Annotated in this window: 355 protein-coding genes, 2 tRNA genes and 2 riboswitches (1 of these 359 only partly in view); of the genes, 191 read left to right on the top strand and 166 right to left on the bottom strand. The window is 61.3% G+C overall.

The genetic code is table 11. The features are described from left to right. Window positions 1–18 precede the first annotated feature (18 nt). The 5 genes from ABID12_RS08905 to ABID12_RS08885 all read left to right on the top strand — a co-directional run bounded on the left by ABID12_RS08905 (window position 19) and on the right by ABID12_RS08885 (window position 5,675). A tRNA-Met gene (locus ABID12_RS08905) sits at window positions 19–95 on the top strand. Window positions 96–530: 435 nt separating this feature from the next. After that, complete coding sequence (locus ABID12_RS08900) at window positions 531–2,969, top strand: membrane-bound PQQ-dependent dehydrogenase, glucose/quinate/shikimate family (RefSeq protein ID WP_354433922.1); 2,439 nt, start codon at window positions 531–533, stop codon at window positions 2,967–2,969. A gap of 55 nt (window positions 2,970–3,024) precedes the next feature. Next, a complete protein-coding gene (locus ABID12_RS08895) occupies window positions 3,025–3,909 on the top strand; it encodes an ABC transporter permease (protein ID WP_354433921.1) in 885 nt (294 codons plus the stop codon). Window positions 3,910–3,933: 24 nt separating this feature from the next. Continuing rightward, entirely contained in the window at window positions 3,934–4,944 is a 1,011-nt protein-coding gene (locus ABID12_RS08890; protein WP_354433920.1) for an ABC transporter substrate-binding protein, read from the top strand. Between the two features lie 5 nt (window positions 4,945–4,949). Beyond that, the gene (locus ABID12_RS08885; protein ID WP_354433919.1) at window positions 4,950–5,675 is read left to right on the top strand and encodes an ABC transporter ATP-binding protein; all 726 of its coding nucleotides are present in this window, start codon (window positions 4,950–4,952) and stop codon (window positions 5,673–5,675) included. Between the two features lie 184 nt (window positions 5,676–5,859). Here ABID12_RS08885 and ABID12_RS08880 read toward each other — a convergent pair whose 3' ends face one another. After that, window positions 5,860–7,116 (bottom strand): CaiB/BaiF CoA transferase family protein, encoded by a 1,257-nt coding sequence (locus ABID12_RS08880; RefSeq protein WP_354433918.1) that lies wholly within the window; start codon window positions 7,114–7,116, stop codon window positions 5,860–5,862. A gap of 516 nt (window positions 7,117–7,632) precedes the next feature. Between ABID12_RS08880 and ABID12_RS08875 the strand changes: the two genes are divergently transcribed. From ABID12_RS08875 to ABID12_RS08760, 24 genes are all read left to right on the top strand, one after another. Beyond that, window positions 7,633–8,841, top strand: coding sequence for an ABC transporter substrate-binding protein (locus tag ABID12_RS08875; protein WP_354433917.1), 1,209 nt, complete (start codon window positions 7,633–7,635; stop codon window positions 8,839–8,841). A 78-nt stretch (window positions 8,842–8,919) separates the two neighbouring features. Continuing rightward, window positions 8,920–9,669 (top strand): SDR family NAD(P)-dependent oxidoreductase, encoded by a 750-nt coding sequence (locus ABID12_RS08870; protein ID WP_354433916.1) that lies wholly within the window; start codon window positions 8,920–8,922, stop codon window positions 9,667–9,669. 4 nt (window positions 9,670–9,673) lie between these two features. After that, window positions 9,674–10,579 carry an NAD(P)-dependent oxidoreductase gene (locus ABID12_RS08865; RefSeq protein ID WP_354433915.1) on the top strand — a complete coding sequence of 302 codons (906 nt, stop codon included), beginning with the start codon at window positions 9,674–9,676 and terminating at the stop codon, window positions 10,577–10,579. Beyond that, window positions 10,576–11,466 (top strand): branched-chain amino acid ABC transporter permease, encoded by an 891-nt coding sequence (locus ABID12_RS08860; protein ID WP_319518550.1) that lies wholly within the window; start codon window positions 10,576–10,578, stop codon window positions 11,464–11,466. The genes ABID12_RS08865 and ABID12_RS08860 overlap by 4 nt, the downstream gene beginning before the upstream one ends. Beyond that, entirely contained in the window at window positions 11,459–12,445 is a 987-nt protein-coding gene (locus ABID12_RS08855; protein ID WP_354433914.1) for a branched-chain amino acid ABC transporter permease, read from the top strand. Before ABID12_RS08860 ends, ABID12_RS08855 begins: the two co-directional genes overlap by 8 nt. Then, a complete protein-coding gene (locus ABID12_RS08850; protein WP_354433913.1) occupies window positions 12,445–13,221 on the top strand; it encodes an ABC transporter ATP-binding protein in 777 nt (258 codons plus the stop codon). Before ABID12_RS08855 ends, ABID12_RS08850 begins: the two co-directional genes overlap by 1 nt. After that, the gene (locus tag ABID12_RS08845) at window positions 13,214–13,948 is read left to right on the top strand and encodes an ABC transporter ATP-binding protein (RefSeq protein WP_354433912.1); all 735 of its coding nucleotides are present in this window, start codon (window positions 13,214–13,216) and stop codon (window positions 13,946–13,948) included. Before ABID12_RS08850 ends, ABID12_RS08845 begins: the two co-directional genes overlap by 8 nt. Window positions 13,949–13,958: 10 nt before the next feature. Next, a complete protein-coding gene (locus ABID12_RS08840) occupies window positions 13,959–14,765 on the top strand; it encodes an N-acyl homoserine lactonase family protein (RefSeq protein WP_354433911.1) in 807 nt (268 codons plus the stop codon). Window positions 14,766–14,831: 66 nt separating this feature from the next. Further along, window positions 14,832–15,467 (top strand): GntR family transcriptional regulator, encoded by a 636-nt coding sequence (locus ABID12_RS08835; protein ID WP_354433910.1) that lies wholly within the window; start codon window positions 14,832–14,834, stop codon window positions 15,465–15,467. Window positions 15,468–15,530: 63 nt separating this feature from the next. Continuing rightward, window positions 15,531–16,112, top strand: coding sequence for a cysteine hydrolase family protein (locus ABID12_RS08830; RefSeq protein ID WP_354433909.1), 582 nt, complete (start codon window positions 15,531–15,533; stop codon window positions 16,110–16,112). Window positions 16,113–16,325: 213 nt separating this feature from the next. Further along, entirely contained in the window at window positions 16,326–17,540 is a 1,215-nt protein-coding gene (locus ABID12_RS08825) for an FAS1-like dehydratase domain-containing protein (protein WP_354433936.1), read from the top strand. Window positions 17,541–17,664: 124 nt separating this feature from the next. Then, window positions 17,665–18,825 (top strand): CoA transferase, encoded by a 1,161-nt coding sequence (locus tag ABID12_RS08820; RefSeq protein ID WP_354433908.1) that lies wholly within the window; start codon window positions 17,665–17,667, stop codon window positions 18,823–18,825. Continuing rightward, entirely contained in the window at window positions 18,822–20,015 is a 1,194-nt protein-coding gene (locus ABID12_RS08815) for a CaiB/BaiF CoA transferase family protein (protein WP_354433907.1), read from the top strand. The genes ABID12_RS08820 and ABID12_RS08815 overlap by 4 nt, the downstream gene beginning before the upstream one ends. Window positions 20,016–20,044: 29 nt before the next feature. Continuing rightward, window positions 20,045–20,911, top strand: coding sequence for an HTD2 family dehydratase (locus ABID12_RS08810; protein ID WP_354433906.1), 867 nt, complete (start codon window positions 20,045–20,047; stop codon window positions 20,909–20,911). Between the two features lie 5 nt (window positions 20,912–20,916). Further along, complete coding sequence (locus tag ABID12_RS08805) at window positions 20,917–21,714, top strand: HpcH/HpaI aldolase/citrate lyase family protein (protein WP_354433905.1); 798 nt, start codon at window positions 20,917–20,919, stop codon at window positions 21,712–21,714. A 303-nt stretch (window positions 21,715–22,017) separates the two neighbouring features. Continuing rightward, a complete protein-coding gene (locus tag ABID12_RS08800) occupies window positions 22,018–24,339 on the top strand; it encodes a helix-turn-helix transcriptional regulator (protein ID WP_354433904.1) in 2,322 nt (773 codons plus the stop codon). Between the two features lie 280 nt (window positions 24,340–24,619). Next, window positions 24,620–25,651: an ABC transporter permease gene (locus ABID12_RS08795; RefSeq protein ID WP_354433903.1), complete on the top strand. Its 1,032-nt coding sequence runs from the start codon at window positions 24,620–24,622 to the stop codon at window positions 25,649–25,651. Between the two features lie 29 nt (window positions 25,652–25,680). After that, a complete protein-coding gene (locus tag ABID12_RS08790) occupies window positions 25,681–26,508 on the top strand; it encodes an ABC transporter permease (protein WP_319519771.1) in 828 nt (275 codons plus the stop codon). Window positions 26,509–26,512: 4 nt separating this feature from the next. After that, window positions 26,513–28,207 carry an ATP-binding cassette domain-containing protein gene (locus ABID12_RS08785; RefSeq protein WP_354433902.1) on the top strand — a complete coding sequence of 565 codons (1,695 nt, stop codon included), beginning with the start codon at window positions 26,513–26,515 and terminating at the stop codon, window positions 28,205–28,207. A 40-nt stretch (window positions 28,208–28,247) separates the two neighbouring features. Beyond that, a complete protein-coding gene (locus tag ABID12_RS08780; protein WP_354433901.1) occupies window positions 28,248–29,807 on the top strand; it encodes a hydantoinase/oxoprolinase N-terminal domain-containing protein in 1,560 nt (519 codons plus the stop codon). After that, on the top strand, window positions 29,800–30,927 hold the full coding sequence (locus ABID12_RS08775) for an S-methyl thiohydantoin desulfurase family protein (protein WP_354433900.1): 1,128 nt from the start codon (window positions 29,800–29,802) through the stop codon (window positions 30,925–30,927). Before ABID12_RS08780 ends, ABID12_RS08775 begins: the two co-directional genes overlap by 8 nt. A 5-nt stretch (window positions 30,928–30,932) precedes the next feature. Then, on the top strand, window positions 30,933–32,048 hold the full coding sequence (locus ABID12_RS08770) for an S-methyl thiohydantoin desulfurase family protein (RefSeq protein WP_354433899.1): 1,116 nt from the start codon (window positions 30,933–30,935) through the stop codon (window positions 32,046–32,048). 25 nt (window positions 32,049–32,073) lie between these two features. Then, entirely contained in the window at window positions 32,074–33,651 is a 1,578-nt protein-coding gene (locus tag ABID12_RS08765) for an ABC transporter substrate-binding protein (protein WP_354433898.1), read from the top strand. A 644-nt stretch (window positions 33,652–34,295) separates the two neighbouring features. After that, complete coding sequence (locus ABID12_RS08760) at window positions 34,296–35,939, top strand: glycoside hydrolase family 3 protein (RefSeq protein ID WP_354433897.1); 1,644 nt, start codon at window positions 34,296–34,298, stop codon at window positions 35,937–35,939. A gap of 201 nt (window positions 35,940–36,140) precedes the next feature. Here the strand turns inward: ABID12_RS08760 and ABID12_RS08755 are convergent, their stop codons facing one another. Both ABID12_RS08755 and ABID12_RS08750 read right to left on the bottom strand, forming a co-directional pair. Continuing rightward, window positions 36,141–36,635: a FadR/GntR family transcriptional regulator gene (locus ABID12_RS08755; RefSeq protein ID WP_354433896.1), complete on the bottom strand. Its 495-nt coding sequence runs from the start codon at window positions 36,633–36,635 to the stop codon at window positions 36,141–36,143. A gap of 67 nt (window positions 36,636–36,702) precedes the next feature. Next, window positions 36,703–37,401, bottom strand: a complete 699-nt coding sequence (locus tag ABID12_RS08750; RefSeq protein ID WP_354433895.1) for a FadR/GntR family transcriptional regulator — start codon at window positions 37,399–37,401, stop codon at window positions 36,703–36,705. A gap of 248 nt (window positions 37,402–37,649) precedes the next feature. On the opposite strand from ABID12_RS08750, the gene ABID12_RS08745 reads away from it, so the two are divergent. From ABID12_RS08745 to ABID12_RS08700, 10 genes are all read left to right on the top strand, one after another. Then, window positions 37,650–38,663 (top strand): NAD(P)-dependent oxidoreductase, encoded by a 1,014-nt coding sequence (locus ABID12_RS08745; RefSeq protein ID WP_354433894.1) that lies wholly within the window; start codon window positions 37,650–37,652, stop codon window positions 38,661–38,663. A gap of 238 nt (window positions 38,664–38,901) precedes the next feature. Then, the gene (locus ABID12_RS08740; protein WP_354433893.1) at window positions 38,902–39,837 is read left to right on the top strand and encodes a carbohydrate ABC transporter permease; all 936 of its coding nucleotides are present in this window, start codon (window positions 38,902–38,904) and stop codon (window positions 39,835–39,837) included. A gap of 3 nt (window positions 39,838–39,840) precedes the next feature. Beyond that, a complete protein-coding gene (locus ABID12_RS08735; protein ID WP_354433892.1) occupies window positions 39,841–40,719 on the top strand; it encodes a carbohydrate ABC transporter permease in 879 nt (292 codons plus the stop codon). Window positions 40,720–40,824: 105 nt separating this feature from the next. Next, complete coding sequence (locus ABID12_RS08730; RefSeq protein WP_354433891.1) at window positions 40,825–42,102, top strand: ABC transporter substrate-binding protein; 1,278 nt, start codon at window positions 40,825–40,827, stop codon at window positions 42,100–42,102. A 93-nt stretch (window positions 42,103–42,195) separates the two neighbouring features. Then, window positions 42,196–44,283, top strand: a complete 2,088-nt coding sequence (locus ABID12_RS08725) for a beta-galactosidase (protein WP_354433890.1) — start codon at window positions 42,196–42,198, stop codon at window positions 44,281–44,283. 47 nt (window positions 44,284–44,330) lie between these two features. After that, window positions 44,331–45,398, top strand: coding sequence for an ABC transporter ATP-binding protein (locus ABID12_RS08720; RefSeq protein WP_354433889.1), 1,068 nt, complete (start codon window positions 44,331–44,333; stop codon window positions 45,396–45,398). A 111-nt stretch (window positions 45,399–45,509) separates the two neighbouring features. Continuing rightward, a complete protein-coding gene (locus tag ABID12_RS08715) occupies window positions 45,510–46,379 on the top strand; it encodes a 2-hydroxy-3-oxopropionate reductase (protein ID WP_354433888.1) in 870 nt (289 codons plus the stop codon). Between the two features lie 275 nt (window positions 46,380–46,654). Next, window positions 46,655–47,128, top strand: coding sequence for a RidA family protein (locus ABID12_RS08710; protein ID WP_354433887.1), 474 nt, complete (start codon window positions 46,655–46,657; stop codon window positions 47,126–47,128). A 31-nt stretch (window positions 47,129–47,159) separates the two neighbouring features. Then, a complete protein-coding gene (locus tag ABID12_RS08705; RefSeq protein WP_354433886.1) occupies window positions 47,160–47,453 on the top strand; it encodes an ATP-binding cassette domain-containing protein in 294 nt (97 codons plus the stop codon). 156 nt (window positions 47,454–47,609) lie between these two features. After that, window positions 47,610–47,825 (top strand): hypothetical protein, encoded by a 216-nt coding sequence (locus ABID12_RS08700; RefSeq protein WP_354433885.1) that lies wholly within the window; start codon window positions 47,610–47,612, stop codon window positions 47,823–47,825. 33 nt (window positions 47,826–47,858) lie between these two features. Here the strand turns inward: ABID12_RS08700 and ABID12_RS08695 are convergent, their stop codons facing one another. The 9 genes from ABID12_RS08695 to ABID12_RS08655 all read right to left on the bottom strand — a co-directional run bounded on the left by ABID12_RS08695 (window position 47,859) and on the right by ABID12_RS08655 (window position 57,264). Beyond that, complete coding sequence (locus tag ABID12_RS08695) at window positions 47,859–49,427, bottom strand: acyl-CoA dehydrogenase family protein (RefSeq protein ID WP_354433884.1); 1,569 nt, start codon at window positions 49,425–49,427, stop codon at window positions 47,859–47,861. Next, window positions 49,424–50,311, bottom strand: coding sequence for an amidohydrolase family protein (locus ABID12_RS08690; RefSeq protein ID WP_354433883.1), 888 nt, complete (start codon window positions 50,309–50,311; stop codon window positions 49,424–49,426). The genes ABID12_RS08695 and ABID12_RS08690 overlap by 4 nt, the downstream gene beginning before the upstream one ends. An 11-nt stretch (window positions 50,312–50,322) precedes the next feature. Next, window positions 50,323–52,140, bottom strand: coding sequence for a feruloyl-CoA synthase (locus ABID12_RS08685; protein ID WP_354433882.1), 1,818 nt, complete (start codon window positions 52,138–52,140; stop codon window positions 50,323–50,325). Window positions 52,141–52,197: 57 nt separating this feature from the next. After that, window positions 52,198–52,686, bottom strand: coding sequence for a MarR family winged helix-turn-helix transcriptional regulator (locus ABID12_RS08680; protein ID WP_354433881.1), 489 nt, complete (start codon window positions 52,684–52,686; stop codon window positions 52,198–52,200). A 14-nt stretch (window positions 52,687–52,700) separates the two neighbouring features. After that, window positions 52,701–54,023, bottom strand: a complete 1,323-nt coding sequence (locus tag ABID12_RS08675; RefSeq protein WP_354433880.1) for a TRAP transporter large permease — start codon at window positions 54,021–54,023, stop codon at window positions 52,701–52,703. Then, window positions 54,023–54,574 (bottom strand): TRAP transporter small permease, encoded by a 552-nt coding sequence (locus ABID12_RS08670; protein WP_354433879.1) that lies wholly within the window; start codon window positions 54,572–54,574, stop codon window positions 54,023–54,025. Before ABID12_RS08670 ends, ABID12_RS08675 begins: the two co-directional genes overlap by 1 nt. Window positions 54,575–54,577: 3 nt before the next feature. After that, complete coding sequence (locus tag ABID12_RS08665; RefSeq protein ID WP_354433878.1) at window positions 54,578–55,627, bottom strand: TRAP transporter substrate-binding protein; 1,050 nt, start codon at window positions 55,625–55,627, stop codon at window positions 54,578–54,580. A gap of 75 nt (window positions 55,628–55,702) precedes the next feature. After that, entirely contained in the window at window positions 55,703–56,473 is a 771-nt protein-coding gene (locus ABID12_RS08660; protein ID WP_354433877.1) for a crotonase/enoyl-CoA hydratase family protein, read from the bottom strand. A 26-nt stretch (window positions 56,474–56,499) separates the two neighbouring features. Continuing rightward, window positions 56,500–57,264, bottom strand: coding sequence for an SDR family NAD(P)-dependent oxidoreductase (locus ABID12_RS08655; protein WP_354433876.1), 765 nt, complete (start codon window positions 57,262–57,264; stop codon window positions 56,500–56,502). Between the two features lie 186 nt (window positions 57,265–57,450). On the opposite strand from ABID12_RS08655, the gene pobA reads away from it, so the two are divergent. Further along, complete coding sequence (gene pobA, locus ABID12_RS08650) at window positions 57,451–58,620, top strand: 4-hydroxybenzoate 3-monooxygenase (protein WP_354433875.1); 1,170 nt, start codon at window positions 57,451–57,453, stop codon at window positions 58,618–58,620. A gap of 82 nt (window positions 58,621–58,702) precedes the next feature. Here the strand turns inward: pobA and kdgD are convergent, their stop codons facing one another. Genes kdgD through ABID12_RS08635 form a run of 3 tightly spaced genes read right to left on the bottom strand, consistent with a single transcriptional unit; the run spans window position 58,703 to window position 61,371 of the window. Continuing rightward, window positions 58,703–59,605, bottom strand: a complete 903-nt coding sequence (kdgD, locus tag ABID12_RS08645) for a 5-dehydro-4-deoxyglucarate dehydratase (protein WP_354433874.1) — start codon at window positions 59,603–59,605, stop codon at window positions 58,703–58,705. A 28-nt stretch (window positions 59,606–59,633) separates the two neighbouring features. Further along, window positions 59,634–60,608: a mannonate dehydratase gene (locus ABID12_RS08640; RefSeq protein WP_354433873.1), complete on the bottom strand. Its 975-nt coding sequence runs from the start codon at window positions 60,606–60,608 to the stop codon at window positions 59,634–59,636. A gap of 55 nt (window positions 60,609–60,663) precedes the next feature. Continuing rightward, complete coding sequence (locus ABID12_RS08635) at window positions 60,664–61,371, bottom strand: FadR/GntR family transcriptional regulator (RefSeq protein ID WP_354433872.1); 708 nt, start codon at window positions 61,369–61,371, stop codon at window positions 60,664–60,666. A gap of 144 nt (window positions 61,372–61,515) precedes the next feature. On the opposite strand from ABID12_RS08635, the gene ABID12_RS08630 reads away from it, so the two are divergent. Genes ABID12_RS08630 through ABID12_RS08610 form a run of 5 tightly spaced genes read left to right on the top strand, consistent with a single transcriptional unit; the run spans window position 61,516 to window position 66,615 of the window. Next, window positions 61,516–63,114, top strand: coding sequence for an ABC transporter substrate-binding protein (locus ABID12_RS08630; protein WP_435528197.1), 1,599 nt, complete (start codon window positions 61,516–61,518; stop codon window positions 63,112–63,114). Window positions 63,115–63,133: 19 nt separating this feature from the next. Next, on the top strand, window positions 63,134–64,162 hold the full coding sequence (locus tag ABID12_RS08625; protein ID WP_354433871.1) for an ABC transporter permease: 1,029 nt from the start codon (window positions 63,134–63,136) through the stop codon (window positions 64,160–64,162). Between the two features lie 11 nt (window positions 64,163–64,173). Then, window positions 64,174–65,052, top strand: coding sequence for an ABC transporter permease (locus ABID12_RS08620; protein ID WP_435528201.1), 879 nt, complete (start codon window positions 64,174–64,176; stop codon window positions 65,050–65,052). Further along, window positions 65,039–65,881 (top strand): ABC transporter ATP-binding protein, encoded by an 843-nt coding sequence (locus ABID12_RS08615; protein WP_354433870.1) that lies wholly within the window; start codon window positions 65,039–65,041, stop codon window positions 65,879–65,881. The genes ABID12_RS08620 and ABID12_RS08615 overlap by 14 nt, the downstream gene beginning before the upstream one ends. Further along, window positions 65,878–66,615, top strand: a complete 738-nt coding sequence (locus ABID12_RS08610) for an ABC transporter ATP-binding protein (protein WP_354433869.1) — start codon at window positions 65,878–65,880, stop codon at window positions 66,613–66,615. The genes ABID12_RS08615 and ABID12_RS08610 overlap by 4 nt, the downstream gene beginning before the upstream one ends. Before the next feature lie 32 nt (window positions 66,616–66,647). Here ABID12_RS08610 and ABID12_RS08605 read toward each other — a convergent pair whose 3' ends face one another. Together ABID12_RS08605 and ABID12_RS08600 are read right to left on the bottom strand one after the other, a co-directional pair. Beyond that, window positions 66,648–66,824, bottom strand: a complete 177-nt coding sequence (locus tag ABID12_RS08605; RefSeq protein WP_354433868.1) for a hypothetical protein — start codon at window positions 66,822–66,824, stop codon at window positions 66,648–66,650. A gap of 154 nt (window positions 66,825–66,978) precedes the next feature. Next, entirely contained in the window at window positions 66,979–67,923 is a 945-nt protein-coding gene (locus ABID12_RS08600) for a DMT family transporter (protein ID WP_354433867.1), read from the bottom strand. Window positions 67,924–67,994: 71 nt separating this feature from the next. Between ABID12_RS08600 and ABID12_RS08595 the strand changes: the two genes are divergently transcribed. Both ABID12_RS08595 and ABID12_RS08590 read left to right on the top strand, forming a co-directional pair. Beyond that, window positions 67,995–68,912 (top strand): LysR family transcriptional regulator, encoded by a 918-nt coding sequence (locus ABID12_RS08595; RefSeq protein ID WP_354433866.1) that lies wholly within the window; start codon window positions 67,995–67,997, stop codon window positions 68,910–68,912. Window positions 68,913–69,008: 96 nt separating this feature from the next. Continuing rightward, the gene (locus tag ABID12_RS08590) at window positions 69,009–69,872 is read left to right on the top strand and encodes an NAD(P)-dependent oxidoreductase (protein ID WP_354433865.1); all 864 of its coding nucleotides are present in this window, start codon (window positions 69,009–69,011) and stop codon (window positions 69,870–69,872) included. Window positions 69,873–69,965: 93 nt separating this feature from the next. On the opposite strand, the gene ABID12_RS08585 is transcribed toward ABID12_RS08590, so the two are convergent. From ABID12_RS08585 to ABID12_RS08565, 5 genes are all read right to left on the bottom strand, one after another. After that, window positions 69,966–70,730 carry an SDR family NAD(P)-dependent oxidoreductase gene (locus ABID12_RS08585; protein WP_354433864.1) on the bottom strand — a complete coding sequence of 255 codons (765 nt, stop codon included), beginning with the start codon at window positions 70,728–70,730 and terminating at the stop codon, window positions 69,966–69,968. Window positions 70,731–70,837: 107 nt separating this feature from the next. Further along, window positions 70,838–71,776, bottom strand: a complete 939-nt coding sequence (locus tag ABID12_RS08580; RefSeq protein ID WP_354433863.1) for an alpha/beta fold hydrolase — start codon at window positions 71,774–71,776, stop codon at window positions 70,838–70,840. Between the two features lie 103 nt (window positions 71,777–71,879). Next, complete coding sequence (locus ABID12_RS08575) at window positions 71,880–72,488, bottom strand: TetR/AcrR family transcriptional regulator (protein ID WP_354433862.1); 609 nt, start codon at window positions 72,486–72,488, stop codon at window positions 71,880–71,882. Window positions 72,489–72,740: 252 nt separating this feature from the next. After that, entirely contained in the window at window positions 72,741–73,223 is a 483-nt protein-coding gene (locus ABID12_RS08570) for an SDR family oxidoreductase (RefSeq protein WP_354433934.1), read from the bottom strand. 72 nt (window positions 73,224–73,295) lie between these two features. After that, a complete protein-coding gene (locus ABID12_RS08565) occupies window positions 73,296–73,514 on the bottom strand; it encodes a Rossmann-fold NAD(P)-binding domain-containing protein (protein WP_354433861.1) in 219 nt (72 codons plus the stop codon). A 400-nt stretch (window positions 73,515–73,914) separates the two neighbouring features. Between ABID12_RS08565 and ABID12_RS08560 the strand changes: the two genes are divergently transcribed. Next, a complete protein-coding gene (locus ABID12_RS08560; protein ID WP_354433860.1) occupies window positions 73,915–74,757 on the top strand; it encodes a MipA/OmpV family protein in 843 nt (280 codons plus the stop codon). A gap of 203 nt (window positions 74,758–74,960) precedes the next feature. On the opposite strand, the gene ABID12_RS08555 is transcribed toward ABID12_RS08560, so the two are convergent. Continuing rightward, a complete protein-coding gene (locus tag ABID12_RS08555) occupies window positions 74,961–75,335 on the bottom strand; it encodes a nuclear transport factor 2 family protein (RefSeq protein WP_354433859.1) in 375 nt (124 codons plus the stop codon). Then, window positions 75,332–76,027, bottom strand: a complete 696-nt coding sequence (locus ABID12_RS08550; protein WP_106310907.1) for a GntR family transcriptional regulator — start codon at window positions 76,025–76,027, stop codon at window positions 75,332–75,334. The genes ABID12_RS08555 and ABID12_RS08550 overlap by 4 nt, the downstream gene beginning before the upstream one ends. Before the next feature lie 238 nt (window positions 76,028–76,265). On the opposite strand from ABID12_RS08550, the gene ABID12_RS08545 reads away from it, so the two are divergent. The 7 genes from ABID12_RS08545 (at window position 76,266) to ABID12_RS08515 (ending at window position 84,659) form a co-directional block, all read left to right on the top strand. After that, window positions 76,266–78,098: a gamma-glutamyltransferase family protein gene (locus tag ABID12_RS08545; protein ID WP_354433858.1), complete on the top strand. Its 1,833-nt coding sequence runs from the start codon at window positions 76,266–76,268 to the stop codon at window positions 78,096–78,098. A gap of 97 nt (window positions 78,099–78,195) precedes the next feature. Beyond that, a complete protein-coding gene (locus tag ABID12_RS08540) occupies window positions 78,196–79,710 on the top strand; it encodes an ABC transporter substrate-binding protein (RefSeq protein ID WP_354433857.1) in 1,515 nt (504 codons plus the stop codon). A gap of 11 nt (window positions 79,711–79,721) precedes the next feature. Then, window positions 79,722–80,747 (top strand): ABC transporter ATP-binding protein, encoded by a 1,026-nt coding sequence (locus tag ABID12_RS08535; protein WP_354433856.1) that lies wholly within the window; start codon window positions 79,722–79,724, stop codon window positions 80,745–80,747. Next, window positions 80,744–81,832 carry an ABC transporter ATP-binding protein gene (locus ABID12_RS08530; RefSeq protein WP_354433855.1) on the top strand — a complete coding sequence of 363 codons (1,089 nt, stop codon included), beginning with the start codon at window positions 80,744–80,746 and terminating at the stop codon, window positions 81,830–81,832. Before ABID12_RS08535 ends, ABID12_RS08530 begins: the two co-directional genes overlap by 4 nt. Beyond that, window positions 81,829–82,770 carry an ABC transporter permease gene (locus ABID12_RS08525; protein WP_354433854.1) on the top strand — a complete coding sequence of 314 codons (942 nt, stop codon included), beginning with the start codon at window positions 81,829–81,831 and terminating at the stop codon, window positions 82,768–82,770. The genes ABID12_RS08530 and ABID12_RS08525 overlap by 4 nt, the downstream gene beginning before the upstream one ends. 2 nt (window positions 82,771–82,772) lie before the next feature. Next, window positions 82,773–83,657, top strand: a complete 885-nt coding sequence (locus ABID12_RS08520; protein ID WP_354433853.1) for an ABC transporter permease — start codon at window positions 82,773–82,775, stop codon at window positions 83,655–83,657. Between the two features lie 24 nt (window positions 83,658–83,681). Next, entirely contained in the window at window positions 83,682–84,659 is a 978-nt protein-coding gene (locus ABID12_RS08515; protein WP_354433852.1) for a bile acid:sodium symporter family protein, read from the top strand. 59 nt (window positions 84,660–84,718) lie between these two features. On the opposite strand, the gene ABID12_RS08510 is transcribed toward ABID12_RS08515, so the two are convergent. The 5 genes from ABID12_RS08510 to ABID12_RS08490 all read right to left on the bottom strand — a co-directional run bounded on the left by ABID12_RS08510 (window position 84,719) and on the right by ABID12_RS08490 (window position 90,917). Continuing rightward, window positions 84,719–85,819 carry an ABC transporter ATP-binding protein gene (locus ABID12_RS08510; protein ID WP_354433851.1) on the bottom strand — a complete coding sequence of 367 codons (1,101 nt, stop codon included), beginning with the start codon at window positions 85,817–85,819 and terminating at the stop codon, window positions 84,719–84,721. 9 nt (window positions 85,820–85,828) lie between these two features. Then, on the bottom strand, window positions 85,829–87,772 hold the full coding sequence (locus tag ABID12_RS08505) for a glycoside hydrolase family 127 protein (protein ID WP_354433850.1): 1,944 nt from the start codon (window positions 87,770–87,772) through the stop codon (window positions 85,829–85,831). 23 nt (window positions 87,773–87,795) lie between these two features. Then, the gene (locus ABID12_RS08500; protein ID WP_319519773.1) at window positions 87,796–88,647 is read right to left on the bottom strand and encodes a carbohydrate ABC transporter permease; all 852 of its coding nucleotides are present in this window, start codon (window positions 88,645–88,647) and stop codon (window positions 87,796–87,798) included. A gap of 17 nt (window positions 88,648–88,664) precedes the next feature. Further along, complete coding sequence (locus ABID12_RS08495; protein ID WP_354433849.1) at window positions 88,665–89,585, bottom strand: carbohydrate ABC transporter permease; 921 nt, start codon at window positions 89,583–89,585, stop codon at window positions 88,665–88,667. Between the two features lie 87 nt (window positions 89,586–89,672). Continuing rightward, window positions 89,673–90,917 (bottom strand): ABC transporter substrate-binding protein, encoded by a 1,245-nt coding sequence (locus ABID12_RS08490; protein ID WP_354433848.1) that lies wholly within the window; start codon window positions 90,915–90,917, stop codon window positions 89,673–89,675. Between the two features lie 162 nt (window positions 90,918–91,079). Here ABID12_RS08490 and ABID12_RS08485 point away from each other — a divergent pair, with 162 nt between their 5' ends. The 10 genes from ABID12_RS08485 (at window position 91,080) to ABID12_RS08440 (ending at window position 102,559) form a co-directional block, all read left to right on the top strand. After that, window positions 91,080–92,099 (top strand): LacI family DNA-binding transcriptional regulator, encoded by a 1,020-nt coding sequence (locus tag ABID12_RS08485; RefSeq protein ID WP_354433933.1) that lies wholly within the window; start codon window positions 91,080–91,082, stop codon window positions 92,097–92,099. Window positions 92,100–92,406: 307 nt separating this feature from the next. Continuing rightward, window positions 92,407–93,435 (top strand): ABC transporter substrate-binding protein, encoded by a 1,029-nt coding sequence (locus ABID12_RS08480; RefSeq protein ID WP_319518629.1) that lies wholly within the window; start codon window positions 92,407–92,409, stop codon window positions 93,433–93,435. A gap of 76 nt (window positions 93,436–93,511) precedes the next feature. Continuing rightward, window positions 93,512–95,008, top strand: a complete 1,497-nt coding sequence (locus ABID12_RS08475) for a sugar ABC transporter ATP-binding protein (protein ID WP_354433847.1) — start codon at window positions 93,512–93,514, stop codon at window positions 95,006–95,008. Next, window positions 95,008–95,952: an ABC transporter permease gene (locus tag ABID12_RS08470; RefSeq protein WP_106310737.1), complete on the top strand. Its 945-nt coding sequence runs from the start codon at window positions 95,008–95,010 to the stop codon at window positions 95,950–95,952. The genes ABID12_RS08475 and ABID12_RS08470 overlap by 1 nt, the downstream gene beginning before the upstream one ends. A gap of 12 nt (window positions 95,953–95,964) precedes the next feature. After that, on the top strand, window positions 95,965–96,960 hold the full coding sequence (locus ABID12_RS08465) for an ABC transporter permease (RefSeq protein ID WP_354433846.1): 996 nt from the start codon (window positions 95,965–95,967) through the stop codon (window positions 96,958–96,960). A 5-nt stretch (window positions 96,961–96,965) separates the two neighbouring features. Continuing rightward, the gene (locus tag ABID12_RS08460) at window positions 96,966–98,012 is read left to right on the top strand and encodes a LacI family DNA-binding transcriptional regulator (RefSeq protein WP_354433845.1); all 1,047 of its coding nucleotides are present in this window, start codon (window positions 96,966–96,968) and stop codon (window positions 98,010–98,012) included. 1 nt (window position 98,013) lies between these two features. After that, entirely contained in the window at window positions 98,014–99,066 is a 1,053-nt protein-coding gene (locus ABID12_RS08455; RefSeq protein ID WP_354433844.1) for a sugar phosphate isomerase/epimerase family protein, read from the top strand. 12 nt (window positions 99,067–99,078) lie between these two features. After that, complete coding sequence (locus ABID12_RS08450) at window positions 99,079–100,227, top strand: Gfo/Idh/MocA family protein (RefSeq protein WP_354433843.1); 1,149 nt, start codon at window positions 99,079–99,081, stop codon at window positions 100,225–100,227. 155 nt (window positions 100,228–100,382) lie between these two features. Beyond that, window positions 100,383–101,267, top strand: a complete 885-nt coding sequence (locus tag ABID12_RS08445) for a sugar phosphate isomerase/epimerase family protein (RefSeq protein ID WP_354433842.1) — start codon at window positions 100,383–100,385, stop codon at window positions 101,265–101,267. Between the two features lie 398 nt (window positions 101,268–101,665). Next, on the top strand, window positions 101,666–102,559 hold the full coding sequence (locus tag ABID12_RS08440; RefSeq protein ID WP_354433841.1) for a helix-turn-helix domain-containing protein: 894 nt from the start codon (window positions 101,666–101,668) through the stop codon (window positions 102,557–102,559). 38 nt (window positions 102,560–102,597) lie between these two features. Here the strand turns inward: ABID12_RS08440 and ABID12_RS08435 are convergent, their stop codons facing one another. After that, complete coding sequence (locus ABID12_RS08435) at window positions 102,598–104,727, bottom strand: TonB-dependent siderophore receptor (protein ID WP_354433840.1); 2,130 nt, start codon at window positions 104,725–104,727, stop codon at window positions 102,598–102,600. 329 nt (window positions 104,728–105,056) lie between these two features. Between ABID12_RS08435 and ABID12_RS08430 the strand changes: the two genes are divergently transcribed. From ABID12_RS08430 to ABID12_RS08410, 5 genes are read left to right on the top strand one after another with little or no spacing between them, the layout of a single operon-like run. After that, window positions 105,057–106,031 (top strand): iron-siderophore ABC transporter substrate-binding protein, encoded by a 975-nt coding sequence (locus ABID12_RS08430; RefSeq protein WP_354433932.1) that lies wholly within the window; start codon window positions 105,057–105,059, stop codon window positions 106,029–106,031. Beyond that, window positions 106,028–107,074, top strand: a complete 1,047-nt coding sequence (locus ABID12_RS08425) for a FecCD family ABC transporter permease (RefSeq protein WP_354433839.1) — start codon at window positions 106,028–106,030, stop codon at window positions 107,072–107,074. The genes ABID12_RS08430 and ABID12_RS08425 overlap by 4 nt, the downstream gene beginning before the upstream one ends. Further along, window positions 107,071–108,099: a FecCD family ABC transporter permease gene (locus ABID12_RS08420; RefSeq protein ID WP_354433838.1), complete on the top strand. Its 1,029-nt coding sequence runs from the start codon at window positions 107,071–107,073 to the stop codon at window positions 108,097–108,099. Before ABID12_RS08425 ends, ABID12_RS08420 begins: the two co-directional genes overlap by 4 nt. After that, window positions 108,096–108,935: an ABC transporter ATP-binding protein gene (locus ABID12_RS08415; protein WP_354433837.1), complete on the top strand. Its 840-nt coding sequence runs from the start codon at window positions 108,096–108,098 to the stop codon at window positions 108,933–108,935. Before ABID12_RS08420 ends, ABID12_RS08415 begins: the two co-directional genes overlap by 4 nt. Beyond that, on the top strand, window positions 108,932–110,005 hold the full coding sequence (locus ABID12_RS08410; protein ID WP_435528196.1) for a DUF2218 domain-containing protein: 1,074 nt from the start codon (window positions 108,932–108,934) through the stop codon (window positions 110,003–110,005). The genes ABID12_RS08415 and ABID12_RS08410 overlap by 4 nt, the downstream gene beginning before the upstream one ends. 66 nt (window positions 110,006–110,071) lie before the next feature. Here ABID12_RS08410 and ABID12_RS08405 read toward each other — a convergent pair whose 3' ends face one another. After that, on the bottom strand, window positions 110,072–110,971 hold the full coding sequence (locus ABID12_RS08405; protein ID WP_106310753.1) for a LysR family transcriptional regulator: 900 nt from the start codon (window positions 110,969–110,971) through the stop codon (window positions 110,072–110,074). A gap of 208 nt (window positions 110,972–111,179) precedes the next feature. Here ABID12_RS08405 and ABID12_RS08400 point away from each other — a divergent pair, with 208 nt between their 5' ends. The 3 genes from ABID12_RS08400 to ABID12_RS08390 all read left to right on the top strand — a co-directional run bounded on the left by ABID12_RS08400 (window position 111,180) and on the right by ABID12_RS08390 (window position 113,960). After that, the gene (locus ABID12_RS08400) at window positions 111,180–111,761 is read left to right on the top strand and encodes an ester cyclase (protein ID WP_354433836.1); all 582 of its coding nucleotides are present in this window, start codon (window positions 111,180–111,182) and stop codon (window positions 111,759–111,761) included. A gap of 45 nt (window positions 111,762–111,806) precedes the next feature. Then, window positions 111,807–112,406 carry an NAD(P)H:quinone oxidoreductase gene (gene wrbA, locus ABID12_RS08395; RefSeq protein ID WP_106310756.1) on the top strand — a complete coding sequence of 200 codons (600 nt, stop codon included), beginning with the start codon at window positions 111,807–111,809 and terminating at the stop codon, window positions 112,404–112,406. 162 nt (window positions 112,407–112,568) lie between these two features. Further along, window positions 112,569–113,960: an NAD-dependent succinate-semialdehyde dehydrogenase gene (locus ABID12_RS08390; protein ID WP_354433835.1), complete on the top strand. Its 1,392-nt coding sequence runs from the start codon at window positions 112,569–112,571 to the stop codon at window positions 113,958–113,960. A gap of 323 nt (window positions 113,961–114,283) precedes the next feature. On the opposite strand, the gene efeO (ABID12_RS08385) is transcribed toward ABID12_RS08390, so the two are convergent. From efeO (ABID12_RS08385) to ABID12_RS08360, 6 genes are all read right to left on the bottom strand, one after another. Beyond that, entirely contained in the window at window positions 114,284–115,123 is an 840-nt protein-coding gene (gene efeO, locus ABID12_RS08385; protein WP_106310760.1) for an iron uptake system protein EfeO, read from the bottom strand. Window positions 115,124–115,158: 35 nt separating this feature from the next. After that, window positions 115,159–116,493, bottom strand: coding sequence for an iron uptake transporter deferrochelatase/peroxidase subunit (efeB, locus tag ABID12_RS08380; protein ID WP_354433834.1), 1,335 nt, complete (start codon window positions 116,491–116,493; stop codon window positions 115,159–115,161). A 1-nt stretch (window position 116,494) separates the two neighbouring features. Further along, the gene (gene efeO, locus ABID12_RS08375; protein ID WP_354433833.1) at window positions 116,495–117,688 is read right to left on the bottom strand and encodes an iron uptake system protein EfeO; all 1,194 of its coding nucleotides are present in this window, start codon (window positions 117,686–117,688) and stop codon (window positions 116,495–116,497) included. Then, complete coding sequence (gene efeU / locus ABID12_RS08370) at window positions 117,675–118,529, bottom strand: iron uptake transporter permease EfeU (protein WP_354433832.1); 855 nt, start codon at window positions 118,527–118,529, stop codon at window positions 117,675–117,677. The genes efeO (ABID12_RS08375) and efeU overlap by 14 nt, the downstream gene beginning before the upstream one ends. A 279-nt stretch (window positions 118,530–118,808) precedes the next feature. Further along, window positions 118,809–119,588, bottom strand: coding sequence for an acetoin reductase (locus ABID12_RS08365; protein WP_354433831.1), 780 nt, complete (start codon window positions 119,586–119,588; stop codon window positions 118,809–118,811). Between the two features lie 71 nt (window positions 119,589–119,659). After that, on the bottom strand, window positions 119,660–121,051 hold the full coding sequence (locus tag ABID12_RS08360; RefSeq protein WP_319518646.1) for an NAD-dependent succinate-semialdehyde dehydrogenase: 1,392 nt from the start codon (window positions 121,049–121,051) through the stop codon (window positions 119,660–119,662). 295 nt (window positions 121,052–121,346) lie between these two features. On the opposite strand from ABID12_RS08360, the gene ABID12_RS08355 reads away from it, so the two are divergent. Further along, window positions 121,347–122,252, top strand: a complete 906-nt coding sequence (locus ABID12_RS08355) for a LysR family transcriptional regulator (RefSeq protein WP_354433830.1) — start codon at window positions 121,347–121,349, stop codon at window positions 122,250–122,252. A 6-nt stretch (window positions 122,253–122,258) separates the two neighbouring features. Here the strand turns inward: ABID12_RS08355 and ABID12_RS08350 are convergent, their stop codons facing one another. The 4 genes from ABID12_RS08350 to ABID12_RS08335 form a co-directional block, all read right to left on the bottom strand. Then, window positions 122,259–123,062: a DeoR/GlpR family DNA-binding transcription regulator gene (locus ABID12_RS08350; protein ID WP_354433829.1), complete on the bottom strand. Its 804-nt coding sequence runs from the start codon at window positions 123,060–123,062 to the stop codon at window positions 122,259–122,261. Between the two features lie 48 nt (window positions 123,063–123,110). Beyond that, window positions 123,111–124,415 carry a TRAP transporter large permease gene (locus ABID12_RS08345; RefSeq protein ID WP_354433828.1) on the bottom strand — a complete coding sequence of 435 codons (1,305 nt, stop codon included), beginning with the start codon at window positions 124,413–124,415 and terminating at the stop codon, window positions 123,111–123,113. A gap of 36 nt (window positions 124,416–124,451) precedes the next feature. Next, window positions 124,452–124,985, bottom strand: a complete 534-nt coding sequence (locus ABID12_RS08340) for a TRAP transporter small permease (RefSeq protein WP_354433827.1) — start codon at window positions 124,983–124,985, stop codon at window positions 124,452–124,454. Window positions 124,986–125,129: 144 nt separating this feature from the next. Then, the gene (locus ABID12_RS08335) at window positions 125,130–126,146 is read right to left on the bottom strand and encodes a TRAP transporter substrate-binding protein (RefSeq protein ID WP_354433826.1); all 1,017 of its coding nucleotides are present in this window, start codon (window positions 126,144–126,146) and stop codon (window positions 125,130–125,132) included. 300 nt (window positions 126,147–126,446) lie between these two features. Between ABID12_RS08335 and ABID12_RS08330 the strand changes: the two genes are divergently transcribed. The 6 genes from ABID12_RS08330 (at window position 126,447) to ABID12_RS08305 (ending at window position 133,539) form a co-directional block, all read left to right on the top strand. After that, window positions 126,447–127,163, top strand: a complete 717-nt coding sequence (locus ABID12_RS08330) for an SDR family NAD(P)-dependent oxidoreductase (RefSeq protein WP_354433825.1) — start codon at window positions 126,447–126,449, stop codon at window positions 127,161–127,163. Window positions 127,164–127,174: 11 nt separating this feature from the next. Beyond that, window positions 127,175–128,494 carry an NAD(P)/FAD-dependent oxidoreductase gene (locus ABID12_RS08325; RefSeq protein ID WP_354433824.1) on the top strand — a complete coding sequence of 440 codons (1,320 nt, stop codon included), beginning with the start codon at window positions 127,175–127,177 and terminating at the stop codon, window positions 128,492–128,494. A gap of 37 nt (window positions 128,495–128,531) precedes the next feature. Beyond that, window positions 128,532–130,580, top strand: a complete 2,049-nt coding sequence (locus ABID12_RS08320) for a hydantoinase/oxoprolinase family protein (protein WP_354433823.1) — start codon at window positions 128,532–128,534, stop codon at window positions 130,578–130,580. A gap of 3 nt (window positions 130,581–130,583) precedes the next feature. Continuing rightward, entirely contained in the window at window positions 130,584–132,200 is a 1,617-nt protein-coding gene (locus tag ABID12_RS08315) for a hydantoinase B/oxoprolinase family protein (RefSeq protein ID WP_354433822.1), read from the top strand. A gap of 124 nt (window positions 132,201–132,324) precedes the next feature. Further along, on the top strand, window positions 132,325–132,750 hold the full coding sequence (locus ABID12_RS08310; protein ID WP_354433821.1) for a RidA family protein: 426 nt from the start codon (window positions 132,325–132,327) through the stop codon (window positions 132,748–132,750). Window positions 132,751–132,966: 216 nt separating this feature from the next. Then, window positions 132,967–133,539: a UbiX family flavin prenyltransferase gene (locus tag ABID12_RS08305; protein ID WP_354433820.1), complete on the top strand. Its 573-nt coding sequence runs from the start codon at window positions 132,967–132,969 to the stop codon at window positions 133,537–133,539. A gap of 21 nt (window positions 133,540–133,560) precedes the next feature. Here ABID12_RS08305 and ABID12_RS08300 read toward each other — a convergent pair whose 3' ends face one another. Next, entirely contained in the window at window positions 133,561–134,301 is a 741-nt protein-coding gene (locus ABID12_RS08300; RefSeq protein WP_354433819.1) for a FadR/GntR family transcriptional regulator, read from the bottom strand. Between the two features lie 155 nt (window positions 134,302–134,456). Here ABID12_RS08300 and ABID12_RS08295 point away from each other — a divergent pair, with 155 nt between their 5' ends. The 6 genes from ABID12_RS08295 to dgoD all read left to right on the top strand — a co-directional run bounded on the left by ABID12_RS08295 (window position 134,457) and on the right by dgoD (window position 142,480). Continuing rightward, on the top strand, window positions 134,457–135,377 hold the full coding sequence (locus tag ABID12_RS08295; RefSeq protein WP_227023767.1) for a carbohydrate ABC transporter permease: 921 nt from the start codon (window positions 134,457–134,459) through the stop codon (window positions 135,375–135,377). Beyond that, window positions 135,374–136,216: a carbohydrate ABC transporter permease gene (locus tag ABID12_RS08290; protein ID WP_106310786.1), complete on the top strand. Its 843-nt coding sequence runs from the start codon at window positions 135,374–135,376 to the stop codon at window positions 136,214–136,216. Before ABID12_RS08295 ends, ABID12_RS08290 begins: the two co-directional genes overlap by 4 nt. Window positions 136,217–136,246: 30 nt before the next feature. Next, window positions 136,247–137,539: an extracellular solute-binding protein gene (locus ABID12_RS08285; protein ID WP_354433818.1), complete on the top strand. Its 1,293-nt coding sequence runs from the start codon at window positions 136,247–136,249 to the stop codon at window positions 137,537–137,539. A 71-nt stretch (window positions 137,540–137,610) separates the two neighbouring features. Continuing rightward, the gene (locus ABID12_RS08280; RefSeq protein ID WP_354433817.1) at window positions 137,611–140,304 is read left to right on the top strand and encodes a DUF8487 domain-containing protein; all 2,694 of its coding nucleotides are present in this window, start codon (window positions 137,611–137,613) and stop codon (window positions 140,302–140,304) included. Next, entirely contained in the window at window positions 140,301–141,332 is a 1,032-nt protein-coding gene (locus ABID12_RS08275) for an ABC transporter ATP-binding protein (protein ID WP_354433816.1), read from the top strand. The genes ABID12_RS08280 and ABID12_RS08275 overlap by 4 nt, the downstream gene beginning before the upstream one ends. Then, window positions 141,329–142,480: a galactonate dehydratase gene (dgoD, locus tag ABID12_RS08270; RefSeq protein WP_354433815.1), complete on the top strand. Its 1,152-nt coding sequence runs from the start codon at window positions 141,329–141,331 to the stop codon at window positions 142,478–142,480. Before ABID12_RS08275 ends, dgoD begins: the two co-directional genes overlap by 4 nt. A 119-nt stretch (window positions 142,481–142,599) precedes the next feature. Here the strand turns inward: dgoD and ABID12_RS08265 are convergent, their stop codons facing one another. From ABID12_RS08265 to ABID12_RS08240, 6 genes are all read right to left on the bottom strand, one after another. Continuing rightward, window positions 142,600–143,505, bottom strand: coding sequence for a 2-dehydro-3-deoxygalactonokinase (locus ABID12_RS08265; protein ID WP_354433814.1), 906 nt, complete (start codon window positions 143,503–143,505; stop codon window positions 142,600–142,602). Window positions 143,506–143,533: 28 nt separating this feature from the next. Continuing rightward, window positions 143,534–144,295, bottom strand: coding sequence for an SDR family oxidoreductase (locus tag ABID12_RS08260; RefSeq protein WP_354433813.1), 762 nt, complete (start codon window positions 144,293–144,295; stop codon window positions 143,534–143,536). An 8-nt stretch (window positions 144,296–144,303) separates the two neighbouring features. Then, complete coding sequence (locus ABID12_RS08255) at window positions 144,304–145,074, bottom strand: FadR/GntR family transcriptional regulator (RefSeq protein ID WP_354433812.1); 771 nt, start codon at window positions 145,072–145,074, stop codon at window positions 144,304–144,306. A 148-nt stretch (window positions 145,075–145,222) separates the two neighbouring features. Beyond that, window positions 145,223–145,549, bottom strand: a complete 327-nt coding sequence (locus tag ABID12_RS08250) for a DUF190 domain-containing protein (protein ID WP_354433811.1) — start codon at window positions 145,547–145,549, stop codon at window positions 145,223–145,225. After that, complete coding sequence (locus ABID12_RS08245; protein WP_354433810.1) at window positions 145,546–146,592, bottom strand: HlyD family secretion protein; 1,047 nt, start codon at window positions 146,590–146,592, stop codon at window positions 145,546–145,548. The genes ABID12_RS08250 and ABID12_RS08245 overlap by 4 nt, the downstream gene beginning before the upstream one ends. Before the next feature lie 29 nt (window positions 146,593–146,621). Continuing rightward, window positions 146,622–148,202 (bottom strand): MFS transporter, encoded by a 1,581-nt coding sequence (locus ABID12_RS08240; RefSeq protein WP_354433809.1) that lies wholly within the window; start codon window positions 148,200–148,202, stop codon window positions 146,622–146,624. A gap of 101 nt (window positions 148,203–148,303) precedes the next feature. Between ABID12_RS08240 and ABID12_RS08235 the strand changes: the two genes are divergently transcribed. Then, window positions 148,304–148,960 carry a TetR/AcrR family transcriptional regulator gene (locus tag ABID12_RS08235; RefSeq protein ID WP_354433808.1) on the top strand — a complete coding sequence of 219 codons (657 nt, stop codon included), beginning with the start codon at window positions 148,304–148,306 and terminating at the stop codon, window positions 148,958–148,960. Between the two features lie 424 nt (window positions 148,961–149,384). On the opposite strand, the gene ABID12_RS08230 is transcribed toward ABID12_RS08235, so the two are convergent. From ABID12_RS08230 to ectA, 4 genes are all read right to left on the bottom strand, one after another. Continuing rightward, the gene (locus tag ABID12_RS08230; RefSeq protein ID WP_354433807.1) at window positions 149,385–150,809 is read right to left on the bottom strand and encodes an aspartate kinase; all 1,425 of its coding nucleotides are present in this window, start codon (window positions 150,807–150,809) and stop codon (window positions 149,385–149,387) included. 4 nt (window positions 150,810–150,813) lie between these two features. Next, window positions 150,814–151,212, bottom strand: coding sequence for an ectoine synthase (locus tag ABID12_RS08225; RefSeq protein ID WP_106310825.1), 399 nt, complete (start codon window positions 151,210–151,212; stop codon window positions 150,814–150,816). Between the two features lie 6 nt (window positions 151,213–151,218). Continuing rightward, window positions 151,219–152,499, bottom strand: a complete 1,281-nt coding sequence (ectB, locus tag ABID12_RS08220) for a diaminobutyrate--2-oxoglutarate transaminase (protein ID WP_354433806.1) — start codon at window positions 152,497–152,499, stop codon at window positions 151,219–151,221. 65 nt (window positions 152,500–152,564) lie between these two features. Next, window positions 152,565–153,098, bottom strand: coding sequence for a diaminobutyrate acetyltransferase (ectA, locus tag ABID12_RS08215; protein ID WP_106310831.1), 534 nt, complete (start codon window positions 153,096–153,098; stop codon window positions 152,565–152,567). Window positions 153,099–153,322: 224 nt separating this feature from the next. On the opposite strand from ectA, the gene ABID12_RS08210 reads away from it, so the two are divergent. The 6 genes from ABID12_RS08210 (at window position 153,323) to ABID12_RS08185 (ending at window position 158,692) form a co-directional block, all read left to right on the top strand. Beyond that, complete coding sequence (locus ABID12_RS08210) at window positions 153,323–153,823, top strand: MarR family winged helix-turn-helix transcriptional regulator (RefSeq protein WP_106310834.1); 501 nt, start codon at window positions 153,323–153,325, stop codon at window positions 153,821–153,823. 173 nt (window positions 153,824–153,996) lie between these two features. After that, on the top strand, window positions 153,997–155,079 hold the full coding sequence (locus ABID12_RS08205; protein ID WP_354433805.1) for an ABC transporter substrate-binding protein: 1,083 nt from the start codon (window positions 153,997–153,999) through the stop codon (window positions 155,077–155,079). Continuing rightward, a complete protein-coding gene (locus tag ABID12_RS08200) occupies window positions 155,076–156,131 on the top strand; it encodes a FecCD family ABC transporter permease (RefSeq protein WP_354433804.1) in 1,056 nt (351 codons plus the stop codon). The genes ABID12_RS08205 and ABID12_RS08200 overlap by 4 nt, the downstream gene beginning before the upstream one ends. Further along, the gene (locus ABID12_RS08195; protein ID WP_354433803.1) at window positions 156,128–156,883 is read left to right on the top strand and encodes an ABC transporter ATP-binding protein; all 756 of its coding nucleotides are present in this window, start codon (window positions 156,128–156,130) and stop codon (window positions 156,881–156,883) included. Before ABID12_RS08200 ends, ABID12_RS08195 begins: the two co-directional genes overlap by 4 nt. After that, complete coding sequence (locus ABID12_RS08190) at window positions 156,883–158,187, top strand: hypothetical protein (RefSeq protein WP_354433802.1); 1,305 nt, start codon at window positions 156,883–156,885, stop codon at window positions 158,185–158,187. Before ABID12_RS08195 ends, ABID12_RS08190 begins: the two co-directional genes overlap by 1 nt. Continuing rightward, window positions 158,180–158,692, top strand: coding sequence for a hypothetical protein (locus tag ABID12_RS08185; RefSeq protein WP_354433801.1), 513 nt, complete (start codon window positions 158,180–158,182; stop codon window positions 158,690–158,692). Before ABID12_RS08190 ends, ABID12_RS08185 begins: the two co-directional genes overlap by 8 nt. 314 nt (window positions 158,693–159,006) lie before the next feature. On the opposite strand, the gene ABID12_RS08180 is transcribed toward ABID12_RS08185, so the two are convergent. Together ABID12_RS08180 and ABID12_RS08175 are read right to left on the bottom strand one after the other, a co-directional pair. Next, window positions 159,007–160,023 carry a zinc-dependent alcohol dehydrogenase family protein gene (locus ABID12_RS08180; protein ID WP_106310852.1) on the bottom strand — a complete coding sequence of 339 codons (1,017 nt, stop codon included), beginning with the start codon at window positions 160,021–160,023 and terminating at the stop codon, window positions 159,007–159,009. Between the two features lie 20 nt (window positions 160,024–160,043). Next, on the bottom strand, window positions 160,044–161,237 hold the full coding sequence (locus ABID12_RS08175; RefSeq protein WP_354433800.1) for an MFS transporter: 1,194 nt from the start codon (window positions 161,235–161,237) through the stop codon (window positions 160,044–160,046). A gap of 428 nt (window positions 161,238–161,665) precedes the next feature. Between ABID12_RS08175 and ABID12_RS08170 the strand changes: the two genes are divergently transcribed. Further along, the gene (locus tag ABID12_RS08170; protein WP_354433799.1) at window positions 161,666–162,559 is read left to right on the top strand and encodes a LysR family transcriptional regulator; all 894 of its coding nucleotides are present in this window, start codon (window positions 161,666–161,668) and stop codon (window positions 162,557–162,559) included. Here the strand turns inward: ABID12_RS08170 and ABID12_RS08165 are convergent. Next, window positions 162,547–164,187 (bottom strand): sulfatase-like hydrolase/transferase, encoded by a 1,641-nt coding sequence (locus ABID12_RS08165; RefSeq protein ID WP_354433798.1) that lies wholly within the window; start codon window positions 164,185–164,187, stop codon window positions 162,547–162,549. The two genes, ABID12_RS08170 and ABID12_RS08165, sit on opposite strands and share 13 nt — an antisense overlap. Before the next feature lie 73 nt (window positions 164,188–164,260). On the opposite strand from ABID12_RS08165, the gene ABID12_RS08160 reads away from it, so the two are divergent. Then, entirely contained in the window at window positions 164,261–165,184 is a 924-nt protein-coding gene (locus tag ABID12_RS08160; protein ID WP_354433797.1) for a lysylphosphatidylglycerol synthase transmembrane domain-containing protein, read from the top strand. On the opposite strand, the gene ABID12_RS08155 is transcribed toward ABID12_RS08160, so the two are convergent. The 3 genes from ABID12_RS08155 to ribA are packed head-to-tail and all read right to left on the bottom strand — an operon-like array spanning window position 165,163 to window position 167,824. Further along, a complete protein-coding gene (locus tag ABID12_RS08155) occupies window positions 165,163–165,909 on the bottom strand; it encodes an FkbM family methyltransferase (RefSeq protein WP_354433796.1) in 747 nt (248 codons plus the stop codon). The two genes, ABID12_RS08160 and ABID12_RS08155, sit on opposite strands and share 22 nt — an antisense overlap. Continuing rightward, complete coding sequence (locus ABID12_RS08150; protein WP_354433795.1) at window positions 165,906–166,712, bottom strand: CDP-alcohol phosphatidyltransferase family protein; 807 nt, start codon at window positions 166,710–166,712, stop codon at window positions 165,906–165,908. The genes ABID12_RS08155 and ABID12_RS08150 overlap by 4 nt, the downstream gene beginning before the upstream one ends. A gap of 5 nt (window positions 166,713–166,717) precedes the next feature. Beyond that, a complete protein-coding gene (ribA, locus tag ABID12_RS08145) occupies window positions 166,718–167,824 on the bottom strand; it encodes a GTP cyclohydrolase II RibA (protein ID WP_354433794.1) in 1,107 nt (368 codons plus the stop codon). A gap of 247 nt (window positions 167,825–168,071) precedes the next feature. Here ribA and ABID12_RS08140 point away from each other — a divergent pair, with 247 nt between their 5' ends. The 4 genes from ABID12_RS08140 to ABID12_RS08125 are packed head-to-tail and all read left to right on the top strand — an operon-like array spanning window position 168,072 to window position 171,303. Further along, window positions 168,072–169,070, top strand: a complete 999-nt coding sequence (locus ABID12_RS08140; RefSeq protein ID WP_354433793.1) for a zinc-dependent alcohol dehydrogenase — start codon at window positions 168,072–168,074, stop codon at window positions 169,068–169,070. A 12-nt stretch (window positions 169,071–169,082) separates the two neighbouring features. Next, window positions 169,083–169,481, top strand: coding sequence for a 6-pyruvoyl trahydropterin synthase family protein (locus ABID12_RS08135; RefSeq protein WP_354433792.1), 399 nt, complete (start codon window positions 169,083–169,085; stop codon window positions 169,479–169,481). A 5-nt stretch (window positions 169,482–169,486) separates the two neighbouring features. Beyond that, entirely contained in the window at window positions 169,487–170,515 is a 1,029-nt protein-coding gene (locus ABID12_RS08130) for a glycosyltransferase family 4 protein (RefSeq protein ID WP_354433930.1), read from the top strand. Next, complete coding sequence (locus ABID12_RS08125; protein ID WP_354433791.1) at window positions 170,512–171,303, top strand: class I SAM-dependent methyltransferase; 792 nt, start codon at window positions 170,512–170,514, stop codon at window positions 171,301–171,303. The genes ABID12_RS08130 and ABID12_RS08125 overlap by 4 nt, the downstream gene beginning before the upstream one ends. Here the strand turns inward: ABID12_RS08125 and ABID12_RS08120 are convergent. Then, entirely contained in the window at window positions 171,259–172,056 is a 798-nt protein-coding gene (locus ABID12_RS08120) for a RibD family protein (RefSeq protein WP_354433790.1), read from the bottom strand. The two genes, ABID12_RS08125 and ABID12_RS08120, sit on opposite strands and share 45 nt — an antisense overlap. A 3-nt stretch (window positions 172,057–172,059) precedes the next feature. Then, entirely contained in the window at window positions 172,060–172,617 is a 558-nt protein-coding gene (locus tag ABID12_RS08115; protein ID WP_354433789.1) for a cytochrome b, read from the bottom strand. A 238-nt stretch (window positions 172,618–172,855) separates the two neighbouring features. Between ABID12_RS08115 and ABID12_RS08110 the strand changes: the two genes are divergently transcribed. Further along, window positions 172,856–174,070 carry an META domain-containing protein gene (locus ABID12_RS08110; RefSeq protein WP_354433788.1) on the top strand — a complete coding sequence of 405 codons (1,215 nt, stop codon included), beginning with the start codon at window positions 172,856–172,858 and terminating at the stop codon, window positions 174,068–174,070. 52 nt (window positions 174,071–174,122) lie between these two features. Here the strand turns inward: ABID12_RS08110 and ABID12_RS08105 are convergent, their stop codons facing one another. The 7 genes from ABID12_RS08105 to ABID12_RS08075 form a co-directional block, all read right to left on the bottom strand. Continuing rightward, window positions 174,123–175,610 carry a TolC family protein gene (locus ABID12_RS08105; protein ID WP_354433787.1) on the bottom strand — a complete coding sequence of 496 codons (1,488 nt, stop codon included), beginning with the start codon at window positions 175,608–175,610 and terminating at the stop codon, window positions 174,123–174,125. Next, window positions 175,607–177,433, bottom strand: a complete 1,827-nt coding sequence (locus tag ABID12_RS08100) for an FUSC family protein (RefSeq protein WP_354433786.1) — start codon at window positions 177,431–177,433, stop codon at window positions 175,607–175,609. Before ABID12_RS08100 ends, ABID12_RS08105 begins: the two co-directional genes overlap by 4 nt. Then, entirely contained in the window at window positions 177,417–178,451 is a 1,035-nt protein-coding gene (gene mdtN / locus ABID12_RS08095; RefSeq protein ID WP_354433785.1) for a multidrug transporter subunit MdtN, read from the bottom strand. The genes ABID12_RS08100 and mdtN overlap by 17 nt, the downstream gene beginning before the upstream one ends. Before the next feature lie 3 nt (window positions 178,452–178,454). Further along, on the bottom strand, window positions 178,455–178,688 hold the full coding sequence (locus tag ABID12_RS08090; RefSeq protein ID WP_227023773.1) for a YtcA family lipoprotein: 234 nt from the start codon (window positions 178,686–178,688) through the stop codon (window positions 178,455–178,457). 162 nt (window positions 178,689–178,850) lie between these two features. Next, on the bottom strand, window positions 178,851–179,675 hold the full coding sequence (locus ABID12_RS08085; RefSeq protein WP_354433784.1) for a YfaZ family outer membrane protein: 825 nt from the start codon (window positions 179,673–179,675) through the stop codon (window positions 178,851–178,853). Window positions 179,676–179,683: 8 nt separating this feature from the next. Further along, a complete protein-coding gene (locus ABID12_RS08080) occupies window positions 179,684–181,129 on the bottom strand; it encodes a metal-dependent hydrolase family protein (protein ID WP_354433783.1) in 1,446 nt (481 codons plus the stop codon). Between the two features lie 342 nt (window positions 181,130–181,471). Beyond that, a complete protein-coding gene (locus ABID12_RS08075; RefSeq protein ID WP_354433782.1) occupies window positions 181,472–182,662 on the bottom strand; it encodes an alpha/beta hydrolase in 1,191 nt (396 codons plus the stop codon). Between the two features lie 200 nt (window positions 182,663–182,862). On the opposite strand from ABID12_RS08075, the gene gad reads away from it, so the two are divergent. After that, window positions 182,863–184,257, top strand: a complete 1,395-nt coding sequence (gene gad / locus ABID12_RS08070; protein ID WP_354433781.1) for a glutamate decarboxylase — start codon at window positions 182,863–182,865, stop codon at window positions 184,255–184,257. 70 nt (window positions 184,258–184,327) lie between these two features. Here gad and ABID12_RS08065 read toward each other — a convergent pair whose 3' ends face one another. The 6 genes from ABID12_RS08065 to ABID12_RS08040 form a co-directional block, all read right to left on the bottom strand. Then, entirely contained in the window at window positions 184,328–185,425 is a 1,098-nt protein-coding gene (locus ABID12_RS08065; RefSeq protein ID WP_354433780.1) for a linear amide C-N hydrolase, read from the bottom strand. A 102-nt stretch (window positions 185,426–185,527) separates the two neighbouring features. Then, window positions 185,528–186,517 (bottom strand): TRAP transporter substrate-binding protein, encoded by a 990-nt coding sequence (locus ABID12_RS08060; protein ID WP_354433779.1) that lies wholly within the window; start codon window positions 186,515–186,517, stop codon window positions 185,528–185,530. An 11-nt stretch (window positions 186,518–186,528) separates the two neighbouring features. Beyond that, on the bottom strand, window positions 186,529–188,328 hold the full coding sequence (locus ABID12_RS08055; protein WP_354433778.1) for a TRAP transporter large permease subunit: 1,800 nt from the start codon (window positions 188,326–188,328) through the stop codon (window positions 186,529–186,531). Next, window positions 188,325–188,987 (bottom strand): thiamine phosphate synthase, encoded by a 663-nt coding sequence (gene thiE, locus ABID12_RS08050; RefSeq protein ID WP_354433777.1) that lies wholly within the window; start codon window positions 188,985–188,987, stop codon window positions 188,325–188,327. Before thiE ends, ABID12_RS08055 begins: the two co-directional genes overlap by 4 nt. Before the next feature lie 113 nt (window positions 188,988–189,100). After that, window positions 189,101–189,203, bottom strand: a riboswitch (TPP riboswitch). A 38-nt stretch (window positions 189,204–189,241) separates the two neighbouring features. Further along, entirely contained in the window at window positions 189,242–189,919 is a 678-nt protein-coding gene (locus ABID12_RS08045) for an HAD family hydrolase (protein WP_354433776.1), read from the bottom strand. Then, complete coding sequence (locus ABID12_RS08040) at window positions 189,916–190,875, bottom strand: sugar-binding transcriptional regulator (RefSeq protein WP_354433775.1); 960 nt, start codon at window positions 190,873–190,875, stop codon at window positions 189,916–189,918. The genes ABID12_RS08045 and ABID12_RS08040 overlap by 4 nt, the downstream gene beginning before the upstream one ends. A gap of 216 nt (window positions 190,876–191,091) precedes the next feature. Here ABID12_RS08040 and ABID12_RS08035 point away from each other — a divergent pair, with 216 nt between their 5' ends. The 9 genes from ABID12_RS08035 to ABID12_RS07995 all read left to right on the top strand — a co-directional run bounded on the left by ABID12_RS08035 (window position 191,092) and on the right by ABID12_RS07995 (window position 206,634). Continuing rightward, complete coding sequence (locus ABID12_RS08035; protein WP_354433774.1) at window positions 191,092–192,135, top strand: NAD(P)-dependent alcohol dehydrogenase; 1,044 nt, start codon at window positions 191,092–191,094, stop codon at window positions 192,133–192,135. Between the two features lie 128 nt (window positions 192,136–192,263). Further along, window positions 192,264–193,505: an MFS transporter gene (locus tag ABID12_RS08030; protein WP_354433773.1), complete on the top strand. Its 1,242-nt coding sequence runs from the start codon at window positions 192,264–192,266 to the stop codon at window positions 193,503–193,505. A gap of 280 nt (window positions 193,506–193,785) precedes the next feature. After that, window positions 193,786–196,263 (top strand): PAS domain-containing sensor histidine kinase, encoded by a 2,478-nt coding sequence (locus ABID12_RS08025; RefSeq protein WP_354433772.1) that lies wholly within the window; start codon window positions 193,786–193,788, stop codon window positions 196,261–196,263. Beyond that, entirely contained in the window at window positions 196,263–196,706 is a 444-nt protein-coding gene (gene tsaE, locus ABID12_RS08020) for a tRNA (adenosine(37)-N6)-threonylcarbamoyltransferase complex ATPase subunit type 1 TsaE (protein ID WP_435528195.1), read from the top strand. Before ABID12_RS08025 ends, tsaE begins: the two co-directional genes overlap by 1 nt. Window positions 196,707–196,824: 118 nt before the next feature. Beyond that, entirely contained in the window at window positions 196,825–200,025 is a 3,201-nt protein-coding gene (addB, locus tag ABID12_RS08015; protein WP_354433771.1) for a double-strand break repair protein AddB, read from the top strand. Next, entirely contained in the window at window positions 200,018–203,542 is a 3,525-nt protein-coding gene (gene addA, locus ABID12_RS08010; protein WP_354433770.1) for a double-strand break repair helicase AddA, read from the top strand. Before addB ends, addA begins: the two co-directional genes overlap by 8 nt. A gap of 114 nt (window positions 203,543–203,656) precedes the next feature. Further along, entirely contained in the window at window positions 203,657–203,980 is a 324-nt protein-coding gene (gene trxA / locus ABID12_RS08005) for a thioredoxin (RefSeq protein WP_106312355.1), read from the top strand. A 222-nt stretch (window positions 203,981–204,202) separates the two neighbouring features. Then, the gene (locus tag ABID12_RS08000; protein WP_354433769.1) at window positions 204,203–205,780 is read left to right on the top strand and encodes an OpgD/OpgG family glucan biosynthesis protein; all 1,578 of its coding nucleotides are present in this window, start codon (window positions 204,203–204,205) and stop codon (window positions 205,778–205,780) included. 89 nt (window positions 205,781–205,869) lie between these two features. Next, window positions 205,870–206,634 (top strand): SDR family NAD(P)-dependent oxidoreductase, encoded by a 765-nt coding sequence (locus ABID12_RS07995; protein ID WP_354433768.1) that lies wholly within the window; start codon window positions 205,870–205,872, stop codon window positions 206,632–206,634. On the opposite strand, the gene ABID12_RS07990 is transcribed toward ABID12_RS07995, so the two are convergent. After that, entirely contained in the window at window positions 206,623–207,399 is a 777-nt protein-coding gene (locus ABID12_RS07990; RefSeq protein ID WP_354433767.1) for a SapC family protein, read from the bottom strand. The two genes, ABID12_RS07995 and ABID12_RS07990, sit on opposite strands and share 12 nt — an antisense overlap. A 168-nt stretch (window positions 207,400–207,567) precedes the next feature. Then, window positions 207,568–208,563 carry a LysR family transcriptional regulator gene (locus ABID12_RS07985; protein ID WP_319518698.1) on the bottom strand — a complete coding sequence of 332 codons (996 nt, stop codon included), beginning with the start codon at window positions 208,561–208,563 and terminating at the stop codon, window positions 207,568–207,570. Between the two features lie 301 nt (window positions 208,564–208,864). Here ABID12_RS07985 and ytfQ point away from each other — a divergent pair, with 301 nt between their 5' ends. The 8 genes from ytfQ to ABID12_RS07945 all read left to right on the top strand — a co-directional run bounded on the left by ytfQ (window position 208,865) and on the right by ABID12_RS07945 (window position 218,591). Further along, the gene (gene ytfQ, locus ABID12_RS07980) at window positions 208,865–209,815 is read left to right on the top strand and encodes a galactofuranose ABC transporter, galactofuranose-binding protein YtfQ (RefSeq protein WP_354433766.1); all 951 of its coding nucleotides are present in this window, start codon (window positions 208,865–208,867) and stop codon (window positions 209,813–209,815) included. Window positions 209,816–209,860: 45 nt separating this feature from the next. Beyond that, window positions 209,861–211,426: a sugar ABC transporter ATP-binding protein gene (locus tag ABID12_RS07975; protein WP_106312308.1), complete on the top strand. Its 1,566-nt coding sequence runs from the start codon at window positions 209,861–209,863 to the stop codon at window positions 211,424–211,426. After that, entirely contained in the window at window positions 211,426–212,457 is a 1,032-nt protein-coding gene (locus tag ABID12_RS07970) for an ABC transporter permease (protein ID WP_106312303.1), read from the top strand. Before ABID12_RS07975 ends, ABID12_RS07970 begins: the two co-directional genes overlap by 1 nt. After that, complete coding sequence (gene yjfF, locus ABID12_RS07965) at window positions 212,454–213,425, top strand: galactofuranose ABC transporter, permease protein YjfF (protein ID WP_106312300.1); 972 nt, start codon at window positions 212,454–212,456, stop codon at window positions 213,423–213,425. Before ABID12_RS07970 ends, yjfF begins: the two co-directional genes overlap by 4 nt. Before the next feature lie 77 nt (window positions 213,426–213,502). After that, the gene (locus ABID12_RS07960; protein ID WP_354433765.1) at window positions 213,503–215,161 is read left to right on the top strand and encodes a ribulokinase; all 1,659 of its coding nucleotides are present in this window, start codon (window positions 213,503–213,505) and stop codon (window positions 215,159–215,161) included. A 41-nt stretch (window positions 215,162–215,202) separates the two neighbouring features. Then, window positions 215,203–216,711 (top strand): L-arabinose isomerase, encoded by a 1,509-nt coding sequence (gene araA, locus ABID12_RS07955; RefSeq protein ID WP_354433764.1) that lies wholly within the window; start codon window positions 215,203–215,205, stop codon window positions 216,709–216,711. 13 nt (window positions 216,712–216,724) lie between these two features. Next, on the top strand, window positions 216,725–217,417 hold the full coding sequence (locus ABID12_RS07950) for an L-ribulose-5-phosphate 4-epimerase (RefSeq protein ID WP_354433763.1): 693 nt from the start codon (window positions 216,725–216,727) through the stop codon (window positions 217,415–217,417). A gap of 382 nt (window positions 217,418–217,799) precedes the next feature. Further along, the gene (locus ABID12_RS07945; RefSeq protein ID WP_354433762.1) at window positions 217,800–218,591 is read left to right on the top strand and encodes a metallophosphoesterase family protein; all 792 of its coding nucleotides are present in this window, start codon (window positions 217,800–217,802) and stop codon (window positions 218,589–218,591) included. 248 nt (window positions 218,592–218,839) lie between these two features. Here ABID12_RS07945 and ABID12_RS07940 read toward each other — a convergent pair whose 3' ends face one another. From ABID12_RS07940 to metE, 12 genes are all read right to left on the bottom strand, one after another. Next, window positions 218,840–218,983, bottom strand: a complete 144-nt coding sequence (locus ABID12_RS07940) for a DUF1127 domain-containing protein (RefSeq protein ID WP_319518702.1) — start codon at window positions 218,981–218,983, stop codon at window positions 218,840–218,842. Window positions 218,984–219,138: 155 nt separating this feature from the next. Continuing rightward, window positions 219,139–220,497, bottom strand: coding sequence for an enolase C-terminal domain-like protein (locus ABID12_RS07935; RefSeq protein ID WP_354433761.1), 1,359 nt, complete (start codon window positions 220,495–220,497; stop codon window positions 219,139–219,141). 31 nt (window positions 220,498–220,528) lie between these two features. Then, complete coding sequence (locus ABID12_RS07930) at window positions 220,529–221,197, bottom strand: TetR/AcrR family transcriptional regulator (RefSeq protein WP_354433760.1); 669 nt, start codon at window positions 221,195–221,197, stop codon at window positions 220,529–220,531. A gap of 11 nt (window positions 221,198–221,208) precedes the next feature. Beyond that, window positions 221,209–222,747 carry a tripartite tricarboxylate transporter permease gene (locus ABID12_RS07925; protein WP_354433759.1) on the bottom strand — a complete coding sequence of 513 codons (1,539 nt, stop codon included), beginning with the start codon at window positions 222,745–222,747 and terminating at the stop codon, window positions 221,209–221,211. After that, window positions 222,744–223,244, bottom strand: coding sequence for a tripartite tricarboxylate transporter TctB family protein (locus ABID12_RS07920; RefSeq protein WP_354433758.1), 501 nt, complete (start codon window positions 223,242–223,244; stop codon window positions 222,744–222,746). Before ABID12_RS07920 ends, ABID12_RS07925 begins: the two co-directional genes overlap by 4 nt. Window positions 223,245–223,380: 136 nt before the next feature. Next, window positions 223,381–224,391 carry a tripartite tricarboxylate transporter substrate binding protein gene (locus ABID12_RS07915; protein ID WP_354433757.1) on the bottom strand — a complete coding sequence of 337 codons (1,011 nt, stop codon included), beginning with the start codon at window positions 224,389–224,391 and terminating at the stop codon, window positions 223,381–223,383. Window positions 224,392–224,549: 158 nt separating this feature from the next. After that, complete coding sequence (locus ABID12_RS07910; protein ID WP_354433756.1) at window positions 224,550–225,377, bottom strand: sugar phosphate isomerase/epimerase family protein; 828 nt, start codon at window positions 225,375–225,377, stop codon at window positions 224,550–224,552. A gap of 4 nt (window positions 225,378–225,381) precedes the next feature. Further along, window positions 225,382–226,539, bottom strand: coding sequence for a dihydrodipicolinate synthase family protein (locus ABID12_RS07905; RefSeq protein ID WP_354433755.1), 1,158 nt, complete (start codon window positions 226,537–226,539; stop codon window positions 225,382–225,384). 2 nt (window positions 226,540–226,541) lie between these two features. Continuing rightward, window positions 226,542–227,696 carry a Gfo/Idh/MocA family protein gene (locus tag ABID12_RS07900; protein ID WP_354433754.1) on the bottom strand — a complete coding sequence of 385 codons (1,155 nt, stop codon included), beginning with the start codon at window positions 227,694–227,696 and terminating at the stop codon, window positions 226,542–226,544. A gap of 426 nt (window positions 227,697–228,122) precedes the next feature. Next, a complete protein-coding gene (locus ABID12_RS07895) occupies window positions 228,123–229,925 on the bottom strand; it encodes an adenine deaminase (RefSeq protein ID WP_354433753.1) in 1,803 nt (600 codons plus the stop codon). 142 nt (window positions 229,926–230,067) lie between these two features. Then, the gene (locus ABID12_RS07890) at window positions 230,068–230,682 is read right to left on the bottom strand and encodes a DsbA family protein (RefSeq protein ID WP_354433752.1); all 615 of its coding nucleotides are present in this window, start codon (window positions 230,680–230,682) and stop codon (window positions 230,068–230,070) included. Window positions 230,683–230,821: 139 nt separating this feature from the next. Continuing rightward, window positions 230,822–233,143: a 5-methyltetrahydropteroyltriglutamate--homocysteine S-methyltransferase gene (gene metE / locus ABID12_RS07885; RefSeq protein ID WP_354433751.1), complete on the bottom strand. Its 2,322-nt coding sequence runs from the start codon at window positions 233,141–233,143 to the stop codon at window positions 230,822–230,824. 111 nt (window positions 233,144–233,254) lie between these two features. After that, window positions 233,255–233,476: riboswitch (cobalamin riboswitch) on the bottom strand. A 261-nt stretch (window positions 233,477–233,737) separates the two neighbouring features. On the opposite strand from metE, the gene ABID12_RS07880 reads away from it, so the two are divergent. The 8 genes from ABID12_RS07880 to ABID12_RS07845 all read left to right on the top strand — a co-directional run bounded on the left by ABID12_RS07880 (window position 233,738) and on the right by ABID12_RS07845 (window position 244,623). Further along, the gene (locus ABID12_RS07880; RefSeq protein ID WP_354433750.1) at window positions 233,738–236,182 is read left to right on the top strand and encodes a beta-mannosidase; all 2,445 of its coding nucleotides are present in this window, start codon (window positions 233,738–233,740) and stop codon (window positions 236,180–236,182) included. 176 nt (window positions 236,183–236,358) lie between these two features. Further along, the gene (locus tag ABID12_RS07875; protein WP_354433749.1) at window positions 236,359–238,167 is read left to right on the top strand and encodes an ABC transporter ATP-binding protein; all 1,809 of its coding nucleotides are present in this window, start codon (window positions 236,359–236,361) and stop codon (window positions 238,165–238,167) included. 391 nt (window positions 238,168–238,558) lie between these two features. Further along, window positions 238,559–238,975, top strand: a complete 417-nt coding sequence (locus ABID12_RS07870; protein ID WP_354433748.1) for a universal stress protein — start codon at window positions 238,559–238,561, stop codon at window positions 238,973–238,975. 62 nt (window positions 238,976–239,037) lie between these two features. Beyond that, a complete protein-coding gene (locus tag ABID12_RS07865; RefSeq protein WP_106309534.1) occupies window positions 239,038–240,651 on the top strand; it encodes a BCCT family transporter in 1,614 nt (537 codons plus the stop codon). A 331-nt stretch (window positions 240,652–240,982) separates the two neighbouring features. After that, a complete protein-coding gene (locus ABID12_RS07860) occupies window positions 240,983–241,963 on the top strand; it encodes a TRAP transporter substrate-binding protein (protein WP_354433747.1) in 981 nt (326 codons plus the stop codon). A gap of 143 nt (window positions 241,964–242,106) precedes the next feature. Next, window positions 242,107–242,622: a TRAP transporter small permease subunit gene (locus ABID12_RS07855; RefSeq protein ID WP_354433746.1), complete on the top strand. Its 516-nt coding sequence runs from the start codon at window positions 242,107–242,109 to the stop codon at window positions 242,620–242,622. Next, on the top strand, window positions 242,615–243,904 hold the full coding sequence (locus tag ABID12_RS07850) for a TRAP transporter large permease (protein ID WP_354433745.1): 1,290 nt from the start codon (window positions 242,615–242,617) through the stop codon (window positions 243,902–243,904). The genes ABID12_RS07855 and ABID12_RS07850 overlap by 8 nt, the downstream gene beginning before the upstream one ends. Continuing rightward, a complete protein-coding gene (locus ABID12_RS07845; protein ID WP_181190820.1) occupies window positions 243,901–244,623 on the top strand; it encodes a GntR family transcriptional regulator in 723 nt (240 codons plus the stop codon). Before ABID12_RS07850 ends, ABID12_RS07845 begins: the two co-directional genes overlap by 4 nt. Before the next feature lie 13 nt (window positions 244,624–244,636). On the opposite strand, the gene ABID12_RS07840 is transcribed toward ABID12_RS07845, so the two are convergent. From ABID12_RS07840 to uxaC, 15 genes are all read right to left on the bottom strand, one after another. Beyond that, window positions 244,637–245,572 (bottom strand): 5-oxoprolinase subunit C family protein, encoded by a 936-nt coding sequence (locus ABID12_RS07840; protein ID WP_354433744.1) that lies wholly within the window; start codon window positions 245,570–245,572, stop codon window positions 244,637–244,639. Continuing rightward, the gene (gene pxpB / locus ABID12_RS07835) at window positions 245,566–246,282 is read right to left on the bottom strand and encodes a 5-oxoprolinase subunit PxpB (RefSeq protein ID WP_354433929.1); all 717 of its coding nucleotides are present in this window, start codon (window positions 246,280–246,282) and stop codon (window positions 245,566–245,568) included. The genes ABID12_RS07840 and pxpB overlap by 7 nt, the downstream gene beginning before the upstream one ends. Before the next feature lie 260 nt (window positions 246,283–246,542). Beyond that, on the bottom strand, window positions 246,543–248,366 hold the full coding sequence (typA, locus tag ABID12_RS07830) for a translational GTPase TypA (protein WP_354433743.1): 1,824 nt from the start codon (window positions 248,364–248,366) through the stop codon (window positions 246,543–246,545). 161 nt (window positions 248,367–248,527) lie between these two features. Then, window positions 248,528–249,154 (bottom strand): GUN4 domain-containing protein, encoded by a 627-nt coding sequence (locus ABID12_RS07825; protein ID WP_354433742.1) that lies wholly within the window; start codon window positions 249,152–249,154, stop codon window positions 248,528–248,530. Window positions 249,155–249,166: 12 nt separating this feature from the next. Beyond that, complete coding sequence (gene feoB / locus ABID12_RS07820; protein WP_354433741.1) at window positions 249,167–251,005, bottom strand: ferrous iron transport protein B; 1,839 nt, start codon at window positions 251,003–251,005, stop codon at window positions 249,167–249,169. Window positions 251,006–251,195: 190 nt separating this feature from the next. Next, entirely contained in the window at window positions 251,196–251,477 is a 282-nt protein-coding gene (locus ABID12_RS07815) for a FeoA family protein (protein ID WP_106309565.1), read from the bottom strand. Then, the gene (locus tag ABID12_RS07810) at window positions 251,474–251,977 is read right to left on the bottom strand and encodes a ferritin (RefSeq protein ID WP_354433740.1); all 504 of its coding nucleotides are present in this window, start codon (window positions 251,975–251,977) and stop codon (window positions 251,474–251,476) included. The genes ABID12_RS07815 and ABID12_RS07810 overlap by 4 nt, the downstream gene beginning before the upstream one ends. Before the next feature lie 303 nt (window positions 251,978–252,280). Further along, window positions 252,281–253,810 carry a UxaA family hydrolase gene (locus ABID12_RS07805; RefSeq protein ID WP_435528200.1) on the bottom strand — a complete coding sequence of 510 codons (1,530 nt, stop codon included), beginning with the start codon at window positions 253,808–253,810 and terminating at the stop codon, window positions 252,281–252,283. Between the two features lie 81 nt (window positions 253,811–253,891). Then, window positions 253,892–255,349 (bottom strand): mannitol dehydrogenase family protein, encoded by a 1,458-nt coding sequence (locus ABID12_RS07800; protein ID WP_354433738.1) that lies wholly within the window; start codon window positions 255,347–255,349, stop codon window positions 253,892–253,894. Next, window positions 255,339–256,088: a 2-dehydro-3-deoxy-D-gluconate 5-dehydrogenase KduD gene (kduD, locus tag ABID12_RS07795; protein WP_319518725.1), complete on the bottom strand. Its 750-nt coding sequence runs from the start codon at window positions 256,086–256,088 to the stop codon at window positions 255,339–255,341. Before kduD ends, ABID12_RS07800 begins: the two co-directional genes overlap by 11 nt. Beyond that, on the bottom strand, window positions 256,088–256,909 hold the full coding sequence (gene kduI, locus ABID12_RS07790; RefSeq protein WP_106309576.1) for a 5-dehydro-4-deoxy-D-glucuronate isomerase: 822 nt from the start codon (window positions 256,907–256,909) through the stop codon (window positions 256,088–256,090). Before kduI ends, kduD begins: the two co-directional genes overlap by 1 nt. 171 nt (window positions 256,910–257,080) lie before the next feature. After that, entirely contained in the window at window positions 257,081–258,361 is a 1,281-nt protein-coding gene (locus tag ABID12_RS07785; protein WP_106309578.1) for a TRAP transporter large permease, read from the bottom strand. 5 nt (window positions 258,362–258,366) lie between these two features. Beyond that, window positions 258,367–258,882, bottom strand: coding sequence for a TRAP transporter small permease (locus tag ABID12_RS07780; RefSeq protein WP_354433737.1), 516 nt, complete (start codon window positions 258,880–258,882; stop codon window positions 258,367–258,369). 73 nt (window positions 258,883–258,955) lie between these two features. Continuing rightward, complete coding sequence (locus tag ABID12_RS07775) at window positions 258,956–259,945, bottom strand: TRAP transporter substrate-binding protein (protein WP_354433736.1); 990 nt, start codon at window positions 259,943–259,945, stop codon at window positions 258,956–258,958. A gap of 32 nt (window positions 259,946–259,977) precedes the next feature. Then, window positions 259,978–261,381, bottom strand: coding sequence for a glucuronate isomerase (gene uxaC / locus ABID12_RS07770; RefSeq protein WP_354433735.1), 1,404 nt, complete (start codon window positions 261,379–261,381; stop codon window positions 259,978–259,980). A gap of 106 nt (window positions 261,382–261,487) precedes the next feature. Between uxaC and ABID12_RS07765 the strand changes: the two genes are divergently transcribed. After that, complete coding sequence (locus tag ABID12_RS07765; RefSeq protein WP_354433734.1) at window positions 261,488–262,189, top strand: GntR family transcriptional regulator; 702 nt, start codon at window positions 261,488–261,490, stop codon at window positions 262,187–262,189. Continuing rightward, the gene (locus tag ABID12_RS07760) at window positions 262,186–263,094 is read left to right on the top strand and encodes a sugar kinase (RefSeq protein WP_354433733.1); all 909 of its coding nucleotides are present in this window, start codon (window positions 262,186–262,188) and stop codon (window positions 263,092–263,094) included. Before ABID12_RS07765 ends, ABID12_RS07760 begins: the two co-directional genes overlap by 4 nt. 6 nt (window positions 263,095–263,100) lie before the next feature. On the opposite strand, the gene ABID12_RS07755 is transcribed toward ABID12_RS07760, so the two are convergent. After that, window positions 263,101–264,018: an AraC family transcriptional regulator gene (locus tag ABID12_RS07755; RefSeq protein ID WP_354433732.1), complete on the bottom strand. Its 918-nt coding sequence runs from the start codon at window positions 264,016–264,018 to the stop codon at window positions 263,101–263,103. 317 nt (window positions 264,019–264,335) lie between these two features. Between ABID12_RS07755 and ABID12_RS07750 the strand changes: the two genes are divergently transcribed. From ABID12_RS07750 to pglA, 5 genes are all read left to right on the top strand, one after another. Further along, window positions 264,336–265,220 (top strand): carbohydrate ABC transporter permease, encoded by an 885-nt coding sequence (locus ABID12_RS07750; RefSeq protein ID WP_106309596.1) that lies wholly within the window; start codon window positions 264,336–264,338, stop codon window positions 265,218–265,220. Window positions 265,221–265,222: 2 nt separating this feature from the next. After that, on the top strand, window positions 265,223–266,134 hold the full coding sequence (locus ABID12_RS07745; RefSeq protein WP_106309599.1) for a carbohydrate ABC transporter permease: 912 nt from the start codon (window positions 265,223–265,225) through the stop codon (window positions 266,132–266,134). Between the two features lie 5 nt (window positions 266,135–266,139). Next, window positions 266,140–267,252 carry an ABC transporter ATP-binding protein gene (locus ABID12_RS07740; RefSeq protein ID WP_106309602.1) on the top strand — a complete coding sequence of 371 codons (1,113 nt, stop codon included), beginning with the start codon at window positions 266,140–266,142 and terminating at the stop codon, window positions 267,250–267,252. Between the two features lie 35 nt (window positions 267,253–267,287). Continuing rightward, the gene (locus tag ABID12_RS07735; RefSeq protein WP_435528192.1) at window positions 267,288–268,568 is read left to right on the top strand and encodes an ABC transporter substrate-binding protein; all 1,281 of its coding nucleotides are present in this window, start codon (window positions 267,288–267,290) and stop codon (window positions 268,566–268,568) included. A gap of 61 nt (window positions 268,569–268,629) precedes the next feature. Next, a complete protein-coding gene (pglA, locus tag ABID12_RS07730; RefSeq protein ID WP_354433730.1) occupies window positions 268,630–271,230 on the top strand; it encodes a polygalacturonase PglA in 2,601 nt (866 codons plus the stop codon). Between the two features lie 67 nt (window positions 271,231–271,297). Here pglA and ABID12_RS07725 read toward each other — a convergent pair whose 3' ends face one another. The 4 genes from ABID12_RS07725 to ABID12_RS07710 all read right to left on the bottom strand — a co-directional run bounded on the left by ABID12_RS07725 (window position 271,298) and on the right by ABID12_RS07710 (window position 274,586). Continuing rightward, entirely contained in the window at window positions 271,298–272,095 is a 798-nt protein-coding gene (locus ABID12_RS07725; RefSeq protein WP_354433729.1) for an ABC transporter ATP-binding protein, read from the bottom strand. Then, on the bottom strand, window positions 272,095–273,033 hold the full coding sequence (locus ABID12_RS07720) for an ABC transporter permease (protein ID WP_106309608.1): 939 nt from the start codon (window positions 273,031–273,033) through the stop codon (window positions 272,095–272,097). The genes ABID12_RS07725 and ABID12_RS07720 overlap by 1 nt, the downstream gene beginning before the upstream one ends. Window position 273,034: 1 nt before the next feature. Further along, window positions 273,035–274,006, bottom strand: a complete 972-nt coding sequence (locus tag ABID12_RS07715; RefSeq protein WP_354433928.1) for an ABC transporter substrate-binding protein — start codon at window positions 274,004–274,006, stop codon at window positions 273,035–273,037. 208 nt (window positions 274,007–274,214) lie between these two features. Then, window positions 274,215–274,586 carry a DsrE family protein gene (locus ABID12_RS07710; RefSeq protein WP_354433728.1) on the bottom strand — a complete coding sequence of 124 codons (372 nt, stop codon included), beginning with the start codon at window positions 274,584–274,586 and terminating at the stop codon, window positions 274,215–274,217. A 134-nt stretch (window positions 274,587–274,720) separates the two neighbouring features. Between ABID12_RS07710 and ung the strand changes: the two genes are divergently transcribed. From ung to ubiG, 4 genes are all read left to right on the top strand, one after another. Further along, on the top strand, window positions 274,721–275,422 hold the full coding sequence (gene ung / locus ABID12_RS07705; RefSeq protein WP_354433727.1) for a uracil-DNA glycosylase: 702 nt from the start codon (window positions 274,721–274,723) through the stop codon (window positions 275,420–275,422). A gap of 93 nt (window positions 275,423–275,515) precedes the next feature. After that, window positions 275,516–276,943: an aldehyde dehydrogenase family protein gene (locus ABID12_RS07700; RefSeq protein ID WP_354433726.1), complete on the top strand. Its 1,428-nt coding sequence runs from the start codon at window positions 275,516–275,518 to the stop codon at window positions 276,941–276,943. A 103-nt stretch (window positions 276,944–277,046) separates the two neighbouring features. After that, window positions 277,047–277,436, top strand: coding sequence for a RidA family protein (locus ABID12_RS07695; RefSeq protein ID WP_106309623.1), 390 nt, complete (start codon window positions 277,047–277,049; stop codon window positions 277,434–277,436). 299 nt (window positions 277,437–277,735) lie between these two features. After that, complete coding sequence (gene ubiG / locus ABID12_RS07690) at window positions 277,736–278,485, top strand: bifunctional 2-polyprenyl-6-hydroxyphenol methylase/3-demethylubiquinol 3-O-methyltransferase UbiG (RefSeq protein WP_354433725.1); 750 nt, start codon at window positions 277,736–277,738, stop codon at window positions 278,483–278,485. Window positions 278,486–278,491: 6 nt separating this feature from the next. On the opposite strand, the gene ABID12_RS07685 is transcribed toward ubiG, so the two are convergent. Then, complete coding sequence (locus ABID12_RS07685; RefSeq protein WP_354433724.1) at window positions 278,492–279,034, bottom strand: SH3 domain-containing protein; 543 nt, start codon at window positions 279,032–279,034, stop codon at window positions 278,492–278,494. A gap of 173 nt (window positions 279,035–279,207) precedes the next feature. On the opposite strand from ABID12_RS07685, the gene ABID12_RS07680 reads away from it, so the two are divergent. Continuing rightward, complete coding sequence (locus ABID12_RS07680) at window positions 279,208–280,215, top strand: 2-hydroxyacid dehydrogenase (RefSeq protein WP_354433723.1); 1,008 nt, start codon at window positions 279,208–279,210, stop codon at window positions 280,213–280,215. A 344-nt stretch (window positions 280,216–280,559) separates the two neighbouring features. Here the strand turns inward: ABID12_RS07680 and ABID12_RS07675 are convergent, their stop codons facing one another. Both ABID12_RS07675 and ABID12_RS07670 read right to left on the bottom strand, forming a co-directional pair. Further along, window positions 280,560–281,393 (bottom strand): glycerophosphodiester phosphodiesterase, encoded by an 834-nt coding sequence (locus ABID12_RS07675; protein ID WP_354433722.1) that lies wholly within the window; start codon window positions 281,391–281,393, stop codon window positions 280,560–280,562. Between the two features lie 2 nt (window positions 281,394–281,395). After that, window positions 281,396–282,304: a polyprenyl synthetase family protein gene (locus ABID12_RS07670; protein WP_354433721.1), complete on the bottom strand. Its 909-nt coding sequence runs from the start codon at window positions 282,302–282,304 to the stop codon at window positions 281,396–281,398. A 130-nt stretch (window positions 282,305–282,434) separates the two neighbouring features. Between ABID12_RS07670 and ABID12_RS07665 the strand changes: the two genes are divergently transcribed. The 3 genes from ABID12_RS07665 to rpmF all read left to right on the top strand — a co-directional run bounded on the left by ABID12_RS07665 (window position 282,435) and on the right by rpmF (window position 284,230). Next, window positions 282,435–283,154 (top strand): biosynthetic peptidoglycan transglycosylase, encoded by a 720-nt coding sequence (locus ABID12_RS07665; protein ID WP_354433720.1) that lies wholly within the window; start codon window positions 282,435–282,437, stop codon window positions 283,152–283,154. Between the two features lie 82 nt (window positions 283,155–283,236). After that, window positions 283,237–283,884 carry a glutathione S-transferase family protein gene (locus ABID12_RS07660; RefSeq protein WP_319518741.1) on the top strand — a complete coding sequence of 216 codons (648 nt, stop codon included), beginning with the start codon at window positions 283,237–283,239 and terminating at the stop codon, window positions 283,882–283,884. 163 nt (window positions 283,885–284,047) lie between these two features. After that, the gene (gene rpmF / locus ABID12_RS07655; RefSeq protein WP_106309639.1) at window positions 284,048–284,230 is read left to right on the top strand and encodes a 50S ribosomal protein L32; all 183 of its coding nucleotides are present in this window, start codon (window positions 284,048–284,050) and stop codon (window positions 284,228–284,230) included. A 115-nt stretch (window positions 284,231–284,345) separates the two neighbouring features. Here rpmF and phaR read toward each other — a convergent pair whose 3' ends face one another. Beyond that, entirely contained in the window at window positions 284,346–284,906 is a 561-nt protein-coding gene (gene phaR, locus ABID12_RS07650) for a polyhydroxyalkanoate synthesis repressor PhaR (RefSeq protein ID WP_106309642.1), read from the bottom strand. Window positions 284,907–285,350: 444 nt separating this feature from the next. On the opposite strand from phaR, the gene ABID12_RS07645 reads away from it, so the two are divergent. After that, entirely contained in the window at window positions 285,351–286,097 is a 747-nt protein-coding gene (locus tag ABID12_RS07645) for an SDR family oxidoreductase (protein ID WP_354433719.1), read from the top strand. 83 nt (window positions 286,098–286,180) lie between these two features. Here the strand turns inward: ABID12_RS07645 and ABID12_RS07640 are convergent, their stop codons facing one another. Both ABID12_RS07640 and ABID12_RS07635 read right to left on the bottom strand, forming a co-directional pair. After that, window positions 286,181–287,227: a DUF2778 domain-containing protein gene (locus tag ABID12_RS07640; protein WP_354433927.1), complete on the bottom strand. Its 1,047-nt coding sequence runs from the start codon at window positions 287,225–287,227 to the stop codon at window positions 286,181–286,183. Between the two features lie 78 nt (window positions 287,228–287,305). Continuing rightward, entirely contained in the window at window positions 287,306–287,683 is a 378-nt protein-coding gene (locus ABID12_RS07635) for a hypothetical protein (protein WP_354433718.1), read from the bottom strand. Window positions 287,684–287,863: 180 nt separating this feature from the next. On the opposite strand from ABID12_RS07635, the gene ABID12_RS07630 reads away from it, so the two are divergent. Beyond that, window positions 287,864–289,690 (top strand): SLC13 family permease, encoded by a 1,827-nt coding sequence (locus tag ABID12_RS07630; RefSeq protein ID WP_354433717.1) that lies wholly within the window; start codon window positions 287,864–287,866, stop codon window positions 289,688–289,690. A gap of 9 nt (window positions 289,691–289,699) precedes the next feature. On the opposite strand, the gene nadC is transcribed toward ABID12_RS07630, so the two are convergent. From nadC to ABID12_RS07605, 5 genes are all read right to left on the bottom strand, one after another. Continuing rightward, a complete protein-coding gene (gene nadC / locus ABID12_RS07625) occupies window positions 289,700–290,554 on the bottom strand; it encodes a carboxylating nicotinate-nucleotide diphosphorylase (RefSeq protein ID WP_354433716.1) in 855 nt (284 codons plus the stop codon). A gap of 1 nt (window position 290,555) precedes the next feature. Further along, entirely contained in the window at window positions 290,556–292,091 is a 1,536-nt protein-coding gene (locus tag ABID12_RS07620) for an L-aspartate oxidase (protein ID WP_354433715.1), read from the bottom strand. Further along, window positions 292,088–293,056 (bottom strand): quinolinate synthase NadA, encoded by a 969-nt coding sequence (gene nadA / locus ABID12_RS07615; protein ID WP_354433714.1) that lies wholly within the window; start codon window positions 293,054–293,056, stop codon window positions 292,088–292,090. The genes ABID12_RS07620 and nadA overlap by 4 nt, the downstream gene beginning before the upstream one ends. 357 nt (window positions 293,057–293,413) lie before the next feature. Continuing rightward, on the bottom strand, window positions 293,414–294,310 hold the full coding sequence (locus tag ABID12_RS07610; protein WP_354433713.1) for an NUDIX hydrolase: 897 nt from the start codon (window positions 294,308–294,310) through the stop codon (window positions 293,414–293,416). A gap of 73 nt (window positions 294,311–294,383) precedes the next feature. Continuing rightward, window positions 294,384–294,902, bottom strand: coding sequence for an NUDIX hydrolase (locus ABID12_RS07605; RefSeq protein ID WP_354433712.1), 519 nt, complete (start codon window positions 294,900–294,902; stop codon window positions 294,384–294,386). Between the two features lie 468 nt (window positions 294,903–295,370). Here ABID12_RS07605 and ABID12_RS07600 point away from each other — a divergent pair, with 468 nt between their 5' ends. From ABID12_RS07600 to ABID12_RS07575, 6 genes are all read left to right on the top strand, one after another. Next, complete coding sequence (locus tag ABID12_RS07600) at window positions 295,371–296,966, top strand: ABC transporter substrate-binding protein (protein WP_106309659.1); 1,596 nt, start codon at window positions 295,371–295,373, stop codon at window positions 296,964–296,966. Window positions 296,967–297,032: 66 nt separating this feature from the next. Next, a complete protein-coding gene (locus tag ABID12_RS07595; protein ID WP_106309662.1) occupies window positions 297,033–298,040 on the top strand; it encodes an ABC transporter permease subunit in 1,008 nt (335 codons plus the stop codon). A 10-nt stretch (window positions 298,041–298,050) separates the two neighbouring features. Further along, entirely contained in the window at window positions 298,051–298,959 is a 909-nt protein-coding gene (locus ABID12_RS07590; protein ID WP_106309665.1) for an ABC transporter permease subunit, read from the top strand. Between the two features lie 4 nt (window positions 298,960–298,963). Continuing rightward, window positions 298,964–299,806 (top strand): ABC transporter ATP-binding protein, encoded by an 843-nt coding sequence (locus tag ABID12_RS07585; protein WP_106309669.1) that lies wholly within the window; start codon window positions 298,964–298,966, stop codon window positions 299,804–299,806. Further along, on the top strand, window positions 299,803–300,651 hold the full coding sequence (locus ABID12_RS07580) for a dipeptide ABC transporter ATP-binding protein (RefSeq protein ID WP_354433711.1): 849 nt from the start codon (window positions 299,803–299,805) through the stop codon (window positions 300,649–300,651). Before ABID12_RS07585 ends, ABID12_RS07580 begins: the two co-directional genes overlap by 4 nt. A gap of 578 nt (window positions 300,652–301,229) precedes the next feature. Continuing rightward, window positions 301,230–303,674 carry a glycoside hydrolase family 94 protein gene (locus ABID12_RS07575; protein ID WP_354433710.1) on the top strand — a complete coding sequence of 815 codons (2,445 nt, stop codon included), beginning with the start codon at window positions 301,230–301,232 and terminating at the stop codon, window positions 303,672–303,674. A gap of 173 nt (window positions 303,675–303,847) precedes the next feature. Here ABID12_RS07575 and ABID12_RS07570 read toward each other — a convergent pair whose 3' ends face one another. Beyond that, window positions 303,848–304,456: a TetR/AcrR family transcriptional regulator gene (locus ABID12_RS07570; protein ID WP_354433709.1), complete on the bottom strand. Its 609-nt coding sequence runs from the start codon at window positions 304,454–304,456 to the stop codon at window positions 303,848–303,850. Window positions 304,457–304,614: 158 nt separating this feature from the next. Between ABID12_RS07570 and ABID12_RS07565 the strand changes: the two genes are divergently transcribed. Beyond that, a complete protein-coding gene (locus tag ABID12_RS07565) occupies window positions 304,615–305,019 on the top strand; it encodes a RidA family protein (protein ID WP_354433708.1) in 405 nt (134 codons plus the stop codon). A gap of 91 nt (window positions 305,020–305,110) precedes the next feature. Here ABID12_RS07565 and ABID12_RS07560 read toward each other — a convergent pair whose 3' ends face one another. The 3 genes from ABID12_RS07560 to ABID12_RS07550 all read right to left on the bottom strand — a co-directional run bounded on the left by ABID12_RS07560 (window position 305,111) and on the right by ABID12_RS07550 (window position 311,027). Then, entirely contained in the window at window positions 305,111–306,481 is a 1,371-nt protein-coding gene (locus tag ABID12_RS07560) for a GH1 family beta-glucosidase (protein WP_354433707.1), read from the bottom strand. A gap of 302 nt (window positions 306,482–306,783) precedes the next feature. Next, complete coding sequence (locus ABID12_RS07555; protein WP_354433706.1) at window positions 306,784–307,968, bottom strand: Gfo/Idh/MocA family protein; 1,185 nt, start codon at window positions 307,966–307,968, stop codon at window positions 306,784–306,786. 134 nt (window positions 307,969–308,102) lie between these two features. Next, window positions 308,103–311,027: a transporter substrate-binding domain-containing protein gene (locus ABID12_RS07550; protein ID WP_354433705.1), complete on the bottom strand. Its 2,925-nt coding sequence runs from the start codon at window positions 311,025–311,027 to the stop codon at window positions 308,103–308,105. A 404-nt stretch (window positions 311,028–311,431) separates the two neighbouring features. Here ABID12_RS07550 and rocF point away from each other — a divergent pair, with 404 nt between their 5' ends. Then, window positions 311,432–312,355: an arginase gene (gene rocF, locus ABID12_RS07545; RefSeq protein ID WP_354433704.1), complete on the top strand. Its 924-nt coding sequence runs from the start codon at window positions 311,432–311,434 to the stop codon at window positions 312,353–312,355. Here rocF and mbfA read toward each other — a convergent pair whose 3' ends face one another. The 5 genes from mbfA to ABID12_RS07520 form a co-directional block, all read right to left on the bottom strand. Continuing rightward, window positions 312,356–313,339 carry an iron exporter MbfA gene (gene mbfA / locus ABID12_RS07540; RefSeq protein ID WP_354433703.1) on the bottom strand — a complete coding sequence of 328 codons (984 nt, stop codon included), beginning with the start codon at window positions 313,337–313,339 and terminating at the stop codon, window positions 312,356–312,358. A 131-nt stretch (window positions 313,340–313,470) separates the two neighbouring features. Then, window positions 313,471–314,280: a siderophore-interacting protein gene (locus ABID12_RS07535; protein WP_354433702.1), complete on the bottom strand. Its 810-nt coding sequence runs from the start codon at window positions 314,278–314,280 to the stop codon at window positions 313,471–313,473. A 128-nt stretch (window positions 314,281–314,408) separates the two neighbouring features. Further along, window positions 314,409–315,116: an NAD-dependent deacylase gene (locus tag ABID12_RS07530; protein ID WP_354433701.1), complete on the bottom strand. Its 708-nt coding sequence runs from the start codon at window positions 315,114–315,116 to the stop codon at window positions 314,409–314,411. Window positions 315,117–315,169: 53 nt separating this feature from the next. After that, window positions 315,170–315,688 (bottom strand): transglutaminase-like cysteine peptidase, encoded by a 519-nt coding sequence (locus tag ABID12_RS07525; RefSeq protein WP_354433700.1) that lies wholly within the window; start codon window positions 315,686–315,688, stop codon window positions 315,170–315,172. A 205-nt stretch (window positions 315,689–315,893) separates the two neighbouring features. After that, window positions 315,894–316,694 carry an alpha/beta hydrolase gene (locus ABID12_RS07520; RefSeq protein ID WP_354433699.1) on the bottom strand — a complete coding sequence of 267 codons (801 nt, stop codon included), beginning with the start codon at window positions 316,692–316,694 and terminating at the stop codon, window positions 315,894–315,896. Window positions 316,695–316,882: 188 nt separating this feature from the next. Here ABID12_RS07520 and infC point away from each other — a divergent pair, with 188 nt between their 5' ends. From infC to pheT, 6 genes are all read left to right on the top strand, one after another. After that, complete coding sequence (infC, locus tag ABID12_RS07515; protein WP_106309700.1) at window positions 316,883–317,419, top strand: translation initiation factor IF-3; 537 nt, start codon at window positions 316,883–316,885, stop codon at window positions 317,417–317,419. A gap of 290 nt (window positions 317,420–317,709) precedes the next feature. After that, a complete protein-coding gene (rpmI, locus tag ABID12_RS07510; RefSeq protein WP_024709981.1) occupies window positions 317,710–317,910 on the top strand; it encodes a 50S ribosomal protein L35 in 201 nt (66 codons plus the stop codon). Window positions 317,911–317,958: 48 nt separating this feature from the next. After that, window positions 317,959–318,363 (top strand): 50S ribosomal protein L20, encoded by a 405-nt coding sequence (gene rplT, locus ABID12_RS07505; protein WP_106309706.1) that lies wholly within the window; start codon window positions 317,959–317,961, stop codon window positions 318,361–318,363. A gap of 153 nt (window positions 318,364–318,516) precedes the next feature. Next, window positions 318,517–319,599, top strand: coding sequence for a phenylalanine--tRNA ligase subunit alpha (gene pheS / locus ABID12_RS07500; RefSeq protein WP_354433698.1), 1,083 nt, complete (start codon window positions 318,517–318,519; stop codon window positions 319,597–319,599). After that, window positions 319,599–320,018 (top strand): ASCH domain-containing protein, encoded by a 420-nt coding sequence (locus tag ABID12_RS07495; protein WP_435528199.1) that lies wholly within the window; start codon window positions 319,599–319,601, stop codon window positions 320,016–320,018. The genes pheS and ABID12_RS07495 overlap by 1 nt, the downstream gene beginning before the upstream one ends. 72 nt (window positions 320,019–320,090) lie before the next feature. After that, window positions 320,091–322,520 carry a phenylalanine--tRNA ligase subunit beta gene (pheT, locus tag ABID12_RS07490; protein ID WP_354433696.1) on the top strand — a complete coding sequence of 810 codons (2,430 nt, stop codon included), beginning with the start codon at window positions 320,091–320,093 and terminating at the stop codon, window positions 322,518–322,520. A 180-nt stretch (window positions 322,521–322,700) separates the two neighbouring features. On the opposite strand, the gene ABID12_RS07485 is transcribed toward pheT, so the two are convergent. The 7 genes from ABID12_RS07485 to ABID12_RS07455 all read right to left on the bottom strand — a co-directional run bounded on the left by ABID12_RS07485 (window position 322,701) and on the right by ABID12_RS07455 (window position 330,706). Next, window positions 322,701–324,416 (bottom strand): GH32 C-terminal domain-containing protein, encoded by a 1,716-nt coding sequence (locus tag ABID12_RS07485; protein ID WP_354433695.1) that lies wholly within the window; start codon window positions 324,414–324,416, stop codon window positions 322,701–322,703. A gap of 222 nt (window positions 324,417–324,638) precedes the next feature. Beyond that, window positions 324,639–325,220: an NAD(P)H-dependent oxidoreductase gene (locus ABID12_RS07480; RefSeq protein ID WP_354433694.1), complete on the bottom strand. Its 582-nt coding sequence runs from the start codon at window positions 325,218–325,220 to the stop codon at window positions 324,639–324,641. Window position 325,221: 1 nt separating this feature from the next. Beyond that, the gene (locus tag ABID12_RS07475) at window positions 325,222–326,631 is read right to left on the bottom strand and encodes an FAD-binding oxidoreductase (RefSeq protein ID WP_354433693.1); all 1,410 of its coding nucleotides are present in this window, start codon (window positions 326,629–326,631) and stop codon (window positions 325,222–325,224) included. Between the two features lie 2 nt (window positions 326,632–326,633). After that, a complete protein-coding gene (locus ABID12_RS07470; protein ID WP_435528191.1) occupies window positions 326,634–327,944 on the bottom strand; it encodes a cytosine deaminase in 1,311 nt (436 codons plus the stop codon). After that, window positions 327,944–328,798, bottom strand: a complete 855-nt coding sequence (locus ABID12_RS07465; RefSeq protein WP_354433692.1) for an ABC transporter permease — start codon at window positions 328,796–328,798, stop codon at window positions 327,944–327,946. Before ABID12_RS07465 ends, ABID12_RS07470 begins: the two co-directional genes overlap by 1 nt. After that, window positions 328,798–329,622: an ABC transporter ATP-binding protein gene (locus ABID12_RS07460; RefSeq protein ID WP_106309937.1), complete on the bottom strand. Its 825-nt coding sequence runs from the start codon at window positions 329,620–329,622 to the stop codon at window positions 328,798–328,800. The genes ABID12_RS07465 and ABID12_RS07460 overlap by 1 nt, the downstream gene beginning before the upstream one ends. 76 nt (window positions 329,623–329,698) lie before the next feature. Beyond that, the gene (locus tag ABID12_RS07455) at window positions 329,699–330,706 is read right to left on the bottom strand and encodes an ABC transporter substrate-binding protein (protein WP_106309731.1); all 1,008 of its coding nucleotides are present in this window, start codon (window positions 330,704–330,706) and stop codon (window positions 329,699–329,701) included. A 192-nt stretch (window positions 330,707–330,898) separates the two neighbouring features. Between ABID12_RS07455 and ABID12_RS07450 the strand changes: the two genes are divergently transcribed. Beyond that, window positions 330,899–331,840 carry a LysR family transcriptional regulator gene (locus ABID12_RS07450; protein WP_319518772.1) on the top strand — a complete coding sequence of 314 codons (942 nt, stop codon included), beginning with the start codon at window positions 330,899–330,901 and terminating at the stop codon, window positions 331,838–331,840. Here ABID12_RS07450 and ABID12_RS07445 read toward each other — a convergent pair whose 3' ends face one another. Then, window positions 331,841–332,641, bottom strand: coding sequence for a creatininase family protein (locus tag ABID12_RS07445; protein ID WP_354433691.1), 801 nt, complete (start codon window positions 332,639–332,641; stop codon window positions 331,841–331,843). A 126-nt stretch (window positions 332,642–332,767) separates the two neighbouring features. Then, window positions 332,768–333,658, bottom strand: coding sequence for a DMT family transporter (locus ABID12_RS07440; protein WP_354433690.1), 891 nt, complete (start codon window positions 333,656–333,658; stop codon window positions 332,768–332,770). Between the two features lie 215 nt (window positions 333,659–333,873). Between ABID12_RS07440 and ABID12_RS07435 the strand changes: the two genes are divergently transcribed. From ABID12_RS07435 to ABID12_RS07425, 3 genes are read left to right on the top strand one after another with little or no spacing between them, the layout of a single operon-like run. Further along, entirely contained in the window at window positions 333,874–335,172 is a 1,299-nt protein-coding gene (locus tag ABID12_RS07435; protein WP_319518775.1) for an adenylosuccinate synthase, read from the top strand. Between the two features lie 52 nt (window positions 335,173–335,224). Next, window positions 335,225–337,165, top strand: a complete 1,941-nt coding sequence (locus ABID12_RS07430) for a hypothetical protein (RefSeq protein WP_354433689.1) — start codon at window positions 335,225–335,227, stop codon at window positions 337,163–337,165. Window positions 337,166–337,221: 56 nt separating this feature from the next. Next, the gene (locus tag ABID12_RS07425) at window positions 337,222–337,815 is read left to right on the top strand and encodes a SagB/ThcOx family dehydrogenase (protein ID WP_354433688.1); all 594 of its coding nucleotides are present in this window, start codon (window positions 337,222–337,224) and stop codon (window positions 337,813–337,815) included. Between the two features lie 134 nt (window positions 337,816–337,949). Here ABID12_RS07425 and rpoH read toward each other — a convergent pair whose 3' ends face one another. Beyond that, window positions 337,950–338,918, bottom strand: a complete 969-nt coding sequence (gene rpoH / locus ABID12_RS07420) for an RNA polymerase sigma factor RpoH (protein WP_106309746.1) — start codon at window positions 338,916–338,918, stop codon at window positions 337,950–337,952. 125 nt (window positions 338,919–339,043) lie between these two features. Then, a complete protein-coding gene (locus tag ABID12_RS07415) occupies window positions 339,044–340,075 on the bottom strand; it encodes an RluA family pseudouridine synthase (protein WP_354433687.1) in 1,032 nt (343 codons plus the stop codon). A 71-nt stretch (window positions 340,076–340,146) separates the two neighbouring features. Here ABID12_RS07415 and ABID12_RS07410 point away from each other — a divergent pair, with 71 nt between their 5' ends. Together ABID12_RS07410 and ABID12_RS07405 are read left to right on the top strand one after the other, a co-directional pair. Continuing rightward, a complete protein-coding gene (locus ABID12_RS07410; RefSeq protein ID WP_106309752.1) occupies window positions 340,147–340,539 on the top strand; it encodes a hypothetical protein in 393 nt (130 codons plus the stop codon). Then, the gene (locus ABID12_RS07405; RefSeq protein WP_354433686.1) at window positions 340,539–341,366 is read left to right on the top strand and encodes a TrmH family RNA methyltransferase; all 828 of its coding nucleotides are present in this window, start codon (window positions 340,539–340,541) and stop codon (window positions 341,364–341,366) included. The genes ABID12_RS07410 and ABID12_RS07405 overlap by 1 nt, the downstream gene beginning before the upstream one ends. 7 nt (window positions 341,367–341,373) lie before the next feature. On the opposite strand, the gene ABID12_RS07400 is transcribed toward ABID12_RS07405, so the two are convergent. Beyond that, the gene (locus ABID12_RS07400) at window positions 341,374–341,655 is read right to left on the bottom strand and encodes a hypothetical protein (protein WP_354433685.1); all 282 of its coding nucleotides are present in this window, start codon (window positions 341,653–341,655) and stop codon (window positions 341,374–341,376) included. Between the two features lie 14 nt (window positions 341,656–341,669). Then, window positions 341,670–342,290 (bottom strand): DUF1134 domain-containing protein, encoded by a 621-nt coding sequence (locus ABID12_RS07395; RefSeq protein ID WP_354433684.1) that lies wholly within the window; start codon window positions 342,288–342,290, stop codon window positions 341,670–341,672. 200 nt (window positions 342,291–342,490) lie between these two features. Between ABID12_RS07395 and chpT the strand changes: the two genes are divergently transcribed. The 3 genes from chpT (at window position 342,491) to ABID12_RS07380 (ending at window position 345,925) form a co-directional block, all read left to right on the top strand. Next, on the top strand, window positions 342,491–343,132 hold the full coding sequence (gene chpT, locus ABID12_RS07390; protein WP_319518780.1) for a histidine phosphotransferase ChpT: 642 nt from the start codon (window positions 342,491–342,493) through the stop codon (window positions 343,130–343,132). A 185-nt stretch (window positions 343,133–343,317) separates the two neighbouring features. Continuing rightward, the gene (locus ABID12_RS07385; protein ID WP_354433683.1) at window positions 343,318–344,532 is read left to right on the top strand and encodes an efflux RND transporter periplasmic adaptor subunit; all 1,215 of its coding nucleotides are present in this window, start codon (window positions 343,318–343,320) and stop codon (window positions 344,530–344,532) included. Beyond that, window positions 344,525–345,925, top strand: coding sequence for a hypothetical protein (locus ABID12_RS07380; protein ID WP_354433682.1), 1,401 nt, complete (start codon window positions 344,525–344,527; stop codon window positions 345,923–345,925). The genes ABID12_RS07385 and ABID12_RS07380 overlap by 8 nt, the downstream gene beginning before the upstream one ends. Before the next feature lie 89 nt (window positions 345,926–346,014). Here the strand turns inward: ABID12_RS07380 and ctrA are convergent, their stop codons facing one another. Next, window positions 346,015–346,716: a response regulator transcription factor CtrA gene (gene ctrA / locus ABID12_RS07375; protein ID WP_106309770.1), complete on the bottom strand. Its 702-nt coding sequence runs from the start codon at window positions 346,714–346,716 to the stop codon at window positions 346,015–346,017. A 430-nt stretch (window positions 346,717–347,146) separates the two neighbouring features. Here ctrA and ABID12_RS07370 point away from each other — a divergent pair, with 430 nt between their 5' ends. Next, window positions 347,147–347,497 (top strand): flagellar export protein FliJ, encoded by a 351-nt coding sequence (locus tag ABID12_RS07370; RefSeq protein WP_106309773.1) that lies wholly within the window; start codon window positions 347,147–347,149, stop codon window positions 347,495–347,497. 181 nt (window positions 347,498–347,678) lie between these two features. On the opposite strand, the gene sciP is transcribed toward ABID12_RS07370, so the two are convergent. From sciP to ABID12_RS07350, 4 genes are all read right to left on the bottom strand, one after another. After that, window positions 347,679–347,954: a CtrA inhibitor SciP gene (gene sciP, locus ABID12_RS07365; RefSeq protein ID WP_018065061.1), complete on the bottom strand. Its 276-nt coding sequence runs from the start codon at window positions 347,952–347,954 to the stop codon at window positions 347,679–347,681. A gap of 194 nt (window positions 347,955–348,148) precedes the next feature. After that, the gene (locus ABID12_RS07360; RefSeq protein ID WP_319518783.1) at window positions 348,149–348,811 is read right to left on the bottom strand and encodes a sugar transferase; all 663 of its coding nucleotides are present in this window, start codon (window positions 348,809–348,811) and stop codon (window positions 348,149–348,151) included. 575 nt (window positions 348,812–349,386) lie between these two features. Next, a tRNA-Gly gene (locus ABID12_RS07355) sits at window positions 349,387–349,461 on the bottom strand. Between the two features lie 259 nt (window positions 349,462–349,720). Next, window positions 349,721–349,903, bottom strand: a complete 183-nt coding sequence (locus ABID12_RS07350; RefSeq protein WP_354433681.1) for a hypothetical protein — start codon at window positions 349,901–349,903, stop codon at window positions 349,721–349,723. Window positions 349,904–349,981: 78 nt separating this feature from the next. Here ABID12_RS07350 and ABID12_RS07345 point away from each other — a divergent pair, with 78 nt between their 5' ends. The 8 genes from ABID12_RS07345 to ABID12_RS07310 all read left to right on the top strand — a co-directional run bounded on the left by ABID12_RS07345 (window position 349,982) and on the right by ABID12_RS07310 (window position 358,603). Next, window positions 349,982–351,571 carry a fucose isomerase gene (locus tag ABID12_RS07345; RefSeq protein WP_354433680.1) on the top strand — a complete coding sequence of 530 codons (1,590 nt, stop codon included), beginning with the start codon at window positions 349,982–349,984 and terminating at the stop codon, window positions 351,569–351,571. Between the two features lie 123 nt (window positions 351,572–351,694). Next, window positions 351,695–352,210: a prolyl-tRNA synthetase associated domain-containing protein gene (locus ABID12_RS07340; RefSeq protein ID WP_319518786.1), complete on the top strand. Its 516-nt coding sequence runs from the start codon at window positions 351,695–351,697 to the stop codon at window positions 352,208–352,210. A 57-nt stretch (window positions 352,211–352,267) separates the two neighbouring features. Continuing rightward, the gene (gene trxA / locus ABID12_RS07335; protein ID WP_354433679.1) at window positions 352,268–353,242 is read left to right on the top strand and encodes a thioredoxin; all 975 of its coding nucleotides are present in this window, start codon (window positions 352,268–352,270) and stop codon (window positions 353,240–353,242) included. Window positions 353,243–353,254: 12 nt separating this feature from the next. After that, window positions 353,255–353,920 carry an LON peptidase substrate-binding domain-containing protein gene (locus tag ABID12_RS07330; RefSeq protein ID WP_319518787.1) on the top strand — a complete coding sequence of 222 codons (666 nt, stop codon included), beginning with the start codon at window positions 353,255–353,257 and terminating at the stop codon, window positions 353,918–353,920. Window positions 353,921–353,930: 10 nt separating this feature from the next. After that, complete coding sequence (locus ABID12_RS07325) at window positions 353,931–354,119, top strand: Trm112 family protein (RefSeq protein WP_106309791.1); 189 nt, start codon at window positions 353,931–353,933, stop codon at window positions 354,117–354,119. Between the two features lie 95 nt (window positions 354,120–354,214). Beyond that, window positions 354,215–355,108, top strand: coding sequence for a hypothetical protein (locus tag ABID12_RS07320; RefSeq protein ID WP_354433678.1), 894 nt, complete (start codon window positions 354,215–354,217; stop codon window positions 355,106–355,108). Then, window positions 355,093–357,120: a trypsin-like serine peptidase gene (locus ABID12_RS07315; protein WP_354433677.1), complete on the top strand. Its 2,028-nt coding sequence runs from the start codon at window positions 355,093–355,095 to the stop codon at window positions 357,118–357,120. The genes ABID12_RS07320 and ABID12_RS07315 overlap by 16 nt, the downstream gene beginning before the upstream one ends. A gap of 142 nt (window positions 357,121–357,262) precedes the next feature. Continuing rightward, a complete protein-coding gene (locus tag ABID12_RS07310) occupies window positions 357,263–358,603 on the top strand; it encodes an MATE family efflux transporter (RefSeq protein WP_354433676.1) in 1,341 nt (446 codons plus the stop codon). Window positions 358,604–358,613: 10 nt separating this feature from the next. Here the strand turns inward: ABID12_RS07310 and ABID12_RS07305 are convergent, their stop codons facing one another. From ABID12_RS07305 to ABID12_RS07295, 3 genes are all read right to left on the bottom strand, one after another. Next, window positions 358,614–358,853, bottom strand: a complete 240-nt coding sequence (locus tag ABID12_RS07305; RefSeq protein WP_106309806.1) for a hypothetical protein — start codon at window positions 358,851–358,853, stop codon at window positions 358,614–358,616. A gap of 69 nt (window positions 358,854–358,922) precedes the next feature. Then, a complete protein-coding gene (locus ABID12_RS07300) occupies window positions 358,923–359,960 on the bottom strand; it encodes a DUF2793 domain-containing protein (RefSeq protein WP_354433675.1) in 1,038 nt (345 codons plus the stop codon). An 85-nt stretch (window positions 359,961–360,045) separates the two neighbouring features. Further along, window positions 360,046–361,584, bottom strand: coding sequence for a YifB family Mg chelatase-like AAA ATPase (locus ABID12_RS07295; RefSeq protein ID WP_354433674.1), 1,539 nt, complete (start codon window positions 361,582–361,584; stop codon window positions 360,046–360,048). A 215-nt stretch (window positions 361,585–361,799) separates the two neighbouring features. On the opposite strand from ABID12_RS07295, the gene ABID12_RS07290 reads away from it, so the two are divergent. Continuing rightward, a complete protein-coding gene (locus tag ABID12_RS07290; RefSeq protein WP_106309815.1) occupies window positions 361,800–362,132 on the top strand; it encodes a TM2 domain-containing protein in 333 nt (110 codons plus the stop codon). A gap of 8 nt (window positions 362,133–362,140) precedes the next feature. On the opposite strand, the gene gshB is transcribed toward ABID12_RS07290, so the two are convergent. The 8 genes from gshB to rsmI all read right to left on the bottom strand — a co-directional run bounded on the left by gshB (window position 362,141) and on the right by rsmI (window position 370,039). Continuing rightward, the gene (gshB, locus tag ABID12_RS07285; protein WP_354433673.1) at window positions 362,141–363,088 is read right to left on the bottom strand and encodes a glutathione synthase; all 948 of its coding nucleotides are present in this window, start codon (window positions 363,086–363,088) and stop codon (window positions 362,141–362,143) included. A gap of 76 nt (window positions 363,089–363,164) precedes the next feature. Further along, window positions 363,165–364,169, bottom strand: a complete 1,005-nt coding sequence (locus ABID12_RS07280) for an endonuclease/exonuclease/phosphatase family protein (RefSeq protein ID WP_354433672.1) — start codon at window positions 364,167–364,169, stop codon at window positions 363,165–363,167. Window positions 364,170–364,180: 11 nt separating this feature from the next. After that, on the bottom strand, window positions 364,181–365,260 hold the full coding sequence (locus ABID12_RS07275; RefSeq protein WP_354433671.1) for a sn-glycerol-3-phosphate import ATP-binding protein UgpC: 1,080 nt from the start codon (window positions 365,258–365,260) through the stop codon (window positions 364,181–364,183). 10 nt (window positions 365,261–365,270) lie between these two features. After that, window positions 365,271–366,113: an ABC transporter permease subunit gene (locus ABID12_RS07270; protein WP_354433670.1), complete on the bottom strand. Its 843-nt coding sequence runs from the start codon at window positions 366,111–366,113 to the stop codon at window positions 365,271–365,273. Window positions 366,114–366,125: 12 nt separating this feature from the next. Continuing rightward, window positions 366,126–367,007, bottom strand: coding sequence for an ABC transporter permease subunit (locus ABID12_RS07265; RefSeq protein ID WP_354433669.1), 882 nt, complete (start codon window positions 367,005–367,007; stop codon window positions 366,126–366,128). 321 nt (window positions 367,008–367,328) lie between these two features. Further along, window positions 367,329–368,627: an extracellular solute-binding protein gene (locus ABID12_RS07260; RefSeq protein ID WP_435528190.1), complete on the bottom strand. Its 1,299-nt coding sequence runs from the start codon at window positions 368,625–368,627 to the stop codon at window positions 367,329–367,331. Between the two features lie 154 nt (window positions 368,628–368,781). Then, window positions 368,782–369,144 carry a YraN family protein gene (locus ABID12_RS07255; RefSeq protein ID WP_354433668.1) on the bottom strand — a complete coding sequence of 121 codons (363 nt, stop codon included), beginning with the start codon at window positions 369,142–369,144 and terminating at the stop codon, window positions 368,782–368,784. After that, window positions 369,134–370,039, bottom strand: coding sequence for a 16S rRNA (cytidine(1402)-2'-O)-methyltransferase (gene rsmI / locus ABID12_RS07250; RefSeq protein ID WP_354433667.1), 906 nt, complete (start codon window positions 370,037–370,039; stop codon window positions 369,134–369,136). The genes ABID12_RS07255 and rsmI overlap by 11 nt, the downstream gene beginning before the upstream one ends. 243 nt (window positions 370,040–370,282) lie before the next feature. On the opposite strand from rsmI, the gene dnaN reads away from it, so the two are divergent. From dnaN to ABID12_RS07230, 4 genes are all read left to right on the top strand, one after another. Beyond that, window positions 370,283–371,401: a DNA polymerase III subunit beta gene (dnaN, locus tag ABID12_RS07245; RefSeq protein ID WP_106309842.1), complete on the top strand. Its 1,119-nt coding sequence runs from the start codon at window positions 370,283–370,285 to the stop codon at window positions 371,399–371,401. Window positions 371,402–371,582: 181 nt separating this feature from the next. Beyond that, window positions 371,583–372,284 (top strand): orotidine-5'-phosphate decarboxylase, encoded by a 702-nt coding sequence (gene pyrF / locus ABID12_RS07240; RefSeq protein ID WP_354433666.1) that lies wholly within the window; start codon window positions 371,583–371,585, stop codon window positions 372,282–372,284. 159 nt (window positions 372,285–372,443) lie between these two features. Then, complete coding sequence (locus ABID12_RS07235) at window positions 372,444–373,415, top strand: complex I NDUFA9 subunit family protein (RefSeq protein ID WP_354433665.1); 972 nt, start codon at window positions 372,444–372,446, stop codon at window positions 373,413–373,415. 152 nt (window positions 373,416–373,567) lie between these two features. Continuing rightward, window positions 373,568–373,717, top strand: coding sequence for a hypothetical protein (locus tag ABID12_RS07230; protein WP_181190823.1), 150 nt, complete (start codon window positions 373,568–373,570; stop codon window positions 373,715–373,717). 66 nt (window positions 373,718–373,783) lie between these two features. Here the strand turns inward: ABID12_RS07230 and ABID12_RS07225 are convergent, their stop codons facing one another. After that, window positions 373,784–374,185: an SAM-dependent methyltransferase gene (locus ABID12_RS07225; RefSeq protein ID WP_354433664.1), complete on the bottom strand. Its 402-nt coding sequence runs from the start codon at window positions 374,183–374,185 to the stop codon at window positions 373,784–373,786. A gap of 164 nt (window positions 374,186–374,349) precedes the next feature. Between ABID12_RS07225 and ABID12_RS07220 the strand changes: the two genes are divergently transcribed. Continuing rightward, window positions 374,350–374,694, top strand: a complete 345-nt coding sequence (locus ABID12_RS07220) for a (2Fe-2S)-binding protein (RefSeq protein ID WP_106309954.1) — start codon at window positions 374,350–374,352, stop codon at window positions 374,692–374,694. Then, window positions 374,627–375,112 carry a bacterioferritin gene (gene bfr, locus ABID12_RS07215; protein WP_106309854.1) on the top strand — a complete coding sequence of 162 codons (486 nt, stop codon included), beginning with the start codon at window positions 374,627–374,629 and terminating at the stop codon, window positions 375,110–375,112. The genes ABID12_RS07220 and bfr overlap by 68 nt, the downstream gene beginning before the upstream one ends. Before the next feature lie 75 nt (window positions 375,113–375,187). Here bfr and ABID12_RS07210 read toward each other — a convergent pair whose 3' ends face one another. Next, window positions 375,188–375,715 (bottom strand): RNA pyrophosphohydrolase, encoded by a 528-nt coding sequence (locus ABID12_RS07210; RefSeq protein WP_354433663.1) that lies wholly within the window; start codon window positions 375,713–375,715, stop codon window positions 375,188–375,190. A gap of 76 nt (window positions 375,716–375,791) precedes the next feature. Then, entirely contained in the window at window positions 375,792–377,144 is a 1,353-nt protein-coding gene (locus ABID12_RS07205; RefSeq protein WP_354433662.1) for a formimidoylglutamate deiminase, read from the bottom strand. Between the two features lie 88 nt (window positions 377,145–377,232). Here ABID12_RS07205 and hutI point away from each other — a divergent pair, with 88 nt between their 5' ends. The 9 genes from hutI to hutC all read left to right on the top strand — a co-directional run bounded on the left by hutI (window position 377,233) and on the right by hutC (window position 387,639). Beyond that, window positions 377,233–378,450: an imidazolonepropionase gene (hutI, locus tag ABID12_RS07200; RefSeq protein WP_354433661.1), complete on the top strand. Its 1,218-nt coding sequence runs from the start codon at window positions 377,233–377,235 to the stop codon at window positions 378,448–378,450. After that, the gene (gene hutH / locus ABID12_RS07195; protein ID WP_354433660.1) at window positions 378,447–379,982 is read left to right on the top strand and encodes a histidine ammonia-lyase; all 1,536 of its coding nucleotides are present in this window, start codon (window positions 378,447–378,449) and stop codon (window positions 379,980–379,982) included. The genes hutI and hutH overlap by 4 nt, the downstream gene beginning before the upstream one ends. Before the next feature lie 238 nt (window positions 379,983–380,220). Beyond that, on the top strand, window positions 380,221–381,024 hold the full coding sequence (gene hutG, locus ABID12_RS07190) for an N-formylglutamate deformylase (RefSeq protein WP_354433659.1): 804 nt from the start codon (window positions 380,221–380,223) through the stop codon (window positions 381,022–381,024). A 187-nt stretch (window positions 381,025–381,211) separates the two neighbouring features. After that, complete coding sequence (hutU, locus tag ABID12_RS07185) at window positions 381,212–382,888, top strand: urocanate hydratase (RefSeq protein WP_354433658.1); 1,677 nt, start codon at window positions 381,212–381,214, stop codon at window positions 382,886–382,888. 225 nt (window positions 382,889–383,113) lie between these two features. Continuing rightward, the gene (blaOXA, locus tag ABID12_RS07180; RefSeq protein WP_354433657.1) at window positions 383,114–383,920 is read left to right on the top strand and encodes a class D beta-lactamase; all 807 of its coding nucleotides are present in this window, start codon (window positions 383,114–383,116) and stop codon (window positions 383,918–383,920) included. A gap of 121 nt (window positions 383,921–384,041) precedes the next feature. Then, window positions 384,042–384,992: an ABC transporter substrate-binding protein gene (locus ABID12_RS07175; RefSeq protein ID WP_354433656.1), complete on the top strand. Its 951-nt coding sequence runs from the start codon at window positions 384,042–384,044 to the stop codon at window positions 384,990–384,992. A gap of 318 nt (window positions 384,993–385,310) precedes the next feature. Next, entirely contained in the window at window positions 385,311–386,084 is a 774-nt protein-coding gene (locus ABID12_RS07170) for an ABC transporter permease (protein WP_106309881.1), read from the top strand. After that, window positions 386,081–386,872 carry an ABC transporter ATP-binding protein gene (locus tag ABID12_RS07165; protein WP_354433655.1) on the top strand — a complete coding sequence of 264 codons (792 nt, stop codon included), beginning with the start codon at window positions 386,081–386,083 and terminating at the stop codon, window positions 386,870–386,872. The genes ABID12_RS07170 and ABID12_RS07165 overlap by 4 nt, the downstream gene beginning before the upstream one ends. Before the next feature lie 5 nt (window positions 386,873–386,877). Continuing rightward, complete coding sequence (gene hutC, locus ABID12_RS07160) at window positions 386,878–387,639, top strand: histidine utilization transcriptional repressor HutC (protein ID WP_354433654.1); 762 nt, start codon at window positions 386,878–386,880, stop codon at window positions 387,637–387,639. A gap of 333 nt (window positions 387,640–387,972) precedes the next feature. Here hutC and ABID12_RS07155 read toward each other — a convergent pair whose 3' ends face one another. The 7 genes from ABID12_RS07155 to ABID12_RS07125 form a co-directional block, all read right to left on the bottom strand. Then, window positions 387,973–389,364 (bottom strand): S41 family peptidase, encoded by a 1,392-nt coding sequence (locus ABID12_RS07155; RefSeq protein WP_106313215.1) that lies wholly within the window; start codon window positions 389,362–389,364, stop codon window positions 387,973–387,975. Then, window positions 389,354–390,745 carry a murein hydrolase activator EnvC family protein gene (locus ABID12_RS07150; protein ID WP_354433653.1) on the bottom strand — a complete coding sequence of 464 codons (1,392 nt, stop codon included), beginning with the start codon at window positions 390,743–390,745 and terminating at the stop codon, window positions 389,354–389,356. The genes ABID12_RS07155 and ABID12_RS07150 overlap by 11 nt, the downstream gene beginning before the upstream one ends. A 94-nt stretch (window positions 390,746–390,839) precedes the next feature. After that, window positions 390,840–391,322: a 23S rRNA (pseudouridine(1915)-N(3))-methyltransferase RlmH gene (rlmH, locus tag ABID12_RS07145; protein ID WP_354433652.1), complete on the bottom strand. Its 483-nt coding sequence runs from the start codon at window positions 391,320–391,322 to the stop codon at window positions 390,840–390,842. 221 nt (window positions 391,323–391,543) lie between these two features. Next, window positions 391,544–391,975, bottom strand: coding sequence for a ribosome silencing factor (rsfS, locus tag ABID12_RS07140; RefSeq protein ID WP_181190907.1), 432 nt, complete (start codon window positions 391,973–391,975; stop codon window positions 391,544–391,546). Window positions 391,976–392,148: 173 nt separating this feature from the next. After that, window positions 392,149–392,757 (bottom strand): hypothetical protein, encoded by a 609-nt coding sequence (locus tag ABID12_RS07135; protein WP_354433651.1) that lies wholly within the window; start codon window positions 392,755–392,757, stop codon window positions 392,149–392,151. A gap of 68 nt (window positions 392,758–392,825) precedes the next feature. Beyond that, window positions 392,826–393,419 (bottom strand): nicotinate-nucleotide adenylyltransferase, encoded by a 594-nt coding sequence (locus ABID12_RS07130; RefSeq protein ID WP_354433924.1) that lies wholly within the window; start codon window positions 393,417–393,419, stop codon window positions 392,826–392,828. Between the two features lie 40 nt (window positions 393,420–393,459). Continuing rightward, window positions 393,460–394,287, bottom strand: the 3' portion of a protein-coding gene (locus tag ABID12_RS07125) for a glutamate-5-semialdehyde dehydrogenase (protein WP_354433650.1). Its footprint extends 453 nt past the window's final position; the window shows 828 of its 1,281 coding nt (coding positions 454–1,281); its start codon lies beyond the right edge, outside the window; its stop codon occupies window positions 393,460–393,462.

The following is a 394,287-nucleotide window of genomic DNA, read 5'->3' as shown; positions in this document are numbered from 1 at the left end:
GTTGCCTCAAAAATATAACGCGGGGTGGAGCAGCCCGGTAGCTCGTCAGGCTCATAACCTGAAGGCCGCAGGTTCAAATCCTGCCCCCGCAACCACCGATACCAACAAAACCCGTCGCACTAGCGGCGGGTTTTGTTGTTTTTGATGCCTTTCCAACAGCTTGCCGTTCCGTCCACGCCAGAATCCGTCCTAGTTCGTCGTAAAGGGCACGGGTATCCGAATACTCTTCTTCGGGAACTCTATTCTGATGAGGTCAGGAACAGAGAGAAGTTCGACATGCTTTAGACGGTCGTCGCGCCGTATCATTTTAAAAACACTTTGTTCACTGTTTCGTTATTTCAGTGATCGCGCGGATACGTAATGTTCTGAAAAATATAGATATTTTAATGCCGTATTTGTGACATCTTCGATGCGGGCGGTCCTCAGTCGATTGTGGACTTTGTTTTCCATGAGCGCTAATTGCTGGGAATATCCCTGTTTCGGGACGCTTTCCTGCCGCCCGAATGCAGGCAAAAAGGAAAGACAAAATCATGGAAACATCACAAGGAAAGCTTTCCGCGCTGGCCAAAGTCTGGCTGTGGCTGCTCGGCATCGTGCTGGTGGCCGCTGCGCTGTTTTTCGTCATTGGCGGCGGAAAGCTGATTACGCTCGGCGGAAGCTGGTACTTCCTGATTGCGGGCATCGTGCTTCTGCTGGCCGCGATCCAGTTTTTCAGGCAGCGGCCCGCCGGTGTCTGGCTTTATCTCATTGCCTTTGCCGGAACGATCGTCTGGTCTCTGTTTGATGTCGGCCTCGATTACTGGGGCCTGATCTCCCGCCTTCTGGCGATGACCTTCGGCGCGTTTGTCATCACGGCCTCGCTGCCGCTGCTCAACAAGGCCGCCGGGCGCTCTGCCGCAACGGGCAAGAGCCTCGCGGCCGCCGCCGTTTTCCTGGTGGCCGGCATTGCCGGCTTCGGCTCGATGTTCAGCATCCATCCGGAAGTTACAAGCGCCGAACCTGCTGCAAGCCGCGTCGCCGTTACCCCGGCCGACGAGCAGAAGGACTGGTCACATTACGGCAATACGGCCGGCAACAGCCGTTTTGCAGCGCTTGACCAGATCAATGTCGATAATGTCGACGAGCTTGAGGTGGCCTGGACCTATCACACCGGCGATATTCCGATGTCGACCGGCTCGGGCGCTGAAGACCAGCTGACGCCGCTTCAGGTTGGCGACAAGGTTTATCTGTGCACCGCCAAGAACAATGTGATTGCCCTTGATGCGGATACCGGCAAGGAAGTCTGGCGTCACGACGTCAACGCCAATGTCGGCGGCGTTTGGGAACGTTGCCGCGGTCTTGCCTATTTCGATGCGACCCAGCCTGTCGTTCAGCCGACCGTCGAAGGTTCGACACCGGTTCAGCCGGCAAATCTGCCGGAAGATGCGCTATGCGCGACCCGCATCATCATGAACTCGATCGATGCCAATCTTTATGAATTCGACGCCGAAACCGGCGAAACCTGCACCGACTTCGGCGCCAATGGCGTCGTCGACCTGAAGGCCGGCATGGGGCCGCTCGGCAACAAGGCCTATTACACCATGACCTCGGCGCCGACCATGGCGGGCACGACCATCGTGCTTGGCGGTCGCGTTGCCGACAATGTTCAGGTGGACATGCCCGGCGGCGTTCTGCGCGGTTTCGATGTTCTGACCGGCGAACAGCGCTGGGCCTTCGACACCGGCTCGGCCACCCCGAATGCGCCGCTTGCCGATGGCGAGAACTATACCCGTTCGTCGGCCAATAACTGGGCCGGCAGCGCCTATGATGCTGCGTCCAACACGGTCTATCTGCCGCTTGGCTCGCCCTCGGTCGACCTCTACGGCGTCACCCGCTCCGACATCGACCACAAATACGGTGCCTCCGTTCTGGCGCTCGATGCCACCACGGGACAGGAAAAATGGCACTTCCAGACGGTTCATAATGACCTCTGGGACTTCGACCTGCCCATGGCCCCGTCGCTGATCGACTTCCCGGAAGCCGATGGCACAAAGGTCCCCGCTCTCGTGATCGGCACCAAGTCCGGTCAGCTTTATGTGCTTGACCGCTACACCGGCGAGCCGCTGACCGAGGTTGAGGAACGGCCCGTCAAGGCGGCGAATATCCCGAACGAGCCCTATGCGCTGACGCAGCCGGTTTCGGTCGGCATGCCGCAGATCGGCAACCAGCTGCTGCACGAATCCGACATGTGGGGCGCCACGCCTTTCGATCAGCTTTTGTGCCGCATCTCCTTCAAGTCGATGCGTTATGAAGGGCTTTACACCGCGCCGGGCACCGACCTTTCGCTCAGCTTCCCGGGGTCTCTCGGCGGCATGAACTGGGGCGGTCTTTCCACCGATCCGAACAACGATCTCATCTTCGTCAACGACATGCGCCTTGGCCTGTGGGTTCAGATGTTCCCGCAGCAAGAGAACGCGACGCTGTCCGACGGCGGCGAATCGCCGAATGCCGGCATGGGCGAGGTTCCGCTCGGCGGCACGCCTTATGCCGTCGTCAAGGACCGTTTCCTGTCGCAGCTCGGCATTCCCTGCCAGGAGCCGCCCTTCGGCACGCTGTCGGCCATCGACATGAAGACCCAGAAGGTCGTCTGGCAGGTTCCGGTCGGCACGGTTCAGGATACCGGCCCGCTCGGCATCCGGATGGGCCTGCCTCTCCCGGTCGGCATGCCGACGCTTGGCGGTTCGCTCGTCACCCAGGGCGGTCTGGTCTTCTTCGCCGGCACGCAGGATTTCTATCTGCGCGCCTGGGATGAGGCCACCGGCAAGGAAATCTGGAAGTCGCGTCTGCCCGTTGGCAGCCAGGGCGGCCCGATGACCTACAAATCGCCCAAGACCGGCAAGCAATATGTCGTGATCTCGGCCGGCGGCGCCCGCCAGTCCACGGACAGGGGCGATTATGTGATCGCCTATGCCCTGCCGGATCAGAGCTGATCGACCCGACACCGGCCTCCCCGTTTCGGCGGGGAGGTCTTAAGGTATAATCACCATGATCACGGAAAACGACAGCGGAAAGCAGGAAAAACCCGCTGGCCTGCTTCACAGCCTGCGGGGCGAGGTTCTTGACCTCGGCGAAGGCGTTGTCGAAGCGGCAAGATGGGTCGCGGCAAGGCCGTTGCATGTCTGGCTGCGCGCCGGCGTTCTCATTGCCGCCTGGTTCCTGTGGTCGCTCACCGCCCAGCATCTGCCGCGCGGTTTCTTTGCCACCCCGTCCGAAACCGCTCGCGCGCTTGCCGAAATGCTGCAGGATTTCCGTCAGCTTTATCTGCGCGCCACGGTCAACACGCTTTATGTCTACTGGACCGGCCTTCTGTTTTCCGCCCTGATCGGCATTCCGCTGGGATTGTTTCTCGCTGCCGTGCCGCTGATGGGCCGCACCTTAACCCCTTATGTCAACGCGCTCGCGGCGACGCCGCTGATTGCCCTGATGCCGATGGTCATCCTGATCTTCGGTCTCGGCGACGGCTCGAAAATCCTGATCGTCACCATGGGGGCCATCATGCCGGTGATCATCAACAGCTATGCGGGCCTGCGCAATGCCGATCCGAAGCTGGATGAAATGGCGCGCGCCTATGGCTTTTCCCGCATCAGCCTTTGGCGCCATGTGCGCCTGCCTGCCGCATTCCCGGTGGTCATGGCGGGGCTCAGGCTCGGCGCCACGACCGGGCTGGTGACGGCGGTCGTTGCCGACATCTATATGGCGATGACCGGGCTCGGCGCATTGCTGATTTCTTATGGCAACAGCTTTTTGATGGGAAATTACCTGATCGTCATGCTGACGCTCGCGATTATGGGCGTTGGCACAACCGCGCTTCTTTCCGCCGTTGAGCGCCTTTTGACGCCGAAACCGTCGCGCCGACGGCTTTATTCGTAAATTTCTGACCTCATTGGAAAAGATATGTTCCGCACACTCATTCTCGCAGCTCTGGGCGCGATCCTGCTTTCCGGCATTCCGGCCAAGGCCGATCCGTTCCGCATCATCGTCACCGAGACGGAGACCCCGCTGGTTCCCAATTCGCTGATCTATCTCGCCCGGCAGGAAGGCTTTTTCGAACGCGCCGGCGTCGATGTCACGCTGGTGCCGGTGCAGCAGACGCCGATGGCAATTGCCGCCCTTCAGGCCGGTGATGGCGATATGGCAAATATCTCGTTGTCATCGTTGATCAACCTTCATGCCCAGGGCGCATCCGACTTCGTTGCCGTCCACTCCTCCGACAAGGCGATCCCCTTCATCATTGCCGGGCGCGATGACGTGACGCTGAAGACCATGCCGGGCAAGCGCTTCGGTATCGGTCGGCCCAACAGTCTGGATGCCACCATGTCTGCCGCCGTTCTCGGCACCAAGGGCGTCAGTCTTGAGGCCATGACGCTGATGCCGCTCGGCCAGCCTGCGGTGCGCGGTCAGGCGCTGATGGCCGGTCGGGTCGATGCGACAACGCTTTCCATCGGCAGCTATCTGGCGCTGCCGGACACAAGCGACCTCCATATTCTGGTGGACGTAAAGGATTATTTCGATGCCGCGCCCGTGGTGACCAAGGTGGATGTGGTGCGTCGCCCGACCCTTGAGGCCCGCGCCGATGATCTGGAACGCGTGCTGGAAGCCCTGACGCTTGCCGCGCGTGACTTTGCGGAAAACCCCGTCCATTGGGTTGCCGCCATGGAAAAGGCCCGCCCCGATATCGCGCCGGAAACGTTTGAGGCGCTTTCAAAGGCTTATGCCGGCAGCTGGACCGTCAATGGCGGTTTCCAGAAGGACGAGTTGCTCTACGCCCAGACCTGGTATCAAAAGGGGGAGGCGACCAATACGGCCTATATCGTCGATCCGGCCAAGTGGATCGATTTTGCCCCGATGGACGCCGTGTTGAAGACAATCGGACCGTCAGATCTCGGAGACAGCATTTCACGCTGAAACAGATGAAAACCCTCGCCATCGACCATGTTTCGCTGAGCTACGGCCCGGAGCGCCCGGTTCTCTCCGATATCTCGCTTCCGGCAGACGACGCGCGGATGACGGTCATTCTGGGCCCTTCGGGCTGCGGCAAGACGAGCCTCTTGCGGGTTACGGCCGGGCTCATTGCTCCCGACAGCGGAACCGTCTTGATTGATGGCCGCCCGCCGGTCCCGGGCCGGGATACGGCGCTCCTGTTTCAGGATGCACGGCTTCTGCCCTGGCGCACGGCGCGGCAAAACCTCGCCATCGTGGTCGGATCGGGCAGGGCCGCGACGGTCGAGGCGCTTCTCGTCCGTGTCGGGCTTGAAGGGTCCGGCGATCTTTACCCGGAAGAACTGTCCGGCGGCATGCAGCAGCGCCTGGCGCTGGCGCGCGCGCTTGCAACGCCGGCCCCGCTTTTACTGATGGACGAGCCTTTTGCCAGTCTCGACGCACTGGCGCGCGAGGAAATGCAGGGCGAATTGCTGAGCGTGCTGGAGGAGGAGGCCGAACGCCGGGTCCTCTTCGTCACCCATTCCGTCGACGAGGCGCTGATCCTGGCCGATCGGATCGTTGTGATGCGCGCAACCCCCGGCCGCATTCACCAAACCGTCCACCCCGACCTCGGCCCGCCCGGAACGCCACGCCGCGACGCCCCCGCCTTTGCCGCGATCCGGCGTGACTTGGCAGATGCGCTGCACCGTGTCTGAGAGGCGTGTTGTCGGCTTCCGATTATGCTCTGCCGGTGCGATGCGAAAAACCTCAGTCCAAAAGACAAAATCTGTACCGTCTCTCCAAAAATAATCGACTGGCCCCAACACCGTTAACCTGCGCCGAAAGTTCCTTTCCCTTCCGGTTTCATTCTCAATTCTCACGAATGTTGAAGCTGTTCTTTCACGCTCGTGTCCCTGAGTCTTCGGCGCGGCGGTCGAGTTGTGCTGTCTGGCTCGGCTTGGACCAGAGCGTCTTGCCCTGGTCGGCTTCCACAGCGGCGCCGGCCTTGAGCATGGCTTCGATCGTGGCTTGCTCATAGCCGAGGCTTTTCAGGATTTCGCTTGTGCTCTGGCCGAGAAGGGGCGGGGCGTCGGCGCGGCCCTCTGAGTGCAGAAGGGGCGGGATCGGGAAGTCTGGGGAGGTGAAATCGTAGTCGCCCAAATCGAATGCGGAGAGCTTGTCATGAGCCTTTGCCTGCGGCGCTTCCAGCACCTTGTCGGCGGACAGGATTTCGGTGAAGCCGATGCCGTGGCTTGAGAGTTTTTTGGTCAAGGCCTCAAAATCATGTGCGGCGACCGCCCGGGTTACCATTTCTTCCACGCGCGGACGCGCGCGCCGGCGGTCGCGGAGGCCTTGAAGGGCAGGATCGGGGGGGATGTCTGTCGCTACACAGAAGCGGCGCCAGTGGTCATCGGTGAGCATGACGAGATAGATCCAGCGTTTGTCTTTGGTTTCGTATGCGCCGTAGCCGGGGATGCTGAATTCCGCCGAAGGCTCGGTTTCCGGTCGACCGAGAAGCTGCGACTTGAGCTGCACGCCGAGCAGGTCGCGCGCGGCGATGTGCAGCCCGGTCTCGTAAAGCCCGAGTTCGATATTGCGCTTGGCCGGATCGTTGGAGAGCAGCGCCGAGAGGACGGCGATCACGGCATAACAGCCGGCAAACTGATCGTGGTAGGACGGGCCGAGCCGGGACGGACGTCCGTCGACGCGGTTGGAAAACATCACGCCGGTCGCCGCCTCGGCAATCGGATTTGAGGCCACTTCCTCTTCAAGCGGTCCCGCGCCATATCCCTTGATGTGGCAGAAGATGATCTCGGGATTGCGTTGTGCGCAGTCTTTATAGGTCGCTCCGAGCTTGCGGGCCGCGGACGGGGAAAGATTGTGCACGATGATGTCGCAATCTTCGACCAGACGGTTGAAGACCGTTCGTCCCTGTTCCGACTGAAGATCGAGGCACAGGCTTTTCTTGCCGCGATTGAAGGCGAGGTAGCTGCCGCTGGGGCCGCCGCGCACCAGTTTGCGGGTGGTTTCGCCGGCGGGAGGCTCGATCTTGATCACCGTGGCGCCCATTTGCTGAAGGATGTGTGTGGCGAAAGGGGCGGCGATCATGCTGCCCAGTTCCAGAACCGTCTTGCCGGCCAATACCCCGTTGTTCATTCAATCCTCCCTGATTGCGAAGCCCGGAAAGGCGCTGGGCTTGGCTATAACTGTCAGGACCGCGACTTTTTGACAAGAATAAAATGCATTATTTTGTCGAATGCATGGAATTATCCGGATATCATCAACCCGAAGAAAAAGCCTGATCACCATGCGCCATACTACCCGAAGAACCTTCCCTGTCTCACGAGCGTCATCATCGGGCTTGACCCGAGGATCTAATCACATCGCCATAGGAATAGCGTCTCGATTTTTCTTAAATATTTGTTTTTAAGATGTTTTATGGAAGAACTGTTTATCGCGTCGAAGCGTAGTCAGGCCTTCGGGTCAAGCTCAGGGGAGACGAAAGAGTGTTTGGCAGGCTTTGTCGGCAGGCAGGTGGTTTCAATATTTTTACGAAGTCGATCTGCGTCGACAGTATCTCAAAATAAAATAAGATGCATTTTCTATTGACCTGCTCGGAGGGGCTGCGTATCGTCATGATGGAGGAGCGAAACATGTTTGGGAGGAGATCACATGTTTTCGAAACTGAGAAGGGTGGCCCCTGTGGCCGCCATTGGTACGCTATTGCTTGCCGCGGGGCCGCTGGCTGCCGCCGATGCCGGCATTGATGCCGAAAACAAGGTTGTCACCATCGGCGCTTTCACGCCGGTCACGGGGCCGGTGCCGTTCTACGCCACACTGACCCATGCAGCCGAGGCCTATTACAAGAACCTCAATGACAATGGCGGCATTGACGGCTGGACCGTCAATTACGTGACCAAGGACGATGGTTATGAGCCGGCGCGTTCGGTTGCCGTCACCCGGCAGATGGTCGAGGATGACGGTATCTTCGCGCTGTCTGCGCCAATCGGAACGGCAACCAATGTTGCCGTGCTGCCTTATGCGCGCGAGGTTGGTCTGCCGGTGGTCGGGCCGATTGGCGGCGCAAGCGCGTTTTTCGTCGAGCCGACCGTGTTCCCGCTTTTGCCGGATTATGGCTGGTCGGCGGCGTCCAATGTCGACTATGCGGTCAATACGCTCGGCCACAAGAAAATCGCGCTGCTCTGGGAAAATGATGAGCTCGGCAAGTCGGCCAAACGCGGTTTCGATGCCTATATGGCCGAACTCGGTCTTGAGCCGGTGGAGTCCATTCCCTTTGACGTGAAGACCACCAGTTTCAGCCCGCATATTCGCCGCGTCGCCAATTCCGGCGCGGAAGCCGTGATCCTGTTCGGCTCCAACGCCAACCTTGCCGCCGCGCTGAAAGCTGCGGACCTGCAGGGGCTCGATGTCGACTGGTTCGCGCCGTTCTTCACGGCCGACCCGTCGACCTTCAAGCTTGCCGGCGACCTTCTGGACGGCGTCTATTTCTCGTCCTGGCTGCTGCCGGTTAGTTCCGACGTGCCGGATATCGCCGCCTACCGGGATTCGATCAAGAAATACTATCCCGATGATCCGGTCGGCGTGTTCGGCCTCAATGGCTGGAGCAATGCGGCGATCTTCCACAAGGGGTTCGAGGCGCTTCTGGCTTCGGGTAACGACCTGACGCGGGAAAACCTGATCGCCGCGCTGGAAACGCTGAAGGATGCCGATGTCGGCGGTGCGAAAGGCGTCACCTTCGAGCCCGGCGATCATCGCGGCACCCGCCAGGAGGGTATCATCCAGGCCAAGGGCGACAGTTTCGATCTGGTGCAGCCGTTCCGGCCCTATCCGGCCGTCGTCTTCGACGCCAAGCCTGAGTAACGGCCTTCGCGCGCCGCGACAAAGCGCGGCGCGCAGTTCTTTTGAAATTGCATTCTTGAATGACGGGAGAAGACAGGGATGTCCCCGATACCAGTCAGCGCGCCCGCGCATATGAACGGAAAGATCGCTCTTGTAACCGGCGCCGCCGGCGGCATCGGTCGCGCCACGACGCTGGCGCTTGCCGAGGCGGGGGCGACGGTAATTGCCACCGATATCGCCGGGACAGCCGAATTCGATCATCCGGCCGTTCGCTATCGCCGCTATGATGTGACCTCGCGAGAAGAGACGGATGCTCTGGTCGCCGATATCCGGTCGGACCATGGACGCATCGATGCGCTTATCCTGTGCGCCGGTACGATCTCGCATCGTCCGCTCGGTAAAAGCACCGATGAGGAATGGCGCGCGATCCTTGACGTGAACCTGATGGGCGTCGTCAATCCGGTGCGGGCGGTGTTCCCGGTCATGGCCGAACAGGGCATGGGCAAGATGGTCGCGCTCGGTTCCATCGCCGCCAAGATCGGTGGCGTCGCTTCCGGCCCGTCCTATGTGGCGGCGAAATCGGCGGTCCATGGGCTGATGAAATGGGTTGCCAAGGCGGGGGCGTCCAAGGGCGTTTATGCCAGCATCATCGCGCCCGGCCCGGTGGAAACGCCGATGTGGGAGACCGTGACCCAGCGTGCCGCCCCTTCCGCCAACGGCAATGTGCCGCTCGGTCGTTTCGGCCAGCCGGAAGATATCGCCCAGGCGATCCTGTTCCTGTGCTCGCCCGCCTCCAACTGGATCACCGGCACCGTTCTGGATGTGAACGGCGGTATGTTGATGGATTGAGATCATGAGCAACAATGAGACAATCGGATTTATCGGGCTTGGCGTCATGGGCGGTCCCATGTGCCGCAACATTGCCCTGAAACATGACGGTGCGGTGCTGGCGTTCGATCTTTCCGACGACGCACTGAAGGCCGTCGAGGAAGCCGGCGCGCGGCGGGTCGGCTCGGTCGCGGCGCTGGCCGGTGAGGCCGACGTGATTTTCCTGTCGCTGCCCGGCGGGCCGCAGGTCGAGGCGGTGACCGGTGAGATTGCAAAGGCTTCCGGCCGGTGCGCGCTGGTCGTCGATCTTTCGACCACGCCGGTGGCGACGGCCCGCAAGGTTGCCGCCGATCTCGCAGCATACGGCATCGATTTTGCCGATGCGCCCGTCGCCCGCACCCGCGAGGCGGCGCAAAAAGGAGCGCTTGCCATCATGGTCGGCGCGTCCGATGCGGTTTACGCGCGTATCCGGCCGATGCTCGACTATATCGCGACCGACGTCACCCATGGCGGCGATGTCGGGGCGGGGCAGGTGCTGAAGCTGGTCAACAACATGCTGGTCTTCGCCAACACGGTGGCGCTCGCCGAGATGATGGTGCTCGGCGAAAAGGCGGGCGTTGCCCCCGATGTGCTGCTCGACGCAGTCTCCAAGGGCTCGGGCGACAGCTTCGTGCTGCGCAATCACGGGCTGAAGGCCATGCTGCCGCGCGCATTTCCCGACAAGGCATTCTCGCCGGAATATGTGCTGAAGGACATTTCTTATGTGTTCGAACTGGCGGAACAATCCGGCGTCGCGCTGCCGTCAGCCGATGCGGCGCGCCGCTATTATGAGGTCGCCACCACGACCGATCTGTCGGGGCGCTATTTCCCCGGCGTGATCGAACTGGTGGAGCGTGGCGTCATGGCCCGCGGCAAGGGAGGGAACGAATGAGCGACATTTTTCGCGATCTGTTTCCGCTGCTCTGGTCGGGGATGATCACCGGCTGCCTCTATGCGCTCGGCGCGCTGGGGCTGGTAATGATCTTCAAATCCTCGCGCGTGGTCAATTTCAGCCATGGTAATGTCGCCGGCTTCGCCGCCTTTCTGATCTACGGTTTTTCCAGCGGCGCGCTGATGCAGTTGAGCTGGGGCGCGGCGGTGCTGCTTGCCATTCTGGCGGTCATCGCCATTGCCTGCCTCACCTATGCGGTGATTGCGCCGCTGGTGTTTGAAAGCGATCTCACCGCCACCATCGCGACGCTCGGCATCGGCCTTATCGCGCAGGGCGCAACGCTGCTGATCTTCGGGGCGGATATCGTCAGCCTCGATCTGCCGGTGCCGCGTTTCGGCATGTCGGTGCTCGGGCTTTTCATCACCGGCTATGACCTGACTGTGCTTGCGGTCGCCATCGTCACTATCGCGCTTTTGTTTTTCGTCGTCGACTTCACGAAACTCGGTGTGGCCTTCCGGGCGATTTCGATCAATCCGTTCGCGGCGGAGGTCTGCGGCCTCAATCTGCGCTCGATCCACCTGTTTTCCTGGATCGTCGCGGCGGTGCTTGGCGTCGTCGGCGCGCTTCTGATCGTGCCGACCACGTTTCTGAGCGTCACCACGGTCGCCTCCTTCATGCTACAGGCGTTCGCCGCCGCCGTCATCGGTGGCTTTGCCAGCCTGCCGGGTGCACTCGTCGGCGGCATCCTCATCGGCGTGTTGATGAACCTTTTCACCTTCTATGTCTCGCCGGAGTTTTCCAGCACCTTCCTGCTGGGGGTTATCCTTCTGGCGCTGAACATCTTTCCCAACGGCATTCTGGCCCGCGTAGGAGGCAGCCGTGTCTGATCACCCCGCAAGCCTGCAAAACGATCGTATCCTGCCGGCCCGCCTTTCCGGCGTGTCGCGGGGCGATGCGGCGAATGTCGCGCTGGTCGCGGTGCTGCTGGTTCTGCCCTTCCTGCTCGGCGGGTCGTGGGTGTTTGCGCTCGGCCTGTGCTTTGCCAATGCCATCGGCGTGCTGTCGGTTTCCGTGCTGGTCCGCTATGGCGGCGAGGTCTCGATCGGCCATACGTTCTTTGCCGCCGTCGGCGCTTATTCCGTTGCCGTGCTGGATACGCGCTACGGCCTTTCGGTGCTCGTCAGCCTGCCGCTGGCGTTGGCGCTTGGCGTTGTCAGCGGCATTGCCTTTGCCTGGCCCTCGCGCAAGCTGTCGGGCATCTATCTGGCGGTCTCGACCATGGCGCTGGCGCTCGCCGTGCCGGAACTGATCAACAATATGGACGGGCTGACCGGCGGCTATGAAGGGCTTTATGTGGCGACCCCGGTCATTCCCGGCCTGCCGATGGGATTGCAGCGTTATTATGTGGCTCTTCTGGTGCTTGCGGCTGCTGTCTATGGCGTGTCGCGGCTTCGCCATTCACGTCAGGGGCTGGTCCTGCTGCTGTCGAAATCGCACCCGGCGGCGGCCGATGCCTTCGGCACGCGCCAGGTCTGGGCGCGGGTCGCCGTCATGGGCATCAGCGGCGGCATTGCCGCACTTTGCGGCGCCATGCTCGGCTTTGCCGGATCGACGGTCAGCCCCAGCGGTTTCACCTTCTGGTCGGCGATCTTCCTTCTGGTCGGCTCGGTCGTCAGCTTTTACGGCCTCAGCCTGCCGCGCGCGCTGCTGGGCGGTGCATTTTTGACGCTTGTGCCGCAATTCCTGTCATCCTCGGGGGCATGGATACCGGTGCTCTACGGCGTTGCCCTGTTGTCGATGATCCTCGCCGGCCACTATCTGCCGCGCCTTCGCGCAATCATGGCCCAGCGAAAGGGAGATGACTGATGGATGTGGCAAACAAGGCGTTGCGCGGTGACGGCATCTCGCTGTCCTTTGGTGGCATCAATGTCCTCAAGGATCTCGATGTCGAGTTCCGCGCCGGCGAGATCACCGGACTGATCGGCCCCAATGGTGCTGGAAAAACCAGCCTGTTCAATTGCATGACCGGCGCTTACCGGCCGCAGGGCGGCGCGATCACCTATGCCGGGCAGAGCCTCGATGGCCTGCCGCCGGCGGCACGCGCCGGCAAGGGCATCGTGCGCAGCTTCCAGCATGTGGCGCTGAGCCCCGACCTGACCGTGCTTGAAAACGTCATGGTCGGCGTTGCCCGCAATTATCACGCCGGCTGGGCCCATGCCTTCCTGCCGACGGCGCGCGGGCGCAATGAAATGGCAGCCATGCGCGAGGCCGCGATGGCCGCGCTTGCCGAACTCGGCCTGACACAGGCGGTGGACAAGATGCCGTCGCAACTGCCGCCCGGCATGTTGCGTCTTGTCGAGATTGCCCGCGCGATTGTCGGCAAGCCGGATGTGCTGTTGCTGGACGAGCCGGCGGCGGGCCTGAACAATTCGGAGACCCGCGATCTGATGCGCAGCCTCAAGCGGCTGGTTTCGCCCGATCTCGTCATGGTCGTGGTGGAGCACGACATGGACCTCGTGATGTCGATCTGCGACCGGATCTACGTGATGAATTTCGGCGCGCTCGTCACCTGCGGCGCGCCGGCCGAGGTGCGCGAAAACGAGGATGTGATCCGTATCTATCTGGGGAGCGATGATGACTGATCTTCTGACCATATCGGGCCTCTCCGTGTTCTATGGCGCGAGCGCCCAGGCGGTGGACGATGTTTCGTTTTCCGTGCCCTCCGGTTCGGTCGTCGCGCTTCTGGGCGCAAACGGCGCGGGCAAGACCTCGATCATGAAGGCGATTGCCGGGCTGATCCCGGCGGAAGGGCGGCAGGTCTTCGAAGGCGAGGACGTATCAGGGCTTGCCGCGCGCGAAAGGGTCAGGCGCGGCATTGTCTATGTGCCGGAAGGTCGCGAAATCGTCGGCGACATGACGGTGCGCGAAAACCTGACGCTGGGCGGCTATCACCTGGGCGGCCGGGAGCGGAAATCGCGCGCCGGGATGGTGCTGGACCTGTTTCCCGAAATCGCCAACAAGGCCGACCGGCACGCATGGCGGCTTTCCGGCGGCGAACAGCAGATGCTGGCAATCGGCAGGGGCCTGATGGCAAAGCCGCGGCTGCTGCTGCTCGACGAGCCTTCGCTTGGGCTTGCGCCGATGCTGGTCCGGCGGGTGTTCGACCGGCTGGGCGCGTTTCGCAGCGAAAGCGATCTGGCGATTGTGCTGGTCGAGCAGAACCTGGCGATGACGATGCGCATCTGTGACGAACTGCATTTCCTGCGCGGCGGACAGCTTGTCGGCCACCGCACCGCCGAGGAACTGAGCGACAGCGCCGCCCGCCAGGAAGCCATCGACGCCTATCTCGGCGCCGCATCGGCCGCGTGAGGAGGAAGGGATGAGCGAAACAGTCTGGAAGGTTTACGGCATCCGCCACGCCATCAATCCGACCCGGACGCGGGGGCAGAATTTCATTCTCGAAAGCGACCCGGCCGGCGCGCTGCCGCTCGACTTCTATTCATGGCTGCTGGTGAGCGATGACCGCGTCATCGTTGTCGATACCGGCATGGACCCGGCGAAAGCGAAAAAGCACGGCCACACCCATGTGCTGAGCCCGGTAGACGCGCTTTCAAGGCTGGGCGTTTCGGCGCGCGAGGCCGATACCGTCATTCTGACCCATGCCCATTATGATCATCTGGGCTTTCTGGACGCGTTCGAAAACGCGCATTTCTTCATGCAGGCCGAGGAAATGGCCTATGTCACCGGCCCGTGGATGGAAAAATGGTGGTTTCGCCGGGCCTATGAGCCGGATGAGATCAATCGGCTGGTCAACCTGCTGCATGGCGGCCGGCTCACCCTGCACGGGCGCGAAAGCGAGATCGTCGACGGCGTGACGGTGCACTGGGTCGGCGGCCATTGCGCGGGGCAGGAAATCGTGCGGGTGCGAACCGCGCGCGGCCATGTGGTTCTCGCCTCCGATGCGCTCCATTACTACGAGGAATATGAGCGCGGCGTGCCCTTTGCCGTGGTGTTCAATTCCTCCGACATGATCGCCGCGCACGATACCATCCGCGCCCTTGCCGACAGCGATGACCATGTTTTGCCGGCGCATGATCCGCGGCTGGCCGAGATTTATCCCCGGCATGAGGGCGAGGAGCATATTCTTCGTCTGGATGCCGCACCAAAAGCTTGGAGCAATCCGTGAAATATTGCATTATCCCGGTGAAGCACTGGTATAGTGGTTCGCGAAATTTCATGGAAGGTCAATACGTTGAAGCATCAGACCAAGGAAGAGCAGGTCGCGGACTATCTCAGAGAAGGCATTATTTCCGGCAAATTTCCGCGCGGGTCGAAGCTGAAACAGGCCGAAATCGCCGAGAGCATCGGCATGAGCATCACGCCGGTGCGCGAGGCGCTGAAGCTGCTGGCGGCGGAAGGCTTCATCCTTGGCACCTCGCATCGCGGCGCGACGGTCGCGCCCTTCGATATCAATGCGACGGAGGAGATCGTCGATCTGCGCGTGACGCTGGAATCGAAACTGGCGCTGCGCGCCATGGAACGGCTGACCGCGCAACAGGTCGAGGAGCTGCGCGACCTTCAGACGCAACTGGAGGCGGCCGCCACGCGCGACGACAAGGACGCGGTGCGCTCCATCAATTACCGTTTTCACGAGGTGCTCTATTCCGCCGCCGGCCTGCCGCAGACGCTGCGTTTCGTCCGGGCGCTTTGGGCGCGCTACCCCTTCGACCTGATCAACAGGCTGGAAAACCGGATCGACCGCGCCTCGAAGGAGCACCTCGAGATGCTGGGTGCAATCCTGTCGCGCGACGAAGGCGCGATGCTGACGGCATTGCGCAGCCATATCCGCGCCGGCTGGGACGAATTCAAGGCCAGCTATACCGGCTAGGACGCCTTGAAGCGTGTTCCGGTCGGCCTGCCAAAACCGGAATATCGCAGAAAGGAGACCGAAATGCCCGCCGATAGCATTCTGCTTGTCATGGACATGCTCAACGACCTCGTTCATCCCCACGGGATGGGCGCGAAATCCTATGTTCCGCAATGCCAGGAGCGGGGCGTCTACACCAATACGGAGCTTGCCATCCGCCGGGCGCGCGCAGCCGGGGTGATGGTCGGCTATGTCCGCGTCGGTTTTTCGCCCAGTTATGCGGAATGCCCGCCCACCTCCCCGGTCTTTGGCAAGGCGCGCGACGCCGGGGTTTTCAAGCTCGGCAGCTGGGGCACGGAAGTCTATTCGGACTTTGCGCCGCAGGAGGGCGACCCGGATATCATCAAGCACCGGGTCAGCCCGTTTTACGCCACCAAGCTGGAGCCGCTGTTGCGCGCGCAGGGCATCAGGCGGCTGATCCTGTGCGGGGTTTCCACCAATGGCGTGGTCTCTGCCGCCGTGCGCGAGGGCCATGATCGCGATTACCAGTGCGTCGTGCTGGAGGATTGCTGCGCCGGGGCGAGCACGGAGGAACATGACTTCGCGCTGGCCGGCTTGCGCCGCTATGCGGAGATCACGACCGCTTCGGATTTTGCGCTGTCATAAAATGCATTTTAATGGGGCGTGGCACAGCTAATTGTGCCCAATCTTGTGCATTTTATCGCCATATCGGCCGAATAGAGCAATAAAAATGCATTATTTTCTGGAAATCGATTGACCAAAGAAAATAAAATGCATTAACTGAGGTCAGCAAACGAAGCTTGAAGATGGTGCGGGGAGCGCCGTCCGGGCATCTTGAGAGGAGACTGACACGTGACCATGGCTGACACCAAGGAACAGACCAACAAGGCCGTCGGCGGCGCGCCGGCGGAAGGGCTGATCACGGACGAGGCGGTTGCCGCCGCGCGCAACATGATCGGCCTGCAGCTGCGACCGGAAGGGCCCTATCTGCAGGACGCCACCACGGATACGCTGCGCAACTGGTGCAACGGCATCGGCGATCTGAACCCGCTCTATCGCGAGCAGGAATATGGCCGCAATTCGCGCTATGGCGGGCAGGTGGGCCATCCGATGTTCCCCATGGCCTTCGGCTGGGTCGGCCGCACCCGCTGGGGCCTGCCGGGCGTTCATGGCTTTTACGCTGGCAATGACTGGGAACTGTTCCGCCATATCCGTCCCGGCGACCGCATCAGTGCCATCGAGCGCGTTGTCGGCGTCGAGGAAAAGCAGAGCAAGTTCTCCGGGCGTCTGGTGCTGCAATATGTCGAGGCGAGCTATTCCAACCAGCGCGGCGAGCTTGTCGCCCGCGCGCTCGGCACCTGCACCCGCCACGAGCGCAAGGCCGCCCGCGATGCCGGCAAGTACAAGGATATCAAGACCCACGAATACACGGCTGACGAATATGAGGCGCTCGATGACGCGATCATGCGCGAGCCGGAACGCATTCGCGGCGCCAATGTGCGCTACTTCGAAGACGTGACTGAAGGCGAAAGCCTCGACCCGATCGTGCGCGGCCCGCTTTCGCTGATGGACACGATGGGCTTCCTCGTCGGCTGCGGTCGCGGCCACACCCATGGCGTGGTGTTCCAGGCGGCGATGAAGCATCCGGGCCACTTCTTCCGCAATCCCGAAGCCGGCGGCGGCATCGAATATACCGGCATCGGCCACCATCGCGAGAGCACGGCCAAGGAGGTCGGTGTGCCCGGCGTCTATGACTACGGCCCGCAGCGGTCTTCGTGGATGGCATCGCTGGTGACCAATTGGATGGGCGACGCAGCCTTCCTCAAGCGGGTGCGCACCGAAATGCGCCGCTTCAACACCATGGGCGACAGCACATGGTGCAAGGGCAAGGTATCGCGCAAATACGTCAAGGATGGCCATGCGCTCGTCGATCTGGAGATCTGGGGCGAAAACCAGCGCGGCGAAGTGACAACGCCGGGCGTTGCGACGGTGATCCTGCCGAGCCGCGATCCCGAGCTTAGAGTGTTCTTCGACGGTTCCGCGCTCGATCTCGAGCTTCCCGTCGTGCGCTGAGAATGAAGCGGTTTCGCCGGGCCCGGGAGAGCGGGCACCGGCGAAACACAATCGAAATGCCGGAGCATTCCCGCCTTTCGCTGGAAAGCAGGAGCGCTCAGGGACTTGAGGAGGAGGTCCCGCCATGCAACAGGACAAGCCGCTCAGCGGCATCAAGGTTGTCGAGCACGCCGGCGGCGTTGCCGGGGCCTGGGCCGGACGCCTGCTCGCTGCCATGGGCGCCGAGGTGATCATGGTCGAACCTCCGGAGCTTTGCCCCTTGCGCCAACGCGCGCCGCTCTTTGAAAGCGGCGGCAGCGCGCTTTTCGCCTATCTCGCGGCGGACAAGCGCAGCGTGGTTCTGGATCTGGTGACGGATGCCGGTCGCGACGCATTCGACGCCCTTATTGGAGATGCCGCCATTCTGATCGACGATACGCCGCTTGCCGGGCGGGCGTCGCTTGGCCTCGATCAGGCGGCCATTGCCGCCGGCCACCCAAATCTCGTGCATCTTTCCGTGCTGCCGTTCGGCGCGACCGGCCCGAAAGCGGACTGGAAGGGCGAGGAAATCAACCTCATTCACGCCGGCGGCGAGGGCTATCTTCTGCCCAACGGGCTTTCGGCGACGCTTTTCCCGGACAGGCCGCCGCTCAAGATCGCCGGCCATTTCGCCGAGATGCAGGGCGGCGTGGCTGCGGCACTCGCCGGCCTTGCAGCGCTGTGGTCGGGTGAGGGGCAGTTCGTCGACGTTTCGGTGCAGGACGCGAATCTCGCGGTCGGCGCCTTCGCGCTGCAGCGTTTCGGCGATGGTTCGATCGAGCACCGGCTGACGCGCTCGTTTCGCTATGGCGGCGTGATCGAATGCCGCAACGGTTTTGTCGAGCTTCTGACATTGGAAGAACGGCAATGGCGCGGGCTTGTGGAACTGATGGGCCATCCCGAATGGGCCGCCGATGATGCCTTCAACGATGCCGTCGAGCGCAGTGCGCGCGGTGAGATGATCAACTGCGAGATCCATGCCTGGGCGCGCGCCCATGATGTCGAGGAGATCGTGGCGCGGGCGCAGAAGCTCGGCGTGCCTATGGCGCGCTACAACACGCCGGAGCAGGTGCTTTCTGGCGCGCACGAGACCGCGCGCGGCATCTTCCAGCAACAGGAATGGCCGGGCGTCGGGGCAATCTCGGTGCAGACCGCGCCGTTCCGCTTCGGCGCCGACGCGCCCCGGCTTTCCGCAGCCGCGCCGCAGCCGGGCGCCGATCAGGCACTTGTTTCATCGGCTGCGACAATAAGGAGGGCGACGGCATGAAACCGCTTGCCGGCATCAGGATCGCCGATTTCACCGTTCACGCCGCAGGCCCGTTCTGCACCCATATGCTGTCGCAGCTCGGTGCCGAATGCATCAAGATCGAGACCGCGCTGCGTCCTGATATTTTCCGCAAGCCCCATGCGGTTTATGGCCGCGCGGGGCCGGCAACCTTCGATCAGGTGGCCTCGAACAAATTGTCGGTGCGGCTCAACCTCAAACACCCGGAAGGCGTGGCGCTTGCCAAACGTCTGGTCAGCGCGGCCGATCTTGCCGCCGAAAGCTTCCGCGCCGGGGTGATGGAGCGGTTGGGCCTTGGCTATGAGGCGCTGAAAGCGGTCAAGCCCGATATCGTCATGGTCTCGGTTTCGTCATCCGGCCAGAGCGGGCCGGACAGTCATTTCGCCGGGTATGCGCCGCTGTTCGGCGCATGGGGCGGTCTCGGGCATCTGACCGGATATGCGGATGGCCCGCCGGTGGAAATGCGCCATGTCATGGATCATTCGGTGGGCATGAACGCAGCACTCGCCGCCATTGCCGCGCTGACGCGCCGCAAACGCACCGGCGAGGGCTGCCATGTCGATATCGCCGCGCGCGAGGTTGCCTCGTCGCTTGCCGGCGATGCGATAACGGCGGCGTCTGCCGGCGTTCGCCAGCATCGCATGGGCAATGCCGACCCGCAATTTGCCCCGCACGGTCTCTATGCCACGCGCGAGGACGACCGCTGGCTGAGCATCGCCATCACCACGGACGAGGAATGGCGCGCCCTTGCCGCCATCATCGGCCATCCGGAACTTGCCGGTGAGCCCCGTTTCGCCACCGCGGCGGCCCGTGTGGCCGCGCGTGATGCGCTGGACGGGATCGTCGCGGACTGGGTGGCGACGGTGGATGCCGAGGCGGCCGTCCGCGACCTGCAGGCCAGGGGCATTGCCGCGCATGTTTCCTGGCGCGCCGCCGATATCGCCGCTGATCCCCATATGCGCGGCCGTGGCAGCGTGGTGGAGGTGACCGAAACCGACGGGAGCAACCGCATGGCCGCCGGATTTCCGGCGCGGTTTTCGGCAAGCGATGCGCCGGGCATGACGCGCGGGACGCCGGGCCTCGGCGAACATGAGGATTATGTTTACGGCGAGCTTCTGGGGCTTGGCCGCAGGGAGCGCGACCGGCTGGTGGAGGAGCGGATCATCTACTGATCCGGACGCCGTTTTGAGGGAGAGAGATTTTGACAGTTGAAGCCGCCATGCGTGAGACAAGCCTGGAAGCCGCGATCGGGCGCAAGGAAAGCCGGATGGAAACGATCCTGCCCGAGCGGGTGGCGGCGCTTGTCGAAACGCTGGAACTGCCGGACATGCCGGTGGCCGGCCAGCCGCTGCCGGCGGGCTTTCACTGGCTGTTCTTCAATCCCTTCGTCCGGCGCTCCAGCCTCGGCGTGGATGGGCACCCGAAGACCGGCGGTTTCCTGCCCGATACCGGTCTGCCAAGGCGCATGTGGGCCGGCGGCCGCATTTCCTATCACGCCCCGCTTGTCGTCGGCGCGGTCGCCGAGAAGGAGAGCGAAATCCTCAACGTCGCCGAAAAGAACGGTCGCGCCGGCAGGCTGGTCTTCGTCACCGTCCGCCACCGCATTTCGAGCGGCGGCACGCTGTGCATCGAGGAGGAGCAGGATATCGTCTACCGCGCGCCGCCGGCGGCCGACGCGCCGAAACCGGTTCCGGCCGCAGCCCCCGAAGGGGCGGCCTGGACCAAAGAGGTGAAGCCCGACCCCGTCCTGCTGTTCCGCTATTCCGCCCTGACCTATAACGGCCACCGCATCCACTACGACCGGCCCTATGCCACTGAAGAGGAAGGCTATCCGGGCCTCGTCGTCCACGGCCCGCTGATCGCTACCCTGCTGCAGGATTTCGCGCAGCGCTGCCGACCTGAGGGAAGGCTCACACGGTTCGAATTTCGCGGCATGGCGCCGCTGTTCGTCGATGATGAATTCGCGCTGGAAGCGGTAGAAGGCGAGACGCCGGATCGTCTTTCGCTATGGGCCAAAGGGCCGCAGGGCGAACTTGCGATGAAGGCCGAAGCGGTGTTCGGGGCGTGATGTCGATGGCCATTCCACGCAGCTATCTGTTCGTTCCGGGTAATCGTCCCGACCGGTTTGCAAAGGCCGCCAGCGCCGGAGCCGGCGCGGTGATCTTCGACCTCGAGGATGCCGTCAGCCACGAGGCCAAGGACGATGCCCGCGCGCATGTCATGCAATGGTTTGCTGAAGGCGGGGAGGGCATTGTGCGCATCAACGGGCTCGATACGCCCTGGCATGACGAGGACGTTGCCGCATTGCGCGATATTTCGGCGGAGATCATGGTTCCCAAGGCCGCACCGGCGGGGATGGCGGATGTTGCGGCAAGGCTCCCCGGCCGCCCGCTTCTGGCGCTGGTGGAAACCGTTGCCGGCTTTGCCGCATTGCGCGATACGGTGAACGCTGCGGGTCTGACGCGGCTTGCCTTCGGCAATCTCGATTTCAGCGCCGATGCGCGCATTCCCGAAGGCGGCTACGGGCTGGACCATGCCCGTTTCGAACTCGTTCTCGCCTCAAGGCTCGGCGGTCTTCTGCCGCCGATTGACGGTGTGACCACGGCTCTCTCCGACCCCGAGGCGATCAGGCGTGATGTGCGCCACGCCCGATCAATGGGGTTCGGCGCCAAATTATGCATCCACCCCGCCCAGGTCGCCCCCGTCAATGCCGGCTTTGCACCGAGCAACGAGGAAGTCGTCTGGGCCCGCCGGGTTATCGCCGCGCTGGAAGGAGCAAACGGCGCGGCCGTACAACTCGACGGCAAGATGATCGACCGCCCGCTGATCGATCATGCCCGCCACATTCTTGAGAATGTTGATCCGGCATAGCAAAGGCCGCTTGCGAATCGACCAATTCCGGCAAACCCTGCAACCAAGTCCGGTTTATCAATCACCAAAAGCCCTCGCTTAACCGCGAGGGCTTTTGTCGTTTGGTGCGCCCTGGCAAAAGCCTGATGAAATCCGCCAGCAGGGTTGTGATACTTCGTTTGCCGCAATGCTGTCATCGCTTTTGCAAACCGTTGAGAGCAAGTTACACTGGATATCGTGTAAGGAGCACCGGAGCTTGTTTTGTTTCGGCCAAATCCGGCTTGTCGCGAACCGCAGATTGTCACGAACAGAGGGCGTGCAGAGTTGAGCCATATTGAAAGGCTTGCCGAACAGATATGCACAAGCCCGGCCGGTGTCATCATCGTTACGGCGTTTGCGGGCATGGGCAAAAGCCTTTTGCTCAAGACGGTCGCCCGGCGTCTTCACGCGCATTATTGCGACAGCACAGAGCCGCCGGCCGTGGTGGCGAAGCGTGTACTGGTCTGGGATATTCCGGCTGGCAGCGGCGTGGTGGCGTGTGAACCGGATGTTCTGCGGAGCTTCGACCGAGTCGTCATTGCCCGCAGACACGATGTCGAGATACCGTATGTGACGCGGATGGCGCTTTATGGCGAGGCGGTCTCGTTCGGCGACGATTTTCTGCGCCTGCCGCCGGATGTCGCTGAGCGCCGGTATCAGTCGGGATGGCCGCTTCTTGCGGGCCTTGACCTTGATGACGAAGCGACACGCGACCGGTTTGTTTCCTATCTGGGTTTTGAATTTCTGCGGGATCTGAAGCCTGAACAGCTTGTCGCATGCCGCAGCCTTTGTGATGGCGCCGCAAGCGATCCCACCCTGAACGCAATACCGCCGATGCCGTTCTGGGAGGTCGAGGGAGGCCGGACGACCTGTCCTTCGCCCATCTTGCGCGACCTTATGCTGAAAGCGGTCGACGCCGAAATTGAACGGCGTCTGCAATTTGATGACGCGGCGCCTCTGATTGCCGAAGCGCTTCACCAGGCCGGTCAGAGTGCGAGGGCCATCCGCGCTCTTCAGTCCGTTGGTCTGGAAGAGCCGGCCGTTCGGCTTTTTACCGAAGCCGGCGGGGTTTTACACATCCATAGTGAAGGGCCCGAAGCCTATGGTGAAATCCTTGCCGGCTTTGGTCCGGAGATCGCGGCCAGTCACGAAACCCTGGTTCTGTCCAACGCCATGCGGGCACTGAAGCAGGGGCAGACCGGAACCGCGCGCAAGCTGATTGCCGACCGTTTCGGCCGGCAGAGCACGGACCCGATGGCCGTCTTTGCACGCGGCGCCCCTTATTCCATCACCTTCAAGGGATTCCGGCTTGTAATGATGATCTATGAGGACATCGTCATCACCGAGGCGATGTTCGAAAGGCTTTATGACTATCTGAATGAATTGCCGCTGGACGCCGCCTTGCTGCGGGGATCGTTCTACAATGCGATCCTGGAGTTCTACATTCGCCAGCGTCGCTTCAACGAAGCGGATATGGCGGCGCTGCAGGCCCTTTCCAGCTACCGCGCTGCCGGCATACCGCTTCTTGTATTCTATGTCTGCATGCATCGCGCCGTGATCCGGCTTCTTTCGGGAGATGCCCTGACGGCCAGGGAACACCTTGCGGAAGCCGAACGCTATTTCGCGGCCGTGACCTTCGACAGCCCGGCCGATGAGCGCATCTGGCGGCTGGTGTCGGCCTGCATCGCCTATGAGGATGGCCATCCTCATGTGCTGATCGCCTTTATCAACGACGCGTTCGATAAGTTCGCGCAATCCGAGACATGGCCAAGTCTCGTTGAATTTGCGCTTCACTATGGCAGCCAGGCGCTCAGCGAGCATTTTTCAACGATATCGGCGCTCGGTTTTCTGGATCGGTGGCGCCTTCACCAAAGTCACAGCCGCCACCTGCGTTTCATGATCGAAATCCGGGCCGCGCTGGTGATGCAGAACGGCAACCGCTGGAATGACGCCGCTGCCACGCTTTCGGCCATGCAGAGCCGGATCAACAGAACCTGGGTCGAAGCGGCGGTGGATGAACTGTCCCGACTGTCGATGCGCGATGAAATCGAGGTCGCGTTTGCCTGGCTCAGGCAGGTTGTTCACGAGCGGCCGGAACGGCCTTATCTGGATCGGCAGATCAATGCGATGATCGCCAATGAACGGATCACGGGCCGCCAGCGTCGCGCCCTGCAGATATGGCTTGCCTATGTGCTGAAGCGAACCGGTCGCCTGACGGAGGCGCGCGCGGTTCTCCAGCGTATGTTCGACGGCGCGGGCCGCACGGGCACCATTGCGCCGTTGCAAGAGGAGCGGCGCTTCCTGCAGGAACTGATGGGCGATGGCCGGATTGAAAGCTTTCTCTATGCCGCAGGCCCCGCCCGTCGGATCATGCGGCGCCTTTCCGAAACCAGGGTCAGGGGACGCACGATCGAACAGGAATCGGGGCTGTCACGGCGCGAGGCCCGCATTCTGCTGTTGCTGTGCGAGGGCGCGTCGAACAAGTTTATCGCGCTTCGCCTCGGCATCTCCGAATCGACGGTGAAGTTTCACCTCACGAACCTTTATCGCAAGCTTGGCTGCGGCGGACGGCGCGAGGCAATCGCGGTCGCCAGGGCCCGCAGCTGACTGAACTGACGACGCCTGCCTCCAGCCTCTCACATCTCTCGGTCGCCGTCCTGCCATCGCCGGCGAGGCAGGGCGGTTAACCGCGCGCCCCGCCAAACCTGGTCCAAAACCTGTCCTTTATTGTTCAAAACCTAGACCTTTCGCGTCTTGCGGCAGGGCGGGACACTCAACAGAATGTCTCTACAAATCAGAATTGCCGTCGCCTGATAGGGGAACGGCAGAAGGGGAAACGCGGCGAAAGCGCCGTGGCCTAGCGTAAAACAATGGAGCAGCGCATCTGATGAACCTGCGCTATCTGGAAATCTTTGTCAGGCGGCTTGCCGGGTTCGCGATGGTGCTGTTCGTGCTGTCCCTGATGATTTTCGTTCTGGCGCGTGTGGTGCCCGGCGATCCCGCGCGCATGAGCCTCGGGCCGAGCGCCACGCAGGAACAGGTCGATCAGCTGCGCACGCGCATGGGGCTAGACCAGCCCGTGCTGGTGCAATACGGCCGCTATATCGGCAATGCCCTTCACGGCGATCTCGGCCAGTCCATCGTGTCCGGCAATGCCGTGGTCGACGATATCCGGGCGTTCCTGCCGGCCACGCTCGAGCTGATCATCGTCACCGTCATCATCGAACTGGCCTTTGCCATTCCGCTCGGCGTCATCACCGCGCGCTACCGCAACAGCTGGATCGACAATGCCGGCCGCCTGTTCTCGCTGGTCGGCGTCACGATCCCCGCTTTCCTGTTTGCGATCACGCTGCAACTGGTTGCCGCCCGGTTTTTCCCGTCATGGCCGATACTGGGCCGGGTCGACTACAATCTCGGCGCCCCGTCAGGCCCGACCGGCTTTCTGCTGATCGACAGCATCATGGCCGGGCGCGGCGATGTGTTCTTGAGTGCGCTCGCCCATCTGACGCTTCCGGCGATAGCGCTTGCCATGGCCGGCATCGGCCAGATTACCCACATCACCCGCTCCGCGATGATCGACAATCTGCGCCGCGACCATGTGCTGACGCTGAAATCCTTCGGCGTTCCGGACCCGGTCATCGTCTTTCGCTATCTCCTGAAACTGTCGTCGATTGCGCCGCTGACGATCATGGGGCTCGAATTCGCCTCGCTCATCGGCAATGCCTTCGTGGTCGAAATGGTGTTTTCCTGGGGCGGGTTCGCCTCCTACGGACTGACGGCGATCCTGCAGAAAGACCTCAACGCGCTGATGGCCGTGGTGCTGATTTCCGGCATTTTCTTCATCGTCGCCAATCTGGCCATCGACATCATTGTCAGCATCATCGATCCACGACTGAGACTTGGGGAGGCCGGACCGTGAGCGAGCAGACGGGCCTTTCGGCGGGCTACATGACCTGGTACCGCTTCAGCCGCAATCCCGCGGCCGTCATCGGCGGGCTGATCGTGATTTCGGTTCTCCTCATGGCGGCGATTGCCCCGTGGATCACGCCGTTTCCCGAGCATGTCGGCGCTGTGGTCGATTTCCGCAACCGCCACACCGCGCCCAATGCCGTCAACTGGTTCGGCACGGACAAGGCGGGCCGCGATATCTTCTCGCGCACCATTTTCGGTTTCCGCGTATCCCTGCTTCTGGTCATCGGCGTTCTCGGCGTTTCCGTGCCGGTGGGCGCGGTGCTGGGCATGATCTCCGGTTATTTCGGCGGCTGGTGGGAACGCATCATCACCGGGCTCACCAATGTCATGCTGGCCATGCCGCCATTGGTCATGGCGCTCGCCATCGGCAACATCCTGCAACCGAACCTGATCAACGCGATGATCGCAATCACGCTGTTGTGGTGGACATGGCACGCCCGGCTCGTCTATCGCGTCACCCGCTCGATCGCGACGGAGGACTTCATCGAGGCCGCGCGTCTTGCCGGGGCCGGGCCGTTCCACATTCTGTTTCGCGAGATCCTGCCCAACTGCATTTCGGTGATTTCGGTGAAAACCACGCTGGATGCGGCCTTTGTCATCCTGTTCGGGGCGACGCTTTCCTTCCTCGGCTTCGGGGTCAAGCCGCCAACGCCGGACCTCGGCTCCATGGTGGCCGACGGTCGCCAGTTCCTGCCGGAAAAATGGTGGGAAGTGCTCGCCCCCGGCTTTGCCATCTTCTATGCCACGCTCGGCTTCAACCTTCTGGGTGACGGCTTGCGCGACATGTTCGACGTGGAGGCCTGACCCGATGGCTGTCCCCTTGCTCAAGGTTGAAAACCTCAACATCGCCTTTACCGGCTATGGCCGCCGCAACCACGTGCTGAAGGATATCGGTTTCGAGATCGCCGCCGGCGAGCGCGTGGCCCTGATCGGCGAGACGGGCTCCGGAAAATCCGTGACCTCGAAGGCCATTCTCGGCACCCTGCCGGACAATGCGGTGATCGAAAGCGGCAATATCTTCTATCGGGGCGCGGATGTGTTCGCCATGTCGCCGCGTGAACGCGACGGCCTGAAGGGCTCTGCCTTTTCGATCATCATGCAGGACCCGCTGTCCTCCTTCAATCCGGTGTTCAGGATCGGAAAGCTTCTGGACGACGTGCTCTATTTCGCCGACCGGCGCAATGCCACGGTCAGCAACGCCCGAAAGCGCAAGAGTCGAATTTTCGACGTTCTCCGCCGCGTTCAGCTTGCAGACCCCGAGCGCATTTTCAATGCATGGCCGAACGAACTGTCCGGCGGCATGCGCCAGCGCGTGCTGATCGCGCTTTCGCTGCTGCACCAGCCCGATCTGCTGATCGCCGACGAGCCGGGCACGGCGCTGGACGTGACCACGCAGGACGAAATCCTGAAGCTGATCAACCGTCTCGTCGGCGACGAGGGGCTGTCGCTTCTGATGATCACCCACAATCTGGGCGTGGTGCGCCAGACGGCAGACCGTGTTCTGGTGATGCGCCATGGCGAGATCGTGGAAGAGGGGCGGCTGGAAGACATCTTCAACGCGCCGCGGGAGAACTATACCCGCGACCTGATGGAAGCGGTGCCACCGCTCTACGGTTCGCGCGTGGTTAACCAGCCCGTCAGCGACAAGCCGCCGATCATGACGCTGGATAACGTCGACAAGGTCTATCGGTCGAAGGGCATTCTCATGTCACGCGGGCCCGGCCACCATGCGGCGAAATCGATCAGCCTGTCGATTGCCGAAGGCGAAGTGTTCGGGATCGCGGGCGAAAGCGGCTCCGGCAAAACCACGGTTGCGCGCATGATCATGCGCCTTCTGAAACCGACATCGGGGACCATTCAGGTTGGCGCGGCCGCTGAGACGGCCGACCCGCGCCGGCTGACGCAGATTGTCTACCAGAACCCCGGCACGTCGCTGAACCCCAAGCGCACCGTCTCGCAGACGCTGTCGGTTCCGCTGAATTACGGCGGCTATGACCGCCAAAGGGCAGAGGCCCGCAAGAAGGAGCTGCTGGCGCTGGTGCGGCTGCCGGAAAATTTCCTTTCCAAATATCCGCACGAGCTTTCCGGGGGGCAGAAACAGCGCGTCGCCATTGCCCGTGCGCTTGCCGCCGAGCCGCGCATCATCATTCTGGACGAACCGACATCGGCGCTCGATGTTTCGGTCCAGAAGACGGTGGTCGAACTGCTGCTGACGCTGCGTGAAGAGCTCGGCCTCACCTATGTGATCATCAGCCATGATCTCTCGCTGATGCGCAATTTCTGCTCGCGCATCGCCATCATGCTGAAGGGCGAAATCATCGAACAGGGACCGACGGCGGATGTCTTCGCCCGTCCCGAACACCCTTACACCCGCGCGCTGATCGCCGCCATTCCGGTTCTCAGTGACGAGGAAGAGGCGGAAAAGCCGAAGGTCAGCGCCGCGGAACGCGCCCGCTTCCTGGTGCAGAGCACCGGCGAGCAGGGCGAAGACGAAACAGTGTGAATGCCGCATCAAAAGCGGCGAAAGGACAAGGAGTACCCACGTGTATCGACTGGGAATTGATGTCGGCGGCACGAATACCGATGCCGTGGTGATGGATGGCAACACGGTGCTTTCGGGCGTCAAGGCCTCGACCACGGAAGACGTGACCAGCGGCGTGATCGAGGCGCTGGAGGGGGCTATTGTCAAAGCCGGGATCGACCGCGCGAAAATCGGCAATGTGATGATCGGCACCACGCATTTCACCAATGCCGTGATCGAGCGCCGCCATCTGAACAAGGTGGCCGCCATCCGCCTCGGCCTGCCGGCAACGGCATGCCTGCCGCCGATGGTCGACTGGCCGGACGATCTGAAGGAGGTCGTCGGCAATCGTGGCTATCTGGTCAAGGGCGGCTATGAATTCGACGGGCGTGAAATCTCGCCGCTGGACGAGGCAGAGATCGTGCGTATTGCCGGTGAAATCCGCGATAATGACATCAAGGCTGCCGCAATCACCTGTGTCTTCGCGCCGATCAACCACGCCATGGAGGAAAAGGCCAGGGCGCTACTGGAAAAGCACTGCCCCGGTCTCCCGGTTGTTGTCTCGACCGATATCGGCAGGATCGGGCTTCTGGAGCGGGAAAGCGCGGCGATCATGAATGCCAGCCTGCTTTCGCTTGCCGACCGCACGGTCAGCGCATTCGCAAAGGCGCTCGCCGATGCCGGTCTCGTCTGCCCGTTCTACATCACCCAGAATGACGGCACGCTGATGGCCGCCGACGTCGTCCGCCGTTTCCCGGTCCTCACCTTTGCTTCCGGCCCGACCAACTCGATGCGCGGCGCGGCCTTCCTGACGGGCGTGCGCGAAGCCATCGTCGTCGATATCGGCGGCACGACGAGCGATGTCGGCTCGTTGCATGCGGGCTTTCCCCGTCAGGCGGCAACCGTGGTCGATGTCGGCGGCGTGCGCACCAATTTCCGCATGCCGGATGTGTTTTCCATCGGCCTTGGCGGCGGTTCTCTGGTGCGCAAGGACCATACCGGCAAGGTGAGCGTCGGCCCGCAATCGGTCGGCTACCGGATCACGAAGGACGCCAGGGTTTTCGGCGGCGAAACGCTGACGGCAACCGATATTGCCGTTTCGCTCGGCTCTGCCGCCGTCGGTGATGCCGCCCGCGTCAGTGATGTCGAAACGGACCTCGCCCGGGCCGCCGAGGCGGAAATGATCGCGATGCTGGAAAACGCCGTCGAGCGCAGCCGGATGTCGCCGGAGCCCATTCCGGTCATCGCCGTCGGCGGCGGTTCGATCCTGATGCCCGACCGGCTTGGGGACCTCGACGTGATCCGCCCCGAAAACTTTGCCGTCGCCAATGCCGTCGGCGCGGCGATTGCCCAGATCTCCGGCGAGGTTGACCGCGTCTATGCGCTCGAGAACGGCCTGACGCGCGAGCTTTGCCTGGCGGAAGCCGAAAAGGAAGCAACGGAGAAGGCCGTCGCCGCCGGCGCCCTTGCCGAGACGATCGAGGTGATCGAGCGCGAGGATGTACCGCTTGCCTATCTTCCGGGAAATGCGACCCGCATTCATGTGAAGGTCGTCGGCGAGATGGGAGGCGTCAATGACTGATACTCTGTCCCGCCCGAAATTTGAATTCGACCCGGCCGATCTGTGGATCCTCGACCGTGAAGACATTGAAGCGCTGGAAATCGGCTCGGCCATTCTGGGCACCGGCGGCGGCGGCAATCCCTATATCGGAAAGCTGCGCGCGCGTCAGGCGCTGGATGAGGGCTATAGGCTTTCCATTCTGCCATTCGACAAGGTGCCGGACGAGGCCTGCTGCGTTTCGCTCGGCGGCATCGGCGCGCCTGTCGTCGGCCATGAACGCCTCCGCGAGGGGCGCGAAGGCCTGCGCTGCGTGCGTGCGATCGAAGACATGCAGGGCTTTCCGGTCGACCTCATCGTCTGCGAGGAAATCGGCGGCTCCAACGCCATGGAACCGCTGATCGTCGGCGGCATGACCGGCCTTCCGGTGGTCGATTGCGACGGCATGGGCCGGGCCTTCCCGGAAATGCAGATGACGACCTATTCCATCTACGGCCACACCTCGACGCCGAGCGTGATGTGCGATGTTCACGGCAATATCGTCGTGTTCAAGCATGCCGTGACGGAGATTTTCCACGAGCGCATGGCGCGCGCCTGTGTGGTTGCGCAGGGTGGCGGCTCTGATATGGCGTCGGCGCCGATGGCCGGGGCCTTCCTGAAGAAATTCGCCATACCGAATTCCTATACCCAGGCGATTGCGCTGGGCCGGGCGGTCATGGATGCCCAACGCCAGCACCGCGATCCGATCGCCGCCATCTGCGAGCGGGAAAAAGGCAAGCACATCTTCTCCGGCAAGATCACCGATCTGAAGCGCCATCTGCGCGGCGGTTTCGTGGTCGGCGAGGCGATGCTGGCCGGCGTCGACAACCACAGCGGCGAGGCGGCCTCGGTGATGATCCAGAACGAGAATCTGCTGTTCACCCATGAGGGCGAGGTGAAGGTCTCCGTGCCTGACCTGATCGTCGTTCTGGATATCGACAGCGGGCATGCGATCACCACGGAAATGCTGCGCTACGGGCAGCGCGTCGCCATCCTTGTTCTGCCGTGCCATCCGCTGCTGCAGTCGCCGGCAGCCCTTGAGGTCGTCGGCCCGAAGGCTTTCGGGTTTCCCGATGTCACCTACCGCCCGCTTGCAGGAGCCTGATCGCCATGGCGAAAACGCTGATCAATGCCGACGATCTGGACGCCATCGCGCTGGGCGGCGCCTTTCTGGGCACCGGCGGGGGCGGGGACCCCTATATCGGCAAGCTGATGGCCAAGGCCGCGCTGTCCGAAACCGGACCGGTCACGTTGATCGACCCTGCCGATGTGGCTGACGATGCGCTGTGCGTGCCGGTGTTCATGATGGGCGCGCCGACGGTGATGCTGGAAAAACTGCCGAGCGGCGATGAAATCATGGCCGCTCTTGCCCAGCTCGAGGCCTATCTCGGCAAGAAGGCCACGGCGCTGATGTGCGTGGAAGCCGGCGGCCTCAACTCCACCATTCCGTTTGCCGTTGCGGCGGCCACGGGCCTGCCGCTGATCGATGGCGACGGCATGGGCCGCGCCTTCCCGGAACTGCAGATGGTATCCTTCACCATGTCGGGCATTCGCGCCACGCCTCTGGTGCTGGCCGACGACAAGGGCAATTCCGTGCTGATCAATGCCGTCGACAACCTCTGGACCGAGCGGCTGGCCCGTGCCGATACGGTGCAGATGGGCGGCGCGGCGCTGGTGGCGGCTTACTCCATGACCGGCGCCCAGATGCGCGACAGCATTCTGCCGGGCACGATGACGATGATCCGTGACATCGGCAAAACGCTGATGGCCGAACGCAAGGCCCATCGCCATCCCGGCGCCGCGCTGCGCGCCCGGTTTTCAGGCCACCACCTTTTCACCGGCCGCGTGGTTGATATCGAGCGCAGGACCGTCGGCGGTTTCGCCCGCGGACGGGCGATCATCAAGGGCACGGATGACTTTGCCGGGCGGCAGTTCAGCGTCGATTTCCAGAACGAGTTTCTCGTGGCCCGCGACGATGCGGGCACGGTGATGGCGACAACGCCGGACCTGATCTGCGCGCTGGATGCCGATGCCGGAATGCCGGTGACCACCGAACAGATGCGCTACGGCCTGCTGGTGGAGTTCACCGGCTTGCCGGCCGACGCGAAATGGCGCACGGAAGCGGGCCTTGAACTCGTTGGTCCGGGCTATTTTGGCTATGACCACGACTTCATGCCTGTCGAAGAACTGAACGATAACAAGAAAATAAATTCAGAATGTAACTGAGATCTCAAAAAGAGAGGAACTTGCAATGACACGGAAAATGCTTGCGGTCGCCGGGCTGGCGCTCGCTGCTTCGGCTTCCACCGCGCTGGTCCCGGCGATCGCGCAGGACAAGGTTTCGATCGTGGTCAACGCCACGCAGGTGTTCGGCACCATCGACCCGGCGCGCATCAACGACTACACCGAATACATGGCAGCGGTGAACCTCTATGACGGCCTGACGACGGTGGCCGGCGATGGTTCCATCGTGCCGCAGCTTGCCGAAAGCTGGACCGTTTCGGACGACAATCTGACCTACACCTTCAAGCTGAAGGACGGTGCGACCTTTCAGGATGGTTCGCCGGTCGAGGCGTCCGACGTCGTCTACACGCTGAAGCGTCTGCTGGCGATCAATGAGGGCCCGTCCTATCTGTTTTCCAAGCTGATCGATCCCGACACGCTGAAGGCGGTGGACAGCAAGACCGTCGAAATCGGCCTGACCAAGGTCTATGCGCCTTTCCTGACGACAACGCCGCTGATTCTCGTGGTCAACGAGGATGAGGCAAAGGCCAACAGCGACGAGGAGTGGGCCAGCGATTACATCGCCAGCCACAGTATCGGTGCAGGGCCGTACGCGCTCGAGGACTGGAAACGTGGTTCGCAGATGGTGGTTGAGCGTTACGCGGATTATCACCGCGGGTGGGACCGCGGCACGCCGATCGACGAAATCCGTTTTGTGATCACCAATGACGAAGCGACCGTGAAGGCGCTGGCGACCAAGGGTGAGCTTGGCATGTCATCGGGTTCGCAAGCCAACGAGACCTATGAAGCCATCGGCGCGATGGACGGCTACAAGCTCATCGAAACGCCGACGGCAACGGCCTTCTACATCAAGATGAACACCAAGCTGCCGCCGACCGATGACATTCACGTGCGCCGCGCGATTGCCTATGCGACCGACTATGCGACAATCCGCGAGGCCATCTATCCGGGTTCGGAACTCTCCGGCCCGATGGCGTCGGCCTTTGCCGATGCCTATGCCGGTGATCTGCCGACGCCGGAATACAATCTGGAAAAGGCGCGCGAAGAACTGGCCAAGTCGAAATATGCCGGGCAGGACATCACCCTGACCCATTCCTATGTGGCCGGGCTTTCCTTCGAAGAAGACATCGCGCTGCTGATGCAGGCCAATCTCGAACAGATCGGGGTCACGCTGGATGTTCGTCCGGAGCCGTGGAACCGCATCACCGAACTTGCCGCCAAGCCCGAGACGACGCCGAACACGACCCAGGTCTTCAACGGCCCGAGCTATCCATCCCCCGACAGCGTATTCTATGTGCAGTACGACTCGGCCGCGTCGGGCACATGGGCCTCGATGGAATGGTTGCAGGACCCGGAAGTCGATGCGCTGATCGAGGATGCCCGCACCACGACCGAAGTCGACAAGCAGAATGACATCTACAAGGAGCTGCAGCGCAAGATCGTCGCACAGCAGCCGGATGTCTTCATGCTGGTGGAAAATCGCCGCTACGCGGCAAGTAGCTGCCTTCAGAGCTACGAGTTCGTGCCGATGATGAGCTGGGACACCGATTTCTCACGCTTCAGCTGGGAGTGCAGCGCCGAATAGGCCCTGCCTGACCGGTTGAGTTCAGGCTTACTGTCTTGCCCACAGTCATATCAGGGCGCAGAGCATCATGCTCCGCGCCCCGAAACACGGACTACTTTTGACAGGGTTTTCCGGAATATGTTCCCAAGGCTTGGTGGTGGAAGGCGTGTTGTCCTGCCGGTTCGCCAGCGCGATCACGCTGGAGCCGTTCGGCACTCCGGTGGCCCACGCTCCTCACGCAAACACCGGGGCGAATGCCTCGAAATATTACTACGCGCGACGCATGCATAGACAATGCAATAACTCCGGTGAGTGATACGCAAATATTTTCACCACGTCCTTCGGCACGGTTCGGAGCCATGCAGTGAATTTATCGTTGCGCGAAGTTTTCGCAATGTTGCGTGTTGCCGAACCGGTGCTATTTTGTCGGAGCTGATGGCCCGCGGTGAGGACGGGCCACGGCGGGAGGAGACATGTAAAAGACGAGACCGATCCGATATGCTGTGCATCATTGACGCGGTCGGCCCGCATTCCGGCTGTCTTGTCCGAAATCTTCAAACCTCATTCTGATTTATCGTCACGCGAAACCCGGCAAGCGGCTTCCAGCGCGCGCCGGGGCCGACGCAGATGCAATACCGAACGAAATTTCTTGAGGAGCCACATCCATGAATCTTGCCCACCTGGAAAAGCCGCCGTTTTCTCTCGACCGGGAGGCCATCGAATGGGTGCGCAAGACCTGGGAGGCGCTCGACGAAGAGGCCCGGGTCGGCCAGCTCTTCAATCTGCGTTCGAAGGGCTATGACGAAGACGAGCCTGCTCGCATTGCCCGCCTTGCGCCCGGCGGCGTGACGCGTTTCTTCGGCGAAGACGGTCCGGCGGAGCGCGCGCGTCTCGAAGCCTTTCAGCGCGATGCCGCCGTGCCGATGCTGGTCAGCGCCGATCTCGAGGGCTCGCGCATGAGCCTTCCCTTCGGCACGCAGGTGCCCAACCCCATCGCCCTTGCGGCGATCGACGATCTTTCCGTCACCGAGGAGGTTGCCCGGATCATGGCGCGGGAAGCGCGCGCGGTGGGCGTCAACTGGTCGTTCACGCCGGTTCTGGACATCAATGCGGCCTGGCGCAGCTCCATCGTCGCCACCCGCGGTTATGGCTCCGATCCGGACGTGATCGCGCGCCATGCTCTGGCGCAGATCCGCGTCTTTCAGGAAGAAGGGCTTGCGGCAACCGCAAAACACTGGCCCGGAGAAGGGCATGACGACCGCGACCAGCATCTGGTGACCACGATCAATCCGCTCTCGGTCGAGGATTGGGAGGCGACCCATGGCCGCCTCTATCGCGAGGCCGTGGAAGCCGGGGTGATGAGCGTGATGACCGCCCATATCGCCTTCCCGGACTGGGCGCGCCGCATCGGCAAGGGAGATGGCGTCGAGGCGTTCCGCCCGGCCTCGGTCAGCGCGGCGCTCAACACCGATCTCCTGCGCGACGAGCTCGGCTTCAATGGCGTGATCGTTTCGGATGCAAGTCGCATGGCCGGGCTTTCGGCCTTCATGCCGGCCGTCGAAAGCAAGGTGCAGATCATCGCCTCGGGTGCGGACATGATCCTGTTTTCGCTCGATCCCGAAGGCGAGATGGCCGGCGTGCGCGAGGCCGTCAGAACCGGCCGGATCACGCCGGAGCGTTTCTTCGACGCGGTTACCCGGGTTCTGGGGCTGAAGGCGGCGCTCGGCCTTCATCGGCCAGCCGCGCCGCCGGCCTTCCCCGCGCCACGCGATGACTGGAGCCGGCAGGTTTCGCGCCGCGCGCCGGTGCTGGAAAAGGACGTGAACCAGACGCTGCCGCTCGACCCGCAGCGCCATCGCCGCATCCTGATGTTCGCCCCCGGCATCATCGAGCCGATGCAGGGCCAGACCCTGCCGCTGGAACTGCCGGAACTTCTGCGCGCCGAAGGCTTCGCGGTCGACGTTCACCGCATGGGCGACCCGATCGACCCGTCGGGTTATGACCTGGCGATCTATGCTCTCTCGGAGGAAACGCTGCTGACGCGCGGGCGGATATTCCTCGACTGGGCAAAACTCGGCCAGGGTCTCGACGGCGCCATGCGCCGGCTGTGGCACGAGATCCCGGTCGTGATGATTTCCTTCGGCTATCCCTATTATCTCTACGACGCGCCAAGGGTGCCGACCTATATCAACGCCTGGGCGACAATGACGGCGATGCAGGAGGCGACAGTGGACCTGCTGCTGGGCCGCGCCGAATGGAACCGCAAAAGCCCCGTCAACGCCTTCGTGTCTCCCGATTCATATTATTGAAGAAGGGCCGACCTGCCTCGGCGATGCGACCGTCATCAAGTATGAAGGTCGCTCGCGGTATAAAACGTGCGGGTAACGGCGCGCGCTTTGATCAACGTCCTTTCCGATCTGTTCGACGGGCTATCTTCGGCTTCGCAATCGCAGTCTGTAATCTCGTCAGACTGCCAAAACGGATCGCCGCTGCCATTGTGCCGCCGCCTGCTAGATCGGCTCTGCTTCCAGCTCAAGTTCCCGTTCTTCATTGGCCCAGTGAACGGTCGACTGGCGGCATTTGGTGAGGTGAAGGCGCATGGCGTCGCGGGCGCTTGCTTCGTCTTGCGCGGCAATCGCTTCGAATACCGCACGATGCTGGTTGCGGATCGCCTGGTTCTTTTCCTGCCGGTCGGTCGTGCTCGGCGCGATGGCCAGAAGCATTCCCTTGTAGATCGTGTCGCGAAGGCGCTCGAGACTCATCAAGAAGAAGCTGTTTTTCGTCGCTCGGGCGACAAGGAGATGAAACCGGAAGTCCAGTTCGAAGGAATATTCCGAAGTCGCATGCGTGGTTTCGAGCCGGTGCATCGCCTCCCGGATATCCTTCAAATCACGGCTTGTCCGGTTGCGTGCCGCCATCGCCGCGGCTTCTCCCTCCACGCCCATCCGGTACTCGTAACAAAAGGCCCGATTGCCGAGCGGCACCAGTAACCTGTTTTCCTCCATGGTGCGATCCTCCACCTCATCGCTCGCGCGCCGGTCGGAATTTTGCCAATTCGTGGAGCGCGTACTGCTATCCTAGTACCCCCTGGTGCCCATGCAAAAATCTGTTGTGCACCCAGCGGATGTGATGCCGCATCAGCCTGCACGCTTCGTCCTTGTTCTGGTTTCCGATGGCAACGACAACACTGCGATGTTGGTCCTCGACCGTGTCCAGGAAATCCGCCTCGAACAGGGAAAGGCTCCAGGTCAGGTTCATCGACAGCATCATCTGACGGCGTAGCGACAAAAGCGTGTTGCGGTAGAAAGGGTTTGCCGATGCCTCTGCGACCTGAACATGAAAGGCGAAGTCGCGGCCGGCATTTTTCTCATCGGCGGCAGCACGGGGCATATCGACGAGCCGATAAAGGGAATCCAATTGGTCCTGCGTGCGCCGCTCGGCGGCCAGTGACGCAGCTTCTCCCTCGACGCCTTCACGGAAACTTGCCAGGGGGCCGAGATCGGCGATGCTGGAAATCGAAGGGTATTCAGTTTCCGGCGCTATCTCCCGGACCACGAAACTTCCGGAACCGCGCCGCGATTGAATGAGGCCTTCACTGCGCAACCGCTTCAGCGCCTCACGAATGACGGGCCGCGACACGCGAAATTGCGCCGCCATGTCCTGCTCCGAGGGGAGGCGCCCGTTCGTCGCCCATGCGCCGCCCTGGATCAGCGGAAGCATCTCCTCGTAAACGGTATCGGAGAGTTTGTAGGTCGTTTCGCTGTCGGTCAATTCGTCACCCGTATTCGCAAGCCGGCTCGCACTGGCATCAAAGGCGTTTTCCCGCCTCGCATTCCGTCGATCACCGCTTTTGCCAATTATACATGAGACAAAGCGCAAGGCACGTCAATTATAGACATATAGCAATAATGTTGTAAATGTTGTTATTATTTGATAACAAAACGTAGCCTTGTAATCAAACATTCCGTGTCGGAATGACTGAAATTGGGGGTATTCATGTTCAGTGCCTTGATCACGCGATGACGACAACCTCATCCACACAGGCTTGCGACGTTCTGGTTTCCGCCGCATTGCCGTTTTCACAGGACCAGTGGAGCCGGCTCCTGCAGGCGTTTCACGGCAAGGCGGTCGCGGTCGTCGATCCGCAGGACGATGCGGCCATGCGTGCTGCGCTGGCGACGGCCCGCATCGCCATCATCGCCACGGATCTGGATGACAGGTTTCTGCGCGCGCCGCATCTTGAATGGGTGCATTGCGACCACGCCGGGCTGAACAGGTCGGCGCGATCCGAAGTCTTCGAACGCGGTCTGGCCGTGACCGGATCTGCCGGACGGTCGGCGCCGGCTCTTGCCGAACATGCCCTGCTCCTGGCGCTGATGCTGGCGCATCGATCCTGGATTTTTCTGGCGGCCCAGGCGCGTCAGGAATGGCTTCGGAGCCCGGAAATCGGGCGATTGCGCGCTCTTTCGGGGCGATGTATGGGGATCGTCGGCATGGGCAATACCGGGCGGGAGCTCGCCCGTCGCGCGAAGGCCTTTGGCATGACGGTTCTTGCCTATCGCCGACGTGATCAGGAAAAGGACGAAGGCGTCGACGCGGTCTACAGCAGCGACAGGGGCGACCAACTCGCTGACATGCTTGTGCGCTGCGACGTCCTTGTTCTCTGCCTCTCGCTGTCGGACGCAACGACCGGCCTGATTGGCCGCGAGGAACTTCTGCATCTTCCGCGCGGTGCGTTGCTCGTCAACATGGCGCGAGGCGAGGTCGTCGATCAGGATGCGCTCATTGATCTGCTTGAAGACGGACATTTGGCCGGCGCCGGGCTTGATGTTACCGCTCCGGAGCCGCTGCCTGCCGGGCATCCGCTCTGGTCGGCGCCCAATACGTTGATCACGCCGCATTTCACGCCGCCGGTACCCGACCGTTCCGAACGCTCGCTGGAGATCATCCTCGAAAATATCCGGCGCTTTGATGCCGGAGAGACGATGATCAACCTTCTGCGTCAGGAGGATGCCTACACGGCCGACGCATAACGGCGGCTGGCGCCGGAATATACATTTATCAATTTGTGTTGACAAATAATTACAAATATAGCAGGTTTTGCCAAACCGGACAGCGTCGGCGAAGGAGGACAAGCCGACGTCCGGAGAACACGAGCCACATTCAGGGAAAACGGCGAAGGCGAGGGAAGCACAAGGCTTCCGGCTCATGCGCTGTGTTTTTCCGGGTGGTGACAGGAGAGCGTGCTGTCGCGCTTTGATGGGAGGGGAAATGTCTGTACAGGACGCGGGAACGGGACTGCGGGTGAGGAAACCCGCCAGGCGCAGGCTGAAGGCGCGGGACTTCGAGGGGTATCTATTCTTGCTGCCCTGGTTTCTTGGTCTGATCGTCCTGACGGCCGGGCCGTTGCTGTCGTCGCTCTATCTGTCCTTCACGCGCTTTGACATGCTCAGCATGCCGCAGTGGCTCGGCCTGCAGAACTATATCGATCTTTTCACCTACGATCCGAGCTATCGGGCCGCGCTGAGCGTGACATTGACTTATGTCGTTCTGGGCGTTCCGACCAATCTCGCCTTCGCGCTGCTGGTCGCCGTGATGATGAACCAGAAGGTTCATGGCGTCGGCCTTTTCCGTGGCATCTACTACTTGCCTTCCCTGTTGGGAGGCAGCGTCGCGATTGCCGTGATGTGGCGGCAATTGTTCGGCGGCGATGGCGTGATCAACTCATTCCTTGCCGCGTTCGGTATAGATGCGCCGAACTGGATCTCGCATCCCTCCTACGCCATCTACACCCTGATCATCCTGCATGTGTGGCAGTTCGGATCATCGATGGTGATCTTCCTGGCGGGTTTGCAGCAGATTCCGAGAGAGCTTTACGAAGCCGCAGAGATCGACGGCGCGAGCACCATGCAGAAATTCTGGGGCGTCACGATCCCGATGCTGACCCCGGTCATCTTCTTCAACCTCATTCTGGGCGTCATCAACTCGTTCCAGGCCTTCACCTCCGCCTACATCATCAGCGGCGGGTCGGGAGGGCCTTCGGATTCCACGCTCTTTTACACGCTCTACCTCTACCAGGAAGGGTTCACCCGCTTCCACATGGGCTACGCCTCGGCCATGGGCTGGGTCCTCCTCGTCATCATCGGTGCAATCACGGCGTTGAACTTCTGGGGTTCGCGGCATTGGGTCTTCTACGGTGACAATTGAATCATGACAGACACAGCGATCGAACACCAAACCATACGTCTCCGCCGCCGCGCTCCGATCAGAGCGAGAACCTTCTGGGCTTATGGCGGCCTGATCTTCGGCGCGCTCATCATGCTCTATCCGCTGCTGTGGATGCTGATGAGCTCGTTCAAGCCGGATGCCCTGATCTTCGCCCAACCGACCTCACTGCCCACGAAACTCGATCTCACCAATTACGTCAAAGGATGGTTTGCAACGGACCCGAGTTTTGGCCGGTACTATATTAATTCCTTCATTGTGTGCCTGGGCGCGGTAATCGGCAACGTCTTCGCGTGCTCGCTGACGGCGTTTGCTTTTGCGCGCCTCAATTTTCCGCTGAAGAAAACCCTGTTCGCCGTCATGATGATGACCTTGATGTTGCCGCATCACGTCATCCTCATTCCGCAATACATCCTGTTTTCGAAGCTCGGCTGGGTGAATACCTATCTGCCGCTGATTGCGCCGAAATTTCTGGCAACCGATGCCTTTTTCATTTTTCTGATGGTCCAGTTCATTCGCGGCATTCCGCGTGAACTCGACGAAGCCGCCACGATCGATGGATGCGGCATGTTCCGCATCTTTGTCGAAATCATCTTTCCGTTGCTCACGCCGGCTCTGGTGACCACCATCATCTTCACCTTCATCTGGACCTATAACGACTTCTTTTCGCAGCTGATCTACCTGACTTCGCCGAATACGCTGACGGTGCCCGTCGGACTGCGTTCGCTCATCGGGAATTCGGGTGGCGTCTATGGTCAGTTGCTGGCGATGTCCGTCCTCAGTCTCGTTCCGACCTTCATCGTCTTCATGGTGTTTCAAAAACGTCTGGTCGAGGGGATCAGCACATCCGGGCTGAAAGGATGATCGTGGTGGGGGGCCACGGAACCGGCGAGGCAGACCTCGCCGGAACAGCAAAAGGGAGGAATTGAAATGCCTGTAAATCGTTATGGATTGTATACGGGGCCGGCAATGCCCCGAAGGGCGCTGCTTAAAGGCGCTGCCGTACTGGGAACCCTTGCCGCTTTCGGCGGGTCGAAGGCCCTTGCCCAGAGCGACGCGGTGCGGTTTGCCATCAACGGCAGTGCCGACAAGCTCAGGATCCGGGGAGAATCGGTCTCCTTGTTTGCCGAGACGCATCCGCAAATCCCGGTCGTTTTCGAGGGGACGCCGAGCGCTGCCTATCCCGACAAGATGATCGCGATGATCGCGGGTGGCGATGCGCCGGACGTGTTTGCGACCGGGCCTGCCGACCTGGCGCAGTATGGCACGCGTGGTGTGATCAAGCCCCTGGACGAATTCGTCCCCGACATCATTCATGCCGATCGCTATGCGTCCTCCGTGCTCGATCTGGGCCGGATCGACGGCAAACTTTATGGACTGCCGATCGCGGTGAGCACGCAGTGCATGGGTTATAACCAGACTGCCCTTGAAAAGCTCGGCATGGAACTGCCGGCCGCGGGGTTCACCTATGAAAGCTTCGGGGAATTCTGTGCCGAAATCCACGAGGCCGACAATTCGCTCTACGGGTGTCAGGACGGTGGCGCGTTTCTCTGGGATTTCATCCGGAAACTGCGGTCAGAGGATCGTGTGCTGGTCGAAAACAACAAGCTGGCCGTTTCGGTTGAAGACGTCGCGGAGTGGCTGAATTTCTGGGAGGAAATGCGCAAGACGGGCGCGGCCGTGCCGGCCGACGTTCAGGCCGCCTACGGTTTCGGCGAATGGACCAACGCCCCGATGGTCCAGGGCAAGGCGCTGTTTGCCACCATGTTCACCCAGGATCTGAAGAGCGGCATGCAGGCGCTGACCGAGGATGAACTGGCGATGATGGCGCCTCCGGGCTGGGGAACGGCGCAGAACAATGGCTGCTACCCGCTGCCGTCGAGTTCGCTGTCGATGAATGCAGCCAGCAAGCTGCAGGACGACGCGGCGTTCGTTATGGACTGGTTCTGCACCTCACCCGAATCGGGACAGGTTCTCGGCCTCATCAGTGGCCCGCCGGCTTCGAATACGCAGCTCGCGGCCGTCAAGGAACTGCCAACGCTCGACCGGCTTGACCGGAACGTTCTCGACTACACCGAAACGGCGCTTGCGACGGCGAAACCGGCTCCTCCGGCTTCACGCGCGGAAAACGTTCTGCGCGACCTGATGAAGAAGGTCAACGAAGACGTCGGCTTTGGCCGTTCGAGCCCGCAGGAGGCGGCCGAGGAGTTCGTCAACCGCGGCAACAGCGCAATCCGGCGCGCCTGATTTCATCGAACCTGCCGGCCGCTGCAACGTATCGGGCAGCGGCCGGTCACCATCGCCGACCCTTTCATTTTCCGCCTTCAGGATGTGTTTTCCATGTCGTCAGTCAGTAGCAGCAATCCCGTTAAAACAGCGTCTCCCGAGACCGGAACCGAGGGGTGGTGGCGCCATCCCTTTTCGGTGTTCCAGTCGAACCTCCAGGAGGTCGACGCGACGATGGATGTCGAACGCGCGCTCGACATCATCGAGGCACAAGGCGCGGACACCTGGCTGATCAACACTGCCGGCATCGTTTCCTTTTATCCGACGGAATTGCCTTTCCAGACGCGCAGTCCATTTCTCGTCGATCGGGCCTCGGGCGACATGATCGGCGACGCAATCGCCGCCGCACACAGGCGCAATGTCAGGGTGATCTGCCGCTGCGACTTTTCGAAGGTTTCGTCCCGGATCGCCGCGGAACATCCGGACTGGCTCTACCTCTCTCCGAAAGGCGAGCGGCAGGTCTACAACACGCTCTACAGCTGCTGCCCCGCCGGCGATTATTATCAGGAGCGCTCCATAGAGGTTGTCGATGAGATCCTTGCCCGCTATCCGGCCGACGGGTTTTTCTTCAACTGGTTCATCTTTCCCGAGTTCGACTACAGCCGCGTCTATCATGGCCCGTGTCACTGCGCGAAATGCCAGGCATCCTTCGCCGAATTCAGCGGTGGCAAGTCGCTTCCGAACGGCCCGGACGACGACACCTATGCCGAATGGCAACGCTATGGACACAAGGTCATCCGAGACCTTTGCGTCAGGATCGGCGCGCATATCCGTAAGAAACGGCCGGAGGCCGCGCTGGTGCTCAACCGCGAGGGAGCCGACGTCATCTACCACGAGGCCAACAACGCCTTTAGCCGTGATCTGTGGCCGCACATCACTTCGGAATCGGTCGGCGCGCACGCAACGGCCTTTCCCGAAGTGCCGGTCATGGTAAACTCGGTGACCTTCGTCGACATGCCCTACCGCATGGCCGGCGAGCAGCCTGAAAGCTTCGCGCAATACCTGCTGCAGGCGATTGCGCGCGGCGGCAACCCCTCGACCTACATCATGGGCGCGCCGGGGCGCATACCCTATGCCAGCCTGCCGGTCGCCGGCGAGATCCAGAGATTTTTCCGGGATCATCATGACGTCTATGAGGGGCTCGGCCCTGCATCGACGGTCGCCCTGGTGCGGCCGAACCTGGTCCGCAGCGCGGTCATGGGGCACATGGCGAGCGCTTCCGAGTTTCAGGGGCTTTTTTCGGGTTTGAAAGAGTGCGGCCTGCCGTTCGATGTGCTGTCGAAAGACCATATCGCGCAGATCGGCTGCGAAGGCGGGCTCGGGCGGTTCAACCTGATCATCCTGCCCGACGTGGGGGAGATCGGCCGGGACGCGGCCGCGGCGCTCGATGCATTCGTGCGTGCCGGCGGACACGTGGTTTTGACGGGCGGAAGCGCCATCACCGCGGAGGGCGAGAGCGAGCTTGCCACGGGGCCGGCGGTCATGCAGTCCGGCGCCCCGCTGGAAGGCGAAGAACTCTGGTCGAGCTATGTCACGGATGTGGATCAGCCCGATGCCGGCGACTACCGCCTGGCGGCACGGGTGGTGCCGGTCTATGGCAGCTATGCCGACTATGTCTGGAAACCCAAGGCCGAACGGATCGGGCGGTATATTCCGCAAGCGCCTTATGGGCCGCCGGAAAAATGCTACGGCCATATGCCCGGCGACCGCCCGGCAGCCATGCGTCTGGTCAGCGGCGGTTCGGTGACGCAGTTTCCCTGGACGGTGGGCCATACCTATCGCGAATTCGGCACGACCGAGGTGCGCGATTTCCTGCAGGACACCATCGCCGGCTTCGCGAAACCCGAAATCATCTCCGATCTGCCCGAGCAGGTGGAAATCATCGCCGGCCGCTCGGCCGCAGGTCTGGTCATCCATGTTGTCAACCAGACGGGCGTGAAGACGCGCGCCTTCGGTCCGCACGTAACGCTCGGTCCGTCCCGCATCCGTATCCGGGGCGGCAAGGGGCCGGCGCGGCTTCTTCGGGCCGGTGAAGAGGTCGCCAGCCATAATGAGGGAGACGAACTGGTGATCGACCTGCCGAAGCTCGAACTCTTCGAGGTCATCGTCCTTGCGGGCGAACCTGAAGGGGCGACGTCGTAACGCGGGAGCCAGGCAATGAAGTCAACAATCAGAAGGGGGGAAGCGCTGTGGCCAAGGTATTGATTTCGGATGTCGAGAAGTATTACGGCGCCTTTCAGGCCATGAAGGGCATTTCCGTCGACATCGAAGACGGCGAATTCGTTGTGCTCGTCGGTCCTTCGGGATGCGGCAAGTCAACGCTCTTGCGGATGATCGCAGGCCTTGAGGAAATCACCTTCGGCACCATCGACATTGGTGGCACCGTCGTGAACGATCTGCCGGCAAAGAACCGGAACATCGCCATGGTGTTCCAGAACTATGCCCTTTATCCGCACAAAACCGTTGAACAGAACATGGGCTTCTCGCTGAAGCTGGCAAAGGTTCCCAAACAGGAAGCGCATGCCAAGGTTCTGCAGGCGGCCGAGATTCTTGGCCTGACCGACCTTCTCGACCGCTATCCGCGGCAATTGTCCGGCGGCCAGCGGCAGCGTGTCGCCATGGGACGGGCCATCGTTCGTTCTCCGAAGGTCTTTCTGTTCGACGAACCTCTGTCCAATCTCGATGCGAAGCTTCGCGTGCAGATGCGGGCCGAAATCAAGGAGCTTCACCAGAAGCTTCGGACCACGACGATCTACGTCACCCACGATCAGGTCGAGGCCATGACCATGGGCGACAAGATCGTTGTCATGCGCGATGGCATCATCGAGCAGATCGGCTCGCCCCTCGATCTTTACGATCAGCCCCTCAACACTTTCGTGGCATCCTTCATCGGCAGCCCTTCCATGAATCTGATTCCAGGTAAAACGACGGCCGACGGGTTTCGAACGACCGGCGGCGTATTGTTGCCCGTCCCGTTTGCGGCCGGAAACGGCGCCATTTACGGCGTGCGACCCGAGCATCTGCAGCTGGACGATGACGGCGTGGACATGACGGTCACGGTGGTCGAGCCAATCGGCTCCGAGGTGCAGATCCATGGCCGGATCGGCGACTTCTCGGTCGTCGCCGTGCTCAAGGATCGGGTTATGCCCGACCCCGGCTCGACAATCCGGGTCGGGCCGAAACTGGAGGCGGTCCATATCTTCGACGCGGATGGCGACGTCATCGAAAGACCGGCTTTTGAGACCGTTTCCGCCTGACGAAGACGGTTTCTGGTCATTGGCGGGGTGCTGCGCGGCGGTGCGTGTTGCGGAATACAAGTCCGCCGCCGGAACGCCCCAAGAACTTGAATGGATGAAAGGCATCTGAACATGAAAATTGGTTTCATCGGACTGGGCGTCATGGGGCGCCCCATGGCGGGACATTTGATCGAAGCGGGCCATGAGGTTTCGCTTCATCGCGTAAAGGATGTCAGCCGTTTCCTCGTCGAAAAAGGCGGTGCGGAGGCTGCCAGTGCAAGAGCGGCAGTCGAAGGCGCGGATGCTGTCATCCTGATGCTGCCGGATACACCCGATGTCGAAGCCGTGCTTTTCGGCGAAGATGGCGTGGCCGAGGGGCTGCCCAGGGGCGCGTTGGTGATCGACATGAGCTCGATTTCGCCCGTGGCGACCAAGGACTTCGCCAAACGGACCGAGGCCGCCGGGGGCCTATGGCTGGACGCACCTGTTTCAGGCGGCCAGGCGGGGGCTGAGAATGCCGCCTTGACGATCATGTGCGGCGGCTCGGACGAGGCCTTCGCCATGGCAAAACCTCTCCTCGAGACAATGGGAAAACGCATCACCCTTGTCGGCGGCGTCGGGGCAGGGCAGGCCGCCAAGGTCTGCAACCAGATCATCGTCGGCCTCACGATCCAGGCGGTTGCCGAGGCGCTGACCCTTGCCGAGGCCGCCGGCGCCGACCCCGCAATGGTACGCGAGGCCCTGATGGGCGGCTTTGCCGACAGCACCATTCTGAACGTCCACGGCAAGCGGATGATCGACAAGGCGTTCGAGCCCGGTTTCCGAATTGGCCTCCACCGCAAGGACATGTCTCTGGCCGTCGACGCGGCCCGGGCGCTGGACCTGGCATTGCCCAACACCGCCACGGTGCAACATCTCATGAACGCGGCGGTCGGACACGGCGACGGCGACCTCGATCACGCCGCCCTGATCCGAACCCTCAAGGACCTGTCAGGCCGGTAACATTGCGCTGGAGCTGAAAAAGGAATGCGATCCTGAAAAGCAACCAACCCGGATATCTTTCGGCACCGTCTGTTGGCGCAAATCGACCCGCCGGGATTGTGATTACAAGGTCGTCATTTAATCCTGTCGGTTGCCTGTCTTGAGGAGCAGGTCAGCAGTCCACCTCAAGCTCGCTCTTCTTTATCTTTGCCTCTGCAGTAAATGTCGGCACGCTTCTTGCTCGTTTCAGCGCGATCGCTTTTGATCATGAGATTCGCTGATACAAGGAGAACAATGTGGAAATTTCCGGAATTGAACACAAGCTGCAGTCAATTGGCCTCGAGCTGCCAACGTCGTCTCCGTCTCGGGCCAATTTTCTGCCGTACAAGCAAAGCGGCAGTTTGCTCTTTCTTGCCGGACAAATCTGCGAATGGAATGGCGTGCCGCAGTTTTTCGGTCCGGTGAAAGACGATTACGATCTCACGGAGGCCAAGAAGGCTGCCGAAATGTGTGCCCTCAACCTGCTGTTCAACATCAGACAGGCTGCCGGTTCCCTCGATAATGTCGTATCCGTCCTGCGTCTCGGCGCCTTTGTTGCCGCTCCTTCCGGCTTTCCGGATGGCCCGAAAATTGCCGATGGGGCATCGGAGCTGTTCATCAATCTTTTTGGCGAAAGCGGCCGCCACGCCCGCACCGCCGTTTGCGTTTCAAGCCTGCCTGCCAATGCATTGGTGGAAGTCGACGCGATCGTCGAGATAAAGGCAGGATGAAAAATTGCGGAAGGCGCGGCGCCTTGCGGCAATGCCTTCCGCAAGCATCTGCCTCATCGGGCCGTCCGGTTGTGGTAAGAGTACAATCTTCAACATTGTCGCCGAACTTCAGCCGCTCACGACCGGACGGGTGCTGATTGACGGTGAAGATGCGACCGGCCAGATCGGCCGGGTCGGTTATATGCTGCAGAAGGACCGGCTTTTGCCCTGGTGCACGGTGCTCGACAATGTGGCGCTTGGCATGGAAATTCAGGGAATGCCGATCCGCGAAGCCGGCGAACGTGCCCATCCCTATCTGGTGCGCTATGGGCTCGGTGGTTTCTAAAACCAGTATCCGAATTCGCTTTCGGGCGGCATGCCCCAGTGCCCGGATGTTTCTATCACGCATGTCCCACAGCGACAGGCGAGCTATTTTTCGCTGTTCGGCATCGACCGCACGCAACATCAACCTGAACTTCTGAACGACGAGGCGCTCGATGCTTTGAGCACTCGTACGGACGAAGAAGGCTATGAGGAATCCGGCGAGGGGCTGTGGAGCGTTGCCGCCGCCATTATGGGCGGCAAGACGATGATTGCCTCGATCGGCGTTGCCGCGCCGCTTTTCCGCACCAGCGCGCAGCAGCGCAAGACCATTCGCAAGCACGTCGCAAAAGCGGCCGTCGAAATCTCTGACCTGATCGGCTCGCCGAACAAGTAATCGGCCATAGGCCTGATCGTCAGCGTCGTGGCCTCACGGCAGGCGGACCGGCAGCGGTGCGGCAAGCACGTGGTCTTTCAGCCGCTGAAGCTTTGCTGTGTCAGGCCCGGAGGCGCCGGCGGCGGCGATGCGGGTCCATACGGCGCGATAATAAAGCACCGCCGTCAGCCGGGCGAAAACATTGGCCAGCGGGGCGGGGTCTTCGGCGGCCAGCAGTTTGCCGCGCCACTGGTTCCAGATTTTGGCAAGGGACGCGATTTCAGCGTCGCCATCGGCCAATTGTTCGACGAGCGCCGTGAATGCGTCGGCCCCCGCGCCATCCTTGAAACGCAGGCCGCGGCCCGCGATCGTCAGCGCATGGATGCCGTTCGCGCCCTCGTAGATCGCGGTGATGCGGGCGTCGCGCCAGACCTGCGACAGGCCGTATTCGGTGAGGTAGCCATAGCCCCCGAGCACCTGAATGCCGAGATCGGCGGCTTTGATCCCCGCCTCGGAGGCAAACAGCTTGCACACCGGCGTCAGGAAATCGACCAGTTCCGGCTTTTCGCCAAGCGCCATCTCAACGAGCGCGATATGGCACATGGCGCGACTGCCGAGCGCCAGCGCCTGCTGTTCGTCGAGCATGCGCCGGACATCGGCATGGTCGCTCAGAACGGCCGGGCTGCCATCCGCCTTGCGGCCCTGCCGGCGTTCGTCCACATAGCTTGCGGCGATATGGCCGGCGCGGGCGGCATGGGCCGTGCCCTGCAGCGCGACATCGATGCGGGCGTGGTTCATCACCGTGAACATGGCCTTCAGCCCTTCGCCCTCCGCGCCGATCAGTTCGGCGGGCGTCGCGTCGAAAACCATCTGGCAGGTTGGCGAGGCGTGCAGCCCCAGTTTTTCCTCGATCCGGGTGATTTTTATGGTCTCGCCGGCACTCTCCCGGTCGCAGAGAAACAGCGAAAGCCCCCGGATGCCGCTTGCAGCCTCGCCGGTGCGGGCCAGAACCAGATGCAGGATATTGTCGCTCAAGTCCTGATCGCCGCCGGAAATGAAGATCTTCTCGCCGGAAAGCCGCCAATTGTCACCGTCGCGGTTGGCTCTGGTGCGGATGCGCCCGAGATCGGAGCCGGCGTCCGGCTCGGTCAGGCACATGGTCGAAAGCGTGGTGCCGGCCGAAAGCGGCGCGATCCAGCGTTGCTGCTGGTCTTCGCTGCCGTAATGCAGCAGTGTCGCGATTGCGCCGGGCACAAGGCCACAGACCATCTGCATGGCATGGTTTGCGCCGGAAAAAATCTCCGAGACGGCCGCGCCGATGACCGGCGAAAGCCCCATGCCGCCGAAATCCTCCGGCGCGGTCAGGCCCTGCCAACCGCCTTCCGCCAGTTGAGCGAAGGCATCGCGGAACCCGTCCGGCATGACGACGCGACCATCGACAATGCGGCACCCCTCGGCGTCGCCCACCGCGTTGAGCGGCGCGAGCACGCCTTCGGCGAAAGCCGCGAAATGACCGATGATCTCGCCGGCCAGTTCGCCGTCCCAGTCCGGAAGACGGGACGCCCCGGCAACGGCGTCGAGCGAAAACAGGATATCCTCGACAGGGGCCTTGAATTCGGTCATCTCAGCTCTCGATCCCCAGCACCCAGCAACCGCATGGCGTTTTCCTTCAGGATCAGCGGGCGAACCTCGTCGCGGAAGGCGGCGTTGTCGAAGGCGTCCAGCCAGCGCTCCGGGGCGATCATCGGCCAGTCGGAGCCGAACAGCATTTTCTTTTTCAGGAGCGTGTTGGCATAGCGCACCAGGATTTCCGGGAAGTATTTCGGCGACCAGCCGGACAGATCGATATAGACATTCGGCTTGTGGGTGGCCACCGACAGGCTTTCCTCCTGCCAGGGAAAGGAGGGATGGGCCAGAATGATCGGCATATCGGGAAAATCGACGGCGACATCGTCGATATACATCGGGTCTGAATATTTCAGCCGCATGCCGTTGCCGCCGCGCATGCCGGAGCCAACGCCGGTCTGCCCGGTGTGGAACAGCGCCGGCTTGCCGGTCTCGGCAATCGCCTCGTAGAGCGGGTAGGCCATCCTGTCATTGGGATAGAAGCCCTGCATGGTCGGGTGAAACTTGAAGCCCTGAATGCCGTGGTTTTCGACAAGATCGCGGGCCTCGCGCGCGCCGAGCTTGCCCTTGGCCGGATCGATGGAGGCGAAGGGGATCAGGATGTCGCTTTCCTTCGCGCAGGCCTCCGCCACCTCGTAATTGTTGTAGCGCCGGTAGCCGGTCTCCCGCTCGGCATCAACGGGAAAGATCACGGCGGCGATATTCATCTCGCGGTAATGCGCTGCGGTTTCCGGAATGGTCGGCGGATGCGACCACGGGGCCTTGAAATATTTGGCCATCGCCGATTGCAGGTCGTCATAGCCGTCATCATGGTGGCAGCCGCAGGCCTCCTCGGCGTGGGTGTGGAAATCGATGGCGCGGACTTTGGAAAAATCAACCATTTCAGAAACCTTCAAACACGGATCAGGGCCGGATCTTCATTGTCGTAAAGCCGTTCGAGAAGGCCGGCCCGGCGGGTGATGATCTTGCGGATGTTGAGCGAGCCCTTGTCGGTGATCTCGCCATCTTTCAGGTTTGGCGGTTCCGACAGGATGATGGCGCGGGCGATGCGCTTGGCCGAACCGGTCGCCTTGCGCGCCAGAAGCCGCAGCTCCCAGTGAATGGCGGCTTGCAGATGTTCGTCGATGACAGCACCTTCGGATGTATTGCCGTCGTGCACCGCATCGGGTTTCGGGAAGACGAACAGGCCGATTTCGCCGCGGTCATGGCCGCAGACGACGACATCCTGCACCAGCCCGCGCAGAGCCTCCAGCGCGTCGAGGCGCAGCTTGCCCGCCTGCACCCAGGTGCCGGTCATCAGTTTGAAGTCTTCCGAAACGCGCCCGTCGAAGACGAGGCCGCGATCGGGATCATCGGCATTAACGAAACGAACCGCATCGCCGGTGATCATGAAGCCTTCTTCGTCAAACGCCTGCGCGGTTTTCTCCGCGTCGTCGAAATAGCCGGGCATGATGTTGATGCCCTTGACGCGAAGCTCGCAGCGCATCTCGTCGTCGGGCATCAGCTTGATTTCGGTACCCGGCAGCGGCACGCCGATCACGCCGGAACGGCCGATCTGTTCATGCAGCATGATCGTGGCCGGCGCCGTTTCCGTCATGCCCCAGGAGGAAATCATCAGCGGCAGGCGCCCCTGAACCTCCATCGCCATTTCCTCCAGACGCGTCCAGATATCCTGCGGCAGCGATGCGCCGGCGTAAAACAGCAGATCGAGGTCCTGGAAATAGGCCTGGCGCAGGTCGCGATCGGCCTCCATGGCGTGCACCAGCATCGAAAAGCCGACCGGAACGTTGAAGGCGAGGTTGCCGGGATGCTGCTTGATGTTCTCGATCGATGTCGGAAACGCCCTGGCGGTCGGTTTGCCGTGGTCGATGTAGAGACTGCCGCCATGGGCGAGCATCATGTTGACATTGTGCGAACCGCCGAAAACGTGGTTCCACGGCAGCCAGTCGCAGATTTTCGGCGGGCGCTCGCTGATGAAGGGCAGGACCGAGGCCATCTGGCTCTGGTTGGCGCACATCATCCTTTGCGTGGTCATCACCGCCTTCGGGTTGGAGGTCGAGCCGGAGGTGAACAGCAGTTTCGCCAGCGTGTCGGGGCGGACCTTTGCGTGGGCGGCTTCGAGATCGACGGTGCCATCGCCTTTCAGCAGATCGGCAAAGGCTGTGACCGGGCGCGGCGCGCCTTCTGTGTTAACCGCGACCACGGCGATATCGTCGAATTCCGGCCGTTCGAGCGCTTTTGCATAGCGTGCGGCATCGTCGACGAAGGCGAGCGCCGGCTTTACCTTGCCGATGGCATAGGCGAGGCGGCCATGGGCTTCCTCGATCAGCGAATACTGTTCGGCCAGCGGCACGACGGGAATGCCGACCCATTGCGCGGCAAATGACAAAAGCGCGTGGTCGACGCCATTGCCGGACATGATCAGGATCGGCTTGTCCGGGCCTAGCCCCATCGCCAGCAATCCGCCGGCAATGGCGCGGACCATGTCGAGCACCTCGCCATAGCCGTGCTCGCGCCAGCCATCGCCGGAGCGTTCGGCCAGAAAGACGCGGGCCGGCGCCGCGGTGGCCCATTTTTCAAGCCATTCGCCTGTGTGGTTGACGACCGGATCGAGCGGCACATTCGATGTCGCGATCATCGTCCCGTCGGGGCGCGCCACGGTCCTGACCGAATGCGCCACCAGCGTCAGTTCCTTGTCGAGAACGTCCATTCTTCCTCCTCCGCCGGACAAGCCTCTCCTCAGACCGGCCCCGCTCTGTTGCCGTCGTCAGCCTGCCATGCAGATTTTCCGGAGCATGCCGCGCAAAAGCGCCTGTTCCTCATCGCTCAGGAGACCGCCGAACAGCGTCGCCTCGTGGCCCTCGACGGCGGCTTTTGCCTTTTCCCAAAGACGCTGCCCCTTGGGGGTAGCGCGCAGCGCATAGGTGCGCCGGTCGCCGGGCACGCGGTTGCGCGAAATCAGGTCGCCGTTTTCCAGCTCATCGACCAGCACGACCATGCCGGATCGCTCGATCTTGAGGACCTGGCTGAGCTGGGTCTGTGAAATATCTGGGTTTTCGACCACGATCGACAGAACCGAAAAGGTCATCATCCGCAGGCCGAGCGGTTCGAGCACGCGGCGCATATCCTCCTGCACCAGCAGGAAGGCGCGCTTCATGTTGTAACCGATGAACGCGCCGAGATAATCGTCGGTGGCGCCGGTTGCGGCTTTTGTCATGTCGTCTGCCTCGACGGGGGTCGGTTTTGCGTTCGTCATCGTGTTTCTTCCTGTCAGTTTGCCACCAGATCGACGAGCCAGAAGCTGAGCGCGGGAAAGGCGATCAGCAGCGCCACGCGGATCAGCTCGGATATCACGAACGGGATGGTGCCGCCGAAAATCGCCCTGAGCGGTATGTGTTTGGCCATTGATGAAATGACGAAAAGGTTCATGCCGACGGGCGGGGTTATCAGCCCCATTTCCACCACCACCAGCGTGATGATGCCGAACCACATCGCCGTATGCTCCGCCGTCATGCCGAAATCGAGCGCCATGATCGTCGGAAAGAACACCGGCACGGTCAGAAGGATCATCGACAGGCTGTCCATCACGCAGCCCATGATCAGATAGAACACCACGATGGCGAGCATGACGAGCATGGGCGAGAGGCCCGACTGGCCAAACCATGCGGCGATATCGGTGGGCATCCGGCTGAGCGCCAGCGCGACGTTGAAAAGATCGGCGCCGAAGACGATGGCGAAGATCATGGCGGAAGCCGCAGCCGTGTCGATCAGCGAGGCGATCAGGTCCTTCAGCCGCAATCCGCCGGTTGCTACACCGACGACAAGCGTCAGGACAACGCCGACGGAGGCGCCTTCTGCCGGGGTGAAGAACCCGCCATAGATGCCGCCGAGAACGACGGCGAAAATGCCGACGATATGCCAGATGCCAAGGGCCGCCTTGATGCGCTGGCGAAACGGGACCGGCGCGTGATCGGGCCCCTGATCGGGAAAAAGGCGCACGAAAACGGCAATGGCGATGCAAAAGCCGATCACCGCCATGGTCGCCGGCACGGTGGCGGCCAGAAACAGTTTGACGATGTTCTGTTCGGTCAGCAGCGCATAGATGATCAGCACCACGGAGGGCGGGATCAGGATGCCGAGCGTGCCGCCGGCGGCCAGCGAGCCGGCCGAAAGCGCGCCGGAATAGCCGTGCTTGCGCATTTCCGGCAGCGCCACCCGCGCCATGGTCGAGGCGGTGGCCAGCGAGGAACCGGAAATCGATCCGAACATGGCACAGCCGGCCACCGCCGCCATGGCGAGGCCGCCGCGAAAATGCCCGATCCAGGCATTGGAGGCGGCAAACAAGCTGGCGGAAATGCCGGAGCGCGTTGCGATATGCCCCATCAGAATGAACAGCGGCACGATCGCCAGTTCGTAGGACATGAATTTATCGACCCAGGCGGTGTCGAGATAGAAAAGCAGGCTTGCGGGACTGCCGAGCAGCATATAACCGCCCGCGCCGACAGCCCCCATGGCCAGGGCGATGGGCATGCGCAGGAAAATCAGCGCCAGCATGATGACGAGCATGCCGATGGCAATCATCGTGGGGTCCATCAGGCGGCCTCCCTGATGGTCTCATCCGTTGCCCGGCCAAAAAGATCGGCAGCGCCGGTAAGGGCCGCGACGAAGGCCGAAAGGCCGGTGCCGAAGACGGCCGGAACGTAAATCATCCACACCGGAAAACCGAGAAGCATGGTCCGGTCGCCATAGGCATGAATGGTGGCAAGGCCGTGGGTCAGACGCCAGCAGATGATGGCCCAGCCGGCGGCAAACAGCAGCATCCAGAAACCGTCGAGACGGCGCTGGCCGGCTTTCGGCATCCAGTCGGTGAAGATATCGACCATGACATGGCCTTTGGTGAACTGGCAAAGCGGCAGGAACAGCGAGGCGCAGGCGGCGCAGACCAGTTCCACGGCCTCGAAATCGCCGCGAAGGCCGCCGAAGCCGGTCATGCGCGCCACCACGGAAAACGAAACCATCAGGGCCGTGGCGAAGGCGGCAAGACCGCCGAGACCGGCGCTTACCAGACATATCCGGTATAACCAGAAGAAACGGGGGCTGTGCGCCCCCTCATTTCCGTGTTCGGCCGGGACGTGTTCCGCCATGGGTCAGCCCTGATCCAGCAGTTCGTTGGCACGCTTGATGATCGCGGCGCCGTCATAGCCCTTGTCATCAAGCTTCTTCTGCCATTCGGCGACGACCGGCTCGGCAGCCCCGCGCCATTCGGCGATCTGGTCAGCCGGGATTTCGACGATATCGTTGCCGTTTTTCTCGACCACGCCCTTGCCCACGGCCTCGAACCTGTCGAAGGCGGCACCCAGCCGCTGCGAAAGCGCCGGGCCGGAATGGTCGTCAATCACCTTGCGCAGGTCGTCGGACAATCCCTCATAGCTGCGTTCATTCATCACCAGCGCAAAGGTGTTGGAATAAAGCCCGCGTGCGCCCGGTGCCGGGGCGGCGGAAAACTCGGTCAGTTCCTGCAGCTTGTAGGCGGGAACCACCTCATAGGGCAGGCAGCAGCCGTCGATGACGCCGTTGGACAGGCCGACCACCATCTCGGTGACCGGGAAGAATACGACCTCCGCGCCCAGCGCGCTCAACATATTGCCCGTCGACTGGTTGGGCGCGCGGATCCGCATGCCGCTCAGATCGGCCTTCGATGTGATCGGCTTGCCGCGGGTGTGCAGCTTGCCGCCGGCATGGGTGTGGAAGGCCAGCGGCTGCATGCCCCTGTATTCGGCCATACCGTATTCGCGCATCAGCGTATCCATGGCCACCGATGTCTGTTCCGCCGATGTCACCATGAAAGGCAGGGCCATGGTTTCGGCGACGGGGAAACGGTCCGGCGTATAGACCGGCAGTGTCCATGCGATATCGACGATACCCTGGCGCGCCTGATCGACCAGCTGCGGTGCCTTGCCGCCAAGCTGCATGGCGGGGAAAATCTGCAGTTCGATGGCGCCGCCGGAAGCATCGGACAGTTCCTGTGCCCAGATTTCGAAAAAACTGCTCTGGATTGGCGCCATGGCCGGCAGGAAGTGATGCAGTTTGAGCGTGACTTCGGCGGCATGCGCATGTCTGATGAAGGTCGGCGCCGCCAGTGCCGCGCCGATGGTGGTCAGCGCCCTGCGGCGCGTCATTTTCATACCCTTGGTCATATCGGTTCCTCCCTTGAGACCGTTTGCCTGCAAGCATCGAGCAGCCCGCCGTCTCCCGTCGGCGGGTCGGCCGGCCTATCGAAAGACCGGCGCCCGTTTCTCCAGAAAAGCGCGAAGTCCTTCCTCGGCATCCGCACTTGTCTGCGAGACCGCCGCGCACAGGCTTTCGGTGAAAAGCCCTTCCGCGCGCGGCATTTCGGTGATCCGGCTGATCGCCTGGATCATCATGTAGTTGGAAAGCTTTGCATTTTTCGCGATCCGCCCGGCAAGCGTGCGCGCCAGTTCCAGCGCCTCGCCTTCGCCGACGCTGTAATGGCAAAGCCCGAGCGCCAGCCCTTCATCGGCATTGTATTTGCGCCCTGTCAGCATCATTTCGCGCATCCGGTCGGCGCCCAGAATGCGGCCGACGCCGATGGTCGCCCCGCCACCGACGAAAATGCCGCGCATGCCTTCGGGAAGCTGAAAGATCGTCGACGGTTCGGCAATGCGGACATGGGTGGCCGATGCCAGCTCCAGGCCGCCGCCGATGACCGCGCCGAACATGGCCGAAATCACTGGCAGGCCGGAAAACTGGATCATTTCCATGACCCGGTGCCAGTTGCGCGAATGATACATGGTGTTCTCGGCATCGCGGGCGACATGTTCCGACAGGTCAAGCCCCGAGCAGAAATGGCCGGCCGTGCCGGTGAGAATGACGACGCGAACAGCCTCCGGCGGGGCGGAAAAGAACCGGTCGAGCGCATTGAGCAGCTCGTCGCACATGGCGTTGCGCTTTTCCGGCCGGTTCATGGTCAGCGTTGCCACCGGACCGTCGATTGCGATTTTCAGAATATCGGTTTGCGTCATGCGTTTTTCTTTTCGTTCGTGTCGCGTCATTTCGGCGGCATCCGCGCTGCCGCGTCGAGCCTGATGAGAGAGCCGTTGAGCATCGGGTTTTCGATGATCTGCGCGGCTAGGCGGGCATATTCGTCCGGCAGGCCCATGCGGCTTGGAAAGGGCACGTTTTTCAGGATTTCGGTGCGGACATCATCGGGCAGGCCCGCGCTCATCCGGGTCTCGAACAGACCGGGCGCAATCGCCATCACCCGAATGCCGAAGCGGGCGAATTCGCGCGCGGCCGGAAGCGTCATCGAAGCAACCCCGCCCTTGGAGGCGGCATAGGCGGCCTGGCCGATCTGGCCGTCTTCGAAGGCGACCGACGCGGTGTTGATGATCACGCCGCGCGCACCGTCCTCATCGACCGGCTCGGCAGCCGCCATGGCTCTGGCGGCGATGTTCATCACGGTGTAGGTGCCGACAAGATTGGTGCGCAGCGTGCGCTCGAAGATATCCACCGTCAGCGCGCCGTCGCGCGGCAGAATGCGCGATGCCGTGCCGATGCCCGCGCAGGAAACGACAATGCGCGGCACGCCGATCTTCTCGCCGGTCTCCGCGACGATGGCTTCGATCCTTGCCGCATCCGCGACATCGGCGGCAAAGCCAAGTCCGCCGGTTTCCGCGGCAATGGCCTGTGCGGCGTCTTCCGAAAGATCGACCGCAACAATATGAGCGCCGCCTTCGGCCAGCCGGCGCGCCGTGGCCGCGCCAAGCCCGCTGCCCGCACCGGTGATCAGTGCCACCATGCCTTCGATCTGCATGAATTCTCCTCTGCTCCTCGCGGTAGATTAGAACGCCAATAAACTGTTATGTCAATGAACAGTTGTTCTGAATAAATAAAATTTGCTTTTTGGCAAATCATGCGTGATTTCTATCGGACGTCGCCGGTTTGTTTCACGCCGGCTGGCCCGGGCCTGGAGGCGGCCCTTGAAAGGGAGGAGACTGTCATGAAGACGCAAGTGGCCATTATCGGCGGCGGGCCATCCGGCCTGCTGCTTTCGCAACTCCTGAACCGGCAGGGCATAGAGACCGTCGTCATCGAGCGTGCCAGCCGCACCCACGTGCTGTCGCGCATCCGTGCCGGCATTGTCGAATGGGGCGCGGTCGAACTTCTGCGGGCGGCAGGCGTCGGCGCGCGGATGGATGCGGAAGGTATTCCCCATGACGGCTGTGTATTGTCGGATAATGATCTTCAGGTGCGGATCGACTTCGAGGCGCTGACCGGTCGCGCGGTCATGGTCTATGGCCAGACGGAGATCACGGCCGACCTCTACGCCGCGCAGGATGCCATGGGAACGCCGATGTTTCACGGTGCATCCGATGTGGTGATCGACGATCTCGGATCGGCGCTCTCAACCGTCAGCTTCACGCATGCAGGCCTCCGCAAGACCGTGACATGCAGCTTCGTGGCCGGTTGCGATGGGTTTCACGGGGTGTCGCGACGCACGATACCGCAGGAAAAACGGCGCGAATTCGAGCGCGTTTATCCGTTCGGCTGGCTCGGCGTGCTGTCACACACGCCGCCGGTGCATGATGAGCTTGTCTATGCCAATTCCGACCGGGGCTTTGCGCTGGCCTCCATGCGCCACGCTTCGCTGAGCCGCTATTATCTCCAGGTGCCGCTCACCGACAATGTCGAGGACTGGTCTGACGCCGCCTTCTGGGGGGAGCTGAAACAGCGTTTGCCATCGGATATCGCGGCCCGACTGGTGACAGGCCCGTCGATCGAGAAAAGCATTGCGCCGCTGCGGTCCTTCGTCTCGGAGCCGCTGCGCTGGGGCAATCTCTTTCTTGCCGGCGACGCCGCGCATATCGTTCCGCCGACCGGCGCCAAGGGGCTGAACCTTGCCGCCTCCGACATCCACTACCTGTCGCAGGCGCTGATCGACAAGCTGAAATCCGACACCTCGGCGGGCATCGGCGCCTATTCAGAACGCGCGCTGAAACGGATCTGGAAAGCGATGCGCTTCAGCTGGCAGATGACCATGCTGCTGCACCGTTTCGATGGCGAGGACGCCTTTTCCGCGCAAATGCGCAGGGCGAGCCTCATGCATTTGTCGGACTCCGAAACGGCCCGCCGCGAACTGGCGGAGAACTATGTCGGATTGCCGTATTGACGATAGCTGTTGCTGTCGCATGCACGTCTGTTTGAGGCCGCAGTGCAGGTGAGGGGTCTCCCTGGTCAAGACGAACAGGGCGTCAGCTTGTTTGAGCGATCAGTGCCTTGAGCTCGTCCATTTCGCTGACGCTGAGGTCGGTCAGCGGCGGGCGAACCGGTCCGGCGCGGCGGCCAATGGCCTCCAGTCCCGCCTTGATGATCGACACGGCATAGCCCTTCTTTCGGTTGCGCAGTGCCACCAGCGGGAAGAAAAATTCCTTGAGAATCCGATCGGTCGTTTGCTTGTCGCCCTTGCGCAGCGCCGCATAAAAATTCTGTGCAAGCTGCGGTACGAAATTGAAGACGGCGGAGGAATAAGTGGTGACCCCGGCTGAATAATAGGCCTGCGCATAAAGCTCGTGCGTGGGCATGCCGCCGATATAAACCAGCCTGTCCTGGAGTTGAGTGGTGATCTCGATCACCCGGTCCACCTCGCCGTAGCCATCCTTGAAGCCGATGAGGTTGGGACAGGTATCGGTCAGCCGCAGAAGGCTCTCGGCGGTCAGAACGATATTGTCGCGATTATAGACGACGACGCCGATGCCAACCGCATCGCAAACCGCCTTGACGTGGGCGATGAGCCCCTCCTGCTCGGCAAACATCAGATAGGGAGGCAGCAGCAGGATGCCGTCGGCCCCTGCCGCTTCGGCGTTCCTGGCCATCTCGACGGCCATTGCCGTGCCATAGGCCGCTCCGCCGACGATGGGCGTCCTGCCGGCGCTGGCCTTGGCGATCCGCGTGACATGGGCAGCTTCATCGGGTGTCAGCGAAAAGAGTTCGCCGGTCCCGCCGGGCGCGAAAAGGACGGCGGCGCCAAAGCCGTCGAGCCAGTCGATATGGCTGCGGTAGGCTTCCTCATCGAGGCCGAGATCCGGCTTGAACGTGGTTACGGGGAAAGACAGCAGACCGCTACCCAAAGCGGATTTCAGATCGTCAGGGGTCATGGAAATTCAATCCGGTGGCAAAAGCTGATCAGTAGGTTTCAAGGGCCTGGAGCAAGGCGGCGATGTAGCCGTAGCAATAGGCAAAGGCGACGCCCTGCGGGTCCCGGCCGGAAATGGTCGGCACATGATCGGGCATGATCATGTATTTGTAGCCCACCTCTTTGTAGGTCTTGAGCGCGGCGGCCATGTCCATGTCGCCTTCATCAGGGAAGGTCTCCATGAAAGACAGTTTCCGGCCGCGGATATTGCGGAAATGCAGGTTGAAAATCTTGTCCCGGCTGCCGAACCAGCGAATGACATCGTCGATCTCGTCGCGTGGATTGTCCAGCATCTCGCCGACCGTGCCCTGACAGAAATTGAGCCCGTGATAGGGGCTCTCGCGCATCTGCACGAATTTTTTCAGCCCTTCGACCGTGCCGAGCACACGGGTGACGCCCTTGTAGCCGGGCGGGGTATGGGGATCGTGAGGGTGGCAGGCAAGGCGGATCCTGTTGGACTCGGCGACGGGGACGACGCGCTCGAGGAAATAATCAATGCGCTCCCAGTTTTCGTCCTCCGGCAGCACGCCGGCCAAGCCGGGTGCAGCATTCTGGTCGGTCTTGTCCCAGCGGAATGAGGCATTCAGCGAGCCGCCGCGTCCCCGCTCGGCCGGTGTGCGCGGAATTCCGATCAGGTTGAGATTGTATTTGGCGGCGGGAATGCCGGCCTCGGCAAGGTTTTCGATCAAGGTGCAGATCGCATCGACCTGCCGGTCGCGTTCGGGGCCGGCCAGCAATATGTCCGGATAGGTCGCGGTCTCGATCGGGCTGGAGGGGAGGGGAAGCTGGATCATGTCCAGAACCAGATCGAACGTTTCGACCTTTTCACGCAGCCGCAAAAGATCGTCCAGTGTCCATGAGCCGGGCTCGCCCGCTGGATCAGCGCAGATGTGCTTTATGCCCAGCTGGGCCCAGACCCGATAATCCTCATCATCGCGCGCGGCGAGTTGGGTACCCAAATACATGCCATACTCCTCTTCCGTCATATGACATAGTATGAATTATCAAGCCTGTCGAGGTCTATCTTGACAATCGTCGATAACGCTTCTGGCTGCCGATCAAGTGGTCGCGCATGGCCTGACGGGCCGCTTCCGGATCCTGGTCGGCAATGGCGTCCACGATAACCTGGTGTTCATTCAATACGCCCAGAAGGTACTGCCGGTCTGTGGCGCTGGGCAGGGTTGGGAACTGGCCGCGCGGTATGGATCGCTGACCGAATTGCTTGAGAGCATCGGGGAAATAGCGATTATTGGTGGCTTCGGATATCGCCATATGAAAGGCCAGATCGGCGTCCACCGTGGGTGCGTCCGCCTCGATGAGGCGTTCCATTTCCTGGTTGGCGTTGCGAATGGCATCTTCCTGCTGGGCGGATCGCCGATAGGCCGCAACAGCAGCGGCTTCAGTCTCGATGGCAATGCGAAACTCAAGCATTTCAAGTGTTTGCGGGATGCTCTGGATTTCGATGGGGGTGAGGATTATGCCGGTGTGGGGCAGGTCTTCGCTGACAAACATGCCCTTGCCCTGCACAGGCGTGACCAGTCCCGCCGAGCGCAGTTCGGCAATGGCCTCGCGCACCACGGTGCGGCTGACGGAAAACTGCGCTTCCAGTTGCGGCTCGGTTGGTAATTTTGCGCCGGCGGGAAGATCGCCATTCTCGATCTTGTGCCGGAATTGGTCGACAAGGGCCTGAGCAAGTCTGGGCCTGCGGCGCCTCATCGTTTGAGCCATAACACTATCCTCTTTGAACCCTGTTCTCGCCAACTGTGCGACGCTGTCGGATGAACTATTGTCAATTCTCCAAATATGCAATAGTCATAATACGACATACGACCAACGTCACATGTTGGTATTGTATATCGAGGAGGAGTATCAATGAAACTGTTTTCTACCCGATTCATTTCGGGCGCCGCTCTCGCTATGGCATTGTCCGTGGGGCCTGCGGCCTTTGCCCGGACGCCGGTCGACCAGCTGGTGATCGGCACCTCGCTGGCGCAGGTTCTTTCGCTCGACCCGCAGCAGGGTACGGAGGTCAAGACCCAGGAAATACTGGCCAATACCTATGACCGGCTGGTGCAGTTCAGCGGCGAGGAGGGCTATGCCATCCGCCCGCAACTGGCCGAAAGCTGGGAAGTCGATGATACCGGCATCACGTTTCACCTGCGCGATGCGACCTTTGCCTCCGGCAATCCCGTCACCGCTGCGGATGTGGTGTTCTCGCTGACGCGCCTGATCATGCTGGATCAATCGGCGGCGGCGAATTTCAAGAATGTGGGCTACACGCCCGAAACCATTGCCGATCTCGTCTCGGCGCCGGACGATAAGACCTTCCGCATCGAGATGACCGACAGTGTCATCCCCGAATCACTGCTCTATCGTCTGGCCGGCGGCACGGCGAGTGTCGTCGATAGCGCCGTTGTTAAAGAGCATGTCTCCAACAACGATTATGGCAATGCATGGCTGCGGACCAACACGGCAGGCTCCGGTCCCTATGTCCTGCGCCGCTGGACCCCGAATGACGTGGTGCTGCTCGAGGCCAATGAACAATATTGGGACGGTGCGCCGGCCATGCGTCGCGTCATCATGCGGCATGCGCCGGAGAGCCAGGCCGCCCGCCTGATGCTGGAACGCGGCGATATCGATGTCGCCAATGCGCTGACCGCGCCGGATGTGCTGACCTTTACCGACAAGGAAGGGTTCTCCATCGATGAGGTCAAGACCGGCGGCTATTACGTCCTATCCATGAATGCCGGCCGCGAGCCGCTGTCCAATCCGCTGGTGCGTGAGGCCATCGCTTACGGTATCGACTATCAGGGCATCGCCGACACGATCCTCGGCCCCTATGGCCGGCCGCGCAATGTTCCCGTGCCCGAGGATTTCGAAGGCGCGATCGACAATCCGGACTGGTCTTTCCAGCCTGAGCGGGCGCGTGAGCTGCTGGCCGAGGCGGGGTATGCCGATGGCTTCGATCTCACCTTGAAGACCATTGCCCAGACCCCGCGCGTCGATATGGCCACCGCCATTCAGGCCAGTCTGGCCGACATCGGCATCAATGTCAGCATTCAGCAGGGCAATGGTTCGGATATCGTCGCCTCGCACCGTGCGCGTGATTTCGATCTGCTCATCCCGCAGACCGGCGCCTTCATGCCGACGGCTCTGGGGTCGATCGACAATTTCGTCACCAATCCGGACAACGCGCTCGAAGCCAACAATGCCGGCAATTTCGTGTGGCGCTCGGCCTGGGATATTCCGGAGCTGAACGCGATGCGCAACGAGGCCAATGGCGAGCGCGACGATGCCCGCCGTCTCGAACTGCTGCGGCAGATGCAGGAAATGTTCATCGCACAGAAACCTGCTGTGCTGCCGATGTTCGAACGGTTCGAGCCCATCGTGATCAGTGACCGGGTTCACGGCTATGAGGGGCATCCCTGGTCATTGACCCGCCTCGACGACGTCACCAAGACCGAAGACTAAGCAAACCGGCCGGCCGATCATGACGGAATTTTCGCTCATCGAACTGGGCAAACGCCTGGGCCAGCTTGTGCTGAGCCTGTTTGTCCTGCTCGTCGTAACCTTCGTAATCGGTCGCGTCATGCCGACGGATCCGGTTGGTGCAATCGTCGGTGAACTGGCCGATCCCGCAGCCCTCGAAGCCATGCGGGCGCGGCTGGGGCTCGACCTGCCGCTCTACCAGCAGTTCTGGATTTATCTCACGGGCCTGCTGCACGGCGATCTCGGCAATGCCATTTTGACGGGGAATCCGGTGATGCAGGACCTGTGGGCCGCATTCCCCGCCACGCTCGAACTGGCGACGCTGGCGGTCATTCTCTCGACCCTGATCGGGGTTCCACTGGGCATGACTGCGGCGTTTTTCCGCGATACCTGGATCGACCGGCTTGCCCGGATTCTCTCGCTGGTCGGGCATTCCATCCCGGTTTTCTGGTTCGGCATTGTCGGTTTGGTCATCTTCTATGCCAGCCTGTCCTGGGTTGGCGGGCCGGGGCGTGTCGACATCTATCTTGAAGGTCTTGTGGAGCCGCGCACCGGTCTGCTGCTGATCGACAGCCTCTGGGCCGGTGACTGGGAGGTTTTCCGCAGCGCGGTTCACCACATCATTCTGCCGGCTGCAATCCTGGCCTATTCCGCCATGGCCTATATCACCCGCATGACCCGCAGTTTCACCCTGGAACAGCTCAACCAGGATTATGTGGTCGCGGCCCGGGCCAAGGGCGCATCGAACTGGCGCATTCTGGCCGGGCACATCCTGCCCAACATCGCCGTGCAGCTTGTTACCATCCTCGCCATTTCCTATGGCGGCCTGCTTGAGGGGGCCGTGGTCACCGAGATTGTGTTCTCGTGGCCCGGTATCGGTCAATACATGACCAATGCCCTGATGATCGGCGACATGAATGCCATTCTGGCGACCACCCTGATTATCGGCGCCATTTTCATGATGCTCAATTTCCTGTCGGACCTTGCCTATCTGGTTCTTGATCCGCGTACACGCGAGGTAACCTCGTGACCACTACGACTATTCAATCTCCGGCCCATCAGGCCCTCACGCGTCTTGTCACCGGCTTGCGCAACGCGCTGTCGAAGCTCTCGCAGGAGCCGGTGGGCATGTTCGGCTTCCTGTTTCTGGCGTTGCTGGCGGTCATCGCCATCCTCGCCCCGCTGATCGCGCCCTACAGCCCCACCGCGCAGAATCTCGGTCAGGCGTTGTTGCCGCCCAGTGCGGCACACTGGGCCGGCACGGACGAATTCGGCCGCGACATCCTCTCGCGTCTGATCTATGGCACGCGCATCACGTTCCAGACCGTTCTGGCCGTTTCCTTCATCGTTGGCCCTCTGGGACTGGTTATCGGCATTGTGGCCGGCTATATCGGCGGCAGGACCGATGCCGTTCTCATGCGCATTACCGATATCGTGCTGTCCTTCCCCTCGCTGGTGCTGGCCCTGGCATTTGCCGCGGCGCTGGGCGCCGGTCTGGGAACGGCCATCATCGCCATCTCGCTCACGGGCTGGCCGGCCATTGCCCGCCTTGCCCGGGCCGAAACCCTTGTCGTGCGCAACACCGACTATGTTGCCGCTGCCCGCCTTTATGGCTCCTCACCGTTGCGGCTGCTCGCGCTCTACATCGCGCCCATGTGCATCCCCTCGGTGGTGGTGCGGCTGACCCTGAACATGGCCGGTATCATTCTCACCGCTGCCGCTCTTGGTTTTCTGGGCCTTGGGGCCCAACCGCCGGCGCCGGAATGGGGTGCGATGATCTCCAGCGGCCGGCGCTTCATGCTGGACAACTGGTGGGTCGCCGTCATGCCCGGTATCGCCATTCTGCTCACCAGCCTGGCCTTCAATCTGGCCGGCGATGCACTTCGTGACATATTGGATCCCCGCCATGCCCGCTCCTGATCCTATCCTATCCGTTCGTGACCTGTCCGTTCGCTTCGGCCGTTCCAGTATCGTGGCCGTTGACGGTGTCAGCTTCGATATCGGTGCCGAGCGCGTCGGGGTCGTGGGAGAATCCGGCTCCGGCAAATCAACCATGGGGCGCGCCATCATGCGGCTTCTGCCGCCATCGGCGGATGTTGCGGCAAGCAGGCTTGATTTCGAAGGCGCGCCCGTGCTGACGCGCAGCGAAAGGCAGATGCGCGGCCTGCGCGGCAACCGCATGGCGCTGATCATGCAGGATCCGCGCTATTCGCTGAACCCTGTGCTTTCCGTCGGAAAGCAGGTCGCCGAAGCCGCCAGGCTACACCAGAAGCTGGGAAAGAAGGCGGCCTATGCGCGCGCCGCCGAAATGCTGGAACGTGTGCACATTCGCGATGTGGCGCGCACCATGGCGCTTTATCCGCACCAGATTTCCGGCGGCATGGGGCAGCGCGTCATGATCGCCATGATGCTGCTGGCAAGGCCCAGGCTGGTCATCGGCGACGAGCCGACATCCGCGCTCGATGTCAGCGTGCGTGGCGAAGTGCTCTCGCTGCTCGACGAGATGGTACGGGAGAACAATTCCGGCCTTCTGCTGATCAGCCATGATATCCGCATGGTGGCCGCCTTCTGCGAACGTATTCTGGTCATGTACAAGGGGCGCGTCGTGGAAGCGCTGACGCGTCTGGAAGATGCACAGCACCCCTATACCCGGGGTCTGATCGGCGCGATGCCCGATCCACGCCATCCGGTCCGCCGGCTGGCGACACTGGATCGGGCGGCCATTGAAAAAGCGGAGGCATTGTCGTGATCGAGGTTACTGAGCTCAATGTATCATTCGGCGCGCGCGACGCCCGCAAGCATGTCGTCAAGTCTGTCTCCTTTGCGGTGAAGCAAGGCGAAACGCTCGGTATTGTCGGCGAATCCGGCTGCGGCAAGTCGACGGTTCTGCGCTCGCTCGCCGGTCTGGATCGACACTGGGAAGGGCGCATTGCCCTGTCCGGTCAGCAGGTGAACAAGACCCGCAGCCGCGAACAGCTCGCCCTTGCCCAGATGGTGTTTCAGGATCCGTTCGGCTCCATTCATCCGCGCCACCGTATCGAGCGGGTTCTGGCCGAGCCGATCCGGGCCATGGGGCGCGGCAGTGGATGGAATCTGGTTGGGCCCGCGCTGGAACGCGTCGGCCTGCCGGCGGCCTTTGCCGAGCGCTTTCCGCATGAACTTTCCGGCGGCCAGAGGCAGCGCGTGGCCATTGCGCGTGCACTCATGCTGGAGCCGAAAATATTGCTTCTGGATGAGCCGACCTCGGCGCTCGATGTTTCGGTGCAGGCCGAAATCCTGAACCTGCTGGCTGATTTGCGGGACGATCAAAGGCTCACCTATGTGCTGGTCAGCCACGACCTGGCCGTGATTGCCCATATGTGCGATCGTGTTCTGGTCATGAAAGATGGCGCCTTCGTGGATGACCTTTCCAGACAGGATCTGGCGGCCGGCATCACCCATCATCCATACGCAGACAGCCTGTTCGCGGCCAGCTATCTTTGAACGATGTGGCCGGGCGACAGGGCCTGATTCCGCTACATCTTGAAGGTGATGCCGGCCTCATCGGGGATGTGCGGCGTCAGCATCTCGATCGACAGGATCTGCTCGATATGATGGACGCCGGGCGCGATGTCGTGGCGAAGAACATGTTCGACCACCATGGCGGCGATCAATGCCGTGATGCGCGCTTCCTTGCGCCCTTCCATTTTCATCCTCCGTACGATCCTTTGCCCGGCTTTCGTGCCGTGCACCTCGACGCTCAGCGCCGTCCGATCGGACCCCATATCGGGACATTTCCCGACAGAAGCGCCACACGCATCCGTGATGCCTCGTTGGAAAGGGCAATGCGGCGGCTTGATATCCGGGTCAGCCCGCATCTCGAGAGCTACGCATGAGAGATCGCCTGGAAGGCGCTTGTGTGCGGTCGCGAAGCCATTGCCGTGCCTGTCTGCCGACCAGTATCAGCGCCAGGCCCAGCGTGACGAGGATGGCGGCCGCTGCTTCTTCGATGCTCACGGTCTCCCCCAGCAGGACGGCCCCGAGCGCAAGGGTCACCGCCGGTATGAGTGCGGGAAGCGTTGCGCCGGCCACAGGCCCGAGCAGTTCTGCGGACCGGTTGAAGGCATAGATGGCGACGACACTGACCAGCACGCCCTGGAAACCGGCCTGCATCAGGATGTCCGTCATTGGTGCTGAGGAAAGCGCGTGCGGCAGGGCAAATGTGTAGAGCGGCAGATAGAGCATGGCAGATCCCACTGCGACGATCGCCGCCGCGTTCAGCGCCGGAACGCCTGCACTGCGCACCACGAGGGCGTAGAGCGCCCACATGATCCCCGTCCCGGTGAGGATCAGGTGCCCGGGTGTCACACCTCCGCCCGAACTGGTGAGCCACACGATCCCTGACATGGCCAGGGCCAGTCCGGCCATGCGTATGCCGCCGATCCGGTCGCCAAGCACCAGCCGGCCCAGCAGAACCGATGAAACGGCCATGACCCCCGGGTTCAGCGCGCCGGCTGCCGCCGCAGGCGCTGTCGTCATGGCAAGCGAGAGCAGCAGCACGTAGGGCGCTCCGAACAGGCCGATAAGCGCCAGCACGCCGCCGAAGCCAAGCCGGTCGGTGCCCAGCCCGCGCCGCAGGGCGACGGGCAGCAGGATCACCGAGGCCACGCCAAACCGCAGCATGGTCAGATCGTAGGCATTGAGATGCGTCGTCACGCCAAGCCTCAACATCACGAGGGAGCCGGACCAGACCCCGATTGCAATGGCGGCCCAGCCGAGGCCTGTAAGGGTCTTCCTGATTCTAGGGGGCATGTTGCCTTCCTTTCCGTTCAGGAAACCATAGGCTTTGACTGACGTGCAGAAAAACGATACCTTTTAAACAAATGATGCAGAAAATCGAAACATACAGTGAAGCGGATGCCTTACTCTCCGCCACGCGCACCCTGAGCCTTGAGGCGCTGCGCAGCTTTGTCGCTATCTGCGAGACGGGGTCGTTCCGGCGCGCGGCCGAACGCACGCATAAATCCTATTCTGCTGTCAGCCTGCAGATCGGCAAGTTGGAGGAACTGCTTGGCGCGCGCTTGCTCTATCGGGATGCGCGTCACGTCAGGCTCACGGAACAGGGGGAGTTACTGCTGAGCGTGGCGCGGCGCATGCTGGGTTTGAACGACGAGGCCTTCGCCCTGTTCAGGACCGGGGCGCTTTCCGGGCGACTGCGATTACTGGCGCCGCACGACCTTGGCGTGTCCCTTGTGCCGCGGCTGTTGCAGCGGCTGGCCGAGGTTCATCCGGGCATCCATGTCGATGTCCGGCTTGGAACCTTCGAAACGGTGACATCCGGCATGAGGGAAGGCAGCGCGAATGTTGCGCTTTTCAACGATGTCGGGCCGTCGGAACTTCCTGCGCGGGACCTGTTTTCGGAGCCCTTGCAATGGCTTATGTGCAATGGCGGGCGAGCGGCCGAGCGCGAGCCGCTGCCCCTTGCCCTGGCGGAAACCGGCTGTGCCTGGCGCGACGCAGCGGTGGCGGCACTGGCAAAATCCGGCCTGTCCTATCATGCGGCCTATTCCAGCGACACATCGATGGGCCAGATGGCCGCCCTGCGCGCGGACCTTGCCATCGCGGCCCTGCCGCGTTCACTTGCGGATCGCGACCTGGTGGAAGTTCCCGGGCACTACGGCTTGCCGGATCTTCCGCTGACGCATATCCGGATAGCGGATGATGGTAGCGATCTTGCTCTGGCTTTCAGCTCTCTTGTGGTTGATGCAATGCAGTCTCTGCCGGCTATCGCCAAAGGGTAAGTTGGGTTTTTATCGGCTCAGAAAGCTGATTGCGGGGTGGCCGGCGCCGGTCGGGATCATCGGATTTCAAATGTTTTAGAGCGAAAGGCGAAAACAATGGCGAATGTTGCATTTCTCGGTCTGGGGGTCATGGGATACCCGATGGCGGGGCATCTGGCCTCGAAGGGACATGACGTGACAGTCTATAACCGGACCGCGGCGAAAGCCCGAAAATGGTCGGAGGAAAAGGGCGGGGCCTCGGCGCCGACACCGGCTGCTGCCGCATCGGAAAAGGAAATCGTTTTCTGCTGCGTCGGCAATGACGATGACCTGCGCGCCGTAACGCTGGGCGAAGACGGTGCCTTTTCGACCATGTCTTCCGGATCGGTGTTCGTGGATCATACGACCGCCTCCGCCGAAGTCGCCCGCGAACTCTACGCCGCTGCTGCCGAGCGCGGGATTGCATTCATCGACGCGCCGGTTTCAGGCGGCGAGGCCGGTGCGGTGAACGGCGTTCTGACGGTGATGTGCGGCGGCGATGAGGAGGCTTTTTCGCGCGCGCAGCCGGTGATGGAATGCTACGGCCAGTCCGTGCGGCTCGTCGGTGCGGCCGGCAGCGGCCAGCTTGCCAAGATGGTCAACCAGATCTGCATTGGCGGACTGGTACAGGCGCTGTCCGAGGGTATTCATTTTGCCCAGAAGGCTGAGCTCGATGTCGAGCTGGTGCTTGAAATCATCACCAAGGGCGCTGCCGGTTCCTGGCAGATGGAAAACCGCGGAAAGACCATGAATGACGATCAGTTCGATTTCGGCTTCGCCGTTGACCTGATGCGCAAGGACCTGAATATCTGCCTGGCCGAAGCGCGCCGCAACGGCGCCTCGCTGCCTGTAACGGCCGTGGTCGATCAGTTCTATTCGGATATCCAGAAAGCCGGTGGCGGCCGCTGGGATACGTCAAGCCTTATCCGTCGGCTGAAGTGATAGTCGATCGGTTCATCCGAACCGGGCGATAGGAGGAACCAGCGCAGCAGATGCGCTGGTCCTGTCCTTCAGACACCGTTCTGCCGTCCGTATTCAGACGGCCATGGTTCCGCCGTCGACGGGAAGCGCTGCGCCGGTGACGAAACTTGCGTCATCGGAAAGCAGCCAGCCCGCGGCTTGCGCAATTTCGTCGGCCTGACCGAAGCGTTGCATCGGCACGGCGGCCTGGATCGCGGTGAAGATCTTGATCAGTTCAGGGTCCTCGGGCATCCGGCCTGTCATCGGCGTCTGGGTCATGCCGGGCATCACTGCATTCACGCGAATGCCCTTCTGCGCATAGTCGACGGCAGCAGCACGGCTCATGCCGAGCACGCCGGCTTTCGCCGCGATATATTCCGATGCAAAGGGGATTGCCGCCATGGCCGTGGTCGACGAAGTGTTGACGATGGCGCCGCCGCGATCCGAGGCGAGCATTGCCGCGATCTCGTGTTTCATGCACAGGAACACGCCCTTCAGGTCGATGTTGATGACCTTGTCCCACTGGGCTTCGTCCAGTTCGTGCAGCGGCTTGATGGCCTGTTCGATGCCGGCATTGTTGAAGGCGCCGTCAAGCTGCCCGAATGTCTCGATGGCGCTGGCGACCAGATTTTCGACATCGGCCTCCTCTGCCACATTGGTTTTCACGAACAGGCTTTTGCCGCCGTCGGCACGGATTTCCTCGGCGATGGCCTCGCCGCCATCGGCCAGATCGGCAAGAACGACGCGCGCGCCGCTTTTGGCGAAATGTCTTGCGGCGGCGCGGCCGATCCCACTCGCTGCTCCCGTAACGATCAGTACTTTGCTTTCAAGGTTCGACATCGTTTCCTCCTTCAGGTGTTGAAGTCGTTGCAGACCGGTTGTTTCAGCCGGTCCTGGCCGGCACGCATTCAAACCGGAACGCGTGCCGAATGGTGGCAGACGCCCCGTTATTTCGTGAAAAAGTCCAGCAGCCCGGCAAGCAGGGCTTCCGGCTTTTCCTCGGCGGGAAAATGGCCGCAGTCGGGGATGATCAGCGATTCAACATTGGTCGCGAGGGTCCGCTGTTCGTTTTCCACCATCGGGCCGCAGGCCAGCGCCCCGGAAAAGGCCAGCATGGGCACGTCATGCTTTTTCTCCGCATGACGGCGAACCTGCGGAATGGTGTCGTCAATCGCGCGGTAATAGTCGAAACTCGCCTTCAGCGTGCCCGGCACACGGCGCAGCATTTCAATGTAAAAGTCGCGCGCATATTTCGGCACGGCATCTTCGGACGCCGCCTTGGACGCGAACTGATAGTTGAAATAGATGTCTTCCCGGCCCTCGACCAGCCGTTCATTGACGTCGAGCGCGCGGTTGAAATTGAAGTGCCAGAGGAAGTCGCTCATCCAGCGCTCGTCGGGAACCAGTTCCGGCGAGGGCGAGGCGCCGGGGATCGTGCCTTCGCCAAGCGCCATGCGCGTGATCCTTTCGGGACGGGCGGCGGCCATCGCATAGCCGACCATCACGCCGATATCGTGGCCTGCGACCGCAAAACGTTGATGGCCGAGGACGTCCATCAGGTTGAACATGTCGTCGGCCAGCGTATCGACATCAAAGCCGTCGGCGGGCTTGTCGGAAATGCCGAGCCCGCGCGGGTCGATGGCGATCACCGTGAAATGCTTGCTCAGTGGCAGCATCAGATAGCGCCAGGCAAACCAGCTTTGCGGCCATCCGCAATGCAGCAACAGCGGTTCACCGCTGCCGCCGATGACGGCGTGCAGCCTGATCTTGCCGGTGTCGACACGCCAGCTCGTGAATGTCTCGGTGAAACCTTCGGGAAGGCGCGGGACATCGGTGACGGATCCGAAACCCGATAGTGGAACGATGTGCTTGGAGGCGCTCGTCATATGGCTGTCCTTTGTATGCTGAATTCTGTAATGCTCAACATATAAATAGCCGATCAAGCGTCTGCAAATGAATTATTTGTCACTCAATACATAAATATGGTTCTCAGCCGAGCAGCCGCTGACAAAACAGATCGGCCGCAGCGCGCAGTTTGGCCTTTGTCGCCCCGTCCACGGCTTCGATCGCAAGCCCGCTGAAAAATGCCAGTATGGCATCGGCAAGTGCGGTCAGGTCGGTATCCCCGGATATGTCGCCGTCTTCGATGGCCCGCGTCAGGCGTTTCATGAGACGGTCACGGAAGCGTCCGCGCTGATTGCGCAGAATTGTGCGGACCGTCATATTGGAAGTGCCAAGATGGGTCGCGCCAAGGATGACGAGACAGCCGCGCGGCGCGTCGGTAGCGACGAACAGGTCGATCGAGGCGAACAGCATTGTGCGAAGCGCCTGGCGCACATCGCCGATCCGGTCCAGCGCCCCCCATGAGGGTTCGGCTTCCGATGTGACGTAAAGATCCACCGCCTCACGAAACAGCTGTTCCTTGGAGCCGAATGCCGCGTAAATGCTGGGCGAAGCTATCCCCATGGCCTCGATCAGCTGGGTCATCGAGGTCCCCTCATAACCATGCGACCAGAAGACCTGCATGGCCCGTTGCAACGCTTCATCCCGGTCAAAATTGCGGGGGCGGCCCCGGCGCACAGCCGCTGTCTTATCCATCATTCATCTCCTTGCGTCACAGGCGCCACGGCGTTTCTGGGCGTGATTTTCGGCTCTGGTGCTGAGCGTCAACGGTGAAGCCGGCGATCACGACCATTGCCTCACATAGCCCCAGGCACGCCTTCATTCAAACCGTGCATCAGTGGATGACGATGGATCATGACACGGTTCGCCATCATCCAGCGATTATAGGTCCGTTTGCGCGCGATAGTAGACCCGCAAGCCCGCGGCGACCAGATCTATGGTTTCCCATCATGCGGGCGCCCACCGGTGGCCGTCTTGCCATCGCTGTTTGCGCTTACGCCTCCGGAAGAAAGGCGAACCCGGCCTTCGGGGTGTTTCGTGCCGGTCGTGAAATACCGCCGTCGACATGAATATTCTGGCCGGTAATATCCCGGCGCCATCCGAAAGCAGAAAGGCGACGGTTGCGGCGACCTCGTCGATCTCGCCATAGCGGCCCAGCGGAATTTCGCTGCAGATCGCCTCGTCTTCAGGCAGATATTCGAGCCATCCGGGAAAAACATTGTTGATCCGGATGTTATGCACCGCATTATCGGCCGCAAAGCGCTGGGTGACGGTTATGAAACTGGCGGTGAAGGCATCTTCGCCCGAGGACATGAAGTCTGGCATCGGCGGCGGGGACATGTTGACGATCGCGCCCTGTTTCTGCCTGCGCATCACCGGAGCGATAATGCGCATGGTGCGGATCATGGACATCAGGCAGGCCTCGTGGATTGCTGTGCCGGGCAGGGCATTGAAGCCGAAGGCTTCCGACCACGGGCAGTTCAGCAGGGCGTCGACGCGGCCCTAGCGCTCAAGGGCGCGGTCGGCGAGTTCCTGGAGGTCGCGAGAGGACTGGGCGGTGCCGCTGACGCCGAGGCCGCCGATCTCTTTTACAAACGCTGCGTGGCGTGGTGACGACAGCAGCATGGCAACGCCATATCCGGCGCGCGCCAGCAATCCGGCCGTAAAGGCGCCGATTGCATTGTCACTTCCGACGATGAGAACGACCTTTGTTTCTGTCATGACTGGTCTCCAATACCGGCAATGATGGCCCGACCGGAATGGCGCGCGAAAGCGCAGGCCTGTCCGGCCGGGTTTAAAGACAGTCTAGAGGCAAGTTGTCGTGACGATTTCTCGAATTTGTGTCGAAATGTTACGGCGTTTTGACCGAGGCGACATGAGCGCGCGCGAAAGCACCGGCGGGTCGCATCGCGAGAGGGAAGCGGACGCCAATGATTCCAGCGGGTTGGCATCTTTTCTGCCTTTATCCGGCCGCCATTATGCCACATATGTGGCAGGCTCGTAATCTTTTGTAATGAAAGAAAACACGAACCCATTGTCTTTGCGGCAACAATGAAACCGGCCTCCCAGGTTGCGCCGGGTCCTCCGGTGCGTTCGTATTTCATCGGAGCTTTCATTACAGATGGTAAAATTCAAACATTTCGCTGCGACAGCAGCCGGATTGGCGGGCTTCGTTTCCGTGATCGGCGCCGCAGACAGAGGCTTTGCGGCGGATGCCGCCGTTGATGACGCCCCGCCGCCGGCCATTTCGGGCCCGCAGCCGCTGGAAAAACAGGCGTTCGCCTCGCGGTGGGAAGTGATCGTCGGCGGCGGCGCCAGTTTCAGGCCCGCCTATGAGGGCGGCGACGAGATGGAAGTCAGCCCGATCCCGATCGTGTCGATCGGCTATGCCGACTGGCTTCATCTCGATCCCGGCGGGCTGGGCGCCACGCTCTACAAGGATGGCGGTTTCAATGTCGACGCCCGTTTCGGCTATGAAGCCGGGCGTTCGGAAGATGACGGCGACCTGCTCAAGGGCCTTGGCGATGTCGATTTCGGCGTCACGGCGGGGGTCAAGGTCGGCTACCAGTGGGATGCCTTCGAATTCTACGGCGTCATCGACAAGACCATTGGCGGCAGCGAGGGACTGAAGGGCAAGATCGGGGCGAATTACGGCTGGCATATGGGCGAGAAGCTGGTTGTCGCGACCAGTCTCGAGGCGACGATTGCCGACGAGAACTACATGGACAGCTATTTCAGCATCAATGCCGCCCAGTCCGCGGCCTCGCGCCTGCCGCAATACAAGGCGGAGGCCGGTCTTCAGCGCGTCGATTTCGATATTTCCGCGACCTATGCCTTCAATGAGCACTGGCTGATGCAGGCCGGCGCCGGCGTTGGCGTGCTTGTCGGCGATGCCGCCGACAGTCCGGTCGTGGAAAACGAATGGCAGCCGCAGGTCACGCTGTCGCTCGGCTACCGGTTCTGATCAATCTGCCTCCATGGGGGCGCGGACACGCGTGTTGGATGTGGGATGCGGTGTGGCAGGTCAGCAAGGCACGTCCTGTGTTGGCGGACTTGCGGCCTGTCGCTTTCCGGATCGCCTCGTGATGGCGTGCGTTACCTGTCTGGAACGGCCCGGCGCACTCGATATCACATTGTGTGCGATCGTCTGTCTTGTTGTTTTCGATGCTATTCCTGCGCCGAGACATGATTGAGCGCGATCACCCAGCGATCGTCGCGCTTGCGCATCAGGCGCGTATTGATGCCCTGCTGGGGGCCGGTGTCGCGGATGAGTGTATAGGTGCTGACAAGTTGCGCCGCGTCGTCGGCGAGCATCTCGATGCGGATGTCGGAAAACGTCAGCGCCCTTTGCGAGCCGGGCGCGCCGCCGTAATCGGCGATGTAGTGGTCGAGGGTGGCCTGCCAGTCCTTCTGGATACGTCCGCGCGATACGAAAACGACATCCGGGTTTGCGAAACCTTGCATATAGCCGGCGAAATCGCCGCGATTCCATGCCGCCTGCATGTCGCCGATCACAGCGCGGATTGCGTTTTGCGCGCTCACAACGCCTCTCCCGTCTTCATCTCCGCTCCGCTCAGTCGCTGCCGCTTGTTGACGACCTCGTGGGCGGCGGAAATCAGATGCCGTCGCAGTGCGCTTTCGGTTGCCGTCGGGTCCTGGTCGAGAATGGCATCGACGATCTGCTGATGTTCACGCGAAGACCGTTTCAGCCGTCCGGCATCGTCAAGCTGATATTTGCGAAACGGCGCAAGCTTCACCCGCAGCGCCTCTGCCGAGGCTATGATATCGGTGTTGTGGCACCCCGCGAAGATCAGCGCGTGGAAGCGGTTGTTCAGGGCTTCGTAGGCGGCGCTGTCGCCGGTCTCGGCAAGGCCTTCCATTTCATGATGCATTGCCTGGAGCTCGGCGCGCTCGCTCATTGTCATGCGATGACAGGCGAGCCGTCCGCACACCGCCTCGAGTTCGGCCATCGCCTCGAACATCTCGTCGATCCGTTCCGGCGAAATCCGTGTCACGACGACGCCTTTGTATGCAATCCGATCGGCAAGTCCCCGACTACAAAGGATATGCAGAGCCTCCCGAACCGGGGTGCGGGAAACCGAAAACTGGCTGGCGATTGCTGTTTCATCCAGTTTCGCGCCGGCCGGAATGGTCCCGTTGATCACCTGATCCTCAAGTTGACCGGCGATCCTGTCACCCAGACTCATTTTCTGCATCGATAAATTTTCAAGCATTTTCATTCCTTTAGTGCCACTTCGGCGAGGAGCGTTTTGGTTCGTCGCCGGCTGACATGCGATAAAATACACAATCCGCTTGCCATATGCCAATTTAATATACAGTATGTAGACAATTGTTTGAAAAGAGCGGCTTTCGTCGTGACCTCCAAGCATATTGTGTTTCATTTAGGCATATTTGGATTTCATTGTCGACAATATGCTGTCTGATTTGTCCCGCCCAGAGGCTTGCTGAGATATGGCATTCACCACCCGCCCCGAACTGAGAGGCACGTTTGGCGCTGTCTCGTCCACCCACTGGCTTTCCGCCGCCGTTGGCATGTCCATCCTCGAAAAGGGCCATACCGCTTTCGACGCGGCCGTTGCCGCCGGTTTCGTGCTGCAGGTGGTCGAGCCGCATCTGAACGGGCCGGGCGGCGAGGTTCCGATCATCGTGACGCCGGCGGGCGCCGACAAGCCGGTGGTCATCTCCGGTCAGGGGCCGGTTCCGGCAAAGGCGACGATTGCGCATTATCGCGGCCTCGGTCTCGATATCATTCCGGGCACCGGCATGCTGGCCGCCTGCGTTCCCGGCGCCTTCGGGGCGTGGCTGACGCTGTTGCGCGATTACGGAACGGCCGAACTGGAGGATGTTCTCGCCCCCGCCATCTATTACGCCGAAAACGGCCATCCACTGGTGCCGCGCATCGCCAACACCATTGCCGCCATGCGGCCGCTGTTCGAGACCCACTGGCCGACGTCTGCGGAGACCTATCTTCCCGGCGGCAAGGCGCCTGAGGCCGGCAAGCTGTTTCGCAATCCGGAACTTGCAAAGCTCTATGGCGAACTTCTGAAGCAGGCGAAGAAGGCCGCCACCCGCGAGGCCCGCATCCAGTCAGCACTTGATTTCTGGTATCGCGGCCCGGTCGCCGAAAGGATTGCGGATTTCTGCGAGACAGAGGATGTCTGGGATGTTTCCGGCCGTCATCATCGCGGCCTGATCACCGCCGACGACATGGCGCATTTCACGCCCAAGGTCGAGGCGCCGGTTTCCACGACCTATGGCGATTATGAAGTGTTCAAATGCGGTCCGTGGTCGCAAGGGCCTGTCCTGCTTCAAATGCTGAATATATTGAAGGGCACCGATATCGCCTCCGTCGATCCGATGGGCCCGGATTTCGTGCACCTCGTCGTCGAGACCGCCAAGCTTGCCATGGCCGACCGCGAGAGCTGGTATGGCGATGGCGGCGATGTACCGATGGCGACGTTGCTGTCCGACAGCTATGCCGATGCTCGCCGCGCGCTGATTGGCGCTGAAGCCTCGTTCGAGGTGCGTCCCGGCACGCCGGACGGCCGCAATCCGCCGATGCCGCCGCACCGCGCCGTCGGCACCATTGCCCAGCCGGGCCTTGGCGGCGGCGAGCCGACGGTCGCCAAGGAGAAGAAGCTTCCCAATGATGCGGCCGGCGAGCCAACGCTGACCCGTGAGGGCGCGCAGCGCGGCGACACCGTGCAGGTCTCCACCGTCGACCGCTGGGGCAACATGGTTTCGGCCACGCCTTCGGGCGGCTGGCTGCAATCAAGCCCCACCATTCCTGGCCTCGGCTTCTGCCTGACCACGCGGGCGCAGATGTTCTGGCTCGAGGAGGGACTGAACTCGTCGCTGAAGCCGGGCGTGCGCCCGCGCACCACGCTGACACCCTCGACCGTTTATCGCGACGGTGTTCCATACATGGCCTTCGGCACGCCCGGCGGCGACCAGCAGGACCAGTGGCAGCTCGTCATGTTCCTGCGCCATGTCCATGCCGGCATGAACTTGCAGGAGGCGATCGACGCGCCGTCCTTCCATACAGACCATCTGCCCAGCTCCTTCTGGCCGCGCGAGATCAACCTCGGCGCCGTCACGCTGGAGGGACGGTACGGCGAAGACACCCGCGCGGAACTTGCCCGCCGCGGCCACAAGCTCACCATCGGCGATGACTGGTCGGAAGGCCGGCTTTCGGCGGTGGCGCGAGAGACGGCCGGCACATCGCTGCTGCTGAAGGCGGGGGCCAACCCGCGCGGCGTGCAGGGCTATGCCGTCGCCCGTTAACGCAATTCCGGCAAAAGCGGAGACCGGTTTTCCGCCCGCAATTGCGTGAAAAACAAGAGACGGCACATTTCGAACGACCAACCAAAAAGAGGGAACAATGAAAACGCCTATTCACCTTGCGCTTCTTGCGGGCCTTGCCCTTGGCGCCATGGCCGCAGGCCCGGCCGCTGCACAATCCGTCCTCAATATCGGCTTGCAGGACGATCCCGATACGCTCGACCCGGCAACCAACTGGAGCTTCGTCGGCCGCCATGTGCTACAGTCGCTGTGCGACAAGATCGTCGATATCGATCAGGACGGCCAGATTGCGCCGAAACTGGCGACGAGCTGGGAGTGGAACGACGATTCCACACAGTTGACCCTGCATCTGCGCGATGACGCCGTCTTCCACGACGGCACGCCGATCAACGCGGATGCGATCAAGTACAATCTCGAGCGCGACCTCAACATGCCGACCTCGCGCCGCAAGTCAGAAATCAGCGCAATCTCCTCGGTCGATGTTCTGGATGACTCCACTGTGCAGATCAACCTGTCGGCACCTTCGGTTCCGCTGCTCGCAGCCCTTTCCGACCGTGCCGGCATGGTCATCAGCCCGAAGGCCGGCGAGGAACTCGGCGAGAACTTCACCAATGCGCCGGTCTGCTCGGGGCCTTACAAATTCGTCGAACACATTGCCCAGGACCGTATCGTGCTGGAAAAATTCGACGATTATTATGACGCCGACAGCTATTCCTTCGACGAGTTGATCTTCCGCGGCATGCCGGATTCCAATGTCCGCCTGCTCAACCTGCGTTCCGGCCAGCTCGACCTGATCGAGCGTCTTTCGGCAACGGATGTTGCCGCCACCGAAGCCGATGCGGATTTCACCGTCCTGCCGGTCGTCGGCCTCGGCTATTACGGCATCACCTTCGACATCGGTGGCGAAGGCGCCAATCTCGATGCCGGCAAGAAGGCGCTGGTGCGTCAGGCCTTCAGCCTTGCCATTGACCGTGATGCGCTGAACCAGGTTGTCTTCGAAGGTCAGGCCGCCACCGGCAACCAGCCCTTCCCGCCGGCAAGCTCCTGGTATGACAAGGACTTCCCGGTTCCCGCCCGCGACGTCGAGGCCGCCAAGGCCAAGATGGCCGAAGCCGGCGTCGACAGTGTCGATCTGGAAGTTCTGGTGCCCACCGATGCCGAGCGCCAGCAGGTGATGCAGCTCGTGCAGGCCATGGTCGGCGAGATCGGCATCAACATCTCGATCAAACCCACCGAACTGATGACGCTGCTCGACATCGCCCGCCAGGGCAAGTTCCAGGCCCATCTCGTCGGCTGGAGCGGTCGTGTCGACCCTGACCTCAACATCACCCCGATGCTCTCCTGCGGTGCTGCCGGCAATGACGCGCATTACTGCAACGAGGAGATGGACAAGCTTCTGACTGAGGCCCGTGCGCTGAAGGACCCGGACGAACGCAAGGCGATCTATAATCAGGTGATTGCGATCCTTCAGGAAGACCTGCCGATCGTCTATCTCTACCACTCCAAGTGGATCTTCGCGATGGACTCCGGCGTCGAGGGCTTCAAGGCCTATCCGGACGGCATCATCCGCCTGGCAGGCGTGACCGCCGAGTGACGCGGACGGACATGACAGCCACAGACAAGAACGCATCGGCCCTTGCGGCCGGTGCTCCCCGCGAAAATGTTCTCGAAGTCGACGGTCTGAGCGTCCTCTTCCACGGCGACGACCGCACGGTGACGGCGGTCGACGGCGTGAGCTTTGATGTGAAGCGTGGCCGCACGCTTGCCGTGGTCGGTGAATCCGGCAGCGGCAAGAGCGTCACCTCGCTTTCGATCCTGCGCCTGCTGCCGAAACACAGCGCCGAAATCTCCGGCCATATCCGCTTCGGCGGCCGCGACCTTTTGCAGGAAACGGAAGGCAAGCTCAGAAACCTGCGCGGCAACCGGCTGGCGATGATCTTCCAAGAGCCGATGACCTCGCTGAACCCGTCCTACACGGTCGGCGACCAGATCATGGAAGTCATCCTGCGCCACAATGACATCGGCCGGCGCGAAGCCAGGGCGCGCGCGATCGAGATGCTGCGGCTGGTGCGCATCCCGTCGCCCGAGGCCCGGTTTGACCAGTATCCCCACAATCTTTCCGGCGGCATGCGCCAGCGGGTGATGATCGCGATCGCACTGGCCTGCGACCCCGAACTGCTGATTGCCGACGAACCGACCACCGCGCTCGACGTCACGGTGCAGGCGCAGGTGCTGGAACTGATGCGCGAACTGCAGCAGAAGACCGGCACGGCCATCATCCTCATCACCCATGATCTCGGCGTGGTCGCCGAAAGCTGCGATGACGTGATCGTCATGTATGCCGGTCAGGTGGTGGAACGCGGCACTGTCGACCAGCTTTTCGCCTTTCCGCAGCATCCCTATACGGTCGGCCTGCTCGGCTCGCTGCCGCGTCTGGATGCCGCGCGCGAGCGGCTTGCCACCATCACCGGCATGGTGCCGGACATGTCGGCGCCGCCATCGGGCTGTCGCTTCGCGGAACGCTGTCCGTTCCGCATAGAAAAATGCGCTGAAACCCAGCCCCTTCATGAAGTGCGCGACGGCCATTTCAGCCGCTGCTGGCGCACCCCGCTCGAGGAGCTTGCCCCTTGACCGCCAAACCGATCCTCGAAGTCAAAGACCTCAGCTGTCATTTCGTCGTCAGGCGCGATCTCCTCGGTCGTCCGAAGGCGAAAGTACAGGCCGTCGATAATGTTTCGCTGACGCTGATGCCGGGCGAAACGCTTGCCGTCGTCGGCGAATCCGGCTGCGGCAAATCCACCCTCGGACGGATGATGATGCGGCTGATCGAACCGACCACCGGCAAGGTTTTTCTGGACGGCGAGGATATCACCGCCCTGAACCATCAGGAATTGCGCGCCCGCCGCCGCCATGTCCAGCTGATCTTCCAGGACCCCTATGCCTCGCTCAATCCGCGCATGACGATTGCCGAAACCATCGCCGAGCCGCTGAAGCTCTACAACATCCTGCCGGCATCGAAACGGCGCGCCCGCGTGCATGAACTGCTGAAGCTGGTCGGGCTTCGGCCGGAACAGGCGAACCGCTATCCGAACGAGTTTTCCGGCGGCCAGCGTCAGCGCGTGGTGATTGCCCGCGCGCTTGCCTCCGAACCGAAGGTCATCGTCTGCGACGAGGCGGTTTCCGCGCTCGATGTCTCGATCCAGTCGCAGATCCTCAATCTTCTGAAGGACCTGCAGGCCCGCCTTGGCCTTGCCTTCATCTTCATCTCGCATGATCTGAGCGTGGTGAAACACATCAGCGACCGCATCGCGGTGATGTATCTCGGCAAGCTGATGGAACTCGGCACATCGGAGCAGATTTTCGCACACCCGCGTCATCCCTATACGCGTGCGCTGCTTTCCTCGATCCCGGTCGCCGCCGCCCGTACCGTCAGGCCGCCCGCAAGCGAAAGGCTCGATGGCGACCTGCCGAGCCCGATTGCGCCACCGTCCGGCTGCCGGCTCCACACCCGCTGCCCGCATGCGCGCGAGGACTGCAAATCCGTGCCGATGGTGCTGGAGGCGGGCGAGGACGGACACGCCAATGCCTGTCCGTTCTGGCGCGACTTGCCGGTGGCCGATCTCGGCCTTTCCGGCCGGGAAAGCCGCGATCCGCGCCTGGAAGCGCTGTTTGCCGCCTTCGAAACCTTTGCGGATGAAGGGAGGGCCACGCCATGACATCGCTTCTCGCCCGCCGCCTGCTGCAACTCATTCCGACACTCGTCATCCTGTCGATGATCATCTTCTCGTTGCAGCATCTTCTGCCCGGCGACCCGGCGCTGATGCTGGCGGGGGAAAACCCCAGCGAGGAGATGATTGCCGCCATCCGCGCGCAATATCATCTCGACCAGCCGATCCCGGTCCAGTACCTGTTCTGGGTGAAGGGCGTGCTTGCCGGCGATCTCGGCATGTCGATGCGCCACAATCTGCCGGTGCTCGATCTCATCCTGCTGAAACTGCCGGTGACCTTGCAGCTTTCGGTCATGGGCATTGCTGTCGCCATGGTGCTCGGCATCAGCGGCGGCATCATTTCGGCGCTCAGGCCCAACACCGCCGTCGATTATTCTGCCAATGTCGTGTCGCTTGCCGGCATCTCCGTGCCGAATTTCTGGCTCGGCATCCTGTTGATCCTGTTCTTTTCGGTCAATCTCGGCTGGCTGCCGGCATCGGGCTATGTCAGCCCGTTCAAGGACTTGCGGATGAATCTGGCGACCACGATCATGCCGGCCTTCGTGCTCGGCACGGCGATTGCCGGCATCATCATGCGCCACACCCGCGCGGCCATGCTGCAGGCGCTTGAGAGCGACTATGTCCGCACCGCCCGCGCCAAGGGGCTGAGCGAATGGAAGGTCGTGTTCAAGCACGCCATGCGCAATGCGCTGACGCCGATCATCACGCTCGGCGCGCTGGAATTCGGCACACTGCTCGGCGGCGCGGTGCTGACCGAGCAGATCTTCACCATTCCCGGTTTCGGCAAGCTGATCGTCGATGCGGTGTTTACCCGCGATTATCCGGTGGTCCAAGGCGTGGTGCTGGTCACGGCCGTGTTCTACATCTTTCTCAACCTGTTGGCGGATATCGGGTACATACTCGTCAATCCGAGACTGCGAGGCTAACCATGTCAGCGATCCCGGAAACGGAAAAAGCCGCGCGCCTGTCACTTCCCGGCGTTTTCCAGAGCCGCATCTGGCGGCGTCTGCGCAAGCGCAAAAGCGCGCTTTTCGGCCTTGGCGTCGTGCTGTTCATGCTGTTCGTCGCCGTCTTCGCGCCGTTGCTCGCGCCTTATGATCCAACTGCACAGAGCTGGACTGCGGTGCGCAAGGCGCCGTCGCTTGCCCACTGGATGGGCACCGACGAGGTCGGCCGCGATATTCTCTCGCGCATCATATGGGGCACACGCGCCTCGCTTCTGGCCGGTCTCACCTCTGTTGCAATCGCGATTGCCATCGGCGTGCCGCTCGGGCTGGCGGCAGGCTTCATCGGTGGTTTCACCGATGGCCTGATCAGCCGCTTCACCGATGCGCTGCTGGCCTGCCCGTCGCTGATCCTCGCCATTGCGCTGGCTTCGTTTCTGGGGCCGAGCCTCACCAATGCGATGATCGCCATCGGGATTACTGCAACGCCGATCTTCATCCGGCTGTCGCGCGGGCAGGTGCTGTCGATCCGAAACGAGGAATATGTCGAGGCGGCAAGCGTCGTCGGCAATCCGCGCTGGCGCATCGCCGTGCGCCACATCCTGCCCAATATCCTGCCGCAGCTCACCGTGCAGGCGACGCTGACGATCGCCTCGGCGATCATCTCGGAGGCGAGCCTGTCCTTTCTCGGCCTTGGTCTGCAGCCGCCGGACCCGTCCTGGGGCTCGATGCTGAATACGGCACAGCGTTTTATTTCCAATGCACCGTGGATGGCCATGTGGCCCGGCATGGCCATCTTCTCCACGGTTCTTGCCTTCAACCTTCTCGGCGACGGCCTGCGCGACGCGCTCGACCCACGCGCCCGCTGAGCCGCACATATCCCAGGGACTGCCATGCGTCGTTTTCTGCCCGACCAGTTTACGCTTCTTCTCGTTGCCACCGTTGCGCTGGCCTCGCTTCTGCCCGTCACCGGCGTTGCGGCCGGCTGGTTTTCGGTCGCCACCAAATGCGCCATCGCGCTGTTGTTTTTCCTGCAGGGCGCGCGGCTGTCGCGTCAGGTGGTGATCGGCGGCCTCCTGCACTGGCGCCTGCATCTCACCATTCTCGCCACGACCTTCGGCGTGTTTCCGCTGCTCGGCTACGGCATCGCCCATCTGCTGCCGTTCGAACTGCCCGGCGGCATGATGGCCGGCATCCTGTTCATCGCCGTGCTGCCATCCACCGTGCAGTCCTCCATCGCATTCACCTCGATGGCCGGCGGCAACGTCCCGGCGGCGATCTGCGCGGCGACGGCTTCCAACATCGTCGGAATGTTCGCCACGCCGCTTCTCATCGGCATCCTGCTTTCGGCAAGCGGCGGTGGCGGCGGGTTTTCATTCGATGTGCTCTACCAGATTCTGCTGCAGCTGCTCCTGCCCTTCATCGTCGGGCAACTGCTGATGCCGTGGATCGGCGACTGGGTGCGCAGCCACAAGAAGATTCTCTCGCCCGTCGACCGCGGATCGATCCTGATGGTCGTCTATCTCGCCTTCTCCACGGCGGTTGCCGAAGGCCTCTGGCACCAGCTTTCGCTTGCCGATCTCGGTGAACTCGTGATCATCAATGCCGCCATGCTGGCGGTGGTGCTGACGCTGACCATGTTCGGCAGCCGCGCGCTCGGCTTTTCCCGCGCCGACGAGATCGCCATCGTGTTTTGCGGTTCGAAGAAGAGCCTTGCCAGCGGCGTGCCGATGGCCGGTGCGATCTTCGCCGGCCAGAGCGTCGGCGCGGTGGTGCTACCGTTGATGCTGTTTCACCAGATGCAGCTGATGATCTGCGCGGTGATCGCCCAGCACTACGCTCGTACCGCGCTCGAAACGGTGGAGGCCTGACCGGCAAGGCTCTCCGGCGGCTTCGGTACTTGCCGTGACGGGCCTGTTGCGTCGTCGTCTCAGTGAGCGGCCAGCGACTGTTCTGTTTCCAGATCGAACAGGTGCATCCGGTTGAGGTTGAAGGACAGCGGCACGGTGGTGCCGGCGTGCAGGTTTTCCTCGGGCTCGACGCTGGCGCAGATTTCCGCGCCGGCGATGCTGAAATAGGCCATGGTGGTGGCGCCGAGCGGCTCGACCAGATCGATTGCCGCATCGAAGGGGACGAAACCGTCGCGCTCCTGCCTGAGCGTGATCGCCTCCGGGCGGATGCCGAAAGTGGCGCCGCGGCCGGCATGGGGGCGGAACTGTGCGGCCTTTTCGGCCGGGATTTCCATACGGGCGCCATCCGTAAAAAGCAGGAAAAGCGCGTCACCTTCGGCCTCAAGTGTGACGGGCAGGAAATTCATCGATGGTGAACCGATGAAGCCGGCGACGAATTTGCTGACCGGCCGTGAATAAAGTTCCTGCGGTGCGCCCATTTGTTCCACGAGACCCTGGTTCATCACCACCACGCGGTCGGCCATGGTCATCGCCTCTACCTGATCATGGGTGACGTAGACCGTGGTGGTCGGCAGCAGCTGGTGCAGCCGCTTGATTTCCGTGCGCATGCTGACGCGAAGCTTGGCGTCGAGATTGGACAGCGGCTCATCGAACAGGAAGACTTTCGGATCGCGCACGATGGCGCGGCCCATGGCGACGCGCTGGCGCTGGCCGCCGGAAAGTTCGCCGGGGCGGCGTTCCAGCAGTTCCGAAATCCTCAGCGTGTTGGTGGCTTCTGTGATGCGCTTTTCGATTTCGGCCTTCGGCAGGCGCTGCTGTTCGAGGCAGAAGGCGATGTTTTCGCGCACGCTCATATGCGGATAGAGCGCGTAGTTCTGGAACACCATGGCGATATCGCGCTTGCCCGGCGCCAGACGATTGACGACATCGTCACCAATGATGATTTCGCCGCCGGAAATATGCTCCAGCCCGGCGATCATCCTCAGCGTCGTCGATTTTCCGCATCCCGATGGGCCGACGAAAACGACGAATTCATTGTCCTCGATATCGAGATTGATGCCCCTGACGGCCTCGTAGATGCCGTAGGATTTGACCACATTCTTCAGTGTCAGTCGTGCCATGTCCGTCTCCTACTTTTCCGTCAGCCAGACCTGCATTGCGCCGGCTTCGCGATTGGCCCAGAGGTGATAGGGAATGGCCCGGAACGGCCGGGGTTTCAGCGCAGGCGGCGAAGTGCGGTAAAGCCCGCCGTCAAAACCGTCCGTGGCCGCTTCAAGACCTTCGCCTTCCAGCACCACGGCCCCGCCGAGAAGATCGGCGTCGTAGCGCGCTTTAAGGTTGGCATCGGGCGCAATGCGCAGGCGCTGCGGTTCGATGCCGATATCGGTTTCCTCGACGCAATAGACGACCGGGCCGCGGCGGAAGGCGACGCGTCCGGCATCCTCGCCAACGGCCGGGTGGGCATAGAGCCGTTCCACCGGCATGTCGAAGCTAAGGCGCAGTTCGTCGCCATCTTCGAAGGTGCCGCTCACCGTGACGTAGCCTTTCACGGCAACAAGCGGTATGTCGCGTTCGTTGAGCGTCGCCCGCACGCGTCGGCACCAGCCGGGGATGCGCAGTTTCAGGGTGAGGTCCGTCGGCTGGAACAGGCCGAGCGTCATGCGAATGTCGCCGTCCCAGGGATAGGCGGTCTCCTGCCTGAGCCGCACGAATGTTCCGTCGAGATCGAATTCGGCGGCATTGGCGCCATAAAGGTGCACCGCGATTTCATTGCCCTTGGTGGTGTAGAAATATTGTCCGAGCGAGGTGATGAAGCGGGCGATATTGGTCGGGCAGCAGGGGCAGTAATGCCATTTCCAGCGCCGGTTCTGGCCGTGGCTTTCCAGTACATTTTCGTAGAAATAATGCTCGCCATCGCGGGCGATGCCGGAAAGCGCGCCGTTGAACAGCACGGTTTCAAGCTGATCGGTATATCTGCCGTCGAGATCGGTCTCGGCCATGCGCGAACACCAGAAGCCGAGCGCGACCGCCGCACAGGTTTCGGCATAGGCGGTTTCGTTGGGCAGGTCGAAGGCGCGGGTGAAGCCTTCGTTTGCCGCTGACGGGCCGAGGCCGCCGGTGACGTAAAACTGGCGGCCGGTGAGATTGGCAAACAGCCGGTCGGCGGCATCCTTCAGGCTCGGATCGTCGTTCTCAAAGGCGAGATCGGTCATTGCCGAGAGCAGATACATGGCGCGCACGGCATGGCCGACGACCTCGTTCTGCTCGCGCACCGGCTTGTGGGCTTGACTATAGGCATAGGTCTCGTAGACATAATCGGCCGGGTCCTCGCCGCGCCGGCGAGCCTCATCGTCGAAATAGGAGGGCATCTGTCCGCGCTCGTCGACGAAATAGGTGGCAAGCTTCAAATGGCGCGGATCGCCGGTCACACGGTAGAGCTTGACCAGCGCCAGCTCGACTTCCTCATGCGCATCATAGCCCCTGAGCTTGCCGGGTTCGGGGCCAAATGTATCGATGATATGGTCCACGGCGCGGATCATCACGTCGAGAAAGCGGCGCTTGCCGGTCGCTTCAAAATAGGCAACGGCGCCTTCGATGAGATGGCCCATCGAATACATCTCGTGCAGGTCGCGCAGATTGGTCCAGCGGTTTTCCGGCTCGCGGCGGATGAACCAGCTGTTGAGATAGCCGTCTTCCATCTGCCCGTGTGCGAGCTTTTCGACGATGGCGTCGATCTTCGCCTCGATATCCGGGTTCGGGTGGTTCTTCAAAGTGTAGCTTGCCGCCTCGATCCACTTTCCGAAATCGGAATCGAAGAAATGCTGCATCGACAATCCGCTTGGCTGGATCGGCCGGGCGAGCGGGCCGGGCGGGTTGTCGAAATCAAGAACCTCGAGAAAGCCTTCTTCCTCCAGCCGCTTGTGCTGGGTGGGAATGGTGACGTCGCGCACGGTCTCCTGCCAGCTTTTCCAGAACCCGGCATTGAAGGCGACGCAGGTGTGGTCGACGGGAACGTAGCGTTCGTGGCGGTGAAGGCGTTCACCGGTCGTCTTTTTCGACGCGGACGATGACATGGAAACTCCTTGGGAAGACTGTGTCATTTGACGGCCCCGGCGGTCAGCCCGCGCACATAGTAGCGCTGCAGCGCGAGGAACATCAGGATGCAGGGGATCATGGTGAGCGAGATGCCGGCCTGGAGCGCACCCCAGTCGATGATGCCGTAAATGCCGGAGGAGACGTTCACCAGCATGATCGGCAGGGTGAACTTGTTCTGGTCCGACAGGAAGATCAGCGCCGCCAGGAATTCGTTCCAGGAATTGAGGAAGGCGAACATGACGACGGTGGCCACACCGGGCAGCGCCAGCGGCATCAAAATGCGCCGCACCAGCGTCCATTGCGACGCGCCGTCGATGCGCGCGGCCTCCACCAGAGCCTTCGGGATCGCATCGAAAGCGTTGCGCATCATGAAGATCGAGAACGGCAGCTGAAACGTGGTGTAGATCAGCACCAGACCAAGCAGGCTGTTCTGTAGATGCAGGAATTTCAGGATCAGGAACAGCGGCGTCAGGATCGACTGGAACGGGATCATCATCGTCGCCATGACGAGGACGAAGATCGCGGTCTGGCCGGGAAAGCGGAATTTGGAGAAGCCGTATCCGGCGGGCACCGCCACGGCGACGGTGAAGGCGATGGTGCCGAGCGCGATCAGCACGGAATTGGTGGCGTAGACATACCAGCCGGCGCCGACATGTTCGAGGCGGCGGTAGTTTTCCAGCGAGAACGCCTTTGAAAACAGCGCCACCGGATGGGCCAGCGCCTCAGCTGCCGGTTTGAAGGAATTGGCGAAGGACCAGATGATCGGCATCAGGAAGAAGACGGCCAGAACGATCATCACCAGCAGCAGGAGAAGACGACCGGCAACGGCGTCGAACCCTTCATCGGGTTCCATGAACAGGTTTTTGACGTTCATCGTCCGTCCTCCGGCCGCTGGCGCATGAATGAAAGCTGGATCGAGCTGATGGCGACGAGAACGACCAGCAGGGCAAAGGACAGCGCGGAGCCATAGCCCAGCCGATAGGACGAGAACGACGCGAGATAGATGGTGAACACGGCCGAGATCGTGCTGTTGTTCGGCCCGCCCTGGGTGATGATGAAGAACTGGTCGAAGGCGAGCATCGACGAGGTGACGTTGAGGATCAGCGCCAGCAGCACCGAATTGCGCATCAGCGGCAGGATGATCCGGCGAAACCGGCTGAAGGGGCTGGCGCCATCGATCCGCGCGGCCTCGATCACATCATTGGGAATGCTCTGCAGGCCGGTGAGCAGGATCACCATGGTGAAACCGGCGGTTTTCCAGACCACCATCAGGATGATGACCGCGAGCGCCGGCCAGAAGCTTTCGAGCGGTCGCGGTGCGTGATCGAAAAGGCCAAGCCCGGTCAGAAGCCGTGCGAACACGCCGCTGTCGGGATTGAGCAGCCAGAGCCACAGCGTCGAGGCCGCGCCGAAGCCGATGACGACCGGCATGAAGAACACGGTGCGGAAGAAACCGACGCTGCGCAGCGGCCGGTCGACCAGCAGCGCCAGCGGCAGGGCGACGGCCATGATCGCGGTGGTGACCAGCACCGTATAGAGCAGGGTGAAGCCGAAAGACTGCCAGAGCTGGGTATCGCCGAGAAGCTCGGCATAATTGTCGAGGCCGATGAACTTGCGACGGCCGAGCAGGGGCCAGCGGAAGAAGCTCATCCACACCGTCATCACCAGCGGGATGATAAACAGGCCGATGATGAACACCATGCTCGGCGCAATGAAGGCGAGCCCCAGCCAGCCATGCGGCTCGCCATCACCGGACTGCGGATGCTTTTTTGACGCGCGCTTGAACAACAAGACGTGAAGTCCCTGAGTTTGATGATTTCAGTGGGGTTCGCAGCATTTTCGGGCCACGGGCGGGGCTTGCCCGCCCGTGGTTGCGCGTTACGGATTGGTCCGGTCGAGGATCTTGGTGAAATCGTCCTGCGCGGTTTCGATTGCACCATCCACGTCATCGCCGAACACCGCGCTCTGGATCAGGTTCAGGAACGGGCCGGTGCGGCTGACGAAAAGCTCGTCCGAGGCATAGGTGTAGGGCGTGCGCGCCTTTGCCAGGATATCATAGGCGATGAGGTTGCGTGGATCGAAATTGGCATAGGCCTCTTCCGCCAGATCGGTGCGCGACGGCATGCCGGATTCCTGCGTGATGAAGACCTGCTGTTCGGGCTCCATATAGTATTTGACGAAATCCTCGATCACGGCCTTCTTCTCAGGGGCAATGCCCTTGATCATCGCAAGCGTATCACCGCCGGCAAAGCTCGACTGGCCGCCCGTGGGCCCGGGGATCGGCGCAACCGCGAAATTGACGTCCGGGTATGTGCTGGTCAGCAGGTTGACGATATAGGAACCAGTCATCAGCACGCCGACCTTGCCCGAGGCGAAGGCTTCCACGGCGTTGTTGCCATTGCCGGAGCGCGAGGTCGGGTGAATGGCGCCCGCCTGCCACATCGTGCGGTAGTCTTCGAGCGTTTCGCGCATCGCCGGTGTGTCGATGGTGGCTTCGCGGCCGTCATCGGTCAGGATATCGGCGTCGGCCGCCCAGATATGCGGCAGGAAATCATAGATCAGCCAACTGCCGGAATTGGCGACGAAGTAGAAGCCGTAGGTATCGTCACCGAGCGCGCTGATCTTTTCGGCGTCGGCAACGATCTCTTCGAGCGATGCCGGCGCCTTGTCGGGGTCGAGCCCGGCTTCCTCGAACAGGTCCGTGTTGTAGGCGATGATCGAGGCGTCGGGCAGGGCGGGCACGCCGTAGATCTTGCCGTCATAGGTGGCGAGACGGATATGGGACGGGCTCAGCGCATCGGCGTAGGGCAGGGTGTCGACAAAGCCGGTGATGTCTTCCAGCGTGTCGTTGGCGGCAAATGTCGGAAGGTAGATCAGGTCGAGGACCGCGCCTTCGGGCGGCGCGCCGCCGGCAATCGCCGCGCCGAGCTTCGGCACCATCTGCTCGGCGATGACCGCGGTGACGTTGACGGTGTCGTCATGGGCGGCGTTGTATTTTTCGGCCAGCGCCTGAAGCACGGCTGCCGACGAGGTGCGCACCCACAGGTTCACGTCTTCGGCCTGAGCCATCGAGGCGGATGCTGCCAGCGTCAATGCAGCAAGCATGAGTTTGTTCTTCAGCATGTCATTCCCCTTCTTTGTTCCGTCATTTGACTTGACGTTTGATAACGGTATGGCAGAAGAAAAATGTTGTCGACAATTTGTGTTCAATAAGATGCAAAAAGGTTTTTGCATCATTGTTTTCATTTGATAAAAGGTTTTATCAAAGGGCAGGGAATAGCATTGATCAAGCCGATACAGCACCGCAGATGCACACTCAGGGACGTCGCCAAGGCCGCCGAGGTGAGCCTTTCAACGGCCTCCAACGCGCTGAACGGCGTCGGCCGGGTCAACGTCGAGACCCGCGAGCGCGTGCTCCGGATCGCGCGGGAAATCGGCTTCCGGCCGAACGCGCTCGCCCGCAGCCTGTTGAGCCGCAGAAGCCTCACCATCGGCATCATCACAGACGATACCTATGGCCGGCTGACGCTTCCGATCAGCTCCGGCGTTTCGGAGGTGCTGGTCGACCACGGCGTTTCGGCGTTTCTCTGCGCCACAAGCGGCGACAGGCGCCTCGCCGAACTTCATCTGCAGGCGCTGCTCGACAAGCAGGTCGACGGCATCATCTTCACCGCGACGCGTCTCGATGTCGAACCGCCCATCGACCTCACCGCGCTGAACGTTCCCGTTATCTATGCCTTTGCGGCGGGACCGTTCCTGAGCACCAGCTTCGTCCCCGACGACGCGCATGGTGCGATGCTTGCGATTGCGCATCTTCAGGAGGCCGGTTGTCGTGACATTCTGCACATCACCGGGCCTGAAAGCTGGCTTGCCGCCAGAAACCGAGCGGAGGTTTACCGCAATCGGTGCGGTTCATCGTCGCCGGTCATGTTCGGCGCATGGTCGGAGGAATGGGGGCATGAGGCGATCGGTCGCGTGCTGTCCGCGCGTAAAAAGCTTCCCGACGGCATTTTCTGCGGCAGCGACGAAATCGCCCGCGGCGTTCTCGACGGCTTGCGCGACCACGGCATTTCCGTGCCTGATGATGTGTCGGTCATCGGTTTCGACAACTGGGAGGTCGTCTCTCGCCAGACCCGCCCGCCACTGACCACCATCGACATGGAACTGAAGGAAATCGGCCACCGCGCAGGGCTTGCCATGCTGCAACTCACCCGCGGCGAGCCCGTCGAAAAAGGCGTCATTCGCCTGCCGTGCTCGCTTGTCCGGCGCGAAAGTGTCGCACAGGACGCGACCCGCAATCGCTGATACCGGATGGCTGTGCGACAGACTGACGTTCCAAAAAACGTGGGCGAAACCATGCCGTCGACGTCATGGCAGCGGACATGACCGGGGTGTCGAAGGAGCGATGCTGTTGGGCACAGGGCGCTGCCGATGCTCGTCTGAAACCATACGGCGAACCGGCGGAACACACCCCTTCGAAAAAGTTGAATAAAAGACGGTATTGACAAAAGCAACCGGTTACATTTATGACTTTGTGTCGTGAGGTTTTGCCGCGTTGCATTTTTATCCGCAAATGTAACCGGTTACATTTTACCATGCGGGAGGATATACCATGAAAAAAAGTTTGCTTCTGGCCGCTACCGTGCTGGCTGCCGTCGGGTTTTCATCCATGAGCGCAGCTGCGCAGGACGCGTTCCGGATCGGTCTGTCCAACGGATGGGTCGGCTCCGAATGGCGCACCCAGATGATCGATGAAGCACAGGCTGCAGCACAGGCCTGGACCGATGCCGGCGTGCCGGTTGAAGTCGTCGTGCAGAGCGGCAATGTGGACGCACAGGGCCAGATCGGCCAGGTCCGCAACTTCATCAACCAGGGCGTCGACGCGATCATCATCGATCCGAACAGCCCGACCGCTTTCAACCCGATCTTCTCCCAGGCTGCCGCCCGCGGTATTCTGGTTATCGCCACCGATGCCGAAGTGTCCTCCAAGGATGCGATCTATGTCGGTATCGACCAGAAGGAATGGGCCGTTCAGTCCGCCCAGTGGCTGGCCGATACGCTTGACGGTGAAGGCGATATCGTCGCGATCAACGGCGTTGCCGGCAATCCGGCCAACGAAATGCGCGTCGAGGGCTATCGTGAAGTCTTCGAACAGTATCCCGGCATCAACATTCTGAACGAAGCCAATGCCAACTGGGACCAGGCACAGGGCCAGCAGGCCATGCAGAATCTGCTTGCAACCTATCCCGATATCGACGGCGTCTGGGTTCAGGACGGTATGGCCGCCGGCGCATGGCGCGCGATCATGGCTGACGGCAAGGAACATGACATTGCCGCCACCGGCGAAATCCGCAATGACTTCATGAAGACCTGGAAAGAAAACGAGCTGAACTCCGGCGCATCGGTCAACCCGCCCGGCGTCATGGCCTCCGCGCTCAATGTTGCGGTTCTCAAGCTCCAGGGCCAGGAATTCAAGGACGATATCTTCGGTGGTGTCTATGGCAATGCCATCTACATCCCGATCCCGTTCATCGACAATGACAACCTCGATGAGCGCATTGCCGAAGGCGAAGGCAAGCCCGGCTACTGGTCGGTGACCGATATCGTCACGCCTGAAGAAGCGGAAGCGTTCTTCAAGTAAGAACTGTTTCAGGATGCGTCCGCCGTCGCTGGACGGCGGACGTTGCCCCCAAAGAAAAAATCATGCGAGGTTCGCTATGAAACCTGCAATAGCGGTGCGCGATCTCACCAAGAGATTCGGGCAGGTCCAGGCTTTGCGCAATGGTCAGCTGACCGTCGGGCAGGGTGAGATTCATGCTCTCCTTGGCGCCAATGGCTGCGGCAAGAGTACGCTGTCGAAGATCGTTGCCGGTGCTTATGCGCCGACATCGGGATCCGTCAGCCTGGATGGCGAGCCCATCTCGTTTTCCGGTCCGCATGAGGCCGAAGAGGCCGGTATCGCGCTGTTTTATCAGGAACTCAGCCTGATCCCGAAAATGTCGGTGGAATCCAACATCTTTCTCGGGCGCGAACCCCGCACGAAAACAGGCTTTGTCGACCGCAACAAGATGCGCGCCGACACGCTTGAACTCCTGAAAATGTTTCATGCTGCTGTCGGCGACGATATCAAGCCGGATGCCCGCGTGGCAGACCTGACGGCCGGACAGCGGCAGATCGTTGAAATCCTCAAAGTCTATGCCAAATCTCCCAGGATCGTCATTATGGACGAGGCGACCGCGGCGCTGGACGGGCGGCAGGTCGAGGTTTTCTTCGAAATCCTGCGCGCCAAGCGCGATGAAGGCGTTTCAACGATCTTTATTTCCCACCGCCTCGACGAGGTCTTCGAGATCTGTGACCGCGTCACGGTGATGCGCAACGGCGAAACGGTCGCCGAAACCGCCGTCGCCGATACGACGCAGGACGAAGTGGTGCGGATGATGGTCGGCGACGTGCGCCGGGCCGAACGGCGGACCGAGCAGAAAGCGGTCAGTGCCGAGCCGGTCTTCAAGGTCGAGAACCTTTCCGGCGGACGCCTGAAGAATGTCTCGCTTTCGGTGGCGCCGGGTGAAATCGTCGGGCTTGGCGGCCTGCAGGGGCAGGGGCAATCGACACTGCTGCGCACCCTGTTCGGGGCCGCACCCGCCACGGCCGGCACCACCCATCTGGAAGGCAAGCCGGTTCGCGTGCGCAAGCCTTCCGACGCCGTGAAACACAGGATTGCCTATGTCTCCGGTGATCGCGGCGCCGATGCGGCGCTGCCGGGGCGCTCGATCTTTGAAAATCTGGCCGCTGCGGTGTTGATCAGCGAGCGTCGCCAGCTGGTGCGGGCCGGAACGCTGAAGCCGCGTCTGGCCGAAGTCGCCTCCGCCTTCAAGACCAAATATGCCAGGCTGACCGATGCAATCGGCACGCTGTCCGGCGGCAACCAGCAGAAAATCTTCATCGCGCGCTGGCTGGCGACCAATCCCCGCGTCATCCTTCTGGATGATCCGACCAAGGGTATCGACCTCGGCGCCAAGGCCGACCTGTTCATGCTGATCAGGAAACTGGCCGAAGACGGTGTAGCGGTGCTGCTTTATTCATCCGAGGAATCCGAACTTCTCGACAATTGCGATCGCATTGCCGTGTTCAACGACGGTCAGGTGGTGACGGAACTTGCCGGACCGACGATGGACTCCTTCCATCTGACACGCGCAGCGTATGGAGACGCCTGATGAAACGGGTATTCACCTCCGAAAGACCGGCATGGCTGGTCGCTTTTGCGGCCCTTGTCGTTCTGGTTCTGATCAACTGGTCCCTGCAGCCGAGCTTCTTTCAGGGCATGGTGCTGCACTCCAACCTGACAACCTTCCTGCCGCTGGTTCTCGTGGCTATCGGCCAGACCTATGTCATCATCGGCGGCGATATCGACCTGTCGGTGGGCTCGATTGCAGCGCTGGTGAATGTGGTGACGGTTACGGTCATCACCACGCTGGGCGGCGGCATTGGCGGCCTTTTTGCCGGGCTGGCGGTCGGCATTGCGGTCGGCATCCTGTGCGGCGTCGTCAACGGGCTGCTGATCAGCTATCTCAGGCTTCAGGCTATGGTGGCGACGTTTGCGACCGGCATTCTGTTCGCAGCGCTTGCGCTCCGGGTTCTGCCGCAGGCCGGGCTTTCGGTCCCCGAAGCCTACTGGGCAACCTATGGCGGCTTCATTCTGGGCATCCCGACTGTGCTGTGGATCCTCATTCTGGCCACCGCATTCGTGCTGTTCCTGCGGGCGCGGCCGTTTGAAAGCTGGCTGAAAGCGGCCGGCGGCAACCGCGCCGGGGCCTTTCAGAGCGGCCTCAAGCTTGAGCGCATCCGGCTTCTGTCCTTTGCGTTGAGCGGTCTGTTTTCGGCCTTTGCCGCACTGTGCCTGACCGGCGAGACCGCCAGCGGCGACCCGCTTCTGGGCCAGAGCCTTGCCATGGGCTCGATCTCCGCCGTTGTTCTGGGCGGCACCATGCTGGCCGGCGGCGTCGGCGGCGCGATCGGTTCGATTTTCGGCGCATTGCTGCTTGGCATGATCGGCAACGTGATCTTCTTCGCCGGTCTGCCTTTCGAATATCAGACCCTCGTTCAGGGGCTGATCGTTCTTGCCGCGCTTGCGGGCGGCGTTCTCGTGGCACGCAAATAGGGAGGAGCCGTTATGACGGATATAGCCAATTCAACGGAACGTGAAAGTTTCGGCTCACGCCTTTCCGCGCTGGTGCGCGAACCGCTGGCGCTGGCGCTGGTTGCCATCGTTCTGCTGCTGATCATCGGCGAACTGGTGTCCCCGGGCTTTGCGTGCGGCGACCAGATCATCAGGCTTCTGACCGTTGCTGCCCTTCTGGGCATCGCAGCGGCGGGCCAGAACCTTGTGGTGATGGCGGGCGGTGAAGGCATCGACCTTTCAATCGGCGCGATGATTTCCTTCGGCGCCATCATTGCCGGTAATGTGATGAACGGTAGCGATGCCGCCATTCCGCTGGCCTTTATCGCCGCCTGCTCGGCAACCTTTCTCGTCGGCCTCGTCAATGGCCTGGGCGTGACGGTGATCAGAATCCCGCCGCTTGTCATGACGCTCGGCATGATGTCGGTCATCCAGGGCGGGCTGGTCGTGTTCTCGCGCGGCATCCCCTCGGGCAATGCTGCGCCGGCACTGATGAACTTCATCAACCAGCCAGTCATTTTCGGCATTCCCGGCATTCTGTTCGTCTGGGCGCTTCTGGCTGCGGTTCTGGTCTTCATGCTGCGCGCCACCTCCTTCGGTTTCGCCATCTATGCGATCGGCTCCAATCCCGGCGCCGCACGGCTTGTGGGCATCAAGGTTCGTCTCATTCGCACCATCGTGTTCGGTCTTTCCGGCGCGCTTGCGGGTCTGGCCGGCGTTTTCGTCATCGGCTACACCGGCAATTCCTTCATCAGCGTCGGTGACCAGTACATGCTGCCCTCGATTATCGCTGTGGTTATCGGCGGTACCTCGCTTGCCGGTGGCACCGGCGGCTATATGGGCACGGTGGCCGGCGCTATCGCACTGATCCTGCTGCAGAGCGTTTTGACCACGCTGCACCTCGAATACTGGGGAAGACAGTTGATTTTCGGTGGTACTCTTCTGCTTCTGCTGCTGTTTTACGGGCGTCAGAAAAGTGCACGGATCTAGAGGATATGTCTCACCAGCCCAATATTCGCGATGTGGCAAAGGTGGCGGGCGTTTCGACCGCCACCGTATCGCGTACGCTCAAGCGGCCTGAAAAGGTCCGGGAGGAAACCCGGCTCAAGGTCATGAAGGCCGTGGAGGAAACGGGCTTTGTTCCCAACGACCTCGCCCGGATGTTTCGCACGCGCGAAAGCCGCACGGTCATTCTGCTTGTCCGCGATATCTCGAACCCCTTCTATCTCGATATCTACAAGGGTGTTGAGGAAGAGGCGTTTGCCGCCGGATACAAGGTGCTGATGGGCGATGCCCGCGACGATGACGAACGCATCACGCATTACGTCGATGCGGTGCGGGAGGGGCATGCCGACGGGCTTATCCTGATGGTCGGTCACTTTCCGAAGGAAATGCTGGTCTGCCCGGAAAAGCTGCCGCCCATGGTGGTGGCGCTGGAACAGATCGAACACCTCGAACTGCCGACCGTGCGGGTCGACAATGTTGCCGCCGCCAGAGAGGCTGTCAGCTATCTCATTGACCAGGGGCATCGCCGCATTGTTCACCTGACCGGTCCTCTGGATGAGTATCTGGGTCAGGCCCGTCTTGAAGGCTATCGCCAGGCTTTGACGCAGGCAAAGCTGCCTGTCGATGAAGCGCTCATCCTGCCCGGCGATTTCAGCCTGAATTGCGGTTATCAGCAGATGATGAAACTGCAGGAGAGCGGTGCCTCCTTCAGCGCGGTCTTCGCCTCCAGCGATCAGATGGCAATCGGTGCTGCCGGCGCGTTGCGGGAGAAGGGGTTGAACATCCCCAGCGACGTATCGCTTGTCGGTTTCGATGACACGCTGATCGCATCGGTCTTCTATCCGCCGCTGACCACGGTTTTCCAGCCGCGCCGCGAAATCGGCCGTGCAGCCATGGCGCTGATGGTCGAGACGCTGCAGTCGGCCGGTGATGGCAGTGACCTGCCTTCCGACCGGCTTTTTCCGACACAAATTACCGTTCGCAGTTCCGTCGTTTCCAGTAATGGCGGCACAAGAATGTCATTAGGAGTGAACTGATATGAAAACGCTGAAGGGTCCCGGTCTTTTTCTGGCGCAGTTTGTGGGAGACAAGCCGCCGTTCAATGATCTGTTTTCGATTGCACGATGGGCAGCCGACCTTGGCTATAAGGGCCTTCAGCTGCCGACGACGGCGGATCTGTTCGATCTGGAAAAAGCCGCCGCATCGAAAGACTATTGTGACGATATCATCGGTAAACTGGCGGAAATCGGCGTCGAGATCACCGAATTGTCGACCCATATCCAGGGCCAGCTCGTTGCCGTTCACCCGGCCTATGATGCGCTGTTTGATAATTTCGCCCCGGCTGCTGTCCACGGCAACCCCAAGGCCCGTCAGGAATGGGCCGTCAGCCAGATGGAACTGGCGGCGAAGGCCTCGCGCAATTTCGGTCTGGATACCCATGCAACCTTTTCCGGCGCGCTGGCCTGGCCCTATTTCTATCCGTGGCCGCAGCGCCCCTCGGGGCTCGTCGAAGAAGCCTTCGGCGAGCTTGCCAAACGCTGGAAGCCGATCCTCGATGTTTTCGATGAAGCGGGTGTCGATGTCGCCTATGAATTGCATCCGGGCGAAGACCTGCATGACGGCGTGACCTTCGAGCGTTTCCTCGAGGGTGTCGACAATCATCCGCGCGCGAACATTCTCTACGACCCGTCGCATTTCGTGCTGCAGGCGCTCGACTATCTCGCCTTCATCGATATCTATCACGAGCGTATCCGCGCCTTCCACGTCAAGGATGCCGAGCTGCAGCTTTCCGGCCGTTCCGGCGTTTACGGCGGCTATCAGTCCTGGGTCGACCGGCCCGGACGGTTCCGCTCGCTCGGCGATGGCGACGTCAACTTCAAGGCGATTTTCTCGAAGATGGCGCAGTACGACTTTGCCGGCTGGGCGGTTCTCGAATGGGAATGCGCGCTGAAGCATCCCGAAGACGGCGCACGCGAGGGCGCGCCCTTTATCCGCGATCACATCATTCACGTAACAGAGCATGCATTTGACGACTTCGCCGCCAGCGGAACTGACGCAGCCGCCAATCGCCGATTGCTCGGTCTCGACTGAGGAGAAATCGTCATGACATCTGAAGACAAGCAGGGCCCGAACCGGATCCGGCTCGGCATGGTCGGCGGCGGCAAGGGCGCGTTTATCGGTGGCGTTCACCGCATCGCCGCGCGCATTGACGACAGGTTTGCGCTGGTCGCCGGCGCGCTCGACGCCGACCCGGAAGAAGCCCGTTCCTTTGCCGTTTCCATCGGTATTGCGCCGGAACGCGCCTATGCCGATTACAAGGCGATGTTCGAGGCCGAGGCAAAACGGGAGGACGGCATTCAGGCCGTTGCCATCGTCACGCCGAACTTCCTGCATTATCCGGTGGCGAAGGCCGCACTTGAGGCGGGCATCCACGTCATCTGCGAAAAGCCGATGACGACCTCGCTGGATGATGCAAAGGCGCTTGCCGAACTGGTGAAGACGTCGGGCAAAAACCTGTTTCTGACGCATACCTATACCGGCTATCCGATGGTCCGTCAGGCCCGCGAGATGGTCGCCTCGGGCGCCATCGGCCCGCTGAGGCAGGTGCAGGTGGAATATGCGCAGGACTGGCTGGCAGCCCCCGAGGAAGACCCGGAAGCCGCCGGCGCCAACTGGCGCAACGATCCGGCCAAGGCCGGGCAGGGCGGCGCAATCGGCGATATCGGCACCCATGCCTATAATCTTGCCGCCTTCGTCGCCGGCGAGGAGCCGCGTGAACTTCTGGCGGAACTGACGGCGCTGGTGCCCGGCCGCAAGGTCGATGACGATGCCATGGTGCTGATGCGCTATGCTTCAGGCGCCAAGGGCGCGCTGTGGGCAAGCCAGGTGGTGGCCGGAAACGGCAATAATCTGTCGCTGCGCATCTATGGTGCGACCGGCGGGCTGGAATGGTGGCAGGAAAAGCCGGAAGAGCTCTGGTACACGCCGCTTGGCGAACCCCGCCGGCTGCTGCGCCGCAACGGCGTCGAGGCGACGGCTTCGGCTGTGGCCGGCAGCCGCATTCCGGCAGCCCATCCCGAAGGCTATCTCGAGGCCTTCGCCAATCTCTACAAGGATGCCGCCGACATTCTGTCGGGCAGCACCGCTGAATGCCTGGTGCCGGACGCCAATGACGGCGTCAGGGGGCTCAGCTTCATCTCCGCGTGCCTGACGTCGTCGCAAAAGGGCGGCGTCTGGGTTGCGCTCGACTAGATAGGTCAGCCGTCCAGCGGCGGCTTTCCGGCAAATCCGAAATGTCATCCGGGAGCAGCGGAAAGCTGTTTCCGGAACGGATCGTCTATGGCGTTTTTCCGGCTGTCGGCGCCATGGATCAGTTGTTGATGGCCTTGATTTGAGTGGAGGACTTCATGAAATTCTCGTTTTCCGGAATGCTTTGCGCCACGGCCGTGGCGGTTACGGTCGGTCTCGCCGGCGGACCTGTTCTGGCCGACAGCGGCAGAAGCACGGCTGACCTGCCGGTTGCCGCCCAGATGTATTCGCTGCGCAATTTCGGCACGCTCGACGAACAGCTTGCCGCCGTTGAGGCCGCAGGCGTTACCGCCGTGGAAACCTTCGGCAGCACGGATGATCTTTCCGCCGACGATTACAAGACGGAACTCGATCAGTACAATATCGCGGTCATCTCCCACCACTCCTCGCTCGATGCCCTGCGCAGCGGCGATATCCAGTCGATGATCGATTTCGAAAAGGCGCTCGGCAACGACACCATCGTCCTGCCCTATGTCGCGCCGGATCTTCGTCCGACCGATGAGGCCGGATGGCAGGCGCTCGGCATCGAACTGGCGGGTTACGCCAAGGAATTCGCCGCACAGGACATGCAGTTCGCCTATCACAACCATAATTTCGAGATGGTTGAATATAACGGACGCACCGCGCTGGAAATCCTGCTGGATGCGGCAGGCCCCGGCGTGAAGCTGGAGCTTGACGTCGCCTGGGCCCAGCGCGGCGGTCAGAACCCGGCCGACCTTCTGGAAAAATTCCAGGGTCGCGTGTTCGCCATCCACGCCAAGGACAATGGCGCCGCCGGCGATCCGAATACCGGGGGTAGCGGCTTCGTTTCCATCGGCGACGGCACCATGAACTGGACCGAGGTTCTGCCGGCTGCCGATGCCGCTGGTGTGGAGTGGTACATCATCGAGCATGACAACGCCAAGGACATCGCCACCTCGCTGAAGACCAGCGCCACCTACCTGAACGCCCACGTTCCGGCAGACGCTGCACGCCCTGAGTAAAATCAGGCGCTAAAGACGACACGGACGTGTCTCTTGTCAGGAGAATGCGGCGTGGCCGGGCATCGGTTCACGTTGCATTCTCCTGATGTCGTTTGTGGCAGGTTTTGTCTTCGAAACGAAAGATGCCGGAGCGACCGGCATTTTGCATTGTGGTGGCCCGGCCTTGCATATCGCCCAAATATGACTATTAAAATCAGGTTAATGTGACGCACTTGAATGGCTGCAGCCTTCAGGCTTTGGAGCGTCGGGCGAAAAAGTGGGTACCGGTTTTTCGTTAACCCGATGCGACAAGATAAGGAATCTGGGTCATCGGACGATGTCGATTCATCGTCCGATGATCTGGTGTGGTGAACTCTTGATCGGCGGGGCAGGCGCTCCGGGCGAATGGCGAATTTGTCGTGGGCTACCAGCATTCCATGATTTGTCATACCGAAGGCATTCATCCGGTCGCGCCGGTCCGATGGCGCGGCCTCGATGGGCTTGTGAGCGTCTATTGGGATGCCGAGGGTTTTTGCGGCGCACACGCCTATTATCTTTCACCGGACCCGCGGATCGTCATTTTCTTCAACGATGTCTCGCCGCATATCCGCATGTCAAACAGACAGACCGATTTCGGCGCCCATGACCGGCCGATGACGCGTGCGGTCTATGTGCCCGCCGGCGTTCCGGTGTGGACCAAATTCACCTCCTGGCACCGGTTTTCGCATCTGGACCTGCATCTGCATGAAGACCGGCTGTTGCGTTTCCTGATCCCGTCGGTCGGCGCTTCTGCGGCGCGCGCCATCCTGCGCCGTTCGGTCGAAATTCAGGATGTCGGCCCGATCGAGGTGCTGGCGCGGATGATCGTGGACGAGGTTTCCAGCCCGACGCGACATGCCGTTTACGCCGAAAGCCTTGTCGGCAGCGTTGCCACGGCGCTTCTCGATATCCCCGTGGGGGTGGGCGAGCGTTCGCCCAGCGGCCGGATTACCCAGGCGCAAATGAACCGCCTTCTGTCCGCCTTCGATGCCAGAACCGATCACCGCATGTCGGTGGCCGAAATGGCCGAGACCATCGGCCTTTCCGAAAGCTGGTTTACCACCGCCTTCAGGCAGACGACGGGCAAGACGCCGCTGCAATGGCAACTGACGCGCCGTATCGAGCGCGCCCAGTCGCTGCTCACCGAAACGGGGCTTAGCGTGGCATCCGTGGCGGTCCAGCTCGGCTTTTCCGATCAGGCGCACCTGACCAAGGTTTTCCGCCAGATCACCGGCGAAACGCCGGCCGCCTGGCGGCGCGCGCAGCGCATGTGAACAGCGCCCGCCCATGTGACGGGCGCCGATCTTAAGCATTACCAGGTCTGGCGCAGCGTTGCGTAGACCGCGCGGCCCGAATTGTACCAGTCGGCGCCATAGCCGCCATAGGCGACATGTTTCTCGTTGAACAGATTGGTGGCGTTGAGCTGGAAGGTGGTGTTTTCGGCCACCTGATAGGTAAAGGCGGCATCGAAGGTGATGTTCGGGTCCGACTTGATGGCGTTGTCCTCGCCGAAATAATACGCGCTTTGATAGTGCGCGCCGAGGCCGAAGGTCATGTCGCCGCGCTGGCCTTCGCCTTCCAGCGTATAATCGACCCATAGCGAGGCGATATTGTTGGGCACGAAGGAAAGCTGGTTGCCGACATTGCCGCCGGTGCCGTTCTCGACGATATCCGACATCATGTAGGAATAGGCGGCGGTGAAGCTGATATTGTCCATCAGCTCCGCCTTGGCCTCCAGATCGACGCCGCGAACGCGCGACTTGCCGATGGTTTCCTGCCTGCTGGTGATCGGATTGGTGACCGTGATATTGTCCTTGGTGAGGTCGTAGACGGCGGCGCTGAACATGGCCGGGAAGGCGAGCGGCGCGTATTTCACGCCGATTTCATACTGCTCGCCGCGTTCCGGCTCGACGCCGAGCGTCGGCGGGGCGACCGACTGGGCATAGCTGGCATAGGTCGAAACCTCGTCGGTGATCTTGTAGGTCAGCCCGGCGCGCGCGGTGAATTCGCTGTAATCGCCCTTGGTCGTCGTCGCGCTCAGATTATCGACCTGTTCAAGGTCCAGCCAGTCATTGCGCAGGCCGACGGTGGCGATCAGTTTTTCCGCGAAGGTCAGTTCCTGCTGTACGTAAAGCGAGGTGGTCTTCTGGTCTTTGTCGGTGCTGGCGTAAGGTCCGGCATAGTCCGGCCCGCCGGAATAGACCGGATTGGTCCAGTCGATCCCCGGGGCAACGTCGTAATAGGCGTCATTCGAGCCGGAATAGTCATTGTATTGCAGGCCCGCCAGCGTGCGGCTGTCGATATTGCTGAACGACGTATCATACTGGAAATGCGCGTCGATGACGAAGTCGTTATAGGAACTGGCATTGCCGAAATAATAGCGGTCGGCAATCGTGTCGCCATCATAAACCGGCTCGTTGACATAGGCATAGCCGAAGCCCTTGTCGGTATCGGTGTAGCGCGCCCGCGAACTGAAGGTCAGGCCGGATCCGAAGTCGTGATCGAACATCCAGGTCACGGTGTTGCGGGTCACGTCATTGTAGTTGTAGTCCGGCTCGCCGAGAAAGAAGCTGCGGTCGAAATCCGAGCCGATCGGGTGGCCGCCGCCGCCCGGCGTGCCGTCGGTGTCGAGATAGTCGTAGATGAGCGTCATCGTGGTGGCGTCGGAAGGCCGCCAGGTGATACCGCCCATGATGAAGGTCTCGTCATCGTTGGAATAGTCGTATTCCGCATCGGAATTCTGGAACTTGCCCGTCAGGCGATAGGACAGGGTATCGTCGGCGGTGATGTTGTCGCCGAAATCGAAGCCGACCTCGGCATGATCGAACGAACCGCCGGAGATATAGGCTTCGCCGAAGCGTTCGCGCCGCGGCGTCTTGGAGACGAAATTGACGGTGCCGCCCGGATCGGAGACGCCGTAGACGGTGGAGTCCGCGCCCTTCAGGACCTCGATCCGCTCAAACGCGAAGGGTTCTTCGCGCACGCCACCGAAGGGTGAACCGACCGGCAGGCCGTCGCGATAGGTATAGGCATCGAAACCGCGGATCTTGTAATAGTCGAACCGGTCGTCCGAACCATAAAAACCGGTGTTCACGCCTGCGGTATAATCGAGCACCTGTTCGATGGTCTGGGCATCGCGCTGCTGGATTTCCTTGGACGTGATCACGGAAACCGAGGCCGGGGTGTCGAGAATTTCCTGCGACAGGCGGCCGCCGCCGGAAGAGCCGAAGGCAACGATGGAATTGGCGTCGTCATCGCCAAAGCCGGCAAGGTCGATATTGACCGGTTCGAGCACGGTGGTATCGGCCGGCAGCGTTTCCTTTATCTCCTGCGCAAAGGCCGGCAGGGCGTTCGCCGCAAGCGCGGTGCAGCCGAGGAGAACCGCGCTTCTCAATCCGATCGTCGACCGGCGGCCGTGCGTCTTGTTGTTCGAGTGATCCATCTTTCGCTTCCAGAAAATGACGTCTTGCGGGGTGGCTGCCTCCGGCCGGCGGGCCGGACCGTCCGCGCAATCACGTTTGGCGCGGATTTCTGTCCGTGTTCGTCGGTGACGAAGGCATGTTGTGCCGGTCATTAACTTGAATGAAATTATCCAGTATTGTACTTTTTCCCGGATTTGTAGGATTCCCCTGCAAGTTCAGACGGCTGAGGACAGGGGCCCGGCGGCGCGCTTGACCCCGTCTTATGAACATGACACTGAAAGTCAACTTTGGACCGTCAGTAAAGAGGTGGCCGATGCCGCGCCTGTCCGGTTTATCCCTGCTCATTGCCATGTTCGTGCCGGTTTTCACCTCCGGTTTGCCAGCGCTGGCCGGGGATAGCCTTCCCGAACCCATCACCATCGAACATGCCTTCGGTGAAACCGTCATCACCGAAAAGCCCGCTCGCGTCGCAACGGTTGCCTGGGCCAATCATGAAGTGCCGCTGGCGCTGGGCATTGTTCCGGTCGGCTTTGCCGCGGCCAATTTCGGCGATGACGATGATGACGGGCTGCTGCCCTGGGTCTCGGCGCGGCTGGATGAACTGGGCGCGGATACGCCGGTTCTCTTCGATGAAGGTGACGGCATCGATTTCGAGGCGGTGGCGGCCGTCCGGCCCGATGTGATTCTGGCGGCCTATTCCGGCCTGACGCAGTCTGATTACGACACGCTGAGCCGGATTGCCCCGGTCGTCGCCTATCCCGAAGCGCCCTGGGCCACCGGCTGGCGCGACATGATCCGCCTCAACGCCGCCGGTCTCGGCGTGCCGGAAGAGGGCGAGGACCTGATTGCCGAAACCGAGGCCGAAATTACCGCCGAAGTCGCCAGATACCCCGAGCTTGCGGGCAAGAAGGCGATGTTCATCACCCATCTGGATGCGACGGATCTCAGCGTCATCAATTTCTACACCACGCACGACACGCGCGTGCAGTTCTTCAGGGACCTCGGCCTCGAAATGCCCGAAAGCGTGAAGGCGGCCTCGACCGGCGACAGCTTTTCCGGTTCGATCAGCGTCGAGCGGATCGATGCCTTCGATGATGTCGATATCATCGTGACCTATGGCAACGGCCTGCTGTTGAACGCGATGAAACTCAACCCGCTGTTCCGGCGTATGCCCGCGGTTCAAAACGGAGCAGTGGTCATGCTCGGCCGCGATCCGCTGGGAACGGCGGCGAACCCCACGCCGCTGTCGATTTCCTTCGTGCTGGAAGACTATGTGGCCGAACTGGCGGAGGCCGCCAGGAAATCGACCGGTCGGCCGGAATGACATCGAAAGCCGCGATATCCTCCGGCTGGAAACCGGCATCATCCGGCAGGTTGCGGCAAAACCGCGCCTTCTGGCTGGCGGCGATGGTTGCCGTTCTCGGGGTTCTGGTGGCCGCATCGCTTCTGATCGGCACGCGGGCGGTTACGCTTGCCGATGTCACCGGCGCGCTTGCCGGCCGCAGCGAGACGATCGGCGAGGCGGTGGTGACCATGCGCATTCCGCGCACCGCGCTGGCCCTGCTTGCCGGCGTCGCCCTTGGGCTCTCCGGTGCGCTGATGCAGGGGATGACGCGCAATCCGCTGGCCGATCCCGGCATTTTCGGCGTCAATATGGGCGCTTCGCTCGCCGTCGTCATCGGCGTTGTGTGGTTCAATATCGCCTCCTCGAACGCCTATATCTGGTCCGCGATCTTCGGGGCCGGGGTTACGGCCGTCTTCGTCTACACCATCGGCTCTCTGGGGCGCGGCGGCGCGACGCCGCTGAAGCTGACGCTGGCCGGCGCTGCAACCTCCATTGCCTTCGCCTCGCTGGTGATCGCGGTCGTGCTGCCGCGCGGCGACATTGCCGGCGGCATCCGCTCCTGGCAGATCGGCGGCGTCGGCGGCGCCACGTTCGAGCGCATCCTGCCCGTTCTGCCGTTTCTTGCTGTCGGTCTTGTTCTGGCGCTGGTCTCCGCCCGCAAGCTGAACGCCATGGCGCTCGGTGATGAACTTGCGGCGGGGCTGGGCGAAAATGTCGCCATCGGCCGCGCGGTTGCGGCCCTGTCGGCCGTGCTGCTTTGCGGGGCGATTACCGCGGTTTGCGGGCCCATCGGCTTTGTCGGCCTTGTGGTGCCGCATGTTTGCCGGCTGCTGATCGGCGTCGATCACCGCTGGCTGCTGCCGTTTTCGGCGTTGTCCGGCGCTGCGCTGCTTTTGGCAAGCGACATTGTCGGGCGGGTTGCCGCGCGCCCCGGCGAGGTCGATGTCGGTATCGTCACCGCGCTTGTCGGCGGGCCGTTCTTCATCTGGATCGTCAGGCGTCAGAAGGTGCGGGAACTGTGAGCACGCTTGCCGTCATTTCGCAAACCCGCCGTCTCAGGCTCCGGCAGCGATACCGGATCCTGATCGCCTTTCTTGTGCTGCTTGCTGTCCTGTTTGCGCTGACGCTGATGCTCGGGCAATCATTCACGCCGCCGGGCGATGTGCTGCGGGTCCTGACGGGCGAGGATGTGCCGGGCGCGTCCTTCACCGTTGGCCGGCTGCGGTTGCCGCGCGCGGCTCTGGCCATCCTGTCGGGCCTCAGCTTCGGCCTTGGCGGCGTTGCCTTCCAGACCATGCTGCGCAATCCGCTGGCAAGTCCCGATATCATCGGCATTTCTTCCGGCGCCAGTGCTGCGGCGGTGTTCGCCATCGTCGTGCTGTCGTGGAGCGGTCCGGCCGTTTCGGTGTTTGCCGTGATTGCGGGGCTGGCCATCGCCATGCTGGTTTACGGTCTTGCCGCGCGCAATGGCGTTGCCGGAACGCGGCTTATCCTGGTGGGCATCGGCGTTTCGGCCATGCTGGAAAGCATCGTGGCCTATATCCTGTCGATGGCGCCGATGTGGGATCTGCAGGAGGCGATGCGTTGGCTGACGGGCAGCCTCAATGGCGCAACGCTCGGCCAGATTCTGCCGCTTCTGATCAGTTTGGTCGTTTTCGGCGGCCTGTTGCTGAGCCGGACACGTGACCTTGAGGGGCTGCGGCTGGGAGACGAAGCGGCCGCTGCCCTCGGCGTTGCTGTTGCCCGCACGCGGGCGCTCGTCATCATCGCGGCCGTCGGGCTGATCGCGGTCGCCACGGCGGTCACCGGGCCGATCGCCTTCGTTGCCTTTCTTTCCGGGCCGATCGCGGCACGCATCATCGGCAATAACGGCTCGCTTCTGATCCCTTCCGGGCTGATCGGGGCCAGCCTTGTCCTTCTCGGCGATTATGCCGGGCAGTTCTGGTTGCCGAGCCGTTATCCGGTCGGCGTTGTCACCGGCGCGCTCGGCGCGCCTTACCTCATCTATCTCATCATCAGGGCCAACAGGGCGGGAGGCTCGCTTTGAGCGCGCATGTTCTTGAAGCCGAACGGATTTCGGCCGGTTATGGCGACAGCGTCATTCTCGACGGTCTGAACTTCACCGTGCCGTCCGGCCGGATTACCGCGATTGTCGGCGCCAATGCCTGCGGCAAGTCGACCCTGCTGAAGACCCTGTCCAGATTGCTGACGCCGAAGGCCGGCGAGGTTCTGCTCGACGGCAAGGCGATCCACAGGACGCCGACCAGGAAGCTTGCCCGCACGCTGGGCCTTCTGCCGCAGTCGCCATTGGCGCCCGAAGGCATCACCGTGTTCGATCTCGTCAGCCGCGGCCGTCATCCGCATCAGAACATGTTTTCGCGCTGGCGGCGGGAAGATGACGAAGCCGTTGCCGCAGCGCTCGATACGACGGGCACGGCGGACCTTGCCGAGCGGTCGGTGGACGAGCTTTCCGGCGGCCAGCGCCAGCGGGTGTGGATCGCCATGGCGCTGGCCCAGCAGACCGATATTCTGCTGCTGGACGAGCCGACCACCTTTCTCGATGTCAGCCACCAGGTCGAGGTGCTCGACCTTCTGACCGATCTCAACCGTGAAAACCGCACCACCATCGTTATGGTGCTGCACGACCTCAACCTGGCGGCCCGCTATGCCGACCATCTGGTGGCCATGCAGGCCGGGCGGATCCATGTTGCCGGCGCGCCGGTGGATGTTCTGACCGATGACGTTGTGCGCGCGGTCTTCAGCCTTGAAAGCCGGATCATGGCCGATCCGGTTTCCGGCCGGCCGATGATGCTGCCGATCGGACGCCATCACATGGCCGGACAGGCGGAAAAATCCGAAACAGCACAAGGAAACATACCGTGACAGAGCCCCGAAATTTCACGCTTTCCGGTATCGCGGTGCCTAAGGATGCCGGCGCCATGCTCTCCATGGTGGCCGAGCATTTTGCCGAACATGCCGATGTCGTGCGCCAGGGCGATCGCGTCGTGCTCGACAGCGATATCGGACAGGCGCGGATCGACCGGGAGGGCGACAGGCTGCATATCCTGCTTTCGGCTTCGGGGAAGGAGGCATTGCAGCTTTCGCGCACCATGCTGGCCGAGCACATGTTCTATTTCGCGGGCACCGATACGCTGGTGCTCGACTGGGCCGATCCGCCGCCGCCGGAAACGCCGGCCAACCTTTACGAAGTCACCGTTGTTTCGACTGAAACCGTAACCCCGCACATGCTGCGGGTGACTTTCGCCTGCGACGATGTCAGCCCGTTCATCGGCGGTAATATGCATGTGCGCATGCTGGTGCCGCCGCAGGGGCGGGAGCCGGTCTGGCCTGTGGTGGGCGACGATGGCCGGTTCGTCTGGCCCGACGGGGAGGATGCGCTTCTGGTGCGCGTCTACACGATCCGCTCTTTCGATGTTGAGCGCGGCGAATTGTCCGTCGACTTCCTTCAGCACCCGGCGCCCGGCATCAAGACGCCCGGCGCCGATTTCGCCCGCGATGCCCGTCCGGGAGACAGGATCGCGTTTCTGGGTCCGGGCGGCGGCGCCGTGCCCGAAGCCGATACCATCTTTCTGGCCGGCGATGAGGCGGCATTGCCGGCGATTGCCCGCATTGCCGAGGAAGTGCCGGCGGGAACCCGCCTTTCCGCCATCATCGAAGTTGAAGACGAGACCGAAGAGCAGCCGATCGAAAGCGCCGGCCATCTCGATCTCCGCTGGCTCCATCGCGCACACTATGACGACGGGGCAACCGGCGTGCTTGCGGACGAAGCTCAAAAGGCCATCGCCACGCTCGATGAAAACACCTTCGTCTGGGTCGCCTGCGAGAAAAGCGATGTGCGGGCGGTCCGCAAGCTGCTGAAAGAGCGAAAACACGATCGCAAGCGCATGTATGTCGCCTGGTACTGGGAACGCGGCGCGGCGGCTGCGGGCTGACGGGCGCCATCACGATTTCATCCACGCCACCGACGGCGTGGATGCGGCGCAATTCGGCGGCGCTGTCTATAAAATCTGTCCGGGCAGTCTTTCGACCAGATAGTCCACAAACACCCGGATTTTCAGCGGCAGGTGCTTGCGGCTGACATAAAGGGCGTGCAGCTCCACTTCGCTGGCGTTCCATTCCGGCAGAACCTGCACTAGCCGTCCCGAGGCCAGATCGTCCGCCGCGATGAAATAGGGATGCAGCAGCACGCCGAAGCCCTCACGGGCAAAGGTGGTCAGAACATCGCCGTTATTGGCATGCACGCGCGGGGTCAGGTTGACGATGGTTCTGTTTCCGTCGCGATGGTTCAGCGTCAGTTTCTGCGTTCGCCAGAGATAGGAAAAGCAGAGAAAATCATGGGCGTTGAGGTCTTCTGGTTTCTTCGGCGTGCCCCTTCGCGCCAGATAGTCGGGTGAGGCACAGAAAACCATGCGCACCGTGCCGAGGCGACGGGCAATCAGGTGCGGGCTGAGATCGCCCAGCGACAGCCGCACGGCCACGTCCACGCCGTCATTGACCAGATCGACCACCCGGTTGGACAAGTCGAGATCGAGTGTGATCTCGGGATAGCGGCGGCAGAAATCCGGCAGAAGCTCCGAGAAAACGCCTGTTCCGAAAGACACCGGCGCGCTGATGCGCAACAGGCCGCTTGGCTTTGCCGTTTGCCGTCCGACAACGGCTTCGGCTTCTTCCAGCTCCTGAAGGATGAGCTGCGCGCGGCCATAAAGCTCGCGGCCGGGTTCTGTCAGGGACAGGTTGCGCGATGTCCTGTTCAAAAGCCGCGCCCCGAAATGCTGCTCAAGGCCGACAATCTGGCGCGAAACCGCAGCGTTTGAAAGCGACAACCTGTTGGCTGCCGCAATGAAACTGCCCTGGTTCACCACTTCAACAAAAGCTTTCAGCGCCCGCATCGTTTCCATGACAACCTCATCGTTACATCAGGCGTAATGATGCGTTGCATTATCGCGCCTTAACTCTGTTTCTGCGCAATCATATATCGGAAGTCAGGCGGACGGCACAAGAACTGTACGCCCAGGATATCGCGTGGCGGAGATTTCGTGGGGACGAGACGTCCTGCGGAAGCCGGAACCGGGGATATCCGCAAACACGCTTGAAAAGGCAGGAAAGATGAACATGAAAACTCTGGGGCTTCTGGCGGCCGTGGCCGTCGTCATTCCGGCAACGGCATCCCTTGCGCAGGAGCAGACCGGCACGCCGGCGGCGGAAGCCATTCCGCAGCTGATGCAGCAACTCGACCAATACCAGACCGCCGAAGCCACAATCCAAAAAAATCTCGAAACCTTCGATACGCTCGATTTCGATGTCTACACCAACCAGAAATGGGACCGGCTGGGCGAAAGCCACGCCGAGGATATTCTGGTGCACTACCCCGACGGCAGCACGACGACGGGCCTTGAGGACCATATCGCCGCGATTTCCCAGACATTCGTTTTCGCGCCCGACACCCATATCGACGTGCATCCGATCCGCTTCGGCTCCGGTCCGTGGACCGGCGTGATCGGTGTGCTGGAAGGCACATTCACCGAACCCATGCCCACCGGCGATGGCGAGACGATCCCGCCGACGGGCAAGCCTTTCTCGTTGACCATGGCAACAATCGGCCACTGGACCGATGCCGGCGTTATGGATGAGGAATACCTCTTCTATGACAATGCGGAGTTCATGCGGGAAATCGGCCTCGGGCAATAACAGCAGCCGGTTTGAAGAAACACGCCAACAGAAGGAAACACGGTAATGGCAAAGGTTCTTGTCCTCTACTATTCGTCCTACGGACATATCGAAACCATGGCGGAAGCGATTGCCGCCGGAGCCCGCGAGGCCGGCGCAGATGCCACGGTCAAGCGCGTGCCGGAAACAGTGCCTGAGGAAACGGCGCGCAAGGCGCATTTCAAGCTCGATCAGAAGGCGCCGGTCGCGACCATCGAGGAGCTGGAAAACTACGATGCCATCGTGATCGGAACCGGCACCCGTTTTGGCCGGATCTCCTCGCAGATGGCGGCCTTTCTGGACCGCGCCGGCGGGCTGTGGGCGCGCGGCGCGCTGAACGGCAAGGTCGGTGGCGCTTTCACCTCAACCGGCACCCAGCATGGCGGGCAGGAAATGACGCTGTTTTCCGTCATCGCCAACCTGATGCATTTCGGTCTGCTGATCGTCGGTCTCGACTATGGTTTTGCCGGGCAGACGATCTCCGACGCCGTGACCGGCGGCGCGCCCTATGGGGCAACGACGGTTGCCGGCGGCGATGGATCGCGTCAGCCGAGCGAAAACGAACTGGATGGCGCCCGCTACCAGGGCCGGCGCATTGCCGAGACGGCCAACAAGCTGTTCGGCTGAAGCCATTGAAGACACGGCGTCGCTTTCACGAAACGCGAATGTTTCTGCCGTTGGCAACACGCCCAAAAAATCAGACTCGGAGCGTTTCACGTCGCCCGCCGGCGCGCAAACGCCCCCTTTTGAGGTTCCCGTATTTTGGCGGGCGCCGGAAAGGACAGAAAGATGACCTACGCAACCACAAACCCCTTCACCGGGGAACGGATAAAATCATTTCCCGATGCAACGGACGTGCAAGTCGAAAACGCCATTACCGGCGCGCATGACGCATTTCTCGCCTGGCGTGAAACATCCTTTGCCGCGCGGGCAAAGGTCTTGCAGAAGGCCGCTGACCTGCTCAGGGCCTCCAAACGTCGCTATGCCGAAATCCTGACGCTGGAAATGGGCAAGCTTCTGGCCGAGGCGGAAGCCGAAGTCGAGCTTTCGGCAGAAATCTTCGAATATTACGTCGTCAATGCCGAACGGCTGCTGGCTGCAGAGCCGCTGCCGGTCAGAAACCCTGCAGAAGGCCGTGCGACGATCGTTCACGAGCCGCTGGGCGTTCTGCTGGCGATCGAGCCGTGGAACTTCCCCTTTTACCAGATTGCCCGCATCATCGCGCCGCAGCTTTCGGCAGGCAACACCATGTTGCTGAAACACGCGTCCAATGTGCCGCAAAGCGCTGCCGCCTTCGAAGAGCTGATGCTTGAAGCCGGTCTTCCGAAGGGCGGGTTTACCAACCTCTATGCCACGCGCGCGCAGATTTCGATGATCCTGAACGATCCGCGTGTTCAGGGCGTTGCCCTGACCGGCTCGGAAGGCGCGGGCGCGGAAGTTGCCGGCATCGCCGGCAAGGCGCTGAAGAAATCGACGCTTGAACTCGGCGGCGCGGACGCGTTCGTCGTTCTCGCCGATGCCGATATGGCAAAAACCGTGAAATGGGCCGTTTTCGGCCGGCACTGGAATGGTGGACAGGTCTGCGTTTCATCCAAGCGCATGATCGCGGTCGATGCCGTCTATGATGAATTCCTGAAACGCTACACCGAAGGGGTTGCGGCCCTGAAGGCGGGCGACCCGATGGACCCGGCAACGACGCTGGCGCCGTTGTCGTCGCAGACGGCTGCCGATGAAGTGAAACAGAAGATCGCGCTGGCCGTCGAACATGGTGCAACGGCGACCGAAGTCGGACCGAAGGTTCCCAATCGCGGCGCATTCGTCCAGCCGACGATCCTGACCGGGGTAACGCCGGACAATCCGGCGTATTACATGGAATTTTTCGGGCCGGTATCGATGCTGTTTCGGGCAGGCGATGAAGCCGACGCCATTCGCATTGCCAATGACACACCGTTTGGTCTCGGCGGGTCGGTGTTTACCTCGGATACCGAACATGGCGCAAAGGTCGCCGCGAAGATCTCGACCGGCATGGTGTTCGTCAACCATCCCACCATGGTCAAGGCCGACCTGCCGTTCGGCGGCGTCCGCCGGTCCGGCTATGGCCGCGAGCTGCTGGGCCTCGGCCTGAAGGAATTCGTCAACCACAAGCTGATCGACGTGGTCGATATCGACGCCGAATTCTGATCGCCCTCGGTGGCATCGCTATCGAAATCAATGAAAGCCGGGGCGAAAAACGCTCCGGCCTTCAGACTGCTGACAAAACCTGAAACGCGGCGCTACATGCCGCAACTGACCCTGCATCAGGTGTCATGCTCGGGCTTGACCCGAGCATCCGCTGCGATCAAGTCTCTGATTATAAATACTTTTTGAAATACACGTCGTGCCGCCCTGGATCCTCCGGTCAAGCCGGAGGATGACGCAGAGGAAAATGAGCGTCCGTCGACAAACCGAAGGCCGGAGCGAAAAACGCTCCGGCCTTCCTTATCAGCGCTCCTGGCAGAGCGTTATCAGTTGAGGCCGAGTTTGCCGCGCAGGGTCGACAGGTCTTCGGCGAGCGTGTTGACCTTGGCCGAGAGAACGTTGCGGTCGGAATCGCTCAGTTCGACATAGGAAACGTAGCCGCCTTCCGGCGCTTCGTATTTCGCCAGCGTTTCGTCAACATCGGCGAAGTTGCCGGAGACCGTCTCGACGAATTCCGGGTCGCTTTCGGCGATCAGCGGCGTCAGCAGGTCGAAGATCTTTTCCGAACCGTGGAAATTGGCTTCGAAGTCCCACAGGTCGGTGCGGCTGTAGCGGTCTTCCTCACCCGAAATCTTGGTGGCCGCAACCTCTTCCATTAGCGCTGCCGCGCCGCCGACAACCACTTCCGGCGGGAAGGTCAGGTTGTTGATGCGGTCGTTCAGATCCTTCACGTCGGCCATCAGCTGGTCGGCATAGGTGTCCAGACCGTCGGTGGAGTTTTCTTCCCACAGACCGTATTCGATGCGGTGGAAGCCGGTGAATGCCGGGTCGGCCTCGCCCTTTTCGTAGTCGTCGGCGCGTGCGTCGATCGATACGTCGAGGTCGGAGAACAGTTCGGCGATCGGCTCGATGGCCTCATAGCTGGTGCGCGTCGGGGCAAACAGCGACTTGGCTTCCTCGACATTGCCTTCCTTGATGGCGGCGACGAAGGCCTGCGTGTCCTTCACCAGTTCGGCGGTGTTTTCAGCCACGAAGATCTTGTATTCGGACAGCGGCGCGACCAGCTCCAGCGAAATGTCCGGGGCCTGGTCCTGCGCCTGCGCGCTGTAACCGGCAAACGCACCGGCGATAACGACGCTTGCGGCGAGTGTCTTTTTGAAGTTCATGTTCTTCTCCTTCGGTAAAACATGGAGGCAAACCGTCAGCTATTGACGGATTCCAGAAGCGATTGGCCAAGATAGTCCCCCGGCCGACAGCCCGGCAGGACGAAGAAATAGCCGCCGCCGATGGGCTTGATGTATTCTTCCAGCGGTTCGCGATCGAGGCGCTTCTGCACGGTGATGAACCCCTTTTCCAGGTCAGCCTGATAGACGATGAACAGCAGGCCCTGATCGAGCTGGCCCGATTTGGCCACGCCGTTGGAATAGTTGAACGGGCGGCGCAGGATCAGGTTTTCCTCCGATTCCGGCGTGCGCGGATTGGCAAGGCGGATATGGGCGTCGAGCGGGGTGATCGCGCCATCGGGATCGGCGGCGTAATCGGGCACGTCGCTTTCGGTGCCATCGGGCTGGTCGAGCGGCGCGCCGGTATCGCGGAAGCGGCCGAAAATCGCCTCCTGCTCCTGCAGCGGCGTGCGGTCCCAGCGCTCGACGAAATTGCGGATGATGCGCACCGCCTGATAGCTGCCGCCGGTGGCCCAGTCCGGTTCGTCGGAATCGGCGCTCACCCAAACGACCCTGTCCATCACGGCTTCGTCATGGGCATCGGGATTGGCCGAACCATCGCGGAAGCCGAGGAAATTGCGCGCGCTTTCCACCTCGCCGTCAGGGCTTGGCGGGATTACCGGCACATCGCCGCCCTGCATCCAGCGGATCACCAGATATTCCGACAGGTTCTTCATGATGTCGCGCAGCGCATGGATATTGGTGTCGCTCAGATTGGCGCAGAATTGCAGCGTCATGTCGCCATGGCAGCGTTCGGCGTCGAGCGCGTCGTTGAAGAACTGCACCATGCGTTGCAGCCGTTTCGGCTTCTGGTCCTTCAGCCAGGGGCGGTTTTCGAAAAACGAATCCCCGAGACCCACCGTCACCGTCAGCGCATCCGGCTCGATTTCCGGGCCGAGAATGCCGGAATCGGGCGGCGGCAGCTTGGGATCGGCCGAGCCGGCCTCCCCGCCCTGTGTCAGGAACACGATCCGGTCGGTCAGACGGCGGAACATGTCCTCGACATCCTCGTGTGACATCGCAACCACATCGAAGGAAACGACCAGCCCGTTGGCAGGCCGCGGGGTCGTCACGCCGGCTTGGTGTTCTCCGTGAAAGGGAACGACCTGCTGCTGGTTGCTGGCGCCTTCGACCGGGGCATCGGTCGCCTGCGATCCGCCGCTTGTCTCCTGCGCGCCGGCCGCAGTCGCGCCCATGAAGGCCAGCGATCCGCCTGCGGCCGCGCCAAGGCCGGTCAGCAATTGCCGGCGGCTGGTCGAAAACGGGCAGCGGCCCAGAGACGGTTGTTTTTTCGGCTTGTTGTCATCGGTCATGTCAGCTCACTCCAATAACCTGCGACAGCTTGCTGCAGAGTACGGCAAGCTGGTGGAATTGCGCGGCAAGCGCCTGCCGCTGTTCCTCGCTCACTTGCGAATAGGGCGGGAACGCGCCATCGACCTTGAGCGCATCGAGCGCATCCTGCGTTTTAGAAAGTTGCGCGTCGATATCGTCGGCAAGCTCGGGATCGACCGGCCGGGCAACCACCGTGAGAAGACCGGCGACCTTGGCAATACCTTCGAGATTGGCGTTGAAATCGGCCAGATCGGTTTCGGAATAATGATCCTCGCCCTGGGCAATCCGGCCATTGGCAAGCTGGTCGGCCGTGTCGTCGGGCAATGAGAGCAGAAGCGAAGGGTCGATCTGCAGGCCGGTCAGCCGCGTTTTCAGTTCTTCCAGATTGGCGACGAGCGCATCGGCGACCGGCGCCAGTCCATCGAGCGAATTCTGTTCGAACAATCCGTATTCGATGCGGTGATAGCCGGAAAATTCCGGATCGTTCTCACGCTCGGCATAATAATCGGCAACGGCATCGATGTTGTTTTCAAGGTCCGATATCCGGTAGGCCAGCGGCTCGATGCGCTTGTAGGGCAGGCGCGCCGGCTGATAGAGGCTTTTCGCCTTGTCGAGATCGCCCGCCTTGATGGCGTCGGCCAGCTCGGTTGCCGCGCTGATGGCCTGATTGGTCTGCATCACCAGGTAGACCCGGTATTCCGACAGCGGCCCGAGGAAGTTCCGGAGGCTGACGCTGGAGGCGGCATTGGCATATTCCTCCGACTGGGTCACATGCAGCGTGCCGCGCGGATTGGACAGCAGGCCGCAGGTGATTTCGTAGTCGCCGGGGGCGAGATTGGCGGCCAGCGTCTGGTGGAAGCCCGGGGCGATGTTTTCGCGTTCGGCCACCACCATCACGCCGTCGAGGATTTCCCATTCGACGGGGCGGTCGGATTCGTTGACGATGTCGAACAGCCGCTTTCCGGCGGCAACGGTAATGGCATTGGGCTCGCACGATGTCGCCGTGACGGTAACCTGGAAATCGGCCTCGACATTGCCCGTGGCCGCCTGATTGTGCATGGAGGCGAAATAGAAGGCCGCGCCGCCGGCAACGGCCAGAAGAGCCGCGCCTGCAATGCCTGCAATCATCAGGCCCTTGTTGCTCTTCGTGTCCTTGCGGTTATCAGGCGTTGGCATCGCTGCGGGCTCCTTGTTGCGGGGCAGTGTTTTTGGGCGTTCGGGCCGGGCGCAGGAAGAAATAAAGGCTTGCCGCCAGGAACACGACATAGACGATCACCTCGCCGATGGTCGGGCTTTCCTGATAGCCGAACACGCCGGAAAGGATCGTGCCGGCGACGCCGGAAACCGGCAGGATGCGGCTCAGATCGTAGGCCGGCGTCTGAAGGCTGTTCCAGATCCCGGCCTCATGCAGATTGCCGAGCGCGCCCGACAGAATGCCGGCGGCAACGAACAGGATGAACACGCCGGTCCACTGGAAGAAACGCTTCAGATTGATGCGCACGCCGAAACGATAGATCGCGATGCCGATCCCGACGGCGACAAGAACGCCGAGAAGCGCGCCCAGCGGCGCGGCCGGGCCTTGGCTCTGCTGGAAAATGGCGAGCAGGAAGAAGATCGATTCCAGCCCCTCGCGGGCAACGGCGAAGAACACCATGCCGATCAGCGCCCAACCGGCGCCCGAACCGTGTTCCAGCGCCTCGTCGATGGAGGAATGCAGCTCCGCCTTGATCGAACGGGCGGCCTTGCGCATCCAGAACACCATGGAGACCAGAATGACCGCCGCAATCGCGCCGACAATCGCTTCAAAAAGCTCCTGCGCCTTTTGCGGGAATTCGGCGCTGACCATCTGCAGCCCCGCGCCGAGAAACAGCGACAGCGCGACAGCAAGAAACACGCCGATCCACACGGCCGGCAGAAACTCACGTCGGTCTGTCTGATTGAGATAGGTGGCGATGATGCCGGTAATCAGGGCGGCCTCTATGCCTTCCCTCAGCATGATCAAAAATGGAGCCAGCATGGCTTGTACCCGTTTGCTATTCCGGCTACGGGGTAACAAGTGGTTGTAATAATGGCAATGAAAATATGACTTAAATAATCATATTTGTGGTTGCATGCCTGATCATTATCAATTCTACGACTGAAAAGCTGCCCGGAAACCAGTCAGTCACGTGGCGGCAGCCTTATCCTTCGATCGGCAGATACCGGTTCCGCCGGGACTGTTGGAAGGCCCGGCGGACCGCTTTTTCGTGAACTTGCGCGCGCCTGCCTCAAGGGTGACGCGACGGCTCTCCTGCTTTTACCGATAGACGATGCCGCCATCGGTCAGGATCGCCTGGCCGGTGATATAATCGGAATCCTCGCCGGCCAGAAATGCAACAAGCGCCGCCACATCGTCGGGCGTCTGGGCCCGGCCCAGCGCAATGCCGTCGACATATTTCTTGTAGGTTTCGCCTTTGGGCGCTCCGGTAATGTCTGCAAAGCGTTCGTCGATCTCGACCCACATGTCGGTGCCGACAATGCCGGGGCAATAGGCGTTTACGGTGATGCCCTGGCTGGCATATTCCTTGGCGGCGGCCTGGGTCAGCGCGCGCACGGCGAATTTCGTCGCCGAATAGATGCCCAGCATGGCAAAGCCGTCATGACCGGCAATGGATGAGGCGCTGATGATCTTGCCTTTCTGGCCCCGCTCGATGAACTTCTTGGCTGCCGCCTGAATGCCCCACAACACGCCGTTGACGTTGATGCGGAAGATGCGGTCGGTGTCCTCGGGGGTGACGTCGGCAAGCGGCTTGACCTGGGCAATGCCCGCATTGTTGACCATCACGTCGAAACCGCCGAGTTCCTTTTCGGCATGGGCCACGGCGGCGTAGACCTGATCGCGGTCACTGACATCGGCGACGAAGGTGGTTGAGCGGACGCCCATCGCCTCGATTTCACCTTTGACGGTCTCAAGCTTGTCGGCCTTGATATCGACCAGTGCGACATCGGCGCCCTCGCGGGCAAGGCGCAGGGCAATTCCGCGGCCAATACCCTGGCTCGACCCTGTGACAAGCGCGACTTTTCCCTTGAGAGACATGATAAAATACTCCTTTTGCGATGAAGTGGTGCCTGCGTGAATGCAGGCACCTGTCGGTCGTGTCGACCAGCTCAGAAATGGGCGTCGATATCAACCACATCGACAAGCTTGTGGTTGACGAACTCCTTGAGACCCATGCCGAGCAATTCGCGGCCATAGCCGGAGCGGCGGACGCCGCCGAAGGGCAGGTCGGCCTCGACCTTGGTCGGGTGGTTCACGAACACCATGCCGGTTGAAATCCGGCCGGCCACTTCCGCTCCGTGTTTCACATCGGCGGTAAAGACCGATCCACCCAGGCCGAAGGGGCTGTCATTGGCGATGCGGATGGCATCCTCCTCGTCTTTCGCCCGGAAAATCATCGAGACGGGCCCGAAGAATTCCCAGTAACGCGCCGGGTTGTCCTCACCCACATCAGTCAGGATTGTCGGCTGGACGAAGGCGCCGTGATTGGGCACCGGCGGACCGACCTGCTCGGCCTTGGCGCCTGCGGCCACCGCCTTGCGAATTTGCTCCTTCACATCCTCCGCAGCCTTTTTCGACGACAGCGGCGCCAGTGTGGTTTTCGGGTCGGACGGGTCGCCGGCCACCAGTTTGGCCACGCCCTTGCGATATTGTTCAAGGAAAGCGTCGTAGACCGCGTCAACGACGATCATCCGTTTGGACGATACGCAGACCTGACCGCCATTCCAGTGCCGTCCGAACACCGCCCAGTCGACAGTTTTCTTCATGTCGGCATCTTCCAGCACGACGAAGGCATCCGCCCCGCCCAGTTCCATGGTCGATTTTTTCAGCGCCTTGCCCGCCTGTGCGGCAACCACGGCGCCGGCTGCTTCCGAACCCGTCAGCGCCACGCCGTGAACACGGGGATCGTTGATGATCATTTCGATCTGGGAACGGGTGGCGTAAAGGTTGGTAAAGCCGCCTTCCGGCAGGCCGGCCTCGTCCATGAGCCGGGCAAAGGCGGCGGCACTTTGCGGCACGTTCGAAGCATGCTTGAGGATCAGCACATTGCCGGCCGAAAGCTGCGGCGCCAGGATCCGGGCAATCTGGTAATAGGGGAAGTTCCACGGTTCGATTGCCAGAAGAATACCCAGCGGTTCATGCACCAGCGTAGCCTTGCCCTCGGCCGGGTCCTTGACCGGCAGTTCCTCGGGGGCCAGCAGCCGTTCGGCGTTTTCGACGTAATATTCGAAGATCTTTGCCGACAGCTCCACTTCGGCCTTCGCCTCGGCGGTGAGCTTGCCCATTTCCAGCGTCAGAAGGCCGGCGAGGTCATCGGCGTCGCGGCGCAGGATATCGGCCGCCTTCTGCAGAACGCGGGCGCGCTCGGCAAAGGAGGTTTCCCGCCATTTCAGAAAGGTTTCATGCGCCGTGTCGAGGGCGGCCCGGACGGCATCATCCGTTGCGTCGGGGAATGTGGCAACGGTTTCTTCGGTGAATGGGTTGATTGTTGCGTAGGCCATCTTTTTCTCCTTTCGCGATCTTGATCGCCGGGACGTGCGATGGCGGCCGGTTTCTCTGCACCCGCTCTCGCGGATGCGGCGGTACGTCACGCCTCCCTCACGCGGGTCTCTCACCGGAATGCTGCGGGCGGCGAAAATGCCGGAAAACCCGCCTCTCTCCCGCTTTCCGATTGCAGCGCCATGTGCTGCAGCCGGCCTCCGGTAAGGCCGCGTGTTCATATACTAGAGATAGGAAGTCGCCCTTGATGTCGAAAATGAATTGATTGAATGAATTCTATTCTGATAAAGAATAGACATGGAATTTCGAACGCTTCGTGCCTTTGTGGAAGTCGTCCGTCAGGGCGGATTTTCGCAGGCGGCCAAAACGGTTTTCACGACCCAGTCGACCGTCAGCAAGGCTGTCAAACAGCTTGAGGACGAAGTCGGGGTCGCGCTTCTGGAGCGGATCGGGCATCGCTCGGTGATGACGGCGGCCGGAGAGATCGTCTACGCGCGCGGCGTCCGGCTGCTTGCCGACCGCGCGGATCTGCTGGCCGAACTGGCGGAAGTCCGCGGGCTCAAACGCGGTGTCCTGCGTCTTGGTCTGCCGCCGGTCGGCAGCGCCACGCTTTTTGCGCCGCTTTTTGCCATTTACCGGCAACGCTATCCCGGAATTGATATCGATCTCGACGAGCATGGCAGTCTGGATCTTGAAGAAAAGCTGCGTGCCGGCAGCATCGATTTTGCCGGGCTGCAGCTGCCGCTTGCCGAAGACTTTGAAGGCCAGCCTGTCCGCAGTGAGCCGCTTGTCGCGCTCTTGTCCTCAAACCATGCGCTGGCGCAGCGTTCCGCAGTCAGTCTGGAGGTCCTGGGCGATATTCCGTTCATCGTTTTCGACGACGGGTTTTCGCTGCATCGCCGGCTCATGCGGCTTGCCCGTGCACGTGGTCTCGATCCGGTGATTGCCGCTCAAAGCAGCCAGGTGGATTTCATGGTCGAACTGGTGGCGGCCGGCCTGGGCGTTACCTTCCTGCCGCGCACCATCGCCGCTCATCATGCCCATCCGATGGTCCGCCGGATCGCGTTCGAAGAACCCGAACTGAACTGGTCGGTCGCCATGGCCTGGCGGCGCGGCGCCTATCTTTCCGCCGCCGCTGCCGCATGGCTTGATCTCGTGCGCGAAATCCACAGCGGCGCGGCATCATCGGATGTTTCGGTGTAAGCGCCTTTACGACAATTGCGTGGTGATGAATTCCGGGCCGGGAGAGGGGAATTTACCGATCTGCTCACGATCGAGGCCGTCATCGGTGATGATGATGTCGATGGCGTCGATCGCGGCCGTCTTGTGCAATGCGCGTTCCATGAAGCGGCTGGAATCGGCCATCAGAATGACCTTGTTGGCCGCGGCAATCATGGCGCGCTTGAGCTGCACCAGTTCCAGCAGGGTTTCGGAAACGCATGTCTGATCAATGGCGGCCGCCGACATGAAAAACAGGTCACAGCGGATATCCGACAGAAAGCTCAGCCCGGGCTCGCCCAGCAGGCTGAACGAGCCGAAGCGACAGGCGCCGCCGGGCACGATCAGCTTGATGTTGGGCTTGTAGGTCAGGACCTTGGCGACATGCAGGTCGTTGGTGATGATGGTGAGCGGAAGGTCGAGATTGGCAATCTCTTCGGCCAGGATATGGCAGATCACCGCGCCCGTATCGATCAGAAGCGCCTGATCGGCTTCGATGAAGCGCAGGGCTTCGCGCACGATCCCCTGTTTTTCCTCGAGAGCCGTGCGGCGGGCAAGGTCGGTGGACGGTTCATAGGTGGCGCGCGAACGGATACTGACCGCGCCGCCATGGGTGCGCTTGACCAGCCCCTCGGAGGCCAGAAGATCGAGATCGCGGCGGATGGTCGAGACGGATATGCCGAACATGCGCGCCAGATCCTGACTGGTGCCGGCCTGGTTGTTCTTGAACCAGTCCACCAGTTGCTGGCGCCGTTCGGCCGGCAGAAGCTCTTCGATGTTAACCTCGTCGTTCACGTTCCAGCCTTCACATCATCATATCGCCAAAAGTCGTCCGGACCGCGACTATAGGGCACCGGGCAGCCAAAGCACAATCTCAGGGAAGACGGCAAGCAGGGCCGTACCGATACACAACAGCAGAAAGAACGGCAAGGCGGCGCGTACCGTTTTGCCGATGGTTTCGCCGGTCAGCGCCTGCAGGATAAACAGGTTGAGACCGACCGGCGGCGTCAGCGCGCTCATCTCGATCATGATCACCAGATAGATGCCGAACCACAGCGGATCGAAACCGGCCTGCACGATCAGCGGGACGGCAATCGGCACGGTCATCACCGTCATCGATGTGCCGTCGAGAAACATGCCGAGGACGATGTAAAGCGCGGCAAGGATCAGCAGGACGCCATAGGGCGAAAGATCCATGGCCGCGATGCTCTGCGTGATCAGGGCGGGCAGATGCATATAGGCAATGGCCGACGACAGGAAGGCTGAGGCGGCAATCAGCATCAGGATCATCGACGAAACGCGGATCGTGCTTTTCAGGCTGTCGAGCATCAGCGCCCAGGAGAACTGGCGCGTGATCAGTGTGATCACAACGGCGCCGAAAACGCCGACTGCGGCGGCTTCCGATGGTGTGGCAATACCGGTGTAGATCGCGCCGAGCACGATGGTCATCAACACCAGAACCGGCAGAAGATCGAGAATGCCGGCGCCGATCACCCTCCACGAAATCGGTTCGCCATGCGGCGGCGCCACGGATGGGCGGATCAGGGAGACAAGTCCGATATAGCCGGAATAAAGCCCGGCCATCATCAGGCCGGGGATCAGGCCTGCGGCAAAGAGCTGGGAAATCGACACCTGCGCCAGCACGCCGTAGACGATCATGGCAATCGACGGCGGAATGAGAAGGCCGAAACTGCCGGCGCCGGCCAGCGAACCGGAGGCCAGCGCGACATCATAGCCGCGCTTTTTCAGCTCCGGTATGGTGATCTTGCCGACGGTCGCCGTGGTCGCCGTGGATGAGCCCGAAATGGCGGCGAAGATCGTGCAGCCGATGACATTGGTGTGCAGCAGGCCGCCGGGCACGCGGGATACAAGCGGCGACAGGCCGCGAAACAGGCGGTTGGAGATATCCGTCCGGAAGATGATGTCTCCCATCCAGATGAAGATCGGAATGGCGGCCAGTTCCCAGGAAACAGCCGAGGACGAAACGACCTTGGTCGCAATTGCGCCGATGCGGATCAAGTTGAAATCGAGCGCGAAATACATCGCGCCCGCACCGACAAGCATCAGGCCGGCGAATATCCATGTTCCCGCCCCCAGAAAAACCACCAGAAGGGCAAGAAGGACAAGTATCGAAGAGGTGACGGACATCGGTCGTATCCTTAGACTGGCATTCCGGCGCGGGCGTCAAAGCGTGAGCGCGCGTTCCTCGGAATGGCCGACGGCCAGAAGCCGCATCAAACGAACAAAGATCTGCAGGGCCATGAGTGAAAGCCCGATCAGGAAAAAGCTTTCCGGGATGAACAGCGGGATCGGCACATAGGTTTCCGAAACCGTGCCGCGGCTCCAGTATTTGAAGACGGATTTCCACTGATAATGCGCCAGAAACAGCATCAGCGCCTCGACGGTGATCAGCGTGAAAAATTCACAAGCCCAGGAAAGGCGCGGCCCAAGCCGGTCTGTCACGACCTTTACGCGGATCATGAAGCCGGCTTCCAGCGCCCATGCCGCGGCCAGAAAGCAGATCGCCGAAACGCCGTAGCCGACAAGGGAGTCGGCCATGAAGGTCGACAGCGAGAACAGGCGAAGGCAGATTTCCAGCAGGATAAAGCCGGTCATGAAAACCAGAACTGCACCGGCAACACAGGCTGCGGCCCGGTTCAGAAATGTCGAAACCGAGGCGATCAGGTGAAGCCAGGCTGGGTCATCGCTTTTTGTCATGGGCGTTCCGCTGTTGCTTTCCGTTGAAAAGGCTTGCCTGCATCGGGCACCGTCCGGCAGCCGGAACCTGAAGCGGCGGTTGCCGGGGCATGCAGGGCGCTCGGCCCGCCCTTGCGGCCAGGCCGCAGGGCGGGCGAAACCATTTTAGCCGGCCTTCATCGTGTCGAAGGTATCGAGCACGGTTTGTCCGCGCGAACCGGTCTTTTCGACCCATGCATCGCGCACCGCAGCACCGGCGGTGTTAAGCGTTTCGAAGACGGCGTCGGGAACATCGCCGGCCGGTGTGACCGTCATGCCGTGATCGCGAAGAATGGTGTAGGATGCTTCGATACTGTCCTTCATGATCTTCCAGTTATAGGCGTCGCAGGCCCCGGTCACATTGCGCATGGCATCCTGAACGTCCTTGGGCAGGGCGTCGAAGGCATCCTTGTTCACATGGCAGGCAAACAGGCCCATGGCGTAATTGAGTTCGGTGAAGTCGCTCAGATAATCCCACAGCGAAAGCTGCACGCCGCCATCGGCAGATGTCAGCACGGCGTCGATGGCGCCGGTGGAAAGCTGCGGAATGAGATCCGACCAGGCAATCTGCAGCGGCGCGGCACCGGCTTTCATCAGCGTCTGCGTGCCGTTGACGTCATAGGTGCGGATGCGAAAACCGTCGAGCGCGTCCTGTGAGGTGATCGCCCTGTCGGCGAAGATGCCCGAGGGGGGATTGGGCATCGCCCACAACAGAACCATGCCGTTGTCTTCGAAGATCTTTTCGTATTCCGGCCGGGCAGCCTGCCACAGCGTGTAGGCTTCCTCGGGCGTCTTGGCGATGAAGGGCAGGGAGGAGAGGTTGAACAGCGGATCGATGCCGCCGAGCTGGGTCATCAGCGTTACGGCAGACTGAACCGCCCCGTCCTGAACCGCGTCGAACTGGTCGATCGACTTGTAACCGAGCGCGCCGCCGCCCTGATAGGTGATGTCGATCTTGTCGCCCACCGCCTTGGATAGTTCCGTCAGGAAGAATTTGGACGCTTTGCCCGACAATGCGTCGGCATTGTATTCGTCAGCCAGGTCCCAGCGCACGGTGCCGGCGGAAAAAGCCGGGCGCCCGATCCCGTAAACCGCGCCGGCCAGTGCGGCGTTTCGCATCAATGCACGTCTGGTAATACTCATCTCATTCCCCTTTTCGCGGTTTCTGTTGCCTGTCTGTCGCCAAGGCGGCGGCAGGTGCTGTGAAACGTTGTTACTTTTCACTTTTATCAAAAAGAGCACCTCTTCCAGAAACTGTCAATAAAATACGCACAAAAAATCATCAAAGCTTGAAATTAATGGCGAGTGATAGCTAAATAGGCAAAAAGTGACAGCGATTTAGCGAAAAATGAGCGAGCGCGCTTGCAAATGAGCATATGTTAGATCATAAAAAGTCATAAATGCGTACATACGTGCATGAAAAATCAGTAGAGAAATTGAAAAATGCAAAATAATGAACAGAATGCACCGGTCGTGCTAATTTCAGGCGCAAACCGTGGCATTGGCGCGGCGATCGTCCGTGAGCTGCGGGCGCATGGCTACCGTGTTTCGCTGGGCGCGCGGGACATCAAGTCGCTGGAGGCCGAGCATGGTCCTGCCGACGCGACGATGCAGTTTCATCACTTCGATGCCTACGAGCCGGAAACCGCCAGCCAATGGGTTGCTGCGACGGTTGAGAGCTTCGGCCGTATCGACGGGCTTGTGAACAATGCCGGCAATGGCGAACATGTTCTGCTGTCCGACGACAATGAAGAAGCGCTCGACCGGCTTTGGGCCGTCAATGTCAAGGCGCCGCTACGCCTCACGCGGCTTTGTCTGCCGCATCTCGAGGCGACAGGGCGCGGCCGTATCGTCAATGTCGTGTCGCTGTCCGGCAAGCGGGTGCGCAATGCCTTTGTCGGCTACAACATGACCAAATTCGCGATGATGGGACTGACCCATACGACACGGCATGTGGCCTGGGAAAAGGGCGTGCGGGCAACCGCCATCTGCCCGAGCTTCGTGCGGACGGAAATGAGCTCCTACACCAGCAAGGTGCAGCCGGAGGAGATGATCCAGCCGGAGACCATGGGCGAACTCGTCCGCACCGCGATCGAGCTTCCCAACAATGCAGCAATGGCCGAAATGCTGGTCAATTGCCGCCTCGAAGACATGCTCTGAGGAGATTTTCCATGCCGCTGGCGAATATGCAACGGCCGGGATTTGAATGCGCGCTGCCGGAAGCGGCCGATGTGGTGATCGTCGGCGGCGGCATCGCCGGCGTCGCCGCCGCGCTTTTTCTGGCCGAGGCCGGTATCGATGTTGTTCTGTGCGAAAAGGGTTTTGTCGCCGGAGAGCAGAGTTCGCGCAATTGGGGCTGGGTGCGCCAGATGGGGCGTGATCCCGCAGAACTGCCGCTGACGATGGAAAGTCTTGACCTGTGGCGCGATCTCGACCGCCGGTTCGGCATCGACACCGGCTTTCGTGAAACCGGCATTACCTATGTCTGCCGCACAAAGGCGGAAATTGCCGAATTCACCGCCTGGGAGAAACATGCCCGTCAGGCCGGAATGCCCTCGCAGCTTCTGGATGCGGCGGGTCTGCAGAACGTGCTGCCGGGGATCTCTGCGCCTTATACCGTCGGCCTCTATACCGCAAATGACGGGCGGGCGGAGCCGGAGCAGGCGGTGCCGCAAATGGCCGGTGCGGCTGTGCGTCTCGGCGCGCGGATTGCCGAAAACTGTGCCGTGCGCGGGATCGAAACCGCCGCGGGACGTGTCAGCGGTGTGGTCACGGAACACGGCACGATCGCAACCTCCAGCGTTGTGGTGGCCGCGGGCGCATGGTCGCGGCTTTTCCTCGGCAATCTCGGCCTGGCCTTTCCGCAACTGAAGATACTGGGCACGGCGGCGCGGATCGAAACCGCCGCAACCGTTCCGGACATGCCTGTTGGCGGCGGTGATTTTTCGTTCCGCAGGCGGCTTGACGGCGGCTATACGATTGCACAGCGCAACGCCAATGTCGCGCCGGTCACGCCCGACAGTTTCCGGCTGTTTTTCGATTTCCTGCCGACGCTGCTGACAAGCTGGCGGGAGCTGAAACTGCGTGTCGGCAGCCAGTTTTTCACCGAACTGAAAATGCCGCGCCGCTGGTCGCTTGACAGCAAAACCCCGTTTGAAGCGATCCGCACGCTCGATCCGGCGCCGCACATGCCGTTCAACGAAAACGCGTTGAAAAACCTGAAACGCGCCTTTCCGGCTTTTGCCGGCGCGCGCCTGACCCATAGCTGGGCCGGCATGATCGACGCGACGCCGGATGCCATTCCGGTCATCGGTCCGATTGATGCCGTCCCCGGGCTTTATCTGTCATCGGGCTTTTCCGGTCACGGTTTCGGCAGTGGCCCCGGTGCCGGCCGGCTGATGGCCGAGCTGGTGCGCAACGAAAAACCATGCGTCGATCCGGCTCCGTTCCGGTATGAACGCTTTTCAACCAAGCATGCGAAAACCGCCTGACGCGCGGTCAAGCAGCAATAATGATAGGGAACATGTCATGGCCTGGAGAATAGGCGTCGATTCGGGCGGAACCTTTACCGATGTCTGCCTTTTCAACGATGAGAACGGTGCGGTTGAAATCTGGAAGGTGTCCTCCACGCCGGACGATCCGTCACGCGCAATTGCGCAAGGGGTTGTCGAAGGGCTGGAAAAGGTCGGCGCCAAGGCCGCGGATCTTGCCTTTTTCGGCCACGGCACCACGGTTGCCACCAATGCGCTGATCGAACTGCGCGGCGTAAAGACGGGCCTGGTTGTCTCCGACGGTTTTCGCGATCTTCTGGAAATCGGCCGCCAGAAACGCCCCAGCCTTTACGATATGTTTGCCGAAAAACCCCGGGAACTGGTCACCCGCGATCTGCGCCACGAGGTGCCCGAGCGGCTGAAGGCCGATGGCAGCATTGCCGTGCCGCTTGAAGAAGACGCCCTGCGTGAAGCCTTTCGCACGCTTGCCGCCCAGGATGTGAAGGCGCTGGCGATCTGCTTTCTCTACGGCTTTTTGAACACCGAACATGAGGCGCGTGCACTTGCGATTGCGGCGGAAGAGCTGCCGGATGTCTTCGTTTCGGCCTCTCATGAAGTGGCGCCGGAATTCCGTGAATACGAGCGGCTGTCCACCACGGTCGTCAATGCCTATCTCGGCCCGGTGATGCAGCGTTACATCCGCCGGCTGAAGGACCGTCTCGAGGAGATCGGTCTGAAAGTGTCGCCGCAGCTGACCCAGTCGAACGGTGGCGTGATCGGTTTCGATCAGGCCGGCAGCCTGCCGGTGCGCACGGTGCTGTCGGGGCCGTCGACCGGCGTTGTCGGGGCACAGGCCATCGGCAGGATGGCCGGTTTCGACAATATCATCACCTTCGATGTCGGCGGAACCTCATCCGATGTGGCGTTGTTGCAAAACGGCGTCTGCCAGCTCACCGGCGAAGCCGATGTTCACGGTTATCCGATCAAGGCGCCAATGCTGGATATCCATACGGTCGGCGCCGGCGGCGGTTCGATCGCCCATGTCGACAGCGGAGGCCTGTTGAAGGTCGGTCCGCGCTCGGCGGGCGCTCATCCCGGGCCGGTCTGCTACGGGCTCGGCAGTGAGGAACCGACCGTCACCGATGCCAATATCGTGCTTCAGACCCTCAACCCGGTCGAAATCCTGGGTGGGCGGATGAAGGTGCGCCGCGATCTTGCACTTGCCTCCGTCGAACGGCTGGCCGAAAAGCTCGGCATTTCCGCGATGGAAACCGCGCAGGGCATTCTTTCGGTCGTCACCGCCAACATGGCCAAGGCCATCCGGGTGATTTCGGTTCAGCGCGGCCACGATCCGCGCGATTATGCACTGATGGCTTTTGGCGGCGCCGGTCCGCTGCATGCCGCGCGCCTTGCCCGCGAACTGGACATGGCCAAGGTGATCGTACCACTGACCCCGGGCACGCTCTGCGCGCTTGGCCTGCTGCTGACGGATCTGCGGTCTGATTTCGCGCTGTCGCGGCTGATGCGTCTGGACCATACGGCGGGCGAGGGGCTTGAAGACGGGTTTGTGGCGTTGGCTGTACAGGCGGAGACCTGGTTTGCCGCTGAAAACATTGCCTCGGACCGGCAGGTCATCACCCGCACGGTCGACATGCGCTATGCCGGGCAGAATTACGAACTGCCGGTGACCGTGCCGGCCGGTCCGATCGCGGCCGACACCTTCGCGGCGCTCGAAAAAGGGTTCGAGGCCGCCCATCGCCAGCGCTTCGGCTTCATTGCCGAAGGCGAGCCGATCCAGATCGTGACCCTGCGAGTGGAAGCCGCGGGCCTGGTCGACAAGGCCGAGTTCCAGAAACAGGCGGATGCCGGTCCGGATGCCGCCGCTGCGAAGATCGGCGAACGCGATGTGTGGATGGCAGAAGCCGGCGGCTTCGTCACCTGCCCGGTTTACGAGCGCAGCCTGCTGAAAGCCGGCAACATCATTTCCGGCCCGGCCATTGTCGAGCAGATGGATACGACCACCGTGCTGCTGCCGGAGATGACCGGCAAGGTCGACCCCTATCTCAATCTCATTCTGGAGGTTTGATTGATGACCGCTATTGATCCCATCACCGTTGAAGTCATCGGTTCGGCCCTGCAGTCCATCGTTGAAGAGATGGGCGAGGCGCTGGTGCGCGCCTCCTATTCCACCAATATCAAGGAACGGCGCGACTGCTCGACGGCGCTGTTCGACCGCCATGGCAACACGCTGTGTCAGGCGGAGCATATTCCCATGCACCTCGGCTCATTCCTCGGCGTGATCGGCGCGATCTACGACCGTTTCAGGCTGGAGGACATCCGCCCTGGCGACGTGTTCATGGCCAACGATGCCTATGCCGGCGGCGCGACCCATCTGCCCGACATCGTTCTGGCGGAACCGGTGTTTGCCGACGGCACGCTGATTGCCTGGGCCGTCAACACCGCGCACCACTCCGATTTTGCCGACCGCGGCCACGAGCATATCTATCAGGAAGGCTTGCGCATCCCGCCGGTCCGGCTCTATCGTGAGGGTGTTCTGAATGAAGACCTTCAGGAAATGTTCCTGCTCAACTGCCAGGTGCCGCGCGAACGCCTTTCGGATCTTCGGGCGCAGATGTCGGCGAACCGGCTTTGTGTCCAGCGTCTCGGCGATCTGTGCGTGCGCTATTCGGCAGACAAGGTTCTGGCTGCCGGCGAGGCGCTTCAGGACTATGCCGAACGCAAGATGCGCGCGGGCATTGCCGCCATTCCCGACGGCACCTACAGCTTTTCCGACCAGTTCGATTCCAACCAGCGCGGCGATCGGATCACGCTTTCTCTGGATGTCACGATCAGCGGCGAGGAAATGACGCTCGCCTTCGATGGTCCGCCGCAATTGCGCGCCGGGCTGAACCTGATTTACACATCGCTGCTGGCCGCCAGCTATTTTGCGGTGAAATCGGTGGTCGATCCGACGATCCTGCCCAATGCCGGGCTTGCACGTCCACTGACAGTCACCGCGCCGAAGGGGTCGATCCTCAATTGCGTGCATCCGGCCGCCGTCGAAGGGCGTATTGCCGCAGCCCAACGGGTCTGCGATCTCGTCTACGGTGCGCTGGCAAAAGCGCTGCCCGGCAAGGTGATGGCGGCGGGCAATGGCTGCTGCACCGGCGCCATGTTCAACGGCACGCATGAGGACGGCTCGATCTGGGTCTATCTGGAAACCATTGGCGGCGGCGGCGGTGCCCGGCCGACCGCCGACGGACTGTCGGGAATTCACGTCAGCCTGACCAACACCTCCAATCTTCCGGTCGAATCGCTGGAGCTGGAATATCCGCTGACGCTTCTGCGCTACGAACTGGTGGATGATTCCGCCGGTGCCGGCACCTATCGCGGCGGCATGGGCGTGCGCCGCGTTTATCGCGCCGAAAAAGCCTGCCGCTTCACGGTGGAGGCTTCGCGCATCGCCTCGCAGCCCTGGGGGCTTGATGGCGGCACGGCCGGGCAGGGCACCGTGCTCGACTTCGGCGATGGCCGGAACGATTTTTCCGGCATGGTTGATCTGAAACCCGGTCAGATCGTGTCGATCACCACGCCCGGCGGCGGTGGCTATGGCGATCCGGCTGCCCGTGATCCGGCGTCCGTGCGGCAGGACCTTACCGAAGGGCGCATCAGTGCGGCCGTTGCGGCACGCCTCTACAACCTTTGAAACCGGGCCGGTCTGCCCGGCCTTCTTCTCGCCCACAGACAATTCGTTACCGCGCGGACGGCATGATCGCCGCCCGCGTGCCCGTCCCCCTTAACCCCAGCAACCATAACCACACAGGAAAAACATGGTCAAAATCACCAAAGTCAAATCCGGTTCCGTTTTCGAAACCAAGGAAAGCTATTCCCGCATTGTCTGCGTCGATGACTGGATCTTTGTTTCCAACACGGCCGGCCGCAACTACAAGACCCGCGAAATGTCGACCGATCCGGTGGAACAGGCCCGTCAGTGCTTCGACAATATCGAAGGCGCGCTGAAGGCGGTCGATTCGTGCCTGGAAGATGTCGTCCAGTCGAAGATCTTCATTCCCTATGTCGACGATGCCAAGGCGGTCATGACCTATGTCGGCGAGCGGTTTCGCGGCATCGATCCGCAGCGCACGGTCACCTGCTCTCCGCTGGGCGCACCGGACTTCAAGGTCGAAATCGAAGTAACGGCCTATCGCGGCGCATCGAAGAGCGAGATCGAGGAAATCACGATTTCGCTTGGCTGACCGGCCCGGCCGGTGAAACCGGACTTGAAACCCGGGGCCGCCGCAAGGTCGGCGACCCCGGGTTTTTCAATGGGCGCGGTCGGATGACAAGGCGTTTTTCGGATTGAGTTGCCGTCGCGGGTTCATGGGATTATTGCTCTCTGGCCGGACGAATGTGTGCCGGTGCCTGCAGCAGGCATCATTGTTGCGGACTGAAGGCCGGAAAGAGAAGAAGCCATGCCAAAGCCCCGTATTATCGTCGGCATTTCAGGCGCCTCCGGTGCCGTCTACGGCATCACCGTTCTGGACATGCTGCGCCAAGCCGGGATCGAGACACATCTGGTCGTCAGCAAGTCGGGCGAACTCACGCTGTCGGAAGAAACGGGGCTGAAGCTGAAAGACCTCGAGCACCGGGCCGATCACATTCATCCGGTCAAGAATGTCGGGGCGTCGATTGCCAGCGGTTCATTCAAGACGATGGGCATGATCATTGCGCCGTGTTCCGTCCGCACGGCTTCGGAAATCTCCTCGGGGATAACATCATCGCTGCTGACGCGCGCCGCCGACGTGGTTTTGAAGGAACGGCGCAGGCTGGTGCTGATGGTGCGCGAAACGCCGCTTCATCTCGGGCATCTGCGAACGTTGACCCAGCTTGCCGAGATGGGGGCCGTCGTTGCGCCGCCGATGCCGGCATTTTATGCCGCGCCGGACAGTATCGACAGCATGGTGCGCCATTCCCTCGGCCGCGTCCTAGATCTCTTCGACATCGAAACCGATATCGTCCGCTGGACGGGGTTTTCATCGTCATGACGCCGCATTCCGGCACAAAATCTAGGATTTGACCGTTTCGTAGGATGTCAGGCCGAGATCGATGACGGCGATTGCCAGCAGGCGCACCATGGCGGCATGCGCGCCGTCCGGGTCGCGGGCGCGGATGCACTCTATCACGTCTCCATGAACGGCAAGCGAGGCGCCCGGTTCGCGTGCGCCCTCCATCGACATGCGAAACGCGATCGATAGCGCCGTGCCGATCATGTTCGACAGATGCATGAAAACGATATTGGCGGAGGCCTGGAGCAGAACCACGTGATAGTGGATATCGGCCTTGTTGAAACGCTCGAAATCGCCTTCCGCCCTGGCCTCGCTCATTTCGGCAAAGGCAGAATCAAGCCGTTTCAGGTCATCGGGGTTGGCTCTAATCGCGGCAAGCCGCGCCGCGGCCGGTTCGATCACCTGCCGGGCCTCGATCAGCGACAGCACGAAATCGGGGCCGGGATCGATTTCCATCGCCCAGGCCAGAAGATCGGAATCGAGCATGTGCCAGGCCGAACGCGGCAGCACCACCGTGCCATGGCGCGGCCGGGCCTCGATCATGCCCTTGTCCTTCAGCGTCCGGATCGCCTCACGCAAGGCGCTGCGGCTGACCCCGAGATTTTCGCACAATTCCGCTTCCGGCGGCAGCACATGACCGGCCGGATACTCGCCTTTCAGAATCGGAAAGGCCAGGCGCGTCACCGTGCGGCGATGAACGCGCGGCTTGCTGCGCGGTGAAGCGCTTGCGTCGTCGAGCATTGCAGTCCTTTTAAATCAGATTAATGAAAGCCTATACAGCCGGAAACCTGCGGTCAATCCGTGGGTTTAGGTAATTAGTCTGATTAATGGTTTGACAAACCCCATTAGTCGGATTAATGAAATCAGCCAGTCGAGTGCATCGGGAGGAGCGCTTCATGGCGATCAGCGAAGCCAAACGAAGAAACCGCGGCGAGCGCATGCGCGGCACAGGCGCCCTCTGGCTCACGGTATCGCCGTTTCTCATCATCTTTCTGGCGTTCTCGTTCTTCCCGGTCGTCTTTTCGGCCTGGCTCGGGTTCAACCGGTGGGACGGATTTTCGCCGCCGCAGTTCGTCGGTTTCGACAACTACCTGACCGCGCTGGGCGATCCGGTTTTCCGCAAGGCGGTCTGGAATACCGTCTATATCTGGCTCGTCTCGACGGTGATCACCGCGGGACTGGCGCTGACGCTTGCGGTCGTCATCAATGAATACGCCGTTTTCGGCCGCACCTATTTCCGGCTCGTCTTCCTGCTGCCGCTTCTGGTCGCCCCGGCCATCGCCGCGGTCATTCTCAGGGTGTTCTTCACCGCCAATGGCGGGCTGGTGAACATGCTGATCGGCGAGGTCACCGGCACGCCGACCTATTTCAGCTGGTTCGATTCCACCGTGTGGATCAAGCCGCTGGTCGTCCTGCTGGTGGTCTGGCGCTGGACCGGCTGGCATATGATCATCTTCCTGGCCGGGCTTCAGGCGATCTCGCGCGACATCTACGAGGCCGCGCGGATGGAAGGCGTCAGCCGGTGGTCGATCTTCAGCCGCATCACCATGCCGCTTTTGGCGCCATCGATTGCCTTTTCGGTGATCACGGCGACCATCGGCGGCCTGCAGATGTTCGACGAACCCTATGTGCTGACACAGGGCACCGGCGGCACCGATGACGCGGCCAGCACGCTTGGAATGTATCTCTACGCGACCGCCTTCACCCAGTTCGATTTCGGTCTTGGCGCCGCGGTCAGCTGGTACATCTTCATTGCCGTGGTCGCCATGACCCTCATCTATCGCCGCATCAGCGCCAATCTGGGAGCCACGACATGAGACAGCTCTGGGCGAATTCCGAGCGCCGCTGGAACCTGATCCTGACCATCGGGCTGCTGTTGCTCTCCCTCGTTTTCGTGATGCCGCTCTACTGGACGGCGGTGTTTGCGACGCGGTCTCTTGCCGAGGTCTTCCAGTTCCCGCCGCCATTGTGGTTCGGCGACCAGCTGATGGAGAACTACAGCCGGATCGCGGACGTGTTTCCGCCCCTCAGGCCGGTCTGGAACTCCATCGCCGTTGTGGTGCCGAAGACGATCGGTCTGGTGCTGGTGTCGAGTTTTGCCGGCTATGGACTGGCGCGCTATACCGGCCGCCCGAGCCACAAATTCCTGCTTGCGGTCACCTTTGCCACCCTGTTCTTTCCGCCGTCGCTGGCGCTGATACCGTTTTTCCTGCAGATGAGCTGGCTGGGCTGGCTCAACACCTTCTGGCCGTTGATCGTGCCGGCCATTGCCTCCGGCTTCGGCGTTGTGTGGATGTACACCTATATCGGCTCCTCGATCCCCGTCGAGCTTTACGAGGCGGCGGAAATGGACAATTCCGGCCCGATCGCAACCTTCTGGTTCGTCGTGCTTCCGATCATCCGGCCCGGTCTCGCAGCCCTTGGCGTGTGGACCCTGATCAGCACCTGGAACGAATTCCAGATTCCCTTGGTCGTGCTGGCGGACGGCGCGAAGTTCACCGTGCCGCTGGCGCTGACGCTTTTGTCGCGCACGCATTTTTCCGACACACCCGCAGTGATGCTGGCGACCCTGATCGGGCTCGTTCCGGTGTTCATCCTGTTTGCGCTTCTGTCGCGACAGTTCATCGCCGGTCTCACGTCCGGAGCGGTGAAGTAATCATCCGAAGGTCCACTCAGGGAGGAAACAATGGATCTGACACGACGCAGAATGCTGGCAATGTCCATGGCGACGCTGGTCGCCCGCCCCGTCTTCGCGCAGGGAACGCCGATGGCGGTGGACCCCGACTTGAGCGCGACGATCAGTGTGTGGACGTGGCCCAATAATGACCGCACCTTCACGGCGCTGATGCCCGCTTTCAACAAGGTGTATCCCAATATCACCGTCAATGTTCAGGGCTTCCCGAACGCGAATTCGAACTATCTCAACACCGTTCAGCGCGCTCTTCTGTCCGGGGCCGGCCCGGATGTGGCGATGATCGAACTCAACGAACTGGCGCTTCTGCGGCAGCGTCCGCAATGGGTCGATCTCGCCGCCGAGCCGTTCAATGCCGGTCCTCTGCTTGAGGATTTTGCCGGTTTTGCCGCCGATAACGTCAAGACGGACAATGGCAAGATCGTCGCACTGCCGAAGCACACCGGCCCCGGCGCCATGTTCTATCGCCGCGACATCTTCGATGAGGTCGGGCTGCCCTCCGAACCCGATGCGGTGGCCGACACTTTCGCGACCTGGGACGCTTTCCTTTCGGAAGGCAGCAAGATGATCGTCCCCAACGAGCGGTGGATGATCGCCAACGGCCTCGAGATCCTGACGGTGCGCATGGGCCAGGCCGGCATTGGCTGGTTCGATGCCGACGGCAATCTTCAGCTCGACAATCCGGTCATCATCGATGCGCTTGACCTGATCGATCAGGCGGGCAAGGCGAAACTGATCTCGCCGTTTTCCATGTGGTCGCCCGAATGGCAGTCCGCTTTCGGCAAGGGGCAGATCGCCACGATCATGTCGGGCAACTGGTTCGGCGGGTTGCTGAAGCGGGCCTTTGCGCCCAACGACGCCGGAAAATGGGGTGTCTCGCCGGTTCCCGCCGATGAAAACGGCAGCCGGTCCTGGAACTATGGCGGCGACTTTATCGGCGTGCTCAACACCTCGAAAAACAAGGAAGCCGCCTGGGCCTTCATCCACTGGCTCGTCACCGATAATGAAAGCCTGAAGCAGCAATACCAGAACGACGACCTCTACCCCGCCTACCTGCCGGCCGGGAGCGCCGACTGGATCAATTTCGAGGATCCCTATTATGGCGGCCAGAACGTCAACACGGTTTTTGCCGAGGTGCAGCGCACGATGAAATCATGGCCGTTGAATACCCATGACCGCCTGGCGGGAGATGCCGTCCAGGTCGCCGTCGATAATGTCGCCAAGGGCGTGGAAACGCCCGAACAGGCGCTTGAAACCGCGGAAAAGCGGATCAGGGCGCGCCTCTGATACCTGAAATTCCCGGCGGGCCGTGGTCCGCCGGCGCTTGACCCACTGTTTGAGAATGGACCTCCAGCATCATGCTTCACGAAATCGAGCTTTCCGGCGAATGGGACTTTGCGCTTGACCCTGAAGGACAGGGCCTGCGCGCAGACTGGCACACCGCCGCCTTCGAAGACAGCATCGCCTTGCCCGGAACCATCGATCTGGCCGAAAAGACGCCGGCCGGACCGAGCGCCGGCATGGCCTATCTGACCCGCCGCCATCCCTATGTCGGGCCGGCCTGGTATGCCCGCGATTTCGTCGTGCCGGACAGTCAGGCCGGTCTGCATCACGATCTGATGCTGGAACGCCCGCACGGCGAAGTGCGGGTCTGGATCGACGGCCTCGAAATCGGTCGCGATCTCGGGCTTTGCACACCGAACATGTTTCTGCTCGGCCAGCTCGAGCCGGGCAACCACCGGATCGTGCTTCGGGTCGACAATTCCGATTTCCCCAATGTCGGCCAGGCCATTCGCGAAAAAAATCCGGACGTGGCGCATTCGACCTCGGAGCATACGCAGTCGAACTGGAACGGCATCGTCGGCGCGATACGCATCGAGGCCCGCGCCGGGCGGATCGCCCGGCTGGATGTGACCACCGGCAAGACGGGCATCGACCTTCGCATCGAACTCGACGCGCTTGATCCGAGCCGCACATGGCCGACCTTCTGGACCGAAGGCGGGCATGTCGATGAACTTCACCTGACGGCAACGCTGGATGACGGGCGCGCGGTTTCGCAGGTTCTGCCGCTTGATATCGACTCTGGCTATACGCCGCTTGACCTCACCATGCCGCTGCCGGTGGATGCTGCCCGCTGGGACGAGTTCTCGCCGGCCATCCATCGTCTGAAGGCGGAATGGCGCCGCGACGGGGCGCCGGTCGATTTTCGCGAGACGGATTTCGGCCTGCGCCATATCGAGCGTGAAGGCCGTCACATCCGCCTGAACGGTCGCCGCATCTTCCTGCGCGGCACGCTCGATTGCTGCATCTTCCCGAAGACCGGCCACCCGCCGATGGACCGGGAGGGCTGGCGCGTTGCCTTCGGCAGCGTGCAGGAACACGGGCTCAACCATGTGCGGTTTCACAGCTGGTGCCCGCCGCGCGCGGCCTTCGAGGTCGCCGACGAACTGGGCCTTTACCTTCATGTCGAAACGCCGGTCTGGTGCGCTCTCGGCTCCGATCCTGAGATCGACGCGTTCACCCGCCGGGAAGCGGAGCGGATCGTCGCCGAATATGGCAATCATCCCTCCTTCGTGATGTTGACGGTCGGCAACGAGGTGTCAGGTTCCGGCCTGCATGCCTGGCTGGAGCGGTTTCTGGAGGAGTGGTGCGGCCGCGATCCGCGACGCCTTTATAATGGCGGTTCAGGCTGGCCCTCGCTCAAGCGCGCCGACTATCTGTCCAAACCGGAGCCGCGCAGCCACCGCTGGGGCGAGGGGCTGGAAAGCCGCCTGAACGCGCGCTCGCTCGAAACCGAAACCGACTGGAGCGAATGGGTTCAGGCCGAAAAGGTTCCGCTGCTCGGACATGAAATCGGGCAATGGTGCGTTTATCCCGATCTGGATTCCATTCCGCGTTACGACGGTCCGCTGGCGCCCGATGCCTTCGACATCGTCGCCCGCGACCTTGAAAGCAAGGGACGGCGCGACAGCGCCTACGAAAAGATGATGTGCTCGGGCGCATTGCAGACGGCGCTTTACAAGGAGGATATCGAGGCAAGCCTGCGCACCCCCGACTATGCCGGTTTTCAGTTGCTCGGCCTGCAGGATTTTCCCGGTCAGGGCACCGCGCTGGTCGGCGTCGTCGATGCCTTCTGGTCGGCGAAACCCTATGATGATCCGGTCGCGTTCCGTCGCTTCTGCGGTCCTGTCGTACCGCTGTTGCTGGCGCCCGGCTTCGTGCTGACAAAGGGCGCGGCCTTTACCGCCGGCGCGGCGGTGTCGCTGTTTACCCAGCACGATCTGGCTGCAGGCGAGGCGCGCTGGAGCGTGCAGGATCGCGATGGCGGGCTTCGGGCCGAAGGCACCATCGCCCACGATCTGCTTCAGACCGGCGACCTTCACCATCTGGGCGACATAACGGTGGCGACGGACGGGCTGGCGCAGGGCCGCTACACGCTGACGCTTTTCGTTGGCGGGGCGGACAACAGCTGGGATTTCTGGGTGTTTGCCGAGGAAAAGGCCGACCTTCCGATTGTCACTCGTCTCGGCGCGGCGGAACTGGAAAGGCTTATGGCGGGCGAAAGCCTTGTCTTTGCGCCTGCGCCGGAGACCATCGTCCCCAATGCCGAACTCGGCTTTACCACCCTGTTCTGGAACACGGTCTGGACCGATGGCCAGCCGCCGCAAACGCTTGGCCTCATCAACCGCACCGAACATCCGGTCTTCAGCACGTTCCCGGCGGAGCGGCCAAGCGGCTGGCATGAATGGGAACTGCTGCACGATCGCCGGGCGCTTGATCTCGATGGCCTCGGCTTCGGGCGGATCATCGATGTGATCGATGACTGGAACCAGAACCGCGACCTTGCGCTGCTGGCCGAGGCAAAGGTCGGTGCGGGACGGCTGATCGCGTCCGCGATCGATCTCACCACGCCGGGACGTCCTGTCGCAGCAGCACTTTCGGCCGCCATCGCCCGTCATCTGGCCGCGCCGGAAACGGATGCACCCGAGTTGACGCCCGATGCTGTCAGCGCATGGGTGAAGCGCATGATCACAGGGGAGGCTAAGCCATGAGCAGCATAGAACTGTCCTCGGTCCGCAAGGCCTTTGGCGCGCTGGAGGTCATTCGCGATATCGACCTGTCGGTCGCCGAAGGCGAATTCTGCATCTTCGTCGGCCCGTCAGGCTGCGGCAAGTCGACCCTGCTCAGGCTGATCGCCGGTCTTGAGACCATGAGCGGCGGCGATATCAGGATCGGCGACACGGTGGTCAACGATCTTGCCCCGGCCGAGCGGGGGCTAGCCATGGTGTTTCAGTCCTACGCGCTTTATCCGCACATGACCGTGCGCCAGAACATGAGCTTCGGCCTGCGCCGCACCGGCCATTCGAAAGCCGAGACGGAAGCGCGCGTGAAGGAGGCGGCGATCATTCTCCAGCTTCAGCCGCTGATGGATCGCAAACCCTCGCAGCTTTCCGGCGGTCAGCGCCAGCGGGTGGCCATCGGCCGGGCGATCGTCCGAAAGCCGCGCGCCTTCCTGTTCGACGAACCGCTCTCCAATCTCGATGCCGAACTGCGCGCGCAGATGCGCGTGGAACTGGCCGAGCTTCACCGCCAGTTGGGCGCAACGATGATCTACGTCACCCATGACCAGGTCGAGGCAATGACGCTCGCCGACAAGATTGTCGTGCTGCGCGATGGCCGGATCGAACAGATCGGCACGCCGGACACGCTCTACAATGATCCGGACAATATCTTCGTTGCCGGCTTTATCGGATCGCCACGGATGAACCTGCTGAAGCTCGAAGGCAGCCCGCTGACCAACGGAAAACTTTCCCCGCCCGCCGGCGCGGTGACGGTTGGTTTGCGTCCGGAAAGCCTCGAGATCGGCAACGATATTGCCGCAAAGGTCGGTGTCGTCGAAAATCTCGGCGGCACGTCGATCATCCACGCCGATCTCGGTGATGGCCAGACCATCATCGCCGAGGCACGCGGCGCCACCCGCCCGCAAACGGGCACGGAAATCGGTTTTGCCCTGCCGTCGCAGCCGTTCTATTTCGACGGTGAGGGCCAACGCATACGCAATGGAGCAGTCACATCATGAAAATCACGGCGCTGAAGACATTTCTGGTCGCCCCGCGATGGCTGTTTCTCAAGATCGAGACCGATGAGGGCATTTGCGGCTGGGGCGAGCCGGTGATCGAGGGTCGCGCGCTGACCGTGCGACAGGCGGTGGCGGAACTTGAGGATTATCTCGTCGGCAAGGACCCTCTGCGCATCGAAGACCACTGGCAGGCAATGTATCGCGGCGCCTTCTATCGCGGCGGCCCGATCCTGATGAGCGCGATTGCCGGCGTCGACCAGGCGCTGTGGGATATCAAGGGCAAGGCGGCGGGCCTGCCCGTGCATCAGCTTCTCGGCGGCCCCTGCCGCGATCGTATCCGCATCTATTCATGGATCGGCGGCGATCGCCCCTCCGATGCCGCGAAGGCCGCGCGGGAAACCGTGGATCGCGGCTTTTCCGCCCTGAAGATGAACGGCACGGCCGAGATGCAGATCGTCGACAGCCATGCCAAGATCGACGCCGCTGTCGAAACGCTTGCCGCCGTGCGCGCGGAAGTCGGTCCTTATATCGGTATTGCCGTCGATTTTCACGGGCGGGTGCACCGGCCGATGGCCAAGGCGCTGATCCGCGAACTGGAACAGTTCCGCCTGATGTTCATCGAGGAGCCGCTGTTGTCGGACCATATCGATGCACTTGGCGAGGTCGTGCGCGGCGCGACCACGCCGATTGCGCTGGGCGAGCGGCTTTATTCGCGCTGGGATTTCCGCAAGGTTTTTGAATCGCGGGTGGTCGACATCATCCAGCCGGATCTCAGCCATGCCGGCGGCATTTCCGAATGTCGCAAGATTGCTGCCATGGCCGAGGCTTATGACGTGGCGTTTGCGCCGCATTGCCCGCTCGGACCGATTGCGCTGGCCGCCTGCCTGCAGGTCGACGCCGTCAGCCACAACGCCTTCATTCAGGAGCAGTCGCTCGGCATCCACTATAACGGCAAGGGCAGCGATCTGTTCGACTACCTTAAGGACCCGAACGTATTCAACTATGCCGATGGCAGCGTGACGATCCCGTCCGGTCCGGGGCTTGGGATCGAGATCAACGAGGAAGCAGTGGTCGAAGCCGCCAAAACCGGGCATAACTGGCGAAATCCGCTGTGGCGGCATGAGGACGGTACTGTCGCGGAATGGTAGGCGATTGGTGAGCGCCTCTCTCCGGGGCCCGCCAGCTCTTCAACAGCGGTCCCTGATACCTTCGAGCGGCATCAGGGCATTCAGCGGGGCTTGAATGATCGCAAACCCCGTTTCAGCTTTCATAATCTGTTTTTCAATTGTTCATAGGCGGCCTTCAGGCCGCCCAAGGTGGCCGCCTCGGCATCGATGCGCTGCACTTCCGCGCCGCGTGCCGTCAGCACGCGGGCGTAGAGATCGGCAAGCTGTTCGCTGCCGATCAGCGCCACCGGCCGGCGCGACCAGAGTTGATGCAATGCCACCACTTCGGCGCCGATCAGCAAGCCCGAAAGCTGTGCCGGTCCCGTCTGCGCTGCGTTCAAAAGCCGGTCTGCGCGGATCGAGAACAGGTTGGTCAGCGCCTGTCCGGGGTTTTCGGCGGCCGTCTCTGCCGCCTGATCGAAGCTCGCCATGTCCCATGCAGGTCCGGCAAGAGCCTGATGCAGCACCGAGTGGTCGCGCAGCAGGGAGAAGACCTCTCCGGTCATGGTCGTCTTGAAGGATTTCACCATGCCTTCGGCGCAGCGTACCCATTTGCAATGGGTGCCGGGCATGCACAGGACCCCATCGAAATCCGGCGTCATCGCCAGAAAGCCGGCTGCCTGGGTTTCTTCGCCGCGCATCACGTCCGGCGGCTCCTGCTGGCACATGCCAGGCAGAATGAAGACCTTGAGATCGGGCGAGGTTGCGGGAACCCTGATGCTCTGGTCCGCACCGGGCGGCGGACCGGGAACGGCGCAATAGCCGGCTTCCGCCCACCCCTCGCGCGCCCCTGCCATGCCGCAGATGACAACCGGCAGCGCCGTATCTTGCCGCTCGACCCCGCTTAGCAGTTCGCCGAGCACGCCGGCAAAGGCCTCCGGTTTCAACACGCCCATGCCGCGCGGGTCCTCGCGGTATTGCAGCACATCGCCCGACGGCCCCATGACCCAGACGCGCAGGTTGGACGTGCCCCAGTCCACAGCGACCCATTCGGGGTGTTCGGTCATGGTTGCCTTCTCCGCTAACAGTGTGTTCCTAATCATGAAAGACAACCGAGCGTCCGCCGTCGATCATGATCGTTTCGGCATTGATGAACGGCGCTTCGTCGGACGCCAGAAAGACGGCGGTCATCGCCACTTCTTCCGGTTGGCCGATCCGCTTCGGCGGATGCAGGTCTTCCGCCTTGCGCCGTTCGGCGGCCGGATCGTCAAAGCCGTTCCAGTAGATCTGGGCGATTTCGGTATCGATATAGCCGGGCGCGATGGCATTCACACGGATGCCCTCGGCGGCATATTCAATGCCGAGCGCGCGGGTCAGGCCGATCAGCCCATGTTTTGCCACCGGATAGGGAAAGGTGTGCGGAATGATCTTGAAGCCGTGCGAACTGGCAATGTTGACCACCGAACCCTGCCGCTGCTTGCGCATGGCCGGCAGCACGGCTTCGGTCATCGCCCAGCAGGCCTCCAGATCGAGCGCCATGCAGCGCGCCCATTCCGCACGCGGCATTTCATGTGGTCGGTAGAAGACATTCGCACCGGCATTGTTGACCAGCACATCGATATGGCCGAACCGCTCCAGTGCCATGGCCACAACCGCATCGATATCGGCCTGGCGGGTGACATCGGTCTCTTGAAACAGACCGCCGACGGCAGCGGCCGTTGCCGCGCCGGTCTCAACATTGCGTTCGGCGACGATCACCTGCGCGCCTTCTGCCGCGAAACAGCGGGCAATGGCGGCGCCGATGCCCTGTCCGGCGCCGGTAATGATTGCGACCTTGTCCTTCAGACGTCCACTCATCGCGTTTTCTACTCCTCTGCGGCTGCGGGGCGCGCCTGTTCCATGTCCTCGCGCGCCCGGGCAATCAGTTCGCGCATAACCGCTTCCGCTTCGTCCGGCTGCCGCAGCCGGATGGCTTCCAGAAGCTGACGATGCAGCGCGATCGCATCGTCAAAGGAATGGCTGGCGCGGTTGGTCAGGCGGAAACTGGCGAGCAGCGCGCCGCGAATGGCCACGCCGAACTGCACGAAAACCCAGTTTCCGCTGGCGGCAAGAATAGCAGTGTGAAAATCGAGATCCGCCTGGCTCCAGGCTTCCGTGTCGCGGCCGCTGGCCTCGACCATGGCCTCGAATGCCTCGGTCACCGCAATCAGCGCTGCATTGTCGGCATTGGTTGCCGCCTGCCGCGCCGAAACGGGCTCCAGCACTTCACGCGCCTGAAGCAGCGCGTCGTAAAAGGCAAAATCCTGTTCGTGGTCGAGGGCGGCATCCAGAAGCAGCGGGTCGAGCATGTTCCACGCCGCCCGTGGCTGCACAACGGTTCCGGCCCGCGGGCGCGACCGGATAAGCCCCTGGGCGACCATATACTGCATGGTCTCACGCAGTGTCGTGCGGCTGACCTTGAAGCGCGCCATAAGTTCCGCCTCGCTCGGCAGCAAGGCGCCCTCCGGCATTTCGCCGCCGACAATGGCATTGACGAATTCGCTCAGGCAGCCGGCCATGACCTTGCGGCCGGCGCCACCGGATTTTTCCGACAGTCGCGCTCCGGCTGTCGCCTCCTGCTCCGGCCTGCCAGCCATGATCCCGTTTCCTCCCGTGCAAAGAGATCGTACCCGGCATTTTATATATCGTATTTTATTTTTATTAAATAGTATTTATTTTCAAAGTTGATGCAGCCGCCTTTGAAACAAGCGATCTGCCGCAATGACCGTGAGGGTGGCGATACCGTCAGAGCGTGGCGAAGCGGGCCGGTGTGCGGCTGTAGAACAGGGCCAGGTTCTGGCCTGACAATGCCATCAGCAGTCTGTCGATCTTTTCCGTTGATGCGATGACGGTGATCTGCAGGGGTTGTCCGGCCACATCCATCAGCGTCATCGCATGGGTCATGCCGTCATGGCCGCGGCCGATCAGCCCGCCGGAAAGCGTTGCGCCTTCGATGCCGTGGCGTTCGATTTCGCCGAACAGCCACTGGCCCAGCGGCTGGTGGCCGTGCATCCGGTCCTGCTGGGTCCAGAAGGTCAGGATTTCGCCTTCGGTTTCGTTCAGTGTGGTCATGACTTGCTCTCGGGTGTGATGTCCGTATCGATATCCGCAATCACCGACATGCCGGCGCGCATCAGATCCATCTGCGGCTGTCCGGGCGCGATTTCGATGCGGACCGGAAGTCGCTGCGCAACCTTGGTGAAATTGCCCGTGGCATTGGCCGGCGCGACGGCGCTGTAGCTGACATTGCTGGCCGGCCCGAGGCTGGCCACCGTTCCGGAAAATTCCCGCCCCGGTATGGCATCGACGCTGAGCGTGACGGGCTGGCCAGCGCGGACATGCGCCAGTTGGGTTTCGCGGAAGTTCGCGGTGACGTAGATCTCGCTGAGCGGCACGATCGACATGGCGGTCGAACCGGTCGTGACATAATCGCCGATGCGCAGGTTCTGCTGGCCGATCGTGCCGGAAACCGGCGCCTTGATCTCGGCATAGCTCAACCGCAACTCCGCCAGATCGAGCGCGGCCTGTGCCTGTTGCACGGCGGCGAGCGCCGATTTCTGTTGTCCTGCATAAATGTCGAGCTGCTGGCGCTGGGCGGCGAGATTGGCACTATCGGCGGCCCGCCGCGCCTTCACGGACGCAAGGCTTGAGACCATTTCATCCAGCACGGCCTGTGTGCCGGTTCCGCGCTCTGCCATGTCGCGGGCGCGTTTTTCCTTGCTCTCGGCCAATATCAGCGCCGCGTCGTCGGCATCGAGGCTCGATTGCGCGGCCGCGATCAGCGAATGCTGCTGGGTGATCTGCGCCGCAAGGGTCGCCTGCGCCGCCTCGGCGGCCGCCAGTGCGGCCTTGGCGGCGTTCACCTCCAGCGTCAGGTCGTGATCGTCAAGCACGGCCAGCAAATCGCCTTTTTCGACCTTCTGGTTTTCCGCCACCAGAAGCCTGGCGACACGGCCCGAGACCTCGGGGGCGACATTGGTGTAATCGGCCTCGAGATAGGCATCATTGGTGCTTTGATGACGGGAATCCGCCTCCGCGCGATTGACATAATATCCGGCGCCCAGCAGCAGCAGGGCAACGACCGGAACGACGATTTTCGGTTTGGCAAAGGACATTGCTTGATTTTCCTGATTGGCGGGCGCGGCTATTTTTCCGACGGCGCGGGGCGGGTCATCGGCGCGGGAATGTAGTGGCTGAGGAGGGCGAGCGGGGCGAGCAGCAGCGCAATCACGCCGAGCACGCGGTAACAGTCGGCAATCGTCAGCGTCATCACCTGTGCTGCAATCATGCCGTCCAGCGCATCCGGGCTTGCGGCAGCGGGCAGATGACCGGATACGGCCGCCGCGTGGCCCACAAGCACCGAACTGTGGAAATGTTCGCGGATCAGTTCAAGGCGTCCGACCGCGGCCACGCCCACCACCGTGCCGGCGGCCCGCAGCGTGTTCACCAGACCGGCGATATAAGGCCCTTCCATCTGCTGCACGACCGATGTGGCAAGAAACAGCATGGAGACGACGGCCATCGGTTGACCGATCGCCTGCAGGATTTGCGCGGGAACGAATTGCCGCCATGTCCAACTCGGATCAATTTGTGCGCCCCAGAAACAGGCCAGCCCGATCAGCACCAGCCCGCCTGCCAGAACATAGCGGGCGTCGACCCATTTTTGATAGAGCAGGGCAGCCACCACCGATCCCAGCACGATCTGCGGCAGTCCGATGATCAGCCCGATCGGAGCGACCTGAAGCGCCCGGTAGTTCTGAAGCGCGCCGAGGAAGGTCGCCGGCAGGCCCGCTCCGGAATAGAGCACGCCCAGAAGGATAAAGAAGATTGTGAAACCGACCTGAAGGTTGCGCCGCCCCAGAAGTTCGAAGCGGATGAAGGGCGAGGGATGTGCCAGCTCCGAGGCGATGTAGGCGGCAAGGCAGATCGCGGATCCGATCAGGCAGAAACAGATCAGCGGCGAGTTGAACCAGTCCAGCCGGTTGCCCTGACTGAACGCGATGGCCAGCAGGAACAGTGCCGGAATGCCGGTCAGAAAGCCTGCCAGGTTGAATCCCTTGAACCGGGGCCAGATGACCGGCTCCTTCGGCAGGCCCCAGCCCACCAGCAGCGCGCAGAGCGCGGCAGCCGGCAGAAACTGCCACGACACCCAGCGCAGGTCAGCCGCCGTGTCGGTCCAGTGGCCGACGACCCAGATCGCGACATTCGGCGTGAAGGTGGCCGTCAGCGCATAAAGCGCCAGCCCGTGCAGGCGAATTGCCGGCGGCAGGAACCGCAGCGCCATCATCATCAGGATCGGGATCAGCGCGCCGCCGCTGATCCCCTGAACCAGCCGCAATGCCAGAAGCAGATGCAGGTCGACGATGAACGGCTGGACCAACGCGACAAGAGCGGTGGTGCCGAGCACGATCATGTAGAACCGGCGGACGGTCAGCGTGATGGCGAACCAGGTCGCAAACGGCATCACCAGAAGCTCGCCTGCGGAATAAAACGATGTGATCCACGAGCCGCCATCGATCCCCTGTCCCATCGCGCCGCGAATATCGCTGAGGGCAAGGCCGCCCGCGCGGCTGTTGAGCCCCGACATCATCGCCGAAATAAGCACGCCTGTCAGCGTGGCGACGATGCGTGCATCAAGCACTGGCGGCGCTGCCGGTCTGGGGGCGGCAGGCTGTTGGGGCGGCGTGTCCGTGCTGGACGCGGCAGAGGCGGTGACAGCGGTCATCGGATAAACCCGAATCTTTAAAGGGAGGATGGTAACGCTTGTTACCAGTCGTGCGATACGATATGGTAATATTCATTACCAAAGTCAACCAAAAAAGTCCGATGCCCCAGACCTGCCCTGACGATCCCCGCCGTGCCGCCCTGATGTCCGCAGCGGCAGAACTGTTCCTTGAGCGCGGTTTCGCCGCCACCAGTATCGATGCGATTATCGAGCGGGCAGGGGGGTCGAAGCGCACGATCTACGCACTGTTCGGCAACAAGGAAGGGCTTTTCGAGGCGCTTGTGGCCGATAGCACCGCCAAGCTCTATTCCGGCGTTTTCCATGAGGAGGACGCGGACAGAGCCGGGCTGGAAGGGGCGCTGACACAGTTTGCGGAGCATTTGCTCGAACTGTTTTCCCGGCCAAGCGCAATCGGGCTTTACCGGCTCGTCGTGTCGGAGGCCGGGCGCTCCCCGGAACTGGTCTCCTATTTCTTCCGCACCGGCCCCGCCAAAAGTCTCGACTGGGTGAAACGGCTTTTGCAGGCAGCCCATGAGCGCGGCGAGATCGTCTGCCCCGATCCCGAACTGACGGCCAGTCAGTTTCTGGGGCTGGTGCGCGGCGAAACCTATCTGACAATTGTTCTCGGACAGCGCCCGCCGTTGACGGAACAGGAAATCCCGGAAATGGCGCGACAGGCAACGCAGCTTTTCCTGTGGGGCTTGCACCGGGAAAATGCGTCCGGCAGCACCGGGAAGGCCGAAGCGGCGGAAATGTGAGTGCCTGTATGACGAGAGCAGTTTGACGACAAAGCCGCCTCAAACTCTGCGTCATTCTCGGGCTTTGACCCGAGGATCCAGGGCCACACGATGTAGGCTTGCTTGACGCGCCTTTCGCCTCATGGGCCGGAGCGGAATGGATGCTCGGATCACGTCCGAGCATGACACCTGTGGGGACGGGTGACAAAGCTCGCCTCGCTCTCCTTCGTCACCCTCGGGCTTGTCCCGAGGGTCTAAGCACGCATGAACGCGACAAGCGTATCGGGAAAAGTAAATTTAAAACAAACTATTACGGACCACCAACGCCGCTCGTGTTGAGCGGTGGTTAGATCCTCGGGACAAGCCCGAGGATGACGTCAGTAAACGAAAGCCGGCCCGAAAGGCCGGCTTGCTTATCGCTTTTGTCTTGCTCTTGTGTAGGCGATCAGGCTGCCTTGGAAAGAGCCGGGCGTTCGGTTTCCGACAATGCGCGGTGAAGCGCGATGATCACCGGATCGAGCGCATCGCGGTCGACGATGAACTGAACGTCGACATTGCGCGGTCCCTGGCTGGCGCCGATGGCTTCGTGGCCGGCAGCGGCGATTGCCTGAAGGCCACGCGTCAGAACGGAGAGACCGCTCAGGTCGCGACCGACGACCGAGGCCATGGCAATGGCTCTCGACGAAATCTCCGCCGACGGGCAGCGTTCCGACAGGTCCTTTTCCACACGGCGCAGGACCTTCAGCGAACTGTCGACATAATGGGTGATGGTATTGGCGTTGGAGACCTTCGAGACGATCCGCACCTTGTGGCGGGTCAGAACATCGAGGATCGCCGCGTCATAGCCCTTCACGCCGACCATGTCCTGTTCGAACACTTCCAGCGTATAGAGGTCGAGCCCGGTGACGATTTCCACGCCCGGCGTTTCGGCCGGCCGGTCGTCGATCAGCGTGCCCGGGTCCTGCGGCTCGAATGCGTTGGTCACGCGCAGCGGCACGGCGGCGCGGCGCAGCGTCTTGGCCGCCTTCGGATGGATGGCTTCCATGCCGAGATTGGAAAGCTGGTCGGCGACATCGTAGTTGGTGCGCCCCAGCTTGCGGACCTTGTCGGCGCCGACAAGCGCGGGATCGGCGGACGACAGGTGGAATTCCTTGTGAATGATCGCTTCGCTGGCGCCCGAAAGGGCGGCAAGGCGCGAAAAGGTCACTTCGGAATAGCCGCGGTCGAATTCGCTCATCAGCCCTTCAAGGCACTGGGCGTAACCGGTGACGATCGGCATTTCGCTTTTCAGGTCAATGCCGTCGATCCCCTGGCGGATACGGTCTTCGAGGCTGAGATCGCCCTCGTCATGCCAGCCGGACAGGTCGACGAAACGGGCATTCACGCCCTTGCGCTTCAACAGCAGCGTGGTCGCGAACGCCGAATGCGCCTCGCCGAGCCCCGACAGCAGTTCGCGAATCTGGCTCATATGCTCGGTCAACCGGAAGTGGCCGTAGGAGCAGAGCCGCTGCAGGTCGATCAGGCAGTTGCGCGCGCCCAGCATGCGTTCATTCACAAAGGCATCGGCGCGCTCGATATCGGCCGGGTTGTCCAGCACCTTGACGTGAGCTTCCTTCATGGCCTCGGCAACGCGGTCCAGCCGGTCGTGCCAGCCATGATGGCTCTGATTGTTGACGAAAGCCGCATAGACACCCGGCTCACCGGTCTTCTTGTGCTCCAGCAGAAGATTGGTGATGCCGCCAAAGGCGGAGACCACGAAAATCCGTCCGTAGAGTTCGGCCTTGCGCCGTTTGCCGATGATCAGCGTATTGCTGAGTTCATCAATGCGGGACATGGATGTCCCGCCGATCTTTTCGACAGTATGGGGCATGATATCAGGCGTTTTCCTCCGCCGGGGCATAGGATCCGTCTTCCCGGTGCACTTCCGTGCCGGTCACCGGGGGATTGAAGCAGCAGGCCATTACCAGCTCCTCTTCGGAACGAAGGATGTGACGGTCATGCTCGTTCAGCGCATACATCACGCCGGGCTTGATCTGGTGGGTCTCGCCGGTGGCGATATCGGTGATCGAGCCCTTGCCGCTGATGCAATAGACGCTCTCGAAATGGTGCTTGTATTCGAAGGTGTGCTCCGAACCGGCTTCGAGAATGGTGATGTGGAAGGAAAAACCCATGCCGTCGCCGGCCAGCAGCATCCGGATCGAGCGCCATTTGGCATCGGCGACCACGCGGTCCTTGTCGTTTTCGATGATTTCGTTCAGGTCACGTACAATCATTGCGAATTACTCCGCTGCAATCTGGGTTTTGGCGGCCATCGTCTCGCGGACGGCCTCAAGGAGGATGTCGAAGCCTTCGCTGAAGGTCTCTTCGGAAGTGGTGAGCGGCGCCAGCACCTTGACCACCTGGTCCTCATTGCCGGATGTCTCGATGATCAGGCCCTTGTCGAACGAACGGGCGCAGATTTCTTCCGCCAGCTCGCCCGAGCCGACATCGACGCCCTGCATCAGGCCGCGGCCTTTCAGCGTGGCAGCGGGGATTTCCGCAGCGATCCTGGAAAGCGCGCCGGTCAGCATGGTGCTTTTTTCGGCCAGTTCCTTCTGGAAGCGATCGTCGGTCCAAAATTTTTCGATGGCAACGCGGGCGGTCACGAAGGCATGCGTATTGCCGCGGAACGTGCCGTTATGTTCGGCCGGGCCGAAGACGTCGTGTTCGGGGCGGACCAGAACCAGCGCCATCGGCAGGCCAAAACCGGAAACCGATTTGGCCATGGTGATGATGTCCGGCGTTACGCCCATTTCCTCGAACGAGAAGAAATGGCCGGTGCGGCCGGAGCCAGCCTGAATGTCGTCGATGATCAGCAGCGCGCCGTGATTGTGCGCGATATCGGCCATGCGGCGGATCCATTCGGGAGAAGCGGCATTCAGCCCGCCTTCGCCCTGCACGGTCTCGAACATGATCGCCGCCGGTTCGTCGACGCCGCTGGACGGGTCGGCGAGCATCTGTTCCAGAAGTGCTGCACTGTCGACGCCTTCGGCGTAATCGTCATAGGGAATGCGCGTGACGCCGGACGTATCCATCGAAGCGCCGCCGCGGTGATAGCCGTTGCCGGTGGCGGCAAGCGCGCCCATGGTGACGCCGTGAAAGCCGTTGGTAAAGGCAATCACATTGGTGCGGCCGGTCGATTTGCGGGCGATCTTCATTGCCGCCTCGACGGCATTGGCGCCGGTCGGGCCGGTGAACATCACCTTGTGGTCCATGCCGCGCGGCTTCAGGATGTGGGTTTCCATCGCCTTGAGGAAATCGCTCTTGGTATCGGTATGCAGGTCAAGACCCTGGGCGATGCCGTCCGACGAGATATGCTCGATCAGCGCCGCCTTCATGTCGGCATCGTTGTGGCCGTAGTTCAGCGAGGAACAACCGGCCAGAAAGTCGATCCAGCGATTGCCGTCCTTGTCGAAGATTTCCGAGCCGCTGGCGCGGGTGAAAGTGGCCGGCATGCTGCGGCAGTAAGAGCGCGCAGCACTTTCGCGGCGCTTGAAAACATCATTCTTGATCATGTCCATAGGCATGAGTCGTCCTTTCGCTTGAAGCGATTTCAGAAAAGAAAACGGGAGTGACAGGCCGCGTGTTAAGCGGCGTTTGCGAGGGCGCGTGCTTCCGGCAGCGTAATCGTCACCATGTGCTCGGTGTCGTGGTGTCCGTCGAAATGGGTATCGCGCTCATAATGCGGGGCATCTGAAAGTTCGCCGCCGAGCGACCGCGTGAAGCTCCTGAACAGGCCCCAGGATGCGTCATTGTCTTCGGTGATGGTCGTCTTGATATGGGTGATGTCGTCGCAGACGTCACGTTCGATCAGGTCGAACAGCATCTTCTTGCCGAGGCCGAGGCCGCGGGCCTTTTCGCCTACGGCAACCTGCCAGACGAACAGCTCCTGCTTGGCAGGAATGAGATGGCCGGAGATCCAGCCGACGATTTCGCCGTCAAGTTCGGCGACAACACAGGTATCCGCGAAATGTTCAGCCTGAATGAGATTGCAGTACATCGAATTTTCGTCGAGCGGCTTGCAGTTCTTCACAAGTGACCAGATTTGGGCCCCGTCCGCTGCAGTGGGCTTGCGCAGGCGGGGCATGCTGGATCGGGGCTTGGTGATATTCCGGGACATCGTCTGACCTTATTTCGATTAGTTAGGCCTCCTAAGTAAATTATCTCTTCGAAAATATCAACCCTCTGCTGGGAATAGTCATAAAACCATAAAGATAAGGAAAAACAGATAAAATAGCCGAGAAGTCCTGAATTTCAGGGAGAAGCAGGAAATTCATTGTGCCTAATTAATTATGTCGATTTTTGGGCTGTCTAAGGCTTTGATCTTCGTGCAATAATGGAGCGATGACGACGACACCCGTTGACCGCGTTGATCAAAGCCTGATTGCGCTCAGGCGGATTCTCCGCGCCACTGAAAATTACGAACGCGATCTGGCGCAGTCGGCCCGGCTGACGCCGGCGCAGCTGCGCGTGCTGCAGATTGTCGAGGAACGCGGCAGCGTGACGCCCAAGGCGCTGGCAACCCAGATGGGCATCCGTCAGGCCTCCGTTACCACGCTGGTCGACAAGCTTGTTGCGCGCGGCATGGTGGAGCGGGTGCCTTCAAAGACCGACCGCCGGCAGACCAATGTCACCGTGACCGATTCCGGCCGGGCCATGGTGGAGAGTGCGCCGGACGCGCTGCAACAGCGCTATGTCGAGGCATTCGAGGGGCTGAAGGACTGGGAACAGGCACAGCTGATCGCATCGCTGGAGCGGGTGGCGACCATGCTGGACGCCGAAAGCATCGACGCTTCGCCGGTGCTGACAACCGGCGAACTGCATTCGGAAAAGCGGCCACGTTAGCCGGGAAGTGATCTCTCGGTCCGAAACGGATTTCCTCATCCTCATGTGTGACGGAGCGCATGGTTCTTTGTGCATGCCTGCGGCGAAAGAGCGCTGCGATTGCATAAAAACTTGACCGAAAAAATCACCTTAATGTAAAAGTTCCTACCTGCTATTTGTCAAAGGAGCTTTTCATGAAGACCGTCGTGCCGTTCGGCATCGCATCCCTCATTCTGGCCGGCGCGGGCCTTGCCCATGCCGATCCGATTGAAATCACCGATCAGGCCGGCCGTGAGGTTGTTCTGGAAAAGCCCGCCGAGCGGGTCGCCTCGATCCCGATGCCGATGGCCTCGACGCTGATCGCGATCGACGGCGGTGTCGAAAAGCAGGTCGGCATGAACCCGGTTGCCAAACAGGCCGTGCTCGACGGCATTCTCGGCAAAATCTATCCGGAAGCCAAGGACATCCCCTCCGACATCACCGCGCCGAACTTCATTCCCAATGTCGAGGAACTGGCCGCCACCAACCCGGATCTCGTCATCCAGTGGGCCGATCGCGGCAATGACCTGGTCGACCCGATCACCAATGCCGGCCTGACCACCATGCTGATCTCCTACGGCACGGAGGAAAAGGCGCGCGACTACATGACCATGTCGGCGGTTGCCATGGGCCGCGACGATCGCATTGGTCCGCTGATCGAATGGCGCGAGGACGTCGCCAGCGATATCGCCGAAAAGGCTGCAGCCATTGACGAGGCCGACAAGCCGAAAGTGCTGTACCTGCTGCGCGCCCAGGAAACGCTGAAGGCATCTGGCGCGAAGAACAATTACAACACCTGGTATATCGAGCTTACCGGCGGCAGGAGCGCCTCGGCCGATCTCGAGGCCAACGGCGTCACCATCAATCCCGAACAGATTGCCGCCTGGAACCCGGATGTGATCCTGCTCAACAATTTCGAGAGCGATATTTCGCCCGAGCGCATCTATGAGGACCCGATCCTGTCACTCACCAATGCGGCGCAGAACCACAAGGTTTACCGCATGCCGCTCGGCGGCTATCGCTGGGATCCGCCGAACACGGAAAGCCCGCTGACCTGGATGTGGCTTGCCGAAATCCTGCATCCGGATGTGTTCGACTATGACCTGCGCGCCGAGATGAAGGATGCCTACGCGAAGATCTATGACTACGATCTGAGCGAAGAAGACATTGACGGCATTCTGTGGACCGACCTCAACGAGGGCGCTGCCAATTACGATCAGTTCAAGGCCAAGTCATGAGCGATGTGACAGCCGGCGCCCGTCTTCATGGCGGGTCCGGTGCCTTGCGGGCCGGCGTCTTTGTCGGCCTTTTCGCCGCATTGTTCGCGGCGCTGATCTTCGCCATCGGCGCGGGGCGGTTTGCCGTCTCGCCGGGGCGGATCGCCGAAATCATTCTCGCTTATATCGCCGCACCCACCGCGCCGCTTGAAAACATCGACGAGCGGATCGTGCTTCTGGTGCGCATGCCGCGGGTGCTGATTGCCGCCGTTTCCGGTGCGGCACTTGCCGTTGGCGGTGCGGCGCTTCAGGGCGTCTTCCGCAACCCACTGGTCTCGCAGCAGGTGCTCGGCATCAGCCAGGGGGCTGCCTTTGGCGGCGCGCTTGCCATTCTGCTCGGCTATGCCGGGGTCACGCTTTTGGGGCTGGCCTTTATCTTCGGCCTTGCCGCCCTCGTTGTCGTCGGGCTTCTGGCGCGCATCAACGGGCGCACCGAGATTGTCACCGTCATCCTCTCGGGCATGGTGGTCGGCGCGCTGTTTTCCGCGCTCGTCTCCGTGGTGCAGTTCGTTGCCGATCCCAATACCTCGCTGCCGGCCATCGTCTACTGGCTGATGGGCTCGTTTTCGACGGCCACCTGGGCGCGCTTCTGGCTCGGGCTTCCGGGGCTTTCCATCGGCATCATCGCGGTGTGGCTCTTCCGCTACCGGCTCAATCTTCTGGCGCTGGAAGATACCGAAGCCCGCTCGCTCGGCGTCAATCCGGATCGCGAGCGCTGGTTCATCTTCGTCGCCACGGCGCTGATGACCGCAACCTCGGTGGCAATTGCCGGCATTGTCGGCTGGATCGGCCTCGTCATTCCGCATGCAGCACGGATTCTCGTCGGGGAAGATCACCGCGTGCTGATCCCGGCCTCGGCCATTCTGGGGGCCGCCTATCTCACCTTCGTCGATACGCTGGCGCGCACGCTGACGGCGGCGGAAATTCCGCTCGGTGTGCTGACGGCGCTGATCGGTGCGCCGGTGTTCGGCCTGCTCTTGCGCCGGCATTTCTCGAAAGCGAACCAGCCATGATCGGACTTGAAAACGCCAGTGTCGCCTTCGGACACACTGTGATCTTCCGCGATGTGAGCTTTGACGTGCCGGTCGGGCGCACGATGGCCATTCTCGGGCCGAACGGGCGCGGCAAGACCACGCTCTTGCGCGCGCTCCTCGGTTTCCAGCCACTGAAGACGGGCACGCGCACCGCACCGAAGATTGCCGGCTATGTGCCCCAGCACGGCGCCTCGCAGGCGAAACTCTCCGGCCTCGATGTGGTGGTCATGGGCCATGCTGCTCGGATCGGGCTTTTCGGCCAGCCGGGCAAGGACGATATCGAAGCCGCAAGAGATGCGCTGGAAACCGTCGGCGCCATGCATCTGGCGGAGCTGCGCTATGACCGCATGTCCGGCGGCCAGCGGCAGATGATCCTCATCGCCCGTGCGCTTGCCACCGGCTCTCCCGCCCTCGTCTTCGACGAGCCGACCTCGGCGCTCGATCTCGGCAACCAGTCGAAAACGCTCGACCTCCTGAACATGCTGCGCGAACGCCGCGACAAGGCGATCCTGTTTACCACCCATGATCCGAACCATGCGCTGGCAGCGGCCGATGACGCGCTGCTGATGATGCCGGGCGGCCATGAGGTGAACGGCACGGTCGAGGACATGATCGTGCCGGAAGCGCTTGCGCGGCTCTATGGGGTCGACATGCGCTGGGTGGACCTGACGGGCCCGGAAAGCGGCACCCGCAAGGCCGTCATACCGGCATTCGCAGGAAGGGAGTTTTGATGAGCGTTGTTTATGTCAAATCGGCCTATGAGGGGCCGTCCGAGGTCTTCCGTGCGGCTGCGGCCGAAGGTCTTGTGCGCATTGTCGATCAGGCCGATCTCAGCGCAGAGCATCTGGCCAGCCATCGCGGCCTGATCACCGGCAACCAGCTCGACCAGAACGAAATGCTCGACTTGAGGGATGCGCTTTCCGCCTTTCTCGATCGCGGTGGTCGCTGGTTCTTCAACGGCCATATGCTGCGTCCGCTTTTGGGCGGCATGGCGCAGTACCGTCCGATTGCTGCGCCGAAACGGGCGGATTTCGAACTTTCGCCCGTCAATGCGCATCCGATCTTTGACGGTATCGATCTGAAAAAACTCGAAACCAACAAGGGTGTTGCCGGGTTTTACGGCCGCGGCTGCAATCCGCCGCCGGAAGGCGCGGTCGTGGTCAACGGGCTCGGTCCGGATGCCGTGCCGGTTGACTGGGTCTGGGCGCGGCCTGAAGGCGGGCGCATCTTCAGTCATGCGGGCAATGATCTTGCCACGATGGGGCGCGAATGGGACCTGCCCGCAACGCTTGCCGCGCGCATCATTGCCTGGGCCGATGGCGGCGAGTGCGCCGATCCGGTGACCGCGGAACCTGCGGGCACATCCTATCAGGCGCGATTGGGCGCGGCGGAAAGCTATCCGGGCTTCAAATCGGCGCCTGAACAGCGAAAGCGCCTCGTTCTGCCGTCATCGGGCTGTTATTACCATACGCACAGTCTCGAGGGGTCGCGCTATGCATCCGCGTTCGACGTTGTCACCACGCCGGAGGCGCTCGGGGAGAGCCTGCGGGATGATGACACGCTCTGGGTGCCCTGCCGCACGCCGGCGCAGCGCATGATCGCACAACGGCCCGTTATCGACCGGCATCTTGCCGCAGGCGGAACGGTGATCGCGCTTGGCGAGAGCCTCTCGCATCTTTGGCTTCCGCATGTGGCTTTCACCCAGACGCCGACAAACTGGTGGTGGTGGCTGGAGCCCGGCGCCGATCTCGGCGTCACGATTGCAGACCCCGCCCACCCGCTGATGGCGGGCATGACGAACCGCGACGTGACCTGGCATCTGCATGGCTGGTTTGAGCCGCCTGAGGGTGCAGAGGTTCTGGTGCGTGACGGAGAGGGCCGCGCGATCTTCTACATCGACGAAGTTTCGACGCCGGGGCGAATGATCATTTCCTCGCTGGACCCGATGTTCCACCACGGTTCGCATTTCATGCCGGCGACGACGCGTTTTCTCGACCGGTTCATCCCCAATCTGAAGGGTTTTCTTGATGCATGACACGATCACGGTCAGCGAAGGCGGCCGCGCGCTCACCTTTTCCTTCGATGACATCATGGCCTATCACGGCGGCGGTTTCCCCGGCGGTGTCGTTCACGGGCTAAAAGCCATGCAGGCGGCCTTTCCGCTGCTGGATGACGCGCCGCTGGAGCGCCGCGAAATCTCGGTGCTGACTGCCTTTACCGGACCGGGCGGCCGCGATGCGCTGGAAATGGTGACGCGGGCCCTGACCGAAAACCGGCTGGCCGTCTTTCGCCCGCTCGGCGGCAAGGACGTGATCACCGATCCGCCGGGCCCCTATCTCTTTCGCTTTGCCTATCGCGGCAAGACGGCGGAGGCCGTCATCAGGCCCGGTCATGTTCTGGAGGAATTCGTGCGGCTCGGCGGCAAGAAGGACAAGACGGCAGAGGGAACCGAACGCCACGAGGCGCTGAAACGCGAAATGGCCGACCGCCTTCTGCCGCTTCCCGCCGATGAGATCTACACGGCGCGGCTGATCGGCTGAAAAAGCCGGAAAGGACGCCATCAATCTTCCCCTCAAAGGGGATTGCATATGGCTTCGCCGCACAGCCCCCAAGTCTTCTCGCCCCGGAGGGGAGAGATGTCGCGACAGCGACAGTGAGGGGGGAGCCTATCCACGCGGACGCCTTCACGATTTTGAAACGCTGCTTCACCCTCACTGCCCCTTTCGGGGCATCTCTCCCGCAAGCGGGAGAGAGTATATGGAGCGAGATCCAAAGCCACCTGCGACAGCTCTCCCCCTCAAGGGGGGAGATCCGCTTTCGGCCCGCTGTTGTGAAACCGGCGGGCAGTGCTAGGTCACACGCGCAGCAGCGTCTTGATGGCGCGGCGCTCGTCCATGGCCTTGTAGCCTTCGGCGACCTGGTCGATCGGCAGTTCGAGGTCGAAGACCTTGCCGGGCCGGATTTCGTCCTTCAGCACCATGTCCATCAGTTTCGGCAGGTAGCGACGCACCGGCGCGGGGCCGCCGAACAGGCGCTTCTGCTGGAAGAACAGCCCCTCGCCGCCAATCGTTACGCCATGGGGCACGCCGACAAAGCCGACAGCGCCGCCCGGACGCGCGCAGCCAAGCGCCTGATCCATGCTTTCCTGCAGGCCGACGCATTCGAGAACAGCATCGGCGCCAACGCCGTCGGTCATTTCCTTGATGGCGGCAACGCCTTCCTCGCCGCGGGTTTCGACGATATCGGTGGCGCCGAACTCGCGGGCGAGCTTCTGGCGGCTTTCATGGCGGCTCATGGCGATGATGCGTTCGGCACCCATCAGTTTCGCCGAGAGAACGCCCATCAGGCCGACAGCCCCGTCGCCGACGACGACGGCGGTCGATCCTTCCTTCACGCCGGCGGCTTCGGCGGCATAATAGCCGGTGCCGAGAACGTCGGAGACGGCCAGCATGTGCGGGATCTGCCCGTCGGTCGGCATGTTATCGGTGGCCACCAGCGTGCCGTCGGCCAGCGGTACGCGGGCATAAGGGGCCTGCGCGCCGCTCATGAATTCACGCTGTTCGCAGGAGGATGGATAGCCGAAGCGGCAATGCGGGCAGGTGTTGTCGGAAAGCACGAAGGAACCGACGACGAATTGGCCGGGCTTCACGGTCGTCACGTCGCTGCCGACTTCCACGACCACGCCGCAATATTCGTGCCCCATATGCATGGGTTCATCGAGCGGCTGCGCGCCGCGATAGGGCCACAGGTCCGAGCCGCAGATGCAGGTCGCCGACAGCTTGATGATGGCGTCGGTGGGTTTGAGAATTTTAGGATCGTCGACGGTCTCGTAACGGACGTCGCCGGGGGCATGCATCACGGTGGCAAGCATGGTCTTCTCCTTCTTGGGTTTTAACGTTTGAGCAGCGACCGACCGCTGCCCACAAACAGCATGGCGGCGATCGCCATGAGAATACTGCCGATAAAGGTCGCGCCGATGCCGAAAGCGTCCAGCAGCACGCCGCCAATCAACGCGCCGAGCAGGATAGACGCCTGAATTGCGGCGACCATCAGACTGCCCGCAGCTTCCGGCGCATCGTCGACATTCTGCGATAGCCACGCCATCCAGATGATCGACACAGCCGTGTTCATCGCGCCCCAGATGGCCAGAAGAACGGCCACCACAACGAGCGAATGGCCCGATACCAGCAGGCCGAGCGTGACCGCGCCCATGATCAGCGGCGGTGTGATCAGCAGACGAATAACATGATCGCCGGCAAGCTTTCCCGCAAGCCATGTGCCGATGAAACCGGCGCAGCCGAGCACCAGCAGGAGGATCGAAAGCGTTGTCACGCCCACGCCCGTGACCGTTTCGAGGAACGGACGCAGATAGGTGAACATCGTGAACGCCGATCCCCAGGTGAATATGATCGCCCCGAGCGCGCGCAGAAAATAGGGGCGCAGCAGCACGCCCAGCAGATTGGCAAAGGTGAGCCGGTTGCGCGCGGGCAGGGCGGGCAAGGCGGCGAACTGCCAGACAAGATTGATGACGACCAGCGGCACCAGCACCCAGAACACGCCGCGCCAGCCGATCAACCCGCCGAGATAACTGCCGATCGGGGCGGCGAAGGCGGCGGCAAGCGCCTGACCGGTATACATGATGGCAAGCGCCTGCGGCACTTTTGCCGGCGGCACCAGCCGCATCAGCACCGCGGTGGCGAGCGACCAAAACCCGCCGATGGTGATGCCGAGCAGCGCGCGCGCACTCATCAGCACGGCGAAATTCGGCGCAAGCGCGATCATCACCAGCGAGATCAACATCAGCGTGGTCATCGTCAGCAGCACGATCTTGCGGTCGATCCGCCCGGCAACCGTTGCCGTCAGCAGGCTGGCGGCCACCGCAAAGAGGCCGGAAACGGAGATTGCCTGCCCCGTCTGTCCCGCCGTGGCGCCCAGACCTTCGGCCATCGGCGTCAGCAGGCTGACGGGCATGAATTCCGAGGCAATCAGCATGGATACGCAAAGCGTCATCGATAAAACCGCGCTCATGGGATGCGCGACGGGCGCGCTGTCATGGCTTGCAGGACTGTTTTCGGTGGATGTCATTGATGCTCCGGATATGCCGTGCCATTGAAACTAGAGCGTTTCAGACTGAAATGGAATCGTTCTGCGGCAAGGAATTTGCGCCAGGACCAAGGGCTTTGGCGCAGGGCATAGCCGAAGCTATGTCCAAGCCGAAGACCGCCGGTAATGGCGCAAATTCATGCCGCCCTGCGGGGTTGCCGAAACCGGCCCTCCACTTTGTCGAAGCCCTTCGCCATAGCTATGGCTATGCCGCGCGGACTTCTTCGCGTGGAATGACCGGTTTGGGCAAACAGAACTGTTTCCATTTCAGTCTGAAACGCTCTAGAGCCAAGCGGTCGCTTGAACCATGCCATTTTCATCATTGATCAAATGAATGAAATTCATGGATGGTGCTGCATTTTGCCGTTATGCTTCGCTCGGAAACCAAAAAACAGCGAAACGGAGACGATATGCGGCGGGATGAACTGGGTGATCTGACGGTGTTCATGACCGTTGCGGAGGAGGGCAATTTCACCCGCGCGGCAAACCGCCTCGGTGTGTCGCAATCCGCCGTCAGTCATACGATCCGTCGGCTGGAGGCTTCGCTCGGCTTCCGGGTTCTGAACCGCACCTCCCGCAGCGTGTCCACCACCGATATGGGCGAAAAGCTGATCGATGCATTGCGGCCGGGCCTCGAACAGATCGAAAGCCGGATCGAGCAATTGCGTTCCATCGGCGATACGCCGGCCGGGCTTGTGCGGCTCACGGCCTCAGCGACAGCGGTGCGCGGCATATTGTGGCCGGTGATCATGGAGCTGGTGCGCGACTACCCGCATATCCGCATCGACATCAACACCAACAGCCGTCTGGCAGATCTCGCCGAGGGCCGGTTCGATGCGGCCGTGCGGCTTGCGGAGATGGTCGGCCCGGATCTGATTGCCGTGCCCGTCGGTCCAAGCGTCGAAATGGCCGCTGTTGCTGCACCGTCCTATTTCGAAAAGCGCGGCGTGCCGCTGCACCCGAGCGATCTCGACGCGCATGATTGCATCGTCATGCGGTTTGGCGCAACCACCGCGCCCTATGACTGGGAATTCGAGAGAAAAGGCGAGGAGATCGTGCGCAAGGTTTCCGGTCCGCTGGTTTTCAACGAAGCCGAGTTCTGTGTCGCGGCGGCCCGCGAGGGTTATGGTATTGCCTACGTCACCCTGCCGGAGGTCGAGGCGGACATCAAGGCAGGCCGGTTGCAGCGCGTGCTTGCCGACTGGTGCGAGCCGTTCGATGGTTTCCAGCTTTGCTATTCAAGCCGCCGGCAGATGAGTTCGGCGTTGCGGCTTCTGATCGACCGGCTGCGCTATCGCGGCTGAACCGGTTCGGAGAATATCCGGATCAGTTTTCCCCGCATTTCGTCCATCGGCGGTTCGGGCGCGTTGGCGGACGGGATCATGCCGGGCGTAAAACCCTCGGCTTCAAACCGTTCAACGAGATGTGCATCGCAGCTGATGACATGGACCGGCACGGCGCGCGAGGCATCGGAGCCGGTAATCAGCGGTGCGGGCTGATGGTCGCCGAGCACGATGAAGACCGCATCCTCACCGAAACGGGCAATATAGTCGCCGACGGTTTCAAGCGCATAATCTATTGTTCCGATATAATGCCGGCGCACCCGCTCGCGGTCGGCCCAGACCACGGCCGGGGGATCGCCGCTTGTGGCCTGTTCGTCGAATACACTGCCATCGCCGACATCGGACCAGTCGATCATCTCAGGCACAGGCGTCCAGGGCGCGTGGCTGGAAATCAGTGCGATTTCGGCCATCACCGGGCGGTGGTCACCGGTATGGCGCACCAGCCGGTCGAAGGCTGAAAGCGTGTACTGGTCGGGCATGGTCACCCAGTTGAAGGGTTCGCCTTCATAGCCGAGATCATCGGCGGCCAGGATGGTGTCATAGCCATAATAGGCGCTCTCCGGCCAGTCCATGGTAATCGCCGGCATCACGGCCGCCGTGCGCCAGCCGGCCTCGCGAAACAGCCGGTTCAGGCTTTCGCGGTGGCTCGTCATCAGCCGGTCGTAGCGCGCCTGATTATCGACCCACAGGCCGGACAGGAATGTGCCGTGGGCAAGCCAGCTCAGCCCGCCCATGGTCGGCGAGCGGCTCCAGCCGCTGGCTGCGGCAAAGCCGGCCTTTTTCAGCTCGTCACCGACGACTTTCAGCCGCAGTTCGATCAGCGGCGCATAAAGCGGGTCCTCGATTGCACTGCGCCCGTAGGATTCGATGAAGATCAGAACGACATCGCGGCCGCGCACGGCCTGAAACAGCGTGTCGGTTTGCGGCAGGGACACGCTTTCGGCCAGCGCCCGGTCGAAGCGCTGCATATCCCTCATCGCCTGCGTGACGGCGTGGACGCGATTGACGATATAGGTCGATGCGCGGGCATCGGCATAGGTCCGTGTTCCTGTTGCAGCCCCTGCGGCCCAGAGCGCAAGCCCGACGGCCAGGAGGCCGGAAAACACCCATGTCATGCCGCGCGCCTTTTTGCCGGCGGCTTTTGCCATAGGCCGCATGGACAGGAAGAACAGGACAAGCACACCGACAAAAAGGATGATCACGCCGGCGACTGTCAGCATGGCGGTCATGGCGCCAAAACTGCCGGAAAACAGGTTCCAGCCATCGGCGAAGATCCGCAGGTCGAGATAGGGGTTGAATGGCCGCCGGAAAGCCGACTGGACACCGATATCGCCGAGTTTCAAAAACAGGACCGTGCCGATGGCAAATGTCGCCAGCGCTGCCAGAACAAGGGCCATGCGGCGCGGCAGCAAGACCAGCGCCAGTCCCAGCAGCGGAATTTCGATGGGCAGATGCAGGAAGGCGCTTGCCGAAAAGCCACCCGGATAATCCGGCAGGTTGAGCGTCACAAGGGCGATGACGGCAAACACCAGCACCGCGCCGGCCTGCCGGCCGGAAAGGTTGTGCTTGCAACGCGGCGCTTCAGCCATCATGACATGTCCTTGCCGTCCGGTTATCCGGATACCGTGCCACCGAATATAGTGCCATTGGAAGGAGCGGGTTTTGTCCGCATATGGCGTCCTTGCGGTGATATTTTGTCTGGCGGTTATTGCCGGGCTGTTTGTTGCTGTCGACCCCGCCGATGTCGCGGCGGCATTTGGCAATGTCTCTGCCGGACCGGTCATCGCAGGTGTTGCACTCGTCCAGCTTCAGGTGGTGCTGTCGGCGCTGCGCTGGCGTTTTACGGCGGCCCGGCTTGGCCATCCGATCCCGGCCGCGCTTGCGATCCGCGAATATTATATCGCCAGCCTCGTCAACCAGATCCTGCCCGGCGGCATGGCGGGGGATGCGGTGCGGGCCTATCGCAGCCGCACGGCAGATAGCTGGAAGCGTCCGGCCGCCGCGATCGTGCTTGAGCGGCTTTCGGGACAGCTTGCCTTCTTTGTGCTGGCCGGGGCCGGGCTTTTCGCCTGGCCCGTGTTTCTGGCGGGCCGTCTGCCACCCGGCTTTTCGCGGTTCGCGCTGATTTGTGCAGGCGTTCTCGGTGCTGCAGTCTGTCTTGGCCTTTTCATCGCCCGCTCCCGGTTGATGGCGCGGTATGAAACCCTGCGGCCGGACCTTGCGGCGGTTTTCTGGAACCGGGGCGCATTCGCCATTCAGCTGGGTCTCAGCATGCTGACGGTTGCCGCCTATGTCGCCGTTTTCATGATCGCGGCTTCTGCCACCGGTGCGCCCCTGCCGCCGGTTGCCGCCGTGACGGTCATTCCGCTGTGTCTGATGACCATGCTGATCCCGGCCGGCGTCGGCGGCTGGGGCACGCGCGAGGCCGCGGCTGCCGCGCTCTGGCCACTCTTCGGGCTGACCAGTGCCGCAGGGCTTTCGGCAAGCCTGCTTTACGGCATGATCTCGCTTCTGGGGGTGGCGCCGCAGGGCCTCCTGTTTCTGGTCATCGCGATCGGGCGCCGTCATGATACAAGCCGGGCATAGATATCGCCGGAGGGATCATCGGTTGAGAGCCCGCGGATCGTTTCCAGAATTTCCCCGGCGCTGACCCAGTGGGTGGACACAAAGCGGTGTTTCTCGCCCACCACGCGGTTGAAGCGATAGTCGCCCAGCGTTTCAAGCCTTTCCACCGCTGCGATGGCAATCTCGGGCATCGCCGGAATATATTCAAACGCAACCAGCGACAGCGCCCTGCTCAGGCCTTCCAGGATCGCACTTTCCGCGCCCTCGACATCGATCTTGCAGAAATAGGGCTGGCCGTGGCGGTCAATCAGGGCATCCAGCGTTGTCATCGGCACTGTCACCGTCTTGTCCCAGACAACGGAGGAGAACCCTTTCGTGCCGCCCGCCGTTCTGACAAAGTTGCCGGAAATGCTGGAAACCGTCGGGTGACGGCTGGAAATCGCAAGCGCGACCTCGCCTTCCTCAGCTCCCACGGCAACGCGCTCGAAGCCATGCAGGCGCGCGCCGTAACGCCGTTCGATCAAATCGGCGAAGAGCGGTTGCGGTTCGACCGCGACGACATCGGCGTCGAGCGCAAGCAGGGTTCTGGTGCGGCTGCCGACATGAGCGCCGATATCAAAGACCAGATCGCCTGGGCAGATCAGTTGCCCATAGAAGAATTTCAGCGCACTGCGCCGCCAGGGCTGGCCGTAATAGACCAGAAGCGAGCGGGCGAGACCGAGCGTGCTGTCAAAGCGTTTGTTCATGCTGTCGTGAAACGCTGTCGGGCAAGGTGGATGATATCGGCCGCGAAGGAATAGCTGATCAGCGCAAGGGCAATGGCGGCAATCGCCGTGGAGGCCGGCGGCACGATGCCGGGCAGCAGGATGAGGCAGAGTGCTGCCACCTGAACAACGCAGATCAGCTTGCGCCGGAAGGATGGGGCAAGCGGAGCCTTGAGAAACGGCAGCACCGTCTGTGCGAGCACGAAGCCATAGCGCATCAGCCCGATCGCCAGCACCCAGCCGCCGGCCTTTCCCAGCAGCAGGGCGGAAACGGAAAGCAGCAGGATCAGCAGCGCATCGACCTCCATGTCGAAGCGGCCGCCGAAGGCCGACTGAAGCCGGGTGCGCCGGGCAAGATAACCGTCGATGCCATCGAGAGCCAGCGCGATGACGACAAGCAGGATGACAACCGGCGGCACGGAACCGTTTGCTACATCACCGACAATCATCGCCGCACCGAAAAAACTCACCATCGACGCGCGGATGGCGGTAATGATATTGGCCGGGCCGAAGCGCCGGTGTTCATGGCCGGGCAGGGCGCGGATCACCAGCGCAAGGATGGCGAGCAGCGCAAGCGCCGCTGTGGTCACCGTTCCTGGCCCGGCGGCAAGATGGGCAGCAAGCGCGAGATAGGCCGCGATCGAGACCACATAGATGGCGGCAAGGGCTGCCAGCGTGTTCTTCAGCAGATGCCGCTCGCGCCATGCGGCCGTGGCACCGCCGTGTGCGGGCATATGCATGCCGGGCAGTGTCTGCCTGTCGGATGGCGGTTCCAGCGTGCTCATGCGTCCTATTCCGCGGCAATCAGGCTTTCAAGCTCAAGCGTGTGTCCGGCACGCAGTGTCTTGGTTCTCAGATAGTTGACATTGTCGGCAGTCACGGTGCCGGTAACCCGGACCTGACCTGTCACATCAATGCCGTTTGCGCGCAATCCGTCAACCTTGCTCGGATTGTTTGTATGCAGCACGACCCGCGAGATATCGAGGAGACCAAGCATGGCTGCCGCGGCCTCATAGCGCCGATTGTCGCCTTCAAGCCCGAGTTCGGCATCGGCATCGATTGTGTCGAGCCCCTGATGCTGGAAACCATAGGCGCGCATCTTGGCGCCGATGCCCGTGCCGCGGCCTTCCTGATCGAGATAGATCAGCACGCCGCCGCCGGCAGCCTTCAACTGGGCCAGGCCGTTTCTGAGCTGGTCGCCGCAATCGCATTTCAGCGATCCGAAAAGGTCTCCGGTGAGGCAGGAGGAATGAATCCGCACCGGCACGGGCGCGGTCAGGTCCGGCGTGCCGACGATGATGGCGATCTGGTCCTTTTGCGCCATCCCGCCCCGGAACACGGCAAAATCGGCGTCGCCGATCTGTTTCAGCGGAACACGGGTGCGCACCACCTGCTGAAAATGCTGACGCCCGGCTCCGCGGGAGCGCAGGTTTGCCGGATCGACGCTCAGGCAGGCGGCGAAGCGGCTGTCCCCCGGTTCGATGTCGGCCGTAACCATGGCCGGCAGCAACAGCGCCAGCCGCGCCAGTTGCGAGGCGTCGGCCTGCAGGGGATCGGCCGGTGCCCAGACTGCCGGTTTATCGCCGGAAAGCGCGTAGGCATGGCGCGAGGCTTTCTCGAAACCGATATCCGCAAGCGGCACGGTGATGCCGTTCTGCGCGCTGATACCCAGCCGGTCGGCGCGCTCCCTGGTCAAAAACAGGCTGTGGCGGTTGTCGGTGGCATGCGCAAACCGGTCGTAAAGCGCCGGCGTCACGCAGTCGAGCGCGAGCGTTGCAAGCTGCCGGGAACCGCCGCGCAAGATCACAGGGCGGCCGAAACGCAGTTCCGCAATCGCCCGCTCCACCTCGGTTTCGGGCAAAACCGATTGAAAGTCGAAACACTGGTCCTGCGTCATGGTGGTCTCCTCCCTGAGCGCCGGTGCCCGACATTGCCGCTGGCGGAAAAACGCGCACCGATAGCCTGAAAAAACATTGCCTCTGTTTTTCAGAACGTTTTCACTTCCCAAGTGGTTCAGTCTGCTGCACAAAAAAGCCGAAGGAAAGCCCGTTTTGACGCCTTCGGGAACAAAGCGCGCATGGCTGACGTCTCGCTATCAGTTGGCATTTCGCGTAAACAATGCGCGAAGACAGGGAGAGAGGGCAGTGTCGGACACTCGATCGCGCACGCATGAAGACGTCTCCGGGAACGCCCGTGCATTGTGGTTTCCCGAAGCCGGACGCTGCGAAATCCGCACCGAACCTTTGTCGGCCCCGCGTGACCATGAAGCGCTCGTCAAAACGCTCTTTTCCGGTGTCAGCCGCGGGACGGAGACGCTTGTGTTTCAGGGCAGGGTGCCGGAAAGCGAGTGGGAGCGGATGCGCGGACCGAACATGGCGGGCAGCTTCCGCTTTCCGGTGAAATACGGCTATGCCGCAGTCGGCCGGGTTATGGACGGCCCGGAAGATGTGACCGGCCGGACCGTATTCTGTCTGCATCCCCATCAGGACCGGTTCGTGGCGCCGGCGGATATGCTCTCGGTTCTGCCGGAAGGCCTGCCGCCGCAGCGGGCGGTTCTGGCCGCCAATATGGAAACCGCGCTCAACATCGTCTGGGATGCGTCAATCGCGCCGGGCGAAACGGTCGCCGTGTTCGGCGCAGGCACGGTCGGCACATTGGTGGCATATCTTTCATCCCTGATCCCGGGCACCGAAACCCTGCTGATCGACCCCAATGGCGAAAGGGCAAGCCTTGCGCAAAAGCTCGGCATTGCATTTTCGACCGGCGATATCGAAGGTCCCTTCGACGTGGCGGTCAATGCTTCGGGATCGGACAAGGCGCTTGCAAACGCGATCGAGCATGCCGGGCAGGAGGGGCGGATCGTGGAGGCAAGCTGGCATGGCCAGGGGCTGTCCGCCATTCCGCTGGGCGGCGCGTTTCATGCCCGCAGGCTGCGCCTCGTCAGTTCGCAGGTCGGTTCTCTCCCGCCGTCGCATCGCCCGCGCTGGACCTTTGCGCGCCGCATGGCCAAGGCGCTTCAGCTTCTTGCCGATGCCCGCCTTGACGCACTGATTTCGGGCGATACCTCATTTGCAGAGCTTGAACAGGCTTATCCGGCCATCCTGTCGTCTCCGGACACGCTCTGCCATCGCATTCGCTATTGAGGAGAAGGTCTTATGTTTGCTGTCGAGGTTCGCGATCACATCATGATCGCCCATTCCCTTCCCCGTCCGGTGTTCGGCCCCGCGCAGGCCATGCATGGCGCCACCTTCGTGACCGATGCCGCGTTTTTCACGCAGGATCTGGATGAGGACGGGCTGGCGGTCGATATCGGTGCTGCGACCGAGGTGTTGTCCGAGGTGCTGAAACCGCTGAATTATCAGAACCTTGATGAACTCGACGCCCTGAAGGGAAAGGTGACGACCACCGAGGTGATTGCGAAATTCATTTTCGACCGGCTGGCGGAAGCCGTTGCCGAAGGCCGGCTTGGAGCGGGCAGCCACCGGATCTGCCGGATCCGCGTGACGCTGCATGAATCGCACGCCGCGCGCGGCTGGTACGAGGCCGATCTTTGAGGCTGGTGTTCGCCTTTCCCGGCAATCTTGACCTGAAAACCGGCGGTTATGGGTATGACCGGCGGCTGATTGCAGAACTTGAGGCATTGGGATGGCAGGTCGATCTGTTGCCGCTGGGCGATGGTTTCCCGCATCCCGACGCAGCCGTTCTAGAAGCGGCGGAAAATGCTCTTTCAGCCCTTCGCGACGATACGCTGGTGATGATCGATGGCCTCGCCTTTGGCGTTCTGGACCAGTGGGCCGCGCGACAGGCCGGGCGGCTGATTGTGGTTGCGCTGGTGCACCATCCGCTTGCCTTTGAAACCGGGCTTTCGCAGGACCGGGCCGAGGCCCTGCTGAGGAGCGAGGCCGGGGCGCTCTCTCATGCCCGCCATGTCATCGTGACATCGCCCGAGACGGCACGTGCACTGGTTGCCGGGTATGGCGTGGCTGAAGAAAACATCAGCATTGCCGCGCCGGGAACGGACCGGCCCGCATCGGCAGCGGCTTGCAACGAAGTGCCGCATATCCTCTCCGTCGGTGCGCTGACGCCGCGCAAGGGGCATGATGTGCTTGTCGATGCGCTGAAACGGGTCGAAGACCTTTCCTGGACGGCAACGATCGTCGGAAGCCCTTCACTTGACGTGGATATGGCGGCGAAGATCGCGCGACAGATCGATGATCTGGGCCTTGGCGAACGGATCACGCTTGCGGGGACGGTGGAGGATATCGGCCCGTTTTTCGCCGGGGCCGACCTGTTTGCGCTGGCAAGCCGGTATGAGGGGTATGGCATGGTCTTTGCCGAAGCGCTTGCCCATGGCCTGCCGATTATTGCCTGTCGGGCGGGCGCGGTGCCGGATGTGGTGCCGGAAACGGCGGGAATACTGGTGCCGGTGGATGATGGCGACGCCTTTGCCGGAGCACTGCGCAGCCTGATTTGTGACGCCGGACTGCGACGCCAAAAGACGGAAGGCGCCCGGCAGGCAGGGGCAAGGCTTCCCGGCTGGGCTCAGACGGGGCGTCTCGTTTCCGATGTGCTGGAGCAAATGCGATGAGTTTTGATGCCGCGTGGTTGTCGTTGCGAGAACCGGCGGACCGGGCCGCCCGGAATGGCCGTCTGGTGGATGTGCTGGCCCGCCACCTTGCAGGAAAACGCAAACCGCTGCTCCTCGATATCGGCTGCGGAACCGGCGCGACGTTTCGAAGTCTTTCCGGCAAGGTCTCCGCCGACGCAGAATGGCTGATGCTCGACAACGACCCGCTGCTGCTTGAAGAAGCGCAACGGCGGACGGACGCCGGGGATCGCGTCAGCTTCCGCCGGCATGACCTCAACGACCTCGATGGCCTTCCCCTTGAAAATGCGGCCACGGTCACGGCGTCCGCACTCTTCGATCTCTGCTCGCTGGCCTATTCGGCAGCACTTGCCGATAGGCTTGCGGCCAAAGGTTGCGGACTTTACGCGGCGTTGAATTATGACGGCCGGATCCACTGGTCCCGGCCGCACGCGCTCGATGACGATGTGGTCGCCGCCTTCAACCGGCATCAAAAGACCGACAAGGGGTTCGGGCCGGCGCTCGGTCCCGACGCGGCCACGGAGTTGTCGAACCTTTTCAAGGGCCATGGTTTCAGGGTCGAGACGGAGCACAGCCCGTGGCTGATGAACCGGGAAAGCGCCGCGCTGCAACGCGCCTTCATCGCGGGCTTTCGGCAGCCGCTTGAGGCGATTGGCGGGTTCACATCCGACGATATCGCGGACTGGATTGCGTTTCGCCATGCCGCCATCGAAGAACCCGACAGTCTATGTTCCGTCGGCCACATCGACCTTCTTGCCCTGCCGGCCTGATGTCGTAAGCACACAATCGAACAGGATATCGCTGCCGAGGCTGAAGACTTTGGCCGAGGGACGCAGCGCATCGGAAAGCCGCGCAACCGGCGGAAGCGTGATGCCGCTCGGGCCTGCTCCGATGATCAGCGGCGAAATCGCGACATGCAGCCGGTCGACCTGACCCTCCTCGATGAAACGGGCAATGGTGCGCGCCCCGCCTTCCACGAGAAGGCGATTCAGCCTGCGTCCGGCAAGCGCATTCACGATTGCGCCGGTGGCAAGACCGCTGCCGGAAGGCGGTATGCGGAGGATTTCGGCGTTCGGCAGCGGCCTTGCCGGCGCCGATGTGCTTTCGATCACGATCACCGGTGCGCCGCCATCATGGAACAGGCCCTCGCGGCCATCGAGCGCGCCGTGGCAGTCGATCACCACGCGCACGGGGGACGGGCCTTCGGCAAGCCGGACCGAAAGGCGCGGATTGTCGGCCTTTATCGTGCCGACGCCGACGACAACCGCATCGACCAGTGCGCGACAGCGGTGCAGGTGGGCAAGCCCGTCCGGGCCGGAGACATTCGCCGCATCCCCCGATGGCGTTGCGACCCGTCCGTCAAGCGACTGACCGACTTGCGCGAGAACAAAGGGCCCGCGCGCCCCGGCAATCGGGGCGTAAAGCGCGGTTGCCGGATCATCGCCGACAGGCGTTTCGCCGCTGCCGGAACGCAGCGCAAGCAACCGTTCCCAGACGGCATCGGTGATCTCGACTGCCTGCATGTATTATAATATCCGGTAAAGGGTGAAATCGCGCCGGATGACATGGTGCATCAGCACCGCGCCGATATGCAGCACGAACAGGACAAGCAGGATCCAGGCGGTTGCCAGATGGATGGCCGAAAGCACGGGGGCGATCTCGGGCGCCTTGCCGACCGGGCTCCAGATCGGCAGCACCCCGAACCAGGTGAACGGAAAGCCATGGGCGTTGGTGGCGAGGAAACCGCTGACCGGCATGATGATCAGGAACACATAGAACAGTCCGTGCACGCTGGCTGCGGCAATCCGTTCGATCCGTGGTCCGTGATCTTCCGGTTTGGGCGTCAACAGCCGGTTTCCGACCCTCAGAAGCATCAGCCACAACACCAGAAAGCCAAGGCTTTCGTGCACCAAGTAGAAATCAAGCGAGACCTCGTTTTTCACGAATTTGATGACCATGCCCAATGGCCAGGTCAACAGCACCAGCGCCGCTATCAGCCAGTGCAGGACGCGCGTGGTTGCGGGATAGCGCTCGACGTTGATCGAGAGTCGTGGCAGCCCGGTCGCCTTTGCTTTTCTGTCCAAGATCCCTCCTCACATCCACCGACGTTTAAAAAACGCCGCGCTGAAATGACCACCCACATTTCGGAATGCTGCAATGACGATAGCAACGGATTGTCATGACGTAAATCGTACAGCTTGCTATCGCAGGTGATCGGCGCATGCCGGTTACGGTTTTTCGCGCACTTTGGTCGGTTGACATTGACCTGTAGCGCCTCGTGGTTAGGCTTGCGGCAAAAGCATCATAATGCAGGAGGTCACCATGTCGAAAACTCTGATCGTGCTCATTGCAGCGTTGGCATCATCCTCTGCGCTTGCGCAGGACATGCGAACAATTTCCGGCGAGGCGACCTATCGCGAGCGTATGGCGCTGCCGGAGGGTGCTGAGCTTGCTGTTGCAGTCACAGGCTTTCAGGGCACCGAGCTGGGCAGCATGAGCCAGCTCACCGGCGGCCGCCAGGTGCCGCTTGCCTTTGAACTTTCAGTGCCGAGCGGTGTGAAGGGTGAACTGACCGCGGTCATCATGGTTGACAACGAAATCCGTTTCGCCGTTGATCCGGTTGGCATTGCTCCGGGGGCGGATGACGTTGATATCGGCACAGTCTGGCTTTCGGGCTTTTCGCCTTCCGGCTTTCAGAGCACATGGCATTGCGGTGATCGGCAGGTGCAAATCGGCTTTCGCGACGAAATGGCCGTGATCGAGACCGATGACATGATCTTCGAACTGCCCCAGGTGGTTTCGGCCGATGGCGCACGCTTTGCCAGCGAAGACAGCGACAGCGAATTCTGGAGCAAGGGCAGCAGGGCCATGTTGCGCCTTGCCGGCGAGGAATATCCCGAATGCGTGGTGGTTGAAAACGACAAAAGCTGGAAGGCACAGGGCAACGAGCCCGGCTGGCAGGCGGCCATCGATGGCGATCGTTTCCGCCTCGACCTCAATTACGGCGACGACAGGCTTGACCTCGGCCTGCCCGCACCGGAAATTTCAGAGGGCGCCTATCATTATGGGTTTGACGCTTTCGGTCTTTCCATTGCAATCGCCGACCGGCTTTGTCGCGATGATATGAGTGGCCGACTGTTTCCCCAGTCCGTCGCGCTGACAACGGCGTCCGGCGTCCTGAACGGCTGCGGCGGGGATACGATGTCGCTTCTTTCGGGGCCGGAATGGACCGTGTCGGACATCGGCTCCGAAGCCTTGCCGGAGGAAAACGCGGTAACGCTCGAGATCGATGCGGAAGGTCGTATTTCCGGTTCCGCCGGCTGCAATCGCTATATGGGCGGGATAAAGCTTGGCGGCGAAGGCGGTCTTGAAGTCGGGCCTCTGGCAGCCACCGAAATGGCCTGCGATGAACCGCTCATGGCGCTGGAACGCCGTTTCTTCGACGCGATCTCCACGGTCGACGGCTTCGATATTGCCGATAACGGTCAGCTGATTTTGACGTCCGGCGGTGAGACCGTGATCCGCGCCGCGCGCTGATGGAGCGGCGAACCGGTCATGCTGCTGAAACCGAATGGCGACAACGGTTTCTTCAGCGCGCTGTGGCCGTCGCTGCCGAGGATCCGAGAACGAAGGCGAGATTGGCAGCGGCCGTAAAGGCAGCTTCGCGCGCATCGCTTTCGGCAAGCCGCGCCTCCAGCAGTCCGGTCTGTGCGGTTGCCAGGGCCGAAACGGTTCCCACCCCGTTCTGATAGGCTTCGAGCGCGGAATCGTAAGTCTTGTAGGCCGCCTGCCGGAGCTTTACCGCCGAGGCATTGGCCTGAAGCGCGGTGGTCAGCGCATTCGAGGCCACCACGATTTCGCGGGCGGCGGCATCTTTCAGTTGTTCGAAATTGCGCTGGGCTGCTTCCACACGGCTTTTGGCCTGTTTCAGATTGGCATCGCGCATGCCGGCGTCATAAAGCGGGATGGTGGCGCCAACCATGATATTGCCGTTCAGCCCGTTATTGTCGATGGTCGGCAGCCCGCCGGCGGTCACTCCGGTTTCATAGGATGACAGCGTTCCGAACACGCCGATCTTTGGCATGAAATCGGATTGCGCCTTTTTCACGCCCGCCCGGCTGGCCTCAAGCGTGGCATAGCCAGCGAGAATGTCGGGCCGTTTCGAAAGGGCAATCTCGATCATGGTCTCGACCGGTGCGCGCGCGGGCGCCGGCAGACCGCGCCCGGCGGTATCCCGGATCTTCAGCTTCGACATCGGCGAGATGCCGAGCGCGCCGAGAAGCGCCTGATAGGTGTCCTGTTCGGTGCCTCTGGCCTGCACGAGACCGAGTTCGGCCTGGGCGACAATCTGTTCGGCCTGGGCCTGGTCTACCGATGTTGCAAGCCCGTTATTGCGCCGTGCCCTGACTGCGTCCAGCACCGTGCGGCTGTTGGAAAGCGCCTGGCTTGCCGCGCGGGTATGGGCGCGGGCGGCGTTATAGTCGTGATAGGCGCCGGTCACGGCAAAGACCAGCTTCTGGTGCATGGCGTTGAACTGATAGTTGGAAGCCAGTGAGGCCTGTTTGGCCGCCTCCACGACAGCGCTGCGGCCGCCGAAATCAAGCGCCAGCCATTGCAGCGCCATGAACGGCACCACGCCCTGAATATTGCTGTCGAAATAAGCGCTGCCGCCGATGGGAACCGGAAGTTCGGCGGAATTGTCGTTGGTGCCGGCAATCACATTGGCGGTGATCACCGGCAGATAGGTGGCCTCCGCCATGCCGACGGCAAGGGCGGCCTGACGGGCCTGTTCCCAGGCGGCCCGCGTGCCGGGATTGGTGCGCTGGGCAAGGTCGATCAGTTCCGGCAGCGCGTAGGTCTTCTGTGTATCGACGACCGGCGGCGACAGCGCCAGCTCCCTGCCGCCTTGCGCGGTGGTCTTCAGATCATCCGCATTGGTGTTTTCCGCCGCCGGCTGCCAGGGCCGCTCGGGAGAGGGCGGGGCCAGCGACAGGGAATCGGGCGCGCAACCGCCAAGGGCGGCGAGGGCGACCGCCGCGATGATGCCGGCCATTCTGGAAAGACGGATTGGCTTCATCTCGTTTCTCCCGGTTGGGCGGTGCTGGAAAAATCTGCCGGCTCGCCGGAGCTTGCAACCGGGGCCGGCTGCAGATCCGCAACGGGCGGCGGTTCGCGCCGGAACAAAAGCGCCAGCGACAGACCGTTGAGCGTGCTGGCCGTGCCGGCATAGCTTTCGCGATCCTGACGGGAGGGCCGCATGTGGCGCGGTTCGTAGGGCGCCATTTCCACGGCATTGCGGATCACGCCGAGATCGGTCTGGACCGAAGCAACAAGTGCGGTCGACGCGCGGCGGGTGGCAAAATCGAGACCGGCGAGCTGTTTCAGCTTGTCAGTGGCCATGGCGGTGCGCTTCTTCACCTCGGCGGCAACGCTCACCGGCCAGATATTGGTGAAGATCACATAGACCACGGCATTGCCGAAGAGAATGCCGATGATGCGGTCGCTGGCGGCACTCAGGCTGGTGCCCGGCCCGAAACCCTGCAGCACTGTCAGAAGGAAGGCGAGCGCGATCTGTACACCGCCATAGGAAATCCGCTCGCTGCCGGTCGAAACCCACGCCGCCAGTGAAACGACGGCAAAGATCAGCACGGCAAGCCCGCCGACGGATTCAAGCTGCGGAATAACGAACAGGATTGCGACAAGCCCGAAAAACGCACCGATCAGACAGCCGGTGATGCGCAGCACCAGCTTGTGCACCGTATCGCCAGTGGTGCCGAGCGCGGCGACATAACAGGTGATCATCGCCGTGTGGATGCCCTGCCAGTCGATGGCGGTATAGATGAAAAAGCAGGTGACGGCGGCAAGCGTGGTCTTCAGCGCAAATTGCAGATGAACGGGATTGGAAAAAATGTCCGGCGAGACGGCCGGATCGTTCACCGCCGCGCCCTTGTCCAGGGGCGCCATATGGCTGAGGTCATCCAGCGTGCGGGCGATATCGTCAAACAGGTGATCGCCCTCGAACGCGTCTGCATGAAAGGCCGGAAGGTCTTTTCTCGCAAGAACAGCCTCGGCCATGCTGCGGCAGATGCGGGCAAGTTCGAAGCGGGTTTCGCCATCGGCCTCGTCCGGCAGCGCCGAAACCGCAAGCAGCAGGCGGTAGCTGTGGGCCTGTCCGCGTTCCAGAAATTCATAGGCCTTGCCGTAAACAAGGTGCAGGAGCTTTGTCAGCATCAGCCTCTTGTCGGATTCGGCCATGCCCTCGCCGAGCGCGTCCGTGAAGGCGAGGTCATCGGTGGCCTCGGGCCGTTCCAAACGCTGGGCGGCAAGTTCCAGCCGTTCGGCAATGGTCTGGCGCAGAAGCTTTTGCGGGGGAATGCCGAACAGGAGATTGTAGACGGCCATCACCGCCATCGGCACGAACACCATCGCCCAGGCATAGAGCACGGCACGGGTGGCGATCTCGCCAAGGGGAATGTTGCCGAGCAGGGTCAGAACGAAGGAAATCACCAGCGCGACAATGCCCGCCTGTTCGCCTGCCTTGGTGGCGGAATCCAGATAGAGGAAGATGAAAGAGGCCAGAATGATAGCCGCGATCTGCGCGGGCGGGTGATCGATGGTCAGGTTGATGATGCCGATCAAAAGCACGACCACGATGCTGACAGCGCCGATAATGCCGACGCCGGTGACGACATTTTCCGCCGCATTGGCCCGCATCAGAAAGATCACCAGATAGCAGCCGATGGCGGCTTCGGGGAAATGATACATCATCGAGATGACGGTCGAGATTGCGCAGATGGCGCCGATGGACAGCGCCAGACGCAGACGTCCGGGAAAGGGCCGGAGATCATCGATCAGCCGGCGCGACTTCCGCTGCAACATGCTTTCAGCAGTCATCGCCATGGCGGACCACTGTCGAGGCGGATGCGCCGATGCGCATCAGGTTTTCCGGCGGGTCGATCAGTTCGATGCGCACCGGGAAGCGCTGCGCGATCTGTACCCAGTCGAGTTCCTTCGGCACATAGGGAAGGGCGCTCGGCACCTGGATCATGCTTTCGGTTGCAACGCCCCATCCGATGCCCTGAACGCGGCCTTTGATTTCCACCGAGCGGTCGGCCATCACATAAACGGTGGCACAGGTCCCCGCCGGCAGGTCCTTCAGTTCCGCCTCGCGGTAAAGCGCGGTTGCAAACCATTGTCCGGTATTGACGAGCGTGAACAGCGGCGCGCCCGAAACCACGAACTGGCCGCTCGAGAATTTCAGTCCGACCACACGGCCGTCATGCGGCGAATAGATTTTCGTATTGGCAAGATTGTATTTGGCAAGGTCGAGCGCGGCACGGCGCGCTTCGATCACGGCAAGGGTTTCCTCGGGCGTGGAAATCAGCGCGTCTGCGGCCTTGGATTGCTGAAGCGCCTGTTCGAGCGAAACCTCGGCATCGCGTTTGGCGGTGCGGGCGTCCTGAACCTGCTGGTCGGTGACGTAGCCCTTGGGTTGCAGCGGCAGCAGGCGCTCCAGCGTCTCGTCGGCCAGTTCCAGATTGGCGCGTGCGCGCTCGATCTGCTGTGCGGCGATCTGGGCGTTGGCCGTTTCGGCGGCAATGTTTCTGTTCTGGGATTCGTAGAGTGCTTCAGCCGCCTTCAGATCAGCCTCGGCCTGGGCCACCAGGAGGCGGTAGGACTCATCTTCCAGCGAGAACAGCAGATCGCCTTTGCTGACCTCGTCGTTTTCGGCAACGTAAATCTCGGCGATCCGGCCGGGAACGGTGGACGAAATCTGCGTAATCGGCGCCGTCAGCGTCGCGTCCTGAGACAGAATATTCGCCTTCATCCGCGTCATGTGGGTCCAGCCCAGATAGACGGTTGCGCCGATGACGATGACCGGGATGAGGGTGACAAGCTTTGCCTTGGTGCTCAACATGGTTTACCGCCCGAACAGCAGGATTGACGACAGCAGGCCGATGGCGATTGCCAGAAACAGATAGACGATCACGCGCAGCGGCATCACGGCGTCAATGCCGGCCTTGATGAACAGGAGCCTGATGATGACGGCGCCGAAAACGCCAATCAGCGAACAGGCTATCCATGAGGGGAAATAGGCCCCGAAGAAGGGAATGACCGGGCCGCGCTCCGCGCTGCTGCAAGCTGAAAGCAGCAACAAACCCGCCGGAAAAAGCCCCCTTTTACGCAATACACGCACGCCCCGCACCTGACCCTTTTGTTGTTTCCATCCCCGCTTCCCCTGAAGCGTTCACAGTGTTCCCCACCGTGGCCCCAAGTGTCAACCAGACCTGACAATCAGGCTTAACATGCCGCCGGATCAGAACCGGAAGGTGAGGCCCACGGTCGGTCCCTGCATGTCGACGTCGAACAACTTGCCATCGTCGTCATAGTCGACGGACATGTATTTGTAACCAACCGAGAGAGCTGTCGAGCGCGAAAGATCGTATCTGACCACGCCCATGGCCTGCCATGTGAGGTCCGAACCGATGGAAAAACCGGCGATATCGGCCTCGCCGACAAAGCTGAAGCCCTTTCCGAAATCATATTCCATGCGCGCGCCGAAGGCCGGGTCCACCCAGCCGAAATCACGCTTTGCCCGATAGGTATTGGGTGTGCCGGGAATACTGGCCGAAACATCGGTCCACGCCTTGACAACGCGGACACCGGCCAGCGCGTCGAGCGCGAACCTGTCCGTATCCGCAAGCCTGTAGGCGCCGAACAGCGCGGCATTGAACAGCCGGGCGTCAAGATCGACATTGACCCCCGGGACCGGACCGAAACCGGGAAGCGTCACCGGACCGGTGGCCTGTTCGTTCTGGCTGTCGATATACATCACGTCCGCATAGACCCCGAACCTGCCGTCGGTTGCGAGAAAATTGACGAAACCGGCAAGCTTCAGATTGTCCAGTATCTCCGAAAAACTGCGGTCGACCCGCACGGTCGGAGCGCTGCCGAAGGGGGAAGCCTTTCCGGAAAGCCCTGCGCCCCAGACATAGGGCGTAACCTCGAAGGTCCAGTTATTGGCCGTCACCGGCGCCGGTTGAGGTGCAGGCGTTGACACCGGGTCTGCGGCGAGCGCGGTTTGAGAAAGGGCCGCTGCCACCGCGCCTGCAGCCAGAAATTTGAAAGCATATGCGTGCATATCGTCTCCTATGCCAGCATGTTCTTGAAGAAACGGCCATCCTTCATGATGGCGGTCATGTTGTCCGGATCGGCAATCAGCGAAATATCGTCCAGCGGATTGCCGTCGATCAGCAGCATGTCTGCGTAGCTGCCTGCCTCGATCACCCCGAGGCGACCGCGATAGGGATTGCGTTCGCCGGAAAGCTGCAGCAGTTCGCCGGTGCGGCTGGTGGCCATTTTCAGCACGTCGGCGGGCGAGAACCAGTCGGCAAGCTTGGCAAGCTGGCGGCCCTGCGAACTTGTCCGGGTCGGATTGAACAGGATATCCGTGCCCCAGACCATGCGTTCGATGCCGAACCTGTTCGCCCATTCGAAACAGCGCACCGTGCCTTCGGCAATGTTGCGCTGGTCCTGGCGTTGCTGCTCGCTGCCTTGCGGGTTGGAATCGGCATCGGCCAGGAAGGGCTGGATGCTCCACCACGTACCGGTGTCAACGATCATGCGCACCGTGTCCTCGTCGGCCAGCTGGCCGTGTTCGATACATGCGACACCGTTTTCGATCGACCGCTTGATGCCGGCCGCCGTATAGACATGGGCGCAGACATAGGTGCCCCAGTCCGTTGCCGCCTGCACCGCGGCGCGGATTTCTTCCGGGGTGAACTGAAGGCTGGGGATCGGATCATATTGCGATGACACGCCACCGCCGGTCATGATCTTGATCTGGCTTGCGCCCAGCATCAGCTGCTCGCGCACGCGGTTCAGCACCTGCGGCACACCGTTGGCAATCGAGGAGATCCCGGCTTCCTCGGCATGGCTGAGATTGGTGTTGTCGGAGGCGGGGATTTCATAGGGAAAGCGGAAGTCGCCGTGGCCGGAGGTCTGGGTGATCATCGCGCCGGCCGGATAGATCCGCGGGCCGATGGCCTTGCCGCCGTCGATCGCGCGTTTGAGCGCGTAGGACGGGCCGCCGACATCGCGCACCGTGGTAAAGCCTCGCATCAGCGTCTTTTCGGATTCCGCTGCGGCCACGAGGTGAACATAGGGCACCTGAGCGGTCATTGCCGTCTGCATCGGGATGGCACAGAGCAACGAATGCCAGTGGGCGTCGATCAGGCCGGGCATCAGCACGCGGTTGCCGCAGTCAACGATATCGGCATCGGCCACCTCTTCGGCAACGGGAGGCAGCGCTTCAATCCGGCCGCCACGCACCAGCACATTGCGGCCCTCGGTCAGGGTGTCGGACATTCCGTCGAAGATGCGGACATTGGTCAGCAGGGTGGCGCGGTCATTGGCTTCGGCAAGGGAGGGTACGGATGCAAGCGCACCTGCCGCTATGGTTCCGGCCACGCCCTTGAGCACCGAACGCCGGCTGAAACCATCCATCAGCCGCTGATTGAGACGGGCGAATTCCGGTGTGTGGCACGGGCAACCCGCCCCGTGAATGAGGTGCTGATATTTTGACCCTGCGCGCACCATCCCCTCCTGCTGTCGTTGATAAGACAGGTAAATCTTAAAGGCCATGACCTTATTTGCAAGGAATGGTTACGCCCGGTCCCGGTCTTTTGTCAGGTCGCGGCAAGAAAGCCGATTATATCGTTCGCCCAGTTTGTTGACAAAGCCGCCCCTCGCTCCGGGTCATTCTCGGGCTTGACCCGAGGATCCACGGCCACACGATGTACGCTTTCCTGAACCCCTTTCTTATCAAAGGGATGGCTGAAATGGATGCTCGGATCACGTCCGAGCATGACGCCCGTGGGGACCGCTGGCGGAGGCAACAACGTGCACGTCTTTGGGTTTGTCAGCAGTCTGAGCCGGCTATCGTCCGGCCTCTTGTGCGTCCATGGCCTGGCCAAGGATGTTGGCAGGATCGATGATACGGCCCATGGTATCCAGGAACCGTACGCCGGCGGTGCGCAGATCGCTGCCGAGGTCGGCATCCTCGTCCAGTTCGGGATAGATCGCGGCAAGCGCGGCATAACGGCTGTGGTTGAGCATATCCCTGGATGATATGGAGGAAATATCGAGCAGCGACACATTCATGGCCTGCGCCTGTTCGAGCACTTCCGGGTCGTTGATGTCCAGTTGCCCGGTGCGCTGGCGGTTGCCCTGTATCAGGCGCGAAAACCCGAGCGCGCGGTCATCGCTGGAGACCATCACCATCAGGGGCGGATCGAGCGGGCCGATCACATCGACCTGGGCGGCAAAAACGTCCTCGTCGATATCGGGCGCGGCGAGGATGACATTCAGCTTGCGAAGCGCGGTCTGCTTGCCTTCCAGGCTTAATTGCCGCAGCGCCTCCATCGTCAGCCAGCCGCCCATGCTGTGTCCGAACAGCATGACCGAACGGACACTGGATTGTGCGGTGACCTGTTCGATAACATCCGCCAGCCCGTCACGCGAGAAGGTGGCCGATTCCTTGTCGGTGGCATAGTCGAGAATGCGTGCCTGCGACGGCCACGAAAACAGGACCGGAACCCCGGGAACATTGCTGTCGGCGGCAAGCTGCGCCATCCGGAAGAGGCCTTCCTGAAACGAGACATTGAAGCCGTGCACGAAAATGCCGACACTGCCCTGGCTGGTTTCGCGCGCGCGCCGCGCAATCCGCGCATCGAACGCCGATTGCGAGAGCATGGTATGCTTCAGCACGGTGAAGTAATCTTCCGGGTTTGCCTTGGGGGAATAGGGCCATTCGATTTCGCCGGGGTCATGGTCCGGCGGGATCGAGATCACGAATTCCGCATAGCTCAGGTCAAATTCGCGCTCACGGGTGAAGCCGTCGATCGGTTGTGCCGCGCGTTCGCGCGTCGTTGCCACATAGACGGTGACGGTGCGCGCACCTTCGATACCGGCCGCTTCGGGACGCGGGTAAATCGTTACCGTGTCGGGCCTCGACGTGCAGGCGGACAGCAGCAGAACTGCAAGAACGCTCAAAATAATGTGTAACGCGTCAAGCCGCTTGCCGAACCGGTTCATGCCATTTTCCAGAATATGCGTTGTGACCGGCATGATCTGATTTCTTTGCCTCGGGTCTGGGGCGCTTGCCCTTTTATCTGATCTCTACGGGGACGCCTGCCGGAAATCAAGTATGGGTCGTCGATCGGTTTGCGGTCGCTTGCGAAATCCCGGGTCTGCGCCATCGTCTTGACCGTTTCGGGGGGAGCCGATAACACCGTTTGAGAGACCAGCGACAAAGGGAGAGGATGCCGATGACGGACCAACGCCAACAGGACAACCCGTTCGATCTCAATGACGAGACCTACGGTGCGGCCGATCTTTCGGCGATCCTGCCGAAATCCGGCTTTCCCGAAAAGGAACGCGCTCCGCGTCTTACCTATGCCGCCATTCATGACGAATTGTTGCTCGACGGCAATGCCCGCCAGAACCTGGCAACCTTCTGCCAGACCTGGGAGGAGCCGGAAGTCCACAAGCTGATGGACGATTGCATCGACAAGAACATGATCGACAAGGATGAGTATCCGCAGACCGCCGAAATCGAGGCGCGTTGCGTGCGGATGCTGGCCGATCTCTGGAATGCGCCAGAAGGCCCGGCGACGGGCACCTCAACCACCGGCTCGTCCGAAGCGGCGATGCTGGGCGGGCTTGCGATGAAGCGCCGCTGGGAAGCACGGCGCAAGGCCGAGGGCAAGCCGACCGACAAGCCGAACCTGATTACCGGACCGGTGCAGATCTGCTGGCACAAGTTTACCCGCTACTGGGATGTCGAGCACCGCGAAATTCCGATGGAAAACGGCCGCCTGCTGATGACCCCGGAAGAGGTTCTGAAGCTCTGCGACGAAAACACCATCGGCGTGGTGCCGACCCTCGGCGTTACCTATACCGGCGAATACGAGCCGGTGAAGGCCGTCTCCGATGCGCTTGACGATCTTCAGGCGCGCACCGGGCTTGATATTCCCATCCATGTGGATGGCGCCAGCGGTGGATTTCTGGCGCCCTTCTGCGCGCCGGATCTGGAATGGGATTTCCGTTTGCCGCGGGTGAAATCGATCAACGCCTCCGGGCACAAATTTGGCCTGTCGCCGCTTGGCGTGGGCTGGGTTCTGTGGCGTGAGGAGCAGGATCTTCCCGAACAGATGGTGTTCTGGGTCAATTATCTTGGCGGCAACATGCGCGATATCGCGCTCAACTTTTCGCGCCCGGGCGGACAGGTGATCTGCCAGTATTACAACTTCCTTCGGCTGGGCCGTCAGGGCTATCGCAAGGTTCACGAGGCCTGCTACCGCAGTGCCGCCTATCTGGCGGACGAACTGAGGAAGACCAATCTTGTCGATATCGTTTTCGATGGCGACATGGAAAAGGGCATTCCGGCGGTTTCGTGGAAGTTGAAGGATGATCTGCCGACCAATTACACGCTGTTCGACCTTGCCGACCGTCTGCGCGCGCGCGGCTGGCAGGTGCCGGCCTATACGCTGCCGGCCAATTGCGAGGAGCAGGCGATCCAGCGCATTCTGGTCAGAAACGGCGTTTCGATCGACCTGTGCTCATTGCTGATCGAGGACATGAAGGCGGCGATCGACTATTTCAGGGCGCACCCGATCACCAAACCGCTGACCGAAGACGAAGCCTCCGGTTTCCATCACTGAGCGGGCTGCAACAGCGCAATATCAGAACGCCGCGTCTTTCGGGGACGCGGCGTTTTCTGTCTGGAACGCCCTAAAGCGCCAGCAGCACCTTGTCGGCATCGGGGCTGCCCTGATCGAAGGCTTCGAGCGGGACGACCTTGGGGCCGGTGGCGCCGGCCTTCAGTGCGGCAAGGTCGAAGGACGCATAGCCGAGGCTGTTATAGGTGCGCAGCATCACGGTGCTGCGTTCCAGATCGATCAGCGTGATCCAGGAGGTATATTCGGTGATGAATTCCGGTTTTTGCGCCGGTTGCTGGCCGGTCAGCCTGGTGGCCGATTCCGTCAGTGCGCTGGCCTTGGCGCTGGAATAGACGGAGGCCCCCTTGGGCCGGTCGAACTTGTTCATCACGTGGCCAAGCTGGCGCAGCGATGCTTCGGGCCCGTCCGCCTTTTCTGAAAAATGGGCGTAATAGACGGCCCGGACAAACCGGTCGACGGCGGTGTCCGAACCGGGCAGCGTCACCGTGGCGATGCCGGAATCGGGCTGTATGAAATTCTGTCCCAGCAACGTCGCGCTTGAATGGTCGACATTGCTGAGGTGGGTATAGTTGTTGAGATTGGTCAGGTGCCAGTCGAAACGCGGGCTGTTGGTCATCACGCCCAGCGGATTGTCGAAGATATGGCGTTCGCCGTCGAAGAATTCGATGACGATGGATGCGCCGCTCCGGTCATGAACCGTGTAGTGGAACGGCGGCACAACACCGCCGAGGGCCGCCAGCGGATCGACCAGAACCGTCTGTTTTTCAAGCGCTTCCCTGACTTCCGCTACGGTGGAAAACTGTGCCAGCATCCATGCGCCGAGATCGATTGCCGACAGCACCGGCACATCATCGGCTTGTGTGTCATCGGGGCCATGCGTGTCGGCGAAGGCAAGCAGGGAGAAATTCAGCCCGGCCTCGTTCAGGCCTTCCACCACTTTCAGGTCCTCGACGCTGCCATTGGGCACCACGACGCCGAAAATGTCGTAGCGGCTCTCATAGGTCAGCGGTGCATGATTGCCGGCCTTTGACGAAAGCTGTGTGCCGCTGGGCAGGAACGCCGCCAGATAAGGCAGTTCCACCGGCAGCTCCAGTGTGCGTCCTGCGTAAACGGAGCCGGAAAGATCTGTGTAGAGCAGGGACGTGCACATGGATTACCTCGTTATCTATTGGCGCATTGGCGAGAGAGTATTGCGGGGTTTTCGCCGGCGCAAGGTCTGAGACTTTTGAAGATCATTTCTGACCTCTGCCTGTCAGGTGTTTGCGACCGTTTCGATCCGTTCCATGCCGCCGACGGCCGGGGCAAAATCGGCCCAGACGTTCCTGGCGCCCGCCCGCCAGGCGTCCATGTCCTCGGGCTGGAACACGATGCCGCCATTTTCGTGCGCGGTTTGCATGGCTGCGGTTTCGTCTTCCACAATCAGTGCATTGAAATAGAGCGCGGCCTCGGCTGAAATCGCCTCCAGAACGGCTTGAGCCTCGGGGTCGAGCCCGTCCCAGAACCCTTGAGAAAAATAGATCACGCCGGACGCGCGGATATGCCCGGTTTCGGTCAGGCACGGCACGACCTCGTAGAGCTTGAACCCGGCATAGGCGGATTTGGTCAGGTCCATGGCATCCGCAACCCCGGTGGCCAGCGCGTTATAGGTTTCGGTAATCGGAATGCCGACGGGAACCGCGCCAAACGCGCTCCACAACCCGGTATGAAGCGGACTGTTGATCACCCTGATCGTGACGCCTTCAAGCCCTTCCGGCCGGGTTACCGGCGTTTTCGTCAGAAGATGGCGGGCGCCGTAGTCGATAAAGCCGCCGACGATGAAGCGCTCATCGGCAAGCGCGCCTTTCAGTTCCGCGCCCACGGGGCCTGCAACCACGCGGCCAAGGTGTTCGGGACTGCGAAACAGGAACGGCAGGTCGAGGATCTGCAATTGCGGCACCCATGACGACAGCGCCGAAACGGTCGAAAGGCTTGCTTGCACGGAACCAAGGCGGATGCTGTCGGCGACCTGTTTTTCCCCGCCCAGCGCGCCATTGGCGACGATGTTGAAGCGAAAACGCCCGGGCAGCCGTTCCTCGGCCTTTTCGGCGATATAGCGCCAGATCCTGGTTTCCGGCTTGTCCTCTCCGAGCAATGAGGCCACGGTCACCGTGGTCTGCGCCAGGGCCGGGCGGGCGATATACGGGGCCGAAAGCGCGGTCAGCGTAGCGGCTTTCAGGAAATGGCGACGGGTGAGGGGCTGCATGACGTTTCCTCTCAGATCAACAGGGTGCAGGTGCAAAGAATGGCGATTGCCGCAAGAAGTGCGGCGAGATAGGGCAGCACCGCGCGAAAAAGCGCGGCCGGGGGAACCTCCGTCACGCCGGCCACCACCAGAACCAGCATGCCGACCGGTGGCGTCAGGCCGCCGATCATCAGCGTGGTGACGATGATCACGCCGAAGGCAATCGGGTCGATGCCCGAGCCGGTGGCAAGCGGCAGCAGAAGGGGGCCGAGAAGCAGGATCGCCGCGCCGATATCGAGAACCAGCCCGGCGCCAAGCAGAACGATGACGGAAAAGGCCAGAACCGCGGCCGGAGAACCGCCGAAAGCGGCAACGGTTGAGGCGATCATGCCGGATACGCCGTCGACGGCCAGCTGAAAGGCAAACGGCCCGGCCGAACCGATGAGAAGGCCGATGGCCGCAGCTTCGGTCGCGGTCTGTCGGAAAACCGAAAAAAGCGCTGTCCGGCGCGTTTTCGAAAAAGCCGCAAGTGCAAGTGTATAGATGGCCGCAAGGGCTGCCGCCTCGGTGGTGGTGACGATGCCGATGCGGATGCCGGCAACCACGATGACGCCGAGCCCGAAGGCGGGGACCGCTGCAAGCAGGGATCGCCGGCGTTCGCCCCTAGCCACCGGTCTGCTGCCGGGCAGATTGCGGGTCGTGAGGTAAATGGCGATGGAGAGAGCCGCCGCCATCACCAGCCCCGCAAACAGCCCGCCGAGAAGCAGCGCGCCCACCGAAAGATCGGTGGCGGCCGCCAGAATCAGGAAGGCGATTGACGGCGGGATGATGTTGTCGAGCACCGACGAGGCGGCAATGATTGCGCCGGAGCGGGCCGGCGGATAGCCATGGCGCACGAGTTCCGGGTGAAAGGTGGTGGCGGAAAACACGGCATTGGCGACCGAAGAGCCGGAGGCTCCGGAAAACAGCGTGCCGGTGGCCAGCACCGTCTGGGCCAGCCCGCCGCGCCGGTGGCCGACCAGTGAGGCGGCGAAGGCCACAAGGTGCCTTGCCGCGCCCGAGGCGGAAAGGGCTGCCCCCGTCAGCAGGAAGAACGGAATGGCGAGCAACAGAAAGTGGGACATGCCGGAAACGGTCGTGGTGACGATGGTTTCCGTTCCAAGATTGCCGCCGAAGGGAATGGCGATCATCGCCGCCGCGATGAAGGCGTGGGCAAGCGGTGCGGCGGCGGCAAGGCCGACTGCTGCCGCAAGCGCGATCGCAATGCTTGCAGGCAGGGCGGTTGTGACGGTGACGTGCAGGCAGGCGTAATAGACTGCGGATGCAAGGGTCGCCGATGCCGCAAGCGGCAGAACCTGCCGTTCGCCGATGCGGCGAAGAACGAGAATGATCGCGAGAAGACCGCCGCCTGCGCCGGTCACCGCAAAACGCACCCATTCGGGAAGGCCGAGTGCCGGCGATGTGCCGCCGATGAGGTTCACGACGCGCGTGCTGCCGAAAATCAGCACAAGAGCCGCCAGCAGGCTGAACGCATCGGCAATGATGCCGGCCAGTTTTTTGGCAGACGGGCCGAAAGGCAGGTCAAGCCGCATGGCAAGCGGCCCGGACAGCGCAAGCGGCGCGGCAAGGGCAATCAGCGCCACATTCAGCCAGATGCCGAGATCTTCCGTTCCGATAACGCCGGTGTGAAACAGATAGCGCAGAACCACGCTGGTCAGCACCACAGCGAGCATCACCGCCAGCACGGCCGCGGCGACCATCGCGAGTGCCGTTTCCAGCCGCGTGGCAAGCTGTGCTGCCCGGGCGTGCAGCGTGCCGGGCTTTTCCGTCATTGTGCCGGGGGTGCGATGGCCGTGTCTACGCTGCGGCGAAGTTCACGGGTTGCGGCTGCAACGTCGGGTGCGTGGAAAATTGCGGAAATCACCGCAATGCCGTCGGCCCCTTCGGCCATCAGCCGTGGCACGTCTTCAAGCTTGATACCGGCAATCGCGCCAACCGGCAGGTCGGGCCGCGCCCGTTTGAGGCCGCGGCGCAGCGCACGAAAGCCGTTGAGGCCCACCGGAGGATCCATATTGATCTTGGAAAGCGTCTGGAAAACACCGCCGATACAGGCGTAATCGACCGGTGCGGCTGCCGCCCTGGCGCCGTCGGAGGCGTTCTTGACCGTGAGCCCGATAATGGCGTCCGGGCCAAGCAGCTTCCGGGCGATCTCCGCCGGCATGTCGTCGCTGCCCAGATGCACCCCGTCGGCCTCGGCCGCAAGGGCCACGTCGACCCGGTCATTGACGACGAAGGGCACACCGGTGGGCGCGAGCGCCGCGCGGATTTGAACGGCGCGTTCGACCATCTGACGGGTTTTGGCGAATTTGTCGCGATACTGGATCAGCGTTGCGCCGTTTTCGGCGGCAAGCCGCGCCAACTCCGCCAGCGGCGCGGCCTCAACCAGACCGGCATCGACAATGGCGTTCAGGCGATAGTCGACCGTTCTCATGGCCGTGCCCCGGCAAGAGTTCCCGGCGAGCAGATGTTACGAATGTCCAACGGCATAGAAAGCGCTCCACGATCATACGAAGACCGGGCAGCGGCGCGGGCGCGAAAACAGGGAACGCAACCATTTTCCGTTCCTACGCCGGTATGACCCGGATCAGGTTCAAGGGTCCGGCGCATTGCCATCTCAGCATCGGATGATGCTCCCCTCGGAATTTCCGTGATTCTGTCGGGCTTTGCGCCCCCTGTCAACAGGCTTCAGACGGCGCCGAATGCGGCTTGCCGGAAACCGGACAGGTCTGTGAGCACGGTGTCGGCGCCTGCGCTCTGAAGCCGTTCGGCATGAAGCGGCCTTACGCCCTCAAGGTGGCCGCCACCGACAAAGCCGACGCAGCGCATCCCGGCGCGGCCGGCGGCAATGACGCCGGCAATCGAGTCTTCAAGCACGACACAGTCGCCGGCCTGCGCGCCGCTCTGTTCGGCGGCGTACAGAAAAACGTCGGGCGCGGGCTTGCCGTGTTCGACCGATTCCGCACTGAAAGCGCGGCCGCGGAAACGGTCGGCAAAGCCGATACAGTCAAGCGCCACTCCCAGCCGTTTGTAGGAGCCGCCGGACGCGATGCAGTAGCCGATGCCGGCCGCATCGAGACTGTCGAGCATGTCCGCGGCACCCGTCATCGGCTGAAGTTCGCGGGCGTAGCGGTCAAACAGCCGCGCATACCAGTCCTTCTGAAACGCGGGCTCAACCGGCTTGCCCGTGCTGTTTTCGACAAAGGCGGTGATCTGTTTGATCGAGGCGCCGAGAAACTTCTCGACCAGCGTATCCCAGTCGACCGTTATCCCGTATTCTTCAAGCGAGGTCTGGAGTTCGGCGAGCGCGATGATTTCGCTGTTGGCGAGCACACCGTCGAAATCGAAAATAACTGTTTTGTTCATGAGGTCCTGGCCAGAATGCGTTCGGCGGTGATGTCGTCGGTCACAAGCGTGGTAACGAGCCCGCGGCGGATGGCGGCGATGATGACGTCGACCTTGTGTGTACCGGCTGCGGCAAGCACCCGTTCGGGAACCTTTTCAAGCGCATCAAGCCGGATGCCGACGGCACAGTCGTTGATGAAGTGGTCGACCTCCCGGCCGTTGTGATCGATAAAATGGCCGACGATATCGCCCACAGCACCTTTTTCGGAAAGGGTCGCCGGTGTGACACTGGACGGCAGTCCGGTGTTCATCAGAACGGACCTGTCGGACAGATCGCCGGCAACCAGAACGGCGAGATCGAGGGTTTTCAGCTTTTCCAGATGCTCGCTGAAAACGGCATCGGAGAGAAACTCCTCCCTGTCTGTGCCGGGCGAGAGGTAGACCGGGGCGGCAAACAGCGAATATCGGGCGCCCAGCCGGTCGGCAAAACCAGAGGCGATCCCGAACGTGTTGAACGATGCGCCCTGCGATGTGCCGCCGATCATCGATATGATTTCGATCTCCGGCAATTGCATGCGCGGCAGATGGGTCATCGCATTTGTCAGCGTCATGCCCCAGGACACCCCGATCCGCTGCCAGCGCGCCTCGCGCAATCCTTTTGCCAGGTAGTTGGCAAGGGCGACCCCTGCGGGGCGCTGATAGTCGTGATTGTCCGCATTGGCCGGCGCCACGATGGCGTCGGCAAGGCCGAAACGGGTCTTCAGGTCTTCCTGCAGGCGCAGGCGCATGACATGTGGCGACTGGATATCGACCCGCACCAGCCCGTCGGCGCGCGCACTTCTGATGGCCTGGTTCACGCGCAGCCGGGTGACCCCCATCAGTGCCGCCACTTCGGACTGGGTCATTTCATTGATGAAATAATGCCAGCAGACCTCGACCAGAAACGCCTCGGTTTCCACACTCGTTTCACTTGCCACCAGGCGCATCCCGTCGCGCGTTTCATACCTGTCCGTCATATGAACCGTTTTCATCTGAAATGCAAATTTGACATTTGTAAATTTACATTTATGTTTTTATTGAAACAAATGTAAATGGCGTGTAATACGCTTTTGTCACGGGGTGTTCCGGCGGGTATCAACCGTTCTGACGCCTTTGCAAGGAGTATGTGTTGTGTCGGAGGAGGTCAAAATAGCATGAAGGCGCTGGTACTGGAGGAAAAGGGTCGACTGAACCTCAGGGAGATCGATCTGCAACAGACACTCGGTCCCGACGATGTCAGCATCCGCGTGCACACCGTCGGCATTTGCGGATCGGATGTGCATTACTATACCCACGGCAAGATTGGCCCCTTCGTGGTCGATGCGCCGATGGTGCTCGGCCATGAGGCCTCCGGCACGGTGGCCGCAGTAGGCGCCAATGTTGGCCACCTGAAACCCGGCGACCGGGTCTGCATGGAGCCCGGCATTCCCGATCCGAATTCGAAGGCGGCAAAGCTCGGCATCTACAATGTCGATCCGGCTGTCCGTTTCTGGGCAACGCCGCCGGTGCACGGATGCCTCGCGCCGGAGGTCGTTCACCCGGCGGCCTACACCTTCAAACTGCCCGATCACGTCACCTTTGCCGAAGGCGCGATGGTCGAGCCCTTCGCCATCGGCATGCAGGCGGCGATGCGGGCTGGCATCAAGCCCGGCGATGTCGCGGTCGTCACCGGCGCCGGCCCGATCGGCATGATGACCGCGCTTGCCGCCCATGCCGGCGGTTGCTCCAGGGTCATCATTGCCGATTTCAGCCAGCCCAAGCTTGATATCATCGGGCGCTATGACGGCATCGAGACCGTTCATCTCGGCGAGACATCGATGGCCGAAGCGGTCGCGCAAAAGACCGGCGGCTGGGGTGCGGATATCGTGTTCGAATGCTCCGGTGCGCCATCGGCCATTCTCGGCGTTTCCGGTCTTGTGGCGCCGGGCGGCACGGTTGTTTTCGTCGGCATGCCGATCGATCCGGTCCCCGTCGATATCGTCGGCCTGCAGGCGCGTGAAGCACGCATCGAAACGGTGTTTCGCTATGCCAATGTCTATGAGCGGGCCATTGCCCTGATTGCCAGTGGCAAGGTCGACCTCAAACCGCTGATTTCCGATACGGTGCCGTTTGAAAAATCGGTGGAAGCCTTCGACCGCGCCGTCGAACAGCGACCGGAGGACGTCAAGCTTCAGATCGTTCTGACGGATGACGCCTGAGGGCGTCGCCGCTCTGCCACATGAAACGTCCTATCAAGGGTCCTGACGTCAGAGTTCAGATATATTCGTTATTCCCGCGTCCTGATCTTTGCTAAGTATCCGGACGGGGAAATACGGGGCAGATCTGAATGGACCAGACGGAAAACCGCGGCATCGACCGCGACATGCTGATCATAATGCTGGCAGGCGGGCTCGTGCTGGCGCTTTCCTTCGGGGTGCGTTCGGTGTTCGGCGGGGTTGTCCTGCCCTTGTCGGATGATCTGTTCGCCGGCCGGATTGAAATCTTCTCGCTGTCGATTGCCATTCAAAACCTCGTCTGGGGGCTGGCGCAGCCGTTTTTCGGCATGCTCGCCGACAAGTTCGGCGACCGGCGGGCACTCTGGCTCGGTTTCCTGTGCTATGGGCTCGGCATGCTGATCTGCGTTTTCGGCACCACGCCCTTTGCCCAGCACATGGGGGCCGGCGTTCTGGTTGGCATGGGCGTTTCGGGCACGGCTTTCGGCACGGTTCTGGCCGTGGTCGGGCGTGCGGCTCCGGCCGAAAAGCGCGGCTTTTACCTCGGCGTCGCATCGGCCATGGGGTCTGCCGGTCAGGCGCTGCTGCCGCTGTTGACGGCCTGGCTGATCAGCTCCTTCGACTGGCGCACCACGCTTCTGGTCGTCACCGCGCTGTTGACGCCGATGGCGCTTGCGATCCCGTTTCTGCACGTCAAGAGCAAGGTTTCCGCAACCCAAAGCGACATCGACCTGCCACAGACCATCCGCCATGCCTTCGGGCATACGAGTTTCGTGATGCTGGCGGCCGGTTTCTTCGTCTGCGGCTTTCACCTTGCCTTCATCACCGCGCATCTGCCCAATTACGTGCAGAATTTCTGCACCGGGACCGGGCTTTCGGCGCCCGAACTCAGGGCGCTCGGCCTGAAGGCGCTGGCGCTTGCCGGCTTTGCCAATATCTTCGGCACGCTGATTGCCGCCCGCCTTGGCAATTTCTTTGCCAAACCGCATGTGCTGGCGGGGATCTATGCGCTCAGGGCCGTTGTCATTCTGGTGTTCATCTGGCTGCCGCTGACGCCGGCTTCGGTGCTGATCTTCGGTCTGGTCATGGGCGGCCTGTGGCTGTCCACCGTGCCGCTGACCAGCGCGCTGATCGTCGTGATGTTCGGTCCGCGCGCCATGGGCACGCTGTTCGGCTTTGTCTTCCTCAGCCATCAGCTCGGCGGTTTTGCCGGTGTGTGGTTTGGCGGAATATGGTTCGACCGCTACGGCAATTACGATCTGATCTGGTATATGGCGATTGCGCTTGGCGTCATTTCGGCCCTGATCCATCTGACTGTGCGCGAACGGGCGGCGCCGGTCATGGCCGGAGCGTGAGGGCCTTAACACTTCCGAAAGCATGTTTACATTAATCTCGGCCCGTCCCTTCCAGCCGGGCGCGGGGCGTTTATTTCTGCGGGACTCTTTTCGCGGATTCGTCAAGCGTCTATGTTTTGAAAGGGGCGATTCGGTCTGTCAACGGCCGGGTCTTCATGACATGTGAACAGCCTCTTGAAGGCGGCCTTTGCGCTTTGCGGCAATTGATCGAGCGCAGCCCGCCGAAAGACAGATGCGGAAGAGACGAATGGAGCGGGGCGGCAAAAGCAACGAGGGCCGGATGATTCGCAAAAGGTGCGGCAAGCGCGCCATTGCGCGATGGCTTGCATCCGGCACGGCACTGTCGCTGTCGGCGGCAAACGCCTTTGCCGCGACGCCTGATGCCCCCATGCTGTCCTCGCGTGAGGTCATGGCGCTGTCTGCCTTTTGCGGCATTCTGGCGGCGACCGTGCTTTCCACGCTCTGGTTCATGCGCCTGCGCGGCCGCACCGAGGCGGAAAACCAGCGGCTTTCGCTTGAGCTGGAAAACCACCGCGAACGCATCGCCAATCTGAAGGCGCTCAACGCCGAGCGCAATCGCCGCATCGTTTTCTGGGAAGGGCCCGATGCCGAACCGGAATTTCTCGGCACCCTGCCGAAAGAGGCCGGTGCGCCCGAAGATGAAGATGCTTTCCTGAATTTCGACGGCTGGCTTTCGCCCGGTAGCACACGCCAGCTCGTGAGCGCGATCTCCGCACTGCGCAAGACGGCCAAGGCGTTTGAAATGCTGGCCGAGGCCCGCAATGGCTATGTGCTGGAAGTTATCGGCGGCACCACGGGCGGGCGCGCCCATGTCCGCTTCGGCGCGCTGGAAAGCGTTCGCGCCGAGCTTGCCGAACTGAAGGTGGAACACAAACGCCAGAAGGCGCTGCTCGATCGCTTCGAGACACTGTTCGAAGCCGTCGACATGCCCTGCTGGCAGCGGGATGCGGACGGTGCGCTGATCTGGGCAAACCGGGCCTATATAAACGCCGTGGAAGGCGGTCAGCGCGAAGACGTCATTGCCGAAAACCGCAGGCTGGTGGGCGCTGCCGTTCAGGAAAAGATCGACGAGGCGGTGCGCTCCGGCACGCGTTTCGATGGCCGCCAGCCAGTGGTGACCGGCGGAAACCGCACCTTCTTCGAACTGAGCGAAGTGCCCAATGGCGACGGCTCCGCCGGCATTGCCCGGGACGTTTCCGAACTGCAAGGCATCGAAGACGCGCTCGAGCAGACGCTTGAAAGCCATGCCGATACGCTCAATCACCTGAATACGGCGGTTGCGATCTTTGACGCCGACCGCCGGATGAAATTCTACAATCAGGCTTTTGAGAAACTCTGGAAGCTCGATATGGGCTTTCTGGAATCCCACCCCGACAATGGCGAGCTGTTCGAGCGCCTGCGCGCCGACGGCAAGCTGCCGGAGCCGCATCTGTGGCGCGAATGGAAAGACAAGGCGCTTTCGGTCTATCGCGCCGTCGAGCCCTATTCCGATCTCTGGTATCTGCCGAGCGGCGAGACGCTGAGCGTGTTCGCCTCCGCCCATCCGCGCGGCGGCACCACCTGGGTGTTTGAAAACCACACCGAGCAGGTGGCGCTGAAAACCCGCTACAACACGCTGGTAAAGGTTCAGGGCGAGACCATCGACCACCTCTCCGAAGGGGTCGCGGTGTTCGGGCCGGATGGCAGGCTGAAACTGTCCAATCCCGCCTTCCTCGCGCTCTGGCGCATCGCCGACAAGGATGCCGAGCCCGGCACCCATATCCGCGCGCTGATGCAGACCTGTGCGGATGATCCGGGTGCTGCCGATGGCTGGAAGCTGTTTGCGCGGATGATCACCTCATTCGACGATGAGCGTGTCTCCCGTCAGGGCCGTCTCGATCTCGCCTCCGGCCTTGTGCTCGATTACGCCGTGACGCCGCTGCCGAATGCGCAGACCATGCTGACCTTCGTCAACAAGACCGACTCGATCAAGGTCGAGCGCGCGCTGACGGAGAAGAACGACGCCCTGCGCAAAGCGGAGGAACTGAAGAACGCCTTCCTCGAACATGTCAGCCACGAACTGCGCACGCCGCTGACCTCGATCATGGGCTTTGCCGAACTGCTGAAGGCGCCGGATACCGGCGCGCTGACGGCGCGCCAGAGCAATTATGTCGATCACATCGCCAATTCCTCCTCGGTGCTGATGACCATCGTCAACGACATGATCGATCTGAAATCGGCCGATGCCGGCATTCTCCAGCTTGAGCTCGACCATATGTCACTCGATGACCTGATCGATTCCGTGGCGGACGATATTTCAAGCCGTCTGCAGGAAACCGGCGTGACGCTGGAAATCACCGCGCCGCCCGCGCTCGGGCCGATCACCGCCGATTTCCAGCGCCTGAAACAGGTTCTGCTGAAAATCCTCGGCAATGCCGTCAAATACGCCCCGCGCGGTTCGATCATCGCGCTGTCATGCTGGCGCGAGAAGGGCGATTTCGTCTTCACGGTTACCGACAGCGGGCCGGGCATTGCCGACGACGCACTGGAAAGCGTGTTTTCGCGGTTTGAATCCGGCGGTCGTCAGGCGCAATATGCCGGCGCCGGTCTCGGCCTTGCCATTGTCGAAAGTTTCGTCGGCCTGCATAATGGCAAGGTCTTCATCGACAGCGAACCCGGTGCGGGCACCACCGTCTCCTGCCGCATTCCCGATGCAGCCGCAGACAAGGGCGGAGCCGAAATCATCGCGGCGGAATGATGGACCGTTTCCTGCCGGACGAGGCCGCGACCATTGCTTTTGCGGAAAAACTGGCACCGCTTTTGACGACCGGCGATTGTCTGGCGCTGTCCGGCGATCTCGGCATGGGCAAGTCCACCTTCGCCCGCGCACTGATCCGTGCCCGCCTCGGCGAACCGTCCCTTGATGTGCCAAGCCCCACCTTCACGCTGGTCCAGCTCTATGACGGCGCGCCGCCGCTTTATCACTTCGACCTCTACCGGCTGTCCGATCCCGATGAACTGATCGAACTCGGTTTCGACGAAGCGCTCGACGAGGGGATCAGCCTGATCGAATGGCCGGAACGGGGCGAACTGCCGGACGATGCCCTGACGCTTTCCTTCGAAGAGGAAGGCGCTGGCCGTCGCGTTCGGCTTGCCGGGCCGGATTTGCGGCTTGAAGCACTGGCCTCTGCGTTTTCCTGAAGCTTTTCGTGCGGTGGCGGATGCCGGCCCGTGGCAACGACTGTGCGCCGCAGCGCTTGCAGACCCCATGTTTGGCCCGTAAAACCGTGGGTGAATCGGACAAGGAACGGAGCCGGAGATGGCGGGGGCGAAAAATGCCGGATTGTGGACGATACCGCCGGGTGTGCCGTTTCTGCAAACACTGGCGGAAAACCTTCTGTCCGGCCGGCTGACACCGGATTTTCGCTATCATGACAAAGATCCTCTGGCCCTTGCCGATGTGAAGATATTCCTACCCACCCGGCGTGCCGTGCGTGTACTGCGCGGCGAGTTTTCCGCCCTTCTTGGCGGTGCGGCGGCAATTCTGCCGGAAATTCGTGCGCTCGGCGAAACCGACGAGGACGAACATTATTTCGAGGAAAACCTGCCGGAAAGTGCCGAAAGCCTGCCGCCGATCGAGCCGGTGCCGCGGCTTCTGGAGCTTGCCGGTCTGATCCTGCCATGGCGCAACCGGCTTTCCGATGAACTGGCCGGTCTTCACGGCGGTTCGCCGCTGGTCGCGCCCGCAAGCCCGGCCGATGCCGTCTGGCTGGCCCGCGATCTCGCCGAACTCATCGATGCAATGGAGACCGAGCGGGTCGGCTGGGACCGTCTGGCATCGCTGGAACAGGAAAACTATGCCGTCTGGTGGCAACTGACCGCCGAATTCCTGAAAATCGCGGCGCTTTACTGGCCGGGCCGGCTGGACGAGCTTGGCCGTTCCTCTTCCATCGCCCGCCGCAATGCGCTGCTGTCCGGTGAGGCCGAACGGATATCGGCCATGACCGGGAACGCACCGGTGATTATCGCCGGTTCCACCGGTTCGGTTCCCGCAATTGCCGATCTGATTGCCGCCGTTTGCGATCTGCCGCAGGGGATCGTGGTTCTGCCGGGGCTTGATTGCGACATGCCGGAAGACGACTGGCAGGCGCTGACGGCGGCCGATGCCGATCCCGCCATGCCCGATCCTTCGATCCGCAGCCATCCGCAATATGAGATGGCGCGGTTGCTTGAACGCCTGCCGCGAAAGCGCGCCGATTTTGCCACCCTTGCCCGGCCCGAACCGCCGCTTGCCAACCGCCGCCATATTCTGGCTGCCGCCTTCGCGCCGGCGGATGCGACCGACCGGTGGGAGCGCTGGCGCACGGACATTGCCGCCGATGACATGGAGACCGCCTTTGCCGACGTTTCGCTGATGGAGGCGGCCAATGAGCGGCAGGAGGCGTTGGCCATTGCCTGCGCGCTCCGGCTGGCGCTGGAAAAGCCCGGTGAAGACGGGCGGCCGGCGCAGGCTGCCCTGATCACGCCCGATCGCAACCTTGCCCGCCGCGTTACCGCGGAGCTTCATCGTTTTGCAATCGAGGCGGATGACTCGGCCGGAACGCCGCTTTCCACAACAGGCCAGGGCACGCTGCTGACGCTGATGCTGGAGGCGGCGCTGAAACCCTGCGACCCTGCCGTGCTGGCGGCCCTTCTGAAACATCCGTTGGCGCGTTTTGGCCTTTCTGCCCGGAAAATGCGCGCCGCAAGTGCGGCTTTCGAGCTGATCGCGCTGCGCGGCGGTACGAAAACCGTCGATCTCGGACACCTTCCGGCCTTTCTCGATGATGCGCTGGACCGCCAGAAAGACGAGCGCTACCCGCCGCACTGGCGCACCGCATTGCCGAAGGGGGCGGCGGAAGCTGCCCGCGACCTTGCCGCACGCATTGACGATGCGCTGTCGCCGCTGATTGAAACCCATGTTGCCCGTGGCCCGGATCAGCCGCCGCTAACCGAAGCGGTGGCACTTTCCGGCTGGGCGGAGCGCACCGGTCGTGCATTGGAGGCGGTTGCTGCCGACGAGGCGGGCGATCTTTCCGCACTCTGGTCCGGCGAGGCCGGAGAGCGGTTGGCCACCGTGCTTTCGGAGACCATGGGATCGGAAAGCCCGATTGAGGCCGACGGCCCGCAATGGATCGACATCATCGCTGCCCTGACGGCATCCGAGGCGGTGAAACCGCGCTCCATGGGCAATCCGCGCGTGTTCATCTTCGGTGCGGTGGAAGCGCGATTGCAGGATGTCGATACCATCGTTCTTGGCGGGCTCAATGAAGGCGTGTGGCCGACACAGGCGAAGAACAACCCGTTCCTGTCACGCGGCATGAAGGCGGAAATCGGCCTCGAACCGCCGGAAAAACGCGTCGGCCAGCTGGCCCATGACCTGACCATGGCCGCCGGTGCGCCGCATCTGGTGTTTTCGCGGGCGCTGCGACAGGGCTCGGCCCCGACCGTTGCCAGCCGCTGGCTGCAACGCCTGCTGGCCTTTGCCGGTCCGCAGACCGAAACCGCGCTGAAACGGCGCGGCGATGTGATGCTGGGCTGGGCGGCGGCCCTTGATGACGCGCCGCGCACGGCCATCCCAGCCCGTCCGGAACCCTATCCGCCGGCCGAAGATCAGCCGAAACGCTATTCCTTCTCCGAAATCGGGCGGCTCAGGCGCGATCCTTATGCGATCTATGCCCAGAAGGTTCTGAAGCTTGATCCGCTCGCCCCGTTCAATGACGATCCCTCCGTCAAGGAACGCGGCATTCTCTATCACGCACTGGCCGAGCGTTTCATCAAGTCCGGCGCCGATCCCGCAAGCGAAGCCGGAAAGCAGGCGATGGAGGATGTGCTGGCCGGCCTGCTTCTCGAAACCGAACTGCCGCCGCATCTGGCGTTGAGCTGGGTGCCGCGCCTGAAATCCGTGGCCCAGGAACTCCTGAAATTCGAAGCGGCAAGACGGCTGTCAACGCCGATCGACAGGACGCTGACGGAGGCGGGCGCCGGTTTCGATATTCCGCTTGCCGATATCAGGCTGACCGGCATTGCCGACCGGATCGACATTCTGGATGACGGCCGGGCCGAAATCATCGATTACAAGACCGGCATTTCGCCCTCGCTCAATCAGGCCCGCACGCTGCTCGAACCGCAATTGCCGCTGGAGGCGGCGGCCCTTGCGGCGGGCGCCTTCAAGGACGTGCCCGCCCTTGAAACCCGAAGTCTCAAATATGTGCGGCTGAGGCCCGGACACCGGTTCGGCGTCGACGCCCTGGAAAAGGCGGAAACCAAAAAGGAGCCGGCGATTACGGCGGAGGAACTGGCAAGCGACGCGCTCAGGGAATTCACCCGGTTCGTCACCGCGCTCAAGACCGGCGCCCGGCCGTTTGCCTCGCGTCTCATTCCGGCAAGTGCGCGCGATTTCGGCGGCGAATACGACCATCTCGCCCGCGTCGCCGAGTGGTCGACGGCGGATGACAACGCGGAGGGCAGCGATGACTGACGATCCGGGAATGAACGCCAGCCCCGAAGAATGGCTGTCATGGACCACTGGCCGCCAGCGGCTGGCATCCGACCCGGCCCGCACGGTCTGGGTTTCGGCCAATGCCGGCTCCGGCAAGACCCATGTGCTGACCCAGCGAGTGGTTCGGCTGTTGCTTGCCGGCGCACGCCCGTCGGCGATCCTGTGTCTTACCTATACCAAGGCGGCGGCATCCGAGATGTCGAACCGCGTCTTCGGCCGGCTTGCCGAATGGGCGGTTCTGCCCGAAACAGAACTTGCCGATGAGATTGCCGAAATCGAGGGCGCGCGGCCCGATGCACTGAAAATTGCGGTGGCGCGGCGGCTTTTTGCCCATGCGCTGGAAACGCCGGGCGGGCTGAAAATCCAGACCATCCATGCCTTTTGCGAAAGCCTGCTGCATCGTTTTCCGCTGGAGGCCAATGTTGCCGGGCATTTCTCGGTTCTGGACGATATTGCCGCCGCCACGCTTCTGGCCGATGCCCGCCGCCAGCTTCTGACGGCAACGGCAAGCCGGGAGGATCCCGCCCTGTCGGATGCGTTTCAGACGGTGCTGGACATTGCCGACGACAGCGGGCTGGAAAAGCTGCTCGGCGAAATCGTCAGCGCCCGCCACGCCGTGCGGCCTTTCCTCGAAGAGGCGCGCAGAACGGACGGGCTGGAGGCGCGACTTCGCGCCGCTTACGGTTTTGGCAATAATGCGGACGCGGAAACCATTGCCGCCGAAGCCTGGCCGCTTGTAGGTCTTGAGGACCTTTCGGCACTGGTCGGGATTGCGCGCGATGACGGCGGGTCGCGGGCCGCCGGCTTTGCCGATCAACTGCAGGCCGCCATTGAGGCGAGGGATGCCGTTTTGCGGTTTTCGGCGCTGGAAAGCGCCTTTCTCAAGGCCGACGGAACGCCGAAGGCGGATTCGACGCTTGTGTTCAAGTCGCTGCGGACCAGAGCGCCGGAACTTGGTGAAGCGGTTCTGGCCGCGGCCCAGCAGGTCTTTGCCGTTCGTGACCGGATGAACCGGTTTTACATTTTCGAAAAGACGCTTGCCGCGCTTGTTCTCGCAGACCGGCTCGACACCCGCTACGAAGCGCTCAAGCAGCGCCGCGGCAAGCTTGACTTCGAGGACCTGATTGCCCGTACGGCAGCGCTTCTGGCGCGCTCGGATTCGGGCCCGTGGGTGCATTACAAGCTCGATCAGGGCATCGACCATATTCTGGTGGATGAGGCGCAGGATACCGCGCCGCTGCAATGGGATGTGGTGCGGGCGCTAAGCGAGGATTTCTTCACCGGCGATGGCGCGCGGCCGGGTCTGCGCACCATGTTCGCCGTCGGCGATGAAAAACAGTCGATCTACTCGTTTCAGGGCGCCCGCCCGGAGCGTTTCGCCGCCGAAGGCCGTCTGACGCAAAAGCGGGTGTCGGCGATCGCGGCCGATTTTTCGAAGCTCGGGCTACCGCTGTCCTTCCGCTCCACCGCTTCGGTGCTGTCGGCCGTCGACTGCGTGTTTTCGCTGCCGGAAAACCGAAAGGGGCTTTCGGCCGAAGGTGATGAAACGGTGCATGTCTCCAACCGCCTCGGCCATCCCGGCAGCGTCGAGGCCTGGGAGATGATCGCGCCGGCCGAAACGGAAAACGAGGAGGACTGGACCGCCCCCTTCGATGCCACGCCGGAACAGGCCCCGGCGGCCATTCTCGCCCGGCGGATCGCGCATCGTATTTCGCAGATGATCGGCCACGAGACAATCGTCGAGAAGGATCGGGCACGCCCGGTGCGCGCCGGAGATATTCTGGTGCTGGTCAGAAAGCGCGACGCCTTCGTCAACGCACTGACACGGGCGCTGAAATCGCCCTATGACATTCCCGTTGCCGGTGCCGACCGGCTGAAGCTTGCCGACCACATTGCGGTCAAGGATCTGATGGCGCTTGGCCGCTTTGCCGTGCTGCCGGAAGACGATCTGTCGCTGGCTGCCGTTTTGAAGAGCCCGCTTCTGGGGCTTGGCGAAGAGGATCTGTTTGCGATTGCCGCCCGCCGCAAACCGGGCGAGCATGTCTGGTCGTCACTGCGCCGGCTGGCTGCGGCAGGTGACGAGGCATTGGCTGCGACGGTGGCGACACTGGAGCGCATCATCAATGCCGCCCGCCGCCGCACCGCCTTTGACTTCTATGCCGATATCCTTGCGCGCGAAGGGGGGCGGCGTGCCTTTCTTGCCCGGCTCGGCAGCGAGGCGGGGGATATTCTGGACGAATTCCTGAATGCGGCGAAGGATCATGAAGATACCGGCCTGCCGGGGCTGCAGTCATTCCTCGACGTGATGGAAGAGGGCGGTCTCGAGGTCAAGCGCGAGCAGGACAAGGGCCGCGACGAGGTCCGGATCATGACGGTGCATGCCTCCAAGGGGCTGGAGGCGCCGGTGGTGTTTCTGGTCGACAGCGGCGGCCGTCCCTTTGTCTCAAGCCATCTTTCGGGCTTTCGGGTGATGGCGGAAGGGCTGCCCGTCTGGCATGCCGCAAAGAAGGACGCCGACCGCAGCGTGCTGGCCGATATCGCGCGGCGCGAGGACGAGACGAAGGAGGAATACCGCCGCCTTCTCTATGTGGCGATGACGCGCGCCGCCGACCGGCTGGTTGTCGCCGGCTATCGCGGCAGGACGGAAGTGCCGGATTGCTGGCACAGGCTCGTCTGGTCGGCGCTATCGACGGATGAGAAGGGGCGCGCGCAAACGGTCGAGATCGCCGGACCTTCCGGGGAAAGCTGGTCAGGCCTGATCTGGCAGGAGAAAATTCCGCCGCGCGTTTTCAAACCCGTTGTCGATGACACGGCCGATGCGGAGGAGCGTCTGCCCTTGCCGGCGGCGCTGACTGAGCCGTTTCGCGAAGAGGCAAGACCCGCGCCACCGCTCAGTCCATCGCGGGCGGGCCTCGAGGTGGAAGACCCGCCGCCGCTCGTCACCTCGCCGCTTTTCGGTGCGGCCTCCGCCAGTCTGGCGCTGGAGCGCGGACGGCTGGTCCACCGCCTTTTGCAATTGCTGCCCGGCTTCGATGCCCGTGACCGTGAGGATGCCTGCCGCCGCTATCTGTCGCGCGCTGCAGCGCATCTACCCGAGGCAGAAAGCGACGCCATCTGGAAAAGCGTAATCGCGGTGATGGCGGTTCCGGAGCTGGCGTCGGTGTTTTCGGCCGACGCCCGCGCCGAGGTTTCCATCACCGGAACCGTCAGGCTTGAGGCGGGCGCCTTCACGGTGTCCGGCCGGCTCGACCGGCTGGCGGTGGAAGACGATGCCGTGGTGCTGGTCGATTTCAAGACCAACCGCAACCCGCCGCAGGAAGGGGAGGCCGTGCCCTTGAGCCACGCCGCGCAGATGGCGGTCTATCGCGAAATCCTGGCGCCGCTCTACCCGGGCAAGGCGGTTTCGTGCCTGCTGGTCTATACCGAGACGACAGCGGTGCGCCGTCTGACGCCGGACGAACTTTCGGCCGCGCTGGCGGCTCTTTCGACAAAGTGAGCGCGGCGGCATTGATTTTTCCACCGTCTGTGCTCACATGGAGGACAAATCTACGATAATGCGAAAGTATCTCGTCCGCCGGGAGCGCTTTTCGCCTTCTCCAAGGAGTTCATGATGACGACAGTCAAGGTCAATACTGCCAACTTCAAGCAGGAAGTGCTCGAATCCGAAGAACCCGTCGTGGTCGATTTCTGGGCCGAATGGTGCGGCCCGTGCCGGATGATCGGCCCGAGCCTCGAGGAAATCGCCGAGGAAATGAACGGCAAGGTCAAGATCGCCAAGGTCAATGTCGATGACAATCCCGATCTGGCGGTTCAGTACGGTGTCCGTTCGATCCCGATGCTGGCCATGTTCAAGGGCGGTGAGCTTGCCGACGTCAAGGTCGGTGCTGCCCCCAAGACCGCGCTTTCGACCTGGATTTCCGGCGTCGTCGGCTAAACCGGCTGCGGTTGGTTTCACCTTTCGAAGCCCGCTTCTGGACGGAGGCGGGCTTAGTTTTTTTATAAATCTTTCTTCCGCCTCCGTGCTTAGGTTTTGCAGCTAATCCGAGCCTGTTTTTCAGACGGGCTTCTGTATATTTTTCAGAAAACGGGAACTTCGGGTGATCGACCGCGTTAACGCATCCAGAGTGTTTTCGGTCCCCCTCGGAGTATCCCCCTTATGACGAACCGTTCCGTTCCGCCTTCCCGTCTCTCGTTCCTTCTTCTTCCCGTTCTTGCCCTCTCCACCTTGTCTAGCACAGCCTCCGCTCAGGATTTCAAACCCGAGCTTGGCCCGGCCGAACCGTTTTCCTTCGAAACCCTGGCCGAGGAGGCAAAGGGGCTTTCGCAAAAGCCTTTCGAAGCCTATCCGGTGGAACAGCCTGAACTGTTCGATGCCATCGATTACGATGCCCACTGGAAGATCGTGTTCCGCAAGGACCACACGGTTGATGTCGGTGATGCGCCGGTCCAGTTCTTCCATCAGGGCCGTTATTTCAAGGAACCGGTGACGATCAAGGTGGTTGAGGATGGCGAGGCGCGTGAAGTGCTCTATGACGCCCAATATTTCGACATGCCGGATGACAGCCCGGCCAAGGCGGTGGAGGATTTCGCCGGCTTTGCCGGGTTCCGCGTCATGCGCCCCGATCTGAAGACAGACTGGATCTCATTCCTGGGCGCGAGCTATTTCCGCACCGACGGGCCGGACGGGCAGTACGGGCTTTCCGCCCGCGCCTTGGCTGTCGACACCGGGCTTTCGCGGCCGGAGGAATTTCCGCGCTTTACAACGTTTTATCTCGAAGAGGACGATAAATCCGGCGACAATGTCGTCATCTACGCCCTGCTTGACAGCAAGAGCGTGGCCGGCGCCTATCGTATCGAGGCGGAAAACGAAGACGGCGAGGGGCAGGTCCTCAATATCAAGAGCCGGCTGTTTTTCCGCGAACCGGTGGAGCGGCTCGGGATCGCGCCGCTGACCTCGATGTACTGGTATTCCGAAACCCATCGCAACATGGCCTTCGACTGGCGTCCGGAAGTTCACGACAGCGACGGGCTGGAAATTCTGGCTGGTTCGGGCGAACAGATCTGGCGGCCGCTCAACAACCCGCCGCGCGTCGTGACCTCGAGCTTCTACGACGAGAACCCGAAGGGCTTCGGCCTGATCCAGCGCGACCGCAATTTCGATCACTATCAGGATGACGGTGTGTTCTATAACCGTCGCGCTTCCGCCTGGATCGAGCCGGAGGGGGACTGGGGCAAGGGCATGGTTCAGCTTGTCGAGCTGCCCTCCGACGACGAGATCTACGACAATATCGTTGCCTACTGGCTGCCGGAGGATTTGCCGAAGGCGGGTGACGAACGCGATTTCTCCTACACGCTCACCTGGGCAAAGACCGCGCCGCCGAGTGAGCGACTTGCCGAAACCACGGCAAGCCGCATCGGCCGCGGCGGTGTGCCGGGCCAGCCGCGCCCGGGCGATCAGGTGAAGGTGGTCGTTGATTTTTCCGGTCCCGCGGTTGAGGGGCTGACGGATGATGACGACGTTGAGCCGGAAATCACCGTTGGCGACGGCGCGGAAGTTCTCAACGCCTATGCGATGCAGATTGTGGGCACGGACGATTGGCGGCTGACCTACGACCTGAAATTCGACGGCACGGCCGATACGGTTGATGTCCGCGCCTATCTGGCCGAAGATGGCGAACCGCTGACCGAGACCTGGCTTGGCCAGCTGCACCCGGCCCAGTTCGCCCCGCACTGAAAAAACGTCGTCCGGCGCGGTGAAAGGAATATCGCCGCGCCGTCGCCCGGGCGCTGGACGGCATTGAAACAGAAAGGGAGGGACCCGGCGTGATACCTGTCAATGATCTGGAGGGACTGAAGGTTCTGATCACCGGTGCAAGCTCCGGCATCGGGGCGGCTGCCGCAACGGCCTTTTCTCGCGTCGGCGCCGAGGTGACACTTCACTACAATGCCCGCCGGGACGCGGCTGAAAGCCTTGCGGCTGCGCTGCGCGAAGAGGGCGGCACCGTGCATCTCGTCTCCGGTGATGTGACCCGGGCGGATGACGCGGAAGATATCGTCGCACGGTCTGTGGCGATGATGGGCGGGCTCGACTGCCTCGTGAACAATGCCGGTGCAATCGGGCGCACGCCGTCTGCCGGTTTCGACGAAGCCGTCTACGATCAGGTCTTCGATCTCAACACCCGGTCGGTGCTCAGGCTGGTGGGCCATGCTGCCCCGGCCCTTAAAGCAAGCGATCGGGCTTCGGTTATCAATCTGGGTTCGATTGCCGGGCACAATGGCGGCGCGCCGGGCTCGGGCATCTATGCCGCGGCCAAGGCGGCGGTGCATTCGCTGACACGGGCGCTTGCCCGCGAAATGGCGCCCGACGGCATTCGCGTCAACGCCATTGCGCCGGGCGTCATCGAAACCCCGTTCCATGACGATACGCCGGACGCCGTGCTTGAGGCGGCGCTGAACGCGATTCCGCTTGGCCGCCTTGGTGTTCCGGAAGATTGCGCCTGGAGCTTCGTCTTCCTGGCCTCGCCGACCATGTCCGGCTACATCACCGGCCAGATCATCGACATCAACGGCGGTCAGTTAATGCCGTGACAGCGCGTCCTTGCCGTTTGCCGAGACCTGCCGGTTGCGCTCCATCAGCAGGCCCCAGTTCTGGGCGGAGGCAAGATGCAGGGCCGCGGCATCGGTCCAGCCCTTCTCGGTCCACTGTTTGAGCGTGCGGGCTGGCAGGTTGCGGTAGCGTTCCGGGTCGATCACGCTGAAACCGTCGAGCCGGTAGCGGGTCTTGTCGGGAAATTCCATATCGACATGACGGGCAACCAGAATATCGGTGTCCGTAAGCGCCTTCAGAAAGGCCGTGTCCTGCGCACGGTGCTGGTGATAGGCCTCGCAAAGCTGCAGCATCGGCTCCACCACCTTGCTTGCCGTGCCGTCGTCATTGAAGATCGGTGCGGCATCCGGAGCCTCGGCAAGCGGCTTCACGCGGCCGCTTTCGCTGTCATAGGCAAGGTAGCGCGTGTCTTCATTGGGCGCCTGGACCAGAATGAACGGGTAGCGGCGGATATAGGCCGGCACATAGGCATGCGGCGCCCAGCTTCCGTCGCCTTCCAGCATCAGGTTATGGCCCTGTTTGAGACCGACGATCGCAACCGGCGCCGGTGAGCCGCCGGCATCGATGAAAACAATCGGATAATGGCGCACGGCCGGCATGAATTCCGTTACCGAAAGCGGGATGGCCGTCGCGTTTGAAGAAAAGGAGAAGTCGTTTTTGGCAACAAGACCAAGCCCCTTGTGCTCTTCAAAACGCAGGATCTGTGGCTTCCGGTAAAACAGCGGCATGGGGTTTTGCGTTGTCATCGAAACTCTTCCTTCATCCGCAGGCGAAAATGCTGATTCGCCTTTTCTACTATTGATGCCGCAAGCCGACAATTGCCGAATATCATCTATTCCGCGGTTGGAAATGTGAGGTTTATGCGACAATCAACGGCGTTGGCACAGGGCGGAGTTGGCTCGCAACCGTGCTGTTCAGCGGTTGACCAGGTCTTCGGGAAACTGGTCTGGGCTCAGAGCGATCTGCCGGTCGATCAGCGTCAGCACCCGTTCCACCGGCGGCGGCTGGACGGCGGTGATGCGCTGGATGATTGAATAGGAACTGACATCGATATTCTCACGCACCGGCAACCGGCGGATTGCCGCCCCCAACGTGCCGTCGGCATGCAGGAAATCGGCGACCGGACGGGCCACCGGCGTCACCGCGTCGGTCTGCGAAATGATGGCGAGCGACAGCAGCGGTGAGGTGGTGACAAACACATGGCGGGGCAGGGTGAAGCCGTTGGCCAGAAGATGCGCCTCGATCGACCGGCGCATCGGTGTGCCGACCGGTTGCAGCACCCAGTCATATGCGAGGCAATCGCCAATCGAGAGCGTGTCGCGTTCGCAAAGCGGATGGTCCAGTCTGGCGATCATGTCGATCGGTTCGACACCCAGCGGACGCATGGTTACGGACTTCGCATCCACATCCTCGGGAAGGCGGCCGATGTAGAAATCGAGATCATGGGAAAACAGCGCTTCGGCCAGTTTCTCGCTGGTGTCGACCAGAACCGAAAGCTCGATTTCAGGGTAGTTTTCCCTCAGCTCGCGAACGACCGGCAGCACGAGCTGCATGGCAGGGCCGGTGACTGCGCCGATGCGGACCTGGCCGCGCGCGCCGTCGACGATCTGCGAGATTTCCTGATGCGCGTGGTCGAGCTGATTGAGAATGATCAGCGCCTGGCGCGCCATTGCCTGTCCGGCCTCGCTCAAGACAACGCCGCGGCCGTGACGCTCGTAGAGCTTGGCGCCGACGGTGTGCTCCAGTTCGGACAACAGACGCGATGCCGCCGACTGGGTCATGCCCAGTTGTGCGGCGGCGGAAGAAATCTGGCCTTTGCGGTCGAGAAGGGCGATCAGGCGCATCTGCGAAAACCGCAGACCGCGCCGGATGAACTCGTCCTGGCTCCCATAGCGTTGGTTGTGCGCCATAACATCCATACCAATTCTGCTATATCAGAAACACGATTATTCATTTGTACGTATGACGGGAAATTGTAACAATTCCCCGCATCGCAAGGCCTTTAAACGCAGGAATGTCGGGCAGATCACGCCCTGGTTCCGCGTTGGTCGACACGGTTTCGCCGGGAGGAAACGTCGAACACCATGTTATCCATGCCATTGTGATGCTTCGGCCGCAAGGGCCGAAAGGCAGGGTTTCCGCATCCGGCGGGGACCGGTGCCTGAACGGCGGGAAGACCTGCCGTTCGTTCCTAAAGGGAGGACAAGACAGATGAAATCCATACTTCTTGCAGGTGTTGCTGCATTCACGCTTGCCGCCACTGCCGCTTCTGCGCAGACGGTCGGCTTTTCGCAGATCGGCTCGGAATCGGGCTGGCGCGCTGCCGAAACGACGCTGACCAAACAGCAGGCCGAAGAGCGCGGCATCGATCTGAAATTCTCTGATGCCCAGCAGAAGCAGGAAAACCAGATCGCGGCCATTCGCGCTTTCGTTGCGCAGGGCGTCGATGCCATTCTGCTCGCCCCGGTTGTTGCGACCGGCTGGGACAGTGCACTGGAAGAAGCCAAGGACTATGACATTCCCGTCATCCTGCTCGACCGGCAGATTGACGCATCCGACGATCTCTACATGACAGCCGTCGGTGCCGACAGCGTTCATGAAGGCGAAGTTGCCGGCGGATGGCTGGTCGACACGGTCGATGGCAAGGACTGCAATGTTGTCGAGCTTCAGGGCACGACCGGGTCGTCCGTTGCGATTGAACGCAAGGAAGGCTTTGAAAAGGCAATCGCCGATCATCCGAATGTCACGATCATCCGCAGCCAGACCGGCGACTTCACCCGCTCCGGCGGCAAGGAAGTCATGGAAAGCTTCATTCAGGCTGAAAACGGCGGCGAAAACATCTGCGCGCTGTTCTCGCACAATGACGACATGGCTGTCGGCGCGATCCAGGCCATCAAGGAAGCCGGCCTTAAACCCGGTGAGGATATCCTGACGGTGTCGATCGACGGTGTACCGGATTACTTCCAGGCGATGGCCAATGGCGAAGCCAATGCCACCGTGGAACTGACGCCGAACATGGCCGGTCCCGCCTTTGACGTTCTGGAAGCCTATTGGGCCGACGGCACCATGCCGGAGAAATTCATCCAGACGGATTCGAAGATCTACACGCAGGCTGACGATCCGACGGCTGAATATGAACGCCGCAAGGGCCTTGGCTACTGATTGATCCTCCCGGAAGCGGCCGGGGCTTGCCCCGGCCGCATCTACATGACGGCGCCCCGGCGCCGAAGGATTGCGCCAAGGTGCTTCGAAATGCTTCTCACTATCCAAGATCTCACCAAGACTTTCGTTGGCATGAAAGCCCTCGACAGCGTCGACTTCGAGCTGGCCGCCGGCGAAGTGCATGCATTGCTCGGCGAAAACGGCGCCGGTAAATCGACGCTGATCAAATGCCTGACCGGGGCCTATACCCGCGACGAAGGCACGATCACGCTTGAGGGCAAGCAGATTTCGCCGCGCTCGACATCCGAGGCGCAGGAACTGGGGATCGGCACGGTCTACCAGGAAGTCAACCTGCTGCCCAATCTGACCGTGGCCCAGAACCTGACATTCGGCCATGAAAAGCGCCGGTTTGGCATTATCGATGCACGCGCCCAGAAGCGCGATGCCGAGGCCATGCTGGAAGGTTACGGTCTCGACATCGATGTCGGGCGCGATCTCGGCGTCTATTCCGTCGCCATTCAGCAGGTCATTGCGATTGCCCGCGCCGTGGCGCTGTCGGGCAAGGTGCTGATCCTCGATGAGCCGACCGCCAGCCTCGATACGCGCGAGGTCGAAATGCTGTTCGGCGTGGTCCGGCAGCTGCGCGACAAGGGGCTCGGGATCATTTTCGTGTCGCACTTCCTCGATCAGGTCTTCGAGATCACGGACAGGCTGACGGTGCTGCGCAACGGCTGCAAGATCACGACGGAAGTGACGGCCGAACTCGACCGCGTCAAGCTGATCGAACACATGCTCGGGCGCACGCTGGACGAAGAAGAGGAAGCCGGAACCCGGCGGACCACCGAAGGCCGCGTCAGCGCCGATCCGCTGCTCACCTTTGAAGGCGTCGGCCGCAAGAGCTTTGTCGAGCCGTTCGATCTTGAGGTGCACAAGGGCGAAGTGGTCGCGCTTGCCGGTCTTCTCGGCTCGGGCCGCACGGAAACGGCGGAGCTTATTTTCGGCGTGCACACGGCGCAGACGGGCAAGATTGCGGATGCCTCCGGTCCCCTGAAGATCGGCAGTCCGCGTGATGCGATTGCGGCCGGTTTCGGCTTTGCCCCGGAAGACCGCAAGACCGACGGCATTATCGCCGACCTGTCGATCCGCGAAAACATCGCGCTGGCGCTTCAGGCCCGGCGCGGCTGGGCGCGGCCGATTGCCCGCTCCGAACAGGATCGGCTGGCGGCCGATTATATCGAGAAACTGGATATCCGCACGTCGGGGCCTGAAAAGGCGGTCGGCGAGCTTTCGGGCGGCAACCAGCAGAAAGTGGTGCTGGCGCGCTGGCTGGCGATGAACCCGCGTTTTCTGATTCTCGACGAGCCGACACGGGGGATCGATGTCGGCGCCCATGCGGAAATTCTGCATCTGGTGCGTGAAATTACGGCCGAAGGCATGTCGATCCTGATCATTTCGTCAGAGCTGGATGAATTGATCGCGGTGTCCGACCGGGTGATCGTCGTGCGCGACCGCCGCCATGTCGCGGAACTGACCGGGTCGGAGATCGCAACCGACAATATCGTCAAGGCGATTGCCAGCTCGAACAAGACGAATGAAAAGGAGGCGGTCTGATGCCCGGAGGTCTGAAACGGGTTCTTCCGCAACTGATCACGCTTGTCGTTCTGGTGGCGCTGGTCAGCATCGTGTTCCCGAGCTTTCTGCAGATCGATTATGCCAATGGCCGGTTTGTCGGCCCCGTGATCGATGTGGTCAAACGCGGCGCGCCGGTCGCACTTCTGGCAATCGGCATGACGCTGGTCGTCGCCACCAAGGGGATCGACCTTTCGGTGGGCACGGTGATCGCCATTACCGGAGCCGTTGCCGCAGCAACCATTGCCGCCGGATATGGACTGGTTGCCGCCGTGCTGATGGCGCTGGCGGCGGGGCTTGCCGCGGGGCTTTTCAACGGCGTTCTGGTTGCCTTTATCGGTATCCAGCCGATTGTCGCCACGCTGATATTGATGATTTCCGGACGCGGCATTGCCCAGCTGATTACCGAAGGCCGGATCCTGACCTTCAACCTGCCGGGCTTTGCCTTCCTCGGCTCCGGCGACATTCTCGGGATTCCGGTTCCGACATGGATCTGGATCATCACGGCCGCGCTTGTCATTTTCGTCATGCGGCGCTCGGCACTGGGCATGCTGGTGGAATCGATCGGCATCAACCGCCGGGCCAGCGCGCTGGCCGGCGTGAATGCCCGGGTTCTGCTGATTGCTGTTTATATGGCGTCTGGAATGTGCGCGGCTCTGGCCGGGATCATCACCACGGCCGATATTCGCGGCGCCGATGCCAACAATGCCGGCCTGTGGCTGGAACTCGATGCGGTGCTCGCCACGGTGATCGGCGGCAATTCGCTGATGGGCGGGCGGTTTTCGATTTCCGCGTCGGTCATCGGCGCGCTGATCATCCAGACCATCGACACCGGCATTCTTCTGGCGGGCTTCCCGTCGGAATACAATCTCGTCATCAAGGCGACGCTCGTTGTCATCATCCTTGTCCTGCAATCGCCCAATGTCGCCGGCAACCTCAAATTTCTGAGGCAGAGTCTTTTCAGCCGGGGCGACAAGGCCGGTGAAGCCGGACTGCAGGAGGCAGGCAAATGAAAAATCCGCGTTTATACCCGCTTTTTGCAACCATCGTGATTTTCATCCTGGCCTATCTGGTCTGCTACATCCAGTTTCCGTTCATGCTGTCGACCCGGGTGGCCGGCAACCTTCTGACGGACAACGCCTATCTCGGCATTGTTGCCGTCGGCATGACGGTGGTGATCCTGTCGGGCGGCATCGACCTTTCGGTCGGCTCGGTGATTGCCTTTTCAGGGGTTTTCATCGCGGTGATGCTGCGCGACACCGGGCTGCACCCGATGGTGGTTTTCGCCATGCTTCTGGTGCTGACAACGGCCTTTGGCGCGGCGATGGGCTGGCTGATCTATACGCTTGGCATGCCGGCCTTCATCGTGACGCTGGCCGGCATGTTCCTGGCCCGCGGCCTTGCCTATATGCTGACCATCGACTCGGTGCCGATCGACAACGCCTTCTTCGAGATGCTGCAGAAGGCCTACTGGCTGATGCCGGGCAAGGGGCGGCTGACGCTGATCGGCGTGATCATGCTTTTAGCCTTCGTCTTCGGCCATTTCGTGGCCCACAAGACCCGCTTCGGCGCCAATGTGTTCGCCATCGGTGGCGGTGACCAGACGGCAAGGCTGATGGGGGCCAGGGTCGGTCGCACCACGATCATGATTTATGCCTTTTCCGGGCTGATGGCGGGCCTTGCCGGTATCGTCTTCGCGATCTACACGGGCTCCGGCTATCCGCTGGCGACCGTCGGCACGGAACTGACGGCGATTGCGACCGTCGTTATCGGCGGCACCATTCTGACCGGTGGCGCGGGTTATGTTTTCGGCACGCTTTTCGGCGTGTTGACCATGGGGCTTATCCAGACCTACATCGTCTTTGACGGGACGCTGTCGAGCTGGTGGACCAAGATGGCAATCGGCATTTTGCTGTTGCTTTTCATTCTGCTGCAAAAGGGACTGCTCAAGCTGACTGTCGAACGGACGGCGGCATCCTGATCCAGGGAACACCAGTTCCCGGCGCGGGTCAGACAGCCGTGCCGGGAGCGAGGCGAGACAATAAAAAAGAGGCAACCATGTTCTCCATCGGAATCGACTATGGAACCAATTCGGTTCGCGCGCTCGTCGTCGGGTGCGACGACGGTTTTGAATACGGCACCCATGTCTACAATTATCCAAGCGGCGACCAGGGTGTGCTGCTTGACCCCTCCGACCCGTTGCTCGCGCGTCAAAGCCCGGCGGACTATCTGAAGGGGCTGGAGGAAAGCGTGCGCGGGGCGCTCGCCGAAGCGTCGAAGCACAAGGCCTTCGATCCGCAAAAGGTGATCGGCATCGGCGTGGATTCGACCGGTTCCAGCCCGTTGCCGGTTGATGAGAACAATGGCGCGCTGTCGATGGACCCGCGCTTTACCGACAATCTCAACGCCTATTGCTGGCTGTGGAAGGACCACACGAGCTGGCGCGAAGCGGAAAAGATCACGGCGCTCGGCAAGGACGAGCGGCCGGAATATCTCGCCATGGTCGGCGATACCTATTCGTCGGAATGGTGGTGGTCGAAGATCTGGCACTGCCTCAATGTCGATCGTTCCGTTTTTGATGCGGCGGCATCCTGGGTGGAGCTTGCCGACTGGATTCCTTCCGTGCTTGCCGGCGTCAAGGCGCCGGCCGACGTCAAGCGCGGCGTCTGCGCTGCCGGCCACAAGGGGCTTTACAACCCCAAATGGGGCGGCCTGCCGGACAAGGAGTTCCTCGGCAAGCTCGATCCCGCCATCGCCGATCTGCGCGACCGGCTTTATGATACGGCGCAGGATATTTCCGTACCGGCCGGCACGCTTTGCCCCGAATGGGCGGAAAAGCTCGGCCTTCCCGAGGGCATCGCCATTGCCACCGGCGCATTCGACAACCATCTGGGCTCGATCGGCTGCGGCATCGAGGAAGGCATGCTGGTCAAGGTTATCGGCACCTCGACCTGCGACTGCGCCATTGTCGATCTGTCGAAGTCCGACACCATTCCCGGCGTTTGCGGCATTGTCGAAGGGTCGATCCTGCCGGGCTTTTTCGGGATCGAGGCCGGGCAATCCGCCGTCGGCGACATCTTCAAATGGTGGGTCGAGCGGGTCTGCCAGGGCGGGCCGGACCTGCACCGTGAACTGACCGAGGAAGCAACGGCGATGAAGCCCGGCCAGAGCGGCCTTCTGGCGCTCGACTGGAACAACGGCAACCGCACCATTCTCGTCGACCAGCGGCTGACGGGTCTGATCATCGGCCAGACGCTCTATTCGACCCGTGCGGAAATCTACCGCGCCCTGGTCGAGGCGACGGCCTTTGGCGCGCGCGCGATTGTCGAGCGGATGACGGATTTCGGCGTGCCGATCGACAAGGTCGTCTGCGCCGGCGGCATTGCCGAAAAGAACCCGATGCTGATGCAGATCTATGCCGACGTGATGAACCGCACCATGCTGGTGACCCGTTCGGCCCAGACCTGCGCGCTGGGGGCGGCTGTGGCTGCCGCTGCCGTCGGCGGATCGCACGAGACCATCGGCGAGACGACGCGCGCGATGACCGGTCTGAAGGACATCCGCTACGATCCCATCCCTGAAAACGTCGCGATCTATGAAGAGCTTTACGGGCTCTACCTGACGCTCCACGACGGTTTCGGCGGCATTACCCGCGACAGTGACCTGTCGAAGGTGATGAAGGATCTGATCGACATCAGGGAAAAGGTGCGGGGCTGAAGCGCCCGCCTCATACGTTTTTTGCAGAAGGAAGAAATAACATGATCGGCCTGAAGCCCCTCAAGATCTGGTTCGTGTGCGGCTCGCAGCACCTTTACGGACCTGAAGCGCTGGCGGAAGTCGACGCGCAGTTCAACGCCATTGCCGCAGCGCTTTCCAAGGATGGCAATCTGTCGCTCGAAATCGTGCCGCAGCCTGTTGTCAAAAGCCCGGCGGAAGCCGCCGAGCTTGCCGTGCGCGCCAATTCCGATCCGGAATGCGGCGGTCTGATCCTGTGGATGCACACATTCTCGCCCTCGAAAATGTGGATCCGCGGGCTTTCCATGCTCAACAAGCCGTTCCTGCATTTCCATACGCAATATGCCCGCGAACTGCCGTGGGACACGATCGATATGGATTACATGAACCTCAACCAGTCGGCCCATGGCGACCGTGAGGCAGGCTTCATCCACACCCGCATGCGGCTTGGCCGCAAGGTGGTTTCCGGCCACTGGTCGGACCCGGAGGTTCACGCGCGGATCGATGCCTGGATGCGCGCCGCGCGCGCCTGGGACGACTGGCAGGGCGGCCGGTTCTGCCGCTTCGGCGACAATATGCGCGAGGTTGCGGTGACCGAGGGCGACAAGGTCGCCGCCGAAATGAAGCTCGGCTTTGCCGTCAACGGCTATGGCATCATGGACCTCGTCGATGTGATGAACACGCTTGACGACGATGACGTTGCCGCACTCGCCGCCGAATACGAGAACCAGTATGACGTCGTCGATGTGCTGAAAAAGGGTGGCGAACGCCATGATGCGCTGCTGAACACCGCCCGCCAGGAACTCGGCCTCAAGGCCTTCATGGAAGCCGGCGGTTTCAAGGGCTTTACCGATACGTTCGAGGACCTGCACGGCATGGAAACGCTGCCGGGCATGGCCGCCCAGCGGATGATGGCGGCCGGTTACGGCTTTGCCGGCGAGGGCGACTGGAAGACGGTGGCGCTGGTGCGCGCGCTGAAGGTGATGGGCCATGGCCTCAGCGGCGCGACCTCGTTCATGGAGGACTACACCTATCATATGGCGCCGGGCCACGAGCAGGTGCTGGGTTCGCATATGCTGGAAGTCTGCCCGTCGATTGCCGATGGCACGCCGAAGGTCGAAATCCACCCGCTCGGCATTGGCGGCAAGGCCGATCCGGTGCGCATGGTCTTCAACGCGAAGCTCGGCCCGGCGCTCAATGCCTCGCTGATGGATATGGGCAACCGGTTCCGCCTGCTGGTCAACGAGGTGACGTCGGTTTCCCATCCGGACCTGCCCAACCTGCCGGTTGCGCGCGCCGTGTGGGAATGCAAGCCGGACTTCAAGACCGCGCTTTCGGCGTGGATCCTTGCCGGCGGCGCGCATCACACCGCCTACAGCAACGACGTGACGACGGAAATGCTGGACGATTTCGCCACCATGGCCGGGATCGAACTGGCCGTGATCAACGAGGATACGAAGCTCGACCGTTTCCGGCAGGATCTCAGGAACAACGAGATCTACTGGCATCTCGGTCTCGGCATCAAGGCTTGAGAAAGGGCATCAGATGTATACCGAAATCCGGCGCGAGGCCTATGAGGCCAATATCGCGCTTCCAAGACACGGGCTGATCAACCTGACCTTCGGCAATGCCAGCGCCGTCGACCGCGACAAGGGCGTCTTCGCCATCAAACCATCCGGCGTCGATTATGACGAGCTGTCGCCGGAAAACATGGTGATCGTCGATTTCGACGGGGAAATCGTGGAGGGCAATATGAGGCCCTCCTCCGACACGCCGACGCATCGCTGCCTGCTGATGGCCTTTGAAGGCATCGGCGGCGTGGTCCACACCCATTCCACCAAGGCGACCGCCTTTGCCCAGGCGGGCAGGGCGATCCCCAATTTCGGCACCACCCACGCCGATTATTTCTACGGTGAAATCCCGGTGACGCGGAAGATGACGCCGGAGGAAATCGCGTCTGCCTATGAATGGGAAACCGGCAATGTCATCCTCGAACGGTTCAAGGGCCTGAACCCGCTCGATTTTCCGGGCGTTCTCGTTAACCGCCATGCGCCGTTCACCTGGGGCAAATCGGTGGCCAAGTCCGTCGAGGTCGCCGTGGCGGTGGAATGCATTGCCGAAATGGCGCTGATGTCGATCCAGATCAATCCGGGCCTGCAGGCAATCGAGCAGGAACTGCTCGACAAGCATTTTCTGCGCAAGCACGGCGCGACGGCCTATTACGGCCAGCCGGAATAGGCTGTTCCGCTGTGTCTGAATTGAAGGCCGTCCCTTGCGGGCGGCCGCAGTTCGTTGACAAAGCCCTGCAAGCAATCACAGCTTTGCCTATCCTCCACCGTCATACCGGCCTTGAGCCGGTATCCAGTAAGCGCAAGTCCTTGCGCGCAAAGACTCTTTCTGGAAGCGTACAGCAAGCGGCCCTGGATACCGGCTCAAGGCCGGTATGACGAAAGAACGTGGGGCGAGCTTTGTCAGCACTCTGAGGTCGTCCCTTACGGGCGATCTTTCGTTTTTTGTGCGGATGTCGAAGATGTGTTGAACTGCCCCCTGACGGGCCCTAATCTTGTGAGGGCCGGAGCGATTGTCCGGCTGTTTGTTTCAACAGAGGTTCGCATTGCCGATGAAGTCACTCCGTCGTCTGTTTTCTTCGCCCGCGCCCCAGCCTCGCCCGGAGCCGCCACCGGCTTTTCGCGGCGGCCTGCCGAAGCCGGAGGAAGCCTTTGTCGCGATCGGGGATGTGCATGGCTGTGCCGAAAATCTTGCGCGCCTCTGGGAAAAGCTCGAACGGCAGGCGCCGGGCATGCCTGTTGTTCATGTCGGCGACTATGTTGATCGCGGCGAAAATTCAGCTAAAGTGCTCAACATGCTGTTCGAACGACAGCGGGACGTTGGCGATATCGTCTGTCTTGCGGGCAATCACGAGGAGATGTTTCTCGGTTTTCTGGACGACCCGACGGAAAAAGGCGAGCGCTGGCTGCGCTATGGCGGGCTGCAGACCGTAGCGAGTTTCGGTCCGGGCACCACCGGCGAGGCCTATGGCAAGCATGATCTGCAGCGCCTCAGGGATGCGGTCGTTGAAAGTCTTGGTACGGCGCAGCTGGAATGGCTGCGGAATTTGCCGCTGATCTGGTCGAGCGGCAATCTTTCGGTCGTGCATGCCGGCGCCGATCCGCGCAAGCCGCTCGATGAGCAGCCCAGACGCAACCTCACCTGGGGGCACCAGGCTTTCGGGCAGTTGCCGCGCCGGGATGGTCTGTGGATCGTGCATGGTCACACCGTCGTGCCGGTCCCGCAGATGGCCAACGGCGTCGTCTCCATCGACACAGGCGCCTACGCAACGGACCGTCTGACCGCCGCCATCGTCCGGCCGGATCGCGAGGTCGAGTTCATTCAGGCGACATCCGGCAGGTAGCCGGATCATCAAGGGCGTTTCGCGCGGATTGTCGTGATGCAATTCCGCAGGGCTTGCGGGAGCGCTGCCCGGTGTCTTCGCTCGGACAAAAGAAAACGCCCACCGGGGGAGGAGGATCCGGTGGGCGTCATCATAGTGACCAGCGATTGGGAGGAGGAGGATCGCCGGTCGAAATCGAAGTGCGCTGGGAGGAGGAGGGCGCAGCTCCGACAACTTTGTCTCGGCTCGGTTGCGAGCCGGGGAATTCCTTAGAACGAGGCCTTGCGGGCAACGCGGCGAATGTCTTCGCGGTTGATGCCGAGGTCGTGCAGTTCGCGGTTGCTCATACGGCCAAGCTCGGTAACCGTTTCGCGGTATTTGAGCCAGTTGTTGAACGAACGGGTCATGCTCATTTCCGGTCTCCTTGTTGGCTTGAGGCTTCGTGTTCGCTTTCGATGATCTGTATATACGCTTACGCTTCGCGGTGAGGCAGTAGGGCAAAAGCAATGCCCCTATGCAAAAAACGCAAGGCTTCAGACCAGCGCCTTAATAATGAGCAGAATCGGTGTTATCGGCCGAAACCAGGGTGAAACAGCGAACCGATGGCAATGGTGCCGTCCTCAATGCGCAGGCCGATATGGCCGTTCACTTTCAGGTAGATATCCGGATGCCCGGCCAGAAGCCGGGCCTTTTCGAGATCGTCATAGCCCTGCAGGCCGCCGCCGAAATGGTGGCCGTTGCGCTCGACATCCCTGCAGCCGAGCGTGGCCGCCACGAGTGTATCCTGCTGCCAGCAGAGACCGGGCTGGCAGGTCAGATCTTCGGCCGAGATGAATAGCCGTTTGCCTTGCGCGCGTCCGGTCTGTACGCGGGCATAGTTGAGCAGGGCACGCAGAACGCCCTTGCAGCTCTTGATCGAGGTGCCCGACCAGCCGCGTTGCAGCGCGGTCGCAAAGGCGCCGTCATGATCGTCGCTCTCGTCGATGATCAGTGGAAAACGGCCAAGCTCGCGGGTGATGTCGAGCGTCAGCGCGGTTTCGCGCGCAAACGGCTGCTCGATGAACGCGATAGTTTGCCGGAAGGAACCGAGCGCATCATCGGCCAGCAACAGGTCGATGAAGGTGGCGAACCGGTCGGGCGTATATTGCTCGTTGGCGTCGAGCGTTACCCGCAGGTCGTCCATGCCGCCGATCAGCCGGGCGATTGCCGAAAGCCTGTCGATGTCGGACTGCGGATCGCCCTTCAGCTTGATCTTGAAAGCGCGGATACCGGTTGTGCGGATGATCGCTTCGAGACTGACCGGGAGGCCGTCATCCGGGGTGTCATCCCCGATCTCGGACTCTGTCAGCGGCGCATCGAAACCAACGGTCTGGCGCGGCGCGATTGCCGGCAGCGGGGTAATGGCGGAAAGCGCAGCCGTGATTGCCTGCGCCGTGATATCCGGCGCCTCCATGGTGGCAACGCCGAAGATGTCCTGTCGCGCGGCCTGGGCAAAATTGAGCCCGGTGGCAAGACAGAGCGCGTCGATCAGCGCCATTTCGACAAGGGCAGGGCCGAAATGGGCGGCAAGGCGCGGCGTGCCATCGGGCATGGCGGCTTCCACGGCAGCGCGCAACCGCGCGGTCGCGCCTGCGAGCGTTTCGCCGTCGATCGTCTCGGCCGCCTTGCAGGCCAGTTCCATCGAAAGACGCAGGTCGGCGACTGTCTGGTCATTGCTGCGCGTCGTGCGCTTGTCGAACCAGCGCGGCACCAGAAGCTGGGCGGAGCGCCCCTCCGCGCGGTGGCTGTTGACGGTGATTGCCAGCGACACGAAGCCCTGATCCGTATGGGTCACCACGGTATTGCCGAAGTGGAAGGGCAGGCGAAAACTGACCGGGCGTGTGGCAAAGGATATGGCATCGATCTTGAAACGCGGCGTTTCGCTCATTGGCATCTCCCCGAGGCCTGAAAATGTGTTGTCACGTTGCCTCGCCTTTCTGCTTCAGCCAGCAGATCACGGCTTCGGTCGCGCGATGCGCATGGGCGTTGAGGTTTTCTTCGCTGCCGTCAAAGCCGAAGACTTCCGCCAGTGTGAAACGGTTGGAAACCGGAAAATAGCAGAGCGAGGCAATCAACATGTAGACGTCCAGCGGCTTCGCCTGGCGCACAAAGACACCGTCTTTTCGACCGCGTTCGAGCACGTCGGACAGCTTGACCAGAAGCTTCGACTGGATTTCGCGACGGTCGCCGATGGCGCTGACGGAGGAGCCGTGACGCAGGTTTTCGGTGTTGAGCATGGTGATGAACCAGGGCCGGGTGCGGAAATGGGTCATGGTGAACATGACCAGCGCCCCGATGGCCTCTTCCGGCGTCAGCTCCTCGAGATGCAGCTGTTCCTCACCGGCGCGGATCTGCACATAGGCTTCGCGCAGCGCCGCTTTGTAGAGTTCGTCCTTGTCGCCGAAATAACCATAGAGCATCGGTTTCGACAGGCCTGCCTCGGCGGCAATGCGGTCGACGCGGGCGCCGTCATAGCCGACGGAGGAAAATTCATCGAGGGCGGCCTGCAAGATGGCTGCGCGCGAGGCTTCCGCATCGCGAACGCCGCGTCTTGTTTTCGTTGCCGCCGTTTTGCCGCCTCTTGCCACGCGCCGTCTCCTTACTCTGTGCCTTGCTCAACCTTGTTAGCATCGCCGTTGCGCCGTTTGAACTGGAACAGACGGCGGACAGGCGGGATGGAGAACAGGATAATCAATGCAATCAGAATTGCGAAACCGGCGGAAACGGGGCGGGTGAAAAAGGCTGTGAAGTCTCCGTTCGAAAGGATCAGGCCACGGCGCAGGCTCTTGTCGAGAAGGGCGCCGAGAATGATGCCGAGCACCAGCGGCGCCATCGGGTAGTTGAGGCGGCGGAGGATATAACCGCCGACACCGAAGGCGAACATGACCCAGATATCGAATATCCGCTGGGTCAGTGCATAGGGGCCGATGACGCAGAGGCAGAACACCATCGGCATCAGTATGGTGCGCGGTACCTTCAGCACGCGAACGAAAACGGGCGTCAGCGCCATGCCGAATATGCCCATGGCAAGCGTCGCGAAGATCAGCATCACGGCGATGGTGTAGATCATCTCCGGCTGATCGAACATGATCATCGGGCCGGGCCGCACGCCATGCAGGAAAAGTGCGGCAATCAGGACGGCGGCCGATGCGGAGCCGGGGACACCAAGCGTCAGCGTCGGGATCAGCGAGCCGGGCACGACCGCGGAATTGCCCGTCTCTGCAGCGATCAGGCCTTCCTGACTGCCCTTGCCGAATTCATCGCGCTCTTTCGAGTGGCGCTTGGCGGCGGCATAGGAGCCCCAGGCGCCGATATCCTCGCCGACGCCGGGAATGATGCCGACCAGCGTGCCGATCACGCCGCTCTCAAGGACCGTGCGCTTGTAGCGCCAGACGCTTGTGCCAAGTTCCCTGAGAGGTGCGCGCACCGATTTTTTCTCGACCATTTGCGCTTCCGGCAGGGTCATGGCGAACAGCACTTCGGCAAAACCGAACGCGCCAACCATCGCCGGTATGAGGTCGATCCCGCCATTCAGCTGCTGAATGTCGAAATTGAAGCGGACATAGGAATGAATGCCTTCCGAACCGATCATGGCGACCGAAAGGCCGATGAGACCGGCCATATAGCCCTTCAACGGTTCGCCGGAATGGGTCAGCTGACCGGAGATGATGATGCCGAACAGCGCCAGCCAGAAGAATTCATAGGAGCCGAAGCCAAAAGCCGCTTCGGCCAGCGGCGGCGCAATTGCAATCAGCATGATGATGCCGACCAGCGTGCCGAGCATGGATCCGAGCGTGGCAATCGCCATGGCAAGGCTGCCCTTGCCCTTGCGCACCAGCGGAAAACCGTCGAGCGCGGTGGCCGCACTTGCCGGCGTTCCGGGAATATTGAGCAGGATGGCGCTGCGCGAGCCGCCGTAGATCGCGCCGACATACATGCAGATCAGCACCAGAATGGCCGCATCGCGATCGAGCGAATAGGTCAGCGTGGTCAGAAGGGCAACGCCCATCGTCGCCGTCAGTCCGGGAAGCGCGCCGACGAAAATGCCGAGCAGCGTCGCCCAGACGACATTGAACAGCATCATCGGCGTTGAAAGGTTTGCAAAAGCGGAGAGCAGCGCGTCGATAACTGAGGTCATGGCAGGCGCACCAGAAACAGGTCTTCAAAGAGGAATGAAACAGCGCCACCGAAGACAACGGCAATCACGACGGCGCGGGTGATGGTGATCGCGAGTTTTCGCTTCGTCATGCGCAGTGAAAGCTCGAAAATCAGCATGAAACCGGTAATGAACAGGCTGCTTGCCACCCAGAAATGCACGCGCCCGACCAGAAACAATGCGTAAAATGCGCAGATTGCGATCAGCAGTGCGAGGCGTGCCAGTTCCTTGACGGTGACCAGACCGCCGGCAACCCCTTCGATCTCGGCGTCACCCCGGCGATAAAGCCCGATGAGCTGCAGGGCAGCGACAATCGCAATGGCAAGGCCCAGCACCATGGGCAGGAGACCCGGAATGCTGGCCGGATGGATCTGGCGCACTTCCAGCCGGTCCATTGTGAAGCCGCCGATAAATTCGGCGATGCCAACGGCCAGCAGAATGGTCGAAACGGCGAGATCGACTGTTTTGATCTTCAGCATGGGGCGCGCCCCTCAATGAATTGAGAATGTTTGGGCAGAAGCGCAGTTTGCGTTCCCGCGCGAAATGGGTCTGCATGTCATCCCGCCCCGGCTCCTGTTTGAAAAAGAGGCGGGGCAGGGTGTTCGCATACTGCGATTATTTGCAGGTCAGGCCGACTTCGGACGGGTCCATGACGGCTTCGCCGCGTTCCTTCATCGCGCAGGCTTCCATGGTCGCCACCGGCACGGCACGGGCGCGGGCCTCGTCGCCATAGCTGGGTGCAAACATCGCGCCACGCTGGTTGGCATAGTGTTTCAGCGCATCCGCATTCATCACCTTGTCGGCCCAGACGGCGTCGACCGTGTCATAGACTTCCTGCGGTGCACCTGCCGGGATGAAGACGCCGAAATAGTCGGGCGCGACGTCAATATCGAGCCATTCGGTAATCGGCGGGATCGGATCAAGACCTTCGATTTCAAGCGCGGTGTCGGAGAGAACCGCCAGCGGACGCAGGCGTCCGGCCTTGATCATTTCCGTCTGTTCCACCGCCAGCTGGGTGGTCATGTCGACCTCGCCGGATGCGGCCGCGATAACCGCCGGATTGCCGCCGTCATAGGCGACCATGCGGGCCGTCATTTCGCCATCCAACGCATCCTTGATGGTCGAATAGGCCGTGCCGCCGGAAGAGGTCACGCCTGCCGTGCTGACGGTCACATCACCGGTCTTCATGGCATCCAGCAATGCACCGAAATCCTCGTAGGGGGCATTGGCGTTGACGGAGATCAGCGGCGCATTGGCGACATGAAGATAAATCCGATAATCATCGATATTCGAACTGTCGAGCAGGCCGGAAACGGCATAGGTGGCGTTGTTGGCAATCGCGTTTGCCGTCCAGGTGTAGCCGTCGCGCGGAGCGTCGAGTGCGGCCTTGGTGCCGATCGAACCGGACGCGCCCGGCTGGTTGACGACGACGACTTCGGTGCCGAGCGCTTCTTCAAGGATCGGCGCGACGACGCGGGTGACCTGATCGGTCGAGCCGCCGGCCGACCACGGCACGATGATGTTGATGGGGCGGTCGGGCTGCCAGGTCTCGGCGCCGGCGCTGCCTGCCGCAACGACGGCGAATGCGGCCGCGGAAACGGCCAGCTTCAAAACGTTGGTATTCATAGTCTCCTCCCTTGACGACCGGATGGTCGGTTGAACGCGCCGGGTTTGTCGCCGGCGCGGCGAATGCGCTGGTTTCCTGGCTGGTCAGCCGCCCGGGACTCCTCTTTCCCGGTTTGCGGCGTGCTGCCACCTGCCTGCGCGGTCAGGCATGTCTTCTGTCAGCAGGAACTGGCGGCCCGCGCGATGATCATCTCCATCACCTCGTCCGGATCGCGCTTCCACCAGTTCTCTGCGGAAAATATCTCCACTTCATTGAGGCCCGAAAAACCTTGCGCCTCGACGGCCTGGCGCAGGTCCGGGATGTCTATCACGCCGTCACCCATCATGCCGCGGTCGTTCAGCATATCTGCCGTCGGCACCAGCCAGTCGCACAGATGAAAAGCCATCAGCCGGTCGTTGCCCGCGCGCGCGATCTGGTCCTTCACCGCCGGGTCCCACCAGATGTGATAGACGTCGGCGGCAACGCCGATGCCGTCGCCGAGCCGGTCGCAGATATCGAGCGCCTGGGCCATGGTGTTCACCGCCGCGCGGTCGGCGGCATACATGGGGTGGAGCGGCTCGATGGCGATTTTCACGCCGACGCTGCGGGCATAGTCGAGCGTGTTTGCAAGGCCGTCCTCGATCATGGCGCGGGCACCGGCAAGGTCGCGGCTTCTGGGCGAAAGCCCGCCGACGACCATGACCAGGCAAGCCGCGCCGATGGTGGCCGCCTCATCCACGGCCTTGCGGTTGTCGTCGATAACGGCGTTCGTCAGCGCGCCTTCGGCCGTGTACCAGCCGCCGCGGCAAAGGCCGGAAACAGCAAGGCCCGCCTCGCGGATCTGGCGTGCGGCCTTTTCCGCGCCGAGCGCCTGCAACTGGTCGCGCCAGGGCGAAACGCCGCCGAAGCCGTGACGGGCCGCGCCGTCAATCGCCTTGTCCAGCGTCCATTGCGGCCGTGTGGTGGCGGTGTTCAGCGAAAGCCGTTCGGGGGTAATCGTATCCATGGGCTCACACTCCGACGCCGTAAGTTGCCATCACCCGCGCCGTGCGAGTTGCGGCCATGTCTGCATCGGCAATCAGCCCGGCCTTGTCGGCAAGGCGGACCACGTCAGCGAGATGCTGTGCGGAACGGGCGCTCTGCTGGCCGCCAAGCATGGTGAAATGATCCTGATGACCCATCAGATAGGCGAGGAACACCACGCCGGTCTTGTAATAGCGCGTCGGCGCCTTGAAGATATGGCGCGACAGCGGCACGGTCGGTTCCATCACCGCGCCCCAGCGCTGCATATCGTCCTTTGCAAGGGCGGCAAGCCCGGTGGCGGCCACCGGCGCAATCGGATCGAAAATACCGAGCAGCGCATGGCTGTAGCCCTGATCGTCGCCGGCAATCAGTTCGGGATAGTTGAAGTCATCGCCGGTATACATTTTGACACCTGCCGGCAGGCGGCGGCGCATGGCGATTTCCTTTTCTGCCGAAAGCAGCGAAATCTTGATGCCGTCGACCTTGTCGGCATTATCCTCGATCACCTTCAGGCAGGTCTCCATCGCCGCCATATGGTCGGTGCTGGCCCAGTAGCCTTCGAGCGCCGGATCGAACATCTCGCCGAGCCAGTGCAGCACGGCCGGTTGTTTCAGGCCGGAGAGAATGCGGCCGTAGACACGGGCATAATCGTCGGCGCTTTTCGCCACCTCGCACAGCGCGCGAGAGGCCATCAGGATGACCTGCCCGCCGGTTGCTTCCACCGCTTCGCACTGCATTTCATAGGCCGCGATCACGTCATCGACGGTCCTGGCATCGGCCGGATCGAGATGATCGGTGCCCGCGCCGCAGGCGATCGAGTGGCCGCCGGCCTTTGCGTCTTTCACCGAGCGCTGGATCAGTTCCAGCGAGGTCGGCCAGTCCATGCCCATGCCGCGCTGGGCGGTGTCCATGGCTTCTGCCACGCCGAAACCGAGCGACCAGAGATGCTGACGGAAGGCGAGCGTTTTTTCCCAGTCGACATTGCAATCGGACCAGGGATTGTTGTCGGCAAGCGGATCGACAACCACATGGGCGGCGGCAAACACCTTGCGGTTCCAGTCTCCCTTGTCGCCAGCAACGGGCGCGCCGGAAAAGCTGAAGGTCTCGATCCCGCCGGACGCGGTCGGAAGCTTGATGGCGGTCATGATCAGATCCCCAGGTCTTCGAGATCAACCCAGCGGCGTTCGCGCGCACTTTGGTAGCCGGCCTCGGCAAGCTGCACGCCCTTGGCGCCCTCGGTCAGGGTGTAGGCCCACGGCCCGTCTTCCAGAACGTGACGCAGGAACTGCTCCCACTGCACCTTGAAGCCGTTGTCGAACACGGTGTTGTCCGGCACTTCCTGCCAGTCATCGAAGAAATCGAGTTTCTGCGGTTCGTCCGGGTTCCAGACCGGCTTCGGCGTATTGGCGCGGTGCTGGCTGTAGCATTTGTGCAGGCCGGCAACGGCGGAGCCATGGGTGCCGTCGATCTGGAAGGTCACCAGATCGTCGCGGCGCACGCGGGTGCACCAGCTTGAATTGATATGGGCGACGATATCGCCCTCGAGCTGGAAGGTGGCATAGGCGGCGTCATCGGCGGTTGCCTGATATTCTTCGCCCTCTTCGTCATAGCGCGTCGGGATGTGGGTTGCGGTGGTGCAGGACACGGATTTGACCGGCGCCACCACATTGTCGAGCACATAACGCCAGTGGCACAGCATGTCCGACACCATGCCGCCGCCATCGGCTGCGCGGTAGTTCCAGCTCGGCCGCTGCGCCGGCTGGTCCTCGCCGGTGAACACCCAGTAGCCGAACTCACCCTTGACCGAGAGGATCTTGCCGAAAAAGCCGTTGTCGCGCAGGCGCTTCAGCTTGACGAGGCCGGGCAGGTCGAGCTTGTCATGGACGATACCGTTCTTGACGCCCTTTTCCTTGGCATAGCGGGCAATCGCGACCGCTTCCTCAAGACCTTCGGAAACCGGCTTTTCGGAATAGACATGCTTGCCCGCATCAATCGCCTTTTTCAGCAGCGTCGGCCGCAGCTTGGTCGAAGCGGCATCAAAGAAAATGATGTTGTAGGGATCGGCAAGGGCGACATCGAGATCGGTCGTATAACGCGCGACGCCATGGCGCTTCGCCAGTTCCTCGATCTTTGCGGCATTACGGCCGACAATGATCGGATCCGGTATCACCTTCGAGCCGTCCTTCAGGCGAAGCCCGCCCTGATCACGAATGGCCAGAACCGAACGGATCAAATGCTGGTTCATCCCCATGCGACCGGTGACGCCATGCATGATGATCCCGATACGATTGGTATCAGACATAAAATTCCTCCCATCAACTTGCTTATTACCTACCAGTTAGTAATAAAGTGGTCAAGGACGGGCAAGGGGAAAATTTAGGTGTTGGTTCGGAGCGTTCTGGAGGGCTATTGGAATGACGCGCGGATGTGACGCAAGGCGGTTTCCTCCTTCTCCGTGTCATCCTCGGGCTTGACCCTAGGATCCGAGCACCTGGTCCTACGACTGGCGTCTGCGGCTATCGTTAAGTCCTTGCAATGTCTTACTAAAAGTCCGCCATCGCTTCCCGCTACAATGATTGGATCCTCGGGTCAAGCCCGAGGATGACGCCAGTAGGATGGGCCGGGGAAGCCTGAAAGCGAAAACCCAAAAAGCCAAAAAGAAAATCCTGGCGGAAGGGGAGGTAACGGGGCCTTCGGCGGAAATGATCTGACCGAAGCCCCCGCCCGTTCAAACCTTCTCGAACAGGTCGATCACCTTCATCTCCGGCACCAGAACCAGTCCCTTGTCGGTGATGCGGATCTCGGGGATGACGGAGAGCGGGATGAGGTTGAAGCCCATATAGGGGATGGAGCAGCCGGCTTCTTCCCATTCGAGCTTCAGCACGCGCACGGCGTCGGCGACATCGTCGATGCGCTTGTCGGACAGAAGCCCGGCAATCGGCAGTTCGACCATGGCGCGGACCTTGCCTTCATCGACCACGCAGACGCCGCCCTGGCTTTCCTCGATGGCCCTGAGCGCCACCTGCATATCGGCCTCATTGGTGCCGGCGATGATGATGTTGTGGCTGTCATGGCCGACGGAGGAGGCAACCGCGCCGCGTTTCAGCGAGAAATCGGAGAGCAGGCCATGGGCGACATTGCCGTCGGACTTGCCGTGGCGCTCGATCACCGAGACGAAGCAGAGATTGTGCCGGTCGAAATGCTGCTGCCAGTCATTGGCATGTTCCAGTTCAACCGTGTCATGGATCAGCGTGATGCCCGGCAGTTCGGTGCGGATGCAATGGGCGAGGACCCGCTCGGTTGGAAGATCCGGCGTGAGCTTGATTTCCTTCGGCAGCTTCACCGTGTGGTAGGCGGCGTCGGGATAGCGGTAGCGCTCGGAAAGCGTCTCGTCGAGCAGCGATGTCACCTTCTCGTCTTCCACCACAAGCTCGCCGCCATACCAGGTGTTGACGGGTTTCAGCGTGTCGTCGAGCAGCACGATGTCGGCGCGCCTGCCGCCGCCAAGCCCGCCGATCTCATCACCCATGCCGAAGCGCGTCGCGCCGTGGAGCGAGCCCATCGACCACGCCTGTTCCGGTTTCATCCCGGCCTTGACGGCCTGGCGCGTCACCCAGTCCTGGCCGAACATCAGCAGATCGTCGGCGTCGCGGTCGTCAGTGCACACCGCCACGCGCTTGTGCGAGGCGCCGAGTTCGGTCACGGCCTTGATCGCCTCCGGCAGCGAATGCCAGGGCGTTGTCGGCGGTCCGCCACGCAGGAAAATCCACACACCGGCTTCCAGAAGATCATTGGCGATCTCCCGGTCGATGGCCTCATGGGTATCGGTCACGCCGGCTGCCGCATAGGCGGCAACGAATTCGCGGCCGTAGACATGGCCTGAAACGGGGCGGCCGCGCTTCAGCGATTCGGCGATGATCGCATGCGAGCGTTCGTCGCTCATGGCCACGGGCACGAAGTCCATCTTTTCGCCAAGGGCGACGGCTTCCGGCCATTTGTCGAAGATCTTTGCGATCTTGTCCGGCGTCAGATCGCCGCCGGCCGTTTCCATTTCCGCGCTGGTGGCCGGGACCGTGCTCGGCACGGTCAGGAAGATCGACAGCGGCGCCTGGCGGGCATCTTCCAGCATCGCCTCCACGCCGGCCACATCCATGACATTGCCGATCTCGTGGCTGTCGCAGAAGATCGTCGTGGTGCCGTTCAAAAGCGCCGCCTCGGCATAGGCGCAGGCCGTCACCATGCTTGATTCGATATGAAGATGCGGGTCGACAAGGCCGGGCGCGACAATGCCGCCTTTGGCATCATAAACCTCTGCCGCCTTGCCGCGATGGGCGCCGGCATGTTTCACCGCGGCGATGCGCCCGCCCGAAATCCACAGTTCCCGGTCATCCAGCATGCGTTCCGAATAGGTTGAAAGCACCCGCGCGCCGGTGATGACGAGATCCGGATCGCTGCGGCCGGAAGCGACATCGGCAAGCTGCCGGGTCATGTCGGAAAGAGGAGAAACGGAAAAGCGTGTCAGCTTGTTCATGATGGGCTTTCATACTGGTCAATGTGGCGTGCGGATCGGCCTGTTCATGCCGAAGAATCCGCCTGTGCCCGAAGCTAACGGCAGTGTGAAATGCGGTCCAGAGATTTCTTGAAAACGTCGTTTCAAGGCAGTTTTGCTGCGTTCAGCCCGCCGACCGTGCCTGGGCGATGGCCGATTCCAGCATGATCCTGTCGAGAATGCCCGGATAAACCGTCCGGCCGATCACATAGGACGGCGTGCCGTTGAACTGGAAGGCCTCGGCCTGATGATAATTGCGGTCGAGCAGGTCGGAAATTTTCTTCTCGTTGTCCTTCACCGCCGCGGCAATGGCATCGAAATCGAGGCCCGCGTCGGTCAGCAGCGTTTCGACCCGTTCATGGGTCAGGCGCGCGCCTTTTGCCGCCATCAGCGTATCGAGCGCGGTTTCGTATTCACCAAGGGCGGCAGCGCCCTGAACGGCCTGCGCGGCATAAACGGAAACGTCGCCGAAAATCGGCCAGTCCTTCATCACCAGTTTGACATTGCCATCCTTGGCGACGACATCGCGCACCATCGGATAATCGCGCTTGCAATAGGTGCACTGGAAATCGAAATATTCGACAACGGTGACATCGCCGTCCGGATTGCCGAGGACGGGGGCATTCGGATCGGAAAACACGTTTTCCGGCGAGGGCTCATGGGCATATGCGCCGATCGGAAACAGCGCAAGGCCCGAGCCTGCAAGCATGCCTTTCAAAATGGTGCGGCGGTCCGTCATGCCGGTCTCCTTGATTCTGATCCGGCTTAGTATAGGGGACGGCGCCATCCTGCCACCCATCAATTTTGCGCGAGCGCGCCCTCCTCAAACGCGAGCGTGCCGCCGGCCCCAAAAGGGCCGGGGCGTTTTGCAAGGCCGTTCAGCCGCGCAGGGCTTTTGCGGCTTCGACCATATTGACCAGCGCCGGTTTGACCTCGGCCCAGCCGCGCGTCTTCAGGCCGCAATCGGGGTTGATCCAGATCTGGCGGTCATCAAGCCGCTTGCGGGCGAGCGACAGCAGCTCGGTCATCTCGCCTGTTGCTGGAATGCGGGGCGAGTGGATGTCATAAACACCGGGCCCGATTTCGCTTGGATAGTCGAAGGCGGTGAAGACATCGAGCAGTTCCATCTTCGAGCGCGAGGTCTCGATGGAAATCACATCCGTATCCATCGCTGCAATCGCATCGATGATGTCGTTGAACTCCGAATAGCACATATGGGTGTGGATCTGGGTTTCATCCGCAACCCCCGAGGACGAAAGCCTGAAGGCGTCGATTGCCCAGTCGAGATAGGTCTTCCACTCCGATTTGCGCAGCGGCAGGCCTTCGCGCAGGGCGGCTTCGTCAATCTGGATAATGGCAGCGCCTGCGGTTTCCAGATCGACAACCTCGTCACGGATGGCAAGCGCGATCTGGGCGCAGGTCTGCGAACGGGGGATATCGTCGCGCACGAACGACCAGTTGAGGATGGTGACCGGACCGGTCAGCATGCCCTTGACCGGTTTTTCGGTCTTCGACTGCGCAAACCGCCACCAGTCGACCGTCATCGGCGCGGGCCGGGAAACGTCGCCGAAGATCACCGGCGGGCGGACATAGCGTGAGCCGTAGCTCTGCACCCAGCCATGCTTGGTGAAGGCGAAGCCGGAGAGTTTTTCGCCGAAATACTGGACCATGTCATTGCGCTCGAATTCGCCATGAACCAGCACGTCGAGGCCGATGTCTTCCTGAAAGCGGATCGCCTTTTCCGTCTCGGTCTGAAGAAAGCCGTCATAGGCCGCCCGGTCGAGATCGCCGCGATTGAAGGCTGCGCGGGATTTGCGGACTTCGCTGGTCTGCGGGAAGGAACCGATTGTCGTCGTCGGAAACAGCGGCAATCCAAGCTTCATGCGCTGAAGGGCAATGCGGTCGGAAAAGCGGCTTTTGCGCTTGCGGTCGTTTTCGCTGACGGCGGCAAGCCGGGCGGCAACCGCATCATTGTGGACGCGCGGCGAACGGCTGCGCGCGGCAAGGGCGTTGCCGGCAGCCGCAAGCGCCTCGTCAATCGCTTCGCCGCCAAGCCCGCGGGCCAGGGCGGAAAGCTCTTCGAGCTTCTGGACCGCGAAGGACAGCCAGCTTTTCAGTTCCGGATCGAGTTCGGTTTCCAGCGCGACATCGATCGGCACATGGAGAAGCGAGCAGGACGGTGCGATCTGAACCTTGTCCGCGCCGCGCGCCTCGATCACCGGACGCAGCCGCTCGAGAAGTGCGGGAAGGTCTGCCCGCCAGATGTTGCGTCCGTCGATGACGCCAAGCGAAAGCACCTGTTCGGGCGCGGCCTTTGCGAGAATGCCATCCAGCGCATCAGGCGCGCGTTTGAGATCGAAATGCAGACCGGCAACGGGCAGGTTCAGTGCCGTCTGCGCATTGTCGCCGAGGTCGCCGAAATAGCTGGCGAGCATGAGCTTCAGCGCCGGTACGGCCTTGGTGAGGACGTCATAGGCGTTTTCGAAAGCTGCACGTTCATCGTCCGTCAGGTCGAGCACCAACGCGGGTTCGTCGATCTGCACCCATTCTGCGCCTGCTTCATGGAGCCTGATGAGCAGCTCGGTATAGACCGGCAGAAGACGCGGCAGCAGCGTGACCGGTTCGAAATCGGATCCCCGCGCCTTGGCGAGTTTCAGGAAGGTGACGGGGCCGAGAATGACCGGACGCGTTTCGATGCCCAGCGCCCTGGCTTCAAGGTAGTGATCGACCGGCTTGGTCGAGGACAGTGCAAAGGTCTGATATTCCGTCAGTTCGGGCACGAGATAGTGGTAGTTGGTGTCAAACCACTTGGTCATTTCCAGCGCGCGCACGTCGCGCCCGTGTCCGGCATGGCCGCAACCGGCATCGTCAGCGCTCGTCTGTGCGCCGCGCGCCATGGCAAAATAGGTTTCAAGCGAGACGTCACCGCCGGTCCAGCCATATTCCTGCGGAATTGCGCCGACCATGACCGCGGTGTCGAGCACATGGTCGTAGAGCGAGAAATCATTCGACGGGATCACATCGATCCCTTTTTCTTGTTGCAGGCGCCAGTTCTTGCGGCGCAGATGTTCGGCCGTATCGAGAAGTTCGGCAGCGCCGGATTTGCCGGACCAGCAGGATTCCAGCGCGAATTTCAGTTCACGTCGTGCGCCGATGCGCGGAAAGCCGAGGCTTGCGACGGCAGGTTTCGTATTTGGCATTTCATACCCCAGACAAAGTTGGGGGCATGGGTTGGCGGAAAGCATGAGAAAACACCGCGGGAGTGACCTCCCACGCCGGTTTCGCAGCACCACCGGGACACCCCGCCCGTGGACAGTTACAAGGCTCTGGCAGGTCTCCTGGCTTGCGGGTCGGCGCGCCTTTCCGTCTTCCCGGTTGCCCAGTGACGATGTGGAAAGGCACTCTCCGCTTACAGTTGCGGGGGCAGCTCCGGAATTGCCGCTGACAATGATGTCGCACAGCGCACCGGATTCCCTCTTGGCGCGGGGATGGGCATCAACCCATCACAGCGAACCAGAGCGGATGCAGTGTTATCCGACCGGTATCGATTGTCAATTGATATAAAGATATATTTATATAATTAATTCGTTATGTCATTACGAGTGTCTTTTGGGACTTTGGTCTCTGTGGTCGGTCGCCGATTGCGCAAAACTCTGGCGAAAAGTTCACGCATATTGCCGGTTAGGCGTTTCGCACGATGCCTGAAAAAGGCTAAAAGGCGAGCGGGAAGACGGTCGGTTTGTGCGCAATTCTCCGCGTGGGGCGACCGAGAGCAACAGGGAAGACGGAACATCATGGCAAATGTCGCAGAAACGATCATTCTCAACGACGGCTGGACGGCGACGTGCGACGACGCAGACGTCGCAGTCGAACTGAACGTTCCGGGCGATGTTCATTCCGCCCTGCTTGCCGCAGGCAAGATCGAAGATCCCTACTGGCGTGACAATGAAACCCTGACGGACTGGGTGCACCGTTCGGTCTGGACCGCAAAACGGTCGTTCAATCTGGAAAGCATGGACAACGGGCACTTCACGTTGCGTTTCGAAAGCGTCGATTGCCTCGCCGAAGTGCGTATCAACGGCAAACCGGTCGGGCACTGCGAGAGCCAGTTCCTGCGCTATGACTTCGACATCACCGGCTTTTTGCGCGAAGGCGAAAACCTCATCGAAGTGACATTCCTGTCCAATTCCCTGGAAGCTGCAAAAAGGGCGGAAATCTCCGATTTCCCGATGCCGTTTTCGACCAATAGCCGCATCGGTCACCTGAATTTCCTGCGCAAGACGCAGTGCCATGGCGGCTGGGACTGGGGGATCGCGCTGTGCCCGCTCGGTTTTTACGGCGATATCGCGCTTGTGCGCACCGGATCGATCCGTCTCGATGATGTGGCCATCCGTCAGCGTCACGAAGATGGCGCCGTGGAACTGGATGTGACGCTCCACGCCTTTGCCTTCGCGCCGGCGGTCGAAGACGCCATCGTGGAAATCGATGGCCACCGGGCAACTGCGACGCTTCATGCCTTTCCCGGTGAAAATCGTGTGACCGTGACGGCCCGGGTGGAAAGCCCGCGCCTGTGGTGGCCGGCCGGTCATGGCGAGCAGGCATTTTATGACCTGTCCGTTTCGCTTGGCGGCCAGACACGGGATTTCCGCATTGGCCTTAGAGATGTCGCGTTGCTGACCGACGAAGACGAGATCGGCAACCGCTTTGCGTTCAAGGTCAACGACCGCGAGATCTTCATGAAGGGCGCCAACTGGATCCCCGGCGACGCGCTGCCCGAACGCGCTACACCCGAACAGGTGCGCGACCTTCTGCAGTCGGCTGTCGACGCCAATATGAACATGATCCGCATCTGGGGCGGCGGGCAGTATGAAGCCGACTGGTTCTATGAACTGTGCGACGAACTCGGCCTGATGATCTGGCACGATTTTATGTTCGCCTGCAATCTTTACCCCGCTCATGAGCGGCACTGGCTCGATCTGGTGCGCAAGGAAGCGCGCCAGCAATTGCGCAGGCTTTCGCGTTTTGCGGCAATGGCATTGTGGTGCGGCGACAACGAACTGGTCGGCGCCCTGACCTGGTACAAGGAGAGCCTTGAGAACCGCGACCGTTATCTGGCGATCTATGATCGGTTGAACCATGCGCTGGAAGAAGCGGTGGAGGATGAGGATGTCGGTCTGCCGTTCCGTCCCTCATCGCCCTCCGTCGGTCGTCTCGATTTCGGCGACGGCTGGCATGTGGACACGTCCGGCGACATGCATTTCTGGGATGTCTGGCACTCGGCGAAGGATTTCGAGCACTACCGCACCGTCAGGCCGCGCTTCTGCTCGGAATTCGGTTTCCAGTCCTTCCCGTCCATGCGGGTGATCAGGAGCTTCACCGATGAGGAAGACCGGAATGTCTCCTCCGCCGTTCTGGATGTTCATCAGCGCAATGAGGGTGGCAATAGCCGGATTGTCGAAACCATTGCCCGCTATTTCCGCTTTCCCGACAGTTTCGAGGATATGGTTTACCTCAGCCAGCTCGGGCAGGGGCTGGCCATGAAGACGGCAATCGAATTCTGGCGGGCCAACAGGCCGCGCACCATGGGCACGCTGTTCTGGCAGTTGAACGACACCTGGCCGGTGGCAAGCTGGTCGAGCCTTGAATATGGCGGTGGCTGGAAGACCACGCAGTATCTCGCCCGCCGTTTTTTTGCCGATCTGATGGTGACCGCCCAGCCGGACCCCGATACCGGCGCGATCACGCTGCTGGCCGTTTCCGACAAGACCGATGATACGCCGGTCACGGTCCGGCTGCGCAGCGTCGATGCGACATCCGGCAAGGTCGCCGAGCTCGGCGATTATCCGGTGGCGGCGAAGGCTGCCGGTGTTGTCGAAGTGGCGCGCATCCGGCCGGAAACCCTGGAAGAAAGCGCCTTTCTGGTCTTCGATTGGCGCGATCAGTCCGGCAATGTGCTTGGCGAGAACGAATATCTGCCGAAACGGCCGAAGGCCTATCGCTTTGCCCCGCCTCAAATCGAGACGGCGGCGGAGACAGCCGATAATGGCGAACGTCGCGTCACGTTGACGAGCGATCGCCCCGCGCTCTACGTGACCTATGGCCACGGCGATGACGATATCTATTCCGACAACTGCTTCACGCTTTTGCCCGGCGAGCCGAAGGTGATCACCGTCACACGCAAGCGGCGCTCGCACCTGCCGGATGACGGCACACCGATTGTCAGCTATCTTCGGGGCTGAGACGGGAAACAGCATATTTTGGCCGTGAACAGGGCGCAGGAGTAGCCTCAAACGAAGGCTTGCTCTTGCGGGCTGTTTGCCCTATTCCTCACGCGCCGAGGCCGATCAGGGATGAGAAAAAGACCATCCCTGCGCAAAACGGAGGCCACGAAGTCTATATGGAAATGCGGATCCCCATGCAGCTACCCAAGCCACTGACCGGTTTGCTCGATGCGCTGGCGGCGCGGTTCCTTCCCAGAGCCAATCGCAGCCTGCTGTTTCGTCTTCTGTCTGAAAACCTGCGTGATCAGGCCCCCTGGTATGCGCTGGCCACGGTCGCCATGCTGATCGTGGCGGGCATGACCTCGCTCAGTGCCTGGATCATGAAGGACATTGTCAACGAAACCGTGGTCTCCCAGAACATGAACCGCATGTTCATGCTGGCAGGTGCGGTTGCCTCGATTTTCATCGTCAAGGGGATCGCCACCTATTTTCAGATCGTGATCCTGAGCAAGGCCGGCAACAATATCATCGCCAAGACGCAGAGCAGCATTTTCGGCCGCATCCTTCAGCAGGATCTGAATTTCTTCATCCGCTTCCCGTCTTCCGATCTGGTCATGCGCCTGACGAATAACGCTCAGGCGGCGCGCACGGCGATGGATCTGATCCTGACGTCGGCGGTGCGCGACCTGTTCTCGCTGATCGGGCTGGTGGTCGTGATGTTCATTCAGCAACCGATTCTGTCTCTCGTGGCCTTCATCATTGGTCCGCTCGCTTTTGCCGGCGTTCGCTATCTGACGAAAAAAGTTCGTGAGATCATGCGTCAGGAACTGACCGCTTTTACGAAAATCATCGAAAGTGTTCAGGAAGCGTCGACCGGTGTGCGTATCATCAAGGCATTCGGCCTGGAAGACCATATGCGCGCGCGCATGGACAGACAGGTTACACAGGTGGAGCATCGCGCCAACAGCATTGCCCGTCTTTCGGCCGCGACCAGCCCGATCATGGAAACGCTTTCCGGTCTGGCCATTGCCGGCGTCATTGCGCTCAGCGGTTTCTGGGTCGTCGGCGGCAGCCAGACGCCCGGCGAGCTGATGTCGTTCATCACGGCGTTGCTTCTGGCGTATGAACCGGCCAAACGGCTTGCCCGCATGCGCGTCAATCTGGAAACCGCCATGGTCGGCGTCCGGATGATGTACGAGATCAAGGATCACCCGATCCTTCTGACGGAAGCGGAAAACCCGAAACCGATCCCCCCGGGTGGCGGCGAGATCGTGTTCGATAATGTGGGTTTCTCCTACGATCCGTCAAAACCGCTGTTCAAAAATCTCAACCTCGCATTTCCGTCGGGCAAGACCACGGCTTTGGTGGGCGCTTCGGGCGGTGGCAAGTCGACCATCATCAACCTCGTCATGCGCATGTTCGATCCCGATGAAGGCGTGATCACCGTGAACGGTCTTGATCTCAGGGAGGTGTCGTTCGAATCCCTGCGTGCGCACATGTCTTATGTCGGACAGGATACGTTCCTGTTCAACGGAACCGTGCGCGAAAATCTTCGGCTCGGACGGCAGGGGGCAACGGATGAGGAAATCGTCGAGGCGGCGAAGGCGGCCCATGCGCATGACTTCATCTTGAACATGAATGAGGGCTATGACTCCCTTGTCGGTGAGAACGGCGGCAACCTGTCAGGCGGTCAGAAGCAGCGCCTGGCGATTGCACGTGCCATGCTGCGCAATGCCGACATCCTGATCCTTGATGAAGCCACGAGCGCACTCGATTCCTATGCGGAATCTCTGGTTCAGGATGCGCTGGCGCGGCTGACCAAGGATCGCACGACAATCGTGATTGCGCACCGTCTGGCAACCATCACCTCGGCCGACAACATTGTCGTTCTTGAAAACGGCGCGATCCTCGAGCAGGGGCCGCAGCGTGAACTGCTCAACCACGACGGCCCCTATCGCCGCCTGTATGAGCTGCAGATCCTGCCGCAACTCGAAGAAGCGTAAAACCTGTTTCGGGCGTTCGTTAGCGTCCGCACCCATGAACAAAAAAGCCTCGCCATTTAAGCGGCGAGGCTTTTTTGTTCATGTTGTCAGTACCTTGCAAATTGCAATTTCCGGCTGTTTCCCACCGCTTTTCACCATTGTTTGAGGGGCGGGCATCCCCTGTTCCTCAGTCGCTTCAGACATATATCAGCCCGTGCAGGCCGCTTAGGGCGTACCTGTACGGCCTGACAGGGATTGATTTGCGACGAGGTTTTGGCGATGCTAGCCGGAATATGGCATTTTCGTGTCCGGCTTTGTCGAGCCGTGCCGGCTCGCTGTATATGGCGGGTCAAAAGAGGAAGGAAATATGCGGGTCGGCAAACCCGCAAACGGACAAGGACCGTAATACAAGATGTTCAATAAAATCATGGTGCCTGTCGATCTTGCGCATGCAGATAAGCTGACACGCGCACTCAAGACGACGGCTGATATCGCCAAACTCTATAATGCATCTGTCGTTTATGTCGGTGTGACCTCTTCGCTTCCCGGAGCGCTCGGCCACAATCCCAAGGAATTCGAGGCGAAGCTCAAGGCCTTCGCCGAGAAACAGTCCGCCAGCCATGGTGTGACGTCTGAGTGCCGGACCGTCATCAGCCATGATCCGTCCGTCGACCTCGACCGGTCGCTTGCCCGGACCGTCAGCGAACTGGGGTGTGATCTGGTGGTGATGGCCACGCATGTGCCGAACCTGGCGGATCATTTCATGCATTCGCATGGCGGCCAGCTGGCCACCCATACCGACGTATCGGTGTTTCTGATCCGCGGCTGAGCATATATCGCCGGCCGCAAGTCGGGCTGGCGCAAATGTATTGAAAAACAAGGAGATTATTCATGTCCGACACGGGGATTCCCGAGCCAGAGGGCGAAACGGAGATTATCGATACCGATTATGAGATCGGTCAGGATAATATCACGACGAACATCGGTCCCTTCGGGCTGGATATCCACAACCCGGTCTTTCTGATCTCCGGTCTCGCCGTTGTCGCCTTCGTTCTGGCCACGCTGGCTTTCCAGGAGGAAGCCGCAACCATCTTCAACGGCATGCGGGACTGGCTGACATCGACCTTCGACTGGTTTTTCCTGGTTGCCGGTAACATCTTCGTATTGCTCGGCATTTATCTTATCTTTTCACCTTACGGAAAAATCCGTCTCGGTGGCGCCGAGGCAACGCCGGACTATTCCTACGCCGGCTGGTTTGCGATGCTGTTTGCCGCCGGCATGGGTATCGGCCTGATGTTCTACGGCGTGTCCGAGCCGATTTCGCATTATACCGCGTCGGTTGCGCAAAATGCCGGGGCGCCCGAAAGCTGGGCTCCGCTTGGTGGTGCGCCGGGAAATCCGGCTGAAGCCAAAAGCCTGGCAATGGCATCGACCATCTTCCACTGGGCGCTTCACCCCTGGGCGATCTACGCGATTGTTGCGCTGGCGCTGGCGCTGTTTTCCTATAACAAGGGCCTGCCGCTGGCCATGCGTTCGGTGTTCTACCCGATCTTCGGCGAGCGTGTCTGGGGCTGGACCGGCCATATCATCGATATTCTGGCCGTGCTTGCCACGCTTTTCGGGCTTGCCACCTCGCTTGGTATCGGCGCCGAACAGGCAAATGCCGGTTTGAACCACATCTTCGGGCTTCCGGTGGATGATCTTTCGAAAGTCGTGTTGATCATATTTATCACCGGTATTGCGCTGGGATCGGTCGTTGCCGGTATGGATGCCGGCGTTCAGCGTCTTTCGATGATCAATATGGTGCTCGCCGGCATCCTGCTGCTGTTCGTCATTCTTGTTGGCCCGACACTGTCCATTTTCGGAAGCCTGGCTTCGAACTTCGCTGATTATGCCCGCTACCTGCCGGAACTTGCCAACCCGTTCGGGCGAACCGACAAGAACTTCCTCGATGGCTGGACCTCATTCTACTGGGCATGGTGGATTTCCTGGTCGCCCTTTGTCGGCATGTTCATCGCGCGTGTTTCGCGTGGCCGCACCGTGCGCGAATTCATCACCTGTGTGCTGATCATCCCCTCGGTCGTTTCGATCGTCTGGATGACGGTGTTCGGCGATACCGCGATCCACGAGATTCTCGTGAACAATTACGAAGAACTCGGCAGTGCGCCGCTCGACCTGAAACTGTTCGTGATGCTGGAAGCGTTGCCGCTTGCAACCATCACCTCGATCATCGGTATCGTTCTTGTCATCGTCTTCTTCGTGACCTCGTCGGACTCCGGCTCGATCGTGATTGACACCATCACGGCCGGCGGCAAGGTCGATGCACCCGTGCCGCAGCGCGTGTTCTGGGCAAGCTTCGAGGGACTGGTGGCCATTGCGCTGCTGCTTGGCGGCGGCCTGAAGGCGCTTCAGGCGATGGCGGTCTCCACGGGTTTCCCGTTCACGATCGTTCTGCTGTTGGCCTGTGTGGCCATCATTAAGGGGCTCAGAAGCGAACCGCGCTGACATGACACCTGTTTAACCTTGTCCGGCGGCGGCCTTTCGGGGCCGCCGCTTTTTTGTGCCGGGTTTGGCGCTCCGACGACAACGGTCTGGTTTTCGCATGCGCTTTCCCGAAGCGTTTGTCGTCGCCTGAAGAAAGGAAGAATTTTTATCCCAGTGGTTGAAATCGCCACATCCATGCAGCCGATCACATCGTATTGTCACCATGTCCGAAATCCGGCGACGTGTGATGTTGAGCTCAACGTCGAATGCGGCTTCGCCGTGCAACATTTGCCGGGTATAGTACGGTTGTGCGTAAAAACAGAATGACGCTAAACGACAGGGGAATGGATATATGGCGATTTTGTACAGACTGGCTCTTGCGGTTGCGACCTTGAGTGCCGGTACGGCGGCGGCACAGACCACACTGGATTTTTCGACGCCGTGGGGAGAAAACAATTTTCAGGCCAAGGCTGCGCGGGAATTTGCCAGATCTGTTGGCGAAGCCACTGACGGCAATGTGCAGATCAATGTTCTGAACGCCGGGGAGATCGGCGTGTCCGGGTCGCAAAGCATGGCTGCCGTGGAGACCGGGATCGTGCAGATGGCCGATTTCCTCCTGTTCCAGCAGGCCGGTGAAGAGCGGCTGCTTGCCATCGATACGCTGCCCTATCTGATTCAGGGGCAGGAGGAGATGGCAGCATTTCTCGAAGTTGCATCCCCGGTGTTCGACGAGATCGCCGCCCGCCACAACCAGAAAATCCTGTACTATGTGCCCTGGCCATCGCCGGGGCTTTTTTCGGAATTCGAGATATCAACCCCGGAAGATCTGCAAGGACGCCGGATTCGTGCGTTCAATCCGGGCAGTTTTGAATTCCTGCGCCGGCTTGGCGCCGCGCCGCTGGAAATGCCGTGGGGCGATGTCGTTCCGGCTCTTGCCGCCGGAACGATTGACGGCGTTGCAACCTCGACCTCATCCGGCGTCATCGGCAAGCTCTGGGACATGACGCCCTATTTCAGCCCGCTGCAATGGTCGACGTCGACCGATGTGGTCACCGTCAATCTCGATGCCTGGAATGCCCTGTCGGAGGAAGATCAGGCCGCAATCGAAGGCGTTGCCGAAACGCTTGTCGCAAAGTTCTGGGCGCAGAGCGCAGCCGAGGATGCCGCCAATACCGAAATCCTCATTGAAAACGGTATCACTGTCCTGACGCCGCAGGATTCTCTGAAAGCGGCGATGTACGAAGCGGGACGCGGGATGTGGGACACCTATATCGGGCGTATTCCGGCCGCCGAGCCGATTATCAGGGAATATGCCGCCGCGGTCGGAAAATAGCGAAGCGCCGTGCCAGCTCGTTTCATGATCGGCAGTCCGTATCACCTTTCCGCGGCGCGGCAGTGTGGTATATCGCTTCCGCCCTTTCTTAGAAAAAGCGCCGTGCGTGCAAGCCCGCAGGCCTCCCGTGTGCAGGAAATGCAATGGTTCGTGCCTTTCTCATCTTGACGGACTGGACCGCCAGAATTTCCCAGTTCGTTGCAATGCTCCTGCTTTATGGCTTTTGCGCCATGATGCTGGCGGAGGTCTTCAGCCGCAGTTTTCTAAGCCGCAGCCTTGCGTTCTCCTGGGAGTATTCGGCCTTTGCGATGGGCGGGGTATTTCTTCTGGGCCTTGGCCCCGCGCTTCAGCACGGAACGCAGGTGCGGGTCACGCTGCTGCTTTCGCGGGGGCCCCATTTCCGCTGGGCTGTCGATATTGCCGCAACACTGGTCGGGCTTGTGCTTGCCTGTCTGCTGCTCAGGGCGTTCTGGAACATTTTTCACACGTCGTTTGCAGGCGGGCTGCGTCAATCAAGCTATGTCAACACGCCGCTTGCCATTCCCCAGGCAGTTGCGGTTGTCGGTGCAGGCGAATTCGTGCTGGCGATGGCGGCACGGCTTCTGCGGCTGGTGCTGAACATGGCGCCGGAAATCGGCAGGGAACACGCAGATGGTTGAAATCGGCGCGGTCACGCTGCTTCTCTTTGTCGTCCTGCTGCTCGGTTCCGTCTGGGTCGGCCTGTCGCTTTTCGGCGTTGGCTATATCCTGCTTGCGATCTACAAACCGAACATCCCGCTTGATGCCTATTCCGGCATGCTGATGTGGAAAGCCGGCATAGCACCGGAACTGCTGGCGCTGCCGCTGTTTGTTCTCATGAGTGAGATCCTCGTCATCGCACGGCTCGGGCGTTCGCTGTTTTCCGGGCTTTCACCATGGATGAGCAGGCTTCCCGGTGGTCTTGTTCATGTGAATGTTGCCGGGTCCGCACTGTTTGCCGCCGTTTCCGGGTCATCGGCGGCGACGACGGCGATTGTCGGGCAGGTCACGCTGCCGGAACTTCAGGCCCGCGGTTATGATCGGCGCTTGTCGATCGGGTCGCTTGCCGGGGCGGGCACGCTTGGCTTTCTGATCCCGCCGTCGATCATCATGATCATCTACGGCGTGGTGTCCGAACAAAGCATTCTGCGCCTGTTTGTTGCCGGCGTCGTGCCGGGCCTGCTGCTGGCATGTCTCTACAGCCTGTATATTGCCGTGACCCATACGGTTTCGGGCGAACGCAGGGCGGCAGAGCGTTTTTCCTGGAGCGATAGGTGGCGCGGCCTTGCCGATATCGCGCCGCTGCTGGCACTGATTGCCGGCGTCATGGGGGCGCTTTATTCCGGTCTGGCCAGCCCCACGGAACTGGCTTCCGTCGGTGTTCTCGGTGCCCTGCTGCTGGCCGCCCTGAGGCGGGAGCTGAGCCTTGCCAATCTCGCCACGGCAGGCACCAGGGCGGTTCGCACGAGCGCGATGATAGGGCTGATCCTGATCGGTGCCGCGCTCCTGAATGCCGCACTCGGTTTCCTCGGGCTTCCGCGCGCTATTGCCGGCTGGATTGCCGCGCTCGATCTTGCGCCCTTTGCGCTGATTACCCTGCTGCTTTCGTTTTATGTCGTGATCGGCATGTTTCTCGATGGCACCTCGATCATCGTGATGACATTGCCGATTACCTTGCCTATGGTTACATCCGCAGGTTTTGACCCGATTTGGTTTGGTGTTTTTGTTGTTGTTGCTGTAGAGATATCTCAGATAACGCCACCGGTCGGGTTTAACCTGTTTGTCATCCAGGCGCAGACCGGCGAAACGATGGGAAAACTCTTGCGGGCCGTGGCACCCTTTTTTCTCATTCTGGTCGCCTTCGCGTTATTGTTGGTGATTTTTCCACAGATTGTTCTATGGCTGCCGGGAAAGATGGAATGAGCGCACCGCGACACAAACAATTAACTCTTTCTTTGCGTGAGGAAATCACTTCGGGGCGCTGGAAAATCGGAGAACGCCTGCCGCCCGAGGTCGACTTCGCCGTTGAATGCGGTGTCAGCCGTACGACATTGCGGCGGGCACTCAGCGAGCTGGAATCCGAAGGCCTTGTCGCGCGCCGCAAACGTGTCGGCACTGTCATCGCCTCGCAGACGCCACAGCAGCATTTTCGCATGGCGACCAACAGCCTGCCGGAATTGATGCGCGTTACGCGCGAAACGGTGCTTGAAGTCTGGACGTCACGCCATGTGGCCAACCATTCCGATCCGGCGCTTGGCGGACGTGAAAGCGCGACCGGTTTCTGGCTCGAGGTAATCGCTGTGCGCCGCATACCCGGAAGGCTTCGGCCGCTCAACTGGTCGCGCATGTTTGTTGCCGGGCCCTATGCCGGTGTCGAACCGTCGCTGTCGCGTCACCGGCTCGGCTCGGTCTATCGGCTCGTCGAGGAAATGTTCGACCGGCCGATTGTCCGGGTCAGCCAGACCACCAGTGCAATCGCCTGTCCGCAGGTAGCCGCCGATGCGATCGGCCTTTCGGAAGGGGCCCCGGCGCTCTGCATCGACGCCGATCTTTACAGCCACAACGGCGAACTGGTTGAAATCTCTCACGCCGTTTACGATCCGTCGCGTTTTCAGCTGCGCAATGACGTGCTGCTGAGATAAGGGCCGCGCCGTCTCAGGGGCTTTCGATTTCCGTGATGATTGCTTTGACCGTCTCGCGGGCTTCAAGCAGACAGGCTTCGGCTTCATCTTGTTCCACCAGCCTGAACCGGAAAGGCTGGCCGCCCGGCATTTGCGCGATGCGCGGCAGGTCGGCGGAAATCACGGTTGCGATCTTGGGGTACCCGCCGGTCGTCTGGCGCTCTGCGGTCAGCACCGTTGCCGTGCCCGACCCCGGCACCTGGATCGAACCGGGCGGTGTGCCGTCGGAAACGATATCGTGGCCGCGCGTTGCGCTGAGGGCAGGGCCGAACAGCAGGCTTGCCATCCGGTCGCGGCGTATCGAAACCGCAAACGGTTCATTCAGAAACAACGACCATGCGCGCGCGTCGAAATAATCATCCTGCGGGCCCGCAATCACGCGGATCGGGCCTGAAGCCCGGCGGAAGATCGATGTCATCCGTCGCGGCCAGAGCGTTGCAGACGGGCCAAGCTCAAGCTGATCGCCGACTTCAAGCGGACGGCCCTTGAAGCCGCCCATTGCGTTCCTGACATGTGTGGCGCGCGAGCCCAGCAGAACGGGCACGTCAATACCGCCGGAAAAGGCGATATAGCCCCACATCGCGCCACGGATCGCACCGACATCGAGGCGTTGTCCCGGTTTCAGGAGGTGGCTTTCCCAGCAGGGCACGGGCCGCCCGTCAATCGACACCTGAGCCGCACCGCCGGTGACGGCGACAAGTGTGGGCTCTGAAACATTATAGCTGCCGCCGAACTGGGCGAATTCGAGCGCCGCAGCATCAGTGTCGTTGCCGACAAGGGTTTGCGCAATCTCAAAGGCGTCTTCATCCATCGGTCCCGACGGTGAAACGCCTGCGGCAAGATAACCGGTGCGCGGTCTTGCCTGCAAGGTGACCATCAATCCGGCTTTTACAACTTCGAGCATCACCATGGCTGTTCACACTCCACGATGGGGTCACCGGCGGCAACGCGCCGGTCGAGCGCGGCGACTGCATCCGGCGAAACCGCACGGAAACGAATGAAATCGCCGGCCCGGAAAAACGCCGGATCGCTCCGTTCGGGGTCGAACAGTTTCACCGGGGTCCGGCCGATATAGCGCCAGCCGCTCGGCCCGGCGACGGAGTTGATTGCGGCCTGTGCTCCGCCGATGCCAACGGCGCCGGCCGGCACTTTCTGGCGCGGTTCCGTCAGCCGTGGTGTATGAAGCGCCTCCGGCAGGCCGCCGAGATAGGTGAAACCCGGGGCAAAGCCGATCATGAAGACACGGTATGTCGCGCCGGTATGAAGCGCGATCACCTCCTGCTGGCTCAAGCCTCTGGCTGCCGAGAGTTCGGCAAGATCGAGCGCATCGATGCCTTGATAGCAGACCGGAATGGTGAAATGGCGCGCCTGCGTCTCATCCGGCTCGGCGCTGGCGTCCACGCGGTCTCTAAGCGTCGCCATCAGGGCGCGGCCCGGCAAGATGGCGGGGTCGAAAAACACCAGCAGAGAGCGGTAGGTCGGCACGGTCTCGGTGATGCCTGCAACCGGATCGGCCTTCAGGTCGCGGTCAAGCGCAATCACGCGCGCGCTGACGGTTTCGTCGATCACATCTGCAAATTCTACTGTTACGGCCTGATCGCCGGCCGGTTTGATCTTCACCAACAGACTGTCCCGGATTGTACATTGTCCGCGCGACGAGGCCATTCGGCCCGCCGCTGCGATCTATGACTATCAGGTCCCGGCGGTCTTGCGAAAGGCCTCAATTGCCTTACAGGCGACTTCCAACAGCGAAATGGGGTTTTATGACAGCAGGTGTTTACCCAACGGCGTGGCGTTGAGGCCATTCGCTGCAATGTCGCTTTCCCATGCAGGGCGGAAATGAAAAAGGGCGACCCGAAGCCGCCCCTGGTTCCTGATGGTCAGCCCGCCGCGCGGGTCTTTTCGAAACGCTTGCGCTCGTTGGAATCGAGGTAGACTTTCCGAAGGCGGATCGATTTCGGCGTGACTTCCATCAGCTCGTCGTCCTGGATCCACGACAGCGCCCGGTCGAGCGTCATCTTGATCGGCGGGGTCAGCTTGACGGCTTCGTCCTTGCCGGCGGAGCGGATATTGGTCAGCTGCTTGCCCTTCAGGACGTTGACCTCGAGATCGTTTTCGCGGGTATGGATGCCGACGATCATGCCGGCATAGACCTTGTCGCCCGGCTCGATGATCATCGGGCCGCGATCCTCGAGGTTGAACATCGCGTAAGCGACGGCCTCACCGGCCTGGTTGGAGAGCAGAACGCCCTGGTTGCGACCGCCGATCTCGCCCTTGAAGGGCTGGTAGTCGTGGAACAGGCGGTTCATGATCGCCGTGCCGCGCGTATCGGTCAGAAGCTCCGACTGGTAGCCGATCAGGCCGCGCGTCGGGGCGAAGAATACCAGGCGAACACGGTCGCCGCCGGACGGGCGAAGCTCGACCATCTCGCCCTTGCGCTCGGCCATCTTCTGCACGACGATGCCGGAATGCTCCTCATCGACGTCGATGACGACTTCCTCGAAGGGTTCCATCAGCTGGCCGGTTTCCTCGTCATTGTGCATGACAACGCGCGGACGCGAAACGGCGATCTCGAAGCCCTCGCGGCGCATGGTTTCGATCAGCACGGCAAGCTGCAGTTCGCCGCGGCCGGAGACGTAGAAACTATCCTTGCCTTCGGCTTCCTCGATCTTCAGCGCCACATTGCCTTCGGCTTCCTTCATCAGGCGGTCGCGAATGACGCGGCTCGTCACCTTGTCGCCCTCGGTGCCGGCGAGCGGTGAGTCATTGACGATGAAGGACATGGTGACGGTCGGCGGGTCGATCGGCTGGGCCTGAAGCGGCTCGGTCACGGCCGGGTCGCAGAAGGTGTCGGCAACCGTGCCCTTGGAAAGACCGGCAATGGCGATGATGTCGCCGGCCTGCGCTTCCTCGATCGGCTGACGCTCGATGCCGCGGAAGGCGAGGATCTTGGAGACGCGGCCGGTCTCGACGGTCTTGCCATCCTGGGAAAGAACCTTGACCGGCTGGTTCGGCTTGATCGAACCCGAGAATACGCGGCCGGTGATGATGCGGCCGAGATAGGGATTGGCTTCCAGAAGGGTCCCGATCATCTTGAACGGACCTTCGGCAACCTTCGGCGCGGGCACATGATCGACCACGAGGTCGAGAAGCGGGCCAAGGCCCTCATCCTGCGGGCCCTCGGGCGATGTGTTCATCCAGCCGGCGCGGCCGGAACCATAGAGAATGTGGAAGTCGAGCTGCTCGTCGGTGGCGTCGAGTGCGGCAAACAGGTCGAAGACCTCGTTGACGACTTCTTCGGCGCGGGCATCCGGGCGGTCGATCTTGTTGATGGCGACGATCGGCTTCAGGCCGACCTTGAGCGCCTTGCCGACCACGAACTTGGTCTGCGGCATCGGGCCTTCGGCGGCATCGACCAGGACGATGGCGCCGTCCACCATCGACAGGATACGCTCGACCTCGCCGCCGAAATCGGCGTGGCCGGGGGTGTCGACGATGTTGATGCGGGTGTCTTTCCACACAACCGAGGTCGCCTTGGCGAGAATGGTGATGCCGCGCTCTTTTTCGAGGTCGTTACTGTCCATCACGCGCTCGTCGACGCGCTGGTTTTCGCGGAATGCGCCGGACTGTTTCAGAAGTTCGTCGACAAGGGTCGTCTTGCCATGGTCAACGTGCGCGATGATCGCGATGTTGCGAAGTGCCATATCTTAAATCTCTGGGGCTGGGGCGCAGTCAAAGGTTTTGGGAGGAGCGCCCTGTAACTCTTGAGGGCGCTCTTACACATTTTTTGACGAAAACGAAAGAGAATGTTTTGTGGCGGGGTTTGCGGGGTGTTGTCCGCCCTGTCGCAACGGAGCCGAATCCGTCAGCCGGAGAGGCCCGGCTGACAGGCATCGAGACGGTGCGTCAGCAGGTCGTAGAGCGCGCCGCCGGTCTGCGGCCTGCCATTGCGGGATTTGAACGGCGCGCGGATCTTGTCTTCCGGCTTGAACACCGGCAGGTGGCCCTTGGGCGCGTCCTCGGGGGAAAACGACATGGCGTCATAGGTCAGCCATTTTCCATCCCTGCGCCAGCCGACGGCCTCGCCGAAGGCGACCAGCGTTTCCGGCGCCGATGACAGCAACACGCCGTCCGGGGTGGTTTCCGGCAGGGCGTCCAGCACTTCGCGCTGGGCGGAAAGGCCGAACTTGCCGCCGGAGGCTTCGGCAAACAGCCGGTCCATATAGATGATGTCGGCGCAGGGCAGGTTTTCGATATCGTCCTTGCCGAGCCAGCCCTCATTGGTGCGATTGGCGAGCACCAGCGTGATTTCCGAGGCCTCGGTGTTGGCGGCCCGGAAATCGCCTCTGGCGAGGTCTGCGCGCAACTGTTCGTAGCGATGCGCGGGGTTATAGGCCGCGCGGCCCTGCAGAAAGGTGAGCGCGGAGATGACGACAATCGCGACAACGCCGCAGACGGCAACAAGGGTCTTGTTTTCAAGAAGTTTTTTCATCTGTTCTCTCCCTCACTCAAAGCCCAGCAGAAGGGCGCCCTGATAGAAGGCGAAGGAGATCAGCCACGCATAGACCAGCGACACGACCAGCGAGAAGATCATGAAGCCCCATGACCGGCTTTCCGCCTTCACGGTGGCGACCGTGGTCAGGCAGGGGGTGTAGAGCAGACAGAACAGACAGAAGGAATAGGCCGCCGCCGGCGATACGGTCGTCGCGATCTGGTGGGCGACGAGGCCGGACGACATTGCGTAGATGGTCGACAGCGAGCCGATCACCACTTCCTTGGCGATGAAGCCGAAGATCAGCGCCAGGGTCAGATAGGCGTTGATGCCGATCGGTGCCATGACCGGCTGCAGCAGCTCGCCGAGCTGGCCGCCCCAGGTGTCGAGACCCGTGGCATTGGTCGGGAAATTGGTGAGGAACCAGACGGCGATGGTGCCGATGATGATGAAATTGGTGGCGCGATGCAGGAATTCCCGAAGTTCGCCAAAGCCGCGCAGCCACACCTGCCTCAGTGTCGGCACCCGATAGGGCGGCAGTTCCAGCACGAAGGGTTCGGTGTTCCTGAACTGTTTGGAGCGGGAGAAGATGGCCGCCGCCAGAAACGCCGCCGCGAAGGAAATGACGTAGAAGGAAAACAGCACGAACGGGCCTTGTGCGGGCGGGAAGACGGCGGCGATGATGAACACGAACACCGCCAGCCGCGCCGAACAGAGCGAAAACGGGATGATCAGCATCGACAGCAGGCGCAAAGGCTGCGAGCGCATCACCCGCGTGCCCATCAGGGCCGGCACGTTGCAGCCGAAACCCATCATCTGCATCACGAAGGAGCGGCCGTCCAGACCGATGCGGCGCATCCAGGTATCCATCAGATAGGCCGCGCGCGACAGATAACCGCTGTCCTCCACCGCCGCCATGCAGAAGAAGAACAGCATGATCAGCGGCACGAAGGAGGCGACGGTGGCCACGCCGAGCCAGATGCCGTTGATGACGAAATTCTGCAGCCAGCTCGGGCCGAGGCTGAGCACCGGTTCGAGAATCCGGTTCTGGATCCAGTCGGTGATAATGCCGACCCAGTCCTGCGAGGGCAGGCCGATGGTCCAGACGACGTAGAACACGAACAGCATCACCGCGAAAAACAGCGGCAGGCCGAAAACCGGGTGCAGCAGGAAGCGGTCGAGCTTCTGGGTGATCGTCTGCGGCGGCACGTCGGGATAGACAACCGCGCCGGAAAGCGTTTCGGCCAATGTTTCCTCGGTCATCAGCGTTTCGCGCAGCGCGTGGTAGTCGGCATAGGCCGGTGGGGTGTTTTCCCGTATGGACAGCATCTCGTCGACGCTGGAGATCGCTTCGGGATAGCCCTCGCCATATTTGGCGCTGATCAGGTGGACCGGCATGCCGAGCCGGGCCGAAAGCGCTTCCGTGTCGATTTCGATGCCGTTCTTGCGGGCTTCGTCGACCATGTTGAGCATCACCACGGCGGGCAGGCCAAGCTGCCTGATCTGCAGGGGCATGAGGATTTGCCGGTCGATCTGGCTGGCATTCATGACGACGATCACGAGGTCGACCGGATAGGTTTTCAGAAAGTCGGCGACGACGGTTTCGTCTTCGGAAAACCCTTCCAGATCGTAGATGCCGGGCAGGTCGACGAATTCCACGTCGCGGCCGGAAAGCGTCACCCGTGCATTGGAGAGCGACACCGTGATCCCCGGCCAGTTGCCGACATAGGCGCCGGCGCCGGTAATCCGGTTATAAAGCATCGACTTGCCGGTATTCGGTTGGCCGAGCATGGCAATGCGGGGGACGTCGTTGGCTTCAAGATTGGCCTGGGCGGGCGAACAGTGGCTCATAGCGGCTTCCAGATAGCTGACCGGTCACGGCAATATCGCAGCCTGACCGGAATGTTCGTCTATGGATACGCGCCGGGAAGAAAATCTCCGGCAGCGTATATTCAGCGTCTGACCCTGTGCCCTTTGGACATCTTTGATATATCGCTGGTCTGCGCCCTTCAGGGCGCAGACCGGGTGCTGAGCTCCGGTTTCAGAGCTTGCGAACCTTGACGAGTGCGGCTTCCGCGCGGCGGATGGCGATTTCGGTCGCCTTTCCGGCGCGCACGACCAGTGGCCCGCCAAACCAGGCGCGCCGGACCATGGAAACCTGGTGGGTGCTGGAAAGGCCAAGGGCCCTCAGCCGCACCGAAAGTCCGTTTTCGAAATCGCCGGCCTCGACGATTTCGACAATGCCGCTTTCGCCGGGCTGAAGACTTTCAAGCGAGACGATCCGGCCTTCGCGCAGCGTCTCCATGGTCGGGTCGTTGCTCATTCGTGTCCCATGCCCGCGATTTCGCGATCGATGTAGTAATTGGCATGCGGGCCATCACCGATCAGGTCGATCTTGTCGAGGATATCGCCGAAAAGGGTTTCTTCCTCCCGCTGTTCGCGCACGAACCACTGCAGGAATTCGAAGGTGGCGTGGTCGCCTTCCTCTTCGGCGCGGGTGGTGGCCGCATAGATGTTGCGGGTGACCTGTTTTTCGGTTTCCAGAATGGCTGCGAACAGTTCCCGCGGCGTTTCCGCCTTGATCTCGGGCGCTTCCATGCCGTCAATCTTTACGGCGAAGTCGAGGTCGAACAGATAGGCCAGGAAGCGGCGCATATGGTCGAGTTCTTCATTGGCATGGCCGAGAAGGAAGGTCTGGCAGCCGGACATGTTGCGCTGGTTGCACCATGCGGCAGCCTGAAAATAAAACCGTGCAGCTTCCATTTCGCCGTTCAGGAGCTCGTTGAGCTGCGGTGCCATGGCACCGGCATTGGTTACGGTCATTGCATTTCCTTTCCTGTCCATCCGCTCATTCTATGGCACGCGGTATAATTGCATGCAAGATACTTAACTAAAATGGACAACATTTATTAAAGTGCTGTAATCGCGTCTGAAAACGGATATTCACTTGTTATGTGAGTGTTCATGAACGTTAGCTGAACATGACCTATGTCAATTCCGGCTTTTGTGCATGTGTTGCCATCCGGCAGACGCAGGAACCGGCTATCGTCCTCAAAAACGGACGAAAAAAGGCCGGACGCAGTTTCGCGTCCGGCCTTCGTGCGTCTCTCGGGTTGACGTGGGGGGCTACATCACCGCGCCGACCTGCCAGGGAACGAACTCGTTGTCGCCCAGACCCATTTGCTCCGACTTGGTTTTTTCGCCGGAGGCGGCCTTGAGAACATAGTCGAGGATTTCCTCGCCCTTGTCCTGAATACTGACGCCATCGGAGAGGATGTCGCCGCAGTTGAGGTCCATATCGTCGGGCATGGCGGCAAACAGCGCGGAATTGGTGGCCACCTTGATGGTCGGCGTCGGTTTGGAGCCGAAGGCGGAGCCGCGGCCTGTGGTGAACACCAGCATCTGCGCGCCGCCGGCAATCTGGCCAGTGGCGGAGACCGGGTCGTAGCCGGGCGTATCCATGAACAGAAGGCCGTTTTTGCGGATCTGTTCGCCGTATTCGAGAACGTCCATCAGCGGCGTGCTGCCGGCCTTGGCGACAGCGCCGAGCGATTTTTCAAGAATGGTGGTCAGACCGCCCTGCTTGTTGCCGGGTGAGGGGTTGTTGTCCATCGAACCGTGATTGGCATCGGTATATTCCTCCCACCATTTGATGCGGGTGAGAAGCTTCTGCGCCACGTCATCGCTGGCTGCACGGCGCAGCAAAAGCTGTTCGGCGCCATAGATTTCCGGGGTTTCGGAAAGAATGACCGTGCCGCCCATGCCGATCAGGCGGTCGGAGGCGATGCCGAGCGCCGGATTGGCGGTGATACCGGAAAATCCGTCGGAGCCGCCGCACTGAAGCGCAAGCTTCAGTTCTGAAGCAGGAATTTCGGTGCGGGTCACATCATTGACCTGCGGCAGCAGTTCCTTGATGTGGTCGACGATCTTGTCGATCGAGTGTTTGGTGCCGCCGTTTTCCTGAATGGTCATCTGGAAGAACCGGCTTTCATCCATCTCGCCATGGATTTCGCGCATGCGGGCCAGCTGCATCTGTTCGCAGCCGAGGCCGACGAACAGTGCCGCACCGGTATTGGGGTGTGTTGCATAGCCCCAGAGAACGCGCTGGAGATTGTCGAAGCCGGGGCCGGAAGAGGCCATGCCGCATCCCGTGCCATGGGCAAAAGCGGCAACGCCGTCGACGTTCGGATAATTGTCGAGAATACCGGAGTGATTGATGATGTCGGCGGCCTTGCGGATGACCGTTGCCGAACAGTTCACGGTTCCGCAAATGGCAATATAGTTGCGGGTTCCGGCAGAGCCGTCCTGACGGCGGTATCCCATGAAGGTGCGGGGCTTGACCGCGGGAATGGCGGCTTTCGCGGCGTCAAGGTCCGCGCCGATTTCGTAGTCGCGACCGTGATCGCCGAAGGTGCAGTTATGCACATGCACATGCTCGCCGGCCTTGATGTCGCGGGCGGCATAACCGATGAGCTGGCCGAACTTGTAGATCGCGCCGCCTTCGGGAATATCGGTATTGGCAATCTTGTGGCCGCGGGTGACCGGGGCTTCAAGCGGCACGCCGAAGCCGAGCGGCGTGTCGCCCTTGTCGGCGCGCACGGCCAGAATGGACACCGTGTCCTTGGGGTGGAGTTTGAGACAGTGGTCAGCCACGATAGATACCTCCGCACCGGATGAGTCCGGTTGAATTTCATGCAGACAGGCGCCGCGCTGGCCGCGACGCCTGTGCTCTCTGGTTTATTGCACGACAGCTTCAGCCATCGCGCGTGCGCCCTTTTCTACAAGGCCTTCATAGGCGGCAACGAGGCCTTCCACGAAGTCCCTGTTGTCCTGCAGCGCCTTGGGGAAAACGTCGGAAACGCCGACCAGCGCTTCGACCTTTTCGCGCGGCGTTGCGCCGGCGTCGGAAAGCGCCTTGAGCTTGCCGGCGAGCGGGTCGCGCACATCGATCGGGTTGCCGCGCTCGTCGACGCCGCCGACGTAACGCATCCATGCGGCAATCGCGAGCGACAGGCCCGGGACCGGACGTCCGGCCTCGAGGTTTTCCTGCACCGTTTCGAGAATGCGCTGCGGCAGTTTCTGCGAACCGTCCATGGCGATCTGCCAGGTCAGATGGCGGATCGACGGGTTGGAATAGCGCTCGAACAGGGCGGCGGTGTATTCCTCAAGGCTGACGCCGGGCGGCGCATCGACGGCCGGAATGATTTCCTGTTCCCACAGGAACTTGCAGTAAGCCGCAAACACCGTGTCGGACACCGTGTCGTAGATGGTTTCCTTGCCGGCGAGATAACCGAGATAGGAAATCGAGGAATGCGTGCCGTTGAGGCAGCGAAGCTTCATATGCTCGAACGGGGTCACATCCTCGACAAGCTGTGCGCCGACGGCGCCGATATCGGGGCGCTGGCCATCCACGAACTTGTCTTCGACAACCCATTGCCGGAAGGGCTCGTGCATCACCGGAACCGGATCGTAAACACCGGTCAGCTTGGCCACGCGCTCGATGTCTTCGGGCTTGGTGGCGGGCACGATGCGGTCGATCATGGTGCAGGGGAAGGTGACTTCCTTCTCGATCCAGGCGGCAAGCTCGGGATCGATCATGCTTGCCAGTTCAACAACCACGGCGTGGACGACATGGCCGTTGTTCGGCAGGTTGTCGGAGCTCATCATCGTGAACGGGCGGATGCCGGCCTTGCGGCGGCGGTCAAGTGCACGCACGATGTATCCGATGGCCGATTTCGGCTTGTTCGGATCTTTCAGGTCTTCAACGATGAACGGGTGCTCGCGGTTGAGTTTGCCCGTTGACGGGAAGTGGCAATAGCCCTTTTCCGTGACCGTCGAAGTGACGATCCTGATCTTCGGATCGGCCATCAGGGCTAGAACGGCTTCCGGATCGTCCGGTGCGTCGAGCACGTCGTTCAGCACCGGAATCACCTGCGGCTCGATCCCGTTGGGCGCGAGCGATACGGCGGTATAGGCAAAGCCCTGCGGCTCGAAGATTTCGCGCTGCTTGGGCGGCGTCATCAGATTGACGCCGACAATGCCCCAGTCACCACCGGATTTTTGCATTGCTTCATAAATATAGATTGCGCCATGGGAGCGATAAAACGCTCCCAGGCCCAGATGCACAATCCCCGAGCCCGGACGCGGTGCGTCCGGACGTTTCAACCGGGGAAGGCTTTCGGCTTTAGCGGGCAAGCCACCCTCCATCGACATTAAGGATCGCCCCGTTGATGTAGTCGGACGCGGGCGAAGCAAGAAAGACGGCAGTGCCGCCCAGGTCTGCCGGGTCGCCCCAGCGATTGGCCGGAATCCGGCCAAGAATTTCCGCAGAGCGCTTTTCATCGGCGCGCAGTGCGGCAGTGTTGTTGGTGGCGATATAGCCCGGCGCAATTGCGTTCGCATTGATGCCCTTGGCCGCCCACTCGTTGCACATCAGCTTGGTGATACCGGCCACGCCGCTTTTCGAGGCGGTGTAGGAGGGAATGCGAATGCCGCCCTGGAATGACAGCATCGAGGCAATGTTGATGATCTTGCCGGTGCCGCCGCGCTCAAGAACCTTCTTGGCGAAGCCCTGGCAGGCGAAGAACACCGCCTTGACGTTCATGTCCATGACATCGTCCCAATCCTTCTCGGAGAAGTCGACGGCGTCTTCGCGGCGGATGAGACCCGCATTGTTGACCAGAATATCGATCGGCTTGTCATAGGCCTCGATAAATTTCTTGCCATTCATCGGGTCGGAAAGATCGAGGATCTCGCTGACGGCCTTGCCGCCTGCGTCCTTGATGATCTTCACCGTCTCATCGCTGTCTTGATGGCTGGTGCACAGAACCTCCGCACCGGCGGCGCCAAGGGCAATTGCAATGCCCTGGCCGATACCGGTGTTGGCGCCTGTCACCAGCGCGCGCTTGCCTTCAAGAGAGAAAGAAATAGCCATTATTTCAGCGTCTCCATGGATACCATTTCGACATCCTTGTAGTTGACGTTGTCGCCGGCCATGGCCCAGATGAAGGTGTAGTTGGAGGTGCCGGCGCCGCAATGGATCGACCAGGGCGGCGAAATTGCGCCTTCCTCGTTCTTGAGAACCAGGTGCCGGGTTTCATCCGGCTCGCCCATCATGTGGAACACGCGAGCTTCTTCATCGAGGTCGATGTAGAGATAGGCTTCCATGCGGCGGTCGTGGACGTGGGCCGGCATGGTGTTCCAGATCGAGCCCTTCTGCAGCTTGGTCATGCCGACAACGAGCTGGCAGGACTTCATCACATCGGGATGGACGAACTGGTAGATGGTGCGCTCGTTGCAGTTTTCGGCCGCGCCCAGCGTGACGTTTGCCGCTTCGGCAATCTTGATCAGGCGCGACGGGTAGGTCTGGTGCGCCGGTGCGGAGAGAATGTAGAAACGGCCTTCGCCTGAAAACGTGATCTTGCCCGCACCCATGCCGAGATAGAGCATGTCGCCGTGGACCATGTCGTATTCGGCATCGCAGGTGACCTTGCCCGGACCACCGAGCTTCACGATGGTCATTTCACGGCGGTCGAGCACCGAATCCGTGCCGCAGGGCGCGACATGGTCGAGTTCCAGCGGGCCGTTTGCCGGGCAGGCGCCGCCAACGATCATGCGGTCGTAATGGGTGTAGATCAGGTTGATTTCGCCGGGGACGAACAGGTTGCTGGTCTGAAAGTGTTCGCGCAGTTCGCTTGTATCGAACGTACTCGCCGTGACCGGATCGATCGCATGGCGAATTTCAATATTCAGCATTGTTTTCTCCTTCACTTATTAAAAATGCTTCACGCTTGGGACGTGAATGCGTCGGTCATCGTGCCCTTTTGAATGCCTCTCTCGGGCTCAAGGCCTTGGCCTTGCGATGACACCCCCGCCGGTTGCGGCGAGGGCGGATTTCAGGACCGTTTTACCGGTCAGCCGTTGCTGCTAGTGGAACAGAGACGGCAGGAAGAGGGTAAGCGCCGGAATGTAGGTGACCAGCAACAGGGTGAACACGGCCGCAAAATAGAACGGCCAGATGGTTCTGATGGCCTGGGTCACCGGTATCTTGCCGACCGCGCAGCCGACGAACAGAACCGATCCCACCGGTGGTGTGCATAGCCCGATCCCCAGATTCAGGATCATGATGACGCCGAACTGAACCGGATCAACCCCGAATGCGGTGGCAACCGGCAGGAAGATCGGCGTGGTGATCACGATCAACGGCGACATGTCCATGAAGGTTCCAAGGATCAACAGCGCCACATTGATCAGCAGCATGATGATGATCGGGTTTTCCGAAACCGTCTGCATGAAGGCGACGATGTTGGCGGGAACCCTCAGATAGGCGAGCAACCAGCCGAAGCAGGCGGCAGAGCCGATGACCAGCAGCACCATCGCCGTGGTCTTGACGGCCCCGACGGTGACATCGACGAAGGTCTTGAAGTCCATCGTCTTGTAGAGGAACACCGTGCAGGCCAACGCATAGACAACGGCGATATCCGAGCTTTCCGAAGCGGTGAAGATGCCCGAACGGACACCGCCGAAGATGATCGCAATCAGGATCAGCCCGGGAATGGCATCGACAAACAGGGCGCCGGCGATTTTCGCACCGGGGAATTTCTCCGTCGGATAGCCGCGCCGTTTGGCAACGAACCAGGCCGCCGCCATCAGCGAAAGCGCCAGAACGATGCCGGGGATGATGCCGGCGGTGAAAAGATCGGCAATCGAGATGCGTCCGCCGCCGGAGATCGAATAGATGATCAGGTTGTGCGACGGCGGCAGCATCAGGGCGATCATGGCAGCCGTCACGGTGATGTTCACCGCATAGTCGGCGTCATAGCCGCGTTCCTTCATCTGCGGCACCATCAGGCCGCCAATGGCCGACGCGTCTGCCGCAGCCGAGCCGGAAATCCCGCCGAACAGCACGGAAGCGGCGATATTGACCTGACCGAGTCCTCCGCGGAAATGGCCGACGGCCGCGCCCGCAAGCGCCACGAGGCGTCTGGCGATGCCGCCGCGCACCATGATTTCACCGGCATAGATGAAGAACGGGATCGCCATCAGCGCAAACACCGAAACGCCGGAATTCAGGCGCTGGAAGACGATCAGCGGCGGCAGGCCGAGATAGATGATTGTGGCAAAGGATGAGATGCCGAGGCAAAAGGCAACCGGGGTCCCGATGAAGAGCAGGACAGCGAAGGTGCCGAAAAGGACGACGAGTTCCATGGTTCCTACTCCTCCTCAAACAGGTCTGTTTCGCCGAAACGGGCCGTGGGAAGGCCGGCCGCGCGGCGCGCGATGCGTTCAAGCGAGAAGACGATCATCAGAAAACCGCCGGACACCAGCGACAGGAAGGCGACGCCGTCCGGGATGCCGAGCGAAGGCATCGTTGCCTCCCAGGTGCCTTCGACAAGCTGCCAGCCATAGACGACCATGCCGACCGAAAACCCGACGACGCAGATGTCCGAAATGGTGAAAAAAATCAGCTTCAGCCAGCGCGGGATGACATGGATCAGAATATCGAAACTTAAGTGATAACCTTCGCGAATGCCGACGGCAGCGCCGAGAAAGATGAACCAGCCCATCAGCAGAATCGATGTCTGCTCGGTCCAGATCGGTGTTGAATTGAGAACGTAGCGGCCAAAAACCTGCCAGGCGATAAAAGCCGTCATCAGGGCAAGCCCGACGGCAGCCCCCCAAAGCGCGATCCGGGCAATGACACCCAGGCCCAGCGCTATCGATTTCATTATGTCTTGCACTTTTTCAACTCCCCCAAGGAGAAGAACGCGGCGGCGAAATGCCGCCGCATCCGTAATGTGCTTACTGAACGGCCTGTACCCGTTTCACCATGTCCTTCAGCTTTTCGCTGGTGACATGCTTTTCGTAGACGGGGCCCATCGCTTCAATGAACGGCGTCTTGTCGATGTCGGTGATGACCTCGACGCCTGCATCGCGCACGATCTTTTCGGATTCGGCTTCGCGTTCAGCCCATTTCTCGCGCTGATATTCGACCGATGCCTTGGCCGTGTCGCGGACGCATTGCTGGTCCTCGGGCGTCAGCTTGTCCCAGGTCGCTTTCGACATCACCAGCACTTCCGGCACGATCAGGTGCTGGTCGAGCGTGTAATAGGGGGCGACATCGTAGTGGCTGGAGCTTTCGAATGACGGCCAGTTGTTTTCCGCACCGTCGATAACGCCGGTCTGGATCGAGGAATAGACCTCGCCATAGGGCATCGGGGTGGCGTTGGCGCCAAGCGCGTTGACCATGTCGACGAAGATGTCGGACTGCATCACGCGGAACTTCATGCCGTCCAGGTCATCGATCGACGTGATCGGTTTTTCGCGATTGTAGAACGAGCGCGAACCGCCGTCGTAGAAGGCCAGCCCAACAAGGCCGTAGGGTTCGAAGGCGGCCAGGATTTCATCGCCGATCTCGCCGTCCATCACATGATGCATGTGGTCGGTGGAGCGGAAGATGTAGGGCAGCGACGGGATCTGGGTTTCCTCGATCAGGCCGTTGAACGGCCCGAGGCTCACCCGCAGCATATCGATCACGCCGAAACGGGTCTGTTCGATCGTGTCCTTTTCCTCGCCAAGCTGGGCACTGTCATAGACTTCGATGCCGATCTTGCCGTCCGTGCACTCTTCGAGCTGCTCTCCCATGTACTGGACGGCAACCACCGTCGGATAGCCGGCCGGATGCGTATCCGACGAGCGCAATGTCATTTCGGCAGCCTGTGCCGATACAGCGCCTGTCGCGATGATCGCGACAGTTGCAATTCCCATTCCCAGTTCTTTCAAGCTTTTCATAAGGTCCTCTCCCTGCTTGAAAATGGCTGTAGCTACAGCCTGTATGCGCGCTTGACCAGATTGTAGGTCAAGTCACGCGCGACTTCGGGCGCCTCGTCTTCATCGAGGCGACCAGTGGCGACCAGGGTCGCCAGAAATGCGCAGTCGACGCGGCGGGCGACATCGTGACGTGCGGGGATCGAGCAGAACGCCCGCGTGTCATCGTTGAAGCCGACCGTGTTGTAGAAGCCTGCCGTTTCCGTGACCATTTCACGGTAGCGGCGCATGCCCTCGGGGCTGTCGTGGAACCACCATGCGGGGCCAAGCCTGAGCGCCGGATAAACGCCGGCAAGCGGGGCCAGTTCGCGCGAATAGGCGGTTTCGTCGAGGGTGAACAGAACGATGGTCAGGTCCGGTTCCATGCCGACGGCATTCAGGAGCGGACGCAGCGCATCGACATAATTGGTCTGCGAGGGGATATCGAAGCCCTTGTCGCGGCCGTGACGGGCCATGACTTCGGCCGAATGGTTGCGGGTCGAACCCGGATGGATCTGCAGCACCAGCCCGTCCTCGACGCTCATGCGGCCCATTTCCGTCAGCATATGGCCGCGGAAGGCGTCCGCCTCTTCAGCCGTGCATTCGCCCTTCAGCGCCTTGGCGAACAGGGCTTCGGCTTCCGCCTTCGGCAGGTCCTCGGTGCGCGCCGTGGGGTGGCCATGGTCGGTCGAGGTCGCGCCATACTGTTTGAAGAAGGCGCGGCGCACGCGGTGGGCTTCGAGATAGTTGTCGTAATTGGTGGTGTCGAGACCGGTGATTTCACCGAACTTTGCGACATTTTCGGCAAAACCCTCGAAATCGGGGTCGACAACCGGGTCCGGGCGGTAGGCGGTGACGACCTTGCCGCCGGTCCAGCCGGAATCGCGGATCATGGCGTGCCATTTCAGGTCATCGAGCGGGCTTTCCGTGGTCGCGATCACTTCGATGTTGAAGCGTTCGAACAGCGCGCGCGGCCGGAATTCCGGCTTCTGCAGGCATTCATCGATATGGTCGTAGAATTCGTCTGCGGTGTCGGGGCCGAAGCGCTTGGTCAGGCCGAAGACGTGCTCGAAGGAGTGTTCCAGCCAGCCGCGGCTCGGTGTGCCGCGCAGCAGGTAGAAGTTTTCGGCAAACAGGCGCCAGATCTTGCGGCTGTCGGTTTCCGTTTCGCCGCCGTCAACGCGCGGTACGCCCAGATCGGTCAGCTTGACGCCCTGCGAGCAGAGCATGCGGAAGACATAGTGGTCGGGAACCACGAACAGCTTGGCCGGGTCCGGGAAAGGTTCGTTTTCCGCATACCAGCGCGGATCGGTGTGGCCGTGAGGGCTGACGATGGGAAGCGTGTTGATTTCATTGTAGAGTGCGCGGGCGAGATCCCGCGTCTTCGGTTCTGTCGGAAAGAGCCGGTCCTTGTTGAGCATGTCGTAGCCTCCCGCTCGCATTCTGAAATGTCGGTAGAAAATGCGCGATTGCATTTCTCTCGAAAACTAATATGTTAGTATGCGAAACCTGTCAATGGAGGAATGGATGGTCGGAAAATTAGATATCGGTACGTTGGAGCAGGCGCGCCAGCCCACCGTGACCGACCTGGTTTATGATCACCTTTACCGGCAGGTTATCGAGAATGAATTGCCGCCGGGGTCGAAACTATCAGAAGTCGAGGTCGCCCGCATCCTCGGAGTGTCGCGTCAGCCCGTGCGTGATGCTTTTTACAGGTTGTCGCAACAGGGATTCCTGCTTGTGCGGCCGCAACGCGCGACGCTTGTGACCCATATTTCCAAACGCGCCGTCATGCAGGCTCACTTTATTCGCAGCGCTCTAGAACTTGCAACAGTCAGAGCGGCGGCGGCCGGTTGCAGCAAGGATGATGCCGCCGCACTCCGCGCCAGCCTGGCCAAGCAGGAGGCCGCCATCAGCGATGGAGACAAGACCGGTTTCCACGTCCTCGATGACGCCTTCCACAAGCAGATTTGCGAGCTTTCCGGCCATGGTGACGCCTGGTCATTGATCCGCGACCACAAGGCGCATATGGACCGTGTACGGTATCTCAGTCTGTCGTTTGGCGCGGAAAGCGCGCTGAATGAGCATACCGTGATACTGGATGCAATCGAGGCGCATGATGAGGACGCGGCCGTTGAGGCCATGCGAAGCCATCTGGCGCAGATTGCCAAGATCGTCGAGCGTATCAACGTCTCGCATCCGGCCTTTTTCGAAATGGAAGACGAATGAAAAACCTGCCCAGAAAAATCCTGTGTGTCGGCGAGTGCATGGTCGAAATGGCCCCGCGCGAAGACGGCGCCTATACGCGCGGCTTTGCCGGCGATACGTTCAACTCCGCCTGGTATCTCGCCCGCCAGCTGCCGGATGACTTTACGGTCGATTATTTTACCGGCGCGGGCACCGATACGGTTTCCGACGAGATGCTGGCCTTCATGAACGAGGCAGGCGTGGGAACCGCCTCCATTCGCCGGATCGAAGAGCGCACCGTCGGGCTTTACATGATTGCGCTGAAGAACGGCGAGCGCAGCTTTTCCTACTGGCGCGGCCAGTCGGCGGCAAAGCTTCTGGCCGAGGATCCCGAGGCGCTTGCACAAGCGCTGGCGGGCAGGGGGCTTGTGCTGTTTTCCGGCATTACCATGGCCGTGGTCAATGAAGAGCATCGCGCAACGCTTCTGAAAAAGCTTGCCGAAGCGCGTGCCGCCGGCACGGTCATCGCCTTCGATCCGAACATGCGCGCCCGGCTCTGGCCCTCGCGCGAGGTCATGGCCGAAACCATCATGCAGGCCGCTGCCGTCAGCGATATCGTTCTGCCGTCCTTTGACGAGGACGGTGCGGTGTTCGGTGACGAGAACCCGCAGGCAACGATTGCGCGCTACCGCGCCGCGGGCGTGAAAACGGTGATTGTGAAGAGTGGCCCGGACACGATCTTTGCCGAGGACGAAGATGAAGGCCCGGTGACCTTCAAGCCGACGCCGTCGGATAATGTCGTGGACACCACCGCTGCCGGCGACAGTTTCAACGCCGGCCTGATTTCCGCACTGATGACCGGCGCGCCGCTGGTTGAGGCGCTTGCCAAAGGCTCGGCCCTTTCCGCCCGCGTCATCGGCGCGCGCGGTGCGCTTGTCGACGTGTGACCCGCTCTATTCCTGCGGACTGAGCAACGGGAAGACGGCCATGCCGTCTTCCTCTCCGCGCGGAAAAGCGCCTTCCTGGTGGCGTTTGTTCAGCAGTTTGTAGCCGGCCGGGCTGACGCCAATATAGCGTTTGAACATCCGTGAGAAATAATAGCTGTCGTCGTAACCGACAAAGGCGGAGGCCTGTTTGACGGTCTGGCCGCTGGCGAGCACCGCCATGGCCCGCTCCATCCGCTTGAACTCCTGATATTTCGGCGGCGTGAGGCCGACCTGTTTCTTGAATTCGCGCCGGAAATAATCCTGATTGTAGGGGATCGAGCCAAGCACCCGATCAACCGTGTCCGGGCTCAGCGGATCGGCCGCAATCTGCGAGGCGGCAACCATCACGGAAAGCGAGAGACTGTCGGGGTTGTTGACCGCGACATCCTGTTGCGGGCGCCAGCGGATAAAGGCCGCCTCGATGAACTCGATCAGCAGCACCATGAACAGGTGATGCTGGGCAAAGGTGGTCGAGGATAGTGGCGCGGTTTCGCGGTAGTGGCGGGCCAGTGGCGCGATCATCTCCCAGCGCGGCAGGTCGACCCACAGCCGGCAATCCATCTGTTCGAACAGGTCCATCCGCGCAAAGACCTCGGCACGGAAATGCTGCGCGACGCCGGTATAAAGCTCTTCGGAAGTGGAACGCCCGATGAAACGCTCGCCGGCGGGAATCAGCAGGGCGCGGCCCGGTTTCATCGCAAAGGTTTCGCCGGCGACCTCGTATTCGGCCTGTCCGGTCAGGCAGATGACGAGGTCATGCACCTTGTTGACCTTGTCCGCGGTCCATGTCGATGTGTGCAACATTCTGATGGTCGAGCGGGTCAATGTCAGATTGAGCGCGTTCACCGCAAGGCCGTCCAGAACTCCACCTTCGATTTTCTCCATCCTTTTGTCCGAAACCCTCTATTCCAAATCAGCTTGCAACCATGATTATGAACACTGGAAACGCTGAAATAAAGGCGTATTACTTTAAAAACCATCTGGGAGGATGTCGCTCGTATGGGAAAAGTCGAAACCCGACTGGGTTGATCCCTCGCGCTGCGCACTAGCGCCATGCACAATTCAGAACACAATAACATCCGTGCGGCCCTTCGCGGGCGGCGTCTTTTGCGGTTGCCGCATGTTGCCTGCCCGTCTTTCGGGCAAGGCCATGCCGACACGCCTTTGACGGGCTGCCGGAAACAACAAACGGGAATGCGGTCATGAGCGGTGAAAATCGTTTCATGGGGCTCGCCTATCTGTCCCCATACATCATCGGCCTGCTGCTGTTTACGGCAGTGCCTTTTCTTGCCTCTTTCGTGCTGTCGTTTACCGACTATTCGCTGATGAGTTCGCCCCATTTCGTCGGGTTGAAGAACTATATCCGGCTGTTCACGCATGACCGCACGTTCAACAAGTCGCTCAGCGTCACATTGATCTACGTGTTCTCGACCGTGCCGCTGAAGCTGGCCTTCGCGCTGTTCATCGCGGTGATCCTGAACTACAAGCTGAAGTTCATCAATTTCTTCCGCACGGCCTTCTATGTGCCGTCGATCCTCGGCGGGTCCGTCGCGATCGCGGTGCTGTGGCGCTATCTGTTCGCCGATGTCGGCCTGATCAACATGATGCTCGAAGGCCTCGGCCTGCCGGAGGTCAACTGGTTCGGCGATCCCACCAACGCTCTGTTCACCATCACCCTGTTGCGGTTGTGGCAGTTCGGCTCGGCAATGGTGATCTTCCTGGCAGCCCTCCAGAGCGTCGACAATTCGCTCTACGAGGCCGCCGCCATCGACGGGGCCGGCAAGTGGAAGACCTTCTTCTTCATCACCCTGCCGCTGATCACGCCGGTGATCTTCTTCAACCTCATCATGCAGACGGTTCAGGCGTTCCAGGAGTTCAACGGTCCCTACATCATTACCGGTGGCGGCCCGCTGAAATCCACCTACCTGCTGCCGCTCTACATTTATGACGAGGCGTTCAAGAACTTCCGTATGGGCTATGCCTCGGCCATTGCCTGGGTCATGTTCGCCATCATCATGGTCCTGACGCTGATTGCCTTCTGGTCATCGCGTCACTGGGTCTACTACGCCGGCGACAAGAGGAGCTGATCATGACCGAGCAAACCTTGTCCAGCATGCTGTCCGCCCGCGATCTGGAAGCCATCCGCGCCCGCAAACGCGAACAGCGCAAAGTCGCGATCTCGTCGTTCATCCGCTATGTGGTCCTGCTTGTGGTCGGGCTGATCATGCTCTACCCGCTGATCTGGCTGATCGGCGCGTCGTTCAAGACCAACGCCGAAATGTTCACGAGCGCCGGCTTCTGGCCGACCCATCCGACCGTCAGCGGTTATATCGAAGGCTGGAAAACCTCGACGCCCTATACGTTCGGCCGGTTCTTCCTCAACACCTTCCTGATCCTGATTCCGAAAATGATCGGGACCGCGATCTCGGCAACCGCCGTTGCCTATGGCTTCGCCCGGTTCGAGTTTCCCGGCAAGAAGATCCTGTTTTCCTCGCTGATCGCGATCCTGCTTCTGCCCAACGTCGTTACCCGTATTCCGCAATACCTGCTGTTTCGGGAATTCGGCTGGCTTGACAGCTTTCTGCCGCTGTGGGTGCCGTCAGCCCTTGCCGGTGATGCGTTCTTCGTCTTCATGCTGGTCCAGTTCCTGCGCGCCATTCCGCGCGACATGGAAGAGGCCGCACGCGTTGACGGCGCCTCGAGCTGGCAGGCCCTTCTCTTCATCGTCGTACCGCTGCTCACGCCGGCCCTGATTTCGGTCTGCCTGTTCCAGTTCATGTGGACGATGAACGACTTCCTCGGGCCGTTGATCTACCTGTCCTCGGTCGACAAATACCCGGTCTCGCTGGCCCTCAAACTGTCGATCGATACCACCGAAGCATTCGCCTGGAACAAGATACTCTCCATGTCGGTGCTTGCGATCACGCCCGCTCTCGTCGTGTTCTTCATGGCACAGAAATATTTCATCGAAGGTATCTCCGCTGGCGGAGTCAAAGGATAACAACCATGGCCAGAGTTCAGCTGAAAAATCTCGAAAAAGTCTACGGCAAGTTCAAGGCCGTTCACGGTATCGATCTGGAAATCGAGGATGGCGAGTTCATGGTGCTGGTCGGCCCGTCCGGCTGCGCCAAGTCGACGACGCTGCGCATGATCGCCGGTCTCGAACGCATCTCCGGCGGCGAAATCCGCATCGGCGACGATCTCGTCAACGACAAGGCCCCGGGCCAGCGCGGCATCGCCATGGTGTTCCAGAACTATGCGCTTTACCCGCATATGAAGGTGAAGAACAATCTCTCCTTCGGTCTTCGCCTGAAGCATGCACCGAAGGACGAGATTGCCGCGTCCACCGATGAGGTCTCCCACATTCTGGAGATCGAGGAATATCTGGAGCGCCTGCCGAAGCAGCTTTCCGGCGGCCAGGCCCAGCGTGTGGCGCTCGGTCGTGCCCTGATCAAGAAGCCGCAGGTGTTCCTGTTCGACGAACCGCTGTCGAACCTCGATGCGAAACTGCGCGCATCGATGCGGGTGCGCATCACCGACCTGCACAAGCAGCTTCTGGCGGATGGCATGCATTCAACCGTCGTCTACGTCACCCATGACCAGACCGAAGCGATGACCATGGGCAATCGTATCTGCGTGATGAAGGAAGGCCGGATCATGCAGGTTGCCGATCCCTTCACGCTGTACCAGAGACCGGCCAACGCCTTTGTCGCGGGCTTCATCGGTTCGCCGGAAATGAATATCGGCGATGCCACCCTCGTCGACGGCGGAAAGCTGAAAATCGGCACGCAGGTCATCACCATCGATGAAAAGGCGCGCGCGCGCATCGACAAGGATGCCCCGACGGAAGTGACCTTCGGCGTGCGTCCCCAGCACTTCCATATTGTCGATCAGAACGCGGAAGAAGGGCTGCTCGGCCGCGTCTCCCATGTCGAGTTCATGGGCCACGAGGTCTACCTCTACATCATGGTGGAGGGGCATTCCTTCATCGTCGTCGTCCCGGCCACGGGGCTGGAGCGGCAGAACCTGCGGGACGAGCAGATCCGCATCATGCCGCAGGAAGACGCCCTGCATATCTTTCACCGCCGCACCGGCGAGAACATCTCGCTGTCGGCATGAGTTTCGTAAACCGTCTTTTTCAAAGGGAGGAAAATATGACCATGAAACGGACAATCCTGGCCGGCCTGATGGCCGCCACATCGCTGACGGCAGCCAATGCCGCCGATCTCCGCATGTCCTGGTGGGGCGGCGACAGCCGTCACCTGGCCACCCAGGAAGCGCTGAAATATTGCGGCGACAAGCTCGGCCACACCGTCTCTCCGGAATTCACCGGCTGGACCGGCCATCAGGAGAAGATCACCACGCAGCTGGCCGGCGGTACCGAAGCCGACATCATGCAGATCAACTGGCCCTGGCTGCCGCTGTTCACGCCGACCGGTGAAGGTTTCGCCGATCTCAATGACTTCTCAGATATCATCGATCTGTCGCAGTGGACCGACGCGGAGCTTGCCACCTCGACGGTCAACGGCCACCTGCAGGGCCTGCCGCTGTCGATCACTGGCCGTGTACCGTTCTTCAACCAGACGACCTTCGAAAAGGCCGGTCTGGACCTGCCGAAGACCTGGGACGACATGGACAAGGCCGGCATCACCTTCAAGGAAAAGCTCGGCGAAGACTACTTCCCCTATGAAGCCTCGAGCCCGACCCAGAGCGGTCTCGACATTCGTCTTCTGATCACCGCCTATCTGACGCAGAAGACCGGCAAGACCATGATCGAGCCCGATACGCTCGAATTCAATTACAGCAAGGAAGAGCTGGTCGACGGTCTGAACCTCTACAAGAAGTTCGTCGAAGATGGTGTCGTCATCCCCTGGCCGAAGGTCGCAGCCGGCGGCAATCTGGTGCTCAATGAAAATCCGGAATGGGCCAACGGCCACATTGCCGGCACCTATGCCTGGGATTCGACCTATTTCAAGATTGGCGACGTGCTTGAGGAAGGTCAGGTGCTGACGGCTTCGACCATTCCGCTCGCCGAAGGCGCCACCAATGACGGCGTTTATCGCAAGCCTTCGATGCTGTTTTCGATCTCGAAGAACTCGGACAACCAGGACGCAGCGGCCGAAGTGGTCAATTGCCTCCTGAACGATGAGGGCGCGATTGATATCCTCGGCACGACCCGCGGCATTCCGGCCTCGAAGAAGGCTCTCGAACAGCTGGAAGCGGGCGACCAGATCGCGCCTGAGCAGATGAAGGCTCACCAGATCATTCTGGCTGCAACCGGTCCGACAATTTCGCCGTATTTCGAGCATCCGCAGATCTCGCAGGCGATCGGCGATCCGCTCGAAGAGTTCGCCTATGACCAGATCGACGCCGAAACGGCTGCCGATGACATTCTTTACAATGTCGAGGACGTTCTGGACCGTATCCGCAACTAGACCTTGCCGGGGGCGGCAATAGCCGCCCCCAATACTTTCGTATCCTGCTTGGACGACCATGATGACTGCCATTGAGTTGCTCGCCGTTTCGGCGAGGACGGTGACCTTTGCCGTCTTTTCCGGCGAGAATAAATACTTCCTGAAGGCCCCGGTGTCCTGGCGGCTTGCGACGGAAAACACCGGTGAGACGGTGGCAGAAGGCGTGAGCGAGCGCACCGTATTCTCGATCAATGGCCTTGAGCCGCACACGGCCTATCGTCTGGTCATCGGCGACGAGGCGCTTGATTTCGTCACCGCGCCGGAAACCGAATTCGCCGATGTTGCTGATTTCGGCGCCAGTCTTCAGTCGGAAAACAATGCGGTTGCGATCCAGAAGGCAATCGACGGTCTGCCCGAAGGTGCGACGCTCTATTTCGGCCCGGGCGTGTGGAAAAGCGGCCCGCTGTTCCTGAAATCCGGCCTGACGCTGATGCTGGACCCCGAAGCCGTGCTTTATGGCATTGCCGACCGCGATCAATACCCGATCCTGCCCGCCCGCGACGAAAACGGGCGTGTGCTCGGCACCTGGGAAGGCGTGGCCGAGGCCTGCTATGCGAGCCTCCTGACGGCAATCGATACGTCCGACATCGCCATTGTCGGCGGCGGTGTCATCGATGCCGGCGGCGATCGCGGCGACTGGTGGCAATGGGCCAAGGAAACCCGCAATGGCGCGCGCCGTCCGCGCAGCCTGTTCTTCAACCGTTGCAGCAATGTCACCGTCACAGGTGTCACGGTGCGCAACTCGCCGTCCTGGATGGTGCACCCGGTGTTCACCGCCGATATGCTGGTGGCCGATGTGAAGATCGAGAGCGATCCGGGCTCACCCAACACGGATGGGTTTGATCCGGAATGCTGCGAAAATATCCGCATGCGCGGCATTCATTTCTCGGTCGGCGATGACTGCGTCGCCATCAAGGCCGGCAAGCGCGATCCCAAGGGCGGGCTCGACGGGCCGACCCGTAATATCCGCATCGAAAACTGCTTCATGGAACGCGGCCATGGCGGCGTCGTCATCGGCTCGGAAATGAGCGGCACGGTCTCCGGCGTCACGGTGGCGCGCTGCGAAATGCGCGACACGGATCGCGGCCTGCGCGTGAAGACGCGGCGCGGGCGCGGCGGTTTCGTTTCCCGCATTCTGGTCGAGGACTGCGACATGGACAATGTCGCAAGCCCGTTCGTGATGAACGCATTCTATTTCTGCGATGCCGACGGCAAGTCGGATTATGTGCAGTCGCGCGCCGCGCTGCCGGTCGATGACCGCACGCCGCGGATGTCGGAGATTACCTTCCGCCGCATCGTCGCATGCAATGTGCACACCTCGGCTGCCGCCTTTTACGGCCTGCCGGAAATGCCGATCGAGAATGTGACGATCGAGGACTATACCGTCTCCTACGCGCCGGACGCACAAGCGCAGCCACCGGTGATGGCCTGCGGGATCGATCCCGTGCGCCATGGCGGCGTCATCGCCGAAAACGCTTCCGTCACGGCCCGCAATGTCATTTTCGTCAACGAAGACGCCGAAGAACCCTATTACCGTCAGGCGCTGCTGCGCTACTGCGATGAATACGCCGCGGATTACCGCGCCTACAAGGGCGGTTCGCTCTGCTATGAGGACGGTTGCCTGTATCGCGGTCTGATTGCGCTTTACGAGACGACCGGGGAAGCACGCTGGTTCGATCACCTCGTCCGTCATGTCAACGCGCAGGTTGACGAAGATGGCGTGATGAATGGCTATGTGGCCGATGATTTCAACATCGATAACATTCTTTCCGGCCGTGCGCTGATCTGGCTTGCGCGGCGCTCCAACGATCCGCGCTATCGCAAGGCCGCTGACCAGCTTGTTGCCCAGTTGGCCGAACATCCGCGCGTCAAGGAAGGCCCGCACTGGCACAAGCACCGCTATCCCGAACAGGTCTGGCTTGACGGGCTCTATATGGGCCTGCCCTTCAAGGCTGAATATGGCCTCGCATTCGATCGGCCGGATCTCGTGACCGAGGCGGCCAACGAATTGCTGACCGGACTTGAACTGACCTATGACGCCGAAAGCAGGCTTTACCGCCATGCCTATGATTCCGCCAGGGCGCAGCCCTGGGCGGACAAGGATACCGGGCAATCCCCCGCCCACTGGTCGCGCGCCATCGGTTGGGCGGCGATGGCGATGGTCGATCTCGTCGAATACCTGCCGGAGGGCGAGCAGCGCTCGCAGATCATCGCGCGCTGGGCAGCGCTTGCCGAAAGGCTGGCAGCGCTTGCGACCACCGACGGCCGCTGGCTGCAGGTGCCCGACCGGCCGGAACTTGGCGGCAATTATGCGGAAAGCTCGGCAACAGCCATGTTTGCCTATGCCTTTTTGAAAGCGGATCGTCTCGGTCTTGGCGCAACCGCCGGCACCGGCCGGAAAGCCTTTGAATCGCTTTACAGGAACGCGTTCAAAATCGACGGTAATGGCAGGCGCGTTCTGGGTGCCATCGTCTGGGTTGCCGGTCTCGGCGGTTTCAATGGCCAGTATCGTGATGGCACGCCCGGCTACTATTTGACCGAGACGCTCAATCCCGACGATATCAAGGGCGTTGGCCCGTTCATGATGGGATTTGCCGAGCTGCTTGCCCGCTCACAATCATAAAAAAAAGCTTCCTCCCGAAGCTGGCGGTTGGCCGAAAGGTCAGCCGCCTTTTTTTGTGACTCCACAGCTAGGCCAGAACGAGCTGGTCGTCGTCGATATCGGTGCCGGCAGCGCGGCCGAAGCGTTCCAGCAGGTCGGAGACCTGAAGCCGGGAGCGTTCCTCGCCCTTGATGTCAAGGACAATCCGGCCGGCATTCATCATCAGCGTGCGGGTGCCATAGGCCAGCGCGTCGCGCATCGAATGGGTCACCATCAGCGTGGTCAGCTTGCGCTCCTTGGCGATCTCGTCCGACAGCGTCAGCACCTTGTGGGCGGCGGATGGGTCGAGCGCTGCCGTGTGTTCGTCCAGCACCAGGATCTTCATCGGCAGCAGCGTTGCCATCAACAGGCTGACGGCCTGCCGCTGGCCGCCCGACAGCGCCCCGATCGGCGTGCCCATGCGATGCTCGAGCCCGAGGCCAAGCTTTTCCAGATGCTCGGCGAACATCGCCTTCTGGTTCTTTTTGCCAAGGGCAAGACCAAGACCGCGCTTCTTGCCGCGGGCTGCGGCCAGCGCCAGGTTTTCCTCGATGGAAAGCGAGGAACAGGTGCCCAGTCGCGGTTCCTGAAACACGCGGCCGACATAGCGTGCGCGCTTGGCCGCGGGCCAGTCGGTCACATCCAGCCCGTCGAGCTTGACGGAGCCGCTGTCGGGTTTGACGGTGCCGACCACGGATGACAGCAGCGTCGACTTGCCGGCGCCGTTCGAGCCGATCACGGTGACGAATTCGCCTTCGTCGATCGCCATGGAAACGCCGCGCAGCGCCTTGACTTCCGTCGCGGTGCCCGGATTGAAGGTGAGGCGGATATCGGAAAGGGAGAGCATCAGTCCTGTCCCTCGTCTGGCTGCTGCGCGCCGCGCACCAGCTTGAAATTGAAAAGGCTCTTGCGTCCGCGCTTGCCCCGGTTCTGGGAGAGAACCACGGCGACGGCCACGACGATGGCGGTGATCAGGTTGAGGTCCTGCGGGCGGATGCCGATGAAACCGGCCGAAAGCGCAAATGCAATGAAAAGCCGGTAGACGATAGCGCCGATGACGCAGCCCAGCGTTGCCAGAAACACGGTGCGACGACCGAGGATGGCTTCGCCGATGATCAGCGCCGCAAGCCCGGTCACGATCGTGCCGACACCCATGGTCACATCGGCAACGCCCTGCATCTGGGCAAACAGCGACCCGCCGAGCGCGCAGAGCGCATTGGCAATCGACATGCCGAGCAGTGTCATCGCGCCGTTGCGAATGCCCTGGGCTTCGGCCATGGCCGGGTTCTCGCCCGAGGCCCTGAGGCCGAGGCCGATCTCGGTCTTCAGGAACCAGTCGACAATCAGCTTGGCGCCGATGGCGATGATCAAAAGCAGGATCGTATTGCTCCACAGCCCCGCATCGACCGCGCTTTCAAAGCGTGAAAACACCGTGTCATGGCCGTAGACCGGCAGGTTCGGCCGTCCCATGATCCGAAGGTTGACGGAAAACAGCGCAACCATCGACAGGATGCCCGCCAGAAGGTTCATGATCCCGAAGCGCACATTCAACAGGCCGGTCACGAAACCGGCGGCAGCACCTGCGAGCATGCCGAAAAACGTTGCGAGGAAAGGGTCGACGCCATTGATGATGCTGGCGGCCGAAACCGCCGCGCCGAGGGGAAAACTTCCGTCCACCGTCAGATCGGGAAAGTCGAGAACCCGAAATGACATAAAAATGCTCAACGCCACGAGGGCGAAGAGCAAGCCGGTCTCAAAGGCCCCGGCGAGTGCGAAAAGCGTCATATTATTCGATGACCTTCTTGGCGCTGTTCTTGATGTCGTCAGGCACCGTGATGCCCATGGCTTCCGCCGCCTTCATGTTGAGGAAAAGGTCCTGATTGCCCGGCACGACAACGGCGATTTCCGAGGGTGCCTTACCGGCCAGGATTTCGGCAACCATGTCGCCGGTGACCTTGCCCATTTCGGCGTAGTTGAAGCCAAGCGCTGCAATCGCGCCGCGCTCGACGGAATCGGTATCTGTGGTGAAGACCGGCAGCTGCGCGCGCTCACCGACGGTGACGATGGCCTCAAGCACCGAGATGACCGAATTGTCGGTCGGCAGCAGGATGGCATCCGCCTTGCCGACGAGATTGCGGGCGGCGTCCGGCACCATGCTCGACTGCGCGGCGGGGCTTTCAACGACCTCGAGACCGAGTTCCGCGGCGCCGGCCTTGATGTCTTCAACCTGAACGACCGAATTGGCTTCGCCGGGATTGTAGATCACGCCGATGGTCTTGACGTCGGGCACCAGTTTCTGGATCAGCTCCAGTGCCGGTTTGGGCGGCTGCTTGTCGGACGTGCCGGTAATGTTGGCTTCCGGATGCTCGGGGTTTTCGACAAGACCGGCAGCCACCGGATCGGTGACGGCGGCGAAGATGACCGGCGCATCGCCCATGGAATTCTTCAGGGCCTGGGCCGACGGCGTGGAAATGCCAACCGCGACATCGGGCTTGAGACCTGCAAATTCCGAGGCAATCTGGGTCTGGGTGGTCATGTTGTTCTGGGCGGAACGGGCAACCACCGTCAGGTTATCGCCTTCGGTATAGCCCTTTTCGGCGAGGCTTTCGATAATGCCCTCGCGCACGGCGTCAAGGGCGGGATGTTCGACGATATAGGTAATGGCGACGGTCTTCTCGTCGGTGTCCTGCGCCAATGCCGGCGCGGCAAAACCCGCCATCGCGGCCACGGCGGCGGTGGCCAGCACCGCTGTCTTCAGATTGAGCATATTGAACCCCCTGTCAGGATTATTCTTGCGCGGCGTCGCGCGGCGTAATCACGCCCGGCAGTTTGGCCTGCCGCTTGGCGGCGGTCAACGCCGGAACATCGCCCTTGACGACTTTATTTTGTTGACGACAGGCAAGCAGACACCGCGCGCCACAGGGGCTGCGCTGTCGGGCGTCGCATTGGCCGCGGCCGGTCCGGCCTCAGGTGATCTGCAGCGAGCCTTCCGCGTTCATCAGAAGATCGATCACGTCGGGGGCGGCGATGATCTCGAAATCGGGGTCCATGTCTTCCGCGCTGAAGCCGTTATGCTTCATGCAGGCGCCGCAGATGGCAATTTTGCCGCCGGTCTCGCGGAATTTCGCCAGAAGGTCGGGTACGGGGTCAAAGGGCGCGCCGATCGCCATTCCGTCGGCGGCACCCGGCCTTCCAAGTTCGACGGCCTCCGCCATCAGGATCAAGGTGGCGCTGTGTCCCTTGGCAAGGGCATTGACCGCCATGGTGAAGGCGACCGTGACCTTGTTCGGGTTGGATTTTCCGTCGAAAAGCGTCGATACGAAAGCTGTGGGCTGCATGTTTGATCCTCCTTTTCCCGTCACACATCTAATACGCCACAGGGCGCGCACAAGTGTGACATTTTCGCAGGCAATTGCATCGTCGCGGCGGCGGCGATAACAAGGAGAGCGTCTGACAAGGGATAGGGTGTGTGATGGCAGAAAGCGACATCAGGCTTGAGGAAGGCTGGCGGCAGAAACTCAAACCGGAATTCGAGAGCGCCTATATGGCCGCGCTCCGCTCCTTTCTGGTGGAAGAAAAACGCGCCGGGCAGACCGTTTTTCCCAAGGGAAACGAATATTTCCGCGCGCTCGACCTGACCCCGCTTGAAAGCGTCAGGGTCGTCATTCTCGGGCAGGACCCCTATCACGGCCCGGGCCAGGCGCACGGGCTCTGCTTTTCGGTGCAGCCGGGCGTGCGTGTGCCGCCATCGCTGGTCAATATCTACAAGGAACTGGCCACCGATGTCGGCTTCCAGAAGGTCAATCACGGCTTTCTGGAGCACTGGGCGAAGCAGGGCGTATTGCTGCTGAACTCTGTTCTGACCGTGCGGCAGGCCGCTGCCGCCTCCCATCGCGGCAAGGGCTGGGAGAATTTCACCGATGCCGTCATCCGCGTTGTCAATGACGAGTGCCCGCATGTCGTCTTCATGCTCTGGGGCGCCTATGCGCAGAAAAAGGCGTCGTTTGTCGACACATCCCATCATCTGGTGCTGAAATCGCCCCATCCCTCGCCGCTTTCCGCCCATAACGGTTTTTTCGGCTGCCGGCATTTTTCCAAAGCCAACCAGTTTCTTCTGGAGCAGGGGATGGAGCCGGTGGACTGGCAGTTGCCGGAAGATCCCGAAGACAGCTGACGGCGTGCGCCGTTCAAGACAGGCGGCGTCTGCGATCTCGCTGCCGCCTGTCTATGTTACATCAAGGCTTGAAAACAATCAGAGGAGGGGCGGATGTCGCACCATTCGAATTTCTTTATCGACGGCAAATGGGTCAATCCCGACCGGTCGGAGACGATCGATGTCATCAATCCCGCAACCGAAGAGGCGATTGCCACCATTGCCCTTGGCGGCGCGAGCGATGTGGACAAGGCCGTGATGGCGGCGCGCAAGGCCTTTGATAGCTTTTCACGCACCACGCGCGAAGAGAGGATGCAGCTTCTGGAGCGTGTCCTGCAGTGCTACATGGCGCGCACGGATGACCTTGTGGCGGCCGTCAGCAGCGAAATGGGTGCGCCGCTGGCCTTGGCGAAGGGCGCGCAGGTGCCGGTCGGCGGCGCGCATATTCGCTCCACACTGGAGGCGCTCGGCACGTTCAGCTTTTCCGAGGTGCGCAATCGTGGCCTGATCGTGCGGGAGCCGATCGGGGTCTGTGCGCTGATCACACCGTGGAACTGGCCGCTGAACCAGATCGCGGCAAAGGTGGCGCCGGCGCTTGCGACAGGCTGCACCATGGTGCTGAAACCCTCCGAAATCGCGCCGCTGACGGGGATCATCTTTGCCGAAATCCTGGAGGAGGCGGGCGTTCCCGCCGGTGTGTTCAACCTTGTCAACGGAACCGGCCCGGATGTCGGGCAGGTGATGGCCGAACACCCGGAAGTCGATATGGTGTCGTTTACCGGTTCGACGCGCGCAGGCATCATCGTTGCCAAGGCGGCGGCCGATACCGTCAAGCGGGTGTGCCAGGAGCTCGGCGGTAAATCGCCTAATATCGTGCTGGATGATGCCGATCTCGAAGATGCAGTCTCGCGCGGCGTGCGGGATTGTTTCCAGAACAGCGGGCAATCCTGTGACGCGCCGACGCGCATGCTGGTGCCGGCAGCAAAACATGACGCGGCCGTCGACATCGCCCGGCGGACGGCCAAAACCCTGAAGGTCGGCGATCCTGGATTAGAAGATACCGATCTCGGCCCGCTCGTCAGCGACCGGCAATATGAAAAGGTTCAGGGCCTGATCGAGACGGCGATTGCGGAAGGCGCGACGCTGGCGGTCGGCGGACCGGGCCGTCCCGACGGGATCAATCGCGGCTATTTTGCGCAGCCGACCGTGTTCGCCAATGTCGATAACAACATGACCATCGCCCGGCAGGAAGTGTTTGGTCCGGTCCTGTCGATCCTGCCCTACGGCAGCGAGCAGGAGGCGATCGATATCGCCAACGACACCGAATACGGGCTCGCCGCTTATGTTCAGTCGGGCGATATCGACCATGCTCGCGCCGTGGCGATGCGGCTTCGCGCCGGCAATGTTTCGATCAACGATAGCGACTGGGATACATCGATCCCCTTCGGCGGCTACAAACAGTCCGGCAATGGTCGCGAATTTGCCGATTGGGGCATGGAGGATTTTCTCGAAATCAAGGGGATACGCGGCTACAAGGCTTAAAATTCCCGCAGAAGACGCTACATTGTGGCCGGACCCGCTTGGCCGTTGCAGCCGGGTCCGGCTGCGGTCAGGCGGTAAGACAGGTTTTCAGAGGCGGTTTCACATGAAGAAAAGCATCAATCCGGCCGGCGTTCGCAAGCCTTTCGGCAACTACAGCCACGGCCTTTATGTGCCGCCGGGCGCCGGGCTGCTTGTGACCTCCGGTCAACTCGGCATCGGTGCGGACGACGTGATCCCGCGCTCCGTCAGCGCGCAGGCGGAACTGTGTTTCGAAGCCATCGGCAAGATTCTCGCTGAAGCCGATATGGGGTTTGAGGACGTGATCCGCATCAATGGCTATGTCACGACCCGCGAGGATTTTCCCGCCTATATGGATGTCCGCGACCGCTTCGTCACAGACCCGAAGCCGGTTTCCACGCTGCTGATCGTCAGCGGTTTCACCCGCGCCGAGTTTCTGGTCGAAGTCGAGGTGACGGCCGCCAAACTGCCGTGACGCCGGTTTTCACGCATCCGGCCGGACGTCAGCAGGCAGGAGCGGGCACAGGGCAGGCGGCGATTATGGGCTTGGAAACAGCGAAAATCGCCCTAAATCGGTAACACTATGGCGGTCGGTGCGCACAGCTTGCCGTGAATGCTTTCAGCGTCTTGCTTGCCGCCGGTTGACACCGCTTCTATAAGCGAAAGGGACAAGGCTGGTGCGGGACGCTGTGAACCGCCCCCTTGCGCACCGCAACACTGAGACAGAGCGTGTTTGTTTTCAAAGCAGGCACGCATCACCCGGAGATCAGGCCGATGAATAACGCCGCCAAGACGACAATCGACGACAGCCAGGTCGAGTGGTTCACGAAAATGGCGGCCGAATGGTGGGACCCGACCGGCAATTTCAAGCCGCTGCACAAATTCAATCCAGTGCGGATTTCCTATGTCCGGGAAAAGGCGTGCAAGCATTTTGGCCGTGATGAGAAATCGGCGCGCCCGCTCACGGGCCTGAAGATCCTTGATGTCGGCTGTGGCGGCGGGCTTCTGGCGGAGCCGCTGACACGCATGGGCGCCAGCGTCACCGGCATTGATCCGGCCGAGAAGAATATCGGCATTGCCACCACCCACGCCGCTGAATCGGGACTGGAGATCGACTATCGCGCGACAACCGCCGAAGCACTGGCCGAAGCGGGCGAGACCTTCGATATCGTGCTCAACATGGAGGTGGTCGAGCATGTTTCGGATGTCGATTTCTTCCTGAAGACAAGCGCCTCGCTGGTACGGCCCGGCGGCATGATGCTGGTGGCGACCATCAATCGCACGCTGAAGGCCCGGGCACTGGCGATCTTTGCGGCCGAGCGGGTGTTGCGCTGGCTGCCGCCGGGCACCCATCAGTATGAGAAGCTGGTGCGGCCGGAGGAAATCGAAAAGCCGCTGAAAGCCGTCGGCATGGAGATCGTGGAACGCCAGGGCGTGTTCTACAACGTGTTGACCGACAGCTGGAACCGTTCGACGGACACCGATGTCAACTACATGGTGCTGACGACCAAGCCGGAGGCCTGAGGCGGCCTACCGGAAAACTTCGTTGGGATAGACGCCCCAGAGATCGTTCTGGTGCATGTAGCCGGAAACGCCCTTGACCTCGAGTTCGCACCAGGTGCCGTCGCATTCTTCCAGATGGACGATCACGCCGGGTTCGATGCTGGCAACATTGCGGGCTGAATCATTGGCGCTGGCCTTCACCGCGAGATAGTTGTCCTCTTCCGCATTGTTGCCGCGCAGCCATGGCGCGACCATCGCGTTGCGCACCGAAGACAGCACCGACACATGCATCCAGCCTTCCGTGCCGTCGGCATCGCGGACCTGGCGCCAGACGGCGTATTCCTCGATGATCTCGACGGGCAGGCCGGGACGCTGGTAGATCCATTTGGTGGCGTAGTTGAAACCGGGGCCGACGCGCATGCGGGCACGATCCGGCTTGATGATGGCAAAGCGGGGAAGCGGCGCACCGGAGGCTCCGCGCCGTTCGCTCTGTGCCTGAACCGGCGACACCGGCGAGACAACGGCGAAGACGAAAAGCGCACACAGGAACAGACTGACGATACGACGCATGGCAACCCTTTGATAGTCCGCCCGGTTTGAGGGCTTGCATGGCGTGATTTCGGCACGGAAACGGCTTCGGCGCTGCGACAGCAATGTTTTCGCGCCGCGGCGTTCCGCTTCCGGTGGAAATGCGCCTGCAATATGTGCATTATCGCCAAACATGTTTAATGAGCTGTTAACCGATGACCCACCCGAAGAAACCCGATGTCTTTGTCACGCGAAAACTGCCCGCGCCGGTCGAGGCGCGCATGCAGGAGCTGTTTTCGGTTACGCTGAACCGCGACGACCGTCCTCTGTCGCGTGACGAACTGGCCGATGCCATGGGCCGGGCCGATGTTCTGGTGCCAACCCTGACGGACCGGATCGATGCGGAACTGATCGAAAAGGCCGGGCCGCGGCTGAAGCTGATCGCAAGCTTTTCCAACGGCGTCGACAATGTCGATGTCAACGCTGCCGCCAAAAAGGGCATCACCGTTACCAATACGCCGAACGTGCTGACGGAAGACACCGCCGACATGACCATGGCGCTGGTGTTGGCCGTGCCGCGCAGGCTTGCCGAGGGCGCGCGTTTCCTGTCGCGCGCCGAACCCGGCGAGTGGCAGGGCTGGAACCCGACATGGATGCTCGGCCGGCGCATCTGGGGCAAGCGTATCGGCATTGTCGGCATGGGCCGCATCGGCACCGCGGTCGGCCGCCGCGCCAAGGCCTTCGGGCTTTCGGTGAACTACCACAATCGCGGCCGTATCAGTCCGGAGACCGAGGCCGAGCTGGAGGCGACGTACTGGGACAGCCTCGATCAGATGCTGGCCCGCGTCGATATCGTTTCGGTCAACTGCCCGTCGACGCCGGCGACCTATCACCTGATTTCCGCCCGCCGCCTGCAGCTGATGCGGCCGGAAGCCTATATCGTCAACACCTCGCGCGGCGATGTCATCGATGAAGAGGCGATGATCAGATGCCTCGAGGAAGACAGGATTGCCGGTGCCGGTCTCGATGTCTTCGAAAACGAACCGGATATCAATCCACGCCTGCTGGAACTGGCAAAGAACGGCAAGGCCGTGCTGCTGCCGCATATGGGCTCGGCAACGCTCGAAAGCCGGGTTGATATGGGTGACAAGGTGATCATCAACATCCGCACCTATTTCGACGGCCACCGCCCGCCGAACCGGGTTTTGCCGGGGCGGGATTGAGGGCGAAATCAGCTGAAAAAAACCTTCACAGTTTTTCAATACTATTCGGAATCGGAGGAGAATGTTTTTATGTCGGAAGATTTAAGCAAAAGTGAAAGAGGCGGACGGACAGCCTATCTCCGGATGGGTGTCTGGTACAATGAAGAGACGGGCCATATCCATATGACACTCCCGAACTCTGGCTGGTTCCACACCACTGTTTGTGCGGATTCCAAGAGCAAGAGAGGCCATCCGAACCTATATGCGAAGCTTGCTCGGGCCCTAAAGGAGGTAGGGTCTCCTGGGCCAGATTCTGTGGAAACCGACTAACATCATTCGGTCTGTATTGCCTAGACAAAAACGCCTTACCCCAATGCGGCAAAAAGCCCGTCGGCGTCATTGGTGGTGATCTGATCGGCTTTCAGCGCCAGAAGTCGCTCGACGCGCGCAAGGTCTTCCGCGCTGCTGCCCCTGATCGTCCATGCATCAACGGTCTTTCCGGCGGCATGGAAGGCGGCGATCATGTTGAAACCGGCGTCTTCTGCGGCGAAGATCAGTTCGAAATGGAGGTAGAACATCTCTGCTTCGGGCGCGGTTGCCAGGGCATCGGCGACGAACGCGGCGTAGCGGCCGTTTGCCATCACCTTTTCCATCGCGCCGTCCAGACAGGGATCATGTCCCGTCAAAAGACCGGGTGCGGCTTGCGAAAGCCGCCTGACGGCATCCGCATGCCCGCCGGACAGGATCATGTGGCGGGTGACCGGGCGGACGGCTTCGGCAAAGCGGGCAATGCTGTCCGGTGAAAAGGCGGAAAGCGGCTCCTTGAGATCGAGCTGCAGGATGGCGCTATCGTCGACGCTGCTTGTTGCCACCAACTGGGCCAGATCATCGAAAAGCATCACGTTTTCGCCGCTATCCCGTCCGGCGGGATCGAGAAGACGGGCAGCGCGGACCTGATCGGCGCTTGCCATGGCGACCGGTCCGGTGCCGGTGGTCGACTGTTCCAGCCGTTCGTCATGCAGCACCGCCAGAGCGCCGTCAGCGGTCAGCTGCAGATCGATTTCGCTGCTTGCGCCGGCTTGCAGGCCCTCGGCGATGCGGGCTCTCGAAAAGGGCGTATCGGCGGGAAAGCGCTTTCCGCGATGCCATTTCAAAAGCGTACGGTGGCCTTCCCGGATAATGGCGACGGGCGCTGTCACGCTCAATTCTTTCGTTGGGCGACGAAACCGGCCGCCTCGACCAGGGTTTCGGCTTTTGCACCGAAGGGCGACAACAATGTTGCGGCCTCGTTCACCAGTTCGCCCAGGCGGTTTTCCGCCCATTCGATCCCATGAAGGGCAACCAGCGTGCCCTTGCCGCGTCCGGCATCCTTGCCGGTTGCCTTGCCCATGGTTTTGCTATCGGCCGTCAGGTCGAGCAGGTCATCGGCAAGCTGGAAGGCAAGGCCGACCACGGCGCCGTAGCGATGAAGCCGCGCGCGTTCATTGTCGCCGGCGCCGGCGATGATCGCGCCCGCTTCGGCTGCGAACCGGATCAGCGCGCCGGTCTTCATGGCCTGCAGCGTGACGATGCCGGCTTCGTCGGGCGGTGATTTTTCCGCCGCCAGATCCAGTGCCTGACCGCCCACCATGCCGCCGACGCCTGCTGCCCGCGCCAGCGCCGAGACGAGCTTCAGCCGTGCCGCAGGCTCAAGCCCGGTGGCGTCATCGGCAATGATGTCGAAGGCAAGTGTCAGCAGGCTGTCGCCCGCCAGAATGGCGCCGGCCTCGTCAAAGGCTTTGTGCACCGTCGGCCGGCCGCGCCTGAGGTCGTCATCGTCCATGGCCGGCAGATCGTCGTGGATCAGCGAATAGCAGTGAACGCATTCCAGTGCGGCAGCCACCCGGAGTGCGGCTTCCTGCGGACCGTCGAAAAGCCGGGTGCTTTCGATCACGAGAAACGGTCGGAAGCGCTTGCCGCCGTTTAACACGCCATGGCGGATTGCCGCCATCAGCGTTGGCGGACGGGCGGTTTCGCCGGCAAGGGGGGCGGGGCCGAGAAGAGCGTCGAGGCGGGCTTCCACCTGCTGGCGGGCATCGTCAAGACGGGCGGTGAAGGTCTGATCTGTCATGCGCTTCTCTTGGCATGGCGCAGGGCGCCGTTCAAGCCGGAATGACCGGCGCATATTGCCGCTGCCTTCTTTTCAAACAGGCCGTTTTCGGGCTAAGGAGAAGGCGGTTTTTATGAGGATCGGTTGATATATGGGCGAAACGCCGGAGTTTGATGAGGATGAAGCCCCGCGGCGGAGCTTTTTCCGGCGCTGGTTCCGTATCGTCGCGTTTGTGCTGCTTGTTGCGATTCTCTTGCCTTATCTGCTGCTGCCGCTTTATCGTCCGGCCTTCGTACATCCTGTCTCGGTGCCGATGCTGTCGCGGATTTTTACCGGCTATGACCGGGAGTGGGTCGCCTTCGACGATATCGCCCCGGTTCTGGTGCAATCGGTGCTGATGTCGGAAGACGGGCAATTCTGCAATCACTACGGCATCGACTGGCGCGAATACAAAGCCGTGGTCAAGGACGCGCTCGCCGGTGAAGAGACGCGCGGGGCCAGCACCATCCCCATGCAGACGGTCAAGAACCTGTTTTTGTGGAACAGCCGCTCCTATCTGCGCAAGGTTCTGGAACTGCCGCTGGCGGTTGCCGCCGATGCTTTCTGGTCGAAGAAGCGGGTCATGGAGGTCTATCTCAACATCGCCCAGTGGGGGCCGGAGACCTTCGGCATCGAGGCGGCGGCACAGGAGCAGTTCGGGGTTTCCGCTGCCGATCTTTCCCGCCGTCAGGCCGCCCTGCTGGCCGTGTCCCTGCCGAACCCCACCGGCAGGCAGGCCGCCGCACCGAGCGCCCATATGAACCGCCTTGCAAACCGTGTGGAGCGGCTTGCCGCACGTTCCGGCGCATACATTCACTGCCTTTATGACTGATATCCGATAAATCCATTGGTGTGGCGGCAGCGTTTCAGGGTAATTCCCGCTGAGGAGTTATGAACGGAAAGGACACCGCCCCATGCGTGATCTGACGCTTTATATCGGCAACAAGCGCTATTCCTCCTGGTCGTTGAGGCCATGGCTTGCCATGGAGGCATCGGGCATTCCATTCAAGGAAGTGCTGATCCCGTTTGATTTTCCGGCCGGAAATCCGCGTTTTCGCGAACTTTCGCCGGTCGGCCTCGTGCCGGTGCTGCATCACGGCAAGGTCCGGATCTGGGAATCGCTGGCGATCATCGAATATGTTGCGGAGCTTTACCCCGAAGCCCAGCTCTGGCCCGCTGACAGGGTCGAGCGCGCCGCCGCCCGCACGCTTTCCGCGGAAATTCACGCGGGCTTGCGGGCACTGCGCGGCGCCTGCCCGATGAATTTCGGCCGCAAACCGTCGCCGCTGGCGGTTGATGATGCCGTAAAGGCCGATGTCACGCGTATCAAGACCATGTGGCGCGATGCGCTTGAAGCCTCGGGCGGGCCTTTCCTGTTCGGCCATTTTTCTGCTGCCGACGCCATGTATGCGCCTGTCGTCAATCGCCTGGAGATATACGAACTGGCCGATGACAGCGTGACGCTTGCCTATATGAATGCGGTCAAAAGCCTGCCCGCTTTCCAGCGCTGGCGTGACGGCGCGCTGGCCGAAAGCTGGATTATCCCGGAAGAAGAGATCTGAGGCTGAATGGCTGCTTTCCGGTGTGAGTCAAAAAAATGCCGGAGGGACTGGTCAAACGGGCACAAGACCTGTATAAGCGCGCCAAATTTCATGAATTTCAAGGACGAACTTGCGGTGGTTATGCGCGCCGCGGATCAGGCCTTGCCGAAACTGGAGTAGTCCAATGGCTGTACCGAAAAGAAAAACGACCCCGTCCAAGCGCGGTATGCGCCGTGCTGCAGACGCTCTCAAGGCTCCGGCATATGTCGAAGACAAGAATTCCGGCGAACTGCGCCGTCCGCACCATGTCGATCTGAAGACCGGCATGTATCGCGGCCGTCAGGTTCTGACGCCGAAGGAAGCCTGATCGAAAGATCGGTTTACCGAAAAGCATTTGAAAAGCCGTCCCTCGGGGCGGTTTTTCTGTTTTCAGGGCCCGGCGGAATGGATGGCGTCTGAAACCGTTTCAGACGCCATGCGCTTTAAAGATTGTCGATCCGGTCCTGCAGAACCCGCAACTGGTTGCGCAGGTCGTCGAGGTCTCCGGTCACTGCATGAACCGCCGGTTCCTCTGCATCGCTGTCGTCGGCTGCGGCTTTGGTGCGATAGCTGCTGGCGCCAAGGCCGGAGCGGCGCGCGGCCTCTTCCTTGCGATAATATTCCCGCTTGAGCGGGTTTTCATAAAGCGCCTTGTCCATCTGCTCGCGCATATGGGCCTGCTGTTCGGAAAACGCCTTCATGGCGTTGTCGAGAAAGCCGGGCAGCATGGCCTGCATCTGGTCGCCGTAATAGCCGATGATTTCCCGAAGGAAGGAGACCGGCAGAACGCCCTGTCCGGATTTCGCTTCCTGTTCGAAGATGATCTGGGTCAGCACCGTGTGGGTGATGTCGTCGCCCGACTTGGCATCCTGAACGGTGAATTCCTCTCCCTGTTTCACCATGTCCGCCAGATCTTCGAGCGTCACGTAGCTGCTGGTGCCGGTATTGTAGAGCCGGCGATTGGCATATTTCTTGATAGCAGTCGGTCCGTCGCGTACGGGCATTTGTCTCTCCTCCCCGCGTTTGTCGTTTCCTCTTCCCACCCCAGATGTAACCTCAAAAAACGTGGCGTTACAATCGTTTTATCGCAATGCAGCGACAACGGCCCGTCCTGCAGCGGCCGGCCTGTAACAGCCGGCGCGGGTGCAAGACGGTGTTTTGCGGGCCGTTTGGAACCCCGGATTTGTGACAGAAAGGCCGCGGCCGCGGACCGGTCACGCCTTTGCGTGGGGTCGATATCGCAAGTGCAGCACCTGCGTCGCTCGGTCATGTCGGGTCCGTGTGTTGTCGACGGCTTTTCCACAGGCCTCATGCCTCTCGTCTTGTCGTGTCGATGGCTGCAAACGCTCCCCGGGGCAGGGCATCTGGAAACCATATGACGCAGACATCACATCATATGTGCCTGACTTCGAACGAAGCGACAGGCTGTCGAAACGGGAGGAAAAATCATGGGCATTGAAAAAACCGACGATCTTAAGGTGATCGTCAGTGGCGGAACCGGTGGTATCGGCGCGGCAACCGTGCGTTTGCTTGCTGCAGGCGGTGCGAAGGTCATGATCGGCGACCTTGCTGACGACGCTGGTGAAAAACTTGCCGGGGAATTGGGTGAAAACGTGCGTTTCCACCGGTTGGACGTCAGCCGGCCGGAAGACTGGGAGGCTATTGTAGCTGCCACGGAAGAGGCTTTCGGCGGCGTCAATGCGCTGTTCAACAATGCCGGCATCGTGCAGTTTTCCGGTGTGAAGGACTGCACGCCCGTAGATTTCCGCAAGATCATGGACATCAACGCCAATGGCGTCTTCTACGGGATGCATTTTGCCGCACCGGCAATCATCAGGGCAGGCGGCGGCGTGATCGTGAATACCTCGTCGACCGCCGGCCTGTACGGGGTCGCATCGGTATTCGGCTACGCGGCCTCGAAGTGGGCGGTGCGCGGCATGACAAAGGCGGCCGCACTTGACCTGGCGCGCGACAATGTGCGGGTCTGCTCCATTCACCCCGGGCCGATCGCCACACCGATGACGGCGGATCTCGGGGATGACCTTGTCGCCAGCCAGCCGATAGCGCGCTACGGCCAGCCGGAAGAAGTCGCGCGCCTCGTCAGGTTTCTGCTGGTCGAGGCGAGCTATTCCACCGGCGCGGAATTCATCATCGATGGCGGTGCAACAACCGGCTCACTCGAACCGGTCAAATAGCCTGCCGCCGATAAGACCACAAAAAAGAGGCGGCCCGTCGGGACCGCCTCTGTCTGATGCTGCAGTTTAACGTGCGAACGTCTTCAGCTCGTGCGGCTTGCCAGCTGGACGCTCAGGCCTTCCTTGAGGCTTGGCACGGCGACGATGTAATCGACCTTGTTGGCCTTATAGGCCTTCAGGAACTTGTAGTAATCCTTGAAGACAAGGCACCCGTGTGAATCGCCCGGTGTCCGCAGCATGTAGGTGTGGGCAAGAATGCCGGTCCTGCCGAGAGGATGGGTGCCGTCAACCGAGGTCATCCGCAGGGCCGGCACGCCATGGAAAAGCGACTCGCGCATGGTCAGCTTGTAGGTTGCCGCAGGCACGGCGCCGGCCATCTTCACATGGGTATAGTCCGGGTCGTCGCGATATTTGCCCTTGCCGGAATGAGCCTCCATGACCTCGCCGTCGGGCATGTAGACCTTGCCGGCGGCGATATCGTAAACGGCCACCTTGGATGTGCGTTCCGGCACTTCCCCGAAAATGCCGTCGAGGCCGTCATGGCCGAAATCGGCATAGGCAAGCGTGAGGGCGGCCGGGCGTTTTTCCGGTGTGGGGATTTCGCCCGGTGCAAGCCGGGAATCGTCTGCGCCCTGCAAGACCAGTTTGAAGGCGTCGTCCGCGCCGTCTGCCGGGTGATCCTTGGGCGAAACGCTGGCGAGCGCGGTGCTTGCAGGAATAGGCTCCGGCGTTTTGGTTGCGGCCGGTGTTGCCGGGGTCAGCTCTGGCGGCAGGCCTGCGAGGGCAACATTGGCATCGGCATTTTCAGCGATCTGCTTGCCGACCAGCTTGCGCTGCCGGTCCGTCAGGGCGGAGTGGCCGCTGCGTTCAAGCTTCGGCTTGAGATAGGAGAGGCGCACATCCTCGGGCTTCAGCGTCTGTGCCCGTCCCTGTCCTTCCCGCGCGGCCAGAAGACGCGACGCCTTGGCGCTTTGGGCGCGTTCCGGTGACCGGAAGGCCGGGTTTACCGCCAGAAGCGCGCTGCCCGAAGCAGCAAGATGCGGCCTGGAGACTGTCGCCGAAATGATGGGCGATGATGCAATCGTGGCGATCGCACCCCCTGTGACAAGCAGGACGGCGGATGCTGCCACCAATCGGAACAAACGGCTTTTATGGCCGCCACGAATGGACGAATGTCTGGTTTTTCTCGACGTCACGAGCCACACTTCCTACGCAATACTCAAAGATGGTGTGTCTGTTTTCAGCCGGCAAATTAATGCACTCAGGGTAAATTTTTCATTACCCCGGCTTTCGCAGGCGTGTTTTTTCGTCAGAGCAGGTTTTTCACAGAAACACCGGGGAACTTTGAAACCAGATTTTGCGTTAGGGCGTTCGGTTGAGGTGTGTGGCAAAAGAGCCGCGAGAAATGCCGCTGTCATGCAGATGCCTTTCGTGTGCTGAACGGCCCCCGAAAGGACCTTGACGTTCGCGTAAATTTTTTGTCTGAAATTGCCGGTATTGGCAAAAAGCGGACAAAATGCGGCCGGAAGAAAAAAGGCCTGGCGCGCAGCGCGTCGCGGGAAACATGCGGCATGAAACAACAACATTCCACCCGCCCCGAGGCTTGCGAAGGTCTCTGTTTCCGTTCAATATCCGCCCGACCGGTCCTGGTGCCGGTCAATTTCAGATTGCCAATTTCATAGCAAGCTGCGGACCGGTTTGACAAGTTTGGCCTGCTTTTCTCCGGTTGGCCCGCATTGATCGGTTTTCGGCCATGAGGCCTCGACTTGGTTGAGAATTTTCATCTCTACGCCACGCTGGCAATTATCGCCGGAACGATTGTTTTCTATGCACTCGACCGCTTTCCCGTCGAGAGTATCGCGCTTGCCTCGATCTCGCTGCTGCTGGTGCTGTTCGGCACGTTTCCCTATCAGCCGGAAACCGGCAGCGCGGTTTCGATTGAAGCCCTGCTTTCCGGCTTCGCCTCACCGGCACTGGTCACCGTTCTGGCCCTGCTGATCGTTGGCAAGGGGCTGTTTGCCACCGATGCGCTTGAAGGTCTCACCAACCGGATCGGCCGGATGTATGGCGGCAATCCGCGGCTCTCCATCGCCATCATTCTTGTCGTTGCGGGGGTGACGTCGGCATTCCTGAACAATACGCCGGTGGTTGTCATCTTCATTCCGGTGCTGACGTCGCTTGCGGCCCGTTTCCGCCTTCCGGCCTATCAGATCTTCATGCCGCTTTCCTTCATCACCATTTTCGGTGGCATGACGACGATGATCGGCTCGTCCACCAACCTGATCGCCGCCGGCATGGCGGCGCGGGAGGGGCTGGATATCGGTTTCTTCGATATTACCGGCATGGGGCTGATACTGGCGGGGATCGGCTATCTCTATGTTCTGTTCATTCTGCCCCGGATTCTCGACAGCGAACGTTCGGAGGAAAAATCCGGCCTTCAAAGTTCAGGCACGCAGTTTCTGGGCGAGATCGTCCTGCAGTCGTCCAGCCGTTTTGCCGGCGACAGTGCGCGCTCGGGGTTCTTTCCCAACCTCACCCCTATGTCGCTGCACGCGCTGATCCGCAACGGCCGGGTTCTGTTGCCGCCCTATGATGACGGGCTCACCCTTGAGCCGGGCGACCGGCTGCAGATGACCGGCACGCGCAAGGCCTTCATGGACATGCTTGCCAAGGGCGAGATCAGCCTTTCCGAGCCGCCGGATGGCACCGTGCCGGCGCGTGAGCGCAAGGTCGGGCCGCATTATCACCTTGCCGAGGCCGTGATTGCGCCGGGTTCACTGTTCGAGGGGAGAACGGTGCGTTTCAGCGGCATTCAGCAGCGCTTCCACGTCACGATCTTCGGGGTCAGGCGTAAAAGCCGGATGGCGCGCACGCCGCTTTCACAGCTGCGGTTCGAGGCCGGTGATACGCTTCTGATCGGCGGCAATGAAGATGACGTCATGTCGATGCGGGGTAATCACGATCTTCTGCTGCTCGAACATTCGGCTGAAAGCGTTCCGCCGCGCGACAAGTCGCTGATTGCCAGCGTCATTTTCGGCGGCATTGTGGCGCTGTCGGCGACCGGGCTTTCGCCGATGGTGGTCAATTCGGTGGTCGGCGCGCTGCTGATGATTGTTTTCGGCTGTCTGACCTTTCAACAGGCCGCCCGCGCCTTCGATCGCCAGATTTTCCTGCTTGTCGGCGCTTCCATTGCCATGGCAACCGCGCTGGAGGCGACAGGCGGCGCGCGCCTGATTGCCGAAGGCATCGTGGGGCTGGGCGGCGGCTCGTCGGCGCCGGTGGTTCTGGCCCTGCTGTTCATCGCGGTGGCGCTGTTGACCAACCTTTTGTCGAACAATGCGACATCGGCGCTGTTCATTCCGATTTCACTGGACATGGCGCGCCGGATCGGGGCGCCGCCGGAGGTGTTTGCCGCTGCCGTCATCTATGCCGCCAACTGCTCGTTCGCGACGCCGATTGCCTATCAGACCAACCTCATGGTCATGGGGCCGGGGCATTACGGCTTTCGCGATTTCCTGCGCGCCGGTCTTCCGCTGATCGCGCTCATTACCATCGTCTTTTCGCTGCTGGCGCCGTGGTATTACAATCTCTGACGCGCCGGTTCAGCCGGTGGCGTCGCGATAGTCGAGACCAATGTCGAGAACCGGGGCGGAATGTGTCAGCCAGCCGATGGAGATCAGATCGACACCGGCCTTTGCGACATCACCTGCCGTTTCCGGCGTGATCCCGCCGGAGGCTTCGGTGATGGCGCGGCCGGAAACAATTTCAACGGCGCGGCGCAGCGTCTCGGGGGACATATTGTCAAGGAGGACCGCATCGACGCCTTCGGCCATGGCTTCCTCAAGTTGGGCGAGCGTGTCGACCTCGACCTCGATCTTCACCATATGGCCGGCGTTCTCCTTCGCGCGGCGGATCGCGGTGGCAATGCTGCCGGCAATGGCGATGTGATTGTCCTTGATAAGCACGGCATCGGCGAGCGAAAAACGGTGATTGCCGCCGCCGCCGGCCCGCACGGCATATTTCTCCAGCGCCCTGAGCCCCGGCGTCGTCTTGCGGGTGCAGACGATTGCCGCGCCCGTGCCGGCAACCGCCCTGACCACGCCTGCCGTGACCGTGGCGATGCCGGAGAGATGGCCGAGAAAATTGAGCGCGGTGCGCTCGCCGGTCAATAATGCGCGCGACGGACCGGTCACGGTCGCGATGATATCGCCGGCCGCAATGGCGGTGCCGTCGTCTGCGTGCCGGGTCAGGCGGATCGATGGATCGACGAGCGTGAAAGCGAGCTCTGCGGCATCGAGCCCGGCGACCACGCCCGGCTTTCTGGCGGCCATGACCACCGAGGAGTGATGGTCCGGCGGAATGACCGCATCGGCGGTGATATCGCCGGCAAGGCCGAGGTCTTCTTCAAGCGCACGACGAACGGCAGGTTCGATGACGAGGCGGGGCAGGGATTGCATGTCAGGCGCTCCGGGCGAGTGAATGGCGGATCGGGTGTGCGCCGGAAATGGTCCCGGCGGCCGTGAAAATGTCATCAAGGGTCATGGTCTGCCGGCGCGGGTGCGCGTTTTTGTCCGGAAAATCGCTGCGGGCGTGGGCGCCGCGCGATTCCGTGCGCAAGGCCGCGAAAACGGCGATTGAAAGCGCCACAACGGCCGGATCGGCGTCGGGTCCGGTGTTTTGCGCGAGCGGCAGAAGCGCTGTGACGGCCGTTGCAAGCGCGGGGCCGTTGCGGATCACCCCCAGATGGCGGGAGATGATCGAACGCACCCGGTCCGTTTGGGCGGCCGGCGGCACGGCCGCGGTAATCGAAGGAGCTGTGGTAATGCCGGGGCGGGCGGCGATATTACGTGCGGCGGCCAGGCCTGCCGCTGCGGCTTCCAGCAGCGAATTGCTGGCAAGACGGTTGGCGCCATGCAGGCCCGTGGCTGCGCATTCGCCGACGGCCCACAGGCCTGAAACGGTGGTGCGGGCATCGATATCGGTGGCGATGCCGCCCATGTGATAATGCTCGGCGGGACGGACTGGGATGCGATCTGTCGCCGGGTCGATCCCTGCGCGCGCGCAGATCTTGGTAATGGCCGGAAAGCGTGTGGCAAAGCGGGCCCGAAGTGCGGGCGGTGCATCGAGAAAGACCTGTCGGCCACGGGCCATTTCTGCGGCAATCGCACGGGCGACAACATCGCGGGGCGCCAGTTCGGCGCTCGGTGTTCCGGCAAGAAAGCGCTCATTCCTGTCGTTGACAAGGATTGCGCCCTCGCCACGGACAGCCTCGCTGATCAGCGGCAGAGGTCTTGTCGCGGTGGCAAGGGCCGTCGGATGGAACTGCACGAATTCCATATCGGAAAGGGCGGCGCCCGCACGGGCGGCCAGCATCACGCCCTGTCCGAAATTCCCGGCCGGGTTGGTCGAGGCATGATAAAGCCCGCCAATGCCGCCGGTTGCCAGCACGACGCGGCCCGTTTCGATGGGTAAAGCCCGATCGTTGCGGACACAGAGAAGACCGCGCACGCTGTTGTCCTCAACCAGCAGGCGGCGAACCTCGGTGCCGGACATCACGGTGACGGAGGGCGTGGCGGCAACCGCCTTTGCAAGGGCCGCGATAATGGCCGCACCGGATGCATCGCCGCCGGCATGCAGGATCCGGTGTCGCGAATGCGCCGCTTCAAGACCGCGCTGAAATGCGCCGTTTTCCTCGCGGTCAAAAAGAACGCCGTGGCGCTCCAGAAAGGCGATAACCTCGGGTGCTGCGGAGACAATGGCGCGGGCGGCGTTGCGATCGGAAAGGCCGTCGCCTGCGCCAAGGGTGTCTTCAAGATGCAGTTCGGGGCTGTCGTCCTCGCCCAGCGCTGCGGCAATGCCGCCCTGGGCCCAGGCACTGGAGGTTCCGGCGCCGAGATCGGCTCTGGTGATCAGCAGAACCGGCTGCGGCGCCAGCGCCAGCGCGGTGACGAGGCCGCCGATGCCGGAACCGATCACGGCGACAGGCGCGCTCATACCGCAAGCATCCGTTCAACCGCGCGCCGTGCATCATCGGTAATCGCCGGATCGACGGTCACCTCGTGGCGGTTTTCCTCAAGGGCTGCGCGGATATTGGCGAGCGAAATGCGCTTCATATGCGGACACAGATTGCAGGGGCGCACGAAATCGACCTCGGGATGCTGCACGGAAACATTGTCGCTCATCGAGCACTCCGTCAAAAGCACCACGCGTCCGGGTTTGGCGCTGCCGACATAATCCGACATGCCGGCCGTGGAGCCGGAAAAATCCGCCTCCGCGACAACCTCGGGCGGGCATTCGGGATGGGCGATGATGGTGACGCCCGGCCAGGCCGCGCGCATCTCGCGCACATCATCGGCCGTGAACAGTTCATGCACTTCACAATGGCCATGCCAGGCGATCATTTCGACATCGGTTTCGCGGGCAATATTGCGGGCCAGATATTCGTCCGGCAGCATCAGCACTTTCGGCACGCCGAGCGATTCCACCACGCGTTTGGCGTTGCCCGATGTGCAGCAGATATCCGAAGCCGCCTTCACGGCCGCCGATGTGTTCACATAGGTGACTACCGGCACGCCGGGATGGGTCTGGCGCAGAAGTGCGATGTCTGCGGGGGTAATGGAATCGGCAAGCGAACAGCCGGCGCCCACGTCGGGGATCAGGACCGTCTTTTCCGGGTTCAGCAATTTTGCGGTTTCGGCCATGAAGTGAACGCCGGCCAGCACGATCACGTCAGCCTCGACCCGGGTTGCCTCGCGGGCAAGCGCCAGACTGTCCCCGACGATATCGGCGACGCCGTGAAAGATCTCGGGGGTCTGGTAGTTATGCGCCAGAACGACGGCATTGCGTTCGCTCTTCAACCGCAAAATGGCTTCAATGTCATCTTCGAAGCTCAGCCATTCGGCTTTTGGAATCACATGGGAAACGCGCTCATAGAGAGCGGCGGAGAGGGGAGCGTTCATCTGCATTTCCTCCTTGCGGTCGGATATCGGCTCCGACGATCTATTATACTCATTTAGAGTATATATATAGCGGAGTCATAATCTCATGCCCTGGCAATGTCAAATCGCCCTTGCCGTCGATGCCTGTTCTGTTTCGGCGGAGCGGGGGAGGTGCAGCGTTTGGCGACTGCGAAGATGACCGATTACGTCGGCTGTTTTGCAGCCGGAATGCGGCCTTTGATATCAGTTGCGCGCAGAGGTTCATGGTTCCGCGAGCGTGCTACGGATGCCGTGCGCGGTTCTGGCTGTTCTGGTTATGAGGTCTTCGGAGGGTGGCGCGTTATGCCATCCGTGCCCGTTGCCGGTTCTTCCGGTGGCTTACATGCGCGCAACCGGCAGCCGTGAACCGGCGAGCGCGCGTTCGGTCAGGATCGCATGGCGGTAGCGGTAAAGCCGGGCCGGGCGTCCACCGGTCTCGCTCGTCGTCTCGCCGGTTTCCTCAATCAGCTGCTGCTGGTCGATCTGGCGGCGGAAATTGGGTTTGTGCAGCGTCAGCCCGGCCAGCGCCTCGACGCCTTTTTGAAGCTGGAGCAGGGTGAAGCTTTCCGGCGTCAGCTCGAAAATCACCGGCCGGTACTTGATCTTGGCGCGCAGGCGGGCAATGGCCGTGGCGAGGATGCGGCGGTGGTCGCCGGCCATCGGCTTGCCGAACCAAAACGCGGGCGCAAGCCCCGCTTCGGCAATCAGCCCGGCCTCGTACATCAGCTCATAGCGCTGCAGCACCAGTTCTTCGTTCCAGGCCATGTCGTCGAGACCAAATGCGTAGGCGATGCGGTGCAGGCGATGCGCCCGTCCGGGACGGTCGCTCATGCCCCACTGGGTCAGCATGTCGGTGATCTTCTCGAGGATTTCGGGTCTGCCGCCGCGCAGGTCCTCCCATGGAAAATAGGTGTACCAGTCTTTCCACAAAGGCCGTCCGCCGCCCGGCGGCGCCTGCTCGCGCACAAGCCCCAGATAGCTGATCGAAATGGTCCGCAGGTCATCCGGGCCGCGGTCGCGGTCGGCGAAGGTGTAGAGCTGTTCGAGGTAGCCGACGGGGTGGCCGGTCTGGCTTTCCACCCACGAGCGCAATCCGGCCTGCAGGCTGCGGTGGTCGCTTTCGAACGGTCCCGAAGGCAGGGCAGCGCCGGTGCGCACGGTCATGACGCGCGGCACGTCATCCGTCAGTGCGGTCAAAACGGCAATCAGTTCGGGGTGGACGAGAGCCTCGGTCACGGTCGCTTCGCTCTTTCTCATGTATAAAGGGCGGTAGCACCAAATGCCTTTTGCGCCAAGAAAAAGCGCGCGGTTATTTTGTCCCGGGCAGGAAGCGCGCCCGCACCCGTTCATCGACCGCGTCGCTGTGTTCGGCGTCAAACCAGCGCGCGTCGTGCACTTCCAGAAGGTTTGGCGTCAATGTGCCCGAAACGAACGCGGCGAAGCGGATATCGAGATGATAGTGTTCCGGTTCGCCCTTCCTGCTGTTTTCCGGAATACGGTGCAGATCGAGGCTGACGGGCATCTCATCCGGGGCAAGTTCGGCGATCAGGCCGGTTTCCTCCCGGCATTCGCGGCAGGCAGCCTCCGCCGGCGTTTCGCCGGGGTCCAGATGACCGCCGGTCTGGAACCACTTGCCCGTCGCCCTGTGATGGATCAGCGCAATGCGCGCGGCGTCCGGCGAAAATGCAAACAACGAAGCCGTTGCGTGCACCGGAAAGGTGTGGCGGCTCGCATAGTCGACGGCGTCGTGCACAAAGGCGCTGTAGCGGGTGGAAAAGCGGGCGTCATAGGCGGCTATAACGGATTTTACAGTATTGTCCTGTTTCATGTTGCCTCTCCCGCCCTGTTCCGGTTTGACGAATGACAATAAACCGCGAACCTCTGCTTTCATAGCGAACCGGCGGGTCACCCTGTGGACAGTAATCTTGTGTAATCCAGACCCGTGTTGCGAGACATAGCATTGCGCGGAAGCTGCCTTAATTTGCCATTTTTGTCGTATTTCGCAAAGTTATAGCGATTTCATTGCGGTGTGACGATTTGCGATATGTCCGGTCTTTTGTTTTTTGATTGCATGGTCAAGAAAAAGCGCTAGTCTCGCCACAAGTGTGACATCTGCGGTTGGGGCAGATGAGCACGGGTCTTGATGACGTTGCGCTGTCCATAGCGGGCCGGACGTTGAGAAGGGTCTCCTGCACGACAGAACAGACTGATGACTGGCATTGCCGGAGACATTCTGCAGATCATGACGGGCCTTGCCCGTTTCAAAGGCTGATTTCACTTCAACAAGGGGAAAATGATGAAGAAACTGAAAGCTTTGGCTCTCGCTACGAGCGTCTTTGTCGCGCTTGGCGGTGCTGCCAGCGCCAAGACGCTCGTCTACTGCTCGGAAGGTTCGCCGGAAGGCTTCGATCCTGCGCCATACACATCCGGCACCACCTTCGATGCCGCCTCGCGCACGGTCTATAACCGTCTTGCCGAATTCAAGCACGGCTCCACCGAAGTCGAGCCCGGTCTTGCCGAAAGCTGGGATGTTTCCGACGACGGCCTGGAATACACCTTCCATCTGCGCCCGGGCGTCAAGTTCCAGACGACCGACTATTTCACGCCCACGCGTGAGATGAATGCCGACGACGTCATCTTTTCCTTCATGCGCCAGATGGATGAATCCAGCCCCTGGTATCAGTATGCGCCGGGCATTTCCTGGGAATATTTCAACGGCATGTCGATGCCCGAGCTCATCAAGAGCATCGACAAGGTCGACGACATGACGGTGAAGTTCGTGCTGAACCGCCCGGAAGCGCCGATGATTGCGAACCTGGCCATGGACTTCGCCTCCATCGTTTCCAAGGAATATGCCGATCAGCTTGAAGCCGATGGCTCGATGGAGCAGTTCAACCAGAAGCCGGTCGGTACGGGTCCGTTCACCTATGTTGCCTATCAGCAGGATGCCGTCATCCGCTACAAGGCCAACCCGGACTATTTCAAGGGCCAGCAGGCGATCGACAACCTGATCTTCGCCATCACCACGGATGCCGCCGTGCGTCGCCAGAAGCTTGAAGCCGGCGAATGCCAGATCATGCCTTATCCGGCGCCGGCAGACATCGAAGCGTTGCAGGAAAACGATGACCTGACGGTGATGGAGAAGGAAGGCCTGAACGTCGGCTACCTCGCCTACAACACCAAGATGGCGCCGTTCGACAATCCGAAGGTCCGCAAGGCGCTGAACATGGCGATCGACAAGCAGGCCATTCTGGAATCGGTGTTCCAGGGCGCCGGTGAAGTGGCCAAGAACCCGATCCCGCCGACCATGTGGTCGTATAATGACGACGTTCAGGACGATCCCTACGATCCGGAAGCCTCAAAGGCGATGCTGGAAGAAGAAGGCGTCACCGATCTCTCGATGAAGATCTGGGCAATGCCGGTTCAGCGTCCGTATAACCCGAACGCCCGTCGTATGGCCGAACTGATGCAGGCTGACCTCGACAAGGTCGGCGTCGATGTCGAGATCGTTTCCTATGAGTGGGGCGAATATCTGGCCCGTTCGTCTGCCGAAGACCGCGACGGTGCGGTTCTGCTCGGCTGGACCGGTGATAATGGTGACCCGGACAACTTCCTTGCCGTTCTGCTCGGTTGCGATGCTGTCGGCGGTTCGAACCGTTCGCAGTGGTGCTACCAGCCGTTCGAGGACCTGATCCAGAAGGCCAAGGTCACCTCGGATACCGAAGAACGGACCGAGCTCTACAAGCAGGCTCAGGTGATCTTCAAGGAACAGGCGCCGTGGAACACGATCGCCCACTCCAAGGTGTTCATGCCGATGACGACTTCGGTTGAAGGGTTCGTCATGGATCCGCTCGGCTACCACCGCTTCGACGACGTCGACATCACCGAATAACAAGAACGACATTCAGCATTGGGGCCGGCTTGTCCGGCCCCTTCGCAATGAAGGCGTAATCGCATTATGCTCAGATTTCTTTTCAGCAAACTGCTGCTGATCATTCCGACCTTTATCGGAATTACGATCGTTGCCTTTGGCTTTGTGCGTGTCCTGCCCGGCGATCCCGTGCTGCTTCTGGCCGGCGAGCGCGGCATGGACCCCGACCGCTATCAGGCGCTTCTTCACCAGTTCGGCTATGACCGCCCGGTCGTCATTCAGTATCTCGACTATGTGTGGGGCCTGCTGCATGGCGATTTCGGCATCTCGATTGCCACCAAGCAGCCGGTCTTCAGGGAGTTCCTGAACCTGTTTCCGGCAACCGCCGAACTTGGCCTGTGCGCGATGATCCTGGCGGTTGCCATCGGCATACCCGCCGGCATCCTGTCTGCGGTAAAGCGCGGATCGGTCTTCGACCAGGCCACGATGGGTATCGCGCTCACCGGCTATTCGATGCCGATCTTCTGGTGGGGGCTGCTGCTCATTATCCTGTTTTCCGGCATTCTGGGGTGGACGCCTGTCTCGGGGCGTATTTCGCTTCTCTACTATTTCCCCTCCGTCACCGGTTTCATGACCATCGACTCGTTGCTGTCGGGGGAAAAGGGGGCGTTTACCTCCGCGCTGTCCCACCTCATCCTGCCGTCGATCGTGCTGGCCACCATCCCGCTTGCGGTGATTGCGCGGCAGACGCGCTCTGCCATGCTGGAAGTGCTGGGCGAGGATTATGTGCGCACCGCCCGGGCCAAGGGGCTGGCAAACAAACGTGTTATCGGCGTTCATGCGCTCAGAAACGCCATGATCCCGGTTATCACGACCATTGGTCTGCAAATCGGCATGCTGATGGCGGGTGCTATTCTGACGGAAACGATCTTTTCGTGGCCGGGGATCGGCAAGTGGATGATCGATTCGATTTCGCGGCGCGACTATCCGGTGGTGCAGGGCGGGCTGGTGCTGATCGCCGGTCTGGTCATGCTCGTCAATCTGGTTGTCGATCTGCTTTACGGTCTCATCAACCCGCGTATCCGCCACCAGTAGGAGCTCAGCCATGTCAGACAACACGCTGGGCCAACCGGCCCGACAGAAAAATATCCGCCTGCAGATGCTCTCCGAATTCTGGCACTATTTCAGCCAGAACAAGGGGGCGGTCGTCGGACTTTGCATCATCGTGGCGCTGGTTCTGGTGGCCATTTTCGCCCCGCTGATTGCCCCGCACAATCCCGACCAGCAATATCGCGACATGTTCCTCACACCGCCGTTCTGGCAGGAGGGCGGCACGCTTTCCTTCCCGCTTGGCACCGATGCCGTCGGCCGCGATATTCTCTCGCGTCTGATTTTCGGTTCGCGCTATTCGCTGGCCATCGGCATGATCGTGGTGTCCATTGCGCTGCTGCTCGGCATCACGCTTGGCCTTCTCGCCGGGTTCTTCCGCGGCTGGGTCGATGTTGCGATCATGCGCGTCATGGACGTGATCCTGGCGTTCCCGCCGCTTCTTCTGGCGCTGGTGCTGGTTGCCGTTCTCGGTCCGGGCCTGTTTAACGCGATGATCGCGATTGCGCTGGTGTTGCAGCCCCATTTTGCCCGTCTGACCCGCGCTGCGGTGATGGCCGAGGCACGGCGTGAATATGTGATTTCGGCCCGTGTTGCAGGTGCGCGCAATCTGCGCCTGATGTTCAAGACCATTCTGCCGAACTGCCTTGCGCCGCTGATCGTTCAGGCGACGCTTTCGTTTTCGAACGCCATTCTGGAAGCGGCAGCCCTTGGCTTTCTCGGCATGGGTGCGCAGCCGCCGACACCGGAATGGGGCACGATGCTGGCCGAGGCGCGCGAGTTTATCCTGCGTGCATGGTGGGTCGTGACCTTCCCCGGCCTTGCCATCCTGATTACCGTGCTTGCCATCAACCTTGTCGGTGACGGGCTGCGCGATGCCCTCGATCCCAAGCTGAAGCGGAGTTAAGCCCATGCCGCTACTGGATGTTCAAAATCTTTCGGTCAGCTTTCCCACGGCAAACGGCCAGTCCACGGTCCTGCACAAGGCGTCCTATACAGTCGACGCGGGCGAGGTTCTGGCCATCGTCGGCGAAAGCGGCTCGGGTAAATCCGTCGCCATGCTCGCCGTCATGGGCCTGCTGCCGCCGACGGCAACGGTCACGGCCGATCGCATCGCCTTCGAGGGGCGCGATATCTCGCACCTTTCGGCAAAGGACCGTCGCAGGATCATCGGCAAGGATATTTCGATGATCTTTCAGGAGCCGATTGCCAGCCTCAATCCGTGCTTTACCGCCGGTTTTCAGATTGACGAGGTTCTCAAACAGCATACCGATCTCGACAAGAAGGCCCGCCATGCGCGCGCGCTCGAGCTTTTGAACGATGTCGGCATGCCGAACCCGGAAGATCGACTGAAAGCCTATCCGCATCAGATGTCGGGCGGTCAATGCCAGCGCATCATGATCGCGATTGCCATGGCCTGCTCGCCGAAGCTGCTGATTGCCGACGAACCGACAACCGCGCTCGACGTGACGATCCAGAAGCAGATCCTCGATCTGCTTGCGCGCCTGCAGGCCGAAACCGGCATGGCCCTGATCATGATCACCCACGACATGGGTGTTGTCGCCGAAACCGCCGACCGTGTGATCGTGCAGTATCAGGGCCGCAAGATGGAGGAGGCCGATGTGCTTACCCTGTTTGAAAATCCTGCACACGCCTACACCAGAGCCCTGCTTTCCGCGCTTCCCGAAAACGCCACCGGCGACCGGTTGCCGACGATCGATTATGCGGCGGACTACACGGGAGAACAGGCATGAGTGATATCGTTGCTGCGGGCAGAAACATCGTCCGCGATTACATCGTGCCGGGCGGGATGTTCCACAAGGCCCGCACCGTCAGAGCGCTGAAGGGCATCGATTTTTCGGTCGAGCGCGGCAAGACGCTGGCGCTGGTCGGCGAATCCGGCTGTGGCAAGTCCACGCTTGCCCGGATCATCACCATGATCGACGCCCAGACCGACGGCACGCTCGAGATCGGCGGTCAGTCCATCGACATCAACAAGCACCGGCCGACGGCCGAGATGCGCCGCAAGGTGCAAATCGTGTTCCAGAACCCCTATGGCTCGCTCAATCCGCGCCAGAAGGTCGGCGATGTGCTGATGGAGCCGCTGCTTCTCAATACCGACATGAGTGCCGCCGACCGCCGCGACAAGGCGCATGACCTCCTGAAGAAGGTCGGCCTTGGCCCGGAGCATTTCGAACGCTATCCGCACATGTTTTCCGGCGGCCAGCGTCAGCGTATCGCCATCGCCCGCGCGCTGATCCTCAATCCAAGCCTGCTTGTGCTGGACGAACCGGTCTCCGCGCTCGATCTTTCGGTGCAGGCGCAGATCCTCAACCTTTTGGCCGACCTGCAGGACGAGTTCAACCTCACCTATGTGTTCGTCAGTCACGACCTTTCGGTGGTGCGTTATATCTGCGACGAGATCATGGTGATGTATTTCGGCGAGGTGGTGGAGCGCGGTACGCGCGATCAGGTGTTCACCGATCCGCAGCACGAATATACGCAGACGCTGTTCAAGGCGACGCCACGGGCCGATGTCGACAGCATCCGCGCCCGTCTGGCAGCCAAACAGGCGAAGACGCAGTCTTCGGCAGGCTGAAACAGCGGCGGCCCCTTCACGAGGGGCCACGACTCCCGGCGTGTTCCGGTCATGGAGCCGGACGTTGTCCCGGTTGCCTTCTTCTCAAGGCATGCCCGGGCCTTGTGCATATCACCCGATTTTCCTTCTGTACACGGTGCGCGCCCGGATTGCTTCCGGGCGTGTTGTCGTTTGGTGCGGCGATGGTGGGACGTCGCCGACGAAGTGACTTTGCCGGCGCGCGCACCGCCCTCTTTTCATTGAGAATACGGTTTGTCGCTGTTCCATCAGGCGTCGCGTCCAGGCGACTGAAATTATCGAACTGAAACGATACAGTTTTCCAGATAACGTGTTTGCCATCCTGTTGCGATGTCGGGTTTTGCCCGATATCGGTGGAGTCTGACCTATGCTCAGAGTTTACTGATATCTCGATATAAAAGCGGTTTGAATGCAGAAAAAATGCGAAATAAGCATGTTTTTCTTTTGAGCCATGCGAGAATGTGTTAGGCGATGGGAGCAGGAGGATGCGCGTCAGAACAATCTGCAACGATACGGATTGGCCAGACTGATGTGCGGCACGCTAGGAACGGGAACACATCATGAAATACGGTTTTTTTGACGATCAGGCGCGCGAATACGTCATTACGCGACCGGATACGCCCTATCCGTGGATCAACTATATCGGCTGCGAAGGATATTTCGGCATTCTGTCGGCAACCGGTGGCGGCTATTCCTATTATCGTGACGCGCGGCTGAGGCGCATTACCCGCGGCCGTTACAACAATGTGCCTTACGACAATGGCGGGCGGTATGTGTATGTCCGCGACAATACGGATGGCGATGTCTGGTCGCCCTCGTGGATGCCGACCCAGTCGGAGGTGGAGGATTTCTCCTGCCGCCACGGCATGGGCTATTCCACCATCGGCTCCAAGCGAAACGGCATCCGCGTTTCCAACCGCTACTTTGTGCCGCTCGGCGAAACGCTGGAAATCTGGCAGCTGACCGTCACCAATGAGCGTCTCGTTCCCGCCGATCTGTCGCTGTTCTCCTCGGTCGAGTTCTGCCTGTGGGATGCGCTCGACGATCAGAGCAATTTCCAGCGCAATCTCTCGACCGGACAGGTCGAGGTTGAGGACGAGGTCATCTTCCACAAGACGGAGTATCGCGAGCGGCGCAATCATTTTGCCTGGTTCGCCTGTTCGGAAGCGCTTGCCGGTTACGACACCAGCCGCGAGGAATTCCTCGGCCCCTGGCGCGGCTGGGACAAGCCGGCCGCCGTTACCGAGGGCCGATCGCGGAACTCCGAAGCGCATGGCTGGTCGCCGATGGGTTCGCATCATGTGAAGATGACGCTTCAGCCCGGCGAGACCCGTCAGGTGATTTTCGTTCTTGGCTATCACGAGAATGACAGGGACGAAAAATTCGACCCGCCCGGTTCGCAGCGCGTCAATAAATCGACGGTGATGCCGATCATCGAGAAGTACCGCAAGGTCGAGAATGTCGAGGCTGCCTTTGCGGCGCTGGCCAAACACTGGGACGATCTTCTCGGTGTCTATCAGGTGTCCTCGCCTGACGAACATGCCGACCGCATGGTCAATATCTGGAATGCCTATCAGTGCATGGCGACCTTCAACATGTCGCGCTCGGCGTCCTCGTTTGAAAGCGGCATCGGCCGGGGTCTCGGCTTCCGCGATTCCAACCAGGACCTGCTCGGCTTCGTGCATATGGTGCCCGCGCGCGCCCGTGAACGTATTCTCGATATCGCCGCAACCCAGCTTGCCACCGGCGGTGCGTATCATCAGTATCAGCCGCTGACGAAAAAGGGCAATAACGACATCGGCGGCGATTTCAACGATGACCCGCACTGGCTGATTATCGGTGTCGCGGCCTATCTGAAGGAAACCGGCGATTTCTCCATTCTTGAGGAACCGGTGGCCTTCGACACCACGCCGGGCACGGAAGAACCGCTTTACGCGCATCTTCAGCGCTCCATGCAGTATGCGCTTGACCGGATCGGCCCGCACGGCCTGCCGCTGATCGGCCGTGCCGACTGGAACGACTGCCTGAACCTCAACTGCTTTTCCGACACGCCCGGCGAAAGCTTCCAGACCACCACCAGCAAGGACGGCAAAGTTGCCGAATCGGTCTTCATCGCCGGGCTGATGGTTCTCTCAGCCCGCGAGCTTTCCGATATCGCAAAGGAAAGCGGCCGCAGTGACGACGCCGAACGCTATGCGAAAGTGGCAGCCGATATGGACGCCACGATCCTCGAACATGGCTGGGACGGCGAATGGTTCCTGCGCGCCTATGACGATTTCGGCCGTCCCGTCGGTTCGAAGGAAAATGAGGAAGGCAAGATCTTCATCGAGAGCCAGGGCTTCTGCGTGCTGGCCGGTGTCGGCGTCGAAGACGGCAAGGCCCGCAAGGCACTCGATTCGGTCGCAAAACACCTGGCAACGCCGCACGGCATCGTCGTGCTGCAGCCGGCCTATACCAGATACTATATCGAATACGGTGAGATCTCGACCTATCCGCCGGGTTACAAGGAAAATGCCGGCATTTTCTGCCACAACAATCCGTGGGTGGTGATTGCCGAAACCGTGCTGGGCAATGGCGATGCGGCGTTTGATTATTACACCCGCATCAACCCTTCGGCGCGCGAGGGCATTTCCGATACGCACCGGTTGGAACCTTACGTCTATTCGCAGATGATTGCCGGCCGCGATGCGACCCGTTTTGGCGAGGCGAAGAACTCCTGGCTGACGGGAACGGCCGCCTGGAATTACTATGCCATCACCCAGTTCATCTTCGGCATACGTCCGGAATATGAGGGCCTGCGCGTGGCGCCGGTGATTCCGGAGCGCTGGAACGGCTTTTCGGTCAAGCGCACATGGCGCGGCGTGACCTACGATATCACCGTTACCCGCAAGGGGCCCGGCAATTCCGTTGCACTGACCGTCGATGGTGTGGCGATAGACGGCAACCTGATCGCGTCACCGGCTGAAGGCGTGACGGCGGTCAAGGTCGAGGCTGTCATCGGCTAAAGAGGCTTCATGGCACCGCAGCGCCGGATGATCGCGGGTTTATCTTCTTCCCGCAAACACCTGAGCCCGCTTTCTTGCCGATGCAGGTCTGCGGGCTCTTTTTGTTGACTGCCCTAAGGCAGCGGCGGTTCACGGGTGCTTTTGCTAAAACCCGCTGCTCCGAAGTGTGCGTGCTATCTGCCGGCGTCCTGATCCTTGTCGGCTAGCAGTCCCGCTGCAAGCGTGGAAAAGGCTTCGATGGCCTTGGGCAAGGTCTGTTCCGGGGCGTTGCTGGCCGCAATCCATGAGGCGGCGTTCAGCGCTGCGCCGGCGAGAAGCCGCGCGGCGGCTTCTGCATCCACGGGCTTCACGATACCGTTGACGATGAGGCTTTCGATGGCCTTTCGGGTTTCCTCGAGGCAGGCGTTCTGGCTCGGCCATTGCGACGGGTCGCCCAGAAAAGCCGGACCATCAAGAAGCACGATGCGCTGCACCTCGGGTTCGAGCGCCATTTCAATATAGGCAATGCCTTCCGTCAGCATCGCATCCCATTCATTCTCGGCTTTGGCGGCCTGCTTTCGCGCTTCTGTCGCCATTTCAGTATCGATCTGATGCACAACCGCTGCCAGCAGGCCGCGCTTGTCACCGAAATTGTGATAGAGCGCGCCGCGTGTGAGCCCGGCTTCGGCCGTCAGTTCGTCCATGGAGGCGGCGGCATAGCCCTTTTCGGCAAAGGCCTTGCGGGCGGCGGAAATCAGGCGCGCGCGGTTGGCCTCCATTTTCTCGGCTCGGATTCCGGCCATGAGATACTCCATTTTATATACGTGACGTATGTGAGCTGACATACATCGCGTATGCGAATAAATGACATACGCGGCGTATATCACATTAACGGCGCCGGGCGAAGAACCAAACCATCAGGCCGCTTCCGTCCGGTGTTCATGCTAAAAGGAGTTTTTCAATGGCAAAACGCGATGCCGTCTATCCCGCCGATCAGGATCGTCATGCACTCTATGACGCGCATGGCTATTCCTCGGCCGTTCGCACCGGCAACCTGCTCTTTGCATCAGGCCATGTCGGCAGCCGGCAGGATGGATCGCCTGAGCCGGATTTTGCGGCACAGGTGCGCCTTGCCTTCACCAATCTCGAGAACACGCTGAAGGCCGCCGGCTGCGATTTTGACGATATTATCGACGTGACAAGCTTTCATACCGATCCGGAGCGCCAGCTTGAGACCGTTCTTGCGATCAAGAGCGAGCGCTTTCCGGCAAAACCGTTTCCGACATGGACGGCCCTTGGCGTGACCTGGCTTGCCGGTTTTGATTTCGAAATCAAGGTTGTCGCCCGCATACCGGATGCTGCCTGACGCCTTGCTGCTCCAAAAGAGCGGGAAGCGGAAAATGAAAACGCCCGCAGCCGTTCTGCGGGCGTTTGTCATCAAATACCGAAACGAAATGTCAGGCGTTCGCGCTCTTTTCGAGGAATTCCTCGGCGAGCGCCTTGTACCACTTGCCGGAATTCTTCAGCGTGCGTTCCTGGGTCTCGTAATCGACGTAGATGAGGCCGAAGCGCATGTTGTAGCCTTCGGCCCATTCGAAATTGTCCATCAGGCTCCAGGCGTAATAGCCCTTCAGCGGAATACCGGCTTCGACCAGATCGGCGGCAATCGAAATGTGGTCGGACAGATATTCGGTGCGCGGCGCGTCGTCGACGATCCCGTTGACGGGAGCCATATTGTAGCAGGCGCCGTTTTCGGTGATGTACATTTCGGGCAGGTCGTAGCGCTGATAGACCTGTTCGGTCAGCATTTTCATACCCGGCGCGTAGGTTTCCCAGCCGATATCGGTGATGACATTGTTGACCGGCGCACCGGTGCTGACGGCGGGATATTCCGCACCTGACGCACTGTCGTCGGCAACACGGTCGGGCTTGTAATAGTTCAGGCCCCACCAGTCGAGATTCTGGCTGATAAGGGCGAGATCACCGTCTTCGATCACCGGCATCCGGTCGCCCAGCGCCGCCATGAAGCCGTCCGGATAGGCGCCCTTGAAGATCGGGTCGAGGAAGACGCCATTGTTGAACTGGAAGCTGCGTTCGGCAGCCGCGTGATCGGCCTCCGTCTCGCTGACGGGATAGAAGGCGTGAAGATTGAGGACGATACCGGCCTTGACGTCCGGCGCTTCCTGCCTGATGGCCTCGACGCCGAGCCCGTGGGCAAGGTTGACGGTGTGCAGGGCGGCAAGCGCTGCGTCCATGGATTTTTCGCCCGGCGCATGAATACCGTAAAGATGGCTGAGCCAGACGATGCACCAGGGTTCGTTGAAGGTCGAAACCAGATCCAGGCGATCGCCGAGGCGCTTCATCACCGTCTGGACATAGCGCTGATAGGCATAGGCCGTGGACCGCGCCGTCCAGCCGCCGTCGCCGGCAAGCGTCAGCGGCAGGTCCCAGTGGTAAAGCGTGGCATTGGTTTTCAGTCCGCGCGCCTTGCAACCGTCGATCAGGCGGTCGTAGAAATCGAGCCCTGCCTCGTTCACCGGCCCGCGGCCGTCGGGAATGATGCGCGGCCATGCAATCGAAAACCGGTAGGTCTCGACGCCGAGATCCTTCATCAGGTCAAGGTCGTCTTCCATGCGGTGGTAATGGTCGCAGGCGACATCGCCGGTATCGCGGTTGTGCACGCGCCCGGGCATATGGCTGAACGCATCCCATATGGACGGCTTGCGGCCGTCTTCGCGGGCTGCACCCTCAATCTGGTAGGAGGCGGTGGCAACGCCGAAAATGAAATCTTCCGGAAAGCGTCGTGCAAGCTGTTTCGGGTCAATCATGGTCGGTTCCTTTACATGACGATCCGGTATACGGCCGCAGCCTGTCGGCGGATCGGGTCCTGTCGTTTTTTGCAGTCTCCTCTAGTGGAGTTCAGCCTGTTTGTACATAAACGCAAACGTGAAACTGAAACGTTGCAGGATTTCCTGAAACGCCGTTGCCGATTTGCGTCAATGCCTGATTGTGGTCAAGAAAAGCGGCTGCCGCCGTGGCCTGCACGAGAGCTTTCAGGAGACAAGACAGTGCCTCCCGGGGCTTGCCGGGCCTCGGGCGGAGAGAAAGCTTTCAGCGGCGGGCTGCCGGGTCAGACATCCAGCCTGATCCACTTGCCGTCGGCGTTTGACGAAGCCACGCAGGCTTCGATGAAGGCAAGGCCGATCACGCCGTCCTCGATTGTCGGATAAACAACGTCCTCGGGCGTCTTGCCATCGCGGAATGCCCTGATGGCGCGGGCGGCTTCGCAATAGAGATTGGCAAAGCCTTCCAGATAGCCTTCCGGGTGGCCGGCGGGGATGCGCGAAACACGGGTCGCAGCCTCCAGAGCGTCGGCTCCGTTGCGCGAAAGCAGGCGTTTGGGCTCGCCGAAGGGCGTGAACCACAGATAGTTCGGGTTTTCCTGCATCCACTGGACGCCGCCCTTGGTGCCGCAGATCTTGAGCTGCAGGCCATTTTCAAAGCCGGGCGCCACCTGGCTTGCCCACAGCATGCCTTTTGGTCTTACGCCGTTCTTCTCCTTGAAACGCAGCATGATATGGGCGTTGTCATCAAGCTGGCGGCCTTCCACGAAAGTATCGAGATCGGCCGAAAGGCTCTCCAGCTCGGCGCCGGAGGCAAACAGCGCAAGATTGAGCGCATGGGTGCCGATATCGCCGATCGCGCCGCCGGCGCCCGAGCGCTTCGGGTCGGTGCGCCATTCGGCCTGTTTGGAACCTTCGCGCTCGGCCGGTTCGGTCAGCCAATCCTGCGGGTATTCGGCGTGGATCAGGCGAATATCGCCGAGATCGCCATTGGCAATCATGGCGCGGGCCTGCCGGATCATCGGATAGCCGGTGTAGTTGTGGGTCAGGATGAACAGCGCATTGGCCTTGTCGGCGGTGGCTTTCAGCGCCTTGGCGTCGGCGAGGTTCCAGGTCACCGGCTTGTCGCAAATGACATGGATGCCCTTTTCGAGAAAGGCCTTGGCCGGTTCGAAATGCATATGGTTCGGCGTGACGATCGCGACCACCTCGATGCCGTCTTCGCGCGCGGCCTCCTTTTCCGCCATCTCCTCATAGGAGCCATAGGTCCGGTCGGGATCGAGACCCAGTTCCTTGCCGGAGGCCAGCGCCTTTTCCGGTGTTGAAGACAGCGCGCCGGCGACAAAGGTAAAGTGGTCGTCGAGCCGGGAGGCCATGCGGTGCACGCCGCCGATAAAGGCCCCGGACCCGCCGCCAACCATGCCCAGCCGGATGCGGCCTGAATGGATTTCGTCTTTGCCTTCGATAGCCATTTGTTTTCTCCTCAATGTGTTGTCCGGGGCGCATACCGCTGCATGCATGTTCCGGCTTTACCGGAATGCATGAGATCCGACATGGTTCTGCCGCGCTGGTAGCTCTTGCTGACGAGTGGCTGCGGCCAGGTGGGTCAAAGATTGCCGTTCACGCGATTGCGCCCGTTCCTCTTGGCATCGTAGAGGTGCGAATCCGCAATGTCGATAAACCGTTCAAGTGTATCGGTCTTGCCCGGAACAGTGGAATAAAAACCGATGCTGATCGTCAGGCTGAAGGTCTCGCCGTCAATCCGTGCCGGGTTTTCCTCCACCTTTTTGCGTAGCTTTTCGAGAAATGCCCGGATCTGGTCCGTCTCGCCGGACAGCGTATAGGCCACGAATTCCTCGCCGCCGTAACGGGCGACGAGGTCGCCGGTTCGCCGGAAATGGTTATCCAGCAGTTCGGCCAGATGCTTGAGGCAGGCATCGCCGAAGACATGGCCCATCCTGTCGTTGATCGGCTTGAAGTGGTCGACATCGAGCATGACCGCGGTGAAACGCCGCCCACGTTCCCGGCAAAGGGCAAATTCCGCATCGCCGCGGTCGGTGAAATAGCCGCGATTGAAAAGCCCGGTCAGGCCATCGGTGATGCTGATCTCGTGCAGCTGGCTGTTGGCCCGGTTGAGCGCGCGGTTGAGCGAGCGCAGCTTGCGGACCCAGTAGAGAAACAGCACCAGCACAACGATACCGACCGAGGTCACGGCCAGCAGAAGGCGGTAGTCGACCCGCCGCTCGAAGGGTGCCAGCTTTTGCCGGCTGACAATGTGGTCGACGGCGTCGGGATCGAGATTGACGACAAGCTTGCCGAAAATCCGGCCCAGATCCGGTTCGTCGGGTGCGGTGGCGACCACCACCTGCAGGCCTTCGGGAATGCGCCCGGAAATCTTCACATCGTTTCTGTTCATGCCGGCGATCAGATAGGCAAGGCTGTCGAGCGGGCCGACGATGGCATCGAGATCGCCGTCTTCCATGGCTTCCAGTCCCTGTTTCTCGCTCTCGAGGTCGACAAGCGTGACATCGGGGTAACGGTTCGTGAGCAGGTCTTTCGGCACATGCGTGGGCACGATGCCGACCCGCTGGCCCTCAAGTTCGCGCAGGCTGTTGACGAACGGCGCCTGCAGCGGCGCAGCCACGGCGAGCGCGATGTCGAGATAGGGCGGCGCGAGATCGAATGTGGTGGAGCGCATGTTTTCGCGCGCCACGAAGGGCAGCACGTCGCAGCCGGCTGCAAGCGCGCTTTCGTTGTCGGTGTTCGGCAGCGCGATGGGTTCGATCTGCCGGTCGAAACGGCCACGCTCGCTCATCAGCCCGAGGATTTCGGCAACCGCACCGCCGAATGCGCCGTCATCGTTGATCGTCGTATAGGGCGGGGAGCGCGGCTCGACGCACACGCGGATCGTGCCTTTTTCGGAAAGATACCGTCGCTCGTCGCCGTCCAGCAGGTCGTGGCTGGTTTCCATGCCGGCAACCGGCGGGCCGAGCCAGCGCCGTTCCATTTCTTCCCAGCGCGACAGGGGGATGGATTCCAGCGCATGGTCGATAATGCTTTTCAGATAGGGATAGCGCGGGGAGACGCCAAAGCGCAGATCCTCCCGCTCGACGCCGTCCATCAGAAATTCGCCGCCGATCTGCACGTTGATCAGTCCCAGCTGCCGGATGATGGCGTTGCCGTTGCTAAGCGAGGTGACCGCCGCATCGATATCGCCGTCGGAGAGCGCCCGCATCAACGCTTCGCGGCTGCGGAAGCCGCGGACATGGTCGAAGCGTTCACGCAGGGCATCGGCGTAGTAGATGTCGCGGCTGATGCCGATGATTTTGCCTTCAAGGTCTTCAAGGCCGTGATAGGGGCCGTCGCCGGAGCGCAGGAAAACCGCGTTCGGCACACGGTAGTAGAGGTCGGAATAAAGCGTGTATTCGGCGCGCTTGTCCGTGTAGGAAATATTGGTGATCACATCGAGTTCGCCCGCGCGGAAACGTTCAAGCAATCCCGTCCAGTTGTCATAGACGCGTTCGAAAGCAAGCCCCGTAGACGATGCGATATATTGGGTGATGTCTTCGGCAAATCCCTTGCCGTTGCCGCTCTCGAGGAAGCTGAAGGGCTCGTAATCGGCCGAAAAGCCGATTTTCAGCGTTGGCGCATCCGAAACGAAGGCCTGCTCTTCGGGCAGCAGACGCAGCGGCCCCGTGCTCATCGCCCGGTCGCTGCGGTAGCCCAGCCAGCGCGCGGTGATGGCATCGAGGGTTTCCGTGGGAAGCGCGTCGACCGCCTTCGACAGAATGCCCGACAGCATCTTCGCGTCGGTGTTGCCGTCCCGGGTCATGACGCCGAAGCGAAAATCCTCCAGTGCGACGGCCGTCAGCGGTGGCGTTCCGGCATCGACAACATTGGTAAAGCCGTTTTCGCGCACGAAGTAATGTCCGGTCATCTCGGCGGCGAGCACGCCATCGACCCAGCCGAAGGCAACGGCGGCCATCAGATCGCGATAGGTGGCGTAACTGACCGGCGTCATGCCGGCTTCACTGAGCGCATCGGCATAATAGATATCGCGGATGATGCCGATGCGCTTCTGTTTCAGCCCTTCCAGCGTGACCGGTTTTTCAAGCGGGTGGTCGACATTTTCGAAGAGTACGGTGCGGCGCAGATGATAGGGATCGGTGAAGGTGATGAAGTGGCTGCGTTCCTCGGTTTCGGATATATCGGCGATCACATCGAGCCCGCCGGCGCGAAACTGGCCGTAAACCTCCGACCACGAGCCCATGCGCAGCTTGAAATCAAGCCCGGTCATGGTGCCGATCGCGCCGATGACATCGACAGTCCAGCCCATGATGTTGCCGTTGCGATAGAAGGAATAGGGGTCGTTGTCGGCCACCACGCCGATTCTTACCGCTCCGCGTTCGGCAATCCAGTCGCGTTCATCAGCGCTCAGCTCAAGATCGGACGCGCGTGCCGGCGTTCCGGCGGACAGGAGCGTAAGGAAAGCAACTGCGATTATCGCCAGACAGTATGCGATGCCGGACAAGATGGCCGGGCAGATTGGAACATTGCGAGCCCACCAAGCCTTGTCGTTTTTGTCCGTCACGTGTGTCTGATGTCTTTTCTCAAGATGAAAATGGGTATGACAGCGCAAAACCTCGGCCCTTCTGCGTGGAATGGTCATGGGGCGCGGGGCCTTGTACATTCGTCCTCCGGTCCATTTCACCCTGAAGCAAGCCATAGCATAAATTTCTGCAGTTCAAACGTTTCAATCATCAAATCTGCATGGCGCGGAATACGGGGTACATTTCCGCGAATGGTTCGTTATACTCTACAAACCACAAAGACAAAGCCCCCATATATTTCAGGCCGGCGAAGACTTCTGGCCGAAAATCCCGGCTTCCCTGTCGTGTCCTGCATGGGGAAGCGCCTTCATGACGGAGTTATTTGATGTATTGCACGTTGCTCGGTGTTCCCGTTCAGTCCGGTGCCGGACGGAAGGGCTGTAATATGGGACCGAACGGCCTCAGGGCGGCCGGCCTTGCCGAAGCGCTGGCCGGGCTGGGACATGATGTTGTCGATTTGGGCGACCTGCAGCCCGCGCCGGAACGCGCGGTCTCGCATTCCAATCCCAGCCTGAAGGCGCTTGCCGAGACCGTATCCTGGCTCGATGCCCTTTCGGAGAAAGCCTTCGAGATTTCCGAAAACGGCATTCCGGTTTTCATGGGCGGCGATCATGTGATGGCGGCGGCAAGCGTGGCCGGCGTTTCCAGGCGGGCGCAGCAAAAGGGTCGTCCGTTGTTCGTGCTCTGGCTCGATGCCCATACCGATTTTCACACGCTGGAAAGCACCGAAAGCGGCAATCTGCATGGCACGCCGGCGGCCTATTTTACCGGCAGGCCGGGTTTCGAAGGGGTTTATCCGCGGCTCGATGCGCCGGTTGATCCGGCCAATGTCTGCATGCTCGGCATTCGCAGTGTCGATGCCCCCGAGCGCGTGGCCGTCAGTCAGGCCGGTGTTACGATCCACGATATGCGCGCGATTGACGAAAGCGGCATCGGCGCGCTGCTGTCGGCGTTTCTCGAACGGGTCGCAGCCAGCAATGGCATGCTGCATGTGAGTTTCGATATCGACTTTCTCGATCCGTCGGCCGCGCCCGGCGTCGGAACCACTGTTCCGGGCGGCGCGAGTTTCCGCGAGGCGCATCTGGTGATGGAGATGCTGCATGACAGCGGGCTGGTGACCAGCCTCGACCTTGTGGAGCTCAACCCGTTTCTCGACGAGCGCGGCAAGTCCGCAATCCTGATGACCGATCTGACGGCAAGCCTGTTCGGGAAACGGGTGATGGACCGCCCGACCCGCAGTTTCGGCTGATCAGCCGCTGCCGATCAGCATGCCTGCTGCCAGAACAAGACCGCCGCCGAGCACGACCTGGAAGGCGGCGCGCATGAACGGTGTTTCCATGTATTTGTTCTGGATGAAGGCGATTGCCCAGAGTTCGAAGAACACCACGATGATGGCGACCATGGTCGCTGTCCAGAATTCGGGGATCAGGTAGGGCAGGGCATGGCCCAGCCCGCCGAGCATGGTCATCACGCCCGATGCGATGCCGCGCTTGATCGGCGAGCCGCGCCCGGAAAGCTTGCCGTCGTCGTGGGCCGCTTCGGTGAAACCCATGGAAATACCGGCGCCGACGGCGGCCGACAGGCCGATGAGAAAGGTCTGCTTGGTATCCTGGGTGGCAAAGGCGGCGGCAAAGATCGGCGCCAGCGTCGAGACCGAACCGTCCATCAACCCTGCAAGGCCCGGCTGCACCCAGGTGAGCACGAACTGACGGCGCTCCTTCATGGTCTCTTCGTCACGCACATCTTCCGGAGCGTGTTTTTCGGTCAGCGCCCGGGCCGTTTCCTCGTGGGCTTCTTCGGCCATGGCCAGGTCGCCGAGAAGCTTGCGGGTGTCGGCATCGCTGACCTGGGTCACGGCGGCGCGATAGAACCGGCGCGCCTGATCCTCCATGACAATCGTCTGCGCCCGGATTTTTTCAAGCGGCATGGATTTGATCAGCCAGTCCGGCTTGCGATCGTAAAACCCACGGACATATTCGCGCCGGATGAAGGGAATGGTGTCGCCGAAACGCCGTTTGTGCTGATCGATCAGCATGCGGCGGTGACTGTCTTCGACCTGTGCCATGTCATCGAAGATCCGCGCCGAATCCGGATAATCCCCACGCAGATGCTCGGCATAGGTCTTGTATATCCGGGAATCATCCTCCTCCGCCGAAATCGCCAGGGCCAGGATTTCTTGCTCGGACAGCGAGGAAAATGCCCGCCGCGCGCGGGGGAAGAAGTTAAGCGCCATGATCGTCGTCCCGATATTAGTTTAGAATATTTCTAATCTAATATCGGGAGAAGGTCAAATGCGGTGATCCGGGAAGGCGGGCGTCGCCATGATTGCCGCTTTTTGCAACAATCGTGCGACGGTTGCCGGTTTCACATGTTTTTCTCGCTTGCACCCGGTGCATTGCTGACCCAGTAGCCCGATGCGTTCATCCAGGTGAGGGGATGGTTGCGTTCTTCCAGCAGGTGAGTGCGAACGGCCCGTGCGACGCGTGCTTCTGCACCGACCCAGACGAATGTCTGCGGCGGAAGATCGATCCCCTTCAGAATATCGAGAAACGGCGCCGGATCGGTTGCGTCCGCACCTTGACGATCAATCCAATGGATATGCGTATCGGCTTCGGTTTCGAAACTCTGATGATCCTCGGGTGCGGGCACGGCAATGATGGCCGTGAAGGTCGCGCCGGCGGACGCTTCTTCGATGCGACGCGCGATTGCCGGCAGGGCGGTTTCATCACCGATCAGCAGCCAGTGATCGACCGGTCCCCTGATGACCTTCGAGCCGCGTGGTCCGCCGATTTCAAGCGTATCGCCGGGCTTTGCCGCAACGGCCCAGGCCGTTGCCGGGCCTGCGTCGTGGATGGCGAAATCGATGATCAGCGAATTGTCGTCATTATTATACCGGCGGGGCGTGTAGTCACGCATGGCCGGCTTGTCGTCGCCGGTGTCGAAAAACAGTTTGATATGGTCGTCGGGTGCGGCACTGATGAAATCGCTGAGTGTCGGGCTTTCAAAGTGGATGCGCAGCATCACTGGCGTGATGTATTCGCAGGCGGTGACCGTCAGCACCCGGCGCTTGAGTTCATGGCGGACGCGTTCGATTTCGGGCGGGGCGATCTCCGGCGGAGCAACCTCCGGCGTGTCGATATCGGGCGAAGCGGTGTTGTTGGTCTGGTGGGACATGGCGGACTCCGAAAAAGATACCGAGCCATTGATGAGGGCGGTATCATGCAGAAAATATGATTGTTTTTGTCATGAATAAGTCATGGCAGTCAAACAATCATTCCTCGCATGAACGGAGGAGAAGGCCGTTAGCGGCCGGACAGAAGCGTTTCGACGAAAGCGGGGACGGTGGTTGCGGCCGGCCCCTCGCGACAGTCCTTGAATAAGGGATTGCCGGTCGCTTCAAGATTGATTTCGACGGTGCGCGCGCCTTTGCCGGCGGCCTCCATCACGAAACCGGCTGCCGGATAAACGGTGCCTGACGTGCCGATAGCCACGAACAGTTCGGCCCGGTCGAGCGCGTCCTCGATCCGCTCCATGTCGTAAGGCATTTCACCGAACCAGACGATGTCGGGGCGCAGTGACGCGCGTGCGCAGCTTGAGCAGACCATGCCCTCGTCGAGGTCGCCTTCCCATGGCTGATGGCTGCCGCATTCATAGCAGAGCGCCGAATTCAGCTTGCCATGCATGTGCAGAACGTTTTTCGAGCCGGCTTTTTCATGCAGATTATCGACGTTCTGGGTCACCAGCAGAAAATCGCCGGGCCAGGCGTTCTCAAGGGCTGCAAGCGCATTGTGGGCCGCATTCGGGCTGGCCTTGGCAGCCTCGCGGCGCCGCATGTTGTAAAAATCGAAGACGAGGCCGGGATTGCGGTAAAAGCCCTCCGGGGTGGCAACATCGCGGATATCGTGATCGGCCCACAGGCCGCCATTGTCACGGAAGGTTGCAAGGCCCGATTCAGCGGAAATGCCCGCGCCGGTCAGAACCACAATGGAAGCTTTGGGTGAAATCTGCATGAGACCGTTCGTGCCTTGCTATGCGGTTGCCCTGCCGCCCGGTCGCGTCTGTGTCAACGCAGTGCGGCCACGGGCAGGTCCCTGCCGGTTTCAACCTTGACCCAGCGTCCGCTGTCGAAAGAGGCCTGACGCTTCAGGAAGGTATAGGGCGTTTCGGACCATGGCAGGATCTCGTCGCTGAGATTGTCGAGGACGTAATCGCCCTGCGTGCTGCGCAGCGTCAGAACGGCATGGCCTTCGCCATTGGGCTTGCGCACGACCGTGATCAGGAGGTCGGTGGCGGAGAAACCGGCCTTGATCAGGCGCCGCCGCTTTTCCAGAACGAAGTCCTCGCAGTCGCCGGCGCCGTTTTTCGGGTAGGACCAGACTTCCTCGCGGCCGTAGAGTTCCTCATCGGTAACCGGCTCGATTGTCGCATTGACGGAAAGGTTGATTGTCTGGACGGCCTGCCAGCCGTAATCCGTCAGCCGGGCGGGGCCGGTATTGCCGCGATGAGCGCGGCACTCGCTGCGATGGGCCTGGCAGAATTCGAAATGGCCGATGGGCTGCGAGGTAATGCCGCCGATGGGCATTGCAGGTATGCCGGCCGCGAGCACCGGAGCAAAAAGGCCTGCCCCGAAAACCCCTGCTACTGCACAGAATACCAAATAAGCCAGTTGACTGAAACGAGGCACGCTATACCCATCCGCCTGTGAATTCTTAACAAAGAGTTAAGAAGAATTGGCGGACGGAGTCAATCAGACAAGCGTGAACCGGGGGCAGGTTCTTAAGGAATGGTTAACCGCTGCGTGCCGGCGAGACGAGATCGCCCACAGCCTTGAGCATGCGTTCGATATCGGCAGGCCGTGAAAGCCGATGGTCGCCATCCTGCACCAGCGTCAGCACCACATCGTCGGCCGGCAGGTGTGCCATCAGCTTCAGTGCATGGGTGTAGGGCACATCCGGGTCCTGCCGGCCCTGGATGATGTGCACCGGGCATCCGGTTTCGATAATGCCGTCCAGAACGCGGTTTCGGCGACCGTCATCGAGCAGGTTGGCCGTATAGATGGTCGGCTCCGGGCCATAGATCGAGGCTTCCTCGAAATATCCCTTGTCGGCAAGCGCCTTGCATTCGGCCTCTTTCAGGCCCGGCTCGATAAGCTCGTTGGTAAAGTCCGGCGCCGGCGCCAGCAGCAGCAGGCCCTCGATCTTCGGACCGTCCGGCCGCTTTCTCAGCTCCTGAACGGCCCTGAGCGCCAGCCAGCCGCCCATGGATGAGCCGATAATGATGATCCGCTCGGGTGCGGCATGGTCGATTGCGGCCAGGCTGTCGGCAAGCCAGCGCGAAATCGTGCCGTCGGCGAAAGCGCCTTCGCTCTCGCCGTGCCCGGTATAGTCGAAACGGATCATGGCAAGGTTTTCTTCCGCCGCATAAGCGTCAAGCGCTTCGGCCTTGGTGCCGAGCATGTCGGAGCCGTAGCCGGAAAACCAGACCAGCGCCGGCTTGTCCGTGTTGCCGGGCCGTAACCGCATGGCGATCTTCAGCGGACCGTCGCCATGGTCGATTTGCGTATAGCTCAAGGCAATGTCCTGCTGCATTCTGGTCTCCGTTGATTTACCGGAAAAGCCCGCAACCGCGCCGATTGCGCGATGAAGTGGTGATTTTCTTTTTGGGCTGTGTTATTGACATGGGACGGGTTTAACAACCATTTGTGTCCGATACGTGCTTATAGTCCTGCACTTGGCACTTACGAACCCGTTTTTCAACAATTGAGGAGATCACGACCATTCGCAGACCCCATAGAGCCGCTCCCCCGACCAAGGAAGGTCCCCGCGCCAATCGCGACATTCGCATTCGTGAAGTGCAGCTGATTACCGAGGACGGGGAGAACCAGGGCGTTGTTCCAACAGAAGATGCGCTGAGAATGGCTGAAGAAGCCGGGCTTGATCTCGTCGAGATCGCCCCCAACTCGACGCCGCCCGTTTGCAAGATTCTCGATCTGGGCAAGCTGAAATATGCCAACCAGAAGCGCGCCGCCGAGGCCCGCAAGAAGCAGAAAGTCGTCGAAGTCAAAGAAATCAAGATGCGTCCCAACATCGACAGCCACGATTACGAGGTGAAGATGAAGGCGATGAACAAGTTCTTTGAAGGCGGCGACAAGGTCAAGGTGACGCTGCGCTTCCGCGGCCGCGAAATGGCGCACCAGGAACTGGGCATGAAGCTTCTGAGCCAGGTGAAGGAAGACACGGCGGAAATCGCCAAGGTGGAAGCCGAACCGAAGCTGGAAGGCCGTCAGATGCTGATGGTGCTGGCGCCGAAATAAGCCTTGCCGCACACGTTTATGCGCCGTCCGGGACTTTTCAAAAGTGCCGTGGCGGCGAATTGCGTGTGTTGTTTGAGAACCGGTTGCGCTTTTCCAACAAACCGCGTATAAGCACGCCGTCCGAGCGGAATACCGACAGGTTTTTCTCCCGGATATTTTGAATGTGTGCCTTTTTCGATATCGGGAAAGCGTGCACCGGAACAGGCCGGCAGGGCATGCCGTGTGTGTTCTCAATGCCAAAGGCCCCGGATTTCTTCGTCCGGTGCAATCAACAACAACGGAGTAGCAAAATGCCCAAGATGAAGACGAAATCGTCGGTCAAGAAGCGTTTCAAGCTGACCGCGAGCGGCAAGGTCAAGGTCGCGGCTGCAGGCAAGCAGCACGGCATGATCAAGCGTTCCAACAAGTTTATCCGTGATGCGCGCGGCACGATGGTCCTGTCCGATCAGGACGCCAAGATCGTCAAGCAGTTCATGCCCTACGGCAAGTAACGCCCGCAGATTTTTAACGCATTCCGATAGATTTCAAGGAGAACCGATATGGCTCGCGTAAAACGTGGCGTTACAGCACACGCCAAGCACAAGAAAGTCGTCAAGCAGGCAAAAGGCTTTTACGGCCGCCGCAAGAACACCATCCGCACGGCCAAGGCTGCTGTTGACAAGTCGAAGCAGTACGCCTACCGCGACCGCAAGGTCAACAAGCGCAATTTCCGCGCTCTGTGGGTCCAGCGCATCAACGCCGCTGTGCGTGAACATGGCCTGACCTATGGCCGCTTCATCGACGGCCTGAACAAGGCTGGCATCGAAGTCGACCGCAAGGTCCTGTCCGACATGGCGATCCATGAGCCGGAAGCATTTGCAAGCATCGTTGCAGCTGCCAAGAAGGGCCTTGAGTACCTCAAGAAAGAGGGCACGGCCAATGAGTTTGAAAGCGCGGTTGCATAAGCCAGCGCTTCCCAAGCTCTTTTGAAATTCTACCTTTTGGGAAACCCGCGCTGGCAGGACCAGTGCGGGTTTTTCATTTTCAAATCACGAAAGTCATGTATCTGGCCGAGGGGCGAGCGGAGCCGGTCCGCTCCGGCAGGAAAGAGATAAGAGATGTCCGATCTTGAGGATCTGAAACAGAAGCTGATGGACGAGATCGCCGGGGCGGCGGACGAGGCGGCAATCGAAGCCGTGCGCGTTTCCGCGATCGGCAAGAAAGGTTCGGTCTCCGAGCTTTTGAAAACACTCGGCAAGATGGACCCGGAAGAGCGCAAGACGCGCGGCGCGGCCATCAATGCGCTGCGCAACGAGGTCGGCGAGGCGATTGCCGCCCGCAAGGCCGAATTGAAGGATGCAGCGATTGCCGCGCGGCTGAAGGCGGAGACCGTGGACGTCACGCTGCCGGTTCGTCCGTCGCCGTCGCTGTCCGGCCGCATTCATCCGGTCAGTCAGGTGATCGACGAGATCACCGCGATCTTCGGCGATATGGGCTTTGCGATTGCCGAAGGACCGGAAATCGAGACGGACTATTACAATTTCACCGCGCTGAACTTCCCCGAAGGTCACCCCGCGCGCGAAATGCACGACACCTTCTTCTTCAATCCGGATGAGAACGGCGAGCGCAAGGTGCTCAGGACCCACACCTCGCCGGTGCAGATCCGCACGATGGAGAGCCAGGAACCGCCGATCCGCGTTGTCATCCCCGGCAAGACCTATCGCCAGGACAGCGACGCGACGCATTCGCCGATGTTCCATCAGTTGGAAGGCCTCGTCATCGACAAGACCAGCCATGTCGGCCATCTGCGCTGGACGCTGGAAGAATTCTGCAAGGCGTTCTTCGAGGTCGACAGCGTGACCATGCGTTTCCGCCCGTCCTTCTTCCCGTTCACCGAGCCGTCCTTCGAGGTCGACATCCAGTGCGACCGTTCCGGCGAACAGGTGAAGTTTGGAACCGGCACAGACTGGATGGAAATCCTCGGCTGCGGCATGGTGCACCCGAATGTGCTGCGCTATTGCGGCCTCGACCCGGATGTTTATCAGGGCTTTGCCTGGGGCATGGGCCTCGACCGCATCGCCATGCTGAAATATGGCATGCCGGACCTCAGAGACTTCTTCGCTGCTGACGAACGCTGGACATCGCATTACGGCTTCCGCCCGCTCGATATTCCGACGCTGTTCGGCGGGTTGAGTTCGTGATGCAACTGCCGGAGCGCTATAAAGGGGCTGTCACCTTCGCATTCGGCGACACGCCGGCACTCATGGATGAGCTGCTGGCGCTGGTCATTGCCGGCAAAAAGACGGCGACCTGTGGCGCGCTTCGGGATGTGAGGGAAGCCGGCGAGCCGATGCCCAGTGTCGGGCGCCGCGATATCGTTCTGGACGGGCGCGGCCAGCCGGCAGCAGTTATCGAAACGACGGAAGTGAGCATTCGCCGTTTCGACGAAGTGGATGCAGCCTTTGCCCATGACGAGGGGGAAGGGGACCGGTCGCTTGCCACCTGGCGGCAGGAGCACCAGGCATATTTCGAGCGCAATGGCGGCTTTGCCCCGGACATGGAGCTCATATGCGAGCGGTTCCGGCTTGTCGAAGTTCTGGGCGCGGAAGACAACGTTTGAGAAAACAGAATTCGGCTGGTACGGATTTCGGCAATCCGGGCGATGGTCGACTGAAATGGTGAGACGAGAGACATGAAATTCACACTGTCCTGGTTGAAGGAACATCTGGAAACCGACGCTTCGCTCGATGAAATCTGCGAGCGGCTGACGACCATCGGCCTGGAGGTCGAAGAGGTTGACGACAAGGCGGCCTACAAGCCCTTCACCATTGCCAAGGTAGTCGACGCCAAGCAGCATCCCGATGCCGACCGGCTGAAGGTGCTGACGGTGGATGCCGGTGATGGCAAGCCGTTGCAGATCGTCTGCGGCGCGCCGAATGCGCGTGCAGGGCTCGTCGGCGCGCTGGCGCGGCCGGGCACCTATGTGCCGGGCATCGACGTGACGCTGTCTGTCGGGAAAATTCGCGGCGTCGAAAGCCACGGCATGATGTGTTCGGAAAAGGAACTCGACATTTCCGACAATCATGACGGTATTATCGACCTGCCGGAGGATGCGCCGGTCGGAACCAGCTTTGCCGAATATGCAGGCCTTGACGACCCGGTCATCGAAATCAACCTGACGCCGAACCGGCCGGACTGCACCAGCATTTTCGGCATCGCCCGCGATCTGGCGGCCTCCGGTCTCGGCACGCTGAAGACGAAACCCGCGCCGTCCTTCGCGGTCGAGGGCGATATGCCGGTTTCGCTGACGCTCGATTTCGCTGAGGAGGACAAATATCTCTGCCCCGGTTTCGCGCTGCGTCTGGTGCGCGGCGTCAAGAACGGGTCGAGCCCGAAATGGATGCAGCAGCGTCTGATCGCCATCGGCCTGCGTCCGATCAATGCGCTGGTCGATATCACCAATTACATGACCTTCGATCAGGGCCGCCCGATGCACGTCTTCGACGCGGCCAAGATCAAGGGCGGGCTGACGGTGCGTCGCGCCACGGCCGGCGAGAAAATTCTGGCGCTCGATGAACGCGAATACGAGCTGACGGCGGACAATGTTGTCATCGCCGATGACAATGGCGTGGAATCCATCGGTGGCGTCATGGGCGGCGAGCATTCCGGCTGCGATGAAAACACCACCGATGTGCTGATCGAATCGGCGCTTTGGGATCCGATGAACATCGCTCGCACTGGCCGCACGCTCGGCATCATCACCGATGCCCGCTATCGTTTCGAGCGCGGCGTCGACCCGGAATATATGGTGCCGGGGCTTGAGCGCACCACCGAACTGGTGCTGGAGCTTTGCGGCGGTACGGCGAGTGAAAAGACGGTGACCGGTTATGACGGTTATCAGCCCAAAATCGTCGAATATCCGTTCTCCGAGGTTAAGCGGCTGACCGGTCTCGACGTTTCGGCGGCAGAAAGCCGCGATATCCTGACCCGGCTTGGTTTCGCTGTTGAGGGCAATGGCGAGACGGTGTCCGTCGCCGTGCCCTCCTGGCGGCCGGATGTGGAAGGCAAGGCCGATCTGGTCGAAGAGGTGATGCGCATTCACGGCGTCGACAGCATCAAGCCGGAAGCGCTGCCGACGCTTGGCGCGGTCAATGAAAAGATCCTGACGCCGCTGCAGATCCGCTCGCGCGCCGCCCGGCGGGAGCTGGCCGCGCGCGGCATGATGGAGGCCGTCACCTGGTCGTTCATCTCCGAGGCGGAGGCGACGCTTTTCGGCGGCGGTGCGCCAGCGTTGAAGCTTTCCAACCCGATTGCGGCCGACATGTCCGATATGCGCCCGTCGCTGCTGCCGGGCCTTCTGGCCGCCGCCAAGCGCAATGCCGCCATCGGCCATGGCGATGTGGCGCTGTTCGAAGTCTCCGGGACCTATGAGAACGACACGCCCAAGGGGCAGCGCCGCGTTGCAGGCGGTGTGCGTCGCGGCTCCGCCACGCTTTCAGGCGCAGGTCGCATGTGGTCGAACGGCGAAACGGGTGCCGGCCGTGGCGTTGGCGTGTTCGATGCCAAGGCCGATGCGCTGGCCGTGCTTGAGGCCTGTGGCATGCCGATGGGCAATGTGCAGATCGTCGCCGGCGGGCCGGACTGGTATCATCCCGGCCGTTCGGGCACCATCAAAATGGGACCGAAGATTGTGCTCGGCCATTTCGGCGAGTTCCATCCGAAAGTGCTGGAAACACTGGATGTTTCCGGCAAGCTGGCCGGTTTCGAAATCTTCGTCGATGCCATTCCCGCGCCGAAGAAAAAGGCGACCCGCACCAAGCCGGCGCTGACGCTGTCGCCGTTCCAGGCCGTCTCCCGCGACTTCGCCTTCGTCGTTGACCGCGATGTCGAGGCGGCGGCAATCGAACGCGCCGCAGCCGGCGCCGACCGCAAGCTGATCACCGGCGTCACCGTCTTCGATATCTTCGAGGGCGCTTCGGTGGGCGAAGGCAAGAAGTCGGTCGCCATCGAAGTCGCAATCCAGCCGGCGGACCGCACGCTGACGGATGAGGATTTCGAGGCGCTGATGAAGAAGATTATTGCTAATGTTGAAAAGTCGACGGGCGGTGTGATCCGCGCCTGAATTGCCGGCGCGGAAATGCCCCCGGACCGTTTGGCAAGCGGCTGACAAAGCTCGCCCCACTCTCTTTCGTCACCCTCGGGACAAGCCCGAGGATGACGTCCGTAAAAAGGATAGGTTTGCCTTGCCGTCTCCGGAGAAAACCAGCGTTACTACCCTTGGCCCCCTGCATGAGGCGGGCTGTTAAAGCGCGAGTGACCACACCTTCGCCGACTTGACCGCGCCTGCGCGGATTCTGAGCGAATGCACGGGATCGAAGCCGGCAATGCGCTTGGTGCCGGTCCAGCGGCCGTTGTCTGCGAAGACCTCGACTGAGCCGATATCGAGAAACACCCGGATGTGGCTCGGCGCGGCGCCGGGCGCGATGTAATCGGGGCTCTGTTCCTTGCTGTCATCCAGATAGATCAGCCGCAGGCCTTCGTCGTCCACCTTCACCATGATCTCGATATTGTTGTGGTAGAGGTCGAGTTCGAAGGGGCCGTCATTGCGGTCCAGTTCGATCACGATTTCGGCCTGGCCGCTCTCCAGCATCACGGGTTCGCCGGCGGCAAGAACGCTATCGTCGATCAGCTGATCGCGCAGCACTTCGACGCCCTCGATCGGCGGCGTCAGAAGCGTATCGTCCGCCGCGTCATAGACGATGTTGCGCGGCAGCGTCATGGCGGTGGGGAAGTCTATTTCGGGTGCGGCGTCGGCCCAGTTGGCGAGCCAGCCGATGCCCACGGGCGTTCCCTGATCGAGAAAGGCCTGAAAGGCATAATTGTCGGTGGCGAAATCGAGTTCCTGCTCGAAATCGGGTGTAAAGCTGCTGCCGTCGAAATGGCCGACGGTGGCCATGGTCAGGTTCTTGCGGCCGGTCTTCTCGTGATGGCTGTGCATCAGGCCGCAGACCAGCACCCAGCGGGTCTGCGGATCGCCCGCCGGCCCGTCAAGCGGCAGCAGGCAGGGGCATTCGATGACCTGAGTGTTGAACCGGCCTTCACGGTGCAGAATGTCGACGAACTCCCAGCCGCCGGCGGCCGTAAGGTCGGCAGTCTGGTAGAGCAGGACCACGCCTTCCTCGCCCTGGCGGCTGCCGAGCAGCATTTTCCAGTAGCCGTCCGGCCCGCGGAAAACATACGGGTCGCGGAAATCGAGCGTCAGCCCCTCGACCTCCGGCCGTTTGTCGATCAGCGGGTGCGCCGCGCCGGCAAAGATCAGCGATTGCGAGGTTGCGACCATCTGGATTTCGCGTTCGGGATCGCGTTCGATCACGCTTTCGGTGAAGAACACCCGGACGCCCGCGGAATTTTCCAGCGGTATAGCCGAGCCCGAGAAGGCGCCGCCGCGCTTGTCCGGCTTGGCCGTCAGTTCCTCGGAGGGAAACAGGAATATCGGCAGGTGCCGCCAGTGCAGGAAATCTTCCGAAACCGCATGGCCCCAATGCATGGTGTTCCATGTCAGCCCGTGTGAATAATGCTGATAGAAAAGATGGGCGGAGCCATTGAAGCGGCCGAAGCCGTTGGGGTCGTTCATCCAGCCGAAGGGCGGGCGGAAATGGTAGGAGCCAGGCGCCGGCGCCGGCGCATTGGCGGCATGCGTGCGCAGCACGGTGATGCCTTCGTCCAGCACCTTGGCATCGGTGAACCAGTAAGCCACCGAAATCGTCGTCGTTTCAGGGTCGTAGGCGCATTCCAGCTCACCGCCATGGGGCACGAAGAACATGCGGAATTCATATTCCTCGGAGTTCTGCACATAGATATTGCCGAACACCTGCTCGTTCAGCGAAAGCCGCATTTCGGCAGGCGCATGCGGATGAACGGATTTCAGCCAGACATGAAGCACGGCATTGACCGGCACAGTGCCGCGCAATTTGCGCAGGCGGGTCTCGTCGGCGGTTTTCTGCTCAAGAATGGACATTTGGCCTTATTCCCCGCGTCTGGCGCATGGCGGATCTGAAAAACCCTAAAAAATATGCGCTATTTCTCATATTCTGCCGCGTGCCCGGTGCAAAATACATCATCTCGGGCGCTGCGGTATCGCTCAAAAGAGCCCGCAAGCGCCTGTGAGGTGCGCTTGCGGGGTAGTCTTAGACCTAGTGGTCTGAGCGGTGATGTAAAGGGGGGGCGGTGGTCTGAAACCTCAGAAAGCCTCCATCTCGGCCTTCACTTTGGCCAGAAAATCGGCGCGCGTCCTGTCGGTGCAGTTGTTCATGTCGTAATGGGCCATGAAGGAAACCGGTGCGCCGAGCTTGATCTGGGCGCGCAGCACGCGCTTGACGATCTTCTTCGGCGGGTTGCCGGCCAGAAAGGCCCGCATCGGCGTTGCGCCATAGGTGAAGACGGCAGCGAGTTTGGTGATGTGGCGCAGCGTCGGCGACAGTTTGCCGTCTTCAAGCGCGAAGGAAACGCCCGGCAGCCAGACCCGGTCGAAATAGCCTTTCAGCATTGCCGGGAAGCCAAAATTCCAGACCGGCGAGACGATCACCAGCGCTTCCGCCTTTCTCAGCCTTTCGACATAGTCTGCCACCGGCGCGGTATTTTCGGGGTAATCGTGATAGCCGATCCGCTCCTGCCGGGTCAGAACCGGCTGGAAATTTTCAGCATAGAGATCGCAGTCGTCGACGTCGTGGCCGGCCTTTTTCAAACTTTCCACGACCTGGGCATGCAGAGCCGCGCCATAGCTGGTCTCCACCGGGTGGCTGTAGAGAACGAGAACCCGCATTTCAGCCGATCTCCGTTTCGGCCAGCCCCTTGAACAGGAAATACCGGCCGGCCTTGAAATCGAAATCCGGATTTTCCCAGGCAATCATCTTGCCGGGGTTGAGCAGGCCTTTCGGATCGGTTTCCTTCTTGAAGGCGAGTTGCAGTGTGTCGGTCTGCTTCATGCCGCCTTCTTCCAGCGTGTAGCGGTGCGGGTTGAAGATCGGGCAGCCGTTTTCCTCGTGAATGCGGATGATCTCTTCCAGCCGTTCGGCCGTGGTGTAGCGCACCAGCGGCAGGCCGGAACACTGGATGGCGCCGTCGAAACGCATGAATTCAAGATGGCCAATCACCTCGTCGCCGAAGATTTCGCACATCTTCTCCACCTTGGCGACATGATCGGGGCCGGGATACTGCACCTGAAGATAGGTGAAGGAGCCGGGCTGCTTCTTCAGCGCCCGCAGCGTGGTGTGGTTCCAGGCCAGCTCATAGGCGCGCGGCATGCCGCGCAGGCTTTCCGCCTCGTCGGCGCGGAAGCGGATTTCGCCCTTGTGCAGCTTCACCAGCGCTTCGAACGGGGCCATGGCATGCGGGGCAACCATGACCACGGAGACGGCTTCGTTTTCCTTCAGATAAGGCTGATGACGACTGAAAAAGGCATGGGGAACCGGTGCGGCAATCGGCGCGATTTCCTTGGTCAGGATGCCGTTGCTGGCCGCCAGTGCATCGGAAAAGCGCACCGCGTCCATGAAGGTGTCGTGCCCGACAATCACGTCAACCCAGTCATAGGCGGGCGCCAGCGGCATTTCCACCTCGGTGATGATGCCGTTGGTGCCGTAGGCGTGGCTTACCTTCATCAGATCGCGCGCGGTCAGTTCCATCACGCGCGGTTCCGCCTCCATCGTGACAATCCTGAGCTTGAGGACATTGCCGAGATCGCGCAAACCGCCCCAGGTGATCGAGCCGACGCCGCCGGAGCCGCCGGCGACGAAACCGCCAAGGGTGGCCGAACTGGTGGTCGAGGGGTGGAAGCGAAGTTCCTGTCCGGTCTCTTCCTTCAACTGCTTGTCGAGCCGGGCACAGATGATGCCGGCTTCGGCGACCACACGACCGGTATGCACTTCCTTGATGGCGTTCATCTTGGTCATGTCGAGAACGATACCGCCCGAAAGCGGCATGCACTGGCCGTAATTGCCGGTCCCGCCGCCGCGCGCCGTCACCGGGGCGTCATGCCTGAAGGCGGTCTTCAGGACCCGGATAACCTCTTCCTCGCTCTTCGGCGAGACGACCAGATCGCCGGTCACCTGTTCGAGCTGTTCCTTCAGGATTGGCGAGTACCAGTAGAAATCCCGGCTCTTGCGCAAAACCATGTTGGGATTGTCGTCAACGGTAATGCCGTCGAGTTCGGCCTTGATCTGCTGATAGTCCGGCATGTTCACTTATCCATAAGCGGGTCAAGTTCGCGATAATCCGGCAGGCTGCGGTCGATGCCCATGCCATTCCGCATCACGATGCGGTCGGCCTGCGGACGGGAAAGAAATTCGCTCCAGCGCCGTGCGCTGAAAAGGACGAGATCGGCGGGGCCGCCTGCGGCGATTACGCCGCGCTCGGTCCGCCCGAGGATTTCGGCGGGCGTGCGGGTGATGATCCGGGCGGTGTCGTCCAGCGGGTGGTCGAGCTGGAGAATGCGCACGGCCTCGCGGATGACCTCTACGGGGTCGAGATCGCCATAGGCGTAGAACGGATCACGGGTGTTGTCGGAGGCGACGGCCGTCTTCACGCCGGCTGCGGCAAGCTCCTTGAACAGCGTCACGCCCCGCCAGCGCGGCGTGCGGCCCTCGTGCCGGTCCTGCAAATACATATTGCACATCGGCAGCGAGACGACGGAAAGCCCGGCCTCGGCCACAAGGTCAATCGTGCGTTTTGTTGTTTCCTCGTCCTGACGCGCCAGAGAACAGCAGTGGCCGACGGTGACCGAACCTTCATAGCCGTTGCGCAGCTTGGCCTCGGCAATACGGCCCAAGGTCAGCACCTCGCGGTCCTCGGTCTCGTCGACATGAAGGTCGATATCGAGGCCGTTGTCGCCGGCGGCCTGAAACAGGCGGTCGAGACGCGCGTTGAGGTCCGGCAGCATCTGTGTCACGCCACCGACAAGGCCGTTATGGCTCTTCAAAAGCGCGATCAGATCGTCGAAAAACGGTTCGAAGATCATGTCGATTGCAAACAGCGCCACGGCCTGAAGCTCGATCCGTCCCGCCCATTTTGCGCGCATGTCGGAAAACACTTCGAACGAGATGTCGTGTTGCGGCGGCAGGCTGTCGATATGGGTGCGTAGAAGGCCCGTGCCGTGGGCATAGGCCGATTTCAGCGAGAATTCCATGCGTGCGGCGACGTCGCCGGCCGACCAGTTGGCCTGACGGTCGGCCATCACGTTTTCAAGTGCGCCCATGAAGGTGCCGTCGGGATTGCGGCGGCGCTCCCAGATATGGCCCTTGTCGATATGGGTGTGCATGTCGGTGAAGGTCGGCCAGACCATGCGGTCGCGCATATCGGCTGCGGGAAGGGCGGTGGGCGCCGTGCCGGCCGGCAGAATGGCGCCGATCTTGCCATCGGTGACCACGATATCGGCTGAAACAAGCCCTTCCCGGGCGGCAAAGCCGCTCGCATCTGCAAGGCAGATTGTGGGAATGGTCGCCCGTGACAGTGCAAATGACGGCGCGTTCGGCAGTGTCATGAAATCCGCCATCAGTTTTCCCTCTTCAGGCTGCTTTCATGCCAGCGATGCAGGAACAGCCAGGCAATGAAGGAGGTGAGCGCGAAAATGGCGACGCCGAGACAGGCGAGCATGAACAGCGCTGCGAACAGACGCGGAATGTTGAGCCGGTATTGCGATTCCAGAAGCCGGAAGGCAAGGCCGGAGCCCGCACCGGCCGACCCGGCCGCAAATTCGGCGACCACGGCGGCAATCAGCGCCAGCCCGCCACCGATCCTCAGCCCGGTCATGAAATAGGGCAGCGAGGCGGGCAGTTTCAGGTGGATCAGCGTCTGCCAGCGCGAGGCGCCGTAAAGCTCGAACAGGTTCAACAGATTGTGGTCGACGCTTTTCAGCCCTTGCGCCATGTTGGACAGGATCGGGAAGAACGCCACCAGAAAGGCACAGATCAGCAGCGCCACCTGCGTCGTCGGCGTGTAGATCAGGATCAGCGGTGCAATCGCGACGATCGGGGTGACCTGCAGAATGACGGTAATCGGGTAAAGCGCGGTTTCGATCCAGCGCGACTGCACCATGATGACGGCAAGGCCGACACCGCCGGCCAGCGCAAGACCGAGCGATATGAAGGTGATCTTGGTTGTCACCCACAGCGCCGGGGCCAGTATGCCCCAGTCCTCGACAAAGGCTTCGGCTACCAGCACGGGGCCGGGCAGGATGTAATGCGGGGTCTGGTAGATGATGACGATTGCCTGCCAGATTGCCACCAGAAGCGCGAGTACGGCAATCGGGATCAGGATTTTGAGAATGGTTTCGCCGTGACGGGCGAAGAAACCGGGTTGGGCGTAAACCGTGTCGTCCGGCTGCGTGGCGGTTACCTTGTCGCTCATCAGTGTTCTCCCCCGGCGGCGTGGATTGCGCCCTGCAGCGCATGAGACACTTTCGCACAGGCCTGATGATATTCGTCCGAGGACCGATAATCCTCGTCGCGAACCTGGCTGGTGTCGAGCGGGAAATCGTCGAAAACCTGCCCCGGACGGGCGCGCATCACCACGATGCGGTTTGAAAGATAGGCGGATTCGAACACCGAATGAGTCACGAACACGACGGTGATGCCGGTTTCACGCCAGAGCCGCAGAACATCGTCGTTGAGCCGCTGGCGGGTGATTTCGTCAAGGGCGGCAAAGGGCTCGTCCATCAGCAGCAGTTTCGGGTTGGTGACGAGCGCGCGGGCAATCGAAACCCGCATTTTCATGCCGCCGGAAAGCTCGCGCGGATAGGCATCGGCGAAATCCTCAAGGCCGACGGTTTTCAGGACATCCATGATCCGCTCGCGCGTGCCGGCTTTCGACTGGCCGCGCAGTTTCAGCGGCAGGTAGACATTGCCGAACACCGTGGCCCAGGGCATCAGCGTCGGTTCCTGAAACACGAAGCTGATATCGCCTTCCGGCCGGCCCTTGGCGGAAATGCGTGAACTTGGCCAGTCAATAGTGCCGCGGGTCACATCGCCGAGTGCCGCGATGATCCTGAGCGCGGTTGACTTACCGCAGCCGGAGGGGCCGAGCAGGCTGACAAACTCGCCCTGACGCACGGTCAGCGACATGTCGGAAAGTGCGATGGTGCCGTTGGAGAAGATCTTGGTGACATGCTCCATCCGCACCAGGGACTTTTGCAAAGGCGGCGATGCCGGGGTCTCGGCACTAGCGTTCGGCATGCGGTTATCCTGCATTCAATTCAAAATCCCGTTTCGCGCGGGAAGGCGCGAAACGGAGTACCGGGGTATTTCCCGTTTATTTCATCAGATCCATGCCAACGCCCTTGCAGACGAACTGGGTCGTGAAGGCCTTGGTATAGTCGAGATCGGCTTCAAACAGGCCGATATCGACCATGTCTTCGAAGAAGGTCTTGTAATGCGCATCGGTAATGCAGCCGATGCCGCCTTCGTCGGCGTCACCGGAGACGACGATGCCGTATTCCTTCATCTTGTCGATGGAGAAGGCGATCTGTTCATCCGTCATTTCCGGATTGTCTTTCTTGATGAGGTCGTTGGCGGCGGTGTTGTCGCCGTAGAGATAGTTGTACCAGCCCTCAATCGAGGCATCGACGAAACGCTGTACGAGGTCCGGGTTTTCGTCGACCAGCTTCTGCTGGGCGGTGATCATCGTCGAATAGGGCGAATAGCCGCTGTCGGCCAGAAGGAACACTTCCGGCGTCCAGCCGGCTTCCCGTTCCACCGAATAGGGTTCGGAGGTCAGATAACCCTGCTGGGCCGATTCCGGATCGGCGATGAACGGCGCGGGGTTGAAGGTGTAGGGCTTGTACTGGGCATCGTCGAAGCCGTCGAAATTGGCCTTCATCCACTGGAAGTAGGAGAGAAAACCGTCCTTGCCCATGAAGATGGTCGGCAGTTTCGCCAGATCGGCGAATTCCTCGATGCCCTGATCGGGGTGGGCCATCAAGATTTGCGGATCCTTCTGGAACATGGCGGCGACATCGATCACCGGAATGCCCTCGACCACGGCATCCAGTTCGCCCTGCGGCGATCCCATGTAGAAATCGACCTTGCCGGCAATCAGAAGCGAGCGGTTGGCGGCCTGCGGGCCACCCTGAACGATGGTCACATCCAGCCCGTATTTTTCATAGGTGCCATCGGCCACGGCCTGATAGAACCCGCCGTGCTCGGCCTGTGCCAGCCAGTTGGTGCCGTAGGTGACCTCGTCCAGCGCAAAGGCGGGCGTTGCAGCCGCTGCCAGCAAGGCAGCGCCGGCTAATGCGGCGGTCTTTGAGGTAGTCGACATAAGCTGTTCCCCTTCGCTTTTCGTCGTGTCGCTTTCCATGATTGCATTTGAGCGGCTTCACCGCTGTTTGAGAAGCATCAAATTTCGTGCGCATTGATGCCTTTTTTGCACAGGCGGCGCGATTGTTATAAATGTAATCGAACTGCGCAAAATTTGGTCAGAGTCGGTTCTTTTACGCTTGAGTTTACGCCCATGCTGCACTCCAGGAAACTGCAATATATCGATGAAATTGCCCGATGCGGTTCGATCCGTAAGGCGGCCCAGCGGTTGAATGTCGCCTCCTCCGCCGTCAACCGGCAAATTCTGGCGCTGGAGGAGGAATTCGGCGCGCCGCTGTTCGAACGGCTGCCGCGGGGCTTGCGGCTGACGGCGGCCGGCGAGATGTGCGTGGAGCATATCCGCGAGGTGCTGAAGGGCTATGAGCGGCTGGAATCGCGCATCCGTGCGCTGAAAATGCCGCAGGCCGGCAAGGTGACTCTGGTGGCAACCGTCGGGCTTGCGGCCGGTCCGCTGCAGGAGATCATCGGCCGCTTCGTCGCCGACAATCCGAGAATCCGTATTCATCTCAGGTCCGATGGCGGCACCACGACGATTGCCAATGTGCTGACCGGCGATGTCGATCTCGGCCTTGGCTTCAACATTCCGCCGACCCCCGGCATCCGCACGTTGGCATCCTTCGATGTGCCGATTGGCGCGGTAATGCCGCCGGACCATCGCCTCGCGAAGGAAGACCGCGTCAATGTCTCCGATGTCGTGCAGGAGCCGCTGGTTCTGGCGCAGCCGGGAACCAGCCTGCGTCACGTCATCAACCTGGCGCTTTCGCCGCTGTCGCTGCCGATCGAACCGGTGGTCGAGACCAATGCGTCGGAGATGCTGAAAGGTCTGGTCAAGCGCGGCACGGGGCTGACCTTTCTCAACCCGCTCGATGTCTATGTCGAATGCCAGAAGGGCGAGCTTGCCTTCCGCCCGCTCGCCGATCCGCATGTGCGTCACCAGCCGATGAAGCTGTTTTCCCGCGCCCGCGCGCCGCTGGATGCGGCCAGCAGCCTGTTTGTCGATTACCTGCTGAAGGAAATCGCAGCGATGATCGAGACGTTGCAGGAGCGTCACCACCTGCCGCCGTCGCCGGGCTGATCAGACCGGCGTATAGAGTTTGTCCAGCGGATAGGCGACGACATCCTCGACCAGCTCGATAAAGCCTTCGATCTGGTGGCGGGCAATGGCTGCGCCCTTTTCGGCGGTCGCGATCGCGGCATTGCCGAGCGCGCCCTTGGGGTTGAGGTCATGGGCGACCCAGGCGAGCGCATTCGGCGGCGTCGGCTGCAGGCGGCGGGTGTTTTCCTTCTGCCATTTGGCCAGCGACACGAAATTTTCGGCATTTTCCATTTTCACGAGTTCCGGGCGGAAGTGGAGCATCAGCGATGTTTCGACCTCGCCGCCGTGAATGCCATAGGTGCGTTCTTCCTCGCTGATCATGCCCTCCGGCGTGCCGAAGCGCGCCCATTGGGTGGCAACGGCGACCATCTCGAAGCGCACCCGCATTTCGCGCGCGACGATGCTCATGATGTCGAGATTGCCGCCATGGCTGTTGACCATGATGATCTTGCGAAGGCCGGCGGCCGCCACCTTCTCGCCAATCGTCGTCCAGGCCGGTATCAGAAGATCCGCGCCGAAGGACAGCGTGCCGGGGCCGTGGATATGCTCGTTGGCCTTGCCGATTTCCTGAACGGGAAGCACCAACACGTCGAGATTGTCGGGGATGTTATCCTGAAGCGTGTCGAGCATGCCCTGCGCAATCGCCACATCGGTGGCGACCGGCAGATGGGGGCCGTGCTGTTCGGTCGAGGCAAGCGGCAGGATGGCGACGGTGGTCGCCGGGTCCAGAGCGCTGAATTCCGGGCTTGTCAGTTCATTCCAGTAGAAGCGCTTGGCCATGTCGATCAACCTGTTTGATGTTCCCGTGCCGCATCCCCTGTGCGGCTTCAAAACAGGTGTAGGAAAAACATCATGCGGACAAAAGCATCGTTTTGTGTTCCGTCCGCTGCCTTTTTGCGCGCGCTCTCAGGCCTGTTTCGGTTTGCCCCATTCCGCAAGGGCGATACCGCCGATGGCCAGCAGGAACGCGATGGCGTGATAGCCTTCGGGGTTTTCGCCAAGCACGACCACGGCAAGGATCATGCCGAAGACCGGAATGAGGTTGATGAACAGGCCGGCGCGGTTCGGCCCGATCATCTCCACGCCGCGGATAAACAGAATCTGCGAGACCAGTGAGGGAAACAGGCCGATAAAGACGATAACGCCGAAGCCGGTGAGGTCGTGCGGCAGCATGGAAAGGCCCAGTGCGGCCTCCGTTGCCACCATCGGCAGTGAGGCGATGAAGGCCCCGATGAAACAGGCCATGGCCATGGCCCGCCAGTCGAGGGCCGGCTTGTAGCGCAGGCAGACCGTGTAGAACGAATAACACAGCACCGCCATCAGCACGAGAAAATCGCCGAAATTGATTTCAAGGCTGAGAAGCCGCGAGATCTGGCCATGGGAAACCGTCACGGCAACGCCTGCGAGGGTAAGCGCAAACCCGGCGAGCTGCGCTAACGAGGCGCGAACCCTGAAAAACACGAAGTTGAGGGCGAAGATCAAAAGCGGAATTGCGGCCTGGTCGATGGCGCCGTTGATGGCGGAGGTGAACCTCAGACCGGAATAGAGAAAGGCATTAAAGCTGGCAAAGCCGACAGCGCCGAAACCGAAGAGGATCGGCCAGTTCTTTTTGATGGCCGGCCAGTCACGACGGATCTGCGGCATGGCGAAGGCCGAAATGACCAGCGCGGCGATGCCCCATCTGAGCGAGTTCATCACCATCGGGGATACGTGACCGATGGCGAGTTTGCCGACAGTGAGGTTTCCGCCCCAGAAAAGTGTGGTCACTGTCAAAAGAAGATAGGCGCGCCATTGCATGGCCATAGTCCCCTATTTGGCTCATCCGCAGGTCGTATCTTCAAAAAAGAAGGGATGATGGTTTTACCGCGCTTTCGCCATAATCTGTCGCGCGTGCCAAAGTCACGCAAAAATTTTGCGGGCTTGCGGCTAAGGGGTGTCGCAATATACGTAAGGGATGGTTATAGATGCTGCGGTTCTGCCGCAGGCAAGGCATCGGTTTCTAGGTAGGTAAAATGACAAATGTTGTAGTGGTCGGCTCGCAATGGGGCGATGAAGGCAAGGGCAAGATCGTCGACTGGCTGTCCGAGCGCGCGGATATCGTGGTGCGCTATCAGGGCGGCCATAATGCCGGCCACACCCTCGTGATTGATGGCGTCAGCTACAAGCTGTCGCTGCTGCCGTCAGGCGTTGTGCGTGAAGGCAAGCTTGCCGTTATCGGCAATGGCGTGGTCGTTGACCCGCATGCACTGATTGCCGAAATCGGCCGGCTGGAAGCGCAGGGCGTTTCGATCTCGCCCGACAATCTGCGTATCGCCGACAACGCGACGCTGATTCTTTCGTTGCACCGCGAACTGGACGGCATGCGCGAGGATGCCGCATCCAATTCCGGCACCAAGATCGGCACCACGCGCCGCGGCATCGGTCCGGCCTACGAGGACAAGGTCGGCCGTCGCGCGATCCGGTTGATGGATTTGGCCAATCTGGAAACGCTGCCGGCCAAGGTCGACCGCCTGCTGACCCATCACAATGCTTTAAGGCGCGGTTTTGGCGCAGCCGAAATCGAGCATGATGCGATCATGGATGAACTGACCTCGATCGCCGACAAGGTTCTGCCGTTCCGCGAAACCGTCTGGCTGCTGCTCGACAAGAAGCGCCGCGCCGGTCAGCGCATCCTGTTTGAAGGCGCGCAGGGTTCGCTGCTCGATATCGATCACGGCACCTATCCCTTCGTCACCTCGTCGAACACGGTCGCAGGCCAGGCCGCCGCCGGCTCCGGCATGGGGCCGGGCGCGCTTGAATATGTGCTCGGCATTACCAAGGCCTATACCACCCGCGTCGGCGAAGGTCCGTTCCCGACCGAGCTTAAAGACGAGGTTGGCCAGTTTCTCGGCGAGCGCGGCCGTGAATTCGGCACGGTGACCGGGCGTCAGCGCCGCTGCGGCTGGTTCGATGCCGTGCTGGTGCGTCAGGCTGTTGCCACCAACGGCATCACCGGCATCGCGCTGACCAAGCTGGACGTGCTGGATGGCCTCGATGAGCTGAAAATCTGCGTCGCTTATGAGCTTGACGGCGAGCAGATCGAGGCACTTCCGGCCAGTCAGGGCGCTCAGGCACGGGTCAAACCGGTCTACATCACGCTCGAAGGTTGGAAAGAATCAACCGTCGGCGCACGCAAGTGGGCGGACCTTCCCGCACAGGCTGTCAAATATGTACGCCAGGTTGAAGAGCTGATTGGTGCACCAATTGCGCTTCTATCCACAAGTCCTGAGCGTGAAGACACCATTCTTGTGACCGATCCGTTTGAGGATTAAGCATAAATCATAGTATTGTCGCGGAATACGACCCGCACAATAGGGGTAATTAATGGCGGATTTCACAGCAGTCATTCGGCGTGCCGTCGAAGGCCTTCCGGAACAGTCTCCGGAATTGCGCGCGCGCGTTTACGAGAAGGCGCGATCCGCCGTCGTCCGGCAGATGGAGAACATGTCTCCGGCCCCGCCCGAGGCGTTGATCAAGCGGCAGATAGACAAGATCGACGCCGCGATTGCCGAAGTCGAGGCCGAATTTGCCGAGGCGTTGCCGCCCGAGGATGCCGATCTGCCGGAAGAACCTGTTGCCGCGCAACAGGCGCGAGACGATATTTCGGCCGATGCGGGCGATGACGAGCCTGCTCGCGCGCCGGAAGACGCACGACAGGAATGGCCCGCCGATGAGGCGGAAACACAGCAGGACGACGAACCGGAAGAGGTTCCCACTGGTGAGCCGGAACGGGTCGTTTCCGATGCGTCCTACCCCGAATATGACGATCACCATGCGCATGAGGGTCCGGCGGAGCCGGCTCCTGGAATGGCCGAAGCGCCTGAGTTTGCCAACAGGCCTGCTGTCGACGAAAGTGCGGAAACGGAGACCGCGCCTTTCGATGAAGAAGCGCCCTCTGCGTCGCGCAATCTGCTTGAAGGCGCAACCTTCGAAACGGTCAGCACGCCGGACCGGGTCTATCACGATGATGGCGCCGAAGACCGCGACAATGCCTATACCTATGATGTGACCGACGAACCGGTCGAAACCGATGCGGGCACCGTCATCGTCGAGCCCGACGAAGAAGAGGCGCTGCGTCGGGACTGGGATGATGAAGAAGAACAACAATCCGCGCCGCATGACTGGAATTTCGAGGCGACAACCGCAAAGGCCGGTCCGTTCGAGCCCGCTCCGCCGCCGCCCCGCCGGTCCGTGCCGGAAAAGGACTGGGCGCATGTCGACAGTCTTTTAGGGCTGGAACCGGAAGATCCCGGTTCGGGCTTCGATGATTATGACGAGATGACCGGCGCCCCGGCGCAGGCTGGAGATGATGACGCCGAGGCCGGACGCAAGCGGCGTATTTTCATGATCGCCGGCGCCGTTGTCGTCGCGCTGGTTCTCGTTGTCGGCGGCTATTTCGCCTGGGACAACCGCGATCGTATCGTGGCGGCTATTTCGCCTGCCGATCAGCAGCAGAGTGCGGGAAGCGAGCCGTCTTCGGCATCGGGAGAACCCGCATCTGAGCCGGACGAGACGCAAACGGCCGAAAACACCAAGCCCTATACCCAGCGACTGCTGCCCGACGGAACCGAGGTCGACGAAGGCCTGCCGGCTGCCGGTGCCGTGTCCGGGCCGGCGCGCTCGGTTGCCAACCAGACATCGCCCTCGACGCCGTCGGAAACAGCGTCCGCCACAGAGACGGCCGATCCCGCGCCGCCGGTCGGGTCCGGGCAGAAGATGTATCTTTATGAAGAACAGCTCGGCCAGTCCGTACCCTCGGCCTTCCAGGGCACGGTTGAATGGGAGCTGAAGCAGGAGAACACCGGAACGGCGGTTTCCGAACCGGTGGTCGAGGGCGTTTTGAATGTGCCTGATGCCGGCCTTTCCGGTGTCCTGACCTTCCGGCGCAATGACGACCCGTCGCTGCCGGCAAGCCATCTCATCGACATTTCCTTCACGCTCAGCGATGATTTCGACGGTGGCGGGATCGAAAATGTCCAGCGCATTTCGATGAAGGGCACCGAGGCGGCACGCGGCGATCCGTTGATCGCGGTTTCCGCCAAGATCACGGACGATCTCTACATGCTCGCGCTCAACGATTTCGATCAGGCGCGTGCGCAGAACCTCTCGCTTCTGGGAGAACGCAACTGGATCGACATTCCGGTGACCTACCGCAATGGCCGCCGTGCGCTGCTGACGCTTGAAAAAGGCACGACCGGCATGGCGATCTTCAACCGCGCCATTCAGGAATGGCAGGCGCTCGGCGATATCAACAGCGGCAACTGACGCGGTTTTTCGATACCGCGCAAGGCTGCTTGCGGGCGTGAAACGGGGCCGGACAGATGGGTATCACTCTTGGTCAGGCAATTTCCCGCCGGCGCTCGGTCCGCACTTTTGCGGAGCGTCCGATACCGCTCGCTTCCGTGGAAAAGCTCCTGTGGGCGGCCCAGGGCAGGTCTGACGAAAATGGCAAAAGGACCGCTCCATCCGCGCACGCGCTTTATCCGCTTCGCCTGTTTGTCCTGGCAGGCAGGGTCGCCGGTCTTGAGCGCGGATTATACGCCGCTGAACCGGCCGGGCCTGGCCTGAAAGCCATCACCCAAACCGATCTGCGACCGGCCCTGTGCAAGGCGGCGATTGGTAACCCTGAATGGGTTGCGAATGCGGCGTGCATTATCGCCCTCTGTGGCGATATGCTGGCCGCGGCACAGGCGTTTGTCGACCAGCAGCCCTATGGCGCGCGCGGCGAGCGGTATGTTTATCTGGAAGCCGGTGCGGTTGCGCAGAATATCCAGCTTCAGGCGGCGGAAGAAGGGCTGGGAAGCGTTCTGGTCGGCGGCTTTGATGATGAAGCTGCGGCAGGTGTTCTTGATCTGCCGGCGCCACTTGCTCCTCTTGCGCTGATGTGTATCGGCTCTCCGGCCTCTGAACATTGATAACGGCTGGATGGCCCGGATCATCGCCGTATCACAAAACAAAACGCCCCCGCGGTTTCATCCGTGGGGGCGTTTCAATATGTTCAGGCTTCATGTTCCCGGTTGGCGAAAACGCTCAGACCGAGGCGATCCTGTTATTCCGAAGCGTCGTCGCCGTCGCGCACGGCGCGGACCGCGCGGGCATTGGCGGCAACCTGTTTCTGCACGGCATCCTGCACCTTCTCGAAGGCGCGGACCTCGATCTGACGGACGCGCTCGCGCGAAATGTCGAACTCGCCAGACAGCGATTCCAGGGTTTCCGGGTCTTCGGAAAGCCGGCGTGCCACGAAAATCCGCTTTTCGCGGTCATTCAGCACGTTCATCGCCGATGACAGCATGTCGCGGCGGTTTTCCAGCTCATCCTGATTCATCAGGATGTCTTCCTGGCTGTCATTCTCGTCGACCAGCCAGTCCTGCCACTGCCCGCTTTCGCCCTCGGTCGCGCGGATCGGCGCGTTGAGCGAGGCGTCGCCGGACAGGCGGCGGTTCATCGAAACGACCTCTTCCTCGCTGACTTTCAGCTTGGTGGCGATTTCGCTGACCTGTTCGGGATTGAGATCGCCGTCCTCGATTGCCTGGATCTTGCCCTTCAGCCGGCGCAGGTTGAAGAACAGGCGCTTCTGATTGGCGGTTGTGCCCATTTTGACGAGCGACCACGAACGCAGGATATATTCCTGGATCGAGGCCTTGATCCACCACATGGCGTAGGTCGCAAGCCGGAACCCGCGTTCGGGATCGAATTTCTTCACCGCCTGCATCAGTCCGACATTGCCTTCCGAGACAACTTCGCCGATCGGCAGACCGTAACCGCGATAGCCCATCGCGATCTTGGCGACGAGGCGCAGATGGCTCGTCACCAGCTGGTGAGCGGCATTGCGGTCGTCATGCTCCTGATAGCGTTTGGCGAGCATGTATTCCTGCTGCGGCTCCAGCATCGGAAACTTGCGGATTTCCTCGAGATAGCGGTTGAGACCGTTTTCTCCGGCGCGAATGCTGGGTAATGTATTGGCCACTGCTTTCACCCCCTTGGTGTGTCTGAACCTTCCATGAAACAAGCATAGCATAGCCAGCGAGGTCTTGACCCCGCAAACCAGTCACTGATGTCATGAAGGGAAAACCGGATTTAAGTATGGCAATCCCGTGTTTCAAGGTTCTCGAACGGTGAACACTCCATTCACTGGAATGTTTTTTACGCTGATGGCCCGAATGCCGCGCACAGTGCGGTCATATCGTCGGGAAGGGCGGCCTCGAAGCGCATCTGCGCACCCGTTGCGGGATGTTCGATGACCAGAAGGGCGGCATGAAGCGCCTGACGCGGAAAGGCGCGCACAATACTGCGTGCCGGTTCTTCCAGAAGGTTGGCCTTGGTCTTGAAACCGGACCCATACAGGCTGTCGCCGATCAGCGGATGGCCGGCATGAGCCATATGGACGCGGATCTGATGGGTGCGTCCGGTCTCAAGACGGCATTCGACCAGGCTTGCAAGCGCCGTTCCGTCGGGCCGCTCGCCGAAACGCTGCTCGACATTGTAATGGGTGATCGCAAAATCGGCATCGGCGCTGTCGGCGGATTTGACCGCGCGGCGGATGCGGTCGGAGGCGCGTCCCAGCGGCGCGTCGATCGTGCCGTGCAGGTTGCGCGGCCGTCCCCAGACCAGCGCCTTGTAGGCGCGTTGCAGCGGCCCGGTGCGGCCGTGGTCGGCAAATTGCGCGGCCAGCGCCTGATGGGCGGCATCGTTCTTCGCCACGATCATGACGCCGGTGGTATCCTTGTCGAGGCGATGGACAATGCCCGGCCGCCTGACCCCGCCAATGCCGGAAAGCGTATCGCCGCAATGATAGATCAGCGCATTGACCAGTGTTCCGGTCCAGTTGCCCGCGCCGGGATGGACCACAAGGCCAGCCTGCTTGTTGATGACGATGATATCGTCGTCCTCGTGCAGGATGTCGAGCGGAATATCCTCGCCTTGCGGCTCGGCCTCGACGGCTTCCGGGATGATTACCGTGATTTCCGCACCGGGCTTCACCTTGCGGCTTGCCTCGAGAACCGGCGACCCGTCGACCGTGACAGCCCCCTTGCCGATCAGTGCCTTGATGCGGGTGCGCGATACACCGTCGCCCATCTGGCGTGCGACAAAAGCGTCGAGGCGCTCTTTCGTTCCTTCGGGAACGAGAAAGACTTTTCTATTGGCCTCTGTTTGTTTAAAGGGATCGTCTGTCATCTGAGTGTTTGCGTGAGGGCTGGTGCGAGACTGGCGCTTGTATGCCAAACAAGGCTGCGGAGCAATGGACAATGTCGCAACATCTTAACGAAGACCAGGAAGAAGAACAGCCGCTTGACCCGGCCGTCGAGCTGGTACGGCGGCGGATGCTGCGATTGCAGATCGTTTCCGCGCTGATCATGATCGTCTCTTTGATGGCGGTTTTCGGCGCGATCCTCTACAAGGTCTTCAACAAGCCGGCCGACGAACAGACGGCGGCAACCTCCTCCGGGGCGATCGTGCCGGCCGATGCGCCGCGTGCGCTGACGGCCACGCTGCCGCGCGGGTTCCAGATCGCCGATATCAGCTATGGCAACGGTCAGGCGCTGATTTACGGCCAGAAGGAAAACGGCGAGCAGACCTTGTACCTGTTCGACCTTCACACCGGCCGGATGGCCGCCGATGTTGAAATCCGTTTTGACTGATGGCGGCTGAACCGGTTGCGATCCTTGACCCAGAGGACGAACGGATAGCGCCTTTTCGCGCCATCCGGGAGAAGGATCTGGTCGGGCGTCGCGGCCTGTTCATTGCCGAGGGCACCGTGGTGCTGCGTGTGCTGTCTCAGGCGCACGGCAAGGGGCGTTTTGTCGCTGATCGCATTCTGGTTCTGGAAAACCGGCTCGCCGGTGTTGCCGATGTGCTTGCGGGTTTTCCTGACGACATTCCCGTTTATGTCTGCGGATCTGCGGTGATGAACGCGATTGCCGGTTTCGACATGCATCGTGGCGTGCTGGCGCTCGGGCGGGTGTCGGAAAGCCCGTCGCCTGCCGGGATGATTGCCACGCTGCCGGACAATGCGCTGGTTGCGGTCGCGGTCGGCCTTTCCAATCACGACAATGCCGGCGGGATTTTCCGCAACGCCACGGCTTTCGGCGCCGATGCCGTGCTGCTCGACGAGACCTCCTGCGATCCGCTCTACAGGAAAGCGCTGCGGGTCTCGGTCGGGTCGGTTCTGAAAATGCCGTGGAGCCGCCGCGGGTCTGGCGCGGAAATCCTGACAGCGCTTGATGCCGCCGGTTTTCAGGTCGTCACCCTTTCTCCGGCGGGTGAAGATGCGCTTCATACCCTGCGGCCCGACCGGCGCACGGCGCTGGTGCTGGGAACCGAAGGGGAGGGGTTGCCGCTGGATATCCTGAAGGCTTTCCGGCCGGTGCGCATTCCGCAGTCGCCGGGGCTCGACAGCCTGAATGTCGCCACTGCCGCCGGGATCGCGCTTTATCAGCTGGCGCTTTCGACCGGTCGCATCGGCTGACCGGCCGTCAGTTCCCGTTGTCTTCGGCAATCCGTTTCAATGCACGGGCGGCCAGGCTGAGGCGGGCGGGGTTTGTCCTGCCCTTCTCGGCGCGCGAGAGCGCTTCGACAAGCGCCTGTTTCGCACCGGTTTCGTGGCTATAGGCAATCATCATTGCGGCAAGTTCGGCAAAGGCGTCCCTGAGCGCGTCGTCTTCCTGCGCGGAACCGGCGGCTTCGTCCACGCGTGCACAAAGTGCGGCGTAACGGGCCTCGATTTCGCGTTTTTCTGCTTCAGGTTCGCCTGCCAAGCCGCATTCTCCGGTCAGAAGGGGTTCCAGGTCGGTCTCTGGGTCAGTTTCAGATATCCGGCATTGACGCCAAGTCGCGCGCCGATGCCGGAGCGGACGGGGACCAGAACGATATTGCGGTTGGTATAGACCTGCATCGAAAAACCGGCAACGACATAGGCCGAACCGGAAACGCCCCCGAAGCGGCGGAACAGATCGGGCACCGCCGGCAGGTTATAAACCAGCATCATCACCCGCGAACCGTCGCCGCCGTAGTCGATGCCGATCGAGGGGCCTTGCCAGAAGACCTTGTGCATGCCGGCATTCTTGGTGTTGAGCTGACCCTCGCCATAGGTGAGGCCCGCGATGAATGCGCCGGAGCCTTCCGAGCCGAGAATATAGCCGTTGGGCAGGCCGTGTTTGGCGAAGGCATTCTGCAGTGCCGTGGCCAGGCCGGAGCTTGCCGAGCCGAAAAAGGTGTTGCCCGCGTCAATAACCTCCTGTGCGGAGAAATTGCCGTTTTGTTGCGGCTGGACTGCTGCGGGCGGCGGTTGCTGTGCGGTCTGCGCGGCTGCCTGCAGGGTGCAGAGCGCCGTCAGCAGGAGCAGAGCGAAAATGAGGGCCGATGCGGACCTTGAGACTGTTCTGGCGAGCATGGCGGTTCCATTCCTGTTGCTTTATGGCATTACCGGGGCGCTACGCCATTGCCTTTTTCTGTGAATGTGGCAAGCGTGGAACCCGCCGCTATTGTGAGGGAGACCTCTTAACAATGGATTTACCAAATGCGGCGATTTTCCGGAAAGGCGGGAAATGCTATGGCGTGGTGGCCGGCCAAACCGGAAGGAAGTTTGCAGCGATGAAAAATCCGAATCTGACACTGAGCGGAGCCGATCTGGCCGCGCTTCTGGCCAGCCGCATATGCCACGACGTGGTCAATCCTATCGGTGCTGCCGGAAACGGACTGGAATTGCTCGATGAAGGCGGCATGGACGAGGAAGCGCTGAACCTGATCCGTCAGAGCACGCTCAGCGCCACGGTTCATCTGAAATTCGCCCGGATCGCGTTCGGCGCCTCGGGAACCCTCGAAGCCCCGCTTGATACCGGCGAGGCCGAAACGGCCGCGCGCGAGCTGATCGGACTGGGCAAACGCGTGACGCTGAACTGGACCGGGCCGCGCCTCAATGCGCCCAAGGACCGGGTGAAGCTGCTTCTGAACCTGTTTCTCGTCGCCCAGTCCACCATTCCGCGCGGCGGCACCATCGATGTCGGGCTTGATTCTGCCGGTGACATCTTCGCCTTCATTATCCGCGCCCGTGGGCCGTATGTGCAGATGCCGGCCGATTTTGCCCGGATCTATGGCGGTGTCATGGAAGACCCGATCACCTCTCACAACGTCCAGCCCTATTACACTGCGCTTCTGGCCGAAGAATCCGGCATGTCCGTCGAATTCGTCGTCAATGATGGCGAAGTGGTGTTCGAGGCCAAACCGGCGGTCTGAACAGCGTGCGGCGTGGCGTGATTTTGCGTTGCGGCAAGGGGCGATCCAATTTTTGTCACGCTTTGTGCTCATATTGGGTTTTCTTTGCCGTGTCGCATTGGTGGTTGATGAAACAATTTTGCCAGTGCGACGTTTAGAAAATACTTGACCACAACTGTCCCGTCAGTTTCTGAGGGAGCCCCGCCTTGCTTTTTAATGAAGTTTCGCTGCGATTGTCAGCGGGCGCGCTGGTTCTGGCGCTGCCGGCAACGGCCTTTGCCGACCCGCCGAAGACCTACCAGATTGCCGTTGCCGACCCGACGCGGGAGGTGCGGCGCGTGCCTGTCGAAATGCGCCCCTTCCCCGAAGAAATCGTTCGCAGTTGCAAAATCGGCTACGGACGGCCCCAGGCCGTGGTGGCGCCGGTCTCCGGTCGGCTGACGCTCAACGTGGCAAACGGCCGGGCGGTGGCGCCGGGCGATGTCATTGCGCGCTACGATACCGAAGCGCTCGAGCGGCGGGCGGAGGAAGTCCGGCTGGATATCGACTATATGCAGGCACGGCTTGATTACCGGACGGGCCCGTATCAGGAAAACACCCGCGCCATCCAGAACCTCAACGAGGCGGAGAAAGAGGCGACCCGTGACTATCTGGCTGCGCAGTTCGCCGAGATGAAGCGGCTTTACGGTCAGGGCCGTCTGGCGCTTGGCCGCTTTCAGGAAGCCCAGCGCAACCTTGATGCGGCGGATGCGGCGCTGGAGCGCGAACGGCGGCAGAACGTGATGGCGCGTCAGGAGTCCGGGCTTGAGGTGATCCGGATGACCCATGATATCCGCAAACGCGAAAACGCGCTTGCCGAGGCCAATGACAAGCTCGACAACGCGATTGTCAGGGCAAGCGCATCCGGCCGTCTTGTGGATGTCGAGACCAGCACGGCTGCCGACGGCAAATTGACGGTCGATGAAGGCGACCGGCTGGCCCTGCTTGTCGATCCCGGGCAGCTTGGCGCGCGGCTCACATTCGACGATGCCGAGATGCGCCTTGTGCGCAATGCTGCAGTCACCGTGGCGCCCGAAAGCGACGGAAAGCCGAGGCCTGCTGAAATCTCTGCCTTTCGGCCGCTGGAAAAACCGGTGGAACGCCGTCGCGGGGAGCTGACCACCGAAGTCGAGGTTGCCTTCCGCGATCCTGCCGGGGCCGATCTTCTCAACCAGACGGCGACCTGCCGCTTCACCAAGCCGAGTGTACGGCCGGAGCCTGCTGTGCCGGTGTCGGCGGTGGTGATCAGGGATGACCAGACCTTCGTGCGCAAGGATGACGGCGACGAACCCGAACTGATCAAGGTGGAACTCGGCAATATGTCCAATGACTATGTCCGGGTGATCTCGGGTCTCAATCCGGGTGATTTTGTCCTTGACTAGACGTGCAGTGCCCCTCTCCAGCCGGCGACCGGTCCTTCCCCGTCGTCGCTCCGTTTCCGCCTTCGCAGGCCTTGCCCTGTGCAGCGTCGCACTGGCGGGCTGCGCTTCGACGCAGCTCAAGGAAACCGAGACACGCATCGACGTGATGGAAGCCGAGCTCAACGCCCCGCCGCCGGTGCCGCCGGATGACGGAAAGGCGCTCGGGCCTTCCGAACTGCTCACCAGCGCAAACAGCCGCGGCAAGGATTTCATGCGCGCCCGCATCAGCCGCGCACGCTCGGTGCTGGACCTCGATAAGGTCAAGTCGGGCCGCTATCCGCGCGTCAGTGCCGAAGCCCGGCAGATTTCGACGTTCAACCGTGAAAACGATGAAATCGAGACTGTTTCAAATATCGTCCTCGGCGTGAACTGGGACGTTTCGCGGGCGCTTCTTAGGCTGGATCGCCGGACGGTGAAAGTCGCCGGGCGTCTTATTCCGGTGCAGTATCAGGTGGCCCAGCGCAATGCCACGCGCGCGCTTCTGCATACCTATAACGATTATACCGCGCTTGATTTCCAGCGCGAAAATGTTGCCCTGAAGCAGAAGGGGCTGGAATGCCGGGTCGAGGACATGGAAGTCGAAGTGGCTCTGGGCAATTCCAGTCAGATGGAGCTCGACACGCTCAGGGACCAGATCTCAGCGGCCCGCCGTGAAGCGATGGCTGTGTCCCGCTCGCTTGCCTCCAAGCGGGATGAGCTTCTGGGGCTTTCGGGACTTGCCGAAGGCGGTTATGACGTTTCCCCCGGCCGTTCCGTTCTTTCGGCGCTGTCCGACTATCCACCGGTCAAGACAGAGGATGCAGAAGCCTGTTTTGCCGTCTCGGGCAAGAAGCAGCTGGAGGACCTTCTGGTGGAAGCGGCGGCTGCCCAGCTGGATATTGCCGAACAGTCGCGGTTTACCCGGCTGACGACCTCGATCCCGAGTTTCATGACCCAGACCGGCGGCTTCAACCTTCAGTTCCTGATTTCCTATGTCTTGCCGCTCATCGATGAGGGCGATGGGCTGCGCATGACGCAACAGGCGCGGCTGACCCTGCTCGACACGATCCTGACCGCGCGCGACAACCGCCGCGCTTTCATGAGTGACTTCGACTCGCTGAAACTGGGGATCGCCGCCGCCGAAAGTGAACTGGCTGCAGCCAGTTCGGTGCTGGCGCGCGCCGAAACCCTGCTGCAAAGCGCTGACCCGTTGGAGCGTTGTGCTGCGGAAAACGATGTCGCCAAGGCCCGGGCGTCGGTGAAATCGGCCGAATACAAGATCGAGCGACTGAAGGGCGATCTGCGGCTGCTGTGCGCCCCGCTGGGCGAGCGGCGCGACGACATTGCCCAACAACAGCAGCCCGCGGCCGAATAGGCGGCATTCGGCCTTCCTGGCGAGTACAAAAACAAAAAAAAGCGGCGCCGGGCGCCGCATGATTTTGAGGGGAGGAGGAAAAGGCGGGCTCAGGCCCGCTTCTGCATTTCCTGCTGGTCCGGATCGCGCAGCACATAGCCGCGACCCCAGACGGTCTCGATGAAATTGGTGCCGCCGGCGGCGTTCGCAAGCTTCTTGCGCAGCTTGCAGATAAAGACGTCGATGATCTTCAGTTCCGGCTCGTCCATCCCGCCATAAAGGTGGTTGAGGAACATTTCCTTCGTCAGCGTCGTGCCCTTTCTCAGCGAAAGCAGCTCGAGCATCTGATATTCCTTGCCGGTCAGGTGCACCGGATGGCCGTCGACCTCGACAGTCTTGGCATCAACATTGACGGCAAGATCGCCGGTGGTGATGATCGACTGCGCATGGCCCTGGGACCGGCGGACGATGGCGTGAATGCGTGCGACCAGTTCTTCCTTGTGGAAAGGCTTGGTCAGATAATCATCCGCGCCCGAGCCGAAGCCGCGCACCTTGTCGTCGGTGCCGGACATGCCGGAGAGGATGAGGATTGGTGTGGAGATCTTCGAAACCCGAAGCGCCTTCAGCACTTCATATCCCGACATATCGGGAAGGTTGAGATCGAGAAGGATGATATCGTAATCGTAGATCTTGCCGAGATCGACGCCTTCCTCACCGAGATCGGTGGTATAGACGTTGAAATTTTCGCTCTTCAGCATCAGCTCGATGCTCTGCGCTGTGGCACTGTCGTCTTCGATTAAAAGAACCCGCATGTCTTTCCCCTTGAACCGCCGCAATTGAAAGGTCTGGTGTCGCCCCGACGCGATACGGACTCAGTGATGACCTGAAACAGAAGCTGCCATTGAATGGTTAACAAATTCTGATTCCTTTTGGCAAGGTGAACAGAATTTATTAATGAACATAGTGACGTCGTTGATTTCATTGAGTTTTTTAGTTTGTGAAACCCAACAAAAAAGATTAACCAAACTGGCTAAGTGACTCATTAGACTCGCAAGTTTCCGGTTTTTTCGCTTTCGGTTTACCGACCCTTAAGTGATGACCGCTATGGTCTTCGATGACTGTAAATGAAAGGTTACCGGGATTTCGAATTCGTTAATCATCCCCGAAAAAGGGAGAACGAATCAGAAATCAACAAGGGGGGCGCCTTTCGGCAATGCGTTCGTCAGCCGGGGAGTTTTGCGTATGAAGGCACGAAACAGTCTGTTGCGTCTGAAGGCGTTTCAGGTGAAGGAAAAGAAAAGGCAGTTGCAGCAACTGCAACTCATGATGGACGAGTTCGCACGCATGTCGGACGAACTCATGCAGCAGATTGCTGCGGAAGAAAAAAGGTCCGGGATTTCCGATCCCGCCCATTTTGCCTATTCCACATTTGCCAAGTCTGCGCGTCAGCGGGCGGATAATCTGGCCGTGTCGGTAGCGGATCTGCGCCAGCAGCAAAACGTTGCGGAAGCGGAACTTGCCCAGATGGAAATCGACTATGAGCGTGCCGCTGCCCTGGAAATGCGGGACGGCGCCAACAGGAAGCGCGCCTGACCGTCTCACGGGTTGGCTGGCGTATAATTGAACGAGGCCGCATCCATCGGGTGCGGCCTTTTCTTGTTTCGGGAGCTGCTGAAAACCGGAAAAAGCGCCACCATCATTTCTGACGGAGGCGCTTTTTTTTACCAAAGGCCTTGGCCGCGCTTGAAAGCGTCGGTCGTGCTGCCCTCGTGATTCAGTTCCGGTATTGCTGAATGCGGGTCGTGCGCAGACCGGCAAGGCCGTGATCGTCGATCGACGCCTGCCAGGAGAGGAATTCCTCCACGGTCAGGCAGTAACGCTCACAGGCTTCTTCCAGGCTTAAAAGCCCGCCACGGACGGCCGCCACCACTTCGGCCTTTCGCCGGATGACCCAGCGTCTTGTGTTGGAGGGCGGCAGGTCGGCAACAGTCAGCGGACTGCCATCGGGACCTATGACGTATTTTGCGCGAACGCGGGCTAGCTCGGTCATCGTACTCTCTACACAAACTCACAACCTATGACTTCAAGCTAGCGCGGTACTTTTAAAATTTGCCTAAGGACACGGTAACGCTCTGGTAACCAGAAGCGCCTGTCTCCCAGACGCTTCCGGCATGCTGACGGGCAACAAAAAGGGCGGAACACATGTCCCGCCCGGTTGTTGAATTTGATGGCCGTCGTTGCTGCCTAGAACCCCGTGCCGCGCCCCACTTCCGAACGCAGCGTTGCAAACAGGATTTGCATGTCGAGCATGAAGCTGTAGTTCGACACATAATAGAGGTCGCACATGATGCGGGCACGGGCTTCGCCGCGTCGCGTGGTCGGGCCGCGCCATCCCCTGATCTGCGCAAGGCCGCTGAGACCGGGGCGCATGACGTGACGCTGGTGATATTCCGGCACCAGTTCTTCAAACAGCATGCCGCTCGCCAGCATGCCGACGGCATGGCAGCGTGGCCCGATCAGGGACATGTCGCCGCGCAGGACGTTGAAGAGCTGTGGCAGCTCATCGATGTTCGTCCGTCGCAGGAAGGCGCCGATTTTGGTGATCCGCGGGTCATTCTCGACCGTCTGCTTCACGCCCGACTTGTCGCCAAGGTCGTTGCGCATCGAGCGGAATTTGAAAATGTTGATCTTGGTACCGTTTCGCCCCCAGCGCACCTGGCTGAAAAACACCGGGCCGGGGCTGTCGAGCCTGATCAGGATCGCGATCACAAGAAACAGCGGGCTGAGCGCCGCAAGGGCGCCAAACGAGATGGCAATATCGAACAGACGCTTCAGGGCCAGCTGAAGCTTTCGCCGTTGGTAATGACCGGAAAAGACAAGTTCATGACCGAACGCACGTCTGGGCAAAGTATTCGTTTCTGAAACATGGGCCGTGGGGGAGGCCTGAAAATCCGCCGCGCTCACTACAGCACCTTTTGGGTTGTAAATGTTTAAGTTGATTAAAATATTAGAATATACTGTTTTTACCCCCTCTCGACCGAATTGTCATCAGCGTTTGCCTGTTTTTCGGACTTTCATTGACACAATCGTTGCTGTGCTGAAGTGGTCGAATATGTGCCAGTCACAGACCATTTCTACGATTTATTTTTAATAGACTGAATTGTTTGATCTATTTTTTCTAATTTAGAAAAATGTTGTAAATTTGTTTCTGCCTCATATGCGCCAAAGATGAAGACCTGAAGAAAACGCAAGATAGGTATTCCGTAAACGCATGGCTCAGCTTCGTCTTACGTACGCTGGCCTTTCTCGATCGAAATACTGTGCTGAAGTGCATTTGCTTTACCGTCAGTGATAAACACCGACATAAAACCCGCATGCGGGGGGGAAAGTTCCGCGCGCCACGGAAAAACGCGTTGTGTTCGCAAACGAACAGGCAAGCGCCTCTTATTGCGCAACCAAAAAAATATGTAGGTAAGGAAAACTGGAGCGGGCGAAGGGATTCGAACCCTCGACCCCAACCTTGGCAAGGTTGTGCTCTACCCCTGAGCTACACCCGCTCATCAAACCGGTCCGGGGTAAGTCAGTGACCGGCGATGTCACCGTGTCGGCGACGAGGGCGTATATGGCCTAACCCGATTTCAAATGCAACAACGAAATGATGGATTTCTGCATTTTTTTGTGTGCGAAAAATCGCGAAGCATTTTCAGTGCATTAACGGAAGAAAGCGGAGCGGGGGCGGAATTTCCGTGTGCGCCGGGCGTTCTCGCATTGGATGAAAGCGAGAGATCGGGGCATTTGCCATGCTGAAGATTCCCGTCAATTCGGGATGGTGCTTGCCGTCGCCTGTTCGCCTGCATCCTGCCGGAAGACGTCGTTTTGACGCGCGCCCGTTTGCTGCTGGACAAGTGCCATTTCCGGGGATAACACGGGTGCTGACACGAATTTGCTAACGAAAAATCGGGATTTCGTTTCAAAATTGGTTTCCGGGTCGCTGGTCATGGTTCCAGCCGGCGCGCGCAACCAGCCAGTCTGCAGGGGACGTGATCTCGCTTTCATGACAACCGGGAGGAAATGGATATGACGGATATCATGCTGGTTGCCAGCGGTGACCTGCGCGAAAGCGCCAACACCAAGTGCTGGCCCACGCAAAAGGCGATGGAGGACAAGCTAGCCTTAGTCGTTGCCGAAATGGGGCATACGCTGAAACGTGCCCATCCGGTGAAGCCCGCCGGACACGGTTTCATTGCCACTCAGCGTGAGGGCATGGATGTTTTCAGGACCATCGATCCGAATGCGCCGATCATCGTGGCGGAGGCCGTCTGGCAATATTCCTATCATGTGCTGCCCGGCCTGCTGGCGCACAAGGGACCGATCCTGACGGTGGCAAACTGGTCGGGACAATGGCCGGGTCTCGTCGGCTTGCTGAACCTGAATGGCTCGCTGACCAAGGCCGGCGTTCCCTATGCTTCGCTGTGGAGCGAGACCTTCGATGACGACTTTTTCCGTGAAGGCCTGAAGAGCTGGCTCGAGACCGGCACGATTGTCCATGATGAAAGCCATGTCCGCCCGTTCGATGCGGCTTCGCTGCCGGCCGAACTGGCCGGACTTGCAGATGAGATTGCCGCCGATCTGGCCGGCAACAAGATCATTCTCGGGGTTTTCGACGAGGGCTGCATGGGCATGTACAATGCCATTATCCCGGATGAAATCCTGATGCCGCTCGGTGTATTCAAGGAGCGGCTGTCACAGTCCGCGCTCTATCACGCCACGAAACAGGTGCGTGACGAAGAAGCGCGTGCCGCCTATCAGTGGATGCTCGACAAGGGCATGACCTTCCATTTCGGCGCCGATCCGAAGGAGGAACTGACCGAAGATCAGGTCATCGATCAGTGCCGGATGTATATCGCTGCCGTCCGGCTGGCCGATTTCTTCGGCTGTGAAGCGATCGGCATCCAGTATCAGCAGGGCCTGAAGGATCTGTTGCCGGCCTCCGACCTGGTTGAGGGCATGCTCAACAATGATGACCGCCCGCCGGTGACCCGGGAAGATGGTTCGATCATCCGCGACGGCCGGGCAATCGTGCATTTTAACGAGGTGGATGAATGCGCCGGTCTCGATGCGGTGCTGACCAACCGCTTGCATCGCGCGCTCGGCCAGCCGGTGGAGACCACGCTGCACGACCTGCGGTGGGGCGACGCAGACAAATCGGGCTCGCGCGACGATTTCATCTGGGTGTTCGAGATTTCCGGCGCGGTTCCGCCCGCCCATCACGAAGGAGGCTGGGCAGGGTCGGAAAGCTATCGCCAGCCGGCGATGTTCTTTCCCTTCGGCGGGGGAACGCTGAAGGGTTACGCCAAACCCGGCGAAATCGTCTGGAGCCGCATCTTCCTCAAGGACGGCGCCCTACACATGGATATCGGTCGCGGGCAGGCGGTCAAGCTGCCGCCGGAAGAATGCGAGCGCCGCAGCCGGGCCACGGACTATCCCTGGCCGATCATGAATGCGGTTCTGACCGGTGTTTCGCGCGACCAGATGATGGCGCGCCACAAGGCCAACCACATTCAGGTTGCCTATGCGCTTTCGGCTGCGGAAGCCGACAAGGCGATGATGGCCAAGGCCGCGCTTGCGGCGAAAATGGGTATGACGGTCAGCGTCTGCGGCGTTTAGCACGCCTTGCCGTGATTTTGTTGCAATGGCCCTGCGCAGGCGGGGCCATTGTTGCATTCGGCCTCGAATGGTGGTGAAACAGGCGTGTTGTGATTTCACGCCGTCGAAAAGCACCTGGCCGCCATGACTGTTTCCAAGACCGCCCCCAAATCGTCCGAAGATCTGTTCACCTATCTCGATGAACTCGGGATTGCCTACGACAACCGGGAGCACCGCGCCGTCTTCACCGTTGCCGAAGGCGATGATCTGCGGGAGGAAATTCCCGGCGGCCACACCAAGAACCTGTTCATCAAGGACAAGAAGAGCCGCTATTTCCTGCTGACCGTCGAGGAGTATGCGACGGTGGACCTGAAACAGGTGCATAATCTGATCGGTGCATCCGGCCGGGTTTCTTTCGGCAAACCGGATGCGATGATGGCGTATCTCGGTGTTGAGCCGGGATCGGTTACCGCGCTGGGCGCGATCAATGATACCCAGCATCAGGTGACCTTCATCCTCGATGCGGATCTGATGGAGAGTGAAACCATAAACTGTCATCCGCTGCGCAACACGGCGACGACCTCCATCCACCGTGATGATCTTCTGCGCTTCATCCGGGCGACGGGACACGAACCGCTTGTCTTGAAAGTGACAGCGTGACACACGATCTACAGGCAAAGTCGGAACAGGCCCTGCGGGCCAGACGGGGAGATATTGATGAGCGGTTTTGACAACCCATATGGCGGCTCCTTCAGCGGCCAGATGAATGTATCGGCCGATGGCGCAACCAACGGCGCGACACCGCCCGGCGGACTGATCAAGGACACGACAACGGCCGATTTCACCAAGGACGTGATCGAGGAATCGCGCACCCAGCCGGTGCTGGTCGATTTCTGGGCGCCTTGGTGCGGGCCATGCAAGCAGCTTGGTCCGATCATCGAAAAGGCGGTGACGGGAGCCGGCGGCAAGGTCAAGCTGGTCAAGATGAATATCGATGATCACCCTGCCATTGCCGGTCAGCTCGGCATTCAGTCGATTCCCGCCGTTATCGCGTTTTCCAACGGTCAGCCGGTCGATGGTTTCATGGGCGCCGTGCCCGAAAGCCAGGTGAACGAGTTCATCGCCAAGCTGTCGTCGGCCAGTCCGTCCGAACAGGATCGCAAGGCCGAAATCGTGTCGGCGCTCGAGCAGGCAGAGCAATTGCTGGCCGAGGAGAAACTGCAGGAAGCCGGCCAGCTTTTTGCCGGCGTCATGCAGGCCGATCCGGAAAACCCCAAGGCCCTTGCCGGTATCGGCCGCTGCATGGTGGCCGCCGGACAGCTTGACCGCGCCAAGCAGGTTCTCGACCAGGTGCCCGAGGAACTCAAGGAAGATGACGCCATCAAGGCGCTCGCCACCCGCATCGCGCAGATCGAGGAAGCCCGCAAATTCGGTGATCCGGCAGCGCTTGAACAGGCACTGGCCGACAATCCCGACGATCACGCCGCCCGCATGAAACTGGCCAAGGTGCTGAATGCGGAAGGCAAGCGCGAAGAGGCGGCCGAACATCTGCTGACGATCATGCGCAAGGATCGCGAATTCGAGGATGATGGCGCACGCAAGCAATTGGTGGACTTCTTCGAAGCCTGGGGCCCGAAGGACCCGGCAACGATTACCGCGCGCCGCAGGCTTTCCACGATCCTGTTTTCGTAACGGGAGCGTATCATGCAGATTGGCAATGCCCGATATCTGACCCGCAAGGATCTGCCGGACGTGGTTCCGGTGTTTCCGCTGACGGGCGGACTGTTGCTGCCGCAGGGGCAATTGCCGCTCAATATCTTTGAACCGCGCTATCTGGCGATGGTTGACCATGCGGTTGCGGGCAACCGGCTGATTGCCATGGTCCAGCCCGTTCATCACGACGAGACGCTGGACGTCGACGCGCAAACGCCGCTTTCCAATATCGGCTGTGTCGGGCGCGTCACCTCTTTTGCGGAAACCGGTGACGGGCGCTATCTCGTGGCGCTCACCGGCATTTGCCGTGTGCGGCTGATCGAGGAAGTGCACACCGCCAAACCGTTCCGCAGTTTCGAGATCGCCCCCTTCATGGGCGACCTCAATGTCGAGGCGCAGGAAGCCGGTGTCGACCGCGCCGCGCTGCTGGAAGCCTTCGGCGCCTATCTTGAGGCCGAAGGGCTGGAGACGGAATGGGAGCATATCGAACAGGCGGGTAATCTGACGCTGGTCAACTCGCTTTCGATGATGGCGCCGTTCGGGCCGGCGGAAAAACAGGCGCTGCTTGAGGCGCCGGACCTCAAGGCGCGCGCGGAGATGTTCGTGGCGATCATCGAATTCGCGCTTGCCGGCGATCCCGGCGACAAGCTGCAATAGGGCATCCCCAATGAACAGGAAGGATGCCGGTATCGATCCGAAAATGCTGGAGCTTCTGGTCTGTCCGGTGACCAAGGGGCGGCTGACTTATGATACCGAGCGTCAGGAGCTTGTCTCGCAGAAAGCGCGGCTGGCCTATCCCATCCGCGATGGCGTGCCGATCATGCTGGCCTCGGAAGCACGCCCGCTCGAGCTTTAAGCATTCGGAAAGGCTTCTTCACACTGGATCGGCTTGTCACTTGCTGATGACCGGGCGCTCGATTACGTTTGCCCGCAGCAGGGGCAGTGAATGCGATGGTACGTGTGATCATTGAGAGCCCGGCCGGAGATGAATTCTATCCGGCCCGGGTCAAAAGAAACTATTTCGAATCGGGCGACACGATCATCAGCGGTGATCCGCTTTATGATCTGGAGACGGCCAATGACCGGCTGCTCCATATTCACGCCAGTCACAGCGGCGAGGCGGTGACATCGCCGTTTGCCGTCGGCGCCGTGCTGAGCGCGCGTGAGACGCTGATCGAACTGGACGTTGCCGATGATGACGCGCCGGAGGAATTGCATCCGCAAACGTTGGAGGAAACGGCCTCGCCAACCGGCACGAGACGTGTGGAGCTGCGCACGCCTGTCGATGCTGCGCTTTATCCTGCCAATCTTATGAAAGTGCACGCCGAGCCGGGAGAATGGATTGATCGCAACAGCGTGCTCTATACGATCGAAGCGGCAACCGGGGCGGTGGTTGAACTTCAGATGCCGCTTTCGGGCCGAATTCTGTCCAGCAATGACGCCCGCAATCTTGTGCGTCACCGCGCGATCGCCGTCATCGAACCCGATGAGGACGATCCGCTGGCAGCGGCACTGGGCACAGCGCAGGGCGTCTATCTGCTGGCCGACGGTGTGTTTGCAAGTGACGAAGACGAGACCGCCGCCGACAAACCATCTGCGACCGTCGCCGCGACGCACGGCCGGTCAGCAAAACGGCGGATCGGCCTTGTTGCCGGCCTCGGCGTGATTGCCGCTCTGGCCGTCTCCGGCTGGTATGTGCTGACCTATGTTCCGTTTGATCACGTCGGAGCCGGTGCCGACGGCTATTATGGCCAGCGCCTCAACATCGAATCTCTTGGTGGAAAGCGCAAACTCTTCATCTCGGACGAACAGCAAAGGGGATTTGCAGCATGGCTCGATTCCTGAACGGTCATTGTGCATGGCTGGATGCTGTATCGTCGGCAAAACTGCGCAGTGTACCGGTGCTTTTTCTGGCGGCACTGATGCTGTTGCCGGTGGTGACGCTGGCGGATGACGCGCGCGTGATCACGGCCGAAGGCAATGCATACCAAGCCGAATTCCGGCATCCGATGTTCGACGAGGACACAGCTCCTGCCTCGACGGTGACGCTCGGCTGGGACAGCGAACTGACAATGGGGCTTGATGCGGGCAAGCCAATGGTTTCCGCCCGGTTTCGCTATGAGCTCGAGGATTACCTCTACGCCTTGCCCACGCTTGGCCCCGGTGCGTTTCAACTCTGGTCGCCGACAGGCAGCGTGCCGGAAAGTGCAGCTCTGCCGGAGGCCGCGCCGCCCGTCCTGCCTTATGCGGTCAAACTGATCTTTCGCTTTCGCGTGCCAAGCCAGGATGCCGCTATCGGCCTCGCGCAGACTGTCGAAGCGCCGGGCCTGCCGGGAGCATGGGCAAGCAATCAGCCGCAAAGTCCGGACTGGTCCGATGTTTTCGTCTGGGAAAGCGGGGAGGCCGAGGGGGAACCGGTCCCCGCCGCCACCGCGGAGCAGATCTGGAATGACGGCGCATTGCAGCCGGACGGTGTGCGGATCGCCGGCATCAACTGGTCGACCGCGGACCTGATGGCCTATCTTGCCGAAAACAATATGCGCAACCGTTCCATCGCCACGGCCGAGGCGGTCAATCGCCTGCTTTCCGGTGCTGCCCGCAGTTTCGGCTATGAGGTCGCAGCGCAACTCGAAGACCCGGCGCAATTCGAGGAACCCGCTTTCCGTCCGGCGGTGCCGCTCGAATTGTTGCGCAAGTTCGAACGGCTTTTGAGCCTGCCGGACAGTCTGAAGGCGGGCGATCCGACGGCCTATGACGAGGCACGGGGCGACGCCGCCGCGATCATGGCGCTGATGGAAGACGATCAGGCTTCCTACGAGGAGATGGGGCCGACGCGTGCCGATCTTGTTGCAGATGCGACGGTGGAGCCTGCGCAAAACGGCATTCAGCCGGTCGACGGGCGCGCGACAGACAACCGTTCGCTGGCGGCCATTGTCACCGGCATCGACCAGGTGGTCTGCAGCGCAACCGTGGTTGGGCCGCGCCATGTTCTGACCGCCGCCGCCTGCGTTCTCGATCCCGAAACCGGAGAGGTGATTGCCGACCGGCAGGTTATGCCGCGGATCGATCTCGATGACGGTTACATCCCTGTTTCGCGTCGGTTCATCGCGCGCGCCTATCTGCCGGTGGATGCAGCCCCCTTCGGCTCGGCCGGCGCGCCTGAAAGCCAGGTCGCCCTCGTTGAGGTCCGCGAGCCTTCCGAGCGCCCGCCCTTTGCGGCCGAAACGGACGAAATATCCTTCTACAGAGGAGAGGAAGCAGGCGCTGGCGACGGTCGCCCGGTCGTACAGTTTCATGATGCGGCGACGGGCGGGCTGATGATGGCTTCGGGCTGTGCGGCGCTTGAAATCGAGCCAGGCGATCTGATGCCGGTGAACTGCACGCTGCCCGATGGTGCGTCGGGGGCCGGTATGCGTGTCGCCTCAGGCATTTTCGGGGTCTATCTTTCGCCCGGACTTGGGCGATATCTCGGAAAAACGGAAGTCGAGGCCATCGAGGCCATTGTGATGGGCAGCGGCTCGCCGTTTTTCCGCGCCATCGAGGCCAATCCCCGGTTTGCGATCACCTTTGTGCTGACCAACCGCTGCGATGTGCCGATCGATTATAATCTGCGCTATCGGGCGATTGAGGGCGATGAGAGCGGAGAATTTACCGACATTTCAGGGCGTATCGAGGGTGGCGTGCGCCGCTTCGTCGATCTGATGACGGATAACGGCGTTGTCTACATGCGCGGAACCGCCAGAGATGGCGACCTCGTCTGGGATGGTGGCCGGGTCTTCGACAGCGGCCGCCATTTCGGCATCCGCATCGATAGCTGGGGCGACTATTTCCACGCGCTGAGCTGTGACGGCAAGTAAGGCGCACTGCGGGAGAGAAACTTCATGCGGCGGGTCTTGACGATCCGGAAATTCTCGACCTAATCGATGTCATCGCCTTTTTCGGCCGGGCCCACCGGCTGATGCACACACCGGCGAGCCGCATATCAAGGACGAACCTGTTTTGGAAACCGCTACCGGTCGCGTTCCGCGCCCTTTTTCGGTGACGCACCGGCAGGTGCTCACCATCGCCCTGCCGATGATGATCGCGCATTTTTCCACCCCGCTGGTGAGCCTTGCGGCCACCGGCGTGGTCGGGCAATTGCGCGACGAGGTGCTGATCGGCGGTGTGGCGCTGGCGGCGGTGATTTTCGATGTGCTGTTCACAACCTTCAACTTCCTGCGCGCGGCGACCACCGGCTTTACCGCGCAGGCCGTCGGGGCGGAGGATCCCCGCGCCGAACAACGCATGCTGCTCGGCGGCATCCTGATCGCGGTCGGTTCCGGTCTTCTTATCCTGGCGCTGCATGTTCCCATCGGCCGGCTTGGGCTTTACGTGCTCGATGCCGACGGCGCGGTGGGGGACGCGGCCTGGACCTATTATGCCTGGCGGGTGTGGTCGGCGCCGTTCGCGCTGTTCAATTTCGTCGTCTTCGGCTGGGTTATCGGCCGCGGCGAGGCGGTGACCGCGCTTCTCCTGCAGGTCGCGCTCAACGCGCTCAACCTGTTTTTCAGCTTCTTCTGGGTATTGTGGCTGAATTACGGGCTTGCGGGCGCGGGCGCGGCAAGTCTGGTCGCCGAGGGGCTGACGGCGATTGCCGGCGTCGTTCTCATCCTGCGCCGCACCGACCGGCATAAATGGGAAGTGCCGGATCTTGTCACCGTGAAACGGCTTTTCTCGGTCAACCGCGACATGATGATCCGCTCCTTTGCGCTTTTGATCGGGCTTTCGTTTTTCACACGACAATCGGGCGTTCTGGGTATCGATGTTCTGGCCGCCAACACGGTGCTGCTGCGCTACTATTTCTTCGGTGTTGCCTTTCTCGATGGCTTTGCCACCGCCGCCGAGCAGCTTGCCGGCCGCGCTGTCGGGGCCTTCTATCGCCCGGCCTTTGACCGGGTGATCCGGCTGACCACGCTCTGGGGCGTGGCGATGGCGGTGTTTGTCTCCGCTGCGTTTTTCATCTCCGGGCCATATGTGGTCGCGCTGATCGCGCCGATTGCCGAAACCCAGGCGCTGGCCCATGTCTATCTGCCTTACGCGGCGATCATGCCGCTTGTCGGCGTCATTGCCTTCCAGATGGACGGGGTGTTCATCGGTGCGACATGGTCACGCGAAATGCGCACGCTGATGCTGTTTTCGCTTGCCTGTTATTTCGCCGCCTGGGCCGTGCTGCAGCCGCTTTTCGGCAATCACGGCCTGTGGATTGCCATGCTGCTGTTTCAGGGCGTGCGCTCTGTCGCTTTCCGCTACATGCTGCCGAAGCTGGCGGACCGCACTTTTCCGGGGCCTCACCCGGCCTGAGATTTTTGGCCTATTCTTCCGGTGTGTTTTCAGGTTCGCTGAAATAGGAACTGTCCGGAGAAATGAAGAAGGCATAGGCCATGTAGGCTGCGGCCGCGCCAAACAGGATCGACCAGTAGGGCGAGCCGATAAAGATTTCGGCAACGGCCCAGCCGCCACACACCGCAACCGCCAGGACCCGGATCCAGAGCGGCTTGAGAGACGGATGTTTCAGATTGAGGCTTTCGCGCCAGTCGATCTTGCCTGCCATGTCATCGCCTTTCCGGGGTGTGTTTCGACAAGGCATAGCGGGGAAGGGCGGTCAATGGCAAGACGAACCTCAAAGCAGCATGGCCGTCACTTCCGTCGCGCCGTAGCCGAGTTCATAGGTTGCGGTGCCGGTAAAGGCGATGCGGGCATAATCACCGGCCGAAAAATAGCTGATGGCGGAAGCCGAATGGGTGAGCGGACTGCCGCCGGTGGCAATCCCGCGCAGGATGACGCAGTTTTCCGACCCGTTCTTTTCGAGGGACACCGTATAGCTGCCCGTGGCCGCGGCCGTGACGGTGAGGTTAACGGCGTAATAGCCGCTTGTCGGAAACATAAGCCGGTTGCCGCCGCCGGTGACAGCCCCACCCAACGCAAATCCGCCTTCACCGACATGCAGGGTGCCAAACCCGCGGCTTGCCGGGCCTGTAATCAGGGTGGATCCGCTCGGGGCCGCCGCGCGGGCAAGCGGTCGCGATGGCATGGCAACGGCGCCTTCGGGGGTGATCCGAAGCGCCTCGTACCAGCTTGCGCCATCGGGACTGGTCTTGATCGCGAAGTTGTCCGAGCCGGCAAGCCCCATTTCCGCCCGGCCCGACCAGCCTGTCTGGTAGAGCAGGGACGCCGTGTCGCCCGCCGTTGCCTTGTTGATCTTCAGTTGGTGCCCGCTGCCGGCATTGTTGAAAAGCGTTGCGGGGGATGAAACCGAAAGCCGGTTTGTGGCATCGGCGGCGGCGTTGATGCCGAGCATGGAAGCTGAGAGGTCGGCCGGCAAGGGTGGGGAAACCCAGTCGGTGCCGTCGAAAATGCGCAAGGCGCTGTCTGCGGCAAACCAGGCAGACCAGCCGGTGACCGGTGTGATGAACTGCCAGTAGCCGTCCTGAAAGATCGCAATCGCACCGGCATGTCCCGCCCATTCGCCGGTCGGCGCCTCCGTGACCAGATGGCAGGTTCCGTCATCGGGGCTTGCAGGCGGTGCAGTGCCGGCGCTGAGAACCGTGAGATGGACGATTGCATCGAGCCGCTGAAGCGCCTCGTTGTGTGTGACGTGTTTCTGGGCCTGTGCGGGCAGTATGAAGGGAAGGCCGATCCTGGCCGTCTGATCCGACATGTTACACTCCTGTTGCGGGCCTGTGGCCTGATGGCTCAAGCCTAGCGCCGTCGGAGTGCGCGGGGAAAAAGGTGGGCGATGCGCCCTATGCCGCGGTATTAACGCGTTCGGCCGCAGAGACCCGGTAGGCAATGGCCTCGCCGATATGCACCCGGCCGACTGTTGCCTTGCCGTCGAGATCGGCGATGGTGCGGGCAACCTTCAGCACGCGGTGATAACCACGGGCGGAAAATCGCATCTTCTCGGCTGCTTCCCGCAAAAGTGCCAGCCCGGGCGCATCGGGTTCAGCAAGCTTCTCGATCACATTGGCCGAACAGCGGGCATTGACGGTGGCCGGATCGCTTCCGAGCGCCGCAAAGCGTTCGCGCTGGGCCTGACGGGCCCGGGCCACGCGGTTTGCCACGGCGGCGCTTGTCTCGCCGGTGGCGCTGGCGCCGATGAGATCCATGGCGCTGACGGCCGGGACGTCGATCCGGATATCGATCCGGTCCATCATCGGCCCGGAGATGCGCGCCTGATAATCGGCGGCGCAACGCGGTCCCCGCGCGCAGCTATGGCCGGGCTCACCCGCCATGCCGCAGCGGCAGGGATTCATGGCAGCGACGAGCTGGAAGGCGGCCGGGTAGGAAACCCGGTGGTTGGCGCGCGCAATCACACACTCACCACTCTCCAGCGGCTGGCGCAGCGCATCGAGCACCTGCGGCGAAAATTCCGGCAGTTCGTCGAGAAACAGGACGCCGTGATGGGCAAGTGATGCTTCCCCCGGTCGCGCCTTTATACCACCGCCGACGAGTGACGCCATGCTGGCGGAGTGATGCGGCGCGCGGAAAGGCCGGCGGTCGGACAGGCGTCCGCCGGAAAGCTTGCCCGCAATCGAATGCACCATCGACATGTCCAGAAGTTCCTGCGGTAACAGCGGCGGCAGGATCGAAGGAAGACGCGCGGCCAGCATTGATTTGCCCGATCCCGGCGGGCCGACCATCAGCAGGTTGTGGCCACCGGCGGCCGCCACTTCGAGTGCGCGCTTGGCGCTTTCCTGTCCCTTGATTTCGGCAAGGTCCGGCAGGTTTCGGGCGCTGGCGCGGACGGCTGGGGCCGGGCGCGAAAGAACCTGTGTGCCCTTGAAATGATTGGCGATCGCAATCAGGCTTTTCGGTGCCAGAACATCGATATCGCTTCCGGCCCATGCGGCTTCCGGGCCACAATCGGCCGGGCATATCAGCCCCTTGTCCTGTGCGTTTGCGGTTATGGCGGCCGGTAGCGCACCGGCGACGGCGGCAATCGTGCCGTCGAGATTGAGTTCGCCGATGACGACGTAACCGGTCAGCGCATCCGCCGGCACGGCGCCAAGGGTTGCCATCAGCCCCAGCGCAATGGCGAGATCGAAATGCGAACCCTCCTTCGGCAGGTCAGCAGGCGCGAGGTTGACGGTCACCCGTTTGGGCGGCAGGGCAAGGCCGGTGGCATGAAGGGCGGCCTGCACCCGCTCACGGCTTTCGGCGACCGCCTTGTCGGGCAGGCCGACGATCTGCATGCCGATCTTGCCCGGCGCCACCATCACCTGAACATCGACCGGAACCCCCTCGATCCCCTGAAATGCAACCGTCTGTATTCTCGACACCATGACAAGCCCCGCTCCGATCGGTGTTCGCTGAAAACGACATTCCGTCAAACCTTTTGGTTGTAAAGATTCCACAATGCGCGCATTAATGCAAGAACAAAAGAGGAACTTATCGGAGCGCAGGATATGTCAATGTCATTGGGGATGGACATTTGCCGTGTTCGCACCGTAAACGATTCGAAACACAGACTTGCCGGCAAGATAAGGCGGAGATTGAAATGGGACTGACAACCGAAGAACAGATCCTGATCGAACAGCGGATAACCAATGGCGCGAAATCGGCGGCTGCGGCCTATCTGCTCTGGTTTTTCGTCGGCTGGGCCGGCGCTCACCGGTTTTATCTCGGTCGGCCCGGCACGGCCGTCACCATGCTGCTGCTGAATGTCGTCGGCTGGCTGACACTGGTTTTCTTTATCGGTTTTCTGTTTCTGGCCATTTTCGGCATCTGGTGGCTGGTCGACCTGTTCCTGATCTCCGGCATGATCGAAGCCCAGAAGAACGAACTGCGCACCTCACTCACGCAGCAGGCGCTGGTCGGGCAGACGAAATAGCGTCTCACTCAGCTGCGCTTTTTCTCGATCGCGTCCCACATCAGCGCTGAAATATCCGCGCCGCCGAATTTCTGCACTTCGCGGATGCCGGTGGGCGAGGTGACGTTGATCTCGGTCATGTAGTCGCCGATGACGTCGATGCCGACCAGGATGAAGCCGCGTTCCTTCAGCGCCGGGCCGATGCGGTCGCAGATTTCCTTCTCGCGCGCCGTCAGCTCGGAGGGTTCCGCGCGGCCGCCGACATGCATGTTGGAGCGGCTGTCGGTTTCGGCCGGCACGCGGTTGATCGCGCCAGCGAATTCGCCATCAACGAGGATGATGCGCTTGTCGCCCTTGCGCACGGCCGGCAGGTAGGCCTGGGCGATATAGGGCTCGCGGAACATCTGCGCGAACATTTCCAGAAGCGAGGTGAAATTGCGGTCGTCGCGGGTGGAGTGGAACACGCCGGCGCCGCCGTTTCCGTAAAGCGGCTTCAGGATGATGTCGCCCATTTCCTCGCGGAACCGCGCAATCTCGCCTTCGTCCTTGGTAATCAGCGTCGGCGGCATCAGGTCGGCGAATTCGGTGACGAAAATCTTTTCCGGCGAATTGCGCACCCAGGCCGGATCGTTGACCACCAGCGTCTTCGGGTGGATGCGCTCCAAAAGATGGGTGGAGGTGATATAGGCCATGTCGAAGGGCGGGTCCTGGCGCAGCAGCACCACATCCATGGTCGAAAGGTCGACGCGTTCGGCCGCACCGAGCGTATAATGGTCGCCCTCGACATCGCGCAGCGTCATCGGCTCGACGGCGGCGAAGACCTTGCCGTCGCGCAGGCTCAGCCGGTCGGGCGTGTAGTGAAACAGGTTATAACCCCGGTTCTGGGCTTCCAGACACATGGCGAAGGTCGAATCGCCTGCAATCTTGACGGTGGAGATATGGTCCATCTGGACAGCGACGTTTTTGATTGCGGCCATGAAACTGGAGCCCCCGATATGGTTTGAAGCGCCACGATATGTAGTCATCGCGGTGCTGCTTGGCAATCGTTCCCGATCAGGAGCGGACGCCGGCGACAGTGCAGATCAGCAGGTCGTGGTCCGACAGGGGCTTGCCGTCGGCATCAAGGGCGTCGATGACGCGGCTTTCGGAAATGTCCAGCCCACGGGACAGAAACCAGTCGAGCTTCATCTGCTTCGGGCGCTCCTCCGAGATCAGGCTCGGCCGTGTTGTCATCCGGTCCGCTGGTCCGCCGTGGCGCTCATAGCCCTTGTCTGCGGCAAGCGAAAACAGTGTCTCGACGTCCGGGTCGCCACCGCTGCGGTTGACGGTGTTGAGATCGCCACCGATCAGCACCGGAAGGCCGGAAAAATGCCAGTCGACAAGCGCGAAGATATCGGCCATCTGCCGTTCGCGAAGCGCAATGTCGCCATGGCTTTCCAGATGGGTCGACAGCGCGACGAGGGGCCCTTGCGCCGTTTCGATCTGCGCACCGATGGCCATGCGCGCGCCGATGCGCGGCTGGTCCTTGTCGCGGCTGAACCAGATCGGATCGCCGGAAAGCGGCAGCATGAACGGGCTGACCAGCGGTGTGCGGGCAAGCAGCGCATTGCCGTGAAAGCCCCTGGCGTTGAAATCGTCAGTGCAGAAGGGCCGCTCTGCGGCATTGCCGAGACCGAGTTCGATGAACTCGACGCCATAGGCATAGGCCATGGCCAGATCGTCGGCGATTTCTGCGGTCGGGTGGCGCTGGGCGGTGCGCGCCATGCCGTTGTCCATTTCCGAAAGCATCACCACGTCGGCATTTTCCGCAGCAAGCCTTGAAGCGCTTTCATGCGGGAAAAGACCGCGCTGCAGGTTCCAGGCGGCCGCCGTAAAGGGAAAGGCAAGCGGCATATCCCTGTCCGGCCTGCCGCCGGTCTCGATCGTGTGCAGGCATCCAAGCTCCTGCTGCAGCCGGTCATGGATGTGATTTGCCTTCTCAAGGCCTGAGATACGCGCGCGCTCGGCGCGTCCGGGCGCATCGAGTGCGGGGACACAATCGGTAAAGAGTTCTGGCATGGGTCGCATTTTCAAGCTTCAGCCGGTGCGCTCCGGGAATGGACCCGCTTGCCGGTCTCGCCATCATAGAAATGCAGCCTGTCCGGATCAATTGAAAAGCGCATCTCGTCACCCAGCGGAATGGCGGGCGACAGGGCCGCCGTCAATTTCTGTTCGCCGATCAGGCAATGGGCAAGGCGGGTGGCCCCCAACTCCTCGATATAGTCGAGCCTGGCCGTGATCGTATGCGCGGAAGGCTGGTCGGCGACCTGCAGGTCCTCGGCGCGGATGCCAACGGTCAGCGGGCCGGAAACCGGCAGGTCGCGCGTCATGTTCAGCACATTGTAGCCAAGCGCGAGCCGGTCATCGTTAAGCTCTGCGGAAAGCAGGTTCATCGCGGGAGAACCGATGAAATTGGCAACGAAGGTGGAGGCCGGCTTGTGGTAGACGTCGAGCGGCGTGCCGATCTGCTCTATGCGCCCGGCGTTCAAAACCACCAGCCGGTCGGCCAGCGTCATTGCCTCGAGCTGGTCATGGGTGACATAGATCGAGGTGGTGCCGAGGCGCTTTTGCAGATGCTTGATCTCGCCGCGCATGGAAACGCGCAGCTTGGCATCGAGGTTTGATAGCGGCTCGTCAAACAGGAAAGCGGCAGGCTTGCGCACGATGGCGCGCCCCATGGCGACACGCTGACGCTGGCCGCCGGAAAGCGCGCGCGGCTTGCGCTCCAGATAGGGCTCCAGCTCCAGCATGCGCGCGGCTTCCTTCACCCGCGCCTCGATCTCGGCCTTCGGCGTGCCCCGGTTTTTCAGGCCATAGGCGAGATTGTTATAGACCGTCATATGCGGATAGAGCGCGTAGTTCTGGAACACCATGGCGATATCGCGCTCGGCCGGGTCCTTCTTGTTGACCACGGCGCCGCCGATCTTCACCTCGCCCTCGGTGATTGCCTCAAGGCCGGCAACCATACGCAAAAGAGTGGATTTACCGCAGCCTGACGGGCCGACGAGCACGATGAACTCGCCATCCTCGATCTTGATATCGACATTGTCGACTGCGCGGGTGTCGCCGGAATAGATCTTGGAGACCTTTGAAATTTCGATAGCAGCCATTTTATTCTTCCTATTTGTCGCTTTCCGTCAGGCCCTTGATGAACCAGCTCTGGAAGATCACCACGATGAGGATCGGCGGCAGCATGGCGAGCACCGCCAGCGCGAAGGCCTGGTTATATTCGGGGATCTGGCTTCCGACCCAGACGAGGAGGATCTGCTTGATGCCGCGCACCAGCGTGTAGAAGCTTTCCTCGTTGGTCATGATCATCGGCCACAGATACTGGTTCCAGCCATAAACGAACATGATGATGAAGATCGCCGCGATCATGGTTTTCGACAGCGGTACGAGAATGTCGATGAAGAACTTGAACGGCCCGGCGCCATCGATGCAGGCGGCCTCCAGCAGTTCGTCGGGGACCGATTTGAAGAACTGGCGGAAGAAGAAGGTGCCGGTGGCCGATGCAAGCAGCGGTACGATCAGGCCGGTATAGGTGTTGACCAGTCCCAGCTTCGTCATCACGTCGTAAGAGGGCAGGATGCGCACTTCGAGCGGCAGCAGCAGGGTGGTGAAAATCATCCAGAAGAACAGCGTCGAAAACCGTGAGCGGAAGTAGACGAGCCCATAGGCCGCCAACATCGACAGCACGATCTTGCCGACGGCAAAGCCGATGCCGAGGATGAAGGAGTTCATCACCATGCGGGCGCCGGTGACATCGCCGGTAAAGCCGCCCTTTCGGGCCAGCACTTCCTTGTAGGTCGAAACGAAATCATCGCCCCAGGTGACCTGAAGGCCCTTCATGTGCACGTCAACGGCCTCATGGGTCGATGTCATGAAGGCGACGAAAATCGGTCCGACCATGATGAATACGCCGAAGATGAGGATGAGGTGGTCCGTGAGAGTTGTCTTGTGCATTGGTCCGGCTCCTCAGTTGTAGTGCACGCGCCGCTCGATGAAGCGGAACTGGAAGAAGGTGAGCACCAGCACGATCAGCATCAAAATGACCGATTGCGCGGCCGAACCGCCGATGTCATTGCCGCGGAAACCGTCCATATAAACCTTGTAGACCAGGGTGATCGGGTTGTTGGCGGCCTTGTCCTTCACGATCACATCGATGATGCCGAACGTGTCGAACAGCGAATAGGTCATGTTGATGATCAGGAGGAAAAAGGCCGTCGGCGCCAGAAGCGGCAGTGTTACCGTCCAGAATCGACTGAGCCGCGAACGGTTGTCGATGGCGGCTGCTTCCCGCACGGAAACCGGGATGGACTGGAGACCCGACAGGAAGAAGATGAAATTGTAGGGAATCTGCTTCCACACGGCGACGGTGATCATCGCAAAGGCGGTGTCGAAATAATTGATGCCGACCTTCATGTCCCAGCCGAACCACGCCGCCATCTTCACGAAGGGACCGATATGCTGGTCGAAGAACATCATGCCGATCAGGCCCGCCACCGGCGGCGCGATGGCATAGACGGAAATCAGCAGCGTCTTGTAGCTGCTCGAACCGCGAATGACGTCATCGGCCTTGGAGGCGAGAATGAGACCCAGGGCGAGCGAGAAGAAGGTCACCAGAACCGTGAAGAGCACGGTGAACTGGGCGACCTGCAGGTAATAGCTCGATGTCAGCGCGTCGGTATAATTATCAAGGCCGACAAAACTCGCGCTGAAGCCGAAGGGGTCCTCCAGATAGAAGGAAGACTGGATCGCCTGCACCGACGGCCAGTAGAAGAAGATCACGATGATGGCCATCTGCGGCAGCACGAAAAGATAAGGCAGCAGGGGCGAATTGAACTGGACGCGCTTCATTTTTTGTTTCCTGTTGCGGTCGGGGCGACGACTCCGCCCATGCCGCATAGCCCCCAAGTCTTCTCGCCCCGGAGGGGAGAGATGTCGCGACAGCGACAGTGAGGGGGAGTCTATTCCCTCGGGTGCCCTTGCGATTAGGTACGCTGCTTCACCCTCACCGCCCCTTTCGGGGCATCTCTCCCGCAAGCGGGAGAGAGTATCGGGAGCAAGGTTCGTCACTCGGGCAAACGCGACCGCCATTTGCGGCGGGACTACATTTTCCAAACACGCCAAAATCCGGGAGCGTTAGCCCCCGGATCGGCTGTTTCGGTGCGCAGCGCCTTAGTTGGAAGCGGTCTTGGCGAAGCGGGCGAGAAGGGCGTTGCCTTCTTCCTGGATCGTCGCCATGGCGTCTTCAACGGTGGTCTCGCCGGCGAAGATCTTGTTGTATTCGCGTTCCATGACTTCGCGGATCTGCGGGTAGAAACCCATGCGATAGCCCTTCGACCATTCGCCGCCCGGCAGCGACAGCTGCTGGATGCCGACCTCGGCAACCGGCTGCTCTTCATACCAGCCATCTTCCTTGGCCAGTTCGTAAGCGGCGGTGGTGACCGGAACATAGCCGGTGGACTTGTGCCAGAAGTACTGGATTTCCGGCGAGGTCAGGAACTGGAAGAAGTCGGCCGTGCACTGGTTCTGGGCGTCATCCTTGCCGGAAAGCGCGAAGAGGGCAGCGCCGCCGATGAAGGAGTTGGTGCCGGCGCCTTCAATTGCGTCCCAGTAGGGCAGGAAGGTTGCCGAGAAGGGCATCTGGGCGGTCTTCTGCAGGCCGCCAAAGGAGCCCGAGGAGCCAACCCACAGGGCAACCTTGTCTTCTTCGAAAGGCTTCTGGTTGTCTGACCAGCCGGCGCCGTAATAGCCGAAATAGCCGTTGTCGTACCAGTCCTTGAGCTTTTCATACATCATGATGTGCTCGGGCGTGTCGACCAGGATTTCGGTGCCCTCGACGCTGTCATAGCCATTGTTGTTGGTGGCAAACTGGAGATTGTTGCGCGAGAAGAAGTTCTCGGTCATTTCCCAGGTAAGCTGCGACTGGACGAGCGGGACATAGCCGGCGTCTTTCAGGGCAGGAGCGATTTCCTCGAACTCTTCCCAGGTCTTCGGCGGCTCGACACCGGCCTTTTCGAAGGCTTCGGTGTTGATGTACATGATCGGCGCGGAAGAGTTGAACGGCATGCCGACGAATTTGCCGTCGCCGTCGGCGTAGAAATAGCGCACGCCCTCGATGAAGTCTTCGCGGTTGAAATCGTAGCCGGCATTGTTGATCAGGTCTTCAGCGGCAACGGCGGCGCCCTTGGCATTCATGATGGTGGCGGCGCCGGCGTCGAAGACCTGCAGGATGTTCGGCTGTTCGCCCGAGCGGAAGGCGGCAATGCCAGATGCGAGCGCTTCTTCATAAGTGCCCTTGGAAACCGGCGTCAGGGTGCAGGAGTCTTGTGCGGCATTGAACTTTTCGGAAATCTGGTTGATGACTTCCTGGTTCTTGCCGCCCATGCCGTGCCACCAGGTGATGTCGGTGGCGGCGAATGCGGTTGAGGTCGAAAGGCCGACAGTCAGCGCGGCCAGAACAAATTTCTTCATAATGAAAGTCCCCGTTCAGAATCTGAGAAATCATCGCTCGGGATGATGGGTCGGACCTATTGCGGTTGCGTGACGCCTGAACGAAGGATTTGTTTCAGATTTGTAAAACCGGATATGCGCGAACGTGCACTTGCGCATTATCAATGCTGCATCGTCAGAATGCGCCCGGGAAGTGCAGGGGCAGGCGGCCGGGCAGGCAGGCGATGATGTCGTAGCGTTGCGACAGACGATGGGCATCGGTCTGCCGCGAAAGCCAGATATCGGACGCTGAACGTATGCGCCTTTGGGCAGACGCGGTCACGGCATCGATGGCCAGCTGCTCGCTTCTGCGCGCCTTGACCTCGACGAAAATGGCCAGGTCGCCCTTGCGGGCGACGATGTCGATCTCGCCGGCATGGCATTTGAAACGCGTGGCCAGGATGCGATAACCCTTCAGACGCAGATAAAAGGCGGCAAGGCGTTCGGCGCGCCGTCCGCGCCGTTCCGCGCTGCGCCTCTTGTCGGCCTCACGCGCCATTGCCGTCCTTTATCGCCAGAAGCCGCTGGTAGAGGTCCTTGCGCGGCAGGCCGGTTTCCTTTGCGGCCTGCGCTGCGGCCTTGGCCGCCGGCATGTCGGCGACCAGCAGTTTCAGCAATGCGTCGATATCTGCTTGTTTCGGGGCTTCCGCTGCCGGCGGCGGGCCGATGACGAGGACGATCTCGCCCTTCACTTCCGCACCGCGATAGGCCTCGGCAAGTTCGCCCAGTGTGCCGCGCCGGAACTCCTCATAGGTCTTGGTCAGCTCCCGGCAGACGGCGGCCGGCCGGCTCGCGCCCAGCACCTCACAGGCGGCCTGAAGCGTTGCGCCGATGCGGTGCGGTGATTCGAAGAAGATCAGCGTTGCCGGAACATGCATGAGTTCTAAAAGCCGGTCGCGGCGGCCCTTGTCCTTGTGCGGCAGGAAACCGGCAAAGAAGAAGGCATCATTCGGCAAGCCTGCGCCCACAAGGGCTGCCAGCGGCGCCGATGCGCCGGGGATCGGCACGACCTTGATATCGTCTGCAATGGCCATGCCGGCAAGCCTGTAACCGGGATCGGAAACCAGCGGCGTGCCGGCATCGGAAACAAGCGCGACGCCTTTGCCGTCCCGCAGTGCCGCCAGCAGATGCTCACCGGCCTTTTCCGCATTGTGTTCGTGATAGGCGAAGGGGCGCTTGCGGATCGCGAAGCGGTCCAGGAGCTTGCGGGTCACGCGCGTGTCTTCGCAGGCGAGAATGTCGGCGCCGGCGAGGGTTTCAAGCGCCCGCACGGTCATGTCGCCGAGATTGCCGATCGGCGTTGCCACCAGGTAAAGGCCGGGCGCCAGCGGGCGGGCCTCGATGGAATGTCCCGCGATTTCGAAACGGTTGCTGTCGCTTTCGTCTATACTCATCTTCCCGACCTTGCTTTTTCCTCTTTGAACATGACCTTAATGCTGCGACAAGGGGTAAAGGTCAGGCGGTGACAGCGGATACCGGCGACAGAAGTGGAATAAATGCGCGCGCGCCATGGCGGCCCTTGCAATCGGCGCTGAATTGCTGTCATTTTGTCTCCCCGCCTGTGGCCTTTCCGGCTGCGGGCCGTGTTCGACTGCCGTCCGGTATTTGTCCCGTGCGAAAGAGTGAAAGCGAAAGTCATGCGTATCACGCTCGAGAGATCCAATCTGCTGAAGTCCCTGAACCATGTTCACCGCGTGGTCGAACGCCGCAATACCATTCCGATTCTCTCGAATGTTCTGTTGAAGGCCGAAGGCGCCGATCTGGAAATGAAGGCGACCGACCTGGACCTCGAGATCACCGAGAAGACCCCGGCCATGGTCGAGCAGGCAGGCGCGACCACCGTGCCGGCCCATCTGCTGTACGAGATCGTCCGCAAGCTTTCCGACGGTTCGGAGGTGTCGCTGGCAACCGCGCCCGACGGCCAGACCATTTCCGTTTTTTCCGGCAAGTCCAAGTTCTCGCTGCAATGCCTGCCGCAGGAAGACTTCCCGGACCTGACCGCGGGAAGCTTCAGCCATGCCTTCAAGCTGAAGGCTTCCGATCTGAAGATGCTGATCGATCGCACCCAGTTTGCGATTTCGACCGAGGAAACCCGTTATTATCTGAACGGTATTTTCTTCCATGCCATGGCCGAGGGGTCCGATCTGAAGCTGCGCGCTGTCGCCACCGACGGTCACCGTCTGGCGCGTGCCGAAATCGACGCGCCCTCGGGCTGCGAGAACATGCCGGGCGTGATCATTCCGCGCAAGACCGTCGGCGAGTTGCAGAAACTTGTCGACGATCCCGAGATCATTGTCGCCGTCGAAGTGTCCGACGCCAAGATCCGCTTCACCATCGGCTCGGTGGTCATCACGTCCAAGCTGATCGACGGCACCTTCCCGGACTATCAGCGCGTGATCCCGGCCAACAACGACCGCGAAATGCGGATCGAGTGCGATGCTTTTGCCAAGGCCGTTGACCGCGTGTCGACCGTTTCGTCGGAGCGCGGGCGCGCCGTCAAGCTGTCGCTTGGCGAAGGGCAGCTGACGCTCACCGTCAACAATCCCGATTCGGGCAGCGCCACCGACGAATTGGCCGTCGGTTACGACAGCGAGGCAATGGATATCGGCTTCAACGCCAAATATCTGCTCGACATCACCGCGCAGCTGACCGGCGACGAGGCGATCTTCCTGTTTGCCGATGCGGGGTCTCCGACGCTAGTGCGTGATACCGACAACGAAAACGCGCTCTACGTTCTGATGCCGATGCGGGTCTGAAGCGTCGGGTGAAAAGGGGTTACCGGTTTTCCGCTAACCCGCCGCGCCACAACAAAGAATCTGAAGAACCGGGCGATGCTGGCGCGTCGTCCGGTTTTCCATGTGGCGCTTTGCCCTTTTCATCGAATAGCTTTTGTGCCAATTGAAGCGCGAATAAGTTGCGGAACGAAGGGGCGATACCATGGGCGCACGCGAACGCTTGATCGTAGGGCTGGATGTCCCGACTGTTGACGAGGCTGAGCGAATGGTCTCGCGGCTTGGTGACAGTGTCTCCTTTTACAAGATCGGCTATCAGCTTGCCTTTGCCGGCGGGCTTTCCTTTGCGCGCGAACTGGCCGCCGACGGCAAGCAGATCTTCCTCGACATGAAGCTGCTCGATATCGACAACACGGTTGCCAAGGGCGTCGAGAATATCGCCAAGATGGGCATGTCGATGCTCACGCTGCATGCCTATCCCAAGGCAATGCGCGCGGCCGTCGAAGCGGCCAACGGTTCCGGGCTCTGCCTGCTCGGCGTGACGGTGCTGACCTCGATGGACAATCACGACCTCGAAGAAGCCGGCTATCCCGGCGATGCGCAGGCGCTGGTGAAACGGCGCGCCGAACAGGCGGTGGAAGCCGGCATGGGCGGGATCGTCTGCTCGGCGGCGGAGGCGACGCTGGTGCGCAATATTATCGGCCCGGACAAGGCGCTCGTGACGCCGGGCATTCGTCCGGCCGGCGCGGCGGCAGACGACCAGAAGCGGGTGATGACGCCGGCCCTTGCGATTGCGGCGGGTGCATCGCATCTCGTTGTTGCCCGTCCGGTGATCCGGTCGGAAGACCCCAAAGCCGCTGCCGACGGCATCGTTTCGGAGATTGAAAGCGCCGTTGCGGCAAATTAGACTTCCGTCATGTGTCCGTTTCGACACGACCGGCAGGGTTTTTGACGCTGATGCGGTGACGTTGACGCGACTGCGTCAGCTTGACCCTTCACCTTGGGTTCGGTTTGGTCTATTGGACAAGATAATCATTCAGGCATTCGGCGATCTCAGGAGCTCGGCATGACGCTATCGAATATACCCCCGCTGGTCACGGTTTTCGGCGGATCGGGTTTTGTCGGGCGCTATGTTGTCCGCGCCCTTGCAAAACGGGGCTATCGCATTCGTGTGGCGGTTCGCCGTCCGGATCTGGCGCTGTTCCTGCAGCCGCTCGGCAATGTCGGGCAGATCACGTTCTTCCAGTCCAATCTGCGGTTTTCCGATTCGGTGCGCCGCGCGGTGGAAGGCGCCGATCATGTCGTCAATTGTGTCGGTCTTCTGTTTGAAAACGGCAAGAACGGTTTCGACGCGGTCCAGTCCGAAGGCGCCCGCCTGGTGGCGGAAGCTGCGCATGAACAGGGCGCAACCCTCACTCATGTTTCCGCAATCGGCGCCGACAAGGACAGCCCGTCGCATTATGCCCGTTCCAAGGCTGCGGCCGAAGCCGCCGTTCAGAAAATCGTGCCCGATGCCGTGATCGTCCGTCCGTCGATCATCTTCGGGCCGGAAGACGATTTCTTCAACAAGTTCGGCAAGATGTCGCTTATCTCGCCGTTCCTGCCGTTGATCGGCGGCGGCAAGACCAAATTCCAGCCGGTCTATGTCGGCGATGTTGCCGAGGTGATCGCGCGCTCTGTCGACGGACAGCTTGCCGGCGGCCAGGTCTACGAGCTTGGCGGCCGCGATGTGCTGAGCTTCCGCGAATGTCTTGAGGAGGTCCTGAAGGTGACCGGTCGCAAGCGTGCGCTTGTGTCGCTGCCCTTCGGCCTTGCATCCTTCTTCGGCGGGATCGCGGGTGCCATTCCGCTGATCACGCCGCCCTTGACCGCCGATCAGGTCAGGCTTTTGAAAACTGACAATGTCGTTTCGGAGGCTGCCGTGTCGGAAGGGCGCACGCTGAGCGGGCTCGGTATTCGTGCCGCGCAGCTCGATGCCGTGTTGCCGACCTATCTCGTGCAGTACCGTCAGCACGGGCAATTCGGAAGAGCAGCCTGACAAAGTGGGACGCGAAGACCCCTTCGTGCGCTTTTTTAACAAAATTTAGCCACAATCGGGAACCTGTCACGCGGGTTACGTCTTTAATAACTATTCGTTGGCAATCATGAGAATGGTATTGCCGGTTTTTTGTTGAAAAGGTGTCCATAAAAATGGGTAAATCGATCGCTGTTCTGTTTGCAGGTGCGGCTTTGATCATCATGGCAGCTTCGCTTGCCGCGCCGGGGTCCATTGCAGCAAGCAAGCCCGGATGCGCGCCTGCCTATGGCATCGATCCCTGCGCCATGGCCGCGTTGAAATAATATCGGTGCCGGCGGTATCGGACCAGCCGGCACGGTTTTCGCTTCAGGCCCTTTGGCCTTTCCCGGTTACTTTTTCCCGACAGTGTTACGGTTTATGCGGACCGGCTTCAGATCGATGAGGCTGGTGCCGTCCAGGCAATCCAGAGCGTCGACCGTCAGTCCGGTATCATCGGCCTTAATGACCCTGACCCGCGATAGCGCGATCGGGTTGGGGCGGTGCGGCGAGCGCATTGCAAACACACCGCGCTCCACGCCGTCATGTGGCGTTGCCGAGCGCAGCCGGTCACGCGGCGCCTTGTCGAACCAGTAGAGCACGTCGACTTCTTCCGCGCTGAAATTGTAGAGACCGTCGCGGAAAGGCGCGAAAACCTCGATGCGGGCGGTGCCGTCCTTAAGGCCCGGCGTGGGTGGGCAATCGTCCAGTGTGCTGAAGCCGGTGTGGATGGTGCCGATCGGATATATTTCCATAATGTTCTCCATGGCTGTGCGCCTTTGTCAGCAGGGGCTGACGCAGCGCGGCGAGGCAAATGCAGCGCCGCAAATCGTGAACACGGAATCGACGAAGAAAACTTGACAAATTGCCTCGTATTTCGCAGATATTCCCATTGAATATGGTGGTCAATGGTGAACCCATGCTTGTCTGCAGCTGCAATTTCGTAACGGAAAAAGAAATCGAGGATGTCGTGACCGAACTCCTCGATGAAGACTGTTGGCAGATCATCATTCCAGGCAAGGTCTATAACCGGCTTGAAAAGCGCGGTCGCTGTTGCGGCTGCTTCCCCAGTGTCATCGATATCATTGTCCGTACATCCGAGGCGTATCACCAGAAACGAGACTCGACCGAGGATGAGATTTGTGATTTCCTGAATCGGCTAAAAGCATTTCAGGAACACAAAAGGAGAACGGATATTGAAAGGCGACAAAAAGGTCATAGAACGATTAAACGAAGCGCTCTTTTTGGAGCTGGGAGCCGTTAACCAGTACTGGCTGCATTACCGTCTTCTTGAAGACTGGGGTCTGACCAAACTCGCTGCGAAAGAGCGGGCTGAGTCGATCGAAGAGATGCAGCATGCCGACAAGCTTATCGACCGCATCATCTTTCTCGAAGGTCACCCGAACCTGCAGACGGTGGCGCCGCTGCATATCGGGCAGAACGTCAAGGAAGTGCTGGAAGGCGATCTGGCCGGCGAGTATGAGGCGCGCAACGCCTACAAGGAATCCCGCGACATCTGTCACACCGCTGGCGATTACGTCAGCATGAAACTCTTCGAAGAACTGATGATCGACGAGGAAGGCCATATCGACTTCCTCGAAACCCAGCTTGAGCTTTTCGAGTCGCTTGGCGAGAAGAAATATGCCCAGCTGAATGCCGGTGCGTCCGACGACGCCGAATAGGCACTTCTGTTCTCTTGGTTTCCAGAGCCCGGGATTTGCGTCCCGGGCTTTTTTATTGCATCGCGCCGGATATTGTCAGCCCTTGGCGAGATGGCGGAACTCGGCAACCACCTGATCATAGACCGCGCGCTTGAAGGCAACGATGAGCTTCGGAAGTTCATCGATATCGGTCCATTGCCAGGCATCGAATTCGCGCTCGTGGCCTTCCGGCGGCGGGTCGATGGCGATTTCGCTGTCGTCGCCGAGAAACCGGAAGGCGAACCAGCGCTGGGTCTGGCCGCGGAATTTGCCCTTCAGCCCGATGCCGATCAGGTGCTCGGGCAGGTCGTAATTGATCCAGCCTTTCGATTCGCCGAGAAATTCGACGGTCTTGATGCCGGTCTCCTCGTAAAGCTCGCGTTTTGCCGCCTCGAACGGTTTCTCGCCGGGGTCGATGCCGCCCTGCGGCATCTGCCAGAGCTGCGGCGAACCATCGGATTCCGAGTTGCCTTCCGACAGCCGCCGGCCAAGCCAGACCTGGCCTTCACGGTTCAGGATCATCACCCCGACATTGGGGCGGTAGGGGAGATCCTGGGCTTTGGGGCGGGGCATTTCTTCAGACATGATGCGCTCCTTGGGCGGGCGGGAGGAATTCGATCCGGTCCTACCACGCCGCAGGCGTCTGCCAAAGAGGTATCGCCTATGCCGAGCGTTCCATGAGCGTCGTCATCGCCTTGCGAAAGCGCGATGTGATGACATCGCGCCTTAGATGGCGTCCGTCTTCGACCTGCCTGATGCCGTTCACCCAGACGCAGTCGGGCTTGACCTGACCGGCGAAGATGAAACCGTCCAGCGCCTGATCTTCGCCGAGCCAGGCGGCGGCGCTGTTATCGAGGGACAGGAAGCTTGCCGGTGCGCCCTCGAAAATGCCGGCATCAATCCCCATCGCCTGTGCGCCGCCGGCAAGCGCGCCGTCGAAGAGCCTGCGGCCGGTGGAGCCGCCGGTTTCGGCAATCACATTGCGGGCGCGGGTCCCAAGCCGCTGGGCATATTCCAGCTGGCGCAACTCGTCGGCGAGGCCGATGAGGACGTTGGAATCCGAGCCGATGCCGAATTGGCCGCCTGCTTCCAGAAACCGGCCTGCCGGGAAGATGCCGTCGCCGAGATTGGCCTCGGTCACGGGGCAGAGACCGGCAACCGCGCCGGCCCTTGCCAGCCCTTCGGTCTCGGTGTCCGTCATATGGGTTGCGTGGATCAGGCACCAGCGGGCATCGACATCGGTGTTTTCAAGCAGCCATTCGACCGGACGCTTGCCGGCCCAGGCAAGGCAGTCGTCCACTTCCTTCACCTGCTCGGCGATATGCATATGGACCGGGCCGGCCGTCAGGTTTGCCGCAAAATCCAGTTCTTGCGGCGTGACAGCGCGCAGCGAATGCGGGGCGACGCCGAGAACCGCGCCTTCCAGCCCGGCGACGACCCTGGCGGAAGCCTCCATCAATCCGGCAAAGCTGTCGCGATCGTGGATGAACCGGCGCTGGCCGTTGTTCGGTTCCGCGCCGCCGAAATTCGAATGGGCATAGAAAACCGGAAGCAGGGTGAGGCCGATGCCGGTTTCGGCTGCCGCCGCGCCGATACGTTCGGCCATTTCGCCGATATTGGCGTAATGGCTGCCGTCCCTGCTATTGTGCAGATAATGGAATTCGCCGACCCGGCAAAACCCGGCCTCGAGCATTTCCATATAAAGCTGCGCGGCAATCGCTTCCGCCTCGTCCGGCTCGATGGCGAAGGTGAAGCGGTACATCACCTCGCGCCAGCTCCAGAAATTGTCGCTTGCCGGGCCCCGGCGTTCGGCAAGGCCGGCCATGGCGCGCTGGAAGGCGTGGGAGTGCAGGTTGGCGACGGCGGGCACGATCATGCCGTGGCGTTCGTCTCCGGCTTCGGGTTTCGTGTCGAAGGCAAGCGTCGCAATGCGGCCTGCCGCCACCGAAAGCCGTGCGTTCTTGCGCCAGCCTTCCGGCGTCAGCACGTTTTCTGCGAAAATCCCGGATGTCATTCTGTCGGTCCCGCCTCGAAATTTATTCTTGCCGATTATTGTGTTATGTATATACATAATAATCAACCAAGACAATAAGGGGAAGAAGATGCGTTCAGCGCCGAACACGCTTTTTACCAATGCCCGGATTGCAGCCATGACCGGCGACGACATTGCGCCGGTTTCCGGCGTTCTGGCGATGCGCGATGGGCGGATTGCCTATGTCGGTCCGGAGCATGGGCTTCCGGCAGACTGCGCGGATTTTCCGGTCGTCGATTGCGGCGGCAGGCTGGTCACCCCTGCGCTGATCGATTGCCATACCCACATCGTCTATGGCGGCAGCCGCGCAAAGGAATTCGAAATGCGGCTTGAGGGCGTGCCGTATGAGGAGATCGCCCGCGCCGGCGGTGGTATTGTTTCCACGGTTAAGGCGACCAATGCGCTTTCCGAAGACGAACTGGTTGAAGCCGCATTGCCGCGCCTCGATGCGCTGACTGGCGAGGGCGTTGCGACCATCGAGATCAAATCCGGCTATGGCCTCAATATCGAGGCCGAGCTGAAAATGCTGCGCGCCGCGAAACGCTTGGCGGAACTGCGCCCGGTGCGCATCAGGACGACTTACCTTGCCGCCCACGCAACGCCGCCTGAATACAAGGGCCGCAATGCGGATTATATCACCGATGTCGTCCTGCCCGGCCTCGAAGCGGCGCACAGGGACGGTCTCGTGGATGCGGTCGATGCGTTTTGCGAGGGTATTGCCTTTTCGCCCGAGGAACTCAAACCCCTGTTTGAAAAGGCGCGGGCGCTGGGCCTGCCGGTGAAACTGCATGCCGAGCAGCTTTCCAATCTTCACGGCGCGGAAATGGCGGCATCCTTCGGCGCGCTGTCATCGGATCATCTCGAATATCTCGATGAGGCCGGGGCACGGGCCATGGCTGCCGCCGGTTCGGTCGCGGTTTTGTTGCCGGGCGCATTCTATACGCTGAAGGAAACGCAGCATCCGCCGGTCGCAGCCCTGAGACAAGCGGGTGCAAAAATCGCGCTGGCGACGGACTGCAATCCCGGCACTTCGCCGTTGACCTCGCTGTTGTTGACGATGAATATGGGCGCGACGCTGTTCGGCCTTACTGTCTCCGAATGCCTCATTGGCGTCACCCGCAATGCCGCGCAGGCGCTCGGGCTTTCCGGTGAAACGGGAACGCTCGAAGCGGGCAAGGCCGCCGATATCGCCATCTGGGATGTGGCAGCACCGGCAGAACTTGTCTACCGCATCGGCTTCAATCCCCTTCATTCGCTTTACGCCGAGGGCCGGGAGGTTCACCCATGATCGTCACGCTTGAACCCGGTTCGGTCACGCTTTCAACGCTTGAAACGATCTATCGCGGCGCGATGCCGGTGAAACTTGCGCCCGCCTGCGATGCCGCGATTGAAAAGGCGGCCGCCCGCATTGCCGATATCGCCGCCGGGAATGCGCCGGTCTATGGCATCAATACCGGTTTCGGCAAACTCGCCTCGATAAAGATCGATGCCGCCGATACCGCGACCCTGCAGCGCAACCTGATCCTGTCGCATTGCTGCGGCGTCGGCCGGCCGCTTGCCGCCGAGATCGTCCGTCTGATCATGGTGTTGAAGCTGATTTCGCTCGGGCGCGGTGCCTCCGGCGTGCGGCTGGAACTCGTCCGGCTGATAGAGGGTATGATCGAAAACGGCGTCACCCCGGTAATCCCGGAAAAGGGCTCCGTCGGCGCCTCAGGCGACCTCGCGCCGCTGGCCCATATGGCCGCGGTGATGATGGGCGAGGGCGAGGCGTTCTTTGCGGGCGAGCGGCTTTCCGGCGCTGAAGCATTGCAAAAGGCGGGGCTTGTGCCGGTTCAGCTCGCCGCCAAGGAAGGACTGGCGCTGATCAACGGCACGCAGGTGTCGACCGCGTTGGCGCTTGCTGGCCTGTTTCGCGCCTTCCGCTGCGCCAAAACCGCACTTGTCACCGGCGCGCTTTCCACCGATGCGGCGATGGGCTCGCCCGCGCCCTTCCATCCCGATATCCACACGCTGCGCGGCCACAAGGGCCAGATCGATGCAGCCGCCAGTCTCCGCCACCTGCTGGAAGGCTCGGAAATCCGCGTCTCCCACATCGAGGGCGACGAGCGCGTGCAGGACCCCTATTGCATCCGCTGCCAGCCGCAGGTGGATGGCGCCTGCCTCGATCTTCTGCGCCAGGCGGGCCGCACGCTCGAAATCGAGGCCAATGCGGCGACCGACAACCCGCTGGTGCTTTCCGATGACAGCGTGGTTTCCGGCGGCAATTTCCACGCCGAACCGGTGGCCTTTGCCGCTGATCAGATTGCCATTGCCGTCTGCGAAATCGGCGCGATTGCCCAGCGCCGTATCGCGCTGCTGGTGGACCCGGCGCTGTCCTTCGGCCTGCCCGCATTTCTCTCGAAAAAGCCCGGCCTCAATTCCGGGCTGATGATCGCCGAAGTCACATCCGCCGCGCTGATGAGCGAAAACAAGCAGATGTCGCATCCCGCCTCGGTCGATTCCACCCCGACTTCGGCCAATCAGGAAGACCACGTGTCAATGGCCTGCCACGGCGCGCGGCGGCTGCTGCAGATGACCGACAACCTCGCCGCCATCATCGGCATCGAGGCGCTGTGCAGCGTGCAGGGCGTGGAGCTGCGTGCGCCGCTGACGACCAGCCCTGTGCTGCAGCGGGTGATTGCTGCTTTCCGCGCGCTGGTGCCGACGCTTGAGGGCGACCGTTATATGGCCGGCGATCTTGAAAAGGCGGCGACGGCGGTGTGTGATGGCGTGTTGCTCGAAGCCGTCGGGGCAGGGGTGTTGCCGGAGATTTCGACATGATGGTGTCTGTGGACATGGGCGGTGTATTTTCGCCAGCGCTGCGGGTTCTACCCCTCACCCGGCGCATGCGCGCCACCCTCTCCCCTGCGGGGCGAGGGGGAGCAAGCCGTCAGCACCGGAGAATGCAGAAAGGCAGAGCGTTGCCGGCGTCCCCTTCTCCCCTTGGGGAGAAGGTGGCCAAAGGCCGGATGAGGGCAAGCTGCATTGGCCATAACCCCAGACAAAGGATTATTTTCCCATGACAGATCCGGTCATCGTCAAACGTGGTTCATCCCCCGTCGTTCTGGGCTTTCCGCATACCGGCACCTTCGTGCCGCCCGAGATCGAAAAACGGCTGAACGAAAACGGCCGGCTTCTTGCCGATACGGACTGGCATGTCGACAGGCTTTATGACGGTTTGCTGGATGACGCGACGATGGTGAAGGCCAACTTCCACCGCTATGTCATCGACGCCAATCGCGATCCGGCGGGCGGCAGCCTCTATCCGGGGCAGAACACGACCGGTCTGGTGCCGGAAACCGATTTTGACGGTGTCGCGATCTGGAAGGACGGCGAGGGGCCGAGCGAGGCTGATATCGCCGCGCGTATCGAGGGCTTTCATCGGCCCTATCACGCGGCCCTTGCCGCCGAGCTGGAACGGGTGCGCAAGGAACATGGCATTGCCATTCTCTACGATTGCCATTCCATCCGCTCGCATATTCCCTTCCTGTTCGAGGGCAAACTGCCGGATTTCAACATCGGCACCAATCTCGGCGTCACCTGCGCGCCGGAATTCGAGGCGGCCGTGGAAGGCGTCGTGTCGCTGGCCGATGGCTATACCCATGTCGTCAACGGCCGCTTCAAGGGCGGCTGGACCACGCGCCACTACGGCAAGCCGGAAACCGGCGTGCATGCCATCCAGATGGAACTGGCGCAGTCGACGCATCTGACAACGGAAGCGCCGCCTTTTGCCTATGATGAGGAAAAGGCCGCAAAGCTGCGCCGCCATCTTCAGGATGTTCTCGAGCGGATCGAACGCCTGTCGTTTTCCGCACGGATGTAGCAACGAGAAGGAATACCGGGCCTTTTGGACGGCAGCCTGTCCTTACTTTCTGCGTCATGCCCGGACTTGATCCGGGCATCCATACGGCCTTTGTGATGGATCCTCGGGTCAAGCCCGAGGATGACACGGTGGAGAAGGAGCGCTGCCCGAACAAGGCGCCACAAGGACAAAAAGTGAGGGACAAGCCATGACCGATAATCCGCGACTGAATTCCCGCGAGATCCACGCGCCCACCGGCACGGAGCTGAACGCCAAGAGCTGGCTCACCGAAGCGCCGCTCAGAATGCTGATGAACAATCTCGATCCCGATGTCGCGGAAAAGCCGCATGAGCTGGTGGTCTATGGCGGCATTGGCCGGGCGGCGCGCACCTGGGGCGATTTCGACCGGATCGTCGAGACGCTGAAAACGCTGGAAGACGACGAGACGCTGCTGGTGCAGTCCGGCAAGCCGGTTGGCGTGTTCCGCACCCATGCGGATGCGCCGCGTGTGCTGATCGCCAATTCCAACCTCGTGCCGCACTGGGCGAACTGGGACCATTTCCACGAGCTCGATAGGAAGGGTCTGATGATGTACGGCCAGATGACGGCCGGGTCGTGGATCTATATCGGCGCCCAGGGCATCGTGCAGGGCACCTATGAGACCTTCGTGGAGGCGGGCCGCCAGCATTATAACGGCGATCTTTCCGGCAAGTGGATCCTGACCGGCGGCCTTGGCGGCATGGGCGGCGCGCAGCCGCTCGCCGCCGTCATGGCCGGCGCCTGCTGCCTTGCGGTCGAATGCGACCCGACCCGCATCGATTTTCGCCTGCGCACCGGCTATGTCGATGAAAAGGCCGAGACGCTGGACGAGGCGCTCGCCATGATCGACGCCTGGACCAAGGCGGGCGAGGCGAAATCCGTCGGCCTGCTCGGCAATACCGCCGAAATCCTGCCGGAACTGGTCAAGCGCGGCGTGCGTCCCGATATCGTCACCGACCAGACCTCCGCCCATGATCCGGTCAACGGCTATCTGCCCGCAGGCTGGAGCCTTGGCGAATGGCGCGAAAAGGCCGAGCGCGATCCCAAATCCGTGGAAAAGGCCGCGCGCGCCTCGATGCGCACCCATGTGGAGGCCATGCTCGCCTTCTGGGACAAGGGCATCCCGACCGTCGATTACGGCAACAATATCCGCCAGATGGCCAAGGAAGAAGGCTGCGAACGGGCTTTCGATTTCCCCGGCTTCGTGCCCGCCTATATCCGCCCGCTGTTTTGCAGGGGCATCGGCCCGTTCCGCTGGGCAGCCCTTTCCGGCGATCCAGAGGACATCTACAAGACCGACGCCAAGGTCAAGGAACTGCTGCCGGACAACACCCACCTGCATAACTGGCTCGACATGGCGAAGGAGCGCATTCATTTTCAGGGCCTGCCCGCGCGTATCTGCTGGGTTGGCCTCGGCGATCGCCACCGCCTCGGCCTTGCCTTCAACGAAATGGTGAAGAACGGCGAGCTGAAAGCCCCCATCGTCATCGGTCGCGACCATCTCGATTCAGGCTCCGTCGCCTCGCCAAACCGCGAGACCGAGGCCATGCAGGACGGCTCGGATGCCGTTTCCGACTGGCCGCTCCTGAACGCGCTGCTCAACACGGCGTCCGGCGCCACATGGGTGTCGCTGCATCACGGCGGCGGTGTCGGCATGGGGTTTTCCCAGCATGCCGGCATGGTGATCTGCTGCGACGGCTCGGATGATGCCGCGCGGCGCGTCGGCCGGGTGCTGTGGAACGACCCCGCCACTGGCGTCATGCGCCATGCCGATGCGGGCTACGACATCGCCATTGAATGCGCAAAGGAAAACGGCCTCCGCCTGCCCGGTATTCTCGGCAATTGAAGAATGAAGGTGACCGGCGTTTCGGAAACCTTTACCCGAATCGCACATCAAAGCGGGACGCTGTGCCTGTTGCGCGGCCCGTTCGTTGACAAGCCTCTCTCCCACCTCTGCGTCATCCTCCGGCTTGACCGGAGGATCCAGAGCCATACGACGTGCGCTGGCGGAAGGGCCTTTACGTTCAACCCATCGGGAGGCTCGTCTCAAATGCGCGCCGGAAGGAATGTCATGCGCTGGTTTATCGCCATCCTCGTTTCGTTCGTCATCGCAATACCGGCACGAGCCGCCCTTGCCGAAACGCTCTGCACGCTCGTCGCCGATGCGGCAACGGGCGCGGTGCTGCTGGAAGAGGGCAATTGTCAGGCCCGGGTTACGCCGGCGTCCACCTTCAAACTGCCGCTGGCGGTCATGGGTTTTGATGCCGGATTTCTGACAGATGCCGGGCATCCCGTTCTGGCCTATCACGACGGCGATCCCGACTGGGGCGGGGCCAACTGGCGGCGCGATACCAATCCGGCGGATTGGCTTCACTATTCCGTTGTCTGGTATTCGCAGCGGATCACCCATGCGCTGGGGGCGGAAACGCTGACGGCCTATGCGCAGTCCTTCGGCTATGGCAATGCCGATTTTTCCGGCGATGCGGGTTTTGACAACGGGCTTGATCGGGCATGGATCGCATCCTCGCTTCAGGTTTCGCCCGTTGAGCAGGTCCGTTTCCTGCGCGCCCTCGTTCTTGGCACCTTACCGGTGCGGGCGGAGGCCATGGCCCAGACGCGGGCCATCGTTGAAACCCGGCCGGCCGGCGGCTGGCAGGTGCATGGGAAAACGGGCGCTGCCTTTCCCCGCAGGGCAGATCGCAGTTTCGATTATGCGCGCGGCTGGGGCTGGTATGTGGGCTGGGCGGAAAAGGACGGGCAGACCCGCATCTTCGCCCGACTGACACAGGCACGCGAAACAATGAAGGGCTCCCCCGGTGTTCGCACCCGCGATGCCTTTCTGTCCGAATGGCCTGCGCTTTCAGGGCGGATCGAGTGATAGCAGCCGGTCGCGACGCCCGGATATTTTGTCTAGACAAAATATCCGCGAGCTGGCTACTATGCCCACCGGAATAGCAATCAGAAAAACTGCCTAAAATCGTGCAAAGAGGGGTTCCAACATGAATTTCAAATGGTTTGCAGCAACTGCAATCGCCGTGACGGCTGCCGCCGCCGGTGCTCAGGCACAGGAAACCAAGGTCGCCGTCGGCCTTTCCGGCTGGACCGGCTTCGCGCCGCTGACACTGGCCAAAGACGCCGGCATTTTCGAGAAAAACGGCCTCGATGTCGATCTCGTCAAGATCCCGCAGGCAAGCCGCCATCTGGCGCTCGCTTCCGGCGATATCCAGTGCGCGGCGACCACGGTGGAAACATGGATCGTCTGGGCCGCTGCCGGTGTGCCGACCACGCAGATCTTCCAGCTCGACAAGTCCCATGGTGCTGACGGCATGGTGGTGCGTTCCGATGTCGAAAACATCACGGACCTGAAGGGCAAGACGATTGCGGCGTCTGCACCCGGCACGTCACCCTATTTCTATCTCGCCTGGATCCTCAAGGAAAACGGCATGACGATGGACGACGTCAAGGTCGTCAATCTGGAGCCGGGCCCGGCCGCACAGGCCTTCATCGCCGGCCAGAACGACGCCGCGATGACCTATGAGCCTTACCTGTCGTCAGTCCGTGAGGCACCCGACGCCGGCAAGATCATCGCCACCACGCTCGACTACCCGGCGGTGATGGACACGTTCGGCTGCACGCCGGCCTTTCTGGAGGAAAACCCGGATGCGGCCAGGGCGCTTGCGACCTCCTATTACGAGGCGCTGGACATGATCGCAGCCGAGCCCGAAAAATCCTATGAGATCATGGGCGCCGATGTGAACCAGTCGGCCGAACAGTTTGCCGGGTCGGCGCAATATCTCGAATGGCAGGATCGCGACGCCGCGATTGCCTTCTTCGGCGGCGAGTTCAACGACTTTTCGGCCGATGCGGCGCAGCTTCTGCTGGATGCCGGGGTGATCCGCGAAATCCCGGACCTTTCGACGCTCGCTGACCCGTCCTTCATTCAGGAGTGAAGGGCCAGGAACAGAGAGCAGCGTCCTGGTGTCGTGGCGCTGCCTTTCTCTCAGGCGTCATCCTCGGGCTTGACCCGAGGATCCACCGACCTTGCCTGAAAGACGGTGTGGGTTTGCTTAAATCGGGATTGCCCTCGGGCCGGAGGCTACTTCGCCCGAGAGGGAAAGAGACTGGATCCTCGGGTCAAACCCGAGGATGACGCATCGATGAAAAGCGAGGTCGGCGTACAAAACCGGCCTTTCCGTCAAAATCGGAGTATGACGCATGAAGACTGGCCCTCAGCGGCATAAACGCCCCACCGCGATACGGGAAACCCAATGAAACCGCTTGAGCCCATCAGTCCGAAGCTCAGATTGTCGCTCGGCATTCTGTTCTTCGTGATCTTCTTCGCCGGCTGGTCGTTTGCGACCTTTGGCGGTTTTGTTTCGAAGACCTTCCTCGCCGATCCGATCACCATGCTGCAGGATGGCTGGTGGCTGCTGTCGAAACGCGGTTTTCTCGGCGATATCGGCATCACCGTCTGGCGCGTTGTCGGCGGTTTCGTGCTGGCCTCGGTCATCGCCGTGCCGCTCGGCATCATTATGGGCGCATACAAGCCCATCGAAGCGCTGCTGGAGCCGTTCGTCTCCTTCGCGCGCTATCTGCCGGCCTCCGCCTTCGTGCCGCTTCTCATCCTTTGGGCCGGGATCGGTGAGATGCAGAAGTTGCTCGTCATCTTCATCGGCGCGGTGTTCCAGATTATCCTGATGGTCGCCGTCTATGTCGCCAATACGCGCCGCGATCTTGTCGAAGCCGCCTATACGCTCGGCGCATCCGACACCGGCATTGTCCGCCGCGTTCTGCTGCCGGCCAGCGCGCCGGATATTGCCGAGACGCTGCGCCTCGTGCTCGGCTGGGCGTGGACCTATGTCATCGTTGCCGAACTGATCGGCGCGTCGTCCGGCATCGGCTACATGATCATCAATTCGCAGGCGCTGATGGCCACCGGCCAGATCATCTTCGGCATCATCGTCATCGGCGTGATCGGCCTGATTTCGGACTTTGCCTTCAAGATGGCGAACCGCCGCCTGTTTGCATGGAGGTTCGCATGAGCTTTGCCGAGCTTGAAATCAACGGCGTTTCCCGCGTGTTTCCGGGGCGGCGCGGAGCGGAGCCTGTGCAGGCGCTGTCTCCGACCGATCTGACGCTGGAAAAGAACGATTTCGTCACCATTCTGGGGCCGTCGGGTTGCGGCAAGTCGACGCTTCTGCGCATCGTTGCCGGCCTCGACAGGCCGACGACGGGGGCTGTCTATCTGGAAGGCAAGGAAATTCGCGGGCCGGGCGCCGACCGTGGCATGGTGTTTCAGTCCTACACGCTTTTTCCCTGGCTGACGATCCGCGAAAATGTCGGCTTCGGTCTGCGTGAAAAGGGTATGAAAACGGCCGAAATCCGCGAGGTCGTCGATCTTTATCTCGACCGCGTCGGCCTTTCCGCCTTTGCCGATCACTGGCCGAAACAGCTTTCCGGCGGCATGCAGCAAAGGACGGCGATTGCCCGCGCGCTTGCCAATGACCCGAAAATCCTGCTGCTCGACGAACCCTTCGGCGCGCTCGACAACCAGACCCGCGGGCTGATGCAGGAACTGCTGCTCGGCATCTGGGAGCGTGACAAGAAGACCGTCATCTTCGTCACCCACGATATCGAGGAGGCCGTGTTCATGGCCTCGCGCGTGGTCACCATGTCGGCGCGGCCGGGCCGGATTTCGTCGGTCACGCCGGTGGAATTTCCCCATCCGCGCGACTACCGCCTGAAAGCCGATCCCGAATTCGCCAGGCTTCGCATGAAGCTGACGGAGGAAATCCGGGCCGAGGTGATTGCGGCAGCAAGCAGGGGGTAGGGCGATTGGCGCGTGCAGCAGATGGCCGGGACAATACAGGGCAGGCACGCCGTCCAACCGCCCTTCACGCCCGCATTCAGCAGGACGTGGAGAGCCGGATCGTTTCCGGCGAATGGCCGCCGGGCACGCGCATTCCCTTCGAACACGAGCTGACGGCCGAATATGGCTGTTCGCGCATGACGGTCAACAAAGCGCTGTCGGAGCTGGTCCGCAAGGGGCTGATCGAACGACGGCGCAAATCGGGCTCATATGTGCGCCAGCCGGAAGTGCTGTCGGCGGTTCTGGAAATTCACCAGCTTGAGCGCGAGGTGCGCGCGCTCGGGCTCGATTACGATTTCAGGCTGATCGAGCGCGTCGAGCGGACTGCAGACGATCAGGATTGCCGGCGTCTTGTTCTGGAGCAGCCGGGAAATATTCTGGGTCTGAAGGGGCTTCATATTGCCGGGCAGCGGCCTTTCTGCCTTGAGGATCGGCTTATCAGCCTTGCGGAGGTGCCGTTGGCGCAGGATGCCGACTTTTCCCGCAATCCGCCCGGTTCCTGGCTTCTCGAGCAGGTGCCATGGAGCGCTGCCGAACATCGCATCAATGCCAGGGGCGCCGACGCTCATGCAGCACGGGCGCTCGATCTGGCAGAAGGCACGCCCTGCCTTGTCATTGCCCGGCGTACCTGGAATGCGAACGGCTCGATCACCCAGGTCAACCTCACCTATCCCGGCGACATGCACACGCTGGTCGCCCAGTTCGGCCCATCCCTGCGAACGGCATAGCCGGGTTTTACGATTATCCGCCGTTCCGGCTTTTTTTTTGTAAAAAGCAAAAGGCCCGGCGAACCTGGCCTCACTTTGTGGACAAACCCGAAGACGTGCGGGTTGTTGCCTCCGTCATCTGTTCCCACAGGTGTCATGCTCGGACGTGATCCGAGCATCCATTCCACTCAAGCCCATGAGGCGAAAGGCGCGTCAAACAAGCCTACATCGTGTGGCCCTGGATCCTCGGGTCAAGCCCGAGGATGACTCGGAGTGAGGGGCAGCTTCGTCAGCAGTCTGAGGCCGGGCGAACCCGGCCTTTCCCAATTGCAAACCTGTGTGGAAGCGATGCCCTTAGTGGGCATCTTCCATTTCCGGTTCCTTGTCTTCTTGTTCTGCATTGGCCTTTGCGGCCTGCAGTTCCTGCACGGCCTTGGCCGGATCGGCAGGGAAGGCGTCATCGGTGATATTGCCTTCGAGAAGATCGATGGCGTATTTCAGCTGGACATCGTCTTCGGTCTCGCGCGGCACATAGGCCACAGAACCGGAGCCTTCATCGGTTTCCTCGTCGCCCTGGATATGGCCGCGCAGCGCGCTTTCGCCTTCCGGACGGATCACGCCTTCAAGGTCTTCCGGCAGCACCTGTTCAACAGTGATGTCGGGGCTGATGCCCGTGCCCTGAATGGAGGTGCCGGACGGCGTGTAATAAAGCGCCGTCGTCAGCCGCAGCGATCCCTCGACGCCGAGCGGCACGATGGTCTGGACCGAGCCCTTGCCGAAGGTGCGGGTGCCGACCAGCGTCGCCCGCTTGAGGTCCTGCAGCGCGCCGGCAACGATTTCAGAGGCCGAAGCGGAACCGCCATTGACGAGCACGATCAGCGGCTTGCCGTTGGTCAGGTCTCCGGGGCCCGCATCGAAACGACGGGTTTCGCTGGCATTGCGGCCGCGGGTGGAAACCACCTCGCCTTCATCGAGGAAGGTATCGGCAACGGCAACCGCCTGATTGAGGAAACCGCCGGGATTGAGGCGCAGATCGAGAATATAGCCCTTGAGCTGATCGTCGGGCACTTCGGCCCTGATTTCCTCGATGGCCTCGTTCAGGCTCTCGTCCAGCTTTTCGTTCATGAAGGTCGAAAGCCGGATATAGCCGACATTGTCGTTTTCAACCCGCCATTTGACCGACTGCACCGGAATCACGCCGCGCACGATGGTCATTTCGATCGGCTTGGTCACGCCCTCGCGGATGATGGTGACGTCGATCGGTTCGCCGACCTCGCCGCGCATCCGGTCAACGGCGTCATTGAGCGACATGCCGCGCACGCTCTCGCCGTCGATCTCGACAATGCTGTCACCGGCCAGAACGCCGGCATTGGCAGCAGGCGTGTCGTCGATCGGGGCAACGACCTTGACGACTTCGTCTTCCATCGTCACTTCGATGCCGAGACCGCCGAACTCGCCCTTCGACTGGTCGCGCATTTCCTCGGATTCTTCCGCGGTCATGTAGCTTGAGTGCGGATCGAGCCCGTTCAGCATGCCGTTGATCGCATCCTGGATCATCTTCTCTTCATCCGGCGGCGAGACATACTGGCTGCGCACACGCTCGAACACATCGCCGAACAGCGACATCTCGCGATAGGTGGAATCGTCGCTTGCCGCGCGCGCTGGTATATCGGCCGAGACCAGAATCCCGGTTGTCGCCGCGCCAATAACGACGCCCGCCACAAGAAGCGTTGCCCTACGAACCATTACGTGCCTTTCCATCTTTTTCATCCGCCCACCAGGCCTGAGAATCAACCGGTTTGCCATTTTGCCGAAACTCAATGTAGAGAGTCGGCCTGTCTGTTTCCAGAGCCAGTGTCGCCGCGCTTGCAATGCGTCTGGCGCCCATCTGTGCCAGGGGCTCGCCCGAGAACACGAAATCGCCCTGATGTACTTTCAGACCCTCCATGCCGGTCATCACGATGTGATACCCGTCGCCGACATTGAGGATGATCATCTCTCCGTAACTTCTGAAGCGCCCCGCGTAAACCACTGTTCCGTCCGAAGGCGCCGTCACCAGAGCGCCCGGCCGTGCTGCTATCGTGATGCCGGTTGCCTGATGGCCCGTCCCGTCGGGATCGCCAAAGCGGCGGAGAATATCGCCTGCCACCGGCAGAACCAGACGGTTCTTCAGATCAGAAAACGGGTATGCGGGCGCAATGCGGTTTTTATCGGGCGCGGTGGAAAGCGCACGCTCACGCGCTTCGCGGCGTTGCGCCTCGCTCATCTGCCGGCGGCGCTCTTCTTCCTGCCGTGCCAGAAGGGCGGCGTTGCGTGCCGATGTGATTTCCGTTTCGAGCGTTGCGATCAGCCCGTTGAGGTCGGTGGCGCGCGCAGCCAGCGCTTCTGCCTGGCGCTGCTCTTCGGCAAGGGCGGCGGTGCTTTTTGCGCTGGCCTTCTCGTTTTCGGCGACCAGCATATCCATGCGGCTGGTTTCCTCGGCGAGGCTGTCAAGATCGGCGGCCAGTTCGTCGCGCGTGGCTTCACGTTCCTGTTTGACGGCCTGCAGTGAACGCAGATCGCCAAGCACGCTATCCATACGCTCCCGCATTTCCGGCACTACGCCGTCGAGCAGGATGGCGCTTCTGACGGAATCAAGCGCATCGCCGGGGGCAACCAGCAGCGCCGGCGGCGGATCGCGGCCCATGCGCTGCAGCGCCGCCAGCACATCGGCCAGCACATCACGCTCCCTGTTCAGCGCGGCTTTCAGCTGGTCTTCCTTGTCTGAAAGTTCCGCAATCCGGGTTTCGCTTGCGCCGATCTGTTCTTCCAGCCCGCGCCGGCGCTCGGCAGAATCCACCAAAGCCTGTTTCAGACTGGCCGTATCGCCGGCCAGTTTGTCGATCTCTGCCTGAAGCGCGGTGATTTTTTCCTGAGACAGGGTGATCGAACTGCGGATCGTGTCCAGCTTCACCTGCGTTTCGCTGCGCTCGGCTGAAAGCTTTTCCACCATTTCCCGGGAATCGGTCTGCGGCTCGTCATTGTCCTGCGCAAGCCCCGGCACGGGCACAAGCAGAAGCATGACCGCCAGCAGCGCAAGGCTGCCTGCGGCCGCAAATCGCACGGTATTGGCCCTTGCAAAGCCCATCTAGCCTGTTTTCCCGTTGCAGCGCAGACGATATAGAACGCCGACAGGTTAACGAAACCCGAACATCTTTATAAGACACAAAGATTTGATGGTACTATACCCGGTGATAAGGGTGGCCGGCCATCAATGTCACGGCACGGTAGAGCTGTTCGGCCAGCAGAATGCGCACGATCTGGTGCGGCCATGTCATGGCGCCGAAATTGATGGTCAGATCGGCGCGTTCGACGAGGGCAGGATCGAGCCCGTCGGCGCCGCCGATGGCAAAGATCATCGCGCGCTTGCCCTGATCGCGGAAGGTCGCGATCTTTTCGGAAAAGCCCGGACTGTCGAAGGATTTTCCGTTTTCATCGAGCAGCACCAGAACGGTCTCTGGCGAAAGCGTCGCCTCCAGCGCCTGTGCCTCCTCGCGTTTGCGGGTGGCGGCATTGCCGGCGCGGCTCTCGTTGATTTCGTTGACGCGGGTAAAGTCTATGCCCTGTGCCTTGCCGGTTTTCTTCAGCCGGTCCAGATAGCGCGCCACAAGCTCTTTTTCCGGACCGGATTTCAGCCGTCCGACCGCAAAAATTCCGATCTGCATTTTTTATCCTTCAACCGGGATGTAGCGCTGCAATAGTCCCAAGCAGGTGCACCGTGCGCAAACAGCCGGAACCGGCGCGCACAAGACATTGCCGCAGTGCCCGGCAGGCCCCGCCCGGATCCTGAAAACACGTCTCTTCCGGGGCTTTTCCAGGCCGCAACAACCGGGCCCATGCGCGCAGGCAGGGCAAGACGGCATTCACCGACGCTTCGGGACAACCGCTAGTGCAGCCGTCCCTCGTTCATTTCAGGCGCGGACCACATCTTCTCGATATTGTAGAATTCGCGGACTTCCGGCCTAAACACATGGACAATCACGTCACCGGTATCGATCAGCACCCAGTCGCCGGCCTCCTGGCCTTCGATCTTCGGCGTGCCGATGCCCGATTGCTTGATGTCCTTGACCAGATGGTCGCAGATGGCCACGACATGACGGTTCGAGCGCCCGGATACAACCACCATGTGGTCGCCGAGTGCCGATTTGCCCTTGATGTCGATGGTCACGATATCTTCAGCCTTCGAATCCTCGAGGCTGGTGAGGACGGTGGACAAAGCCTGATCCGCGGCATGGGCGCCGCTTTTCCTGCTCTTCGGCGCAGTGTCATCCGCTGCGCCCTTGGCGTGCAATGTTGTCAGGGGTCTTCCTTTCTTCATGGACCGGAACAAGCACGGGTGCGACTCGTGATCCCACGAGTCCCCTTTAAGGTGATGCGAAAACGCCTTCTATGCAAGGTCTGTCGCAAAAATTGAGCCGCCCTGGGCTGCGGCCGGGCATATTGCGCGGGGTCGGCGCCGGGGAGTCGCGTTGTCAGCATTCAATCCATCAACTATCTGGATTCGTCGTGTACCGAGCGTGCGGCATCAACAATGGCGTCCAGTTTCCGCTGGGCCTTGCCATCCAGTCGGATAAAACGCCTGCGTTGCTGTGCAAAGGTTGACGGCGCTTCGTCGAGCTGCTCGGCGACATATTCCACCTCCTCGATCATATCGCCAAGGCGGGACACGGCATTGTCGACGGCCGGGTAGCCGAAATCGAACCCTCTGAGATCGGCGAGAAAGCCTGTGAAATAGCCCTCGCTCAATGCGTCAAGCCGCGCTTCGACCATGCGTTTCAGGCCTTCAAGGTCCCCGATACCTGTGCGCGGCGGAAGTTTGAGATATTTGCCTTCTTCATCCACCCGTCTCAGTTCGTTCCAGAGCGACATGAATGTTGCAGAAAACAACATACTTTCTTCTGCACTGTCGAACGCCGGCAATGCATCGCCCCAGATCGTCCGGGTTTCCGCCTCCGGTCCCGCCGCAGTCGCGACGGTAGTGACCTGCCCCCAGAGGCGGAATTTCACCGCCGTCAAGGATATCGGGCAATCGTGCGTTTCAAGGAATGCGCTGAAGTCTGCATCGCCGGGATAGGTCATTGCGGTTTCAGGGATTATCATGGCGAAACTCTCGTTCTGGCCGGGTGTTGCATATGGCGGAAAGGACCGCCACAGGGATTATGTACCGATCAGCCCTGATGGCCGTTTCCGCGCCGCAGCGCGGTGGAACTGACATGGGAGCGCGGGCCGTGGATGAAGGTCCAGGCCGGTGGTTTCATGCGCGCCAGCGCGCGCGCGTTCTTCTCGGCGACACGGGCCTTGTCGAGTGCGCGCGCGGCCTTGGACGACAGATAGGTGAGCGTCGAGCCGGGCCGGTCGATCACCGCCAGCGGCACGGTGCGGGCAATGCTGCGCCATTCCTGCCACCGGTGGAAATCGCCGAGATTGTCGGCGCCCATGATCCAGACGAAATTGACGCCGGTGTTGCGCCGGACGATGTGGCGGATGGTGCGGGCGGTATAGGCAGTGCCGAGCTTTTTTTCCAGCGCGCTGACGTGAATGCGCGGATCATGCGCAAACGCTTCGCTGAGCGCCAGCCGTTCGTGTAGCGGTGCAAGGCCATTGCCGCTTTTGAGCGGATTTCCGGGTGTCACAAGCCACCAGAGCTGATCGAGGCCGAGGCGCTGAATGGCAAGGCTTGCCACCAGAAAATGCCCCTCATGCGGCGGGTTGAACGACCCGCCGAACAGGCCGACCGTCATCCCCGGCTCGCAATAGGGCATAACAAGATAACGCCGATCGATGGTCCCCTCGGTCAAGCTGTCAGGTCCGTGTCTGTCCGGTGCCGCGCACGAGATATTTGAACGAGGTCAGCTGTTCGACGCCGACCGGCCCGCGCGCATGCATCTTGCCGGTGGCAATGCCGATTTCCGCACCCATGCCGAACTCGCCGCCATCTGCAAATTGCGTCGAGGCATTGTGCAGAAGAATGGCCGAATCGATCTCGTTGAAGAAGCGGGCAACCACCTCATGGTCCTCGGCAATCACGGCTTCGGTGTGATGGGAGGAATATTTTCCTATATGCTCGATCGCGCCCGAGATCCCGTCGACCAGCTTCACCGAAATGATCGCGTCGAGATATTCCGTGGTCCAGTCGGTATCATCGGCCTCGTCGCGACCGCGGGCATAGTCGATCATGTCGTGATCGACCCGCACGAGGCAGCCCTTGTCTTCCAGCGCTTCAATCAGCGGGGTCGCGAATTTTTCCGCAGCCGCCCGGTCGATCAGCAGGGTTTCGGCCGCTCCGCAAATACCGGTGCGGCGCATCTTGGCGTTGACGACGATAGCGCGCGCCATGTCGAGATCGGCGGATTTGTCGACATAGATGTGGCACAGGCCTTCCAGATGGGCAAACACCGGCACGCGCGCTTCCGACTGCACGCGCGCAACCAGGCTTTTGCCGCCGCGCGGCACGATCACGTCGATATTGCCGGAAAGACCGGCAAGCATTTCGCCAACGGCAGCGCGATCCGTGGTCGGCACGATCTGGATGGCGTCTTCCGGCAGGCCGGCTTCGGCAAGCCCTGCCTTGAGCGCGGTATGGATGGCGCGCGCCGAGCGGGCGGAATCCGAGCCGCCGCGCAGGATCAC

Origin of the sequence: Martelella mangrovi, from assembly GCF_040545495.1 — a bacterium.
In the GTDB taxonomy this organism is placed as follows: domain Bacteria; phylum Pseudomonadota; class Alphaproteobacteria; order Rhizobiales; family Rhizobiaceae; genus Martelella; species Martelella mangrovi.
The sequence above is the reverse complement of the archived record's forward strand: the minus strand, read 5'-3'. Positions and strand labels throughout refer to the sequence as shown.

Excerpts from the sequence above, each read along its gene's own strand:
- ABID12_RS08900 (WP_354433922.1), top strand. The coding sequence starts at position 531 with ATGGAAACATCACAAGGAAAGCTTTCCGCGCTGGCCAAAGTCTGGCTG.
- ABID12_RS08895 (WP_354433921.1), top strand. The coding sequence starts at position 3,025 with ATGATCACGGAAAACGACAGCGGAAAGCAGGAAAAACCCGCTGGCCTG.
- ABID12_RS08890 (WP_354433920.1), top strand. The coding sequence starts at position 3,934 with ATGTTCCGCACACTCATTCTCGCAGCTCTGGGCGCGATCCTGCTTTCC.
- ABID12_RS08885 (WP_354433919.1), top strand. The coding sequence starts at position 4,950 with ATGAAAACCCTCGCCATCGACCATGTTTCGCTGAGCTACGGCCCGGAG.
- ABID12_RS08880 (WP_354433918.1), bottom strand. The coding sequence starts at position 7,116 with ATGAACAACGGGGTATTGGCCGGCAAGACGGTTCTGGAACTGGGCAGC.
- ABID12_RS08875 (WP_354433917.1), top strand. The coding sequence starts at position 7,633 with ATGTTTTCGAAACTGAGAAGGGTGGCCCCTGTGGCCGCCATTGGTACG.
- ABID12_RS08870 (WP_354433916.1), top strand. The coding sequence starts at position 8,920 with ATGTCCCCGATACCAGTCAGCGCGCCCGCGCATATGAACGGAAAGATC.
- ABID12_RS08865 (WP_354433915.1), top strand. The coding sequence starts at position 9,674 with ATGAGCAACAATGAGACAATCGGATTTATCGGGCTTGGCGTCATGGGC.
- ABID12_RS08860 (WP_319518550.1), top strand. The coding sequence starts at position 10,576 with ATGAGCGACATTTTTCGCGATCTGTTTCCGCTGCTCTGGTCGGGGATG.
- ABID12_RS08850 (WP_354433913.1), top strand. The coding sequence starts at position 12,445 with ATGGATGTGGCAAACAAGGCGTTGCGCGGTGACGGCATCTCGCTGTCC.
- ABID12_RS08845 (WP_354433912.1), top strand. The coding sequence starts at position 13,214 with ATGACTGATCTTCTGACCATATCGGGCCTCTCCGTGTTCTATGGCGCG.
- ABID12_RS08840 (WP_354433911.1), top strand. The coding sequence starts at position 13,959 with ATGAGCGAAACAGTCTGGAAGGTTTACGGCATCCGCCACGCCATCAAT.
- ABID12_RS08830 (WP_354433909.1), top strand. The coding sequence starts at position 15,531 with ATGCCCGCCGATAGCATTCTGCTTGTCATGGACATGCTCAACGACCTC.
- ABID12_RS08825 (WP_354433936.1), top strand. The coding sequence starts at position 16,326 with ATGGCTGACACCAAGGAACAGACCAACAAGGCCGTCGGCGGCGCGCCG.
- ABID12_RS08820 (WP_354433908.1), top strand. The coding sequence starts at position 17,665 with ATGCAACAGGACAAGCCGCTCAGCGGCATCAAGGTTGTCGAGCACGCC.
- ABID12_RS08815 (WP_354433907.1), top strand. The coding sequence starts at position 18,822 with ATGAAACCGCTTGCCGGCATCAGGATCGCCGATTTCACCGTTCACGCC.
- ABID12_RS08805 (WP_354433905.1), top strand. The coding sequence starts at position 20,917 with ATGGCCATTCCACGCAGCTATCTGTTCGTTCCGGGTAATCGTCCCGAC.
- ABID12_RS08795 (WP_354433903.1), top strand. The coding sequence starts at position 24,620 with ATGAACCTGCGCTATCTGGAAATCTTTGTCAGGCGGCTTGCCGGGTTC.
- ABID12_RS08790 (WP_319519771.1), top strand. The coding sequence starts at position 25,681 with ATGACCTGGTACCGCTTCAGCCGCAATCCCGCGGCCGTCATCGGCGGG.
- ABID12_RS08785 (WP_354433902.1), top strand. The coding sequence starts at position 26,513 with ATGGCTGTCCCCTTGCTCAAGGTTGAAAACCTCAACATCGCCTTTACC.
- ABID12_RS08775 (WP_354433900.1), top strand. The coding sequence starts at position 29,800 with ATGACTGATACTCTGTCCCGCCCGAAATTTGAATTCGACCCGGCCGAT.
- ABID12_RS08770 (WP_354433899.1), top strand. The coding sequence starts at position 30,933 with ATGGCGAAAACGCTGATCAATGCCGACGATCTGGACGCCATCGCGCTG.
- ABID12_RS08765 (WP_354433898.1), top strand. The coding sequence starts at position 32,074 with ATGACACGGAAAATGCTTGCGGTCGCCGGGCTGGCGCTCGCTGCTTCG.
- ABID12_RS08760 (WP_354433897.1), top strand. The coding sequence starts at position 34,296 with ATGAATCTTGCCCACCTGGAAAAGCCGCCGTTTTCTCTCGACCGGGAG.
- ABID12_RS08755 (WP_354433896.1), bottom strand. The coding sequence starts at position 36,635 with ATGGAGGAAAACAGGTTACTGGTGCCGCTCGGCAATCGGGCCTTTTGT.
- ABID12_RS08745 (WP_354433894.1), top strand. The coding sequence starts at position 37,650 with ATGACGACAACCTCATCCACACAGGCTTGCGACGTTCTGGTTTCCGCC.
- ABID12_RS08740 (WP_354433893.1), top strand. The coding sequence starts at position 38,902 with ATGTCTGTACAGGACGCGGGAACGGGACTGCGGGTGAGGAAACCCGCC.
- ABID12_RS08735 (WP_354433892.1), top strand. The coding sequence starts at position 39,841 with ATGACAGACACAGCGATCGAACACCAAACCATACGTCTCCGCCGCCGC.
- ABID12_RS08730 (WP_354433891.1), top strand. The coding sequence starts at position 40,825 with ATGCCCCGAAGGGCGCTGCTTAAAGGCGCTGCCGTACTGGGAACCCTT.
- ABID12_RS08725 (WP_354433890.1), top strand. The coding sequence starts at position 42,196 with ATGTCGTCAGTCAGTAGCAGCAATCCCGTTAAAACAGCGTCTCCCGAG.
- ABID12_RS08715 (WP_354433888.1), top strand. The coding sequence starts at position 45,510 with ATGAAAATTGGTTTCATCGGACTGGGCGTCATGGGGCGCCCCATGGCG.
- ABID12_RS08705 (WP_354433886.1), top strand. The coding sequence starts at position 47,160 with ATGCCTTCCGCAAGCATCTGCCTCATCGGGCCGTCCGGTTGTGGTAAG.
- ABID12_RS08695 (WP_354433884.1), bottom strand. The coding sequence starts at position 49,427 with ATGACCGAATTCAAGGCCCCTGTCGAGGATATCCTGTTTTCGCTCGAC.
- ABID12_RS08690 (WP_354433883.1), bottom strand. The coding sequence starts at position 50,311 with ATGGTTGATTTTTCCAAAGTCCGCGCCATCGATTTCCACACCCACGCC.
- ABID12_RS08685 (WP_354433882.1), bottom strand. The coding sequence starts at position 52,140 with ATGGACGTTCTCGACAAGGAACTGACGCTGGTGGCGCATTCGGTCAGG.
- ABID12_RS08680 (WP_354433881.1), bottom strand. The coding sequence starts at position 52,686 with ATGACGAACGCAAAACCGACCCCCGTCGAGGCAGACGACATGACAAAA.
- ABID12_RS08675 (WP_354433880.1), bottom strand. The coding sequence starts at position 54,023 with ATGGACCCCACGATGATTGCCATCGGCATGCTCGTCATCATGCTGGCG.
- ABID12_RS08670 (WP_354433879.1), bottom strand. The coding sequence starts at position 54,574 with ATGGCGGAACACGTCCCGGCCGAACACGGAAATGAGGGGGCGCACAGC.
- ABID12_RS08665 (WP_354433878.1), bottom strand. The coding sequence starts at position 55,627 with ATGACCAAGGGTATGAAAATGACGCGCCGCAGGGCGCTGACCACCATC.
- ABID12_RS08660 (WP_354433877.1), bottom strand. The coding sequence starts at position 56,473 with ATGACGCAAACCGATATTCTGAAAATCGCAATCGACGGTCCGGTGGCA.
- ABID12_RS08655 (WP_354433876.1), bottom strand. The coding sequence starts at position 57,264 with ATGCAGATCGAAGGCATGGTGGCACTGATCACCGGTGCGGGCAGCGGG.
- pobA (WP_354433875.1), top strand. The coding sequence starts at position 57,451 with ATGAAGACGCAAGTGGCCATTATCGGCGGCGGGCCATCCGGCCTGCTG.
- kdgD (WP_354433874.1), bottom strand. The coding sequence starts at position 59,605 with ATGACCCCTGACGATCTGAAATCCGCTTTGGGTAGCGGTCTGCTGTCT.
- ABID12_RS08640 (WP_354433873.1), bottom strand. The coding sequence starts at position 60,608 with ATGTATTTGGGTACCCAACTCGCCGCGCGCGATGATGAGGATTATCGG.
- ABID12_RS08635 (WP_354433872.1), bottom strand. The coding sequence starts at position 61,371 with ATGGCTCAAACGATGAGGCGCCGCAGGCCCAGACTTGCTCAGGCCCTT.
- ABID12_RS08630 (WP_435528197.1), top strand. The coding sequence starts at position 61,516 with ATGAAACTGTTTTCTACCCGATTCATTTCGGGCGCCGCTCTCGCTATG.
- ABID12_RS08625 (WP_354433871.1), top strand. The coding sequence starts at position 63,134 with ATGACGGAATTTTCGCTCATCGAACTGGGCAAACGCCTGGGCCAGCTT.
- ABID12_RS08615 (WP_354433870.1), top strand. The coding sequence starts at position 65,039 with ATGCCCGCTCCTGATCCTATCCTATCCGTTCGTGACCTGTCCGTTCGC.
- ABID12_RS08605 (WP_354433868.1), bottom strand. The coding sequence starts at position 66,824 with ATGAAAATGGAAGGGCGCAAGGAAGCGCGCATCACGGCATTGATCGCC.
- ABID12_RS08600 (WP_354433867.1), bottom strand. The coding sequence starts at position 67,923 with ATGCCCCCTAGAATCAGGAAGACCCTTACAGGCCTCGGCTGGGCCGCC.
- ABID12_RS08595 (WP_354433866.1), top strand. The coding sequence starts at position 67,995 with ATGATGCAGAAAATCGAAACATACAGTGAAGCGGATGCCTTACTCTCC.
- ABID12_RS08590 (WP_354433865.1), top strand. The coding sequence starts at position 69,009 with ATGGCGAATGTTGCATTTCTCGGTCTGGGGGTCATGGGATACCCGATG.
- ABID12_RS08585 (WP_354433864.1), bottom strand. The coding sequence starts at position 70,730 with ATGTCGAACCTTGAAAGCAAAGTACTGATCGTTACGGGAGCAGCGAGT.
- ABID12_RS08580 (WP_354433863.1), bottom strand. The coding sequence starts at position 71,776 with ATGACGAGCGCCTCCAAGCACATCGTTCCACTATCGGGTTTCGGATCC.
- ABID12_RS08575 (WP_354433862.1), bottom strand. The coding sequence starts at position 72,488 with ATGGATAAGACAGCGGCTGTGCGCCGGGGCCGCCCCCGCAATTTTGAC.
- ABID12_RS08565 (WP_354433861.1), bottom strand. The coding sequence starts at position 73,514 with ATGACAGAAACAAAGGTCGTTCTCATCGTCGGAAGTGACAATGCAATC.
- ABID12_RS08560 (WP_354433860.1), top strand. The coding sequence starts at position 73,915 with ATGGTAAAATTCAAACATTTCGCTGCGACAGCAGCCGGATTGGCGGGC.
- ABID12_RS08550 (WP_106310907.1), bottom strand. The coding sequence starts at position 76,027 with ATGCTTGAAAATTTATCGATGCAGAAAATGAGTCTGGGTGACAGGATC.
- ABID12_RS08545 (WP_354433858.1), top strand. The coding sequence starts at position 76,266 with ATGGCATTCACCACCCGCCCCGAACTGAGAGGCACGTTTGGCGCTGTC.
- ABID12_RS08540 (WP_354433857.1), top strand. The coding sequence starts at position 78,196 with ATGAAAACGCCTATTCACCTTGCGCTTCTTGCGGGCCTTGCCCTTGGC.
- ABID12_RS08535 (WP_354433856.1), top strand. The coding sequence starts at position 79,722 with ATGACAGCCACAGACAAGAACGCATCGGCCCTTGCGGCCGGTGCTCCC.
- ABID12_RS08525 (WP_354433854.1), top strand. The coding sequence starts at position 81,829 with ATGACATCGCTTCTCGCCCGCCGCCTGCTGCAACTCATTCCGACACTC.
- ABID12_RS08520 (WP_354433853.1), top strand. The coding sequence starts at position 82,773 with ATGTCAGCGATCCCGGAAACGGAAAAAGCCGCGCGCCTGTCACTTCCC.
- ABID12_RS08515 (WP_354433852.1), top strand. The coding sequence starts at position 83,682 with ATGCGTCGTTTTCTGCCCGACCAGTTTACGCTTCTTCTCGTTGCCACC.
- ABID12_RS08510 (WP_354433851.1), bottom strand. The coding sequence starts at position 85,819 with ATGGCACGACTGACACTGAAGAATGTGGTCAAATCCTACGGCATCTAC.
- ABID12_RS08505 (WP_354433850.1), bottom strand. The coding sequence starts at position 87,772 with ATGTCATCGTCCGCGTCGAAAAAGACGACCGGTGAACGCCTTCACCGC.
- ABID12_RS08500 (WP_319519773.1), bottom strand. The coding sequence starts at position 88,647 with ATGGAACCCGATGAAGGGTTCGACGCCGTTGCCGGTCGTCTTCTCCTG.
- ABID12_RS08490 (WP_354433848.1), bottom strand. The coding sequence starts at position 90,917 with ATGCTGAAGAACAAACTCATGCTTGCTGCATTGACGCTGGCAGCATCC.
- ABID12_RS08480 (WP_319518629.1), top strand. The coding sequence starts at position 92,407 with ATGAAAAAAAGTTTGCTTCTGGCCGCTACCGTGCTGGCTGCCGTCGGG.
- ABID12_RS08475 (WP_354433847.1), top strand. The coding sequence starts at position 93,512 with ATGAAACCTGCAATAGCGGTGCGCGATCTCACCAAGAGATTCGGGCAG.
- ABID12_RS08470 (WP_106310737.1), top strand. The coding sequence starts at position 95,008 with ATGAAACGGGTATTCACCTCCGAAAGACCGGCATGGCTGGTCGCTTTT.
- ABID12_RS08465 (WP_354433846.1), top strand. The coding sequence starts at position 95,965 with ATGACGGATATAGCCAATTCAACGGAACGTGAAAGTTTCGGCTCACGC.
- ABID12_RS08460 (WP_354433845.1), top strand. The coding sequence starts at position 96,966 with ATGTCTCACCAGCCCAATATTCGCGATGTGGCAAAGGTGGCGGGCGTT.
- ABID12_RS08455 (WP_354433844.1), top strand. The coding sequence starts at position 98,014 with ATGAAAACGCTGAAGGGTCCCGGTCTTTTTCTGGCGCAGTTTGTGGGA.
- ABID12_RS08450 (WP_354433843.1), top strand. The coding sequence starts at position 99,079 with ATGACATCTGAAGACAAGCAGGGCCCGAACCGGATCCGGCTCGGCATG.
- ABID12_RS08445 (WP_354433842.1), top strand. The coding sequence starts at position 100,383 with ATGAAATTCTCGTTTTCCGGAATGCTTTGCGCCACGGCCGTGGCGGTT.
- ABID12_RS08435 (WP_354433840.1), bottom strand. The coding sequence starts at position 104,727 with ATGGATCACTCGAACAACAAGACGCACGGCCGCCGGTCGACGATCGGA.
- ABID12_RS08430 (WP_354433932.1), top strand. The coding sequence starts at position 105,057 with ATGTTCGTGCCGGTTTTCACCTCCGGTTTGCCAGCGCTGGCCGGGGAT.
- ABID12_RS08425 (WP_354433839.1), top strand. The coding sequence starts at position 106,028 with ATGACATCGAAAGCCGCGATATCCTCCGGCTGGAAACCGGCATCATCC.
- ABID12_RS08405 (WP_106310753.1), bottom strand. The coding sequence starts at position 110,971 with ATGGAAACGATGCGGGCGCTGAAAGCTTTTGTTGAAGTGGTGAACCAG.
- ABID12_RS08400 (WP_354433836.1), top strand. The coding sequence starts at position 111,180 with ATGAACATGAAAACTCTGGGGCTTCTGGCGGCCGTGGCCGTCGTCATT.
- wrbA (WP_106310756.1), top strand. The coding sequence starts at position 111,807 with ATGGCAAAGGTTCTTGTCCTCTACTATTCGTCCTACGGACATATCGAA.
- ABID12_RS08390 (WP_354433835.1), top strand. The coding sequence starts at position 112,569 with ATGACCTACGCAACCACAAACCCCTTCACCGGGGAACGGATAAAATCA.
- efeO (WP_106310760.1), bottom strand. The coding sequence starts at position 115,123 with ATGAACTTCAAAAAGACACTCGCCGCAAGCGTCGTTATCGCCGGTGCG.
- efeB (WP_354433834.1), bottom strand. The coding sequence starts at position 116,493 with ATGACCGATGACAACAAGCCGAAAAAACAACCGTCTCTGGGCCGCTGC.
- efeO (WP_354433833.1), bottom strand. The coding sequence starts at position 117,688 with ATGCCAACGCCTGATAACCGCAAGGACACGAAGAGCAACAAGGGCCTG.
- efeU (WP_354433832.1), bottom strand. The coding sequence starts at position 118,529 with ATGCTGGCTCCATTTTTGATCATGCTGAGGGAAGGCATAGAGGCCGCC.
- ABID12_RS08365 (WP_354433831.1), bottom strand. The coding sequence starts at position 119,588 with ATGTCTCTCAAGGGAAAAGTCGCGCTTGTCACAGGGTCGAGCCAGGGT.
- ABID12_RS08360 (WP_319518646.1), bottom strand. The coding sequence starts at position 121,051 with ATGGCCTACGCAACAATCAACCCATTCACCGAAGAAACCGTTGCCACA.
- ABID12_RS08355 (WP_354433830.1), top strand. The coding sequence starts at position 121,347 with ATGGAATTTCGAACGCTTCGTGCCTTTGTGGAAGTCGTCCGTCAGGGC.
- ABID12_RS08345 (WP_354433828.1), bottom strand. The coding sequence starts at position 124,415 with ATGTCCGTCACCTCTTCGATACTTGTCCTTCTTGCCCTTCTGGTGGTT.
- ABID12_RS08340 (WP_354433827.1), bottom strand. The coding sequence starts at position 124,985 with ATGACAAAAAGCGATGACCCAGCCTGGCTTCACCTGATCGCCTCGGTT.
- ABID12_RS08335 (WP_354433826.1), bottom strand. The coding sequence starts at position 126,146 with ATGAGTATTACCAGACGTGCATTGATGCGAAACGCCGCACTGGCCGGC.
- ABID12_RS08330 (WP_354433825.1), top strand. The coding sequence starts at position 126,447 with ATGCAAAATAATGAACAGAATGCACCGGTCGTGCTAATTTCAGGCGCA.
- ABID12_RS08325 (WP_354433824.1), top strand. The coding sequence starts at position 127,175 with ATGCCGCTGGCGAATATGCAACGGCCGGGATTTGAATGCGCGCTGCCG.
- ABID12_RS08320 (WP_354433823.1), top strand. The coding sequence starts at position 128,532 with ATGGCCTGGAGAATAGGCGTCGATTCGGGCGGAACCTTTACCGATGTC.
- ABID12_RS08315 (WP_354433822.1), top strand. The coding sequence starts at position 130,584 with ATGACCGCTATTGATCCCATCACCGTTGAAGTCATCGGTTCGGCCCTG.
- ABID12_RS08310 (WP_354433821.1), top strand. The coding sequence starts at position 132,325 with ATGGTCAAAATCACCAAAGTCAAATCCGGTTCCGTTTTCGAAACCAAG.
- ABID12_RS08305 (WP_354433820.1), top strand. The coding sequence starts at position 132,967 with ATGCCAAAGCCCCGTATTATCGTCGGCATTTCAGGCGCCTCCGGTGCC.
- ABID12_RS08300 (WP_354433819.1), bottom strand. The coding sequence starts at position 134,301 with ATGCTCGACGACGCAAGCGCTTCACCGCGCAGCAAGCCGCGCGTTCAT.
- ABID12_RS08295 (WP_227023767.1), top strand. The coding sequence starts at position 134,457 with ATGGCGATCAGCGAAGCCAAACGAAGAAACCGCGGCGAGCGCATGCGC.
- ABID12_RS08290 (WP_106310786.1), top strand. The coding sequence starts at position 135,374 with ATGAGACAGCTCTGGGCGAATTCCGAGCGCCGCTGGAACCTGATCCTG.
- ABID12_RS08285 (WP_354433818.1), top strand. The coding sequence starts at position 136,247 with ATGGATCTGACACGACGCAGAATGCTGGCAATGTCCATGGCGACGCTG.
- ABID12_RS08280 (WP_354433817.1), top strand. The coding sequence starts at position 137,611 with ATGCTTCACGAAATCGAGCTTTCCGGCGAATGGGACTTTGCGCTTGAC.
- ABID12_RS08275 (WP_354433816.1), top strand. The coding sequence starts at position 140,301 with ATGAGCAGCATAGAACTGTCCTCGGTCCGCAAGGCCTTTGGCGCGCTG.
- dgoD (WP_354433815.1), top strand. The coding sequence starts at position 141,329 with ATGAAAATCACGGCGCTGAAGACATTTCTGGTCGCCCCGCGATGGCTG.
- ABID12_RS08265 (WP_354433814.1), bottom strand. The coding sequence starts at position 143,505 with ATGACCGAACACCCCGAATGGGTCGCTGTGGACTGGGGCACGTCCAAC.
- ABID12_RS08260 (WP_354433813.1), bottom strand. The coding sequence starts at position 144,295 with ATGAGTGGACGTCTGAAGGACAAGGTCGCAATCATTACCGGCGCCGGA.
- ABID12_RS08255 (WP_354433812.1), bottom strand. The coding sequence starts at position 145,074 with ATGGCTGGCAGGCCGGAGCAGGAGGCGACAGCCGGAGCGCGACTGTCG.
- ABID12_RS08250 (WP_354433811.1), bottom strand. The coding sequence starts at position 145,549 with ATGACCACACTGAACGAAACCGAAGGCGAAATCCTGACCTTCTGGACC.
- ABID12_RS08245 (WP_354433810.1), bottom strand. The coding sequence starts at position 146,592 with ATGTCCTTTGCCAAACCGAAAATCGTCGTTCCGGTCGTTGCCCTGCTG.
- ABID12_RS08240 (WP_354433809.1), bottom strand. The coding sequence starts at position 148,202 with ATGACCGCTGTCACCGCCTCTGCCGCGTCCAGCACGGACACGCCGCCC.
- ABID12_RS08235 (WP_354433808.1), top strand. The coding sequence starts at position 148,304 with ATGCCCCAGACCTGCCCTGACGATCCCCGCCGTGCCGCCCTGATGTCC.
- ABID12_RS08230 (WP_354433807.1), bottom strand. The coding sequence starts at position 150,809 with ATGCCCCATACTGTCGAAAAGATCGGCGGGACATCCATGTCCCGCATT.
- ABID12_RS08225 (WP_106310825.1), bottom strand. The coding sequence starts at position 151,212 with ATGATTGTACGTGACCTGAACGAAATCATCGAAAACGACAAGGACCGC.
- ectB (WP_354433806.1), bottom strand. The coding sequence starts at position 152,499 with ATGGACATGATCAAGAATGATGTTTTCAAGCGCCGCGAAAGTGCTGCG.
- ectA (WP_106310831.1), bottom strand. The coding sequence starts at position 153,098 with ATGTCCCGGAATATCACCAAGCCCCGATCCAGCATGCCCCGCCTGCGC.
- ABID12_RS08210 (WP_106310834.1), top strand. The coding sequence starts at position 153,323 with ATGACGACGACACCCGTTGACCGCGTTGATCAAAGCCTGATTGCGCTC.
- ABID12_RS08205 (WP_354433805.1), top strand. The coding sequence starts at position 153,997 with ATGAAGACCGTCGTGCCGTTCGGCATCGCATCCCTCATTCTGGCCGGC.
- ABID12_RS08200 (WP_354433804.1), top strand. The coding sequence starts at position 155,076 with ATGAGCGATGTGACAGCCGGCGCCCGTCTTCATGGCGGGTCCGGTGCC.
- ABID12_RS08195 (WP_354433803.1), top strand. The coding sequence starts at position 156,128 with ATGATCGGACTTGAAAACGCCAGTGTCGCCTTCGGACACACTGTGATC.
- ABID12_RS08190 (WP_354433802.1), top strand. The coding sequence starts at position 156,883 with ATGAGCGTTGTTTATGTCAAATCGGCCTATGAGGGGCCGTCCGAGGTC.
- ABID12_RS08185 (WP_354433801.1), top strand. The coding sequence starts at position 158,180 with ATGCATGACACGATCACGGTCAGCGAAGGCGGCCGCGCGCTCACCTTT.
- ABID12_RS08180 (WP_106310852.1), bottom strand. The coding sequence starts at position 160,023 with ATGCTTGCCACCGTGATGCATGCCCCCGGCGACGTCCGTTACGAGACC.
- ABID12_RS08175 (WP_354433800.1), bottom strand. The coding sequence starts at position 161,237 with ATGACATCCACCGAAAACAGTCCTGCAAGCCATGACAGCGCGCCCGTC.
- ABID12_RS08170 (WP_354433799.1), top strand. The coding sequence starts at position 161,666 with ATGCGGCGGGATGAACTGGGTGATCTGACGGTGTTCATGACCGTTGCG.
- ABID12_RS08165 (WP_354433798.1), bottom strand. The coding sequence starts at position 164,187 with ATGGCTGAAGCGCCGCGTTGCAAGCACAACCTTTCCGGCCGGCAGGCC.
- ABID12_RS08155 (WP_354433796.1), bottom strand. The coding sequence starts at position 165,909 with ATGAACAAACGCTTTGACAGCACGCTCGGTCTCGCCCGCTCGCTTCTG.
- ABID12_RS08150 (WP_354433795.1), bottom strand. The coding sequence starts at position 166,712 with ATGAGCACGCTGGAACCGCCATCCGACAGGCAGACACTGCCCGGCATG.
- ribA (WP_354433794.1), bottom strand. The coding sequence starts at position 167,824 with ATGACGCAGGACCAGTGTTTCGACTTTCAATCGGTTTTGCCCGAAACC.
- ABID12_RS08135 (WP_354433792.1), top strand. The coding sequence starts at position 169,083 with ATGTTTGCTGTCGAGGTTCGCGATCACATCATGATCGCCCATTCCCTT.
- ABID12_RS08125 (WP_354433791.1), top strand. The coding sequence starts at position 170,512 with ATGAGTTTTGATGCCGCGTGGTTGTCGTTGCGAGAACCGGCGGACCGG.
- ABID12_RS08120 (WP_354433790.1), bottom strand. The coding sequence starts at position 172,056 with ATGCAGGCAGTCGAGATCACCGATGCCGTCTGGGAACGGTTGCTTGCG.
- ABID12_RS08110 (WP_354433788.1), top strand. The coding sequence starts at position 172,856 with ATGTCGAAAACTCTGATCGTGCTCATTGCAGCGTTGGCATCATCCTCT.
- ABID12_RS08105 (WP_354433787.1), bottom strand. The coding sequence starts at position 175,610 with ATGAAGCCAATCCGTCTTTCCAGAATGGCCGGCATCATCGCGGCGGTC.
- ABID12_RS08100 (WP_354433786.1), bottom strand. The coding sequence starts at position 177,433 with ATGGCGATGACTGCTGAAAGCATGTTGCAGCGGAAGTCGCGCCGGCTG.
- mdtN (WP_354433785.1), bottom strand. The coding sequence starts at position 178,451 with ATGTTGAGCACCAAGGCAAAGCTTGTCACCCTCATCCCGGTCATCGTC.
- ABID12_RS08085 (WP_354433784.1), bottom strand. The coding sequence starts at position 179,675 with ATGCACGCATATGCTTTCAAATTTCTGGCTGCAGGCGCGGTGGCAGCG.
- ABID12_RS08075 (WP_354433782.1), bottom strand. The coding sequence starts at position 182,662 with ATGCCGGTCACAACGCATATTCTGGAAAATGGCATGAACCGGTTCGGC.
- gad (WP_354433781.1), top strand. The coding sequence starts at position 182,863 with ATGACGGACCAACGCCAACAGGACAACCCGTTCGATCTCAATGACGAG.
- ABID12_RS08065 (WP_354433780.1), bottom strand. The coding sequence starts at position 185,425 with ATGTGCACGTCCCTGCTCTACACAGATCTTTCCGGCTCCGTTTACGCA.
- ABID12_RS08060 (WP_354433779.1), bottom strand. The coding sequence starts at position 186,517 with ATGCAGCCCCTCACCCGTCGCCATTTCCTGAAAGCCGCTACGCTGACC.
- ABID12_RS08055 (WP_354433778.1), bottom strand. The coding sequence starts at position 188,328 with ATGACGGAAAAGCCCGGCACGCTGCACGCCCGGGCAGCACAGCTTGCC.
- thiE (WP_354433777.1), bottom strand. The coding sequence starts at position 188,987 with ATGAGAACGGTCGACTATCGCCTGAACGCCATTGTCGATGCCGGTCTG.
- ABID12_RS08045 (WP_354433776.1), bottom strand. The coding sequence starts at position 189,919 with ATGAACAAAACAGTTATTTTCGATTTCGACGGTGTGCTCGCCAACAGC.
- ABID12_RS08035 (WP_354433774.1), top strand. The coding sequence starts at position 191,092 with ATGAAGGCGCTGGTACTGGAGGAAAAGGGTCGACTGAACCTCAGGGAG.
- ABID12_RS08030 (WP_354433773.1), top strand. The coding sequence starts at position 192,264 with ATGGACCAGACGGAAAACCGCGGCATCGACCGCGACATGCTGATCATA.
- ABID12_RS08025 (WP_354433772.1), top strand. The coding sequence starts at position 193,786 with ATGATTCGCAAAAGGTGCGGCAAGCGCGCCATTGCGCGATGGCTTGCA.
- tsaE (WP_435528195.1), top strand. The coding sequence starts at position 196,263 with ATGGACCGTTTCCTGCCGGACGAGGCCGCGACCATTGCTTTTGCGGAA.
- addB (WP_354433771.1), top strand. The coding sequence starts at position 196,825 with ATGGCGGGGGCGAAAAATGCCGGATTGTGGACGATACCGCCGGGTGTG.
- addA (WP_354433770.1), top strand. The coding sequence starts at position 200,018 with ATGACTGACGATCCGGGAATGAACGCCAGCCCCGAAGAATGGCTGTCA.
- trxA (WP_106312355.1), top strand. The coding sequence starts at position 203,657 with ATGACGACAGTCAAGGTCAATACTGCCAACTTCAAGCAGGAAGTGCTC.
- ABID12_RS08000 (WP_354433769.1), top strand. The coding sequence starts at position 204,203 with ATGACGAACCGTTCCGTTCCGCCTTCCCGTCTCTCGTTCCTTCTTCTT.
- ABID12_RS07990 (WP_354433767.1), bottom strand. The coding sequence starts at position 207,399 with ATGACAACGCAAAACCCCATGCCGCTGTTTTACCGGAAGCCACAGATC.
- ABID12_RS07985 (WP_319518698.1), bottom strand. The coding sequence starts at position 208,563 with ATGGCGCACAACCAACGCTATGGGAGCCAGGACGAGTTCATCCGGCGC.
- ytfQ (WP_354433766.1), top strand. The coding sequence starts at position 208,865 with ATGAAATCCATACTTCTTGCAGGTGTTGCTGCATTCACGCTTGCCGCC.
- ABID12_RS07975 (WP_106312308.1), top strand. The coding sequence starts at position 209,861 with ATGACGGCGCCCCGGCGCCGAAGGATTGCGCCAAGGTGCTTCGAAATG.
- ABID12_RS07970 (WP_106312303.1), top strand. The coding sequence starts at position 211,426 with ATGCCCGGAGGTCTGAAACGGGTTCTTCCGCAACTGATCACGCTTGTC.
- yjfF (WP_106312300.1), top strand. The coding sequence starts at position 212,454 with ATGAAAAATCCGCGTTTATACCCGCTTTTTGCAACCATCGTGATTTTC.
- ABID12_RS07960 (WP_354433765.1), top strand. The coding sequence starts at position 213,503 with ATGTTCTCCATCGGAATCGACTATGGAACCAATTCGGTTCGCGCGCTC.
- araA (WP_354433764.1), top strand. The coding sequence starts at position 215,203 with ATGATCGGCCTGAAGCCCCTCAAGATCTGGTTCGTGTGCGGCTCGCAG.
- ABID12_RS07950 (WP_354433763.1), top strand. The coding sequence starts at position 216,725 with ATGTATACCGAAATCCGGCGCGAGGCCTATGAGGCCAATATCGCGCTT.
- ABID12_RS07945 (WP_354433762.1), top strand. The coding sequence starts at position 217,800 with ATGAAGTCACTCCGTCGTCTGTTTTCTTCGCCCGCGCCCCAGCCTCGC.
- ABID12_RS07940 (WP_319518702.1), bottom strand. The coding sequence starts at position 218,983 with ATGAGCATGACCCGTTCGTTCAACAACTGGCTCAAATACCGCGAAACG.
- ABID12_RS07935 (WP_354433761.1), bottom strand. The coding sequence starts at position 220,497 with ATGAGCGAAACGCCGCGTTTCAAGATCGATGCCATATCCTTTGCCACA.
- ABID12_RS07925 (WP_354433759.1), bottom strand. The coding sequence starts at position 222,747 with ATGACCTCAGTTATCGACGCGCTGCTCTCCGCTTTTGCAAACCTTTCA.
- ABID12_RS07920 (WP_354433758.1), bottom strand. The coding sequence starts at position 223,244 with ATGCTGAAGATCAAAACAGTCGATCTCGCCGTTTCGACCATTCTGCTG.
- ABID12_RS07915 (WP_354433757.1), bottom strand. The coding sequence starts at position 224,391 with ATGAATACCAACGTTTTGAAGCTGGCCGTTTCCGCGGCCGCATTCGCC.
- ABID12_RS07910 (WP_354433756.1), bottom strand. The coding sequence starts at position 225,377 with ATGGATACGATTACCCCCGAACGGCTTTCGCTGAACACCGCCACCACA.
- ABID12_RS07905 (WP_354433755.1), bottom strand. The coding sequence starts at position 226,539 with ATGACCGCCATCAAGCTTCCGACCGCGTCCGGCGGGATCGAGACCTTC.
- ABID12_RS07900 (WP_354433754.1), bottom strand. The coding sequence starts at position 227,696 with ATGTCTGATACCAATCGTATCGGGATCATCATGCATGGCGTCACCGGT.
- ABID12_RS07895 (WP_354433753.1), bottom strand. The coding sequence starts at position 229,925 with ATGAACAAGCTGACACGCTTTTCCGTTTCTCCTCTTTCCGACATGACC.
- ABID12_RS07890 (WP_354433752.1), bottom strand. The coding sequence starts at position 230,682 with ATGACGGACCGCCGCACCATTTTGAAAGGCATGCTTGCAGGCTCGGGC.
- metE (WP_354433751.1), bottom strand. The coding sequence starts at position 233,143 with ATGCCAAATACGAAACCTGCCGTCGCAAGCCTCGGCTTTCCGCGCATC.
- ABID12_RS07880 (WP_354433750.1), top strand. The coding sequence starts at position 233,738 with ATGGCAAATGTCGCAGAAACGATCATTCTCAACGACGGCTGGACGGCG.
- ABID12_RS07875 (WP_354433749.1), top strand. The coding sequence starts at position 236,359 with ATGCAGCTACCCAAGCCACTGACCGGTTTGCTCGATGCGCTGGCGGCG.
- ABID12_RS07870 (WP_354433748.1), top strand. The coding sequence starts at position 238,559 with ATGTTCAATAAAATCATGGTGCCTGTCGATCTTGCGCATGCAGATAAG.
- ABID12_RS07865 (WP_106309534.1), top strand. The coding sequence starts at position 239,038 with ATGTCCGACACGGGGATTCCCGAGCCAGAGGGCGAAACGGAGATTATC.
- ABID12_RS07860 (WP_354433747.1), top strand. The coding sequence starts at position 240,983 with ATGGCGATTTTGTACAGACTGGCTCTTGCGGTTGCGACCTTGAGTGCC.
- ABID12_RS07855 (WP_354433746.1), top strand. The coding sequence starts at position 242,107 with ATGGTTCGTGCCTTTCTCATCTTGACGGACTGGACCGCCAGAATTTCC.
- ABID12_RS07850 (WP_354433745.1), top strand. The coding sequence starts at position 242,615 with ATGGTTGAAATCGGCGCGGTCACGCTGCTTCTCTTTGTCGTCCTGCTG.
- ABID12_RS07845 (WP_181190820.1), top strand. The coding sequence starts at position 243,901 with ATGAGCGCACCGCGACACAAACAATTAACTCTTTCTTTGCGTGAGGAA.
- ABID12_RS07840 (WP_354433744.1), bottom strand. The coding sequence starts at position 245,572 with ATGGTGATGCTCGAAGTTGTAAAAGCCGGATTGATGGTCACCTTGCAG.
- typA (WP_354433743.1), bottom strand. The coding sequence starts at position 248,366 with ATGGCACTTCGCAACATCGCGATCATCGCGCACGTTGACCATGGCAAG.
- ABID12_RS07825 (WP_354433742.1), bottom strand. The coding sequence starts at position 249,154 with ATGAAAAAACTTCTTGAAAACAAGACCCTTGTTGCCGTCTGCGGCGTT.
- feoB (WP_354433741.1), bottom strand. The coding sequence starts at position 251,005 with ATGAGCCACTGTTCGCCCGCCCAGGCCAATCTTGAAGCCAACGACGTC.
- ABID12_RS07815 (WP_106309565.1), bottom strand. The coding sequence starts at position 251,477 with ATGAGCAACGACCCGACCATGGAGACGCTGCGCGAAGGCCGGATCGTC.
- ABID12_RS07810 (WP_354433740.1), bottom strand. The coding sequence starts at position 251,977 with ATGACCGTAACCAATGCCGGTGCCATGGCACCGCAGCTCAACGAGCTC.
- kduD (WP_319518725.1), bottom strand. The coding sequence starts at position 256,088 with ATGGCTATTTCTTTCTCTCTTGAAGGCAAGCGCGCGCTGGTGACAGGC.
- kduI (WP_106309576.1), bottom strand. The coding sequence starts at position 256,909 with ATGCTGAATATTGAAATTCGCCATGCGATCGATCCGGTCACGGCGAGT.
- ABID12_RS07785 (WP_106309578.1), bottom strand. The coding sequence starts at position 258,361 with ATGGAACTCGTCGTCCTTTTCGGCACCTTCGCTGTCCTGCTCTTCATC.
- ABID12_RS07780 (WP_354433737.1), bottom strand. The coding sequence starts at position 258,882 with ATGAAATCGATAGCGCTGGGCCTGGGTGTCATTGCCCGGATCGCGCTT.
- ABID12_RS07775 (WP_354433736.1), bottom strand. The coding sequence starts at position 259,945 with ATGAAAAGCTTGAAAGAACTGGGAATGGGAATTGCAACTGTCGCGATC.
- uxaC (WP_354433735.1), bottom strand. The coding sequence starts at position 261,381 with ATGCTCAACAAGGACCGGCTCTTTCCGACAGAACCGAAGACGCGGGAT.
- ABID12_RS07765 (WP_354433734.1), top strand. The coding sequence starts at position 261,488 with ATGGTCGGAAAATTAGATATCGGTACGTTGGAGCAGGCGCGCCAGCCC.
- ABID12_RS07760 (WP_354433733.1), top strand. The coding sequence starts at position 262,186 with ATGAAAAACCTGCCCAGAAAAATCCTGTGTGTCGGCGAGTGCATGGTC.
- ABID12_RS07755 (WP_354433732.1), bottom strand. The coding sequence starts at position 264,018 with ATGGAGAAAATCGAAGGTGGAGTTCTGGACGGCCTTGCGGTGAACGCG.
- ABID12_RS07750 (WP_106309596.1), top strand. The coding sequence starts at position 264,336 with ATGAGCGGTGAAAATCGTTTCATGGGGCTCGCCTATCTGTCCCCATAC.
- ABID12_RS07745 (WP_106309599.1), top strand. The coding sequence starts at position 265,223 with ATGACCGAGCAAACCTTGTCCAGCATGCTGTCCGCCCGCGATCTGGAA.
- ABID12_RS07740 (WP_106309602.1), top strand. The coding sequence starts at position 266,140 with ATGGCCAGAGTTCAGCTGAAAAATCTCGAAAAAGTCTACGGCAAGTTC.
- ABID12_RS07735 (WP_435528192.1), top strand. The coding sequence starts at position 267,288 with ATGACCATGAAACGGACAATCCTGGCCGGCCTGATGGCCGCCACATCG.
- pglA (WP_354433730.1), top strand. The coding sequence starts at position 268,630 with ATGACTGCCATTGAGTTGCTCGCCGTTTCGGCGAGGACGGTGACCTTT.
- ABID12_RS07725 (WP_354433729.1), bottom strand. The coding sequence starts at position 272,095 with ATGCTCTCCCTTTCCGATATCCGCCTCACCTTCAATCCGGGCACCGCG.
- ABID12_RS07720 (WP_106309608.1), bottom strand. The coding sequence starts at position 273,033 with ATGACGCTTTTCGCACTCGCCGGGGCCTTTGAGACCGGCTTGCTCTTC.
- ABID12_RS07710 (WP_354433728.1), bottom strand. The coding sequence starts at position 274,586 with ATGCAGCCCACAGCTTTCGTATCGACGCTTTTCGACGGAAAATCCAAC.
- ung (WP_354433727.1), top strand. The coding sequence starts at position 274,721 with ATGGCAGAAAGCGACATCAGGCTTGAGGAAGGCTGGCGGCAGAAACTC.
- ABID12_RS07700 (WP_354433726.1), top strand. The coding sequence starts at position 275,516 with ATGTCGCACCATTCGAATTTCTTTATCGACGGCAAATGGGTCAATCCC.
- ABID12_RS07695 (WP_106309623.1), top strand. The coding sequence starts at position 277,047 with ATGAAGAAAAGCATCAATCCGGCCGGCGTTCGCAAGCCTTTCGGCAAC.
- ubiG (WP_354433725.1), top strand. The coding sequence starts at position 277,736 with ATGAATAACGCCGCCAAGACGACAATCGACGACAGCCAGGTCGAGTGG.
- ABID12_RS07685 (WP_354433724.1), bottom strand. The coding sequence starts at position 279,034 with ATGCGTCGTATCGTCAGTCTGTTCCTGTGTGCGCTTTTCGTCTTCGCC.
- ABID12_RS07680 (WP_354433723.1), top strand. The coding sequence starts at position 279,208 with ATGACCCACCCGAAGAAACCCGATGTCTTTGTCACGCGAAAACTGCCC.
- ABID12_RS07670 (WP_354433721.1), bottom strand. The coding sequence starts at position 282,304 with ATGACAGATCAGACCTTCACCGCCCGTCTTGACGATGCCCGCCAGCAG.
- ABID12_RS07665 (WP_354433720.1), top strand. The coding sequence starts at position 282,435 with ATGGGCGAAACGCCGGAGTTTGATGAGGATGAAGCCCCGCGGCGGAGC.
- ABID12_RS07660 (WP_319518741.1), top strand. The coding sequence starts at position 283,237 with ATGCGTGATCTGACGCTTTATATCGGCAACAAGCGCTATTCCTCCTGG.
- rpmF (WP_106309639.1), top strand. The coding sequence starts at position 284,048 with ATGGCTGTACCGAAAAGAAAAACGACCCCGTCCAAGCGCGGTATGCGC.
- phaR (WP_106309642.1), bottom strand. The coding sequence starts at position 284,906 with ATGCCCGTACGCGACGGACCGACTGCTATCAAGAAATATGCCAATCGC.
- ABID12_RS07645 (WP_354433719.1), top strand. The coding sequence starts at position 285,351 with ATGGGCATTGAAAAAACCGACGATCTTAAGGTGATCGTCAGTGGCGGA.
- ABID12_RS07635 (WP_354433718.1), bottom strand. The coding sequence starts at position 287,683 with ATGTTGTTGTTTCATGCCGCATGTTTCCCGCGACGCGCTGCGCGCCAG.
- nadC (WP_354433716.1), bottom strand. The coding sequence starts at position 290,554 with ATGCAATCCCTGCCCCGCCTCGTCATCGAACCTGCCGTTCGTCGTGCG.
- ABID12_RS07620 (WP_354433715.1), bottom strand. The coding sequence starts at position 292,091 with ATGAGCGCGCCTGTCGCCGTGATCGGTTCCGGCATCGGCGGCCTCGTC.
- nadA (WP_354433714.1), bottom strand. The coding sequence starts at position 293,056 with ATGAACGCTCCCCTCTCCGCCGCTCTCTATGAGCGCGTTTCCCATGTG.
- ABID12_RS07605 (WP_354433712.1), bottom strand. The coding sequence starts at position 294,902 with ATGAAACAGGACAATACTGTAAAATCCGTTATAGCCGCCTATGACGCC.
- ABID12_RS07600 (WP_106309659.1), top strand. The coding sequence starts at position 295,371 with ATGAAGAAACTGAAAGCTTTGGCTCTCGCTACGAGCGTCTTTGTCGCG.
- ABID12_RS07595 (WP_106309662.1), top strand. The coding sequence starts at position 297,033 with ATGCTCAGATTTCTTTTCAGCAAACTGCTGCTGATCATTCCGACCTTT.
- ABID12_RS07590 (WP_106309665.1), top strand. The coding sequence starts at position 298,051 with ATGTCAGACAACACGCTGGGCCAACCGGCCCGACAGAAAAATATCCGC.
- ABID12_RS07585 (WP_106309669.1), top strand. The coding sequence starts at position 298,964 with ATGCCGCTACTGGATGTTCAAAATCTTTCGGTCAGCTTTCCCACGGCA.
- ABID12_RS07580 (WP_354433711.1), top strand. The coding sequence starts at position 299,803 with ATGAGTGATATCGTTGCTGCGGGCAGAAACATCGTCCGCGATTACATC.
- ABID12_RS07575 (WP_354433710.1), top strand. The coding sequence starts at position 301,230 with ATGAAATACGGTTTTTTTGACGATCAGGCGCGCGAATACGTCATTACG.
- ABID12_RS07570 (WP_354433709.1), bottom strand. The coding sequence starts at position 304,456 with ATGGCCGGAATCCGAGCCGAGAAAATGGAGGCCAACCGCGCGCGCCTG.
- ABID12_RS07565 (WP_354433708.1), top strand. The coding sequence starts at position 304,615 with ATGGCAAAACGCGATGCCGTCTATCCCGCCGATCAGGATCGTCATGCA.
- ABID12_RS07560 (WP_354433707.1), bottom strand. The coding sequence starts at position 306,481 with ATGATTGACCCGAAACAGCTTGCACGACGCTTTCCGGAAGATTTCATT.
- ABID12_RS07555 (WP_354433706.1), bottom strand. The coding sequence starts at position 307,968 with ATGGCTATCGAAGGCAAAGACGAAATCCATTCAGGCCGCATCCGGCTG.
- rocF (WP_354433704.1), top strand. The coding sequence starts at position 311,432 with ATGTATTGCACGTTGCTCGGTGTTCCCGTTCAGTCCGGTGCCGGACGG.
- mbfA (WP_354433703.1), bottom strand. The coding sequence starts at position 313,339 with ATGGCGCTTAACTTCTTCCCCCGCGCGCGGCGGGCATTTTCCTCGCTG.
- ABID12_RS07535 (WP_354433702.1), bottom strand. The coding sequence starts at position 314,280 with ATGTCCCACCAGACCAACAACACCGCTTCGCCCGATATCGACACGCCG.
- ABID12_RS07530 (WP_354433701.1), bottom strand. The coding sequence starts at position 315,116 with ATGCAGATTTCACCCAAAGCTTCCATTGTGGTTCTGACCGGCGCGGGC.
- ABID12_RS07525 (WP_354433700.1), bottom strand. The coding sequence starts at position 315,688 with ATGCCCATCGGCGGCATTACCTCGCAGCCCATCGGCCATTTCGAATTC.
- ABID12_RS07520 (WP_354433699.1), bottom strand. The coding sequence starts at position 316,694 with ATGCAGCAGGACATTGCCTTGAGCTATACGCAAATCGACCATGGCGAC.
- rpmI (WP_024709981.1), top strand. The coding sequence starts at position 317,710 with ATGCCCAAGATGAAGACGAAATCGTCGGTCAAGAAGCGTTTCAAGCTG.
- rplT (WP_106309706.1), top strand. The coding sequence starts at position 317,959 with ATGGCTCGCGTAAAACGTGGCGTTACAGCACACGCCAAGCACAAGAAA.
- pheS (WP_354433698.1), top strand. The coding sequence starts at position 318,517 with ATGTCCGATCTTGAGGATCTGAAACAGAAGCTGATGGACGAGATCGCC.
- ABID12_RS07495 (WP_435528199.1), top strand. The coding sequence starts at position 319,599 with ATGCAACTGCCGGAGCGCTATAAAGGGGCTGTCACCTTCGCATTCGGC.
- pheT (WP_354433696.1), top strand. The coding sequence starts at position 320,091 with ATGAAATTCACACTGTCCTGGTTGAAGGAACATCTGGAAACCGACGCT.
- ABID12_RS07485 (WP_354433695.1), bottom strand. The coding sequence starts at position 324,416 with ATGTCCATTCTTGAGCAGAAAACCGCCGACGAGACCCGCCTGCGCAAA.
- ABID12_RS07480 (WP_354433694.1), bottom strand. The coding sequence starts at position 325,220 with ATGCGGGTTCTCGTTCTCTACAGCCACCCGGTGGAGACCAGCTATGGC.
- ABID12_RS07475 (WP_354433693.1), bottom strand. The coding sequence starts at position 326,631 with ATGCCGGACTATCAGCAGATCAAGGCCGAACTCGACGGCATTACCGTT.
- ABID12_RS07470 (WP_435528191.1), bottom strand. The coding sequence starts at position 327,944 with ATGGCGGATTTCATGACACTGCCGAACGCGCCGTCATTTGCACTGTCA.
- ABID12_RS07465 (WP_354433692.1), bottom strand. The coding sequence starts at position 328,798 with ATGAGCGACAAGGTAACCGCCACGCAGCCGGACGACACGGTTTACGCC.
- ABID12_RS07460 (WP_106309937.1), bottom strand. The coding sequence starts at position 329,622 with ATGCCGAACGCTAGTGCCGAGACCCCGGCATCGCCGCCTTTGCAAAAG.
- ABID12_RS07455 (WP_106309731.1), bottom strand. The coding sequence starts at position 330,706 with ATGTCGACTACCTCAAAGACCGCCGCATTAGCCGGCGCTGCCTTGCTG.
- ABID12_RS07450 (WP_319518772.1), top strand. The coding sequence starts at position 330,899 with ATGCTGCACTCCAGGAAACTGCAATATATCGATGAAATTGCCCGATGC.
- ABID12_RS07445 (WP_354433691.1), bottom strand. The coding sequence starts at position 332,641 with ATGGCCAAGCGCTTCTACTGGAATGAACTGACAAGCCCGGAATTCAGC.
- ABID12_RS07440 (WP_354433690.1), bottom strand. The coding sequence starts at position 333,658 with ATGCAATGGCGCGCCTATCTTCTTTTGACAGTGACCACACTTTTCTGG.
- ABID12_RS07435 (WP_319518775.1), top strand. The coding sequence starts at position 333,874 with ATGACAAATGTTGTAGTGGTCGGCTCGCAATGGGGCGATGAAGGCAAG.
- ABID12_RS07430 (WP_354433689.1), top strand. The coding sequence starts at position 335,225 with ATGGCGGATTTCACAGCAGTCATTCGGCGTGCCGTCGAAGGCCTTCCG.
- ABID12_RS07425 (WP_354433688.1), top strand. The coding sequence starts at position 337,222 with ATGGGTATCACTCTTGGTCAGGCAATTTCCCGCCGGCGCTCGGTCCGC.
- rpoH (WP_106309746.1), bottom strand. The coding sequence starts at position 338,918 with ATGCTATGCTTGTTTCATGGAAGGTTCAGACACACCAAGGGGGTGAAA.
- ABID12_RS07415 (WP_354433687.1), bottom strand. The coding sequence starts at position 340,075 with ATGACAGACGATCCCTTTAAACAAACAGAGGCCAATAGAAAAGTCTTT.
- ABID12_RS07410 (WP_106309752.1), top strand. The coding sequence starts at position 340,147 with ATGTCGCAACATCTTAACGAAGACCAGGAAGAAGAACAGCCGCTTGAC.
- ABID12_RS07405 (WP_354433686.1), top strand. The coding sequence starts at position 340,539 with ATGGCGGCTGAACCGGTTGCGATCCTTGACCCAGAGGACGAACGGATA.
- ABID12_RS07395 (WP_354433684.1), bottom strand. The coding sequence starts at position 342,290 with ATGCTCGCCAGAACAGTCTCAAGGTCCGCATCGGCCCTCATTTTCGCT.
- chpT (WP_319518780.1), top strand. The coding sequence starts at position 342,491 with ATGAAAAATCCGAATCTGACACTGAGCGGAGCCGATCTGGCCGCGCTT.
- ctrA (WP_106309770.1), bottom strand. The coding sequence starts at position 346,716 with ATGCGGGTTCTTTTAATCGAAGACGACAGTGCCACAGCGCAGAGCATC.
- ABID12_RS07370 (WP_106309773.1), top strand. The coding sequence starts at position 347,147 with ATGAAGGCACGAAACAGTCTGTTGCGTCTGAAGGCGTTTCAGGTGAAG.
- sciP (WP_018065061.1), bottom strand. The coding sequence starts at position 347,954 with ATGACCGAGCTAGCCCGCGTTCGCGCAAAATACGTCATAGGTCCCGAT.
- ABID12_RS07350 (WP_354433681.1), bottom strand. The coding sequence starts at position 349,903 with ATGACCAGCGACCCGGAAACCAATTTTGAAACGAAATCCCGATTTTTC.
- ABID12_RS07345 (WP_354433680.1), top strand. The coding sequence starts at position 349,982 with ATGACGGATATCATGCTGGTTGCCAGCGGTGACCTGCGCGAAAGCGCC.
- ABID12_RS07340 (WP_319518786.1), top strand. The coding sequence starts at position 351,695 with ATGACTGTTTCCAAGACCGCCCCCAAATCGTCCGAAGATCTGTTCACC.
- trxA (WP_354433679.1), top strand. The coding sequence starts at position 352,268 with ATGAGCGGTTTTGACAACCCATATGGCGGCTCCTTCAGCGGCCAGATG.
- ABID12_RS07330 (WP_319518787.1), top strand. The coding sequence starts at position 353,255 with ATGCAGATTGGCAATGCCCGATATCTGACCCGCAAGGATCTGCCGGAC.
- ABID12_RS07325 (WP_106309791.1), top strand. The coding sequence starts at position 353,931 with ATGAACAGGAAGGATGCCGGTATCGATCCGAAAATGCTGGAGCTTCTG.
- ABID12_RS07320 (WP_354433678.1), top strand. The coding sequence starts at position 354,215 with ATGGTACGTGTGATCATTGAGAGCCCGGCCGGAGATGAATTCTATCCG.
- ABID12_RS07315 (WP_354433677.1), top strand. The coding sequence starts at position 355,093 with ATGGCTCGATTCCTGAACGGTCATTGTGCATGGCTGGATGCTGTATCG.
- ABID12_RS07305 (WP_106309806.1), bottom strand. The coding sequence starts at position 358,853 with ATGGCAGGCAAGATCGACTGGCGCGAAAGCCTCAATCTGAAACATCCG.
- ABID12_RS07300 (WP_354433675.1), bottom strand. The coding sequence starts at position 359,960 with ATGTCGGATCAGACGGCCAGGATCGGCCTTCCCTTCATACTGCCCGCA.
- ABID12_RS07295 (WP_354433674.1), bottom strand. The coding sequence starts at position 361,584 with ATGGTGTCGAGAATACAGACGGTTGCATTTCAGGGGATCGAGGGGGTT.
- ABID12_RS07290 (WP_106309815.1), top strand. The coding sequence starts at position 361,800 with ATGGGACTGACAACCGAAGAACAGATCCTGATCGAACAGCGGATAACC.
- gshB (WP_354433673.1), bottom strand. The coding sequence starts at position 363,088 with ATGGCCGCAATCAAAAACGTCGCTGTCCAGATGGACCATATCTCCACC.
- ABID12_RS07280 (WP_354433672.1), bottom strand. The coding sequence starts at position 364,169 with ATGCCAGAACTCTTTACCGATTGTGTCCCCGCACTCGATGCGCCCGGA.
- ABID12_RS07275 (WP_354433671.1), bottom strand. The coding sequence starts at position 365,260 with ATGGCTGCTATCGAAATTTCAAAGGTCTCCAAGATCTATTCCGGCGAC.
- ABID12_RS07270 (WP_354433670.1), bottom strand. The coding sequence starts at position 366,113 with ATGCACAAGACAACTCTCACGGACCACCTCATCCTCATCTTCGGCGTA.
- ABID12_RS07265 (WP_354433669.1), bottom strand. The coding sequence starts at position 367,007 with ATGAAGCGCGTCCAGTTCAATTCGCCCCTGCTGCCTTATCTTTTCGTG.
- ABID12_RS07260 (WP_435528190.1), bottom strand. The coding sequence starts at position 368,627 with ATGAAGAAATTTGTTCTGGCCGCGCTGACTGTCGGCCTTTCGACCTCA.
- ABID12_RS07255 (WP_354433668.1), bottom strand. The coding sequence starts at position 369,144 with ATGGCGCGTGAGGCCGACAAGAGGCGCAGCGCGGAACGGCGCGGACGG.
- rsmI (WP_354433667.1), bottom strand. The coding sequence starts at position 370,039 with ATGAGTATAGACGAAAGCGACAGCAACCGTTTCGAAATCGCGGGACAT.
- dnaN (WP_106309842.1), top strand. The coding sequence starts at position 370,283 with ATGCGTATCACGCTCGAGAGATCCAATCTGCTGAAGTCCCTGAACCAT.
- pyrF (WP_354433666.1), top strand. The coding sequence starts at position 371,583 with ATGGGCGCACGCGAACGCTTGATCGTAGGGCTGGATGTCCCGACTGTT.
- ABID12_RS07235 (WP_354433665.1), top strand. The coding sequence starts at position 372,444 with ATGACGCTATCGAATATACCCCCGCTGGTCACGGTTTTCGGCGGATCG.
- ABID12_RS07230 (WP_181190823.1), top strand. The coding sequence starts at position 373,568 with ATGGGTAAATCGATCGCTGTTCTGTTTGCAGGTGCGGCTTTGATCATC.
- ABID12_RS07225 (WP_354433664.1), bottom strand. The coding sequence starts at position 374,185 with ATGGAAATATATCCGATCGGCACCATCCACACCGGCTTCAGCACACTG.
- ABID12_RS07220 (WP_106309954.1), top strand. The coding sequence starts at position 374,350 with ATGCTTGTCTGCAGCTGCAATTTCGTAACGGAAAAAGAAATCGAGGAT.
- ABID12_RS07210 (WP_354433663.1), bottom strand. The coding sequence starts at position 375,715 with ATGTCTGAAGAAATGCCCCGCCCCAAAGCCCAGGATCTCCCCTACCGC.
- ABID12_RS07205 (WP_354433662.1), bottom strand. The coding sequence starts at position 377,144 with ATGACATCCGGGATTTTCGCAGAAAACGTGCTGACGCCGGAAGGCTGG.
- hutI (WP_354433661.1), top strand. The coding sequence starts at position 377,233 with ATGCGTTCAGCGCCGAACACGCTTTTTACCAATGCCCGGATTGCAGCC.
- hutH (WP_354433660.1), top strand. The coding sequence starts at position 378,447 with ATGATCGTCACGCTTGAACCCGGTTCGGTCACGCTTTCAACGCTTGAA.
- hutG (WP_354433659.1), top strand. The coding sequence starts at position 380,221 with ATGACAGATCCGGTCATCGTCAAACGTGGTTCATCCCCCGTCGTTCTG.
- hutU (WP_354433658.1), top strand. The coding sequence starts at position 381,212 with ATGACCGATAATCCGCGACTGAATTCCCGCGAGATCCACGCGCCCACC.
- blaOXA (WP_354433657.1), top strand. The coding sequence starts at position 383,114 with ATGCGCTGGTTTATCGCCATCCTCGTTTCGTTCGTCATCGCAATACCG.
- ABID12_RS07175 (WP_354433656.1), top strand. The coding sequence starts at position 384,042 with ATGAATTTCAAATGGTTTGCAGCAACTGCAATCGCCGTGACGGCTGCC.
- ABID12_RS07170 (WP_106309881.1), top strand. The coding sequence starts at position 385,311 with ATGAAACCGCTTGAGCCCATCAGTCCGAAGCTCAGATTGTCGCTCGGC.
- ABID12_RS07165 (WP_354433655.1), top strand. The coding sequence starts at position 386,081 with ATGAGCTTTGCCGAGCTTGAAATCAACGGCGTTTCCCGCGTGTTTCCG.
- ABID12_RS07155 (WP_106313215.1), bottom strand. The coding sequence starts at position 389,364 with ATGGTTCGTAGGGCAACGCTTCTTGTGGCGGGCGTCGTTATTGGCGCG.
- ABID12_RS07150 (WP_354433653.1), bottom strand. The coding sequence starts at position 390,745 with ATGGGCTTTGCAAGGGCCAATACCGTGCGATTTGCGGCCGCAGGCAGC.
- rlmH (WP_354433652.1), bottom strand. The coding sequence starts at position 391,322 with ATGCAGATCGGAATTTTTGCGGTCGGACGGCTGAAATCCGGTCCGGAA.
- rsfS (WP_181190907.1), bottom strand. The coding sequence starts at position 391,975 with ATGAAGAAAGGAAGACCCCTGACAACATTGCACGCCAAGGGCGCAGCG.
- ABID12_RS07135 (WP_354433651.1), bottom strand. The coding sequence starts at position 392,757 with ATGATAATCCCTGAAACCGCAATGACCTATCCCGGCGATGCAGACTTC.
- ABID12_RS07130 (WP_354433924.1), bottom strand. The coding sequence starts at position 393,419 with ATGCCCTATTGCGAGCCGGGGATGACGGTCGGCCTGTTCGGCGGGTCG.